The organism is Sorangium sp. So ce1335 (assembly GCF_051521615.1).
Lineage (GTDB): Bacteria > Myxococcota_A > Polyangia > Polyangiales > Polyangiaceae > Sorangium.
This window is the reverse complement of the sequence record NZ_CP150363.1, coordinates 748,827-1,210,199: the sequence shown is the minus strand read 5'-3', so window position 1 is coordinate 1,210,199 and position 461,373 is coordinate 748,827. Positions and strand designations below refer to the sequence as shown.

At 72.6% G+C, this 461,373-nt stretch carries 336 protein-coding genes, 2 tRNA genes and 2 pseudogenes (2 of these 340 running past the window's edge); 147 read left to right on the top strand and 193 right to left on the bottom strand.

Annotated features, from left to right (window positions below):
* Positions 1 to 950 carry the 3' portion of an ATP-binding protein gene (locus WMF24_RS04400; RefSeq protein WP_437735086.1) on the top strand. 766 nt of this gene lie to the left of the window's left edge, so only the last 950 of its 1,716 coding nucleotides appear in the window; its start codon lies off the left edge, out of view; its stop codon occupies positions 948 to 950.
* Between the two features lie 146 nt (positions 951 to 1,096).
* Here the strand turns inward: WMF24_RS04400 and WMF24_RS04395 are convergent, their stop codons facing one another.
* The 5 genes from WMF24_RS04395 to WMF24_RS04375 form a co-directional block, all read right to left on the bottom strand.
* Positions 1,097 to 2,803: a S53 family peptidase gene (locus WMF24_RS04395; RefSeq protein WP_437735085.1), complete on the bottom strand. Its 1,707-nt coding sequence runs from the start codon at positions 2,801 to 2,803 to the stop codon at positions 1,097 to 1,099.
* Between the two features lie 111 nt (positions 2,804 to 2,914).
* Complete coding sequence (locus tag WMF24_RS04390) at positions 2,915 to 4,357, bottom strand: SagB family peptide dehydrogenase (protein WP_437735084.1); 1,443 nt, start codon at positions 4,355 to 4,357, stop codon at positions 2,915 to 2,917.
* A 14-nt stretch (positions 4,358 to 4,371) separates the two neighbouring features.
* Entirely contained in the window at positions 4,372 to 6,612 is a 2,241-nt protein-coding gene (locus tag WMF24_RS04385) for a TOMM precursor leader peptide-binding protein (RefSeq protein ID WP_437735083.1), read from the bottom strand.
* Between the two features lie 30 nt (positions 6,613 to 6,642).
* Entirely contained in the window at positions 6,643 to 6,927 is a 285-nt protein-coding gene (locus tag WMF24_RS04380) for a hypothetical protein (RefSeq protein ID WP_437735082.1), read from the bottom strand.
* 38 nt (positions 6,928 to 6,965) lie between these two features.
* Entirely contained in the window at positions 6,966 to 11,039 is a 4,074-nt protein-coding gene (locus WMF24_RS04375) for a TOMM system kinase/cyclase fusion protein (RefSeq protein WP_437735081.1), read from the bottom strand.
* Between the two features lie 273 nt (positions 11,040 to 11,312).
* Here WMF24_RS04375 and WMF24_RS04370 point away from each other — a divergent pair, with 273 nt between their 5' ends.
* Complete coding sequence (locus WMF24_RS04370) at positions 11,313 to 13,169, top strand: CotH kinase family protein (RefSeq protein WP_437735080.1); 1,857 nt, start codon at positions 11,313 to 11,315, stop codon at positions 13,167 to 13,169.
* Positions 13,170 to 13,178: 9 nt separating this feature from the next.
* On the opposite strand, the gene WMF24_RS04365 is transcribed toward WMF24_RS04370, so the two are convergent.
* The 3 genes from WMF24_RS04365 to WMF24_RS04355 all read right to left on the bottom strand — a co-directional run bounded on the left by WMF24_RS04365 (position 13,179) and on the right by WMF24_RS04355 (position 16,558).
* Positions 13,179 to 14,891, bottom strand: a complete 1,713-nt coding sequence (locus WMF24_RS04365; protein WP_437735079.1) for an ABC transporter substrate-binding protein — start codon at positions 14,889 to 14,891, stop codon at positions 13,179 to 13,181.
* Between the two features lie 237 nt (positions 14,892 to 15,128).
* A complete protein-coding gene (locus tag WMF24_RS04360; RefSeq protein ID WP_437738761.1) occupies positions 15,129 to 15,560 on the bottom strand; it encodes a DoxX family protein in 432 nt (143 codons plus the stop codon).
* A 95-nt stretch (positions 15,561 to 15,655) separates the two neighbouring features.
* The gene (locus tag WMF24_RS04355; protein WP_437735078.1) at positions 15,656 to 16,558 is read right to left on the bottom strand and encodes a LysR family transcriptional regulator; all 903 of its coding nucleotides are present in this window, start codon (positions 16,556 to 16,558) and stop codon (positions 15,656 to 15,658) included.
* A gap of 240 nt (positions 16,559 to 16,798) precedes the next feature.
* Between WMF24_RS04355 and WMF24_RS04350 the strand changes: the two genes are divergently transcribed.
* The 5 genes from WMF24_RS04350 (at position 16,799) to WMF24_RS04330 (ending at position 21,816) form a co-directional block, all read left to right on the top strand.
* Positions 16,799 to 17,395 carry a glutathione S-transferase family protein gene (locus WMF24_RS04350; RefSeq protein WP_437735077.1) on the top strand — a complete coding sequence of 199 codons (597 nt, stop codon included), beginning with the start codon at positions 16,799 to 16,801 and terminating at the stop codon, positions 17,393 to 17,395.
* A gap of 116 nt (positions 17,396 to 17,511) precedes the next feature.
* Positions 17,512 to 18,432: a hypothetical protein gene (locus tag WMF24_RS04345; RefSeq protein ID WP_437735076.1), complete on the top strand. Its 921-nt coding sequence runs from the start codon at positions 17,512 to 17,514 to the stop codon at positions 18,430 to 18,432.
* Positions 18,433 to 18,594: 162 nt separating this feature from the next.
* A complete protein-coding gene (locus WMF24_RS04340; RefSeq protein ID WP_437735075.1) occupies positions 18,595 to 19,293 on the top strand; it encodes an RNA polymerase sigma factor in 699 nt (232 codons plus the stop codon).
* Positions 19,290 to 20,501 (top strand): FecR domain-containing protein, encoded by a 1,212-nt coding sequence (locus WMF24_RS04335; RefSeq protein ID WP_437735074.1) that lies wholly within the window; start codon positions 19,290 to 19,292, stop codon positions 20,499 to 20,501. The genes WMF24_RS04340 and WMF24_RS04335 overlap by 4 nt, the downstream gene beginning before the upstream one ends.
* A gap of 157 nt (positions 20,502 to 20,658) precedes the next feature.
* Positions 20,659 to 21,816 (top strand): hypothetical protein, encoded by a 1,158-nt coding sequence (locus WMF24_RS04330; RefSeq protein WP_437735073.1) that lies wholly within the window; start codon positions 20,659 to 20,661, stop codon positions 21,814 to 21,816.
* An 84-nt stretch (positions 21,817 to 21,900) separates the two neighbouring features.
* Here the strand turns inward: WMF24_RS04330 and WMF24_RS04325 are convergent, their stop codons facing one another.
* From WMF24_RS04325 to WMF24_RS04310, 4 genes are all read right to left on the bottom strand, one after another.
* On the bottom strand, positions 21,901 to 22,782 hold the full coding sequence (locus WMF24_RS04325) for a transglutaminase-like domain-containing protein (protein ID WP_437735072.1): 882 nt from the start codon (positions 22,780 to 22,782) through the stop codon (positions 21,901 to 21,903).
* Positions 22,783 to 22,981: 199 nt separating this feature from the next.
* Positions 22,982 to 23,971: an SDR family NAD(P)-dependent oxidoreductase gene (locus WMF24_RS04320; RefSeq protein WP_437735071.1), complete on the bottom strand. Its 990-nt coding sequence runs from the start codon at positions 23,969 to 23,971 to the stop codon at positions 22,982 to 22,984.
* Between the two features lie 44 nt (positions 23,972 to 24,015).
* Positions 24,016 to 24,153, bottom strand: a complete 138-nt coding sequence (locus tag WMF24_RS04315; RefSeq protein ID WP_437735070.1) for a hypothetical protein — start codon at positions 24,151 to 24,153, stop codon at positions 24,016 to 24,018.
* Positions 24,153 to 25,514: an ABC transporter substrate-binding protein gene (locus tag WMF24_RS04310; protein WP_437735069.1), complete on the bottom strand. Its 1,362-nt coding sequence runs from the start codon at positions 25,512 to 25,514 to the stop codon at positions 24,153 to 24,155. The genes WMF24_RS04315 and WMF24_RS04310 overlap by 1 nt, the downstream gene beginning before the upstream one ends.
* Positions 25,515 to 26,194: 680 nt before the next feature.
* Between WMF24_RS04310 and WMF24_RS04305 the strand changes: the two genes are divergently transcribed.
* Positions 26,195 to 27,526 (top strand): trypsin-like serine protease, encoded by a 1,332-nt coding sequence (locus WMF24_RS04305; protein ID WP_437735068.1) that lies wholly within the window; start codon positions 26,195 to 26,197, stop codon positions 27,524 to 27,526.
* Between the two features lie 135 nt (positions 27,527 to 27,661).
* Here the strand turns inward: WMF24_RS04305 and WMF24_RS04300 are convergent, their stop codons facing one another.
* Positions 27,662 to 29,914 carry a prolyl oligopeptidase family serine peptidase gene (locus WMF24_RS04300; protein WP_437735067.1) on the bottom strand — a complete coding sequence of 751 codons (2,253 nt, stop codon included), beginning with the start codon at positions 29,912 to 29,914 and terminating at the stop codon, positions 27,662 to 27,664.
* A gap of 363 nt (positions 29,915 to 30,277) precedes the next feature.
* On the opposite strand from WMF24_RS04300, the gene WMF24_RS04295 reads away from it, so the two are divergent.
* Positions 30,278 to 30,553, top strand: coding sequence for a hypothetical protein (locus WMF24_RS04295; protein ID WP_437735066.1), 276 nt, complete (start codon positions 30,278 to 30,280; stop codon positions 30,551 to 30,553).
* 65 nt (positions 30,554 to 30,618) lie between these two features.
* Here WMF24_RS04295 and WMF24_RS04290 read toward each other — a convergent pair whose 3' ends face one another.
* Positions 30,619 to 31,125, bottom strand: a complete 507-nt coding sequence (locus WMF24_RS04290) for a DUF1993 domain-containing protein (RefSeq protein WP_437735065.1) — start codon at positions 31,123 to 31,125, stop codon at positions 30,619 to 30,621.
* Between the two features lie 668 nt (positions 31,126 to 31,793).
* Between WMF24_RS04290 and WMF24_RS04285 the strand changes: the two genes are divergently transcribed.
* A complete protein-coding gene (locus WMF24_RS04285) occupies positions 31,794 to 33,458 on the top strand; it encodes an endo-1,3-alpha-glucanase family glycosylhydrolase (protein ID WP_437735064.1) in 1,665 nt (554 codons plus the stop codon).
* 53 nt (positions 33,459 to 33,511) lie between these two features.
* On the opposite strand, the gene WMF24_RS04280 is transcribed toward WMF24_RS04285, so the two are convergent.
* A complete protein-coding gene (locus WMF24_RS04280) occupies positions 33,512 to 34,525 on the bottom strand; it encodes a hypothetical protein (RefSeq protein ID WP_437735063.1) in 1,014 nt (337 codons plus the stop codon).
* A 279-nt stretch (positions 34,526 to 34,804) separates the two neighbouring features.
* Entirely contained in the window at positions 34,805 to 36,700 is a 1,896-nt protein-coding gene (locus WMF24_RS04275; RefSeq protein WP_437735062.1) for a response regulator, read from the bottom strand.
* A gap of 241 nt (positions 36,701 to 36,941) precedes the next feature.
* Here WMF24_RS04275 and WMF24_RS04270 point away from each other — a divergent pair, with 241 nt between their 5' ends.
* The 6 genes from WMF24_RS04270 to WMF24_RS04245 all read left to right on the top strand — a co-directional run bounded on the left by WMF24_RS04270 (position 36,942) and on the right by WMF24_RS04245 (position 43,829).
* A complete protein-coding gene (locus WMF24_RS04270; RefSeq protein WP_437735061.1) occupies positions 36,942 to 37,997 on the top strand; it encodes a hypothetical protein in 1,056 nt (351 codons plus the stop codon).
* A gap of 37 nt (positions 37,998 to 38,034) precedes the next feature.
* The gene (locus tag WMF24_RS04265) at positions 38,035 to 38,667 is read left to right on the top strand and encodes an RNA polymerase sigma factor (protein WP_437735060.1); all 633 of its coding nucleotides are present in this window, start codon (positions 38,035 to 38,037) and stop codon (positions 38,665 to 38,667) included.
* Positions 38,664 to 39,548, top strand: a complete 885-nt coding sequence (locus WMF24_RS04260) for a hypothetical protein (protein WP_437735059.1) — start codon at positions 38,664 to 38,666, stop codon at positions 39,546 to 39,548. Before WMF24_RS04265 ends, WMF24_RS04260 begins: the two co-directional genes overlap by 4 nt.
* Before the next feature lie 110 nt (positions 39,549 to 39,658).
* Positions 39,659 to 40,690 carry a hypothetical protein gene (locus tag WMF24_RS04255; protein ID WP_437735058.1) on the top strand — a complete coding sequence of 344 codons (1,032 nt, stop codon included), beginning with the start codon at positions 39,659 to 39,661 and terminating at the stop codon, positions 40,688 to 40,690.
* A gap of 320 nt (positions 40,691 to 41,010) precedes the next feature.
* Entirely contained in the window at positions 41,011 to 42,561 is a 1,551-nt protein-coding gene (locus WMF24_RS04250) for an outer membrane protein assembly factor BamB family protein (RefSeq protein WP_437735057.1), read from the top strand.
* A 407-nt stretch (positions 42,562 to 42,968) separates the two neighbouring features.
* A complete protein-coding gene (locus WMF24_RS04245; RefSeq protein WP_437735056.1) occupies positions 42,969 to 43,829 on the top strand; it encodes a hypothetical protein in 861 nt (286 codons plus the stop codon).
* A 797-nt stretch (positions 43,830 to 44,626) separates the two neighbouring features.
* Here the strand turns inward: WMF24_RS04245 and WMF24_RS04240 are convergent.
* Complete coding sequence (locus WMF24_RS04240; protein ID WP_437735055.1) at positions 44,627 to 45,118, bottom strand: N-acetyltransferase family protein; 492 nt, start codon at positions 45,116 to 45,118, stop codon at positions 44,627 to 44,629.
* Positions 45,119 to 45,566: 448 nt separating this feature from the next.
* Between WMF24_RS04240 and WMF24_RS04235 the strand changes: the two genes are divergently transcribed.
* Positions 45,567 to 46,226, top strand: coding sequence for an Asp/Glu/hydantoin racemase (locus WMF24_RS04235; protein ID WP_437735054.1), 660 nt, complete (start codon positions 45,567 to 45,569; stop codon positions 46,224 to 46,226).
* A 61-nt stretch (positions 46,227 to 46,287) separates the two neighbouring features.
* On the opposite strand, the gene WMF24_RS04230 is transcribed toward WMF24_RS04235, so the two are convergent.
* From WMF24_RS04230 to WMF24_RS04210, 5 genes are all read right to left on the bottom strand, one after another.
* The gene (locus WMF24_RS04230; RefSeq protein ID WP_437738760.1) at positions 46,288 to 46,695 is read right to left on the bottom strand and encodes a bifunctional diaminohydroxyphosphoribosylaminopyrimidine deaminase/5-amino-6-(5-phosphoribosylamino)uracil reductase RibD; all 408 of its coding nucleotides are present in this window, start codon (positions 46,693 to 46,695) and stop codon (positions 46,288 to 46,290) included.
* 74 nt (positions 46,696 to 46,769) lie between these two features.
* Positions 46,770 to 47,807 (bottom strand): NADP(H)-dependent aldo-keto reductase, encoded by a 1,038-nt coding sequence (locus tag WMF24_RS04225; protein ID WP_437735053.1) that lies wholly within the window; start codon positions 47,805 to 47,807, stop codon positions 46,770 to 46,772.
* 238 nt (positions 47,808 to 48,045) lie between these two features.
* On the bottom strand, positions 48,046 to 48,540 hold the full coding sequence (locus WMF24_RS04220) for a hypothetical protein (RefSeq protein ID WP_437735052.1): 495 nt from the start codon (positions 48,538 to 48,540) through the stop codon (positions 48,046 to 48,048).
* A gap of 86 nt (positions 48,541 to 48,626) precedes the next feature.
* A complete protein-coding gene (cml, locus tag WMF24_RS04215; RefSeq protein ID WP_437735051.1) occupies positions 48,627 to 49,859 on the bottom strand; it encodes a CmlA/FloR family chloramphenicol efflux MFS transporter in 1,233 nt (410 codons plus the stop codon).
* A 521-nt stretch (positions 49,860 to 50,380) separates the two neighbouring features.
* Positions 50,381 to 52,057 (bottom strand): right-handed parallel beta-helix repeat-containing protein, encoded by a 1,677-nt coding sequence (locus WMF24_RS04210; protein ID WP_437735050.1) that lies wholly within the window; start codon positions 52,055 to 52,057, stop codon positions 50,381 to 50,383.
* 152 nt (positions 52,058 to 52,209) lie between these two features.
* Here WMF24_RS04210 and WMF24_RS04205 point away from each other — a divergent pair, with 152 nt between their 5' ends.
* A complete protein-coding gene (locus tag WMF24_RS04205) occupies positions 52,210 to 53,115 on the top strand; it encodes a hypothetical protein (protein WP_437735049.1) in 906 nt (301 codons plus the stop codon).
* 90 nt (positions 53,116 to 53,205) lie between these two features.
* Here WMF24_RS04205 and WMF24_RS04200 read toward each other — a convergent pair whose 3' ends face one another.
* Entirely contained in the window at positions 53,206 to 54,144 is a 939-nt protein-coding gene (locus tag WMF24_RS04200; RefSeq protein ID WP_437735048.1) for a helix-turn-helix domain-containing protein, read from the bottom strand.
* 167 nt (positions 54,145 to 54,311) lie between these two features.
* On the opposite strand from WMF24_RS04200, the gene WMF24_RS04195 reads away from it, so the two are divergent.
* From WMF24_RS04195 to WMF24_RS04180, 4 genes are all read left to right on the top strand, one after another.
* Complete coding sequence (locus tag WMF24_RS04195) at positions 54,312 to 54,905, top strand: nuclear transport factor 2 family protein (RefSeq protein ID WP_437735047.1); 594 nt, start codon at positions 54,312 to 54,314, stop codon at positions 54,903 to 54,905.
* Complete coding sequence (locus tag WMF24_RS04190; protein WP_437735046.1) at positions 54,902 to 55,810, top strand: NmrA family NAD(P)-binding protein; 909 nt, start codon at positions 54,902 to 54,904, stop codon at positions 55,808 to 55,810. Before WMF24_RS04195 ends, WMF24_RS04190 begins: the two co-directional genes overlap by 4 nt.
* 223 nt (positions 55,811 to 56,033) lie before the next feature.
* On the top strand, positions 56,034 to 56,444 hold the full coding sequence (locus WMF24_RS04185; RefSeq protein WP_437735045.1) for a PAS domain-containing protein: 411 nt from the start codon (positions 56,034 to 56,036) through the stop codon (positions 56,442 to 56,444).
* Positions 56,398 to 57,096, top strand: coding sequence for an STAS domain-containing protein (locus tag WMF24_RS04180; RefSeq protein ID WP_437735044.1), 699 nt, complete (start codon positions 56,398 to 56,400; stop codon positions 57,094 to 57,096). The genes WMF24_RS04185 and WMF24_RS04180 overlap by 47 nt, the downstream gene beginning before the upstream one ends.
* 143 nt (positions 57,097 to 57,239) lie before the next feature.
* On the opposite strand, the gene WMF24_RS04175 is transcribed toward WMF24_RS04180, so the two are convergent.
* Positions 57,240 to 58,124: an NmrA family NAD(P)-binding protein gene (locus WMF24_RS04175; RefSeq protein WP_437735043.1), complete on the bottom strand. Its 885-nt coding sequence runs from the start codon at positions 58,122 to 58,124 to the stop codon at positions 57,240 to 57,242.
* A 143-nt stretch (positions 58,125 to 58,267) separates the two neighbouring features.
* On the opposite strand from WMF24_RS04175, the gene WMF24_RS04170 reads away from it, so the two are divergent.
* A complete protein-coding gene (locus WMF24_RS04170) occupies positions 58,268 to 59,218 on the top strand; it encodes an AraC family transcriptional regulator (RefSeq protein ID WP_437735042.1) in 951 nt (316 codons plus the stop codon).
* Here WMF24_RS04170 and WMF24_RS04165 read toward each other — a convergent pair.
* From WMF24_RS04165 to WMF24_RS04150, 4 genes are all read right to left on the bottom strand, one after another.
* The gene (locus tag WMF24_RS04165; protein ID WP_437735041.1) at positions 59,188 to 60,009 is read right to left on the bottom strand and encodes a MetQ/NlpA family ABC transporter substrate-binding protein; all 822 of its coding nucleotides are present in this window, start codon (positions 60,007 to 60,009) and stop codon (positions 59,188 to 59,190) included. The two genes, WMF24_RS04170 and WMF24_RS04165, sit on opposite strands and share 31 nt — an antisense overlap.
* A gap of 60 nt (positions 60,010 to 60,069) precedes the next feature.
* Positions 60,070 to 60,750, bottom strand: coding sequence for a methionine ABC transporter permease (locus WMF24_RS04160; protein WP_437735040.1), 681 nt, complete (start codon positions 60,748 to 60,750; stop codon positions 60,070 to 60,072).
* Positions 60,743 to 61,741, bottom strand: coding sequence for a methionine ABC transporter ATP-binding protein (locus tag WMF24_RS04155; protein WP_437735039.1), 999 nt, complete (start codon positions 61,739 to 61,741; stop codon positions 60,743 to 60,745). Before WMF24_RS04155 ends, WMF24_RS04160 begins: the two co-directional genes overlap by 8 nt.
* A gap of 219 nt (positions 61,742 to 61,960) precedes the next feature.
* Complete coding sequence (locus tag WMF24_RS04150; RefSeq protein ID WP_437735038.1) at positions 61,961 to 64,282, bottom strand: ImmA/IrrE family metallo-endopeptidase; 2,322 nt, start codon at positions 64,280 to 64,282, stop codon at positions 61,961 to 61,963.
* Positions 64,283 to 64,736: 454 nt separating this feature from the next.
* Between WMF24_RS04150 and WMF24_RS04145 the strand changes: the two genes are divergently transcribed.
* The 3 genes from WMF24_RS04145 to WMF24_RS04135 all read left to right on the top strand — a co-directional run bounded on the left by WMF24_RS04145 (position 64,737) and on the right by WMF24_RS04135 (position 68,278).
* Positions 64,737 to 65,456 carry a CPBP family intramembrane glutamic endopeptidase gene (locus WMF24_RS04145; protein ID WP_437735037.1) on the top strand — a complete coding sequence of 240 codons (720 nt, stop codon included), beginning with the start codon at positions 64,737 to 64,739 and terminating at the stop codon, positions 65,454 to 65,456.
* A 331-nt stretch (positions 65,457 to 65,787) separates the two neighbouring features.
* Positions 65,788 to 66,798: a hypothetical protein gene (locus WMF24_RS04140; RefSeq protein WP_437735036.1), complete on the top strand. Its 1,011-nt coding sequence runs from the start codon at positions 65,788 to 65,790 to the stop codon at positions 66,796 to 66,798.
* A complete protein-coding gene (locus WMF24_RS04135) occupies positions 66,785 to 68,278 on the top strand; it encodes a hypothetical protein (protein WP_437735035.1) in 1,494 nt (497 codons plus the stop codon). The genes WMF24_RS04140 and WMF24_RS04135 overlap by 14 nt, the downstream gene beginning before the upstream one ends.
* Positions 68,279 to 68,313: 35 nt before the next feature.
* On the opposite strand, the gene WMF24_RS04130 is transcribed toward WMF24_RS04135, so the two are convergent.
* The 4 genes from WMF24_RS04130 to WMF24_RS04115 all read right to left on the bottom strand — a co-directional run bounded on the left by WMF24_RS04130 (position 68,314) and on the right by WMF24_RS04115 (position 74,448).
* A complete protein-coding gene (locus WMF24_RS04130; protein ID WP_437735034.1) occupies positions 68,314 to 69,810 on the bottom strand; it encodes a hypothetical protein in 1,497 nt (498 codons plus the stop codon).
* Positions 69,811 to 70,023: 213 nt separating this feature from the next.
* Positions 70,024 to 71,523 carry a hypothetical protein gene (locus WMF24_RS04125; RefSeq protein ID WP_437735033.1) on the bottom strand — a complete coding sequence of 500 codons (1,500 nt, stop codon included), beginning with the start codon at positions 71,521 to 71,523 and terminating at the stop codon, positions 70,024 to 70,026.
* A gap of 31 nt (positions 71,524 to 71,554) precedes the next feature.
* Entirely contained in the window at positions 71,555 to 72,616 is a 1,062-nt protein-coding gene (locus WMF24_RS04120) for a hypothetical protein (protein WP_437735032.1), read from the bottom strand.
* Positions 72,617 to 72,774: 158 nt separating this feature from the next.
* Positions 72,775 to 74,448, bottom strand: a complete 1,674-nt coding sequence (locus tag WMF24_RS04115) for a serine/threonine-protein kinase (RefSeq protein ID WP_437735031.1) — start codon at positions 74,446 to 74,448, stop codon at positions 72,775 to 72,777.
* Between the two features lie 393 nt (positions 74,449 to 74,841).
* Between WMF24_RS04115 and WMF24_RS04110 the strand changes: the two genes are divergently transcribed.
* Both WMF24_RS04110 and WMF24_RS04105 read left to right on the top strand, forming a co-directional pair.
* A complete protein-coding gene (locus tag WMF24_RS04110; protein WP_437735030.1) occupies positions 74,842 to 75,288 on the top strand; it encodes a hypothetical protein in 447 nt (148 codons plus the stop codon).
* A 240-nt stretch (positions 75,289 to 75,528) separates the two neighbouring features.
* Positions 75,529 to 77,676 carry a DEAD/DEAH box helicase gene (locus WMF24_RS04105; protein ID WP_437735029.1) on the top strand — a complete coding sequence of 716 codons (2,148 nt, stop codon included), beginning with the start codon at positions 75,529 to 75,531 and terminating at the stop codon, positions 77,674 to 77,676.
* Positions 77,677 to 77,777: 101 nt separating this feature from the next.
* Here WMF24_RS04105 and WMF24_RS04100 read toward each other — a convergent pair whose 3' ends face one another.
* The 8 genes from WMF24_RS04100 to WMF24_RS04065 all read right to left on the bottom strand — a co-directional run bounded on the left by WMF24_RS04100 (position 77,778) and on the right by WMF24_RS04065 (position 84,552).
* Entirely contained in the window at positions 77,778 to 78,611 is an 834-nt protein-coding gene (locus tag WMF24_RS04100; protein ID WP_437735028.1) for an acyl-CoA desaturase, read from the bottom strand.
* 61 nt (positions 78,612 to 78,672) lie between these two features.
* Positions 78,673 to 80,166 (bottom strand): B12-binding domain-containing radical SAM protein, encoded by a 1,494-nt coding sequence (locus WMF24_RS04095; RefSeq protein WP_437735027.1) that lies wholly within the window; start codon positions 80,164 to 80,166, stop codon positions 78,673 to 78,675.
* Positions 80,167 to 80,181: 15 nt separating this feature from the next.
* Entirely contained in the window at positions 80,182 to 80,913 is a 732-nt protein-coding gene (locus tag WMF24_RS04090; protein ID WP_437735026.1) for a CPBP family intramembrane glutamic endopeptidase, read from the bottom strand.
* A 772-nt stretch (positions 80,914 to 81,685) separates the two neighbouring features.
* Positions 81,686 to 82,237 carry a hypothetical protein gene (locus WMF24_RS04085; protein WP_437735025.1) on the bottom strand — a complete coding sequence of 184 codons (552 nt, stop codon included), beginning with the start codon at positions 82,235 to 82,237 and terminating at the stop codon, positions 81,686 to 81,688.
* A 184-nt stretch (positions 82,238 to 82,421) separates the two neighbouring features.
* Complete coding sequence (locus WMF24_RS04080) at positions 82,422 to 82,574, bottom strand: DUF433 domain-containing protein (protein WP_437735024.1); 153 nt, start codon at positions 82,572 to 82,574, stop codon at positions 82,422 to 82,424.
* Between the two features lie 92 nt (positions 82,575 to 82,666).
* Complete coding sequence (locus tag WMF24_RS04075; RefSeq protein ID WP_437738759.1) at positions 82,667 to 82,882, bottom strand: anti-sigma factor family protein; 216 nt, start codon at positions 82,880 to 82,882, stop codon at positions 82,667 to 82,669.
* A gap of 36 nt (positions 82,883 to 82,918) precedes the next feature.
* Positions 82,919 to 83,605 carry an RNA polymerase sigma factor gene (locus WMF24_RS04070; RefSeq protein WP_437735023.1) on the bottom strand — a complete coding sequence of 229 codons (687 nt, stop codon included), beginning with the start codon at positions 83,603 to 83,605 and terminating at the stop codon, positions 82,919 to 82,921.
* A 95-nt stretch (positions 83,606 to 83,700) separates the two neighbouring features.
* A complete protein-coding gene (locus tag WMF24_RS04065) occupies positions 83,701 to 84,552 on the bottom strand; it encodes an alpha/beta fold hydrolase (protein WP_437735022.1) in 852 nt (283 codons plus the stop codon).
* Between the two features lie 339 nt (positions 84,553 to 84,891).
* On the opposite strand from WMF24_RS04065, the gene bioA reads away from it, so the two are divergent.
* Entirely contained in the window at positions 84,892 to 86,175 is a 1,284-nt protein-coding gene (gene bioA / locus WMF24_RS04060; protein WP_437735021.1) for an adenosylmethionine--8-amino-7-oxononanoate transaminase, read from the top strand.
* A gap of 350 nt (positions 86,176 to 86,525) precedes the next feature.
* Entirely contained in the window at positions 86,526 to 89,330 is a 2,805-nt protein-coding gene (locus tag WMF24_RS04055) for a hypothetical protein (RefSeq protein WP_437735020.1), read from the top strand.
* Between the two features lie 337 nt (positions 89,331 to 89,667).
* On the opposite strand, the gene WMF24_RS04050 is transcribed toward WMF24_RS04055, so the two are convergent.
* The 3 genes from WMF24_RS04050 to WMF24_RS04040 all read right to left on the bottom strand — a co-directional run bounded on the left by WMF24_RS04050 (position 89,668) and on the right by WMF24_RS04040 (position 92,140).
* Positions 89,668 to 90,570, bottom strand: coding sequence for a hypothetical protein (locus tag WMF24_RS04050; RefSeq protein ID WP_437735019.1), 903 nt, complete (start codon positions 90,568 to 90,570; stop codon positions 89,668 to 89,670).
* Positions 90,571 to 90,792: 222 nt separating this feature from the next.
* Positions 90,793 to 91,197 carry a hypothetical protein gene (locus WMF24_RS04045; RefSeq protein WP_437735018.1) on the bottom strand — a complete coding sequence of 135 codons (405 nt, stop codon included), beginning with the start codon at positions 91,195 to 91,197 and terminating at the stop codon, positions 90,793 to 90,795.
* 13 nt (positions 91,198 to 91,210) lie between these two features.
* Complete coding sequence (locus WMF24_RS04040; protein ID WP_437735017.1) at positions 91,211 to 92,140, bottom strand: LysR substrate-binding domain-containing protein; 930 nt, start codon at positions 92,138 to 92,140, stop codon at positions 91,211 to 91,213.
* Between the two features lie 241 nt (positions 92,141 to 92,381).
* On the opposite strand from WMF24_RS04040, the gene WMF24_RS04035 reads away from it, so the two are divergent.
* Complete coding sequence (locus tag WMF24_RS04035) at positions 92,382 to 92,756, top strand: VOC family protein (RefSeq protein ID WP_437735016.1); 375 nt, start codon at positions 92,382 to 92,384, stop codon at positions 92,754 to 92,756.
* Between the two features lie 112 nt (positions 92,757 to 92,868).
* The gene (locus WMF24_RS04030) at positions 92,869 to 93,711 is read left to right on the top strand and encodes a GFA family protein (protein ID WP_437735015.1); all 843 of its coding nucleotides are present in this window, start codon (positions 92,869 to 92,871) and stop codon (positions 93,709 to 93,711) included.
* Positions 93,712 to 93,732: 21 nt separating this feature from the next.
* Here the strand turns inward: WMF24_RS04030 and WMF24_RS04025 are convergent, their stop codons facing one another.
* Positions 93,733 to 94,563 carry a class I SAM-dependent methyltransferase gene (locus WMF24_RS04025; RefSeq protein ID WP_437735014.1) on the bottom strand — a complete coding sequence of 277 codons (831 nt, stop codon included), beginning with the start codon at positions 94,561 to 94,563 and terminating at the stop codon, positions 93,733 to 93,735.
* Between the two features lie 253 nt (positions 94,564 to 94,816).
* Positions 94,817 to 95,143 carry a hypothetical protein gene (locus WMF24_RS04020; RefSeq protein ID WP_437735013.1) on the bottom strand — a complete coding sequence of 109 codons (327 nt, stop codon included), beginning with the start codon at positions 95,141 to 95,143 and terminating at the stop codon, positions 94,817 to 94,819.
* A 378-nt stretch (positions 95,144 to 95,521) separates the two neighbouring features.
* Between WMF24_RS04020 and WMF24_RS04015 the strand changes: the two genes are divergently transcribed.
* Complete coding sequence (locus tag WMF24_RS04015; protein ID WP_437735012.1) at positions 95,522 to 97,030, top strand: sigma 54-interacting transcriptional regulator; 1,509 nt, start codon at positions 95,522 to 95,524, stop codon at positions 97,028 to 97,030.
* A 121-nt stretch (positions 97,031 to 97,151) separates the two neighbouring features.
* A complete protein-coding gene (locus WMF24_RS04010; RefSeq protein WP_437735011.1) occupies positions 97,152 to 98,075 on the top strand; it encodes an alpha/beta fold hydrolase in 924 nt (307 codons plus the stop codon).
* 18 nt (positions 98,076 to 98,093) lie between these two features.
* On the opposite strand, the gene WMF24_RS04005 is transcribed toward WMF24_RS04010, so the two are convergent.
* Positions 98,094 to 98,621: a hypothetical protein gene (locus WMF24_RS04005; RefSeq protein ID WP_437735010.1), complete on the bottom strand. Its 528-nt coding sequence runs from the start codon at positions 98,619 to 98,621 to the stop codon at positions 98,094 to 98,096.
* 358 nt (positions 98,622 to 98,979) lie between these two features.
* Between WMF24_RS04005 and WMF24_RS04000 the strand changes: the two genes are divergently transcribed.
* Complete coding sequence (locus WMF24_RS04000) at positions 98,980 to 99,753, top strand: hypothetical protein (RefSeq protein ID WP_437735009.1); 774 nt, start codon at positions 98,980 to 98,982, stop codon at positions 99,751 to 99,753.
* A 153-nt stretch (positions 99,754 to 99,906) separates the two neighbouring features.
* Complete coding sequence (locus WMF24_RS03995) at positions 99,907 to 100,554, top strand: hypothetical protein (RefSeq protein ID WP_437735008.1); 648 nt, start codon at positions 99,907 to 99,909, stop codon at positions 100,552 to 100,554.
* Between the two features lie 83 nt (positions 100,555 to 100,637).
* Here WMF24_RS03995 and WMF24_RS03990 read toward each other — a convergent pair whose 3' ends face one another.
* A complete protein-coding gene (locus WMF24_RS03990) occupies positions 100,638 to 103,211 on the bottom strand; it encodes a bifunctional serine/threonine-protein kinase/formylglycine-generating enzyme family protein (protein WP_437735007.1) in 2,574 nt (857 codons plus the stop codon).
* Positions 103,212 to 103,716: 505 nt separating this feature from the next.
* Here WMF24_RS03990 and WMF24_RS03985 point away from each other — a divergent pair.
* Both WMF24_RS03985 and WMF24_RS03980 read left to right on the top strand, forming a co-directional pair.
* A complete protein-coding gene (locus tag WMF24_RS03985) occupies positions 103,717 to 104,850 on the top strand; it encodes an STAS domain-containing protein (RefSeq protein ID WP_437735006.1) in 1,134 nt (377 codons plus the stop codon).
* 428 nt (positions 104,851 to 105,278) lie between these two features.
* Entirely contained in the window at positions 105,279 to 105,887 is a 609-nt protein-coding gene (locus WMF24_RS03980) for a nuclear transport factor 2 family protein (RefSeq protein WP_437735005.1), read from the top strand.
* Positions 105,888 to 106,132: 245 nt separating this feature from the next.
* On the opposite strand, the gene WMF24_RS03975 is transcribed toward WMF24_RS03980, so the two are convergent.
* Together WMF24_RS03975 and WMF24_RS03970 are read right to left on the bottom strand one after the other, a co-directional pair.
* Positions 106,133 to 107,680, bottom strand: a complete 1,548-nt coding sequence (locus tag WMF24_RS03975; protein WP_437735004.1) for an ATP-binding protein — start codon at positions 107,678 to 107,680, stop codon at positions 106,133 to 106,135.
* Positions 107,681 to 107,962: 282 nt separating this feature from the next.
* Positions 107,963 to 109,519, bottom strand: a complete 1,557-nt coding sequence (locus WMF24_RS03970) for a hypothetical protein (RefSeq protein ID WP_437735003.1) — start codon at positions 109,517 to 109,519, stop codon at positions 107,963 to 107,965.
* 626 nt (positions 109,520 to 110,145) lie between these two features.
* On the opposite strand from WMF24_RS03970, the gene astD reads away from it, so the two are divergent.
* Positions 110,146 to 111,615 carry a succinylglutamate-semialdehyde dehydrogenase gene (gene astD / locus WMF24_RS03965; protein ID WP_437735002.1) on the top strand — a complete coding sequence of 490 codons (1,470 nt, stop codon included), beginning with the start codon at positions 110,146 to 110,148 and terminating at the stop codon, positions 111,613 to 111,615.
* Between the two features lie 434 nt (positions 111,616 to 112,049).
* Here astD and WMF24_RS03960 read toward each other — a convergent pair whose 3' ends face one another.
* From WMF24_RS03960 to WMF24_RS03945, 4 genes are all read right to left on the bottom strand, one after another.
* The gene (locus WMF24_RS03960) at positions 112,050 to 113,339 is read right to left on the bottom strand and encodes a cytochrome P450 (RefSeq protein WP_437735001.1); all 1,290 of its coding nucleotides are present in this window, start codon (positions 113,337 to 113,339) and stop codon (positions 112,050 to 112,052) included.
* A gap of 109 nt (positions 113,340 to 113,448) precedes the next feature.
* The gene (locus WMF24_RS03955; RefSeq protein ID WP_437735000.1) at positions 113,449 to 114,141 is read right to left on the bottom strand and encodes an ROK family protein; all 693 of its coding nucleotides are present in this window, start codon (positions 114,139 to 114,141) and stop codon (positions 113,449 to 113,451) included.
* Between the two features lie 249 nt (positions 114,142 to 114,390).
* Positions 114,391 to 115,497: a pectin acetylesterase-family hydrolase gene (locus WMF24_RS03950; RefSeq protein ID WP_437734999.1), complete on the bottom strand. Its 1,107-nt coding sequence runs from the start codon at positions 115,495 to 115,497 to the stop codon at positions 114,391 to 114,393.
* A gap of 74 nt (positions 115,498 to 115,571) precedes the next feature.
* Entirely contained in the window at positions 115,572 to 116,075 is a 504-nt protein-coding gene (locus WMF24_RS03945; protein WP_437734998.1) for a hypothetical protein, read from the bottom strand.
* A gap of 460 nt (positions 116,076 to 116,535) precedes the next feature.
* Here WMF24_RS03945 and WMF24_RS03940 point away from each other — a divergent pair, with 460 nt between their 5' ends.
* The 6 genes from WMF24_RS03940 to WMF24_RS03915 all read left to right on the top strand — a co-directional run bounded on the left by WMF24_RS03940 (position 116,536) and on the right by WMF24_RS03915 (position 124,499).
* Positions 116,536 to 117,486, top strand: a complete 951-nt coding sequence (locus WMF24_RS03940) for an aldo/keto reductase (RefSeq protein ID WP_437734997.1) — start codon at positions 116,536 to 116,538, stop codon at positions 117,484 to 117,486.
* Positions 117,483 to 118,322: a 3'(2'),5'-bisphosphate nucleotidase CysQ family protein gene (locus tag WMF24_RS03935; protein WP_437734996.1), complete on the top strand. Its 840-nt coding sequence runs from the start codon at positions 117,483 to 117,485 to the stop codon at positions 118,320 to 118,322. The genes WMF24_RS03940 and WMF24_RS03935 overlap by 4 nt, the downstream gene beginning before the upstream one ends.
* A 6-nt stretch (positions 118,323 to 118,328) precedes the next feature.
* Positions 118,329 to 119,477: an NAD(P)/FAD-dependent oxidoreductase gene (locus WMF24_RS03930; protein WP_437734995.1), complete on the top strand. Its 1,149-nt coding sequence runs from the start codon at positions 118,329 to 118,331 to the stop codon at positions 119,475 to 119,477.
* 52 nt (positions 119,478 to 119,529) lie between these two features.
* On the top strand, positions 119,530 to 120,372 hold the full coding sequence (locus WMF24_RS03925) for an SDR family oxidoreductase (RefSeq protein WP_437734994.1): 843 nt from the start codon (positions 119,530 to 119,532) through the stop codon (positions 120,370 to 120,372).
* A gap of 220 nt (positions 120,373 to 120,592) precedes the next feature.
* Positions 120,593 to 122,347 carry a hypothetical protein gene (locus WMF24_RS03920; protein ID WP_437734993.1) on the top strand — a complete coding sequence of 585 codons (1,755 nt, stop codon included), beginning with the start codon at positions 120,593 to 120,595 and terminating at the stop codon, positions 122,345 to 122,347.
* A gap of 211 nt (positions 122,348 to 122,558) precedes the next feature.
* Positions 122,559 to 124,499: a sigma 54-interacting transcriptional regulator gene (locus WMF24_RS03915; protein WP_437734992.1), complete on the top strand. Its 1,941-nt coding sequence runs from the start codon at positions 122,559 to 122,561 to the stop codon at positions 124,497 to 124,499.
* A gap of 440 nt (positions 124,500 to 124,939) precedes the next feature.
* On the opposite strand, the gene rsgA is transcribed toward WMF24_RS03915, so the two are convergent.
* Positions 124,940 to 126,052 (bottom strand): ribosome small subunit-dependent GTPase A, encoded by a 1,113-nt coding sequence (gene rsgA / locus WMF24_RS03910; RefSeq protein WP_437734991.1) that lies wholly within the window; start codon positions 126,050 to 126,052, stop codon positions 124,940 to 124,942.
* Between the two features lie 566 nt (positions 126,053 to 126,618).
* Between rsgA and uvrB the strand changes: the two genes are divergently transcribed.
* The 4 genes from uvrB (at position 126,619) to WMF24_RS03890 (ending at position 133,556) form a co-directional block, all read left to right on the top strand.
* The gene (uvrB, locus tag WMF24_RS03905; protein ID WP_437734990.1) at positions 126,619 to 128,826 is read left to right on the top strand and encodes an excinuclease ABC subunit UvrB; all 2,208 of its coding nucleotides are present in this window, start codon (positions 126,619 to 126,621) and stop codon (positions 128,824 to 128,826) included.
* 47 nt (positions 128,827 to 128,873) lie between these two features.
* Positions 128,874 to 130,058, top strand: coding sequence for a phosphoserine phosphatase SerB (gene serB / locus WMF24_RS03900; RefSeq protein ID WP_437734989.1), 1,185 nt, complete (start codon positions 128,874 to 128,876; stop codon positions 130,056 to 130,058).
* 432 nt (positions 130,059 to 130,490) lie between these two features.
* Positions 130,491 to 131,510, top strand: a complete 1,020-nt coding sequence (locus tag WMF24_RS03895) for a LacI family DNA-binding transcriptional regulator (protein WP_437734988.1) — start codon at positions 130,491 to 130,493, stop codon at positions 131,508 to 131,510.
* A gap of 114 nt (positions 131,511 to 131,624) precedes the next feature.
* Entirely contained in the window at positions 131,625 to 133,556 is a 1,932-nt protein-coding gene (locus WMF24_RS03890; protein ID WP_437734987.1) for a glycoside hydrolase 5 family protein, read from the top strand.
* 11 nt (positions 133,557 to 133,567) lie between these two features.
* Here the strand turns inward: WMF24_RS03890 and WMF24_RS03885 are convergent, their stop codons facing one another.
* From WMF24_RS03885 to WMF24_RS03875, 3 genes are all read right to left on the bottom strand, one after another.
* A complete protein-coding gene (locus WMF24_RS03885) occupies positions 133,568 to 134,476 on the bottom strand; it encodes an extensin-like domain-containing protein (RefSeq protein ID WP_437734986.1) in 909 nt (302 codons plus the stop codon).
* Positions 134,477 to 134,585: 109 nt separating this feature from the next.
* Complete coding sequence (locus WMF24_RS03880) at positions 134,586 to 136,751, bottom strand: ABC transporter permease subunit/CPBP intramembrane protease (protein ID WP_437734985.1); 2,166 nt, start codon at positions 136,749 to 136,751, stop codon at positions 134,586 to 134,588.
* Positions 136,748 to 137,542 carry an ABC transporter ATP-binding protein gene (locus WMF24_RS03875; RefSeq protein WP_437734984.1) on the bottom strand — a complete coding sequence of 265 codons (795 nt, stop codon included), beginning with the start codon at positions 137,540 to 137,542 and terminating at the stop codon, positions 136,748 to 136,750. Before WMF24_RS03875 ends, WMF24_RS03880 begins: the two co-directional genes overlap by 4 nt.
* 200 nt (positions 137,543 to 137,742) lie before the next feature.
* On the opposite strand from WMF24_RS03875, the gene WMF24_RS03870 reads away from it, so the two are divergent.
* The 3 genes from WMF24_RS03870 (at position 137,743) to WMF24_RS03860 (ending at position 140,830) form a co-directional block, all read left to right on the top strand.
* Complete coding sequence (locus tag WMF24_RS03870; RefSeq protein WP_437734983.1) at positions 137,743 to 137,967, top strand: hypothetical protein; 225 nt, start codon at positions 137,743 to 137,745, stop codon at positions 137,965 to 137,967.
* Positions 137,968 to 138,030: 63 nt separating this feature from the next.
* Positions 138,031 to 138,858 carry a bifunctional hydroxymethylpyrimidine kinase/phosphomethylpyrimidine kinase gene (gene thiD / locus WMF24_RS03865; RefSeq protein ID WP_437734982.1) on the top strand — a complete coding sequence of 276 codons (828 nt, stop codon included), beginning with the start codon at positions 138,031 to 138,033 and terminating at the stop codon, positions 138,856 to 138,858.
* 286 nt (positions 138,859 to 139,144) lie between these two features.
* On the top strand, positions 139,145 to 140,830 hold the full coding sequence (locus WMF24_RS03860) for a protein kinase domain-containing protein (RefSeq protein WP_437636449.1): 1,686 nt from the start codon (positions 139,145 to 139,147) through the stop codon (positions 140,828 to 140,830).
* A gap of 61 nt (positions 140,831 to 140,891) precedes the next feature.
* On the opposite strand, the gene WMF24_RS03855 is transcribed toward WMF24_RS03860, so the two are convergent.
* The 7 genes from WMF24_RS03855 to WMF24_RS03825 all read right to left on the bottom strand — a co-directional run bounded on the left by WMF24_RS03855 (position 140,892) and on the right by WMF24_RS03825 (position 147,130).
* Complete coding sequence (locus tag WMF24_RS03855; protein ID WP_437734981.1) at positions 140,892 to 141,401, bottom strand: hypothetical protein; 510 nt, start codon at positions 141,399 to 141,401, stop codon at positions 140,892 to 140,894.
* Between the two features lie 417 nt (positions 141,402 to 141,818).
* Positions 141,819 to 142,391, bottom strand: a complete 573-nt coding sequence (locus WMF24_RS03850; protein ID WP_437734980.1) for a hypothetical protein — start codon at positions 142,389 to 142,391, stop codon at positions 141,819 to 141,821.
* Positions 142,392 to 142,872: 481 nt separating this feature from the next.
* Positions 142,873 to 144,222: a tolB protein gene (locus tag WMF24_RS03845; protein WP_437734979.1), complete on the bottom strand. Its 1,350-nt coding sequence runs from the start codon at positions 144,220 to 144,222 to the stop codon at positions 142,873 to 142,875.
* A complete protein-coding gene (locus tag WMF24_RS03840) occupies positions 144,213 to 145,073 on the bottom strand; it encodes a TonB C-terminal domain-containing protein (RefSeq protein ID WP_437734978.1) in 861 nt (286 codons plus the stop codon). The genes WMF24_RS03845 and WMF24_RS03840 overlap by 10 nt, the downstream gene beginning before the upstream one ends.
* The gene (locus WMF24_RS03835) at positions 145,070 to 145,588 is read right to left on the bottom strand and encodes a biopolymer transporter ExbD (protein ID WP_437734977.1); all 519 of its coding nucleotides are present in this window, start codon (positions 145,586 to 145,588) and stop codon (positions 145,070 to 145,072) included. The genes WMF24_RS03840 and WMF24_RS03835 overlap by 4 nt, the downstream gene beginning before the upstream one ends.
* 15 nt (positions 145,589 to 145,603) lie before the next feature.
* Positions 145,604 to 146,353 carry a MotA/TolQ/ExbB proton channel family protein gene (locus tag WMF24_RS03830; protein WP_437734976.1) on the bottom strand — a complete coding sequence of 250 codons (750 nt, stop codon included), beginning with the start codon at positions 146,351 to 146,353 and terminating at the stop codon, positions 145,604 to 145,606.
* Positions 146,354 to 146,584: 231 nt separating this feature from the next.
* Positions 146,585 to 147,130 (bottom strand): OmpA family protein, encoded by a 546-nt coding sequence (locus WMF24_RS03825; protein ID WP_437734975.1) that lies wholly within the window; start codon positions 147,128 to 147,130, stop codon positions 146,585 to 146,587.
* 181 nt (positions 147,131 to 147,311) lie between these two features.
* Here WMF24_RS03825 and WMF24_RS03820 point away from each other — a divergent pair, with 181 nt between their 5' ends.
* Complete coding sequence (locus tag WMF24_RS03820; RefSeq protein ID WP_437734974.1) at positions 147,312 to 149,885, top strand: glycoside hydrolase family 15 protein; 2,574 nt, start codon at positions 147,312 to 147,314, stop codon at positions 149,883 to 149,885.
* Between the two features lie 56 nt (positions 149,886 to 149,941).
* On the opposite strand, the gene WMF24_RS03815 is transcribed toward WMF24_RS03820, so the two are convergent.
* Positions 149,942 to 151,066, bottom strand: coding sequence for a hypothetical protein (locus WMF24_RS03815; RefSeq protein WP_437734973.1), 1,125 nt, complete (start codon positions 151,064 to 151,066; stop codon positions 149,942 to 149,944).
* A gap of 385 nt (positions 151,067 to 151,451) precedes the next feature.
* On the opposite strand from WMF24_RS03815, the gene WMF24_RS03810 reads away from it, so the two are divergent.
* The gene (locus tag WMF24_RS03810) at positions 151,452 to 151,886 is read left to right on the top strand and encodes a DUF6918 family protein (protein ID WP_437734972.1); all 435 of its coding nucleotides are present in this window, start codon (positions 151,452 to 151,454) and stop codon (positions 151,884 to 151,886) included.
* 118 nt (positions 151,887 to 152,004) lie between these two features.
* On the opposite strand, the gene WMF24_RS03805 is transcribed toward WMF24_RS03810, so the two are convergent.
* The 3 genes from WMF24_RS03805 to WMF24_RS03795 all read right to left on the bottom strand — a co-directional run bounded on the left by WMF24_RS03805 (position 152,005) and on the right by WMF24_RS03795 (position 156,065).
* On the bottom strand, positions 152,005 to 153,321 hold the full coding sequence (locus WMF24_RS03805; RefSeq protein ID WP_437734971.1) for a hypothetical protein: 1,317 nt from the start codon (positions 153,319 to 153,321) through the stop codon (positions 152,005 to 152,007).
* A 10-nt stretch (positions 153,322 to 153,331) separates the two neighbouring features.
* Complete coding sequence (gene fusA, locus WMF24_RS03800) at positions 153,332 to 155,419, bottom strand: elongation factor G (RefSeq protein WP_437734970.1); 2,088 nt, start codon at positions 155,417 to 155,419, stop codon at positions 153,332 to 153,334.
* A 178-nt stretch (positions 155,420 to 155,597) separates the two neighbouring features.
* Positions 155,598 to 156,065 carry a Tudor-knot domain-containing protein gene (locus WMF24_RS03795; RefSeq protein WP_437734969.1) on the bottom strand — a complete coding sequence of 156 codons (468 nt, stop codon included), beginning with the start codon at positions 156,063 to 156,065 and terminating at the stop codon, positions 155,598 to 155,600.
* A 147-nt stretch (positions 156,066 to 156,212) separates the two neighbouring features.
* On the opposite strand from WMF24_RS03795, the gene WMF24_RS03790 reads away from it, so the two are divergent.
* Positions 156,213 to 156,713 carry a YchJ family protein gene (locus WMF24_RS03790; protein WP_437734968.1) on the top strand — a complete coding sequence of 167 codons (501 nt, stop codon included), beginning with the start codon at positions 156,213 to 156,215 and terminating at the stop codon, positions 156,711 to 156,713.
* Positions 156,714 to 156,750: 37 nt separating this feature from the next.
* Here the strand turns inward: WMF24_RS03790 and WMF24_RS03785 are convergent, their stop codons facing one another.
* From WMF24_RS03785 to WMF24_RS03710, 16 genes are all read right to left on the bottom strand, one after another.
* A complete protein-coding gene (locus tag WMF24_RS03785) occupies positions 156,751 to 157,995 on the bottom strand; it encodes a patatin-like phospholipase family protein (protein WP_437734967.1) in 1,245 nt (414 codons plus the stop codon).
* On the bottom strand, positions 157,992 to 158,834 hold the full coding sequence (locus tag WMF24_RS03780) for a CPBP family intramembrane glutamic endopeptidase (protein WP_437734966.1): 843 nt from the start codon (positions 158,832 to 158,834) through the stop codon (positions 157,992 to 157,994). Before WMF24_RS03780 ends, WMF24_RS03785 begins: the two co-directional genes overlap by 4 nt.
* Before the next feature lie 86 nt (positions 158,835 to 158,920).
* Entirely contained in the window at positions 158,921 to 160,603 is a 1,683-nt protein-coding gene (locus WMF24_RS03775; protein ID WP_437734965.1) for an L-aspartate oxidase, read from the bottom strand.
* A gap of 523 nt (positions 160,604 to 161,126) precedes the next feature.
* Positions 161,127 to 161,432: a hypothetical protein gene (locus WMF24_RS03770; RefSeq protein ID WP_437734964.1), complete on the bottom strand. Its 306-nt coding sequence runs from the start codon at positions 161,430 to 161,432 to the stop codon at positions 161,127 to 161,129.
* Between the two features lie 307 nt (positions 161,433 to 161,739).
* Positions 161,740 to 162,090: a hypothetical protein gene (locus tag WMF24_RS03765; protein ID WP_437734963.1), complete on the bottom strand. Its 351-nt coding sequence runs from the start codon at positions 162,088 to 162,090 to the stop codon at positions 161,740 to 161,742.
* A gap of 797 nt (positions 162,091 to 162,887) precedes the next feature.
* Positions 162,888 to 164,486, bottom strand: a complete 1,599-nt coding sequence (locus tag WMF24_RS03760; protein WP_437734962.1) for a hypothetical protein — start codon at positions 164,484 to 164,486, stop codon at positions 162,888 to 162,890.
* A gap of 25 nt (positions 164,487 to 164,511) precedes the next feature.
* A complete protein-coding gene (locus tag WMF24_RS03755) occupies positions 164,512 to 164,937 on the bottom strand; it encodes a PP2C family protein-serine/threonine phosphatase (protein ID WP_437734961.1) in 426 nt (141 codons plus the stop codon).
* Between the two features lie 1,196 nt (positions 164,938 to 166,133).
* Positions 166,134 to 167,333: a hypothetical protein gene (locus WMF24_RS03750; protein WP_437734960.1), complete on the bottom strand. Its 1,200-nt coding sequence runs from the start codon at positions 167,331 to 167,333 to the stop codon at positions 166,134 to 166,136.
* Between the two features lie 382 nt (positions 167,334 to 167,715).
* Entirely contained in the window at positions 167,716 to 168,744 is a 1,029-nt protein-coding gene (locus WMF24_RS03745) for a PEGA domain-containing protein (protein WP_437734959.1), read from the bottom strand.
* A gap of 489 nt (positions 168,745 to 169,233) precedes the next feature.
* Entirely contained in the window at positions 169,234 to 170,829 is a 1,596-nt protein-coding gene (locus tag WMF24_RS03740; protein WP_437734958.1) for a hypothetical protein, read from the bottom strand.
* 20 nt (positions 170,830 to 170,849) lie between these two features.
* Positions 170,850 to 171,788: a PEGA domain-containing protein gene (locus WMF24_RS03735; RefSeq protein WP_437734957.1), complete on the bottom strand. Its 939-nt coding sequence runs from the start codon at positions 171,786 to 171,788 to the stop codon at positions 170,850 to 170,852.
* 825 nt (positions 171,789 to 172,613) lie between these two features.
* Positions 172,614 to 174,188 (bottom strand): PGRS family protein, encoded by a 1,575-nt coding sequence (locus tag WMF24_RS03730; protein ID WP_437734956.1) that lies wholly within the window; start codon positions 174,186 to 174,188, stop codon positions 172,614 to 172,616.
* A gap of 20 nt (positions 174,189 to 174,208) precedes the next feature.
* Positions 174,209 to 175,318, bottom strand: coding sequence for a PEGA domain-containing protein (locus WMF24_RS03725; protein ID WP_437734955.1), 1,110 nt, complete (start codon positions 175,316 to 175,318; stop codon positions 174,209 to 174,211).
* A 14-nt stretch (positions 175,319 to 175,332) separates the two neighbouring features.
* On the bottom strand, positions 175,333 to 176,472 hold the full coding sequence (locus WMF24_RS03720) for a hypothetical protein (protein ID WP_437734954.1): 1,140 nt from the start codon (positions 176,470 to 176,472) through the stop codon (positions 175,333 to 175,335).
* 25 nt (positions 176,473 to 176,497) lie between these two features.
* A complete protein-coding gene (locus tag WMF24_RS03715) occupies positions 176,498 to 179,101 on the bottom strand; it encodes a protein kinase domain-containing protein (RefSeq protein WP_437738758.1) in 2,604 nt (867 codons plus the stop codon).
* Positions 179,101 to 180,282 carry a serine/threonine-protein kinase gene (locus tag WMF24_RS03710; protein WP_437734953.1) on the bottom strand — a complete coding sequence of 394 codons (1,182 nt, stop codon included), beginning with the start codon at positions 180,280 to 180,282 and terminating at the stop codon, positions 179,101 to 179,103. The genes WMF24_RS03715 and WMF24_RS03710 overlap by 1 nt, the downstream gene beginning before the upstream one ends.
* Positions 180,283 to 180,576: 294 nt before the next feature.
* Here WMF24_RS03710 and WMF24_RS03705 point away from each other — a divergent pair, with 294 nt between their 5' ends.
* Both WMF24_RS03705 and WMF24_RS03700 read left to right on the top strand, forming a co-directional pair.
* On the top strand, positions 180,577 to 180,894 hold the full coding sequence (locus WMF24_RS03705; RefSeq protein WP_437734952.1) for a hypothetical protein: 318 nt from the start codon (positions 180,577 to 180,579) through the stop codon (positions 180,892 to 180,894).
* A gap of 44 nt (positions 180,895 to 180,938) precedes the next feature.
* Positions 180,939 to 181,580: a sigma-70 family RNA polymerase sigma factor gene (locus tag WMF24_RS03700; protein ID WP_437734951.1), complete on the top strand. Its 642-nt coding sequence runs from the start codon at positions 180,939 to 180,941 to the stop codon at positions 181,578 to 181,580.
* Between the two features lie 7 nt (positions 181,581 to 181,587).
* Here WMF24_RS03700 and WMF24_RS03695 read toward each other — a convergent pair whose 3' ends face one another.
* Complete coding sequence (locus WMF24_RS03695) at positions 181,588 to 183,531, bottom strand: AAA family ATPase (RefSeq protein ID WP_437734950.1); 1,944 nt, start codon at positions 183,529 to 183,531, stop codon at positions 181,588 to 181,590.
* A 458-nt stretch (positions 183,532 to 183,989) separates the two neighbouring features.
* On the opposite strand from WMF24_RS03695, the gene WMF24_RS03690 reads away from it, so the two are divergent.
* The 4 genes from WMF24_RS03690 to WMF24_RS03675 all read left to right on the top strand — a co-directional run bounded on the left by WMF24_RS03690 (position 183,990) and on the right by WMF24_RS03675 (position 190,566).
* Positions 183,990 to 184,814 carry a hypothetical protein gene (locus WMF24_RS03690; RefSeq protein ID WP_437734949.1) on the top strand — a complete coding sequence of 275 codons (825 nt, stop codon included), beginning with the start codon at positions 183,990 to 183,992 and terminating at the stop codon, positions 184,812 to 184,814.
* Positions 184,815 to 185,552: 738 nt separating this feature from the next.
* Positions 185,553 to 186,380: an electron transfer flavoprotein subunit beta/FixA family protein gene (locus tag WMF24_RS03685; RefSeq protein WP_437734948.1), complete on the top strand. Its 828-nt coding sequence runs from the start codon at positions 185,553 to 185,555 to the stop codon at positions 186,378 to 186,380.
* A 53-nt stretch (positions 186,381 to 186,433) separates the two neighbouring features.
* Complete coding sequence (locus WMF24_RS03680) at positions 186,434 to 187,405, top strand: electron transfer flavoprotein subunit alpha/FixB family protein (protein WP_437734947.1); 972 nt, start codon at positions 186,434 to 186,436, stop codon at positions 187,403 to 187,405.
* Between the two features lie 413 nt (positions 187,406 to 187,818).
* Positions 187,819 to 190,566, top strand: coding sequence for an ATP-binding protein (locus WMF24_RS03675; protein ID WP_437734946.1), 2,748 nt, complete (start codon positions 187,819 to 187,821; stop codon positions 190,564 to 190,566).
* Between the two features lie 522 nt (positions 190,567 to 191,088).
* On the opposite strand, the gene WMF24_RS03670 is transcribed toward WMF24_RS03675, so the two are convergent.
* Positions 191,089 to 191,162 (bottom strand) — tRNA-Pro (locus WMF24_RS03670).
* A 445-nt stretch (positions 191,163 to 191,607) separates the two neighbouring features.
* Between WMF24_RS03670 and WMF24_RS03665 the strand changes: the two genes are divergently transcribed.
* The gene (locus tag WMF24_RS03665) at positions 191,608 to 192,216 is read left to right on the top strand and encodes a response regulator (protein ID WP_020732843.1); all 609 of its coding nucleotides are present in this window, start codon (positions 191,608 to 191,610) and stop codon (positions 192,214 to 192,216) included.
* A 35-nt stretch (positions 192,217 to 192,251) separates the two neighbouring features.
* On the opposite strand, the gene WMF24_RS03660 is transcribed toward WMF24_RS03665, so the two are convergent.
* Complete coding sequence (locus tag WMF24_RS03660; RefSeq protein WP_437734945.1) at positions 192,252 to 192,929, bottom strand: thioredoxin family protein; 678 nt, start codon at positions 192,927 to 192,929, stop codon at positions 192,252 to 192,254.
* 59 nt (positions 192,930 to 192,988) lie between these two features.
* Between WMF24_RS03660 and WMF24_RS03655 the strand changes: the two genes are divergently transcribed.
* Positions 192,989 to 194,302, top strand: coding sequence for a chorismate-binding protein (locus WMF24_RS03655; RefSeq protein WP_437734944.1), 1,314 nt, complete (start codon positions 192,989 to 192,991; stop codon positions 194,300 to 194,302).
* Between the two features lie 109 nt (positions 194,303 to 194,411).
* Here the strand turns inward: WMF24_RS03655 and WMF24_RS03650 are convergent, their stop codons facing one another.
* The 4 genes from WMF24_RS03650 to cysS form a co-directional block, all read right to left on the bottom strand.
* Positions 194,412 to 195,917: a serine/threonine-protein kinase gene (locus WMF24_RS03650; RefSeq protein ID WP_437734943.1), complete on the bottom strand. Its 1,506-nt coding sequence runs from the start codon at positions 195,915 to 195,917 to the stop codon at positions 194,412 to 194,414.
* A gap of 156 nt (positions 195,918 to 196,073) precedes the next feature.
* Positions 196,074 to 197,222 (bottom strand): AgmX/PglI C-terminal domain-containing protein, encoded by a 1,149-nt coding sequence (locus tag WMF24_RS03645; protein WP_437734942.1) that lies wholly within the window; start codon positions 197,220 to 197,222, stop codon positions 196,074 to 196,076.
* 179 nt (positions 197,223 to 197,401) lie between these two features.
* Positions 197,402 to 198,376 (bottom strand): DnaJ C-terminal domain-containing protein, encoded by a 975-nt coding sequence (locus tag WMF24_RS03640; protein ID WP_437734941.1) that lies wholly within the window; start codon positions 198,374 to 198,376, stop codon positions 197,402 to 197,404.
* Positions 198,377 to 198,526: 150 nt separating this feature from the next.
* On the bottom strand, positions 198,527 to 200,083 hold the full coding sequence (cysS, locus tag WMF24_RS03635) for a cysteine--tRNA ligase (protein WP_437734940.1): 1,557 nt from the start codon (positions 200,081 to 200,083) through the stop codon (positions 198,527 to 198,529).
* Between the two features lie 62 nt (positions 200,084 to 200,145).
* On the opposite strand from cysS, the gene WMF24_RS03630 reads away from it, so the two are divergent.
* From WMF24_RS03630 to WMF24_RS03610, 5 genes are all read left to right on the top strand, one after another.
* The gene (locus WMF24_RS03630; RefSeq protein ID WP_437734939.1) at positions 200,146 to 200,931 is read left to right on the top strand and encodes a rhomboid family intramembrane serine protease; all 786 of its coding nucleotides are present in this window, start codon (positions 200,146 to 200,148) and stop codon (positions 200,929 to 200,931) included.
* A gap of 159 nt (positions 200,932 to 201,090) precedes the next feature.
* Positions 201,091 to 201,639, top strand: coding sequence for a hypothetical protein (locus WMF24_RS03625; RefSeq protein WP_437734938.1), 549 nt, complete (start codon positions 201,091 to 201,093; stop codon positions 201,637 to 201,639).
* 55 nt (positions 201,640 to 201,694) lie between these two features.
* On the top strand, positions 201,695 to 202,546 hold the full coding sequence (locus WMF24_RS03620) for an MlaE family ABC transporter permease (protein WP_437734937.1): 852 nt from the start codon (positions 201,695 to 201,697) through the stop codon (positions 202,544 to 202,546).
* 25 nt (positions 202,547 to 202,571) lie between these two features.
* Positions 202,572 to 203,009, top strand: a complete 438-nt coding sequence (locus WMF24_RS03615; RefSeq protein ID WP_437734936.1) for a hypothetical protein — start codon at positions 202,572 to 202,574, stop codon at positions 203,007 to 203,009.
* A gap of 60 nt (positions 203,010 to 203,069) precedes the next feature.
* Positions 203,070 to 204,704 carry a phytoene desaturase family protein gene (locus WMF24_RS03610; protein ID WP_437734935.1) on the top strand — a complete coding sequence of 545 codons (1,635 nt, stop codon included), beginning with the start codon at positions 203,070 to 203,072 and terminating at the stop codon, positions 204,702 to 204,704.
* 72 nt (positions 204,705 to 204,776) lie between these two features.
* Here the strand turns inward: WMF24_RS03610 and WMF24_RS03605 are convergent, their stop codons facing one another.
* The 5 genes from WMF24_RS03605 to WMF24_RS03585 form a co-directional block, all read right to left on the bottom strand.
* On the bottom strand, positions 204,777 to 205,199 hold the full coding sequence (locus WMF24_RS03605; protein ID WP_437734934.1) for a YkgJ family cysteine cluster protein: 423 nt from the start codon (positions 205,197 to 205,199) through the stop codon (positions 204,777 to 204,779).
* 165 nt (positions 205,200 to 205,364) lie between these two features.
* A complete protein-coding gene (locus WMF24_RS03600) occupies positions 205,365 to 211,211 on the bottom strand; it encodes a hypothetical protein (protein WP_437734933.1) in 5,847 nt (1,948 codons plus the stop codon).
* Positions 211,208 to 215,980, bottom strand: a complete 4,773-nt coding sequence (locus tag WMF24_RS03595; protein WP_437734932.1) for a tetratricopeptide repeat protein — start codon at positions 215,978 to 215,980, stop codon at positions 211,208 to 211,210. Before WMF24_RS03595 ends, WMF24_RS03600 begins: the two co-directional genes overlap by 4 nt.
* Before the next feature lie 497 nt (positions 215,981 to 216,477).
* Positions 216,478 to 216,774 (bottom strand): polyhydroxyalkanoic acid system family protein, encoded by a 297-nt coding sequence (locus WMF24_RS03590; protein WP_437734931.1) that lies wholly within the window; start codon positions 216,772 to 216,774, stop codon positions 216,478 to 216,480.
* 56 nt (positions 216,775 to 216,830) lie between these two features.
* Positions 216,831 to 217,430: a peptidyl-prolyl cis-trans isomerase gene (locus WMF24_RS03585; RefSeq protein ID WP_437734930.1), complete on the bottom strand. Its 600-nt coding sequence runs from the start codon at positions 217,428 to 217,430 to the stop codon at positions 216,831 to 216,833.
* A 213-nt stretch (positions 217,431 to 217,643) separates the two neighbouring features.
* Between WMF24_RS03585 and WMF24_RS03580 the strand changes: the two genes are divergently transcribed.
* Together WMF24_RS03580 and WMF24_RS03575 are read left to right on the top strand one after the other, a co-directional pair.
* Positions 217,644 to 222,068, top strand: coding sequence for a tetratricopeptide repeat protein (locus tag WMF24_RS03580; protein WP_437734929.1), 4,425 nt, complete (start codon positions 217,644 to 217,646; stop codon positions 222,066 to 222,068).
* A 95-nt stretch (positions 222,069 to 222,163) separates the two neighbouring features.
* The gene (locus tag WMF24_RS03575) at positions 222,164 to 222,652 is read left to right on the top strand and encodes an N-acetyltransferase family protein (RefSeq protein WP_437734928.1); all 489 of its coding nucleotides are present in this window, start codon (positions 222,164 to 222,166) and stop codon (positions 222,650 to 222,652) included.
* A 97-nt stretch (positions 222,653 to 222,749) separates the two neighbouring features.
* Here WMF24_RS03575 and WMF24_RS03570 read toward each other — a convergent pair whose 3' ends face one another.
* Entirely contained in the window at positions 222,750 to 223,340 is a 591-nt protein-coding gene (locus WMF24_RS03570) for a GNAT family N-acetyltransferase (protein WP_437734927.1), read from the bottom strand.
* Between the two features lie 911 nt (positions 223,341 to 224,251).
* Between WMF24_RS03570 and WMF24_RS03565 the strand changes: the two genes are divergently transcribed.
* Together WMF24_RS03565 and WMF24_RS03560 are read left to right on the top strand one after the other, a co-directional pair.
* Positions 224,252 to 224,920, top strand: a complete 669-nt coding sequence (locus WMF24_RS03565) for a glutathione S-transferase family protein (protein WP_437734926.1) — start codon at positions 224,252 to 224,254, stop codon at positions 224,918 to 224,920.
* A gap of 25 nt (positions 224,921 to 224,945) precedes the next feature.
* Positions 224,946 to 225,566: a glutathione S-transferase family protein gene (locus tag WMF24_RS03560; RefSeq protein ID WP_437734925.1), complete on the top strand. Its 621-nt coding sequence runs from the start codon at positions 224,946 to 224,948 to the stop codon at positions 225,564 to 225,566.
* A gap of 88 nt (positions 225,567 to 225,654) precedes the next feature.
* Here WMF24_RS03560 and WMF24_RS03555 read toward each other — a convergent pair whose 3' ends face one another.
* Together WMF24_RS03555 and WMF24_RS03550 are read right to left on the bottom strand one after the other, a co-directional pair.
* The gene (locus tag WMF24_RS03555; RefSeq protein ID WP_437734924.1) at positions 225,655 to 226,830 is read right to left on the bottom strand and encodes an acyl-CoA dehydrogenase family protein; all 1,176 of its coding nucleotides are present in this window, start codon (positions 226,828 to 226,830) and stop codon (positions 225,655 to 225,657) included.
* Positions 226,831 to 226,935: 105 nt separating this feature from the next.
* Entirely contained in the window at positions 226,936 to 227,808 is an 873-nt protein-coding gene (locus WMF24_RS03550) for an isocitrate lyase/PEP mutase family protein (RefSeq protein WP_437734923.1), read from the bottom strand.
* 221 nt (positions 227,809 to 228,029) lie between these two features.
* Between WMF24_RS03550 and WMF24_RS03545 the strand changes: the two genes are divergently transcribed.
* Positions 228,030 to 228,875 carry an alpha/beta fold hydrolase gene (locus WMF24_RS03545; protein ID WP_437734922.1) on the top strand — a complete coding sequence of 282 codons (846 nt, stop codon included), beginning with the start codon at positions 228,030 to 228,032 and terminating at the stop codon, positions 228,873 to 228,875.
* A gap of 61 nt (positions 228,876 to 228,936) precedes the next feature.
* Here the strand turns inward: WMF24_RS03545 and WMF24_RS03540 are convergent, their stop codons facing one another.
* The 4 genes and pseudogenes from WMF24_RS03540 to WMF24_RS03525 all read right to left on the bottom strand — a co-directional run.
* Complete coding sequence (locus tag WMF24_RS03540; protein ID WP_437734921.1) at positions 228,937 to 230,289, bottom strand: erythromycin esterase family protein; 1,353 nt, start codon at positions 230,287 to 230,289, stop codon at positions 228,937 to 228,939.
* A gap of 323 nt (positions 230,290 to 230,612) precedes the next feature.
* Positions 230,613 to 230,852, bottom strand: coding sequence for a DUF378 domain-containing protein (locus WMF24_RS03535; RefSeq protein ID WP_437738757.1), 240 nt, complete (start codon positions 230,850 to 230,852; stop codon positions 230,613 to 230,615).
* A 136-nt stretch (positions 230,853 to 230,988) separates the two neighbouring features.
* Entirely contained in the window at positions 230,989 to 231,276 is a 288-nt protein-coding gene (locus WMF24_RS03530; RefSeq protein ID WP_437734920.1) for an SIR2 family NAD-dependent protein deacylase, read from the bottom strand.
* Positions 231,277 to 231,443: 167 nt separating this feature from the next.
* Positions 231,444 to 231,806: pseudogene (locus WMF24_RS03525) on the bottom strand (SIR2 family NAD-dependent protein deacylase); the annotation flags it as partial.
* Positions 231,807 to 232,229: 423 nt separating this feature from the next.
* On the opposite strand from WMF24_RS03525, the gene WMF24_RS03520 reads away from it, so the two are divergent.
* The 4 genes from WMF24_RS03520 to WMF24_RS03505 all read left to right on the top strand — a co-directional run bounded on the left by WMF24_RS03520 (position 232,230) and on the right by WMF24_RS03505 (position 239,950).
* Positions 232,230 to 234,065 (top strand): vWA domain-containing protein, encoded by a 1,836-nt coding sequence (locus WMF24_RS03520; RefSeq protein ID WP_437734919.1) that lies wholly within the window; start codon positions 232,230 to 232,232, stop codon positions 234,063 to 234,065.
* Between the two features lie 210 nt (positions 234,066 to 234,275).
* Positions 234,276 to 237,392: a TonB-dependent receptor gene (locus WMF24_RS03515; protein WP_437734918.1), complete on the top strand. Its 3,117-nt coding sequence runs from the start codon at positions 234,276 to 234,278 to the stop codon at positions 237,390 to 237,392.
* A gap of 60 nt (positions 237,393 to 237,452) precedes the next feature.
* Positions 237,453 to 238,193, top strand: coding sequence for a hypothetical protein (locus WMF24_RS03510; RefSeq protein ID WP_437734917.1), 741 nt, complete (start codon positions 237,453 to 237,455; stop codon positions 238,191 to 238,193).
* A gap of 452 nt (positions 238,194 to 238,645) precedes the next feature.
* Positions 238,646 to 239,950 (top strand): glycosyl hydrolase family 18 protein, encoded by a 1,305-nt coding sequence (locus WMF24_RS03505; protein ID WP_437734916.1) that lies wholly within the window; start codon positions 238,646 to 238,648, stop codon positions 239,948 to 239,950.
* A gap of 38 nt (positions 239,951 to 239,988) precedes the next feature.
* Here WMF24_RS03505 and WMF24_RS03500 read toward each other — a convergent pair whose 3' ends face one another.
* Positions 239,989 to 241,119 carry a substrate-binding domain-containing protein gene (locus WMF24_RS03500; RefSeq protein WP_437734915.1) on the bottom strand — a complete coding sequence of 377 codons (1,131 nt, stop codon included), beginning with the start codon at positions 241,117 to 241,119 and terminating at the stop codon, positions 239,989 to 239,991.
* Between WMF24_RS03500 and WMF24_RS03495 the strand changes: the two genes are divergently transcribed.
* Both WMF24_RS03495 and WMF24_RS03490 read left to right on the top strand, forming a co-directional pair.
* Complete coding sequence (locus tag WMF24_RS03495) at positions 241,118 to 241,270, top strand: hypothetical protein (protein WP_437734914.1); 153 nt, start codon at positions 241,118 to 241,120, stop codon at positions 241,268 to 241,270. The two genes, WMF24_RS03500 and WMF24_RS03495, sit on opposite strands and share 2 nt — an antisense overlap.
* 260 nt (positions 241,271 to 241,530) lie before the next feature.
* Positions 241,531 to 242,376, top strand: coding sequence for a ribokinase (locus WMF24_RS03490; protein WP_437734913.1), 846 nt, complete (start codon positions 241,531 to 241,533; stop codon positions 242,374 to 242,376).
* A gap of 97 nt (positions 242,377 to 242,473) precedes the next feature.
* Here the strand turns inward: WMF24_RS03490 and WMF24_RS03485 are convergent, their stop codons facing one another.
* Together WMF24_RS03485 and WMF24_RS03480 are read right to left on the bottom strand one after the other, a co-directional pair.
* Positions 242,474 to 242,995 carry a DUF2505 domain-containing protein gene (locus WMF24_RS03485; RefSeq protein WP_437734912.1) on the bottom strand — a complete coding sequence of 174 codons (522 nt, stop codon included), beginning with the start codon at positions 242,993 to 242,995 and terminating at the stop codon, positions 242,474 to 242,476.
* Between the two features lie 201 nt (positions 242,996 to 243,196).
* Entirely contained in the window at positions 243,197 to 246,085 is a 2,889-nt protein-coding gene (locus WMF24_RS03480; RefSeq protein ID WP_437734911.1) for a VWD domain-containing protein, read from the bottom strand.
* A 497-nt stretch (positions 246,086 to 246,582) separates the two neighbouring features.
* Between WMF24_RS03480 and WMF24_RS03475 the strand changes: the two genes are divergently transcribed.
* Both WMF24_RS03475 and WMF24_RS03470 read left to right on the top strand, forming a co-directional pair.
* Positions 246,583 to 247,635 (top strand): retropepsin-like aspartic protease, encoded by a 1,053-nt coding sequence (locus WMF24_RS03475; protein ID WP_437738756.1) that lies wholly within the window; start codon positions 246,583 to 246,585, stop codon positions 247,633 to 247,635.
* Between the two features lie 197 nt (positions 247,636 to 247,832).
* Entirely contained in the window at positions 247,833 to 249,290 is a 1,458-nt protein-coding gene (locus WMF24_RS03470) for a cyclic nucleotide-binding domain-containing protein (RefSeq protein WP_437734910.1), read from the top strand.
* A 43-nt stretch (positions 249,291 to 249,333) separates the two neighbouring features.
* Here WMF24_RS03470 and WMF24_RS03465 read toward each other — a convergent pair whose 3' ends face one another.
* The 5 genes from WMF24_RS03465 to WMF24_RS03445 all read right to left on the bottom strand — a co-directional run bounded on the left by WMF24_RS03465 (position 249,334) and on the right by WMF24_RS03445 (position 256,524).
* The gene (locus WMF24_RS03465) at positions 249,334 to 249,879 is read right to left on the bottom strand and encodes a hypothetical protein (protein ID WP_437734909.1); all 546 of its coding nucleotides are present in this window, start codon (positions 249,877 to 249,879) and stop codon (positions 249,334 to 249,336) included.
* A gap of 163 nt (positions 249,880 to 250,042) precedes the next feature.
* On the bottom strand, positions 250,043 to 252,175 hold the full coding sequence (locus WMF24_RS03460; RefSeq protein ID WP_437734908.1) for an ATP-binding protein: 2,133 nt from the start codon (positions 252,173 to 252,175) through the stop codon (positions 250,043 to 250,045).
* Positions 252,176 to 252,296: 121 nt separating this feature from the next.
* Positions 252,297 to 253,385, bottom strand: coding sequence for a MaoC family dehydratase (locus WMF24_RS03455; RefSeq protein ID WP_437734907.1), 1,089 nt, complete (start codon positions 253,383 to 253,385; stop codon positions 252,297 to 252,299).
* Positions 253,386 to 253,527: 142 nt separating this feature from the next.
* Positions 253,528 to 255,225, bottom strand: coding sequence for an acyl-CoA dehydrogenase family protein (locus tag WMF24_RS03450; RefSeq protein WP_437734906.1), 1,698 nt, complete (start codon positions 255,223 to 255,225; stop codon positions 253,528 to 253,530).
* Positions 255,226 to 255,615: 390 nt separating this feature from the next.
* A complete protein-coding gene (locus tag WMF24_RS03445) occupies positions 255,616 to 256,524 on the bottom strand; it encodes a polyprenyl synthetase family protein (RefSeq protein WP_437734905.1) in 909 nt (302 codons plus the stop codon).
* A gap of 99 nt (positions 256,525 to 256,623) precedes the next feature.
* Here WMF24_RS03445 and crtD point away from each other — a divergent pair, with 99 nt between their 5' ends.
* From crtD to WMF24_RS03430, 3 genes are read left to right on the top strand one after another with little or no spacing between them, the layout of a single operon-like run.
* A complete protein-coding gene (gene crtD / locus WMF24_RS03440; protein ID WP_437734904.1) occupies positions 256,624 to 258,213 on the top strand; it encodes a 1-hydroxycarotenoid 3,4-desaturase CrtD in 1,590 nt (529 codons plus the stop codon).
* Positions 258,210 to 259,112, top strand: coding sequence for a carotenoid 1,2-hydratase (locus WMF24_RS03435; RefSeq protein ID WP_437734903.1), 903 nt, complete (start codon positions 258,210 to 258,212; stop codon positions 259,110 to 259,112). The genes crtD and WMF24_RS03435 overlap by 4 nt, the downstream gene beginning before the upstream one ends.
* The gene (locus tag WMF24_RS03430; RefSeq protein ID WP_437734902.1) at positions 259,109 to 260,314 is read left to right on the top strand and encodes a glycosyltransferase; all 1,206 of its coding nucleotides are present in this window, start codon (positions 259,109 to 259,111) and stop codon (positions 260,312 to 260,314) included. The genes WMF24_RS03435 and WMF24_RS03430 overlap by 4 nt, the downstream gene beginning before the upstream one ends.
* Here WMF24_RS03430 and WMF24_RS03425 read toward each other — a convergent pair.
* Positions 260,271 to 261,146, bottom strand: coding sequence for a lysophospholipid acyltransferase family protein (locus WMF24_RS03425; RefSeq protein WP_437734901.1), 876 nt, complete (start codon positions 261,144 to 261,146; stop codon positions 260,271 to 260,273). The two genes, WMF24_RS03430 and WMF24_RS03425, sit on opposite strands and share 44 nt — an antisense overlap.
* Before the next feature lie 65 nt (positions 261,147 to 261,211).
* Between WMF24_RS03425 and WMF24_RS03420 the strand changes: the two genes are divergently transcribed.
* Complete coding sequence (locus WMF24_RS03420) at positions 261,212 to 261,766, top strand: sterol desaturase family protein (RefSeq protein WP_437734900.1); 555 nt, start codon at positions 261,212 to 261,214, stop codon at positions 261,764 to 261,766.
* A 232-nt stretch (positions 261,767 to 261,998) separates the two neighbouring features.
* On the opposite strand, the gene WMF24_RS03415 is transcribed toward WMF24_RS03420, so the two are convergent.
* From WMF24_RS03415 to WMF24_RS03405, 3 genes are read right to left on the bottom strand one after another with little or no spacing between them, the layout of a single operon-like run.
* Positions 261,999 to 263,519: a lycopene cyclase gene (locus WMF24_RS03415; RefSeq protein ID WP_437734899.1), complete on the bottom strand. Its 1,521-nt coding sequence runs from the start codon at positions 263,517 to 263,519 to the stop codon at positions 261,999 to 262,001.
* Positions 263,516 to 264,472 (bottom strand): phytoene/squalene synthase family protein, encoded by a 957-nt coding sequence (locus tag WMF24_RS03410; RefSeq protein ID WP_437734898.1) that lies wholly within the window; start codon positions 264,470 to 264,472, stop codon positions 263,516 to 263,518. Before WMF24_RS03410 ends, WMF24_RS03415 begins: the two co-directional genes overlap by 4 nt.
* Positions 264,453 to 266,045, bottom strand: coding sequence for a phytoene desaturase (locus WMF24_RS03405; protein WP_437734897.1), 1,593 nt, complete (start codon positions 266,043 to 266,045; stop codon positions 264,453 to 264,455). Before WMF24_RS03405 ends, WMF24_RS03410 begins: the two co-directional genes overlap by 20 nt.
* 148 nt (positions 266,046 to 266,193) lie before the next feature.
* Between WMF24_RS03405 and WMF24_RS03400 the strand changes: the two genes are divergently transcribed.
* Complete coding sequence (locus WMF24_RS03400; RefSeq protein ID WP_437734896.1) at positions 266,194 to 267,108, top strand: MerR family transcriptional regulator; 915 nt, start codon at positions 266,194 to 266,196, stop codon at positions 267,106 to 267,108.
* 9 nt (positions 267,109 to 267,117) lie between these two features.
* Here WMF24_RS03400 and WMF24_RS03395 read toward each other — a convergent pair whose 3' ends face one another.
* Positions 267,118 to 267,699, bottom strand: a complete 582-nt coding sequence (locus WMF24_RS03395; RefSeq protein WP_437734895.1) for a YtfJ family protein — start codon at positions 267,697 to 267,699, stop codon at positions 267,118 to 267,120.
* 353 nt (positions 267,700 to 268,052) lie between these two features.
* Between WMF24_RS03395 and WMF24_RS03390 the strand changes: the two genes are divergently transcribed.
* From WMF24_RS03390 to WMF24_RS03380, 3 genes are all read left to right on the top strand, one after another.
* Positions 268,053 to 268,517, top strand: coding sequence for an Hsp20/alpha crystallin family protein (locus WMF24_RS03390; protein WP_437734894.1), 465 nt, complete (start codon positions 268,053 to 268,055; stop codon positions 268,515 to 268,517).
* Positions 268,518 to 268,640: 123 nt separating this feature from the next.
* Positions 268,641 to 269,021, top strand: coding sequence for an Hsp20/alpha crystallin family protein (locus WMF24_RS03385; protein ID WP_437734893.1), 381 nt, complete (start codon positions 268,641 to 268,643; stop codon positions 269,019 to 269,021).
* 139 nt (positions 269,022 to 269,160) lie between these two features.
* Complete coding sequence (locus tag WMF24_RS03380) at positions 269,161 to 270,852, top strand: hypothetical protein (RefSeq protein WP_437734892.1); 1,692 nt, start codon at positions 269,161 to 269,163, stop codon at positions 270,850 to 270,852.
* Between the two features lie 212 nt (positions 270,853 to 271,064).
* Here the strand turns inward: WMF24_RS03380 and WMF24_RS03375 are convergent, their stop codons facing one another.
* The gene (locus WMF24_RS03375; RefSeq protein WP_437734891.1) at positions 271,065 to 271,796 is read right to left on the bottom strand and encodes a hypothetical protein; all 732 of its coding nucleotides are present in this window, start codon (positions 271,794 to 271,796) and stop codon (positions 271,065 to 271,067) included.
* 638 nt (positions 271,797 to 272,434) lie between these two features.
* Here WMF24_RS03375 and WMF24_RS03370 point away from each other — a divergent pair.
* The 3 genes from WMF24_RS03370 (at position 272,435) to WMF24_RS03360 (ending at position 277,274) form a co-directional block, all read left to right on the top strand.
* Positions 272,435 to 274,210: an adenylate/guanylate cyclase domain-containing protein gene (locus WMF24_RS03370; RefSeq protein ID WP_437734890.1), complete on the top strand. Its 1,776-nt coding sequence runs from the start codon at positions 272,435 to 272,437 to the stop codon at positions 274,208 to 274,210.
* 232 nt (positions 274,211 to 274,442) lie between these two features.
* Entirely contained in the window at positions 274,443 to 276,236 is a 1,794-nt protein-coding gene (locus WMF24_RS03365) for a glutamate--tRNA ligase (RefSeq protein ID WP_437734889.1), read from the top strand.
* Positions 276,237 to 276,326: 90 nt separating this feature from the next.
* Positions 276,327 to 277,274: a glutamate--tRNA ligase family protein gene (locus tag WMF24_RS03360; RefSeq protein ID WP_437734888.1), complete on the top strand. Its 948-nt coding sequence runs from the start codon at positions 276,327 to 276,329 to the stop codon at positions 277,272 to 277,274.
* A gap of 17 nt (positions 277,275 to 277,291) precedes the next feature.
* On the opposite strand, the gene WMF24_RS03355 is transcribed toward WMF24_RS03360, so the two are convergent.
* Positions 277,292 to 277,564, bottom strand: coding sequence for a hypothetical protein (locus WMF24_RS03355; RefSeq protein WP_437734887.1), 273 nt, complete (start codon positions 277,562 to 277,564; stop codon positions 277,292 to 277,294).
* A 156-nt stretch (positions 277,565 to 277,720) separates the two neighbouring features.
* On the opposite strand from WMF24_RS03355, the gene WMF24_RS03350 reads away from it, so the two are divergent.
* From WMF24_RS03350 to WMF24_RS03340, 3 genes are all read left to right on the top strand, one after another.
* Complete coding sequence (locus WMF24_RS03350) at positions 277,721 to 279,004, top strand: MFS transporter (RefSeq protein WP_437734886.1); 1,284 nt, start codon at positions 277,721 to 277,723, stop codon at positions 279,002 to 279,004.
* A gap of 416 nt (positions 279,005 to 279,420) precedes the next feature.
* Positions 279,421 to 279,999, top strand: coding sequence for a hypothetical protein (locus WMF24_RS03345; RefSeq protein ID WP_437734885.1), 579 nt, complete (start codon positions 279,421 to 279,423; stop codon positions 279,997 to 279,999).
* Positions 280,000 to 280,362: 363 nt separating this feature from the next.
* On the top strand, positions 280,363 to 281,040 hold the full coding sequence (locus WMF24_RS03340) for a glutathione S-transferase family protein (RefSeq protein WP_437734884.1): 678 nt from the start codon (positions 280,363 to 280,365) through the stop codon (positions 281,038 to 281,040).
* A 76-nt stretch (positions 281,041 to 281,116) separates the two neighbouring features.
* Here the strand turns inward: WMF24_RS03340 and WMF24_RS03335 are convergent, their stop codons facing one another.
* The 4 genes from WMF24_RS03335 to WMF24_RS03320 form a co-directional block, all read right to left on the bottom strand.
* The gene (locus WMF24_RS03335; protein ID WP_437734883.1) at positions 281,117 to 283,003 is read right to left on the bottom strand and encodes a protein kinase domain-containing protein; all 1,887 of its coding nucleotides are present in this window, start codon (positions 283,001 to 283,003) and stop codon (positions 281,117 to 281,119) included.
* 87 nt (positions 283,004 to 283,090) lie between these two features.
* Entirely contained in the window at positions 283,091 to 285,031 is a 1,941-nt protein-coding gene (locus tag WMF24_RS03330; RefSeq protein ID WP_437734882.1) for a globin family protein, read from the bottom strand.
* An 853-nt stretch (positions 285,032 to 285,884) separates the two neighbouring features.
* A tRNA-Met gene (locus WMF24_RS03325) sits at positions 285,885 to 285,961 on the bottom strand.
* A 196-nt stretch (positions 285,962 to 286,157) separates the two neighbouring features.
* The gene (locus WMF24_RS03320; protein ID WP_437734881.1) at positions 286,158 to 288,497 is read right to left on the bottom strand and encodes an ATP-binding domain-containing protein; all 2,340 of its coding nucleotides are present in this window, start codon (positions 288,495 to 288,497) and stop codon (positions 286,158 to 286,160) included.
* Positions 288,498 to 288,778: 281 nt separating this feature from the next.
* Here WMF24_RS03320 and WMF24_RS03315 point away from each other — a divergent pair, with 281 nt between their 5' ends.
* From WMF24_RS03315 to WMF24_RS03295, 5 genes are all read left to right on the top strand, one after another.
* Positions 288,779 to 289,291 (top strand): hypothetical protein, encoded by a 513-nt coding sequence (locus tag WMF24_RS03315; RefSeq protein WP_437734880.1) that lies wholly within the window; start codon positions 288,779 to 288,781, stop codon positions 289,289 to 289,291.
* A 329-nt stretch (positions 289,292 to 289,620) separates the two neighbouring features.
* Complete coding sequence (locus WMF24_RS03310; RefSeq protein ID WP_437734879.1) at positions 289,621 to 290,718, top strand: GHMP family kinase ATP-binding protein; 1,098 nt, start codon at positions 289,621 to 289,623, stop codon at positions 290,716 to 290,718.
* A 375-nt stretch (positions 290,719 to 291,093) separates the two neighbouring features.
* Entirely contained in the window at positions 291,094 to 291,654 is a 561-nt protein-coding gene (locus tag WMF24_RS03305; protein WP_437734878.1) for an RNA polymerase sigma factor, read from the top strand.
* Positions 291,641 to 292,357, top strand: coding sequence for an NrsF family protein (locus tag WMF24_RS03300; RefSeq protein ID WP_437734877.1), 717 nt, complete (start codon positions 291,641 to 291,643; stop codon positions 292,355 to 292,357). The genes WMF24_RS03305 and WMF24_RS03300 overlap by 14 nt, the downstream gene beginning before the upstream one ends.
* A gap of 183 nt (positions 292,358 to 292,540) precedes the next feature.
* Positions 292,541 to 292,972, top strand: coding sequence for a nuclear transport factor 2 family protein (locus tag WMF24_RS03295; protein ID WP_437734876.1), 432 nt, complete (start codon positions 292,541 to 292,543; stop codon positions 292,970 to 292,972).
* Between the two features lie 611 nt (positions 292,973 to 293,583).
* Here WMF24_RS03295 and WMF24_RS03290 read toward each other — a convergent pair.
* The 3 genes from WMF24_RS03290 to WMF24_RS03280 form a co-directional block, all read right to left on the bottom strand.
* Complete coding sequence (locus WMF24_RS03290) at positions 293,584 to 294,393, bottom strand: aminoglycoside phosphotransferase family protein (protein ID WP_437734875.1); 810 nt, start codon at positions 294,391 to 294,393, stop codon at positions 293,584 to 293,586.
* A 344-nt stretch (positions 294,394 to 294,737) separates the two neighbouring features.
* Positions 294,738 to 295,877, bottom strand: coding sequence for a D-alanine--D-alanine ligase family protein (locus WMF24_RS03285; protein ID WP_437734874.1), 1,140 nt, complete (start codon positions 295,875 to 295,877; stop codon positions 294,738 to 294,740).
* 216 nt (positions 295,878 to 296,093) lie between these two features.
* The gene (locus WMF24_RS03280) at positions 296,094 to 296,438 is read right to left on the bottom strand and encodes a hypothetical protein (RefSeq protein ID WP_437734873.1); all 345 of its coding nucleotides are present in this window, start codon (positions 296,436 to 296,438) and stop codon (positions 296,094 to 296,096) included.
* A gap of 362 nt (positions 296,439 to 296,800) precedes the next feature.
* On the opposite strand from WMF24_RS03280, the gene WMF24_RS03275 reads away from it, so the two are divergent.
* The 3 genes from WMF24_RS03275 (at position 296,801) to WMF24_RS03265 (ending at position 298,006) form a co-directional block, all read left to right on the top strand.
* Complete coding sequence (locus WMF24_RS03275; RefSeq protein WP_437734872.1) at positions 296,801 to 297,061, top strand: hypothetical protein; 261 nt, start codon at positions 296,801 to 296,803, stop codon at positions 297,059 to 297,061.
* A 231-nt stretch (positions 297,062 to 297,292) separates the two neighbouring features.
* On the top strand, positions 297,293 to 297,664 hold the full coding sequence (locus tag WMF24_RS03270) for a DUF1304 domain-containing protein (protein ID WP_437734871.1): 372 nt from the start codon (positions 297,293 to 297,295) through the stop codon (positions 297,662 to 297,664).
* 192 nt (positions 297,665 to 297,856) lie between these two features.
* Complete coding sequence (locus tag WMF24_RS03265) at positions 297,857 to 298,006, top strand: hypothetical protein (protein ID WP_437734870.1); 150 nt, start codon at positions 297,857 to 297,859, stop codon at positions 298,004 to 298,006.
* Positions 298,007 to 298,136: 130 nt separating this feature from the next.
* On the opposite strand, the gene WMF24_RS03260 is transcribed toward WMF24_RS03265, so the two are convergent.
* The 5 genes from WMF24_RS03260 to WMF24_RS03240 form a co-directional block, all read right to left on the bottom strand.
* On the bottom strand, positions 298,137 to 298,346 hold the full coding sequence (locus WMF24_RS03260) for a hypothetical protein (protein ID WP_437734869.1): 210 nt from the start codon (positions 298,344 to 298,346) through the stop codon (positions 298,137 to 298,139).
* A gap of 1,647 nt (positions 298,347 to 299,993) precedes the next feature.
* The gene (locus WMF24_RS03255) at positions 299,994 to 300,590 is read right to left on the bottom strand and encodes a hypothetical protein (RefSeq protein ID WP_437734868.1); all 597 of its coding nucleotides are present in this window, start codon (positions 300,588 to 300,590) and stop codon (positions 299,994 to 299,996) included.
* A 98-nt stretch (positions 300,591 to 300,688) separates the two neighbouring features.
* On the bottom strand, positions 300,689 to 300,979 hold the full coding sequence (locus WMF24_RS03250) for a hypothetical protein (RefSeq protein WP_437738755.1): 291 nt from the start codon (positions 300,977 to 300,979) through the stop codon (positions 300,689 to 300,691).
* 125 nt (positions 300,980 to 301,104) lie between these two features.
* On the bottom strand, positions 301,105 to 302,160 hold the full coding sequence (locus tag WMF24_RS03245) for a hypothetical protein (protein ID WP_437734867.1): 1,056 nt from the start codon (positions 302,158 to 302,160) through the stop codon (positions 301,105 to 301,107).
* Positions 302,157 to 302,855, bottom strand: a complete 699-nt coding sequence (locus WMF24_RS03240) for a hypothetical protein (protein ID WP_437734866.1) — start codon at positions 302,853 to 302,855, stop codon at positions 302,157 to 302,159. Before WMF24_RS03240 ends, WMF24_RS03245 begins: the two co-directional genes overlap by 4 nt.
* Before the next feature lie 535 nt (positions 302,856 to 303,390).
* Here WMF24_RS03240 and WMF24_RS03235 point away from each other — a divergent pair.
* The 3 genes from WMF24_RS03235 to WMF24_RS03225 all read left to right on the top strand — a co-directional run bounded on the left by WMF24_RS03235 (position 303,391) and on the right by WMF24_RS03225 (position 311,018).
* Positions 303,391 to 310,071 carry an RHS repeat-associated core domain-containing protein gene (locus tag WMF24_RS03235; protein ID WP_437734865.1) on the top strand — a complete coding sequence of 2,227 codons (6,681 nt, stop codon included), beginning with the start codon at positions 303,391 to 303,393 and terminating at the stop codon, positions 310,069 to 310,071.
* Positions 310,071 to 310,511: a DUF4265 domain-containing protein gene (locus WMF24_RS03230; protein WP_437734864.1), complete on the top strand. Its 441-nt coding sequence runs from the start codon at positions 310,071 to 310,073 to the stop codon at positions 310,509 to 310,511. Before WMF24_RS03235 ends, WMF24_RS03230 begins: the two co-directional genes overlap by 1 nt.
* A gap of 255 nt (positions 310,512 to 310,766) precedes the next feature.
* Positions 310,767 to 311,018, top strand: coding sequence for an RNA polymerase sigma factor (locus tag WMF24_RS03225; protein WP_437734863.1), 252 nt, complete (start codon positions 310,767 to 310,769; stop codon positions 311,016 to 311,018).
* A gap of 185 nt (positions 311,019 to 311,203) precedes the next feature.
* Here WMF24_RS03225 and WMF24_RS03220 read toward each other — a convergent pair whose 3' ends face one another.
* Complete coding sequence (locus tag WMF24_RS03220; RefSeq protein ID WP_437734862.1) at positions 311,204 to 311,764, bottom strand: RNA polymerase sigma factor; 561 nt, start codon at positions 311,762 to 311,764, stop codon at positions 311,204 to 311,206.
* A gap of 194 nt (positions 311,765 to 311,958) precedes the next feature.
* On the opposite strand from WMF24_RS03220, the gene WMF24_RS03215 reads away from it, so the two are divergent.
* The 4 genes from WMF24_RS03215 to WMF24_RS03200 all read left to right on the top strand — a co-directional run bounded on the left by WMF24_RS03215 (position 311,959) and on the right by WMF24_RS03200 (position 317,547).
* A complete protein-coding gene (locus WMF24_RS03215; protein WP_437734861.1) occupies positions 311,959 to 312,582 on the top strand; it encodes a methyltransferase family protein in 624 nt (207 codons plus the stop codon).
* Between the two features lie 112 nt (positions 312,583 to 312,694).
* The gene (locus WMF24_RS03210; protein WP_437734860.1) at positions 312,695 to 313,024 is read left to right on the top strand and encodes a hypothetical protein; all 330 of its coding nucleotides are present in this window, start codon (positions 312,695 to 312,697) and stop codon (positions 313,022 to 313,024) included.
* 1 nt (position 313,025) lies between these two features.
* Entirely contained in the window at positions 313,026 to 314,402 is a 1,377-nt protein-coding gene (locus tag WMF24_RS03205) for an efflux RND transporter periplasmic adaptor subunit (RefSeq protein ID WP_437734859.1), read from the top strand.
* A gap of 10 nt (positions 314,403 to 314,412) precedes the next feature.
* Positions 314,413 to 317,547, top strand: a complete 3,135-nt coding sequence (locus WMF24_RS03200; protein WP_437734858.1) for an efflux RND transporter permease subunit — start codon at positions 314,413 to 314,415, stop codon at positions 317,545 to 317,547.
* 155 nt (positions 317,548 to 317,702) lie between these two features.
* On the opposite strand, the gene WMF24_RS03195 is transcribed toward WMF24_RS03200, so the two are convergent.
* From WMF24_RS03195 to WMF24_RS03185, 3 genes are all read right to left on the bottom strand, one after another.
* Positions 317,703 to 318,728, bottom strand: coding sequence for an AraC family transcriptional regulator (locus WMF24_RS03195; RefSeq protein WP_437734857.1), 1,026 nt, complete (start codon positions 318,726 to 318,728; stop codon positions 317,703 to 317,705).
* A gap of 129 nt (positions 318,729 to 318,857) precedes the next feature.
* Positions 318,858 to 320,177 carry a hypothetical protein gene (locus WMF24_RS03190; protein WP_437734856.1) on the bottom strand — a complete coding sequence of 440 codons (1,320 nt, stop codon included), beginning with the start codon at positions 320,175 to 320,177 and terminating at the stop codon, positions 318,858 to 318,860.
* Positions 320,178 to 320,409: 232 nt separating this feature from the next.
* Positions 320,410 to 321,000 (bottom strand): Uma2 family endonuclease, encoded by a 591-nt coding sequence (locus WMF24_RS03185; RefSeq protein ID WP_437734855.1) that lies wholly within the window; start codon positions 320,998 to 321,000, stop codon positions 320,410 to 320,412.
* Between the two features lie 314 nt (positions 321,001 to 321,314).
* Here WMF24_RS03185 and WMF24_RS03180 point away from each other — a divergent pair, with 314 nt between their 5' ends.
* Positions 321,315 to 323,573 carry a DEAD/DEAH box helicase gene (locus tag WMF24_RS03180; RefSeq protein ID WP_437734854.1) on the top strand — a complete coding sequence of 753 codons (2,259 nt, stop codon included), beginning with the start codon at positions 321,315 to 321,317 and terminating at the stop codon, positions 323,571 to 323,573.
* Positions 323,570 to 324,664 (top strand): hypothetical protein, encoded by a 1,095-nt coding sequence (locus WMF24_RS03175; protein WP_437734853.1) that lies wholly within the window; start codon positions 323,570 to 323,572, stop codon positions 324,662 to 324,664. Before WMF24_RS03180 ends, WMF24_RS03175 begins: the two co-directional genes overlap by 4 nt.
* 509 nt (positions 324,665 to 325,173) lie before the next feature.
* Here the strand turns inward: WMF24_RS03175 and WMF24_RS03170 are convergent.
* The 18 genes and pseudogenes from WMF24_RS03170 to WMF24_RS03085 all read right to left on the bottom strand — a co-directional run bounded on the left by WMF24_RS03170 (position 325,174) and on the right by WMF24_RS03085 (position 355,139).
* On the bottom strand, positions 325,174 to 328,599 hold the full coding sequence (locus WMF24_RS03170) for a GAF domain-containing protein (RefSeq protein ID WP_437734852.1): 3,426 nt from the start codon (positions 328,597 to 328,599) through the stop codon (positions 325,174 to 325,176).
* Between the two features lie 81 nt (positions 328,600 to 328,680).
* Positions 328,681 to 329,523, bottom strand: coding sequence for a lysophospholipid acyltransferase family protein (locus WMF24_RS03165; RefSeq protein ID WP_437734851.1), 843 nt, complete (start codon positions 329,521 to 329,523; stop codon positions 328,681 to 328,683).
* 109 nt (positions 329,524 to 329,632) lie between these two features.
* Entirely contained in the window at positions 329,633 to 331,090 is a 1,458-nt protein-coding gene (gatB, locus tag WMF24_RS03160) for an Asp-tRNA(Asn)/Glu-tRNA(Gln) amidotransferase subunit GatB (RefSeq protein WP_437734850.1), read from the bottom strand.
* A gap of 86 nt (positions 331,091 to 331,176) precedes the next feature.
* The gene (locus WMF24_RS03155; protein WP_437734849.1) at positions 331,177 to 331,851 is read right to left on the bottom strand and encodes a NuoI/complex I 23 kDa subunit family protein; all 675 of its coding nucleotides are present in this window, start codon (positions 331,849 to 331,851) and stop codon (positions 331,177 to 331,179) included.
* A gap of 256 nt (positions 331,852 to 332,107) precedes the next feature.
* Positions 332,108 to 333,424: pseudogene (locus WMF24_RS03150) on the bottom strand (complex I subunit 1/NuoH family protein); the annotation flags it as partial.
* Between the two features lie 230 nt (positions 333,425 to 333,654).
* On the bottom strand, positions 333,655 to 335,352 hold the full coding sequence (locus tag WMF24_RS03145) for a 2Fe-2S iron-sulfur cluster-binding protein (protein WP_437734848.1): 1,698 nt from the start codon (positions 335,350 to 335,352) through the stop codon (positions 333,655 to 333,657).
* 79 nt (positions 335,353 to 335,431) lie between these two features.
* Positions 335,432 to 336,646, bottom strand: a complete 1,215-nt coding sequence (locus WMF24_RS03140) for an NADH-quinone oxidoreductase subunit D (protein ID WP_437734847.1) — start codon at positions 336,644 to 336,646, stop codon at positions 335,432 to 335,434.
* A gap of 3 nt (positions 336,647 to 336,649) precedes the next feature.
* Complete coding sequence (locus tag WMF24_RS03135) at positions 336,650 to 337,330, bottom strand: NADH-quinone oxidoreductase subunit C (RefSeq protein ID WP_437734846.1); 681 nt, start codon at positions 337,328 to 337,330, stop codon at positions 336,650 to 336,652.
* Entirely contained in the window at positions 337,327 to 337,872 is a 546-nt protein-coding gene (locus WMF24_RS03130) for an NADH-quinone oxidoreductase subunit B (RefSeq protein WP_437738754.1), read from the bottom strand. The genes WMF24_RS03135 and WMF24_RS03130 overlap by 4 nt, the downstream gene beginning before the upstream one ends.
* Before the next feature lie 26 nt (positions 337,873 to 337,898).
* Positions 337,899 to 338,255 carry an NADH-quinone oxidoreductase subunit A gene (locus WMF24_RS03125; protein ID WP_437734845.1) on the bottom strand — a complete coding sequence of 119 codons (357 nt, stop codon included), beginning with the start codon at positions 338,253 to 338,255 and terminating at the stop codon, positions 337,899 to 337,901.
* A gap of 255 nt (positions 338,256 to 338,510) precedes the next feature.
* Positions 338,511 to 339,503 carry a hypothetical protein gene (locus WMF24_RS03120; protein ID WP_437734844.1) on the bottom strand — a complete coding sequence of 331 codons (993 nt, stop codon included), beginning with the start codon at positions 339,501 to 339,503 and terminating at the stop codon, positions 338,511 to 338,513.
* Positions 339,504 to 340,086: 583 nt separating this feature from the next.
* A complete protein-coding gene (locus WMF24_RS03115) occupies positions 340,087 to 342,585 on the bottom strand; it encodes an MXAN_6577-like cysteine-rich protein (RefSeq protein WP_437734843.1) in 2,499 nt (832 codons plus the stop codon).
* Between the two features lie 201 nt (positions 342,586 to 342,786).
* Positions 342,787 to 345,630 carry an MXAN_6577-like cysteine-rich protein gene (locus WMF24_RS03110; protein ID WP_437734842.1) on the bottom strand — a complete coding sequence of 948 codons (2,844 nt, stop codon included), beginning with the start codon at positions 345,628 to 345,630 and terminating at the stop codon, positions 342,787 to 342,789.
* A 233-nt stretch (positions 345,631 to 345,863) separates the two neighbouring features.
* Positions 345,864 to 347,063 carry a lipase family alpha/beta hydrolase gene (locus WMF24_RS03105; protein WP_437734841.1) on the bottom strand — a complete coding sequence of 400 codons (1,200 nt, stop codon included), beginning with the start codon at positions 347,061 to 347,063 and terminating at the stop codon, positions 345,864 to 345,866.
* An 854-nt stretch (positions 347,064 to 347,917) separates the two neighbouring features.
* Positions 347,918 to 348,847 carry a TIGR02757 family protein gene (locus WMF24_RS03100; protein WP_437734840.1) on the bottom strand — a complete coding sequence of 310 codons (930 nt, stop codon included), beginning with the start codon at positions 348,845 to 348,847 and terminating at the stop codon, positions 347,918 to 347,920.
* On the bottom strand, positions 348,844 to 350,535 hold the full coding sequence (locus WMF24_RS03095; protein WP_437734839.1) for a sensor histidine kinase: 1,692 nt from the start codon (positions 350,533 to 350,535) through the stop codon (positions 348,844 to 348,846). Before WMF24_RS03095 ends, WMF24_RS03100 begins: the two co-directional genes overlap by 4 nt.
* 12 nt (positions 350,536 to 350,547) lie before the next feature.
* Positions 350,548 to 352,272 carry a GAF domain-containing protein gene (locus tag WMF24_RS03090; protein ID WP_437734838.1) on the bottom strand — a complete coding sequence of 575 codons (1,725 nt, stop codon included), beginning with the start codon at positions 352,270 to 352,272 and terminating at the stop codon, positions 350,548 to 350,550.
* Between the two features lie 476 nt (positions 352,273 to 352,748).
* Positions 352,749 to 355,139: a thioredoxin domain-containing protein gene (locus WMF24_RS03085; protein ID WP_437734837.1), complete on the bottom strand. Its 2,391-nt coding sequence runs from the start codon at positions 355,137 to 355,139 to the stop codon at positions 352,749 to 352,751.
* A gap of 639 nt (positions 355,140 to 355,778) precedes the next feature.
* Here WMF24_RS03085 and WMF24_RS03080 point away from each other — a divergent pair.
* From WMF24_RS03080 to WMF24_RS03055, 6 genes are all read left to right on the top strand, one after another.
* Entirely contained in the window at positions 355,779 to 358,199 is a 2,421-nt protein-coding gene (locus tag WMF24_RS03080; RefSeq protein ID WP_437734836.1) for a hypothetical protein, read from the top strand.
* A 1-nt stretch (position 358,200) separates the two neighbouring features.
* Positions 358,201 to 360,732 carry a hypothetical protein gene (locus tag WMF24_RS03075; protein ID WP_437734835.1) on the top strand — a complete coding sequence of 844 codons (2,532 nt, stop codon included), beginning with the start codon at positions 358,201 to 358,203 and terminating at the stop codon, positions 360,730 to 360,732.
* A 132-nt stretch (positions 360,733 to 360,864) separates the two neighbouring features.
* Positions 360,865 to 361,212, top strand: coding sequence for an HU family DNA-binding protein (locus WMF24_RS03070; protein ID WP_437734834.1), 348 nt, complete (start codon positions 360,865 to 360,867; stop codon positions 361,210 to 361,212).
* A 331-nt stretch (positions 361,213 to 361,543) separates the two neighbouring features.
* Positions 361,544 to 362,773 carry a tyrosine--tRNA ligase gene (gene tyrS / locus WMF24_RS03065; protein WP_437734833.1) on the top strand — a complete coding sequence of 410 codons (1,230 nt, stop codon included), beginning with the start codon at positions 361,544 to 361,546 and terminating at the stop codon, positions 362,771 to 362,773.
* Complete coding sequence (locus WMF24_RS03060; RefSeq protein WP_437734832.1) at positions 362,766 to 363,815, top strand: hypothetical protein; 1,050 nt, start codon at positions 362,766 to 362,768, stop codon at positions 363,813 to 363,815. Before tyrS ends, WMF24_RS03060 begins: the two co-directional genes overlap by 8 nt.
* Before the next feature lie 37 nt (positions 363,816 to 363,852).
* Positions 363,853 to 365,838 (top strand): alpha/beta hydrolase, encoded by a 1,986-nt coding sequence (locus tag WMF24_RS03055; protein WP_437734831.1) that lies wholly within the window; start codon positions 363,853 to 363,855, stop codon positions 365,836 to 365,838.
* A gap of 113 nt (positions 365,839 to 365,951) precedes the next feature.
* On the opposite strand, the gene WMF24_RS03050 is transcribed toward WMF24_RS03055, so the two are convergent.
* A complete protein-coding gene (locus WMF24_RS03050; RefSeq protein WP_437734830.1) occupies positions 365,952 to 366,848 on the bottom strand; it encodes a sigma-70 family RNA polymerase sigma factor in 897 nt (298 codons plus the stop codon).
* A gap of 519 nt (positions 366,849 to 367,367) precedes the next feature.
* On the opposite strand from WMF24_RS03050, the gene WMF24_RS03045 reads away from it, so the two are divergent.
* The 9 genes from WMF24_RS03045 to WMF24_RS03005 all read left to right on the top strand — a co-directional run bounded on the left by WMF24_RS03045 (position 367,368) and on the right by WMF24_RS03005 (position 384,795).
* Positions 367,368 to 371,219, top strand: a complete 3,852-nt coding sequence (locus tag WMF24_RS03045) for a serine/threonine-protein kinase (RefSeq protein WP_437734829.1) — start codon at positions 367,368 to 367,370, stop codon at positions 371,217 to 371,219.
* A 74-nt stretch (positions 371,220 to 371,293) separates the two neighbouring features.
* Positions 371,294 to 373,492: an NAD(P)-binding protein gene (locus tag WMF24_RS03040; RefSeq protein ID WP_437734828.1), complete on the top strand. Its 2,199-nt coding sequence runs from the start codon at positions 371,294 to 371,296 to the stop codon at positions 373,490 to 373,492.
* Positions 373,493 to 373,523: 31 nt separating this feature from the next.
* A complete protein-coding gene (locus WMF24_RS03035; protein WP_437734827.1) occupies positions 373,524 to 374,504 on the top strand; it encodes a hypothetical protein in 981 nt (326 codons plus the stop codon).
* Positions 374,505 to 374,622: 118 nt separating this feature from the next.
* Positions 374,623 to 378,375: a hypothetical protein gene (locus tag WMF24_RS03030; protein ID WP_437734826.1), complete on the top strand. Its 3,753-nt coding sequence runs from the start codon at positions 374,623 to 374,625 to the stop codon at positions 378,373 to 378,375.
* A 56-nt stretch (positions 378,376 to 378,431) separates the two neighbouring features.
* Complete coding sequence (locus tag WMF24_RS03025; protein ID WP_437734825.1) at positions 378,432 to 381,359, top strand: CHAT domain-containing protein; 2,928 nt, start codon at positions 378,432 to 378,434, stop codon at positions 381,357 to 381,359.
* Between the two features lie 30 nt (positions 381,360 to 381,389).
* Positions 381,390 to 381,809 (top strand): hypothetical protein, encoded by a 420-nt coding sequence (locus WMF24_RS03020; RefSeq protein WP_437734824.1) that lies wholly within the window; start codon positions 381,390 to 381,392, stop codon positions 381,807 to 381,809.
* 56 nt (positions 381,810 to 381,865) lie between these two features.
* Positions 381,866 to 382,654 carry a caspase family protein gene (locus tag WMF24_RS03015; protein ID WP_437734823.1) on the top strand — a complete coding sequence of 263 codons (789 nt, stop codon included), beginning with the start codon at positions 381,866 to 381,868 and terminating at the stop codon, positions 382,652 to 382,654.
* Between the two features lie 80 nt (positions 382,655 to 382,734).
* On the top strand, positions 382,735 to 384,105 hold the full coding sequence (locus tag WMF24_RS03010) for a metallophosphoesterase (protein ID WP_437734822.1): 1,371 nt from the start codon (positions 382,735 to 382,737) through the stop codon (positions 384,103 to 384,105).
* Between the two features lie 84 nt (positions 384,106 to 384,189).
* Positions 384,190 to 384,795 (top strand): Uma2 family endonuclease, encoded by a 606-nt coding sequence (locus WMF24_RS03005; RefSeq protein ID WP_437734821.1) that lies wholly within the window; start codon positions 384,190 to 384,192, stop codon positions 384,793 to 384,795.
* Positions 384,796 to 384,832: 37 nt separating this feature from the next.
* On the opposite strand, the gene WMF24_RS03000 is transcribed toward WMF24_RS03005, so the two are convergent.
* The 11 genes from WMF24_RS03000 to WMF24_RS02950 form a co-directional block, all read right to left on the bottom strand.
* Entirely contained in the window at positions 384,833 to 385,435 is a 603-nt protein-coding gene (locus WMF24_RS03000) for a DUF2914 domain-containing protein (RefSeq protein ID WP_437734820.1), read from the bottom strand.
* 371 nt (positions 385,436 to 385,806) lie between these two features.
* Positions 385,807 to 386,223 (bottom strand): VOC family protein, encoded by a 417-nt coding sequence (locus WMF24_RS02995; RefSeq protein ID WP_437734819.1) that lies wholly within the window; start codon positions 386,221 to 386,223, stop codon positions 385,807 to 385,809.
* A 181-nt stretch (positions 386,224 to 386,404) separates the two neighbouring features.
* Positions 386,405 to 387,721 (bottom strand): multicopper oxidase family protein, encoded by a 1,317-nt coding sequence (locus WMF24_RS02990; RefSeq protein WP_437734818.1) that lies wholly within the window; start codon positions 387,719 to 387,721, stop codon positions 386,405 to 386,407.
* A 1-nt stretch (position 387,722) separates the two neighbouring features.
* The gene (locus WMF24_RS02985; protein WP_437734817.1) at positions 387,723 to 389,210 is read right to left on the bottom strand and encodes a TolC family protein; all 1,488 of its coding nucleotides are present in this window, start codon (positions 389,208 to 389,210) and stop codon (positions 387,723 to 387,725) included.
* The gene (locus WMF24_RS02980) at positions 389,200 to 389,658 is read right to left on the bottom strand and encodes a hypothetical protein (RefSeq protein WP_437734816.1); all 459 of its coding nucleotides are present in this window, start codon (positions 389,656 to 389,658) and stop codon (positions 389,200 to 389,202) included. Before WMF24_RS02980 ends, WMF24_RS02985 begins: the two co-directional genes overlap by 11 nt.
* 29 nt (positions 389,659 to 389,687) lie before the next feature.
* Complete coding sequence (locus WMF24_RS02975) at positions 389,688 to 390,074, bottom strand: cupredoxin domain-containing protein (RefSeq protein WP_437734815.1); 387 nt, start codon at positions 390,072 to 390,074, stop codon at positions 389,688 to 389,690.
* A gap of 142 nt (positions 390,075 to 390,216) precedes the next feature.
* Positions 390,217 to 390,849, bottom strand: coding sequence for an RNA polymerase sigma factor (locus tag WMF24_RS02970; RefSeq protein WP_437734814.1), 633 nt, complete (start codon positions 390,847 to 390,849; stop codon positions 390,217 to 390,219).
* Positions 390,850 to 390,998: 149 nt separating this feature from the next.
* The gene (locus tag WMF24_RS02965) at positions 390,999 to 392,570 is read right to left on the bottom strand and encodes a L,D-transpeptidase (protein WP_437734813.1); all 1,572 of its coding nucleotides are present in this window, start codon (positions 392,568 to 392,570) and stop codon (positions 390,999 to 391,001) included.
* Between the two features lie 192 nt (positions 392,571 to 392,762).
* Positions 392,763 to 393,701: a hypothetical protein gene (locus tag WMF24_RS02960; RefSeq protein WP_437734812.1), complete on the bottom strand. Its 939-nt coding sequence runs from the start codon at positions 393,699 to 393,701 to the stop codon at positions 392,763 to 392,765.
* A 76-nt stretch (positions 393,702 to 393,777) separates the two neighbouring features.
* Positions 393,778 to 395,397: a S53 family peptidase gene (locus tag WMF24_RS02955; protein WP_437734811.1), complete on the bottom strand. Its 1,620-nt coding sequence runs from the start codon at positions 395,395 to 395,397 to the stop codon at positions 393,778 to 393,780.
* 44 nt (positions 395,398 to 395,441) lie between these two features.
* Positions 395,442 to 396,059, bottom strand: a complete 618-nt coding sequence (locus tag WMF24_RS02950; RefSeq protein ID WP_437734810.1) for a hypothetical protein — start codon at positions 396,057 to 396,059, stop codon at positions 395,442 to 395,444.
* Between the two features lie 345 nt (positions 396,060 to 396,404).
* Here WMF24_RS02950 and WMF24_RS02945 point away from each other — a divergent pair, with 345 nt between their 5' ends.
* The 3 genes from WMF24_RS02945 to WMF24_RS02935 all read left to right on the top strand — a co-directional run bounded on the left by WMF24_RS02945 (position 396,405) and on the right by WMF24_RS02935 (position 399,776).
* Positions 396,405 to 397,328: a homocysteine S-methyltransferase family protein gene (locus WMF24_RS02945; protein ID WP_437734809.1), complete on the top strand. Its 924-nt coding sequence runs from the start codon at positions 396,405 to 396,407 to the stop codon at positions 397,326 to 397,328.
* Positions 397,329 to 397,479: 151 nt separating this feature from the next.
* Positions 397,480 to 398,172, top strand: a complete 693-nt coding sequence (locus WMF24_RS02940; protein WP_437738753.1) for a glutathione S-transferase N-terminal domain-containing protein — start codon at positions 397,480 to 397,482, stop codon at positions 398,170 to 398,172.
* A gap of 764 nt (positions 398,173 to 398,936) precedes the next feature.
* Positions 398,937 to 399,776, top strand: a complete 840-nt coding sequence (locus tag WMF24_RS02935) for a hypothetical protein (RefSeq protein ID WP_437734808.1) — start codon at positions 398,937 to 398,939, stop codon at positions 399,774 to 399,776.
* Positions 399,777 to 399,862: 86 nt separating this feature from the next.
* Here the strand turns inward: WMF24_RS02935 and purU are convergent, their stop codons facing one another.
* The 3 genes from purU to WMF24_RS02920 all read right to left on the bottom strand — a co-directional run bounded on the left by purU (position 399,863) and on the right by WMF24_RS02920 (position 402,130).
* Positions 399,863 to 400,759, bottom strand: a complete 897-nt coding sequence (purU, locus tag WMF24_RS02930) for a formyltetrahydrofolate deformylase (RefSeq protein WP_437734807.1) — start codon at positions 400,757 to 400,759, stop codon at positions 399,863 to 399,865.
* Between the two features lie 212 nt (positions 400,760 to 400,971).
* Positions 400,972 to 401,709, bottom strand: a complete 738-nt coding sequence (locus WMF24_RS02925; RefSeq protein WP_437734806.1) for a histidine phosphatase family protein — start codon at positions 401,707 to 401,709, stop codon at positions 400,972 to 400,974.
* A 124-nt stretch (positions 401,710 to 401,833) separates the two neighbouring features.
* The gene (locus WMF24_RS02920) at positions 401,834 to 402,130 is read right to left on the bottom strand and encodes a hypothetical protein (protein ID WP_437734805.1); all 297 of its coding nucleotides are present in this window, start codon (positions 402,128 to 402,130) and stop codon (positions 401,834 to 401,836) included.
* Positions 402,131 to 402,348: 218 nt separating this feature from the next.
* Between WMF24_RS02920 and WMF24_RS02915 the strand changes: the two genes are divergently transcribed.
* On the top strand, positions 402,349 to 402,957 hold the full coding sequence (locus WMF24_RS02915; protein WP_437734804.1) for a hypothetical protein: 609 nt from the start codon (positions 402,349 to 402,351) through the stop codon (positions 402,955 to 402,957).
* A gap of 36 nt (positions 402,958 to 402,993) precedes the next feature.
* On the opposite strand, the gene mgtE is transcribed toward WMF24_RS02915, so the two are convergent.
* Positions 402,994 to 404,328: a magnesium transporter gene (gene mgtE / locus WMF24_RS02910; RefSeq protein ID WP_437734803.1), complete on the bottom strand. Its 1,335-nt coding sequence runs from the start codon at positions 404,326 to 404,328 to the stop codon at positions 402,994 to 402,996.
* A gap of 245 nt (positions 404,329 to 404,573) precedes the next feature.
* Between mgtE and WMF24_RS02905 the strand changes: the two genes are divergently transcribed.
* The gene (locus WMF24_RS02905; RefSeq protein ID WP_437734802.1) at positions 404,574 to 405,608 is read left to right on the top strand and encodes a LacI family DNA-binding transcriptional regulator; all 1,035 of its coding nucleotides are present in this window, start codon (positions 404,574 to 404,576) and stop codon (positions 405,606 to 405,608) included.
* 60 nt (positions 405,609 to 405,668) lie between these two features.
* Here the strand turns inward: WMF24_RS02905 and WMF24_RS02900 are convergent, their stop codons facing one another.
* The gene (locus tag WMF24_RS02900) at positions 405,669 to 406,286 is read right to left on the bottom strand and encodes a Maf family protein (RefSeq protein ID WP_437734801.1); all 618 of its coding nucleotides are present in this window, start codon (positions 406,284 to 406,286) and stop codon (positions 405,669 to 405,671) included.
* Between the two features lie 450 nt (positions 406,287 to 406,736).
* Between WMF24_RS02900 and WMF24_RS02895 the strand changes: the two genes are divergently transcribed.
* Positions 406,737 to 408,365, top strand: a complete 1,629-nt coding sequence (locus WMF24_RS02895) for a right-handed parallel beta-helix repeat-containing protein (RefSeq protein ID WP_437734800.1) — start codon at positions 406,737 to 406,739, stop codon at positions 408,363 to 408,365.
* Between the two features lie 79 nt (positions 408,366 to 408,444).
* Here the strand turns inward: WMF24_RS02895 and WMF24_RS02890 are convergent, their stop codons facing one another.
* On the bottom strand, positions 408,445 to 410,634 hold the full coding sequence (locus WMF24_RS02890; protein WP_437734799.1) for a bifunctional alpha,alpha-trehalose-phosphate synthase (UDP-forming)/trehalose-phosphatase: 2,190 nt from the start codon (positions 410,632 to 410,634) through the stop codon (positions 408,445 to 408,447).
* Between the two features lie 130 nt (positions 410,635 to 410,764).
* On the bottom strand, positions 410,765 to 412,468 hold the full coding sequence (locus tag WMF24_RS02885) for a serine/threonine protein kinase (RefSeq protein ID WP_437734798.1): 1,704 nt from the start codon (positions 412,466 to 412,468) through the stop codon (positions 410,765 to 410,767).
* A 476-nt stretch (positions 412,469 to 412,944) separates the two neighbouring features.
* Between WMF24_RS02885 and WMF24_RS02880 the strand changes: the two genes are divergently transcribed.
* The gene (locus WMF24_RS02880; protein WP_437734797.1) at positions 412,945 to 413,916 is read left to right on the top strand and encodes a tetratricopeptide repeat protein; all 972 of its coding nucleotides are present in this window, start codon (positions 412,945 to 412,947) and stop codon (positions 413,914 to 413,916) included.
* Between the two features lie 61 nt (positions 413,917 to 413,977).
* Here the strand turns inward: WMF24_RS02880 and WMF24_RS02875 are convergent, their stop codons facing one another.
* Positions 413,978 to 415,384 carry a hypothetical protein gene (locus WMF24_RS02875; protein WP_437734796.1) on the bottom strand — a complete coding sequence of 469 codons (1,407 nt, stop codon included), beginning with the start codon at positions 415,382 to 415,384 and terminating at the stop codon, positions 413,978 to 413,980.
* A gap of 386 nt (positions 415,385 to 415,770) precedes the next feature.
* Between WMF24_RS02875 and WMF24_RS02870 the strand changes: the two genes are divergently transcribed.
* Positions 415,771 to 416,748: a hypothetical protein gene (locus WMF24_RS02870; protein WP_437734795.1), complete on the top strand. Its 978-nt coding sequence runs from the start codon at positions 415,771 to 415,773 to the stop codon at positions 416,746 to 416,748.
* 79 nt (positions 416,749 to 416,827) lie between these two features.
* On the opposite strand, the gene WMF24_RS02865 is transcribed toward WMF24_RS02870, so the two are convergent.
* Together WMF24_RS02865 and WMF24_RS02860 are read right to left on the bottom strand one after the other, a co-directional pair.
* Positions 416,828 to 417,628, bottom strand: coding sequence for a hypothetical protein (locus WMF24_RS02865; protein ID WP_437734794.1), 801 nt, complete (start codon positions 417,626 to 417,628; stop codon positions 416,828 to 416,830).
* A gap of 32 nt (positions 417,629 to 417,660) precedes the next feature.
* Positions 417,661 to 420,456, bottom strand: coding sequence for a hypothetical protein (locus WMF24_RS02860; protein WP_437734793.1), 2,796 nt, complete (start codon positions 420,454 to 420,456; stop codon positions 417,661 to 417,663).
* Positions 420,457 to 420,659: 203 nt separating this feature from the next.
* Here WMF24_RS02860 and WMF24_RS02855 point away from each other — a divergent pair, with 203 nt between their 5' ends.
* A complete protein-coding gene (locus WMF24_RS02855; RefSeq protein WP_437734792.1) occupies positions 420,660 to 422,054 on the top strand; it encodes a WD40/YVTN/BNR-like repeat-containing protein in 1,395 nt (464 codons plus the stop codon).
* Positions 422,055 to 422,523: 469 nt separating this feature from the next.
* On the opposite strand, the gene WMF24_RS02850 is transcribed toward WMF24_RS02855, so the two are convergent.
* From WMF24_RS02850 to WMF24_RS02830, 5 genes are all read right to left on the bottom strand, one after another.
* Positions 422,524 to 423,423 (bottom strand): hypothetical protein, encoded by a 900-nt coding sequence (locus tag WMF24_RS02850; protein WP_437734791.1) that lies wholly within the window; start codon positions 423,421 to 423,423, stop codon positions 422,524 to 422,526.
* A 16-nt stretch (positions 423,424 to 423,439) separates the two neighbouring features.
* The gene (locus WMF24_RS02845) at positions 423,440 to 424,297 is read right to left on the bottom strand and encodes a hypothetical protein (RefSeq protein WP_437734790.1); all 858 of its coding nucleotides are present in this window, start codon (positions 424,295 to 424,297) and stop codon (positions 423,440 to 423,442) included.
* Between the two features lie 236 nt (positions 424,298 to 424,533).
* On the bottom strand, positions 424,534 to 426,114 hold the full coding sequence (locus WMF24_RS02840; protein WP_437734789.1) for a vWA domain-containing protein: 1,581 nt from the start codon (positions 426,112 to 426,114) through the stop codon (positions 424,534 to 424,536).
* A gap of 11 nt (positions 426,115 to 426,125) precedes the next feature.
* A complete protein-coding gene (locus WMF24_RS02835; RefSeq protein ID WP_437734788.1) occupies positions 426,126 to 427,715 on the bottom strand; it encodes a hypothetical protein in 1,590 nt (529 codons plus the stop codon).
* Between the two features lie 299 nt (positions 427,716 to 428,014).
* Positions 428,015 to 429,172 (bottom strand): zinc-dependent alcohol dehydrogenase, encoded by a 1,158-nt coding sequence (locus WMF24_RS02830; RefSeq protein WP_437734787.1) that lies wholly within the window; start codon positions 429,170 to 429,172, stop codon positions 428,015 to 428,017.
* A 410-nt stretch (positions 429,173 to 429,582) separates the two neighbouring features.
* On the opposite strand from WMF24_RS02830, the gene WMF24_RS02825 reads away from it, so the two are divergent.
* A complete protein-coding gene (locus tag WMF24_RS02825; RefSeq protein WP_437734786.1) occupies positions 429,583 to 430,470 on the top strand; it encodes a DUF58 domain-containing protein in 888 nt (295 codons plus the stop codon).
* 1 nt (position 430,471) lies between these two features.
* Entirely contained in the window at positions 430,472 to 432,565 is a 2,094-nt protein-coding gene (locus WMF24_RS02820; RefSeq protein WP_437734785.1) for a VWA domain-containing protein, read from the top strand.
* A gap of 265 nt (positions 432,566 to 432,830) precedes the next feature.
* Here WMF24_RS02820 and WMF24_RS02815 read toward each other — a convergent pair whose 3' ends face one another.
* The 5 genes from WMF24_RS02815 to WMF24_RS02795 form a co-directional block, all read right to left on the bottom strand.
* Complete coding sequence (locus tag WMF24_RS02815) at positions 432,831 to 433,313, bottom strand: hypothetical protein (protein ID WP_437734784.1); 483 nt, start codon at positions 433,311 to 433,313, stop codon at positions 432,831 to 432,833.
* A gap of 180 nt (positions 433,314 to 433,493) precedes the next feature.
* Positions 433,494 to 434,093, bottom strand: coding sequence for a Uma2 family endonuclease (locus tag WMF24_RS02810; protein ID WP_437738752.1), 600 nt, complete (start codon positions 434,091 to 434,093; stop codon positions 433,494 to 433,496).
* A gap of 128 nt (positions 434,094 to 434,221) precedes the next feature.
* Positions 434,222 to 434,770, bottom strand: coding sequence for a hypothetical protein (locus tag WMF24_RS02805; protein WP_437734783.1), 549 nt, complete (start codon positions 434,768 to 434,770; stop codon positions 434,222 to 434,224).
* Position 434,771: 1 nt separating this feature from the next.
* The gene (locus tag WMF24_RS02800; protein WP_437734782.1) at positions 434,772 to 436,166 is read right to left on the bottom strand and encodes an AAA family ATPase; all 1,395 of its coding nucleotides are present in this window, start codon (positions 436,164 to 436,166) and stop codon (positions 434,772 to 434,774) included.
* A gap of 135 nt (positions 436,167 to 436,301) precedes the next feature.
* The gene (locus WMF24_RS02795; protein WP_437734781.1) at positions 436,302 to 437,450 is read right to left on the bottom strand and encodes a serine/threonine-protein kinase; all 1,149 of its coding nucleotides are present in this window, start codon (positions 437,448 to 437,450) and stop codon (positions 436,302 to 436,304) included.
* Between the two features lie 302 nt (positions 437,451 to 437,752).
* On the opposite strand from WMF24_RS02795, the gene WMF24_RS02790 reads away from it, so the two are divergent.
* Positions 437,753 to 441,001 (top strand): VWA domain-containing protein, encoded by a 3,249-nt coding sequence (locus WMF24_RS02790; RefSeq protein ID WP_437734780.1) that lies wholly within the window; start codon positions 437,753 to 437,755, stop codon positions 440,999 to 441,001.
* Positions 441,002 to 441,400: 399 nt separating this feature from the next.
* On the opposite strand, the gene WMF24_RS02785 is transcribed toward WMF24_RS02790, so the two are convergent.
* Together WMF24_RS02785 and WMF24_RS02780 are read right to left on the bottom strand one after the other, a co-directional pair.
* A complete protein-coding gene (locus WMF24_RS02785; RefSeq protein ID WP_437734779.1) occupies positions 441,401 to 442,597 on the bottom strand; it encodes a vWA domain-containing protein in 1,197 nt (398 codons plus the stop codon).
* 383 nt (positions 442,598 to 442,980) lie between these two features.
* Complete coding sequence (locus WMF24_RS02780) at positions 442,981 to 444,375, bottom strand: styrene monooxygenase/indole monooxygenase family protein (RefSeq protein WP_437734778.1); 1,395 nt, start codon at positions 444,373 to 444,375, stop codon at positions 442,981 to 442,983.
* A 642-nt stretch (positions 444,376 to 445,017) separates the two neighbouring features.
* Here WMF24_RS02780 and WMF24_RS02775 point away from each other — a divergent pair.
* From WMF24_RS02775 to pyrE, 4 genes are all read left to right on the top strand, one after another.
* Positions 445,018 to 445,446: a bactofilin family protein gene (locus tag WMF24_RS02775; RefSeq protein ID WP_437734777.1), complete on the top strand. Its 429-nt coding sequence runs from the start codon at positions 445,018 to 445,020 to the stop codon at positions 445,444 to 445,446.
* A gap of 72 nt (positions 445,447 to 445,518) precedes the next feature.
* The gene (locus WMF24_RS02770) at positions 445,519 to 445,833 is read left to right on the top strand and encodes a bactofilin family protein (RefSeq protein ID WP_061611987.1); all 315 of its coding nucleotides are present in this window, start codon (positions 445,519 to 445,521) and stop codon (positions 445,831 to 445,833) included.
* 3 nt (positions 445,834 to 445,836) lie between these two features.
* On the top strand, positions 445,837 to 446,562 hold the full coding sequence (locus WMF24_RS02765) for a bactofilin family protein (RefSeq protein ID WP_437734776.1): 726 nt from the start codon (positions 445,837 to 445,839) through the stop codon (positions 446,560 to 446,562).
* Positions 446,559 to 447,137 (top strand): orotate phosphoribosyltransferase, encoded by a 579-nt coding sequence (gene pyrE, locus WMF24_RS02760; protein ID WP_437734775.1) that lies wholly within the window; start codon positions 446,559 to 446,561, stop codon positions 447,135 to 447,137. The genes WMF24_RS02765 and pyrE overlap by 4 nt, the downstream gene beginning before the upstream one ends.
* Before the next feature lie 119 nt (positions 447,138 to 447,256).
* Here the strand turns inward: pyrE and glyQ are convergent, their stop codons facing one another.
* From glyQ to WMF24_RS02745, 3 genes are all read right to left on the bottom strand, one after another.
* Complete coding sequence (glyQ, locus tag WMF24_RS02755; RefSeq protein WP_437734774.1) at positions 447,257 to 448,204, bottom strand: glycine--tRNA ligase subunit alpha; 948 nt, start codon at positions 448,202 to 448,204, stop codon at positions 447,257 to 447,259.
* Between the two features lie 188 nt (positions 448,205 to 448,392).
* A complete protein-coding gene (locus WMF24_RS02750; RefSeq protein ID WP_437734773.1) occupies positions 448,393 to 449,241 on the bottom strand; it encodes a hypothetical protein in 849 nt (282 codons plus the stop codon).
* Positions 449,242 to 449,425: 184 nt separating this feature from the next.
* Positions 449,426 to 453,406, bottom strand: coding sequence for a serine/threonine-protein kinase (locus tag WMF24_RS02745; RefSeq protein ID WP_437734772.1), 3,981 nt, complete (start codon positions 453,404 to 453,406; stop codon positions 449,426 to 449,428).
* Positions 453,407 to 453,479: 73 nt separating this feature from the next.
* Here WMF24_RS02745 and WMF24_RS02740 point away from each other — a divergent pair, with 73 nt between their 5' ends.
* From WMF24_RS02740 to WMF24_RS02730, 3 genes are all read left to right on the top strand, one after another.
* Complete coding sequence (locus tag WMF24_RS02740) at positions 453,480 to 454,979, top strand: serine/threonine-protein kinase (RefSeq protein ID WP_437734771.1); 1,500 nt, start codon at positions 453,480 to 453,482, stop codon at positions 454,977 to 454,979.
* 96 nt (positions 454,980 to 455,075) lie between these two features.
* Complete coding sequence (locus tag WMF24_RS02735) at positions 455,076 to 455,636, top strand: MarR family winged helix-turn-helix transcriptional regulator (protein ID WP_437734770.1); 561 nt, start codon at positions 455,076 to 455,078, stop codon at positions 455,634 to 455,636.
* 61 nt (positions 455,637 to 455,697) lie between these two features.
* Positions 455,698 to 457,476, top strand: a complete 1,779-nt coding sequence (locus tag WMF24_RS02730) for a chloride channel protein (protein ID WP_437734769.1) — start codon at positions 455,698 to 455,700, stop codon at positions 457,474 to 457,476.
* Here WMF24_RS02730 and WMF24_RS02725 read toward each other — a convergent pair.
* Positions 457,473 to 458,687: a pyridoxal-phosphate-dependent aminotransferase family protein gene (locus tag WMF24_RS02725; RefSeq protein ID WP_437734768.1), complete on the bottom strand. Its 1,215-nt coding sequence runs from the start codon at positions 458,685 to 458,687 to the stop codon at positions 457,473 to 457,475. The genes WMF24_RS02730 and WMF24_RS02725 overlap by 4 nt on opposite strands.
* A 698-nt stretch (positions 458,688 to 459,385) precedes the next feature.
* Positions 459,386 to 459,643: a GlsB/YeaQ/YmgE family stress response membrane protein gene (locus tag WMF24_RS02720; protein WP_437636129.1), complete on the bottom strand. Its 258-nt coding sequence runs from the start codon at positions 459,641 to 459,643 to the stop codon at positions 459,386 to 459,388.
* Between the two features lie 388 nt (positions 459,644 to 460,031).
* On the opposite strand from WMF24_RS02720, the gene WMF24_RS02715 reads away from it, so the two are divergent.
* Entirely contained in the window at positions 460,032 to 460,355 is a 324-nt protein-coding gene (locus WMF24_RS02715) for a CsbD family protein (RefSeq protein WP_437734767.1), read from the top strand.
* 156 nt (positions 460,356 to 460,511) lie between these two features.
* Here the strand turns inward: WMF24_RS02715 and WMF24_RS02710 are convergent, their stop codons facing one another.
* Positions 460,512 to 461,234, bottom strand: coding sequence for a GNAT family N-acetyltransferase (locus tag WMF24_RS02710; RefSeq protein ID WP_437734766.1), 723 nt, complete (start codon positions 461,232 to 461,234; stop codon positions 460,512 to 460,514).
* A gap of 132 nt (positions 461,235 to 461,366) precedes the next feature.
* Positions 461,367 to 461,373: the final stretch of a sigma 54-interacting transcriptional regulator gene (locus WMF24_RS02705; RefSeq protein ID WP_437734765.1), read on the bottom strand. Its footprint extends 1,361 nt past the window's final position; 7 of the gene's 1,368 nt are visible here — the last part of the coding sequence; its start codon lies beyond the right edge, outside the window — the gene reads right to left on this strand; its stop codon occupies positions 461,367 to 461,369.

Here is a 461,373-nt window from a genome sequence, read left to right as displayed (position 1 = left end):
TGCTTTACGTGGACAACCTCCACGCGGCGCACATCTTCACCGAGCCGGATCTGGAGTTCCTCGTCGCGTTCGCGAGCCAGGCGGCCGTCGCCGTTCAGAACGCCTCGCTGTACCGGCGGCTCGAGCGCGAGACGGTGGAGCGCATGCAGCTCGTGCTGGACGCGAAGCTCGCGTCGCTCAGCGGCGTCGTGGCGGGGATCGCGCACGAGATCCGCAATCCGTTGAATTTCATGAACAATTTCGCGGAGATCGCCGCCGGGGTGGCCCAGGAGCTGAGCGAGGAGCTACGCGCGCAAGGGGTCCGGCTCGACGCTGGAGCGCTCGCGCAGCTCGAGGAGAACCTGGCCCACCTGCGCGACAGCATGGCCCGGATCACCGAGCATGGCCGGCGCGCGGACGCGATCATCAAGGGGATGCTCCAGCACGCCCGGCGCCCGTCGGGCGAGCGCGCGCCGGCCGACCTGAACGCGGTCGTCGGCGAGAGCGTGCGGCTCGCGCGCGCGGGGGCTCAGGGCGGTGATCTCGATGTGCGCGTCGTCGAGGCGTACGATCCAGCGATCGGCCCGCTGGAGATGGCGAGGCTCGACATGGGGCGGGTGTTCGTCAACGTCGTCGCCAACGCGCTCTATGCGATGCGACAGAAGAAGCTCAAGCGCGGCGACGGCTACGCGCCGGAGCTCGTCGTCCGCACGGCGGACCGGGGCGATCACGTCGAGGTGCGCATCCGCGACAACGGGACGGGGATCCCGGAGAAGGTCGCGGCGCGGATGTTCGAGCCGTTCTTCACGACGAAGCCGCCCGGGGACGGGACGGGGCTCGGGCTGTCCTTGAGCCGGGAGATCGTGGTGCAGGGGCACCAGGGGACGATGCGGGTGGAGAGCGTGGAGGGGGAGTATGCGGAGTTTGTGATCACGCTGCCGAAGCCGGTCTGCACGCCTGCCCGAAGATGACCTGGAGCGACAAACGGGTTGAGACTGCGTGAAAAGCGCAGAATTTCGAACCGCCGAGGTGCAGAAGACGCCGAGAACAGAGAACTATAGTCGCGTCCTTGGTATCTTGGCGCGTCATCTCTCGGTCGATCAGCGTGACCGATGCCCTAGTGCTCGCCGGTGGGCCCGTAGATCTCCTTCATCGCGGCGAGCAGAGCAGCTCCGCGGGGCGAGCCGAGGCCGGTGCACGCATTCCATGGCCTACCTTCGGCAGCGGAGTACCCGCCGTTGTTGCCTTTGGTGATGGTACGGAAGACTTCCCGCTTGGATTCGAGCTGGAGCCGGTAGAGGTGACCGTTGACGAACCCGATCCGCTCTCGTTTGACACCCTGGCAGATCAGGGCCATTAGCGACGCAATGAAGGGGCAGGAGGCGCTGGTACCCCCGCCGTAGCGCCACCGGCCATGAATGAACACCTTGTACCCCACCAACAGATCCGCGTTCGCGGCCACGTCTGGGCAACCTCGTCCCCTGAACGATGTAAAGTCGCCAAATTCCAAATTTTGGCTAACGAACATCGTCTTCTCGGGCACTCCGGCTTGCGCCTGCCATGGAGGCATCTCGAAGACCACGCTCACCCCTCCAGTCGAGGAACCCAGGTTAGACAGCGTGGGGAGGCTCTCCAAGCCGAAGTACGCGAGCTCGCTCAATCGGTTCCAGACTACCTCATCCACCACCTCCCCACCGGCTATCCCGAGCGTCGTTCCCCCACAGCACAGTGCCCAAGGGCTCGATCCCGGAAAGTAGAGCAATGAAGGCGCAGAGAACATCATCTGTCCAACGGGGTAGAAGGATCCCGAGTCCCCCGAGGCGACACACACAGTGATTCCCAGAATCGCTGCGCTGGCCAGCACCTCGTCCACGGCGTTCATCTCGGGTTTGGTCCATATCGTGATCCCTTCGCTAGAGAGCAGCTCAGGAAAACCGGCGCTCAGGGAGAGGACCGCGGGCTTGTTAACTCGATCGAAGACGGACATACATAAGAGATCATAAACGGTGTAGCTCGTCATCCAGCCCGACGAATTCGCGTCAGAGAAGTACACGACGTGGCGAGCCGCCGGTGCGCACGAGGCGAGAATCTGCACATCCATCGTCACTTCGAAATTCAGCCACGCGTCGCCACCCGTAGCGGGCACGTTTGGACCCACCGTGACGATCTCCGGCATCGACATACCTTGGGCAGAGAAGAAGCGCTCCATGTCGTCCGTGGTGAACCCGCCCCCGAGCTCAAGGATTCCCACGGTCACTCCTTCCCCAGTCAGCTCCAGAGGAAACTGGTAATACTCAGCAAAGCGCCTCGGAAAGTAGCTATTCCACGGTCCATCCTGCGAGCCGGCGATGACTGGCAGTGCCGCCTTGACCGCGCCTAGCGGCGGTTGACTAAACGCACGGGTGAGGCCAGCTCTTCGCGCTGGCAGCGCGAGCCTCGCACCGCCTATCCCAAAGATGCAGATGATGATGCCGGCGACGTGCGCAGGAAGGGACATATCGTCATCGTACGCAACGAAGTACGAGCCCGGCCCCCGACATTCGAAGAATGCCGCGCCGAAGGCTTCAGCCATCTGGATGGCTGTCCCCTCGATGGTCATCGTACGGCGGACGGGGTTCGTGTCCTTGACGCTCATGCCAAAGAACCGAACAAAGTGCTCTACGGCATCGATATCTTCAGGAGTCGCCGAGTATGTCTCAACGAATCGCTCGTAGGTCCAGGGGTTGCGATCCTGAGCCACCTGCATCGCTGATTCCTGAAGAGAGGGTGCTTCCGAAGGAGTCCTCAGTACCAAGACGGCGCTCACCAGCCGATGAGCCTCCATCGGCCCGAGGAGCTCAAAGCTCGGCGGAGCGGGCCGTGCACTGCCGGCGATAGGCACACGCCTGGCCTCGGGCCCTCTGGTGATAGGGAGACGATCTGTCACAGGCTTCTCCTATTCTTCAGCAACACGGCTACCAAGAATCATCTCGCCCACGGTAGTCTCTGCATAGTAATCGGTGCCCGCCGCTCTGGCAAACAGATCCGAATCGCCGCTTCCTACAGCGCAGCACGACAATCCCATCGCCTCGGCCACCAGGTAGATGGTTTGATAGAGCACTCCCACGTCCTTGAGCACGACGCTATATGCGATGCCTTCGTAGCTCCAGGAGACTCGCTGGAAGCGGCTCGCTATACAGAGCAGGATCTGGGGGCGCGCTTGCGACAGGGTTGCACGCGCGGCGCCATCGAGCAGGGCTAGCACATCCGGCGTCAGGTCACGGAGACGGCAGAGGCCGTGCGCCTCCGGATCGTAATGATAGAGGCCGGCCGGGAGCCCGCGGCACTGCTGCACGGCAAGGTAAATGTCGAGCTCGTAACACGCCCCCCCGGACGGGTAAGGGCGGCTGGTGGTCTCGTATGGATGATCCCCGGCCCGGCGCGATCGCACCCGCGCCGCCCGGTACAGCAGCTCACCGAGCGCCTCGATAGAGATGGGCTCGCGCCCTTGAGCGCGCGCGCTTCGTCGTGCCTCCAGGACCGCGGTGAACGGCGGATCGGCGGCGAGCACTTCCCTGAGATCGGGGCGCTGGAGCGCGATCTGCGCGACCGCTCCGGCCGGCGGCGGACGCACAGCCGGGAGCGGTGGTAAGGAGTTGCGGAAGGGATATGTCTTGCCTCTGACCTCGGCATGGCGGCCTGCGCGGCTCCGGGCGTGGAACAGGAGGTCGTGAAATGACCACGGCGCGAGCTGGGGCGCCTGCTCCTCCTCCGTGCGGCCCTGCTCGTCGGCGGGCAGCGCGAGCCTGGCGCCGAGCAGGAGGCGGAGGAGGGCGCGGACCACCAAAACCGCCATGCCCGAGGCCAGCGCCAAGGCCAGCAGCGTCGAAGGCCTGCAGAGCGCGTGGCAGAACGCCGCAGCGCGCGGATCCTGGAGCTTGAGCAGGGCGTGGCTGCGCGGCGATTCTAGCAGCATCCTGTCCCCGGCCCGATGCAGGTAGGCGAAACGCGAGAGGACATAGGGGCAATCGCCCTGGATCTCGCTTCGAGCCGGCGCGAACCACGAAGAGATCGGGTGAAGCGCGGCAACGGGTGCAGCGCCGTCGCGCACCGCGAAGGCGAGCAGGTTCAGCCTCTCCAGCTGGCGGAGGAGAAACATGAGAATGGCCGTATCCATCGAGCCGCCCTCGGCGACCGCATCAACGATCTGCTGCTCGGTGCTCCCTTCTCCACACAATCGCCCGAGCGCCGCGACCACGATGGGGGGAGCGCCCGCAAGGAGGATCGGGGGCGCGGGCGGAATGAGGAGGAGCGGCCCGTCCTTGCCGTCCGGCTGCAACGACACGCCGTCACGGAAGCAAAGGAATACTGCCTCGCGGTCAGTGTCTGGGAAATGCATGCGCTTCCGTAGGCTCAGATGAACATCGGGAACGGGTTCAGGGCGGCCTCGGACAGCGGAGCCTCGCGTAAGCCCAGCGCGACGGGCACATCGTACAGGCGCCCCGCGCCGAAGCGCGCCCAGAAGTGGCGGAGCCCGGGGACGATCACCTTGACCACCGCGAGCCCTGTATCCGGGCGGGTCTGGTCGAGGACCAGCACGTCGAGATCCTTCCGTCGGAGCAGGTCGACGCACCGCTCGACATCATCACGCAGGTCGCCCAGCGCCTCGACCGAGAAATCGGCACGCCGCCGCGGCGCGGCGCCTGGGGCGGGCATCAGGTAAGGCTCGCGCGCGACGGTGGCGCCCTCCAGCCAGTCGACGAGGAGACTCCGCTCCGAGGAAACGCTCGCCTCCAGCGCGGCCGGAATGACCTGGTTGTGCTCGGTGATCGCTCGGAGCAGCGCGATATGAGGATCGAGATGGGCGCCAAAGCCAATGACGGGCGCCTCGCGCGGGCCCGCCAGACTTCTTGATACAGCCACGAATGTAGGGATGCCCAGATCGTTCGTAAGATCCAGCGCCCACAGCTCGCGCCCCAAGGAGCGCCAGTGCTCGACCGTCTCGGTGAGGTATGGATCCCCGAAGCTCGCGATATCCACTGCAGGCAGCCGGAGGCGATTGTACCACCACATCGCTACTGCGTCCCGCTCGAAGAGCTCGAGGAGGCCCTGGAGGATGGCCTCGGTCCGGCTGTTGCCCGCGGCGCACCCGTTGGAGTCCGCACGCGTGAAGACGGGCGCCTCACCGAAGGGGTAGCCATAGTAGCAATATGCGGTCGGCACATAGCGCCTCCGCCCGTGTGTCAATGACCATACGGGACTCCAATCGATCGTCGACGCAGGGTCAAAAGGGACCGGAACCCAGCAGAAGAACTCACCATGCCTGTTCCAGATCTCGCGCTCCGCGTACTGGCGATCGCTGTAGCCCATACAATCGTTGGGGTGGATGCCGTCGCCCCCTAGCTGGCACAGACTCGCTCTGACACGCGCCTCGTCGCCCTGGTAAGCTGCCGAGTAGCGCTCGATCGACTCGCAGAGCGCGCTTGCCTTTGCCTGGGCGTCCGAGCGCCCCTTGCCCCCTGAGTAGCTGCGCATGCTGAGCCGGAGCAGGGAGAGGCTCTGTATCAGGTGCACGAAATTGTGCTCCGTGATGTATGTATTGACGATGCGTGGGTCCGTACCCGCCGGCTCTATGCGGGTGAGGCGGCGAACGATGCCGGTCACTGGACTGACGTGGTGGGCGAGGCGCGCGAAGGTCTCCTCGGGGGTCGCCTGCCGATGCCCTCCGTCAGCGGTGAACATCCGGGGAGTTGGCTCGAGGACGACGGGCTCACGCTGACGGCGGGCGACGAGCCCGGGGTCACCGCAATCGGAACACTGCGGCCGCCGGCAGACTACGTGAGATCGGGTCTCGGCGGCAGCTGCATTGATGGTGACGATACGCCCCTCGAGGCTCGGCAGGCCTCCCTGCACGACCCAGCGTGCGATCGCGGTCGCGGCGAGGCCCGCGTGGACGCGCCGGGTCGAGGGGAGCGCGGCTGTCGCGGAGGCGTGCGCGGTGCGCTGCCCGGTGCGGATCTCGAGGTAACGCTCGACCAGGCAATGCCCCTCCAGGCGCTGGGCCATGCAGCGCCAGCAGGCAGTCTTCCCTGGAACAATCAGCGGCCCGACCAAGGCATCGACCCCGGTCGACCGCAGGAGCAGCCAGGGTCGCCCGTCGGCGAGTCGGGCCTTGTTCAGCGCCGCTAGCTTGGGGTGGAGGTAATCGTCTGTGGAGATGACGAGCAGATCGCCATCCGGCCCCGTGCCGAGCCCGGCCTCGTGCAGGGCCTCGAGGAGCGCCACGTCCTCGCCCTCGGTCAGTGAGCTGACGGTGATCCGAGCCCCCTGAAGGCGCTGTTCGGCTTGCGCAGCGTCTACGCCGAAGGCCTCCCAGAACGCCACCTGGTGGCGGGGCAGATCGGGCGCGCCGTCAGAGATGAGACCCTTCTCCTTCAGGACCGCGAGGGCGTAGGCCACCTCGGCAGGCGGAACGCGGCCTTCGAGCTGCCGGCAGAGTTCATCCTCCGTCAGGCGGCCATCGAGCAGCGGAGCGAGCGCCAGGTAAGCGCGCCCCCGCAACACGTAGGTGCTCCCCTCGTCGAGGAGAAAGACCCCCTCGTCGTCAACGATCTGAACGACAAAGCACCGCCTAAATGCAGGCCTTGAATACATGTCTACGCAACACTCGTCGCTTCGTGAACGTCACGAATGGGACGCACCGCAACCGCAGACGGTACATGCGTCACTCAACCGCAGGCGCGCAGCCTCCTCCAGATCCATCGATTTCATCACTTCGATGTTGAGGTTCTCGGGGATCGGCGGGACCTGAAATACCCGCTCAACGTTCACCTTGAATTGTTCCATCATGTACTGCTTGATTGTACGAACGGGATCCGTCTCGAGCTGGTCCTTGAATTCCGCCTCGGCCCACGCCTTTGCGATGATAAAGCCCCACTGCACGCTGTTCGGATATCGTTGATTCGTCATAATGTCCTCATGTTCCTTGCCAATATACCCGGTATCAGTTACCGATGCAGCATCGCGCGCCCGTCCAGCAGAGATCGCGCCGCAAGTACGTCCTCGCACCCGAGCCCTTCGGTGATGCGGTCCAGCACGGGCTCAAGCGTGGCGCGGGACTCCGCCCGGCGCCCTTGCTTGAGGAAGAGCTCGGCCAGCGCCCGGCTGGCTCTAAGCTCGAAGAGCAGAGCCCCTTGCGCCCCGGCGAGCTCCGCGGCTTGACGCAGACAGGACTCGGCGTGTGCGGGATCGCTCGATGCGAGGAGCTCGCCCTTCAAGCGGAGCAGATCGGCCGCGTACCACTGGGGGCGCAGCCGGTCCGCGGCAATGGCCTCGTCGAGGCGCCGCAGCGCCTCCTCGTGCCGGCCCCGCTCCACGAGGAGCTCCACGACGAACGAGGCCATCAGGGCGACGCCCGACATCCCGCGGGCTGCGACGAGGGTCGCAAGGATGGCCTCAGCCGCCTCCAGCTCCTTCTCGGCCCACGCGCGGAGCATCTCAGACGCCGGCACGAAGAACGCGAAGCCGTATGCCGCCGTGATCTGACGCATCTCGTCGCTCAAGGAGAGGATCGTGCCGCGCTCCCGGCGGAGCTGGTGAACCCAGCATCGGCCATAGAGATTGGAGGCGATAGCATGGCGATTGTTGAGCTCTCGACTCCACGCATCACCGTCCAGGCTCCGTGCCAAGGCCTGGTCCAGCAGCCCTTGCACGGCCAATACGGTGCCGAGGTACTGGAGGGCGACCACCCCGCAGTCCACGCCGTAAACCAGGATCTGGTCCCGGGGCGAATGCCGCTCATACAAGTCAACGGCGGCAGACAGCTCGGCGCGAGCCTCGTTGAGGCGCCCAAGCGAAAAATAGCAGATCCCGAGCAGACACCGCGCCGCCTGCTCCCGGCTGGTATCCCTCGTCGTCGTCGCGAGGTCCAGGAGTCGCATGCTGAGCGTGACGGCGTCGTCGATGTCATCGCGGCTGAAGCTCACGAGAGCCAGCGCCCAGAGGTTGGGAAAAGCGTGCTCGCTCTCGCCGAGGAGGTCGATCAGCTGCCGGGAGCGCTGAAGTACGCGCTCGAGCTCGCTAGACGCGAAGCCCTGGGAACCCATAAGCGCCGGAACGATGATGCCGTCCAGGGCGAGCTCGGCCTCGATGCGCGCGCGCTCGTCGAGGATGAACTCCAGCCACCCGCTCGCTTCACGCGCGTGCGCGAGGGCCTCGGCGTGCGCCGAGCGCTTCAGGGCCGCCATGGCGGCCTCCTGCGCGTATCTGACCGCCTCGCGCATCTGCTCCGCCGCCGCGTGATGACGCGCGAGCAACTCCGGCCGTTCAACCGCGGTCTCCCGAGTCTTCTCCTCCAGCGCCTTCGCGATCCGCGCGTGCACCTGCTGCCGCGACCGCTTGAGCATCGACTCGTACGCCGCGTCCCGCACCAGGGCGTGCTTGAACAGGTAGGCATCGCTCTTCAGCCGACGCCGCCGGTGCACCAGCTCCGCCGCGACGAGCCGGTCGAGATCCTCCCGCGCCTCGGCATCGCCGCGGGGGCTCGCCGCGGAGAGCAGGTCGAGCGTGAACTCCCGCCCAATTGCCGCCGCGACCTGGGCCGTCTCCTTGGCCCTGCCCATCCCATCGAGACGCGCCACGAGCAGGTCGCGCAGCGTGGAAGGGATCGCCACCTCCGCGAGCGGCTTCGCCAGCGCGTAGAGCTCGTCGTTCTTGATCAGCACGCCGGTCTCGATCATCGCGAGGACCAGCTCCTCCACGAAGAGCGGCACGCCGTCGGTGCGATCCGCGATCGTGTCGACCACTTCCGCCGGCAGCGCGCGGCCTTCGGTGACCTTCGTCGTCATCTGCTCGACCTCGGAGCGGTCGAGGCGCCCGAGCTGAATCTGCAGCACGGCCGCGGGCGACCACGACGGCGCGAAATCCGGCCGCGCTGTGAAGAGCGCCAGCACGCGCGACGAGCCCACCTCGCCGATCAGCTGGCCGAGGAGCTCGAGCGTGCTCGGGTCGGCCCAGTGCAGATCCTCGATCAACAGCGCGACCGGCTCCTTCTCGGCCATCTCGAAGAGCAGCAGGAGCACCGCGTTGCGCGTCAACTCGCGCTGCTTCTGGGGCGAGACGTCGAGCGGCGCCCACCTCTGCGGAAGCGTGAGCGACAGGAGCGGCGCGAAGAGCGGCATCGCCTCGGCGAGGTCGAAGCCATGGAGCGAGAGCAGCGCCTCGAGCTTCTCCGCCCGGTCGTCGGGCTTCGCCTCGCGGCGCGGGTCGACCATGCGCTCGAGCAGATCGACGATGGGATAGAACGCGCTGTTCGCGCTGTCCGGCGTGCAGCGGCTCGCCAGCCAGGTGTGCGGCTCCTCGTGGAGCTTCTCTTCGAGCTCGCGGGCGAGCCGCGATTTGCCGATGCCCGGCTCACCGGTGACGAGCACGGCCTGACCTGCGCCGTCGCGGACGCGGCCCCAGCGCTCGAGCAACGACTCCAGCTCCCGCGCGCGGCCGACGAGGGGCACGTCCCGAAGCCCCCCGGACACGTTCCCCTCTCGCAAACGGAAGATCTCGACCGGCGCGTCGAACCCGTCGAGCGGGCGGGTGCCGTCCTCCTCCAGAGCGAAGTGCTTGCGGAGCAGCCGCTGGGTCTCGCCGCTCACGAGGATCCTGCCAGGCTCCGCCGCCGCGCTGAGCTGGGTGGCGAGCTTCGGCGTCGTCCCCACGACATACCCCAGGCCCGCGATGGTCGGGTCGCGCAGCTCGCGCGCGATCACGAGCCCCGTGTGGATCCCGATGCGGAGATCGATGCGGACCTCACGCTCCGCCTCGAGCGCCTCCCTCCGCCGCAGCAGATCCCCCGCCATCTCGCGCGCCGCCTCGGCGGCGCGCCGCGCGGCGTCCTCGCGCGCCGTGGGGTAGCCGAAGTAGAACAGCACCTTGTCGCCCAGCACGCCGGCGACGTGGCCGTTGAAGCGCCGAGCGATCATCGTGCACGCCTCCTGCTGGAGGCCGAGGAGCTGATCGAGCTCCTCCGTGTCCACCGGTCCGTGCCCGGTGCTCGACGCCGTCAAGGTGCAGCACACGGCCGTGATCTGACGCCGCTCGCCCTCGACCAACCGCCTGGAGAGCCCTCCGCTGCTCCCCTGTCCGGCGAGCTCCACGGTCTGCGTCCGCACGTCCGACGCGGCCGGCTGAAGGCGCGCGGGCGCGCTCCTCGACCGCAGCCCGCTCACGTCGCACTCCTCGAGCTCGCGCAGGAGCCCCTCGGTCGTGACATTGCGCGCCGCCGCGTCCTTCGCCGTCGTTCGCCGGAGGATATCCCCGAGCGGGTGGTCGAGGATGGTCGAAGGAATGGCGACGGGCTCGGCGGAGAGCTGGTTGAAGATCACGTCAGCCGCCGTGTCGCCCGCGATCACGCGCTTGCCGGTCAGGCACTCGAGGAAGACCAGGCCCCACGCGTACAGATCGGACCGCGGCGTCGGAGGCTGGCCGCGGAGCTGCTCGGGCGCGGCGTACGCGGGCGTGCCCACAGACTCGTTGGTCAGCGTGATCCGCGCCTTCTCGTCGCGGCTCGCCTCCTCCGTGAGCGCCCCGATGCCAAAATCGAGCACGAGCACGTTGCGCCGGGCGCCGGTGGGGATGATCATGAGGTTCGCCGGCTTCAGGTCCCGGTGGATCACCCCTTGCGCGTGCGCGCAGCCGAGCGCGTCGAGGATCTGCAGCATGAAATGCCGCGCCTCGCGCGGATCCAGCGGGCCCTCCTCGGCGAGGATCTGCGCGAGATCCTTGCCGGGCACGAACTCGAAGACCGAATAGACGACGGCCTCGTCCGCCTGCCCTGAGTCGATGAGGCGGACGATGTTCGGGTGGTGGAGCTGCCCGCAGAGCTGCATCTCGCGCTGAAAGCGCGCGATGCGCTTCTCGCGCGCCTGCGCGGCGCCGCTCGACCCGAGCTGCAGCACCTTGATGGCCACGAACTGGCCGGTCGCGAGCTGCCGCGCCTTGTAGACGGTGCCGAAGCCGCCCTCGCCCAGCTCGGCGAGAATCTCGTATCGGTCCCCGAGCACCGCGCCGATCTTCTGTCGAGAGTCCAAGTCCGGCCCTGCCTCCGCGCGTGCGCGTCAAACAACACGCGTAACCACATCTTCTACCTGTAAGGAGTTTGACCTACAAGGGCTTTGGTCAGCAGCAAAATCATGCGTCCCCACTGGATTCGCGAGCTGCCCGATTCCTCCCTCGTCAGCCTCCCGTCTGCGGCGTGGCCGCTTCCACTGCCTCCTCGTGCAAGGAGCGAACGTTCAATGTAAAAAAGACGGAACGTGAGAAGATCCTCGCCACACCCCTGGACCTGGACCGGTCCCCTCGCCTTGTCCTTTGCACTGCTCGCCGCCTGCGGCGATTCCGCCGAGGATCCTCGCCCGAACGGCAGCAGCGTGGGCGGCTCCGGCGGCGCGTCCGGCACCGGCGGCGCCGGCGCCGGCGCCGGCGCCGCCTCCTCCGGCGGCCTCGGCGGCTCGGGCTCCGGAACCGGCTCCGGCGGCTCCGGCGGCTCCGGCGGCTCCGGCGGCTCCGGCGGCTCCGGCGGCGAGGAGCCGTCGCCCGCCGATCCCGCAGAGCCGCTCTTCGCCGGCACGAGCGTCCCGCGGTTCGACATTACCCTGTCGCGGGGGTCGATCGCTCGGCTCGACGCCACGCCCGACGAGTACGTCCCCGGGCAGCTCAAGGTGACGCTGGACGGCGAGCTGATCGAGCTCTCCGACGTCGGCGTGCGGCTCAAGGGCGTGCACGGCTCGTTCCGGACCCTGGACCAGAAGGCCGCCTTCCTGCTCAAATTCGACGAGTTCACCGACGACCAGACGCTGCTCGGGGTGGAGAAGCTCGCGCTCAACAACATGGTCCAGGACCGGAGCATGCTCCACGAGCGCCTGGCCTACACGCTGTTCCGCGCGATGGACGTGCCCGCGCCGCGCTCCGCGCACGCGACCGTCTGGGTGAACGGCTCCCTCTACGGCCTCTATGCCACCGTCGAGGCGGCCGATAACCCCCGCTTTCTGGATCGCTGGTTCGGCGACCACGAGGGCAACCTGTACGAGGGCGCGTACGGGAGCGATCTCGAGAGCTGGCTCATCGATACCTTCGATCAGGACAACGGCGATGATGTCGCGCTCACCGACCTGTTCGAGCTCGCGGAGGCGCTCGACGGCATGACGGACCCGGACACGTTCCTCGCCGAGGCCTCGCAGCTCATCGACATGGATCGCTACCTCGCGTTCGCGGCCACCGAGACGTTCATCGGCCACTGGGACGGGTATGTCTGGCTGCGCAACAACTACTTCATCGCGCGGCGCCCGGACGGCCGCTGGACGTTCCTGCCGTGGGGCCTCGACCAGACCTTCGAGGACGATCTCTACCCCTTCGGCGGCGTGGGACGGCTCGAGCAGATGTGCACCACCTCGCTGCCGTGCCGGCAGGCGCTGGCCGCGGCGTTCGAGCGCGTCCTCGAGCGCGCGTCGGAGCTCGATCTGGCGAGCGACGCCGAGGCGACGCGCGCCCTGATCTGGGCCGACGTGCTCGACGATCCGCGCCGGGAGGTGAGCCCCGATGCCGTCGGCGAAGAGATCGACGCGACGATCGCTTTCCTGAACGACCGCCCCGCCAGCGTGCGGAGGTCGCTCGCCTGCGTGGACCCGTCGGGGCTCGACGAGGACGGCGACCTCTCGTCCGGCTGCGGCGACGACTGCGACGACGGCGACGCCTCGGTGTACCCGGGCGCCCCCGAGCTGTGCGACCTCGTCGACAACGACTGCGACGGGCGCGTGGACGACGATCCCTCGTGCCCGCGCTGCGCCCCGCTGGCGCTGCCGGACGGCGGCTCCCTGGCGCTCTGCTTCGCGCCCGCGACGTGGGAGGACGCGGAGCTCGACTGCATCGCGCAGGGCGGGCACCTCGTGTCCATCCATGATGAGGAGGCGCAGGATCTCGTGTTCTCCAGCGCCGCCGCCGTCCAGCCGGGCAGCTGGTGGATCGGGCTCACCGACGCGGCGTCCGAGGGGGACTTCGCGTGGACCGACGGCACGCCGTACGACTACGAGCGATGGACCGGCGGCGAGCCGAACAACGCCGGCGACGGAGAGCACTGCGCGCAGCTGGCGGAGTGGGCCAACGGAGGCTGGAACGACATGCCCTGCGACGCCGAGCTGCCCTACGTTTGCAGGCTGCCCTGACGAGGAGGGTCACTTCGGCCTGAGCTCGGTCAGGACGAGCAGGTACTCCGGCGGGTTGTTCGGCGACAGCTTGGCGTACGGGTTCTCCTTGGTGGGGAACCCGGTGAAGCGCTTCGTGTTGTACTCGCCCCAGGACGGGTTCTTGAAGAGCGGTATCACCGGCGCGTTCTGCGCGTAGAGCACCTGCACCTCGTCGAGGATGCGCTTCTGCTCGGCGAACTCCGTCGCCGACTCGAACTGCTGGAGCAGCTTGTCGACCTCCTTGTCGCCGTAGCGGTGCCAGTTGCGCGCGCTCGCCTCGCCGACGGGCTTCACGAGCTCCGCGGACATGAGCTCGCGGTAGTAGTTGTAGGGCGTGGGCTCGACGACCGTCCACCCCATCGACAGGTCGAACGTGCCCTTCTGGAGCGCCTCGAAGAACGCGCTGAAGTCGTACGCCCTGATCGAGGCGTCGACGCCGATCTGCTTCAGGTTCTGCGCGATGATCTGCACCGCGCGGACCCAGTCGGACCAGCCGGTGACGACGTTGATCTCGAAGCGCATCGGCTTGCCGTCCTTCACGCGGACGCCGTCGGGGCCCACCTTGTAGCCGGCCTCGTCGAGGAGCTGCTTCGCCTTCTCGACGTCGAGCTTCACCCAGTCGCCCGCCGCCACCGCCTTCGGGTTGCGCCAGCGCTCGTAGGAGTCGTCGAGCCCGGTCGCGTCGGCCGGCTGGGTGTAGTTGTGGGACGCGATCTTGACGATGCGCTCCCGGTCGATGCCCATGCTGATCGCCTTGCGCACGCGCACGTCGTCGAACGGCTTCCTCGTGCTGTTCGGATAGAGCGTGGCCATGCCGCCGACGAGCGGGAACCAGTAATGGTGGTTCGCGGGATCCTTGGCGACGTAGGCCTTCTCGATCTCGGGGATGAACGCGCCCGCCCAGTCGACCTCGCCGTTGATGATCGCCAGGCCGACCTGGTCGTTGCCCGGGTACGCCGGGAAGCGGAGCCCGTCGACCGCCGGCTTCCCCTTCTGCCAGTAGTTCGGGTTCTTGCCGAGCTCGTACACCTGGTTCTGGAAGACCTTCACCTCGGTGAACGGCCCCGTCGCAACGGGGTTCTCGTTCGAGTACGTGACCGGATCGGGGACGTCCTTCCACCTGTGCTCCGGGACGATCGGCTGGTGGCCGATGTAGCTGAGCCCCGGGACGTAGGGCCGCCCCAGCGCGAACTCGACGGTCGAGTCGTCCGTCGCCTTCACGGACTCGATGAACTTCCACACCCCCGAGAGGTCGAGCGCGGGGTGCTTCTTCAGGAGCCCGAACGTGAACGCCACGTCCTTCGCCGAGAACGGCTGACCGTCCGACCACTTGACGCCGGAGCGGGTCGTGAAGGTGAGCTTGTTGTTCCCGTCGCTCCACGCGTATTTCGTGGCGAGCCACGGCGTGTACTCGCCCTTCATCGTGTTGAAGATGAGCATCGGCTCGTAGATGCCGGCGAGCGTGGGAAAGCGGACGTTCCCCTCGGCGAGGAGCGGGTTGAAGTTGCGCACCCAGGAGGCCTGCTGCTCCCTGGAGATGGTGACGAGCGCGGCGCCCTTCTCCGCGGTCGCCGCCGCGGCCGCCGAGGCGCTGGCGCCGGGCGCGGGCGGCGCCTCCTTCGAACAGCCCGCCGCGACGCCGGCCGAGAGGGCCAGCGCCGCCATCACGAACACGCGGCGCGTCATGGATCGACTCTTCATCAGCATGCTCCACGCGGGCGACTCGGCCCCGCGACAGTCCGGTTCAGCCACAGCACGCGGCGCCGCCGCCAGATACGGCAGAACTTTGCGACGTCGGGACCGCCCGGTCGCGTCGGACGCGACCCAACAGGGCGGACACTTTACCGGTTCACCTCGGAGCGTGTCAACCGACGGGGAGTCGGTGTGCCGGGGGCCGCCGGCGGGCGAGCGCAGGGCGGCCCCCCGGGCGACACGGGGCTATCCGCGCTGCCGCCGCCCGAGGGCGAACGCGCCGTCGCCGAGGAGGGCCTGCGCGCCGAGCGCGATCATCAGGAAGGCGACGTATTCCCAGCCGCCGCCCTGGCCGGAGAACATCCAGCCGTTGGGCAGGTGTACGAGCAGCGCGCCGGCCATCACGGGCAAGAGCGCCAGCGCGACGAGGCGCGTCCGGAAGCCGGCCAGCAGCGCGAGGCCGCCGAGCAGCTCGGCGAGGAACACCGGGTACGCCGTCCAGCCCGGGAATCCGCTCGCGGCGAAGAACGCGGCGGTGCCCGGCATCGTGAACACGAGCGGCTTGGCGAGCGCGTGCGCGAGGAACACGGCGCCAAGCCCGAGGCGCAATGTCAGCGCGGCCAGATCGGCCGAGCGGGGGACAGAGAGGACAGAGAGGGTGGTGTCGAGACGGGTCATGATCGTTTGCTCCATGGCCCGATGAATAAGCCGCAGCGCCGCGCCGCGGTAGAGCGCGCTCGGGAACGAATTGTTCTCGCAGAAGAACGATATCGCTACGCCCACGACCTCCCGCGGAAGGCGGCGGCCAGGAAGTCGATGAGCCGCCGCACCCGCGCGGGCGGGCGCCGGCCGGCCGCGTGCACCGCGTAGATGCCCATGGGCCGCGGCGCGAACGCCGCGAGCAGCGGGACGAGGCGCCCGGCCCGGAGATCCTCGTCGACCATGAAGCGCGGCAGCACCGCGAGGCCGATCCCGGCGACGGCCGCCTCGCGCAGCGCCGTCCCGTTGTTCGCCGTGAGCGGGCCCGACACCGGGACGGAGATGCGCCCCGCGGCGCCGTAGAAGCGCCACTCGTCCTCGACGCGCAGGTGGAGGTACCGGAGGCAGTCGTGGCGCAGCAGATCCCCCGGGTGCTCGGGCCGCCCCCGCCGTTCGAGGTAGGCCGGCGCGCCGACCACGTCGAGCGCCGTCGCGGCGATCTGGCGGGCGACGAGGCTCGAGTCCCTGAGCTTCGTGATCCGGATGGCCAGGTCGACGCGCTCCTCCACGAGATCGACGAGCCGGTCGTTCAGCGCGAGCTCGACGTGGGCGCCCGGGGTCGCCTCGAGGAACCGCGCGAGCGGCTGCGCCAGGTACATCTGCGCGAAGCTGACCGGCGCGTTGAGCCGGATGCGGCCCCGGTCGGCGTCGGACGCGCCCCGCACCGCCGCCGTGGCCTCCTCGAGCACGCGCGCGCAGCGGGCGTAGAGGTTCATGCCCGCGTCCGTGACGGTGAGCTTGCGCGTCGTGCGCACGAGCAGCCGCTCGCCGAGGCGCTCCTCCAGGCGCGCGACCCGGGTGCTCACCATCGATTTGGACACCCCGAGCTCGGCCGCGGCGGCGGTGAAGGAGCGGCGCTCCACCACGCGGGCGAAGCAGAGCATGCCGGGCAGATCGTCGAAGAGGGGGTCGATCACGCGGTCACTGTGCGCGCGGGCGCCGATTGTTCGCAAGCGAGAACAAGGTGCGCGGGCGGGAGGGCGCACGCCCCGGTGAGCCGGCAGCGCCCGGCGCCGGCGCGCCTGCGCCCGCGGGCAGGGCCGAGGCGGCGACGCCCGCTCCGCGCGTGCCAGGGCGCGTGTCCACGCGCGAGCAGCGTGAGCCCCTGTCGCTCGACGGCCTTCCCGCGCGCGCGCGTCCTGGGCTACAAGCCCGCCATGCTCACGCTCTTTCACGCTCCGCAGTCGCGCTCCTCGCGTATCGTGTGGCTCCTCGAGGAGCTCGGCGCGGACTACGAGATCGTCTATACGAACATCGCGCGAATGGACGGCTCGGGCGCCGCGGATCCCGCGAACCCGCACCCCGACAGGAAGGTCCCCGCGCTCGTGCACGACGGCGCGCTCGTCACCGAGTCGATCGCGATCATGCTGTACCTCACCGACCTCTACCCCGAGGCGGGCCTGGCGCCGCGGGCCGGCGACCCGCTGCGCGGCGCGTACCTGACCTGGCTCGCGTGGTACGCCGGCACCGTCGAGCCGGTCGTCACGTTCGAGTTCGCGAAGGTCGCCGACAACCCCGCGCTCATGTACACCTTCCGCGGGCTCGCCGGGGTCCACGCGCGCATCGCCGGCGCGCTGGAGAAGAGCGAGTACATCCTCGGAGACAGGTTCACCGCGGCCGATCTCCTCTTCGTGAGCCTGGGACAGTGGTACCGCCCCGGGCTGCCGTCGGGCCAGCGCGTCGACGACTACCTCGCCAGGTGCGCCGCGCGCCCCGCCGCCGCGCGCGCCATGGGCAAGGACAGGCCCGGCTGAGCGGGCGCCGCGCGCGGCTCCACGGCGCCGCGCGCGGCTCCACGGCGCCGCGCGCGTCAACTCGGCCTTGCGTTGGCCCCTCGCCGTCGGTAGCGTCGGCCCCGGGTAGAGTCTCCGTGGCGGCCCCGATCGTCGTCGAGCTCGCGTCGGGTCCCGCCGTGCATGGCGAGCTCGCGGCGCTCCTCGTGGAGGCGTGCTCTCGCGCCGCCGGCGGCGGCGGGTGCGCGCTCGGCGACCCGAAGCGCACCGGGACGGCGGTGAGGGCGCTCGCCGTCGTCTGGCTGGACGGGCCGGACCACCGCCGTCTGCGGGTCGACGTCGCCACGCTCGGCTCCCCCGAAGGCACGCTGGCGTCGCGCGAGATCGAGTTCCGCGACGAGGACCCCCTGCCCGACCGCTACCGGACCGCGGGGCTGCTCGTCGCCGCCCTGGCGACGGAGCGCGCCGGCGCCCCGGCGTCCCCCGCGCCGACAGGCGCCGAGGAGGCCACGGACGCCGAGCAGCACGCGGCGGGCCCGTTGCGCCCGCTTGGCTGGTTCATCGGCGCCGGCGGGCTCGCCGGCAGCGGGCTCGGAGACGGGCCCGCGCGGGCCGGCGGCTGGGTCATGGCCACGGCGCTCGACCGGCGCTCGGGGTTCTTCGGGACGCTGTCGGCGTCCTATGCCGCGGCCCTGCGCGACCCGGCCCCGGGGCTTTCGGTCCAGTGGCTCACGGTCGGCGGCGGAGGCGGGCTCGCCGCGCCGGTTCGGCCGCTCGACGCGCTCGTGCGGGCGAGGATCGAGGCCACCGTCGACTGGGTGATGGCCTCCGCGCAGGACCCGAAGAAGCCGCCGGAGGCGGGGCACGGGTGGGCCCTCGGGACGCGCACGGCCGTCGACCTCCAGTGGCCCGCCGACGCCGGCCTTTCCCTCCTCGGCAGCGCCGAGGCGTTCGTGCGCATCCACGGGACCGCCCTCGAGGTGCACCCGAAGCCGAAGACCACGCTGCCGATCGGCGGCTTCACGGGGATGCTGGGGCTCCAGCTCCGCCTGCAGTAGGACGGCGAGGCGCCGTCGCGCTGCGGCATGATGGCGAGGCGCCATCGCGCTGCGGCATGATGGCGAGGCGCCATCGCGCTGCGGCATGATGGCGAGGCGCCGTCGCGCGAGGAAAGATCCGCGGCTCAGCCTGGTTCCGGGCGGAGCGGCTACTGCACCAGCATGGGAACCGCCGAGCCACGACCAGCAAGCCGCCGGCTCAGGCTCGTCTCCAGCCCGGGCGCCGGGCCCCCCGCGCACGGCGCCGGGGCCCCCGTCCACGGCGCCGGCGACGAGGAGCTCCTGCTCGCCTTCCAGCGGGGCGAGCGAGGGATCGGCCTGCGCCTGTACGAGCGCCTGCTCCCCGTGGTCGATCGGACCCTGTACCGGATCCTGGGCTGCCGGGAGCAGGACCACGCCGATCTCGTGCAGGCCGCGTTCGAGCAGATCGTGAGCACGCTCTCGAAGCGGCGCTTCGCGGGCGAGTGCAGCCTGGCCGGCTGGGCGTCCGTCATCGCCTGCCATGTCGGGCTGAGCGCGCTGCGCGCCCGCCGGCGCGAGCGCAGGGTCATCGATCGCACGCCGGATCCCGACGCAGGGCCCGAGCCGCCCGCGCAAGGCGCCGACCCCGAGCGGGAGGTGAGCGTGCAGCGCGACCTCGAGGCCCTGCGCCGGCACCTCGCGGCCATGGACGGCGACCGCGCGACCGCGCTGCTGCTCCACGTCATGGGCTATTCCATCAACGAAATCGCAGACTTGACCGGCGTCTCCGCGGCCGCGGCCCAGTCCAGGCTCTCGCGGGGGCGGCGAGAGCTCCAGGCGCGCTGCGAATCCGGCGCGGCGACGCGACACGACCCCGCTCGATCCGAGGTGCCACGATGAAGCAGGACGACGTTGACGCCATCCCGGAAGAGCGCCCCGCGACGCCCAGCGCGGACAGCGTGGAGGCCTCGCTGCGGGCGCTCGTCGAGCAGCCGGTGCCGCCGCTGCCCTGGGCGCAGGCGCGGCAGCTCCAGCAGCGGATCGCCGGCCGCATCGACCGGCTCGCCGCCGAGGAGGCGGCGCGGCGCGCCCGCGCTGCCCGGCGGAGGCGCGCCGCCGTCGCGGCGGCGTCGCTCGCGGCCGCCCTGACGGCGGCGGCCGCCGGGATCGCTGTCGTGCTCCGGGCGCGCCCGCTCCCCGAGGCCGCGGCGCAGGTGACGGCGCTCCAGGGCGCCGTGGAGATCGCGGCCGGGGACGCGACGCGCGCGCCGCCGTCCCGCGCCTTCGTGCCGCTCGCGAGCGGCGAGGAGCTGCGGACGGGCGACGGCGCCATGGCGAAGGCGTCGCTCGCGACGGGCGCGACCGTCGAGGTCGGGCCCTCGACGCGCGTGCGGTTCACGCCGGCCGGGGCCGGGGGCGGCCGCATCGACGACATCGTCGCCCTCGATCAGGGCCGGATCTCGGTCGACGTGCCGCCGCTGCCGGCGGGCGTGACCTTGTCGGTGCGCACCGAGGACGCCGTCGTCACCGTGCACGGGACGCGCTTCTCGGTCGAGCGGCGGCCCGGCGCGGCGGGGGAGCCGGCCGAGACGCGCGTGTCGGTCGAGGAAGGGCGCGTGACCGTGCGCCGCGGCGAGGTCGAGCGCCTCCTTGGTCCGGGCGAGGCGTGGGCGTCGCGCGGCGAGGAGCCGGTCCGCCGGCTCGACCCGCCCGCCGAGGAGCGGCGCGGCGACGCGCCGGCGCCGCCGCGGGAGGCCGAGCAGGACAGCGCCGCGCGAGAGGGCGGCGAGGGCGACCGGCGCGCCCCGCGCGGAGCGCCGGCGCGCGCGTCGCTGGCGGCCGAGAACGAGCTGCTCCAGGGCGCGATGGAGGCCCGGAGGCAGGGGCAGCCCGCGCGGGCGATCGAGCGGCTCGACCGGCTCCTCGGCCGCTACCCGGACTCGCCGCTCGCCGAGATCGCCCGCGTGGAGCGGCTGCGGGCGGTCGAGATGCTCGGCGACAAGGACCGGACCGCGGCGGAGGCGCGCCGGTACCTCAAGGATTACCCGCAGGGCTTCGGGCGCGAGGAGGCGACGTCCGCGTCCCGCGCCGGCGGCGCGCGCCCCTGAGCGCCCGCGGAAGAAGGCCCTCTCCACATTTTGACGATCGGCTGCCTGCTCCCGGCGCCTCCGGCTACTTCCACTTCATCGAGGAGATCATCGCGCCCGCGATCGGCATCGCCGGGCGCGCTCCAGACCGTGCTCGCCTTCGAGCAGGGAGGATCCAATGCGTTCGTTCGCGTTCACAGGATACGTGGGTGGTGGGCTGTTGTTCCTCGCGGTCGTCGGCTCGGCCTGCACCAAGCCGGGCACGGGAGACGCCAGCGGCGGTATCGTCGCCGGGGAGGTCTGCGGCCCCGAGGACGAGGGCGGGAGCGCGGCCGCCCCGACCTTCCCGGGATCGGGCCTGTCGGGCGCCGGCGACCCGATCACCGCGGCCCTCGATCCGCTGTCGTGCGGCGGCGCGAGCGGCCGGTTCATGCCGGTCGAGGAGACCGCCGAGATCGAGTGCTATTACACGGAGAGCGATCAGACCAACCCGATGGCGTTCGTCGAGCGCGTCGTCGAGATCGCCGAGGGCGAGGAGCTCGTGCACGTGCGGCTGACGCTGAACCCAGCGTTCGTCGACAACACGTACGGCGAGACCGCCGTCGGCTGGGGCGGCGGCGAGCAGCCCGTCGACGCGCCGAAGCCCGGCGACGGGCCGAAGCCCGGCGACGGGCCGAAGCCGAAGGGGCACAAGGGGCACACGTTCAAGGATCTCGTGGGCAGCGACAAGGCCCAGTTCCAGATGACGGACGGGACAGGGGAGCTCGTCCTCGACTTCTTCGTCGACTACCTCTCGACCGATGAGACGAAGCCCTCCGGCTACGGGTCGCTCGGCGTGGTCGGCGGAGAGGGCAAGATGCTCCTCGGCGACGCGAGCGCCATCATCGCGGCGACCACGTCGCTCGACCGCGATCTGAACGCGTGTGGCTACGGCGCGTACACGGTCGACTCTCCGGCCACGGACGAAAATTACACGCCCAATACCGAGACGCCGGACTGGGATTATCGCGTCGTGTACGACGTGTGGGTGAGCGCCTCGGCGTTCGGCGCGGCGGGCTTCGGCGACGCGACCATCAGCTACGTGCACGCGTCGCCGAGCAAGTACCCGTCGGACACGCTCACCGTGACGCCGGGGCCCTGTCCCCCGCCGCCGTGCGAGGACGACGACCCGCCCGCGGGCGACGGGGGCGGCGATCCGGGCGAGGACCCGGGCGAGGAGCCGGGCGGCGGGACCTGCCAGCCCTCCGGTGGGGAGTGCGCGGCAGACTCGGACTGCTGCTGGGCCAGCGACGTGTGCTTGAACGGCGCGTGCCAGCCGTTCGATATCCCGCAGTGAGCCTGGCTTCCCGGGGCGGGGCGACAGCGCCTCGGGGCAGAGCGACCGCGCTCCGGGGCCGAGCGCGGAGCGGGCGGCGGCCGTTCAGATCGTGTCTTCACGGTTCAGCACGGCGTTGAGGACGGTCGCCGGCACCCGCAGGCGCTCGTCGCCGTCGTACGTCGCGCGAAGGTCGGCGAAGCAAGCGTCGGGCGAGCGCGTGATCGCGGCGAGCCCGTCGAACAGCGCGAGCCGGTCGTCCCCGTGCGCCTCCTCGGGGCGGCTCATCGCGCCCCAGCAATCCCAGGGCAGCATCTCCATGTTGTTGAGCGCGGCGAGGTCGCGCACGAGGTTCCCGTCGATGAACCAGAGGCCGCCCTCGTCGAGGAAGCCGAACTTCATCGGATCGACCTCGCCGGCGCGGCCCTTCGCCCACGCGTCGCCCGCGACGACGAAGCGGTCGCGCGGAACGTCGAGCGCGTCGAAGTCGGGCTTCAGCGCCGCGCGCTGGACGTCGTCGATCTGCGCGTCGACGAGGACCCAGCGCGCCTCGGCGGCACTCCAGTGCTCGCAGACCCAGTGATCCACGAAGGTGCCGGTGTTGAAATACCCGGCGAAGCCGCAGCGCGCCCGCGCAGGGATCCCCCTGGCGCGCAGCAGGGCGGTGAGGAGCACCGTGAAATGACGGCAATTGCCGACGAGGCGCGCGTCGGGCGGCCGGGCGACCGAGAAGGGCCGGGCGTCGAGGGCGAGGACGCGATCCAGCATCCGGTCCACAGGTCGGAGGTGGGACTCGCCGCGGCGCTCGTCCGAGAGCTCCACGCCGTAGGCCTGCGCCCAGTGCTGGTGGAGCAGCAAGCCCTGCACGACACGGACGAGCGAGGGGACGTCGCTGGGCAGCTCGGCGAACCTGGCCGCGTGCGCGCCGCCGGACGTCATCGCCGCGGGGCGTGTGTAGAATTCAAGGGTATCCTGGGATGCCTTCATGGTCCGTCCTCCACGAACTGTGTTGTTATGGAGCGTGCTGCCGTGTGCGCGGAGGAGCCTGGCATGAAGGTCGGAAATTGAGAAGGAGGGCTCGTTCTCATGCGCTGAAGGCATGTCGCGGGGCCCACAAGGTCGCCAGGCGGACATCGGCGTTGGCGCGCCGATCGGCGTCGGCGCGCCGGCCGGAAGGGAGGGCCGCTCAGGCGCCGCGCGCGCCTGCGGCGGTGAACGCGTCGACGCCGGTCAGCTCGGCCGACAGCGCCCACAGGCGGGCCGCTTCGTCGGGGTCGATCGCGTGCCGGGCGACGCCGGGCCTCCCGTCTGCGGCCAGGTCCGCGACGTCGCAGTCCTGGCAGTAGACCCCGCCCAGACCGGCGAGCCGCGGCGACGTCGCCGCCCAGACCTGCGTCGCGGCGCCCTGCTCCGGCGTCTTGAGGGCCGGCTCGACCGCGTTGCCGTGCTCGTCGATCCAGCCGATCGCGACGAGCTCCTCCCGGGTGAGGTGGCGCTGGAGCGGGGTCATGATCATGCCGGGGTGGACCGCGAACGCCCGTACGCCGGCATCCCGGCCGAGCCGGTCGAGGTGCACGGCGAACAGCACGTTCGCCGTCTTCGCCTGCCCGTAGGCCTGCCACTTGTCGTAGCCGCGGGTGAAGTGCACGTCGTCCCACCGGATCCCGGTGATGCCGTGGGCGCCCGACGAGACGGACACGACGCGCGCGGCGCCGTCCCGCGCCACGGCGGGCCACAGCCGGTTGACGAGCGCGAAGTGGCCGAGGTGGTTCGTGGCGAACTGCGCCTCCCAGCCGGGGCCGATCCGCGTTTCCGGACAGAGCGCGATACCGGCATTGGCGATGAGGAGGTCGACGCGCCGGCCCGACGCAAGGAAGCGCTCGGCGAAGCCGCGCACGCTGTCGAGATCGCCCAGGTCGAGCTGGTCCACCTCGACCCGATCCGCCAGCGGATCCCCGGAGACGGCGACCGCTTCCCGAGCTGTGGACGGCCGCCGCGCCGGCACGATGACGCGGGCGCCGGCACGGGCGAGCGCGCGCGTCGTCTGAAGGCCGATGCCCGAATAGCCGCCGGTGACGATGGCGAGCTTTCCGGTGAGATCGATGCCTCTCAGCACCTCCTCGGCGGTGCTGCGTTCCCCGTACCCCGAACCGATCTTGCGTTGCGATGTGGTCATGCGCCGGAACGTAGCCGTTCGAGCGCGCTCGAAGTCAACCCCCGTCAGGTCTTCACCGCGCCCGCGGTGAGCCCCTGGACGGGCGAGGCCGCGGGCGGCCTCGCGACGGCGCGCGCCGGGGCCGCGGCGCCGTCGGGGCGAGGCGCCTCTCCCCCGGCGCCGCCAGCGCCGCCGTCGCGCATTACTTGCCGCTCGCCATCTGCTGTTTTGCCTTCGTCAGCTTGGCGCGGATCGCGGCGTCGTCCACCGCCTTGCCGGAGGCAGCCTCGGCGAGGAGGTCCCTCATCGCCGTGCCGACGAGCGTCTCGAACTGCGCCGTCTCCTCGATCATCGGCATCGACTCCGCCGTCTCTGCCAGCACCTTCTGGAACACCTGGATGTTCTCGGTGTTGAAGCGCTCGTCGGCGTAGGCGGCCGTCACGACAGGGAGCGAGTTGAAGGCGGCGCTCAGGATCCGCTGCTCCTCGGGGCTCGTCATGAACTCGACGAACCTGAGCGCGGCGTCCCGGTTCTTGCTGTCCTCGAAGACGGCGATGTTGATGCCGGCCACGTGGCTGTTCACCCGCTTGCCGTTCGCGGGCAGCGGGTCGGGCAGCGGGACCGGCGCCACGCCGTAGGCGTCGCGGGCGAGGCCGTTCTGCTCGATCGCCGCGGCGGCGTAGCTCTGGATCATGAGCATCCCCGCCTTGCCGGCGGCGAAATCCTTGAGGATCTGCGTGTCGTTCACGTACTCGGCGTTGCTCGGGTTCACGACCTTGTGGACGCCGAGCAGATCGATGTACTGCTTGACGCCGGAGACCATCTGCGGGTCGTCGAACCGGGGCTGCTTGCCGTCGAAGATGCTCGCGCCGTGCTGCCGGCCGAACATGAACGCGAAGTGGGCGTTCTCGCTGTAGCTCGCGCCCATGATCGCGAGGCCGTAACGGCCGCTCTGCGGGTCGGTGAGCTTCTTGGCGACGGCGATGAGCTCCGCCCACGTGGACGGCGGCTTCTCGACGCCCGCGTCGGCGAACAGCCTCTTGTTGTAGAACAGCCCGTAAGCGAGCCCGTAGAGCGGCACCGACGCGGGGGGCTGGCCCGGCGCCCCGGTGGCGGACATGCTCGCGGGGATGAACCGGTCCTTGCCGCCGATCCTGGCGAGCGTCGCGTCGTCGAACGGCAGGAGCGCGCCGGTCGCCTGGAGCGACGCAGACCACGAGTTGCCGATGTTGAGCACGTCGGGGCCCTTGCCGCTCGTCGTCGCGCCGAGGATGCGGTTGAGCAGGTCGGACCAGGGGATGACCTCGAATTTGACCTTGATCCCGGTCTGCTTCTCGAACTTGTCGAGCTCGGGCTGCAGGACTTTCTCGTCGTCCTCGACGCTGGGTGCCTGGTTGCTCGCCCAGTACGTCAGCGTCACCGAGGCTGGCTCCGGCGCGGCGGGCGCGGACGAAGCCGAGGGCGAGGGCGACGACGGCGCGTCGTTCCCGCTCTTGCCGCACGCGACAGTCCCGATGGCGAACAGGGCAAATGCAGCTACGGCCTCGATCGTGCGTGACCTCACGGCGACTCCCTTCCCCGGCTCCGGCTGAAGATTCACACCCCCGTCGCGTCGATCGCGCGACCGCGGGCAGGCTACCCCCTGCGCAGCCGGGCTTGCAACGGGGAGCACCGCGAACCGAGCGCTCGGTTATGCCTGATTGCCCCTGATTGCCCCTCGCGCCCTCGCGCTGCGGGTCCACGACAGAGCGCACGGCTGCGCGTTGACGCGACTGCGTCGATCACATGGCTGTACAAGGACCGCGGCCGACCAGACACTTAATCGGTTCAGTTTCAAGGAACCGCTGCACGGCGTCCGTCGGCGCGCAACAGGACGGCGTCGCAAGTGTGTCATGCATCACATTCATAACGTCCATGCTGCATACGAATTGGCTGGACGTAACCGAGCGGCCTAAACAGTGCGCGTCGGACCGAGCACGACGTGATCCCGCGCGGGCAGTCCCGTTGGACAGCCACGCTTCCTTGCACGCAGTCGACGCGGACCCACGAGGGGCACGCGATCCGCCGGCCCCCGCGCCTCGAGGCCGCGCTCAGCGCGGAACGGCTCGTCGCGCGCGGGCGCCACAGGCGGGCGCGCAGCGCCTCCCGGGCGCGCGCCAGGCGGCGGAGAGGCGGCGGCGCGGGGCCATCACGCGCGCATCGGGGCGACAGGAGAAGCAACAAGTGCGCGCATCCGTCTATGCTTTGCTGTCCCTGTTTACGGTCGCCTGCAGCGTGCAGGGCTATGGCGACACCGCCGAGGAGATCAGCGCCGCGGAAGACGAGCTGATCGGCGGGCAGCCGGCGCTCGAAACGGAGTACCCCTCCACCGTCCTCGGCCCGGGGTGCACCGCGGCGAAGGTCGGCCCCCGTCACTTCCTGACCGCCGCCCATTGCGTGAACGACGTGCTCACCGGCGCGGTGAGCGCGGGCTACGGGCCGGGCGCCACCTACTCGGTCAGCGCCGACAACACGCCCCCGATCTCGCCCTACGTCAACCTGACGATCGAGCAGACGTACATCCACCCGGCCTGGACCGCGGACTGCGCCGCCGCGCGGGCGGCGGGAGCGCCCGATTGCGGGGTCAACGTCCTGAACCCGGGGCACACGCCCGACGTCGCGGTGGTCGTCGTCAACGAGCTCTCGCCGACGATCCCGGCCGCCGTGGTGGACGGGGCGCCGGTCGCGGTGGGCGATCCCGTCGTGGCGACCGGCTACGGCTGCGAGAACGCGAACGGCACCGGAGGCGGCCTCTTCAAGCTCCAGAACCTCACCGCGGCGGCTTCCTCGATCCTGAATCACCCCGGCTCCTACGTCTCTGGCACCGCCATCAACGACGTCGCGGCGTCGTACGTGCTCACGCCGGGCTACTCCGCCAGCACCTCCTACGCGAGCCTGTGCTTCGGCGACTCGGGCGGCCCGCTCTACCGCCAGAGCTCGACCGATCTCATCGTCGTGGGCGTCAACGCCTACTACACGTTCCCGTCCGCGCCCGGCTCGAACCCGTCGCAGACCAACTGGCACACGCGGCTCGACACCTCGGCGCGCTACTCGGTGACGTCGTGGCTCCAGGCCCTCGGCGTGAGCGTGATCAACGGCGGCACCGCGCCGACCTGCACGGACGGCGTGCAGAACGGCACCGAGACCGACGTCGACTGCGGCGGCGCGTGCACCGCCGACTGCGCGAACGGCGATACGTGCAGCGTCAACGCGGACTGCACGAGCCAGAACTGCGTGGCCGGCGTCTGCCAGGCCGTCTCGACGCCGTGCGGCGGCCTGTGCACCGGCCCCACCGCGTTCGCCGGTCCGAGCTACAACTCGGGCAACCTCGGCACGGGCGCGCGCTGCTTCGAGACCACGGCGAACCTGACCGGCGCGAACTGCGGCAACTTCGCGAGCGGCCGCACGTTCGAGGTCAACGGCACGGCCGTGACCTGCAACGGCGGCAACATCTCGCTGCCCGCGAAGCGCAACGGCGGCTACTGCTTCGAGGCGTCCGCCGGCAACCAGGCGTGGGCGTACTTCAGCACCTGGTAGTCCGAGACCTGGCAACGACCTGATACGTCGAGGCGCGTCCACGAGACGCGCCTCGATCCGGCCGCGGCCGCACGCCGGACGGGGGTGCGGCCGCTCTCCGCGCGCCTGACCGGAGAGCGGCCCGCGGCCGCCGCGTCAGCGGGGCGCCCCCTCCCCCTCCGCCGGCGGGGACGCGATCCCGAGCTGCTCGAAGAGGAACGAGAACACGTCGGTCTGCTCCTCGATCTGCTCGGACAGCGGCGTGCCGAGCCCGTGCCCCGTCGAGCCGCTCGCCCGGAGCAGGATGGGCGCCGGGCTCGACGTGGCCGCCTGCATGCGCGCCGCCATCTTCCGCGAATGGAACGGATCCACCCGCACGTCGTTCGCGCCCGTCAGGAACAGGGTCGCCGGGTACGCGGTCCCGTCCTTGACACGGTGGTACGGCGAGTAGGCATGGAGCGCCTTGAACTGCTCGGGATCCTTCACCGTGCCGAACTCGGTCACGTTGAAGGCGCCGTTCGGGGTGAGCTCCACCCGGAGCATGTCGTAGATGCCGACGTGCGAGACGACCGCCTTGTACATCTCCGGGTGCTGCGTGAGCTGCGCTCCCATGAGCAGGCCGCCGTTCGAGCGGCCGGTGATGGCGAGCCGCTCCGGGCTCGTGAAGCGCCGCTCGACGAGGTGCTTCGCGCACGCCGCGAAGTCGTCGAAGACGTTCTGCTTGTTGAGCAGGTTGCCGCCGCGGTGCCACGCCTCGCCGAACTCGCCGCCGCCCCGCACGTTGGCGACCGCGATCACCCCTCCCTTGTCGAACCACACCCGCCAGATCGGGTCGAACCCCGGGGCGATGCTGACCCCGTAACCCCCGTATCCCGTGAGCAGCGCCGGCGCGGTTCCGTCGAGCGGAGTGTCCTTGCGGCGCACGATGTTGACAGGCACCTTGGTCCCGTCCTTCGAGGCGCACATCTCGCGTGAGACCTCCACGTCGGCAAAAGAGACAGGGGACGTCATCGCGAGCGCCGTCTTCGTCACCTTGCCGTCCCTGGCCGAGTACGCGTACCAGGCGGCCGGCTCGGTGTAGCTGACGCCGCGGAACAGCACGTCGTCGCCTGCCGCGCGCACGAGCTGGCGCACCGAGGAGATCGGCGGGACCGGCACCGCCCCGAGCGCCTTGCCCTTCAGGTCGAAGGCGCGGACCTGGGAGGGGCCGCCGAGCAGATCCCGGACGTAGAGCCGCGTCCGCGTGGGCAAGAAGTCCTGGATCACCGCCTCGCCCTCGGGCACGACGAGCTCCGCCTTCGCGAGGTCGAGCTTGCCCGGGGAGAGGCGCACCACCTTGCCGCGCGGCGCGTCCTTGCGCGAGAGGAGATAGAGCCGGTCGTCGACGCCGAACCTGGCCCGGATGATCTTGTCCGGCAGATCGGCGAAGCGGGTCCACTTGCCCGAGGCGTCGAGGAGGTAATGCCAGTACTCGCCTCCGTCGCCGTTCTGCACGCTGGCGTGCACGAGCTTGCCGCTCTCGCTCGTCGTGAGCTCCACCTCGGCGATGCGGGGGAACTCCTTGCCGAACGAGTACTTGTCCTCCTTCTCCGGCGTGCCGAGCTTGTGGAAGAAGATCTGCTGGAAGAAGCCCATGTCCTCCTGCGGGCGCTCGCCGGGGCGCGGGTGCCGCGTGAAGTAGAACCCCTTGCCGTCGCCGCTCCACGCGAGGCTGCCGCCCGCGGTGCCGCTGCTCGCGTAAGGGACGGTGTCGCCCGTCTCCTTGCCCGTCGCGACGTCGTAGACGCGCACGGTGCCGTTCTCGCTGCCTCCCTCGGACATCGAGACAGCGATCTTCTTGCCGTCGCGCGAGGGGACGAACCAGTCGATGGTCGTGTGCCCTTTCGGGTCGATGACCTCCGGGTCGACGAGGATCCGCTCGGTCGCGGGCTCGCCCGCGGACCTCAGGGCGACGAGGGAAGGCTGCTGCTTCGGCGGCTGCGCCTTGAGCGCGAAGAGCTGACCGCCGGCCTCTTCGAGCGCGAAGTAGTTCGCGGAGGTCGCCGACATGATCTCCTGGATGCGCGCCCGGACGGCGCCGCGCATGGGCAGCGCGTCGAGGTAGCCGCGCGAGAGCCGGTTCTGCTCGGCGATCCAGCGCTGGACCTCGGGGGAGCTTCCGTCCTCGAGCCACTGGTACTCGTCGACGACGCGGGTGCCGTGGTACTCGTTCGTGACGGGCCGCTTCGCGGTCGCCGGATACGGCAGGCGCGCTCCGGCTGCAGAGGCGGCGGGCGCGGCAGGCGGAGCGGGGGCCGCGGTGGTCGGGGCCGCGGCGGGCTGCTCCGGCGGCCTGGGCGAAGGCGCGCTGCACGCGGCCAGGAGCTGCAGCGCCAGGGTGACGGCTGTTGTCGTGTTCAGGCGGCTCATGCCTGCGAAGCTAGCCGCCGCCGCGGCCGCTGCGGAGGAGAATCGGCCCGGCAGCGGCGTTGCGGTCCTGCAACCGTGAAAGGCGCGCCTCGCAGGACCGAAAGGCATCGGGGCGATGCCCACGGCGTATTGCGGGGATTCCCGGGGGTGTGGTCCTGGTACGGAGGGTGCTTATCAGCCGGCCAGCTCCGCCGGCGGCCTCCGCTTACCCCCCGAGGCGCCCGGCGGCGCTGCTATTTTGTCTCTTGATCTCGGACGACGGGTGAGCAGCCCGGCGCTGACGTCCGTGCGTCGGAGGATGAGGCCGCCAGGACACGAGGTGAGCGCGCGAGGCGCGGTGCCCTTCGTGCTAGCGTGCGCCGCATGACGACCCACGAGAACGAAGAAGCGCTTGCGACCGGGGACATCGAGGTCCGCGAGGTGGATGAGAGCGTCCTGAAGGATCTCGAGTCGAAGTACGCCGACGTGGCGTGTCCGATCCACGGCGGGCCGCCGAGCTTCGAGCTGGCGCCCGACGGGTCCGTTGTCGAGCGGTTCTGCTGTGCGGCGCTGCTCTCCATCGTGCGGGAGCTCCAGGTCGCGGCGGGCGAGCGGCCGGCTCCTCCGGCGGAGGACGACGGTGGAGCGGGCGACAGATAGGGGCGCGCGTGAGGGGGTTCCTCCGGGGGCCTACCGTGGGGCAGGAAGCGGGTGACCGCTGCTCGTCAGGGCTGGCCCAGGAAATCCATCTTGCCGACATCGAGGCCGTTGTGGCGCAGGATGGCGTAGGCGGTCGTCACGTGAAAATAGAAGTTGGGCAGGACGAAGTTGAGGAGGTAAGGCAGGCCCTTGAACTGCAATGCCTGGCCGCGCGTGGGGATCGTGACGTCGCGATCCTCGGAGCCGTCGATCTGCTCGCGCCGCAGGCCGTTCAGGAACGCGACCGTCTTCGCGATGCGGGCCTGTAGCTCGTCGAAGCTCGCCTCGTTGTCCTCGTACTTCGGCACGTCGACCCCGGCGAGCCGCGCCCCACAGCCCTTGGCCGTGTCCGTTGCGATCTGCACCTGGCGCGTGAGCGACAGCATGTCCGGGGCGAGCCGCGCGTCGAGCAGGACGCGAGGCTCGATCTTCTTCGCCTCGGCATACGCAACGGCCTTGGTAAGGATCGACGCGAGGTTGCCGAGCATCCTCACGAGCACGGGGACCGACGCCTGATACATCGAGATCGCCATCTTCATCTCCTTGCTACCACGGTAGGGGCAGCGCGATCACCGCACGACACATGCAGCGCACAGGTGCACCGCCGGCGGGGACGCGGGCGCGAACATAGGGGCGCCACTCCGCTCGCGCAAGCACGCTGCCGCGCCGGCCGCGCCGGTCGCCTCCCCCCCGCGCGCCGGCGCGGGACGCGCCCGCGGCGCCCACGGGCCCCGCAGGCGCGCAGAACACGCCGGCACGCGCGGCGACCGAGGCACGCCTGTGAAGTAGTGTAAACCGCCTCGAAAGGGCATGCGCCCGCCCGGCGTTTGTGGTTGCCAGTCGAGCGATCATGACATATCATGCAAGCGTAGCTTCGTGAGCGTTGAAGTCCTTGGAACATCCCGGGGTCATCCGGCGACGGCGGCCCTGTGGCCACGGAGGGCAGCGCGTGCGCGCCCGGATGCGCGCCGCGATGCGCGCGGCGGCGGTGCCCCTCGCGCTGTGCCCTGGATAGGTTGGCGGTCCACGCGGGCGTGAGGAGGGCGACTCCCGCGCCGAGAGCCCTCTCGATAGCGCGCCGCGCAGCGCACGAGAGCGTCAGACCTCCGCGGCTCCGACATGACCCCGCGAGCGCACGAGCGAGGGTGGATCAGGCCTCGTCATCGCGTCGATCGAAGGCGATCGAAGAAAGAAGGGTCCTTTGCCGAGCTTGTTCTTTTCCCGGCTGAAGTACGGTTTCGCCCTCCTCGCTGGCGCGGCGGCGCTGTCCGCCTGCGCGATGCCCGGCGCCGAGCCGGGCGACGGGCCGGAGCAGACGGAGCTCCAGGGACATGACGTGTCGACGCCCTCCGCCGAGGACGGCGCCCTGACTGCGGACGCCGCCGGAGCGGCCGCGGCCAAGGCGTCTTTCGAGATGAGCAACGCGCTCCTCGCCTTCGACATGCCGCCGAGGGCCGAGCTCGCGTCCAGCGAGTACAAGGTCTTCGCCCACTGGCACAACTTCCCCGTCCGGCAGTTCACCACGACCGGGGGCAAGGCCGTGGACAACTACACGGGCTGGCTCCAGCCCACGGGGACGTACGCTCCGATCGGCGGGTGGCTGCGCGATCGACCCGTCCCGATCCTGCCCGTCCCGCCGACGGAGACGGACTGGCGCAAGCGCGACATGCGGCTCGACATCGAGACCGCCGCGGCCGTCGGCATCGATGGCTTCCTGATCAACTTCTGGTTCGGGCCCACGGACAGCCGCTGGAGGTGGCTCACCAACATGATGGACGCGGCCGACGAGTTCAACGCCGCGAACCCGGCCGCGCCCTTCCACGTCATCCCCAACATCGACAGCCACATCCTCGCGAACAAGGAGCCCGAGGAGAACAATCCCCGGGAAAGGGCCGACCACGTCGCCACGCTGAAGAACCACCCCTCGTGGATGAAGCGTAACGGCAAGTACCTCGTCGGCAGCTTCAGGCCCGAGAGGCTCTCCCCGTCCTGGTACGCGGAGTTCTTCGATCAGCTCAGGACGAGGCACGGCATCGACGCGGTGATGTGGGGCACCCTGCTCGAGCCCACCGAGGCGAACCGCAGCGCGATGAAGCCGTTCATGGCGGGAGCGACCTTCTCGCGCTGGGACATCCTCCCCCACAGCAGCAACTTCACCTCGAGCCTCGATACCCTGAAGGCCTGGGGCGACGCGAACGGGGTCCCCTACTCCCCGCCCGTCGGCCACACGGACCACAGGCCGAGCGGGCACAAGGTGGTCGAGACCGCGGGCTTCCAGACGCAGTACAAGAGCTGGAAGGCCGCCATCGACACCGGCGTGAAGATGGTCCAGATCCTCACCTGGAACGACCACTACGAGGGACACGCGCTCAGGCCCAACTCGGCGATGCAGTACGCGACGTACGATCTGACGGCCTATTACACGACGTGGTTCAAGACGCGCCGGCAGCCGGCGATCGTGCGCGACGTGCTGTACTACGCGCACCGCATGCACCCGAGCGGCGCGCAGCCGGATCCCGCGAAGCAGCCCGAGCTGTTCACATCGAAGAACAATGTTCCCTTCCTCGATCGGGTCTTCGCGCTCGGCATGCTGAGGTCGAGCGGGCGCATCCAGATCACGTCGGGCGGCATGAGCCACGGGAAGGACGTCGCCGCGGGGCTCCAGTTCTTCGACGCGCCCTTGAGCGTGAACGACCGCCCCGGGTTCCAGCTGGTCAGGAACGGCCAGGCCGTCCTCGATCTGACGAGCGCCTTCCCCACGCGCGACGCGATCGTCTGGCAGGACCTGATGTACCGCGCCGGGAGCTCGTCCCGCCCGGTGGTCGACGGCGTCCAGGACGACCTGCCGCACGATCGGCTCCCCTGACGAGGCCCGAGAGGAAGGGGCGCGCCGCGGGGAGCGGCGCGCCGGGATCGCGGTCAGTTGCAGGGGCCGATCTCGGTCCACTCGGCGGGGCACCAGGAGGCCGGGTTGCTCGGCGGGCAGCTCGGGTGCGACCACCCGATGTGCCATTTCGCGGCGTACAGCTTGCCGCCGCTGGTGACCTGGGTCGCGGGCGGGTAGGCCTGCGCCGACGCCCACGCGGGCACGCCGCTGCAGCTGTTGGACGACGTGCAGGCCTCCCAGGTCGCCGGCGACGCGGTCAGGTTCTCGTTCTGGTAGACGTAGGGCGCGGCGTCGTGGAACGACCAGGTGCTCGCGCCCGTCATGGTCTGCCAGGCGCCCGAGGTCGTCTTCACCTCCTGGCGGATCATCTTGATGGGCGCGTCGCAGGAGACCAGCGGCTCGGTGTACTGCGGGCCCACGTCGCGGAAATGCTCGATGTCGTGCGCGTACATCTCGACGGTCGAGCGGGCGTCCTGCGCGAGGAACTGCCACCCGGCGCCGTCCTTCATGTCGACATAGAGGCAGATCTGGGCGCCGTTCACGTCGGCGACGCGCGACGGCGTGCACCACTCGTACTTGAAGGCGACCCGCTGCCCGGGCTGAAGCGAGCTGAGCGCGCCTTCGCAGAGGCTGCCTCCATCCCAGGTGCCCAGGGCGCAGCTCGGATGGTTCCCCTCGATGCCGTTGTCGTCGGCGAAGTAGTAGACATGCCAGCCGCTCGGGTTGTGGTAGATGCCCGACTCGAGGTTGAAGTACCACTGCCCCACGGCGGTCCACGCCTGGCTCGCGTTCAGGAGCACGGGGACCTCCCACTCGATGATCCAGCCGCGGGTCTGCTCGACGTCGCCCGTGTAGCGGCTCGTGAGATCGTACGTTCCGAGCAGGCTGGCCTCCCCGAGGCTCTCCGCCTCGTCCTGCGCCCCGGCGGTGCAGGCGGCGGCGCCGACCGCTCCGAGGAGCAGGAGCGCGGCGCCGGCGCACGACCGCGCGGCGCGCGACGCGCGACGGGGGTGGGGCTGCATCGACACGACGTTCTTCATGACCATGAGACACTCCTGGCAAAGCACGTCCGTTCACGCGGCGCGGAGAGGACCGGCGCGCGTGGCGGGACCTGCGATTGACGTGCACCGGCGAGCGCGCCCCGGCGCGCCTCCGCGAGGAGGCCCCGGCGCGCGACGCTCCGATGAGCGCTCGTGCGCTCGGCGTGGCGCGCCGCAGACCGACGTCTGCGACATCGCACGCCGCTGGTCGTCTGAATGCCGGCCGCCTGGGCCGCCTTCACGGAATCGTGCGCGGTCGGGCGATTTTTGGAGCGATGGGGCCCGCTACGCCGACTCCGCTGCTCTCGCCGCCAGCAACCCCTCGACCCGCCTCACCAGCTCCGCCGGATCGATCGGCTTCGCCAGCGCGCGCCCCCCGTGCGCCGCCAGGAACCGCCGGCTCACCTCGCTGGTCCCGCCCCCCGTCATGAACAGCACCCGCTCGGCGAGCGCCGGCAGCTCCGCCTCGAGCCACGCGTGCAGCTCGATGCCCGTGCCCTCCTGCATCACGATGTCGCAGAGCACCACGTCGAAGCCGGCGTCCAGCCGGAGCGTCCGCTGCGCCTGCGCCCCCGAGCCCACGCACACGACCTCGTGCGACGTGCCCAGGATCCCCCGCAGCGCGCGCAGGATCAGCGGCTCGTCGTCCACGATGAGGATCCGGCCGCGCCGCGCCGCCCCCTCGTCGCGCGCCGGCGCGGGGAGCGCCGCCGGCTCGTCGCTCGCCCACACCGGCAGCCGGATGCGGACGCACGTGCCCACGCCGACCTTGCTGCTGATCCCGATGCTCCCGCCGCACGACTCGACGATGCTCCGGCAGATCGCGAGCCCGAGCCCCGTCCCCTCCCCGGCGCGCTTCGTCGTGAAGAACGGCTCGAACAGCCGGTGAAGGTGCTCCTCCGCCACCCCGCAGCCCGAGTCCACCACCTCCGCGATGACCTCCCGGTCCTGCTCGCGGGTGCGGACCTCGACGAGGTTGTCCGCGGCGCGCCCCTCTCGCATGGAGTGCGCCGCGTTGACGAGCAGGTTCACGAACACCTGCGTCAGGCGCCCCTCCGCCCCGCCCACGCGGGAGACCGGGGCGAGCTCGCGCACGACCCGCGCGCGGTGCTTCATCTGCGTGTGGACGATGTTGAGCGCGCTCTCGATCACCGCATTGACGTCGGTCGGTCCGATCGCCTCGTTCACCTCCGCCCGCGCGAACCCCCCGAGGTCCCGCACGATGTGCATCACCCGCGCCGCGCCGTGGCGCGCGTCGGCGAGCGGCCGGGCGAGCTGCTCGGTGGGAGCCCCCGCCTCCGAGAGGCGCGCTATCTCGCGCGCGAGCAGCTCCAGGTTCGCCACGACGTACGCGAGCGGGTTGTTGATCTCGTGCGCCACGCCCGCCGCGAGCTGGCCGACCGCGGCGAGCCGCTCGCTGCGCTCGAGGCGCAGCCGCAGCTCCTCGGCCCGGCGCCGCCCGGTCACGTCGCGCAAGAGCGCCATCCGGGCCGGCCGCCCCTGCCAGTCCACGTCGACCCAGCGGACGTCGAGGACGACCGGGGGTCCGCTCAGCTCGAGCGTCGCCTCGCCGGCCCCGAGCGCCACGGGGCAGCTCCGCCCGCGGACGAGGCGCCCGTCGCCGAGGAGCACTTCCGCGGCCGGGTTCGCGAAGAGCACCGTCCCGGCGGCGTCCAGCACGACGACCCCGTCGGCGCTGCGGGCGATGAGCTGGTGCAGGTTGGCCTCGTTCTCCCGCGCCGCCGCCATCGTCCGCGCGAGCTGCGTCACGAGCTGCTGGCGGCTGACCGCGTGGCGGATCGCGCGCCACAGCGCGTCCGCGTCGAGGCTGCGCTTCACGAGGTAGTCCTGCACCGAGGCGCCGAGCGCGCGCGCCGCGAGGCCCGTGTCGTCGTGGCCCGTGAGCACCACGATCGGGACATGCGGATCCACGTCCCGCACGCGCGCGACCACCTCGAGGCCCTCGCCGTCCGGCAGACCGAGGTCGAGCAGGACGACGTCCCACCCCTCCTTCACGCGGGCGAGCCCCGCCGCGAGCGTCGCCGCGTGCGCGAGCTCGACGCGCTGCCACGGCACCGCCTCGAGGTGGCGCTCCACCATCGAGGCAGCGATGGCGCTGTCCTCGATCAGCAGAAGGCGAAAGCACCGCCCCGGCGGAGCCCCGCTGGGTTCTGCAACCATGGATCCCCCCTCGGTCCAGGAAACCCAGAGGCATTCCCCGAAGTCAAGCCTCCTCGGCGCCCCGTGGCAGGCACGACCGGCGGCGCCAACGCGACGACCCGAGGAGCGCAGAGACGCAAACATGCACGGATTTGCTCTTCTTTTTGCGCCCTGGCGCCCTCTCGTCGAACTCGCTCTCTGCGCGCGAGGCCGATGTTCGATGCGGTGGCGCTCCGGACGCCGAAGCGCGACAGTGGCCCCCATGGTGAGGCCACGCTCCGCCGCGGCGCGGCTCTTCCTGGTCTCGGCGGCGCTCGCCGTCGGCGCGGTCGCGCGCGCTCAGCCGACGGCTGCGCCCCTGCGCATCGAGTACCGCGCGGAGGCTGGATGCCCGACCGAGGCGGAGTTTCGTGCCCGCGTGGGCGCGCGGCTCCGGCGGCCCCTCGGGGAGGCGGACGCGGCGAGCGCGTACCTCGTGACGATCGAGGGGCGCGATGGCCGCTTCACCGGGCGCCTCGGCGTCCGTGCGGCAGATGGGGCGGCGTCCGACCGCGAGGTCGCTGGCGACACCTGCGACGATGTCGTCGCCGCGCTCGCGGTGGTGACCGCGCTCGCCATCAGCGCCCAGGCCGCGGAGGCGCCCGCCCCGGTCGCCGCCCCCGCGGCTGCCGCCTCCTCGGCTTCTGCCCCCGCGAGCGCCGCGGCGGCGCCGCGCCCGCCCGCAGCTGGCGTGCGGGCGCGGCCGCCGGCGCCCCCGCCCCCGCCAGCCCCCGCGCCGCCCCCCGCGCCCGCGGAGGATGCCGCGACGCGCCTGACGCTCGGCGCGCAGCTGCTCTTCGGCCAGATGATCGGCCCGCGGGCCTTCGGCGCGCGCCTCTTCGCGGAGCCCCCCGTCGCCGCGACGGGCGACGGCATCGGCCCGCTGCGCTTCCACGCGAACCTCGAGGCGTCCTCCGACGTCCCCGCGGCGGACGGCTCGGCGTCGTTCCGGCTCGCGGCCGTGGCCGCCGACGCGTGTCCGCTCGGCGCGACGTTCGGCGCCCTGCGCCTGGCCCCCTGCATGCGCGTCGAGGGCGGCCTCCTCTCCGCGAGCCGCCGAGGCGGCGCCCCGGCGCGCAGCGCGACGCGCGGGTGGCTCGCGATCGCCCTGCCGGTGCGCGCGCGGCTGCCGCTCTGGGGTCCGCTCGTGCTCGACGCCGAGGCCGGGGTGCGCATGCCCCTGCTGCGCGACGGCCTCCTCGTCGAGGGCGCCGGGGCCGTGGACCCGGCGCCGGTCGAGGGCGTCTCCGCGCTCGGGCTCGGGCTGACGATTCCGTGATCCCGGCGCCCGCCCCCGAACATTGCGCCGGTAGACCATGATCAGCGCGACCCGAGCCGGCCCCCCTGCACGCGCGGAAGCGGCGCGCGACGCGGCCGTGACGGCGGACGCCGAGCGCACCGGGCGCGGCGCGCCGCCGCCCTCCGCGGAGCGCTACCGCGCGCTGGTCGACGCGTATTTCGACTTCATCTGGCGCTCGCTGCGCGGGCTCGGGGTGCCCGCCGGGGCGGCCGACGACGCCGCGCAGCACGTCTTCCTCATCGCGTACCAGAAGCTCGACGAGATCGCGCCCGACCGCGAGCGCTCGTTCCTCTTCGGGACGGCGCTGGGGGTCGCGGCGAACGCGCGCCGCGCCGGGGCGCGCCGGCGCGAGCTCAGCGACGACGGCGCGATGGCGGCCGCGGCCGACGAGGCGCCGAACCCGGAGCAGCTCATGGAGATGAAGCAGGCGCGCGCGCTGCTCGACGCGGTGCTCGACGCGATGGAGGAGGACCTCCGCGTCGTCTTCGTCCTCTTCGAGCTCGAGGGCGTCCCGACGGAGGAGATCGCCGCGATGCTCGGGCTCGCGAAGGGAACCGTCGCGTCCCGCCTGCGGCGCGCGCGCGAGGAGTTTCACGCGATCGTGAGGCGCGCCCAGGCGCGGGCGCGGCACGGGGGAGGCAGGCGATGACCGATCCGAAGCCGCTCCGGGAGCTCGGAGAGGAGGAGACGACCGATCTCGAGAAGGCGCTCCTCCGCTCGTGGAAGCACGAGTCGCCGTCGGCGTCGGCGCGGGCGCGCGCGCTCGCCATCGCCGGGCTGGCCGCGGGGACGAGCGCCGCGCCCGATGTGGAGGCCGCGCCCGATGCGAAGGCCGCGCCTGACGCGAGCGCCGCGGCAGCGCCGAAGGCGGCCGCGGGCAAGCTGCTGACGCTCGCGAAGTGGGGGCTCGGGACGCTGATCGGCGCCGGCATCCTCGGCGCGGGCGTCGCGCTCCTCCGTCCCTCGGCGCCACCCTCCGTGGCGGCGCCCCCGAGCGAGCCGCCGGCCGCGAGCGCGCTGCCGGCTGCGAGCGCGCCGACCGCCGCCAGCGCGCCGACCGCCGCCAGCGCGCCGACCGTCGCGCCCGCGTCGACGCCCTCCGGGCCGGTGACGCGCGCGCCGATCCCGCCCCAGGCGAGCGTCCTTCCGATCCAGGCGCCGGCCGCTGCCGCGGGCCCTCCGCGCCCGAGGAGCGCCACGCCGCGCGCGCGATCCGCGCCCACCGACTCGGCCGACGCGCTCCGCGAGCAGGTCGCCATGATCGATCGCGCGCGCGACGCCCTCGGCGCCGGCGACGCGGCGGGGTGCCTCGCGGCGCTCGACGCCCACGACGAGCGGTTCCCTCGAAGCGCGATGGGAGAAGAGGCCACGGTGCTCCGCATCGAGGCGCTGATCCGCCTCGGCGATCGGGCCCGCGCGGCCGACCTGGGCCAGCGCTTCCTCGCATCGCGCCCGACGAGCCCTCACGCAGCGGGCGTGCGCGCCCTTCTCGGTGAGACGGGCGCGACGGGCGCAGCGACGGGTCCGTGATCACCGGCGTGAACGTGCTTTGAGGGCGCTCGACAGGGGCCCTGGCGAGATCGGTTCGTCGAACGTGTCGAGTCGAATCGACACGAGATACTTCAACGGAGAGGCTTCGTATGGTCTGTTCGTCATCGTTCATGCGTCACGCGCGGCGGGCGCTCCTGGTGGGAGCGGCGGTGGCGCACCTGTCGATACCGGGGAGCGCCGCGGCGCAGGACGCCAGCGCTCCGGCGCAGGACGCCAGCGCTCCGACGCGGCAGGCCGCTGCGCCGGCGCAGGAGGCGATGGCTCCGACGCGGGAGGTGATGGCTCCGCCACAGGAGGCCATCGCTCCGACGTGGGACGAGACCGACAGTCGGGAAGACGTCGCCCAGCGGCGCGAGCGCGCCGCGCTCCTGGCGCCGCGCTTCCAGGACGCGGTCAGGCTCCACTCCTCGGGGAAGGTGCTGCCCATCATCTTCGGCGGCCTCGGCGCGGTGCCCCTCGCGGCGGTGATCGTGGCCGAAGATGGCGGTACGCCGCTGCGCATCGCCTGGGCCTCCGGATCCGCGACGCTCCTCGCCGGAGGCATCGCCGCGTTCGCCGCGCCGGAGACCTACCGTCGCCACATCGTCGGGACGGCTGGGCTGCTCTCGCAAGGGAGCCTCTGGCTCGGGTTCGCGCTCCTCGACAGCCGCACGCTCCCGCGGGTGACGCCGATCGCGCTCTCGGCGGGACACTACGTGTCCGGCGCGCTCTCCGGCCTGAGCCTCGTGCTGTCCGACTACACGCCGGTCTCCCGGCTCCGCGCCGACCACGCGCTCGTGGCGACGCCCGCGTCGCGCGCGCGGCTCTCCGGCGCGCAGGTCGCCGCCATCGAGCGGGACCTGCTGGGCACCGCGCCCGCGATCCCGACCTGGGCCATCTACCTCCCGATCACGATCGGCGGGGTCGCCGCCGCCGCGCCCGCGCTCGACGGCGACCTGCCGGCGGAACAGCGCCTCACGAGCGCGACGCTCGGTCTTGCCAGTGCCGTGTGGTCGCTCGCCATGCTGGATGTCGACCATCCGGTGCAGGCCTACCAGCGGGACCTGCGCAGGGCCGGCCTGAGCCTCGCCCCTTCCGGCCCCGAGGGCACCGCGGGGCTCACGGTATCTGGCAAGTTCTGACGGGCACCCTTCACCGCCCGAGCCGCACGCGCGGCTGGCGTGGGTCAAAGCGCCGACGACGGCCTCGGCATGGTGGTAGTAGCCGGGCGCCGAGCGGCTCACCCTGTGGTGCGGCGTGCGGCCCGACGCCGCGCCGAGGGTCGCCGCGCTGCGGGTCGCCTGAGCGGCGCCGTCTTCCGGAGCGCGCCGCGCATCGTATCCCATTGACGCGCAGCCCGATTCCCCGTGACGTATCCTCGGGGCCTCGTGTTGCAGAGGCGATGGGACGGATGTGTCGGACCGCTGTTCGCCGCTCACCTCGATGCCCCAGGAGGATCATCATGAAGCGCATCTTCTGGGTGCGGCCCGCGCTCGTGGCCGCCGCATGTCTCGCCGTGTTCCATGTCGTCCAGGGCCGCGCGGCCCCGGGCGCGGGGTCCGCGCGCTGGACCGTCTACGGAAAGGATCTCGCCAACACACACAACGCGGCCGCCGAGAACGACATCGGGCCGGCGAACGTCGGGTCGCTCGCCCTGAAGTGGGCCTTCACCACGACCGGCAACGTCCCCGCGACGCCGGTCGTCGACGGCCACGCTATCTACTTTCCGGACGGGGGCGGCAACCTGTACAAGCTCGACGCCGAGACCGGAAGCCCGATCTGGACGCGCTCGATCGCCGACCTCACCGGCACGGCCGGCGCCATCTCGCGCACGAGCCCCGCGCTCCACGGCCACATGCTGTTCCTCGGCACCCAGGCCGGCGCGCACATGATCGCCGTCGACAGCCGCACCGGTGCGCTCCTGTGGAAGACGCAGCTCGACCCGCACCCCGCGGCGATCATCACGCAGTCTCCCGTCGTGCACGGCGGCCGCGTGTACGTGGGCGTCTCCTCGCGCGAGGAGCTCTTCGCGGCGGACAACGCGTATCCGTGCTGCTCGTTCCGCGGCAGCGTGGTCGCGCTCGACGCCGTGACCGGGGAGGTGCTCTGGCAGCGCTACACCGTCCCCGCCGACTACACCGGCGGCGCCGTCTGGGGTGGCGCGCCCGCGATCGACCTCGGTCGTCGCACGCTGTACGTGGCCACCGGCAACAACTACACGGTGCCGCCGGCCGTCTCCGCGTGCGTGGAGGCAGCCGGTGACGACGCGCTCGCCATCGAGGCCTGCCTCCCGGAGGACAACTACATCGATGCCGTCCTCGCGCTCGACCTCGACACCGGCGCGCTGAAGTGGGCGCGGCGGCTCCAGGGATTCGACGCCTGGACGGGAGCGTGCTACTTCGGCGGCGACTGGTGTCCTGATCCGGCGGGCCCCGATTACGACTTCGGCACGGGCGCCACGCTGTTCACGGCGGGCGCGGGGGCGGAGCGCCGCGATCTGGTCGGCGCCGGCCAGAAGAGCGGTATCTTCTGGGCGCTCGACAGGGATGACGGGAGCGTGGTGTGGAGCACGCTGGTCGGCCCAGGCGGGGAGCTGGGCGGCATCATGTGGGGAGTCGCCGTGGACGAGTCGCGGATCTACGTGCCGATCGGCAACAACGGCCAGGTCGAGTACACGCTGGAGCCCTCCGGGCAGGTCGTCTCCTGGGGATCGTGGAGCGCGCTCGACCCCGCCACGGGCGACATCCTGTGGCAGACGCCCGATCCCACGCCGGGCGCGCAGGACAGGGGCCCGCTGACGGTCGCGAACGGCGTGCTCTACGCCGGCTCGATGAGCGGCAACGTACACGCGCTGAACGCCGCGACGGGCTCGATCCTCTGGAGCCATCCGGCCGACGGCTCCGTCACCGCCGGGCCGGCCGTGGTGAACGGCATGGTGTACTGGGGGAGCGGCTACGAGAGCTTCGGCATCGGCACGCCGGGCAACACGCTGTTCGCGTTCGGCCTGCCGTAGCTGTCGACGGGAGGGCCTCGCGGCGGCTCGCCTGGGGAGCACCGGACCGGACATCGACCCCGCGGGTGCGCGCGAGTACGCACCGGCGTCGAGACGCGCTCCGGGGAAACGACCCTCGCCGTCGCGCCGGAGCTCGGAGCACCGGTCAGCCTGCCCGGAAGGTGTCTCGGCCAACACGCATCCCGCGGAAGCGCGTGGCGTAATGCCGCGATGGGGCACCTGTGCAGGTCGCCGTGAGTGGCACCGGCGAGCGATGAGGGGCCTGCGCCGGGCTCCGGCGCATTCACCCAAGCTCCCGCCGCGTGTGTTTTGCAGCCAGCGATGAGCTCGTGCGCCTGGATCGAGCTTTGCAATCCTCTTCAGCCATGAGGAACATGCTTCGACATGCGGTGTTCGGACTGGGGGTCATGGGTCTCGCGCTGACGCTCGGCTGCGTCGGCGAAGCTGGACCAGCCGAGGCGCTCGACGAGAGCGCCCATGAATTCTCGGTGGCGCCGGGTGAGGGGGTCCACGAAGAGGTCACCCGCACCGCGCTGGCGTTCTTGAAGCCTGCCGTGCTCAAGACCCTGGTGACCGGCAACGTGGCCGCGGACGTCAAGTTCGCGCTCGTCAATGCGGCCCACTTCGACGACTGCAACTTCAGCGGAGCCGCCGCCTTCGTCGCCGCGAAGCAAGCGGAGGCCGTGAGGGCGCTGGGCCCGGGCATCGCGCTGCTGGACGGAGATCTCCTGGCGATGGCGGCATTTTCCCATTCGCTCCACACGGTGCAGGACTTCTACGCCCACACGAACTGGGTCGAGCTCGGCGGGGACGTCCTCGTCGACGAGTCGCTGGGCGCGTTCCCCGCGCTCACGCCGTATGCCGCGATCCCGTCGACGGGCTTCGTCGTCGTGGAGGGCGAGAAGCCGCGGCACACGGCGGTGACTCGCGACGCCCGCGCTCCGTACCCGAAGAGCGCGATCGTGACGGTCCGGCATCGACGGACGGCGGCCCAGGGGCTCGTCTCGGGCACGGTCGACTACGAGCCGGGCAACCACTGTCCGCGCCCGGTCGCGATGACGCACGAGGAGCTCAACAAGGACAACAGCGCCGTGGCGGGTCGCGCGGCGCAGCACGAGGCCGCGAAGTCGCTCGCGATCCGGCAGACGCGCCATGAATGGTGCCGGCTCAACCAGCTCGCGCACGACGCGTGGGGCGACGCCGGCACCGAGCGCCTCGCCGCGTGGGTGGAAGACCCGAGCGCGGCGCCGGATTGCGCCGTCGAGTGATGTGCGTCGCTCCGAGGGCGCTCCGCTTCCGGACGGCGGCATCCATCTCGTCCAGGGCTGCGGCGCCGGCGGGCCTGGGGAGCGCCGTGCGAAGCAGGTCCTCGGGTTCAACGGCCCGCAAGGACCGGGATCGGTGCTCCCAGGACGGTTCGACCGCCCCCCGCGATCGAGATCGATGCCCTCGGGGCGGTTCGACCGCCCCTCCGCGACCGAGATCGATGCCCCCAGGGCGGTTCGACCGCCCCCCGCGATCGAGATCGATGCCCTCGGGGCGGTTCGACCGCCCCTCCGCGACCGAGATCGATGCTCTCGGGGCGGTTCGACCGCCTCCCGCGATCGAGATCGATGCCCTCGAGGCGGTTCGACCGCCCTTCCCTGCTGCCCTTCCTGGGAGCGCGCGCGGCTCGTCCGGTACCCGGCCCGCCGCCGCTGACGTCCCACGCCCACGTCACACCACCGGCTCGTCGGGACGCGCTGGATCACGCCATGGGGGCATCAGGAACCTCTTTTACCCACGAGGATCCTGCCGACCGCTTGCGCATCGAGCACACCGGGAAGATCGTGCAGCGACCCCACGACGCGCTCGCAGAAGCGCTCGATCTCCCGTGCCGCGCGGCGCACGGCGCTCTGGAGCGCCTCGGATAGGCTCCCGGCTCGAGCTCGACGACGGGCAGCAGGCGGAGGTTGTCCGAAAGGATACGCACGCGGCGCTCCATGCCAGGCTGGTCTTTACCTGAGGGGGCCATTCTTCACGCGCGTCTACCGCCTCGGTACGTTGCCACCGGGCGCGGGTAGGATCAGAGCTTGCGGCACATCCACACGCTGGGGATCTGGACGTCGAACCCGGCCTTCTCGTACGCGCGTCGTGCCGGGGCGTGGCTCGGGTCGCCACCGGTGCCGACGGTGGCGACCTTCATCCCTGCCAGCCTCATGCGCGCCACCGCGAACTCGTACATCGCGGTGCCGATCCCCCTGCCGGCCTGCGCGGGGTCGACGGCGTTGAGACCGATCTCGCCGACGTGCGTTTCCTGGTTGAGCTGAAGCGCCACGAAGCCAGCGATCTCCTCGCCGGCTTGCGCCACGTACAGCTCCCAGCCCGAGTCGGCCGCCATCAGCGACGTCAGCAGCCCCTCCTGCGCCTCGTCGCTCCGCCGCTGCGCCAGGTCGTAGATCTCGTCGCCGAGGATCGAGCGGAACGACGCGAACACGGGCGCGAAGGCCGCGCGCCGGATGGCTTGGAGGCGGGCCGCGTCCTCGGGACGAGCATGGCGGAAGTGGAGCGCAGGCATATGAAAGTTCTCCGGTAGGGTGCCAGGCCCAGGCAGAAGCCAATCGATCCAGCTCGCTCCGGACGAGATTCGCCAGTCACGCCAGATATCGATCAGCTCCGCCTCCCCGCGCGACGTGATCCCGCTCCCACTCGTCCTCGAAAGCTAGAGCAACAAACGGGTTGAACCCGCCTGAAACGAGCAGAACTTCGAACCGCCAAGGCGCCAAGGACGCCAAGACATTGTCTTCTTCTTGGCGTCTTGGCGGTTCATTTCTCGCTCGCTCAACGTGTTCTTTGTTCCAGGCTATCTGATAGCGGCCCTACCTTGTCAAGGAGACCGGCGCCGGAGCGTACAAGCCCCACGTCCGACGACGGCGAGAACGGGCCCTCGGCGCCCTACCTCGACCCCACCGCGGCGTCCTGACCGACGACAACCTCTCGGATAAGCTCGTGCTGCGAGCCTGCCCATGACCAAGACGCTCACGTTCTTGCACACCTCGCCCGTGCACATCGCCACCTTCGATCGGCTGCTGGCCGAGATGGCCCCGACGATCCCCGCAAAGCATGTGGCGGACGAGGTCCTCCTGCGCGATGCCCGCGCCTCGGGCCTCACCCCCGAGGTGACCCGCCGCATCGACGAGGCGATCCTGCGCGCCGTGGCAGGCGGCTCCGCGGTGATCCTCTGCACCTGCTCGACGATCGGCGGGTGCGCCGAGCGCGCCGGCCGGTCGGCCGGGCACCCGGTCCTCCGCGTCGACCGCGCGATGGCGGAGCGCGCCGTCGCCACGGGCGGGCGCATCCTCGTCGCCGCGGCGCTGGCCAGCACCCTCGGCCCGACGCGCGAGCTCCTCCTCGAGGTGGCGGCTCGATCCGGGAGGGCCATCTCGATCACCGAGGCGCTCTTCGAGGACGCATGGCTGCACTTCGAGCGCGGCGACCACGCCGCCTATCTCAAGGCAATCGCGGCGAGGCTACGCGACGTCGCGCCGGCGGCCGACGCGATCGTCCTGGCGCAGGCATCCATGGCCGACGCCGCCGCCTTGTGCCCCGACCTGCCTGTCCCCATCTTCAGCAGCCCACGCCTCGGCCTCGAAGCGGCCATCCGGGCATACCGTTCCGTGGCGTAGCCATCCTGTCCTCGATCGCGAGCCCCGCTGTCGCGCGGGCGCGCGGCCCGCCGTCGTGGCGTCAGCGAATGAGATACCTGCCGAGGAACGCCGCCGCCTCGTCGGCGAGCGTCCCGACCTCGACGGGGATGCCGGCGGCGCGCAGCATCGCGACCCCGCGGCCGAGGTTCCTCGGATCGCTGTCGATCACGGCCACGAACACCGCGCCGATGCGCCGCTGGATCAGCGCGCGCGCGCACGACGGCGTGCGGCCGAAGAACGAGCAAGGCTCCAGCGTCACGAACGCCGCGCAATCGGAGAGGTCGCCGGGGAGCCTCGCGAGCGCCATCGCCTCGGCGTGGTGGCACCCGGGCGCCTGCGTGAACCCCTCCGCGACGACGCTCGCGCCGCGCACGACGACGCAGCCCACCGGCGGGTTGGGGCGGCAGCGCGGGAGCGCCCCGCGCGACACCTCCAGCGCCCTCGCCATGAAGCGCCGCTTCTCGGCCTCGGCGAACGAGAGCCTCGCCCCTCGCGGGAGCAGCGGCGCCGCGGCCGGCGCGCTCACGGCGCCGGGCTCGGGTACCTGGCGTGGATCTGCTCGATCTCGGCGAGCACGTCCTCGCCGAGCACCACGCCCGCGCTCTTGATGTCCTCGTCGAGCTGCTCGAGCGTCGTCGCCCCGAGGATCGTGCTCGCCACGAACCAGCGGCTCCGCACGAAGGCGAGCGCGAGCGACGCGGGGGTCAGGCCGTGCGCCCGCGCGAGCTTCACGTAGGCCTGCACCGCCTCGTCCACGTTGGGCTTGCGGTAGCGCTGGCCGAACGTCTCGAACAGGGTGAGCCGCGCGCCCGGCGGGGGTCCACCCAGGTACTTGCCCGTGAGCAGCCCGAATGCGAGCGGGCTGTAGGCGAGCAGCGGCACGCTCTCGCGGCGCGACGCCTCCGCCAGCGCCGAGTCGAACGTGCGGTTGAGCAGGCTGTAGGCGTTCTGGATCGACACCGGCTTCGGCAAACCCAGCTGCTCCGCGACGCGGCTGAACTGCGTCACCCCCCAGGCCGTCTCGTTGCTGAGCCCGAGATAACGGACCTTGCCGTCGCGGATCACCTCCGCGAGCGCCGCGAGCTGCTCCGGGATCGGCGTGCTCGACCGCTCGTTCGCCGGCTCGTAGGCGGTGGCGCCGAACTGAGGCACATACCGATCGGGCCAGTGAATCTGGTAGAGATCGATGGTATCGGTCCTGAGGCGCCGCAGGCTGTCCTCGACCGCGCGCCGGACGTTCGCGCGGTTGATCGCGAGCGAGCCGTTGCGGACCCACGGGATGGGCCGCCCTGGCCCCGCGATCTTCGTCGCGAGGACCACCTTGTCGCGCGGCCTCTGGCTCAGCCACTCGCCGATGTAGCTCTCCGTGCGCCCCTGCGTCTCGGCGCGGGTCGGCACGGGGTACATCTCCGCCGCGTCGACGAAGTTGATCCCCGCGTCGAACGCGCGATCGAGCTGCGCTCTGGCGTCCTCGAGCGTGTTCTGCTCGCCGAACGTCATCGTCCCAAGGCAGAGCTCCGAGACCCGGAGCTCGCTGTCACCCAGTTGTCGGTAGTTCATCGCTGTTCCGTCTGTGGGGCGACCAGTAGCACGGAGCGGCGGCCGCGTCCACCATAGCGGACGATTCGTCTCCTATGACGGACAGGCGATCCTGCGGCGCCCTCGGCCCGGCCGCCGGGGTTTCACGCGACGAGGCGCCCGTGGTCACGGCGAGCGCTGGCGTCGGGACGTGAGCGCCTCGACGAGGGAGCCGCGGAACGCTGCGGCGCGGTGGGGCGCGCGGGCGCGCGGGGCGTCGTCACGGCTCCGGCGGCGTCGCGAGCGGCTCCTCGTCGAGCGCCCGGAGCGCGCCCTCCAGCGCCGCGGGGTCACTCCCGTCGATCTCCCATTCCTTCCGGCTGTAGTACTTCGCCGCGCCCCGCGGCGCGCCGCTCAGATCGAGGCAGTAGTCGAATCCCTTCACGTCGCACGGCCTCGCGTCGAAGGCGACCTCGTGCTTCGACTTGTCCTGCGGGAAGAGGAGCTGCATCCCGTCGTTGCCGCGCAGCTCGTAGCGGAACAGGGCGTGCGAGCCCTCGTACCGGGACGTGCGCCGGAACATGCCGATCGGCTCGTCGGCGAGCATCACGATGAGCTCGATCTGGTCCGTGTCGTCCCTCGGAATCCGCTCGATCCAGAGGCGCCCGACAAGCGTCTTCGCGTCGGACCCGCGCGAGCTCAGGAGCCCGTAGCCGCCTGCGGCCGCCGCGAGGGCGACCGCCGCCGCGGTCATCATCTTGGCCATGCGGTTCATGGGCGGCATCCTACCCGGTTCGGGCCGCGGATGGGTCCGGCTGGAGCGGTGGGAGGAGGATGTCCTCCTCCCGCTGACGAAGCGCCTTACGTTTCGCGAGGACGCGCCGGCTCCGGCGAGGCGGCGGTCGCGGGGGGCTCATCCACCCGCCGGACGAGGCCCAGCACAACGGCGGCCATGAGCGTGCAATACGCCGAGAGCGGCCACGCCGTATCCCCGGGCAGCAGGACGACCAGCGTCGTCCCGACGATCCCCACGACGAGGCTCTCGATGCAGTAATAGAGCGCGGTCGCGGTCCCGGCGACGTGGCCGAAGCGCTGGAGCGCGCCGTTCGCGGTGACCGAGCTGGCGAAGACGATGCCAATCGCGATGATCCACATGGGCGGCACGAACGTCCAGAACGACGGGGACGCGACCACCTGTCCGACGGCCAGCAGCGCGGCGCCCAGGAGCAGCATCCCCATCCCGCGGACCAGGCTCCCGGCCCTCCCCCACCGCGCCACGAACCGCTTCGCGAACCGGGTCGTCGCGATCATGACGAGCGCGACCGTGGCAAAAAGGAGGCTGAAGGCGAGCTGCGAGAAGCCCGCCCGATCGATCAGGACGCGCGACGCCGTCGAGAAGAAGACGAAGAACGCGCCCATGGCCGCGCTGAAGCCGAGCGTGTAGGTCCAGAACGACGCGTCCGCCAGGATCTCGCCGAGCGCCGCTCGTGGCCTCGACGCGTTCACCGGCCGGGTCTCGCGCCACCTCGGCGCCGCGTTCAGCGCGGCCGCGGTGGCGGCGACGCCGAGCGCGACGAAGATCGCGCGCCAGCCGAGATGGTCCGCGAGCAGCGCGCCGAGCACGGGCCCGAGCGCGGGGACGAACGCCAGCATCGAGCCGAACAGGCTGTAGATCACCGCCCCCTCCGCGCGCTCCGCATAGACGTCGCGCACCGTCGCGAAGGTCGCGACGAGCGCCGCGGCCGCGCCCAGCGCCTGGAGAACGCGAAGGGCGACGAACGCCGCGGCCGATCCGGTGCCCGCGAGCAGAAACGACGCGGCGGCGAACAAGGCAGCGCCGCCGAGCAGGACTGGCCTCCGGCCCACCCTGTCCGAGATGGGCCCGAACACGAGCTGCCCCGCGCCCAGGACGACCATGTAGAGGCTCAACGTCAACTGAACGATGGCCGGCGACGTGCCCAGGATGCCTGGCATGCTCGGCACCACCGGCAGATAGACATCCATGGCCAGCGAGGCCAGCAGGTCGAACGGGGCCATCAGCAGCAGCGCCGCAGACAGCGAGAGATTCCAATGGATTGGCAGTTTTCGAGGCATGACGATACACCCGCGCAAATGGTGGACATTCGGCGGCGATCTGCCTCAAGGACGGCGCTCGTCGGACGATCGAGAGCAGATAGCCGCAGCAACGATTCAGGGGTTGCTGCGGCTCAATCGTCTGACTGGGCTGTATCCATCCTTACACCTCGGGCCTGCCTTCGACGCAGGCGGAGGGAGAGAATAGCGGCCTTCGAGCACCTCGTCGAGGGATCACGCAGCCTCGACGCCCGGCCGCCATCGGCGGCACGGCCCGCGCTTCGCTTCAAGGGGGCCCCGGGTTGCAGCGGCGCCTCCCTCGCCGCGGCATGGTGCGCACCGGCGCGCGTCGCTGCGCGCAAGGTGAAGCCATCGAGCGCAGCGCACAGCGGCTTGTCGTACGCGAGCGCGCTCGGAGGAGACCGCGAGATCCCGCGGAGCCATTGAGGGCCGGCGGGCGGCGCTCGTCCCGAGACGGCGGAGGCACAGAGCGCGGCCTCGGGCTCGTCGTCCTCCTCGACGGCATCCGCCCGCGCTTCGCTTCAATGCGGCGGCCAGCGGACGCCGAGGCCCTGGTGCGGCGAGTCGGCGCTCAGGCGGACGTCGTCCGCGGGGGGCGGCAGCGCGCGCCACACGTCGGGGTGCTGATCGGGCTGCTTGCCCTGGTTCTCCGCGAGCGCCTCGTAGAGCGCGCCCTGGTGGACGACGAACGCGCCCTTCGGGTACACGACGGCGCGCCGGTCCGGGCTGAGCGTGGCGCTGTCGGTCCACCACTCCAGAAGGCGGTAGTTCTCGTCGAGGGCGGGACCCATGAAGTCGCGGAACCGCGCCCGGGGCACCTCGGCGTTCGGGTTGTCCTCGGCGGTCACGCTGTCGAAGAGCCACCGGATGAACGGATAGGGCCCGTCCACCCGGTTGTCCGTGAGCACGTGCGGGTTGGGCGCGTTGCTGCCGACGCCGAACACCTGCACGGGCTCGTCCGTGTCGGGGTACACCTCGCCATAGTTGAAGTGAAAGCCCAGGAACGTGTTGCGCTCGAAGCGTATCGTGGCGCCGGTGTCCACCGCGTGCGTGTACACCCCGGTGAGCGACGTGTCGGCGAAGTAGTTGTCCGTGAACGCGATCGTGTCATCGGGTGAGCGTGGGTCCCCGTCCACGCGCGTCGGGAACAGCTCGACGAAGAGGTCGCCCGTCCCGATCACGATGTTGTGGTGGAAGCTCGAGCTGCCGTAGCGCTGGCCGTATTGCACGTTCCCGTCCTGGTAATGGTCGAACGCCGACCGCCACCGGACCGCCCCCGGACCGAGCACGTTGTGGTGGATCTCGCAGTCCGAGCCGAGCTGCCCGACCTGCAGCGCCTCGGTGCCAGTGCGCAGGAAGCGGTTGTCGTACACCTCGAGCCGCTCGAACGCGTGCTGCGGCTGCGCCTGGGTGCTGCCGAAGTAGATGCCCTCCGAGCCGACGTCGTGCACGTACAGGTCGTGGATCTTCACGTTGCGCATCGTGGCCTGCCCGTCGTCGTCGGTCTTGGCCATGACCCCGGCGAACTCGGCGCGCGCGACCTCGATCGTATCCAGCTCGAAGTCCGACGCGCCGCCGCCGATCGCCAGCCCGGACAGGCCCTCCTTGCTGAACGCGTCGTCGATGAAGATGCCGTAGGTGCCCTGGCTGTGGGCGAAGGCGCCCTCGGCGTGCCCCCGGAAGCCCGCGTCTCCGGTCTTCGAGACGGGGTCGTAGCGGCCGGTCAGGATCCAGCCCTTTCCGCCCTTGAGCACGAACAGGTGATTGGCGGCGTCGCCGCCGACCTTCACCTGGCCGCCGAGGTTCGTGATCACGAGCGGTCGATCCGCGCTGCGCTCGGGCAGCCCGCCGAGCAGGATGCTGCGGTATTCCCCGGCCGGGATGTACAGCCGGTCGAGCGCGCTCCAGTCGACGTCCGAGAACGAGGCGGTGAGGTCGGGATAGGCGATCGCGGGGAGCTCGCCCTCGCTGGGCGTCGGCGCAGGCAGCGTGAAGGTGGTCATGGCTTCGCCGAAGCGCCCGTAGGCCGGTACGCCGGGCGTGCCCCCGCCGGCCCCCGGGCCCGCGCCGCCGCTGCCGCCGGCTCCCGGGATTGCCCCTCCGGCGCCGCCGCTGTCCGCGGGCGTCGGCTCCGCGCCGCCGCAGGCGCACGTCATCGTGGCGACGAGAACGGCTCCGATCCCGAGGAATTGCCGCATGCGCCGGAGAATACGCCATCGCTGGGCCGGCGTGCCATGGAGCCGGGCGCGGCGGCCGCCTCCGCCATGGCGCCGCCACCCCGGATCTGGCGCTCATCTCGCGATCTCTCGTCGTTTCGTGTCGGCACGGGGCGTGCTCGAGGCCGAGCGTCATGCCGACGCTCGAGCACAACGCCCTCGTCGAGATGTTTCGCGAGCACCCGGAGCTCGCGCCCCGCGTGCTCGCGACGCTCCTTCACGTCGAGGTGCCGCCGCACGCCTCGGTCGCTGTTGTCGAGTCGTCGCTCGATCAGCTCATCCCGGTGGAGTTCCGCGCTGACCTGGTGCTCGAGCTTCGAGGCGCGAGCGGCGCGCTCGTGCTGGCGATCGTCGTCGAGGTCCAGCGCGTCGTGGACCCGGACAAGAAGCTCTCGTGGCCGACGTACGTAACGGGCGTGCGCGCCAGGAAGCGCTGTGGCACGATCGTCCTCGTTGTCGCGCCGGACGCCGGCGTGGCTGCCTGGGCCGCGGAGAACATCGATCTCGGCCTGGGCCGCGGCAACGTCGAGCCGCTGGTGCTCGGTCCGGCCGTCGTCCCCGAGATCACCGACCCGGCCGACGCGGAGAAGGAGACGGAGCTCGCCGTTCTCTCGGCGGTGGCACACGGCAACGGGCCGAACGGGCTCACCGTGGTCGAGGCGGCGCTCGTCGCCCTTGGCCGGCTCGACCAGGAGCACGCGATGGTCTATTTTCAGCTCATCTGGAACGGGTTGCGTGAGCCGATGAGGCAGGCTCTGGAGGCGCTGGTGATGGAACGGCAGATCGAAGGCGAGGCGACGTTTCCCCCGTTCGTGCAGAAGCTCATGGATCGCGGGAAGGTCGAGGGCCTGCGTGAGGGCAAGATCGAGGGCCTGCGTGAGGGCAAGAGGGACACGCTGCTTCGGCTGCTCTCGCGTGCGGGGCTCGCGCTCACCGAGGACGAGAGCGCGCGTATCGCGGCATGCACAGACATCGCGACCCTCGACCGCTGGATCGAGAACATCCTTGGAGCGAAGACCGCCGCCGAGGTGCTCACCTGACGGTCGATGGATGCGGCCCGACAGGGCCGCGAATCCAGCGGGCACCGCCCGCCGCTCATCGCCCGGGCGCTCCCCCGCGCTCTCTCCTCGTCACCCGGCGTGCCCGACCGCGGGCGCGCCGTCCTCTCGCCGCCTCGCCTGCCGGTACGCGACGGGGCTCACGCCGTGCGCGCGCGCGAAGGCGCGGGCGAACGCGGGCTCGCTGTCGTAGCCCACGCGGGCGGCGACGAGCTTCACGGGGAGCGTCGTCGCGCCGAGCAGCACCGCGGCGCGCTCGAGGCGCAGCCGGCGCAGGTGATGGCCGAGCGGCTCGCCGAGGAGCGCCGTCGCGCGCGCCGCGAACGCCGAGCGCGAGAGCCCGGCCTGGCGCGCGAGCTCCGCGAGCTCCCACGCCCGCTCGGGCGACGCGCGCACCCGCGCGAGCGCGGCCGCGATCGGCTCGTCCCGGAGGGCCTCGCGCCGCGGCAGCGCCGCCTCGGGGTCGCGCAGCGCGCTCGCGAACAGCGCGTGCGCCCACGCCTCGCCGACGGCCCGGCGCAGCGCCGGCGACAGATCGGGCGCCCCGGCGAGCAGCGCGAGCGTCTCCTTGAGCCAGCGCGCGAGCCCCGGCGTCTCGCCCGCGACGAGCACCGCCGGCGGCAGCAGCGCGAGCCACGGCGCGCCCGCCGCGTCGACGTGCAGGTCGACGATGACGAGCCGCGTCTCCGGCGCGGCCGCCGTCTCCAGCGCGCTCTCGCCGACGGCGCGCATCCCGACACACAGCGCATCCGGGTGCGCGAGCGGCGTCGACGGCCGATCCCGGATGGCGTGCTCGTCGGCGCGCGGCAGGAACACGAGCTCTCCCGCGCGCAGCGCGAGCCGCCGGCGCGCCACGTCGACCCAGCCGCCGCCGTCGATCGCCGCGTACACCCGGGCCGACGCGCGCTGCGCCGACCGCCGCTTGCCCCAGCGATCGCCGAGCGCGAAGCGCATCACCTCGACCTCCCGGACCACGACGCTGCGGGCCATCTCGTCGAGCGCGGCGGACATGCGCCATCGAATCTACTGCGCGCCGCGGGCGGCGCCAGCCCTGGACGCGCGGATCGCGGAGCCGGACGCGCGGCAATCGCGGCGTCCCTACCCTGTCCTCGTCACGACGAGCGCCCGCCTCGCCGCCGCGAGCGCCGGCCTCGCCGCCACGAAAGGAAGCAGCCTCCATGGACCAGCTCGGACCCCAATCCCCGCCGCACGCCTCGCCGCAGTCCCCGCCGCTCGACGCCGCCCAGGCGCTCGACGCCGCCCAGGCGCTCGACGCCGCCCAGGCGCTCGACGCCGCCCAGGCGATCGACGCGCACCTCTCGCTCGTCGGCCGCGACCTGGAGCGCTGGCTCGACCTCTTCGCCGACGACGCGGTCGTGGAGTTCCCGTACGCCTCCGCGCTCGGCGCGCCGACCCTCTTCGAGGGCAAAGCGGCCATCCGGGGCCATTTCGAGGGCATCCTCGAGCGCTTTCGCGACCTGTCGATCCGGGACGTGCGCCGGTACCGGACGACGGACCCCGACGTCGCGCTCGCCGAGCTGCACGGCTCCGCGGTCATCCTGCCCGAGGGCAGGCGCTACGAGCAGGACTACGTGCTGCTCATCGCCACGCGGAAAGGCAAGGTCGTGCGGTACCGCGAGTACTGGAATCCGGCCGCCGCGCTCGAGGCGTTCGGCCGCGACCTCTACGCGCCGGTCAGCGCGCCTGCCGCTGCGTCCCCCGACGCGCCGGTCAGCGCGCCCTCCAGCGCAGATCGGGCGGTGACGCCGTGACCGCGCGCGCAGACATCGGCGCTCCGCGCGTCCTGATCACCGGCGGCACCGGCACCACCGGGCGCGCGATCGCCGCGCGGCTCGAGGCCGCCGGCGCGCGCGTCCGCGTCGCGAGCCGGTCCGCGCCTGCCGCGCGCGAGGGCCTGGAGCACGCGCGCTTCGACTGGGCCGACCCGGCGACGCACGACGCCGCGCTCCGCGGCGCCGATCGCGTGTACCTCGTCGCGCCCGCGCTGGTCGAGGACCCCTCGGTGCTCATGCTCCCCCTCATCGATCGCGCGCTCGCCGCCGGGGTGCGCCGCTTCGTCCTGCTCAGCGCGTCGCCCGTGCCGGAGGGGGGCCCCGGGCTCGGCCTCGTCCACCGCGCGCTGCGCGAGCGCGCGCCGGAGTGGGCCGTGCTCCAGCCCTCGTGGTTCATGCAGAACTTCATCGACCCGCGCCATCCGCACTTCGCCGCGATCGCCGCGCGCGGCGAGATCACGACCGCGACGGGCGACGGCCGCGTCGGCTTCGTCGACGCCGGCGACATCGCCGAGGTCGCCGCGCGCGCGCTCCTCGACGAGGCGCCGCACAACACGGCGCACGTCATCACCGGTCCGGAGGCGCTCAGCTACGATGACGTCGCGGCCATCCTCTCGGAGGTCTCCGGCCGCGCGATACGCCACGTCCGCGCCGACGAGGACGCCGCCAGCGCGTACCTCGTCCGGGCGGGCTACCCCGCGCCCTTCGCCGCATTCCTCGTGCGGCTCGATCTCGCCATCCGCGGCGGGGCGGAAGACCGCGTGACCGACACCGTCCAGCGCGTGACCGGCCGCGCGCCGCGCGCCTTCCGCGACCTCGCGCGCGAAAGCGCCCACGTCCTTCGCGAGCCGCCGGCCGCGCGCGGCGACGGCGCGACCTCATGAATGTCCCGGTCGACCGGGCCGAGCCCTGCGCGCTGCGTGCCCCGGGCGTCCGGCGAAGCAGCCTTGCGGCCTCCGCCTGACAATCGCCCTCCCGGCGTGGCTCACACCTCTCGTCCGCATCGCCGATCTCTTGTAGTCTGGTCCGGTGCTGGCTGGACGGCGGCTCTCGTGGAGCGTCCGGCCTCACGGGATCAGGGCGGAGCGCCGCCGGGGGAGGTGAACCATGGGTATCACACGGAACCGCTTTGAGGACTGGCAGGAGTTCCTGGACAACGCTTCACTGGGCGTCCATCTGGTCGACGCGAACGGCAAGATCCTGTGGGCGAACAAGCTCGAGCTGGAGATGCTCGGCTACCGGCCCGAGGAGTACATCGACCGCCATGTCGCGGATTTCCACGTCGACAAGGACGTGGTCGACCAGATCCTCTGCACGCTCTCCGGCACCGGCAAGCTGCTCTCGTACCCGGCCCGCCTCCGCGCGAAGGACGGTGGTGTCAAGCACGTGCTGATCAACTCGAACGTCTACAAGCGGGACGGTCAGTTCGTTCACACGCGTTGCTTCACGAGCTGTATCTCGGAGCTCGTCTATGAGCAGCTCCGGGGCGAGCTGCTCCGGGGGCGCCGTGCCGGGTGAGCGCGTCCAGGCGATCCTGGGCACCATCGGGCGGCTCAAGCAGGGTGCTCTGGGCGCGGGGCTCGGTGGTCCGGGTGCCGGCGACGATCTCGGCGCGATCGAGGCGGCGCTGCGCGAGCTGGCCGACGCGCTGAGGGAGCGCGAGGAGCTCATGCGGGTCGCCCAGGACGTCGCCACAGCGAACCTGCGGCGGCTCGACGAGCTCGCGCAGGAGCTCTCGCGCACGCGGGCGATCAACCAGGAGCAGCAGGAGACGATCCGCACGCTGTCGACGCCGATCATCCAGGTGTGGGAGGGCGTGCTGCTGACGCCCGTGCTCGGCGCGGTCGACCTCCGGCGGGCCGAGCAGATGATGCAGGCGCTCCTCGGCGCTGTGGCGCGCACCCAGTGCAGGGCGGTGATCCTCGATCTGACCGGCGTCGAGTCGATCGACGCGGCGCTCGGGGGTCTCCTGCTGTCGCTGGTCCGCGCGGTGGAGCTCCTCGGGGCGCGGGGCATCATCGTGGGCATTCGCCCCGAGGTGGCGCGCGGCCTCCTCGCGGACGGGGTGGACATCTCGCGGGTATCCACCCTGTCGCGGCTCCGCGACGCCCTCCTGCTCTGCATGGGCCAGGCGCCGGGGCGCCCCGCGCTGCGCAGCGCCCTCAGGTAGGCACCAGGTCGTCCTGGTGCGGTGAAGCAGAAGCGAAGAGAAGAAAAAGAACCACAGAGAGGTACAGAGGGCGCAGAGGAAGTGAATGGTTATCTGCCCTCTTCCCTCCGCGCCTCCGGGGTTCCCTGTTTCTTGTCTTCTCTTCAGCGCGGCGCGCCGGGAATGCGCGCTGCGCCCCCCTCGTCGAGCCAGGTCGCGAACGTCTTCAGCCCCGGGTGGATCGCGCGGAGCGAAGCGACGTCGACGTCGACGCGCAGCTTGATCGCGGCCTCGACGACGCGCTCGAACAGCGGGTTCGCGCGCAGGGCCTCGGCCGGAATGCGCGCGTACGTGAGGGGCCGCCCCGTCGCGCGCTCGATCGCGGCCGCAATCTCGATGCCGGTGAGCACGTCGCCAGCGAGCTCGAGCGTCCGCCCCGCGAAGGTCTCGGGCTCCGCGAACACCGCGGCCGCGATCGCGCCGATATCGTCGCCCGCGATCGAGGGAATCGGGTGCGCCGGCGGGTAGAAGAACGTGAACGTCCCTGGCGTCGCGTGGAAGTGCGGCTGGGTGAGCAGCTCGAAGAACGCCCCGGGACGCAGGATGGTGAAGGGCACGTCGAGCGAACGGACGTACGTCTCGATCTGCCATTTGCTCTCGAAGTGGCCGACGCCCGTGCCCGGCACGAGGCCGGCCATCGAGGTGTACACGAGGTGCCGGGCCCCCGCCGCGCGCGCGGCGTCGGCGACGTTCTTGCCGAAGCGCAGCTCGTCGTCCGAGGTGATGCCGTACTGGGGCTGCCCCTCGCTCGGCTGCACGCTGAAGACGGCGTCCACCCCCCGGGCCGCGGCCTCGATCGAGGCGCGGTCGCCCAGGTCGCCGCCCACGACCTCGGCCCCGAGCCGCCGCAGCGCCGCGGCGGGCTCGCCCTGGGGGTCTCTGACAAACGCCCGGACGCGAACGCCGCGCGACAGCAGCGCCCGCGCGGTGCCGCCGCCCTGCTGTCCGGTGGCGCCCGTGACGAGAACGAATCTCTCCTTCGTGGCCATGAACGGGTCTCCCTTCGCGCGTGGATCCGGCCCGCGGCGCCGCAGCGCCGGCCGCCCACGCACGTCACAATAAGGGCTCGTGAATGGACGATAAGCGTTGTAGCGTCCATAAGGATGGTTCGATCGTCCATCAGGGGAGACGCATGGATGTCCTGACCGAGGCGCTCCGCAGCATGCAGTTGCGGAGCCAGATCTACGGCCGGCTCGAGCTGAAGGCGCCCTGGGGCATGCGGCTCGACGGGCGCGACGTGACGACGTTTTACGCGGTCTCGCGGGGCGGCTGCGTGCTCGACGCGGGCGGGCGCCGGCTGACGCTGGCGCCCGGCGACGTGGTCTTCCTGCGCGCCCGGCTCGCGCACGCGCTGCGCGATCGCCCCGGCTCGCGCGCCGCCTCGCCCGAGGAGGTGTACGCCCAGCGCGGGGGCCGCTGCGGGGGCATCGTGCATTACGGCGGCGAGGGGGCGCCGACGACGATCGTCGCGGGCGGCCTTCACTTCACCGACGCGCGCCTCAACCCCCTCGTCGCGAGCCTGCCCGAGCTCATCCACGTGCAGGGCGACGGCGGCGTGGCGACGCGGTGGCTCGATTCGACGTTGCAGTTCGTCGCCGCCGAGATGGACGCGGAGCTCCCCGGCTACGAGCTGGTCGTGGGCCGCCTGGCCGACGTGCTCTTCGTGCAGGCGCTGCGCACCCATGTCGCGGGCGTCACGTGCCAGCGAGCGAGCTGGCTGCGGGCCCTCTGGGATCCTGCCCTCGGCGTCGCCCTGCAGCGGATGCACGAGCGGCCCGCCGCCCCCTGGACGGTCGAGGCGCTCGCGCGCGCCGCGGGCATGTCGCGGTCGGCCTTCGCCGCCCGCTTCAAGGGGGAGCTCGGCGTCGCGCCGCTCGAGTACCTCACGCGCTGGCGCATGCGCCGCGCCGCCGAGATGCTCGCCGACGACGCCGCGAGCACGGCGGCGGTGGCGAGCGCGGTCGGCTACGACACCGACGGCGCGTTCGTGAAGGCCTTCAAGCGCCACATGGGCGAGACCCCGGGCGCCTTCCGGCGCAAGGCGCTCGCCCGTCAGAACGCCGGCACCACCGCGCCGCCGTAGCTCGACTCGATGAAGCGCCGCACCTCCTCGGAGTGAAGCGCCTTGATCAACGCCTGCACCTCGGGCTGCGTCTCGTCGCCCTTCCGCACCGCCAGGACGTTCGCGTACGGGTTGCCCTTGGCGGACTCCCGCGCGAGCACCTTCGCGTCCAGCTTCAGGTTCTTCTGCGCCTCGAGGAAGTAATTGCCGTTGATGACGGCGGCGTCCACGTCCGCCAGGGTGCGCGGCTGCTGCTCGGCGTCGATCTCCCGCAGCGCGAGCTTGCGCGGGCTGTCGACGACGTCCTCCACGGTCGCGGCGTCCCCCACCCCCTCGCGCAGGCGCAGGAGCCCGTGCTGGGCCAGGAGCTGGAGGGCCCGGCTCCCGTTGGTCGGGTCGGCCGGGATGGTCACCTGCGCGGCCTCGGGCAGCTCCTCGAGGCGCGCGTGCCTGGTGGAATAGAGGGCCAGCGGCTCGAGGTGCACCGCCGCCGCGCTGGTCAGCGACAGACGGCGATCGGCGCTGAAGCGCTCCAGGTAGGGCACGTGCTGGAAGTAGTTGGCGCCGAGCTGGCCGTCCGAGAGAGCGATGTTCGGCTGGACGTAGTCGGTGAACTCGACCACCTCGATCTTCACCCCTTCCCGCTCGGCCAGCGGCGCGGCCGCCCGCAGGATCTCGGCGTGCGGCACGGGGGTGGCGCCGACCTTCAGGGTGCGGCGCTCGCCGGCGGCTCCGTCCGGCTTCCCGCAGCCGGAGAGCAGCGCCACCACGGAGAGCAGGAGAGCGGAGACAACGATCGCGGTTCGCTTCATGGTCGGTCCTCTGGAGGGTTCACGTGGCGAGGCGGCGCGGACAGGGCCCCTGGAACAGGGTCAATCGCGACCGCCGGCGCTCCGGGTGCTGGTGCGGTCGAAGCGGGCGGCGAGCCGATCCCCGAGCCGCTGGACGGCCTGCACCAGGACGAGGAGCACGACGAGACAGCCCAGCATCACGTCCGTGCGAAAGCGCATGTAACCGTATTTCACGGCCAGGTCGCCGAGGCCGCCGCCGCCCACGGCGCCCGCCATGGCGCTGTATCCGAGCAGGCTGATCACCGTGAGCGCCGTGCCGCGCACGAGCGACGGCAGCGCCTCGGGCAGCAGCACCCGGACGACCACCTGCCGGTGCGTCGAGCCCATCGCCACCGCCGCCTCCACGAGCCCTGGATCCACCTCCCGCAGGCTCTGCTCCACGACGCGCCCCATGAAGGGGATCGCCGCCACGACCAGCGGGACGATGGCGGCCGTGGTGCCGATGGTGGTCCCCACGAGCAGCCGCGTGAGCGGCACGATGGCCACCATGAGGATGATGAACGGCACCGAGCGCCCCACGTTCACGAGCGTGCCGAGCGCGCGGTTCAAGAGCGGCCGCTCCCAGAGCCCGCCCCGGTCGGTGATCACGAGCAGCACCCCCAGCGGGAGCCCCGCGACGAGGACGAGGACCGCGGAGACCGACGCCATGTAGAGCGTCTCCACGGTGGCCACCCACAGCGACTCCACGAGCGCGCTAGGCATGCGCCACGAGCTCCGGCGAACAACGCTGCTCGCGCAGGTGGCCGAGCGCCAGCTCCAGCGCCTCGGGCGGGCCGGCGAGCTCGACGAGCAGCCGGCCCACCGGGACGCCCCCGACGCGCTCCAGCGTGCCCTCGATCAGGGTCGCGTCCACGCCGAAGCGGCGCGCCAGCACGGCGAGCACCGGCTGCGCAGCGGCGTCCCCGGCGAGCGACAGGGAGACGAGGCGGCCTCCGGGGCGGACGGGCCAGCCGCCCGCGGCGAGCGGCGCATAGCACAGCGCGTTCAGCCGGGTGCCGGGGCGCGCGAGCAGGTCGACGATCTTGCCCTGCTCGACCACCCGGCCCCGCTCCAGCACGGCCGCTGCGTGGCAGATCTCCTTGAGCACCTCCATCTGGTGGGTGATGAGCAGGATGGTGAGCCCGAGCTGCCGGTTGATGTCCCGCAGCAGGCCGAGCACCGCGCGCGTCGTCTCCGGGTCGAGGGCCGAGGTCGCCTCGTCCGACAGCAGCACGCGCGGCCGCGGCGCGAGCGCCCGGGCGATCCCCACCCGCTGCTTCTGGCCGCCGGAGAGCTGGGCCGGGTAGGCGTGCGCCTTGTCCGAGAGATCGACCAGCGAGAGGAGCTCCTCCACCCGCTCGCGGATGCGGCCCGGCGGCCAGCCCGCGATCGCCAGCGGATAGGCGATGTTCTCCGCCACGGTCTGCGAGGAGAAGAGGTTGAAGTGCTGGAAGATCATCCCGATGCCCTGGCGGGCCTGCCGGAGCTCCCGCGGGCGGAGCGCCAGCATGTCGCGGCCGTCGACGCGCACCTCGCCCGCGGTGGGCCGCTCGAGCAGGTTGACGCAGCGGATGAGGGTGGATTTGCCAGCGCCGCTATGCCCCAGCACCCCGAACACCTCGCCGGGAGCCACGCGCAAGGAGACGCCGTCAAGCGCCGTCACCTCGCGCCTCCCCTGCCGGTACACCTTGCTGACGCCACGCAGCTCGATCACGGCCGACGACCACCCTCACACCGGCCCCTGCGCCAGGCTCCGGGATCGGGCTGGCAGCGGAGAGCGACACCCGCGCTGCGCGCGCGGATGCCGCGGGTCAGCGTATAGCGGTCAGGTGACGCTGGAGCAACGCGACGCCCAAGATTGCTGCCCACGCAGCAGCGCGCTCCCCTGCGGCCTGTCCGCCATGCGCCAGCGGCAGACCCTGGCGACGAGGCCCTAGAGACCGCAGTCCGCCCAGCCCTCCGCGTCCACCCCGCAGGGGGCGTGCGGCGGGCAAACGAACTGCCGGATCCCATCGTCCGGGGAGCACAGGATCATCACGGATTGCCCGTCGATCTCGTCGCACATCCCCAGCTCGGGGATGCCCGTGCAGTCGGCCGCCGTGGCGTTCGGCGCGAACCAGCACCGCGGGCGCGACCCCGGCCCCTCGGTGCACGAGTCGGGCGCGGCCGCCGCCTCCGCCTCCGGGCTGAACGTCAGCACCTGCTCGTACGGCGGGATGAGACCGGGGATGGCCGTGCCGCGGAACTTCGTCTGGCAGAGCGCCCCCTGGAACGCGGTGTCGACCCGGCACTGCAAGGGCGGGTTGTTCTCCTTCGTCACCATCACCTCGTCGGCGTCCGGCGTGCTCAGATCGGGGACAGGACGGGAATCCTCGGTCCCTCGCCCCCAGCGGCCGAAGCGCTCGGCGACAGCGGCGAGCCGGTAGCACAGGTTCTGTGCGTCGACGTCGCCCCACGCCGCGTCGCAGCGCGCCTTCGCGTGCTCGGTCGCCGTCTCACGGAACCTGGCGTTCACCTCGCGCTCGGCCGACCAGAGCCGCGGCAGACACTCCTTCGTCGCGAAGTAATCTGCCTGGCCCTCCGTGCTGCTCACCGTTCCGTATTGCCCTGTCGCGAGACCTTCGACCTGCATTTGCTGCACGTGCGATTGCTTGAACGGAAAGCCCCCGAGCGCATGGCCGATCTCGTGGCACGCGGCGAACGCGGCGATGTCGGGCGGCGACACGCCCTGCCTGCGGAGATCGAAGCCCAGGTGGATGTGCCAGGTGCGATCGGCCGCGATGTCCATCTTTGTGCCGGCCGCGGTCCCGACGTTCACCGAGAAGCGGGCCTTGTGGTCCCGCATGTGATCCCGGTAAACGTCCACCGCGTGGCTCGCGATGTCGAACATCTGCTCCGTCGTGACATCGCCCGCGTCGGGGCCTGACGCGACCCTGGCGGGCACACGGACCTTCTTGAGGATCACCGTCGGGTGCTCCGCCGACTGCCACGCTGCGCCGCCGACGTCGCCCGAGCCGGTCAGGACGCACATCGCAACCAGGCCCTCCTTCGCGGGCACCGGGAGCGCCGCGAGCCGGTCGTCCTCGATCGCGATCGGCGCGGAGTAGCCCTCCGCAGCGCGGCAATCGACGCTCTCCACCGGGCCCACCTTGAAGCGGTAGTGGGTATCGGACACCGGGGCGAGCCGGACGCCCCAGCCGCTCGGCCCGGGCGGCTCGCCCACCGTCGGCGTGGCGATGCGCGACGGCGTCGCGCCGAGCGACGCGTGGCCCCCTGGATCCAGCGGGCAGCCGGCGGCCGCCACGTCGAACCGCCCCCCGGCGTCGAAGCACCGCGCGATCCCCGTGGCATCCACGGCGTAGGTGGCGCCCTCTACGCCGCGCTCGGGCTCGCCGCCGCCGACCTCGCAGGGGTAGCCCAGGTAGCAGGTGTCCACCGGCTCGGCGGCCCCGAACCGGGTCGTGAAGACCCCGAAGACCCTCCTGCGCTCGTCGATCGCCGGGCCGCCCACGGCGCCGGAGCCCATCCCGCCGCACGCGCTCACGTGCATGTCGTACCAGTGCCACTGGTGCTCGACCACGTTGGGCCTCCTGGCCCCCTCCGTGCAGCGGGCGCGGCGCACGAACGTCTCCGGGGACTCGCCACCGCCGTCGTCCACCGGCACCCCCGCGAGCTCGATGGGCGCTCCGGCGGCCGGGGGCGCGTCGGCCAGCGGGAGCGGCTCGATGCCGAGCGCCTGGAGCTCACCGATCGTGCGGTCGAGCTCGACGAGCGCCAGGTCGGCTCCCTTCATCGTGACGTACGCGAGCCGGACGCCCCTCGCCTCGACGCGCTCGCCGTCGGGGCTGTCGTTCAGCTCCTTGAAGAGGAACGTCAGGCTGTCGACGAGGGTCCGGTCGACGCCCACGTCGAAGTACATCGACCTGTCGAACGGATACGTGACGCACCGACCTGCCGTGAGCGCGTACGCCGGCGCGTCGGCCCTGTCGCTTGTCTTGATCAGCGAACCGGAGCAATTGCGGTTCAGCGAGGCGACGGCCCGGAGATAGGCGTTCTGCAGGCCCAGACCGGGCGCCAGCTCCGCCTTCAAGGGCGGCTCCTCCTCCGCCGGGGGCGGCTCCTCTTCCGCCGGGGGAGGCAGATCCGGACCGCCCGGGACCGGCGAGACAGAGAGCTCCGAGCAGGCAGCGATGGCCAGCGCGGCCACGCTCACGAGCGATGGCGCCGCCATGCCGCGCTGTCGATGCTCCCTCACGCCATGTCTCACGCACATACACGAACCCGCCGACGGAATGGGATGATCGTCGCTCCCAGGACACCGGGGAAGCGCGCCTCGACCCGGAGCTCGCAGGGGACCGCTCGCCGCCCGGATCCGGACAGCCCACGAGCCTGGATGCCACCACGGGGCACGCCCCTTCGGAGTATTTGGTGCGGCATCTCCGACATGATCGCCTGGCTGCTCACAAGGCGTACCATCGCGCACCTCAGCGCGCCCAGGCGAGACATTTCCTACCCCCATGGAATCGTCACACGCCTCAGGTGGTTCCAGGGGATGCGGGGCTCCCAGCGGTGCCCCACGACGGTAGCCCGCTCGCCCCCGACCGGCGCTCGCATCGCCGCGCGCGCCGGCGCGGCGCCGGGCTCGCAGGGGTCGCTCGCGACGGCGCGGGCCTGTTGCCCTACGATGACCTCGACCCCGAGGCGCTCCGATGTCCACCACCGCCCGTCCCGGAACGAGCCGCCCGAGGGCGGCGCTGCAGGTGCTCCTCGTCGCCGCCGTGGTGCTCGTGTTCATCGCGCTCGGCGAGACGGCCGGCTCCGGCGCGCGCGCCCTCTCGCCGCGGGACATCGCCAAGGGTGTCGGCCTCGGCGGTGGCATCCTGCTCGTCAGCGTCGCCGTCCTGCTCGCCGTGTTCCGGGAGCCCTGGAGCACGCTCGGCTTCCGGCGCGAGGCGCCCGCGACCGTCCTCTCCTGGGGCCTGCTCGGGCTCATCGCGAGCTACCTTGTCGCCGGAACGGGCACTGTCGTCTATGCGCTGGCGGCGGGCCTCGCCCCGGAACGGCTCGCCGCCGAGAAGACCGCCGCGCTCGGCGGCTTCTCCGAGCTTCCGCCGTCCCTCATCCTTCCGCTGGCGCTCTTCACCGGCGTCTACGAGGAGCTCGTGTTCCGCGGCTTCTTCCTCTCGCGCCTGCGCGCCGCCCTGTCCCCCGACCCCCGGCACCACGCCGCCGCGGCCGGCGCCGTCGTGCTGTCGTCGGCCCTGTTCGCGGCCGGGCACTTCTATCAATCGATGCTCGGCGTCGTGCAGACCTTCGCCATCGGCCTGGTGCTCGGGGCGCTCGCCGTGCGGCGCGACAACGTCTGGCCGTGCGTCGTGGCGCACGCGGGCATCAACCTGATCGGGTTGACCGCGCTGCGCTTCGCTTGAGACGTTCCCTGCCTCGTTGACGGCGTCCCGACACAGACCGGGTGCGACCAGCACGCAGCCCCGCGAGCAATGACCCAGGCGGAGGCAGGCTCCGGCCCGCCGCGCTCGTCACCCGCGGACGGCGCGCTCGGCTCAGGCACCGTGTGCTCCGGACGCGGCGCCGCGGGTCAGCCTGCGGCGCCCAACTCTGCTGGTCGTCCAGGCGCGCCGTGATAGCACTTAGGCCAACGGTTCCCCTGCCGGCTCGCGGATCGGCCGCCGGGGACGGCGACTCGTTTTGCTGTGCCGATCACCGTGCCGATTACCCTGCCGATGGGGCGAGGTGTGTGAAATGGGTGCAGATTTCGCGATCCTCCTGGGTCTCGGGACGCTCGGTTGCGGTGCCGGCATGGCCTGGCTCGCGGCCCGGACGGCCTCGCTGCAAGGACAGCTGCGCGAGGCCGCCCGGAACGCGGAGGCCCTCCGTCAAGCCAGCGCGCAGCTCGAACAGCTGCGTTCGGAGCGCGCCAGGGACCGAGAGACGCTCGACCGCGCCCGGGGCGAGGAGCGACAGAAGGTCGAGTGGCTCGACGCGCAGCAACGAGAGATCGAGTGGTTGCGGAGGGAGCTGGACGCCCGGCCCAGGGTCACGCAGAAGCGGTACAAGATCCTGACGCTCGGCATCAAAGGCACCGGGAAGACCTCGCTCACGTTGAAGTGGGCCAACCCCCTCGTCGACCTCGGCAAGCTGCAGGGGACGAAGATCGAGCGTTACGAGCGGACCGTGAGCCACGTGTCCACCAGGGAAGAGCTGACCGAGCACATCTTCGAGATCGGCGACTGGGGCGGAGAGCACCTCGTCGAGGCCCAGCACGAGCTCGTCGTGGACGAGGTCCATGGCCTGCTCCTGGTCGTCGATCTCGCGGCCAGGGACGGACGACAGGTGGATCCGGCGCGCATCGAGGATCAGATCCGGGAGTTCGAGCCGCAATCGCTGCGCTACTTCTTCGGCTCCAAGACGCTGACCGCGTGCAAGGCGGTCGTCCTGTTCATCAACAAGTCGGACGTCCTCTCCGGGACGCCGGCCGAGGTCGAGCTGGAGGCGCACAGGCACTACCAGCCGCTGATCAGCGCGATCGATCGGCTCAAGAACCACGTCGACACGCGCGTCCTCGTGGGCTCGGCGAGCTACGGCCACAGCACGCACCACCTGTTCTCGCACTTCGTCGAGCGCATCCTGCCGAAGCACGCCTACGACGGTCAGCTCCTCCAGCGAATCAAGCAGGATGTTACCGCACCAGCGGCCGTCTACCAGACAGCGCGGCTCGCGGCGCCCCAGGTCGGATCTCATGCCCAGAAATGAGACCAGCGCCGCTGGTTACGAGCCTCCGCGCTACCGCGCCGAGGACGACGCGCCGTGGTACCATGTGCTCCACGGGAACGTCCCGGAGCACCAGATCGATGTCATGTACGGCCCGGAGGTCCCCCAGGGCCTGCTCACGCCGACGCATTTCAGCCATCTCGCGCGGCTGATGAAGTACATCGAGCCGCAGACGAACGGCACGCACGCGTTCGCCATCGGCAATCTGTCGCGCGACGACACCCAGCACGAGGCAGGTCACGGCGCGCTCGCGCTGATCTTCGCGTTCCGGATCGACGGCGCGACGGATCACGCGGGCAGGGGGCACCCGCCGTTCGCCCACGGGATCGCCGCGATCGATCGCGAGGTGCGCCCTGCGTCGCTGCTCGAAGCCGCGGCCAGCTTCCACCGCCACACGATGAGCGGAGGCGAGTCCGACCCTCCTGCGGCCGCCTTCTACCGGGCGTACGTGCGCGCGGTCCTCGAGCGTCCGGACGGCGTGTCCCGGGTGCTGGCGCGCTATGTCGAGGCGTTCGACGATCTGCCGCGGTTGCCGCGGAGCGACCTCTCCCTGGCGTGGGTCGCCGATCCGGGCGCGCAGCCGAGGCGGGTGGTCATCGTCCACGGGGAAGACGAGCCGTTCAGGGGGGTCGCGGGCGTCGCTTCGCGGCTCGCGGCGGTGCTGTACCGCTCGAACATCAAGTGGACGGCGATCTCCACCGGTCGAGAGGCCGATATCCCGGGCGGGCTCTCGGTGCGGCTCGTGGCGGAGCGCGACGCCCCGGCGGCGGATAGCCAGGGCAGGCTGCTGCGCATCGAGGAGGTGCCCGAGGACGAGGCGGAGATCGCGCGGACGGTGTTCGGCGCGAGGCCGTATGGCGCCGATCCGGAGCGGCTGAAGCCCGTGGGCTGGCGGGAGCGCTACGCGGCGCAGAGCGCGAAGGCTGCCGGTGCGCCCGAGGGCGCGGCGCGCACGGCGCCGGAGGCCCAGGCGGCGCGGCGCGAGGAGACCGCGGCCGATACGGCGCGTGTCGACGTGCGAGCCGGGGCGACCGACGGCGAGCCGGCGCAGAAGCCGTCCGTCGCGGAGAGGCCGGCCTCGCGCGGCTGGATCAAGGGGGTGGTCCTCGGCGCGAGCGCGACCCTGGCCGCGGTGGCGTCGGTGCTCGGCGTCCCGTCGGAGCCCGCGCGCGAGCAAGACGCGCGCGAGCAAGACGCGCGCGAGGAAGAGAGGAGAGCGGATGTCGCGGCGCCGCCGGCAGCGGTGACGGAGACCGAGCCGGAGGCGCCGGCGCCTCCGCCGGCGCGGGTGGCCACGAGCTCACCGGAAGCGCCGCCGGCGGCCGCGCGAGACGCCCGGACCGCGCAGGGGCGGGAGCCGCAGCGAGCTCCGGCGAGGTGGACTCAGCGCAGGACGCCGCCGCCGGCAGCCGCGGAGACCGCGGAGCCGACGGTGTTCGACAGCGCGCCCGTGTTCCGATAGGCCTCCGGCGTTGTTCGATTCGCCGGGGAGCGTTCTTACTGCGCGCAGCTCTTGTCCGTGTCGAAGCGCCAGCACGCGGCGGCGCCACCGTGCCCACCGGCTCTGTCCAGAGAGCCCTGGCCATCCAGACCGCCGGTGCCCGCCCGCACGTGTGGGAGCAGGTTCAACGATGGGATGGCAGGAGGCGGGGCGTCGGCGTACGCGATGCCGATCGCGTACCCGCCACGCCCGCCGCCCCCTGGACCGCCGGGACCGCCACGACCGCCGTTCCCTCCAGCGCCCGCACAGTCCTCATCGGGCTTGTCAGAGCAAAGACCACCTGCTGCACCTCGCCCCCCTGATCCGCCCGGCTGCCCCGCCGCCCCGTTTCCCCCGTTGCCACCGTTCCCGATCTCGACGCTCACCTCGACGAGGACCAGCTCCGCTCCGAGGCTCACGATGCCGATGCTGGACCCTCCGGCTTTCCCGGCTGCGCCGCCGGCGCCGCCGCATCCGCCCGCGCCTCCACCCCCGCCGCTCGCGCCAGCTCCAGGTCTGATGGTTCCATCGTTATCCAGGCAGATCGTCACGTCGGAGCCGCCTCCACCCCCTCCTCCCTGCCCCGGTGTCCCCGTCCCGCCGGGCGCACCGTCGCCCCCCACGACGCCGTCGAGGGTCAGCCTCGCCTCCTTGCCGCCGGCACCGGAGCTCCCGGAGCCGCCCGGGACACCGGAGAGACCGTTCTGGCCGAGTCCTCGGTGAACCAGGCCTCCCTTGCCAGTCTGCATCGCATCCCACGCCGGCTTGCCGTCTGCTCCTCGTCCCCCGACGAGGAGAGGCGACATCGCCCCAGGGCCGCCCGCGCCACCGCTGGTCTCCACGACACCGCACAACATCCGCCCGGGGTTGCCCGCCTTCGGGGCGTTCACGCACGCATCTGCCACATCCCCCGCCGGCGCGTCCTCCCCGGCCTCCGCCTTGCCCGTCAACGGCTCGCCGTCCGCGCCGGGCATCGCGTCGCCGGCCACGGCCTTGACCTGCTTCAGCTCCGCCGCGATGGCCGCCACGGCAACAGCGATCGACGACCCGCCTGGCTCCGTCGCCTTCGCCGCCTTGATCTCGAACCCCCGCACCTTCGCCCCACGCGCCGCTTCCGTCAACGTCAGCGCGACCTTCCCCGGCGGCCCCTCGATCGCGCTCTTCGTACCGAGGCTCGGCTTCCACCCCCCATCGCACGTGTAGTCCCCGCGCACCTCGATCCCCGCGCGCAGCGTCACCGCCTCGGTGAACGCCTTGCCGGCGCACGCGCACACCGTCCGGCCCGCCGCGTTGTCGATCGCGTCCTGAAGGCTCGCGTACGGCGCCTCTCTCGTCCCGGAGCCCGGGGACACGGCGCTCGCGCTCGCGAACACGCTGCACCGGTCGATGTCCGCATCTCGACCCACGTCTTGCCAGTCCCTTTCTACCGGCTGGCACGCGGTCGCCTGGAACGCCACGGCGAGCGCGGCGGCGCACCGGAATCGCGGAGCCTCTTCGAACAGACCATGTCGCATGATATCACCCCTCCCTGTCACCGGCGTGTTCTCGGGAAAGGCCTGTCCCAGGCACGCACGGCGGACACGGCCCACCGCGCTGGGCAGCACGTCCGTCGCCGCACAGCGACGTTGCTCCGCATCGGAGCAACCGGCCTTCGCTCACGCTCCGGTGACACGTTCGCTACACCAACCATGGCGCGTGCCATGGTGGGTGTGGCGGTGGGGCTCAGCTCACGGCGCGCATCGCTCGTTCGTATCGAAGCGCCAGCACGCGGCGGCGCTACCGGGATCGCCGGCATTGTTCATGGAGCCCCGGCCACCCAGGCCGCCGGAGCCCGCCGTTCCGTGGGAGAATGAATGGAGCGACGGGATGGGATCGGGGGCTGTTGCGTAGGCGATGCCGATCGCGTACCCGCCGCGCCCGCCGCCTCCCGAGCCGCCAAGACCGCCACGACCGCCGTTCCCTCCAGCTCCCGCGTACTCCACACCTGGATTGTTGGTGTAAACACCACCTGCTGCGCCTCGCCCCCCTGGTCCGCCCGGCTGCCCCGCCGCCCCGTTACCCCCGTCGCCCCCGTTCCCAACCTCGACGCTCACATCGTCCAGGACCAGCGCTGTCCCGAGGCTCGCGATGGCGATGCTGGACCCTCCAGCTTTCCCACCTCCGCCGCCGGCGCCGCCGCATCCGCCCGCGCCTCCACCCCCGCCGCTCGCGCCAGTTCTGATTTCCCTGGTTCCATCCGGATCCAGGCAGAGCGTTCTGTCGGATCCGCCTCCACCCCCGCCTCCCTGCCCAGGTGCCCCGTTCCCGCCGGGAGCGCCGTCGCCGCCCAGGACTCCAGCGAGGGTCAGCCTCGCGTCCGCGCCCCCGCCGCCAGGGTCGCCGGCGATGCCGTAGATACCGGAACCGCCGCTTTGACCGAGGCCTCGGTCAACCAGGCCTCCCTTGCCAGTCTGAATCGCTTCCGGCATCGGCTTGCCGTCCGCACCTGGGGCTCCGCTGCCCAGGGCCACCGTCGCCCCAGGGCCGCCCTCGCCACCGCTGGTATCCACTCCATCGCACGTCATCTTGCCGGGGTTGCCCCCCTTCGGGGCATCCACGCACGCATCTGCCGCATCCCCCGCCGGCGCGTCCGTCCCGGCCCTCGCCCTGCCCGTCGGCGTCTCGCCGTTCGCGCCGGGCATCGCGTCGCCTGCCACGGCCTTGACCTGCCTCAGCTCCGCCGCGATGGCCGCCACGGCAACAGCGATCGACGACCCGCCCGGCTCCGTCGCCTTCGCCGCCTTGATCTCGAACCCCTGCACCTTCGCCCCACGCGCCGCTTCCGTCAGCGTCAGCGCGACCTGCCCTGGCGGCCCCTCGATCGCGCTCTTCGTACCGGGGCTCGGCTTCCACCCCCCATCGCACGTGTAGTCCCCGTGCACCGCGATCCCCGCGCGCAGCGTCACCGCCTCGGTGAACGCCTTGCCGGCGCACGCGCACACCATCCGGCCCGCCGCGTTGTCGATCGCGTCTTGAAGGCTCGCGTACGGCGCCTCTCTCGTCCCGGAGCCCGGGGACACGGCGCTCGCGCTCGCGAACACGCCGCACGGGTCCGGCGGATCCGGGGGCGGGATGTCATCACAGTGCAAGCACGGCGGCACCTCCTCGCACGCGGTCGCGTGCAGCGCCGCGGCGAGCACGGCGGCGCACCGGAATCGACGGACCTCCTCGAACAGACCATATCGCATGCTGCCGCTCCTCCATGTCACGCCTCGGATGTCACCATCGCGCGCTCAGCGAGACGCCTGCCCCGGGCGCCAGCGCCACGGGAACGGCCGTCACCGCTGGTCCTCCGCCGGCCCGCAACGCTCCGTACAGCGCATGGCCCACGGTCGCCGCGCCGAGCACGCCGGCCGCGACAAAGACGCCGGTCGACGCGTTGTACAGGCGCGCGGCCTCGGTCCGGTGCTCGTGCACCTCGGGACACCGGGCGTGATGGCGCGCCGGAGGTCCGCTCGAATAACACGAGTCCGCGCCGGGCACCGCGGCGTCGCTGCCCGCGTGCGCGCTCCGATCCGCGAGGACCCTCAAGGCGACCGCCGTCCCCACCGCGATCCCCGCGGCAGCGCCGCCCGCCGCGATGAGCGCCACGCTCGGCCCGGAGGCGCCGCGATCCGGAGCCGCGGGCGGGCGCCGCTGCGGCGCCCGGGGCTGAATCGCCGCCGGCGCGGCGCGGTCCACGAACCGGAGCTCCACCTCCTGCGACGCCCCCGGCGCGAGCGCCGCCGAGGTCTGCGCCGGCGCCTCGCCCTCGATCCGCGCCTCGAGCCTCCTCTCCCCCGGCTCGACATACACTTCCCGCCCGAGCGGCGATGTCCCCACGGGGACGCCGTCGACGAGCACCGTGGCCCCCGCCCGGCTCACGACGAGGGAGAGCGTGGCGATGTGCGCCCTGGCCTCGTCGAGCATCTGCCGCGCCAGCGCGCGATCGGAGTCGCTCACGCCCTCTGCCTCGCGCAGGAAGAACGAGATGTGCTCCGCGGCGTCGCGGTGTTTCCCTATCCGGAGCTCCGCCCGGGCGAGGTTCGCCGCGATCTGGAAATGCTGCTTGAGCCGCCACGCCTCGAGGTAGGCCGCATAAGCCTCCGGCCAGCGGCCCTCCCTGGCCGCCGCGACCCCGTCGCTGTAGCGGCGCACGGCCCGCGCGCTGTCGTCGCCCGGTGCCCCTGGCTCACCACCGCCCTGCGCCAGCGCGGCCGCCCCCACGGTCGCCGCGCAGAGGAACACGCCCAGCGCCGCTCCGGCCGCGCGCCGGCAAGAAGTCCTCACGACACCCGCCATGGTGTACCTCCCCTGCGTCGATGACATGAGCTCACGAGGGAGCCCGGGCGGCGAAGGAGCACCGCCGCCGCGTTCCTCTCGCCGCCCCGCCATCCCCTGCGGTGCGGAAGGCCCGGGATGTCCGCCGGCGCGCCTCCTCGGGAGCTTCCCGCTTCCCATCACAACGGCTCATGGGCGTTGCGCGCTCGCTCTTCCTTGTCGCGGCAGAGGGCCCGTAAAAATCCCTTCTTCCCCGCGCAGCGATCGGCCTTCGGCGGTCTTGCCGGAGGCCGGCGGGGCAAAGGCGTATCCTGGGCGCTCGCTCCAGCGGGCCGTGCGTCCACACGCGGCTTGGATGATGGCCGTGCCGCGGCGGGTTCAGGATCCAGGCCCGCTCCATCCGCCGCCCGCTGCGCTGCGGCGCCCTCGGCGCGCGCCGGAGGCGGAGGCGTCGCGTCGCTCGGCGCCGACATCGAGGGTGCCAACGCCACCTCGCGCGGCTCACGAGGGCGCTGCGGCGGCAGCGCCGGCGCCCCGGAGCTCTCGTGCGCCGACGCCGCCGGCGCCCCGGAGCTCTCGTGCGCCGACGCCGCCGGCGCGCCCGGCGCCGCCGCGCGGTGCGCACGTCTCTCTGGCAGGACCAGCACCGCCGCGACGAGCGCGCCGAGGGCGGCGGCCACGGCCAGGGCCGCGGTCGCGGCCCTGGGTTTCCGTTTCGGACCACCGTCTCGCCTCGGCGGCGCAGGCGGTCCGGGCGGGATGACCCCGACAACGACGTTCACCTGGGACGAGCTCGTGACAAGCGGCGTCGTCGAGCTCCCGGGATCCCGCCGATCGCTCGCTGCGGCCGGCCCGGCGCGCACGGTGCTCGCGATGGCGTCGGCGTCGAAGGTCCGCGAGGAGGGCTGCGCGGAGCGCTCCCCCCGCACGATGGCCTGCGGCGGCGCCGGCGCCTCGCGCGCGGTCTCTCGCCCGGACGGGAGCGCTCCTCGCCCCGTCGCGATCCGATCGAGCAGGTCTGCCACCTCCGCCGCGGTCCCGAACCGCTCCTCGCGGTCGCGCCGCATGCAGCGCGCGACGATGTCGACGAGCCGCCGGTCCACGCGCCACAGGACCCGCGCCAGCGTGGGGATCTCACCGGCCAGGATGGCAGTGAAGACCTCCCTGGCGTCCCCCCGGAACGGCCGCTCCCCGGTGAGCATCTCGAACAGGACCACGCCGAGCGCCCAGATGTCGGTGCGATGATCGATGTCCTCGTCCGCCCTGACCTGCTCCGGGCTCATGTACAGCGGCGACCCGACAACCCCGCCCGGCATGGTGTGGAGTCCGTCGTTGATCGACAGGTTCTTTGCGACGCCGAAGTCGAGCACCTTGACGACCCACCCGTCCACGTCGGTCTCGCGGTGCAAGAAGATGTTCGAGGGCTTCAGATCCCGATGGACGATGTGGAGCTCGTGGGCCGCCGCGAGGCCCCTCGCGACGTCTCGGCCGATGCCGGCGCCGATCTCCGGCTCGACCCGGCGCCTGCGTAGCAGCAGCTCGGCCAGCGTCTCGCCCGAGAGGAGCTGCATCACGAGGAACGGCTCGCCGGCGTCCGTCTCGACCATGTCGTAGACGTCGACGATGTTCCGGTGCTGGAGCGCCCCGCAGCTCCGCGCCTCCCGCGCGAGCCGGGCCCGGAGCTCGGGCTCCGCGCGGATCACCCGCTTGAGCGCCACCTCGCGCCCCGTGGTGATGTTGATCGCGGACCAGACGGAGCCCATGGCGCCCTCGCCGATCTTCGCGACGAGCTTGTACTTGCCATGGACCGTCCCCCCCGCACCGGCGGGTGGGTGCTCCTTCAGCGTTGACATGAGCCCCTCTCGCGACGGAGCCAGCGCGCCATGAACGGATGGCGTCGCGTGCGCTGGACGTGGGGGATCCTCGGCGCCGTTGCTGCGCTTCCAGGTGGCCTCCAGTCGATCGCGGTCCGGTTTCACGCTCGCCGCGGAGCAGACACGGCGCATGCCACGGGCAGGCGTGCAGCGGCACCGCACCACGGCGGATGTTCAGGGCGTCCATCGCGCGATCCGCGCGCGGCGGCGCCGAGCGCTGCTCCGCGCGCGGCGGCGCCGAGCGCTGCTCCGCGTCGCTCGTCGGCGCGGCGCGACCGTGTCGCCGGGACCGCCCTCCTGTCGGCGAGGCGGCGGCTCCGCGGGTCGATCGGCGCGTGCCCCGGACCCGGGGAGGCTCTACAAGGAGACCTCATGTCGATCCGACAGCGCGATTACCTCCTCCGCATGATCGAGCAGCTCGCCGAGGCCGTCGGTCGGATCGCCGGGCTCCGGCGCGCCGGACAGCTCGACGAGGCGGAGCTCCTCGTCCGCACCACCGCGGACGGGCTCTTCGGCCCGATGCGGGACATGCTCGACCGGCTCGACGCCGCGGGCGCGGCCACCCTGCTCGGCGACCACGAGAAGGTCGGTGCGTACGCGGCGCTCTGCGCCGAGCAGGCGGAGATCCTCGAGCTCCGGGGCCGGGCCGCGCAGGCGCTCGCGGAGCGCAGGCGCGCGCTCGAGCTCTATCTGGAGGCGGTGAGCCGCGCGCCCGGGGGCAACCCCCGCGCGCAGGAGGGCGCGCTGGCGCTCCTCGGCCAGGTGGACGCCGCGCGCCTGCCGGAGCGCTACCGCGCCCTCGCCGCGAAGCTCGGCTGACGCGACGGGGGTTCGCGGGCTCCGCCGCCGCGCGCGGGCTCCGCCGCCGCGCGCGGGCTCCGCCGCCGCGCGAGCTCCGCCGCCGCGCGCGGGCTCCGCCGCCGCGCGGGCTCCGCCGCCGCGCGGGCTCCGCCGCCGCGCGCGAGCTCGGCTGCGTCATCACCGCGCCGCGCGCCGCGCGCCGCGCCGCCTGCCGGATTGCCATGACGCCGGCGTGAACCCATGAGACGGGGAGCCCCCGTGGAACCGACCACCCCGTCCGTCAGCTTTGCCGCGCTCGGCATCGGGCCCGCCCTCCTCGGCGTGCTCACCGAGCTCGGCTACGAAGAGCCCACCCCGATCCAGCGCGAGGCGATCCCGCACCTCTTGACCGGGCGCGACCTGCTCGGCCAGGCCGCGACGGGCACCGGGAAGACGGCCGCGTTCGCGCTGCCGCTGCTCCAGCGGCTCGAGATCGGCGGCGAGCCGCCCAGCCGCCCCGTGGCCCTCGTGCTCGTGCCGACGCGCGAGCTCGCCATGCAGGTGGCCGAGGCGATGCACCGCTACGGCCGCCGCCTCGGCGTCCAGGTGCTGTCGGTCTACGGCGGCCAGCCGTTCGGCCAGCAGCTCCGCGCGCTGCGCCGCGGGGTGCACGTCGTCGTGGCGACGCCCGGCCGCGCGCTCGACCACATCGGCCGCGGGACGCTCCTGCTCGACGGCATCCGCACGGTCGTGCTCGACGAGGCCGACGAGATGCTCGACATGGGCTTCGCCGAGGCGCTGGAGGCGATCCTCTCGGCCACGCCGGCCGAGCGGCAGACCGTCCTCTTCTCCGCGACGTTGCCCCCGCGGATCGCCGCGATCGCCGGCCGGCACCTCCGCGAGCCCGTGCGGGTCAAGATCGCGGCCGAGAAGGCGGCGCCCGGCGAGCTCCCCCGCGTCCGCCAGACGGCCTACATCGTGCCGCGGGCGCACAAGCCGGCCGCCCTGACGCGGGTGCTCGACGTGGAGGACCCGTCGTCGGCGATCATCTTCTGCCGCACGCGCAACGAGGTGGACGAGCTGACCGAGGCGCTGCGCGCGCGCGGCCACGAGGCGCAGGCGCTGCACGGCGGCTTCTCGCAGGAGCACCGCGACCGCGTGATGGCGCGCTTCCGCGCCGGCGCGGCCGAGCTGCTCGTCGCCACCGACGTCGCCGCGCGGGGGCTCGACATCGAGCACGTCTCGCACGTCATCAACTACGACGTCCCCTGCGAGGCCGAGGTCTACGTCCACCGCATCGGCCGCACGGGCCGTGCCGGCCGCGAGGGCGCGGCGATCACGCTGGTGGAGCCGCGCGAGCACTACCTGATCCGCAACGTCGAGCGGCTCACCGGCCAGCGCATCGAGGCCGCCACCCTACCGACCGTGGCCGACCTGCGCGCGCGGCGCCTGGAGCTGACGCGCGCCTCGCTGCGGGAGGCGCTCCTCGAGGGCGGGGCCGAGCAGTTCCGGGTCGTCGTCGAGGCGCTCGCCGACGAGTTCGACGTGATGGACATCGCCGCCGCGGCGGTGAAGCTCGCGCACCGCGCGACCGAGGGGGACCGGCCGGAGGACGAGGCGGAGATCCCGTCGTTCCGGCCGCCCCCGCCTGCGCCCGAGCGCGCGCGCGACGCGCGGCGCGGCCCTCCTGGCGCGCGCGGGCGCGCGGGCGAGGGTCCCGCCCGGCCGCGGCGCGACGGCGGCGAGGCCGACGGCAACGTCGCGCGGCTCTACATCGGCGCGGGGCGGGCCGCGGGCATCCGCCCGGCGGACCTCGTCGGCGCGATCGCGAACGAGGCGTCGCTGAGCTCCCGCGACATCGGCGCGATCCAGATCGCCGACGGCTTCTCCGTGGTGGAGGTCCCTGCCGACGCGGCGGACACGGTCATCGAGGCGCTGCGCGCCACGCGCCTGAAGGGCCGCAAGGTCCAGGTCCGCCGCGACCAGCACGACGCCCCCGGCGGTGCGTGGGGCGGCGAGGCCGGGGCGCGCGGCGGCGAGGTCGGGGCGCGCGGCGGCGAGGCGGGGGCACGCCGCGGCGCGGCCGGGGCGCGAGGCGGCGAGTCCGAGGCCCACGAGGACGCGGCCGACGAGGACAGGCCCCGGCGCAGCGCGGCCGGCGCGCGGGCGCGGGCCAGCGCGGCCGACGAGGCCGGGCCGCGGGGCGGCGCCGCCGACGAGGCAAGGCCGCGGGGCAGCGCGGCCGGGGCCCGAGCGCGGGCCAGCGCGGCCGACGAGGTCAGGCCGCGGGGCAGCGCCGCCGAGGCGCGTGGCGGCGCGCCCGACGCCCGCACCGGCGCCGCGAAGCCCCGCGCGCGCGGGGGCGCGACCGAGGCCCGGGACGTCGCGGCGGGCATGGCTCCCCCGCGGCGTCGCCCCCGGGCCTGAGCTCCACGGCAGCCGCGCCCGCCACGGCTGCCGCACCCGCGCTGGCAGCGCCGCGCCGGCGCTCGGCCGGCGGATCGACGGAAGGCTCGAGCGCAGGTCATTCAGCCGCCCGCCGCCCTGCCGCGCGCGCCCTCCCGCCCCTCCGGCCCCGGCTGGATGTCCCACGCGAGCCCCAGCGCCGCGAGCGCCCTGATGAACGCAAACGCGAGGTCGTGCTGCCCCGGCGCCATCCCGTAGCGGGCGGCGCGCGGGAAGGCGTGGTGGTTGTTGTGCCAGCCCTCGCCGAAGGTCAGCGCCGCCACCCACCCCACGTTGCGGCTCCCGTCGCGGGTCTCGAACGCGCGGCGCCCGAAGCGCGGCGCGTGGCAGACCGAGTTCACCAGGTAGGTCGTGTGCATCCAGCCAACGAGCGGCAGGAAGAACACGACCGGCACCGCGCCCCAGCCGAGCGCGAGCCCCGCCAGCAGCACCGCCGCCCCCTGCGGCGCGAACCGCCACCGGAGCAGCCACCGGTAGTAGGGATCGCCGGCCAGATCGCGGCAGTACCGCTCCGGATCGCGCGGGTCGGTCGAGCCGTCGTCGACGATCCACCCGAGGTGCGCGTACCAGAGCCCTCGCCGCGGCGAGTGGACGTCGCCCTCGCGGTCGGTGTGCGCGTGGTGCCGCCGGTGCGTCGCCACCCACGCGATCGGGCTCCCCTGGCCGCTGATCATCGCCACCGACACGAGCGCGTACTCGACCCACCTCGGGCAGCGGAACGCGCGGTGCGAGAGCAGCCGGTGCAGGCCGACGATGGTGGACAGGTGGAGCGCCGCGTACAGCGCGGCCGCGAGGGCGACGAAGCTCGCCCGGATCGGCAGCAGCAGCCCGAGCACGGCGAGCGCGTGCACGAGCGCGAAGTAGGCGATCGCCGCGCCGCTCGCGCGCCCCCTCATGACAGCCCTCCTTCCCCCACCCGACCCCCGCGGCCCCTGACCCGACCGCCGCTGTGCCACGTCACGCGACCGCCGCCGGGCCGCTCGCCCGCCGCGCCCGGATCCGCGCGAGCCCCCGCGGATCCGCCCGGCAGGACGACGCGTCGATCCGCTGCGGCTCGAGGCCGAGCTCCCGCATCCTCGCCGCGTCCCAGGCCTCGATCGGGTCGCGCCCGGCGATGTAGCTGCGCGAGCGGTTGGCGAGCGGCGCGCGCAGGCTCAGCACCTCGGGCGCCGACATCGCGACGCACGCCTTGTAGCGGGGCAGATCGCTCGTCAAGAGCCGGCTCCACAGGTGGCGGCCCACGCTGGACAGGCTCCCGATCGTGCGGCTCAGGCGCTGGAAGTGCTCGACGACCTCGGACGGGTCCATCCGGGCCGGCCTGTGACACAGGGTGTAGCCGTCGAGATCCCGGCTCGTCACCCCGGGCAAGAGCCGCCCCTCGGCCGCCACCTGCGCGAAGAACGGCGTCTCCGGGTACGGGCAGACGATCCCCAGGAACGTGGGGCAGTGATCCCCGAGGTCGTGGAGGTACTCGGGCACCCGCTCCAGGTACTCGCTCGTGTCCCCGTCCGAGCCGACGAGCAGCCCGAAGGAGAGGACGATCCCGCTCGCAGAGGCCCGCTTCAGGACCTCGCGGACCTCGCTCAGCTTGTTCTGGCCCTTGTTCATGGCGCTGATCGACTCGGGGTTCAGCGACTCCAGCCCGGTGTAGACGTAGCGGCACCCCGCCCGCCCCATGAGGCGCACGAGCTCCGGGTCGCGCAGCACGTTGAAGGTGAGCGCGCAGCCCCAGATCTTCTTGAGCGGCATCAGCGCCTCGCAGAGCTCCCGCAGGTAGCGCGGAGATCCCCCCAGGTTGTTGTCGAGGAAGCCGAACGCGTCGGTGGTCACCCCGGGGATGCGCTGGTTGAAGGTCATCCGGTCGCGGATGTCCCGGATCACGTGGTCGATCGGGCGATACCGGTACTGCTCGTGCCCTGTCAGCACGCAGAAGTTGCACGAGAACGGGCAGCCGCGCGACGCCTCGATGCCCGGCAGGCGAACGAGGTTGTTGCGGTAATCGATCAGATCATAGCGGTAGGTGGGAATCTGGTCCGGCGGCACCGACGGGAGCGCGTAGACGGGCTGGAGCGCGCGCCGCTGGAAATCGGCGAGGAGGGCCGGGACGTTCGACTCCGGGTCGCCCGCGACCACCGCGTCGAAGTGCTGGAGCGCGTCCGCGCGGAAGTGGCTCGCGTGCCGGCCGCCGGCCACCGTGGTGATGCCCCGCCGCCGGAACAGGGCGGAGAGCACCTTGGTGTGCTCGTAATAGGCGTGCAGGTACGAGAAGAACACGAGGTCCCAGTCGCGGTCGAGGGGGATATCCGTCTCCTTCTCGTTGTAGAGCTCGATCTCCGCGTCCGGCGGGCACAGGGCCGCGATGAGCTCGGGCACGGAGGACTGCATGATCGAGCGCTCCTTGCGGTGCAGGCGGCTCGGGTGCGTGTAGGTCGAGATGATCGCGATGCGCATCGAGGGGCTCCCGGTTCAGTTGAGGCCGACGGCGACGCTCGCGAGGCCCAGGGCGGCGTGCGCGAGGGTCACCCCGGCGAGGGTGCGGTGCCGCGCGTAGAGCGCGCCGAAGAGGATGCCGATGGCGAAGGTGAGGAAGGCGAAGCCGAGCGAGACGTGAAGGTGGTAGACGCCGAAGAACGCCGAGGTGAGCGCGAGGTGGACCGCGCGGCCCGACCCGGGGAGAAAGCGCTCCAGGGAGGTCTGGATCACGCCGCGCGCGACGAACTCCTGGAGCAGGCAGTGGGGCGCGTAGAGGGCGAAGAAGACCGCCCGCCAGGTCGCGTCGTAGCCGGCGATCGATCCCCAGGTGATCAGGGGCTCGCCGCGCGTCCAGGCGCCGATCCGCAGCGCGAAGCAGGCGGCCGCGAGGACGAGCGCGACGGCCAGCGACTCCGCCAGGCTGCGGCGCAGGCCCGCGGTGGTCACGCCCATCCGCGCGAGCGGCAGCGACAGGCGGCGCACGTACCACGCGACGGGGACGAGGAGCACGAGCAGAAGCCCCCAGGAATACGCCATGTGCAGCGCCGGGGGCAGCCCCGGGACGACCGTCCGCTGGACCACGCGCGACATGACGAGCAGCGCCGCGGAGAGGACGATGAAGGAGAAGATCTCACCGCGGCGCCCGCGCGCGGCGTCCCCGCCGGCGGGATGGAGGATGCCCTCGCGCGCCTCGGGCGCGGCGATCGCCGGAGCGTTCATGGTCATACCGACGCTCTGAGCAGTCGACATGCCACGCGGCGCCCCGCGGCCGGAGCGCGGCGCGCGCGGGCGATCTGCGGCGCGCGCGCGGGCGATCCGCGGCGCGGGTACCCTTCCACGGGCGGGCGCCATGCGCGGAGGCGGCGCCGATTGAGCGAACACGGCGCAACCAGGACGGATGTCCGAGCGCCGTGCGTGAGGCGCTGGGGGCGCCCTGGCGCTCGGTTGGCGCTCCGGTCAGGCCGGGATCCCTTGTGGGATCTCCCCACACCCACGCTCGGCCTGCCGAGGGAGCCGCCAGGGACAGGCGAACGCCCGCCTGGGACAGGCGGCGACCTCGCCAGGGACAGGCGAACGCCCGCCAGGGACAGGCGGCGACCTCGCCAGGGACAGGCGGCGACCTCGCCAGGGACAGGCGAACGCCCGCCAGGGACAGGTGAACGCCCGCCAGGGACAGGCGGCGACCTCGCCAGGGACAGGCGAACGCCCGCCAGGGACAGGCGAACGCCCGCCAGGGACAGGTGAACGCCCGCCAGGGACAGGCGAACGCCCGCCAGGGACAAGCGGGCCCGTGTCAGGGACAGGCGAACGCCCCGTCGCCTGTCCCTGGCAACGGGACCCCTGTCCCTGGCAACGGGACCCCTGTCCCCGACACGGGCCCGCTTGTCCCTGTCAGCGGGGTCCCTGTCCGTTGCTCAACGTCGCGGCCGCCTGCGGTTCTGCCGCTCGTCCTGGCGGCAGCAGGGCTCGTGGGTGGGGCCCCCGGGCTCCGCGCTGCTCAGATGCCCGAGGACGACGCGAGGCAGGCGTCGAGCTCGGGGGTGTCCCGCCAGCCGCACTGGCCGGACGCGTCGCGCTCGCAGACGCCGTGCTTGCCGTAGCACGCGTATTCCTCGCGCCACTCGCACGTCGTGAACACGTCCTCGTCCGCGCAGACCTGCCCGCTGCAGCCGGTGACCACGCAGGACCCGAGGTCGCCGCCGGGCGGCGCCTCCCCGCCGCCGAGACACGCGGTGAGCTCCGGCGTCTGCCGCCAGCCGCACTGGCCGGACGCGTCGCGCTCACAGATGCCGTGGTCGCCGTAGCACGCGTACTCCTCGCGCCACTCGCACGTCGTGTACACGACCTGGTCCGCGCAGACCTGCCCGCTGCAGCCGGTCGGCCTACAGCGGCCGGGCTTGATCCTCCCGTCCGCAGAGACGAGCTCGGCGGACGCGCTGTCCACGGCGCCGATCTCGGGGCCTGCCTCGCCGCACGCCCCGACGAGCAGCGGGGCGCACAGGAGGAGCACAGAGACGGCAGACCGATGAAGCGTGGTGAAAGAATTCATCAAGGACCTCCTTAACAAAACAAAAACAAAGTACGGAGTGCCCGGAAGGGGCAAGCTCCTGTCCTTGGATCAAGCGGCGCCCCCACGCAACCCGCAGCGTCGCTCGTGCGCCCCAGCGTCTCTATCCTCTCATCCTTCAGGAACGACGCTCATGTCGGCGAGAAATTCATGTCCACCAGAACTTTCATGACGCCTTCAGCGGGAGCTCGACCTCCTCGGCGCGCCATGCCGCATAGGAGAGCGCCGCCATCACGTCGTCCCTCTCGAGGTAGGGATAGAGCGCGAGCACCTCCTCGACCGGGTGCCCCGCAGCCAGCAAGCCCACGATGGTACCCACCGTCACCCTCATCCCTCGGATACAGGGCCGACCCCCATCACGGCGGGGTCATGTGTGATCCTTGCCAGCAGCTCCGTCGCCATGCTGGAAGGCTAGCTGTCGGCGGTGGTCTTCCGCCGCTGGAACCGGGCGAACAGCGCGGCGCGGACCTCGTCGTGCAGCGGCTCGCCCGGGAGGCCCCGGAGCGCGTCGATCGTCAGATCCATCTGCCGCAGGTACGTGCGACAGCGGTCGCACCACGAGAGGTGCTGCGCGCAGCCCTCCGCCTGCTCCGAGGACAGCGCCCCCTCTTTCCTGTCGGTGATCATCTCCGTCAACTGACAGCACGTGACGAGCATGCGCGCTCACCCCCTCGCCAGGTATCGCTCCAGCGCCGCCCGGAGCTTCGATCGGCCACGGTGCAGGAGGACCCGCTGGTTCGCCTCGCTGATACCCAGGACCTCGCAGACCTCGTCGGAGGGACACCCCTCCACGTCGCGCAAGAGGACCACCGCGCGCTGTCCAGGCACCAGCGCCTCGAGCTCCCGCTGGAGCACGGCGCCGATCTCCTTGCGCAGCAAGAGACCTTCCGGGCTCTGCTCCGTCCACGGGACGGGCGGGTCCACCCAGTCGCCGATGCCGTCGAACCGGGCCGGATCGACCGCCGGCTCGCTGCCCTGATCCCCGTCCTCCAGCCACGAGACAGGGACCGTGCGCTTCTCGCGCGTGCCCCATGTCCTGGCGCGGTTCGTCAGGATCCTGAACACCCACGTCTTCAGCGAGGAGCGCCCCTCGAAGCGCACGAGCCCGTCGAAGACCGCCGCCCAGGTCTCCTGGACGACCTCCTGCGCGCCCGCCTGGCCGGCGAGCGTCCGGGCCAGCCGGAGCATGGGGGTGTGGAGCCCGGTCACGAGCTGCTCGAAGGCCTGCTCGTCTCCCGCGAGCAGCCGGCGGACGAGCGCAGCGTCGTCCGCGGCCGCCGCGAGGAGCGGGCCTGGGTCGGCCGGGGCGGCCGCGGTGCCGTCGGCGCCGGCCGAACCGTCGTTGGACACGGGGAGCACGGTACCACGCCGCCCGGCCCCGCATCAATCGACGCCGGGGCGGCGCGTCCCATGGAGCCCGTCGAAGACGACGGGCGCCGGCCGGATCACAGCGATCGCAGCGCCTCTGCGAGCTCGTTCGGCCTGGTCAGGAAGGGAGCGTGGCCCGCGTCGAGCGAGACGACCTTCTCGCAAGGCAAGGCCGTGTACTGCTGCCGCTGCTCGGCAGGGCTGATGGCGAGATCCTGGAGCGCCTCGATGTAGACGCGGGGGACCCTCCCCCACCGCTCCTCCGTGACGTGAATGGGCTCGTCGAACGGCCTCGCGGGCTCCTCGCGCAAATGGCCCTCGAGCCGCTCGATGTCCTCCGGAGAGCAATCCTGGCAGAAGGCGCTCTCGGCCCACCCCTCCTTGAACGTCAGCGACGTGCCGTCGCTCGACGGGACAGCATACGCCTTGATCGCCGCCCCCTGGTCGTCGGCCCACTCCTGGCTCAGCGACTGACCGTCCTTCATCAGGAACGCTGTCAGATAGACGAGCGTCTTCACCTTGTCGGGCCGCTGCTCGGCCGCCTGGCTCACGACGATGCCGCCCATGCTGTGGCCGACGAGGACGACCGGGCGCGAGGCGCCGTCGATGGCCTCCACGACGGCATCGGTGTAGGCCTGCAGGCTCGCGTCGGCGAGGGGCGTCGCGTCGTCGCCGTGCGCGGGGAGATCGAGGGCGATCACCTCGTTGCCGCCGGCCTCGAGGAGCGGCACCACCTTGTCCCAGGCCCAGCCGCCGACGAACGCGCCGTGGACGAGGACATACGTGTTCCTGTCCGACCCCTGGGGGCCGTCGCCCCCCGCGCCGCCGTCCGCATCGCCGCCCCCGCAGCCGGGCAGCGCGGACGACAGGAGCGCCGCGGCCGAGATCATGGTGCCAAACCGCAAGACATTGCGAAGCAGACCGTTCATGGATGTCTCCTCATCGTCGCAAGGCTCTCCTCGAGCGCGACGTCATCGGTGTTCCGACGTGCGACGGACACGCGCGCCCCTGCGCCCGGGCTCGTCCCCGGCGCCGCGGCGGCTCGTCCCGCTACATGCACAGTCTCGGAGGGGGCCCGAACGTTACGGCCCGATCGCGAAATCGTACGGAGCCTGGTGGCGCCCGGCGTTCTGGGCTAGACGCGTCGCGATGCCCTGGCGATCGGTCGAGCTCCGACGACCCCTCCTCCCCGCGCGCCGCCCCCCCGCGGGGCGAGCCGCTCGGACAGGCCCGCGCCCCGCCGGCCCGAAAGGCCAGAGGAGAGCTCCGTGACCCGTCGAGATGATCTCGTCGCGCGCGACCGCCGCTGCGTCATCCACCCCTACGCCGCGCCCATCTCGAGCGCGCCGCTGTTCGCCGTCGAGCGCGCGGAGGGCGTCCGCCTCACGCTGACGGACGGGCGCGAGCTCGTCGACGGCATGGCCTCGTGGTGGGCCGCCATCCACGGCTACGGGCACCCGGCGCTGACGGCGGCCGTCCGCGACCAGCTCGGGCGGATGAGCCACGTCATGTTCGGGGGGCTCACCCACGAGCCCGCCGTCGCGCTGTGCGAGACGCTCGTCGCGATGACGCCCGAGCCGCTGACGCGCGTCTTCCTCGCCGACTCCGGATCCGTGTCGGTCGAGGTGGCCATCAAGCTCGCCCTGCAGTTCTTCATCGCGCAGGGGCAGCCCGAGAAGCGCCGCCTCGTCAGCGTGCTGGGCGGCTACCACGGCGACACGTTCGGCGCGATGGCGGTCACCGATCCCGTGGGCGGCATGCACCACCTCTTCCGCGGCGCGCTCGCGCAGCACCTGTTCGCGGCGGCGCCCGGCCCCGCGTTCGACGCGCCGTGGTCGCCGGACGCCCTTGGCAGCATGGCCGCGCTGCTCGAGCAGCACGCGCGCGAGGTCGCGGCCGTCATCCTCGAGCCGATCGCGCAGAACGCCGGCGGGATGCGCTTCTACCACCCGCAGTACCTGCGCGAGCTGCGCGCGCTCTGCGACCGCCACGGCGTGCTGCTCATCCTCGACGAGATCGCGACGAACTTCGGCCGCACCGGGGAGCTGTTCGGCTGCAACCACGCGGCCATCGCGCCGGACATCATGTGCCTCGGCAAGGCCCTCACCGGCGGCACCATGACCTTGGCCGCCACGCTCTGCACGGAGCGGGTGGCCGAGACCATCGCCGGGAGCGAGCCGCGCGCGTTCATGCACGGCCCGACGTACATGGGGAATCCGCTCGCCTGCAGCGCGGCGCTGGCCAGCGTCCGCCTGCTGCTCGATTCGCCGTGGCGCGCGCGCGTCTCGGCCATCGAGGCGCAGCTCCGCCGCGAGCTCGCCCCCTGCCGCGCGCTCGACGCGGTCGCCGACGTGCGCGTGCTCGGCGCCATCGGCGTCGTCGAGCTCAAGCGGCCCGTCGACATGGCGCGCGTGCAGCCGGCGTTCGTGGAGCGCGGCGTCTGGCTGCGGCCGTTCGGGAAGCTCGTCTACACGATGCCGCCGTACGTCATCGCGCCGGAAGACCTGTCGCGCATCACCGGGGCCATCGTGAGCGTCGTCTCCGAGCTCTGATCCGCACGCGCAGATCCCGCCATAGCCAGCACAGAAGAGGATCGCCGCTGACGACCTCGCCGGTTCCGTGCGTCAGGGATCCCGCGCCTCGACGGCCCGCCGAGATCGATGCGTTGCCATTGACGTGACGCATTGCCATTGACGTGATCGATGCGTTCAGGTCGCCGTGCGCGAGCGATCGCCGAGCTTGTGGTGTGACACAGAACGTCCCCGAGCGCTTTGCGCTGCACAGCCCTCATGGTCATGATGGATCGGATTCGAATCGAACGGTCGGATCAGGAGGCCTGGGCGGCGCGACCGCTCATGCCGCGATCCAGGCGAGTTCGGTCGAACCGACAGAGAGGACCTCCATGAGCGCTTGGAAAGAGCCGGTCAGGATCTGCATCCCAACGAACGTCAACGCCACGACATCCCAGGTGCAGAACGGCGTGACGCTCGCGTTGAACGATCGTGTCTTGCTGATGGCGCAATTCGCTGCGTCGCAGAACGGTATCTGGTACGTGCAGTCCGTCGCTCCGCCGAACGTCACGCTCGCGCGGGCGCCGGACGCCGCCGTTCTCGGCGATTTCATCCCGGGGATGAGCGTCTGCGTGGGCCCCGAAGGGACGCTGTACGCCAACACCGAATGGGTGCTCACGTCGACCGGCACGGACCACATCTTCAAACAGCGTATGTTCGGCCCCGCCAAGGCGCCGACGGTGCACGCGAGCGAGCAGCCGGGCGCGAACGCGGGCGAGCAGATAAGGAACGCGATCCTCGCGCTCCCGTGCACGGGCGGCGTCGTCGACGCGCGGGGGATCACCGGGAACGTGGAGGTCACCGCGCCCATCGTCGTGGATCGACCGGTCACGCTGCTGATCGGCGCGGCCACCTACACGGCCAAGGCGAGCGCCTCCTCGCCGCCAACGTTCGCCGATCCGATGTTCGACATCCAGCCGAACACGACACATTGCGGCTCCTCGAGGCCGAACTTCACGGTCGTCGGCCTGGACCCGTACGCCTCGACGTTCACGACGACGATCGAGAACGGCGCCCTGTTCCAGCTGACGGGCAACTTCACCGGCACCATCGGTCGCGGCCGAGCTGTCTTCGTCGTCGAGCAAATGACGCTCGACGGCGGCAACTCGGGGACCGCGGTCGTCAGCGGCAGCACGATGGTCAGGACGCCTTCGTTCCCGACGATCGACTTCCAGGATGGGCTGATTCGCATCGAGCACAACGCGATCCAGAACTTCGGCGGCACCGCCATCGACCTCGGCGACTCCGTCTACGTCTACCGGATCCACGGCAATCAGTTCAAGTTGAACGCGTCCTCCGTCCACATCGGGCTCTACGGGGACGGGTCCATCAAGGAGAACTGGTTCTTCCAGGCGCCGTACAGCTCAAGTAGCGGCCCGACGCTCACGCTGCTCGGCCCCTCGGTGCGCGTCGTCAACAACTACTTCTTCCGAGCGGGGATCGGCGACACCGTGGCGGAGCCGGACATCCTCCTCGTACCCAGCAGCGACAAAGGGACGGGCCGCCAGGCCGGCGGGTACAGCTGGATCCTGGACAACAGATTCGCGAGCGAGAGAGAGAATTTCAACAAGGATCGTGTCCGCATCAAGATCCGTGGAAGGTCGGGAGGAGCCGAGGACCTGACGACCGTCGGCGGACCGCTCATGGTTCGCGGCAATCTGTTCCTGGGCGGCGCGAGGGTGATCGCGTCGGTGTCGGCGTCGACGAACGTCGTGACCGTCACCCTCAAGACGGCGGGCGTCAGCGACAAGCCCACCCAGGGCCTCGTCGCCGGCGACTGGGTGACGATCACCGGCGTGAACCAGCCGCAGTTCAACGGCGTCTTCAAGGTCACCGAGGTCACTGATGCCACGTTCAAGTACGCGCTCACGACGCCGGACGCATCGGCGAGCGGCGGCGTCGTCACCTCGGCGGAGACGTTCGCGATCGAGCTCGATAACCCCGGGTTCCTGCACGACATCAGCCAGAACACCTTCGTGAACTACGCGAACCTCATCAAGGACACCCAGAGCCGGGTCGACGCCATCTACGGCGGGTCGACCTTCTCGGACAATCACGTCGTCCCGCCGCTCGGCGGCGGATACAGGGAGTTCGTCAACGAGGGCCGAGAGTTCACGGTCACCCGGCCGAGGCCCGGGTCCGCGCTCGATGTCGTCAACGGCGATGCGCGCCAGGTGGAGACCAGATACCTCATCAACCGGGTACACAAGTCGGAGCAGCTCGGTGCGTGGCTCAAGAACGGGGGCATCGTCGTCACCCCGGGGGAGGCCGATCCGTTCGGCACCACCCGCGCGTTCAAGCTCACGCTGGGAGGAACGACGAACAGCCAGTACATCCGCAGCCCCGTCGATATCGTGAATCCCTCCGGCGCGCTGCCGACCGGCACGCGGCTGTTCATCACCTTCTGGGCGAGGATCCCGGCCGGATCGACGCCGGACCCCTCGTCGCCGGACATCTCCACGATGGTGGTGGCGCTCCGCGACATCACGGACAACACGACGGCGGGCAATCTGTTCACCGTCAACCTCGGCCACCAGTGGAAGAAGTACAAGCTCGTGAGCAATGGCATCATCTCCGGGCACACCTACAGCCTGCTTTTTTACCCCGGTTTTTATGATCGGCTCCGGGGCGAGGTGGCCGTGTGCTTTCCGCAGGTCTCCGAGATCGACGCGGACTACCTTCCGAGCGAGGACACGGCAGGATCGGTGTACGACAAGACCGCCGGGAGCCGGTTCGAGCAGGCGGCCGTCTTCACGGCGATCAAGACGAGCCGCCGCGCCGGCACGAGCGCCCCGGGCGTGAGCCTGGGAGAGCCGTCGGAGCTCGGCACGGACGGGAGCGTTGCCCTGGTGGACGGCTCCACCCAGGTCGCCGGGACGATCGAGCTGACCACAGGCACTGCCGATACGTCGAGCTCGGGTTCGGTCATCGTCACCTTCGTGGGGAGCGACTACGCGACGGGCAACGCGCCGGTCGTCATCGCGACGCTCGCCGACGGGGACGCGGCCTGGGCGGCGACGGCGCAGGCGCGCATCAGCGCATCGAGCAGCGGATCCTTCAAGGTAGCCTGGGCGACGAACGGAGCGGCGCTCGCGACCGAAACGACCTACAGGATCAACTACCACGTGCTCGCCTGAAACACCGAGGCGCCGCGGCGCGCCTTGCCGCGCGCCGCGGGCGCTCGCCTGTAGAAGCCGACGCCCCCGGAAGGACACGCCCCCGCCGCGCCGTGAGAGCGCCGGTGCGCCTCGCCGGCTCAGCCCTTCGGTGCTCGAGCTCGCGGGCGCGAAGTGACGGGCTGGATCCCTTGTTGAGAGGAGAGATGAAGATTCATCTCCCCTCTCTCTCCTCTGTGCCCTCTGTGCCTCTGTGGTTCCAATTCCTCTCCTTCTCGCCGCCCCGGCGCGAACGCGTGAGCGCGAGCTACGACGGCCGTAGCGCGCTCGCCCTTCGTGGAGCCCGACGCTCCATCGCTCACGGGCGCTGGAAGACGACCTTCCCCTGAGCGAAATCCGCGGTGGCGCGGAAGTAGCGCAGCGCGCTGCCCCCGAGCGCACCTTCCACCTTGGCGTCCATCATCGAGGACATGAACGCATGGAAGCTCTCGTCCTTGCGGAAGGTGAACCACACCGGGCCCACCTCGTGGCCCGCAATGGACACCTTGGGGACCTCGATGATCGCAAAGCCCGTACGCCGCTCGGCCTTGTCGACGACGCGCCATTCTGGATGGCGGGAGCGCCAGCGCTCGAATACGTTGCGCGCAATGAAGCTCGTTCCCCGGGTCGCGGGACCGCCGTCGCCCAGGGTAGCGAGCGCCTCGGGCGTGAGGGTCAGGGTGGCGCCGGTGTCGAACAGCAGGTCGATCGGCTCCCCGTCGACCAGCACGGTGACGCGACCGAAGTGCATCGTGGGCAGGCCATCCTGGGCGCGGGGTAGATGGAGCGGGAGCGCGTCAGAGGGCGTGTGGGCGGGGAGATCCCCCGCGGCGCGCCAGAGCAGCTCTCGCGCCGCATAGTCGAACGTCCACGTGCGCCCGCCGAACCAGCCCTGGCCGAGGAATCCGTCCGCCTCGTCGAAAGCCTCGTCGAGGACCAGGTAATGCGTCTTCAGCTCGGGAGGCTGGTGAATGGCGAGCGGCCGTGGAATGCTCGCCTCGGCGCGCCATGCGGGAATGGGCGTGAGGGAGAGCTCCTCCCCATCCGCTTCGATCGAGCGGAGCGTGAACCCGAGTCGCTCCACCACCGGCGCATGGAGGAATTGCGTGCCGCCGCCCGTGTCCGTGTAGAGGCGCAAGGGTCGCCCGTCGACCATGACAGGGCGGACGAAGATGCGGTCCGCGACGAACTCCGCGGGCAAGGCGACGGGACGGCCCGGCACGGGTTCCATGGGGCTGGGCGTCGCGGCCGCGACGGGCGTGGGCGCGGGTCCGGGCGAGGGAGGCGTTGCGGGGGTGCACGCCGAGGCAAGGAGGAGCGACGGAAGGAGGGCGCGCACGCCGACTGCATAGCACGTGCGTCGTTGATGCGCGCGGCGCCCGTACCGGAGGGCGGCGTCGTGTCGCCAGCCTCGCACGTCGACACGCCCGACGATCCCGCCGCGTCACTGCGGCGCCTGGAACGTCACCTTGCCCTCTGCGTCGAGCATCTGGATGCGTGCCTGCCCGTCGCGGTCCACGCCCAGACGGATGCGCTCGCGGCCCTGCGGGTCGGAGAGGACGATCCGCGCGTCCTCGTTGTGGTTCTCGATGGCGATGCGGCGCTGCACGACCTTGCCGGCGGCGATCACGTCCAGGTCCTGCGGCGTACGCGAGTTGATGAGGAAGCCGGCCAGCGCGTCGGCGCCGTCGGGGCTGATGCGCGTCACCAGCCCCATCGCGTCGTAGTTGGGATAGTCGAGCGCCAGCGCGCCCAGCACGGCGTAGATCTTGAGCCAGCGCACGTCGCGGCGGAGCCGCTGCAACTGCGAGGCGGGAACGGAGGTGTCTTCGGCGTCTTGCGGGTCCATGCGGGCTCCAGAGCTAGCTCCCCGAGGCGCGGATCTTCGGCGAGCCACGAGGGACGTGGCCGCCGCGGCCGAGCGCGTCGCCGAGCGCGTCGAGGAAGACACGCACGCGCGGGACCGAGGCGCGGCGCGCCGGCGTGAGCGCGTGAAGCGGCGGCCCCTCGATCGCGTGCGGCGCCAGCACCTCCACGATGCGCCCCGCTTCGAGCAGCGGCGCGGCCATGAAATCGAGGACCTGCGCCACCCCGATCGCCTGCACCACCGCGTCCAGGAGCAGATCGCTTTGATCGAGCAGGATGCGCGAGGGCGTCGCGATCTCGACGTCGCGGTCGCCGGCGCGGAAGCGCCACTCGACGACCTTGCCGCGCAGCACGAACTTGATGCACTCGTGCCGCGCGAGGTCAGCCGGCGAGGTCGGGGCCCCCCGGCTCGCGAGGTAGGCCGGGGCGGCGACGGTGATCCAGCGCGGCGTCCGCAGGGCGCGCGCGATGAGGGATGAGCTGTCGAGCGGCCCCATGCGCAGCGCGACGTCGATCTCCTCCTCCGCGAGCGGCAGGAGGCGGTTCGTGACGATGAGCCGGATCGACAGGCGCGGGTAACGCGCCGAGAGCCGCGCGACGACCGGCAGGACGCTTCGACCGAGCACCGGCGGCAACGTCACGCGCAGGGTGCCGTGCGGCTCCCGCTGCGCCCCGGCGACCTGCTCGCGCCCCGCCTTTAGCTGCGCGATGGCCGCGCGACAGCGCTCGAGAAACACCGTCCCCTCGGGCGTGAGCGCGACACGGCGCGACGAGCGCTCGAGGAGCACGACCCCGAGCTCGGCCTCCAGCCTGGCCACCGACTTGCTCACCGCGGCGGCCGTGACGCCGAGGCGCGCGGCCGCCGCGCGGAACCCCCCCGCCTCCGCCACGCAGACGAACGGCAGCACGCCGGAGAAGAGGTCCACGGCGGCGAGGATAGGTCGTTAACCTGTGGTTGACAATGCTTTGCCCGCGCCCCGGGTGGTCATCCACGCGCGCGCAGATATCGTGTCCATCGAGGAACGGAGGACGCGCCATCCCATGCCCTTCGACAGAAGATCATCTCTCGCCAGGACGGCGTCATGGGCCCTGTCGATCCTGTGGCTGACGCTGGTGTCCGGCTGCGCCACCTCATCAAGCACGTCACCGCGAGGAGGACCGAGACCCATGAGCACGGTCAGCGTACGTTACATGGTCGATGACGTCGACGCCGCCATCGCCTTCTATACGACTCACCTCGGCTTCGCGCTCGAGACCGACGCCCGCCCCGCGTTCGCCGCCGTCACCCGCGGCGACCTGCGGCTCCTGCTCAGCGGCGAGGGCAGCTCCGGCGCGCGGCCGATGCCCGACGGGCGCCAGCCTGTCCCCGGCGGCTGGAACCGCTTTCAACTGCCCGTGGCCGATCTCGCCGCCGCGGTGGCCCGGCTCCGCGCGGCCGGCCTGCGGTTCCGCAACGACATCGTGAGCGGGGTCGGCGGCTCCCAGATCCTGCTCGAGGACCCGTCCGGCAACCCCATCGAGCTCTGGCAACCCGCCCGTTGAGGGCTCCTCCGCCGGGCACGTCGCCTCGAAGCCTCCGCCGCCGTGCTAACGTGCGCGCCCGGGTCATCGCTCCGGCGCACACGGATCACGCACGAGAACGGGAGGTACGATCATGAACAAGGGCGCGTGTCTATGCGGAACGGTCCGCTACGAGATCGACGGTCCGTTCCAGATCATGCTGCACTGTCACTGCTCGATGTGCCGCAAGTTCCACGGCACGGCGTTCGCCACGGCCGCTGTCGCGCCGCTCTCGGGGTTTCGCTGGGTCGCCGGCGAAGACGCCATCCGGGCGTCGTCCGCGAGCGAGCATCGCTCCTTCTGCACGACGTGCGGCTCGGCCACGCCGCTGCTCGCGCCAGAGCGGCAGCTCGCCCTTGTCCATGCCGGCAACCTCGATGGCGATCTCGGCATCGAGCCCCAGCTCCACCAGTTCGTCGGCTCCAGGGCGCCCTGGTACACGATCACGGACTCCCTGCCGCAGTTCGAGGAATGGCCGCCCCAGATCCAGGCGCCGGTCGTCGCGCGCCCCGCTGCCCCGCCCAGAGAGGGCGTCACCCAGGGGAGCTGCCTGTGCGGCGACGTGGCCTTCGAGCTCCACGGCACGCCGATCCGCATGATGAACTGCCACTGCTCGCGCTGCCGTCGCGGGCGCAGCGCCGCGCACGCGACGAACGTCTTCGTCGCCCTGGACAGGTTCCGCTGGGTCCGCGGCGACGCGCAGGTCGCGAGCTACAAGGTGCCCGAGGCGCGGTTCTTCACCGTGGCGTTCTGCACGCGCTGCGGCGGCGCGGCGCCGCGGCTGTCACCCGAGCGCAGCTTCGCCGTGGTGCCCGCGGGCACGCTCGACACCGATCCCGGCATCCGCCCCGCAGCCCACATCTTCGTCGGCTCCAGGGCGAGCTGGTTCCGGATCACGGGCGACCTGCCGCAGTTCGCCGAGGCCCCGCCGCAGTGACAGCGCCGGCGCCTCGCCGGCTCAGCCCTTGACGGCCTGCAAGGTGTAGCTCGCGGCGAGGCGCTCCGGCTTCTCGCGGAGCCGCCATTCGCCGCGCGCGTCCTCCACCATGGCGTCTCCGAGCGGATTCCAGGGGACCGAGTCGTGCTCGGTGAAGTCGGTCAACCGCATGTTCGCCGCGAGGAGCGCGGAGATGATCTCGCCGAGGCCGTGGTTGAAGGAGATGGAGTCGGGCGAGGCGAGCTCTCCCTCGTGCGGCACGTACGTCTGCTTCTCGTGGAACAGCGTGCCGCCCTCGACGTTGAAGTAGGGATACTCCACGACGAGGAGGCCGTCCGGGCGCGGCTCGGAGAGCGACCACAGCATCGGGTGCCCTTCGCGCACGAACAGGCGACCGCCCGGCTTCAGCAGCGCCGCGACCGTGGCGGCCCAGCGCTGGATGTCGTCCAGCCAGCACAGCGCGCCGACGCCCGTGTACACGACGTCGAAGCGCCCGGCGCCCAGCGCCGCCACAGCGTCGTAGACGGAGCTGCACACGTAGTCGATCTCGGCGCGACAGTCCGCGGCCAGCCGCCTCGCCACGACGAGCGCCGGCTCGGAGAAATCAAGGCCGGTCATGCGCGCCCCGAGCCGGGCGAGCGACAGCGTGTCGGTGCCGATGTGGCACTGGAGATGGACGACGTCGAGGCCGCGCACGTCGCCGAGCCGCGCGCGATCGAACGCGACGACCGCCGAGAGGTGCCGCGGGTCCTCGCGAAACCTGGGGAGCTCGTAGCCTTGCGCGTGAATCGGCACGCGGCTGTTCCAGTTCGCGAGGTTGATCGCCACGTAGTCGCGCGCGGGAGAGCTCATGGGGCGAGGCTACCACGGTTCGTTCGCGCGATGCGGCCCCGGCACGTTCGCGCCGGGGCGGCGAGAGGGAGAGGAGAGTTTGAACCACAGAGGGCACAGAGGGCACAGAGGAGAGAAAGAGACGGAGAGGAGAATTTGAACCACAGAGGAGAGAAAGAGAGAGGGAGAGATGAGACGCATCATCTCTCTCCCCTCTGTGCCCTCTGTGCCTCTGTGGTTCCCTCTCTCTCTCTTCAACCAGGGCTCCAGCCCGTCACTTCGCGCCCGCGAGCTTGAGCACCGCGGCCTGCTCGGCGTCGGTCGGGTCGCGCTGGCAGTCCTTGCCGACGTCCTGCAACGCGTCGAGCTGGCGGACGAGATCCCCGGGGTCCACGCTCAGGCAGCCCTCCTCGAACTCCGAGCACTCGGCGACGGAGAGCGCCGTCCCGGCGACGTAGCGGCAATCGGGATCCCCGGGCGGGTACCTCAGGAAGGTGGAGGCCTGCGTGAGCAGGCACGTCGCGTCCGACGGCGCGTTCGCCTTCTTGCAGCGCGCGGCGGCGATGCGGGCCACCCGCTCGAGCTCGGCCGGGGCGAACATGCGGGCCCGAGGGGGAGCGGGCTGCGCGCTCGCGTCGCCGGCCGTCCGGGGGCCCGCGGCGGGGCGCGCCGGTTCGGAGCACGCGCAGGCGAGGGACGCGCACGCGCAGGCGAGGAAGAGCAAGGAGCCCCCGGGCCTCATGCAGCGACACGTACCACGCCCGCTCCATCGACCGCAATCCAGCGCGCCCGGCCGCGCGAGCCAGCCCCGGCGCGCGGCGTTCGGGTATCCTGGCGCCCGGAGGCGCTCCCCAGGGCGCCCTCGACGGCGGTGACGGCGCTGACCTGGCGACCCGCATCGAGCCAGCGCCTGCCCCGCCGGCGGCGCGCCGAGGTAGAACGAGCCGCAGTGAGCAAGGAGAGAGACGTGGCTGGCGCGATGTCCACCCGAAACGATGCGCAGAACGGCGCGAAGCACGACGGGCAGAGCGCCCTGGAGCTCGCTGTGTACGCCGGGGGCCGCGTGAGCCGGCACCCGCTGCCGGCCGAGGGGCGGGTGTCGCTCGGCCGGTCCAAGGAGAACGACGTGCCGATCGACGACAGCTCCGTCTCGCGCCGGCACGCGATCATCCACCTCGGCCCGCGGATCGCCATCGAGGACCTCGGCAGCGCGAACGGCACCCGCCTGCGCCGCGAGCGCAGCGCCGGGCCGACGACGAAGCTGCTCGAGCTGCACCTCGAGCAGGGCAAGACCCTGGAGCTGTCCGTCGGCGACGCCGTGAACCTCGGCTCGGCGCTCATCGTGATCCTGCCGCGCGAGGGCGCGGCGAGCGCGGCGCCGGGCCAGGGGCCGGGCGAGCCCATCGTGATCGACCCGGCCATGCAGCGGCTCTACGCGCTCGCCGAGCGCGTGGCGGCCTCGCCGATCACCGTGCTCCTGCTCGGCGAGACGGGCGCCGGCAAGGAGGTGCTCGCCGAGCACATCCACCGGCGGTCGCCGCGCGCGCAGGGGCCGTTCCTGCGGCTCAACTGCGCGGCGCTGTCCGAGTCGCTCCTCGAGAGCGAGCTGTTCGGCCACGAGAAGGGCGCCTTCACGAGCGCCGGCCAGGCGAAGCTCGGCCTGCTCGAGACCGCCGAGAAGGGCACCGTGCTGCTCGACGAGGTGGGCGAGCTGCCGCCCTCCATCCAGGTGAAGCTCCTGCGCGTGCTCGAGGACCGCAAGGTGATGCGCGTCGGGGGCCTGAGCCCGCGGCCCATCGACGTGCGCTTCCTCTCGGCGACGAACCGCGACCTCGCCGCCGAGGTGAAGCGCGGCGCCTTCCGGGAGGACCTGTTCTTCCGGCTGAACGGCATCGCGCTGACCATCCCGCCGCTCCGCGCGCGCGTCGCCGAGATCGCGCCGCTCGCGCGCGCGATCGCCGACAGGACCGCGGCCGCGCTCGGGCGCCGGGGGCCGGCGTTCGCCCCCGAGACGCTCGCCGCGCTGGAGGCGCACGGCTGGCCGGGCAACATCCGCGAGCTGCGCAACGTCATCGAGCGCGCGGTCGTGCTCTCCGGCGGCGACACGCTGCTGCCGGAGCACCTCTTGCTCGACGCGGCCCCGGCGGCGCCCGCGGCGGCTCCCCTGACGCCGACGCTCGACACGAGCGTCGCGCCCGCCGGCGCTGCCGCGGCGCCCGCCGCCGGGTCCGCGACGCCCGCGGGGACGGCGGCGCCCGCGCGGGCGGCCGACGAGGACGCCGGAGCCGCGCGGCCGGGCCAGAGCGCGGGCGACTTGCGGCGCGAGCTCGACGCGATCGAGCGGCGCCGGATCGTCGACGCGCTGGAGCAGTGCGCCGGCAACCAGACGCAGGCCGCGGCGCTCCTCGGCATGCCCCGCCGCACCTTCGTGGCCCGGCTGGACGCCTACGGCATCCCGCGGCCCCGCAAGCGAAAGAGCAGCGAGTGACCCCGAGCGCCCGCGGCGCGACCTCGCTCCCCCATTACCTGGCAGGTAATCGACCGCCGCTCTCGCCGTGGTTCAACTCCACCTCGCGACGCACAGCGCGCAACGAGGAAGGAGAACCACCATGGCTGATCAGACCATCGATACGCCCTCCGCACCGGCGAGGGCCGAAGCCGGCCCGTCATCGAGCCCGGGGCAGCCGCCCGCGGGCGGGGCGCGCCGGGGGCCGCAGCACGCCGCCGGCCCGTTCGCCGAGGCGCAGGACGGCGCGCTCCTCTTCTACCGCGACTGGGGCGCGGGGAAGCCCGTGCTGTTCCTCTCGGGTTGGGCGCTGAGCAGCGACATGTGGGGTTACCAGATGCTCGACCTCGTCGACGAGGGCCTGCGCTGCGTCGCCTACGACCGGCGCGGCCACGGCCGCTCGAGCGATCCGGGGCGGGGCCACGATTACGATACGCTCGCCGACGACCTCGCCGCGGTCCTGGAGCGGCTCGATCTGCGCGAGGTCACGCTGGTCGGGCACTCGATGAGCGGCGGCGAGATCGCCCGCTACCTCTCGCGCCACGGCGACCGCAGGATCGCACGCGCCGTGTTCCTGGCGCCGACGACGCCGATGATCCTCCGGGCGGCGGACAACCCGGACGGGCTCGATCGGCACCTCGTCGAGCACGTGCGCGGGGCGATCCGCGCCGATTACCCGGGTTGGCTGGACGCCAATGCGCCGCCGTTCTTCGTGGACGACACGTCCCCCGCGATGCGGGAATGGGTGAAGCACCTGATGTTCGAGTGCTCGATGAAGGCGGTGATCGACTGCCACCGCGCGATGGCCGAGGCCGACTTCCGCGACGAGCTGCGCCGGATCCGGGTGCCGACGCTGGTCATCCACGGCGACCGCGACGCGTCGGCGCCGCTCGCGCTCACCGGCCAGAAGACGGCGGCGCTCATCCCGGGCAGCCGGCTCGTCGTGTACGAGGGCGCGCCGCACGGGCTGTTCGTCACCCACCGCGAGCGGCTCAGCCGCGATCTGCTCGCCTTCGCTCGAGGCTGAGCCACCGCGCTCGCGGGTTCAGTCCACGCCGACGAGCTTCAGCAGCTCTTCCCGCTCGAAATCGGTCGGCTCGCGGTTGCAATCCTTGCCGGCGGTCTGCAGGGCGGCGATCTGGTGGTCGAGATCCTTTGGATCCACGCTCTGGCACCCCTCGTTGAAATCGGAGCACTCGGCCACGGAGATCGCCGTCCCGGACACGTAGCGGCAATCCGGATCCTCGGGCCGGTACCTGAGGAACGGGGCCGCCTCGCTGAGGAGGCACGCCGCATCCGAGGGCGCGTTCGCCTTCTTGCAGCGCGCGGACGCGACGCGGGCCACCCGCTGGAGCTCCTCCTTCGGATAGCTGCGGGCCCGGGGACGAGCAGGGGCCGCCGCCGCGGCGCCGCCGGCCGGAGCCGGCGCGCCCGCCGCCATCTCGGCCCCGCCCATCGAGGACGTGCGCTCCCCCAGGCCGTCCGGCGTCGAGGGAGAGAGCGGTGAAGAGGACGCGCACCCACAGGCGAGGAGCGCGGCGACTGTGATGAGAAGACTTCCCCCAACCTTCATGTGAGTCACATATCACACCTCGTCCCGTGCCTGCAATGCAGGTCCGCGCGCCGCGCACCGGTCGAGCCCCCCTCGCCCACCATTGCGTGAAGAATTGCAGTGGGGGCACCCCGATGGCGCCCAGCCGCGATTCCAGCGCGGCTGCTCCTCGCGCAGGCGCCGGTTGCGCAGGCCCTGCGCAAGTCGCGCGGGGGACACGCGAACCGCGGCGCCGCGGCGCGAGGGCTCCCCGGGTCCGGCCTGGATCCTCGTGTGCCCCGAGGTGGCACGATCGCTGCTCGAAGCCAGGACGCCGCCGCGCGCAAGGGCCGCCATCCTGGCAGGCGAGCGCGCAGGCGAACCTCGAAAGGAAACCTCCATGGTGCGTGCATTGTTCGTTTCGCTGACCGCCTCGTTGCTCGCTGGCTGCGTGGTGGAGCCCGCAGGGGACGTGGCCGAGCAGGACCTCATGCCGGCAAGCGTGTCGACGTCGACGCAAGGAGACCATGACGACATCAGCGATGCTCCGGGCGACGGCGAGCCGGAGAGCAACACGATAGCTTCTCTGGCAGGCGGCACGGATCTGCCGTTCAAGCACCAGATCCCCGTCGACTCGAAGCTCAAGTTCGTGGACACCAGGACCAATGACGTGCTCCTCAAGGTGGCCGTCTCGGGCACGCAGCCGCCGCCCGACTACACGGCCAGGACCGAGTACTGGTCGAGGCTCAGGCCCGTGAAGGCGAGCGTGTTGAGCATGGAGTCGGTCGGGTTCGCGGGCGAGCCGGGCACGCCGGCGTACGACAAGGATTTTGACGACTGGCTGTCCGGGGGCAACGTCATCGCGACGGCCCAGGAGGTGTCGCCGCTCCAGTGGATCGAGGGCGAATACGTCCCGCAGGCTCCGCACAACGCGCTCTATTGGGCGGTCGATCCGGACGCCCCGAGCACGGGCCGGATCGGCCTCCTCCTCGAGCGGGACGGTCAGGACGAGCTGCTCAGCATGACCTGGTACAGGACGAACCGGCGCATGGACGGCCAGATCTTCGAGACGCTCCCGAGCAAGCTGAAGTTCACGCAGGTGCAAGGCATCGATCCGGACACCATCAAGGAGGCCACATGGTACTACATTCATTGCGCCATGAGGCCGGAGTGAGCGGCCCGCGCGCCTGAACGCCGTCCGGGGGCGCTGCCCTGCGCGCCCCCGGGCGGCCCCGGCCCGCTCGCTTGCTCGGAGAGCACGCCCGACCCGAGCGAACCGGGTACCATCCCGGAGACACAACGAACGAGACAAGGAGATCATCGCGACATGAGCAATGAATCGTACAAGGGCGAGCTGGAGACCAACCCGGGAAGCGCTCTGCCGACGGAATCGGAGCTGCCGGGCCAGACACAGATCCCCGTCGACTCGAAGCTCCGGTTCGTGGACACGAGGACCAACAATGAGCTCCTCAAGGTGGCCATCTCGGGCGCGAATCCACCGCCCAACTACGCGCGCAACACCGAGTACTGGTCGAGGCTCGGGCCCGTGAACGTGAGCGTGATGAGCATGGAGTCGGTCGCGTTCCCGAACAAGCCGGGCACGCCGGAGTACGCGAAGGATTTCGACCTCTGGCTCTCCGCGGGCAACCTCATCGCGACGGGCCAGGAGACGTCACCGCAGGAGTGGATCCAGGGCGAATACAAGCCGCAGGCTCCGTACAGCACGCTCTACTGGGCGATCGATCCGGACGCCCCGAGCACGGACCGGATCGGCCTGCTCCTGGAGCGCGATGGCCAGCACCAGCTGCTCAGCATGACCTGGTACAAGACGCGGCAGCCCAAGGATGGCCTCATCTTCCAGAAGCTCCCGAGCAAGCTGAAGTTCACGGAGGTGCCCGGCACGAACCCGAGCGCCATCGACGAGAAGGCCACCTGGTACTACTACCATTGCGTCACCGTCACGCAGGGGCTGTGAGCGGCCCGCGCGCCTGAACGTCCGCCGGGGCGCTGGCCCGCGCGCCCCGGACCGGCCCCCTGCGCGGGGCGGCGGGCGGCCGCTCACCCGGGCAGCGAGCGCGCCAGCCGGAACCCCATCCCCCCGAAGCGATCCCCGGGCTTGCTCGCGAAGCGCCCCGCCGCGCGGCAGAAGTTCGGCGACGTCGACCACGCGCCGCCCCGCGCCACGCGGAAGTCGGGGTCGCCGTCGTCGGCCGGGTCGAGCAGCACGACGCCGCCCTCGGTTCGCGGCCCCTCGCGCTTCCACGCGTTGATGCACCAGTCTCGCACGTTGCCCGCCGCGCCGCGCAGCCCATGGGGGCTCTCGTCCAGCGGGAAGTCGTCGACCGGGCGGCGGCCGGCGACGTCCTCGTGGCTGCCCAGCATGCACGCCCAGGTCGGCTCGAGGAAATCACCCCACGGCATGCAGCGGCCGTCGACGCCCCGCGCCGCCTTCTCCCACTCGAGCTCGTTCAGCAGGCGCCACGGCGCGCCCGTCTCGGCGGCGTACCACGCGGCGTAGCGCATCGCCGCGTGCCAGTGGACGAAGGCGACAGGCATCCTCGGGTGCTCCTGGACGTCGGTCGGGATGCAGCCGAGGCGGAAGGTCCCGTCGTCGCACCGCTCGAAGCGGAGCGAGTCCGGGCCCGAGCCCGGCGCGGCGCGGCCGAGCGAGAGGCGCGGACAGCACGCGATCGCCTCGGCCTCCCGCCCGCTCGCGACGAGCGCGTTGAGGAAGGCGAGGTACTCGGCGTTCGTGACCGGGTGCCTGCGGACGATGAAGCCGTCGCACCAGAGCCGCCGCCGCGGGAGGCTGTCCCCGGCGTCGGGGTCGCCGCCGCAGACGAACCAGCCGGCGGGCACGTAGACGTCGTCATCGCCCAGGTCGCCGAGCCGGAGGAGGCGGACCGGGCGGGGCGCCGTCTCGCCCGGCCGGAAGACGTCCCAGCGCCGGCCGCGCTCGATGAGCACGGGGTACGACGCCTCGTGGTGCCCCGGCGCGCGCAGCCTGAGGAGGTAGCTGCCGCGCGGGAGCGAGACGTCGATGGGCGCAGGGCCGAGCTCGCGCACGGGCTCCGGCACCAGCCGGCGGTCGCGCTCGACGTAGCGGTGGAGGGAGACCTCCGCCCCCGCGGGGTCGGTCGTCAGGGCGAGCGCGCCGTCGCCGGCGAGCAGCACCGCGTGGCGGCCGCGGTCGTGCTGCCGGAGGAGCGCCTCGGCGCGCGCGGCGGCCCGCGGGTCGCGCGCCTCCTCGGCCTCGACGAGCTCCTCGGCGTAGTGGTCGGCCAGCGCCTCGTGCGCCTCGCGGAGATCCGGCGCCTCGTTGAGCGCCGAGCGGAGGATCTGCATCCACTCGAGCTGCCGGAGCGACGCCGCCTGGTCGAGGCGCTCCGCCTCGTCCTCGAGCCGCCAGCCGCGCGCCTTCTGCTCGGCGGGGTCGAACGAGCTCAGGCCGTCGAGGATGGCCCGCGCCTCGTCGCGCAGCGCGCGCGCCCGCGCACGGGTCGCCGCGAGCTCCGGCCGGATCGCGCGCGCCTTCTCGACGATCGCGAGCGCGCGCTCGCGCCGCCGCGCGCCGTCGAGCCAGCTGCGGACGTCGGCGGCGAGCGCGCCCGCGTCGGGGTACCGCGCCTCCGCGGCGAGCGCCATCGCGCGGGCGCAGATGGCCGCGAGCTCCGCGGGGACCTCGTGCGGGGCGATCGCCTCGACAGGCCGGAGCCCGCCGGAGAGGAGCGCGCTCCAGACGGCCGCGAGGTGGCCGTCGTAGGGGTGGCGCCCGGCGAGGATCTCGTAGAGCACGACGCCGAGCGCGTAGACGTCGGTGGCCGCGCCGAGGCGGTCGCCCTCGCCGCGCGCCTGCTCGGGGGCCATGTAGAGAAGCGTGCCGAGCACCTCGCCGGGCTGCGTGAGCGGGGCCGCCTCGATGGCGTCCGCCCCCTCGGCGACGGCGGGCTCCCCGGGCGGCGCGGCGGGCCGCCCGAGCCCCCAGTCCATCACGAGCACCTCGCCGAACTCGCCGATCATGATGTTGGCCGGCTTGAGATCGCGGTGGATCACGCCGCGGCTGTGCGCGTAGGCCACGGCCTCGCAGACGCGGAGGAACGTGTCGACGGCCCGCCGCAGGGCGACGGGCGAGAGGCTCCCGCCGCCGGCCGCGTACATCTCGGCGACGACGTCGCCGAGCGTGCGCCCGCGCACCTCCTTCATCGTGAACCACAGCCGCCCGTCGGCGAGCGCGCCGCAGTCGTGGACGGGCACGATCCCGGGGTGCTGGAGCGCCGCGGTGAGGCGCGCCTCGGCGAGGAAGCGCGCGCGATCGGGCGTGGCGTCGCGCGTCTCGGTCGACTGGACCTTCATCGCGAGGACGCGCCCCATGATGCGGTCGCGCACGCGCCGCACCTCGCCCATGCCCCCGCGCCCGATGCAGCCGAGATCCTCGTAGCGCTCCTCGGCGGAGAGGCGCTCGGGCGCCGTGACCGAGATCGGCGCCGGCTCGCGCGACGACGGGCTCGGCGGGGTCACGCGCAGCCTGAAGGTGACGTCCGACGCGGCGTCCGCGGGCTGCGCGTCCCCCGTACCGGCCGGCGCGCACGCGGTCAGCGTCCGGTCCAACTCCTCGCGCTGGCTGCGGTTCATGCGCCGTCGACTCCGCGGATCGCGCCCGGGAGGCTCCCCGGGACGAGATCCGCGCCGACTCTATCGTCCGGTCGCGCGAGCCTCAACCCGACGGGGGTGCTGGATCGCGGGCGGAGACACGCGCCGCCCACAGCGCCCCACGCGGGGCCCACGCAAGGACGGAGCGCGCGCCGTGCGCCCCCGGCGTGCTGGCACGTTTCTGTCCAGCCCGATCGACGGCATCAGGTCAGGGGACTCAGGAGGCGAATACGACGGGTTCGGTGACTGGACAGCATGACTCCCCTCTCGATGCCTGGCCAGCGTTCGCGGACCCGCCCTGTGGACGAGCGCAGCGCGGCGCGCTGCCGGAGACCCGAGGCGCGACGGCTCCGCGTGGCGTCACGTGGCCACCTACAGGCGCGCACTTGGAAGCGAAGGATGCTGCTCTGCGCCACCGCGCGCCGTGGACAGGGCGCTCTACGTCTCGACACTCGTTGCTTGACCGATGTAGTCTGCCAAGTCGCCCATGGCCCATCCAGACAGCACGACCAGCGCGCTCGACGACTTCTTCTCGCATTGCACGGAGCTGGTCTTCATTGCCGGAGAGGGCGGCGCGCTCCTCCGGACGAGCCGCGCGCTCACCGAGGCGATGAGCCCCGAGCTGCTCGATTCCGGCGCTCAAGCGGGGCTGGGCCCCCTGGTTCACCCCGAGGACAGGCGCTCGTTCGACGAGGCGTGGGGGCGACTGCGCGCCGCGGCGGAGCCGATGGACGTCGTCGTACGGATGAAGGCGGCGGACGGGTCGTTCAGGTGCTTCCAGTGCCTCGCGCGACGGGTGCCCGAGAACAACGAGGTGCATGGGGCGCTCCGCGACGCAGAGGAGCGGATCAAGAACGAGATCCAGCTCAAGCTCCTCCGGGCGATCAACGACCATCTCCCCGTTTGCCTGTGGGCGATCGACCGACAAGGGGTCTTCGTCCTCCACGACGGGAAGGGGCTCGCGTCCGCCGGGCTCAAGCCAGGGCAGTTCGTCGGGCTCAACATGTTCGAGATCTACCCGCCGGAGGGCACCGCGGAGCTGCGCAAGGCGCTCGACGGCAAGATGTCGTATTTCGTGAACGAGATCGAGGGCGTCCACTGGGAGGCCTGGTATCTCCCCATCCTGAACGAGCGCGGCGAGGTCACCCACGTCGCGGGGGTCACGCTCGACGTCACGCCCGCGAAGCGCACCGAGCAGGAGCTCCGCGCGAAGCTCGATCTCATCGAGCGGCAGCGGCAGGTCATCCGCTCGCTGTCGACGCCGATCATCCAGGTGTGGGACCGCGTGCTCACGCTGCCGCTCGTGGGCATGTTCGACAGCGCGCGGGCCGCCGACGTGATGGAGGGCGTCCTCCGCGAGGTCGTCCGGACGCAGGCGCGCTATGCCATCCTCGATCTCACCGGGATCGAGGCGATGGACACGGAGACGGCGGATCACCTCCTGAAGCTCGCCGCCGCGATCAAGCTCCTCGGCGCCGAGGGGATCATCACGGGGATCCACCCCGCGATCGCCCAGACCATCGTGGGGCTCGGCGTGGATCTCACGTCGATCGAGACGCGCTCGAGCCTGCGGCAGGGGCTCGAGTACTGCATTCGAAGGATGGGCCGCGAGCTCCGATAGCGCGGCTCGCCCGGCGGGCCGCCGGGCGTGAGCTCTCCCCCACCGCGCGTCGCTCGACACCACCCGACGTCGCTCAGCATCGCTCAGCGTCGCTCAACGTCGCTCAACGTCACAGCGCAAGCGCCGCGCCCAGCGCCGCGCTGCCGTGGCCCAGAGCACGCCGCGCAGTGGCGGTCCGACAGCGTGCGCCGACGTGGCCAGGGACCACCGCACCGGCGACGGGCCCGCACGTGTACCCGGGCCCGTGGAGCTCGAACGTCATGAGCGCGACATGAGGTCTGTCGCCGGGGCCACAAAGCTTTACGAAATTGCGCGCTGAACGGCAACTTCGCTTGACCGGATTTGTTAACACCTTTATAAAATCATCTTTGATTCTCGATTCTTGATTCTTGGCGACGTGGGGGCATCCAACGAACGGGGTGAGTTCCATGAGCACGAACAGCGGTGGTTTCAGCAGTTTTCTGCGTCGTGTCTTGCCGATCGTCTCCACGCTCGCCCTGGCGGGCGCTGTCACCGTGACGCTCACGAGGCCCGCGGAAGGTACCGTGTCGAACGGCGTGCCCGAGCTCAAGGCGCTGCAGGAGATCGAGCAGCTCGAGTATTGCTACGCGGCCGGGACCGACGCGATCGGCCGCGGCGACCTGGCGACGGGCAAGCAGATCTTCTCGAAATGCTTCACGCCGAACGCCCCGGTCCTCATCTGGGAAGCCGGCGCCGCTCCGGGCGATCCGCCGGTCGTCTCCGTGCCCAGCGCCGAGGCCTGGGCCGACTTCATGGCCGTCCTGTTCGCGGAGTCCGGCTATGTCGACACGCAGCACCTGATCAGCAATGTGCGTATCGACATCCTCCCCGGCGGCAACCGGGCGAAGATCACCTCGTATCTGATCGCGACGCACGTCTACGACCCGCTGAGCAGCGTCCAGGTCGCGCACGGCACGTACGAGAACGAGGCGGTCTGGACGCCCTCCGGCTGGAAGCTCAGCAAGCGCACGTTCCGCACCAAGGCGTTCATGCGCATCGACTCGCCGGAGCCCTGAGCGGGCGGCGCCGGCCGCCCGGCGGGGCTCCTCGGGCGCGCCGCGCGGCGCCTCGCCCGGTCCGGCCTCACGCCCCCCGAGCTCGGCAGGTGCGACGTGATCGACGGGCAATCCGTTCTTGTGTGGTGTGACCCGGACAGCGGCGTCCAGACGTTCGTTTGCCCGCCGACGGCGCCCTGCAGCGTGGATGAGGACGGCTGGGTGGACTGCGGTCTCTAGAGCCGGCCCGTCCTCACGCCGCTCGATCAACCCGGCTGCTGGTGCGGCCGCGCGTCGAGCGGCAGCTCCAGGGTGAAGGTGGTCCCGCGCTCCGCGCTGCTCTCCAGCCTCACCCTCCCCCCGTGCGCCTCGGCGCACCCGTGCACGAACGTCAGGCCCAGCCCCCACCCTCGCTGCCCGCTCGCCACGGCCGTCCTCGTCCGGACGAACGGCGCGAACAGGCGCGCCTGGTCCTCGGCCGAGATCGGCGGCCCCTCGTTGTGCACCGCCACGGCGGCGCGCCCCGAGGTCTTCTCGACGGTGAGGACGACCGGCGCGCCGGCCGCCCCGTACCTGAGCGCGTTGCTCGCCAGGTTCCAGATCGCGCGGCGCAGCTCCCCCGCGCTCCATGTCCCCTCGACGGACGCCTCTCCCCGGAGGATGACGCGCCCATCATGGAAGGACGCGAGGTCGTCGATCACCTCGCGGGCGATCGCGACGAGGTCGCACGCGCCGAGCATCAGCGGGAGCCTGTGGCCGGCGCGGAGCCGCTGCACGTCGACGAGCGTGCGGATCATCTCGTCCGTGCGGCCCAGGCTGCGGACGATCCGCTCGGCGAGCAGCTGCGGATCGTGCCCCCGGTTCATGCCGATGATCTCGGCGGCGTACATCGCTCCGGTCATCGTGCTCCGCAGGTCGTGGGCGACGAACGACAGGCACTGCTCCCGGACCTGCTCGAGCTCCCGGACCTGCGTCACGTCCCGGTACAGGCTCATCGCCAGCGCCACCCGGCCCTGCGCGTCGCGCACGGCGCCGCCGCTCAGGACGATGTGCCGCACGGCGCCGTCGCGGAGGTACAGGAGCACCTCGTCCTCCTTGGCGAACGGCTCACCCCGCATCACCCGGGACAGCACGTCCCGCTCGAAGTCGAGGGGGGCTCCGTCGGGACGCCTGAAATCGCAGCGGCGGTGGTCTTCCAGCGTGGGGCTCTCGCTCGTGAGACCGAGCATCGCACGGCCGGCGGGGTTCACGAGGACGACCTTGCCGGTGGCGCCGAACACCGTGACGCCCTGGGACATCGCGTCGAGGAGCGCCCTGAGCTCGGCCGCGCTCTGGCTCGCCCGCTCCGCGAGCTCCTGCTCCCGGATCCCCGCGACGAGGAGCCTCTCGTTGGCCTCCTGGAGGTCCCGGGCGGCCTGGGCCTCGCGGGCGCGCGCCGTGACCTGCTCCGTTGTGTCGAGGATCTGCACGACGAGCCCCCGCTGCCGGGTGCGCTCGCCGAGGAGCGGCGCCACGATGGCGGTCCCGTGGAAGGGCTTCTCCCCGGAACACGCGAGCGCGACACCCGTCGCCACATCGGTGACGCCGTCCCGGAACACGCGATCGAGCAGCGCCCCCAGCGCCTCCGCGCCCTCGAACAGGCTGGTGAAGCGCACCGCGGGAGGCACCCCCGGCGGCATGAAAGGCAACCCGCAGAACGCGGGGTTCGCATAACGGATGATGTGCTGCTCCGTCACCGTCAGGAGGGTCGGAAGCGGCGATCGCTCGACCGCAGGCCGGTACCGGTGGATGAGGTCCCTGTCTGCGTCAGGCATCGGCACCTCTTCACCCCTGCGTCGCATGTACCCCATCCAGGCACTCCCTTATCTGCTGTCCGAGCGGGCGAACAATCGGTCGCTATAGCACGCTCCGGCGAGCGTCGATATGTAGACGACCGGGCGGCCCGCCGACGCGGCGTGGAATGCCAGATGGAAGACCAGCGTGGTGTTGCCCGCGCCGGGAGGGCCGAGCACGAGGAGCAGGTCTCTCTGGAAGAGCCCGCCTCGGAGCACGTGATGAGGCCGGCAAGGGGAGAGCCTGGAGCTCGAGGCTTGTCGCTAGCTGCGCAGCGCGGCCGTCGCCTGGGGTCGCAGCGCCGGGCGAGGCGGCTTGGCCATCTCGGCCTTCCTGGGCACGGTCGGCCTGGGCTCGGCCCTCCAGGGCTGGAATCGCGCGTCCTTCCACATCAGGAGGCCGCCAGCCAGGGGTGCCTCGGGGGAGGCGCCGTCCTCGGAGCGCAGCCAGACGAGCGGGCGCGCCTCGAAGACGGGCTTCGTGCACGCGATGTCCTCGAACGCCGCGGACCATGAGCCTGTGTTCCCGAAGAACACCCCGTCTTCCCAGCTCCCCTCCGGGTTGTGGGTGTGCCCGAAGATCACCGCCTTCGCGCCGTGCGCCCTCGCCACGAGCCGCGCCGCCCGGTTGACGCCCTGCCACACGGCATCGAGCGTCGGCTTCGGCACCGCGCACTCGTACGCGACGAGGAGCGTCGGGGCGAGCAGCGCGGCCGGCGCGAGCCCCTCGGGGAGCCACCACAGGCACGCGAGCGCGGCGAAGATCCCCACCAGCGCGATCCCGAGGCGGTCGAGCCAGAGCTCGCGCGCCACCCGGCCGAGGCAGTCCTCGGCGGGCCGCGCGAACAGCCGCGCGTGCTTCACCACGGCGGGCAGCGGCGCGCCCGTCTCGCGGGCCGCCGCGTGCAGGCCGGCGCGCCGGAGCGCGCGGCGGCACGGGTCGCGCCGGCGCACGAGCTCGATCATCGTGCGGAGCGCGCCCACGGCGAACGCGAGCACGAGGGAGCGGCCCGAGAACAGATAGTAACGCGCCCAGTGCGCGAGGTAGCCGAAGCCGGAGAGCATGAACGACGAGTCGACGTGCGGGTTGAAGTACCCCATGCGCGACACGAGCAGCCGGCTCACGAGCGAGCCCATGGTCGGCTGGATCTCGCCCGGTCTCCGGCCGAACGGCGCCATCGGGTAGCGGTAAGAGCAGTACGAGTCGTACTGGTTGCCGTGCTCGACGATGACCCCGTCCTTCGTGCGGTGGAACCAGGCGCGGAAGACCACCCGCGCCTCGGTCGCCGCGCGGCGCTCGCCGGCCGGATCGGCGGCGGGCCCGTCGACCTGGCGCGCCGGGGTGGCGTCGCCCCGGGCGGAGAGCGCGTGGAGGGCCGCGTCGACGATGCGCCGCTTCACTGCGTCGCGCACCTCGGGCAGCGTGAGCTGGATGTCGTGGTTGCCCGCCACGAAGACGACCGTGTGCCCGTCCGCGACGACGCGGCCGACCGCGTCGACGAAGATCGGGTGATCGCGCAGGATGGCCTCGATTGCCGGGACGGCGTGCTCGGCGGTGCGCGGCAGGTCGTGGACGACGCTCTCGTTGTCGATCACCCGCGGCGCATCGAGGTCGAAGATATCGCCGTTCAGGACCAGCGTGAGCTCGTCGCGCCCCGTGCTGTGCCCTCCGGAGCCGCCCGTCCCCTTCCGAACTTCCTCACGGAGCGCGTCGAGCATCGCCGCGATCTCCCCGTCGGGGGAGTACGGCGCCTGCCGATAGCGCATCCAGAGGCCGGCGGTCGGCTCGAGCTCACAGAGATGGATGTCCGAGATAGCCACCGTGTGATGCATCGGCGGGGAAACTGACATGTCCACGTTTCCACGCCAGTCACGGGACCGTCAAGACTTGGTGTCACCCGCTGTGGTGGCCGCCCTGCAGCGGTGCGCCCGGAGCGTGTCTCAAGCCGCAAACACGCATTGCACACCTGTTCGCCACGGTGCATTCCTGTGAATGTCGCGCGTTCGCCACGAGGGTTGTCGGCGCGCCGGGGCAAAGGGGCATTGAGCTCTTCCTCCAAGGATTCTCGCCGGGCGAGCATCCGAGTGCGACGCCCCCCATCGGTTGGGGGTCCATCGAATCCGCACCCGCTCTGTTGGGGTCGCTCCCTGGGCGTCGCGAACGTCCAGCACGTCCGGCGACCGGCGCTGGCGGACTCAGCGGCTCCGGCCGTCACGTCGGTCACCCCGGTCCGTGGTCACGCCGGTCCGTCGGTCACGTCCATCACCGCGTCCCCCCGGTTTCCCTTCGCGGGCGGTCGCGCAGCGTGCAGTTCTGCTGGTGGCGGGTCTGCGCTCGCTGCGTCGGGCTCTGGTAGGATGCACACTGAGGGAGCAAGGTCGGTGCAGGCCGGCGTGGCTGGACGGACTGCTGAGCCCGTGTGGTGTTCCGCGAGGGAGAAGGGATCATGTCGACGCATTTCATCGGCGGCTGCTGGGTGGCCGGCGCGGGGGAGCCAGTCGCGAGCCGGAACCCGGTGACGCAGGAGATCGTCTTCGAGGGGCGAGCCGCGGCGGAGGAGCAGGTGGGCGCGGCCGTAGAGGCGGCGCGCGGCGCGTTCAGGGCGTGGCGCGACCGCGGCTTCGAGGAGCGGATGGCGCTGGTGAAGCGGTTCGCGGGCTTGCTCGGCGAGCACAAGGCGCGGCTGGCCGACGTGATCGGGCGCGAGACGGGCAAGCCGCGCTGGGAGGCGCTCACCGAGGTCCAGACGATGATCGGCAAGGTCGACGTGTCGCTCATGGCCTACCGGGAGCGGACGGGCGAGCGGCAGGCCGAGGCGGGCGATGCGACGGCCGTTGTGCGGCACCGGCCGCACGGGGTTGTCGCTGTGTTCGGGCCTTACAACTTCCCGGGCCACCTGCCGAACGGCCACATCGTCCCGGCGCTGATCGCTGGCAACTGCGTGATCTTCAAGCCCTCGGAGCTCACGCCGAGGGTCGCGGAGGAGACCGTGCGGCTCTGGCAGGACGCGGGCGTCCCGGCGGGCGTGCTCAACCTGGTTCAGGGGGCGAAGGGCACCGGCATCGCCCTGGCCGGTCACCCTGGCATCGACGGCCTCTTCTTCACGGGGAGCTCTGCGACCGGCAACGCCCTCCACCGGCAGCTCGCGGGTCATCCGGACAAGATCCTCGCCCTCGAGATGGGCGGCAACAACCCGCTAATCGTTCAGGACGTCTCGAACACCGAGGCGGCGATTCACCATATCCTTCAGTCGTCCTTCATCTCGGCGGGCCAGCGGTGCACGTGCGCCCGGCGTCTGCTGTTGCCTGCGACGCCCGAGGGAGACGCGCTGTTGAAGCGCCTTGCCGACGCAGCGAGCCGGCTCAAGGTGGGGCGGTACGACGACGTGGAGCAGCCGTTCATGGGCGCGGTGATCTCGCTCTCCGCTGCGGATCAGCTCCTCCGGGCGCAGGCGCGTCTGCTCTCGCTCGGCGGCGAGGTCATCCTCGAGATGCGCCGTCTCGAGGAGGGGACGGCGCTGCTCTCGCCGGGCATCATCGATGTGTCCAGGATCGACGATCTCCCGGACGAGGAGTATTTCGGCCCGCTCCTCCAGGTGCAGCGATACGGCAGCTTCGACGAGGCGATCTCGCTGGCGAACCGCACGCGTTACGGCCTGGCAGCCGGCTTGTTCTCGGATCGCAAGGATCTTTACGAGCAGCTCTGGCGTGAGGCCCGTGCAGGCATTGTCAACTGGAACAAGCCGCTCACGGGCGCGTCGAGCGCGGCGCCGTTTGGTGGCATTGGCAGCAGCGGGAACCACCGTCCGAGCGCGTATTACGCTGCGGACTATTGCGCCTATCCGGTCGCCGGCCTCGAGGCCCCCGCCGTTGCGCTCCCCGGCCAGCTCGCCCCCGGGATGAGGCTCAATTCCTGAGCAGCTCTGCCGGCCATCGAGCTCTGGAGAGGCCGGCCGGCCATCGAGCTCTGGAGAGGCCTGCCGGCCATCGAGCTCTGGAGAGGCCTGCCGGCCATCGAGCTCTGGAGAGGCCTGCCGGCCATCGAGCTCTGGAGAGGCCTGCCGGCCATCGAGCTCTGGAGAGGCCTGCCGGCGGCGGGAGGGGAGGGTGCGCGGGGGGGCCGAGGGGGAAGGGCCCCGCGGATCCGAGCGCCGGCCCGCATCGAAGCGAGTCGCTCCTGGTCTCCCATCTACCGTTCATCTGGCAATGGCCACCACAAGGCGCGAGTCCGCGGGAAGGGCCCCCCTCGGCCCCCCCGCGCACCCTCCCCTCCCGCTGCCGGCGCGATCGAGAACCCCGCCCGCCGCCGGCGCACTCTGGCCCCCCGCCCCCCGCCCCTCGCCCCGCCGAGTTACGGCGACGCCTTCTCCTGCCCCAGCTCCACCGGAATCCCCGCGAGCCCCCGCACCCCCGGGTTCATCCGCCAGGTCAGCGGCCCGGAAGCGAGCTCCGCGTTCGGGAACCGCCGCAGGAACGTGGAGATCGCCGCCTGCGCCTCCACCCGGGCCAGCGCCGCGCCCGCGCAGTAATGGACGCCCAGCCCGAAGGAGATGTGGCGGATGTCCGTCCGGTGGAAGTCGAGCCGATCCGGCTCCGGGAACTGCGCCGGATCGCGGTTCGCCGCCCCCAGCACCAGGAAGGCGCGATCCCCCTTCGGGATCTTCACCCCGTCGAGCTCGATGTCCTCCAGCGCCATGCGGCTCATCCACTGCACCGGCGAGTCGTACCGGAGCAGCTCCTCCACCGCCGGCCCGATGAGCATCGGCGACTCGCGCAGCTCGTCGCGCGCGGACCGGTCGCGCAGCAGCGCGAGCAGCCCATTGCCGATGAGGTTCTTCGTCGTCTCGTGGCCGCCGAAGAGCAGCATGCAGCACGTCGATAGCAGCTCCTGCTCGCCGAGGATCATCCCCTGCTCCTCCGCCACGATGAGCTGGCTCAGCAGGTCGCTCCCGGGGCTCTGCCGCCGCGACGCGATCACCCCGCGGAAGTAGTCCTCCAGCTCGATCACCGCGCTCAGCGCGCCGCCCGCGATCTCGAGCGTCGGCCGCCCCGCGCCGAGGAACCCGCCGAGCGCGTTGGACCAGCCCTTCAGCTTGTGGCGGTCCTCCGCGGGCACCCCGAGCACCTCGCCGATCACGAGCAGCGGCAGGAGATCGCCGAGGTCGCGCAGCACGTCCATCCGCCCCGCCGGCGCGACAGCGTCGAGCAGCTCGTTCACGAGCGCCTCCACCCGCGGCCGCAGCCCCTCGACGAGCCGCGGCACGAACGCCTTGTTGATGAGCGAGCGGATGCGCGTGTGCTCCGGCGGATCGAGCAGCAAGGCCCACGACGCCAGGTTGCGGCGCAGGGGCTCGAGCCGCTGCCGCACCTCCTCGGGCAGCTTCGTCACGAAGGCGCTGGAGCGCTTCGCCGAGAGGCGCGGATCGCGGAAGCCCGCCGCCACGTGGTCGTAACGGGTGACGAGCCAGCCGTTGTAGCCTGCGCTGAAGTACACCGGCGCTTCCTGGCGAAGCCTGGCGTACACGGGGTACGGGTTCGCGAGGGTCTCCGGCGATTGGAGGCGGAACGGGTCGAGATCGGCGTCCGCCGCCGGAGTGGCCGCGGGCGCTGCGTCGGGCTTCGGTGCGTCGGGCGAGTTCATCGCGCCAGCGTACGCCGGCCGCGCCCGCTTGGGAACCGGCGCGGCGCCCCCGCGTCCGGCGCTCGCCGCCGCCGCGAGCCCCCGCCCCGCGGCGCGCGCGAGGTGGCGGCTACGCCCAGAGCTTGATGCCGCCGAGCAGGCCGGCGACGTTGTCCACGACGACGACGTTCTCGGGAAGGCGCGAGACGTCGAGCAGGCGCGCATTGCCGCCGCCGAGGTAGAGCTTGCGATAATTGAAGATCGGCTCGATCTGCGCGATCATCTGGCGAACGCGCTTGTTCCAGCGCTTCGGGCCGATGCGCTTGCACTCGGCGTCGAACACGCGGTCCTCGTACTTGAGGTCCCTCTTCCCGTAGGGGTGGTGGCCGAGCTCGAGGTTCGGCACGTAGCGGCCGTCGATGTACAGGGCGGCGCCGAGCCCGGTGCCGAACGTGAGCACCATCTCGAGCCCCTTGCCCTCGATGACGGCGAGCCCCTGGATGCCCGCGTCGTTGGCGACGCGGGCGGGCCTCCCGAGGCGGCGCTCGACGGCCTCGGCGAGCGGGTAGCCCTTCCACTTCTCGTTGTCGAGGTGCGGCGCCGTCTTGGTCACGTTGTCCATCACGACACCGGGGAAGCCGATCGAGACCCGATCGAACTCCCCCTGCGCGCGGGCGATGTCCGCGATCACGTCGAGGATGGGGTCCGGCGAGGCCGGCTGCGGCGTCGGCACGCGCACGGGATCCGTCATCGGAGTCCCCTGCTCGTTGAGGATGGTGGCCTTGATCCCCGTTCCGCCGATATCGATGCAAAGCGTGCGCATGAATCCCTCTGTCTCCTCCCGGAGCACTGCCCCCGGGGCTGCCGCGGGCGCGCCTCGGCGCCCGCGATCGCGGCGGCCATCATCTAGAGCTGCGGCGGAGTGTCAACTGGAGCCGCAACGCGCCCCAGGGCGCGGCGCCCAGCGCGCGCATTTCCGGCCGCCGCGAAGGCAGCCGCGCCCCCGGAGCTCGCCCCGGGGCGCCAGCGCCCCTCGCTCGCGCCCCTGCCCGCCGCGCTCCCGGCGCGCCGCTCAGCAGCCGTCGCAGGCGACGCTCGGCGGCAGCTCGCCGTTCACGAGATCGTCGAGCCACCGCACGAGCCGCGTCCCGCCCGACTCGACGGTGTAAAAGTCAGGCCGCCAGAGGATGCAGTGCGCGGTGCCGGGCGCGAGGAACGAGCTGAAATTCGCCGTCGACGCCTCGATGTCGGCGATCGACGCCTTCATGGCGTCCGACCAGGCCTGGGCGTCGCCGCCGCCCATCGCCCTGAAAAAGAAGATCTGGTCGTCGTCGAAGACGGTGTTGTACTGCGACAGGCGCATGTCGGGGTAGTGGGCGCCGATCATCTCGTAGAGCGCGGACAGCCTTGAGAGCCTCGACGGGTCGAAGCCGGGCATCCATGTAGGATAAACGCCCTCGGGCTTCCAGGACGGGAGGCTGTCCGAGAAGAAGCTCTCGGTGATGATCCCTGCGCCGCTGTCGCCGAACTGGACAACGGAAGCGCCGTCGTAGTGCTCCCGCACGTGCGCGGACCACATGATCGAGCCATACGCGCCCGCGCTGCAGCCCGCCACGAAGACCTTCTCGGGGTCGGGGACGTTCTCGTACACCCAGGCGAGCGCCGCGCGGACGTTGACGGCGCCCTTGTGCCGGATGGTGACGGCCTGGCTCCCCTCTCCGTACGTGGCCACATTGTCGCCCCAGTGGATGTCCCCGGTGCAGTAGGGGATATAGACATGGTGCCAGTCCCTGAAGGGGTTGTCCGGGTTCTCATGATCGTAGATCCCGGTCGCGCCCTGCTGGTTCACGACCATCGGGTCTTCGGTCACCGTCTCCTGGAAGAGCGACCCAGCGACGGAGCACGTGGTGGCGCTCCAGCAAGCGCCGCCGCCGCGGAACTCGATGACGAGGCGGTTCACGGTGCCCGGGCGGACGAAGTACTTGAACGGATCGCCGCGCGAGCACGTCGTCTCCCCGCCGGGCTCGATGGTGTTCCACCCGGGCGCAAGGCTCAGGATTCCAGCCTTCGGCCCGCCGTTCGGACTTTCGTCCTTGGCAGACGGCCCGCCGCAGCCGAGGAGGGCGAACAGGCACAGCGGTAATTGAACATGAAGGAGCGAGAGAGCCTTGATTCGCATGACTGTTGAGAATAGCACTCCGCGACTCGACGGCTTCTCCGCCGGAGGCGGCCGTCCCGGAATCGCGCCCTCCGCTAGGGCGGCGGGGCGGGCTCTGCCCAGAGCTGGGCCGCGGCCGCGCTGACGGCGCGCCGGATCGACCCCTCGTCGAGGCGGGCCCTGTCGCGCGGCGCGAGCACGGCGCAGAGGGCGAGCGCGGCGATGTACAGCGCGCCGATGAGCCCGATCCAGCGCAGACCGGACGCCCCCAGCCGCGAGATGATCTCGATGGGCACGATCTGCGCGCGGATCTGGACCGGCCCGATCACGAGCACGGCGCGGTCTCCCTCCTGGAGCTCGATGTCGGCGGGGCCCGTCAGCAGGCGTCCGAGCCCGTCGGCGCCGTGGACGCGCGCCCGTGTCCGGCGCGGCACGTGCAGCACGTAGCGGGCGCCGATCACCTCCGCGATGACCGGGGCCGCCCTGTCGAGCTCCGCCGACGGCACGCGCGCGATGGACGAGGGCGTGTCGCCGATGTACGCGCGCCCCTCGGCGAGCATGTGCCGGACGCCGATCACGTCCTTGCCTCGGACGGCCACGAGCTCCAGCGCGCGCCGCGCGGAGGCGCTCGCCGCGGGCGGCCGCGATCTCCGCTCGCTCGCAGGTTCGGCCCTGGATGCCTCATTAGGCCCTTTCGCCATACTCTACAGCCCCCCTCGTCGGCCGCAGGCAGGGTTCGACTCGGCACGTCCCCCGGAGACCTGCCCTCCGCGGCGCCGCCCTGCGCGCTCGCGCATCACTCCCCTTCCCCAGCTTCCCTCTCCCTCAGCCTCCCTGGCATGGAGCGTTCCGCGGCCAAGCGCGCAAAGACGTGGCGCCCCGGCGGTCTCGTCCAGCGCGCAGGCAGCGCGGCGTCCCCGAGGCGCCCGGCGCCCGGGGGCCGCTGCGCCTCGTGCCCGCCAGGCCGCGCCTCGCGCGCCTGTCGGGCCGCACATCGCGCCTCACGTCGCGCGCCGCAATTTCGTGGCGCCCCTCCCGCGCTGGTGTAGATCGCCGCCCGTGAGGAAGCGCCCCCTCGGCAAGACATCCCTCGAGGTCTCGGAGCTCGCCCTAGGCACCTGGGGTCTGTCCGGCGACGGTTACGGCCCGGTCTCCGACGTCGAGGTCGATCGCGTCATCGACCGCGCGCTCGCGGTCGGCATCGATCTCTTCGACACGGCCGACGTCTACGGCCGCGGCGAGATGGAGCGCCGCCTCGGCAAGCGGCTGAAGGGCGCCGGCCCGACGTTCGTCGTCACGAAGATCGGCACCGATCTCGACGAGGTCCCCCCGAAGAAGCGCTTCGATCCGGCGTACCTCCGCACCGCGTTCGAGCGGTCGCAGGAGCGGCTCGACCGCGAGGTCGTCGACGTCGTCCTCCTCCACAACCCCACCGTGGCCGCGATGCGCTCGAAGGAGGCCCTCGCCTTCCTGAGGGACCTCAAGCAGGCGGGGAAGATCCGCGCCTTCGGCGTGAGCGCCGGCTCCGCGGACGTCGCCCGCTCCGCGCTCCGCGACGAGGTCGATCTCATCGAGATCGCCTACAACGCCTTCCTCCCCGGCGACCTCCACGAGGTCTCCAGCGACGTCTCCGAGAGCGGCGCCGGCGTCCTCGCGCGGAGCGTGCTCGCGCACGGGCTGCTCGCTGGCCAGTGGAGCCCCGATCGCGAGTTCTACCCCGACGATCACCGCGCCCACCGGTGGAACCGCGACGAGCTCAAGACCCGCGTCCGCCAGCTCGACGCCCTCCGGCCGCTCGTCAGCGGCGCCGTCGTCTCGCTCCGCTCGGTCGCGCTGCGCTTCGTGCTGGCGAACCACATCGTCTCGTCCGCCGTGCTCGGCCCCCGCTCGGTCGCGCAGCTCGACCAGCTCGTGCGCGAGGCCGGGATGCCCCCCTACCTCCATTTCACGACGCTCGCGGAGCTCTCCGGGCGCCTCAAGGAGGCCGGCGTCGAGGTGTCAGCGCGATGAACCAGAACGACAGGGAGCTCGACGAGATCGTCCGCATCGCGCGCGCCGCGGCGGCGGTCGTGATGGACGTGTACGCGACGCCGTTCGCCGTCGAGATGAAGGGCCCGGGCGATCCGGTGACCCGGGCCGACCGCGAGGCCAACGCGCTCATCTGCGGCGCGCTCGAGGCCGCGTTCCCCGGCGAGGCGATCCTCGCCGAGGAGAGCGTCCCGTCCGCCGAGGAGCTCGCCGCGCGCTTCCGGCAGGAGCGGGTGTTCTTCGTCGACCCGCTCGACGGCACGCGCGAGTTCGCGGACAGGAACGGCGAGTTCGCCGTGATGATCGGGCTCGCGGTCCGCGGCCGCGCGTCGCTCGGCGTCGTGGTGATGCCCACGACAGGCGAGGCGCTCGCGGGCCGCGCCGCCGAGGGCGACGGGGGCTCCGCCTTCCTCGAGGCGAAGGACGGCAGCCGCCGCCCGCTCCGGGTCTCGTCCGTCAGCGCGCCGGCCGACGCGGCGCTCATCGTCTCGCGATCGCACCGGCCGAAGGAGCTCGAGCCGCTCATCGCGCGGCTCGGCATCACCAAGGTCGTCCCGTGCGGCTCGGTCGGCGTGAAGATCGCGCGGATCGCGACCGCCGAGGTCGACCTCTACATCCACGGCGGCGGCGGCGCCAAGCTCTGGGACAGCTGCGCCCCCGAGGCGGTGCTCCGCGGGGCCGGCGGGCGCTTCACCGACCTCTCGGGCGCGCCCATCGACTACGCGGGCCCCGGGCTCAAGCTCGGCCGCGGCATCATCGCCTCGAACGGCGCCCTCCAGGACGCCGTCGTCGCCGCGGCGAGGTCCGAGCTCGGCTGAGGCGCGATGCGGTCCGAGGCGGAGATCGTCATCGTCGGCGCGGGGATCATGGGCCTCGCGATCGCCTACAACCTCGCGCGGCACCACGGCATCACGGACGTCGTCGTCGTCGACCGCGGCTACCTCTGCGGCGGCGCCAGCGGCCGCAACGGCGGCGGGGTGCGGGCGCAGTTCTCGAGCGAGGGCAACATCCGGCTCATGCAGGAGAGCATCCGCATCTGCCGTGATTTCGCCCGCGAGATGAAGATCAACATCTGGTTCCGGCAGGGCGGCTACCTCTTCCTCGTGCGCAGCGAGGCCGGCCGCCGCACGCTCGAGAAGAGCGTCGCCGTCCAGAACGCGTGCGGCCTCGGCACGCGGATGCTCACCGCCAACGAGGCGCGCGCCATCGTGCCGGAGCTCTCGACCGAGGGCGTGGTCGCGGCGAGCTACAACCCCGACGACGGGGTCGTGTTCCCCTGGCCGTTCGTCTGGGGCTACGCCGAGCGCGCGCAGAAGCTCGGCGTCGACATCGCGACCTTCACGAACGTCCTCGGCTTCCGCACGAGCGGCGCGCGGATCGACGCCGTGGTGACCGATCGCGGCGAGATCCGGACGCACAAGGTCGTCAACGCCGCGGGCGCGTGGAGCCCCGAGGTCGCGCGCCTCCTCGGCGTGGAGCTGCCGAACCACCCGCACCGCCACGAGATCTGCTCGACCGAGCCGCTGAAGCCCTGGCTCGGCCCGCTCGTCGCGGACCTGTCGAACGGCCTCTATTTCTCGCAGTCGATGCGCGGCGAGATCGTGGGCGGCATCTCCAACGAGGATGTCCCCGAGGGCCTCGACATGGGCTCGAGCCACAAGTTCCTCGCGCTGTACGCGCGGGCGCTCGTCACCGCGTGCCCCGTCCTCGGCAGCGTGAAGGTGCTCCGGCAGTGGGCCGGCTGTTACGATCTCACCCCGGATCAGAACCCGATCGTCGGCGCCGTCGACGAGGTGGAGCACTTCTACCAGGCGTCCGGGTTCATGGGTCACGGCTTCATGATCGCGCCGGTGATGGGCAAGCTCATCGCGCAGCACATCGCCGAGGGCACCCCCCTCCCCCTGTTCGACCGCTGGAACCTGCGCCGCTTCAAGGAGGGCCGCCTCCTCAGCGAGGCGATGATCATCGGCTGAGCGACGCGCCCGCCCCCGCGCGCCCGCATCCCCTATACTCGCCCGCATCCCCATGGGTCACCTCGTCCTCGTCACCGGCTCCTCGAGCGGCATCGGCCTCGCGACCGCCGTCGCGTGCGCGGCCGCGGGCCACCGGGTCGTCGCCACGATGCGCCGCCCCGAGAAGGCCGCCGCGCTCCTCGCCGCGGCCAGCGCGCGCGGCGCCTCGCTCGAGGTCGAGCAGCTCGACGTGGCCTCCGAGGGCGCGGCCGATCGGGTCCGGGAAATCCTCCAGAAGCACGGCCCCGCCTACGCCCTCGTGAACAACGCCGGCATCGCCGTCGGCGGCGCCTTCGAGGAGCAGGCCGACGAGGACGTCCGCGCGCAGTTCGCGACGAACGTCTTCGGCCTCATGGCCGTGACGCGCGCGGTCCTCCCGTCGATGCGGGCCGCCGGGCGCGGCCGCATCATCAACGTCTCGAGCGTCTCCGGGCTCGTCGGCCTCCCCGGCGTCAGCGTCTACGCCGCGACGAAGCACGCCGTCGAGGGCTTCAGCGAGGCGCTTCGCTGGGAGGTCGCCCCGTTCGGCGTCCACGTCTGCCTCGTCGAGCCCGGTACCTTCAAGACCGAGATCTTCTTCGAGAACCAGCGCCGCGGCGCCCACGTCGCGCCCGACGGCCCCTACGCCGCGATGACGAAGGCGGTGGAGCAGCTCATCCTCGAGGACGCCGCGAGGGCCCCGCCGCCCACCCCGGTCGCGGCCGCGATCCTCCGCCTCATCGAGGCCCCCTCCCCGCCGTTCCGGACCCTCATCGGCCGGGACGCACGCGCGCTCGTCGCGCTGCGCCGTGTCATCCCCGACCGGCTCTTCGCCACGGGGATCCGCCGGCTCGTCCAGGTGCCCCGCTCGCGTTGACACGTTCTCTGGCGACGAATAGCTTCGGCCTCGGCCGCTGCCATCACGGAGCGGCGTGACGCCGTGGCCGAGGGGGGCCGCGCCCCCTGCCGCGCGCTGTTGTTGCCCGCTGTCGTCCCCTCAGGCTAACGAAGGCTCGCCGCTGACCGCCTCCCCTCCCGCGCGCCGCGCGGCGGCGAGGTCAGGCCGGCAGCATCACCGAGGTCCCGGAGGAAACACAATGTCCCGCTCAGCACGCAGCATCCTGCCGCTCGTCCGCTCGCTCCTCCTGGGGGCCGCCACCGCGTCGTCGATGGCGCTCTCCGCAGGCATCGTCGCCGGGTGCGCCGACGAGAACGACCCCGAGACGCACGTCAAGCGGCTCGACGACCCGGCGACGCTCACCCCCTCGGTCAACCGGCTCGTCCAGTTCTTCGAGGACGCGATGACGCGCGATAACAAGGACCGGACCGGGCCCACGGTCAAGCCGCTCCTCGACAAGATCATCGAGCCGATGACGCAGAAGTGCGTGAACGGCGACCTCGACGAGCGCACGCGCTCCAAGCTCATCAAGTTCATCTCCGACACGCGGGACCCGCGCGGCGAGGCGTGCCTCATCAAGGCCCTCAAGGACTACAAGGCCGAGTCGACCGAGGAGGACGTCCGCTGGGCCGTGCGCGGCCTCGGGGCCATGAAGTCGAAGGCCGCCGCCGGCCCGCTCATGGAGGTCTTCGTCAAGCTCCAGCACGGCAAGCCGAAGGGCTCGACGATCTCGCGCGACGTGCACGACGCGATGGTCGAGATCAACGACCCGTCCTGGGAGGGGCAGCTCATCACCATGGTCGAGCGCCCGATCAACGATCCCAAGGACGTCGCCACGATGCGGAACGAGCTGTTCTGGCAGATCACCGCGGCGGAGCTCCTCGGCTGGCAGAAGAGCGAGAAGGCGGTCGTGCCGCTGCTCAAGATGGTGCTCTCGCCGGTCAAGGCGGACGCCGCGACGACCGCCATCCTCGCCCTCACGAAGATCGGCAAGCCCGCCATCCAGCCGGCGATCGCGCTGCTCCAGGGCGAGCAGAAGGAGCTCATCGAGTACTCGAAGGTCGAGAACCTGAAGGGCGCCGGCGACAAGCCGAGCCCCGAGGCGAAGAAGGCCGCCGAGACCGCCCACGTCGCGGCCGCCGCGCTCGTCCTCGCGACGATCGGCCGCGAGGAGTCGGTGAAGCCGCTGCTCGCCGCGCTCGAGAAGGCCGAGGACGTGCCGCGCGCCATCATCGCCCGCGAGCTCACCAAGGTGCCCAAGACGCCGGAGACGATGGCGGCCTTCCAGGCGGCCTACGAGAAGACGCCCGCGTCGCTCGCGATCCCGCCGGCGGGCATCAACGCGCGCGTGATGCTCGCGGACGCGTCGAGCAACTTCTTCGACGCGAGCATGGTCCCGTGGCTCGTGAAGACGGCCGTCGAGGCGCGCGGCGAGGAGGACGACGTGGCGCAGATCCGCGACATGTCGCTCCAGGCGGCGCTCAAGCTGATGAAGCCCGAGCAGATCGCCGACGTCGACCGGCTCGCGAACACCCGCACGAGCGGCGGCGGCACGGTCGGCAAGTCGATGGAGAAGGAGATCAAGCTCGCCAAGGACGTCCTCAAGGACTGCGGCGCCAAGGTCGAGTGTTACATCGGCAAGCTCGGCGATCCGGCCTCGCAGGCGAAGGAGACGCAGTTCCAGGGCATCAAGGCCGCCTACATGGTCGGCGTCCTCGGCTCCCCGGACGTCCGGCAGCAGATCATCGACGCCATGCCGAAGGTCTCGAACGCGGCCGTGCGCTTCGTGTCGGTGTCGGTCATCGACGCCCTCTCGCCGAAGGGCGACACCGAGGTCGCGACGAAGCTCCAGAAGATCGTGGACGAGGGCGAGGCCTCGAGGGACGCCGAGAAGATCTCCGGCAACGCGCCCTTCAAGACGGTCATCTACCGCCTGAACGCCCGCGCCCAGTAACCGCCGCGGCGCCGCGCGCCCGTCCTGGCGGCCGGCCCCCGGGACGGGGCGCTTCGTCCAGCAACCCGCGATTTTTGCAGCACCACACGATCCGTGCTGCCCGGACCCGCTGTTTCGCCGGGGGGGTGGGCTCCCCGGTTTTTCCTGGCATCCCCACCGTCTTGACGGTTTACTCCGGGCCCTCTTCACGGGTCCCCTGGCTGAACGAACCATGATCGTGCTCGAGGTAACCCAGGGTCTGGCTGCCGGGCGCACCTTCGAGCTCCAGGGCGAGCTGATCACGCTCGGGCGCTCGCCGGACAACCGGGTCGTGCTGGACGACCGCCACGTCTCCGGGGCACACGCGCGCATCGTGAGCAGCGCCGAGGGGGTGATCCTCGAGGACCTGCGCTCGACGAACGGGACGAGCGTGACGCGGCGGGGCGAGCGCATCGAGCTCGGCCCGGGGCGCAGCGCGGTCGCGCTCCAGACGGGGGACGTCATCGAGCTCGGCTCGGGCGACGCTGTCACGCGGATGGTCGTGACGATCCCCGAGGAGGCCGACGACGCGCGGGTCGTCTCGATCCGGCGCCTCGACGAGATCGAGCCCGCCCAGGCGAAGATCGAGCGCGACCCGAGCGCCCTGTCGGCGATGTACGCGGCGCAGAAGCGCATCGGCGCCGCGAACGACCTCGACCAGGTGCTCGCGGAGATCGCCGACGCGGTGCTCGCGCTGGTGCCGAGCTCGACGCACGTCACGGTGGTGCTCCGCGACGACGACCAGGAGCCGGGCGCCGCGCCCGCGGCGTTCGTCCCGGTGCTGACGCGCGTCCGCTCCGAGTCCGGCCGCGGGGCGCCGCCGACGGGGCCGGTGCCGATCACGCGCAGCGTCTACCGCAAGGTGATCAAGGAGCGGGCGGCGGTGCTCGCGGCCGACGCGCCCATCGAGGTGGGGCAGACCGAGTCGCTGATGGGCGCCTCGATCCGCAGCACGCTCGCCGTGCCGCTCTGGAAGGGCGAGGAGATCATCGGCGTGCTCCAGGCCGACAACCGGAGCGCGCCCGGGATGCTGAACGCGAACGACCTGGAGACGCTGCTCGTGCTGGCGGCCAACGCGTCGCTCGCGGTGGCGAACGCGCGGCTCATCAAGCGGCTCGTGCTCGCGGAGGAGCGGCTCCAGAAGGAGAACAGCTTCCTGAAGGGGCGCGAGGAGAAGCGCCGGGGCGGGGGCGCTGTCGACATCATCGGCAAGAGCGAGGCGATGCGCCGGGTGATCGCGCAGCTCGACAAGGTGGTCGACACGCGCGTCACGGTGCTGATCGAGGGCGAGACGGGCACGGGCAAGGAGCTCATCGCCGCCGCCGTTCACTACCGCTCGCGCCGCCGCGACAAGCTCTTCGTCGCGCAGAACTGCGCGGCGCTGGCCGAGAGCCTGCTGGAGAGCGAGCTGTTCGGCCACAAGAAGGGGTCGTTCACGGGCGCGACCGAGGAGAAGAAGGGCCTGTTCGAGATCGCGGACGGGGGGACGCTCTTCCTCGACGAGATCACCGAGACGCCGCTGTCGCTCCAGTCAAAGCTCCTGCGGGCGCTCCAGGAGGGCGAGATCCGCCCCGTGGGCGCGACGAGCCCGAAGCACGTCAACGTGCGGATCGTGGCGGCGACGAACCGGAACCTCGAGGACGAGGTGGCCCGGGGGCGGTTCCGCGAGGACCTCTACTACCGGCTCAAGGTGTTCCCGATCCGCCTGCCGCCGCTGCGCGAGCGGCGCGACGACATCCCGCTGCTCGCGGGGCACTTCCTGGAGCGGTACGCGGACGAGATCGGCAAGCCGTGCGGTGGGTTCAGCCAGCAGGCGATGGAGCTCATGGTGGCGTACGACTGGCCGGGCAACGTCCGGGAGCTCCAGAACGAGGTGCAGCGGATCGTCATCCAGCTCGATCCGGGGTCGTTCGCGACGCCGGAGCTGCTGTCGCCGAGGATCCGGCAGGTCGAGGGGCTCGTGGCGCGGGCGGGGACGCCGAAGGGGTCGCTCAAGGAGATGATGGACGCCGTCGAGAAGTTCTTCCTCCTAGAGGCGCTGCGGGGGCACAACAACAACAAGACGAACGCGGCGAAGGCGCTCGGGATCACGCGCGAGGGGCTCCACAAGAAGCTCCGGCAATACGGGATCTGATCCGGGGGCGACGGAGCCGGCGAGAGGGGGGCTCCCGCCGCGACGCTCGTTCAGGGGGCGACGGAGCCGGCGAGAGGGGGGCTCCCGCCGCGACGCTCGTCCAGGGGGCGACGGAGCCAGCGAGAGGGGGTGCTGCGCGCGGGGCCGGCGGGGGGCCCTTCCCACGAACTCGCGCCTCGTGGTGGCTATTGCCCGCTGAACGGGTGAAGGAGAACCAGGAGCGACTCGCTTCGATGCGGGCCGGCGCTCGGATTCGTGGGGCCCTTCCCCCGCCGGCCCCGCGCGCAGCACCCCCTCTCGCTGGCTCTCCATGGGAACAGGGGAGATACCGCGGTGAAGGGGGGTCGGGGCGCCCCGGCGACGCTTGAGGAGCCGGAGCGCCCCGATGCGCGCCCCCGTGGCCGCTGGTCCGGACGGGGGGCGCTACCGCTTCGGGGGCGCTACCGCTTCGGGTTGCCGCGCATCTGCTTCGAGATCTGCTTCCAGCGCCGCTTCTCCTCGCTCCGGGCGCGCGCGTCCTGCTGCATGGCGACGTGACGCCGCTCCGCCCCGAGCTTGCGGTAGGCGCCCAGGCGAGCGGGGTCGAGCTCGCCGGCCTCGACGGCGCCGATCACCGCGCACCCGGGCTCGCCGTCGTGCGCGCAGTCGCGGAAGCGGCACGCCCCGGCGAGGGCCTCGACGTCGTCGAAGCCCGCCGGGGCCGCGCCGTCCGCGGACCAGAGGCCGAGCTCCCGCACGCCCGGCGTGTCGATGAGGAGGCCGCCGCCGGGGAGCGGGAAGAGCTCCCGGTGGGCCGTCGTGTGGCGGCCACGCTCGTCCGACGCGCGGATCGCCCCCTCGCGCTGGATCTCGGCGCCGAGCAGGCGATTGCTCAGCGCGGACTTCCCCACGCCGGACGAGCCGACGAGCGCGACCGTCTCCCCTTCCCCGATCTCGGCGCGGAGCGCGTCGAGGCCCGCGCCGGACAGGGCGCTGACGAGCGCGATCGGCGCCGCGGGGGCGACCTCCCGCGCCGCGTCGATGAACCGACCCGGGTCGGGGCAGACATCCGCCCTGTTGAGCACGAGCACGGGGCGCGCGCCGCTGTCGAGGATCGCCTCGATGTACCGCTCCAGGCGGCGCAGGTTGAAGTCGGCGTTCAACGACGTGACGATGAACACCTTGTCGACGTTGGCCGCGATGACCTGAGCCTCCACCGCCGGCCCCGCGGCCTTGCGGCGCAGGCAGGTGCTCCGCGCGAACGTGTGCACGATGTACGCAGGCCCGGCGCCGTCGTCGGGCCTGAGCCCCACCCAGTCGCCCACGGTGGGGAGCGCCGCGCGGTCCGCGGCCTCGTGCGCGAGGCGGCCGCTGACGACCGCGACGCGCGCGCCCTCCGCGGTCTGGACGTGGTGCCGCGCGGCAGAGGCGAGGAGGACGCGCGCGGGCTGCACGGCCTCCTCCAGACTGGCGAGCTGCCTCGCGAAGAAGGGAGTCCATCCGAGCCCGATCAGGCCCGGCTGCGGTTCGTGGTGCGACGACGGATCAACGTGAGAGTCGGAGTTGATGGACATGACGGGACGAGCGCTCCATGGCGTTCGGCCGCGCGCTGGCATGCGGCGCGCGGCAGTCGACGGACAGGGGCGCGGCGGCGCGCGAGCGCGCCCGCGCCGGCCAATCACGCGCGGGGCCGCCGCGGCGCAGGAGCTCGTCGACCGATCAGGACGTCACGCCAGGAGGGCGCGCCCGGCCAGGGCGGATGCCCTGCGGGGTGCGCCACGGCGCGCGGCGAGCGCGCCCCGGTGGGGGCACGCGCGCGCCGGCGACGGCGTGGAGACGAGCTTCAGCGAACCGCGGCGGACACGACGGCGGCGGCGGGGTGATGTGTGTGCTGGGAGTTGCCACTCATGACCTGACCTCCGTTCGGCGTGCGTCACAACGACGCGGCGTCGCCTAGAATCCGCCACTCCCGCGCCGCCGTCAAGCGCCGCCGCGCCTGTCCGACACGGGGCCCGCGCCGGCCCCGGGAAAGGCGGCCCCGGCGGGGTGGCCCCCGGCGCCCGCGCTCCGGCCTCGCCGGCCGGGACGGGGCGGCGGGAGGTTGCGAGGAGGCCCTGGGCGCACTAGGGTCCTCCGCTCCATGCCCACACACTTCGAGCTCGTCTCCGAATTCAAGCCGTGCGGTGACCAGCCTCGCGCGCTCCAGGAGATCTGCTCCGCTTTCGAGCAGGGCGAGACCTTCCAGGTCCTCCTCGGCGTCACGGGCAGCGGCAAGACGTTCACCGCCGCCAAGGTGATCGAGAAGCTGCAGAAGCCGACCCTCATCATGGCGCCGAACAAGACGCTGGCGGCCCAGCTCTACGGCGAGATGCGGGAGCTCTTCCCCAACAACGCCGTCCACTACTTCGTCAGCTACTACGATTACTACCAGCCCGAGGCGTACGTCCCGACGAGCGACACGTACATCGAGAAGGACGCGATCATCAACGACGCGATCGACCGCATGCGCCACGCGGCGACGCACGCGCTGCTCTCGCGCCCGGACGTGATCATCGTCGCCTCGGTGAGCTGTATCTACGGCATCGGCTCGGCCGAGAGCTACCACGGCCTCTTGATCAAGCTCGAGCGCGGCACCGAGATCCGCCGCGACGAGCTCCTGCGGCGGCTCGTCGACATCCAGTACACGCGCAACGACGTCGACTTCCACCGCGGCACGTTCCGCGTCCGCGGCGACGTCGTCGAGATCTTCCCCGCCTACGAGGAGTCTCTGGCGATCCGGGTCGAGTTCTTCGGCGACGAGATCGAGGCGATCAAGGAGGTCGACCCGGTCCGCGGCAAGGTGGTGGGCCAGCTCGACCGCTACGCCGTCTTCCCCGGCTCCCACTACGTCACCGAGCAGCAGCAGCTCCGGCTCGCGATCCAGGCGATCCGCGAGGAGCTGCGCGAGCGCATCGACTTCTACGACAAGGCCGTCCGCTTCCTCGAGAAGCAGCGCATCGAGCAGCGCACGATGTACGACCTCGAGATGCTGGAGCAGATGGGGTTCTGCAACGGCATCGAGAACTACTCGCGCCACCTCTCGGGCCGGAAGCCCGGCGAGCCCCCGCCGACGCTGATCGACTATTTCCCCAAAGATTTCCTGATGATCATCGACGAGTCGCACCAGACGATCCCCCAGGTCGGGGCGATGTTCCGGGGCGACAGGGCGCGGAAGGAGACGCTCGTCGAGTACGGCTTCCGGCTCCCCAGCGCGCTCGACAACCGGCCGCTGAAGTTCGAGGAGTTCGAGCAGCACTACGCGCAGGTGCTGTTCGTGAGCGCGACGCCCGGCGACTACGAGGTGCAGAAGACGGCCGGCGCGGTCGTCGAGCAGATCATCCGGCCGACGGGGCTCATCGATCCGCAGATCCACATCCGGCCGGTGGCCGGGCAGGTCGACGACCTGCTCGCGCGCATCCGGGAGCGGGTGGCCCGGGGAGATCGCGTGCTCGTCACGACGCTGACGAAGCGGATGGCCGAGGATCTGACCGAGTACTACACGGAGCTCGGCATCCGCGTCCGCTACCTCCACTCGGACGTCGACACGCTCCAGCGCGTGGAGATCCTCCGCGACCTCCGGCGCGGCGAGTTCGACGTGCTCGTCGGCATCAACCTGCTGCGCGAGGGGCTCGATCTGCCCGAGGTGTCGCTCGTCGCGATCCTCGACGCCGACAAGGAGGGCTTTCTCCGGAGCCCGCGCTCGCTGATCCAGACGATCGGCCGCGCCGCCCGCAACGTGAACGGCGAGGTCGTGATGTACGCCGATCGCATCACCGACGCGATGAAGCGCGCGATGGACGAGACGAACCGGCGGCGCGCGATCCAGGAGGCGTACAACAAGGAGCACGGCATCACGCCGGCGACGGTGAAGAAGGCGATCCTCGACCTGTCGCCGACGTCGGGCACGCGCGACTACTACGCCGTGCCGAAGGGGCCGGCGAAGCCGGCGGCGGAGGCGGCGCGCGCGGCGATGGACCTCGTCGACCAGATCGACGCGATCCGGCAGGAGATGTTCGCGGCGGCGGAGAACCTCGAGTTCGAGAAGGCGGCGCGGCTGCGCGACCAGCTGCGGCAGCTCAAGGCGCAGCAGGGCGAAGGCGAGGCGGGCGCGGCGGGCGAGATCGCCGAGGAGAAGCCGGCGCGCTCCGGGCGGGCGGCGAGCCGGCGCGGGGCGACGGGCGCGGCGGCGGCCAAGGGCGGCGGCGGCGGGCGAGCGGCGGCGGGCGCCAAGGGCGGCGGCGGACGGGCGGCGGCGGGGGGCAAGAGCGGCGGCGGGCGGGCGGCGGCGGGGCGCGGGCGGTACCGGTAGCGGCGGGCGTCGACCCGGGGGCACGGGCCTGTTAAGGGGCCTGCGCGATGGCCGTACCCTCCGATCCTATCCTCGTCACCGTCACGGGCAGGGACCACCCTGGCATCACCGCCCGGATCACCGGCATCCTGAGCGACATCGACGCCACGCTGCTCGACATCGAGCAGGTGGTGGTGCACGGCAACCTGAACCTCGCGCTGCTCGTGCTCTTCCCGGAGACGCGCAGCGGGCTGAAGGAGCTCTTGTTCGCCGCGAAGGAGCTCGGCGTGACGCTCGACTTCAAGCCGCTCGACGGGGGAGCGCCGGCGCGCGCGCTCGGGAGCCGGTACGTGGTGACGGCGATCGGGCGGGAGCTCGGGGCGAAGCAGCTCCACGACGTCGCCGCGACCCTCGCGGCGCACGACGCGAACATCGAGAAGATAGCGCGGCTGTCGGTCGAGCGGCTCTCCTCGGTCGAGATCCAGGTGCTGCTCCGGCGCGAGGACGAGGCCGACGCGCTCAAGCGCGCCCTCCTGGCGCTCGCGATGCAGAACAGCTTCGATCTCGCCCTGCAACGCGAAGGGCTCTTCCGCCGGAGCAAGCGGCTCGTCGTCATGGACATGGACTCGACCCTCATCCGCATCGAGGTGATCGACGAGCTCGCGCGGGCCAAGGGCGTCGTGGAGCAGGTCGCGAAGATCACCGAGCGGGCCATGCAGGGGGAGATGGATTACGACGAATCGCTCCGTCAGCGGCTCGCGCTGCTCCGCGGCCTCGACGTCGGCGTGCTCCGGAAGCTCGCCGCGGAGCTCCCCATCACCGAGGGCGCCGAGACGCTCATCCGCGTGCTGAAGCGGCTCGGCTACCGGACCGCGGTGATCTCGGGCGGGTTCTCGATCGCGGCAGAGGCCCTGAAGGCGCGGCTCGGGATCGACTACGCCTACTCCAACGCTCTCGAGGTCGAAGGCGGCAAGCTGACCGGGCGGGTCACAGGATCCATCGTCAACGCGCAGCGCAAGGCGGAGCTGCTCGAGACGATCGCCCAGGCAGAGGGCGTGCTCCTCGACCAGACCATCGCCGTGGGCGACGGCGCCAACGACCTCCTGATGCTCCAGCGGGCGGGGCTCGGGGTCGCGTTCCGCGCGAAACCCAAGCTCCGCGAAGCGGCAGACACCTCCCTCTCCGCAAGCGGCCTCGACGCCATCCTCTTCCTGCTCGGCATCACCGAGCGCGAGCTCCTCGAAGTGACGTGAGCAGCGCGAGACCGCGAATCTCGACCAGAACTTAACCGTTTCAGCTTGCGGGCGCCTCCCGGTTCGTCCCCGACGCGATCGTGATCGCCCTGGGCACCGACGACGTCGCCCCGGAGACAGCGAGCGGCCGGAGATGGATCGGGCGCACGGGACGATGGCGGAGGCGCCGTTGCCGGCGATCCAGTCGGCCATGGGCTGGAGATCCCGGCGCGCCGGCCGGGATCTCGCGCGGCCGGCGCGGCCTCGCCGGCCGCGCCGGCGCCGGGACGGTATGTGGGAGCGGCTGCGCCGGGCGCGCCGGGCCCCTGCCGCGCCCGGAGCCTGCGCGAGCGGAGGCTCCCCTCGCGGCCGTCGTGCTATCCAACCGAGGCCGGGCGATGGAGCCGGTTCACCCGGCGGGCTCGTTCCGCCGCCGGGCAGCGGAGGTGAGGCGTGAAGCGGCCGACGATCACGGACATCGCGTGGCGAGCGGGGGTATCCAAGGGAGCGGTGTCCTATGCGCTCAACGGCAGGCCCGGCGTGTCGGAGCCGACGCGCGAGCGGATCCTCGCCATCGCGGCCGAGATGGGCTGGCAGCCGAGCAACGCGGCGCGGGCGCTCTCCGACGGGCGCGCCGGCGCGGTCGGCCTGGTCGTCGATCGGCCCGCGCACACGCTCGGTATCGAGCCGTTCTTCATGCAGCTCATCTCCGGCATCGAGGCGGAGCTCGCCGAGAAGGCGGAGGCGCTGCTGCTCAAGGTGACGGAGGACCGCGAGGCCGAGCTGGAGACCTACCGCCGCTGGTGGGCCGAGCGGCGGGTCGACGGCGTGATCCTCGTCGACCTGCGCGAGGGCGATCCGCGCGTGAAGCTGATCGAGGAGCTGAAGCTCCCGGCCGTGGTGGTCGGCGGGCCGGCGGGCAAGGGCGACCTCGCGGGCGTGTGGAGCGACGACGCGAGCGCCATGAAGGCGGTCGTCGACTACCTCGCCGCGCTCGGCCACCGGTCGATCGCCCGGGTCGCCGGCCCCGCGGAGTTCCTGCACACGGCGATCCGCACGAGGGCGTTCAACGCCGCTGCCCGCCACAGGCGCCTCGACAGGGCGGTGACGGTCCACGCCGACTACACCGGCGAGGCGGGGGGCCAGGCCACGCGCCGGCTGCTCGCCGAGGCCGCGCCGCCGACGGCCATCGTGTACGACAACGACGTGATGGCCGTGGCCGCGCTCGCGGTCGCGCACGAGATGCGCGTCCCCGTGCCCGAGCGGCTCTCGATCGTGGCCTGGGACGACTCGGCGCTGTGCCAGCTCGTCCACCCCGCCCTGACCGCGGTGCGCCGCAACATCGCCGAGCACGGCTCCCGCGCCGCCGCGCTGCTCCTCCGCCTCGTCGCCGGCGAGGCGATCGAGGACGCCGAGTGCAGCGCGCCGACCCTCGCGACGCGCGGCAGCACCGCGCCGCCCGCGCGCCCCTGACCGGCGCTCCCCCGCGGGGCGGCGCGGCCCCTCGAAGGCATGGACACTGAACCGATTAAGTGCTCTGCTCCGCCCCGCGCCGCAGGAGCCGCGAACATCAGCACGAGAGGGAGCATGCACCGCAATTTCGCCAAAGTCGCTGTCCGCAATCAGGCGGTCGCCTGGCTCGGGGCCAATTTCTGGTCGAGGCGCGGCGGACCGCTGATGTGGCAGAGCTACGATCCGGCCCTCGTACGCGAGGAGCTCCGGGTGCTCGCCGACCACGGGCTCACCATGACCCGGTCGTTCTTCTACTGGCCGCACTTCATGCCCGAGCCGGACCGGGTGGACGAGGACTGCGCCGCGCGCTACGGCGACTTCCTCGAGGCGCACGTCGAGGCGGGGCTGACGACGATCCCGACGCTCCTCGTCGGCCACATGTCCGGCGAGAACTGGGACCCCGCCTGGCGGCGCGGGCGCGACCTCTACGGGGACGTGTGGATGGTCGCCCGGCAGGCGTGGTTCGCCGAGCAGATGGCGCGGCGCTTCGCGGGCCACCCGGCGGTGGCGGGGTGGCTCATCTCGAACGAGATGCCCATCTACGGTGAGCGCGAGCGGTCCGTGCGCGAGACGGTCACGAGCTGGGCGAGTCTGCTCGTGCAGGGGCTGCGGGCGGGCGGGGCGAGCCAGCCGATCTCGATCGGCGACGGCGCGTGGGGCCTCGAGGTCACGGGCAACGACAACGGGTTCTCCGTCCGCGACCTCGGCGCGCTCGTCGATTTCCTCGGACCGCACGTGTACCGGATGGAAAACGACATGGTCCGCCAGCACTACGGCGCCGCGTTCATCTGCGAGCTCACGGGCTTCCTTGGCAAGCCGGTCGTGCTGGAGGAGTTCGGGGTGTCCTCGGACTTCGTGTCCGACGAGAACGCCGCGCACTATTACCGGCAGGTCCTCCACAACACGCTGCTGGCCGGCGCCACCGGCTGGATCGGCTGGAACAACACCGACTTCGACCTCATCCACCAGGACCCTTACCGGCATCACCCCTTCGAGCTCCATTTCGGGCTGACGACCACCGAGGGCCGCCCCAAGCCGCAGCTCGTGGAGATGGCCCGCTTCGCCAGGCTGCTCGCCGACATCGATGTCCTCGGCTGCGAGCGCGAGCCGGCCGACGCGGCGCTGATCGTCCCGTCGTACCTGGAGGGCGCGTTTCCCTTCACGGAGGCCGAGGACCGCAGCTACCTGTTCACCATGCTGCGACAGGCCTACATCGCGGCGAAGGAGGCGGATGTGCCGCTCGGGCTCACCCGGGAGCGGGACGGGATCGCGGAGGACTGCCGGCTGTATCTCCTGCCGTCGACAAAGCAGCTCACCGCGCCGACCTGGCATCTCCTGGAGCGGCTCGCCTCCCAGGGCGCCGTCGTCTACGCGTCGTATTGCCACGGGACGCACGGCTCGCAGCGCGGGCCGTGGTACGCGCACCTCAACGCGATGTTCGGCGTCGAGCACCAGCTCCGCTACGGGATGGTCGACCCGGTCGAGGAGGCGCAGGCGAAGCTCACGTTCCAGCGCCCGTTCGGCACGATCGCGGAGGGCACAACGCTCACCTTCCCGGTGGCCGGCACCGAGCACAGCCGCGCTTACCTGCCGGTGCGGCCCAGGGGCGCGGAGGTCGTCGCGGTCGACCAGCGCGGCCGGCCGGCGCTGCTGCGCCGCCAGGTCGGCAGCGGCAGCATCGTGCTCTGCACCTACCCGGTCGAGCACTTCGCCGCGGCGACCCCGCGGGTCAACCCGGAGCCGACCTACCGGCTCTACGACGCGCTCGCCGCGCTCGCGGGCGTGCGGCGGCCGGTGACCGTCGACGACCCGCGCGTCGCGGTCGACACCCTGCGCCACCGCGACGGCCGCCGCTTCGTGTTCCTCGTGAGCCAGGCGGATGAGCCGATCTCGGTCAAGCCGGTCGCGGCCTCGGGGCACCTCGTCGAGCGGGGCGGAAAGACCCCGGTCCACGCCGTGGAGATCGCGCCGTACGACGTGAAGACCTTCGAGCTGCGCGACAGGTAGCCGACGGACGGCTAGTACCAGCGCGGCGTCCCGCAATCGACGTGCAGGTGGTCCCGGTGGCTCGCGTCGAAGTCCGGCCCAAGGACGCGCGACGCGGCCCCGTCGGCGCGCAGCCGCCGGGTCACGCCCCGAAGGAAATGCCCCTCCCGGGTGCTCGGCTCGTCGCCGTGGAGCACGTAATCGCGCAGCACGCTGATCGCGCGGCCCCGCTTCGGGGTGAAGCGCGCGATATCGAAGGCATTGCCGAACGAGTGCTCGCTCAGGCCCTCGCTCCACCGGCGCATCCTGCCGACAACTTCCCGGCAGGCGTAGCTCCCCAGCGTGCTGATGCGGGCGATCGGCGAGCCCAGGTGCGCTTCCGCCTCTTCCTGGATGACGCGCTCGATATCGACGAGCCGGAGGGCGAGCGAGCAGTCGATCTGGAGCGGGGGCGAGTACGCGATGCCAGTCGGACCGCGCGTCAGCAGCACGCCGTGCGGGATGCCGCACCCCTTCTTGTTGGGCTTCTGGGTGTCTTGCATGGGCCGGAACTTCGCGCCGGTGCTCTTCAGCGCGTCGCGGCAGTCCGCGCCCGCGGCCGCGGCGATGTGGTTCCACTGGCGCTGCGCGCGCGGCGGCCGCTCGCGGAGGCCTGTCGCGTCGGCGAGGTGCTCGACCCAGGCGCCGGCCCACCCGGGCGACGCGGCCGGCGGCGTCGCGGGCTCTCCCCCGGCGGCCGGCGACGCCGCGAGGGCGGGCGCCGGCGCCGGGGCGGACGGCGCCCCGCCGGCGAGGGCGGGCGCCGCGACCGGCAGGGTCGGCGCGGGCGGCGCGATCAGCGCGGCCCCGCCGAGCTCGGAGAGCGTGGGGCTTCCATGAGAGCAGGAGAGCGCCGAGATCATCGCCGCCGCGGCGAGACCCGGAAGCAGGCGTGCGTGCACACCGATTCCGTACCTCAGGGGGTGAATCGCGCAAGACAAGCGATCTCCCCGCCCGCGGGTGCCCGCTCACAGCGCACCACCGTTCGCCCGTGTCAGGCCGCTGTCCGCGTCAGACCGCCGTCGCGCCGCCGCCTGCGCTGCCTCCGTCGCGCGCCGCTGCGACCGACTCGTCCGGCGCCCGCGTCCCCCGCAGCAGGAGCAGGCCGGCGAGGCTCACGACGGCCGCACCCGCCGTGAGGCTCCACGGCATCTCTCCCTCCATGACGCCCTGCGTCCACGACGGCTTGAAATAGAGCAACGACACGGCGAGCCCGTTGTTCACGGCGTGGAGGAGCATGCCAGCGAATACCGAGCCGGTGCGGTGGCGCGCGTAGCCGAGGGCGAGCCCGAGCGAGAACGTCGGCAGGAGCCGGTACACCGAGCCGTGGGCGAGCCCGAAGAGCAGCGCCGCCACGCCGATCGCCGCCGCGGGCCCGGCGCGGCGCAGCCCCGCGTAGACGAGGCCGCGGAACAGCAGCTCCTCGCAGACGGCCGGCGTCACGGCGACGAGCAGCAGCACGACGGGGTACGGCTGCCCCCCGAGCAGCACGAGGTCGCCGAGCTCGCGGGCGAAGCGCTCCGGCGGGGGGAACCACCGGAGGAGCGTGCCGCCGATCGCGATCCACGCCGACGCCCCGAGGAGCAGCGCCCCGGCGAGGCCCCGGACCGACGGCGGCCGGAGGCCGAGCGTCGCCCGCGGCGCGAGGCCGAAGCCGGTGACGAGCGCGATCGTCGGCAGGAGGAAGAAGCCGACCTGCGAGACCGCGAGCTGGACCGCCACGCTGGCGCGCTCGATGAGCAGGCTTCCGTAGAAGAAGAGCACCTGGACGCCCGCGAACGCCGCGAGCGAGAAGCCGACCGTCGGCGTCCCGCCCGCGCGGCGCGCGAGGCCGAGCACGGCGCGCGCCGGCTCATGGCCCCCGAGCAGGACGCTCTCTCGCGCGAAGACGCGCGCTGCGAAGAGGAGCGCGAGGCAGGCGTAGAGCGCCGACGAGATGAGCGCCGCGAAGAGCAGATCGACCGGCGCCTCCCCGAGGAACAGCGCCTTGATCAGCACCGCGATGTTGAGGACCGGCGCGTAGGCCGTCCACGGGTTGAGCTCGACGACCGGCAGGGCCGTGACGCCGGCGAGCAGCGAGAGCGGCAGGTACGCCGGCATCAGCGCGTTCTGGCCGTCCTTGAAGTCCTTCGCGAACACGGCGAGCGCCAGGAACAGCGCCGAGAACAGCAGCGTGACGGGCACGAGCAGCACGAACGTCAGCGCGAAGATCCACGGATCGACGACCATCACGTCCGGCAGCATCCGGCTCACCGTCAGCGACAGGCTCACCACGTTGCCGAGCGCCGTGAGCAGGGAGATGACCCACACGGCGAGGAACTTGCCCGAGATGATCTCGATCGATCGCACCGGCGCGCACAGCAGCGTCTGCATCGTGCCGCGCTCCTTCTCGCCGGCCGTGAGATCGATCGCCGGCAGGAAGCTGCCGAGGAGCGACATCAGGATCAGCATCATCGGCATCATCGAGCCGAGGATCTGGCCGACCTTGCGGCTGTCCGCCGCGACGTCGCGCGGCGCGATGTCGTAGGCGATCGAGAACCCCTCGGGCAGACCGCGCGCCGCCTCGCGATCCGCCACGATCGCCCTGCGCGCGCGCCGCAGCGCGCCCTCGAGGCGCGCCTCCGCCATGGCCGAGTCGGCGCGGACCGAGTCGAAGTAGATCGCGACGGCGCCCTTCCCGCCGCGCGAGAGCTCGTCCCGCAGCGTGGGCCACGGGACGAGCACCGCGTCGACCTTGCGCTCGCTCACCGCGGCGCGCGCCGCGGCGAGCACCGGGTTCTCCGGCTCGACCCACCGCGGCCGCTCCCCCTCCCCCTCGTCCTCGCTCCGCTCCGGTTCCGGCTCCGCCGCGGCCTCCGGGCCCGGCGGCGGCGCGAGCGCCCCCGACAGGAGCCCCTCGCGCACGTCGGCGGGCGCGCCGTCCCACGGCGCGAGCTCGATCTTGCCCGCCGATTCCAGCCGCCTGCGCAGATCCTCGGCGAGCTCTCCCCACACCGCGATCCTCGACGAGCGCGCCTCGCGCGCCGCCGCCTCGGAGCCGATGAGCTTGCTCATCCCGAGCGCGAACAGCGGATAGAGCACGACCGGGATGACGAGGAGGCGCACGAGCGTGCGCCTGTCCCGGAGCGACTCGACGAGCTCCTTGCGCAGGATGGTCCATACGATCGCGAGCCTCACGGCGCCTCGCCTCCCCCGCGCGGCGCGCCGGCGCGCCCCGCCGTCTCGCCGGCCTCGCGCGGGCGGCTCCGCGCCGCGTGGTGGAGGAACGCGTCCGTGAGGTTCGTTGTGGCCGTGCGCGCGAGCAGCTCTGGCAGCGTCCCGGTGTCCGCGATGCGCCCCTCGTGCAGGAGGGCGATGCGGTCGCAGAGGTACTCGGCCTCGCCCATGATGTGCGTCGAGAAGAGGACGGCCCTTCCCGCGGCGCGCTCGCGCCGGATCGACTCGACGATGAAGCGGCCGCTGAGGACGTCGAGCGCGGTCGTCGGCTCGTCGAGGATGAGCACCTCGGGCTCGTGGAGGAACGCGCGCGCGATGTTCGCGCGCTGCTTCTGCCCCGCGGACAGCGTGCTGCACGGCCGCGAGGCGAACGCGTCCATCTCGAGGTCGGCCACGAGCGCGTCGATGCGGCGCGACAGCGCGGCCTCGTCCATGCCGTACAGCCTGCCGAAGTAGCGGAGCACCTCGCGCGGGGTGAGCCGCTGGTAGAGCTGCGTGTCGCCCGAGAGGAAGCCGATGCGCTGCTTCGCCTCGAGCGGCCTCTCCGCGAGGTCGACGCCGCCGATGAGGACGCGCCCCGCGGTCGGCGACAGGATGCCGGCGAGCATCCGCAGCGTCGTCGTCTTGCCCGCGCCGTTCGGCCCGAGCAACCCGACGACCTCCCCGGGGTGCACGGCGAGGTCGATCCCGTCCACGGCCGTGAAATCGCCGTACCGCTTCACCAGGCGCTCGGCGAGGAGTGCGGGGCGCATGGCGGCCTTTCCTATCCGGTCCGCGGCGGCGCGCAAAGCGAAGGTCCCGCCGCCGTCCGCCGCATCTACGAGAGGAGCGCCTCCGGCGCGCCGGCCCCTGCTCACGCCGCCCGCTCGGCCTCACGGCGCGCGCACCTCGACGTGCGCCGTGAACTCCCTACACTACCCGTCGAGCACTCATGGAGCCGAGCGCCTCTTCCATGCCCTACCGCAATCGCACCACGACGGAGCGGGTCCAGTGTCCCTGCGGACACGACCGCGATCACTACATGGTGAGCGCCGAGGCGGAGTATCGCTTCCTCGGCTACATCCAGCTCGCCTTCGGGATCTCGGCCCGGCCCACCAGGGTGAAGTACCGGTGCCGGCGCTGCGACACCGTGTTCGCGTCGACCACCGATCCCGCGGTCCTCGACAAGCACTACTGACGACGGGCGGCGCATGATCGTCATCGACACGCCGCCGGCGACCGCCGGCGGCCCAGGGGCTCCATGAAGGGTCGCGTGCTCATCGTCGCCGGCTCCGACTCGGGCGGCGGCGCCGGCATCCAGGCGGATCTCAAGGCGGTCACCGCGCTCGACGCGTACGGCGCGACGGCGATCACCGCGCTCACCGCCCAGAACACCCGCGGCGTCGCCGCCGTGTTCCCGGTGCCGCCCGGCTTCATCGGCCGCCAGATGGAGCTCGTGCTCGACGACATCGGCGCGGACGCGATCAAGACCGGCATGCTCCACTCGGCCGAGGTCATCGACGAGGTCGCGCGCGTCTACGAGCGCCTCGGCCGCGGCGCGCCGCTCGTCGTCGACCCCGTGATGGTCGCCAAGGGGGGAGCGCGGCTGCTGGAGCCCGAGGCGGAGGGCGCCCTGCGCGGCCGGCTGCTGCCGCTCGCCGCGCTGCTCACGCCGAACATCCCCGAGGCCGAGGTGCTGACCGGCACGGTCATCGACAGCGTGGAGGCGATGCGCCGCGCCGCCGCGCTGCTCCTCTCCATGGGCCCGCGCGCCGTGCTGCTCAAGGGAGGCCACCTCCCGGGGGCGATCGTCGTCGACGTCCTCCAGATCGCGCCGGAGCCTGGCGCCTCCGGGGCCGCCGGGGGCGAGCGCCTGTTCGAGGACGCGCGCATCGAGACGCGCGCGACCCACGGTACGGGTTGCACGCTCGCCTCGGCCATCGCGGCCGGCCTCGCCCAGGGCCTCGCCCTCGTCCCGGCGATCGCGCGCGCGCGCCGCTACCTCCGCGAGGCGATCCTCGCCGCCCCCGGGCTCGGCCACGGCCACGGCCCGCTGAACCACGCCCACACGGTGCGGCCGTTCTCCTGAACACGCCGCCGCGGGCCCCGCGCCCCTGTGGAGTACCGCGCCCTGCGGCCCCGCGGCGCCCGCCGGGCTGCGCGGCCCCGCGGCGCCCGCGCCGCCCGGGCCTCCCCACGCCGCCCGCGCGGCGCCGCCGAGGCGCGCCGGACGCGCCAGTCGCAGCGCCCGTGCAACGACTCGTTGCACCCGGCGCTCGAATGGACGACCCTGCGCGCAGTCCGTATCGGCGTGCCGACGCGTCAGCTCCGGCGCCGGCGCGGAGCTCTTCCTCACCCTTCGTGCGCCCGTGGCCGTGACCAAAGATCCCCTCCCTCCCATCGACGTCGGAACGGTCATCAACGACCGGTACGAGGTCCTGAAGAGCATCGGTAAAGGCGGCATGGGCGAGGTGTTCTTGGCCTTCGATCGCCTCACCCAGCAGCAGGTGGCGCTCAAGGTGGTGCCCGAGGCCTCCGCCATGCCGGGCGACGACGAGGCCCTGCGGCAGGAGGTGATCCTCGCGCAGAAGGCTCGCCACCCGAACGTCTGCCGCGTGCACGACCTCGCGCCGAGCCCGTGGGGGCCCATCCTCGTGATGGAGTACATCCCCGGCCAGACGCTCCACAACCACATCCGCAAGCGCAAGGCGGCCGGCGGGTTCAGCGCCGACGAGTTCCGGAAGATCTCGACCGACGTCTGCGCGGGGCTCGCCGCCATCCACCAGCAGGGGCTCGTCCACGGCGATCTGAAGCCCGGCAACGTGATGGTCGCCGACGACCGCGCGGTCATCCTGGACTTCGGCTTCGCGAAGGAGCGCGCGCGCGCGGCCGTGCGCAAGCCGGGGGCGCCGCCGGACGGCGGCACGCCGCACTACATGTCACCGGAGCGCCTGCGCAACGGCGGCGCGAGCCCCGAGGACGACGTCTACGCCGCGGCGCTGACGCTCTGGGAGATGTGGACCTGCCGCGTCCCCGAGCCCGGCTACAAGCCGCGGCTCAAGACGATGAAGCAGCAGATCACCTTCGACGTGCCTGCCGCGCTGACCAACGACGAGATCAGGCAGATCTTCCGCGCGCTGAACCCGGATCCGCAGATGCGCCCCCAGGCGCGGCACATGCGGTTCTTCAACCCGACGCAGACGACGACCGCGCCGATCCAGCTCCCGCGCGAGCGCATCGACCCCGGCCCCGCGCCCGGGCGGGCCATCAAGACGCAGTTCACGCCCGGCGCGCAGTCGCTGCTCGTCACGTACGCCACGAACGCGCCCGACAGCGTCGCGACGCTGTTCCCGCTGCAGAAGCCGGTGCTCTCGATCGGCCGCCGCAGCGATCAGGATCTCGTCCTGGCCGAGGCGACCGTTTCCGGGTCGCACGCGCTGCTCCGGTGGCAGACGGGCTCCTGGCTCGTCGAGGACCTGAACAGCACGAACGGCACGTACGCGGACTTCCCCTTCGAGCGCAAGGCGCAGGTGTCGCTGCTCCACGGGGCCGAGGTGCAGCTCGGCGAGTGCCGCCTCATGGTGGTCACGTTCGGACCGGACTCCCCGCACCACGACAAGGCGAAGCGCTATCTCGCGCGGCGTGACGGCCTCACGGGGCTGCTCGTGCGCGAGCACCTGATGAAGGCCATCGACGAGGACGGCTTCTTCGCCGAGTGGGCCGAGGTGCCGATGCAGATCGCGCGCTTCGAGCTCCGCGGCCAGAACGGCCTCGTGAGCCTGCGCCCGACGATCCTCGAGATGCTCGCGCTGCGCAAGGCAGCGCTCCAGGTCGTCGACCTGACGCAGACGCTGCTGCTGAGCCTGACGCCGGCCGCGGCCGGGCGCACCGGCCCGCTCACGTTCGTCGTCTCGATCGTGGGGCCCAACCTGGACGAGGCGCAGCACGTGGTCGAGCAGGTCGTCGCGCAGGTGCAGGGCACGCTCCCCGAGACGCTCGAGCTGACCGCGACGCTCGTGAAGTGCGAGCCCGGCCGCCCCGCCCGCACGCTGATCGACTGAGGGGGCGCGGCGCCGCGGTGCCCGCGCTCCGGGCCGCTCCCACCGCGGGAGCGGCGGCGCGCTACCGGGACGATCCGCTGCAGGCGTCGCTCGGGGCGGCGTCGCGATCGAGCACCACCTGGCCGACCGACCTCCGCACGTCGATCTCCCCGTGCCAGATGAGCTCCGCGCTGCCCTGCGCGTCGACAACGTCGCGCAGCAACCGCACGTACACCTTGCCCGGGGCGACCTCCGGGATCGCCACCGTGAAGTCGAACGTACAGACCGCGTCGCACCGCGGGTTCGCCGCGTCGGGCTCGTCCCGCTCGGTGATCTCGTAGATGTTGTCGAGCCGCTCGACGCGCATCGCGCGCTGGCCGCAACAGTTGAGGAGCAGCCGGCTGTCCGCGATCGTCAGGGCGCCGCTCGACCGGTCGTAGCGCCAGCGCAGCACCTCGTTGCTGCAGTAGCTCTCGTCCCCCTCGACGGCGAGCCTGCGCTCCGGATCGACGAACCCGCCGGCCTCGCTCACGACCCCCACCTGCGTGGGCTCGGCCTCCAGGCACGCGCCGAGAAGAAGAAGCGACCCCACCGTTGCAAGCGCGCTACAGACCCCCACGTACCTCATGGCCCAGACTTCCTTGCTGTCCCGCCCGACTATCAAAATACGCCCAAAACAGAAAACCAGGGCTCTTTAATAAGAGCGTCCAGAGCGCCCTCCGCGGGCGGTGCCTCGGACACAGCCTCAGGCCAGCAAACGCATGGGCCGCGCGCGTACCGCACCCCGGAGCAGCCGCACGCACATTCACGTGAGTTGTACTCGTTGCGATTCTGACTGTCCAGGCACTCGTGGTAGAGTGCGCTCGGCTATCCGACCGTGAACGTCATGGTCGACTGCCCTGCTCTCTCATCCCACCCGGGCGGCGGCACCCGCTCAGCCGCCGCGAGCGCCGCCGGAGGAGCAGGCCGTGCTCGATTCAGGTCGCGACGAGGGACGCGGGAGACGTTGTCACCGCGCGGCGACGGTCGTGGGGCGGCGGCGCGGGGAGCCCTGCTCGTGGCAGCCCGCATCCGCCGGGGAGTCGTCGAGGACCACCGCGCCCGCGGCCACATCCAGGTCGAGGGAGCCACTCCAGATCACGGCCGGGCCACCCTGCTGATCGACGACGTCGCGCAGCAGCTTCACGTACACCTCGCCCCGCGGGACGTCCTGTACGCCGACGGACAGGTCGAACGCGCACTGCTCATGGCAGCGCCCCCCGGCGCCGTCCGGCTCGTCCCGCTCGGTGATCTCGTAGAGGCTGTCGATCCTCTCGACGTGGATCGAGCGCTTGCCGCAGCAGTCGAGCATGAGGCGGGCATCCGCGAACCGGAGCGTCGCCGCGGCCTCGTCGTACTGCCAGCGCAGCACCTCCGCGCCGCAATAGCCCCCGTCCTCCGCCGAGGCGAGCCGGAGCTCCGGGTCCTGGAACCCCCCCTGCTCGCTGATCCTGGCTTCCTGGACCGCCGCTGCCGAGCTGCAGCCACCGACGCAGCAAGCTCCCACGATCGCAAGGGCGGTCCAGATGCGGCTCGACACCATGCTCTTCTCCATTCTTCTCTCGCTCGCTGACCGGGGCGGCTTGGTGCAACTTTCCAGCCAACTCGCCCGTGAGCAGTCCGGAGGCTAACCGCGACCAACACAGCGGGCCAAAGAAGCGGGAAACGGGGTCGCGGCATCGCGCCGCCTCGCGCGCCGGAGCGCCCCTCACGAGCGCGCAGGAACTGCCCACCCTGAAGACGTGTCCGGGCAGAAGAAGTTGCTGCGGGAAGCCGGGGAAGACGACCGCTGGAACTCCGGCGGTGCGCGCGCTCACCGACGCAGCGCGCGCCGGATGTCCACGCCTCGGCTCCCGCCGCCGCGGCGCGCACCGTGTGTCTGGAGAACAGGAGCGCTCGATGGACCGAGCGTGCTGGACGCCGTGCTGCGGCGTGCAGCGACGGCCCTCCGTGCGCCTCGGCTGCGCAGCTGCGGCGGGCTCCACGGGGCGGGATGGCGGCCCCGGACAGCGCCGCCGGTCGGGTCAGTTCTTCGCCTCGACGGCCTTGCCGGGCGGCAGCGGGTCCCAACGCAGCGAGTCGCCGAGCAGGTTGGAGATCCGCTTCGGGCGCTGCCCGTCGACGCGCATGATGTAGAGACCTGGCCCCTCCCCGGATGTGCGGGTGGAGAAAAACGCCACAAGCCGCCCGTCGGGGCTGCAGGCCGGGTATCCGTTCCTGCCCTGGTTCTGGGTCAGCCGGCCGAGGCCGCCGCCCGTCTCGCCCGAAACGACGAGGTCGGTGTTCTTTCCGACGCCCACCGCGTAGATCGCCTTCACCCCGTCGGGATGGTTGCAGAACGTGGGCGACGACGCGAAGAGCCCCTCCGGCGAGATCGCCTTGCCGCCAACGTAGATGCGCTGGCCGTACCTGCCCTCGCCGGAGAAGGCGAGCTTGCCGGTCGGCGTGAACGCGGGGTGGAGCGCCATCCCCACGTCCGAGGCCGGCTTGACGCTCTGGAAGTCGGGACCGGAAAACAGCTTGATCGTCGACCCCACCCCGATGCTCAGCGCCACCTGGGACCGGTCCTTCGAGAACGCGATGCCGTAGACAGAGCCCTTCACGGGCAGCGGGATCGGCCCGCCCCCGGGCGTGAAGATCTTGTACTCGTCGCCCTTCACGCTCCCCGCCCAGTGGAGCTGCTCGTTCTTCCCGAAGGCCGGGGCGATGGCGGTCTGATCGGGCGGCGAGACGGCCCTGGCGTCGTGGCCGTCGGCGTCGATGGTGAAGACGCGGCGCAGCGAGCCGGAGCCCGAGGCGAACGTCATGTGGCTGGCGAAGCCGCCGTTCTGGCCGGTGAGGGCGCCGATGAGCTGGTCGGCCACCCGGTGCGACTCGAAGCGCACGTCGCGCAGGGGCACGATGAACTTCTTGTCGAACACAGGGGCCTGCCCGCGGTTCACGAGGAACGCCTGGCCGACGAGCTCGGCCTTGTCGGGGCCGATCTTCTTGCCGCGCACGCTCACGACCGCCTCGACCCCCTTCGCGGACCACGCCTTCACGTCCACCGGGCTGTCGGAGAGGTAGAGGCCGTCCGGCGCGGCGCTGTCGGGCAGCACCTCGAACTCGCCGCACAGCTCGAGGTCGCGCCGGACCACGCTGTGGAGGGTGACGTCCTCGGGATCGGAGACGAGCGACGGCAGGACGCCGATCTTCGGGAGCGGGCGCGACGCGCCGGCGACGACCGTGATGTGCCCGAGCAGCTCGTCGGGGTTGGGGGGCGCCGTGGAGGCCGGCGCCTGCGCGGCGGCCGGCGCCTGCGCGGGAACAGAGGGGGCAGCGAGCGCGGCGGCGGCGAGCGCCAGGGCGCCGAGGGCGTATCGAGCTAGTCGCATGTGTTCTCCCTACAGACGAACGTGACGCTCACCTGCTTCTGCCCGAGATCGGGATAGTTCTCCGGCGGCGGCGGCAGAGCCTGCCCCTTCGCCCCCTCGAGCGTCGCCTGCGCGGCCGCGTCGAACACGGGATTCCCGCTCGGCGTCAGCGTGTAGCTCACCATCTGCCCGTCCGACAGGACGATGACCGCGCGCGGCCGGTGCTTCGTGAGCTCCTCCGGCGGCAGGCCCGAGCCGCTCACGCGGAACCTGCTCGAGAACCAGCCCGCGATGCGGGCCAGGTACAGGTCCACCGCGCGCGCCTTCAGGGGATCGGTCTCCGTGCCCTCCTTCACGCCGTCCGCATGCCCCTCCTGGTCGACGTTGGGGGCCTCGCCCGCGTCCGTCTTCGGATCGAGCTCGATGTCGACCTGCTTGGCGACCTCGGCGTCGGGCGGCGGCGGCGCGGTGCCCGCGTCGGCGACCTTGACCTCCGGGGGCGGGATGTCCTTCTCGGTCTTGCCCGCGTCCGGCGACACGAACGCCTTCTGCTCGACCCGCGGCTTGGGCGTCTGGCGCACCCACCGGTCCGGCAGCTTCATCCGGTCGCGCTTGCCGCCCAGCTTGAGCAGCGGCGTGTCCATGTCGAGCACCGGGATGACCTTCACCGGGACGCTCGGCCCCTTGTCGATCTCGGGCGCCGCCGCGGTCGCCGAGAGGTCGGCCAGGCTGATCGCGACGGCGGCGCCCGCCTGCACGGCGACCGCGACAGCGACAGCGATCGCGATGTCCCGCGGGCGGAAGTCGCTCCTCGGCCGGCGCTGCCCCGACGGCGACCTCGGTCCGGGCGCGCGCGCCGCGGCCGTGCTCACGGCGTCGCTCCGCCCGGCCGCGCCGCCGCCCCCGGCCGCGCCGCGCCCTTGGCGGGCGCCGGCGCCGCCCCGCCGGGCTGCGCCGGCGCGCCCTCCGGCTCGAGCTCCGGCTGGACGAGGAGGTTCAGCCCCTCGACCCCGGCGGCCCGGGCGGCGGCGACGACCCGCGCCACGGCGCCGTAACGGGCGTCCTTGTCGGCGCGGATGTAGAGCTCCTTCTCCTTCTGCACGCGCGCGTTCGAGGCGAGCACCCCCTCGATGTCCGCTGTCGCGTCGTCCTCGCCGAAGAGGATCTTCTCCTCCTTCGTGACGGTCACGACCAGCTTCGTGTCCTTCGTCGGCGCCTCCTCGGCGGAGACGTTGGGCAGCTCGACCCGGAGCCCGGCCGTGAGCAGCGGGGCGGTCACCATGAACACGACGAGGAGCACGAGCATCACGTCCACGAGCGGCGTGACGTTGATGTCGCTGAAGCCGCCGCCCCGCCGCCTGCGCCCTCCTCCGACGGACATGCCCATGATCGCCCCCGCCCCTCAGCCCTTCGTGATCACCGGCGTGGGCCGGTCGCTCGTCGACCGCTGGAGCGCCAGCGGGATCGACTCCTGCATTCCCCGCGCGACGGCGGACAGCGACGCGATCTCGACCCAGCCCTCGCTCGCGGCCTCGAGCGCGGCGAGCAGGTCGTCGATGCGCTTGTTGATCGCGTTGTAGGCGATGACCGCGGGGATCGCGGCGAACAGGCCGATCGCGGTCGCGATGAGCGCCTCGCCGATGGCCGGGGCGACGACGGGCAGCGACGCGCTCTTCTGCTGACCGATGCGGAGGAACGCGTCCATGATCCCGTAGACGGTGCCGAAGAGGCCGATGAACGGCGACGCCGCCGCGATCGACGAGAGCGTCGGCATGAGCGAGCTCGCCCGCTGCGTCTCGGTCACGATCGCGCGCTTCGCGATGGATTCGAGCAGCTTGCCGCTCCCGACGCGGCGGCTGAGCTCCAGCACGACGCGGGCGCCCGGCGCGTCGGCGTGCCGCTGCGCGAGCGCGAAGAGCTGGTCGGGCGAGTGGGCATGGGCCGACTCCTGCTCGAACCGCGCCTGCTGCGAGGCGAGCCGCGCGAGCTGGAGGAACTTGAGGACGGCGATCACCCACACGAGGATGGCCGCGAAGATCAGCAGCCAGACGACCACGAAGACGGGACCGGAAGCGTGGAGGATCAGGGAGACGGGATCGAGCTTGATCGGGATCGCCGTCGCCGCCTCGGGGGCGCTTTGCTGGAAGGCCATATCGATCTCTTCGGTCAGGGAATCGGCTCGTCAGGGGATCCGCGCGCGCGGCCCTCGTTCGGTGCGTTTTGCGGCGCGGCCCCCGCTGCTGCCCGGGAGCGCGGCCGTGGCCCTCTCTTCACGTCATCGCGTCATCACGCCATCGCGTCATCGACGCTCCCCGCGCGGGCCGCGCGCGGTGGTAGCGCCGCGCTGGCCGCGCGGTGGCAGCGCCGCGCGGCCGCGCCTGGCTCACTCCGCCAGCAGGATGTCGACCTTCCGGTCGCGCGCCCAGCCCTCTTCGTCGGTGCCGGTCGCCTCGAACTCGCCCTTCGACGAGGTCGCGATGCGGCCCTGCTCGACGCCCTTCTTGCCGAGGTACTCCGCGACGCTGCCGGCGCGCTTCTGGCCGAGGCCCAGGTTGTACTCCGTCTCACCCCGCGGATCGGCGTGGCCGATGAGCTTCATGCCCTTGCCCTTGAGCGGACCCGAGACGAAGCAGCGAGCGAGCGCGTCGAGCGCGGTCGCCGCCTCGCCCTCGATCGACGTCGAGTCGAACGCGAAGCGAGCGGTCGGCAGATCGCCGCATGCCTTCAGGATCTTGTCGTCGATACGGATGGACCCGCTCGTCGGCTTCGCCGTGTCCTGCTTCGGCGCAGGCGCCGCGGGCGGCGGCGGCGGGGGAGGCGCGACGTCGCCGCCGACGTTCGGCGGCGGCTGCGGATCGGAGCCGCAGCCGGCTGCCAGGGCCACGAGCGGCGCCGAGACCACGAGGATCAACGCAGGCAGTTTTGTCATGGGCATGCCGTTACCACGCCGGGGGGCGCGTTGCAGCATTTTGAGCGGCCCGCGGCGAGCCGGCGCGCCGTGACGTTGAGCATTCCTGTAAAGTGCCGCGATGAATCGCCCGGACTTCGCGCGGGAATATTTGGACCACCAACGATCTGACAGCCCTCGCGCCCCCCGATCCTGGCGCGCTGTGGCCCTCTCGCTCGGCGCGGCCGCGACCGTCGCGCTCGCCGCGCCCGGCGCGGCGAGCGCGGAGGTGCCGGTGAAGCGCACGTTCTTCAAGCTGCCCTCGTCGAACGGGTTCGGCGCTGTGCTCCTCGACCTCGGACAGGCGCGGCTCACCCACTTCCGCGAGCACCTGTTCGGCACCGAGGAGCCGCTCCTCGACGAGCGCGGCGAGGAGGTGTGGGTCGGCAACCAGCCGCAGGTCGTGCACACGCGCGATCTGCTCTACGACGCGTACTTCGGGCTGCGGTCCGAGGGGAAGCAGCGGTGGCTCACCGAGGTCCCCGTCGACCTCGACGCGAGCGGCTACGCCGGCTGGACCGAGGGCCAGCGCGGCGGCACCGGCGTCGTCACGATGGTGCAGCGGGTCGGCAACCTGGAGTGCACGCAGTTCTTCTTCGCACCGCAGGGCCTCGAGCAGGCCGGCTTCGTGATGGCGATGCGGGTCCAGAACCGGGGCGACGTGGCCGCCGAGGACGTGGCGGCCTTCTCGCTGCACAACCTCCACCTCGGCTTCGGGCGCCCGGGCGTCATGGCCGATATCGGCGAGTCGGGCGAGACCGTCGCCTACGACGGGGCCGAGGGCCGGCGCGACTTCCTGGAGCGCGCCTTCGCCGGCGTCGTCGTCGCGCGCGCGCTCGAGCCGGCCGCGCGCCACGCCGCGTCGAGCGCGAGCAGCCCGCCGGAAGTCGACGTCTACCGGATCGTCGAGGCGGGCGCCGTCGCCGACCTGCCGGACCTCGACGGGGCCGCGCCCACCGCGGACGGCTCGGTGAGCGCGTTCCAGTGGGACCTCGGCAGCATCGGCCCCGGCGAGGCGCGGTGGGTCGGCGTCGTGTTCGCGCACCACGGCGACCCCTCGGGCGCGGCGGACCCGCTCGTGCAGGGCGCCCTCGACGCGTACCTCGGCGCGCGGGGCGCGGCGGAGGTGGTCGAGGGCGAGATCGCCGCGTACCGCGCGCTCCAGGGCGAGATCCAGGTGCCGCCCACGACGACGCCCGAGGAGGAGGTGCTGCTCCGGCACTCGGCCGTGATGCTCCGGATGGCGCAGTCCCGCGAGAGCCACACGTTCCTGCGCGAGCACCTGACGCGGGACTTCGAGCCGCGCGCCACGCGCTTCGGCGAGACGCTCGGCGGCCAGCCCGCCGCGCTGCCGGCGACGATCGCGCACCGCGGGCGCGGCGCCGTCCTGGCGAGCCTCCCGCCCGGCGAGTGGACGGTCGCCTGGATCCGCGACGGCGCCTACGCCACCGTGGCGATGGCGGCCCTCGGCATGAAGGGCGAGGCGCGCGACGCGCTCGGCTACTACCTCGGCGCGGAGGCGGGGCGGTTCCAGGACTGGAACGAGCTCGCGGCGTACGACATGCCGCCGTACCAGATCAGCCTCGTTCGCTACCACGGCTTCGGGGTCGAGGAGACCGACTTCAACGCCTTCGGCCCGAACCTCGAGTTCGACGGGTTCGGCCTGTTCCTCTGGGCGCTGCGCCAGTACGAGGAGCTCACGGGGGACACGGCGTTCGTGGACGAGCACTGGGCCGCCGCGTCGACGAAGGTCGCGGACGCCCTCGTCGCGCTCGTCGATCCGGAGACGGGCCTCATCCGGAAGGACTCGTCCATCTGGGAGACGCACTGGAACGGGCGCGAGCGCGCGTTCGCGTACACGAGCATCACCGCGGCGCGCGGCCTGTGCGACGCGGCGGCCATCGCGGAGCGGCGCGGCGAGGCCGAGCTCGCCGCCGGGTACCGCGACGCCGCGAACAGGCTGCGCGCCGCGATCGCCGCGCGGCTCACGGACGCCTCGGGCGCGCTCGGCGCGAGCCTGGAGGAGGTCGCGTCCGGCGCGGGGTACTGGGACGCGGCGGTGCTCGACGGGATCGCGATGGGCCTGTTCGACCCGCGGGGGCGCATCGCCGCCGCCACGCTCGCGGGGCTCGACGAGCACCTGCGCGCCCCCGCGGGCGCGGGGTGGTCCCGGAACGACGATCGCACGGATCACGCCGGCGCGAACGACCTGAGCCCCTGGGGCAGCGAGTACGACAGCGCCGAGTGGGTGGTGACCGACCTGCGCGGCGCCGTCGCCGCGCGGCTCATGGGGGACGACGCGCGCGCGGACCGGCTGATCGGGTGGGTGCGCGAGCAGTCGGCCGCGAACTACCTCGCCATCGCGGAGACCTACGACGAGACGAGCGGCGCCTACAAGTTCAACGCGCCGATGATCGGGTTCGGCGCGGGCGTCTACGCGCTCGCGCTGGCGGCGCGCGATGGGCTCGTCGTCGGGCCGGCCTGCGGCGCGTACTTCGACGAGGGCGACACGAGCGGCGGCGGCGGCGGCGCGGGGGGCGGCGCGGGCGGTGGACCGAGCGGCAGCGGGGGCGCCGGCGGAGCGGGCGGTGGACCGAGCGGCAGCGGCGTGCTGGACGACGCCGGCTGCGGTTGCCGCCTCGCGCCCTCCGGCGGCGCGGCGCCGTGGCCGCTGCTCGCGGCGGCCGCGGCCGCGGCCGGCCTCGCGCGACGGAGGCGGGCCAGGGCGCGGCGCTGAGCTCGTGACGGCGAGGCGCTGAGGTTGGACGAGCGCGCGCGGCTGTCGAGCGCGCGCTACTCCTCGCTCGCCTCCTGCCGCGGCCGCGGCGGCGGCGCTTCAGCGGGGGGCGCGGGCTCCGCGACCGCGGCGGCCATCGCCTCGGCGAGCGAGACCGGCGGCGCGGGCCGCGGCGCCGCCTCGGACGCGGGCGGCGTCTGCGCCTGGCGCGCGGGCGTGCCCCTCGCCGAGGTCGCGCGCGCGCCGACAGCGGCGGCCGCGCCGGCGCCGGACGCCGCACCGCCTCCAGCCGCGGAGGCCGCGCGAGCGCCCACAGCGGGCCCCGCGCCGCCGCCAGCCGCAGACGCCGCGCCGGCGCTCGCCTTCACGGCAGCGCGCGGCTGCGGCGGCGCGCCGGGCGCGCCGGGCGCGACGGCGCCGGCTCCTCCCTCGCCGATCGCAGGCGGCTTCTCGAGTGCGCGCGGCGCTCTCCTTGGATGGGCGGGCGCCTCGACCGACGCGCTCACCGCGCGCGCGATCTCCCCTGCCCTCGAGACGCCGCGCTGCGCGCCGTGCGGCCGCGCGGCTCCCGGCGCGCGGGACCTCTGGCCGGCGACCACCGCCAGCACGACCGCGATGGCAACGGCGCAGGCCAGCGACGCCGCCACGACCGCGCGCACGCGGCCGCGGTCCCACGCGCGCGCGCGTGGCGCGACGGGCACGAGCGTGTCGTGGAGCCGCAGCACGTCGCGCACGCTCGGCGGCGCATCGACGAGCACCGCGCTCTCGACCTGCGCCCCCGGGCCCGCCGCCTGCGCCCCAGGGCCCACCGCCTGTGCCCCCGGGCCCACCGCCTGTGCCCCCGGGCTCATCCCCGGCGCCCCCGGGCTCGTCTCCGGCGCGACCGCCGCCGCCCTCGCGGCGGGACGGGCCGCGACGAGCGACTTCAGCGCGATGGACCGGAGATCCATGATCGTGGGGTCGTCGTCGTCCCGCGGCGCCGACGGCGCGATCGACCGCCGGAGCGGAGGAGGTGGCCGGCTCGCTCGCTCCTCGACCCGCGCCGCGGGCGCCGCAGCCGCTCCCCTCCCCTGCGCGCGGAACATCGCGCCGCCGCAGACCCAGCACTCGAGCGCGGACCCGCCGCGCGCGTCGCTCGAAACCGTGGTGACGATCCCGCAGACTTCGCAGTAGACGTCCATGAGCCCCCCGCGGGCCCCGCCCCATGACAGCGGCAGGCCCCCACCGCACCGAAACTGTGACTTAGATTACATCCCGAGTATGGCGTGCCTGAGGCGGCCGTGCATGCGGTCTCAGCGCTCGCCCTCCGGAGGATCGCGCGCAGGCCTGCGCCGCACGGCCATCCAGGACGGCCGAGGAGGCGCAAGAACCGTCCGGGACCGAAGGGTTCCCGTGCGGGCGCTTGCGATGCCTGCCCCTGAGAGGCTGTGGTAAGAGCCGCGGTTCGATGTGGTCGGGAGCGGGCCGCCGGTCCGCCCGACGTGGTCGGGGCTCCCCGCCGGGGGTCACGCTGACAAGGGTTGGGGGGCCGCGTCCGGCCCCCGAAGCGCCCGGAGGATATCGAGAATGGGTCTCAGCGAAACGCTGCTCGATGCGAACAAGAAATCCCAGGTCATCGCCGACTGCTGCACGCTCGTCGACGAGGAGGTGGCCTCGAAGGGCGGGCTCTCCGGCCTGGCGGTCAAGGCTGGCTACGCGGCCGTGAAGGGCATCAAGCCCGGCTTCATCGCCCAGGTGGTCGAGAAGCTCCTGCCCGAGTTCGCGAAGAAGCTCGACCCGATCTGGGCCGAGGCCACGAGCAGCGGCAACGCGAGCTCGTACCTGACGGCGAACCGCTCGCGGGTCGCCGACGCGCTCCTCAGCGTCACCGACGAGAAGGCGAAGACGTCGACGAGCGGCGTGGTTCGCGGCACCTACGAGAAGCTCCGCGGCTCGGCGAAGAAGAACGTCGAAGACGCCATCCCCCGCCTCGCCCAGCTCATCCAGAAGCACGCTTCCTGAGCGCCTGAGCGGCCCGGCGCAGCAGGCCCGCGTTCACGCCGGCCTGCTGCGCGCGAGGGGGATGTGACGTGGGAGAGGGGGATGTCGCGCGCGAGCGGGGCCGCCCGCGCGCCGCGGATCAGCCAGGCTCGCCGAAGCTCCGCGCGAAGAGGTCGCGGATCGCCTCGCGGCCGGCGTCGTTGAGGTCCTGCGTGCCGATGCCGGCGAAGTTCTCGCTGGTGATGCTCGGCTGCCGCGCGATCTCCCAGGCCGAGCCGCTCCAGCGGAACCAGCCGCGCTTCTCCTGATCGTAAACGAACAGCGGCTTCTTCCAGAGGCGCGCCAGCTCGGCGCCCCAGCCGGTGCCGCCGCGCACGGTGCCGTCGTCCTGGAGCGTCCCCACGACGAAGACCTGGCTGGCCGCGTTGATCTGGTGCCAGATCGTCTGGAGGACGTTGCGCACGAGCGGGATCTCGCTCAGCACGCGGCCGAGGCGCCGCGACACGTAGACGAGGCTGAAGTCGCCCTTGCGCAGCTCGTCGTCGCCGAGCACGACGACGCCCCGCTGGCGCTCGAGGAGCCGGTGGCCCTCGAAGCTGTAGTTCAGCTCCTGCACGCCGTACCGCTCGGCGCAGGCGCCGAACTCGGCCTCCGCGCCCTTGGCGCCGCCCGAGTGCAGGCGGAACTGCCGCGGGTCCTTCGGCCGCTCCGAGGGGGGACGCACGTCCTCGTCGATGACGCGCATCGAGTGAGGATCGAGGCGCAGGTGGAGCTCGGCGAGGTCCTTGTTGCCGTGGTCCTTGAGCAGCCGCAGGCGAACCACGTCGCGCTCCGGCTGCAGGTAGACGACCACGCCGACGTGGCGCTCGACCTTCTCGAGGGCGGCCGGCAGCTTGCCCGGGGCGCCCGGCTCGTCGATCTGGGCCGCGACCCAGACCTCGGCCGAGCGCTCCTTCGCGAGCCGCGCGAGCGCCTCCATCGCCGCCTCCGACGCGACCGCCACGTCGAAGCCGTCGACGATGATCACGTCGGGCTCGAAGTGGGCGACGCCGCGCGCGAAGCCGACCGTCTCGAGCATCTTCTCGACCCACAGCCGCGCCGCCTCCTCGGGCGCGTCGGGCGAGGCCTTCACGTGTCCGAGGTGCGAGTAGATCTGCCGGTGCCGCTCGACCTCGATCCGGACGGCCTCCGGCTCGTCCAGCCGCATCGACTGCGCGAGGTCGTGGAAGATCTCGTCGTAGTACGCGCGGACGTGGTCGACCGCGTTCTCGTGCGAGATGTGCAGCACCCGGCGATCCCGGAGCAGATCGTCGAGCGCGATCTGCACGAGCAGCGCCGTCTTGCCCACGCCGGGGCGGGAGACGATGAGCCCGACGTTGCCCCGACCGAGCCCGCCGTGCATCGACCCCTCGAAGACCCGCATGGGGCTCCGCTCGTTCACCTCTTTGCGGTACATGCCGACCTCTTTACTTGGCCTTCTTCGCCTGCTCTTCCCTGTACTTCTTGATGAGCTCCTCCGCGAGGGCCGCCGGGAGGGGAGCATAGCGCGAGAACTCCATCGTGAACTCGGCTTTGCCCTGGGTTGCAGAACGAAGGACGGTCGAGAAGCCGAACATGTCGGAAAGCGGGACCTCCGCCTCGACCCTGCAGAACGCGTCCGCCTCGGTCGAACCGATGATGATGCCACGCCGCTGCATGAGGATGCCGACGATGCCGCCCTGGAACTCGCTCGGCCCCTCGACCGCGACCTTCATCAGCGGCTCGAGGATCTGCGGGCCGGCCTTCGGGTACGTCTCGCGCCAGGCGCCGCGCGCGGCCTCCTGGAAGGCGATGTCCGAGGAGTCGACCGAGTGGGACGCGCCGTCGTTCAGCGTGACCGACACGCCCGTGACGGGCGCGCCGATGAGCTGCCCCTTGGCGAGCATCGACACGAAGCCCTTCTCGACCGCGGGGATGAACTCGCGCGGGATCGCGCCGCCGACGACCTGGTCGTCGAACCGGAACGGCGCCTCTTCCCACGGCTCGATGAAGCCGCCGACCTTGCCGTACTGGCCCGAGCCGCCGGTCTGCTTCTTGTGCGTGTAGTTGAAGTCCACGCGGCGCGTGATCGTCTCGCGGTAGGCGACGCGCGGCGGGCTCGTGACGACCTCGGCCGAGTACTCGCGCTTCATGCGCTCGATGTAGACGTCCAGGTGGAGCTCGCCCATGCCCTGGATGATCGTCTCGCCGCTCTCCGGATCCGCGCCGACGCGGAAGGTCGGGTCCTCCTTGGTGAAGCGGCGCAGCGCCTTCGACATGTTCGCCTGGGCCTTGTTGTCCTTCGGCGTCACCGTCAGCGAGATGACCGGGTCGGGCACGTGCATCGACGTCATCGCGACGCTCACGCTGCCGTCCGTGAACGTGTCCCCGGAGTTGCAGTCGATGCCGAAGATCGCGACGATGTCGCCCGCGCTCGCGCCCTCGATGTCCTCCATCTCGTCCGCGTGCATGCGGACGAGCCGGCCGACCTTGTGGCGCTTGCCCGTGCGGATGTTCGTGACCTCTTTGCCGCGGCTCAGGCTGCCCTGGTAGAGGCGGATGTACGTGAGCTGGCCGAAGCGGCCGTCCTCGAGCTTGAACGCGAGCATCACGAGCGGCCCTTCCGGGTCGCTCGACAGCGTGACCTCGGCCTCGTTCTTCTCGACGTCCACGGCCTTGTTGGTGATGTCGGCCGGGGTCGGCAGGTAGCGGGTCACCGCGTCGAGCAGGACCTGCACGGCCTTGTTCTTGTAGGCCGACCCCATCATCACCGGGACGATCTGGAGCTTGACGGTCGCCTCGCGGATCGTCTTGTGGAGCAGCTCCTCGGTGACGTTCTCCTCGAGGATCGCCTCGGTGAGCTCGTCCGAGTACATCGAGAGCGCGTCGAGCATCTCCTCGCGCGCCACCTTCACCTCGTCCGCCATGTCGGCCGGGATGTCGCCGACGAGGATCTTCTCGCCGTTCGCGCCCTCGAACCGGTAGGACTTCATCGCGACGAGGTCGACGACCCCCTCGAACTTGTCCTCGAGCCCGATCGGGAGCTGCAGGAGCACCGGGTTCAGGTTGAGCTTCTCGCGGAGCTGCGTGCGGACCCGCAGCGGGTTCGCGCCGGCGCGGTCGCACTTGTTCACGAACGCGATGCGCGGGACGCCGTAGCGGCGCATCTGGCGGTCGACCGTGAGCGACTGGCTCTGCACGCCGGCGACGGCGCAGAGGACCAGGATCGCCCCGTCGAGCACGCGCATCGCGCGCTCGACCTCGATCGTGAAGTCCACGTGCCCGGGCGTGTCGATCACGTTGATCTGGTGCCCGTTCCAGAAGCAGTGCGTCGCCGCGGACTGGATGGTGATCCCGCGCTCGCGCTCGAGGTCCATCGAGTCCATCTTGGCGCCGACGCCGTCCTTGCCCTTGACGTCGTGGATGGCGTGGATCCGCTTGGTGTAGAAGAGGATGCGCTCGGTCAGCGTCGTCTTGCCCGAATCGATGTGGGCGCTGATCCCGATATTGCGCAGCTTGGACAGATCGCTGATCACAGAAGGCTCCCCGCCGCGCACCCGTGAGGGCGTGCCCGTGGAGGGCGTGCGGCACGCATTCAGAACATCAGCCGGGCGGACGCACTCTTGCGATCACCCGGTCAGAAATTCGGCGCGGCTCTTAATTCGGCGGCCCGGCCAGCGCCAGGGGGAAAATGATTCTTGGCGACAAATTCAACTACTTGGCCTGGATCCTGGAAAGCCCGACCGTCTCGTCCCACTCCGGACCGTAGCCTTCGTAGTGGATGCGGTAACGCTCCTGCCCCACGATCCCGGTGACCACCGCCGGGTACATCTGCCCGTGCCACTCGACGCGCACGCGGTCGCCGATCTTGTAGACGTTGGTCTGCGACGCCTGGAGCCCCTTGCTCCGGACCTTCGGCGGCGGCGGCGGGTGGACCACGTTGCCCTCGACGAAGCCGCGGATCCGTTCGCGGGGTACAACTTCATCCCAGATGTCGTCGTATCCCTGGTAGTGGACCTTGAACTTTGTCGGGCTGATGACCTCGATGATCTGGGCCGGGTAGACGTTCCCCTCCCACATCACGAGGACGGGATCGCCGATGGCGTATTGGCGCTTGCAGCCCCCCAGCACCAGGGCCAGGGCCAGGAGGAGGGCCGCAGCGCGGGCGCGTGCTGCGGGCATACGTCCCGACCGCCTTACCGCCCCCTCCGGCGCCCTGCAAGAGGGTTCGCGCCGGGGCGCGCGCCCGGGGGACGAGACGGCGCAGCGCCGCGGGGCCGGCCCGCCGGGGCGCTGCACCGCGGCACGAACCCGTGTAGAGAACCGCCCATGACCCGAGATGCTCGTCCTGGCCAGGGCACCCTCTCCCGCCCCTGCCCGTGCGGCACCGGGCGCTCGTACCGCGCGTGCTGCGCCCCGTGCCACCTGGGCGATCGCGAGGCGCCCGACGCCGTGGCGCTGATGCGCTCGCGGTACGCCGCGTTCGCCGTCGGAGACGCCGCGTACCTCTGGCACACGCTGCACATGGGCCACGTCGACCGCGGGCGCGACAGGGACGAGGTGATCCGCGAGCTCAAGGTGACGATGCACCACCACAGGTACCGGGGCCTGAAGATCCTCGACAGCCTGCAGGGCGGCGAGTCCGCGTCGGTGCTGTTCCTCGCCCAGATCTTCCAGGCGGGCGCGGATCGCTCGTTCATCGAGCTCTCCGACTTCCTCCACGACGGCGAGGGCTGGCGCTACCTCCACGGCGTCGCCGTCCCCCGGGTCCGCCTCCGCGTCCCGACCGAGTCGCTGACGATCGCCGAGTTCTCGTCGCTCACCGCCTGAGCGACCTCGGCTCTCGTTGCTGACCGCCTGAGCGGCGTCAGCCGGCGCCCGGGTTCGACGTCCGGGCCTCGTGCCAGCCCATCGCCTCGACGACGGCGCGGTTCTTCTCCACCCACACCGCGATGCGCTCGCGCGTCGTGCGGTACGCGTACTCCAGGATGGCGCGCCGCGCGCGCAGGTTGGCCGGGTTGTGGAGGAACAGGAGCGCGTCGTTCGGCGCCGGCTCGAGCACGAGGACCTGCATCTTGCCCTCGGCGAGCGTCCGGCCCACCGCCTGGTGCAGCCGCGCGTGCGCGCCGATCCGCATCGCCTGGTTGAAGACCCAGAGCATCCCCTTGTCGCGCACGCTCTCGCGCACGCCGTGCCCGGTCGGGACGGGGCGGTGCGCCGTGGACACCGGCACGAGCGGGCTCACCACGATGGTGAGCTCCGCGCCGGCGGCCTGCGCGAGGTCGAGGTGCGCCACGTGCCCGAGCCCGCCGTCGATGTAGTGGCGGTTGTCGATGCGCACCGGCGAGAAGAACAGCGGGAGCGCGAGCGACGCCGCGCAGGCGAGCGACACCGGGACGTCGTCGAGCCCCTCGGCGCCGAAGACGACGCGCTCGCCCGAGTCGAGGTCGTGCGTCGGGATGCGCAGCGTCCGCGGCATCGCGCGGAACGAGTTCGGGATGCCGCGCCGCAGGAAGAACTCGGCGAGGAACCGCTCGTAGCGCTCGAGCCGGAACAGGCCCGCGGGGAGCGAGTCGTTGAAGCGATCGAGCTGCTCGAAGAGGTACTGCTGCGCGGGCGCGTTCGGCGTCGCGTCCCCCCGCGTGGTGAGCCGGACGATCGCGTGGCGGAGCGCGACGACGCTGGTGCTGAGCGCGCGCCGCCACTCGCCGACGTCGATCTGGAGCAGGTGGCTGCGCTCCAGCGGGAAGAAGTTGTCGCTCGGGTCGAGCAGGGCGCGGTAGAGCCGCTCGGTCGGGATGCCGCCGGCGAGGGCCGAGGCCACCGCGGCGCCGCTGCCGTGGCCGATGTAGAGCGAGAAGCTCTGGTTGTCGATCCCCTCGACCCCGTCCTCGAGCGCCGCGAGCGCGCCGATCTGGTAGAGCGCGCCCGTCAGGCCGCCCCCCGGCAGGCACAGGCTGACGCGGGCCCGCCGCGCCGCGTTGCGCGCGGCGGGGCGCCCCTCGCCGCTCGCCTCCACGGTGGTCTGCGGGGCGCGGCCGTCGCCGTCCCCCGCCGCGATCGGCGCGGTTCGGCTCGCGCCGCCGCCCTGGCTCTCGACTGCGGGCATCATGAGAGGTCCTTTTCCCTCGCGCGCGCCGCCGCCTCGGCGCGGTTGCCGAGGGCGCAGGCGAGCGCGATCAAGACGAGCGCGCTGGCGGAGCTCGCCGCCACGAGCCACCCCGGCGTCGCCGCGGTCTCCGGCAGCGCCGCGCCCGCGGCGGCGGGCACCTCGTTGACGGCGCCGGCGTCCGCCGCCGTGGAGAGGAGCGCGAAGCACTGGATGGCGTTGTAGGTCGCGTGCAGCAGGATGGGCGGCACGAGCGAGCCGCTCGCGAACCGCAGGGTACCGAGGGCCACGCCGAAGATCCCGATCGGCAGGAACTTCTGCCACTCGATGTGCGCCACGGCGAAGAGCGCGGCCGTGACCGCGATGACGAGCGGGCCGCCGTGCTTCCAGCGCATCGGGCGGGCGAGCGCGCCGCGGAAGAAGACCTCCTCCAGCGCCGGGCCGAGCCCGATGAAGATGAGGCCGAGGGCGGCGCGCTCGACCGCGCTCGCCTCGACGAAGACCCGGACGAGCTCCGCGTCGCTGATCCCCGACGGCCAGCGCCGCTCGATCAGGTTGTAGAGGGCGGCGATGGGCCCCTCGAGGGCGAAGCCGAGCGCGACCGCGAGCGGGTAGAACGCCGCGTGCGTCCGGCGCAGCCCGAGGAACTCGCGGATCGAGGCGCGCGGCGCGTGGAGCTGGAGGACGCCGAAGAGCCCGAGCAGGTACGCCGCGGCCTGGCACGCGAAGCTGCTGACGACGTCGAGCTCCGGCTCCGGCCGGAACGAGGCGACGAGGCCGAGCAGCCACAGGAACAGCAAGGTGACGCCCGCGACCCAGCCGACGGCCGCGCGGACCGACATCGGTCGCTCCGCGTCGCCTCGCTGGAAGATCGGGCCGGGCCCTCTGTCGCCGGGCGGAGGCTCGGGGGAGCCGCGCAATGGATCGGTCATCGTCCTCGCAGATGAGGCAGGACGCCCCGCTTCACCACGGTGTCCGTGCCGAGGCGATCGTCCGTCTCCGGGTAGTCGATGGTCGAGTGGAGCCCGCGGCTCTCGTGCCGGGCGGAGGCGCAGCCGACGATGAGCTCGGCGACGGTGGCGATGTTGCGCAGCTCGAGCAGGTCGCGGGTGACCAGGTGCTTCCAGTAGTACTCGCGGATCTCCTCCTGGAGAAGGGAGATGCGCCGGGCGGCGCGCCGCAGGCGCGCGTCGGACCGGACGATGCCGACGTAGTTCCACATGGTGCGGCGCAGCTCGTCCCAGTTGTGGGCCACGACGACCTCCTCGTCGCTCGCGACCGCGTTGCCGGCCTGCCACTCGGGCACCTGGGGGAACGGGCTCTGCCGCAGCTCGGCGATCTGGGCCGAGAGGCGCGCGGCCGCGCGCTGGCCGAAGACGAGCCCCTCGAGCAGCGAGTTCGAGGCGAGGCGGTTGGCGCCGTGGAGCCCGGTGCACGTGCACTCGCCGATCGCCCAGAGCCCGGGGATGGTCGTCCTGCCGTAGAGGTCGGTGGTGATGCCGCCGCACATGTAGTGGGCGGCCGGCACGACGGGGATCGGCTGCGTCGTGATGTCGATGCCGTAGCGGAGGCACTGCGCGTGGATGGTCGGGAAGTGCTCGCGGACGAAGCTCGCCGGCCGGTGGGTGATGTCGAGCAGCACGTAGTCCGAGCCGGTGCGCTTCATCTCGAAGTCGATGGCGCGCGCCACGATGTCGCGCGGCGCGAGGTCCTTGCGCGGGTCGTGGCTCGCCATGAAGGCCGTGCCGTCCGGCAGCCGGAGGATGGCGCCCTCGCCGCGCAGCGCCTCGCTGACGAGGAAGCTCTTCGCTTCCGGGTGGAACAGGCAAGTCGGGTGGAACTGGTAGAACTCCATGTTCGCGATCTCGGCGCCGGCCCTGTACGCCATGGCGACGCCGTCGCCTGTCGCGACGTCGGGGTTCGTCGTGTAGAGGTAGACCTTGCCGGCGCCGCCCGTCGCGAGCACGGTCGCCCGGGCGAGGTAGGTCTCGACGACGTGCGGCCTGGAGGCCGGGCGGTGGCGGGTCGCGGGCCGCTCCGAGTCGGGCGGCTGCGGCGTGCCGTGGTGGAGGGCGGCGTCGGTCTCGTCGAGCACGTAGGCGCCGGCGCAGATGTCCGGCCCGCCGAAGCGGGAGAGCAGGATGAGGTCGATCGCCGTGTGGTGCTCGGCGAAGCGGATGTTCGGGTTCTGCCGGGCCTGCTCGAGGAGCGCGCGCTCGATCTCGAGGCCGGTGGCGTCGGCGGCATGAACGATGCGCCGCGCGGAGTGGCCGCCCTCGCGCCCGAGCCGCACCTGGCCGTTCTCGTGGTCGAACTGGGCGCCGCGCGCGATGAGCTCGCGCACCCGCTCGGGGCCTTCCCGCGCGCAGATCTCGACCACCACCTGGTGGCAGAGGCCCGCTCCCGCCTCGAGCGTGTCGGCGATGTGCGCCTCGGGGGTGTCGTCCGGCGCGAAGACCGCGGCGATGCCGCCCTGCGCGTACTTCGTGTTGGACTCATCGCGCGACCGCTTGGTGACGACGATCACCTCACCGTGCTCGGCCGCCTCCAGGGCGAATGTGAGACCCGCTACACCGCTGCCGATGACGAGGAAATCGGTCGTAATCGCCACGGCCCGGAGGGTAGCAGGAGCGGGGCGCATGAAGGTAGGCCGTGGTGGGCCTCCTGTGCGAGATGGCGTGTGGGGCGCGGCGGCACAGGCGCCGGGCGTTCGGGCGGGAGCCGCGCCGGGGCAGCCGCGCCTGGAGGCGGGAGCCGCGCCGGGGGAGCCGCGCCTGGAGGCGGGAGCCGCGCCGGGGGAGCCGCGCCTGGAGGCGGGAGCCGCGCCGGGGGAGCCGCGCCTGGAGGCGGGAGCCGCGCCTGGAGGCGGGAGCCGCGCCCGGCGCGGAGCGCCGGCGACCCGACGCGAGGGCGCTGGGGCCGCGGGGCGCCGGGTTCCCTCGTGGCGCGGCGCACACCGGCGCTTCACGACACGGCGCACACCGGCGCTCCCGGCCATCCTCTCACGGCGCGGCGCACACCGGCGCTCGCAGCCAGCCTGCGCGGGCGCGTTGCGAGCAAGCGCGCGCACGGGCTGGTCGCGAGCACAGGCCGGTCAGCGCCCGTGTGGAGGGGGCCCGGCGTGGGCGCTTCGCTCAGGGATCGTCGCGCTCGAGGCGAGGTGCTCGAACGAGCTTCAGGTGCGCCGGCCTGCTGCGGCGGGAACCCTTGCGCCGCTGTTCATCCGCCGAGGAGGTGTCCTTCACCAGGTCGAGGCCGAGCAGGAGCCTGGGGCGTATCCCGGAGGGCGGCGCGAGCTCTTCCACCGCCTCGCCGCGAGCGGCCCGCCGGGCCATGCACTGTTCGCAGCACCGCTCCGGGTCCCAGTCGATGTCCTCGAGGCCAAACTCCCGTACCCAGGCCCGCTCCCACTTCCCCATCTGGCTGAGACAGGGGCGCACGCGAGAGGGAGGGATCTCATCTCCGCGGGATTTCCGGCGCATCGGCGGGGGTGCTCCTTGGCAACGGATATCGCTGATTCTGCCAATCAAGGAGGAGCCCGCCAAGCGCTTTCTCGGGCCCTTCCAGCGAAGGTCGCGCACGCCCAACAGCCTTGAAGATTACGACGACAAGATCCAGATTATCGACAAATCATCATACCCTCGCAGCCCGCAGCGGCACGGGCCCCGGCGGGGCTCCCCGGGCTCGCGCAGCGATCTTTACGCCGACTCAGATCGAATTTCCGAAAAATGTTCGGACCAGGCCTCCTCATCCACGGTCACGCGCCGGCGCCGCACGCGCGTGCGGCGATCGCGCTGCCCCAGCGCGCGCCAGGATGCACATCATCTGCTCAGACCTGCCGTGCTCATGAGCGCAGTCCACGAGCAGGCTCGCCGCGAGACGCAGCTCGTGGGGCGCCGCAAGGATGCCGGCAATGCGATGCTCGGGTACCGAGCCCCAGAGACCGCCAGAGCACACAAGGAGGATGTCGCCCGGCTCGGTGCGCTCGAGCTGGGTCTTCACCTCCGCTGTTGCCTCGCAGCCGAGCGCGCGTGTCGCCGTATTCGCCCGTTGAGCCAACATGGCCAACGTATCCTGCGAGATGCCTTCGACCGGCACACCCTCATCGCGTGCCGCGAGGTCACGCGTTCGTTCCTCCAGTTCCCGTCACGGTCGATGGCCGTGCGGGAGACGATCTCACCGGCGACCAGGAACAGCCCGAGGCAAGGCAACGCACCGAGGCTCTCCTCGTTGCTCGTACGACGCCCCGACAAAGGCCTTCCGCTCCTGCCTCGATGGCGAGCGTTGGGCACACCATCATCCACCTCGCACGCTCGTCCCTGGGACGAGCCGAGCCAGGGCGCACCGCGTCGGCGGTGCGCCAGATCCTCAACGAATCGGTAGACCAGCGCACGGCGCAGCCACCGTGGGTGGTCAGCGCGCCTGGGCCGTCAACGTCGGCTCACGTGAACCGGCTCCCCTCCCACGCCCCGCGCTGGGTCCTCGGAGCCTTGGACGCTCTCGAGCCAACGTTGCGGCGCAGCCGCGCCGGCAGCGGCCAAGCTTCGCGGGCTCCTCGCGGAGCAAGAGCGATCTGCTGCTGGGCTGCCTTCAGCGACCGTCGGATGACATCCGCGCTCGCGGCCCGACGCAGAAGGGTTCAGCAGATCTCCGGTCCGTCCGCCCGCGCCTTGGGCATACCACACGGAGGTGGCCAAGTTGCAAGCGCCGAGCAGCCCACCGTGCCGCGTCTCCGCGACAAAAGAATCCCTATCACCCCGACGCGGGGTGCGTCCAATCATTTCTTGTTGTCTCCTTCAGCTCAGCGGTTCGCGGAGCACCGCGCCAACACGTCGCTCCTCGGCCTTGCGCTCAGTTCTCAACGATTCTCAATCATTCTCACCGCGCTGCTCACTTCACTGGCTGCAGCTCGCATTGCCCGTGAAGTCCCAATATTCTCCGCTCACACCCACGTCGCCGGCGTTTCCTCTCGGCGCCGGACCTCCGCCCTCGCCCGCTGTGCCCCCCATGAAGTTCGCCAGCGTCACCGCAGCACCCGGCACCGCCCCATATGCTATGCCCACCGCGTGCCCGCCTCGGCCGCCCGCGCCGGGGCCGCCCATGCCTCCTTGACCGCCATCTCCGCCTCGGCAGCCGATGGATCCACCAAGGGGCGAAGCGGTACCTCCGGGCGCGCCGCTGCCTCCAGGGGCTCCACCCCTCCCGCCGGCTCCGTTGCCCCCATTGCCCGCCTTCCCCACCGCGACGGTCACGTCGGTCAGCACCAGCTTCGTCCCCAGGCTCACGATCCCGAGGCTCGATCCCCCGGCCTTCCCGCCCCCGCCTCCCTTGCCGCCGCAACCACCGGCGCCGCCTCCGCCGCCGCTCGCACCCACGCCGTCCACCGTAGTCCCGCCTGCGCCTGGGCAGAACACCCCCGCCTTCGCTCCCCCTCCGCCTCCACCCCCTTGACCTCGCTTACCGGGTGTGCCGCTCTGGCCGTCGCCGCCAACGATGCCGGCCAGCGTCAGTGTCGTGTCGCTGCTGGCGATTCCCGGGTCGCCAGAATCGCCGCTCTTGCCGTTTGCCCCGGCATTACATTCGTCAGCGGGATCCGTTTGCCCCGAGCCTCCGATCCCTCTGTTGCTTGGGTTCTGCTCCGGCAGCGGCACCCCATCCGCTCCCTTCTCCCCGTTGCCTTCCTTGGTCCCCGTGATCCCGCCAGGGCCGCCAGCGCCCCCGCGTGTCTCGCCGTCCTCGCACTCCGTCACACCGGGGTCGCCGCCGAACACCACACTCGGGTTGGTGCACGCATTCGACACATTCATCGGCGCGCTCGCTCCCACCTGCGGCGCCTCCCCCGGCGTCTCGCCGTTCGCGCCATCCATGGCATCGCCCGCGGTCACATCCACTTGCGCGAGCTCCGCCTCGACGTCCGCCACCGCCACGCCGATCGACGACCCACCCGGCTCCGTCGCGCTCGCCGCGCGGATCGCGAAGCTCCTCACCTTCGCCCCGCTCGCGCCTTCCGTCATCGTGAGCGCCACCGCGCCCGCCGGTCCCTCGATCGCGCTGCGGGCCTCAGCGCTCCACGCCCACTCCGCGTCGCAATCGAAGCCGCCGATCACCTCGACCCCAGCCTCGATCGTCACACTCTCGCCGAACGCACCACTCGCGCACGCGAGCACCCGCTTGCCGTTTGCCTTCGCAACCGCCTCCCCGAGCGACGCATACGGCTTCGCCTTCGTCCCGTCTCCCCCTGCTTCCGCCGTCGCGCTCGCGAACACCGCACACTCGTCCCTCACCGCGCTCGCGTCCTCGGTCGGGTCTCCCTCGCACGCTGGATTCGGCGGTCCGCCGCCCGCGGCTTGGAGCCAGTCGTGTTCCGGGCCCTTCAGCATGTAGTCAGGGTCGCTGGTCAGGCCGATCGACAGCGCGTCGCACCCGACGGCCGCCAGCACCGCGCAGAGGGTGCCAGCCGTGATGCCACCAAGTCTTCTCCCGTGCTTGCGCACCGCTCCTCCTCGTGAATTTCAACTTTCAGGTGTCGCCGACACGCGCCACGACGCACGTCACGTCGCTGATCTCCCCATGCTCATGAGCGCAGTCCATCAGCAGACTCGCCGCGAGGCGCAACTCGTGGTGTGCCGCAAGGATACCGCTGATTCGGTGCTCCGACACAGCGCTCCAAAGCCCCTCCGAACACACGAGAAAAATGTCGCCTGGCTCGGTGCGCTCGACCTGCGTCTTCACCTCCACCGCCGCCTCGCAGCCGAGAGCGCGAGTCGCCGCATTCGCATGTTGGGCCAATACGACCAACGCATCCGGCAAGACTCTTCCATCCGTCAGGCCACCGTCGAGCGTTGCCTGATCGCGCCTTCGCTCCTCCAGCTCCCCGCCACGCAACCGGTAGACGCGCATATCGCCAGCGTACGCAATATATGCTGCCCCCGGCGCGAGCAGCACACCGGCGAACCTCAAAGGCACACCGCACCGTCCCGGATCCGCGCAATCGTTCCCGAGACCACAGCGGTTTGTTCGACGCGGGCTCATCATGAGCCGCACTTCGTCGCGACACCGCGGCGAAGTCATCTCATCAACACCACCATCATCCCCACGGTCCCTTTCGATGCACTCGTGTACCATCTCAATCGCCGTGCGGGAGACAGCCTCTTCACCGAATCCACCGACGACCAAGAACAGCCCCAGACAAGGCAACGCGCCAGAGCTCTCCTCCATGCTCGTACGACGCCTCGACACAGGGGCATCCGCCCCCGCCTCGACGGCGAGCGCTCGGCACACCATCATCCACCTCGCACGCTCGTCGCGAGGACGAGCCGAGTCACGGCGCACCACGCCCGCGGTACACCAAATCCTGATTTGTCGCCCAGCGCACGGCGGCGTCGCCGCCGTGCACCCTCACCGCGCCCGGGCCGTCAACGTCGGCTCACGCAAACCAGCACCCTCGAGATCGAGCCCTCTGCTCAAGGCTCCTTGCGTTCGACACGCGGTGAGCGCACGAGCTTCAGCAGCGTCAGCTTGCCTCCGCGCTCGCTCCGTCGCTTCGGACCACCAGCCCTCGGTGGGATCTTCGCCCAGCCATGGCTCCGCATCCACCTCGGTCGGCTCCCCGACGGCGGCGCAACCTCCTCCACCACCTCTGCCCGAGCCGCTCGCTTCGCGACGCAGTGCTCGCAACACTGCTCCGGATCCCACGGGATGTCATCGAGGCCGAGCTTCCGTACCCATTTCCGCTCCCAGTCGCTCAGTCCACTCAGGCTCGGGCGCCGGCGAGAAGGAGGGACGTCGTCTCGGCGGGACTTCCGGCGCGTCGGCATCGCTGCTCCTTCCGATCGGGTAGCGCTGATTCTGCCCATCCCGGAAGAGGCCGCCAGGCGTATCTGTCAGAAATCGATGCCTTTCGATGGTTTACGACCAGACTTGTCAATTTTCCACAAGCTCGTACGTGATGCTCACTTTCCGCGGCTCTCGCTGGCACCGAAGCTGCTGCGGACACCGCTCGACACCTCCAGCCCTCCGGCACAGCCGTCGGGACGCACCTCTCCCCAGCGATCGCGTCTCGCGCGACCGCCTCCACCAGTTCCTCCCGCGGCGGCGCGGGCGGCGCACTCGACGACGACGCCCGCTACCTGACCGCTCGCTCACGGAAACTCCTGCTCCGCTGCGCTTACGCCCTCGGCGCCTGTATTTTCCGCGACGTTGCTGCTTCCGCCGGGTCCCCCGACTCCCGCCGTGCCGGGGGTCAACGTCGTCTGCCCCTCCTGTTTCACCGCATCGCCCCGGTACGCGATCGCAAGCGACGGCCCGCCGAGACCTCCTCCTCCGGGGCCGCCGTTGCCTCCCTGGCCTCCCTTCCCTCCATCGCACGCGTTCTTCGACCCGCCGACCCCCATGCCGCCGACGCCGCCAAGACCGCCGGCTCCGCCCGGCTGCAGGTCACCGCCAGCGCCTCCCTTCCCTCCGTTGCCCGCCTTCAGCACGCAGTCCTTCAGCGTCACCTTCCCGTCCACGCTCGCCAACGCGATGCTCGCTCCGCCGGCTCCGCCCCCTTGCCCCGGCAGCCCGCCGCAGCCGCCGGGTCCGCCGCTGCCTCCGCTCGCTCCGGCTCCTGGCATGCCGCCTCCGCAGATCGCCGCGCCACCTTTCGCCCCTCCGCCCCCGCCTCCGCCTTGCCCGGGTTTGCCCGCTCGCCCGGCCTCGCCACTCGCGCCCACGTACCCCGACGAGCTCAGCGTGCCGCGACCGCTCGCGGCGAAACCAGGTTCGCCGGCCGGGCCATTATCGCCGCCCTGCCCGGTGCCACCGGCGGCGCAGCTCCAGTCGCCTGCCGCGGGCTCCCCGGAGCCGGCTGCTCCGAGCGAGCCGGGCTCTCCGATCTCTCCACTGCCGCCGTTGTTCACCCTGCCAGCGCCGCCCTCTCCGCCGATCGACAGCGCGCCTCCGCACGCGTTCTCGACCTGCGTTCCTCCTGGCAGCGCCGCATCCGGCGCTCCCGATGTATCGAGATCGCTACAAGCATCCGTTCCCGCGTTCCCCGGTGACGCCTGCACCGGCACCTCGCTCGGCGCATCCTCTCCCTCCGCGCCGTCCGCCCCGTTCCCGGCGATCAGCTCGCACCGCACCAGCTCCGCCTCCGCGCCGTCCACCAGCACCGCGATCGACGACGCTCCCGGCGCCTGCGCATCCGCCGCGTGCACGGCCACGTCCTCGATCCTCACCGGGCCTTCGCCCCGCATCACCTTCAGCGCGATCCCCCCTTCGCCGGGCGCCACCACCGTCTTCGCCGTTTCGCCGATCCATCGCCATCCGTTTGCGCAGTCGAGGCCGCCGAACAGCCCCATGCCCGCGGGTACTCCGCCGCCTCGGCGAACTCCTCCGCGCACGCGTACACCGCGCCTCCCTTGTCCGCTGCCCGCTCGATCGCCGCGCTCAGCGTCTTCACGGGCTCTGCCTTCGTCCCGTCACCCGTGTCGTCACCGCTCGCTGACACGAAGACGCCACACGCGTCCCCTACTGCCTCCGGGTTCTCGCTCGGCACGCAGCTCGCTGGTGTCCCGCCGCCACTTCCAGCTTGAAGGAAGTAGTCGCACGTCAGCATCCGCTGGCAGTTCCCTGTCACATCGAGCCACAGCGCATCACAACCGGTGGCCATGATGGCGATCGCCGCAGTCGCCCATACCCGCTGCTTTGTTTGGGTTCTCATCTTCTTCTCTCTGCAGCTCGTTACCAGACGCCCAGCAGGGCGACCCCTGCGGTGTGAGCACCTACTTGGGGCAGCACACGCACTGGCGCTGCCACCCGCGCCGCCGGCCGCGGCCACAGGACATAAGTCACCGCGGCGACGGCAAGCACGCCTGACGCTGCAAACGCTACTCGTGCCGCATTGCCGAAGGTTTCCTCGCGCGATCCGGCATCATTCAGCTCCGAGCAACGATCCACGAACGCGCTCGGCGGTCGCTTGCACTGCCCACCTGCGTCGATGATCGCACTGCCCTGCGCGTCGACATCATCGCTTGCAGCGTTCGACGCCACCGTCATCCCGATCCCCACCCCGAGCCCCACCGCGCTCGCCGCCCCCAGCGCGATCACCGGCACCCAGCTCCTCTTCTCCGGCGGCGGCGGCGGCTCCACCGGCACCGCCGGCTGCCCCGCCACGGGCCCGACGACCCCCGCCCCCGTCGCGCTCCCGCCCCCCTCCGTCTTCACACCCGACGCCTGCGCCTCGCTCCTCACCGGCGAGATCGCCAGCCTCACCTCCGCCGTCCCGCCCTTCGCCACGCTCACCGTCTGGCTCACCGGCTCGTAGTCCAGGTGCCGCGCCTCCGCCCGGTGCTCGCCGGGGTCCACGAACACCTCCCCTTCCAGCGGCGCCCGGCCGACGCTCTTGCCGTCCACCAGCACTTCCGCTCCCGCCACCGTGACCGACACCTTGAGCGCGCCCACCTGCGCCCGCGACTCCGCCAGCCACTTCTCGGCGTTCGGCTTCAGCTTCGCCACCCCCTTCAGCAGCGGCCAGTGCCTCAGCGCGAACGAAAGGTACTGCGCTGCTTCCCGGTGTTTCTGCAGCTTGTATTCCGTGTTCCCGAGGTTGTACGCCACGTCGAACGTCGGGTTCAGCTCCCAGGCCGACTCAAGCTCCGCCTCCACATACGGATCGGACACCGTGGCAGGCGGCGAGGTGCTGCGCTCCTCGCCCCACGCAACGCGCACAGGAGCGCAGCACAGGGCGACAGCGACAAGCAGGCTGCCCACCCCCGGCCCGTGCTCGGCCCTGCGGGCCTGCGCGCGGTCCGCCCCTCCCACGCCCCGCGCTACGCGCGGGACGGGAGGGGTCTCAGGATCACCCGCAGCTCTCGAGCCTGCGCTGCGGCGCATCCGCCTGGCCGCAGCCACAGTTCGCGGGCTCCTCACCGCGCAAAAGCGATCTGCTGCTGGGCTGCCTTCAGCGACCGTCGGATAACATCCGTACTCGCGGCCCGACGCAGAAGGATGCAGCAGATCTCCGGTCCGTCCGCCCGCGCCTTGGGCATTCCACTCTGAGGTGGCGAGGTTGTCAGCGCCGGGCAGCCCACCGTGCCGCGTCTCCGCGACAAAAGAATCCCTATCACCCCGGCGCGGGGTGCGTCCAATCATTTCTTGTTGTCTCCTTCAGCTCAGCAGCTCACCAGCCGTGGCCCTCATTGCTCGGCCAAGCGCATTCCGCTGAGCTCCTCGGAATTACCAAACACCCCATCACTCTTCTCAGTCTCCGCAGCTCTCGTTGGTCGCAAAACTCCAGCAGACAACGCTCGCCCCTTTGACTCCGTTGTTTTGCTCCAAGCCACCGGGCCCGGCGCTACCACCGTCGCCGGCCGTGCCCATGGTGAACTCCATGAGCTCCACTGCGGCAGTCGGCGCCGCGGCGTAGGCGATGCCCACCGCGTGGCCGCCTCGACCACCGCCGCCAGGGCCACCCATCCCGCCTTGACCGCCTCGGCCACCATCACAGCCGATCGATCCACCGAGGGGCGAAGCAGCCCCCCCCGCGCCGCCGCTGCCTCCAGCGGCACCGCCTCTCCCGCCGGCTCCATCTCCGCCCTTCCCCGCCTTACCCACCGCGACCGTCACCTCCTTCAGCACCAGTTTCGTCCCCAGGCTCACGATCCCGAGGCTCGACCCGCCGGCCTTCCCGCCACCGCCTCCCTTACCGCCGCAGCCGCCGGCTCCGCCCCCACCACCGCTCGCGCCAAGCCCCGGGACGGTGTTCGGGCCTCTCGGGCAGAACTGCCCCGCTTTCGCACCGCCACCTCCCCCTCCCCCTTGACCTCGCTTCCCGATTGTGCCGTCGCCTCCGTCGCCGCCCTCGATGCCGGCCAGCGTCAGCCGCGTGTCGCTTCCGGCAGCGCCAGCCATGCCACGGGCTCCACTCTTGCCGATTGTGCCGGGTTTGCAGTCGCCGTCTGGATCCGTCTGTCCCGTGCCGCCAAGTCCGGACGCATCGGGATTCGGCTCCGGTACCGGCGCGCCATCCGCCCCGATCTGCCCGTTGCCGTCGTCCGCGCCTGGGACCCCGCCCACCCCTCCGGCACCGCCGCGCGTCTCGCCGTCCTCGCACATCGTCACGCCGGGGTCGCCGCCGTACACCTGCGCCTCCCCAACACACGCTGCCGAGGCCGTTGTCGTGGACCCGCTTGCGCCGGCCAGCGGCACCTCGGTCGGCGCCTCGCCAGTCGCGCCATCCATGGCATCGCCCGCCGTCACGTCCACCTGCGCAAGCTCCACCTCGACGTCCGCCACCGCCACGCCGATCGACGACCCACCCGGCTCCGTCGCGCTCGCCGCGCGGATCGCGAAGCTCCTCACCTTCGCCCCGCTTGCGCCTTCCGTCATCGTGAGCGCCACCGCGCCGGCGGGTCCCTCGATCGCGCTGCGGGCCTCAGCGCTCCACGCCCACTCCGCCTTGCAGTCGAAGCCGCCGATCACCTCGACCCCAGCCTCGATCGTCACGCTCTCCGCGAACGGCTCGATCGCACACGCGAGCACTCGCTTGCCGTTCGCCTTCGCAACCGCCTCCCCGAGCGACGCATACGGCTTCGCCTTCGTCCCGTCTCCCCCCGCTTCCGCCGTCGCGCTCGCGAATACCGCGCACTCGTCCGTCACCGTGCTCGCGTCCTGCGTCGGATCAGCCTCGCACGAGGGGTTTGGCGGTCCTCCGCCACTGCCTGTCGGCAGGAAGTGCCCGCATGTGAGCAGGAACTCGCAGTCGCTATCCAGCCCGATCGACAGATAGTCGCAGCCGCTCATGAGCAACGATGCCGCACTCCAGCTCATCCACCACGTCACCCGCCTGGTCTTCATTGTGCTCACCATCGCCCCGCTCACCAAGCTCCCACGACGACGACACCGCCCCCGCCTACGTTCGTCTGAGGCAACACACGCACGCCGTGCGTCGCCGGCCCGGAACGTCGAGGCCAGAGCGCATACGTCACCGCAGCGGCCGCCAGCACGCCCGACGCCGCGTAGCCGACCACGGACACCGTGCCGAATCGCGCCGCCCGCCCCGCCTCGTTCTCCACGTCGCGGCACGTGTCGATCAATTCGCTCGGCGGCTCGATGCACCGCCCGTTCGCCTGCCGGATCTGCTCTCGATATCCCTCCGCGTCGCTCCGCGCATTTCTCGACATTACCGTCATCCCGATCCCCACCCCGAGCCCCACCGCGCTCGCCGCCCCCAGCGCGATCACCGGCACCCAGCTCCTCTTCTCCGGCGGCGGCGGCGGCTCCACCGGCACCGCCGGCTGCCCCGCCACGGGCCCGACGACCCCCGCCCCCGTCGCGCTCCCGCCCCCCTCCGTCTTCACACCCGACGCCTGCGCCTCGCTCCTCACCGGCGAGATCGCCAGCTTCACCTCCGCCGTCCCGCCCTTCGCCACGCTCACCGTCTGGCTCACCGGCTCGTAGTCCAGGTGCCGCGCCTCCGCCCGGTGCTCGCCGGGGTCCACGAACACCTCCCCTTCCAGCGGCGCCCGGCCGACGCTCTTGCCGTCCACCAGCACTTCCGCTCCCGCCACGGTGACCGACACCTTGAGCGCGCCCACCTGCGCCCGCGACTCCGCCAGCCACTTCTCGGCGTTCGGCTTCAGCTTCGCCACCCCCTTCAGCAGCGGCCAGTGCCTCAGCGCGAACGAAAGGTACTGCGCTGCTTCTCGGTGTTTCTGCAGCTTGTATTCCGTGTTCCCGAGGTTGTACGCCACGTCGAACGTCGGGTTCAGCTCCCAGGCCGACTCAAGCTCCGCCTCCACATACGGATCGGACATCGTGGCAGGTGGCGAGCTTCTGCGCTCCTCGCCCCACGCCACGCGCACAGGCGAGCAGCACAGGACGACAGCGAGAACCAAGCTGCCCACCCCCGGCCCGTGCTCGGCCCTGCGGGCCTGCGCGCGGGCCGCCCCTCCCAAGTCCCGCGCTACGCGCGGGACGGGAGGGGTCCCCGAAGCACCGGCCGCTCTCGAGCCTGCGCTGCCGCGCATCCGAGCGGCCGCTGCCACAGTTCGCGGGCTCCTCGCCGCGCAAAAGCGATCTGCTGCTGGGCTGCCTTCAACGACCGTCGGATAACATCCGTACTCGCGGCCCGACGCAGAAGGATGCAGCAGATCTCCGGTCAATCCGCCCGCGCCTTGGGCATTCCACTCTGAGGTGGCGAGGTTGTCAGCGCCGAGCAGCCCACCGTGCCGCGTTTCCGCGACAAAACAGTCCCTACCACCCCGGCGCGGGGTGCGTCCAACCATTTCTTGTCTCCTCCTTCAGCTCAGCGGCTCACCAGCCGTGGCCCTCGTCATTCGACGCGAATGCATTACGTTCAGCTTCACGTGATTACCAACCGACAACACATCGTTTCTTACGGCCCGCAGCCCGCCTTCGGGGTGAAGTCTCAGCGGTTTCCGCTCGCGTCCGGTGCACCGGCGTTCCAGCAGGCTCTGCTCGCTACCGCGCACGGCTCCCTTGCGATGCACCTCTCCCCTGCGATCGCGCCTCGCGCGATCGCCGACACCTCTTCCCGCCTCTTCCCGCCTCTTCCCGCCCCACTCCGCGACCGTGCGAGCGGCGCTCTCGACAACGCCGCCCGCTACCTCACCGCTCGGTCACGGAAACTCTTGCTCCGCTGCACTTACGCCGTCAGCGCCTGCATTCTCCGCAACGTTGCTGCTTCCGCCGGGTCCCCCCGCGCCCGCCGTGCCGGGGGTCAACGTCGTCTGTCCTTGCTGCTTCACTGGCGCGCCTCGGTACGCGATCGCCAGCGACGGCCCGCCGAGACCTCCTCCTCCTGGACCGCCGTTGCCTCCCTGCCCTCCCTGACCGCCAGCGCACGCAGCCTTGGAGCCGCCCATCCCGGTGCCTCCCACCCCGCCGAGACCTCCGAGCCCGCCCGGCTGCAGGTCACCGCCCGCGCCCCCCTTGCCTCCGTTGCCCGCCTTCAGCACGCAGTCCCTCAGCGTCACCTTCCCCTCCACGCTCGCCAGCGCGATGCTCGCTCCGCCGGCTCCGCCGCCTTGGCCAGGCAGCCCGCCGCAGCCACCAGGTCCGCCGCTGCCTCCGCTCGCTCCGGCTCCTGACATCCCGCCTGCGCAGATCGCCGCACCGCCCTTCGCGCCCCCGCCTCCGCCTCCGCCTTGCCCTGGATGGCCCGCTCCCCCGGCTCCGCCGCTTTTGCCCACATAGCCGGATGAGCTCAGCGCGCCGAGGCCGCTCGCGGCGACGCCGGTATCGCCGGGCGCACCGTTGTCGCCTGCACCAGCGCCGCCATTCGTGCCGCCAACGTTGCAGTTCCAGCCATCGCTACTCTCTCCGAGTCCACCAGCACCATTTCCCGGGCTCACCGGCGTTCCGATGTCGCCGCCGGTGCCATTGGTCACGTTTCCATCACCACCACCACCGCCAATCGACAGCTCCCCGCCGCACTCGTTGACCACCTGGGCGCCGCCGGACAGCGTCACGTCTGGCCCCGGCGTGCCATCAACATCGCTGCACGCATTCGTTCCGGCGTTCCCCGGCGACGCCTGCGGCGGCGCCTCGCTCGGCGCGTCCTCTCCCTCCGCGCCATCCGCTCCGTTCCCGGCGACCAGCTCGCACCGCACGAGCTCGGCCTCCGCACGATCCACCAGCACCGCGATCGACGACGCCCCCGGCGCCTGCGCATCCGCCGCGTGCACCGACACGTCCTCGATCCTCACCGCCCCCTCGCCCCTCATCACCTTCAGCGCGATCGCCTCTTCGCCCGGCGCCACGACCGTCTTCGCCGTCTCGCCGATCCAGCCCCATCCGTTTGCGCAGTCGAGACCGCCGAAGAACTTCACGCCCGCGGGCACCTGCGCCGCCTCCGTAAACTCCTCCGCGCACGCGTACACCGCGCTCCCTTGCTCCGCCGCCCGCGCGATCGCCAGGCTCAGCGTCTTCAGGGGCTCCGCCTTCGTCCCGGCGCCCTCGTCGCTGCCGCTCACCGACACGAACACGCCACACGCATCCACTACCGCCTCCGGGCTCTCGCTCGGCACGCAGCTCGACGGCGTCCCGCCGCCACTTCCAGCTTGAATAAAGTAGTCGCATGTCAGCATCCGCTTGCAGTCCCCCGTCACATCGAGCCACAGCGCATCACAGCCCGTGGCCATGATGGCGGTAGCAACGGCCGCCCACACCCGCTGCTTCGTTTGGATTCTCATCTTCTTCTCTTTCGAGCTCGTTACCAAACGCCGAGCAGGGTGACCCCTGCGCTATGAGCACCCACATCGGGCAACACGCGCACCGGCGCCACTACCCGCGCCTCCGCCCGAGGCCACAAGGCATAAGTCACAGCGGCGACGGCTAGCACACCCGATGCTGCAAACGCTATTCGTGCCGCGTTGCCGAACGTTTCCTCCCGCGAGCCGGCATCATACAGTTTCGAGCAACGATCGACGAACGCGCTCGGCGGCTCCCTGCACTGCCCGCCTGCGTCGATGATCGCGCGCCCCTGCATGTCGACATCACTGCTCGCATTGTTCGACGCCACCGTCATCCCGATCCCCACGCCGAGCCCCACCGCGCTCGCCGCTCCCAGCGCGATCACCGGCACCCAGCTCCTCTCCTGCGGCGGCTGCACCGGCTCCACGGGCGCCCCGGTCCCCAGCCCTGCCGCAGGCGCCCCGGCCCCCGCCCCCGGCGCGCTCGCGCCTTCCCCCGCCCGCGCGACCGGCGCCTCGCTCGGCGCCAGCGCCATCGCCAGCGTCACCTCCACCGCACCGCCCTTCGCCACCTGCACCGTCTCGCTCGCCGGCGCGTACCCCGAAAGCCTCGCCTCCACTCGGTGCTCCCCCGCCTCGACGAACACCTCTCCTTCCAGCGGCGACCTGCCCACCGCCTTACCGTCGACCAGCACCTCCGCTCCCGCCGCGCCGACCGTCACCGCCACCGCACCCACCTGCGCCCGCGACTCCGCCAGCCACTTCTCGGCGTTCGGCTTCAGCTTCGCCACCCCCTTCAGCAGCGGCCAGTGCCTCAGCGCGAACGAAAGGTACTGCGCTGCTTCCCGGTGTTTCTGCAGCTTGTATTCCGTGTTCCCGAGGTTGTACGCCACGTCGAACGTCGGGTTCAGCTCCCAGGCCACGAGCAGCGCCTCCTCGGCCTCTTGGTACTTGCCAGCCAAGTAGAGCGACTTTGCTTTATCGACGAGCGCTTCGGCGCGCTTCGCCGCATCGGCGGCGCTGGCGGGCGTCGTCCCCGGCGCGGCTGGCTGCGCGGCAGCAATGTCAGGGTCGGCGATCAAGGTCGCAACGGTCAGCAATACAGCAAGCGATCGGCTGGTCATCTTCATGGCTCCACGCGGTCTCACTCCATCCATCCTTCGTCTTGTGGCCGCTCCGTGGGTGCTGGCGCGGCCGGAGTCTGCGGTCGATGCGGCGCGGGATGCACCGGCCGCGCGGGCGCCGGCGGCGCTGGCGGCTCGCTCGCCGTCGCGGTGTCGTCGAGGCTCGGCTCCACCGCCTCCGACGGTCCCGGCGCCACCGGCGCCAGCAGCTCCGAGGCCTCGGGCGGCGCCTGCGTGCTCGGCGCCGGCGCCCCGCTCGACGGCGGCGCCGGCGCCGGCTCTTTCGGCGGCTCCTCTTGCCCCAGGAGCCTCGCCAGCACGAACGGGCTGCTCACCGCGACCACCGCGAGCAACACCATCAGCCAGGTCGGCATCCACTGCCGGCGCTTTCCCGTCGACTCCGTGGCGGCCGGCGCCTTCGGCACCGCCACCGGCGGCGGCGTCACCGGCAGCAACGACGACGGCAGCAGCGCCTTGTCGATCGGCGGCAGCCCCCGGTCCGCCCACTGGCTCTGCGCCATCGCTCCCGGCGACTGCACCGGCGCGCCCTGCTGGTGCGCCGGCGCGCGTGGCGGCGCAGCCTCGCCCCCGAACACCGGCACCCGCTGCGTCACCAGCGCGCCGTGGTGTTGCACCGGCGCGCCCTGCTGCACCGGCGCGCCCTGCGCCGCCGTACGCTGCGGCGCCGTCCCGCCTTGCTGCAGCACCGGCACTCGCTGCGTCACCAGCGCGCCGTGGTGCTGCACCGGCGCGCCCTGCTGCACCGGCGCGCCCTGCGCCGCCGTGCGCTGCGGCGCCGTCCCGCCTTGCTGCAGCACCGGCACGTGCTGCGTCCTCGTCGCCCCGTGCTGCTGCACCGCCGGCCCATGCGGCGCTCCCTGCTGCGGCCCCGTCACCGGATACGGAGGTGGCACCGCTCGCACCGGCAGCGGCGGATGTCCCGGTCGCTCCTTGGCCAGCGCAGGCACCACCGGGAACTGGAACAGCGGCTGCCCCGTCGCCTTCTGCTGCTCCATCTCCGACAGCGCGCGGTCCAGCTCCGGGTTGTTCTGCGCCTGCCGCAGCTTCTGCTCCGCCACCTCCGGATCCGCCTCGCGCCGGATGCTCTCCAGGTCGGGCAGGTACTGCCGGATGTCGTCGCTGTCCTTGTTGCTGCCCATCTCGAACGACCTCTCTCCTCAGCGACTAGAACGGCCTGCACCCCGCCGTGGTGCATGGCCGGCCTGACTGCGCCCCCTGGTGCTTCGCGGGCGCCGACGGCTTCGCGGGCGCCGACGGCTTCGCGGGCGCCGACGGCTTCGCGGGCGCCGCCTTCTTCCGCTCCTCGATCACCCTCAGAAACGACGGCTTCTGCCGCTTCGGCATCGGGTAGATGTCCTCGTCGTCGTCGTAGGTCTCCGCCGCGGCCTTCACCCCCGCAGCTCTCCCCGCCTCTGCCTTCGCCGGCGACAGCTCCTTCGCCGCCTCCGCTTGCGCCTTCGGAGACGGCGCTTCGGCCTCCGCTGCCGCCCCCTTCGCGGCCGCGTCGGCTGCTGCCGTCTCCGCTGCGCTCGCCTCCGCCTCCGGCACGGGCGCCGCCACAATGGCTTCGGCCGGCGGCGCCGCCACCGGCACCGCCTCCGCCGGCGGCGCCGCGCTCGCCGTCGCGCTCTCCACCGGCGCCGCCGTCGCCGCCGGCTCTCCCGTCACCGCCGCCGGCCCGGCGTCGCGCGCCGAGCGCAGCCCCAGCACCACACCAACGCCCCCCAGCGTCAGCGCCAGCGCCACCAGCGGCGCAAGCACGTACGCTCTCGGCGCCCGCCGCGGCTGCGTCAGCAGCGCCGCTGGCGCCGGCGTGGTCGGCGTCTCTTTCCGCAGCGCCTTCACCGCTCCCGCGCTCGGCGCCGTCACCGCGCTCGGCACCGTCACCGCGCTCGGCACCGTCACCGCGCTCGGCGCCGTCACCGCGCTCGGCGCCGCTGGCCGCCCGGCGGCCGGCAGCGCGACCGGCAGCGGTCCCGATACCGCTCGTTGCGTTTCCATCAGCGCCAGCGGCGGCGTCGCCACCGGCGGCTGCCCCGTGACCGGATACGGCGGCGACGTCACCGGCTGCTGCACCATCACCGGATGCGGCGACGACACCGCCACCGGCTGCTGCACCATCACCGGATGCGGCGACGACACCGCCACCGGCTGCGGCGACGACACCGCCACCGGCTGCGGCCCCGTCGCCGGATACGGCGGCGGCGCGACGTACTGCGGCGTCACGTACGGCGGCTCGACCTCCGGCCGCGACGGCGCCGCCGCGCGGTGCGCGTCTCTCCACGACGGCTGCGGCGGCACGACGTGCTGCGGCTCCATCGCCGCCCTCGGCGGCGCCACCGCGTAGCTCTCCGCCCTCACCGACGCCGGCCTTTGCGGCGGCACCCCATACCCCGGCGGCGCCACCCCAACCCCCTGCGCTCGGGCCTGCGGCAGCGGCGGCGGCCCCATGCGCTGCGCCATCTGCTCCGCCCACTTCCCGGACAGCTTCGCCGTCGACTCCAGCGGCTTCAGCGCCGGCAGCGGCTCCGTGTGCCCCACCCCCCGCCCCCGCGGCACGCGCGACACCGGCGCGAACGGCAGCACGCTCGCCGGCGCCACGAACTGCTCCAGCGGCGCAGTCTCCCCGTGCACCACGCGCCGCGCCCGCTCCTCTCCCTCCGCCCCGCCTCGCTCCATCCCGCCCCCCTCGCTCTTCCCGCGCGCCCCCGCCTCCTCCGTCTCCTCCTCGCCCCCCCGGCCCGCTGCGCTCCTCTCCTCCTCCACCGGCGCGCTGTCCTCCAGCGCCACCTCCGCGAACGCAGCCTCCCGCGCCGCCTTCATCCGCTCCTGCGCAAGCCGCTGCGCCAGCACGTGCCCCGCCGGCACCGTGTCTCTCAAGAGCGCCCGCAGATCCCGCGCCACCTCGTCGAACTTCGCGTACCGCTCTTCCCGGTCGATCGCGATGCACCGCGCCACCACGGGCCACACGAACTCCGGGCAATCCGGCACGATCTCGTGCACCGGCTCAGGCGCCGCCACCAGGTGCCCTGTCAGCGTCTCCTCCGCCGTCGCCGACTCGCTGTCGTCCAGGAACAGGTGCTTCCCCGTCAGCACCTCGTAGAAGATCGCACCGAACGCGTAGATGTCCGTGCGCCCATCCGGCCTCGCGTGCTCCGCCCGCTGCGCCTTCTTCGACGACGTGTACAGCAGCTTCACCTGCTCCGGAGAGATGTACCGCACCGTCCCCACGTCCGGCAGGTCGTCCGTGCTCATCCCCCCATCCGCGAACTTCGCTATCCCGAAGTCCAAGAGCCACACGTGCCCCTTCGCGTCCGCCTTCGTCCCCACCATGATGTTCTCGGGCTTCAGGTCACGGTGCCATATCCCCTTCGAGTGCACGAACGTCATCGCGTCCGCCACCTGCAGCATCACGTGCATCGCGCTCAGGAAGTCCAGCCGATAGGCCTTGTTCAGCAGCTTCCTCAGCGTCCTCCCATCGAGGTAGTCCATCACGATGTACGCCACGTCCTCAGGCGACACACCGGCCTTCCTCATCCTCACGATGTTCGGGTGCTTCAGCTTCGGATAGAACTTGCACTCCTGCCGGAACCGCCTCGCGAAGTCCTCTCTCCTCACATGCCGCGGCGACATGCACTTGATCGCCACCACGTCTTCCGAGTAGTCCTCCACCGCCTTGTACACTTCCCCCATCCCACCCGCGTCGATCACCTCCGTCACACGGTAGTCGAGGAACACGTCACCGGCCTTCAGCGCCTCCCGCGCCATCACCACACCCCCATCCCGCGCAGCACCAGCGCCGCGATCGCCGAGAACACGACCGTGCTCGCGAGCGTCAGCCCCGCGAACAGCCGCGCGTCCACCGGCACCGCCCCCGCCTCCGTCCTCTCGCCCCCGCCGGCTCCCGCCCCGCTGCTCCCGTCCGGCCTTGCCTCGAACCACGCCCTGCTCAGCGGCCCCCAGCTCGTCTCCGCCTCCGGCCCCCGCGCCGTTCCCCCCTCCACCAGCTCCGCCCCGATCCGCCCAAGCTCCTCCCCGAACGCCTCCGCGCTCTGGAACCGCTCCTCCGGCCGTTTCGCCAGCGCCTTCAACACCGCCCGGTCCAGCGCGGCCGGGATCCGCTGCGCCGCGTACCGCGACGGCGGGGCCGGCGTCTCCATGACGTGCGCCCGCAGCACCCCCAGCGCGTCCTCGACATGGGCGAACGGACCGTGCCCCACGACCAGCGTATACATCAGCAGCCCCACCGCATACACATCCGCCCGCGCGTCCACAGGCTGGCACCGCGCCTGCTCCGGCGAGGCCGTCCGCGGCGTCCCCACGAGCAGTCCGGCCTCGGTCGGATACGCCGGCCCGTCCACCGCAGGCGTCGCCCCCGGCGCCGCGTCGGCCAGGGCGCCGTCGAGCACCTTTGCGACGCCGAAATCGAGCACCTTCGCGACCCGCGCGCCCCCCGGTGCCGCCGCCCCCGGCGCGCACAGGAACACGTTGTCGAGCTTCACATCGCGGTGCACAACCCCCACCCGGTGCGCCGCCGCGAGCCCCGCCAGCACCTGCCGCCCCACGTCGATCGCCTCGGCCACCGGCAGCGGACCGCGCCGCTGAAGCTCCTCCCCCAGCGTCCACCCCTCGAGCCGCTCCATCACGAAGTAGGGGCGCCCCGCCGGCGTCTGGCCCAGATCGAGCACCGCCACCACGTGCGGCGACGACACCGCCGCCAGCGCCTGCGCCTCGACCCGCAGCCGATCGGCGAACCGCGGGTCGCGCTCGAACGCGCGCCGGACCAGCTTCACGACGACCCGCTTCCGCAGCGCGCGGTGCTCCGCCTCGACGACCTCCCCCATCCCCCCGCGCCCGAGCGCCCGGAGCGCCCGGTAGGGCGTCCCTTCCAGCGCGTCCCCGGCCACGCCGGAGAACCCGGAGCTGCTGTCTGACGTGCGACGTGCCACCGGTGGGGTCTCCTGAAGTGGAAATCACGAGCACGGGGCCGGTTCGGACAGAGAAAATGCACCGGCGCTGTCGATTGTTGAAAAGCAGCGTCGATTCACGTAGTTGCCTGGCCACGCAGGCCCGCACCCCCGCCCCGCCCTGCGCCCGCCCCCGCCGCGCCCGCCCGGGCGGCGTAGAAAAACGACGGGGGCGTCGCTTTCCCTGTCCGAACCGGTCCGCCGATGGTGATTTGAGAAGAAGAGGAAGCACGAAGGGGCGCCGCGCCGCACGCGGGCCCCGCCACGCGAGGCCCCATGACGCACGAAGCTCCCGAGCACGACCTGGACAGGACGGCCGACGTCGATCCGCTCGTCGACGCCTGTGTCGCCGACGCGCTGAGCCCCTACCTCGGGGCGCTCTCGCCCGAGGAGATCGAGGACTATCGCAGGCTCCTCGCGGTCTTCATCGCCACACACCCGGCGGCGGCGCCGCTCCACGACCGCCTGCGGGCGAGGCCCGTCGTCCTGTCCGAAAGCGGCGAGGTGGCCCGTGATGGGGCGGGCGCGGAAGGGGCGCTCGACCCTCTGGCGGCGCCGGCTCCGGGCAATGGGACCTTCGGTGGGCGGCGGTGACAGGCAGCCGGCGTCCACCCCCACCTCCTCCCGATCATGAGCGCGTGCTGGAGGCGCTCCCGATGGCGCGCCACGTCGCGCGGACGACGGCGCGTGTCTACGGCGTGCGCACGCGCCAGGGCGTGGAGGACTGCGAGCAGACGGCCTATCAGGCGCTCCTCGAGGCGAGCCCCGGATACGACGCGTCGCGCGGCGTCCCGTTCGGCGTGTATGCGTGGAAGCGGGTTGCGGGCGCCGTCATCCGGCTGCTCACGCGCGAGGCGTCGTTCCGGCGCGCCGGCCTCGACGCCGCGCTCGACGCCGCCGAGTCGATGCGCGACGCGAGCGACCCGTTCGTAGACGACGACGCCGACGCGCTGAACCAGCTCAAGGACCAGTGTCGCGCGCTCGTCTTCGCGCGCTTCGTCGCCGACACCGGCGAGCGGCTCAGGGCCCAGCCCGACGACGCAGTGGCGCGCTCTCAGGCCCTCGAGGCGCTCAGGAAGGCGCTCCGCGGCCTCGACGAGCGCGAGGCGCGCCTCATCGAGCTGCGGTACTGGCAGGACCTCTCCTGGGCCAAGGTCGCCGCGGCGCTCGGCGTCCACGAGAAATACGCCCTGCGCATGGACGAGCAGCTACGGAGGCGGCTCCGGTGCGATCTGCGCGGCAGCGAGGCCGACGCGCCGCCGCCGAGCGAGGGGGCCTGAGCGGCGCTCAGGCCGAGCGCCCCCCGCTGGGGGCAACCATGTGCTCGAGTAACTCGCCGATTTCCGCTGGAATCAACACCTCGGGATCGCCCAGCTTATCCACCGAGGCGGCATCGATCAGGCTGGTGATGCTCCCCCGGAGCTGGTTCTTGAGCGAGTTTGTCGTCAGCCGCTCACGCACCTCCCGGAGCACGACTCGCGCGCGATCCCGGCCTTTCTGCCAGATCTCTGGCTCCGCCCGAGCCTGCGCCTTTGCGGCGTCGATGGCGTCCGCGAGCTTCATCTGATCGATCCGGATCTTGGCGAGCTGCAGGTTCTTCTCCGCGTCGTCGAGCAGCTTTTGATCCTGGTTCGCCGCCTTGATGGCCTCGCTCACGTACCGCTCGAGCTCGTCCCTAGCGACCGCCCCCGGCATCAGCACAGCGGCTATCCATGCCGCCAGGCGCGCAGGCTCGATGAACATCGACTCGATGCTATAGCGCGGCCAGACCAGCTCGTAGGCCTCGAAGTGGCCACGGGTGAGCTCGTTGATCTGCCGGAACCCCCCTTGTCGCTCCGTATCCCGATCCAGCACGCAGATCGCGCGCACTGGCTCCCTGGCGTCGAGAGTAGGAAACAGCGAGGGCGTGAGCACAGCCTTCAGCACCCCTTGGGCCTTCACATTGCCCACGCCCCCCAGCGACACGAGCGTCCAGCGCTTGAAGGCGGCGAGGTCCGCAGGCCGGTTCCGGAAGTAGATGGCCGCGCAGCCGGTGAGGATCTCGGCGTCGCTTGGACCCTCGTGGAACAGGATCCGGCGTGAGGCGAGGAAGTTCAGGCTGGTGAATGGCGTGAGATCGCACCACGCAGAGAGCTCCCGCACGAGCGCCGCCTCCGAGGCCAGCTCGACGGCGCGGGACGATGCCCTGTCCACCGCGAGTAGCAGCGCATCCCGCCGCTGACCGAGCCGGTTGATCATCTCGATCGAATGAGTGGCGATGACGAGCTGCGCCCCGAACTCGACCGCGAGCGCGGCGAGCGCCTCGCCGATGTCTCCCTGCAGCTTCGGGTGCAGATGAGCTTCGGGCTCGTCGAGGAGATACACGACCGGCCGGCTCCCGAGCTCGCCCTGACGCCTGTCGGAGCGGAAGTGGTACATGATCGCATAGAGCGCGATCATGTTGACCAGCCCCGCCCCTGCGGACCCGAGCTCCAGCTCCCCGTTCGTGTCCTGGAAGTACACCGCGAGGTGCCGGACGTCGTCCGCATCCTGTGCCGTCGTCCTGCGGACCAGCGTCGCACCGATGCTGTAGCGGAGGAAATCGCTCAGCCGGTTGAACGCATCGCTGTTCAGCCGGGCAATGAAGTTGCGCACGATCCGGCTCTGGTCTCCGCCGCCGAGCAGGCGACTGACGACCGCGCTCGTTCGGAATTCCTCCCCGTTGGTCACGCCATAGAACGCCGGCACGAAGACCGCCTTGGGCGCGCTGCGCCGCAGTACCTCGGAGAGGCGCACGCTTCTGAACTTGGATTTCTTCGGTAGCTCCGCCGCCTCCTCGGCGGCTCGGTCGCTCCGCACGCGCACGCGCAGCCTGAGCTGGTCATTGCGCGCGTACGACAGCGTCACGCCGAGCGCCTGGATCACGTCGCTCTCCTCAAAACCGAGTCCGATCGTCATGGCGATCCCCTCCCCGACCTCCTTGTCGGTGAACAGCTCGGTCCAGTCGTCCACCGGGTGCAGCCGCGCGTGATCCCAGACCAGGCCCTCGAAGACGGTGATCCACAGATCACTGTCCAGGTGCGGCGCGCCCTCCTCGAGGCCGATGGCGAGCCCCTCCAGCGCCATTCGGATGGCGTGGAGCACCGAGGTCTTGCCTGAGCTGTTGCGCCCCACGATCGCCGTGATCTGTCGGGCGTCTACCGTGAGACTGCGGAAGCCGCGGAAGCGGTCGAGGGTCACCTTGGTCAGCATCGGACGCTGCGAGACTACCCAAAGCGCTCCCCGCGCGCACGCCGGATGTGAGGCGCACACGGCGCCGCCCGTCCCTGCCGCGAGCGGCCGGACGCCCCCGGCGAGGCGCGGTCCTTCCCAGCCCCCCGGCTCGCCCGTTCCCGCGCCGGCGCGAGCCCTCCACGCGCGCCTGCTTGCCGCAGCGTCTCGTGGATGCCCCGCCACGACCCCTGCTCGGTGACTCGTGCGCGCGCGTTCAGGCGTGTCATGGAAGGCAGTGCTGCCTCGGCGTCGCTGTGCAGCGCCGCCCCTGCTTCGACGACCGTCGCCGGCGCAAGCGCAACGGCGCCGCAGGATCGCTGGCGTAGAAACTGTGCTCTCCACACGAAGAGGCCTTTACGGCGACTCGCCTCCTCTGAGAGCCTGCCCGGTGGTGCATTTCCCGGCGAGCGTCGCCGGAGGAAAACCAAGGAGGCACCATGGCGCTCAAAGACCTCTCTCCTCGTCAGATGGTTCAGATCACGGCCGCGTGGCTCGATCCGGAGCGCGAGCGGCCGCGCCTCGTCTCGCTGAAGCGGTGCGCCCCGCTCCTCGACGATATCGAGGCCGCGCACGACGGTATCTTGAAGTCGCACCGGAGACAGAAAAAGGCGAACGACGAGCTCTCCGAGATCCAGCGACAGCAGGTCGCGGTCGACCAAGTGCACGACCGCAAGGCCCGCGGCGCCCACGCGGTGCTCACCGGGTTCGCCGACCTCGCCGACGATCCCGAGGACGCGGCCATCTACCTCGAGATCCGCGATCAGCTCTTCGCGGATGGGCTCAAGTTCATCTCGGCGAGCTACAGCGATGAGGCGGGCGAGGTGAAGCTCGCGCGCGACCGGCTGACGCCGGAGTCGAAGGCTGCGCTCAAGGCGCTGCCGACACCGGGGGGCAACCTGCTCAAGGCGGTGCAGGCGTGGTTCGCCGCGGGCGACGAGCTCGGAAAGCTCGACGCGCAGCGCGTCCAGCTGGAGGCGCAGGACAGGCCGGACCAGGCCAATCCGCGCGGCGGGCAGCTCCGGGCGCGCAACCGCTGGATCAAGGTGGTGCGCAGCGTGCTTCAGATGCTGGAGCTCGAGGCGGCCGACGCGGAGACGACGCGCCGGCTGCTCGCGCCGCTGCAGCGAGAGGCGGCCAAGGCCGAGCGCCGGCGCTCGACCGGCAAGGCGGACGCCGATGGGGAGGAGAGCGCGACCCCGGACCCCGCCGGCGCCGGCGAGCCGGCGCTCGACGACGGAGCGCCGGTGGCCGGCGTGGATTGACGACGCTCCCCGTCACGGTCCCCCGCGAGCGAGCCCTCGTGGCGGACTCGATCCGTCGCTGCCCCCCTGCGCGACACCCCCGCTGACGGACTCGATCCGTCACGCACCCCCTGCGCGACACCCCCGCTGATGGACTCGATCCGTCACGCCCCCCTGCGCGACACCCCCGCTGACGGACTCGATCCGTCACGCCCCCCCGCCGCCAGCCCCCTCTCGACGGTTCGCATCCGTCGCGACCCCCGCCCCCAGCCCCCTCTCGACGGTTCGCATCCATCGCGACCCCCGCCCTCAGCCCCCTCTCGACGGTTCGCATCCGTCACGCACCCCGCCGCCAGCCCCCTCTCGACGGTTCGCATCCGTCGCGACCCCCGTCGCCAGCCCCCTCTCGACGGTTCGCATCCGTCGCGCCCCCCGCCGCCACCCCCCTCTCGACGGTTCGCATCCGTCACGCACCCCGTCGCGCCGCCGCAATCCCTCTCACACCGGATCACCCACATCCCTCCCCCGCCGCGAGCCCCCTCACAGCGCCTCGCACCTATCCCAAGAGAACCGCCGTGCCCGCTTGACGCACCACGTCGGGGCTGCCATGACCGGTTCCCTCCGCCTCGGGCGCGCTATTCCAGTCGGGCTCGCCGGGCCCCATGCTTGGGCCCGCCGGCCCGTCTGTCGCGTAGCGCTCACCCGCCTGGGCGGACTACGCTCTGCGTTACCCACACAGCAACAGGAGCCAGCCGAGCCGTGAAGATCCTCGTTCCGCTCAAGCGCGTCGCCGATCCGGATAACGCGAACAAGGTGAAGATCCCTGCGTCGGGGGACAAAATCGAGACGACCGGGCTCGAGTGGAAGCCGAACCCGTTCGACGAGTACGCCCTGGAGGCCGCGCTGCGCCTGACCGAGGACGGCAAGGCGCCGAAGGCCCGCGCGGGCGAGGTCGTCGTCGTCACCTTCGGGCCGAAGGAGACCGAGCAGACCCTCCGCGCCGCCCTCGCGACGGGCGCCGACCGCGCCATCCGCGTCGACGCCACCGACGACAAGCTCGACGGCGATCTCGTGGCCCGCGCCCTGAAGACGCTCGTCGACCGCGAGAAGCCCGACGTCGTGCTCATGGGCAAGCAGGCCGTCGACGGCGACTCGAACCAGGTCGGCCAGATCCTCGCCGAGCTCCTCGAGTGGCCGCTCGCCACGTTCGCCGCGACCATCAAGGAAGAGAAGGGCGCGCTGCTCGTCGGCCGCGAGGTCGACGGCGGCGTCGCGACGCTGCGCGTGCGCCTGCCGGCCGTCGTCACGGTCGACCTCCGCATCGTCGCGCCGACGAGCGTCTACTCGATGAAGACGGCGCCCACGTTCAAGTACAACGACGGCGTGCGCTTCGCGGCGCTCCCCGCGATCATGGCCGCCAAGAAGAAGCCCCTCGCCGAGGTGAAGCTCGCCGACCTCGCCGCCGACCAGGCGCTCAAGGTCCAGTACCACGCGTTCCAGCCGCCCCCGGCGCGCAAGGCGGGCATCAAGGTGAAGGACGTCGGTGAGCTCGTCACCCGCCTCAAGAACGAGGCGAAGGTCCTCTGACGGGACCGCTGGGGCAGGTCGTAGATACCGGTAGAGGAGGCCCAGGAGGGATCATGGCTGACGTTCTCGTGGTGGCCGAGGCCGCCGATGGAAAGCTGAAGAAGACGACCCACTCCGCCGTGACGTTCGCCAGGCAGGCGGCGGCGGCGCTCGGCGGGACGTACGCGATCCTCGTGATCGGCGACGCGCTCGGCGATGCGGCCGCGGAGGCGGCGACGCTCGGCGCGTCCAAGGTGCTCGTCGCCGAGTCGAGCGCGCTCAAGGACCACGTCGCCGAGCGCTACGTGCCCACCGTCGCCGCGGCGGCCAAGGGCTACGCCGTCGTCGTGGGCACCGCGAGCGCCTACGGCAAGGACCTGCTCCCGCGCGTCGCGGCGCGGCTGTCGGCAGGGTTCGCGAGCGACATCTCGGAGCTGATCGCCGAGGGCTCGACGCTCAAGTACAAGCGCCCGATGTACGCCGGCAACGCGTACGGGATCTGCACCGTCACGACGCCCACCCAGGTCGTGAGCGTCCGGCAGAGCGCGTTCGCCGCCGCGGAGCCCGCCGGCGGGAAGTCGCCGATCGAGCAGGTCGCCGTCGTGCCGCCGAGCGCCGCCGCCGAGCGCGTGGAGTTCGTCTCGCTCGACCAGGTGAAGAGCGAGCGCCCGGAGCTCACCGAGGCGAAGGTCGTCGTCTCGGGCGGCCGCGCCCTGAAGGAGCGCTTCAACGAGGTCCTCGATCCGCTCGCCGACGCGCTGGGCGCCGCCGTCGGCGCGAGCCGCGCCGCGTGCGACGCCGGCTACGCCGCCAGCGATCTCCAGGTCGGCCAGACGGGCAAGGTCGTCGCGCCGTCGCTCTACATCGCCGTCGGCATCTCGGGCGCGATCCAGCACCTCGCCGGCATGAAGGGGTCGAAGGTCATCGTCGCCATCAACAAGGACGCCGACGCGCCGATCTTCCAGGTCGCCGACTACGGCCTCGTCGCGGACCTCTTCACGACCGTGCCCGAGCTCGTGAAGCAGATCCAGGCAGCCCGGGGCTGATCGCCGCGCGCCCGGCCCCGCCGCGGCGCGCCCCCCTTCAGAAGCGCGCCCGGCCCCGCCGCGGCGCCCCCCTCCAGCAGCGCGCCCGGCCCCGCCGCGGCGCCCCCCCTCCAGCAGCGCGCCCGGCCCCGCCGCGGCGCCCCCCCTCCAGCAGCGCGCCCGGCCCCGCCGCGGCGCCCCCCCTCCAGCAGCGCGCCCGGCCCCGCCGCGGCGCCCCCCCTCCAGCAGCGCGCCCGGCCCCGCCGCGGCGCGCTCGCGCCGCTCCGGCCGCCGTCACGCCAGCGCGGGGGGTACCCCGGCCCACTGGAAGAGTCCGTCCAACGAGAAGTCCACGTCGCTCGGCGTAATTTCCGTGTCAGATCGCTCGCATAGCATCTTGTTCGCGTCCGGCGGCCGTGGGATCCCTTAGCCCCATGCCCGAACGTTCGGACATCCCGATCGTCACGGCGCTCGCGCAGGCCCGGGCATTGCTGTACGAGGCGGCCAGCGCCGCCGAGCAGCGACGGCTCATCGGCCCGGCGGTCGTCGAGATCGATCGCGCCATCGCGAGCCTCGATCCCACAGCGAGCGCCTCCTTCGAGCTCACGCCGCTCGCGGCGTCGGTGCCCCCGATCGACACCGAGGTCGAGGCGCTGCGCCGCGAGGTCGAGCGGCTGCGCGCCGTCACGCGGCACGAGCGCGGGCTGCTCGACGCGCTCCTCAGCGAGAGCCCGCACGGCATCATCGTCTCCGACGCCCAGGGCAAGCTGATCCTCCAGAACCGCGCCTCCGAGCGGATCTGGGCCGGCAGCTCCACCGCCGAGAACGTCGAGGGCTGGGGGCGCTACCGCGCGTTCCACCCCGACGGCCGGCCGTTCGCCGCCGAGGACTGGTCGATGGCGCGCTGCCTCACGAGCGGGGTGACCGTGCCCGCGGAGGAGATCCACTTCCAGCGCTTCGACGGCACCCACGGCATGCTGCTCGGGAGCTGCGCGCCGCTCTACTCGCCCGACGGCGAGATGCTCGGCGCCGTCTCCATCTTCGCCGACATCACCCAGTTCAAGCAGCTCGAGGCGGACCTCAGGGTCAGCAGGACGAAGTTCTCGACGACGCTGAAGAGCATCGGCGACGCGGTGATCTCGACCGACGGCTCGGGGCGCATCGACTTCATGAACGCGGTCGCCGAGAAGCTGACCGGCTGGTCGCTCGAGGAGGCTCGGGACCGCCGCCTCTCCGAGGTGTTCCGGGTCATCTCCGAGCAGACGCGCGACGACCTCGACAACCCGGTCACCGAGGTGCTGCGCCACGGCGGCATCATCGGGCTCGACGACACGACGCTGCTCCTGCGCCGCGACGGCTCGGAGCTCGCGATCGACTCGAGCGGCGCGCCGATCCGCAGCGACGAGGGCGAGCTCGTCGGGCTCGTGCTCGTCTTCCGCGACGTGACCGAGAAGCGGCTCGCCGACAAGCGGCGGTACTTCATCGGCGAGGCGAGCCGGCAGCTCGCGCTGTCGGGCCTCGAGTACGACACGACCCTGGCGAACGTCGCGCGCCTCGCGGTGCCGCACATCGCGGACGCCACCGTGGTGGACATCGTCGAGCCCGACGGCTCGCTGACGCGGCTCGCGGCGGTGCACGCGAGCAACGCGAAGCAGGCGCTGGCGAAGGACCTGTCGGGCCGCTACCCGAGCGACCCCGAGGTGCCGGGCGCGGTGCACGCGGTGCTCCGGCGCGGCGAGTCGCTCCTCGTCTCGGACGTCGAGGGCATGGCGTGGCAGCGCGCCTCGTCGCGGGAGCCCGACGGCGAGAGCTGGTCGGGCGGGCACGACCCGGCCTACCTGGCGCTGCTCCGCGAGCTCGGCGTCCGCTCGGCGATGATCGTGCCGCTGCGCGCCCGCGGCCGGACGCGCGGCGCGATCACGCTCCTCTCGACCGAGCCGGGGCGGCGCTACGGCGTCGACGATCTCGCGCTCGCCGAGGAGCTCTGCAACTTCGCCGCGCTCGCGCTCGACAACGCCCAGCTCTACCGCGAGTCGCAGCAGGTGAACCGCGCGAAGGACGAGTTCCTCGCCACGCTGTCCCACGAGCTCAGGACCCCGCTCACGGCGATCCTCGGCTGGGCGCGCATGCTCCGGCAGGGCTCGCTGAAGCCGGACACGCACGTCCGGGCGCTGGAGGCGATCGAGCGCAACGGCACGCTCCAGGCGCAGCTCGTCGAGGATCTGCTCGACGCGTCGCGCATCATCACGGGCAAGCTGCGGCTCGACGTGATGCTGATCGACCTGCCGCCGATCATCAACGCGGCGATCGACGCGGTCCGCCACGGCGCGGACGCGAAGGGGATCGAGCTCGCGGTGCAGCTCGACGCGACCGCGGGGCCCATCTCGGGCGACCAGACGCGGCTGCAGCAGGTGGTGTGGAACCTCCTGTCGAACGCGATCAAGTTCACGCCGCGCGGCGGCAAGGTGGCGATCCAGCTCGGCAAGGTCGACGGCGTGGCCCGCATCCAGGTGAGCGACAACGGGCAGGGGATCGTCCCGGAGTTCCTGCCGTACGTGTTCGACCGCTTCCGTCAGGCCGACAGCACGAGCACGCGGCCGCACAGCGGGCTCGGGCTTGGCCTCGCGATCGCCCGCCACCTCATCGAGCTCCACGGGGGCACGGTGAGGGCGGAGAGCGCGGGGGAGGGCAAGGGCGCGACGTTCACGGTGGACATCCCGCTCGCGCCGCGCGGGGCCATCGCGGCGCTGCGGAAGGTCGACGGGATGAGCAGCCTGGCGGCCGACGCGGAGCCGACGCTGCAGGGTGTGCGCGTGCTCATGGTCGACGACGAGCCGGACGCGCGGGAGCTCGTGACCACGGTGCTGGAGCGCAAGGGGGCGACCATCACGGCGGTCGCGACGGTCGACGAGGCGCTGTCGGCGATCGCGCGCGAGAAGCCGGACGTGATCCTGAGCGATCTCGGGATGCCCGGGGAGGACGGCTACAGCCTGATCCGGCGGCTGCGGGCGCAGAGCCCGGAGCACGGGGGGCGGATCCCGGCGGCGGCGCTGACGGCGTACGCGAGCGCGCAGGACCGGACGCGCGCGCTGCTGGCGGGGTTCCAGTCGCACGTGCCCAAGCCGATCGAGGCGTCGGAGCTCGCGGCGGTGATCGCCAACCTGGCGGGGCGCACGGGATAGCGCGCGGGCCGGAGGAGGCCCGCGCGGGAGGCCCTCCTGGCGAGCTGCCCGGCCCGCGGAGGCCCCATGCGGCGCGCGGCGCGGGGCGGGAGGGCCTGGCGAGCTGCCCGGCCCGCGGAGGCCCTCTGCGTCGCGCGGCGCGGGACGACCCCACCCCATCCTCACCGCTCAGCAGCGGCCCTCCCCCGGGGCCTACCGCCTTCCCGTGGAGCAGCTACCGAGCGGGCTGCGGCCTGCGTCGAGGCGCCAGGCGGGCCGGAGGTCACGCCGACCCAGCTACCGAGCAGGCTGCGGCCTTCGGCGAGGCGCCAGGCGGGCCGGAGGTCACGCCGACCCAGCGAACACGCCAGCAACGCAGGCTGCGGCCTTCGGCGAGGGCCACGGTGGCAGCGAAGCGGCCGCGTCTGGCAACGCTGGTCGACAGCGCGCAATGCCGCGGTCGCTGAGGGTGAGCGGCGTGGTCACCGGGTACGGCGAGGGCCGTCCTGCGATGATTCCACCGGAGAGAGTGTCGAGAAGTAGTCGGGGCGAGAGGATTTGAACCTCCGACTCCTCGGTCCCGAACCGAGTGCGCTACCAGGCTGCGCTACGCCCCGTACGCTGCCGCGTGAGCAACGCCCGCTGAACAGCGGGCGCGCAACATCGCCAAGAGTGAGGCTCTTGTCAAGACGAAATCTCGATGGGGGATCCGGGACGCCTCGCGCTCGCGCTGCACCTACACGCCCTCCAGGGCACCGCACGGCGACAAACCACGGAAATTTAACGACATCTGCCCCCGGACCACCCCGGCGCCCCGGACGTTTCACGAAGCCAAGAATCAGTGGAGCGCAAGAAAAAAGTCCCGCGACGACCTTGCCCAGGCTGTGTTAAAGTGTCACTGGAATCCCGATGTTGCCGAGATGTTGCAGAGAGCGAGGCCCCTGTGGCGCCGGTGAGGACCTCGCCCCCTGCTCGGGCAACGTTGAGCAGGGACCGCCTGTGCGGGCCCTTCCAGAACGGATCAGGACGAACCGGCTCGGCCGGTCGTGAGAGGAGGAACAGGTGGCAATTGAGCTTCCCGCTGTACGCATCCTGATCGTCGACGACGACCGGGCGATCTGTGACTACATGCAGACGCTGCTCGAGCGCGACGGCTATCAAGTCAAGACGCTGGGCGACCCCACGACGGTCGAGGAGGAGGTCCGCGCGGGCGGCTACCACCTCATCATCCTCGACCTGATGATGCCGAAGCTCGACGGCATCGAGGTCCTCAAGCGCATCCGCAAGGTCGACAACGACATCGCCGTCGTCATCTTCACCGGCTTCCCCAACCTCGAGAGCGCCGTCGCGTCCATGAAGCTCGACGCGGTCGACTACATCAAGAAGCCGTTCAACGTCGACGAGTTCCGCGAGGTGCTCGCGCGCGTGATGCGCAAGAAGGGCCTCGCGCGCACGCCCGAGGAGCAGCTCCACCGCGTCATCGGGGACACGATCCGGAACCTCCGCAAGGACAAGGACCTCACCCTCAAGCAGATGGCGCGCCGCACCGGGCTCAGCGTGTCGCTGCTCTCGCAGATCGAGCGCGCCGAGTCGTCGGCGTCCATCTCGTCGCTCTACAAGATCGCCGTCGCGCTCGAGTCGCGCATCCAGGACCTCTTCGGCCACTACTGACCCGATCGGCCGGTCGATCGAGCGAGCGCGCGGGCTCAGCGGCGCGCGCCGCGCTCGATCGCCGCGTCGAGCGCGTCGAGCGCGAGGCCGGCGATCGCGTCGACCTGCGCGCCCGCCGTGTCGTAGACGATCACGTACGGCAGCTTCGAGACCTGCTTCAGGTAACGCCGGGCGAGCGGGGTGTCCCAGTCGACGATGTCGAGCCTGCGGTACGCGACGTCCCGCCGGGCCTCGAGGACCTTCGCCATGTGCGCGTCCAGCCGGCGGCAGGGCATGCACCAGCCCGCCGCGAAATCGATGACCGTGACCTTGCCGGGCACGACGTGCGCGCGGAGATCGGGGATGTCCGCGCCGCCCTGCGCGATCGACAGGGCGTCGGCGCCCTCGGGGAACGTCGCCCAGCCGGCGTAGTGCCCCTTGCCGGCGCCGATCACCGCCTCGAACCCCTCGTCGGCGGCGAGCTGCTTCACCGTCCCGGTGACGTCGAACGACGGCGACGCGGTGACGGAGATCTCGGCGCGGCGCCTGTCGAACGACGCGGCGTAGACGCCGGGGCGCTGGCGGAGATCCGAGACGAGCTCGGCGCCGCACGCCTCGCAGTCGATGTTCCGCAGGGAGACGACGGTGGTGCGCGCCTCCGGAGAGGGCGGAGCGCCGCCGCAGGCGCCCAGACACAGGAGCGATGAGAGGGCGAGCGCGCTTCGCACCGTCATGTCCCGCGTACCTTGGCCCCCTTCGCCGGAGGGCGCAACGTCGTGTAGGCTGGGCCGCCATGAGCCCCCTCGTGATCCGTACCCTCCCGGCCGATCACGTCACGCCGGTCCGCGCGTACGCAGCGCTCCGCGCCCAGTCGCCGGGCCGCTCGTCGTTCATGTTCGAGTCCGCCGTCTCCGGCGAGCGCTGGGGCCGCTACGCGATCCTCGGCTACCGCGCGCGCTCGGAGAGCATCCTGCCGAGCGGGTTCGACCCGTTCGCGACGCTGATCGAGGGGCTCGGGGGGCCGGCGACGGCGGACGGATCGAGCGGGCTGGCGGCCCGCGTCTGCCAGTCCCTCGTCGGCTTCGTCTCCCACGGCGCCGTTCACCAGCTCATGGACGTCGAGCCGTGGCCCGAGGAGATGTACCTCGGGCGCGTCATGAAGGACGCGACCGTCGTCGTGTTCGACAGCGTGGCGCAGACGATGACCATCGCCGGGCGATCGCAGGGCGCCGTGAACCGCTGCGCCTGGGAGCTGTCGCACGGGCCGGAGCAGCAGAGCCTGCCCGCGCTCGATCCGGAGGCGCTGCCGGAGCACCTCGAGACGCCGGTGACCGACGAGATCTACGCCGCGAAGGTGGCGGCGGCGCGCGAGCGCATCGCCGCCGGCGAGGCGGAGGAAGTGGTGCTCGCCCGCCGGTTCAGGGCGCCGCTGCGGGGCGCAGACCCGTTCGACGTGTACCGCGCGCTGCGGCTGCTCGCGCCGTCGACGCACCTCTACTTCCTCGACTTCGCCGAGTCGCCGTTCGCGCCGGGGCTCGCGATCGCGGGCGCGTCGGGGGAGACGCTCGTCCGCGTCGAGCAGGATCCGTCGGCGGGGCCGCGCAGCGGCGGCGCGTCGCCGATCGAGGCGCTCCGCGCCGCCCTGCCCGGCGGCAGCGCCGTGGGCGCGCCGGCGGCGCGCGCGAGCGCGATCAGCCGCGCGCTCGAGGCGGGCCCGCGGCGCGTCTACGGCGGCGCGGTCGGGTACTTCGGGCCGGAGGGCGCGGAGATCGCGCACACGCTCGGCGCCGTGTGGATCGACGCGGGGTACTTCGAGCTGATGACCGGCGCGCGCGTCGGGAACGGAAGCGAGCCGCGCGCCGAGGCAGAGCGGACGCACCGCGAGGCGCGCGGGCCGCTGTCGGCCATCCGCGCGGCGCAGGAGGCGCGCAAGGCGCGCGACCTCGCCGAGGAGAAGAAGGCGGCCGCCGAGCGGGCCGCGCAAGAGAAGGCGGCCGCCGAGCGGGCCGCGGAAGAGAAGGCGGACGCCGAGCGGGCCGCGGAAGAGAAGGCGGACGCCGAGCGGGCCGCGCAAGAGAAGGCGGACGCCGAGCGGGCCGCGCAATAGAAGGCGGACGCCGAGCGGGCCGCGCAAGAGAAGACGGACGCCGACGGCGACGCGTAAGAGAGGACGGACGCCGAGGGCAGCGCGGCCCGGGACGCGTAGCGCGGCCCGCTCAGTCGCGCACGAGGCCGTGGCGCACGCGCCCTGTCGTGGCGGCGGGCTCCGCGGGCGGGGCCGGCCGCGCAGGGCGAGGTTGCACGGAGCCCGGCGCAGCGCTCGGCGGCGCGGGCACCGTCGCGCGCGCGCTGCGCTGGGGAGACGCGAGGGGCGCGCGGCGGACCGGCGCCGAGGGCGCAGCGCCGGGCGGGGGCGGCGGCGCGCCGACCCGACCGCCGGCGACGAGGGCGGCCGAGAGCACGGCCGCACGCGCGCCGGTCGAGGCCATCGCCGGCGGCGCGGGGCGATCGAGCCGCGAGGTCGTCACGAGCGTCGCCACGCCGAGCACCGCGAGCAGGCCAGCCGGGATGACCCACCGGCCGCGCGCGGACGGCGCGTCGCTCCCGCGCGGGAAGGCGGAGCTCTCCGCGCTGAGCAGCGTGTCGGGCGGCGTCCTGCGGTCCGCGCAGAGGAGCGCGTCGGGCGGCGTCCTGCCGTCAACGCCCGGCGCGGCGAGCGCGGGCTCGCTCGGCGCAGGAGGGCGGGCGGACGCGGCCTTCGCCCGCGCGAACGCCGCGGCCAGGGAGCGCGCCGTGGCAGCCCGCGCGACACGCGCCGGGGGGGGCGGCGGACGAATCAGGCCGGACGACGGCGGCGGCGCGAGATCCGCGACGCGAGCGAACGACTCCACGAGCTCCTCCACCGACCGGAAACGCCGGGCGCGGTCGCGCGCGAACGCCTTCTCGAAGAAGCCGTCGACGGCGAGCGGCAGCCGCGGCACGAGCTGCGTCGCCACAGGGGCCGGGGCGAGGAGGATCTTGGAGGCGACGACGCTGGCGATGTCGCCGGGGAACGGGACGTGGCCGGTCACGGCGTGGAAGAGGACCGCCGCCAGCGACCACAGATCGGTCTGCGCATCGAGGGTCCGTTCGGATCGGATCTGCTCCGGGCTGAGGTAGTGGAGAGAGCTCGCGCTGGCCTCGACCGCGGCCTCGCAGACGAGCCGCGGCGTGACCGTCTTCGGGAGCGCGAGGTCGAGCACCTTCGCGATCTCCTCGCCGCCCTCCTGCGCGAGAAAGACGCTCTCGGGCCGGAGGCTCTGGTGGAGGAGGCCCGCGGCGTGGGCGCGCTGCAGCGCCTCGCCGGCGTGCACGGCGACGCGCGCGGCCTCCTGGAGCGGGAGCCGGCCGCGCCGGTGGAGGCACGCCGCGAGATCCTCACCGGAGAGCAGGTCCATGGCCAGGTAGACCGCGCCGTCCTGGACGCCGTGGTCGTGCACGCGCACGACGTGCCGCGATTCGATCGCGGCGGCAGCGCGGAGCCAGCGCTCGATCCGCAGGAGATCCCCCGCGACGCCAACCTGGTCGGGGCAGAAGAGCTTGAGCGCGACGCGCGCGCCGAGCTGCCAGTCGCGCGCGACCCAGACCGAGCCCCGGTCGCGCGTGACCCGCGCGCCAGGACGCTCGAGCTGCCGCTCCAGCAAGTACTTCCCCCCAACGATGGTGCCCGGCGAGATGTCCATGTAACCAAAGCCTCCTCCCCCATTGAAAAGTTGCACATAGACCCGAACGCGCAATTTGTCGCTGCACGGTTCGCTTGCGCGGCCGCCTCGGTCGTGCACGCGCTGTGAGCGTTCGCACGCGGGGAGCGCGCCGGACGACCGCGCCTTGTGAGGTGGCTAGCGTCCGGGGCTCTGCGGTTCAGGCGAGAACCGGAGCGGCACGACGAGCCGCAGATCGCCGCCCTCGGGCGCCGGGAACGTGAGCGCGCGCGCGCGCCGGAGCACGCAGCGGGTGAGCCGTTCGTCCGGGAAGCGCGACTCGGCCTCGAAGGCCTCGTCGACGGCGCCCGTGTCCGTCACGTGCAAGCGGATCGCGAGGCGGCCCCAGAGCGCGGGCGCGCCCGCGAGGGCGGCCTCGTAGCAGCTCCGCCACGCGGGCAACGCCTCGGCCACGGCGGCCGCGATCGCCTCGGGCTGGAGCTCGCCGGGGCCCGGAGCGAGGATGGACGGCGGGGGCTCGACCGGGTCGTCGCCCGGATAGACCTGCAGCGTGGCCACGACCGTGGAGCCCGCCTTGGCCCTGGGCAGCGGGAGCGACTTCGCGCGCGCGGCGAGGCACGAGATGACGTCCGGCGCGGAGAGCGTGGACGCCGTCGCGCGCGCGCCCGTCACCTTGCCGCTGCGGCTCACGGTGAGCCGCACGGTGGTCTTGCCGTGCAGCGACGGGTCCCGGTACGCGCGCAGCCGGTAACACGAGTAGACGTGGATCCAGAGGTGTCGCCGGGCGATGCGCTCGACCTCGCGCGCCTTGAGCGGCCCCTTGACCTGGGCGATGTCCACGATGATCCGAGGCAGCGGGTGCCCCTCGGGCGGAGGCGGGGGGGCCGGCGGATCTCCCCTGCCCCCGGCGTTCCAGCGATCGCGCTCCGCGGCCTCGGCCTGGCCGCGAGGCACGGGGTGGCGGCCGAGCTTGTAAGGCGGCTCGACCTCGATCGAAGGCCCCGACGAGCGATCGGCCGCGGCGGCCGCGGCAGGCGAGGGCGCGTCAGGCGCGGACGGCGAGGACGCGGCGGGCGCGGACGGCGAGACGGCGTCGGGGGCGCGCGGCGCGGACGGCGCGCGTGCACCGAGGGGAGCGACGGCCGGCGCCGGCGCGGACGGCGCGGCCGACCCGGCCGACCCGACAGGCGCAGGGTGGACCGCGGACGGCGCGGGGAGGCCCGACGCAGGCGGGGTCGGGCGCGGCGGCGGCGCGGCGGTGCACGCGGTGAGCGCGACGGCCGCCGCGAGGAGGGGCCGGGGATCGATCGCGAGGAGCGGCTTCATGGAGGCTCGATCCGGGCGGCGCGCCCGCCGAGGAGGACGCGCGGCCGCGGGCGGTGCTGTCATCTGCCCGGGGGGCCTTCCCACGAAGGCGCGAAGGCAGGAAGAGCATTCGACGGCCTCCCCGCCTCCGCGCGAAGGGCAGCAGCCCCCGGCCGCGCGAGGGGGAGCCCGGCCTGCGCTCAGAACCTGAGATCGCCGCGCGGCGCCTCGACCTTGCCGTCGAGCAGGTCGATCGCCTTCGCGACCTCGGGGTCGTCGGTCGTCGGGACGTGCACGAGGAACTTCACGTAGAGATCCCCCGGCTCCTTCCCCTTCCGGGCGATGCCCTTGCCGCGAAGCCGGATGACCTGGCCGGTCTGGGTGCGCGGCGGGACCTTGAGCGTCACCTCGCCGTCGGGCGTGGGGACGCGGATCTTCTCGCCCCGGTACGCCTCGACGATCGTGACGGGCACGTCGAGGTGGAGGTCGTCGCCCTCGCGCTTGAAGAACGGGTGCGGCGTGACGTGGATGTTGAGGAGCAGGTCGCCCGGCTCGCCGCCGCCCACGCCGGGACCGCCCTGGCCGCGGATGCGCAGGCGGCTCCCCTCGGCGGCGCCGGGCGGGACGCGCACCGTCACCGGCTCGGGATCGTCGGCGCGCTGGAGCTGGAGCGTCGTGCCCCGCACCGCGGAGACGAAATCGATGGTGAGGTCCTGCTCGACGTCGCTGCCGCGGCTGCGCATCGGGTGGGCGCGGCGGCCCGCGCCGCCGCCGCCGCCGCGGGCGCGGCCGAAGAGATCGCCGAGGATGTCGCTGAAGTCGCCGCCGCCGCCGCCGGGGGCGTTGCCGAAGATCTCCTGGACGTCGAAGCCGCCGGGGCCGCCGCGGCCGCCGCCCGCGGCGCGGGCGTTCGCGTAGCGGCGGTAGGCGCGGGCGCGCTCGGGATCGAAGTTCTGCGAGAGGCTCTCCTCGCCGAACTCGTCGTAGAGCGCGCGCTTCGTCCTGTCGCTCAGCACCTCGTGCGCCTGGTTGATCTCCTTGAACCTCTGCTCGTTGGCCTTCCCCGGGCTCTTGTCCGGGTGGTACTTCATCGCGAGCTTGCGGAACGCCTTCTTGATGGTGTCCTCGTCCGCATCGCGCGAGACGCCGAGCACGGAGTAGAGATCACGAGCCATGGTCGTCCGTCATCGTTCTGGGCTGCAGGAGCTGCACAGGACGCGGGCCGCTTGCGGCCTGCATCGGGCGGAAACCTAAATCTACCCGCCGTTTTCGTCCACTGGTGCAAAGAACAGCGGCGGTCGGGGCGCGCGCCGAGGCAGGGAGCCTCAAACGCTCACCCGGAAGGTCGTACCGGTAGGGGAGTCGGCAACCTCGATGCCGTCGCTCTCGAGCTCCCGCCGGAGGGCGTCGCTGCGCGCGAAGTCCCTGGCGGCGCGCGCCTCGGCGCGCTCGGCGAGCTTCGCCTCGATCGCCTGCCGGGTCTTGCCGAGGAGCCCGAGGCGCCGCTCCTGCGTGCGAGCGTGGTAGACCGCCGGCGGCGTCTGCAAGAGGCCGAGGAGGTCGAGCGACGACCGCAGCGCCGCGTGGAGGCGGCGCGCGAGCGGCGGCGCGGCCCGGGCGACGTCCTGGTCCTTGCGCCGGCGCTGCGCGGTGTCGGCGAGCTCGTTGGCGGCCTTGGCGACCTCGGCGATGACCGAGAGCGCGACCGGGGTGTTGAGGTCGTCGTCCAGCGCGGCGGCGGCGCGGGCCGGGGCGCCGTCCGCGAGCGCGAGGAGCGCCGCGAAGCCCTTGGGGAGCCGCTCGGGGAGCTCCGGCGCGGCGCCCTCGCCGGACGGACCGAGGAGCGCGGAGAGCCGATCGAGCGTGGCGTAGAGGTAGTCGACGCGGCGCTCGGCCTCGACAACGCCGGGGAAGACGACGCGGCCGTCGTCGCGCTTCTCGGTGTCGAACTCGATGGGGCCCCGGTAGTGGACCGTGAGCAGGAAGTAACGGAGCGCCTCCGGGTCGTTGCGCGCGTAGACGTCGCGGAGCTTGACGAAGTTGCCGAGCGACTTCGCCATCTTCTCCTTGTCGACGTTGACGAAGCCGTTGTGGATCCAGATCGAGGCGAGCGGCGCCTCCTCCGGGTGGGCGGCCTCGCTCTGGGCGATCTCGTTCTCGTGGTGGGGAAAGACGAGGTCCATGCCGCCGCAGTGGACGTCGAAGCCGGGGCCGAGGTAGCGGCACGACATGGCCGAGCACTCGATGTGCCACCCGGGCCGCCCCTTGCCCCACGGGCTGTCCCAGCCCCACCCGCCGGGGGCGACGCCCTTCCAGAGCGCGAAATCGAGCGGATCGCGCTTGTCCTCGCACGGGCCGACGCGGGCGCCGACCCGCAGATCATCGAGGTTGCGCTTCGAGAGCTTGCCGTAGGAGGAGAAGCTGCGGACGGCGTAGTACACGTCGCGGACGTCGCCGGGCCGCTCGACGACGTAGGCCGCGCCCCGCTCGATCAGCCGCTCGATGAGGGCGACGACCTCCGGGATGTGCTCCGAGACCTTCGGCTCGACGTCGGGGTCGAGACAGCCGAGGGCGGCGACGTCGTCTCGGTAGAGGCGGGCCATCCGGGCCGACAGCTCCATCGGAGGCTCGCCGGACTCGGCCGCTCGCTGGAGGATCTTGTCGTCGACGTCCGTGACATTGCGGACGTAGACGACGCGGAGCCCCCGAGCCCTCAGGTGGCGGACGAGGATATCCGGGGCGAGCGCGGCGCGGCCATGGCCCACGTGCGCGACGTCGTAGGTGGTCGGGCCGCAGCAGTACATGCGGACCTCGCCGGGCCGCCGCGGGACGAGCGGGGCGAGCTTCTGGGTCAGCGTGTCGTGAAGGCGCAGCTCGGACATCGCGCCGGGTCTATCAGGGCAGACGGATGCTGTCACGGGCCCGCGTGCTTAAGTAAAGCGCAATGCTGCCCGTCCGTGACCAACTGCCCACCCGCAGGGTGCCGGTCGTCAACTACCTGCTGATCGCGCTCAACATCCTCGGCTTCTTCTGGATGCGCTCGCTGATCTCGGCCGGGATCTCGCCGGAGCGGCTGCTCTCGGTGTGGGGCCTCGTCCCGCTGGACCTGCTCCGGGAGCCGACCGACACGTGGTGGACGGTCTTCAGCAGCATGTTCATGCACGATCCGACGGGATGGGCGCACCTCGGGGGGAACATGCTGTTCCTCTGGATCTTCGGCGACAACGTCGAGGACGCGCTGGGCAGCCTCCGCTACGCGGCGTTCTACGTGCTGGCAGGCATCGCCGCGGCGGGCGCGCAGATCTGGATCGACCCCGGCTCGACGATCCCGATGGTGGGCGCGTCGGGCGCGATCTCGGGCGTGCTGGCCGCGTACGCGTCGCTGTACCCGCGGTCGCCGATCACGGTGCTGAACCCGATCTTCCTCTTGTGGTTCATCTTCGGGCTGTTCCTCGAGCTCCCGGCGTGGCTGGTCATCCTCGAGTACTTCGTCGTGAACCTGCTGAACGGGCTCGGCTCGATCGGCATGCGCAGCGGCGGCGTGGCGTTCTTCGCGCACCTCGGGGGGTTCGTCGCCGGGCTCTTCCTCGTGCGCCTGTTCATGGTGGGGCGCACCCCGCGCGAGCACGAGCGCTGGCAGCACTGGCGCGCGGCGCCCCGGCGCGCGTCGCCCGGCCCCCGCCGCGCCGCGCCGTGGGACGCGCCGAGACGGCGGGATCCCTGGGGCTGATGACGGAGGGTTGTAAGGCGCGCGAGGACGCGCGGCGCGGCGCGCGCCCGACGGGCGTTCGCGCACGCACACGGGCGTGGTCGGAGGACGGCGGCGGAACGGCCAGGGCGCTCGTGGTTCGCCCACGATGCAAAAGCGTGATAGCGTCGGCCCGCAGCGATGCGACGACCCCTTCGAAGGCGCCCCACCGCCGCCGGCTCTGCGACCGCGGCCGCCCGAGCCAGCCTCCTCGCGCTCGCGCTCGCCGGCTGCGGGGGCCCGTCGTTCGACGGGACGATCTACCGCGGGCCGGACGTGGCGTTCCGCGTGCCGCCGGCGCCGGCGAGCTGGCGGCAGATCTCGGTGTCGGACGCGTCGGTGGCGTACCGCGACGACGCGAACGGGGCGACGGTCGCGCTGAACGGGCGCTGCAAGAGCGAGGAGGACGTCCCGCTCATCTCGCTGACGAACCACCTCTTCCTGCACTTCACCGAGCGCGAGGTGCTGAAGCAGGAGGTCGTGCCGTTCGACGGCCGCGAGGCGATGCACACCGTCCTCTCGGCGAAGCTCGACGGGGTGCCGAAGGTGTTCGACGTCTGGGTGCTCAAGAAGAACGGCTGCGTGTACGACATGCTCCTCATCGCCGATCCCGCCCGCTACGCCGCCAGCGAGCCGGCGTTCACGCGGATGGTCCGCGGCTTCTCGACCCTGCCGGCCAATGGCGACTGAGCCCCGACGAGCCACGGAGGCGCCGCCCTCCTCGACCGGCCCGGCTCCCGCCAGCGTGAGCCCGAGCAGCATGCCGCCGCCGAACAGCCTGGCCCCGAACAGCCTGGCCCCGCCGCCGCTCCCTCCCCTGCTCGCGAAGATCAACGACACGGTCGTCGGGTTCATCGAGCACCTCGGGCAGTTCGGGCGGATGACCTGGGGGGCGATCAAGTCGATATTCGACAGGCCGCTCGAGATCCGCTCGACCATCTACCAGATGGAGTCGCTCGGGGTGCGGTCGGCCGCCATCGCGTCCGTGACGGCGCTGTTCGTCGGGATGGTCATGGCGGTGCAGTTCGCCATCGGCCTCCAGAAGTTCGGCGGCATGGAGTACACGGGCCGCATCATCGGTCTTTCCTTCTCGCGCGAGCTCGCGCCGACGCTGACGGCGGTCATCGTCGGCGGCCGCATCGGCGCCGGCATCGCGGCCGAGGTCGGGTCGATGGCGGTCACCGAGCAGATCGACGCGATCCGGGCGCTCGGCGCCAACCCGCTGAAGAAGCTCGTCCTGCCCCGGCTCCTCGCGAGCATCGTCGTGATGCCCGTGCTCGGCGCGTTCGCGCTCGTGATGGGCTTCGGCGGGGCGATGCTGATCTCCGCGACCGAGTTCGGCATCCCCGCCGGCTTCTTCCTGCGGACGGCGCTCGGCTCCGTCACGTTCATGGATTACTTCAGCGGGATGTACAAGACGCCCTTCTTCGGGGCGATCATCGCGCTCGTCGGGTGCCACTTCGGGCTGATCACGCGGGGCGGGACGGAGGGCGTCGGCCACTCGACGACCCGCACGGTGGTGGTGACGTCGATCGCCATCCTGATCGCCGACTTCTTCCTGACGAAGATGTCCATCATGTTCTTCCCGAGCCGCTGATCGCGGCCGGTCCGGAGGGCGCCCCATGCCGCCGCCGACATCGCAGCGCCGACTGGCCCGCTGGCTCGCGCCCGCGCTCGTCGCCGGGGCGGCCGCGTGCCAGGGCGACGCGGGGGGCCAGGGCGCGGGGGCGCAGGGCGGCGACGCGGGCGCCGCCCTCGCGGCGGAGGGCACGCCCGCGCCGCGCCGCCCGACGCGGCACTACCACCTGCGGCGGACGGACGATGGGTGCGAGCTGTTCTGGATCGACGGCGACCTCGTCTCGGCCTCGCAGGAGGTCGTGTGTCCGTCCGATCTCCAGGTGGGCGAGCGCCTCCGCCTGACAGGCAAGACGTGCATGCGCGAGTCGGCGCAGACGCCCGCGCGCGCCGTGCCTGTCGTGTGCCCGCTGCCGCTCACGAACCTGGAGAAGGCGGACAGGGCGCCGCCGGACGCGGGGGCGCCAACAGACGGCGGAAAGTGAGCCGGGCGGCGCGCAGCCGAGCTCCGCGCTGGAGCATCCGAGTCCCAGGGGGGACGCAGGATGCAGGCGGATACCGTCGTGATCGGATCGGGCCCCGGCGGGCTCACCGCCGCGCTCGCGCTCGCGCGTGCGGGGCAGAAGGTGATCGTCGTTGAGCAACACTATCTTCCCGGGGGGTGGACCCACAGCTTCTCGCTGAACGGATACCGGTTCAGCCCGGGCGTGCACTACATCGGCGAGCTGGGGCCCGGAGGCGCCGTGAGGCGGCTCTACGAGGGGCTCGGCCTCTCGGGAGATCTCGAGTTCTGCGAGCTCAACCCGGACGGCCTCGATCACCTGATCATCGGCGACGAGCGGTTCGACGTGCCCAAGGGGTTCGAGCGGCTCCTCGCCCGGCTCACGGCGCGGTTCCCCCACGAGGCCGCGGGGCTGGAGAGGTACTTTCGCGTCATCCGCGGGCTGAGCGGAGATCTCGCGCGGCTCGACACGATGCTCGAGTTTCCGAGGGCGCTGCTCCTGCCGTTCAAGGCGCCGAACCTCGTGCGCTGGGGGCTCCGCACGCAGGAGGACCTGCTGGACGCGACGATCCGCGATCCGCTGCTGCGCGCGATCCTGGCCGCGCAGGGGGGCGATCACGGCCTCGCGCCGTCGCGCGTGGCGCTGCCGATCCACGCGAGCATCGTTTGCCACTACTTCAACGGTGGGTATTACCCGCGCGGCGGCGCCAAGCGCATCCCGCTCGCGATGATCAGGGCGCTGCGGCGGCTCGGGGGTCAGGTCCGGATGCGCGCGCGGGTGAGGCGCATCCTCGTCGAGCGCGGGCGCGCGGCGGGCGTCGAGCTCGCGGGGGGCGAGATCCTGCGGGCGGCGAGCGTGGTCTCGAACGCGGACCCGGCGATCACCTACGGCGAGCTGCTCCCGCCGGAGCTGACCGCCCGCGAGCGCCGCAAGATCCGGCGGATGGAGTATTCGACGAGCCTGCTCAGCGTGTTCTGCGCCGTGGACATGGATCTCCGGTCCATGGGCTATGATTCAGGCAACTACTGGTGGTACCGCGGAAAGGACGTGGGCCGGATCTACGAGCGGATGGAGTACCAGCTCCCGCGCGGCGAGGTGGACGGCCTGTTCCTGACCATCACGACGCTGAAGGACCCGGGCCACCCGACGCAGGGAGATCATCACACGATCGAGATGTTCACGTTCGTTCCCCACGACCCCTTCGCGCGCTGGAAGGAGACCCGCACGGGCGAGCGCGGGACAGAGTACGAAAACTTGAAGGAGTCGCTCGGTGATCAGGTGATCGCGGCGGCGGAGAACGTCATCCCCGGCATCTCCCGCGCGGTCGTGTTTCGCTCGGTGGCGACGCCGCTGACGAACGACTTCTACTGTGCCTCGTACCGGGGCGCCGCCTACGGCACCGCCAAGACGCCGTGGCAGCTCGGGCCGCTGTCGTTCTCCATCGGGACGAGGATCCCGGGCCTGTACCAGTGCGGCGCGAGCACGCTGGCCCACGGGGTGGCCGGCGCGTCGATCTCGGGCCTGATGGCGGCGCAGCGGATCGCTGGTGTCGCGCGCGTGGACGACCTGCTCGGCCCGGCCGACGGGTCGCTGCGGGTCTACCCGGCCGACCGGCCGGAGGAGTGGCTGCCCATGAAGAGAAGAGCCGACGCGGACGAGCTCAACGAGATGGCGTGAGCGTCCCAGGGCACGACCTCGGCGACACCGACCTCGGAGCCGCGGTGGGCCCGTGGGGAGGGCAGCTCGGAGCTACCCCGCCGGCGTCCTGGGCCTCGGCCGGAACGTGATCTGAACGAGCGGCATCACGTTGGCGTCGTCCTGCGTCTCCCGCTCGAACTGGAGCACGTCGTAGTACCCGCACCGCGGCCTCCCGGGGTAATCGCGGCAGACCTCGGGGCGCGCCTCGTAGATCGTGCAGCCGCGCGTCGTCAGGTCGAGGAAACGGCAGACGCGGCCGAGCACCGGATCCGACTGCCGCCGGAGGATGCGCTCGTCGTTGTAGCGCTTCGTGAAGCGCTGCTCGGCGGCCTCGACCGTGAGGCCGAAGTGGCGGGCGAGCCGCCGCAGATCGCGGGGCGTCACCTCGACCCGCTCGTAGATGGAGCAGCAGTAGGCCGGGCACTTCGAGCAGTCGTAGGAGACGCGGCGCTTGGCCTTGAGGGTCGTTGTCATGGCTCGTGAGGAATGGGCAGCCGACGCTGGATCGGAGAGGCAGAGCGCTCGCTGGCAGGCGGCGGAGCATACGCGGCCGGGCGAGCCCCCGCGACGGCGAAGTGATCGCGACGACGCGCGCTCAACATAGCGCGACGGCGCGCGGCGAGGAGCGCCCGCGCCGCGTCACTCGGTGAAGCCGAGCTGCTCCCGCGCCTCGGCCAGGCCGTCGCTCACGGCGAAGACGATGAGGTCGCGCGCCTCCGCGTTGCGTCCGATCCAGGTGATGCGGTCCTTGCCTGCGGCAGGCGGCGCGTTCGCGTGCCCGCCCGCCCAGGCGATGCCCGTGAGCGCAATGTTGAGATCGCCCACCGCGAGGAACGCGGTCCGGTTGCCCCAGCCGTTCACCGCGGTGTTCAGCGTCGACGCGCGGTTGCCGATCGAGCCGATGACGTCCGCGGCGAGGATGCCCAGCTTCGGATCCGCGCCGCCCGACATCGCCCGATCGATGCGGCCCTGGTACTCGCGGAGGCGCCCGGCGTCCGCGCCCTGCGGCGACCACGACGGGGAGAAGGCCTTCAGGTACGCCGCGAGCAACGGCCAGAGATCGATCGGCGCCGTCCGCGAGAAGGCCGAGGCGTTGGTCTGGAGGATCTTGACCGCGCGGTGGATGAGGAACAGCCGGATGTCCTCGCGCGGCGAGGCGACGAGCGGCTGGCCGAGGACGATCCTCGGCGGGCTCGTGGAGGCCGGCACGCAGACGGCGCCGAGCGCGGACGTCATGTAGACCTGAAGGCCGGGCAGGCCGTACGCGGCCCCGACGCCGCGGGCCAGGTCGGTGATGTCGGCGTGCTGCGGCGGCAGCGGCGTCGCGCGGATCGAGTCGAGATCGAACGGCACCGCGGTGTCGAGCAGCGGGCCCGTCTTCAGCAGGAGCTCGCGGAACGCCGGGGTCATGAGCTCCGGCGCGAGGTGGGCGTCGAGGCGGGCCGCGCCGGCGGCGTTGCCCGCGCCGCCCAGCGCGGCGTCGCGGCCGTCGAGCGCGGCGACCGTCGCGCGCGCGATCCGCGACGCGCCGGCGCGGCCGCGCAGCTCGGCGACCGTGGCGACCGTCGAGAACAGGTAGGGCTCGAACCGGCCGGTGTTGAGCGCGCGGCGCGCGTCGGCGAGGGCGCGGTCGAGCAGGACGTTCGCCGCGGCGGTCTGCTCGGTGCGCTGGTAGAAGCGGGCCAGCGCGCCGAGCGCGAAGTCGTCCTTCGGCCACGTCTTGCGCGCGGTGAGCAGCGTGGCCTCGGCCTTCTTCAGCTCGCCCATCGACTCGTGGATCTCGGCGAGCTCCGCGGTGCGGCGGCACTTCTGCTCGGGCGCCTCCGCGGCGCTGATGAGCAGGTTCTGCTGCTCGAGCGCGCGGGCGCCGTCGCCGGCGCGCTTGTAGAGCGCGACGAGGCGCTCGCGCGCGCTCACGTCGGCCGGCGAGCGCTTCAAGATCTCCTGGTAGGCGAGCTCGGCGCGCTCCGCGTTCGGGAGGTGCTCGTCGTAGAGCTCGCCGAGGCGGAAGTAGATCTCGGCCTGCTTCGCGGGGTCGGGCACGAGGCGCGCGAGGCGGATCCACGCCTGCTCGGCGCCGGTCCAGTCCTCCTCGCCGGCGCAGACGTCGGCGAACGCGGATAGGGCCTCCACGTGGTCGGGGTTCGCGTCGAGCGCGGCGGCGAGCGCCCGCTTGGCGGCCGCCGCGTCGCCGACGTCGGCGAGCGCCCGTCCGCGGAGGACCTCCATCTCGACGCGCTCGGCCGGATCGGTCACCGCGTCGAGGCGGCGCTCGAGGAGCGCGGCCAGCTCGGCGCGCGCGCCCTCGGCGACGTAGATCGCCTTGAGCCGCGAGAAGACGTCGGCGTACGACGGGTCGACCGTGGCGACCGCCTCGAGGACGTCGCGGGCGCGCGCGGCGTTCTGGACCTTGTCCTGCCAGAGCACCGCCGCGGCGTAGAGCGAGTGCGCGCGCCCCTCGGAGCCGACGCTGGCGCCCGCCGCGGACTCGAGCGCCGCGGCGGCGGCCGCCGCGTCGCCGCCGCGCTCGAGCGCGTCGGCGAGGTCGAGGTGGGCGACGAGGTAGTGCGGGACGAGCGTGATCGCGTGCCGGAAGAAGGCGACGGCGTCCTCGATCGAGCCGGCGAGGAGGGCGTCCTTGGCGGCGCGCACCGAGAGGGCGGCGGCCTCGGACGGGCGGTCGGTGCGCTCGATGAGCTGGCGATCCGCCTCGATCGCGAGGGCGTGGTCCGCCTTCGCGCGGGCCTGGGCGGCCATCTGGCGGAGCGCCCAGATGCCCCGCGGCTCGTTGCGGTACGCGATCTGCACCGGCTCGAACGTCTCCTCCCACGGGAGCACGCGCATGCGCAGCCGCGCCGAGAGGAGCGCGTGCGCGATGGCCTCCGGGCCGTCGAGGACGCGCGCGATCTCCAGGGCGATCGGCTCGAGCTCCTCGTCGCGCCCCTCGCTGATGAGGTAGGAGGCGACCTTGCGGAGCGTCGGCAGGTGGTGCGGCGTCTCCTCCAGGATCGAGCGGCGCCAGAGCAGCGCGCTGCCGGCGTCGCTGCGCCCGAGCTCGTCGAGCTCCGCGAGGCGCTCGTAGATCTCGAGGCGCTCGACGACGTCCGCCGCCTCGCGGGCGCGCGGGATGAGGGCGTCGACGAGCTCGCCGGCGCCGTGGCCGGCGACGGCGGCGCGGTGGAGGGCGATCGGCGCGAGCGCCGCGTCGCCCGCGGCGATCGCCTGGCGGGCGCTCGCCGCGGCCTGACCGAGATCGCCGGTGCGCTCGTACTCGAGGGCGGCCTCGAGGGCGAGGCGGGCGGCCTCGTCGCCGATCGCGGCGCGGTCGTCGCCGGCGTCGCCGCCCGCGTGGAGCGCGCGCATCAGCTCGGTGGCGCGCTCGGCGCGCCAGGCGGCGCGGTCGGCCGGGGGCTCGGGCGCGAGCCGCTCGAAGAGCTCGCGCAGGCCGATGTCCTGCGGGCGCGAGCGGTGCGCGGACTCGAGGAGCGACGCGGCCGACGCGGGATCGGCCTCGGCGACGAGGAGCGCCTCGCGGACGAGGTCATGGGCCCGCTCCAGCGGGTCGGCCGCGCCCTCGCGGCGCGTCCTCAGCCACTCGAGGAGGCCGTCGCGGTCGACGCGGGCGCGCGCGCTGCGCTCGCCGAGGTGGAGCGCGACGGGGAGCTTCGGGTCGATCTGCGCGGCGCGCGAGAGGAGGCGCTCACCCTCCTCGTTGTCGCCGCCGTCGAGCAGGCGGATCGCGGCCTCGGTGACGAGCACCGCGGCCCGCGGGCCCTCCTCGAGCGTGAGCGCGTGCTCCGCGAGGATGCGCGCGGCGCCGACGCCGCTCTCCTGCGCGGCGCGGGCGCGCGCGGCGCCCTCGTGCTGCGGATCCGCGGCGCGGGCGCGATCGAGGTCGCTCATCGCCGCGCGCTGGTCGCCCGCGATCTCCGCGAGGACGGCGGCGGCGAGCGCGCTGTCGCGATCGGACGCGACCTCGCGGAGCGCGGCCACGCTCCTGGCGACGCGGGCGCCGCGATCGCCGTCGAGGTCGAGCTCGAGCGCGAGCGCCCGGAAGAGCGGGCTCTCGGGCGCGTTGTCGCCGTAGGTGAGCACCGCGCGGGAGAAGGCGTCGCTCGCGTCGATGCCCTCGGCCGCGATCGCCTCGCGCGAGAGGGCGCGGCCGAGGACCGCGGCGGCGCGGGCGCCCGGGCCGCCGATGGCGCGCACGCCCCGCGGCGCGGGGGCGCCGTCCTCCGCGGGCGCGGCGTCGGTCGCAGCGGACGGGTCGCTCAGGGCGGCGCTGGCGGCGGCGCAGAGCGGCGCAAAATCGGGATCGTCGGCGAGGGCGTCGAGCCACGGCTCGATCTCGCCCGCGGAGCCGTCGGCGAGCGCCGAGAGGACGACGTGGTCGGCCGGCGAGAAGGCGCCGCCGGCGCCGCCGTCCTCGAGGGTGGCGGCGCGGGCGGCGGAGGCGTCGCCGAGCTCGATCGCCTGCGCGGCGAGGGCGCGGCGCGCCTGGCCGCCGTGGGAGCTGGAGGTGACGCTGCGGAGCGCGGCGAGCGCCGCCGGGCGGGTCTCCTTGCGCGCGGCGCCCAGCGCGGCGGTGAGCCAGGCGGCCGCCGGCGCGAGCGAGGTGCCGCGCAGCGGCTCGAGGCACGCGAGGGCGTCGGCGAGGTCGCCGGCGCGGAGCTGGGCGCGGGCGCGGAGCAGCGCCTCGTACGGGGTGGCTGGCGCGGTGCGGGGGCGGCGCGGGGCGCCCCGGTGCGCGGCGACCTGGGCGCACGCGGCGGCGAGCGGCGCGAGCTCGGGGGCGTCGGGCAGGCGGAACTTGGCGATCGCGGCGGAGGCCGCGGCGTCGGCGTCCGGCGCCGCGAGCGCCTCGCAGAAGCGCTGCACGTGCGCGCGCGGGTCGACCGGGTGGATCCGGGCGGCGAGCTCCATGCGCTTGTGCGCGCCGTCGGGGTCGGCGAGCGGGACGCGGGAGAGCTCGGCGCCGAGCACCAGGTTGTGGCAGCGCGCGGCCGGCGTGGCGAGGATGCGGGTCTCGGCCTCGATGGCGTCGAGCGCGGCGGGCAGATCGCCCTCGCGCATCAGGAGCCCGCGGAGCTGCCGGTGCGCGAAGACGAGGCCGGGGGCGAGGTCGCGCGCCTCGGCGGCGACGGCGCGGGCGGTCGGGTCCTCGCCGGCCATGACGTAGAGCTCGGCGACCGGGAGGAGCGCGCGCGCCCGGGCCGTCGGGTCCTCGATGAGCTCCGCCTCGGCGCGGAGCCAGGCGGCGCGCGCCGCCCAGACGTCGCGCTGCTGCGACTGGACGAGGATCGCGCTCGCGTCCTGCTCGCCGGGGAACACGGACGGCGGCGGCGGGATCGACGGCAGCGGCGGCAGGCTCGCGGGCGCAGACGCGGGCGCGGACGCGAACGCGCGCGGCGGCTCGAACGGCGTGCCGACCGACGGCCTCCGGTCCGCGACGCGCGTCTTCGCGAGATCCTCGTCGGCGTCGGCGTCGACCGGCCCGTGGAGCAGGCTCGACTCGTCCACGAGCTCGCCGGGATCGCTCTCGACCGCGGCCTTGTCCCAGAGGTCGGCGGGGGCCCTCGGCTCGCCGGCGTACGGGCGGGTCGTGGGCCCGGGCTCGTCGAGGGCGTGGGTCTCCTCGTCGTCGAAGCCCGCCGTGGGCTCGTCCTCGAGGCCGCTCGCGAGCTCGTCCTCGAAGCCCCTCGTCTGCGCGGGGCGCCTGCTGCTGACGACGCTGGGCGGCGCGAACTCGAACGGGGACTCGCCGCCGTCGGGGATCGGCGTCGCGCGGTCGCCCGGCTCGGCGGTGTCCTCGTCCTGCACCTCCTCCGATCGCCTGGACGTGGGGGGCAGCGGGGGCGGCGCGACGGCGGGCGACGGCGGCCGCGGGGCCGTGAACCGCGCGGACGCGGCCGGCGGCGGGATCTTCGGCGTCCGATCGCTGGGCGTGAGGTCGCCGCCGAGCGACGCCCTCACGTCGCCCGGCCTGCCGGATCGGGGCGGCGCGGCGGGGCGGGGCAGCGACGCGGGGCGCGGCGGCGCGGACGACGTCGGCCGCGGCGGCGTGGGCGTCGACACGGGCGGCCGCGGCGGCGCTGGCGGCGGCGCGGCGGGGCGGCGCGCCCCGGGGAGCGCGGGCGCCGAGGTCACGACGCCGTCGTCGGGGTCGTCGGCGCGCGGGTCCTCGAAGAGCATGTCGAGGAGCGCGTCGCTCTCGCCGGCGCTCTGCGCGGGGCGCGCGGGCACCGGCACGGGCTCGCGGGAGAAGAGCTGCTTCAGGCCGCCCTCGCCGACGCGCTCCTCCTCCGCGCGGATCGATTTGATGAGCTCGTCGGGGATCTTGGCGAGGAGCGTGGCCTCCTCGACGTCGCCCTCGGAGACCGCCGCGCCGTACATCGCCGGCGGCGGGACGGTGATCTTCTCCTGCGACGGGGTGCCCTCGTCGCCGCCGTTGCCAGAAGAGCTCTTGGATTGCGGATTCTTGCTCACCGGACCCCCATCCCGAGCTTCTTCCGGAGCTCGAGGTAGCTCTGCGACAGGACGAACGCGACGAGCTGGCGCGCCCGCTCGCTCTCGGCGACGACGCCGCCGAGCTGCTCGCGCGGGGTGTTGAGGATGTCCGAGAGGACCAGCGAGACGTCGCCGGCGGCGATGACGGCCATGCGATCGATGCTCCTGCGGGCGGCCTGCGCCCAGCGGTGCGGGTCCTGCTGGCTGGAGACGATGCGCTGGCACACCTCGGCGATGGCCTTCCGGGTCGCGCGCGACATCTCCCTGTGGATGGACCGCGAGACCTCGCCGAAGACGGCGTAGGGCGGGTGCGGGACCGCGATGCCCGCCTCGATGCAGGCCGCGGCGACGAGCGAGGCGACGGTGTTGTCGTCCCGGGTCCTGAGCGACGTGATGCCCCGGCGCAGCGCGAACGCCTCGCGCGCGATCGCCGAGCGCGAGGCGGCGTCGAGCGGCGTCGTGATCTCGGAGCCGAGCACGAGCGCCGGGATCTGGCCGTAGACGCCGGTGGCGCCGCGCGGGTTCGGGCCGCCCACGTAGAGCTCGAAGTCGGTCTCGAAGCTGAGCGCGCCCATCCACTCGGCGACCGCGACGCGCAGCGGGTGGCCCCCGCGCGCGTCGATGCGGTCCTTCTTGCCCACGCCGAGCGACACGAGCGACGGGCCGAGCGCCATGCAGATCGTCTCGGCCATCTTCGCGAACAGCTCGCCGACGGGGCCTGTGTCGAGCGGATCGGCGATCTCGGCCATGGCCCGCGCGTCGAGGGCGATCTGCGGGCGCGCCGGGACGCGGGTGTCGATCTTCCGGAGCTCCGCGCTGATCCCCTCGTCGCACCGGCCGAGCGCGACGAGCGCGCCCAGCGTGGCCTGCCGGAGCGGAGCGTCCTGCCCGGCGCCGGCGATCTTCGCGAGGAGCGCGACGCGATCGGCGTCGATCGGGTCGGACGCGAGCGCCTGGATCAGCGTCGCCTTGGCGCGGCCGAGCACGCGGGTGCGGAACGCGGGGTCGTAGTCCGTCGTGAGGACGAGATCGATCGCCTCGCCGTCGTCCGGCGCCTCCTCGAGGAGCTTCGCCACGGCCTTCTCGGCGCGGCGCGGCGCGCGGAGCTGGTCGCGGTAGATCGCCATCGCGAGCCGCGCCGCCTCGACGCGGCCGGCGGGGGTGTCGCGCTCGACCATGAGCTCCTCGAGCAGGCGCGTCGCCTCCTCCCAGGAGCCGACCCGGGCGGCGACCCGGACGAGGCGCTCGCGGACGGGGAGCGTCGACAGGCCGGCCCGGTGCAGGCCGACGAGCACGTCGAGCGCCCTGTCGTGCTCGCCCAGCTTCTCGTACGCGTCGACCGCCGTGATGCCGGACATGAGGCGCTGCTCCCCCGGCGCCTTCGCGACGCGCGAGAGCTCGGCGTAGAAGGCCGCCGCCTGGCCGAGATCGCCCTGCGCCTTCGAGATGTCGGCCGAGAGCGCGAGCGCGCCGATGTGGTCCGGCTCGAGCAGCGTCACGTTCTCGAGCGCGGCGAGCGCCTCGTCGAGCTTGCCCTTCTTGCGGAGCACGCGCGCGCGCTCCCAGAACAGCTTGCAGATCTCGAGGTCGCTGTCCGCCACGCCGAGCCGCCGCTCGATGATGTCGAGCAGCCGGTTGTCCTCGTTGCGCGCGCGCACCCGGCGGAACAGCCGGTCGAAGGCGACGCCGCGCCGCGGATCGCGCGCGAAGGCGCGGTCGAACGCGATCTCCGCGTCGTCGTGGGCCTCGGTGTGCTCGAGGAGCAAGAGCCCCGCGCTCTCCCAGAACTCCGCGCCGCGCGCGTCGTCCTTGCAGAGCGCGCCGAGCTGCGCCGCGGCGAGCGCCGTCGACACGGGGTCGCGGAGCGCCTCGGACGTGGCGCGGACGCCCTCCCAGGCGGCGATGTCGTCGGGCCGCCGCTCGACGACGGTGCGGAACGCGGCGCGCGCCCGCTCGTGGTCGCCGGCGGCGAAGTCCGACCAGCCCGCGAGGCCGAGCGCGGTGAGCTGCGCCTCCTCGCCGAGCGCGTCGCCGAGGCCGTGCAGCGCCGCCGCGCGGCGCCGCGGGTCGCAGCCAGGGAGCGCGAGCTCGAGGTTGGCGAGCTGCGCGGGCGCGTATTCGCCCGAGAGGAACGGCCGCGGCAGGTTCGGCTGGTCGAGCGCGCCGACGATCGCCGCCGAGGCCTCCATGGCCGCGCGGGCCTCGCCTTCCATGTGCCGCGCGAGGGCGCTCCGGGCGGCGACCTCCGCCTCGCGATCCTCGGCGCCGAGCGCGGCGCCGAGCCACTCGAGGTCGGCGTGCGGGCTCGGGTCGACCGCCGCCCACGCGGCGGCGCGGGCCGCGGCGCGCGCGCGATCCTGGTCGAGGGTGCGCGTCAGGCGGAAGCGCTCGGCGTGCGCGATGGACGCGGCGCCGGCGCCTCGCTCCTCGATGTAGTCGAGCGCGCGCTCGACGGCGCTGCGCTGCTCGAGCGCCGGCTGCCAGAGGAGCCGCCCGAGCGCGGCGGCCAGGGCGAGATCGTCGCTGGCCTGCGACTCCAGCGCCTCGAGCGTCGCGAGCGCCTCGTCCGGATCGCCGCCCTCGGCCGCGCCGACCTCGAGGCCGAAGCGCGACAGCGCGAGCGCCGCCGGGTCCTCGCCCGCCTCGCCCGCCACCTCGAGGGCGCGGCGACGGCTGTGGAGGTCGTTCGCCTCGTGGCCGCGGAGCGCCCAGGTGAGCACCGTCGCGCCCGCGCGCGGCGCCTTGCCGCGCGCGGCCTCGAGCTCGTCGACGGCGCGCCCGCGCTCGCCGGCGCGCCAGAGCAGGATCGCGGCCTCGATGTGCATCGCCGCGGAGAGATCCGCGTCGTCGATCGCCGCGGCGCAGGTCGAGAGCGTCGCCGCCGCGGACGCGGGGCTGCCAGCGCGCCGGTCCAGCTCGGCCAGGAACACGGCGACGACCTGGTCGTCCGCGGAACGCTCGAAGAGCGCGCGGAGCCGGGTGCGCGCGCGGTCGAGCTCACCGCTGCGCGCGCTGCGCAGGGCCGCGACGAGCCAGAGCCCGCGCGCGGTCTCCTCGCCCTCGACCTCGGCGAGCGCCTCGATCACCGTGGGCGAGCGCCGCGGGGCGGCGCCGGGGTCGTCGCCGGGCTCGCGCCGGCCGCGGACGAGGTCGACCGCGAAGGCGCCGAGCGCCCTGCCGAGCCACGCGTTGGGCGCGGCGCCGCCGTCCTCGGCGCCCGCGGCGGCGAGCTGGGCGAAGGCGCCCTCGGCGCCGTCCGCGTCGCCCCGGAGCAGGCGGCTCCGGCCGATCTCGAACCACAGGCTCGCCTTCTCGGCCGGGTCGACCCCGGTCGAGAGCAGCCGCTTCGTCGACTCCTCGTACCAGGCCGCGTCGCCGCGCAGCGCCGCGAACGACCGCCCGAACCGCGCGAGCACGCCCGGGTGGACGCCGGCCATGCCGGCCTGCGAGAGCGCCGACTTGGCCGCGGGGACGTCATCGGTCCGCACCGCCCAGACGTAGGCCGCGAGCAGCAGCGCGCGCCCGCGCGCCTCTTCGCTCGTGTACGACGCCGCGGTCGCCTCGAGCGACGCGGCGAACGCGGACGGATCCTGACCGTCGCCGAGCAGGTCGATCTCCAGCGCGCGCGCCGGGATGCACTGCGGGTCGGCGGCGAGCGCGCTGCGGAGCGCCGCGAGCGCGGCCTCGCGATCGCTCGCCAGCGCCGCCGCCTCGGCGATGCGCAGCCACAGCGCCGCGGCGCCGGGCCCGCTCGCGCCGCGCGCGATCTCCTGCTTGGCGAGGCTGGCGGCGGCCTCGGCCTCGCCGGCGGCCTCGAGCGCGGCGATGCGCGCCCGCGCGAGCAGCGCCGACTGGGGCAGCCGCTCGGCGGCGCGCTCCAGGAGCGACGCGAAGCCGCCCGTCCCGGCCCGCTGCGTCAGCTCGGCGGCGCGGAGCCACGCGTCGGCGGCGAACTCCGGCTTGCGCATGTACCGCGGGACGCCGTTGGCCTCGCCGCTCGCGTCGTCGTCGATCGCGTCGGCGATGAGCTCGGCCTGCCCCTCGAGGGCGCGCGCGAGGGCACCGAGGTCCTCCTCGCGGCGCGCGATGGCCTCGAGCGCGAGCTGCGACCTGAAGCGCGCCTTGCCCTCGAGCGCCGCGGCGGCGTCGAGCAGCTCGTAGGCGCGCTCCACGTTCTCGGTCGCCGCGGCGAGGTCGGCGAGCTCGATGAAGAGCAGCCCCTTCCACGTCGGGTCGGTCGCGAGCTCGGCGCGGGCCTCGATCGCGCGCATCCGGCCGGCGAGGTCGCCCTCCTTGGCCGCGATGAGCTCGAGCTCGAGCCACGGCGTGGCGTCCTCGGGGTTGCTGAGCGCCGCCTCCTCGAGCGCCTCCTTGGCCGCCGCGAGGTTCTGCTCGTGGTCCTGGAGGTACGCGGCGCGCTCCCAGAACGCGCGCGCCCGCTCCTCGGGCGTGGCCGCGGCGCGGGTGAGCGCGTCGAGCAGCTTGCCCAGGTTCTTGATCGACTTGCGCCGCGTGAGGATGCGGACGAGCGCCTCGAGCGGCTCGCGGAACTGGGGGTCCGCGTTGAACGCGGCGAGGTAGTCGCGCGCCGCCGTGGGCTCCTCGCCGAGCGCCTCCTCGAGCGCGCCGAGCTCGTGGAGCAGCAGCGCCTGGAGCTGCCGTTCCGGTTGGTCGCCTTGCTCCGCGCGGAGCCGCGCGATGAGGGCCGTCATGCTCTCCACCTGCCCCTCGGGTGTCTGAACCGTCATCTCGCCTGCGACGCCTCCGAAGGGGGTCTCATCTGTGCGCAACGCATGACGATGGCGGAGAGTAGCGAAACGAAGCGCGCGGAGTAAAGCGCGCTGGGCACGGGGTGGGCTCGGCCAGCGGCCCGCGGCGCTCGCGCTCCTCCGGCGGTCGAGGCGAGCTCCGAGCGCGCCTCGCGGCGAGCGCGGCCAAGGCCCGCCGAGCAGCGCCGCCGCGCGGCGCGCGCCCTCGGGGCCTCCGGAAGACGAGGACCCGCGTGCGCTGCCGCGCATGGGGCGCGCGAGGCGATCGCGGGTCGCGGCCGCGCGCCGGAGAGCGGCCGCTCGCCGGTGAGAGGGCGAGGGGCGACGGTCGAGGACGAGAGGAAAGGAGCGCGGGACGACGACGCGCGGCGGGCAGCGAGCGGCCAGGCGGCCCGCCGTCCGAGACGCCGGCGGCTCGCGGGCGCCGGCCGCGCGCGGCGCCCGGCGCGTCGGGCGAGCCGAGGCCGGCTGCCTCGCTAGGCTTTGCCGAGGGCCGCCTCGAGCTTCTCGCTGACCTTCGACTCGATCGTGCCCTTCATCGCCTTCAGCAGGAACGGGAGATCGATCTCGACCTGTACGGCCGACGCCTCGACGCGCACGAGGCCCTTCGTCCCCTTGGCGGCGCCGCCCGGGGCCTCGAAGCGGATGAGATCGCCGTCCCACCGCCACTGGACGCCGAGCTTGTCCTCCATGCCCCGCGCGAGCGTCTCGGCGCGCGTCCGGGCCTCTTCCTTGGTGAGCGAGTGCTGCCGGCGGATGTCGATCGTCGCCATACGGTATCTCCCCTCGTTCGCGCCCGCGGCGACGCGCCGCGCGCGGTACGCCTTACTTACTCGATTCGCCGCGCGATCCAAAAACCGCGCGGCGTGTCGACCGGGCCGCTCACGCCGCCCTTGGGGAGGCTGAAGAGCTCGTACTCGGGCGCGGGCTCGAGCACGCCGCGCGGGATGTAGCCGAGGTCGTCGGTCGATCCCTTGTCGCCCTTGTCGACGGCGGCCTTGAAGTCGGTCCTGGCGACCTCGGCGAGCTCCCTGGCGAGCGCCAGCGCGGCCTCCTTGGATCGCGCGTTCGCCGGCGCGCCCTGCGCGCCGCGGTACTGGACGAGCACCACGCCGAAGCGCACCTTCTTCGGGGCCTCCGCGGGCAGCCCGGGCGGCGCCTCGCCCGAGAGGAGCGTGATGCCCGCGTCGGATCGCAGCGCCAGCTCCGGGGCGCTCTCCGGGACGGCCTCGCCGCCGGCGTCGGCCCCTGCGTCCGCGTCGTCCGCGTCGGTCGTCGCCGTCGCGTCGGGCGCGCCGGCGTCCAGGGCGACGCCGGCGTCCACGGGCGCGCTGGCCGCCCCGCGGCCCTTCGGGCCGCTCTGCGCGATGACGAACGCCACGGCGCCCGCGAAGAAGAGCGTGTAGATGACCGCCGTCGACCGCTGCATGGGCGGCAGCGCGTTAGCACAGGTGGAGGACGCTTGGCGAGGCCGCGTCGACGGAGCGGCCGATTTGAGGAGGGCCCGTAGAAGAGGCGATCCAAGGACCGCAAGCCCTGCTAGTAAGGAGAGCGGATGTCGGGGCATCCCGGCCTGTCGCAGGCCGAACGAGCGTGAAGGGCCTGCGGAGGCACTCGCAGCGCCCGCATCGGGTCGGGGAGCATGATCAAGGTCGAGTGCGACGGATGTAAATCGCCGTACCAGGTCGACGAGAAGCGCGTGCCCCCAGCGGGGCTCAGGATGCGCTGTCCGAAGTGCGGCACGAGCCTGCTGGTGACGAAGGGGGGCGCCGCGCCAGCGCCGCCCCCCGCGCCCGGCCCGGGCCCTGCGCCTGCGCCACGGGCTGGAGCGGGGGGCCTTCAGCTCGCGGAGCGGAGCGCACCGGCGACGCACGACGACGCCGATCTGCCCGTGGCCGCCCCGGAGGACATCGCGTTCCCCGCGGTCGCGCCCCCCCGGCGCCCCGGGCCCGCGCCGGTGCCGGTCCCGCCGCGCCGCGGGGCGCAGACGGCGCCCGCCGCGCCGGGGGCGATCGCGGCCGCGGCGCCCGCGCCGCGCCCCGAGCCGCCGGGCCCGGAGGTCTTCGGCGAGATCGGCCTGCCCGACGTGCCGGATCGCCCGGCGCCTTCCGATCGCCGCAACGCCAAGACGGTGCCCCAGCGGCGCGGCTTCGGCGAGATCGACCTCATGGTCGAGCTCCCGAGCCCGGCGGACGTCGAGGCGCAAGGGCTCGACGCCGACGACCTGCCGGTCGTCTACGGCAACGTGCCCGCCCCGCCGGCGCCGCTCCCGGGGCGATCGCGCGCGGAGTCGCGCACCGCCCCGGCGACGCCCTCGGCGTTCGCCGAGTCCGATCTGCCGGCGCGGGCAGAGCCGCTCCCTCCGAGCAGCCGGCGGACCCTCGGGTTCGGCCCGCGCGACTCGGCGTTCAACGCGCGCGACTCGGTGCCCGGCGCCTTCGACTCCGGCCCCGGCGCGCGCGACGCGTCGCCCAGCGCGCGCGCAGGGGCCGCCACGCAGCCGCTCGGCCGCGGGCGCACCCGCGGGATGGGAGAGGCCGCGCCCCCGCGCGTGGCCCCGGAGTACGACTTCGGGGACCTCGACGACGACGTGCCGCCGGCCGCGCCGGCGCGCTCGAGCAGCGGGTCCCGCTCCAGCAGCGGCTCCATGTCGTTCGGCTTCGGCGAGCTCGAGCTGCCGCTCGAGGGCGACAGCGATCCCGATCTGCCCTCGCCGTCGGGCGATCTGCCGATCGTCGCGGGCGATCTGCCCAGCTCGGTCCCGGGCGTCATCGGCATGCCCGCCCCGTTCCCGGACGCGGGCCTGCCCGCGCCGGCCTCCGCGCCGCTGCCCTCGCCGGTCCGCGCCGGGCTCCCGGCCCCGACCGCAGCAGGCCTCCCCGCGCCGGCCGCCGCGGGCTTCCCCGCGCCGGCCTCCGCAGGGTACCCCGCGCCGGCGCCCGCGGGCTTCCCCGCCACGGCCTCCGCAGGGTACCCCGCGCCGGCGCCCGCGGGCTTCCCCGCGCCGGCCACGGCGGGCTTCCCCGCCCATGCGCCCGTGGGCGTGCCCGCGAAGGCCACCGGCCCCGCCCTCCCGACGAAGGCCACCGGCCCCGGCTTGCCCGCCGGACCGGGCACCATCGTCGGCGCCGAGCTCTTCGACGAGGCGCCGCCGGACTACGACGACTCGCGCGTCGGCGCCGCGTTCCAGGCGCCCGGGCCGCGCCCGCTCCCGCCGACGGCGCCCGAGCCCCCGAGCGGCCGCGGGGTGCCCCAGGCCGACTTCGGGGTGCCCCAGGCCGACTTCGGGGTGCCCCAGGCCGACTTCGGGGTGCCCCAGGCCGACTTCGGGGTGCCCCAGGCCGACTTCGGGGTGCCCCAGGCCGACTTCGGCGACGAGATCGCGCTCGGCGAGAGCGTCAGGCACCTCGCCGCCGGCGCAGCGCCCGCCGCGTACGATCCGTCAGACCGCTCCGCGAACTTCACGCAGACGCCGGCCGACGCCGACGATCGCGGCATCGAGCTCGGCGGGCCACACCCGAGCGTCGGCGACGAGGTCGATCTCACGGGCGCCGGCACCGAGATCGGCGACCTGAGCGCCGGGGCGGAGGCGCAGGCCGAGAAGCCCGCGCCCGCCACGGAGGCCCCGCCGCCGAAGACGAAGGTCAAGCGCTACGTCGTCGCGGCCCTCGCCGTCGCCGCCGTGACCGGCGGCGCGCTCGCGCTCGTGCCGGACGTCGGCGCCTTCGGCGTGAACCTGATCAGCGACCGGCTCAACGCCTCCGCGCACGACGCGGCGCTCGCCGACCTCCGGAAGCGGACCCAGGCCGCCCTCGCCCAGGACACCGCCTCGGCCGCGAACGGCGCGCTGAACGACGCGAAGGCCGCGCGAGAGAGCGCGCCGCGCCACCGGGCGACCATGGCCTACGCCGGGTACATCGCCTTCGCGCGCAGCATCCGCTTCGGGCACCGGACCGTCGACGACGCCTTCGGCAAGGAGATGATCGCGCTCGCGAGCTCCGATCCGGGGGACCTGCTCGCGCTGGCGGCCGCGGCGCAGGACGCGGCCGCCGGTCAGCTGCAGCGCGCGCGAGAGGCCGCGCAGGCGCTCGGCGCCCAGCGCAAGGACGACATCGACGTCGCCGTCCTCGCCGCCGAGATCGAGCTGCTCGCGAAGGACGGCCCCAAGGCCGTCGCGGCGTGGCAGCGCGCGAACGACCTCCAGAAGAGCGCGCGCACGCTCTTCGGCATGGCCCGGGCGCAGCGCCTCGCCGGCGACACCGCGGCCGCCGAGGCGAGCGCCAGGGCCGCGCTCGAGGCGTCGCCGAACCACGTCGGGGCCCGCACGCTGATCGCGTCGCTCGTCTGGCAGACGCCGACCCGCGAGCAGGAGGCGCTCGACCTGCTCGGCAAGGTCACCGGCGACGGTCCGGTCCGGGCCGCCGCGAGCGACCCCGAGATCGTCGAGGCGTACACGCTGCTCGGCACCGTCCACCTCACGAAGTCGCGCATGAGCGCGGCCGAGCAGGCGTTCGCCGCCGCGGTGAAGATCGATCCGCAGGCGGTGCGCGCGCTGATCGGCAACGGCGAGGTGCTGTACCGGTCGGGCCGCTACTCCGAGGCGCAGGCGCGCTTCGAGGCCGCGGTGCGCGCCGACGCCAAGAACCTCGCCGCGCACATCGGCAAGGCGAAGACGTGGCTGGTCCAGGAGCGCATGAAGGAGGCGAAGGACCTCCTGAAGGGGCTGCAGAAGACCCACGCGGCGGATCCGCAGGTCGCCTACTGGCTCGGGCGCACCGAGCTCGCGCTCGGCAACAAGAAGGAGGCGGAGCAGGCGTACCTCGACGCCGTGAGGTCGAGCGAGAACCGCCCGGAGGTCGTCGACGCCTACGTGGCGCTGTCGTCGCTCCTGTCGAGCCTCGGGCGCAACGAGGAGGCGGCGGCGAAGCTGTCGGAGGCGACGGCGAAGTTCCCGGACCTGCCCGCGCTCCACAAGGCGAAGGCCGAGGTCGCGCTCCGGACCGGGAGGTACGAGGACGCGCGGCAGGAGCTCGAGCTCGCGCTCGCCAAGGAGGAAGATCTCGACAGCCAGTTCAAGCTGGGCGAGGCGAACCGCCGGCTGCGCAGGTTCGACGAGGCGGCGGCGCTCTTCGACAAGGTCGCGGCGGCCGACAAGGATTACCCGGGCCTCGCGCTGCAGCGGGGGCTCCTGTTCGAGGAGACGGGCCAGAGCGAGCGCGCGCTGGAGATGTACGCGGACGCGCTCCGCAAGGCGCCGAACGACGTCGACCTGAAGCTGCGCGTCGGCTCGACGCAGGTCATGGCGGGCCACGCGAGCCAGGCCGAGCCCATGCTGCGCGACGTGCTCAAGGATCGCCCGACCTCCGCCGAGGCGCACCACTTCCTCGGCCGCGCGCTCCTCGTGCGCGGCACGAACGTGGCCGAGGCGCTGCGCTTGCTGGAGCGCGCCGCGGAGCTCGACCCGAACCGCGCGGAGTACCACCTCTACGTCGGCTGGGGCGCCAACGAGACGGGCCAGACCGCGCGCGCGGAGGTGGCGCTGAAGCGGGCGCTGGAGCTCGACGCGGAGCTCGGCGACGCGTACTGGCAGCGCGGCGTCCTCCTGCAGAAGCAGGGGGCGAGCCGCGACGCGCTGGCGGATCTGCAGATCGCGCTCCAGAAGCGGCCGTCGCGCTACGAGGCCTACGCCACGATGGCGCTCTGCTACCAGGACCAGGGCAACTGGGCGGCCGCGGAGGAGGCCTGGCGCAAGGCGATCGCGGGCAACGACAAGGTCCCCGAGTGGCACTACCGGCTCGGCAAGATCTACGCGTCGCGCGGCAACCGGGCCGGCGCGGCGGCCGAGCTGGAGCAGGCGGTCGCGCTCGGCGAGGCGCCGGATCGCTCGGCGCCGCCGTGGCTGTTCGACGCGCACTTCCTCCTGGCCGAGGCGCTCCGCGGGACGAACGACCGCGAGAAGGCGATCCGCCACTACCAGCGCTTCCTGGAGACGGCGCCGACCGACAACGCCTACCGGCGCGACGCGGAGCAGGCGCTGCAGAGCCTGGGGGCGGGCAAGGGGCGGTGAGCGGCGAGGCCGGGGGCTGAGCGCGGGGGCTGAGCGCCAGCGCCACGGCCGAACGCCAGGGCGAGCGAGCCGCGTTCGCTCGGCTATCCTGGCGCATGATCCCCTCCATCCAGGCCCGCCCGGCGGAGCGCGCCGACATGCCCGAGGTGGCGCGCTTCGCGGCGCAGCTCGTCCGCCTCCACCACGCCATGGATCCGCACCGCTTCCTGTGCCTGGAGCCGCTCGAGCCCGGTTACGAGCGGTGGCTCACCAGCGAGCTAGACAACCCCGGCGCCGCGATCGTCGTCGCCGAGCGGGGAGGCGCCGACCCGGCGCTGGTCGGCTACGCCTACGGGCGCCGGGAGCCGCGCGACTGGATGAGCCTGCGCGACGCGTGCGGCGTGCTCCACGACATCTACGTGGCCGAGCCCGCGCGCCGGCTCGGCGCGGGCGCCCTCCTGGTGGAGGTCGTGATCGCCCGCCTCCGCGACCTGGGGGCGCCGCGCGTCGTGCTCACCACCGCGACGCAGAACGCCGCCGCGCAGCGCCTGTTCGAGCGGTTCGGCTTCCGCCGCACGATGATCGAGATGACGCTCGAGCTCTGATCGCCGCCGGCGCGCCCCGAGCGCCTCCCGCGCATCCATCGTCACGGCCTCCGGAGGCAACAGCGCTTCCCGCCACGCTGGCCCGGAGCGATTCGCCTCACGGACTCCCGCCCTCCCGGCCTCGCTCCGCCAGCTCGCGGGCCGTCTGCGCCCACACCATGGTGTCGCGCGGCTCGCCGGCGGGCGTCAGGGCGTTCGCCTCGAGCGTCGCCACGTGTCGATACCCGAGCCGCCGGGGCACGGCGGCGCTCGCGGTGTTCCGTGGGTCGCACCGGATCTCGACGCGGATCAATCCGAGATCCTCGAGCGCGACCCGGGTCAAGCGCGCCACGGCCTCGGTCACGTAACCGCGGCGCGTCGCCGTCTCCCGGAGCCAGTATCCGATCTCGATCGCGTCCGGGCCGATCCGCGGGTGTAGCCCCGTCCCCCCGAGCACCTCGCGCTCGTCGCGCGTGAAGATGCCATAATGGAAGTCGCGCCCTGCCGCGAAATCGTCCCGGAATTTCTCGAGGAGCGCGGCGGTGGCCTCCATGGAAGACGGCTCGTGGACGGCCCACGGCATCCAGGGCCGGAGGTGCGCAAGGCTGGAGTCGATCGCGTCCCTGATCAAAGGAGCGTCCTCGGGCCGCCACGCGCGCAGCGTCAGCCGGGCGGTCTGGATACGGGCCGGCGGGCGCTCACCTGCCATGGCCCAGCTCCATGCCCGCTGCCGTCCCACACCTGACCACGGTCGATTGCCCCCGTCGCGCGCCGCCGGCCGGGCGATGGATATGTCCCGCGCCGCAGAGCGCTCCTGAATGGATGTGAGCCGTCGTCATGCCCGGAGCTTACACGCGGGCGTCCCCTGCACATCCTTGCACGTCTGCCCCAAGGGTGTCCTCGCCAGCTCCAATTCCGTCGTAGACGGCGTGTACTCTCCCGGATCTCGACATCAACGCGCCTCGCGGAGCACTTGACATGTCCGCTATAGCGGACTAACGTCTGCCCCGAAAGAGTAAGGCGGGAAACAGCAGTGCCCCCCTCCTGGTGCATCGAGAGGAGATCCGCGTCCACGTCCACGCCTGGATGCCCCGCCTGGGCAGAGGCGCCACGCGACGGTGGTGCCGCCTGCACCTCTTTCTGTCACATCCGCGCTCAACAGGACACGAGGTGGAAGGATGAAGATCTGAGCATGATCCCATCCCGGGAGGCTCGACGTCTCCCGGACGTTCGCGTCGTTCGACGCGCCTTTCAGCAGCGCCCTGCTCCAGCGCTCGGCGATCCAGCGGAGCGCCGGCTCGATCAGGCCCGCTCGCGAAGACCTTCACGATGCGCCCGGCACGCGGTCCAGGCGGCCTGACGCGGCACACCGGACCCCGGCACGGCCACCGCCGCACCCCGGATTGGCTGCTCCCGCAGCAACACGTCACCAGCAATCCCTGCTCCTGTCGCAGCAAATCCATGTCTGCGATGGCGGATCCCTTTCCGTTCCCGCGACAGCGCTCTGGCACGCTCTCTGCTCCGCCGGGCGGCGCGTGAGATGACGCGAACGCAATCGGCGGTCGCCGCCAAAGGAACCAAGAGAGCATCTCGCGCGGCGGGCGCCCCGAGGAGAACAGGATGACGAAGCTGCGACTCTACAGCGCGAAGGCGTGCCCCTTCGCCCACCGCACCCGGCTCGTGTTGCACGAGAAGGCGATCGACCACGAGCTGACGGAGGTCGACCTGCAGAACAAGCCGCGGGCGTTCACCGACGCCTCGCTCTACGGCAAGGTCCCGGCGATCGAGCACGACGGCCACCGCGTCTGGGAGTCGGCGATCATCAACGAATACCTCGACGAGGTCTTCCCCGATCCCCCGCTCCTGCCCAGGGAGCCTGCCCGGCGCGCGCTGGCGCGGATCTGGATCGATCACGCGAACACGCGCTTCGCGCCAGCGTTCGCCCAGCTCCTCAGGGCCGAGACGCCGGAAAAAGAGGCGGAGGGGCGCAAGGCGCTCGGCGAGGTGCTCGCGTTCATCGAGCGCGAGGCGCTCGCGAAGTCGGGGAACGGGCCTTACTGGCTCGGCGCCGAGGTCAGCCTCGTCGATCTCGCCTTCTATCCGTGGTTCGAGCGGCTGCCGGCGGTGGACCGCCTCCGCGGGTTCTCCATCCCGGCGGAGCTCACGCGGCTCCGGGCGTGGCTCGACGCCGTGCAGGCCCGCGACGCGGTGCGCGCCAACCTGAACCCTGTCGATTTCTACGTGGAGCGCTACGCGAAGTTCGTGAAGCCGGCGGCGACGGCCGCCTGAGCGGCGCCGAGGGACGAGGGACATCATGCTGAGACTCTGGGGTCACAAGAACTCTTCCAACGTGCAGAAGGTCCTCTGGGCGCTCGACGAGCTCAAGCTCGATTTCGAGCGCGTCGACGCCGGCGGGCCGTTCGGCCGCGTCAAGGACGCGGACTATCTCACCCTCAACCCGAACGGGCTCGTCCCGGCGCTGGAGGACGGGCCGCTGGTGCTCTGGGAGTCGCACGCAATCGTGCGCTACCTGTTCGCGCGCTACGGCTCGCCGCCCCTCCAGCCGAGCGATCTCGGGGAGAGGGCGCGCGCCGACGCCTGGACGGACTGGCAGTTCGGGACCCTGTGGCCCCCGGTGCGCGCGCTGCTCGTCCAGCTCCTGCGCACGCCAGCGGAGCGCCGCGATCAGGGCGCGATCGAGGGCGCGCGCAGGGCGGCGCTCGCCGCGCTGGGGATCCTCGACAGGGAGCTGGCGCGGCACCCGTGGGCCGCAGGGGAGTACTTCACGCTCGCCGACATCCCCCTCGGGGTCGCGGCGCAGCGGTGGTACAACCTCCCGCTCGATCGGCCCGCGCTCCAGCACGTCGACGCGTGGTACGGCCGCATCAAGCGCCGACCGGGATTCGAGCGCTGGGTGGATCTCCCATTGACCTGAGGCGCGCGCCTCTCACGCGACGTTCGACCGCGTGACGCCCGCGACGCCGCCTTCCTGACGCGCCGCCTCTGCCGCGGCGCAGGGCCCCTCAGAACATCGGCAGATCCGTGTCCAGCCCGAGGAGCACGCGGCCCTGGACCTCGCGCGTCTGCGGGGCGACGAGAGCGTGCTGCGTGACGGCGTGAACGTCGCGGAAGCAGCGTTGAAGAGGGCTCTTCTCGTAAAGCGCGGTGGCGCCGCCCGCCGTGAAGGCCAGATCGACGACGCGGGCGGCGCCGAGCGCGGCGTTCGTCGCAGCGAGCCGGACGCGCGCTCGCTGCTGTAGCGAGATCGACTCGCCGGCGACCGCGGCGTCCCAGACGGCGCCGACCGCCTCGACGAGGTACGCCCTGGCCGCGCCCAGCGTGGCCTCGGCCTCGGCCACGACGAGCGCCGTCGACGGCCGCGCCGCGAGCGACGCCGTCATCCCCGCCGGCCTCTTCGTCGCCGCGAGCGCCGCGAGCTCGTCGAGGGCTGCGCGCGCCATCCCGAGCGCGGTCGACGCGACCGCGCTCGCGAGGAAGCCGAAGATCGGGAACGCGAAGAGAGGCCCCGGATACGTCGGCGCCGCCATCGGGAGACGGATGCACCGGCTGCTCGGCACGAAGACGTCCGCGACCTCGAAATCGTGGCTCCCGGTGCCGGCGAGCCCGGACACGCTCCAGGTGTCCAGGATCTTGCACTCCGAGGCGCGGAACATCGGCACGATGGCTGTGGGCACGCCCGCCGGCGACATGCGCGGCGCCGCCCCGTCGAAGATCACCGCGGTGCCGCCCAGCCAGTCGCAGTGCTCACAGGCGCTCGCCATCGCCCACCGCCCGGTGATCCGATAACCCCCCTCGACCTCGACGGCCCGCCCGCTCGGCGCAAAGACCCCGCCGCAGACGACATCCGGGCGCGCGTACATCTCTCGCCCACCCTCCGCCGGGATGTACGCCTCGAACGCGCCGGTCGTGCCGCAGATCATCGCGCACCATCCCGCCGCGCCATCGGCGCGCGAGAGCTCCTCGATCACCTGGAGGCTCGTCAGCGGGTCGGCCTCGAGCCCACCCACCGCGCGCGGACGACACATGCGAAAGATCCCCGATTCCCTGAACGCGTTGGCGACGGGATCGGGGAGGCGGCGCTCGCGCTCCCCCTGGTGCGCGTGCTCCTTGACGAGCGGAACGAGGCTGCGCGCCGCGGCGAGGAGCGACGCGGACTCGGCGGAGGACATCGTGGCCATGGTGAGCTCCAGGTCGCGGCCTGTGCGCGAACACGGAACACCCTACAGGCCAATCTCCTGAACGAGAAGGACTTCCGCCCTATCGGTAGAGCGCGCTGTCCCGACTCACCCCTTCTCGGGCGGCGGCTGCGCGTACCGCGCCTCTTCGGCGTAGTACCCGGGGAAGCCGACGATCTCCTGGAGCGCCTCGAAGCGCATCCGCGGGTCCGGGTGCTGGCCGGCGCGCAGGGCCGCGAGCGCCTCGCGCATGGCGGCGGCGGCGACCGAGAGCAGGGTGAGCGGATAGGCCGCGATCTTGTAGCCGATCGCCTCGAGCTCGGACGGCGGCAACACCGGCGTCCTGCCGTGATCCACCATGTTCGCCATCGTCGGTGCGCGCACCTCCCGGCAGAACGCGCGCATCTCCTCCACGCTCTCGGGCGCCTCGAGGAACACGATGTCTGCCCCGAGGTCGGCGAACGCCCTGGCCCGCGCCAGCGCCTCGTCGAAGCCGTGCGTCTGCCGCGCGTCGGTGCGGGCCATGACGAGCACGCCGGCGCCCTCCTCGCGCGCGTCCACCGCGGCCCGGACGCGGGTGAACGCCTCGTCGCGGGGCACCACCTGCTTGCCGCGCGTGTGGCCGCAGCGCTTCGGCGCCACCTGGTCCTCGATCATGACGCAGGCGAGCCCCGCCTGCGCATAGCCGCGCACCGTGCGCTTCACGTTCATCGCGTTGCCGTAGCCCGTGTCGCCGTCGCCGATCACCGGGATCGACACGGCGCCGCAGATGGCGCGCGCCTGGTCGACCATCTCCCCGTACGAGATGAGCCCCGTGTCCGGGGCGCCGAGGCGCGCCGCGGAGACCGCGAAGCCGCTCATGAACGTCAGCGAGAAGCCGGCCTGCTCGACGAGGCGCGCCGACAGCGCGTCGAAGCAGCACGGCATGACGAGGAGGCCGGGCGTCGCGAGGAGCGCCCTGAGCTGCTGAGCGGAGGACACGGCCGCGACGATACCCCGACACGCCGCCCTCGGCGCAAGCGAAAGCCAGCAGGAGCACCGCGGAGGACGCGCGGCGCGGCGAGCTCCGCAGCCGCCTCCAGCGCGCCTCCCGGGGCGCGCCGGGGAGGGCTCGGCAGGGCGGCGCTCCCTGGGTTTGTGTTGCCGGGTCCGGCGGTCGGAAGGCAGGATGCGGCCGGGATGGATCCGCACAGGAGAGTGGCATGAGCACGGTCTCGTTGAGGGAAATCGCGATCGACGGCCTGCCCGCCAGCGTCCACGTGGGCGGGCAGGGCGAGCCGCTGCTGCTCGTGCACGGCGGCTGGGGCGGCGCGTCGATGCACTGGTCGGCCGTCTGGGAGCGGTTCGCGGAGCGCTTCCAGGTGATCGCGCCCGATCTGCCGGGCGTGGGCCGCACGGACACGCCGGGGCTCGGCTCGCTCGGCGCCTACGCGCGCTGGCTCGATCGGCTCCTCGACGCGCTCGGCGCCCCGAGCGCGTGGTGCGTGGGCAACTCCTTCGGCGCGGCGGTCGTGTCGTGCTTCGCGACGCAGCACGCGGCCCGCTGCCGAGGGGTCGTGTTCGTCAACGGCGCGCCCCTCCCCGCGCTGCCGCAGATCGTCGGCTGGCTGCTGTCGCGGCCCGTGCCCCGGCAGATGCTGCGCGCGCTCGTGCGGAAGCAGGCCTTCAACCCGTCGATCCTCCGCCGCGCCTTCGCCGATCCCGGCCGCGCCCCCGCCGCGCTGCGGGACGACCTGGAGCGCGGCAGCTCGCCGCAGATGGACGCGGTGCTCGACGCCCTGCTCCACGGGGGCCCCAGGGCGCCGCTCGGCCTGAATCCGCTCATTGTCTGGGGCGAGGCGGACCGGCTCGCGGGCAGCACCGCGCGCGACGCGAGGAAGCTCCACGACGCGCTGCCGGGCTCGCAGCTCACGTTCATCCCGGCGACAGGGCACATGCCGCAGCTCGAGAACCCCGAGGCGTTCGTCGACGCGGTGTCGCGCTTCATCGAGGCGCGCTCGGCCGCCGCCCGCCCCCGCGGCCTCGGCGGCCGGGCCGACGCGGCCTGAGCGCCGGCGGAGCGCGCGCCGGCGCATCGACCCTTCGTCTCGCTGCCGGCCTCGCCGGCGCTCACATACCCGTCGGGTACGTCTCGGCCTCTCGCTCGCGCGACTCGGCGGTCCATTCCAGCGGCCGCACCGCGCTCGTCTCGTCGATGTGGACGACAGCGTCGAACTGCTCGCTGAGCCGCGCGTGGAAGTAGTGGCTCGCCCGCTCGGTCTCCGGCAGGTACAGGACGCCGATCGCGCGCTCCAGGGCGCGCTCGCGCAGCGCCTCCACGAGCTCGCGGCGCGCGCCCGCCTCCGGCCGCAAGTCGAGCCAGAAGCGCGGCAGCTCCGTGTCGTGGAAGAGCCGCTCGTAGCTGTTCGGCAGCGACGGCCGGACGCGCTTGATCTCCGCCGGATCGCCCCACTCGGACGCCGCCATCACCGTCCCCGTGTGCGTCGAGAAGCCGACGAGGAACGTGTCGTCGCCGAAGCGCTCGCGCATGAGCTGGCCGACGTTCCACTCGCCGCTCTCGCCCATCTGCGTCGCGCGCGCGTCGCCCAGGTGCGAGTTGTGGGCCCAGAGGACGGCCTTCGTCGGCGCGTGGAAGCGGTCGAGGTGCGCGACGAGCGCGTCGACCGTGTCGACCATGTACCGGTCGCGGAGGTTCCACGACGACACCGCGCCGCGGAACATCGTGCGGTAGTACTCCTCGGCGCTCTGCACGAGCCGCGCGTTCTGCTCGACCTGGAAGTACTCGTCCTCCGCGACGCGCCCGTCGAGCTTCGCGTACTCGGCCTGCTTCTTCATCAGCTCCATGAGCTGCTCGACGACCTCGCGCTCGCACGACCCGCTCAGCTCGAAGCCGGCCGCATACCCGTACGCCTGCGGATCGTCGCTGAACCGGTCGAAGCACCCGTAGCGGCGCCGCGCCCGCCGGGCGGCCTCCGGATCGACGCGGTCGAGGTAGGCGAGTACCGCCTCCATCGAGGCGTGCAGGCTGTACAGGTCCATGCCGTAGAAGCCCGCCTTCGCGCGCCCGCGCCGGAGGCCGGTGTTGTGCTCCCGGAGCCACCGGACGAGCCCGAGGACGTCCTGGTTGCGCCACATCCACTGCGGGAACCGCTTGAAGCCGCCGAGCGCCTCCTCGGCGCTGGCGTCGTCGTCCGTCCCGCGGACATGGCGGTTCACGCGGTACGCATCGGGCCAGTCGGCCTCGACGATGACGGCGGTGAAGCCCCGCTCGGCGATGAGCCGCCGCGTGATCTGGGCGCGGGCCTCGTAGAACTCGTGCGTGCCGTGCGTCGCCTCGCCGAGCAGGACGAACCGGCGATCGCCTATCGCGTCGAGCAGCGCGTCGTGGTCTCGCGCGCCGCCCCGCAGCGGGCGGGCGGCGTCGCGGACGAGGGCCAACGCGGGTTCTCGAGAGCTGGGCATCGTGTCACTCCTTGGTCCGTCGCGGCTGCGGCCTCATCCACGGCATTCCCACCGGGACTGGACCCGTCGCGTCCGCAGGGTCGACGCCTCTGGCGAACGCCATCACTGGCCGCTGGGCTCGCTGTTCCATGGTTCCGTATCGGGTCTCTGGGCAGGCACCGCGATCGTGATCACGCGTTGCAATACCCGCGCCGGCACAGACCACGACCTCGGGAGCTGCCCTGTCTCAGGGGCTCCGGATCCGCCTTCGGGTGCTCCGGATCGCGCCCCGGCGCGCCTGCTGAGCGCGCCGGGCGCCGCGTCGAGCGGCGTCGGTCACGGCATCACGGCATCGCCGAGACCCGCGTGCGCTTGTTGAGCTGGGCCGTTGCGTAGAGCAGATAGAGCCCGGCGAGCCCGACGAGCACATAGACGATGCGGCTTATCGCGCTGTACCGGCCGAAGATGGCGGCGACCACGTCGAACTCGAACAGCCCAACGAGCCCCCAGTTGATGGCGCCGATCACGACGAGCGCGATCGCGGCCCACGTTAGCCCTGAAATCCCACGGTTGACCTGTTCCATACCCCCCGCGGAAGCATGCGCCGCGCCGCGCGATGCGTGCACCGCGCGCCCGCTGCGGCGCGCCGCCACAGCGCTGACGCCGCCGGCCCGCCGTGGAAGAGGCCGCTCGACGCCGCGGGCCCTTCTTTTGCGGCCCTCACGGCCCGGGTTCCGGCGCGACGTCGAGGAGCGAGGGCAAGGTCTCCCCCGCGCCGCCGGTGAACACGAGGTCGCAGAGGCTGGTGACCGCGCTGGGCTCGACGTTGACCTCGGCGATGAGGGCCCCGTGGCGCTTGGCCAGGGGGACGAAGCCGGCGGCCGGGTAGACGACGGCCGAGGTGCCGACCACGAGCAGGAGATCGCAGCCCTCGACGCCGGCGGCCGCCGCCGCGAGATCGCTCTCCTGGAGCGCCTCGCCGAACCAGACGACGTGCGGGCGCTGCACGCCGCCGCAGCGGCAGTGAGGCAGCTCCGCGGCCGTGAAGCGGCGGGCGCGGTGTCGGGATCCGGGGAGCCGCTGCCCGCGAACGCGGGCGTGATGGGCACGTCGCGGTTCTCTGTCACGCGCCCGCACGCGAGGCAGCGCACATGCCACAGCGAGCCGTGGAGCCGCACCGCATCCAGGGAGCCGGCCTGCTCGTGAAGGCCGTCGACGTTCTGGGTGATCAGGGTGAAGGTGCGGCCGGCGTCCCGCCACCGCGCCTCCAGCCGCGCCAGCGCGCGGTGGCCCGGGTTCGGCGCGCAGCCGAGGGCGCGCTCGCGGCGGTGGTTGTAGAACTCCCACACGAGGCCCGGATCGCGCCGCCACGCCTCGGGCGAGGCGAGGCTCGTCGCCTCGTGACGCCGCCACAGCCCGCCGGCGCCGCGGAAGGTGGGGATGCCCGACTCCGCCGAGACGCCGGCCCCGGTGAGGACGGCGATCTTCCTCGAGCGACGTAGGCTGGACTGGAAGCGCTCGCGGCTCGTTTCGCTCATCGCGGACCTCCTGAAGGAGAGAGGGAGCAGACGGCGGGAGAAGGACGGCTGTCCCTGCTCCGTCATCCCCACGTCCTGCGCAACGTAGCGCACCGCGCAGGGCGGCGCCCGGGGCGCCGGCGCGCCCCGAATTTCGGGTGTAAGCCCGCCGCGGCGACGGCGTTTCCCTGGCAGTCGGACGCGCCGGGCCCGCCACCGCGAGCCCCGGCCGCGAGCGCCCCATCGCGCGCCCGCCGGAGGACCGGCGACACGCGGCCTTCGATCCGCGAGGGCGGCGAGGGGGCCTGTCTCGTCCTGAAGATCCCTGGAGGGCCGCGCGTGCGGCCCTCTCGAACGACCTGGTTCTGGCCCGGCGATCAGGGCCTCACGAGAACGCACTGCGGGGATCCGCGCTCGCGATCCCCATCCTAAGGAGGACACCTCATGCGCACCCTGCCGTTCGACGTCGTCGCCCCCTCTCTCGTCGCTGCAGTGCTCCTCGGCTGCAGCGCATCGGCGCCTGCCCCGAGCGCCCCGGCAGCGTCGGACGCGCGCACGGGCGCCGCGGCGGCGCGGCCCATGCAGCCGGAGTACGACGCGGACGAGGGCGCAGGCCGCGCGCTCGCGGCCCACGAGAAGGCCGAGGAGGCCGCCCCCGGGGCCTCGCCGCCCGAGGCGGCTGCCCCTGCCCCGCCCCCGCCCGCCGCGCCCTCGCCCGTCATCGTCGTCGAGTCGGGCACGACCGCGCGGACGAGCAAGCCAGCGCCCGCCCGCGCCTCCGCGGCGGGCGCCGCGCCCAAGAAGGCACCCGCCCCGGCGCTGGCCGCGGCGGCGCGCCCCGCGCCCCCGCCCGCGCCGATCGCCGTCCCCGCGCCCGAGCCCCAGGGCAGCGAGGCGTACCGGGACTACGGCGTCAACCCGGTCGAGGACCCCGCGAAGGACCGTCTCTCGACCTTCGCGATCGACGTCGACACGGCCTCTTACGCCATCGCGCGCCGCAAGATCCTCGATGGCTCGCTGCCGCCGTATCAGGCCGTGCGCGCCGAGGAGTTCCTCAACTACTTCGACTACGGCTATGCGTCCCCCGCGACCGGCCCGTTCGCCGTGCACCTCGCGGCAGCGCCCTCGCCGTTCACGGTGGGCCACCACCTCGTCCGCGTGGCCGTCCAGGGCAAGCGCGTGCCGGTCAAGGAGCGGACGCCGGTCCACCTCGTGTACCTCGTCGACACGAGCGGATCCATGCACTCGCCGGACAAGATCGAGCTCGCGAAGAAGAGCCTGCGCATGCTCACCGAGTCGCTGAAGCCCGGGGACACCGTCGCGCTCTGCACCTACGCGGGCAGCGTGCGCGAGGTGCTCGCGCCGACAGGCATCGAGAGCAAGGGGAAGATCCTCGCCGCCATCGCGGACCTCAGCGCGGGCGGCTCGACGGCCATGGCGAGCGGGATCGACCTCGCTTACAACCTGGCGGAGCGGACGCTCGTGAGAGGCCACGTCAACCGCGTCGTCGTGCTCTCCGACGGCGACGCGAACGTCGGCCCGACCTCTCACGAGGAGATCCTGAAGACGATCAAGCGCGCGAGGGACAAGGGCATCACGCTGTCCACCGTCGGCTTCGGCCAGGGCAACTACAAGGACGAGATGATGGAGCAGCTCGCCAACCAGGGCGACGGCAACTACGCCTACATCGACAGCGAGGCGCAGGCGCGGCGCGTCTTCTCCGAGCAGGTCGGCGGGATGCTCCAGGTCATCGCCCGGGACGTGAAGATCCAGGTCGAGTTCGATCCGGAGCTCATCAAGAGCTATCGACTCATCGGCTACGAGAACCGCAATGTCGCTGACCGCGATTTCCGGAACGACAAGGTCGACGCCGGCGAGATCGGCGCCGGGCACAGCGTGACGGCCATCTACGACGTCGAGCTCAAGCCCTCCGCGCTGAAGGGCAGCGCGTCGCCGCTCGTCGTGCGCCTCCGCCACAAGGCCCCGCTCGGCTCGGACACGGCCGAGGAGACGGTGTTCCGGATGGCCCCGGGCGCCATCGCGCCCACCTTCGACGCGGCGCCGGCCGACCTCCGCTTCGCGGCCGCCGTGGCCGGCTTCTCCGAGATCCTCCGCCACAGCCCGCACGCGCGCTCGTGGCGGCTCTCCGACGTCGAGAAGATCGCGCGGGGCGCCGCGTCCAGCAGGGGCGATCAGCAGGAGTTCATCGGCATCGTCCGCCGCGCCGGCGCGCTCGCCGGCGGCAGGCCGGACGCCGTTGTCGCGAAGGCCGCCGACTGACCCGCGGGGCCAGGCCCCGGTGCGCGCCGCGCGGGCCGCGCACCGCGCCGCACACGCTGGCGCCGCGCCGCGCGGCCCGCCCCCGGGGCGACGGGCCACGGCGCCAGCGCGGCGAGCCGCGGCAAGCTGATCCGTGATCCGCGGGAACCGTGTATAAGGTCCCTCACGGCAGGTCGTCACGGAATTCCTTCGAGGAGCCCCGTCAATCCCATGCACATGAAGCGCGGCCGCTGGGCCGCTTCGCTGCTCGCGCTCTCCAGCGCGCTCGTGTCCACCTCGACGCTCGCGGCCGGCTCCGCCGTCCTCACGGGGACGGTCATCGACGCGGCGACGAACAGGCCGGCTCCGGACGTCGTTGTCACGGTCACGTCCCCCGCCCTCCAGGGGGAGCAGATCGTGGTGACCGACGCCGCCGGTCAATACCGCATCCCGAACCTCCCGCCAGGGACCTACACGCTGCGGCTCGACAAGGAGTCCTACAGGCCGTATTCGCGCGGCGGCGTCGAGCTGCGGCTCGACAGCACGATCCGGGTGAACAGCCAGCTCCTCCCCGAGGCGCTCCAGGCCCAGGAGATCGTCGTCGTCGGCGCCCCGCCGACGGTCGATGTCGGATCGAGCGCGACCGGCGTCAACGTGAGCTCCGAGTTCGTGAGCCGCGTCCCGCTCAACCCCCCGAGCGCCAAGGGGGGGGCCACCCGATCGTTCGAGTCGCTCGCCGAGGTCGCGCCGGGCGCGTTCGCCGACCGCTACGGCGTGTCGATCAGCGGGACGACCTCGCCGGAGAACCAGTTCGTCGTCGACGGCCTCTCGGTGAACAACCCGGGGTTCGGCATCCTCGGGACGCCGCTCTCGGTCGAGTTCATCGACGAGGTCAACGTGATCACCGGCGGCTACATGCCGGAGTACGGCCGCTCGACCGGCGGCTACTACAATGTCGCCACGAAGTCAGGCTCCAACGAGTTCCACGGCTCGGTCTTCTTCAGCATCACGCCCGGCCTCCTCGAGGGGCGGCGCGCCCCGGTGGTCGCGCAGGAGAGCGCGATCACCACCGATGTCTCGCTCTCCTCGCTGCGCGACTTCGGCGTCGAGATCGGCGGCCCGATCCTGAAGGACAGGCTGTGGTTCTACGCCGGCCTCTCGCCCTCGTTCGCGACCTACCGGCTGGAGCGCAACCTGAACATCGTCGAGCCGGGCGACCAAGCCGGCGCCGTCGTGCGGAGCCGCCTGCCGGGGTCGACGGACGTCTACCATGCCACGCAGCAGAGCCTCCAGTACCTGGGCAAGCTGACGCTGCTCATCGATCCGGACAACACCCTCTCGCTCTCGGTCTACGGCACGCCGACGGTGTCGGGCGGCGACGGGGCCTTCGGGCTCAACCCGCGGGACGGCAGGATCGAGATCGACAATCCCTACAACGGCGGGATCATCAACGGCAACTACGAGGCGATCGCGCACCGGTACGTGACCACCGCGACCGACGCCTCGCTCAAGTGGTCCTCCGCGTTCCAGAACAAGACCCACCTGCTCGACGTGACGCTCGGCGTCCACCACGAGCTGAACGCCATCCGCGCCTCGGACGGGGAGAAGATCGGGAGCGGAAAGGGGCTGTCCGAGGTCGTCCAGGTGCTCTGGCAGCGGTCCCCGCCGCGCTCCATCGGCGAGTTCGAGCCGGGCGACGCCACGCGGCGCTGCGCGCAGGACGACGCCGCGGCGGCCGAGCCGTGCCCGGTGCCCGGCTATTACTACACGGGCGGCCCCGGCGTGCTCAGCGAGTCCGTCTTCGACCGCTACCAGGGCAAGGCCATGCTGACGAGCCTGTTCTCGGCCCTCGGCCATCACGTCGTCAAGACGGGCGTGGACGTCGAGGTGATGAGCTACCGAAGCGAGCGCGGCCAGTCGGGCGGCACCATCCTGACCGAGTTCCCCGACGGATCGGTGGTCTACGATTTCCGCCGCCAGGGCTTCCTGAACGGCCCCGACGACCCGGTGCATCTCACGAAGTACGAGGCGGTGTCGACGTCGCTGACGCTCGGCGGCTTCGTGCAGGACAGCTGGAGCATCGCCGACCGCGTCACCCTGAACGCCGGCGTCCGCTACGACGCGCAGCTCCTCTACGGCTACGACGGAGAGCTCGGCCTGAGCCTGCCGAACCAGTGGTCGCCGCGCGCCGGCGTCATCTACGACATCACGCAGTCCGGCAGGTCGAAGCTCTATGCGAACTATGGCCGGTATTACGAGAGCGTCCCGCTCAACATCGCCGACCGCCTGCTCCCCGGCGAGCGCATGCTGTACTCGTTCCGCGGCGCGTCGACGTGCAATCCGATGAACGCCGAGGAGATCCAGGGCGCATGCGAGGACGAGGGCGGGCGCCTCCAGGCCGACGGCCCCCACGCGCCGAACCAGAAGTGGGCCGTCATCAACAGCGACAAGACGCCGATCGATCCCGACCTCGAGCCGCAGTCGTCCGACGAGATCGTCATCGGCGGCGAGTACGAGATCGCGCCCAAGGTGCGGATCGGCGCCGAGTACACGAAGCGCTGGCAGAACCGGATCATCGAGGACCTCAGCCGCGACGAGGCGAGGTCCTATTTCATCGCCAACCCCGGGTACGGCGCGGCCAGGGACTTCCCGAAGGCGACGCGCGATTACGACGCGTTCACCGTGTTCGCGGAGAAGGTGTTCGCGGGCGGCTGGCTCGCGCAGGCGAGCTACCGGATCTCGTACCTGCGCGGCAACTGGTCCGGGCTGTTCAAGCCGGAGACGACGCAGATCGATCCGAACATGAACACGGACTTCGATCTTCAATCGCTGCTCCCGAACCGCGAGGGCCCCTTGCCGGCCGATCACAGGCACCAGCTCAAGCTCTACGGCGCGAAGGATCTCGTCTTCAAGAACGGGCTCGTCGTGAACCTCGGCGGTGCCTACCGCGCCCGCTCCGGCGCGCCGACGTCGTACCTCGGGGCCCACCTCGTCTACGGCCCCGACGAGGTCTTCATCCTGCCGCGCGGGAGCGGCGAGCGCCTGCCGTGGGTCCACGACATCGACGCCCACGTCGGCGTCGGCGTGCAGCTCGCGAAGGACAGCGCGCTGCTCGTGGCGGTCGACGCGTTCAACCTCTTCAACTTCCAGGGCGTGACGGCGGTCGACGAGCGGTACACGGCGGCGCAGGTGCTGCCCATCTCCGGCGGCACGGAGGCGGGCCTCGCCGGCCTCCAGAACGCCGACGGGACCGCGTTCGACCCGGTGAACAAGAACCCGAACTTCGGCAATCCGGCGGCGTACCAGGCGCCGCGCACGCTCCGGATCAGCGCCAAGGTGACCTTCTAGGGCTGCCGCGCCCGCGGCAGATACGCCATGAATCGAACCCACGGAAAGCAAGCCGGTCTGATGGTCGTCCTCGCAGCGCTCGTCGCCTCCTGCGAGCAGCCGAGGATGCACTGCACCACCGGCCACGGCGGCTTCGCCGCGACCTACACCCTGAAGCCCGGCTCGAAGCAGGGCGAAGGCGACTGCGACACGCTGCGCGGCGAGATCATCGGCCTCGAGAAGTACAACCCTTCACGGCCGGACGACCCGACGGAGCAGGATCTGTCGAGGGCGCTGCTCGCCATCCGCGCGACCGAGCTCGGCCAGCTCGCCATCGACGCCGAGGGCGCTGGCGTGCCGGTCGACGGCGGCGCGGTCCTCTCGATGGGCGAGTTCGCCTCGGTGGAGCCGGACGAGAGCGACGTGTGCACCGTGGCGTCGCTCAGCGCCGCGGCGCTGGATGTCCCCGCGTTCGGCGATCGCCCGGCGACGAGCCTCCGCTACGCGTGGAGCAACGTCCGTGTCCTCGTCACGCCCACGTTCCCAGGAACGCTGATGACCGCAGATCTGACTTACACGAAGGACGGCTGCACCGCGTCCTACAGCGTCGTGGGGCTGTGGCCCGCGGTGTCGTGCGCCCTCCCGGCCGCGGAAGGAGCGGAGAGGGTCGAGACGGATCCGAGCCTGTGCGATCCGCAGGCCGACATCGCGGCCGGCAGGCCTCAGGGGTCCGGGATCAACCCCGACCTGGAGCAGCACGTCACCTGCGATCCCGACTTCGCGCTCTGCGTGCTCAAGGAGCCGCCCGAAGCGCTGCGGTGAGGCGGGTCGGCGGCGGGCGCGTCGGGCGCCGCCACGCTTCATGTTTCCAGCGCCAGCGCCGCGCCGACCGGTCCCGGGCCGCGCCCCGCAACCAGGGACGGTTCCGGTGGGCGTTTCCCGCGGGTTCCGGCGCAGCAGCAAAGCTCGCGCCTCGGCGTCTCCCAACCCCAGATGTATTTAGCGCAGCAGTAAAGTTCGCACTCCGCTGAATCCACGGCGACGCTCTGCAACCATGGACGTCCTCGGCGCGGCAGAGCGCTCGCGTCTCGGCGCATCCGCAACTCGTCTGTAACAGCGCGATCACCTGGCGGACAGGCGAGCCGCTCGACAGGGCCCCGGCCAAATAATCCGAAGGGCAGCTCTGCATGGGGGCATCAAGTCTCATGAGCTGCCCGGATCCGGGCGTCGATCTGTCACTTATGCTTTGAGCCAAGAACCTAAGAGGATCTTCCATGCTGCGCAATTCTGTCACCACTGCTTCCAGGCTGTCGTTTCTCCTTGTCGCCATCGCCGCGGCCGCATCTGGGTGCCTCGGCTCCGGCGCGTCGCAGGATGAGGTCGATGTGGGACACAACGAAGCTGCGGCGTGCGCAGGCTCTCCTGAATGGCGGGAAGGCCAGTGGTACGACGAGGGCGCCATCGTGAACTACCAGGGCTCGGCCTACATCGCCGAGCACGGCAACCCCGGCTACATCCCGACCGTCAGCACGTATTTCTGGGAGCCGTACGCCGGCTGCGTCGAGACGCCCGACCCCGGCGGGTCGTGCAGCTATCCAGCGTGGCAGGAGGGCGCGTGGTACGACGAGGGCGCCGTCGTGATCTACGAGGGATCGGCCTACGTCGCCGAGCACGGCAACCCCGGCTACATCCCGACCGTCAGCACGTACTTCTGGGACCCGCACCCCGGCTGCACGGACACCTCCGCCCCCGAGCCCGGCCCGATCGGCGCGCTCCCGGCGAAGGTCGTCGCCGGCTACTACCCCAACTGGACGCCGTCGCCGGTCCGCATCCGGGACATCGACAGCGATTACAACCTCATCTATCTCTTCCACGCGAAGCCCGTCGGAGGCCCGCCTGGCACGACGGGCGCCGTCACCTGGACGCCGCCCGGCGACGGCAGGGGAGCGGCGACGAACCTCAAGGCAGACATCCAGTACGCGAGGACGGTGCAGGGTCGCAAGATCATCCTCACCGTCGGCGGCGCGGGCCAGGGCATGAGCTTTCCGGACCGCCAGAAATCGCAGACGTTCGTCGACAGCATCGTCGGCATCTACAACGACCTTGGCGGGTTCGACGGCCTCGACTGGAACACCTTCGAGGCCGATCAGGACCCGGACACCGAGGAGATGATCTGGATCAGCCTGGAGCTGAAGCGGCGCTTCCCGGGCTTCATCATCACCGCGCCTCCGGCGCCCTGGAACAACCGCGACAAGACGTTCTGCAAGGCGATGGTGGACGCCGGCGCCATGGACTACGCCGCCCCGCAATACTACGACGGCCCCGACCTCGACCAGCAATCGTACGTCGTGAAGAGCGTGGGCGAGTGGGTCCGGCTGCTCGGTCCGACGCACGTCGTCGTCGGGTTCGGGATCGCGGACGCCCAGTATTACATGTCGATCGACGAGGCGATCCCCACGTGGAGCGAGGTCGAGCGCAACCACCCGACGATCCGCGGGGCGTTCGACTGGGAGATCCACACCGACGAGAGCCAGGGCTGGCCGTTCGCCAACCGCATCGGGCCCCTGGTCACGGATTGAAGCGGCGGCGCGCGCGGCCCCCGGGGGGCCGCGTCGCCCTACTGGATCGAGCCGATCGAGGAGAGGAAGTCGTTGTAGGCGTCGATCTTGTCCGACGGGACCACGTCGATGCCGATGTTGATCCGGCTGCCGGTGTCGTCCAGCAACGGGCCAAGGATCTCCCTCGTCGCGTCGGTGCCGATGCTCTTGGCGCCGTAGAGGATGTACGGCACGAGGTACCCCTCGTAGTACTGCCGCTGGGTATGCGTGGCGATGATTCGCCCCTGGCGCATGAGGTCGACCGTCCTCGGATCGAAGTCGAACGCGACGATCGGCAGACCCGGCATGCCCGCGGCGTCCGCGGCCAGCACGCACCGGTACGAGATGTTGAACAGGCCGAGCATGCCGACCATGGGCGGGTCGGCCGCCACCATCTGGCTTCTCATCCACTCGACGTCGTAGGCCTCGTTGTCGCCGAAGAACACGGCCTGACTCACCAGGGGCGTGTAACCGGCCTCCGCGAGCACGTTGAGGGCGCCCTGCGTCCGCTCGTATCCATCGGTCCATTCCGGCGCGACGTTGCCGTGGATCAGCACCGTACCTGGCGGCGGGGGCAGGTGCGGGAGCAGGGTTTTCGCCGCCGTGGCGCCGACGGGCCCGTTGAGGATCCCGACGTAGAGCGAGCGCTTCGAGTTCGCCGCGTCGGAGTCGAGCGTCACCACGTGGACCCCCTGCGCGGCGGCCTCGTCGATGGCGGCCGTGTTGCTGATGTCGAACGGCGAGACGCCGATCCCTTCGGCGCCGTCCTCGACCGCCTGCAGGATCTGCTGATTCTGGAGATCCTGCGATGTCGGGCCCTCCGCCTGGGCGCTCGGCCCGATCACGTTGCCCGTGACCCCGAGCTCACCCATGGCGCGGTTCGCGGCCGAGGCGACCGGCGCGAAGAAGCCGCTCAGCTCTTTCAGCAGGATCACCATCTGCATCGACTGGAGCGGATTCTCGTTCATCTTGGCGACGAGGTTGTCGACCGTCGCCTCCAGCTCCACGGGGGTGAACTCGTTCTGCGGGGTCTGCGCTCGCTGGATCGGCGTGATGTGCTCGTCCACCCCCGGGGGCCCGCTCGATCCGCACCCCGCCGTCGTCGCCGCGAGCCCGAAGGCCGCCATCCAGCACCGCCCCATCCTCGTCATGGGATCCCTCCTCGTCCGTGGTCAGCTCAATTACGCGCCGTCCGCGATGATGGAACTGCGTGGCAGTTCGGCGGAAGCAATGCGCAGCGGCAGGTCCATGCTCGATCTTTCACGCTACGCGCCCGAAGATCGAGCTGTCAAGGAGCATTGAGGTCAGGCGACCGGAACTGGAATGGAGAACCCATGTAATGTTCACGCTGTATTCTGCAATGCGGAGCGCCGTAACCGGTCTCCGTTGTGCAGTCGCCAGTCCATCCATACGCCGCGCGCCGCGCGCTACCGTCGTCCCCGGGCGCCGGGCGCTTGTCGGTGGACAGCGGCCTTCCGGCAGAGAGGTGGGTATCACTGCGCGAACAGATGATGTGTGCGCCCGCGCGACCGCCGCGGCGCCGCCCGTGGTATGCGCCAGGCATGGAGTTGCTCGCGATCTGTGGCTCGATCACAGCCGATCTCATCGGCTACGGCCCGCGGCTGCCGCGCCCCGGCGAATCGGTGCTGGGCCGCCGCTTCCTCGTCGCGCCGGGCGGCAAGGGCGCCAACCAGGCGGTCGCCGCGGCGCGCGCCGGCGCGCGCGTGCGGCTCGCGGGCGCGCGCGGGGACGACGCCCACGGCGAGCTCTGCGCCGCCGCGCTCGCCGCCGACGGGGTGGATCTTTCCGCCGTGGCGGTCCACCGCGGCGCGACGACGGGCGTGGCGCTCATCTGCGTCGACGCGGCCGGGGAGAACCAGATCCTCGCGATCCCCGGCGCCAACGCGCTCGTCGCGCCGCCCGCGCCGTGCGGGGCCTCGGTCTGGCTCTGTCAGGGCGAGATCCCGACCGAGGCGATCGACGGCGTGCTGGAGGCCGCGCGGGCCGACGGCGCGCTGTCGATCTGCAATCCATCGCCCGTCAACGCCATCGATCCTTCGCTCGTCGCGCGGTTCGATCTCGCGATCGTCAACGAGCTGGAGCACGAGGCGCTGCGCGGCCACCTTCCGGAGCGCGTCGTGCTCACGCGGGGCGCGCGCGGCGCGGTGCTGCTGCCCTCGGGCGAGGAGCTCCCCGCCCTGCCCGCGCGCGCGGTCGACACGACGGGCGCGGGCGACGCCCTCGCGGGCGTGCTCGCCGGCGGGCTCGCCTCCGGGATGGCGATCGAGGAAGCGCTCCGGCTCGCCATCGCGGCGGCGGGCATCTCGGTCGAGCGCGAGGGGTGTCAGCCCTCGTATCCGACGCGCGCCGAGGTGGAGCGCCGCCTCCGCTCAGCCGCGTCGCCGTGATGGCGTGTCCTCCACGTCCGGCTCCAGGAGCTCGACGAGGCCCGGGACCTCTTCGCCCGTGTCGCGCCGATCGCGGACGACGCGCGCGGCTGACGCCTCAGCTCGCCGCCGCCGGCGTCGGGTGCTCCGCGATCCAGCGATTGAGGAACGCCGCGCTGTCGTCCCACCCCGCGCGCATCTCCTTCTCCATGACGCCCTCGAGCATCCTGCCGAGGCCGAAGATCCTCGCCTCGATCGTCGCGCAGGCCACGCGCGTCACCTGGCCTGGGCCCGACGGCTCGACCCGCAGCGTCCCCGCGTTGCGCAGCCGGTCGCCCAGCAGGCTCGGCGCCATCGTGAAGCTCCATCGCCGCGTCGCCTTGTCGAAGACGCTGTCTTCGATGTAACGGAAGTTCGGGCCGAGCATCGACTGGATGGCGGAGGGCAACGCGTGGACACGGGGCTGGCCGGACGCCTTGCGCACCCGGGTGCGCTCGTCCTCCCGCTCCTCCAACACCTCGAACGAGGGGAACCTGAGCACGTCGCGGTACATCCGCTCGTTGACCTCGGGGCTGAAGAAGAGCTCCCAGAAGGTGTCCTCGTCGCAGTGAATCAGGTGCCTCGCCTCGATCTGAATCATGCGCTCGCCTTCTCCTCCCGCGCGAACCTTGCAGCGGGTCGCGCCGGCTGACAACCGTCGTGGCGGGGCGCGGAGGTCGAATCCGCTCCGTCGCAGCTGGAGAGCGGACACCGGGCTGAGCCGTGTTTGGCCCGCGCGCGAGGGCGCCGCGGCGCGCGCCCGCACGGCCGCCGAGCCCGACGCGGGCGCCGCGGGCGCGGGCTACTGAGCGACGACGTCCAGGTTGTCGATTCCCCAGCTCTCGTCGCCGATCCACTGGAGCCCGCTGCCGGAGAAGCGGATCTCGATGTCCGAGGCGCTGTGAGGGAGCTCGTACGAGAGCCGGTACACCGAGTCGCCGAAGTGGTCGTATCCGAGCGAGTTCGACTCGGCCGCGCCCGTGCGCGCCGGGTGGGCGCCCTCGCCGAGCAGATCGGGGTACGACTGGGGCACCTGGTTCGCGTTGGTGAACGTCATCTGGAGCGTCCGCGGGCTCCCGGACGCGCCGAGCGAGAAGACGTCACCCGCGTCGCCGTCCCACGAGCGGATCACGTAGAGATCGAACGAGACCTTCACGCGCGCGTGGGGCGCGAGCCCGGTGAGCCGGAGCGACACCGTCTCGTTGTTGAACTCGCCGAGGAACCGCCGGCCCCCGATCGGGGTCACGCCGGTCCTCGTCGACGACCACTCGGGGCCGATGGGCCCTTCGAAATCGCTCCGGTAGAGCTCTCGCAACCCCTCCGTCGGCGGCGCGGCGCTCGCCGCGGAGTCGGCGAACGCCGGATCGCCCGAGTGGCCGACGTCGAGCACGCACGCGTCGAGGAGGAAAGGATCGGTGACCCCCGCCGCCGCGCACGCCGCGGCGGCCGCCTCGCGCGCCGCCGGGGAGAGATCCGAGACCGACGCCGATCGCGCGGGGAAGCCGGGGAGGGTGAACGTGTCGACGCTCTCTCCTGGCGCGTAGTCGAAGAGCGACTCGGCGGCGGAGATCCGGTAGCTGTCGCCGAAGACGTCGTAGAGCTCGTCCCGCGAGAGCGGCGGCGCGAGGGCGACGCCCGCGCGCGAGGTGAAGTCGTCGTCCGGCGCGCCGTTCCCGTTGCCGAGCAGCCCGCGGAGCAGCCCGGCGCGGCCCGGCGCCGGGTAGACGAGCACGTCCACGTGCGCGGCGCGCGCGGTAACCTCCACGTGATCGCCCGCCGCCGAGGTGACGACGTGACGGCCGTGCCCGTCGTGGTAGACGGCGTGCCCACCGGGCAGATCGAGCTTTCCCGCGACCTCGACCGGCGCGCCGTCGACCCGGAGGGCCGGTGAGGCGCCCGCGTAGAACCCGAGCCGCGACGCGCCGACCCGCACCGCCACCGCGGTGTTCACGGCGATCGCGTCGCTCGCGCCGAGCGGCTGCTCGCGCACCTGCACGGCGAAGTCGCGCCCGCCGTCCACGAGCACGTACTCGCCCGCGCCCTGGAAGTCGTAGAAGACGCCGTCGAACGTGCGGAGGTGCGGATCGCCGTGCGAGCCGCCGGGCGGCGTCCCCGGCGGGGACGGCGGCGCGGCGCCGCGGCAGTCGAGGCGCACCGGGAGGCTCCTCTCGCGGGCACCGTAGCGGTCCTTGAACGAGATCGTGAGCGCGCCCGTGGACGACGACGGCTCGGCGCCGCACGCGGCGCGCACCGCGAGCGCGACCGACTCGCTCGGCGCGAGCGTCCCCCCCGCCCGCGACTCGAGCTGGAGCCAGGGCACGCTCGACGCGATCGCATAGCCGATCTCGCTGCCGCGGTTGATCAGCTTGATCGTGCGCAGCGCCTGCTCGCCGACCTGCCCGCCGAGCTCCGCGCCCTCCAGCGCCGGATCCCCCGGCGGGGGCCTCGTCACCGCGAGGCAGCTCGCGCCGTACTCCTGGTAGAGCGCGGTGTCCCTGAAGTCGTCGAACGCCTGCTTCAGGTTGCACGACGGCGGCTCGGGCGCCCCGGGGGGGAGCTCGTCTCCGTCTCTCGGCGGCGCGACGCACTCCCAGTCGGTCAGGTTGAGCCCGGCATACGAGGGGTTCTGGTAAGCGAACCAGACGAGCGACTGGATACGACAACCGTGCTCCTCGTTGTACGCCGCGACGTCCTGGTAGGCCTTCTGGATGAACCCGCGCCGGTACGGCTGCTCCGCGTAGTGCTCGCCCTCGTGCTCGTACAGGCTCCCGGCGTGGTTGAACTCGGTGATGTAGATGGGCAGCGCCGCCCCGCCGGCGCCGTCCACGATGTCGAGCTGCAGCTTGTAGTTCTGGAAGCCGTCGCGCGGGTCGTCGCTGCGCGGGTCGGGGTTGCCGCCGCGGCCCCCGTAGGTGTGGAGCGCGAGGCCGTCGGCGTGGTCCTTCGTCTCGCGGACGAGGCAGTGAAGGTACTTCTTGTAGTCCATGTCGTGGGCCTCGGCGCCCGGGCAGCTCGCCGTCGTGTCGGCGTTGAGCGGCCCGACCGCGCCGACGAGCAGCCTGGCCGACACGCCCTCTTCCTTCATGCGCCGGCGGACGTCGCGGAAGCAGCTCGCGTACTGGGCGACGGTGAACCCTTCCCGGTCCGGATCCTCGCTGTTCTCGAAGGCCGCGTTCATCTCGTTGCCGAGGATGAACGTCGTCGCGCAGGGGCCCTTGCAGACCTCGTTGTCGGCGATGCGCGCCATCGTATCGACGACCTCCTCGACCCAGGCGGGGTCGCAGCTGTCGCCGCTCGCCGGCGGGAGGGTCTGACCGTAGCTGTAATCGAACCGCACGATCGGGCTGAATCCGTCGTCGATCATGCGCTTGTACCGCTGGTAGTCGACCTCGCCGCCGCTCGGCTTCGTGTAGTGGACGAAGACGGTCCAGCTGCTGCGCGCCGGGCCCCCGGGCGGCGTGATGAGGTTCGCGGCCGCCCGCTCGTCCGCCCTGTCCTCGATGCTGTGGACGCCGAAGAGGTAGCTGGCCTCGACCCGCGCGGGGGTCTCATGCTCTGGCGGCAGCCGCGGTATCCGCATCGCGAGATCTGCCGCCGAGGTCTCGTCCGGCGCCGGCGCGTCGGCGCCGCACCGCGGGAGAGCGAGGAGCGTGACGAGGAGGATCGAGCCGTTCACGAGTCGAGATCTCAAGGGGACTCCTTTTGCATGAGGACCCGCGCCCTCACGCAACCGGCGTGCCTCCGCGCCGCGCCGCGACTCCGCCGGTCGCCCTGCCTCCGGCCGCGGCGAACGCGGGCCTTCAGGGCCGCGCCGTCCGCGCCGCGGCAAGGCAACGATTGCCGACCCGGCAAGAGCTGCCTTCCGGGCCGGGACGTTCGCGCAACCGTTGCTCTGCGCCTCGGCGCCGCCGCGCGCGGGCCCGGGGCGGACGCGCTCGGCGCCGGCGATCCGGCGGCCGGCGACCCCGCCGCCGCGGTCGCCCACGCCGCGCTCGCGACCCGGGCTCATCGGCAGGGCCGCTTGACCGACGTCGCCCGCCGGGCCAAGGATGGCCCGGTGAAGCTTCTTCACGGGATCTCCTCTCCTCGGGGAAGCGGACGCGAAGACGGACGCAGGCGCGGAGCCGGCGCGGCGGGCCGCTCTCGCCCCCACGCGCCGGCGCCCCCGGAGCCCGCCGGCCGCCGGTGATGCCCGTGCCGCGCCCCCGCAGGCATGCCCCCGGCGCCGTCGCGCTCTCGGCCGCCCTCGCGGCCGGCGCCCTCGCGGCCGCCGGCTGCGCCGAGCCCGCCGCGGTCCGCCCCGCGCCGGCCTCGCCGCGCGCGGCGCCGGCCATTTCCGGAGCCGCGCCCGCGCCCGCGCCCATCGGCCTTGCGGACGCCGGCCCCGCGAAGCCCGCCGGGCGCCGCGCCAGCCTCCAGTTCCAGATCGACGACCGCCCGTTCCCCTCCCCGCTCATCGACGCCGTCGTCTCCGGCCAGCCGGCCGTGCTGATGGTCGACACGGGCGCCTCGCACCACGTCCTCGCCCGCTGGCTCGCCGACGAGCTCTCCCTGCCCCTCTCGACCGCCGGCGACGTCGCCGTCGACCACGCCGGCCGGCCGCTGCCTGTCTCGCGCATCGACGACGCGAGCCTCGCGCTGTCCGGGTGGGGCCGCGTCGACGCCCCCGCATTGCTCGTCGTCCCGGTGCCCGACGTCCTCCGGCGCATCGGCATCGGCGGCGTCCTCGCGCCGCAGGAGCTGGCCGCGCCGGGGCGCGCCGTCGTCCTCGACCTGCGCGACGGCCACATGACCGAGGCGCCGCGCGACGAGGCCGCCCGCGCGCTCCGGGCGCGGTTCGGCGACGCCGCCGTCGCGGAGCTCGCCCGCTGCGGCGGGCCCAATCAGGGCAGCGAGCTCACCGCGAAGGCGAGCGTCGAGGGGATCGCGGTCACGCTGAAGATCGACTCGGGCGCGTCGCAGAGCTCGCTCTTCGCCGTCTCCCCGGCCGGGAAGACGCTGTCGCGCAGGGCGACGGGCGACCGGAGCGCCTACGCCGCCTCGGGCAAGCACACGGTCCCCGTCCTCCCGGGCGCTCGCCTCCGGCTGGCGGGCTTCGACGCCGCCGCCGACATCGATTTCCTCCCCGGCGAGCGGCGGGCTGCCTGCCCGTCCGACGGATTTGCCGGCATGGATGTGCTCCGCACCTGTGTGCTGGTGCTCTCCGAGGACGGCGGCCTCGCCGGCTGCGCCCCGCGGTGACGCCGGAGGCGCGCCGCCGCGCCGTCCGGCGCGGCGCGCGCCGCCGGGGCCTCGCCGCCGGGCAGAGCGCCAAGCGCCAGCGGGGGCGCGATGCGTCGTGGTAGAAGGGGCGCGCGTGGACGTCCCCGTCGCCGCGTCGGGGGGGAGGAACCCGGCTCCCCGCGACGTCGAGGCGCCCGTGCTGGTCGGGAGGCATCATGACGACAGGTTTCGAGTTCTTGACCCAGGATGACGAGCGATTGCTGCTGGAGAAGTCGACCTGCGTCACCTACCGGCCAGGCGAGCAGATCCTCGAGGAGGGCTCGCGCAGGCAGGGCATCTTCATCGTGCGCAGCGGCCTCGTCGGGGTCGAGGTCGCCCACCTCGGGCGCGGCGTCGCGCTTCGCCAGCTCGGCCCCGGCGCCATCTTCGGCGAGATGTCGTTCCTCGAGAGCGCCGCCGCGAGCGCCTCCGTCGTCGCCCGCGAGGAGTGCACGCTCGACGTCATCGAGGGCCCCTATGTCCACTCCCTCCTTGCCTCGGTCCCCGGCCTCGCCGCGCGCTTCTACCAGTCGCTCGCGATCATGCTCGCCCAGCGCCTCCGCGAGAACACCGCGATGCTCCCCCCGCTCCTCGTCGAGGACGTGCCGCAGGTCAACCGCTTTCACGCGGCGAGGACGGGCCAGGCCGGCACCAACAACATCCCTCCCAAGCTCATCGACACGGTCGAACAGTTCAAGTTCGAGATGATGATCGCCGACAGGATGGTGAAGGAAGGCAAGCAACCCGAGGCGGAGATCCAGGAGAAGGTGAGCGCGGCGTGCCAGACCATCGTGTCCGCGCTCCGCGAGCACATCGAGCGCGAGCGCCACCTCGAGAAGGGCATCGGCGCCTACGTGTTCCGCGAGACCTTCTCGCTCTTCATGCTGAGCCGCACCGTCGACCGCTGCTACACGAAGCCGCGCGGCTACGCGGGCGATTTCTACACCATCGAGATGATGTACAACGACGAGCCCGCGGGCGACGGCCGGCTCGGCCGCTTCATCGACCACTGGGGGCTCGAGCTCGAGGCCTGCCGCGCCGTCAAGAACCGCCGGGGCGTCCTGAGCCGCGCCATCCGCGAGGCGTGCCGCGTCCACGCGTCCGGCCCGGTCCTCATCACGAGCCTCGCGAGCGGCCCCGCCCGGGAGCTCTTCGACCTGTTCGCGGACGGCAGCGAGCCGCCCGACATCAAGGCGACGTGCATCGATATCGACAACCAGGCGCTCGCCTACGCCGCCGGCATCGCGGACCAGCTCGGCGTGATGGATCGCTTCAGCTTCGCCCAGGACAACGTCGTGCGGCTCGCCCACGGCCGCGGCAGGACGGTGCTCAAGCCCCAGCACATGATCTACAGCATCGGGCTCACCGACTACCTGCGCGACGATCTCGTCGTGAGCCTCCTCAACTGCATGTACGACAAGCTCCTCCCCGGCGGCATCGCCGTCATCGGCAACTTCGGCGTGAACAACCCGAGCAAGGCCTTCATGGACCACGTGCTCGAGTGGGAGCTCATCCACCGCAGCGCCGACGATCTGAAGGCCCTGTTCGCCCGCTCGAAGTTCGGGAGCACCCCTGTCGAGGTGCGCGCCGAGGAGGCCCAGGTCAACCTGTTCGCCTTCTGCAACAGGTCGTGACGCGCCCGCGCGCCGCCTCGCTCCAGCGGAGGTTCAACGGGGCTCAGCGGAGCCAGCGCACCTCGTACTCGCACGTGGGGTGTCCCTCGAAGCGGCACCTCGTGTGCAGGCTCTGGCCGCCGCGCGCGCCCGCGAGCCGCAGCGCGTTCTCCTGCCACGCCGGCACCGCGTCCCTGCAGGTCTGGCGCCCCGGGTCGGCCTGCGGATCGACGCCGAGATAGAGTATCAGGCGGAAGAACCGCTCGCCCTCCGCGAAGGGGGCGAGCCGACCCCCGTTGAAGTACATGCCCCACATCACGCCGGCTTGCCGCATGACGAGCGCGGGCGTGCCGAGCTTGAGGAGCACCTTGTGCGCGAGCGTCAGGTCCTGCTCGGCCACGTAGCCCGCGAGATCGCGGATGACGCCCGTCTTGTTGGGCCACCGCGAGATCTCGTCCGCGATCACGTTCCAGATCGACACGGGGTACCAGCTGTGCGCCACGAGGTCGGGCGAGGAGAAGACGGCGCGGACGCTGGCGGGCAGCTTCGCGTCGAGGACCGAGATCGCCTGGCTCCCCCACCGCGTCAGCAGGTAGGTCCTCGCGTGCATGAGCGCTGAGCCCCGGATCTTCATCGCGAAAGCCGCTCGTCCAGGATAGAGGGTCCCCCGCGGCGGGGGCCAGCCTCGAGCGCCGCGGCCCGCCGCGCGCGCCGGCCGCACACCCCGGCGCCGCCGCTGCCACGCGCGCGCCCTCGACACCACACGCGCGCGCTCACTGCAGGCGCTCGGCGGCCGCCGCCGGCGGCGGCGCGTCGCCGGAGCCCTGCGCCCGCCGCGCCTGCGCGGACGCGTCGAGGACGGCGCGCACCGCCTGCGCGAGCTGCGTCGGCGTGTACGGCTTGGAGAGGAAGTGGACGGCGCCGTCGCGCAGCCCGCCCGGCAAGGCGGCGTCCTCGATGTACCCCGACGTGTAGAGCACGGGCAGCGCGGCGCGCGCGCGGGCGAGCGCCGACACGACCTCGGGGCCGCGCGCGTCCGGGAGGACCATGTCGCTCACGAGCAGGTGGATGGCGCCGGGGTAGGCGGCGGCCAGCGCGACAGCCTCCTTGCCGTTGCGCGCCGCGAGGACCGAGTAGCCGAACGAGCGCAGCGCGGAGACGCAGAGCTCGCGCACCTGCGCCTCGTCCTCCATGACGAGCACCGTCTCCTCGCCCCCGACGACGGCGGAGATCGACCGCGCGGGCTGCTCGCAGGGCGCGCCGCGCACGCGCGGGAACCAGATCGTGAAGCGCGTCCCCTGGCCCGAGGCGCTGGAGAACCAGATGTGGCCGCCGTGCTGCTTGACGATGCCGTGGCACGTCGCGAGCCCCAGCCCCGATCCTTTGCCCGGCTCCTTCGTCGTGAAGAACGGCTCGAACACGTACTGCTGGATCGCGTCCGCCATGCCCTGCCCGGTGTCCGTGACCGTGAGCTCCACGTAGTCGCCCGGCTCGATCTCGGGCCTCCGCGCCGCGTCGTCCGGGCCGACGTGCGTGTTCGCGGTCTCGATTCTCAGGCGGCCGCCGCCGGGCATCGCGTCGCGCGCGTTCACGGCGAGGTTCATGAGGAGCTGCTCGAACTGCCCGCGATCGATGCGGATCGGCCACACCTCGCAGCCCGGCAGCACGTCGAGCTCGACGTCCTCGCCGACGAGCGGGCGCAGGAGCGACTCCACCCCGAGGACGAGCGCGTTCGGGTCGACGACGGTCGGCTGGATGAGCTGCTTGCGCGCGAAGGCGAGGAGCTGCCGCGTGAGCGACGCGGCGCGCTCCGCGGCGGTGCCGATCTGCGCGAGGTGCTCGAGGACGGGCGGCGCCAGCTGCGCCTTGCGCGCCGCGAGCTCCTTGTGCCCGAAGATCGCGGTGAGCATGTTGTTGAAGTCGTGCGCGACGCCGCCGGCGAGGCGGCCGATCGCCTCGAGCTTCTGGCTGTGCAGGAGCTGCTCCTCGAGGCGCCGGCGCTCGGTGATGTCGAGGCTCGTGCCGACAAGCCCCGTGATCGCCCCGGACTCGTCGGTGAGGAGCTGCGCCGCCATCTGCACGTGGCGCTGCTCGCCGGTCGACGGGCGCACGATGCGGCACTCGACGGGGCAGGCGATGCCGAGCGGCGACGCGCTCTCCGCGCCGCCGAAGACGCGGTGGCGATCCTCGGGGTGGATGAGGCTCGCGAGCAGCTCGAACGTCGGGCGCGTCGACGGGGCGACGCCCAGGATCTGGTAGAGCTGCTCGGACCAGCGGACGTCGCGCGACGCGAGGTCGTACGACCAGCTCCCCACGTGGGCGATGCGCTGCGCCTCGTTCAGCATGCGCTCGCTGCGGCGGAGCTCCTTCTCGGCGCGGCGGCGCTCGGTGAGGTCGACGACGACGCCGAAGAAGCGCGACGGCGGGCCCGCCCCGTCGACGATGGGCAGGCTGCTCAGGAGGCAATCCCGCACCGCGCCGTCCCGGCGGAGCACGCGGAACGAGGCGGCGCCCGAGCCCTCTCTCGCCTCGATCGCCCGCTGCAGGAGGGCCGCCATCCGCTCGCGATCGTCAGGGTGGACGGCCGCGAGGAAGGCCTCCGTCGACGGCGCGTCCCTCGCGGGATCGCAGCCGAGGATCCGGAAGAGCTGCCGCGACCAGGTGACGACGTTCTGGTCGCGCTCCCAGAGCCAGTTGCCCATCTGCGCCGCCTGCTCGGCCTCGTCGAGCTGCGCCTCCCATTCGGCGGGACCGATGCCCGGCGCCTCGCCCGCGCCGGACGCCGGTGCGTGCGGGACGCGCGCCGAGGCGGGCTGGCCCGACGCGCGGACGCGCGACAGCTCGCGCTCCAGCTCCGCGACGCGCGCGCGGAGCGCGTCCAGCTCACGGCTCGCCGCCGCGCTCATGGCCGTCCTGCTCCTCGACGTCGCGCGGCGGTGCTCATGGGGCCGCATTGTATGCCGCGGCGGGCCGCGCGGGGGGTCCCTCTTCTGCGGCGACGGACGCAGGCGCGCGGGACGGAGATGCCTAGCCCCGGCGGCGCACGAGCAGCGTCCGCGTGATCTCCACGACCTTTTCCTTGACCCTGCCGTCGGTCTTGCCGAGCTCCGGGGTGAACAGGTCGGCGCCCTGATCGAGCAGCGCGCGCGGCGGGGTGTTCTTCACGCCGACGACGCGGAGGGTGACGCTCCCGGCGCCCGCACCGGCGTCTTCCCGCGCGACGACCTTCGACGCGGCGTAGAGCGTGTCGCCCGCGAGCACGCCGCTCGGGTGGGCGCCGTCGTCGAGGCCGAGGTCCCAGACGGCGCACCCGGCCGTGTCCCTGCTCGAGAGCGCGAGCACCCAGGACAGCACGAGCCCCCCGTGGACGACGCGCGTCCTGGCGAAGGAGCTCGACCGGCAGTACTGCTCGTCGAGGTGGAGCGGGTGGGAGTTGCGCAGGAGGGTCGCGAGCTGCATGTGCTCGCTGTTGCCGACCGTCCTGCCGACCTCGTGCGTTATCACGTCGCCCACCTCGAGGTCGTCCCAGAAGCAGGCGAAGCCGCCCTGGCGCGGCGCCGGCGGCAGCGGCCCGTCGAGCGCCTCCGGCAGGCGCGCCGGCGGCGCGGCGGGCTGCACGACGGCGTGCGGCGCGTCGGCGGAGCGCTCCGCGACGCTGCCGCACGGCACGAGCGCCTTGCGCTCGAACGAGCAGACGAGCAGCCCGTCCTGGTTCACCACCTGCGTCCGGACGTGCACGACGCCCTTGTCGCCGGTGGAGACCGGCTTCTTGCCGATGACCATCGAGCTCGCGCGCAGCGTGTCGCCCGGGTAGCAGGCGTCCGGGAAGCGCACGTCGATGTACGCGAGGTGCGCGATCGCCTGCTCGCTCACGTCGTGAACGCTGAAGGAGATGCCCAGGTTGAGCAGCAGCAGCGGGCTCACCGGCCTGTCCCGGAGCCCCAGCGCTCGGGCCGCGACGCGGCTCGCGTACGTCGGGATCGCGTCCTGGAACGACGCCGCGAAGAGCGCGAGCATGCCCTCGTCCACGGTGACGTCCCAGGGGTGCGCGTACACCGCGCCGACCGTGAAATCGTCGAGCTTGCGGCCGTAGCGGGGGGAGCGGACGCGGGCCATCGGTCCGCGCGATCATGTCACAGGCGCGTTCCGCTGACGACAGCGCCTGACGGCAGCGCCGCCCGCGCCCGCGCTCGCCCGCCCACCCGCGCGCCCCCGCGCCAGCGCGGGATCCCGTCGGCGCGCCGTCGCTCGCCTTCGCTCAGGGGAGCGCCCCCTCGAGGAGGGCGCGCGCGATGCCCTGCGCCAGCACCTCGCGCGTGCCCAGGTGGAAGGAGAGGCTGCGCGCGTCGAGCAGGAGCCTCGCCGGGACCGACGCCTCGGCGTAGCCGTTCGCCCCGTGGATCTGCACGCAGGCGTCGGCCGCGTCCCAGGCCGCGCGGCTCGCGAAGAGCATCGCCATCGCCGAGGTGACCTCGCACGGCTTCCCCGCGTCGGCCGCCTGCGCCGCGACGCGCGCGAGCTGGCGCGCGGCCGCGACGCGGGCGACGAGCCCGCCGAGCCGGTGCCCCACGCGCGGGAAGGAGATGAGCTGCGACCCGAACTGCACGCGCGTCTTCGCCCGCTCGAGCGCGAGCTCCAGGGCCGCCTGGGCCACGCCGACGCTGCACGCCGCCGCGTAGATGCGCCCGACGACGAGCGCCCGGTGGATCTGGCTGATCCCCTCGCCCTCGCGCTCGCCGAGCAGCGCCTCGCGGCCGACGTGGAGCCCCTCGATGCGGAGCTCGTAGTGCCCCATGCCCCGCTGTCCGAGCGCCCGCACCTCGGCCCCGGCGATCCCCGCGTCCGGGAAGTCGGCGCCCGGCGCGCCGCGCCGCTTGGCGATCGCGAACAGGCTCGGCCCGAGCGGCTGCTGCCCCTGTCCGCCCGGCGTCGCGGTCCTCGCCAGGGTGAGCACGAGGTCGGCGCGCGACGCGCCCGTCACCCACGCCTTCTTGCCGGTGATGACGTAGCTCCCGTCGCTCTGGCGCTCCGCGCGCGTGGCGACGCGCGCCAGGTCCGAGCCGTAGGCGGGCTCCGAGAACGCGAGGGCGCAGCGCGCCTCGCCGGCCGCGATGCGCGGCAGCCACGTCCGTCGCTGCGGCTCGGTGCCGGACCGGGCGAGGAGGTCCGCCGCGATGGCGGCGGTCGTCGTGAGCACGCCGAAGCCGAGCGAGCCGCGCGCGAGCTCCTCGATGGCGGCGACCATGGCGGCCACGCCGAGCCCGTCGCCCCCGTTCTCCGGCGCGATGGCCAGCCGGAACACCCCGAACTCCCCCATGCGCCGGACGATCGACTCCGGGATGAGCCCGTTGCGCCGGTGGATCTCCGGCGCGAGCGGCTCGACGAGCCGCTCGACGAAGTCGCGCATGTTGTGCCGTATCCACCCCACGCGCTCGTCCTCGGCGCCGCCGCCGCCGAGGGTCCCCTGCTCCGCCGCCGTGCGCGCGAGCGACGCGACGGCCGCGCCCGAGCCCGCGTCGCGCGCCCACGCCGCCACCGCGGGGTGCCCTATCGCCTTCGTGACCTCGTCCTCGCGGAGCTCGAGCTCCCCGAGCGGCGCGATCTCTCCGCCGCCCAGGTCGACCCCCCCGCGCAGCGCGAGCACCAGCGCCGCCGTGTGCGCCTCGGCGACCGCCCTCGCCTCCCCGCCGCCCACCTCCCAGGCCCACCCCGCGAGCGCGCGGCACGCCTCGATCTCCGCGTAGAGGTGGGCGAGCGCGTGGGCGGCGATCTGGTGCCGATCGAGCAGCATCCGCGACACGTGCAGCGGCACCGCGCTGCTCCTTGCGAGGCCTGCGCTCCTCGGCGCGCTCCGGAGCCCCGTGGTCGCCGGCCCTCCGACGTCCACGACGCGGTCGCGCAGGCGTCCTCGCGCCATGCGCGCGAGCTGCTCGACGGAGCCGATCGCCTCGCGCATCCCTCCTGGGCTATCGGCCTCGAGCTTTCGAGAAACGATGGTGGCGTGCTGCTCCCGTATCGCCCTCATCCCAAGTCCCCCCGGACAAGCCATTCTGGCGGATGCAGGGCATAGCACCTCTGCGCGCCAAGGCATCGCGCCTCGAGGCGCGTAGACTCGCCGAGGATGTCACCCTGAAGCGTGTTCGTCGAGCCAGGGCGCAGCCCCGGTGGCCTCGATTGACGCGCTTTGAAGGCCCTCCCCGAGCCCTCTCGCTCCTTCCGTCCCGCAACACGTCATCGGAGCTGTTCCCTCAGGAACGTCTCAGTCTCGGACGCCGCCCAGATCAGCCCCAACATACCCCGCCAACTCCACCGCAGGCCGGGCTAGCCGACTCCACCGCAGGCCGGGCTACATGCTGACCGCCGCCACCCCCGCCCCTCGTCCCCTGCAGGCCCGGAGCAGCCTCTCCCCCAGCTCCACCGCCCACGCCCGCACGTCGTCCGCCCGCGGGCATGGCGGCACCGCGTCGATCGCGTCCTGGATGAGCCGCTGCAGCAGCCGGGTCGTCCCCGAGACCCCGAGCTCCAGCGCCGTGTTGGGCCGCCCGAGCGCCCCGTCGCGCCCCGCCGGCTTGCCCATGTCTTCCGGCCGGCCGATCAGGTCCAGCACGTCGTCCGCCACCTGGTACGCCTCGCCGATGCGCTGCCCGAGATCGCCCCAGGCGGCCGCGTCCTGCCCCGCGGAGAGCGCGCCGAGCGCCGCCGCCGCCTCGAACAGCGCGCCCGTCTTCGCGCGCCTGTAGGTCGACAGCGGCACCTTCGCCTCCGACTCCCACGCCTGCCCGGCGATGATCCCCTGCGGCATCCCGACGCCGGCCGCGAGCACCTCGAAGAACCGGACGCCCCTCCGCGCGTCGGTGACGCCGCTCGCCACGGCGTGGAACGCGCCGCGCGCGAGCGCCTCGAACGCGAGCACGATGAGCTGGTCGCCGGCGAGCACCGCGACCGGCTCGCCGAACGCCCGGTGCACCGACGGCTGGCCGCGCCGGATCGGCGCGTCGTCGAAGCAGGGAAGGTCGTCGTGGACGAGCGAGGCGCAGTGGATGAGCTCCACCGCCGCCGCCGCCGCGTCGGCGACCTCCGGCGCGGGATCGCCGTACGCCGAGGCGACCGCCAGGCAGAGCCTCGGCCGGACGCGGGCGCCGCCGGGGAAGACGGCGTGGTGCGTCGCCGCCAGGAGCCCGGGCGGCGACGCGGGTGACGCGAGCGATTCGATCGCGACGAGGAGGACGCGCTCGATCCGGCGGTCGAAATCCATGGAGAGCAGTGTTGAGGACGTCCGGGGGGTTGTCAATGGTTTGTACCCAAGTTACACAAAGCATGGACACGGCGAGCGCGGCGAGTACACTCCGGACCCATGGCGGACACGAGAGATCGCGTCGTGGTGATCGGCGGGGGCATCGGCGGGCTGACCGCGGCCGCGCTCCTTGCGTCGAGCGGGCTCGATGTCGTGTTACTCGAGCGCGCGGCGCGCGTCGGCGGAAAGATGCGCGAGGTGGTCCTCGGGGGCCGCCCGATCGACGTGGGCCCCACGGTGCTCACGATGCGGTGGGTGTTCGACGAGGTCTTCGCGTCGGTCGGGCTCCGCTTCGAGGACCACGTGCGGCTGCGCCCGGCCGAGACGCTCGCGCGCCACGCGTGGCCGGACGGCGCGACGCTCGACCTCTTCGCCGACGTCGAGCGCACCGCCGACGCGATCGGCGCGCTCTCCGGCCCGCGGGAGGCGGACGGGTACCGCCGGTTCTGCCGGTACGCGCGCGACATCTTCGACGTCGTCGAGGCGCCGTTCCTGCGCGCGGAGCGGCCCACCCTCAGGACGATCCTGAGCACCGCGGGCACCCTGGGAGTCGGCGGGCTCATGAAGATCGACGGGCACCGCACCCTCCACCGCGCGCTCGGCGACTTCTTCGCGGACGAGCGCCTGCGGCAGCTCTTCGGGCGCTACGCCACCTACTGCGGCTCGTCCCCGTACCTCGCGCCGGCGACGCTGAGCGTGATCGCGCACGTCGAGCGCGAGGGCGTGTGGTTCCCCGAGGGCGGCATGTACAGGGTGGCCGAGGCGCTCGCCGCGGCCGCGACCCGCGCCGGCGCCACCCTGCGCTGCGGCGCGCACGTCGCCGCCATCGAGGACGGCGGCGGCCGCGCGAAGGCCGTCGTGCTCGAGGGGGGCGAGCGCATCGAGGCCGGCGCGATCGTGATGAACGCCGACCCGGCGGCGCTGCGGAGCGGCCTGTTCGGCCAGCGCGCCGCCCGCAAGGCCCCGTCCGGCGCCCCGCGGTCGCTCTCGGCGGTCACGTGGGCGCTCGTCGCCGAGGCGAGCGGCTTCCCGCTGCTCCGGCACAACGTCTTCTTCTCCGCCGACTACGAGGCCGAGTTCCGCGACCTCTTCGAGCGCGGCGCCCTGCCGCGCGACGCCACGGTGTACGTCTGCGCCGAGGACCGCTGGAACGCGCCGTCGCCCGAGCCCGGCGGCGCCGCGCCAGGCGAGGCTTCGCCCGGCGGCGCCGGGGGGGCGCGCGCCGGAGAGCGCCTGTTCTTGATCGTCAACGCCCCCGCCAACGGTGATACCCATCCCCCCTCAGCCACGGAGATCCATGCATGCGAGCAGCGCGTCTTCCATCAACTGCAGCGGTTCGGCCTCTCGCTGACGAGGTCCGGGCCCTCTCCGGTGGTGACAACGCCGGCGGACTTCGAGCGCCTGTTCCCGGCGACCGGGGGGGCGCTGTACGGGCCGGCGTCTCACGGGTGGAACTCCCCCTTCGCGCGGCCGGCCTCGCGCTCGAAGCTCCGGGGCCTGTACTTCGCGGGCGGGAGCGTGCACCCGGGGGCGGGCGTGCCGATGGCGGCGCTGAGCGGCCGGCTCGCGGCGCAGAGCGTGATGGAGGACCTCGCTTCGACCTCGAGATCCCGCGCGGCGGCTATGCCTGGTGGTACCTGGATGCGGTGAGCGACGACCGCCGGTGCGCGATCACGATCATCGCGCTGCTCGGCAGCGTCTTCTCGCCGTACTACGCCCGCGCGCGCGCGCGCGGCGCCGACGGCGACGGCGACGACGCGGACCCGCTCATGCACTGCTCGATGAACGTCGCGCTGTACGGTCCGCGCGCCGACCGCTGGGCGCTCACCGAGCGGCCGCGGGGCGCCGTCTTCCGGTCACAGCGCTCGCTCGCCATCGGCCCGAGCCTGATGGAGTGGTCCGGGGGCGAGCTCCGCGTCGCGTTCGACGAGACCACCGCGCCCTTCCCCACGCGGCTCGCCGGGTCGGTGCGCCTGCGGGCGGAGGCGGCGGGGCCGGGGGCGGGCGGCGCGCCGGCCGCGGTCGCGCTCGACCGGGAGGGGCGGCACCGGTGGGCGCCGCTCGCGCCGATCGCGCGCGCCGAGGTCGAGCTCACGCACCCGTCGCTGCGCTTCACCGGCAGCGCCTACCTCGACACGAACGCCGGCGACGAGCCGCTCGACCGCGCGTTCCAGAGCTGGACCTGGTCGCGCGCGCTCGGCGCGGACGGGGTCGCGCTCACCTACGACGTCCAGCGCCGCGACGGCACGCGGCTGCTCGTCGGGCGCGCGTTCGACGCGGGCGGCGGCGCGCGCGAGCTGCCGCCGCTCTTCCCGCGGCCGCTCGGCGGCACGCGCTGGGGCATGGAGCGGAGCATCGCGGCCGACCTGGGCTCGTCGCCGCGGCTCCTGCGCACCTACGAGGACACGCCGTTCTACGCGCGCTCGCTGGCGGCGGCGACGTTCGGCGGCAAGGCGGCGACGGTCGTGCACGAGGCGCTCTCGCTCGACCGCTTCGTCAGCCCCTGGGTCCAGTTCCTCCTGCCCTTCCGCATGCGGAGGGAGCCGTGAGCGCGCTGCTCCACGCGGCCGCCTGCCTGCCCCTCGCCTGGGCGCTCGCGGTGGCGAGCGTCTCCGCCGAGGCGGCGCGGCGCGCCGCGCGACGGCGCCCTGCCGGTCCGGGCGAGGCGCCCGCTGCCGAGGCGGGCGCCGCGCGCGTGCTCGTCGTGCGCCCCTGCGCCGGCCCGGAGCCGCACCTCGAACGGACCCTCCGTTCGCTCGCCGGCGCCCGGCTGTCCGCGGCCGCGCGCTGCGTCTTCGCGGTGGCGGACGCGGGCGACGGCGCGCTCCCCGCCGCGTCCGCCGCGGCCGAGGCGCTCCGCGCCGCCGGGATCCCCGCGGAGGTCGCGCTCACCGCGGCCGCCGGCCCGAACCGGAAGGCGGCCCAGCTCGCCGCGGTCGTCGCCCGGGAGGCCGCGCCGTTCGACGCCGTCCTCGTCGCGGACAGCGACGTCGACCTCGACGGCGTCGACCTCGACGCCCTCGTCGGTCCGCTCCGCGACGGCGCGCGCCCCGCGCCGCTCGACGCGGTGTGGGCGCCGCCCGTCGAGGTCGCCCCGGCGGCCTCGCTCGGCGATCGCGCCTCGGCCGCGGTGCTCGGCGCCTCGCTCCACGCCTTCCCGCTGCTCGCTGGGCTCGACCCGCGCGGGCTCGTCGGCAAGCTCTTCGCCGTCCGCGCCGACGCGCTCGCCGCCGCGGGCGGGTTCGCGGCGCTCACGGCGCACCTCGGCGAGGACATGGAGCTCTCGCGCCGCCTCCTCGCGCGGCCCGGCGCGCGCGGCGCGATCGCCGCGGCGCCCCTCGTCGCCCCCTCGCTCGCCTCGGGCCGGGCGCTCCGCGACGTCGTCGCCCGCTACGCGCGCTGGATCACCGTCATCCGCGCGCAGCGCCCCGCGCTCCTCGCGAGCTACCCTGCGCTCTTCTTCGCGACGCCGCTCATCGCCGCCCTCGCCCTGCTCGCCGCCCCCGTCGCGCCGGTCGCGGCGGCGGCCGCGGTCGTGATCGCCGTCGCGAGCCGCGTCGCGGTCGCCGCGTGCGCCTCGCGATGGGCCGGCCGGCGCGCGTCGCTCTTCGCCGCGGCCGCCGACGCGTGCCTCGCCGACCTCGTCCTCGGCGCGGCGTTCCTCCGGGCGCTGTCGACCCGCACCGTCGTCTGGCGGAGCGGCCGGTTCACGATCGACCGCCGCGGCCTCCTCCGGGAAGCCGGGGCGTGATCGGCGCGCGGGGTCGCGTCCAGTGAGCGAGCAGCCGCTCCGCCGCCTGCCCGACGACCGAGGGCTCCGCCCGGTGGAGGTACTGGAAGCCGTCCACGTCGAGGGCCAGGTCCTTCGCGCCGGCCACCTTGCGGATCGCCCGGTGGATGCGGTCGAGCTCCGCGGCGACGGCCGCCTCCTGGGCCGCGCACGCCGCCTCGGTGTCGCGCGCCCCGCGCCCCGCCTCCGCCTCGCCGCGCCCCGCCTCCGCCTCGCCGCGTTCCGCCTCGCCCGGCCGGAGCGGCGCGGCCACGGGCTCGCCGATCGACAGGTAGAGCCGCGGCCGCTCTTCCCCGGCGAGCTCGTACCGCAGCGCCACGGGCAGCACCCGGGCCCGCCGCGCGACGCGCGCGATCTGGGCCGCGCCGGCGCGGAAGCCGAGCGGCCGCTCGTCCGACGGCCGCTCCCGCCCCTGGGCGAAGATCCACACGGCGCGGCCGGGGCGGTCGAGCAGCCGCGCGGCGTACCGGATCGCGGCCGTGCCGTCCGAGGGCAGGTCGAGGTCGACGCCGAACGCCCCGACGAGCGCGAAGAACGGCAGCCGGCGGAGGTTGTCCGCGTCCATCATGGCGTGGCCGTCGACGTCGAGCAGGTGCTGCGACGCGTGCAGGATGACCAGCGGATCCCACCACGACACGTGGTTCGCGACGAGCAGGAGCGGCGCCTCGGCCGCGAGGGCGCGCGCCGCGTCGACCCCCCGCGCGAGGACCGCGCCGAACGTGCCGTGGATCCGCGCGCGCGCGTGCGCCGCGAACCAGGCGTTGAACCACCGATGCTTGCGCGCTGGAATCACCGCGGGCTCCCGTCGCGGGAGCCTACACCGCCCCGGCCCGCGCTTTTGCTCGAGGAGACCGCGCGATGACGCTTTCTCTCGTCCTCTGGATCGTCACGTCCCTGGCCGCCTTCGCGGCCATGGAGGGGTGGGCCGCGTTCCTCCACGGCAAGGTCTGGCACCGCGCCCTCTGGAGCATCCACCGTTCCCACCACACGAAGCGGCGCGGCGTCTTCGAGCGGAACGACGCGCTCTCGTTCCTCCACGCCCCGATCGCCACCGGGCTCATCCTGTACGGCTGCGTGGGCGCGCCGGGCCCGCTACGGGAGGCGGCCTTCGGCTTCGGCCTTGGCATGACCGCCTTCGGCGTCGCCTACGTCCTCGTCCACGACGGCCTCGTCCACCGGCGGCTCCCTGTCTCGGGCCTCGCGCGCATCCCCTACCTCGCGCGCGTCCGGGACGCGCACCGCGTCCACCACAGCACCGGCGGCCCGCCGTACGGACTGTTCCTCGGGCCCCTCGTCGTCGCGCGGCGGGCATCGGCGGGCGCGCATGCCACGGGCGGCGCGCAGGCCGCGCACACCGGAGACGCCATCGACGCCACGGGCGCCGAGCGTGATGTCCGGATTGGCAACGCCTGAGAAGAAGAAGAATTCAACGTAAAGGCGCAAAGACGCAAAGGCGCAAAGAGAAAAAGAAAAATATCTTTCCTTTCTCTTCCCGAGAGGGAAAGGAAAGCCTCATTTCTCTTCTTGAGAGAGAAAGGAAAACCTCATCCCTTTCTCTTCTTCTTTGCGCCTTTGCGTTGCATTCTCCCTTGAGCCACCTGCGCCGCCCCCGGAGACCGTCGCGGCCCCCCACCTGCCCCCCAGGTCAGCGCGCCCGGTAGAGCTCCCGCACGAGCCCCGTGCCCCAGCGGCCGATCGCCCGGAGCGGCAGCGCGCTCACGACCTCGCGGTACACCTCGGGCCGCCGCGCCGCCGTCTCCCGCAGGAACCGCACGAAATCGGCCGGCTGCATCTCGTCGCGCAGCAGCGCCGCGTACGCGTCGTTGCCCATCGCGTGGAGCACGGCGAACGCCGTGTTGAGCAGCGCGTTCATCTCCGCTGCCCGCGCGCCGCCCGCGGGCCTCGCCATGAGCGCCGCGAGCGCCCCCGTGCCCGAGTGGACCGGCGCGTCGCGCGCCGCGCTCGGCGCGCCCGGATCCTCCACCGCGCGCGCGAGGTCCGCGGCCGTCGCCGCGAGCTCGCGCACGTTCGCGCCGAAGCCGCAGAACGTCAGCGGCGAGTGCCGCGCCGCCGCGTCGCCCACGAGCCGCACCCGCCGCCCCGGCGCGCGCGGCGGGGCCGACAGCCGCGACCAGCCCGGGATGAACCCGAACGTCGGCCGGACGAGCCGCGCGTCGCCGTCCTTGTACCGCGGGAGCAGCCGGAAGAACCGCGCGTAGAGCGACAGGAGCGCGCCCGGCCCGACGTCCCCCGCGCGCGCGTAGTAGAAGAGGTAGACCGTCGTCTCGCCCCGCCGCCCCGGGAACGCCTCCCAGAGGTGCTGCCGCCCCTCCTCGACGTCCTCCGTCGTCGCCAGGATCTCGCCCACGTCCGGCCGGATCTGCCGCTCGCCGTCGCCCTCCGCGAGCCCCGCGAGCACGCCGCCGACCGTCGGGCAGACGAGATCCGCCGTCGCGTACGGGCTCGCCGCGCCCCGCGCGTCGACGAGCAGCCGCGCCGACAGCGCGCGCGGCGCGGCGCCCGGCCGCGCCTCGGCCACGGCGAGCGCGACCGCGTCCGGCCCCTCCGCGTGCCCGACGAGCGCGTGCCCGTCGAGCAGCGCGACCCCGAGCGCCTCGGCCCGGGCCCGCGCCGCGTCGAGCAGCCCCCCCGCGTCGATCGCGTGGTCGAGCACGCCGCGCACCGGGTACGTCCCGCCGCCGTGCCACCGGCACAGCCCCTCGGCGTAGCGGGCGACGACGAGCCGCTCGACCTCGTCCCGCGCGAAGAGCCCCGACGCCGAGAGCGCGTCCACCTCGGCCGTCCCGGCGTTCCACTCGCGGTGCGCCGCGCCGATCCGCGCCCTGTCGAGCACCGCGACCCGCAGCCCGGCCGACGCGAGCAGCGGCGCGAGCAGGAGCGACAGCCCGCCGCCCGCGATGACGACGTCGTAGTCGACGGCGGCGCCCCTGTCGGGCGCCCGCACCACCTCGCCCCCGCGCGGCTCGATAGGCCAGGGCGGCGCGACGCGCGCCGCGTCGAGGTGCCCGAGCCGCGCGGCCCGCGCCGCGTCGAGGTGCTCGAGCCGCGCGAGCAGCGCCTCGCCGCCCGCCTCGCGCACGCGCTCCCGCGCCGCGTCGAGCTCCCGCGCCGACGCGGCCTGCGGGCTGACGGCCCCGGCCCTCATCGCGCCGCCTCCAGGAGGAAGCGGACCTCGTCGAGCGGCGGCGCCGCCCCGTGCGCGCGCTCCTCGTCCGGCGCCGCGGCCCGGCCGACGAGCGCCCGCAGCACGAGCCACGCCTTGCGGCCGGGCGACACGACCGCGCGCGCCGACACCGAGTCGAAGCCGCGGCGCGCGATCTCGCGCCCGATGTCAGCGTAGATGAGCCGCGCCGCCTGGATCGCGGCCCGGCAGTCGCGCGGCAGCATCGGGATGCCGGCGCCCGCGCGGCGGTAGAGCACCTCCGCCTCGTCGAGCAGCCGCGCCACGATCCGCCCGAGCCGCTCGTCGAACGCGGGCCGCGCGAGCCACAGGTCCGGGTCGATCCCGGCCTCGCGCATCCACGCGAGCGGCAGGTAGACCCGCCCGCGCCGCGCGTCCTCCCCGACGTCGCGCGCGATGTTCGTGAGCTGCATGGCGACGCCGAGGTCGCACGCCCGCGCGAGCGCGTCGGGCCCCCGCGCCCCCATGAGCGCCGACATCGTCGCGCCCACGGCGCCCGCGACGCGCGCCGCGTAGGCGTTCAGCTCGGAGAGCGTCTCGTACCGGCGCCCCTCCGCGTCCCACGCGAACCCCTCGAGCAGCGCCTCGATGAACGCGCGCGGCAGCGCGTGCTCCGCCATCACGCGCCCGAGCGCCCGGTCGACGGGGCTGTCGTCCGGCGCGCCCATGGCCGCGCGCGCGAGCCGCTCGCGCAGCGCCGCCACGGCCGCCGCGGCGGCGGCCGGCGGCGCGTGCTCGCCGAGCTCGTCGACGGCGTCGTCCGCGACCCGGCAGAACGCGTAGAACGCCGACGCCGGCTCCCGCACGCGCGCCGGCAAGAGGAGCGCGGCCGCGGCGAAGCTCTTCGACCCCTTGCGCAGGAGCGCCTTGCACGCGGCGAAGTCGGCCGCCGACGGCTCAGAGGAACTTCGATGCATCCGGGACCACCTGATCCAGCACGCGCGCCGACGAGAGCACCCCGGGCAGACCGGCCCCCGGGTGCGTCCCGGCCCCGACGAGGTAGAGGTGCTCGACGTCCTCGCTCGCGTTGTGCGGCCGGAAGAAGGCGCTCTGCGTGAGCACCGGCTCCGGCCCGAACGCCGCCCCGCGGAACGACAGCAGCCGGTCCTGGAAGTCCTGCGGCGTGAGCAGCCGCGAGCTCGCGAGCGCGCCCTCGAGCCCCGGCAGGAGCGTCGCCTCGAGCAGCGCCGCGATCGAGCGCCTGTAGCGCTCCTGGGTCGCGGGCCAGTCCGTGCCGCTCAGCAGGTTCGGCACCGGCGACAGCACGTAGAACGTGTCGCAGCCGGCCGGCGCCAGGGCCGGATCGGTCGCCGTCGGGCGGTGCAGGTACAGGCTGAAGTCGTCCGCGAGCACGTGCCTCTGGAAGATGTCCTCGAGCAGCGCCTTGTAGCGCGGGCCGAGGAGGATCGTGTGGTGCGCGACGTCCGGGTACTGCCGGCGCGTGCCGAAGTACCACACGAACAGGCTCATCGAGTAGCGCTGCCGCTCGATGCGCCTGTCGGTCCAGCGCTTGCGCGCCTCCGGCGGCACGAGGTGCCGGTACGTCCACGCCGAGTCCGCGTTCGACACGACGACGTCCGCCCCGATCCGCTCCCCCGACGCGAGCTCCACGCCGCGGGCGCGGCCGCCCTCCACGGCGATGCGCCGCACCTCGGCGCCGCACCGGACCTCTCCGCCGAGCCCCTCGATGAGCGACACGAGCCCTCGCACGAGGGCGCCCGTGCCGCCGATCGGGAAGTGCACGCCCCAGTTGCGCTCGAGAAACGCGATCAGGCTGTAGATCGACGTGGTCGAGAACGGGTTCCCGCCGACGAGCAGCGGGTGGAAGCTCAGCACCTGGCGCAGCCGGTCGTCCTTCACGTGCTTCGCCACGAGCCCGTACACGGTGCGGTAGCTCTCGAGCCGCACCATGTCCGGCACGATGCGCGCCATGTCCATCCACGACCCGAACGGCACGTGCGCGAGCTCCTCGAACCCCACGCGGAAGATCGCCTCGCTCGTCTTGACGAAGCGCTCGTACCCCTCGACGTCGCCTGGTGACAGGCGCGCCACCTCGGCGCGCATCGCGGCGGCGTCGCCCGTGTAGTCGAACGTCGCGCCGTCGTGGAAGCGGATCCGGTAGAACGGCGTCACCGGCCGCAGGTCGATCTCGTCGGCCATGCGGCGGCCGCAGAGCTGCCAGAGCTCCTCGAAGAGGAACGGCGCCGTGATCACGGTCGGCCCCGCGTCGAAGGTGAAGCCGTCCTGGCGGTGCACGTACGCGCGCCCGCCCGGCTCGTCGAGCTTCTCGACGACCGTGACCTCGTAGCCCCGCACGCCGAGCCGCACGGCCGCCGCGAGGCCCCCGAAGCCGCTGCCGATCACGACGGCGCGCGGCCTGCCCCGGCGGCCGCCGGCCACCCGCCGCGCGGGCTGGGCGGCGACGCCGCCGTCGCCCGCCGGGGAACCGGGCAGATCCGGGTGCGCCGAGGAAGCGCTGGTGTTTTGCATGGCGCCGAGTATAATGTTTGTCGCAGCCTTTGACAAAGGCGAAAAACGTCGTCCCAGGCAGGTCGCCTGGGCCTCGCTGCCCGTCGGCTCGGCGCTTCGAGCCGGCGGGGTCGGCCGCGGCTCGGGGGCCTCTATCCAGGTTGTCCACGTGAGCCGCTACAGAATTCATGCCGTCTCGAAGATGTGTGGCGTGTCCTCGGCGACGCTGCGCGCGTGGGAGCGCCGTTACGGCGTGCCGTCCCCGGCGCGCACGGCGTCCGCGTATCGCCTCTACAGCGAGGAGGACGTCGCGCTGATCAAGAAGATGCGCGACTACGTGAACGGCGGGATGGCGGCCGCCGAGGCGGCGCGCATGGTGATCGAGACGGCGGCGCCCCAGCCGCCGGTGCACGCGAACGGCGGCGACGCGTTCGCGGGGGCGAGCGAGCGCATCGTCGACGCCGCGCTCCGGTTCGATCCGGACGGCCTCGAGGCCGAGGTGAACCGCGCGCTCTCGCTGGGCCCTGCGGTGACGATCTTCGAGCGGGCGCTCGGCCCGGCGCTCGAGCGCATCGGCGATCTCTGGCACGAGGGGAGGATCACGGTCGCGCAGGAGCACCTCGCGTCGCAGGTGCTCGGCGCCACGCTGCTGCACCTCTTGCGGCTCGCGCAGCCGGGCGAGAGCGGCCGGCGCGTGCTGCTCGCTGCGTTCGCGGACGAGGACCACGTGCTCGGGCTGTTCGGCATCGGCCTGCGCTTCTGCTCGTGGGGTTTCCGCTCGGTCGTGCTCGGCCCGCGGACCCCGCCGGCGGCGATCGCGCGCGCTGTCGAGTCGCTCTCGCCGGACGTCGTCGCGCTGACGGTGGCGATCCCGCCGCCCCCGCCGACCGCGCGCGAGCTCGTCGACGCGTACGCGGACGCGTGCCGGGAGGCGGCGTGGATCGTGGGCGGCGCGGGCGCGGAGGCGCTCCGTCCGTTCATCGAGGCGCGCGGCGGCCTCGTGGCGTCGCCCGACGTCTCGGAGGTGCGCGCGCAGGTCGAGTCCGCGCTGCTCTCGCGCCGGCGCCGCAAGGACGCGAGCTGAGCCAGCCGGTCAGCCCTCGACTTCCTTGCGGAGCAGGTCGAGCACCCTGCGCTGCGCCTCGGGCTTGAGCTTTCCCTCGGCGGCGAAGAGCACCTGGCCGTTCTTGCCCACGAGGACGATGTTGCTGATGCCGCGGCGGAGCCTGTAGGCCTCGCGGAAGGTGCCGTCCCAGTCGCAGTAGATCGTCGCGCCGACCTTCCGCGACTCCTCGCGGATGGCGTCCTTCACGAACCCCTTCACCGGCCAGAAGTCGTACGAGCTCACGTCGGCGACCGCCGCGAGGGCGATCGTCTTGCGGTAGCGGTCGCCCTTCGCGAGCTTGGCGAGCGCGTCCTTGAACGCCTGGTTCTGGGTCGCCGAGTCCTTGTCCTCGTACACGATGAGGATCGGCTTGCCCCGCAGCGTCTTGAGCTGGAGCACGCGGCCGTCGGCGTCCTCGACGCGCGCGTTCGGCGCCCGGTCGCCCTCGGACGGCAGCGCCAGCGCCGCCCCCGAGATCAGCGCCAATGAGAGCGCCGCGGCCGAGGCGGCGGAGAGGAGGCGGGCGGGCCACGGGCGGCGGGAGACGGGCGGGCGGTTCTGCATGTCCATGGTTCGTAGCATCTTTTGGCAAATCATCCCAGGGCTGTCCAAGGTGATCGTACTACCGAACGGGCTCGACGGGAGCTGGGGGTCTTCTCGGGACGGGGGTTTTCTGGATGAGGTCGCCGGGGCTGCCTTGGCGGACTTTCCGGGTTCATTCCGGCCCGTGTGCTGCGGTGGAGGGTGGTTGGCCCGGCTCTTGACACCCCGGGCGCCGTGCGAAGATTGGGCGGTGCGAAGAGACCGGCTCCCGGAGCCAAGGTCCCGTAACGCTACAACAAATGGGCCGTCGCGAGCAGGGTGACGGCGCCGTGGGCGAGGCCCCGGCGCGCGCCGCGCGCGGGGGTCACGGAGGAGTCGCCATGCTGAACCGTTACACGGATTTCGATCGCACGTTTGCCATGATGGATGAGCTTCGCCGGCGCATGGACCGGGTGTTCGAGGAGTACGACGCGCCGCGCGCGTCGCTGCGCGGCGAGTTCGACCAGTCGCCCCGGTACACGCCTGGTCCGCGCATTCACCTGTACGACACGGGCAGCGCCCTTGTCGTCAAGGCCGATCTCCCTGGCCTGACGGAGAAGGATGTCCAGATCTCGCTCAACCAGGACGTCCTGACCGTGAGCGGCGAGCGCAGGTCGGACGCGCCGGAGGGTTACCTCGTTCACCGCAAGGAGCGGGGCGCTGTGCGCTTCAGCCGGAGCTTCACGCTGCCGAGCAAGGTCGACCCCGAGAAGACGACGGCGGTCCTCAAGAACGGCGTGCTGACGCTGACGCTGAACAAGGCCGCCGAGGCGCAGCCGCGTCAGATCGCGGTGACCTCCCGCTGATGTCGAGCGGTACGAGGGAGTCGAAGGGACGAGAAGAGACGAGAAGAGACGAGAAGAGACGAGAGAAGAGCGACGATACCGCGATGAGCGGATCAGGAATGTACCGAGGAAGGAGCGATGAACATGAGCACCGATCGCAACCTGACGAACCGTGCGGAGAGCAACCCTGAGAAGATCCAGCAGCGCCCTGCGGTGCCCCCGGCGGTCGACATCTACGAGAACGCCGAGGAGCTCCTTGTCGTGGCGGATCTCCCGGGCGTCACGCAGGATCGCCTGGCCATCCGGCTGGAGAAGGGCGAGCTGAGCTTCGAGGGCCGGCGCACCGACGCGGCCGAGCGCGAGCAGAGCGCGGACAACCTGCCTGACTTTCGTCGGAGCTTCGTTGTCCCGCAGGGCATCGACTCGGACAAGATCTCCGCGGAGCTCCAGGCGGGCGTCCTGCGGATCCACCTGCCGAAGAGCGCCTCGCTCAAGCCCCGTCAGATCCCGATCAGCGCGGGCTGACGTGGCGGGCGGACGACCTGGGCGCCGCGCCGCCTGTCACCGACGCCCCTCGGGCAAGGTTCGGTGCAGCGCGCGGCGCCCGACGCGCGATCGACGAGCCCTCTGGGCCGGAGGGGCCGGGTTCGGCTACCGTTCCCGCGTGCCTCTCCTGCGTCATCCTCTCCCAGCCATCCCCTCCATCGCCCTGACCGCGCTGCTCGCCTCCGGCTGCAGCACGCTGCTGGGGCTCGACGACTTCACCGATGCCGCGGGCCCCGGCTCCGGGGGCGGCGACACGGCGCCTTGCGAGCGGGGTGACACGCGGGCGTGTTACGAGGGCCCCGGCGACACCGAAGGCGTGGGCCTCTGCGCGGCGGGCACGCAGACCTGCGGCGCGGAGGGGACGTGGGGCGCCTGCGAGGAGCAGGTGCTCCCAGGCGAGGAGGACTGCGACCGGCGGGGGGACGAGGACTGCGACGGCGTCGGGTGCAGCGATGTCCTGTGGGCGAGGATGTCGAGCGCTGGGGCCGATCGGCTTGCAACGTCGGTGGCGATCAGCCCGAAGGGCGATCGCATCGTGATGGTGGGCTTCTACCGAGGCGAGATCAACTTCGGCCCGAATGCCACGACGGTCTTGCCGGAGCATCTTCCCGCTGGCGCCTTCCTCGCCGTGTTCGACGGCGAGGGCAACCACGTGTACAGCCGGTCCGTGCCGCTCCCGGGGGAGAGCCATGCCGTGGTGGCGCTCGACGCCGAGAGCAATGTGCTGTTCGCCACCAAGTACGGCGGGACCGTGAACCTCGGCGGCGATGATCTCCTGGCCAACGGTCGCAACGACCTGCTGGTCGCCAAGCTCGACGCGGACGGCCGGCACATGTGGAGCAAGCAGTTCGGCGACCTGGAGGGCGAGATCACACCATACGATCTGGCCGTGGCGCCGGACGGAGATGCCGTGATCACGGGAGCCTTCAGTCAGACCGTGACCTTCGGCGGCTCGACGCTCGTGACCGCAGAGAGGCCGGACACGGACGGCTTTCTGGTGCGCTTGAGCGGCGAGGACGGCGGACACGTTTACAGCGTCCAGATCGGGGATGACGAGACCTATCCCCCGGGCGACCAGTATGGCAAAGGCGTTGGGGTGGATTCGATGGGACGTACCGTCGTCGCCGGCACGTTCGTGACCTCGGTCGACTTCGGCGCTGACCACACCCATCATTCCGACAGCGTCGAAGCGTCTGGCTGGGTGGCGCAGTACGATCCGGAGGGAACGCTGCTCTGGAATACGTCCTTCAAGAATCGAGACGGCAGCACGTTCGACATCGGCGGCGTCGACGTCGACCCTGCGGGCAACGCTGGTATTGTCGGGCTCTTCTCCGGTAGGGTCACGTTCAACGGAACGAGCTCGGTGGACGTGCCGCGCGAGACGACCGGCGCAGATGACAGCGATATGTTCGTTGTCCGCCTCTCCGCGACGGGCGCCCACTCGTGGTCGAAACAGCTCGGCGACGCGGACAAGCAGAACTGGGTCTTACCGATTCAGGGCGTCACGTTCGACAACGAAGGCGAGCTCGTCTTCGCAGGCGGTTTCCGCGGAACGGTGGAGTTCGGCGATGGAGAGCTGAGTGCCAACGACGCCGACTGGTTCGTCGCCAAGTTCGACGCGACGGGAACGCACCGGTGGAGTCATCGCTATGGCAGCGGCGCGGCCGCTCAGGCGGCGACCGCCGCGGCGGTTCATCCGGAGACGCATGAAATCGTCGTGGCGGGCGTGAGCGACGGGGCGCTCGACCTGGTGGACCCGCCGCTGATGATGGATGGTTTCAGTGTGATACTCGCGCGGATGTCCCCCTGAGTACCGCTCCCAGGGGGCGCGCTGTTGCGAGCGGTGCGAGGTCCGGCCCAGCAGCGGGCGCTCACGCGGGGAGCGCACGCCTCAAGGCGCTGTGGTGCCGAGCATCGGCCTGTGAGGGCGGTGCGGTGTCTCCTTCTCGACCGCGATGTGCAAATGCTCCACGCTGTGGCTAGTCGGGTAGGCCGACGTCGATCACCCCATGCCTTACCCGACTAATGGCCTTTAACAGTGAGTGTCCAGGCGGCATCGCTTCCACACGCAGCGCCGTCTACATATCGTACCTCAATCAGGAACCAGAGAGGGTCGTCCAAAATCAATCGATCGTTCCAGGTTGTCGTGAACGACTCAGGCGATCCATGCCCTCTCACGCCGGACGCGAAGCAGTCCGGCGCATCGACTCCGATCTCCCCTTGGTAGACGATCAGATCAAAGTTCATTCCGGGTGGGGAAGTGAGCGTGGCAGTGAAGGACTCCGAGGTCGGAGTGTTTACCTCATCGACGACGTGGACCTTGAACCACTTCGACGTGGTCCCCGTCTCCGTCACCGTCACTGATGCAGCACCGTCATCGCCCGGGATCTCACCGAGATCCTCTGCTCCAGCACAGGTGTTCGGCGCTGCATAATCGCACTCGGCCACCGCTCCCCCGCCGCCGCCCTCGCCGCCAAGACCTTCGCTGCTTCCGCCCTCGCCGCCTTCACCGCCCTCGCCCCCGGCGCCGCCGGACCCGGACGAGCTCGCGCTCGAGCTGGACGCAGAGCTCGATCTGGAGCTGGAGCTCGCCGGCGCGTCCACCCCTCCGGCGCCGCCCTCGCCCCGGCTGCCGCTTCCGCCGCCGCCGGCCTGCTCCTCGTAGCCGGGCTGCAGATCGTCGGTACCGACCGCGCACGCCGCGAGTGTGAGGAGGAGCGCGGGAACGAGGAGGTGCCGTCCAGGCGTGTGCATTGACAGGAGTCTATCCGGTCTCGCGAGATCGGTCCAAGGAAGCCACGCGGACGGCGTGAGATGTCGTGGCGGTCCGCATCACGAACACGTAATGCCCAGGCCAGCCGCGTTTTGCCCATTACCATAGACCTGGATTTCCCAATGAGGCGACCGGACACAGCACCGTCCAGAGCGATCCATGGCAACGTCATCGACACACGCCTGGAACTCGGTGCCTCCCCGCTCCGGCTCGACATGCCGTCTCGCCTGAAGGCCCACCGACCCAGCGAGCGCCGTCCTCTCCGCGGCCCCTCTCCTGCACCGCGTCGCCGCTCCCTGCCCGTCTCGCCCGGCGCCGCGCCGCCGCCATCCCAGGTCGCTCCGGCGCTTCCGCGCCCCGCCATCCCAGGTCGCTCCGGCGCCTCCGCGCCATCCCAGGTCGCTCCGGCGCTTCCGCGCCGTCCCGCCGCGGCCGAGCTCGCCCCGGCGCTTCCGCGCCGCCTCGCGTTCCGATAGGCTCGCCGTCGCTGACGCTCAAGCCCGCCCTCGACGCCCTGCTCTCGCTGCGCGCGAAGACGCTGCTGGCGATCGCCGCCACGCTGCTCGGGCTCAGCTTTGCCCTGTACGGCGTTTCATCGCAGGCGCTCCTCGCCAACTCGATGGCCGCCGAGGCCCGGGACACGCGCCGCACCGCGCGGGTGGCGCTCAACCTCTTCCACCAGGCCACCCGCGATTTCAACGCGCGCTGGACCGACTGGAGCCAGTGGGACGACGCGCACGCGTTCGTGCAGGACGGCAATCAAGACTTCGTCCGCTCGAACCTCGTCACCGAGCTCTTCGACATCGCCCGGATCGACCTCGCCGTCTTCGCCGATGCGGACGGAACGCCCGTGTACAGCACAGGGTACGATCACGCCCAGAAGCGCTGGGCGCCGCTCCCCAGGGGCATCGCGGAGCGGCTCCGCGTCGGCGATCTCCTGTTCGGGCGGGACGCGCAGCCCACTGCCGTCCGAGGCGGCATCGTCCTCCTGCCGGACGGGCCGATGCTTCTCTGTTCCCAGCCGAGCGTCGGCAGCGCCGGCCGCGGGCCGGTCGCCGGCACTGTCATGTTCGGTCGCTTCCTGACCGACGCCGAGATCCAGCGCCTCGCCGTGCCCGCCGGCCTCTCGCTCGCCGTGCGCCGCCTCGACGACCCCGACCTTCCCGCCGACTTCCGCGAGGCGCGCGCCCCCCTCTGGGATGTCGCCCCCCTGTCCAACCGCGCCCCCCTCTTGGACGTCGCCCCCCTGTCCGACCGCGCCCCCCTGTTGGATGTCGCCCCCCTGTCCGACCTCGCCGCCCTCTCGGACGGCGCCACCCCGTCCGACCGCGCCCCCACGGTCGTCCGCCCCCTCAGCGACGACCGCATCGCCGGGTACACCGTCCTGCACGACATCGACGGCCAGCCCGCGCTGCTCGTGCGCGTCGACAACGACCGCGCGATCCTCCGGATGGGAAACGACACGCTCCACTACCTCGTCCTCGTGACGGTGCTCGTCGGCCTCGTCTTCGGCGGCGTCACCCTCCTGCTCCTGGAGAAGCTGGTCCTCTACCGGCTCGCCCGCCTCAGCAGGGAGGTCACCGCGATCGGCGGCGACGGCGACCTCTCCGCGCGCGTCGCGATGCCCGGGAACGACGAGCTCTCCCGCCTCACCGGGTCGATCAACGGCATGCTCTCGGCGCTCGAGGCGAACGCCCGCCGGCAGAGCCAGCAGAAGGCGGCGCTCGAGCAGGCGAAGGCGGCGGCCGAGCAGGCCCACGAGCGCTCGGACCGGCTCCTCCTCAACATCCTGCCGAGGTCGATCGCCGACCAGCTCAAGGAGCACGAGCGGCTCATCGCCGAGCACTTCGAGGAGGTGACAATCCTCTTCGCCGACATCGCGGGCTTCACCCCGCGCGCCGCGCGGCTCAACCCGACGGAGCTCGTCGGCCTGCTCAACCGGATGTTCTCCTCGTTCGATCAGCTCGCGGAGCAGCACGGCCTGGAGAAGATAAAGACCATCGGAGACGCCTACATGGTCGTCGGCGGGCTGCCGGTCCAGCGCCCCGACCACGCGCGCGCGATCGCGCGGATGGCCCTCGCGATGGCGGACACCGTGCGCCGGTTCGTCGACGAGGACGGCGAGCCTTTCCGGCTCAGGATCGGCATCAACACCGGGCCTGTCATCGCCGGCGTCATCGGCAAGAAGAAGTTCAGCTACGATCTCTGGGGCGACGCGGTGAACGTGGCGAGCCGCATGGAGTCGAGCGGAGAGCCCGGGCGCATCCAGGTGAGCGAGGCGAGCTATACCCTGCTCCGGGGCGACTTCGTCCTCGAGGAGCGAGGCCTCGTGGCGATCAAGGGCAAAGGCGCGATGAAGACGTATTGGCTCGTCGGCGAGAAGACACCGCCATAGTACGTTACCGCGCGTCACAGCGCGCTACCGCACGTTACAGCGCCTCGCGGCGCGCCCCAGCGCGCGGCGGCCCGGCGCGGCGACAGCGCTGTCTCGCCGCGCTGACGCTGCCCTCGCGCGGCGTCAGCGCGGCGAGGCGCGCGGCCGGCGCCAAGGCCGCGATTGACAAGGCCTGGCGGGCGTGCAATGGCTGCGCCCCCGCCCGATGTCAGACCAGGAGCGACGCGCCCTCATGGACAAGCAGGCCCCGACCGAGACGACGCTTCTTCCCGTCACCGTCCGCGAACCGGGCCCCGGAGAGGACCGCGACGAGCTCGTGCGCCTCCTGTTCGGCGACGCCGCCGCGTCGGCCAGGCGACCCGAGGAGTACGAGGCGCGCTATCCGCGGCGCGCGCTGCCCAAGGGCGCGATGGTCACCCGGTTCGCGCCGAGCCCCACCGGGTTCATGCACATCGGCGGCGTCTTCGTCTCGCTCATCAACAAGCGGCTCTCCGTCCAGAGCGAGGGCGTCTTCTTCCTCCGCCTCGAGGACACCGACGTCAAGCGCGCCATCCCGGGCGCCATCGACACCATCGTCGACTCGCTCGCTCGCTACGACCTCTCCCCGCACGAGGGCGTCCTCCGCGCCCCCGCGAAGGACGGCGGTCCCCGGGGCGAGTTCGTGCAGCAGGGCGACTACGGCCCTTATATCCAGACCGAGCGGGTCGAGATCTACAGGGATTACGCCATCGACCTCATCCGCCGCGGCTTCGCCTACCCGTGCTTCTGCACGGTGGAGGAGCTGGACGCCATCCGCCAGGAGCAGATGGCGCTCACGGTGAAGCCCGGGTATCACGGCCGCTGGGCGAAGTGGCGCGACGCGCCGCTCGCCCGGGTCAAGGAGGCGCTCGCGAGCGGCACCCCGTTCGTGCTCCGGCTGCGCGCCCCGGACGACGTCTCCGGCCGCGTCGAGTGGAAGGACGGCGTGAAGGGCGTCATCTCGATGCCCGTCAACGATCTCGACACCATCCTCCTCAAGTCGGACGGCATCCCGACTTACCACTTCGCCCACGCCGTCGACGATCACCTGATGCGGACGACGCACGTCATCCGCGGCGACGAGTGGATCTCGTCGATGCCGCTGCACCTCCAGCTCTTCCGCGTGCTCGGCTTCAGGCCGGTCGAGTACGCCCACGTCCCGCCGATCCAGAAGCTCGACCGCGTGGAGGAGGCAGACCCGGAGACGGGCGAGACGAAGGTCTCGGACGCCCGGCGCAAGCTGAGCAAGCGCAAGGACCCCGAGGCGAACATCGAGTATTACCGGGAGATCGGCGTCCCCGAGACGGCCACGATCGAGTACCTGCTCAACATCGCCAACTCCGCGTTCGAGGACTGGCGCAAGGCGAACCCGGACAAGCCGTATACCGCCTTCCCGCTCAAGCTGAACAAGCTCGCCCCCGGCGGCGCCCTGAGCGACCTCGTCAAGCTGAAGAGCGTCAGCCAGTCGGTCGTGAGCCGGATGAGCGCGGAGGACGTCTACGCCCAGGGCATCGACTGGGCGAGGGCGCACGACACGGAGCTCGCCGCGCTGATGGAGCGAGATCCGGAGTACACGAAGCGCGCGCTCGGCATCGAGCGGGGCGGCAAGAAGTCGAACAAGCGCATCGTGACGTGGCCCGACCTGCGCCCCCAGCTCTTCTTCTTCTACGACGAGCTCTACGACAGGGTCGAGGCGTTCGACTTCCCCGAGAACGTCCCGGAGGAGGACCGAAAGCCGCTGCTCCGGCAGATGCTCGACGTCTTCGATCCGGCCGACTCGAAGGAGGCGTGGTTCGAGAAGATCCGGCAGATCGCCGTCGCCTCGGGCTACGCCGGCGAGGTGAAGCAGTACAAGGCATCTCCCGAGTCGTGGAAGGGCCATGTCGGCGACGTCTCGATGGTGCTCCGTGTCGCGGTCTGCGGGACGCGCAACAGCCCCGATCTGGCCGAGGTCATGGCGGTGCTCGGTGAGCCGCGCGTGCGCGCGCGCATCGCGCGCTTCCTCTGAGCGGGGGCGCGGCGTGACGGGCCCGGAGGCCGCGCGTCCCTGGCGGGGGCCGCCGCGGCTCCACGGCCCGCGGCGGCGGCAGGAGGCGCGATGAGCGAGGTGTGCCGGTTCGCGCCCTCGACGACGGGGCCCGCCCACCTCGGCACACTCGCGGCGGCGCTGCTCTGCTGGCTCGACGCGCGGTCGCGGGGCGCGCGGCTCGTCCTGCGGCTGGAGGACCTCGACCCCGACCGCTGCCGGCCCGCGTTCGCGCGCGCGATCGAGGACGACCTCGCGTGGCTGGGGCTCGATTTCGACGAGCGCGTCGAGCAGCACACCCGCAGGGCGCACCACGAGGCGGCCATGGACCGGCTGGAGGCGCTCGGCGCGCTGTACCCCTGCCCCGCGACGCGCGAGGAGGTGCGCGCGATCGGCCGGCGCGCGCCCGACGGCGGCTGGGCGTACGACAACCGCGCCCGCGGCCGCGCGCTGCCGCCCGGCGGGTGGCGCGCGAGCGCCGAGCCGATCCGGGCGCGGCTGCCCGACGGCGTGTTCCGGCCCGTGGACGAGGGCGGGCTCGACCTCTCGCAGGATCCCGCGGCCGCGATGGGCGACCCCGTCGTGCGCCGGCGCGACGGGGCGTTCTCGTACCAGCTCGCGGTGGTCGTCGACGACGGCGCGGCCGGCGTCACGCGCGTCGTCCGCGGGCGCGACATCGCGCCGAGCACCGCGACGCAGGCGGCGCTCCAGGCGCTGCTCGGGCTGCCCGCGCCGGTCTACCGGCACCACCTGCTCCTCCTGGAAGAGCGCGGCGGCAAGCTGGCGAAGACCCACGGGGCGGCGCGCGGCGCCGCGCTCGCCCGGAGCGCGGACGCGCTCTGCGGCGCGCTCGCGTGCTGCGTCGGCCTTCGCGACCGGCCGGAGCCGTGCACGCCGGCGGAGCTGCTCCCGGAGTTCGCGTGGGAGCGGGTCGCGACGGCGGACCGGGTCGTGCGGTGGAGCGGTGGGGCGAGCGGTGGGGCGAGCGACGGGGCGCTCGCCGTCACGCCGGTCCCCTGAGCCTCCCCGGGCCCGGCTCAGGCCGGCAGCGGCGAGGAGGAGCGCGCGAACAGCGGGAACAGCGTCACGATCGCGCTCGGCCGCGGCAGATCGTCGTCGTCGTCATCATCGTCGCGCCGACCGTCGCGCCCTCGGCGCGAGCGGGCTCCGAACAGCGTCCAGGCGCGCCACGCCTGCTCGGCGAGGTCGCGCGCACGTCCCGGAGTGGTGTCGCTTCCAAGGGGCATCATGTCGGGCCGCCGCTTACCATGAGAGCAGGTCGGCGCGCCAGCATTCTGCGTCGACGCCACGCCACCATCGCTGTCCCGACACACGGGCCGCCGCGAAACGCTCTTCTCATGAGGCGAAACAGCGACACCAGTCCCACTGATTTCGGCCGCACCGGGTGAAATCGTGTCCTGGCAGCTCGCGCTGGAATGCGCCATGAACGCTGCCCGGACCCGTTCATGGCCACCGTCCCCGACGCTCTGGAGCCGACGTCGCCCCTCGCGGCCTTCAAGTCCCGCGACTTTCGCGTCTACGCGGTGGCCCGTCTGCTCGCCACGATGGCGTACCAGATGCAGTCGGTCGCGGTGGGGTTTCAGGTCTACGACCTCACGCGCGACCCGCTCGCGCTCGGCTACGTCGGCCTCGCCCAGTTCCTCCCGATCGCGGGGCTGTCCCTCGTCGCCGGGCACACGGCCGATCGCTTCGATCGCCGCGTCATCCTCTCCCTCTGCTACTTCACCTCGTCGCTCGCGGCGCTCGCGCTCTTCCTCCTCGCGCGCTCGCCGAGCCCCGATCTGCGGGCCATCTATGCCGTCCTCGTGCTGCTCGGCACCGTGCGCGCCTTCCAGGGCCCGGCGGGCTCGTCGTTCCTGCCGGCGCTCGTGCCGGCGGCGCACTTCCAGAACGCGGTGACGTGGCAGTCGACGCTCTGGCAGGTCGGTGCGATCGGCGGCCCGAGCCTCGGCGGGCTGCTCTACGGCGTCTGGCGCGCGCCAGCGCCCGTCTACCTGGCCTCGAGCCTCGCGCTCGCCGCGGCGTGCGCCGGCCTCCTGGCCGTCCGGGCGCGCACCGGCCGCATGGAGAAGCGCCCGCCGTCGCTCGCCACCGCGCTCGCGGGGCTGCGCTACGTCTACCGGAAGAAGATCCTCCTCGCGTCCATCTCGCTCGACTTCGTGGCCGTCTTCCTCGGCGGCGCGGTCGCCCTGCTGCCCATCTACGCGACCGACGTGCTCCACGTCGGCCCGCAGGGGTTCGGCCTGCTGCGCGCCGCGCCCGCCGCGGGGGCGGGGCTCATGGCGGTGCTCCTCGCCTTCCGACCGATCCGGCGCCAGGCCGGGCGCAAGATGCTCCTCTGCGTCGGGCTGTTCGGGCTCGCCACGGTGGTCTTCGGCCTCTCGCGGAGCTTCCCCCTCTCGCTCCTCGCGCTCACCGTGATCGGCGCCACCGACATGGTGAGCGTCGTCGTGCGGATGACGCTGGAGCAGCTCGCGACGCCCCCCGAGATGCGCGGCCGCGTCAGCGCCGTCAACATGGTGTTCGTCGGCGCCTCGAACGAGCTCGGAGAGCTCGAGTCAGGCACCCTCGCGAGGCTCATCGGGACGGTCCCCACGGTGGTGATCGGCGGCCTTGGGACGATGGCCGTCGTGCTGCTCTGGGGGTGGCTGTTCCCCGAGCTGCGCGCCGTGGACCGGCTCGAGGACACGCGCGCGTCCACCGAGGACGACGCGCCCGAGACGGCGTGAGCCGCGCCGCGCCCGGGGCAGCCCGCCCGCCCCGGAGAGCGCGGCACAGGGCGGATCGGACGCCGATGAGGGCGAGTCGTCCCCGGCAGATCCGAAGCGATGACTCGCTGCGTGATCCCTCGCGACGACCGCGCGAGACGAATCGAGCGCCAATCGAATAAATCGAGCGAATCAAACGAATCGAGCGAACCGAGTGCGAAAATTATTACGCGCCGCGTACTATCGTCCGCACGATTGGCATTCGACGAGGACGTTATAATGCACACAGGGCGGCGCGCAATCCCACCCTGCACGACGAGAATCCAGTCAAGCTGTTTGAATCGCTTGACGCAGGGAGAGAGCGGGACCTTACATATGCCATGGATGCAGTCATCGCGTGGGCTGTCGGCATCATGATGACATGGGCCCCGCCCGGAATGAGCCGAATCAAGGACGCGATCGAGACGCCCGAGGCCGGGCGCGCGCGCTATCACGAGATCGCGAGCGCCGCGGCGAAGGTGGCGTATGATCCCGAATTGAAGCCGCTCTTCGGCGGCCCTCGCGGGCGCGCCGAGACGATGGCGCTGCTTCTGTCGATCGCCTATTTCGAGAGCGGCTACCGGCGCGACGTCGATCTCGGCCTCGGCAATCTCTCGCGCGGCGAGGGGGTCGACTCGTGCCTGCTCCAGGTGCGCGTCGGCGCCGGCAAGACCCGGGAGGGGTGGTCGCACGAGGATCTCGTCGGGGACCGGGAGAAATGCTTCCGCGCCGGGCTCGCGCTGATCAGGAAGTCGTTCGGGGCGTGCCGCAAGCAGGACGCGCGCGATCGGCTCAGCGCATACACGCGCGGCCGGTGTATCGACAACGACAAACACTCGAGAGCACGTATCGGACGCGCGATGCGCGTCCCGCGCGCACCGATGACGGACGAGGAGGTCCTCTCCTCGATGACAAGGCGCGCCCCCGCCCCCGCCGCTCCCCAGGGGGCGCCGTCGACCGCAGGAAACGACAGCTAGAGAATTTCGAACCGCCAAGACGCCAAGGGCGCCAAGAGCTCGTCTTCTTCTTGGCGTCCTTGGCGCCTTGGCGGTTCATTGCTGGCTCGCTCGTCGTGTTCGGTCTTCTAGCGTGCTGCTCGGCCGGTCGATCGCCTCGATCCGGATCAGAAATCATCAGGACGCCAGGGACGCCGAGAGAGCCGAGAGGCTCTCCCCCTGGCGTCTCGCGTCTCAGGGGTTCAATCCTCTCTCGTCCGAGCGTCGCGCCGTGTGCTCTGCGGCGACGTCGGACCGGACACCGCGCGATCGATCGCCGAGGCGTCGTCCGTCTGGACAGGAGGACGAGTTCTTGTAGAGTCCCGCGACCATCGGAGGACATGGATGAAGCTCACCTATTTTGCAGTGCGCGGGCGCGTGGAGGTTGCCAGGCTCATGCTCGAGCTCTGTGGCGCGCCCTACGAGGACGAGGCCGTGCCACTCGAGAGCTGGGTTCAGCCGGACACAAAGGAACGCTTCCTGAAGTGTACGCCGTTCGGGCAGCTCCCCGTGCTGCAGGAAGGGAAGCTCACCCTCTGCCAGTCGCAGGCGATCAACCGCCACCTGGCGCGCAAGCTGAACCTCAACGGCGACACGCTCGAGGAGACCGCGCGCATCGACGAGGTCACCGAGACCGCCTACGAGGTGATCATGGACGTCGCCACGCTCTTCTGGAATCCGCGCTTCCACGAGGTGCGCGCCGACCACCGCGCCGCCACCGTCAAGAAGCTGGACCGCCTGGAGGACTACTTCCTCCGCACGCGCGCCGACGCCGAGCACTGGATCACCCCGGGCCGCTACACCCTCGCCGACGTCGCGATGGCGTTCGCCCTCGAGACCATCATGCCCGTCCACACCGGCCTCGTGAAGGAGTTCCCGGAGCTCCATCGCGCCACGACCGCGTTCTTCGAGGCCGACCGCGTCCGCGAGTACGTGCGCGGCCCCCGGCGACATCGCACGTGGACGGTCCCCATGGCCACGTTCGGCGGGCGGCCGGAAGAGACGCACCAGTGGGCCGACTGACGGCCGGCGGGCCCGCCGAGCCACGAGGCCCGGGGCTCGCCGCCCGGACAGGCCAGCTCGCGCGCGGGCGCGCGGCTCAGCCGCGGATCAGGGCCATGGCCGCCTCGGCGGTGAGGTAGCTCTTGCTCTTCATCCCGAGGCGGATGGACGAGAGGCTCACCTCGCTCTCGGCCTGGAGCGCGGCGATCGTCAGGGCGTTGTGACAGAAGATGTTGACGAGCTTCGGGCTGCCGCCGCTCCTCGCGTGCAGGAGCTGCTGTGACGCGACGTCGAGGTTGAGCCCGCGCCCGCTCCCGCCGACCGAGCGCATCCTGAAGTCGATGTACTCGACCATCTCCTGCTGCGTCATCCCGGGCAAGAGGAGCGATTGCGCGCCCGAGTAGAGCTCGCGCGGCACGCCGTTCGACGCGAGGGTCGCCGGGAGATCGGGGGCGCCCACGAGGATCATCGACAGCCTGCCCGGGGGAGAGCAACGCAGGATGTCGTGGAGCTCCATCAGGAGATCGTGATCGTCCGGATCGACGCCGTCGACGACGAGGACCGCGATCGCGTCCGACCCCGAGCGCTGGAGCGCGTGCCCGAGGAACGCGTCGACGAGCGACTGCTGGCTCATGGTGGGCGTGACGGTCGACGCCCCGATCTGCCGGCACATCGCCACGAGCGGCCGCGTCCCGAAGAGGAGCTGCGGCTCGATGGTGAAGACCTGAATGCGAGGGATCTTGTTCTTGATCATCTCGCACACGAACGTCCGACCGCTCCCCGAGTCGCCCACGAGGATCGCCGGGCGCTGCCCGGCCACGATCTGCGACGCCAGCGTCCGGAGCACCCAGGCGTACGGGCCCGCGTCCCAGAAGAAGCTCGGCTGCCGGATGTCGCTGAACGGGTATCCGGTCAGCCCGAAGTGGTTGCGGTAGCTGTACTGGCCGGTGAAGTGCCCGAGCGCGCTCGTGCTGTTCACGAGGATGGTGCCCGTCGGCGTGGCGATCGAGCTCCTGGCCGGCAGCGGGATCTGGCTCGCCCGCGTGTCGGAGAGCTCCACCCCGGAGACGAGGCTCGGCCGGTGCTGCTCCGGCAGCTCCCGCGGCCGGACGCTGCTGCGCCGGAGCATGAGCATGTCCTCGAGGAACGCCACGATGTGGGCGGCGGACGGCCGCTCCTGGGGCCGCTTCGACATGCAGCGGCGGAGCAGCTCGGCGAGGAGCGGATCGATGTCCGGCAGCGACTGCTTCGGGTCCGGGACGGGCGTGTGGCAGTGCGCCTGGAAGCAGCCGGCGAGGTCCCTCGCCGAGAACGGCGTCCTGCCCACGAGCAGGTGATAGAAGGTGCAGCCGAGGCTGTAGATGTCCGACGGGGGCGCGATCTCCTGCCCGGTCCACTGCTCCGGGCTCATGTAGAACGGCGTGCCCTCCAGCGTGCGGGCGGCGCCGCCGCTGCTCCCGAGCGGGCCGCTGCCCGGGTGGGACGCCAGGCCGAAGTCGGCGATCTTGAGCGTCCCCGAGGCGTTGAGCAGGAGGTTCGCTGGCTTGATGTCGCGGTGGGTGATGCCGAACGACGCCGCGAGCTCGAGCGCCGCCGCGGCCTCGCGCATCTTCTCGATCCCGAACTGCTCCGGCAGGCGGCCGCCGTGCTGCTTCGCCGCCTGCGCCATGGTCAGGCCGTGGACGTACTCCATGGCGATGTAGCGGACGTCGTCGTCCTCGCCGACCTGGAAGATCTGCACCACGTTCGGGTGGAGCAGGCGCGCCGCCGCGCGCGCCTCGCGCAGGAAGCGGTCGCGCCGCTCGGGGTCGGTGTCCGCGCTCCCCTTCGCGATCAGCTTCACCGCCACGTCGCGCTGGAGGACGCTGTCCCTGGCGAGGTACACAGCGCCCATCGCGCCGATCCCGAGCAGCTGCACGAGCTGGAATGGTCCCAGCCACTGCCCCGCCAGGTGGGTCAGCGTCGTCGCAGGATCCGCGATCATCGGACTTTCATTCCCATGGTGCCATCCAACCCTTGCGCTCGCCGGGCCACTCGTCCACCCGAGATCACACCGCGCGCGTCCAGCCTTTCACCGCCCGTCGCCCCGCGCCCTGCCGCGCCCGAGGACGTGCCCCATCGTGAACGCGGAGAGGACGAGGACCGTGACGATGATCGGCACGGCGTACGTGGCGAGGGAGGCGATCCCGTGCGCGCCCCTGTCCGCCGCGGCGCCTGCCGCGGCCGCGGCCCGCTCCGGCCCGCCCACGGTGAGGAGGATGGCCGTGGCCATCGAGGCAGCGATCGAGAGAAGGCCTATCGCGAGCCCCGCGACGAGGCCGCTCGGCCCGGTCGGCTCCGGCGCGACGGGCGCCGCGACGGCCGGCGCGGCGGGCGCCGCGGCCGGCACCGTCACGAGCGGGCCGTCCAGCTTGACGTGGACGTTGAGGACCATGTCCTGCCCCGCCCACGGGATCACGACCCCCTGCGGGCTCGGCGCCTGCGCGGGGACGCCGGCCGCGGGCCGGGGCTTGTCGATCGCCGCGCCGCTGCCCGCCAGGGCCTCATGGGCCGGGTTCGTCTGGTAGTGGAGCGTGTCGGCGTCGTCGTCGAGCGGGCTCCTCTGCCGCTTCTTCTGCGGCATCACCTCGGTGACGCTCTGGGGCGCGGGCGCCCGCGGCTCGGACATCGGCGGCCGCTGCGGGCGCTCGCGCGCGGGGGGCGCCGCGTTCGCGCCGCCGGGGGCCGCGCGGCCGACGTGCTCGGCGGCCGCCTTCTTCATGACGTCGGCGATCACGCCGTAGACCTCGGTCCACGCGGTCTCGATGTCGCGCGTGAAGCCGTCGCCGAGCCCCTCGCGCAGCGTCCAGAGCAGCGCCTCGCCCACCAGGTCGTAGTGGCGCTCCTCCACCATGTAGCCGTGGTGGCGCACGCCGAGCGACTGGAGCACGGGAACGAGCTTGGTCAGGTTGCTCAGCCCGTCGACGGCGACGGAGAGCGTCTGCATGAGCTTCTTCTTCTGCTCGCCGATATCGTTCTTGAAGAGCCCCCGCACCGACGGATCCAGCGTGAAGAGGCGGTCGTAGAAGAGCGCCGCCGCGGCGTCCGAGATCGGCATCACCTTCGCCCACGAGCGCTGCACGAGCTCGATGGTGCGCGGGCTGATCGGCGCGCCCGCGTTCCCGGGCGGCGGCTCGCTCTGCTGCCACGGCGGGACGACCCCGACGAGCGTCCGCGCGGCCACCTGGTGGGCGGAGGACGGCGGCGGCACCGACTTGGGCCGCTCGCCCGCGCGGGCGGCGGCGCCCTGCGCCGGCTGCGGGGAAGCCGGCCGGGCCGCGCCGGCCGCCGGCTGCATGGCGGCCGGGGGGAGCGCCTGCGTCGTGCCCACGGCCGCGTGCGCCGCCGCGGCCTTCTTCATGACGTCGGCGACCACCCCGTAGACCTCTGTCCACGCGGTCTCGACCTCGCGCGTGAATCCGTCGCCGAGCCCCTCGCGCAGCGTCCAGAGCAGCGCCTCGCCCACGACATCGTAATGGTGCTCGGCCACCATATAGCCCTGGTGGCGCACGCCGAGCGACTGGAGCACCGGCACGAGCTTGGGCAGGTTGTTCAGCCCGTCGACGGCGACGGAGAGCGTCTGCATGAGCTTCTTTTTTTGCTCGGCGATATCGTTCTTGAAGAGCGGCCGCACCGACGGGTCGAGCGTGAACAGCCGCTCATAGAACAGCGCCGCCGCGGCGTCCGAGATCGGCATCACCTTCGCCCAGGACGCCTGGACGAGCTCGATCGTGCGCGGGCTCAGGAGGTCGGACGGCTGCGGGGCGCGCGCGGCCGCCGCCTTGCTCAGGAAATCGGGCGCGCCGTACGCCCCCGGCCCCCGCTGGGTGGCGGGCCCCGCCGTGGCCGGCACCGCGCGCGCGGGCGCGGGCGCGGGCGCGCTGACGCCGCGTTGCGGCCTTGCGGCGTCCCCCGGGGTCGCGGAGCTGCGCGTGGGGTTGGGAGGCGCAAAGGGATCGTTCGGTTTGGCCATCGTGAGTTGTCCGCTGGAGGTTGCCGGGATTGCTTCGGTGGGATGCGCGCCGTGACGCGCGTGTTCAGAGCAAAGGAGCCGCAGCTATCGCTATCCTACATCAGGGAGCCGGCGCCTGACTACGGCGCGGCGAGACGGCCGCGCCGCAGTCAGGCGCCGGCTGGAGGCGCGCAAACCGCGGCGACGCGACCCCACCGGGCGCGCGGCGGCGCGGCGAGCGCGCGCGGAGGTCGGTGAGCACGTCGTGGCTCCCGGCGGGGCCCGTGCCGGCGCGGAGCTCCCCGGGCGACGGCTGCCCCGGCAGGTTCACTTATACAACCCGTCAACGGCGCCTCGCGGCATCGCTCCGGGCAGGATGGCGGCAGGCGAGAGCGGGGCTTACCCATCACCGCCGCTGAACGAGGGACGTTCGCGGGAGGTGATCTCGTGTTCTGGCGCCGAGCCCGGGCGCGGCGGATACGAGCAGCCCGACGAGCAGCCCGGATAGAGGAGATCGCCACGGCGCCGACGTCGCCAGACAACCAACGTCATGGGTCTCCTGGCGTCCTGACATGGTGCAGTTTCCTCCCTGCCCAGCCCTCGCCGGCGTCGCGGGCGCCTCCTCGCGCCTGGCCGCTCGGCCGGAGCGTGCGCCGGCATCCACCGGGATGCGATCGCGGAACACCGCACCAGGGAGGGAGGCGCGCTCGCGACGACCACGCCCGCCGGGAGAGGATCGGTCTCGAGCCTCGCTCGGTTCACCTCCCCGGCGCCGCGCTCCCCGTCGCGACGGGAGACCCAGAAAACGAAAAACGCGAGGTGGCCGGGTTCGGCCAATCCTCGCGTCCTCTTGCTGCTTTTGCTGCTTGGGTCGTGGTTGCGCGGGCGGGATTTGAACCCACGACCTTCGGGTTATGAGCCCGACGAGCTACCAGGCTGCTCCACCGCGCGAGAGGGAATCTACTCACGGCCCCCCGTTGGTCAAGGATTCTCTCACGGCCCCATGTCGATTGTGTCCATCTCGTCTTCCGAGGGCTTTCCGAGGGCCTGCCGAGGCGTTCCGGGGGCCTCCCCGGCCTTCCTTCCGAGCGCCTGCCGAGGGCGGCGGGTCACGGCTCGGCCCGGCCGCCGCCCTCCCCTGCTTCCCTCAGCCCAGCCAGTCCGGCACGAGCGGCGACGGCGCCGCGGTCGAGATGACCCAGAGCTGGTGCGCGGCGCGCGTCGCGCCGATGTGGAGCAGGTGCCGCGACTCGTCGTCGGCCGGGTAGGTCGACGCGTTCACGTCGACGAGCACCACGTAGTCGTACTCCAGGCCCTTCACCTGCCGGATCTCCGTCACCTCGACGCCGGGGCGGAACGCGAACTCGTAGGCCCGGATGCGCCGGAGGTTCGGGATCTCCGCCATCTTCAGGGCGTCGTAGTACACGTCCGCCTGCTCGGGGTGCCGCGCCAGGATCGCCAGCGTGGCGCGGGGCTCGCGGGCGAACAGCGGGCGGATGGCGTCGGCGAGGAACGCGACGGCGGCGCCCGCGCTCGGGAAGTGGTGGTGCTCGACCGGCGCCCCGCTGCGCGGCGCGAGCGGCGGCGTCGGATCGGCCAGCGGGCCGAGCACCGCCCGGGCGAACGCGAGCACCTCGCGCGTCGAGCGGTACGCGATGCGCAGCGGCTCGACGTCGACGCGCGACAGGCCGAGGTCGTCGAGCGTCGCGCGCCAGTCGCGGAAGCCGGAGTCCATGAAGAGCCGCTGCGCCGTGTCGCCCGCCAGCGTCACGCTGCGCGGCTCGGCCACGACGCCGAGCAGCACCGCGAGGTCGATCGGCGCGAGATCCTGCGCCTCGTCCACGAAGAGGTGCTCGTACGTGAGGACGTTCTTCCCCTTGCGGAGCTCGCCCCGGAGGAGCTGGTACGCCCTGAGGAGCAGCGCGTCGTCCTCGGGGTCGAGCACCGCGCGATCGTCGCTCGAGACCTCGCGCGCGTCCGCGCCGCGCTCGTCGTCGCCGTCGTCCGCCGGCTCGTCGGCCATCGCCGCCTTGCGCTCGGCGCGATCGCCGGGGTCGAGATCGAGCACCGCGGGGCAGCGGTCCGCGCACCAGCGCCACGCGCGCTTCACCTGCTCGGGGCCGAACTCGGGGTCGCCCGCGGCCTCGAAGGCGGCGGTCACCCGGTCGAGATCGGTGAGCAGGTCCGCCCAGAAGGCGAGCGTGCCGCGCGAGTCGCGCCGCGCCCGCGCGTCGTCCTTGAGCTCGGACGCGCGCTGCTCCAGCAGGTGGAGCATCGCCGGGTGCGTCTTGTACCGGGTCACCACCGAGGGCGTGTTCTCCTCGACAGGCGCCTCGAGCCACGGGAAGGCGCGCTTCCTGGCCGCGCGCGCCCACTCCGAGAACGTCTCCACCGCGATGCCGGAGAGGCCCAGCGCCGGGAGCGCCTCGCTGATGTACGCGCGGAGCGCGGGGCTGCCGACGATGACGAGCATCTTGTCGGCCGTGAAGCGGCGGCCGCCGTTGTAGGCGAGGAAGGCGAGCCGGTGGACGCCGATCGTCGTCTTGCCGCTGCCGGCGCCGCCCTGGATGACCACGATGCCGGAGTCCGGCTTCGAGATGAGCTCGAACTGCCGCGGGTCGAGCAGCGCGGCGATCTCGGGCAGGTGCCTGTCCTCGCGCGCGTGGAACGTCGCCCCGGTCCCGAGCCCGCCGCGCGCGCCGGCCGCGCCGAGGGCGATGTCGCGCATGTCCTCCGGGCGCACAGCGCTGCCCTGGCCGCCCGAGAGCTCGGTCGCCCGCGTCGCGATCTCGCGGAAGCCCCCCGAGGGCCCGCGCACGAGCGTCCCCTGCGGCGCCGAGATGCGGTAGAGCTCGCCGTTGTCGATCGTGACGGTGCGCCGCACGAGCACGGTGCCCTCGACCTCGCGCTCGCCGAAGGTCTCCTCGTACTCCGCGCCCTCCTCGTAGCGGTAGTAGATCTGGCTGACGGGGGCGTGGCGCCAGTCGACGATCCGCACGCCCGCGCTCGCGTCGACGAGCGTCGTGCGGCCGATGAGCACGTCGCGCTCCGGACGGCCCTTCTCCCGCAGGCGCAGGTGGCCGAAATAGGGCGACTTCGGATCGACGGGCTCGACGACGTTCTCGTTCCGCCGCGCCGCGATCCCCTGGAGGCGCTCCATCTGCTGCACGAGCGCCGGCACGTCCTCGAGCCGCGCCGCCGCGATCTGATCGCGCAGCGAGAGGAGCTGCTCCTCGTAGTTCTCGACCGGGGGCGGCCGCGACGGCTTGTTCGCCGAGGCCGCGAGGTGCGCGGACACGCGGGCGAGCAGGGCCTCCTCCTCGCGCACGATCGCCTCGCCTCGCTCGCTCAGCCGGGCGCCGGGCGCGCCGTCCGCGGGTGGGCTTGGCTGTCCGACCGCGGCCGCTGTCGCGACGGTGGCCGAGGTCGGCTCGGTGGACTGCTCTTCGGTTGTGTGCGTGGGGCTCGTGGGACGATTCGCGGTCACGGGAATGCCGATGCGATGCTGAGGTGACAGGCCATCGGGGAGCGCCGGCGCGCCCGACATCCGTCGCGGCCCGCCGGCGCAGGAGGGTCGGACCTATTGACCGATCCCGCACAGCTCCGCAACCGCCGCGTGGGGCCCCCCACCTCGCCGGCGCCGCGGCGGGGCGAGCCGCCACGCGGGCGCCCTCGATGCGTAACGCGCCCCGCGATCGCCGGTCGATCCGCCGCGGGCGGTGGCGTTCTGGATTGAGGTCGCGTGGGGGAACGCCGTAAAAGGCGGCGATGCAAAATTGCGCGACCCGGTCCGACCGGCTCCTCGAGCTGATCCTCTACTCGCTGCGCGATCGCGGGGCGCTCTGCGCGCTGGTGCTCGCGACCTACCGCGTCGAGCTCACCGGCCTGCTCGACCGTGTCTCTTCCGGATCGCTCGATGACGAGGACGACGACGACCGCGGGGGCGCCGGGTACGGCCGGCGCGACGGCGCGGGCGGCCCGCCGGCGCGCGCCGGCGCGCGCCGCGCGCTCCGCGCGGAGCCGCGGATCAGCGAGGAGGACGCGTTCCTCATCTACGATCTCGCCGGGTGCATCGCCGAGGCGGCGGCGGCCGCCCGGCTCCCGGTCGTCCGCCGCGACGCGCTCGCCCTGCGCGAGAAGGCGGCCGAGGTCCACTCGGGGGGCGAGCGCGCAGAGCGGGACATGCTCGCGGCCGGGCTCAGGGTGATCGACCGGATCCTCGACGCCGCGCGCGCGCAGCCGGCGCCGCGGAGCGAGCCGGCGAGCAAGGACCTGAACTGAGCGCGATCCGCGGCCCGCGCGGCGCCTCCTCGAGGCGAGAGCCGCGCGCCGCGCGCGGCCCCGAGATCTCCGTCCGCAACTCAACTCCAGGGAAGGACGCGCGGCGCGCATGCGCCTCCGGAGGGCGGCGCCGGGGAGCCGCGGAGCGGCTGTGTCCGGGGCCGGGCGTGCGTGCACGCCGGGCGCTCCATGGCTGGCTCGCTCCCTGCACGACGTGGAGCCGCGGGCGCTCCGCCCTGGTTCCCTGGCCCCTGGCCTCCCGGCGGGTCGCGCCCGCGCTGATGTGTTGCGCGTCGAGGCGTTGAGGCGTTGAAGCGTTTGAAGACGACATGAGCACCCCCTGCGCCGGCTCCCTCCTCGCGCCGCGAGCGCTCCGAACCCCGCTCTGGCGCGCCGCCGCGAGCGCCCCGATGCGCGTCTCCTTCGCCGGAGGCGGCAGCGACCTGCCCGGCGTCGCCCGGCAGGACGGCGGGCGCGTCGTCGGCGCGGCGATCGATCTGCGCGTCCGCGTCGTCGTGGAGCCGTTCGACAGAGGCTGGGTCCGGATGGAGCTCGCCTCGCGCGGCCAGGGGCAGCCGGGCGGCGGCGTCGGGGGCGCCGAGGCCCTTGCGCCGCGCGTGCTCACGCGGCGCCGCGGGGATCCGCCGCGCGACGATCTCGCGTTCCGGCTGATCGAGGCGACGCTCGCCGCGACGGGCGTGGACGACGGGGTCGCGCTCCGGGTCGAGGCCGAGCTGTCGCCCGGCGCCGGGCTCGGCGGCAGCGCCTCGGCGGCGGTGGCGGCGCTCTTCGCGCTGCGCGCCTCGGTGGGCGAGGTCGCCTCGCCGGAGGAGCTCTCGCGCGAGGCGGTCGCGATCGAGCGCGAGCGCCTTGGCAACGCGTGCGGCGCGCAGGATCAGGTGTTCGCCGCGTTCGGCGGGCTGCTCGACCTCGCCTTCGACGCCCGGGGCTGCTCGGGGGTGCGGCCGCTCGCGCTCGGCAGCCCGGAGCTCGTGCCGGCGCTCTCGGCGGGGCTCTTGCTGGTGGACACGGCGGTGCGGCGCGTGTCCGGCGAGGTGCTGGATCGGGTGGACGCCGGCGCGGCGTGCGAGGCGAAGGGCGAGCTCGTGGCGGCGGCAGGCGACGTGGCGCGCGGCTTCGAGCTCGGCTCGCTCGCGCTCGTGCTCTCGGGCATGCGGCGCGGGGCGGCCGCCAAGGTGCGGCTCTCGGAGGCGGCGAGCGCCATGGCGATCGCCATGACGCAGCGGCTCGAGGGGCTGGGGGTCGAGGTGCTCCGGATGTGCGGCGCGGGCGGGGGCGGGCACCTGCTGCTCTGGGCGCCCGCGGAGCGGCACGCGCGCATCCTGGAGGCGATCGGGCCGTGCCTTGTCCGGCGGCCCGCGCTGGGGGCGGCGGGGGTGCGGCTCGATCCCGATACGACGGCGTGAGTCGCCGGGCCGCCCGGCCGTCGGACGGGGGTATTCGCCGCGCGGGGTGGGGCCATGTCGGCTCGGTGCCCCCGGCGATCAGGGTGTCGCGAACGCGAAATTTCCACCACCATTGTTGATTTTCTCGACGTCTTCTTCGAGGATACGTGTCACCCGTCACCGTCTGCGGCGTATTCCAGGCACGTGCCGACTGGGAGGACGACGACGGATCACGCGGCCGAGCGCCTCGCACGCCCACCCGGGGGGGCGCGCATCGCCCCATCGCGTCTTCAGGTGCTGAGCGCCGCCGCTGGACATCGTTGCTGCGGGCGTGCAGCAGCCGTCAGCTCGGTTGATGCCATGAGCCGTGCGGAACGAGAAGACCTCGACGACATCATGCGACGTTACGCGCTGGGCGAGGGGGACGTCTTCGATCGGCTCTATGCGCTGCTGGCCCCCCGGCTCTACCGTTTCTGCCTGCGTCTCACGGGGTGTGCTTCCGAGGCCGACGATCTCTTCCAGGAGAGCTTCCTCAGGATCCACCGTGCGCGCGCGTCCTACATGGCCGGGTCCAGCGTGTTTCCCTGGGCCTTCGCGATCGCGCGCTCGCTCCACCTCGATCGGCTCAGGTATCGACGCCGGCATCCCGAGGAGGTGGCGCCGACGGGCGACCCCGTGGTGCACGGCCCGTCGTCCGACTACACCTCCTGTCCCGAAGCCGAGGTCGGGGCCCATGAGCTCCTGACGATCGTGACCCGCGAGCTGAACAAGATGTCCGAGCTCAGCCGCGTCGCGTACCTCTTGCTGAAGGAGGAAGGCCTCAACGTCGCGGAGGCGGCTGCCGTGCTCGGCACGTCGACGGACGCCGTGAAGCAACGCGCGCATCGCGCCTACGATCAGATCCGGGCCGCGCTCTGCGCCGCCGGGTGGACGGAGCATTGCCATGAATCGACATGAAATTCCGCCGCGGTTCGCCTCCACGTCCGCGCCCCCGGCCGCGCTTTACTCGAACATTCGCGCTGCCATCCAGAAGACGCCGTCGTCGACCGTCCCCGTGCGCGCTCGGCTCCTCGGCGCCATGGCCGCGATCCCCGGCGTGATGACGGCCGTGCTCGTCGGGACGGACCGCATCATGGACCAGAGTCCGCTGCGCGCCGACCTCGGGGCGGGGTCGCCGGGTCGCCTCGTTGTCGTGCTGACCTCACTCCTCGTGTTCACGCTGCTCACGACGCTCGTCGCCCTGCGGAGAGGCCGGCTCGGCCTGGGCTCTGGAGAGAGGCAGTTGACCGTGGCAGCCGTGCTCGTCGTGCCGGTGTACGCCTTCTCCACCCTCGCGCTGCCGTTGCGCTCCGACAACCCCGCGGTGCTCTCGGCGGCGGCGTCTCTCCATCCGTTGGGCCTCCCGTGCTTCGTCGTGGCCGCGCTCGTGGGGCTGCTCGTGCTCGTGACCTTTGCCCTGGCGCTCCGCTGGTCGGTCCCTGTCGCGCGTGGGCCGCGGGGGGCTGCGCTCGGGGCTTCCGCCGGCGCGTGGGCCGGGCTGAGCGTCTTCATCCATTGCCCGGCCTTCGAGCCCACCCATCTGTTCATCGGACACATCGTCCCGATCGTGGCGTTCACCGCGCTCGGGGTCATCGCCGTTCCCCACGTCCTGCGCCCCTGAGGTCGCGTCGCGACCACGGGACGCCCGGCCCGGGCTCAATCGTCAAAAAAAGAGAGAGGGCGGCATCACCTGCTCCGCCCCGCGGCGTATCTACACGCTGACACGGCGATGCATGCCCGGAGAGCGTCGCGGCGCTCTCCCCATGCCGCGCTTGGCGCTGGACAACGACGAGAGGAGCCTGTCATGAAGGAGTTGCACACTTCCGGGATCCACTGGCGCAAGCACGATGAACCGGCGGCGGCCCCGGCCATCAGCGAGATCTACGCCCACCTCAGCCGCGGCGACATCGCGGCGATGGTGCAGTGCCTCGACCCGCAGATCGAGTGGACCATGGCGGCCGGTTTTCCTGGCGGTGGCACCTACCGCACCCCGGGCGGGGTGCTCAAGCTGTTCGACCGGCTCGCCGACCTCTGGGACAACCTGCTCGTCGTTCCTGCCGAGTTCTTCTGGGCGGGGAACGTCGCCGTCGTCCTCGGCTACTATGACGGGGTGAGCCGGCGGACCGGGAAGAGGGCCGTGGCCCGGTTCGCGCACGTGTGGCGCTTGCTGGATGGCCGCGCTGTGTGGTTCGAGTGCATCGCGGATACGCGCAAGATGCAGGAAGCCATCTCCTGACAGGGGCCGCTCCGACGCCGCTTCCGGCGGGGTTCGCCGTCAGGGCCGCCGACGGCCAGCGCCCCTCGGTCGGCGCCCGTCCCGTGGCGCCCTCGGGTCCAGCGAGTTGGCGCCGTGGGGGCCGGCGATAGGGAGAGCAGCGGGCGCAGCGCTCGAGCGCCGCGCCTGCTGCTGGACTCCGCCGCTCGCGGGGCGCGCCGCCCCGTCAAGACGGCGGCGCCCCTGTCACCGCGGGATATGGAACCACTGGGCGGGGCGGATGTTGGCGCAGATCTGCAGCTCCGCCTCGACGCCCTCGGTGGTGGAGCCACCGGGAACGGTCACGCACTGCCCCGGGAAGGGGTTGCGCGTGTGCGTGTCGATTCGACGGAGCCGATGCCCGTCGCGTTTTCTGCATTGTATTCACGCGATACAGGCCGAGTCGTGAAGAAGCGCAAACGATACGAAGGAGTATTTACATCGTGGCGCGCGAGCGCGTGCGCGGGTGTTCGACCTCGCGCCGCGAGGGTGCCTGCGACGCCATGCAGGAGCCGGCGCCGGAGCGCTGGGCAGCGACATCGATGCGCAGCTCCGCGCGGCGCTCACCGCGCGGCGGCGAGGCCTCGCGGCGTCTACCGGTCCAGCGCCGCGGCCGAGAGCTCCGCCACGCGCAGGTCGATGTCGGGCGAGTCGCCGTCCCCCAGGAACCAGGCGGCTGAAAGGCCGGTCCACGCGAGGATCCAGCGCAGCAGGCGCACCCGATCGAGGCCGGCCGCCTCGACGACGATCTCCAGCCGTCGGGAGAACCGGCCGGGCTCCGTCGCGACCGGGCGGGAGGGGTCGGCCAGATCCGGGTTGGTGAAGAGGTTGGCGAAGTCGAAGCTTCGCTCGCCCACGAGGTGCTTCGGGTCGATCGCCAGGAAGCCGCGGTCTCCGAAGTCCAGCACGTTGTCGTGGTGCAGATCGCCGTGCAGCACGACGACCTCGCGGGGGTCCGCGAGCAGGGCGCGGGCGGCTTCCAGGCAGCGCACGAGGATGCCGCCGTGGGCCGCGGCGGCGGGCTCGAGCGCCCGGAACCAGCGCGTGAGCGGGACCAGCGTCGGAAGGGGTCGGGCCATCGGCGCGTGCAGCCGGGCCGCCACGGCGCACAGGATCCGGCACGCCTCGTCGTCGTCGCCGTTGCGAGACATCGCGGCCAGGGACCTCGGCCCCTCCGCGCGCTCCAGCAGGATGGCATCGCCCTCGCGGGCCAGCACGCGGGCGGCACCGTCGCCGTCCCACCACTCCATCACGACGCCCCCGAGCCGCTCTTCCTCGTGAAGGGCCAGCTTGAGCATGGCGGGCTGGCCCGCGTGCCGGACCGGCAGCAAGCGCGCGTTCCGGGTGACGATGGGCTCGCCGTCGGGGATGAGGTTCCATCGGCGCAGGGACGTGTCGAACATCCGCTTCCGTGTGCGCACGAGCGGGCCGCCGCCTCAACGACGAAACGCCGCCAGGCGCTCGTCCTCGGGCGGGCCTCCCGGCGCCGTGCTCTTACAGGCGCTCGACCATGAGAGAAACCGTAGGGGGCGCAGGGGGCGCAAGGGACCAGAGGCAAGATCGTTTCTTGTCTTGCCCTTGCGCCCCTCGCGCCGTTGGAATGCGGCAACGAGACAGACCGCAAGGGGCGCAGGGGGCGCGAGGGACAGAGGCAAGATCGTTTCTTGTCTTGCCCTTGCGCCCCTCGCGCCTTGCGGTTTCTCTCCCCTTCTATTGATTTCCTCGGGGCGGCCTCATCGTCGGTGCGCTATGCGCTCGTCCTGAGGCGTGCTTTCCTGGCGCCCCGCTCGAGCGCGAGCGCGATGAGCCGCCCGACCAGCTCGCGCGGCGGGATGCCGCTCGCCTCCCAGAGCTTCGGGTACATCGAGATCGCCGTGAAGCCGGGGATCGTGTTGATCTCGTTCACGTAGAGCGAGCGGTCGGGGGCGAGGAAGAGGTCGACGCGGGCCATCCCGGACGCCTCGAGCGCGCGGAAGGTGCGGAGCGCGAGGAGCTGGACGGCGTTCGCCTCGGCCGGGGAGAGATCGGCCGGGATGCGGATCGTGGCGCCCTCGGCGTCGATGTACTTCGCGGCGTAGGAGTAGAAGCCGTCGGCGTGGCCGACGACGATCTCGCCGGGCACCGAGGCGATGGGGTCGTCGTCGCCGAGCACGGAGCACTCGATCTCGCGGACGCCCTCGATGCCCTGCTCGCAGACGATCTTCAGGTCGAACTCGAACGCGTGCTCGACCGCCGCCTCGAGCTCGGCGCGCGCCGTCACGCGCCGGACCCCGACGGACGAGCCGAGGTTCGCTGGCTTGACGAAGATCGGCCCGAAGCCGCCCCCGGCGGGGGACAGGCTGGCGATCTGCTCGAGGCACGCGGCGCGGTCGCGGTCCCACGCGGCCCGGCGGAGCGTCACGTGGGGCACGATGGGGATCTCCGCCTCGCGGAGCAGGCGCTTCATGACGTCCTTGTCCATCCCGACGGCGGAGCCGAGCACGCCGGAGCCGACGTACGGGACGCCGGCGAGCTCGAGGAGGCCCTGGACGCACCCGTCCTCGCCGGTGGGGCCGTGAAGGACGGGGAAGACGACGTCGATCGGGGAGCGCGCGCCGCCGGGCGCGGTCAGCGTGGCCTCGCCGGCGGGGCCGGGGTGGGCGTCGAGCGCGATCTCCGGCATCGCCTCGTTCAGCCGGGCGAGGCGGGGGTCGCGGGCGGCGCCGAGGAGCAGCGCCTCCTCCTGGAGCAGCCAGCGGCCGGACTTGTCGATGCCGACGAGCACCGGCTCGAAGCGGTCGCGATCGAGCGCCTCGACGACGAAGCGCGCGGAGAGGAGGGAGATCTCGTGCTCGGCCGAGCGCCCGCCGAACAGCACGGCGACGCGCACCTTCGCGGGGTTCCGCATGGGGCGGCAGCCTAGTCGCGATCGCGCGCGGGGGCGAAGAAGCGGCGAGCGGGCGCGGGGCGAAGGAGCCGCGAGCGGGCGCGGGGCGAAGGAGCCGCGAGCGGGCGCGGGGCGAAGGAGCCGCGAGCGGGCGCGGGGCGAAGGAGCCGCGAGCGGGCGCGGGGCGAAGGAGCCGCGAGCGGCTGCTCGGACGCAGGGCGGAGAAGCGGCGAGCGGCTACTCGGACAGGACGCGGAACGACGCGCGGACGGTCGCCATGGCCACGCGCGCGATGTGCCCGTCGGCGAGCTCGACGTCGACGGCGGTGATCCGGCCCTGCCGCTCGATGATCCGGGCGACGCTCACCGTGGAGCCCCGGGCGACCTCGGCCCGCGCGACCTTGACGTCCGCGACCGCCTCCAGCCGAACGCCGACGGCGATGTCGGTCGACGACTTCGCCGGCGCCTCGCCGGACGCCGGGGCCGCGTCGGACGCCGGCGCCTTGTCGGACGCCTCCGCCGCTCCGCCGGGGACGACCACGGCGAGCGCCGCGACGACCGCAACGATGAGGCTGCCAGCCATGCTCCTTCGACCGCGGATGAGCATCGGGGGAGATTCTACGCGGAATGAGGCCGGTGTCACCCGCGTTGTCGCGCGATCCGGCGCTCCGTCCAGGAGGCGCGTCGCGACGACATCGAGCGCGGCTGTCCGTGCAGGGGCGCGTCGCTCCCCTCCCCCGGCGCGAGGCACCGACAAGAGCGCGGCACCGACAAGAGCGGGGGCACCGACAAGAGCGGGGCACCGACAGGGGCGGGGCACCGACAGGGGCGGGGAGCTCCGGGTGCCGCGGCCGCGCGGGCGTGCTCCGCGATCGGTCATCGAGGTCAGCAAAAGACGCCCAATGCGCGGTGCCCTCTCGTGTCCGATGGAGGCGAGGAGGCTTGATGAAATCGCGATCTCTATCTTCGGCCAAGGCCGCGCTGCTGGTCCTCTGCGTCTCGATCCCCGAGGCCGCCGCGCAGGACAGGACATCAACAAGGCAAGAGAACTACAGCTATACCTTCGTGGACGACCTCCTCGACGCCTCGAATCGCGACGCGGCGGGCGCCGCGCTCCAGGTCCGTCAACCCGGGCGTCGCGACAGGCTGCTCCGGCCGAGGCTCCACTTCATCCCGGAGATGCTCAAGTCGGTCGAATCGATGTGATGGGCTGTCTCGCCCCCTCGGCGCCCGTTCGAGCCGCAGCCCCTCGCGGCGCCGGGTGACCTTCACAACGGGACGACCTACTGCACGGAGTGGCACTGCTGGAGCGTGGCGCTGCGAGCCCGAGCACGACCGTGGCGTGGCTGGCTCCCCCGACAGGCTCTGGCGTGCGGTGCCGCTCACAGCGCACGGCGTTGACAACGTCACCGCATCTTGTCAATGTGGCGTATCTTCATGCAGATCGCGTCTACGCTGCTCGTTATCCTGGTTGCCATCGAGCACGTCTACTTCCTCATTCTCGAGATGTTCCTCTGGACCACGCCGCGCGGCCTGCGCACCTTCGGAATGACGCAGGAGCTCGCCGATGCCACGGCGACGCTGGCGAAGAACCAGGGGCTCTATAACGGCTTCCTCGCCGCCGGGCTCTTCTGGTCGCTCCTCTCGCACGACGCGGGCGACGCGCTCGAGCGAAAGACGTTCTTCCTCGGCTGCGTCATCGTCGCTGGCATCTACGGGGGCATCACCGTGGGGCGCCGGCTCTTCTTCGTGCAGGGCGTTCCCGCGCTGCTCGCGCTCGCGCTCGTGTGGCTCTCCCGGGGCGCCTGACGCGCCGGGGCAGCACGGCCTGCTGGCCTCGTCACGGCGGTCGACGCCGCGCGGCCTCCTGCTGAACCAACGCCCCCGGTCTGCGGTCTCTCCGCTCCATTCGATACGTGTGCGCCGGTCTGCCTGGCCGCGGGGTTCATCGCGGGCTTCGGCGCCACCTGGCTCGCGGGCAAACAGCAGGTGGAACATCCGGTGGGGCACGCGCTCCTCGTCGGCGCAATCGCGAGCCAGACCGCGGCCATGGGCTGCGCCGGGTTCGGCGCGGGGAGCTTGCTCGCTGTGCTCGGCGCGCTGGCGGCCGGCGGCGTCGTGGCCGTGCCGCTCCGGTGGCGGTCCGCCTGATCCGGCGCCTCGGAGCGGGCTTGCGCTGCGCGGCGTGGGTTCGGGCGCGCCCCTCATCTCTCGCCGGGGATCACCAACCCGCGCCCCTGACCGGCCGACGTTGACCGGACCCGCTGCCAGCGGTTGGCCCTTACAGCCGAGCGAGCCGGCCATCTTCGAGCAGCACCCAGGGGGACGAGGGCGAGTACGCCTCGGTCCCAGCGATGGCCAGGCTTGGCGCGTCCGTGAGCCGGTCGAGTCCCTTGTCCCGGAGCCGCATGCCACGCTCGGTGAGGCGGTAGACCTCCGAGAGCATCGGGTAGCCAGCGTCAGGCGGCTTCGGGCCAGGCGCACGCTCCACGAACGCGCTCGAGCCATGGTGTGCCCAGTGCGCTAGCCGGCGTGGCAGGAACAGGTCTCCCGTGCAGGAGAGCCTCCGCCACAAATCCATTCCAGATCGCATGTCGCGGCTGACCACCGCGAGAGGAGTCTGCCACTCTGCCGACAGGCTGGCCATGAGCAGCTCGTCGAATCGGCTGAGACGCAGGGCTCCGTCCGCAATCCTTCTCGGAAAGAAGGAAGCGAGGAGTTCCCATAAGGGAGCGAGCTCTGGAAACCCCTCGACACCACGCGCGCAACTCCGCGCGAGCGGCCTCGGGTCCGCAGCGGTGTACTGGCTCCAGAGGCGGACGGCACGCCCGTAGCGTTCGCGCGGCCAGGGGCGCGCTTCGCTGAGCCGCGCCGGGAGGGTGCCCAGCTGGGAGGCGGAGCACCACATCGGTACAGAAGAATCGCGCGCATCCAGCCCGCGAAATGGCGGGTCCAGCTCGACGACAACGACGTCCTTACGCGGAATACCACACTCGCGCAGCCTACCGCAGACTCTCCAGAGGCCCACGCGCTCGCGCAGATTCGTGGACGAAACCCACACGACAACGACGAGGCCTATCTTGCTATCAGCACCGATGGGGTCGACGAAAGAGCCCCACCATGCCTGACGCGCAAGTGCATGCTCTGGCGTGCCCATACGGGACGGCCCAACAAGAAGGCAGTCGGAGTCAACGACCACGCTGGTGGCGCCCAGCGACGCAACGCGATCCGCCACACGAGACTCAAACGTTATGTGTGTCGCACTAGCGATATCCACAGCGAAGACACTCACTGGATTCATATGGCTCGTCACGAAGGCAATAGTCAAGACAGTCGCGGCAGAACGTGTGGCCGCTTGTCGTTATGCGCGTGCAAGGCCACCCTTTGGCCTGACAACTATCGAAGTATTCGCTGCACCTGGTGACCGGAACGCATCCTGCCATCGCAAGCGATGCGCTACCCACTTCTTCGGCTCCGCCTTCACCTTCGTTGCCATCTCTGAGGTAGTCTCCCGCCCCTACGGATTCTGTCGGGTATCCCGGGCCCACTCCGACAGACTCCGTTGTGTCACACACGTAAGTAGGCAATTCACATGCCGACGCGAGCACCATCGCGAGCCCGCCACATAGCACGAGCGCGCTCGCCTTCAGCTTCAAGCTGCCCCCCATGTCGTCCTCCCTTCCGGATGAGCGCCGATCTGCCGGCAGAGAGGCGGCGTCAACAGGCGACCTGGACTACGTTATGTCCGTGCCGTCCTTGCACAGGGGAGCCGGAGCGCGACCGGCCGCGTGCGTGCTCGAGCCGTTCGGCAGCGAGCCCGGCGGCGTCTCATCTACCCACGAGCTCGCTACATCCCAAGCGGATCGATCGGCGACTCTGGCCGCGCCTACGGTCCCCCTGGCGTTCGTCACGCGAGCGAGGTACACCGGCGCGCCCGCCGTGGCCAATCCGTCGTCCCGGCGCACGCGGGGGTGAACCGACGGTGGCCGAATGGTGGTGCGTCTTCGTGGTGCCGTCCCTGGGCACGCGGGGGTGAACCGACATCTGTCGGGTCGATGTGAGGGTGCCCCTCCTCCTCGGGGCGCGAATGGACCGAGGAGGAGCGAGCGCGCGGCGGGATCCCCCGCCCTTTCCGAGATTACGCTTCGTCGGCGGCGGGTTGCGGGCTCGGGGTCGCCGCCGGCTTGCGGCCCTTCCTCGTCGCGGCCCCCGCGGCGGTGTTCTTGCGCATGAAGTCGATGACCGGCGCCAGGACGTCCATGACCTTCCGGTCCGTCTGCGCGTGCGCCTTGGCGATCCGGTAGGCCGCATACAGCGTCTCGCGGAACTTGGCGGCGGTGTAGAGCGCCGAGTCGCCGAGCTCTCCACCGATCGGCGCGAAGCTCTCCGCGACCTTGCTGAAGAGCAGGTGCTTCTCGATCCGCTCCCGGAGCAGCGCGGTCTCGAAGCGGTTCGGATCCATACCTTCGTCCTGATCCGCGAGCGACTCGAACAGGACCGGCTTCATCTCCACCACATCGAGCACCTTGGTCAACATCGCGTGCTCGCCGTCACGCAGCCTGGGCGCGGTCTGCCGCTGCTCCTTCGTCAGCGTCACGAGCCCAGGGAAGAGGCCGTCGAGCTTCTCGACGAACTCCGTAGCCAAGGCCTTCGCCTTCTCGGCGCGCGAGCGAAACTCGTCGATCGGCATGTCTTCCCACGTGGTCCAGTTCGAATCCTTCTTCTTCGAGGGCATTAATTTCTCCTCCCGTGATGCGGTTGCGAGCGGGTACGTTAAGATCCCATGTAGGTGCTCGCAAGCATGCCTGTCCGCAAGAGCACGAACACCGCGCTTCAGGGAAGCAGTGTGAACTCCGCGAGGCGCAGCTCGCTCGCAGGAGGAACGGTTCGAGGTACGCCACTAGAAAAATGAACCACCGCCCCGCGGTTGCCCCGGACCGCCTCGCGGTTGCCCCGAACCGCCTCGCGGTTGCCCCGAACCGCCTCGCGGTTGCCCCGAACCGCCTCGCGGCTGCCCCGAACCGCCTCGCGGCTGCCCCGAACCGCCTCGCGGCTGCCCCGAACCGCCTCGCGGCTGCCCCGAACCGCCTCGCGGCTGCCCCGAACCGCCTCACGGCTGCCAATTTCGCCTCAGACCCCGGGGGGACCCCCCTTGAAACCCCAGGCGCCTCGACAACGAGCACGATCTTGCCGACTGTGAGGCAGCGTTGACGTCGCCGGCCAGGAAGCCTTGGCCGAGCGCCGCGACGTTACGCGGCCGGCCGGCAGCAGAAGGGCACCCAACCATCCGGCTTGAGCTCGGCCTCCTGCTCGCCGCTGAGGTCAAGATGGCATTCGCCGACGCTCTCGACGGTGTACGTCGCGCTGACGCTCCGCGGAGAAGCGCCGGGCGGCATGTCGTAGCACCTACCGTCATCCCAGGCATCGGTGCTGGAAATCGGCTGCGTACAGTGCTCGTCGGCATAGAAGGTGAGCGTCTGCGTCCGCTCACCGCCCGGGGAGCTAAAACTGCACCCGGGGCACCCGTCCACGCCGACGTGGGCCCGGATGAGCTCCGGGTGGCTGCGGGGACACGCCTGAAGCGACTCATCCCCGCGGTACTCGAGACATTCACGGAAGCCTGCCGGCATCCTCGGGATACATTGGGTGCCAAGGCCATCGCAGTACTGGTCGATCGGCCAGGTGCGGCGACACATCCGGAACATCTTCCCCCAGAGGGCGTCCAGATCCTCCAGGGAGAGCGACAGCCGGCAGTCCGGGATTATCTCCCTGAGGCCCAAGGCGAGATCGACGTCTTCCGGTGCGGGCACCACGTCCGACCTCTGGGACACGCAGCTCCCGTCCCAGCCTGCCGGCACGACGAACTCGCCGACGGCGAGGGCATCGAGGTAACTGCTATCGGTGCAGCGGCCGCTGTTGAAGAGAACGACACTCTCGTACGGTCGTTCCTGCACCGGCTCGACGATACAGCGGGGACAGCGGTCGATGGTCTTCGGTTCCAGATAGAGGTCTGTCACATGGAAGTAGTTGGACGCCGCACAGTCCGGCGCCTCGCTAGGGCGCCCTACCCACACGGCGACGACCTCACTGTTGTTGAAGCCCTCGACGGCGTAGGTGCCGTTCCACACGGGCTCTGCGCAGATCCAGGGACAGGTGCCGGCGTACGGATCAGGGCAGTCCGGGCCGGGGCGGCACGGGCCGGCCTTGCACGACGCCCCGAGCAGTCCCGCTCCGGCGCAGATCGCGAGGATCGCCGCCCCCATCGATGCCGTCCGCATTCTCGTCGTCCTGATCGCGCGCGTCACGTTCCCTCCGGCAAGCAACAGGCTGTCACCTTCTTGCGCAAGCTCAGCTCGCCCACGAGCTCCCGGCCGCTCGGCGCGCAGCTCCCCGGCGCGTCGACCCACCATTCGGCGCGCACGCTCCCGAGCGTCAAGCCCGGGCCGGCGTCGTGGCAGACGGCGTTCTGGGCGACGGCGGCGGCGTCGATGAGATCGCCGCACGCCGCGTCCTCGAACGTCGACACGAGCGCCTCGCACGTGCTCGGCGCGGTCTCGGTGCACGAGCACGGCGAGCACGCGCGGCTGTCCTCGACCTCGCCCCAGAACGTGAGCTTCTCCGAGAAATGGAGGCCCAAGGTCTCCTCGCCGGGGGGACATTCGACGTCCTCGTCCTCCTCCGAGAGGAGACACCGGCGCCAGCCCGGGAGCATCTCCGCCGCACCAACGACACAGAGGTGCGCACGGTTCGGGCACGTGGTCCCTCGGTTCGCGTCGCAGGCGACCACGACCCGCCCTCCCGCGGGGACATCGCCGTCGCGCGGCACCGGGGACGCCACGACCTCACAGGGGCGCGCGGCGGCGGGCGCAATCCGGAACGAGCCGAACGCCTCGGCCCCGACCGCGCCGGGCGCGACGCACGAGCCGTCCCAGCCGGCCGGCGCGTCGTACGGGGTCAACGTCGCGCCGGGGCCGTCGTCGCACATCCAGCCGGAGCTCACCGTGAGGCCGGCCGGGAAGACGCACGCGGGCGCGGTGCACGCGCACGGATCGCACCCCGGATGCGACCACCGGATTGCCCGGATTCGCCTCGACCGACTCGGAGAGCGTCCTCGCGCCGGATCTCGCCTCATTGAGCCCGTCGACGAGCAGGAGGGCGCGGCGCTCCTCGAGCGCGCGGCGAAGGAGCGCGACCCCGCCGATCGGCGAGAGCCTCGCGATGGCGCGTTCGTTCAAGCAAGGGTCGTCGAGGAGCGACACGAGGACGACGAACGGCACGAGCGGCCGCGTGCCCTGACGGTGGTACGCCGCGGCCCGCGCGGCGAGCCCGCTCGCCCAGCCTCCGCGTCCCGCAGGGCGCTCACGACCCGCTCGCCGATCGTCACGAGCACGGACGGGGCCTCGGGCACGGCCCCGTCCAGCAGCCAATGCCCTGACGAATGCCTTGAGCTCATCATCGGCAAGGAGCATCGACTCCAGATCAGAGGTTGACTGGGGCTGCCGTGCCATGGCCCCCTCAGCGTGAGGGAGGCTGCGATGGTGATCGTTCGTCGATGTGTGCTCCGGGCGCTCATCCCGCTCTCGATGTTTTTCGCCTGCGTCTTCGCACAGGGGGGATGTCAGTGCCACTCCGGCGGCCCGCCCCTGGAGCCGCCTCAGGGCGTCGTCGCCTGCCGGACCGAGCGCGCGCACCGCCCTGCCACGCCCCGCCCCGCGCCGGAGGTCGAGACCGTCGCCGCCGGCACGATCGCGGGGACGTTCTCCATCTCGAGCACCGGGGAGGCCGTGTACACGATGGAACTGGCCACCGTGCCCTCCCGCGCGGGCATGGGACCTCGGCTCCAGCTCGTCTATCGCAGCGATGCGGGCGACGGCGTGCTCGGCGCCGGCTTCTCCATCGCAGGGCTCTCCGCGATCACGCGATGTCCGAAGAACCTCGCGCAGGACGGGGAGATCCGCGCCGTGAGGTACGACGGCGAGGACACGCTCTGCCTCGATGGCCAGCGCCTCGTTCCGGTGGGACAGGCGGCGGGAACCATCGAATACCGGACGTTCCCGGATACCTTCGTCAAGGTGGTCGGGCACTACCCTCCGGAAGGGGCTACGCCCGCCGAGGCGCTCTTCTTCGAGGCGCACCTGCCCGACGGCCGCGTCGTCGAGTACGGGCGCACCGAGGGCAGCAAGCCGCTCGCCCGGGGCGGCATCCCGCGCGCGTGGCTCGCGAACAAGGCCCGCGACGGCCGCGGCAACGCCATGACATACGCGTACTGCGTCGCCGAGGCGGAGGACGGTCACGCCGCCGAATACGCGGTGGACGAGATCCGCTACACGAGCTTCGAGGGCAAGCCGTTGCTCGCTCCTTCGCGGGCGGTGCGCTTCGTGTATGGGACGAAGGATCCGGCTGCGATCCGCACCGGCTATTCGGGCGGCATGGCGCTCCAGCGCGCGCTTCGCCTGGACGAGATCCAGATGCTCGGCCCGGGCGATACCCTGGTCCGGCGCTACGGGTTCGGCTACGAGCTCAGCCCGGCGACGCGCCGCAGGCTCCTGGCGCAGGTCGAGGAGTGCGCGGGCGACGGGGTTTGCAAGCCCGCCACGCGGTTTCAGTACAGCCGTGCCACGCCCGGGTTCAAGCGGATCACGACGGACATCGACGAGCCGGTCTCCGAGAGGGCGAGCCCGATGGTGTTCGACGTCGACGGCGATGGGCGCGACGACCTCGTGATTCCGGACATGGTCGCGGGGCTCAGCACACCGGGCAATCCGATCACCGCGTGGGCGGTGGCGCGCAATCTCGGGCCCAGCGCCTCGCCGTCCTTCCTCGCGCCGGCGGAGCTCGCCTTCCTTGAAGACTGGCCCACGGTCGCCGATCCGAGTGGGCCCTCCGATCCGGCCCTTCTTCAGCCCGAGCTCGGGACGGTCCTGGACTACGACGACGACGGGCGGGCGGACGTCCTACTCCATGACGTCTACGGTTCCGAGGTCACATGGCACGTGCTCCTGTCCCGCCCGGACTGGACCTTCGCGCTCCATGACACCGGCATTCGCAGGCCCTTCCCGCTCCGAGCCACGCCCGCGCCGCCCGGGTTGAGCAGCCCCGGCGCGTCGATGCACCTCGCCGATCTGGACGGCGACGGCGTGCCAGATCTGATCCAGTGCGAGGACCACGCCCGCGACGCACTGGCACCGCTGCCGCTCTTTGCGGTGTGGACCGTCCACCTCTGGCGACCTGCGCGCGGCGCGACGCCCGCGGGATTCGACCCCACGGGCGAATCGATCGAGCCGCTCTCCGGCTATCCCTGCGATACGGAATTCCACACGCTCGATCTCGACGCCGACAGCAAGATCGATCTCGTCGTGCCGTACTTGAGGCGGTTCGGGGACGGGTCGGTCCTCGTCGGAGCCAGCTACGACGCGATCACGCGCCGGGGCGATGGACGCTGGGAGGTGTTCGACACCGCGCTTCCGGTCGTGGGCCCCGGGGGCCGCGTCGTTTTTCTGGACGTGAACGGCGACGGCTTGCCCGATGCCGTCGAATCCGGCTTCGGCCATCGCCAGCTCACAACATACATCAATACGGGGCCGACCTTCGTGGCCTCGCCGTTCCGTACCGTCGATGCGTTCAGCTTCGGCGATCTGCTGGACTTCCCGGATCAGGACGCATTCTTCCGGCTCGCCGTGCCGCTCGACTTCAACGGCGATGGGCGGCAGGATCTCCTGATGCCGGTCCCTCCAGGCATGCTGCTGGGCGGCTCCGATGCGCTGCCGTCGTGGGCCGTCCTGCTGGCGACGGGCGACCGTGCGGGGCCGCCGTTCACGCTCGTCGACCCGCAGGTGCCGTTCGAGGCCAGCCTGGGCGACGCGGTCACCCTCGCCGATCCGCGCGGGCCGCGCACCGGCGACGTCGACGGGGATGGGGCGCAAGACGTGATCCTCTCGCTCGGCGGCGTGTTCAACGTCTTCCAGAACCTCTCGGCCGACCAGGATCTCCTGGTCGCGGTCTCCGACGGAATGAACGCGCACGACCCGACCGAGCCGGGCTTCGTGCCCAACGTGAGCATCTCGTACGGGCATCTGACCGACGACGCTTCGGTGGCAACGGGCGACGGAGCCGGGGATCCGGCGCGGGAGAGCCCGCTGTACCTCGCGCGTTCCGGCGCGGCGGACGACTGCGGCTATCCGCGTCGCTGCGTCGTGGGCCCTCGGCGGGTGGTCAGCGCGTATGCGCTCAACAACGGCGCGGATCGACCGCGGCGCTTCGAGGTCGGCTACCGCGACGGGCGCTACCACCGCCTGGGCCGCGGATTTCTCGGGTTCGGGGAGCGGATCGTCTCCGACCTGGATACGGGCGCCGTGGCGATCGACGTCTACGACCACGTCACCTTCGACGATGAGCTGCATGTGTTTCCCTTCGCCGGGAGCGTCCAGCGGACGTTGCGCGGGGCTCCTGGGCTGGCGAGCCAGCCCAGGCCGGAGCAGATCGAGCTCTCGTTCGTCGACGTGACGCGGACGCTCGTATCGACGAACGGCGGCGCGACGTACTTCACGTTGCCCACCGAGCGCCGGGTGAGGCGAGCGCAAGGGGTCTATCCGCCCCCGGGCGGCGCGGCGCCGTCCGTCGAGGCGTACGTGCGGGAGCTCGAGCGCGGCGGCGACGGCGCGACGCTGCTGCGCGATTCGGTATCGAAGGTGACGGACTTCGACACGTTCGGCAACGTGCGCGCCGAGGAGGTCTCGACCGATGGCGTCAACCTGACGCTCGAGGTCACGCGGACGTTCAAGAACGACACCGAGCGCTGGGTCCTCGGCCAGCTCGAGACGCAGAAGGAGTGCAGCGCGGCGGCGGGGATGTCGCAGTGCCGGAGCCTCACGCGAACGACCACGATCTACGGCGAGGTGGAGACCGAGTCCACCGAGAGCGACGACGGCCTGCGGGACACGAAGCTGAAGCTCACCTATGCGCGCGACGACTTCGGGAACATCACCGGCGTCACGGCGGAGGACGCCTTCGGGCACAAGCGCACATCCAGCACGGACTTCGACGACGAGGGCCTCTTCCCCGAGAAGTACGTGAACGCGGCCGGGCACACCACGCTCGTGGAGTTCGACGACGCGCTCGGCGTGCTCCTCGAGCGGGTCGATCCGAATCAGCTCGTGACGACGTGGGCGCACGACGGCTTCGGGCGGCTTGGCCGCGAGATACGCCCGGACGGCACGACGACGACGGTGACGCTCTCCCGCACCAAGGACGGCGGCCCTGAGCACGATGCGTGGCGGGTGAGGCAGCGGCGCACGACGACCGGCGGGGCCGACGACACGGTCGAATTCGACAGCCTTGGCCGCTCGATCCGATCGCTTTGGTACGGGCCCGAGCCGTCGCAAGGGTCGGGTGAGACGCAGCGTTTGATGCAGGAAATCGTGTACGACGCGCTGGGCGAGCACATCGCGCGGCGCTCGGTGCCGGTCCGCGAGGACGCGCCCGAGAGCGCGATCCTGTACGATCGCTACGAGTACGACGCCGTGGGCCGCGAAGTGCGGCATACGACGCCGTGGAACGCGGTCACGACGACGGCGTACGATGGCCTGCTCGTGCGCGTCACCGACCCGCTCGATCACGTGACGGTGACCGAGCAGGATCCGCTGGGGCGAACCGAGTCCATCACCGACGCAGCCGACGGGATCACCCGTTACAGTTACGGCCCGTTCGGCATGCTCCACACGGTCACCGATCCAAGCGGTGCGGTGACGCGCACAACGCGCGACGCGTTCGGCCGCGTCCGGCGGCTCGACGACCCCGATCGGGGCACGACGGTCTCGATCCATGACGGCTTCGGCGAGCTGATCTCGTCGACCGATGCGCTCGAGCGAGAAACCACGTGGACGTACGACGCGCTCAGTCGACCCCGCTCGCGCGTGGACCAAGACGGCGCCGAGCGGCGGACGACCCTGTGGACCTGGGACACCGCGGCGCACGGGGTCGGCAAGCTCCACACGCTCGCGAGCCCCGATGGGGAGAAGACGTACGGGTACACCGGCCGCGGCCAGCTCGACACGATCTCGCTCCGCATCGACGGCGAGCGCTCTCCCCTGGAGGCCAGGCTCGGCTACGACGAACTCGGTCGCGTCGAGACGGTCACGTATCCGGCGCCGGCGGGCGCGGCGCCCTTCGTCGTGGTCCACGATCGCGACGCGCACGGCCATGTGCTCGCCGTGCGCGACAGCGGAACGAAGCTCGCCTACTGGCGCCTTTCGGACGTGGACGACGCGGGGCGCTTCCGGGAGGAGGTGTTCGGCAACGGCGCCGTCACGGAGCGGAGCTACTTCGCCGACAAGCAGCGCCTGAGGCACATGGCGACGCAGAGCGGCGCGGGGGAGGTGCAGGACCTGGACTACGGGTTCGACGATCTCCTCAATCTCACGCGCCGCACCGACGCGCTCCAGCCCGAGAACACGACGGAGCGCTTCCGCTTCGATCCGCTCCAGCGGTTGACCTGCGCGTACTTCAGCGACGTCGAGCGCGCGTCGGCGCCCTGCGCGCTCCGCTACGACTACCACCCGAACGGCAATCTCACCTTCAAGTCGGACGTCGGAACGCTCTCCTACGATGACCCGCGGCATCCGCACGCGGTCACCGGCGCGGGTACGGGCAGCTTCGCCTATGACGCCGTTGGCAATCAGATCGCGCGGCCCGGCGGCACGACCGTGCACTATACGCCGTTCGACCTGCCGGAGCGCATCACGCAGGGCGCGGCGACCATCACGTTCGGATACGACGGCGACCAGCAGCGGATCCGCAAGACCACGCCGGAGAAGGAGACGCTCTACTTCGGCGACCTGGTCGAGCGCGTCACCGATCGGGCGTCGGGCACCGTGCAGCATCGGTACCACGTCCACTCGCCGGAGCGGGTCGTGGCGATCGTGACCCGGGGAGGCACGGACGACGGCACCCGGTACGTGCATGTCGATCACCTCGGCTCGATCGATGCGCTCACCGACGAGGACGGCGACGTGATCGAGCGGCGGAGCTACGACCCGTTCGGACAGCGCAGAAACCCCGTGTGGGGAGAGCGCCCGCCTGCGTCTTTCCCGAGCGAGACGACGCAGGGGTTCACCGGGCACGAGAGCGACGACGAGCTCGGGCTCGTGAACATGAAGGGCAGGATCTACGACCCAAGGCTCGGGCGATTCTTGACCACGGACCCGATCATCTCCCTCCCGTTCTTCGGACAGAGCTGGAACCCGTACAGCTACGTGCTGAACAACCCGCTCGCCTACGTCGACCCGGGCGGCTTTCAAGAAGCGCCCCCGGAGGACGAGGCTCGCTCACCGCCGCCGGCCGGCGCGGAGCTCAGGTTGGAAGTACTCGACCTGGCGCCGATCGGACTCGATCTGCGCGTCGTCCCGTCGCCGAAGCACGAGGCGCGGCCCGACACCGATACCAACACCGTGGCTGCCGAGACGGGCGGTGCCATGCCGCCGATCGACGTCAGCACGACCGGGAGCGCCTCCGGGCATGTGCCGCAGCCGGTGACCACGGCGCCGATCGACTGGTCGCAGAACCCCTACGTGCAGGTGGAGGGAGGGTTCATCGCCGGGCTGCTGCTCGGCGTGGTTCCTTTCGCCGGCGTCGGGCATGGGCTGCTGGACGCCGCGGGCGTGCTGGCCCGTGGAACGCCGGAAGCCAGGATGGGGCTGGCCATCGGGCAGATCGTGGGAGGGCTGGCCCTCACGATCGGGGGCTTGACGGGGGAGGTCTTCGGGGGCATCACGAGCGCCACCGGCGTCGGCGCGGCGGTCGGCGTGCCTGCGATCGTCGTGTCGACCGGGCTCGTCGTCGGTGGGGTCGGGAACATCGCGGCGGGGATTCAGGGGCTGTCGCAGGCACTGATGTCGCAAGGATCGGGCAGCAGAGGCCCGCAGGTCGCCGCATCTGCCGCAGGGAGCGCGCCCGGCGGCGAGCGCGCTGGCAAGGCATTCACACGGGCCGGCAAGGCCGAAGTCAAGGCAGAAAACGCCGCGGCCCATGGCGGACAAACGACCTGCATGGACTGTGGTCGGCCGACGATTCCGGCGCAGCAGAGCCGCAAGGGTGTCACGCCGCCGACCAATGAAACACATGTCGATCACATCATCCCCAGATCCAAGGGCGGAATCGGCTCCCCCGACAACGGCCAAGTGCTCTGTCGTGACTGCAACCTCCGAAAGGGTTCCGACTGATGGGCCAGACAGTGAAGGTGTATTTCCGATTGGTTCAGGACGAGGACGGCTATCCGCCCGTCGCCGTGGAATCCCTTTGGGCACAGCCGACCACAAAAGCAAGCGAGTTTGTCCTCGACAACGTCCCCTTCTTCGCTCGGGAGGCCACGATCGGCGATACTGTCTTGGCGCGTGAAGAAGACGGCCTTCTTTGGTTCGAGCAGGTTGTGCATCGATCGCGGAACTCGCTAGTAAGGGTCGTATTCTTCGATCGTGATTGCGTAGAGCGGGTTAACAACCAGCTCGTCGCTTTGGGGTGCTCAACCGAGTACATCAAGGCCCACAATCTGCTGGCGGCGAGCATCCCAGAGAACGTCAATCTGCGAGGCGTTCAGGACTATCTCCAAGCTGAAGCGAGCGAGGGAACCATTGATTACGAAGAGCCTATCCTGCGACAGTGATGTTCTCGAACACGGCCACGTGGACCTGGGACACCGCGGCGCACGGGATCGGCAAGCTCCACGCGCTCGCGAGCCGCGACGGAGAGAAGACGTACGGGTACATCGGCCGCGGCCAGCTCGACTGTCGAGGAGGGCCGATACCGCCCGGACACGTCCCTCGGCCCGCGTCGAGCGCTCCTCGGCTGGCTCCACGGCATCATCTGGCGCAAGGTCGGGCACCACCGCAACCGAGCCTGCGTTCGCCGGGAGATCCCGGTGGCGGATCCGTGGAGCGTTCAGCCGGACCCGCCGCGGGACGACGAGCTCCTCGTCGAGGCGCGCGAGCGCCTCCTCGCCGTGCGCCTCGCCCTGTCGAGGTTGCCGCAGCGCGACCGGCAGGTGCTCGCTCTCCGCGCCACCGGCCACCGCATTCGCGACATCGCGCGCACACTCGGCATGCCAAGCTCGACGACGGTGCGGCAGATCGAGCGAGCCCGAAGGAAGCTCTGGATCTTGCTTCGTCGGTGAGGCTCAACGACTGGCTAGAACAACGATCTCGTTGAGCGAGCGAGAAATGAACCGCCAAGACGTCAAGGACGCCAAGACATTGTCTTCTTCTTGGCGTCTTTGGCGTCTTGGCGGTTCCAAGCTCTGCTCGTTTCAGGCGGGTTCAACCCGTTTGTTGCTCTAGCCTCAAACGCGCCACGAGCTCGTCACGACGGCGGGCAACAGCCTCGCTCATCGCAGCCGCACTCCGAGCAGGACAGCACCGATGTCGTCCCGCAGTGCTCCTCCAGGCGGTCCTTCAACGCTTTTCGGGCGCGGTGCAGCCGCACCATCGCGTTGCCCGGCGTCACACCGAGCTCGGCGGCGACATCCGTGACCGCCGTGCCGTCGACGACGACGCGCTTCAGGATGAGCGCGTACTCGGGCTTCAGTCGCTCGGCCTGGGCGAGCACGCACATGCAGTCGATGCCGTCCCCCTCGACGGACGGGAGCTCGATATCATCGACCGGGAGCACCACGTCGCGCTTCCTGCGCAGCTCGTCGAGGAGGACATTGCGCACAACCCGCCCCACCCACGCCGCGGCGCGGTCGGGGTCGCGCACCTGGTCGCTCCGGGCAAGCGCCCGTTCGAACGCGCGCTGGAGCACCTCCTCGGCATCGACGCCTGCCCTGGCCCGGCGTCGCACGCTCTCCAGCAGCTCGCCGCGCTGGGCGGCCAGGGCTTCGCGCACGGCAAGGGCCGCTCGGGTCGGCTTGTCGGTGGCCATGGGCACCTCCCATTTTGCGCCCGCCGGGTCCTCCTCTCAACCCCCCCGGAGAATCTGGCGGCTCGGCGAGGCGCGCGAGGCCTCCGCGAGCCGCCTCGGCTCAGCGCGCAGCATCCGCGTAAGGTTTGGAGGGGCGGCGCGTCGATCCCTGCGAGGCCGTGCGAGGCCCTGGAACAGCAAGATTGGAGCTCACGATGACTCGCCCCTGGTTCGCCCTTGCTCTCTACGTCGTCTACATGGCGCTCGCGTTTGGATGGCGGTCGCTCCGGCAGCGCCGCGCGACCGGCTCGACGGGCTTCCGCGGCATCTCGGGGCCGCCAGGCTCGCTGCCCTGGATCGGGGGCGTGCTCTTCGGGCTCGCGGTGCTCCTCGGCCTGGCCGCCCCGGTCGCGGAGCTCGCCGGCTGGATCGGGCCGCTCGCCGAGCCTGGCCCCCTCCTCGTCGGGCTCGGGGCCGTCGCGACCCTCGCAGGGATCCTCGGCACCTTGTGGTCCCAGGGGGCGATGGGGGAGTCCTGGCGCATCGGCGTCAGCGAGGCGGAGCGCACGAAGCTCGTCACCCGAGGGCCGTTCGCCGTGGCGCGGAATCCCATCTTCAGCTTCATGATGCTGACCGCGCTCGGGATAACGCTCGTCCTGCCGAACGCCGCCGCGCTCGCCTCGTTCATGGCGCTGGTCACCGCGATCGAGCTGCAGGTCCGGGTCGTCGAGGAGCCGTACCTGCTGCGCAGCCACGGCGACGCCTACGCAGCCTACTGCGCGAAGGTGGGACGCTTCCTGCCGGGCCTCGGTCTCGGAGCCCCGCCGCGCTCGCCGTGAGCTGGCCAGAAGGCACACTCCGCCGTCCGCGATCGACCAGGGACGAGCGAGAGATCGCTTGCCCGGAGCTCGTCCGTCACGTGACGTTGCGAACAACAAGGAGAACACGCCCATGAAGCTTCGTTCCATCTCGCTCGTGCTCTGCGTCCTCGCCCTCGGTGCTGCGTCGTGCTCGAAGGAAGCGCCGAGCGAAGGCAAGGTCGCGCCCGAGCAGACGCAGGCCAAGGCGGCGCACGCCCCCGCCGACGTGAAGCCCGGCTCCCACGAGGACTGGTGCGGAGAGCACGCGGTGCCCGAGTCGCAGTGCACCCGCTGCAACCCGGATCTGGTCCCGGCCTTCAAGGCCACGGGCGACTGGTGCGCGGAGCACGGGCTGCCCGAGTCGCAGTGCCTCAAGTGCAACCCCGACCTGAAGATCGTCAGGCCGCCGAAGGGGAGCTGACATGCCCGGCCGCATTCACATCGTGGCGCTCCTGCTCCTCGCCGCGCTCCTCGCCGCTCTCCCGGGGTGCAAGGCCGGAGCGACCGACGACGCCGCAGGGGAGAAGGCCGGGGCGAAGCCCAGGGCCGCAGCCGCCGTCGAGGGCGCCATGTGCAAGGAGCACGGCGTGCTGGAGGCGCTCTGCACGAAGTGCAATCCGAAGCTCGCCCCGATCTTCCAGGCGAAGGGAGACTGGTGCAAAGAACACGAGCTCCCGGAGTCCATCTGCCCGATCTGCCACCCCGAGCGCGGCGGCAAGCCGGCCGCCGACGTGGCGAGCGACGGCGCGCCGGCCGACGGGACGAAGGTCAAGTTCAAGACCAAGGACACGGCCCGGCTCGCCGGCATCCTCACCGAGAAGGCCGTCGAGCGGCAGGGCGGCGGCGGCATCCCCGTGACCGCCCGGATCGTCTACGACGCGCTCAAGGTGGCGGAGATCAACGCCCGCGCCCCGGGGGTCGTCCGGCAGCTCCACGTGGACGTGGGCGCCGAGGTCAAGAAGGGCGCGCCGCTCGCGGTCATCGACAGCGCCGAGGTGGGGGCCGATCGATCGCGGCTGGCCAGCGCGCTGTCGCGCCTCAAGGTCGCCGAGGAGAACCTGAAGCGCGAGGAGCAGCTCGAGCGGGAAGGGCTCGCCTCGCGCAAGAGCGTGCTCGCCGCGCAGCAGGAGCTCGACGCCGCCCGCGCCGAGCGCGCCTCGTTCGCGGCCTCCCTGGCCGTCGTGGGCGCGAGCGCGGGCGGGAGCGGGGGCTACACGCTCGCCGCCCCGCTCGCCGGCGTCGTGACGCAGCGCAAGGCGACCGTGGGCAGGCTCGTCGGCGTCGAGGAGACCCTGTTCGAGGTGGTCGACGTCTCGAGCATGTGGGCCGAGCTCGACGTCCCGGAGACCGACCTGCCGGCCGTCTCGCTGAAGCAGCCGGTGGTCATCGAGGTCGACGGCATCGAGGGGCGCGAGCTCAAGGGGGAGATCACGTACGTGGCGCCGGCCATCGACCCGGCCACGCGCACCGCCAAGGCGCGCGTGCCGCTCGCCAACCCGGACGGCGCGCTGCGGGCCAACATGTTCGGCCGGGCGCGCATCCTCGCCCCGTCGCGCGCCGCGGTCATGGTGCCCCGCGCCGCCGTCCAGCGCGCGAGGACGGTGAAGCTCGTGTTCGTGCGGCTCGCGGAGGACCAGTTCGAGGCGCGGCGGGTCGAGATCGGGGCGACCGAGGGCGACCTCGTCGAGGTGAAGAAGGGCGTGCGCCCCGGCGAGGAGGTCGCGACAGAAGGGAGCTTCCTGCTCAAGACCGAGACCCTCAAGGAGAGCATCGGCGCCGGCTGCTGCGGCGAAGAGTGAGGCGCGGGCCATGCTGAACGCCGTCATCACCTGGTCGCTCCGCCACCGGCTGCTCGTGATCCTGGCCTCGATCGGCCTCTCCCTGGCGGGCCTCCTCGCCTTCCGCCGCCTGCCGATCGACGCCTTCCCGGACACGACGCCGGTGCAGGTGCAGATCAACACCGTCGCCCCTGCCCTCTCGCCCGTCGAGATCGAGCGCCAGATCACCGCGCCCGTCGAGCAGGCGATCTCGGGGCTGCCGCGGCTCGAGGAGGTCCGTTCGCTCTCCCGCTTCGGCCTCTCCCAGGTCACCGCCCGCTTCGAGGACGACACGGACATCTACCTGGCCCGCCAGGTCGTCATGGAACGGCTCCAGACCGTGGCGCTGCCGCCGGGCATCGACCGCCCGGAGCTCGGCCCGGTGGCCACCGGGCTCGGCGAGGTGTTCCACTACGTGGTCACGGGCAAGGGCAAGTCGCTGAGCGAGCTGCGCACGGTCCACGACTGGGTCATCGCGCCGCAGCTCCGCTCGGTGCGCGGCGTGGCCGAGGTCAACGCCTGGGGCGGCGACGAGCGCCAGGTCCAGGTCCTCGTCGACCCCGCGGAGCTCGCGGCGCGGGGGCTCTCGCTCAACGACCTGGCGAGCGCGCTGGAGCGCAACAACACCAACGTGGGCGGAGGCACCCTGGACCAGGCCGGCGAGTCCAGCCTGATCCAGGGCATCGGCATCGCGACCCGGGTGAGCGACATCGAGGACATCGTCGTCGCCGCCAAGGGCGGGGCCCCCATCCGGGTGCGCGACGTCGCGCGGGTGGTCGAGGGGCGCGAGATCCGGCGGGGCGCCGTCACCGCGGACGGCCAGGGCGAGGTCGTGCTCGGCCTCGGCTTCATGCTGATGGGCGAGAACAGCCACGACGTCACGACCCGGCTCAAGGCGCGCCTGGAAGAGGTCAAGAAGAGCCTGCCGGCCGGGGTCGACGTCGCGGTCGTCTACGATCGCACCGAGCTCATCGACAGGGTGCTCGGCACCGTGGAGAAGAACCTGCTCGAGGGCGCGCTCCTCGTCGTCGCGGTGCTCTTCGCCTTCCTCGGCAACCTCCGCGCGGGGCTCATCGTGGCCTCGGCCATCCCCCTGTCGATGCTCTTCGCCTTCGATCTGATGCTCCGCGCCGGCGTGGCGGGGAGCCTCATGAGCCTCGGCGCCATCGACTTCGGCCTCGTCGTCGACAGCTCGGTGATCATGGTCGAGAACTCGGTCCGGCGGCTCTCGGAGGACTCGAGCGACCGGAGCACGACGGACGTGGTGCGGGATGCATCCATCGAGGTGCGCAGGCCGACGATGTTCGGCGAGCTGATCATCATGATCGTCTACCTGCCGATCCTCGCCCTCGAGGGGGCCGAGGGGAAGCTGTTCCGGCCGATGGCGCTCACCGTGATCTTCGCGCTCATCGGCTCGATGATCCTGTCGCTCACGCTGATGCCGGTGCTCGCGAGCCTGCTCCTGCCGCGCCGCCTGAAGGAGCGCGAGAACGTGCTCGTCCGCCTCCTCAAGCGGGGCTACCGGCCCGTGCTGCAGCTCGCGCTGCGGTGGCGCTGGGCGGTGCTCGCGGGCGCCGTGCTGCTCCTCGGCAACGCGGTCTTCCTGGCGACGCGGCTCGGCGCCGAGTTCGTGCCGCGGCTCCGCGAGGGCACCCTCGTGGCCAACACCGTGCGGCTCTCGGGGGTCTCGGCGGGCGAGTCGATCCGCTACGGCACCCAGCTCGAGCGGGTCCTGCTCGAGCGGTTCCCGGACGAGATCGAGCGCGTCTGGACCCGCACGGGCACGGCCGAGGTGGCCACGGACCCGATGGGGCTCGAGCTGTCCGACATGTTCATCACGCTCAAGCCGCGCGAGGCGTGGAAGCGCGCCGAGACCCAGGACGAGCTCGTCGAGGCGATGGAGTCGGAGCTCTCGGGGATGCCGGGCATGCGCGTCATCTACACGCAGCCGATCGAGATGCGGGTCAACGAGATGGTCGCCGGGATCCGGGCCGATCTGGGGGTGAAGCTGTTCGGCGACGACTTCGACACGCTGAAGCAGAAGGCGCGCGAGATCGAGGCCGTGCTCAAGAAGATCCCCGGCGCCGCGGACGTGGTGACCGAGCAGGTCACGGGCCAGCCGGTGCTCGAGATCGAGGTCGACCGCGACGCGATCGCCCGGCACGGCATCGCCGCCGCCGATGTCCTGGATGTCGTCGAGGCCCTCGGCGCGCGGGAGGTGGGGCAGCTCCAGGAGGGCGAGCGCCGCTTCCCTGTGACGCTGCGCATCGACGATCGCTACCGGGAGGACCCCGCCTCCATCGGCCGCATCCTGGTCACCGCGTCCGGCGGGGAGCGCATCCCGCTCGCGAGGCTCGCCAAGATCCGCACGGCCGAGGGGCCGACGGCGATCCACCGCGAGTGGGCGAAGCGCCGGATCGTCGTGCAGGCGAACGTCCGGGGCCGCGACGTGGGCACCTACGTCGAGGAGGCGAGGGCGAGGCTCGATCGAGAGGTCGAGCTCCCGCCCGGCTACTACGTCCGCTTCGGCGGGCAGTTCGAGCACCTCGAGCGGGCGCAGGCGCGGCTGCTCGTGGTGGTGCCCGTCGCGCTCGGGCTGATCCTGCTCCTGCTCTACTTCACGTACGGGCGTTTGCTCGATGCGGCCCGCGTCTTCACGGGCGTTCCGTTCGCTGCGATCGGCGGCGTCGTCGCGCTCTGGCTCCGCGACCTGCCCTTCAGCATCTCCGCGGGCGTCGGGTTCGTGGCCCTTTCAGGCGTCGCGGTGCTCGGGGACATGGTGCTCGTCTCCACCATCCGGCAGCTCACCGCGGCCGGGATGCCGGTGCGGGCCGCCATCGAGCTCGCGGCCGAGCGGCGCCTGCGTCCTGTCCTCATGACGGCGCTCGTCGCCTCGCTGGGCTTCGTGCCGATGGCGCTGAACACGGGCGTCGGCGCCGAGGTGCAGCGCCCGCTCGCGACGGTCGTGATCGGCGGCGTGATCTCGTCCACGCTCCTGACGCTGCTCGTCCTGCCGGTGCTCTACAGCGTCGTCGGCGGCCGGCTCCGCGCGGGCGCCGCCGGCGAGACCGACGCCCCCGATCCCCCGCCGCGCTCCGGCCCGGTCCTGTCGCCCGCCGCGGAGTAGGCGGTGAGCGCGCGCCCCCGCCTCCGCGCGACCGCCGCCGCCGCGGGGCGTCCTGGTCCTCGTCCAGGCGCTCGCGGTGGGCTCTGCTGGGCCGTGGCGCATCGCCGCGACGCCGGCGCTCGTCTCGAGGTCCCGGAGGCGTGTGCCCTCGCGCTCTACCTGGCGCGGAGGCAGCTCCGGAGCTCCCGCGGAGCGCGGCCGAACCATCGCCGGCACGCGTGGCTGAACGCGGTCGTGTCCGCGAAGCCGAGCTGCAGCGCGACCTCGGTCACGCTGGCCGTCTCTCCCCGGAGCAAGTCGCTGGCGCGCTCGCGGCGCACCTCCTCGACGAGGCTCCGGAAGCTCGTCCCCTCGACGTCCAGGCGTCGGCGCAGGGTCCGCTCCGTCGTACCGAGGGCGCGAGCCACGAGCGAGAGCGACGGGATACCGCCGTCGACGCTCGACAGCGCGTGGACGATCTGGTGCCGGACGGCGTCCACGATCGAGCGCGGGGCGAGCGGCTCCGACAGCGCTTCCGCGGACCTGCACAGGTACTCCCAGAGCATCCGGTTCGCAGAGGGAGGCGCCGCGTCGAGGATCTCGCGGCGGAAGGAGAACCCGTCGTGCGGGGCGTCGAAGCGCACGGGGCAACCGAAGAACGCGCTGTGCCCGGCCCGGCGAGGCGGCGCCGGGTGGCGGAAGGTCACCTCGACGGGCGTGAGATCGGCGCCGGCGATCCGCCGCAGGCTGCCGAGGCCCTGCGCGACGGCCGTCTCGTTGGACAGCCGGTGTCCCAGGGTGAGAGGCCCCGTGCGGTACCACCGGACGTGGACGCGTCTTTCGGCCTCCGTCACCTCCCAGCGACCCGAGTCGGTGAGCAACGCGCCGTAGCGAGCGACCGTGTCCAGCGCGTCGCGCACGGACGGCGCCGTCATCATCGCGAAGCCGAGCACGTGCAGATCCTCGATGGCCGCCCCTTGCGCTACCCGGATAGGCAACGACGGATCATCGAGCGTTTGACCCAGATACGTCCACAGGTCGAGCAGATGATCGAACACGACGCGTCTCGCGGGATCCTCGGCGAGCGCCAGCGGCACGCGGGTCGCGCGGCGCATGGCGTCCGGCCGCACGCCGGCCCGCAGCGCGTGGTCCACGACGCGCTGAACCACGCCCGCCACGACGGTCGGTCGGGGTCGCACCATGCGCCCGGCGCCAGCATTCCGCATGCCAGCGCCCGGCGCTCGTCGTGGACGGCGATCCGTGCAGCGGACGGCTCTCCGGGCGCGTCGGGCATGACGCTGCGATCAGGGGAGGATGACCGTCGTGCGGGCTCAGGGGCTCGTGAAGCCGAGGATCCCGTGCCCGACCAGCGCGTGGACGGTGTTCGGGGGCTCTGGCGCGGTGTTCGTGGCGCTCGCCACGCCCTCGCGCATGAACGCGGTGCGGATGCGTGTGATCGAGGTCGCCTGATGTGCCTCTTGAAGCAGCTGCATCGCCTCGGCCGGGACCGTGATCGAGCCGTCCCCTCCCAGCGCGATGCACTGGATCTCGACCTGCTTGTCGGCGGGAGGCGGCATCGCGAACGGCGACGCCCCCTGGATGTCGCCGTCGGTGCTGGTGATGCGCACGATCGTGCCCTGCGCGGCTCCGCAGCTCTCGCCCTGGCCGCCGCAGCCCAGGGTCATCGGCGCGCCATCGAGCGGCACCGCGCCGAGGAGGGTCAGCGACGCCTCGTCGAGCGCGAAGGCCTCCCCCGCCGCGACGGGTCCCAGATCGGGGACCGTGAAGGCCATCGAGCCGCCGGGCTCGATGCCCACGACGATCTCATCGCCGCTCGCGATCGGATCGCTGGGGTTGCCGGGGACGGGTCCCACGCCGGCGAGCACGGTATAGCTGGCCACGAACGCTTCATCGGTCGCGTTCGGATTGACCACGATCGCCACATCGCTCGACTCCACGGCGACGATGGGGAAGGCCCCGTTGTTTCCGCCCACCGCCGCGCCGTCCACGCGCAGGGTGCGCCCCACGTCGGCCGCGGAGAACATCGCGCCGCCGACAGCGTACGCTGCGGTCCCCGTCTCACCGGCGGTCACGCTGGTCTGGCCCGATCCATCGTGGGTCGGGCAGACGTAGCTACCGTTCTGGAACCGGCACGCGATCGGTCCGCCCGCGAGCCCTGAGATCGTGATGACGCCCTGATCGGTGAGCGGCGGCGGCGGACTGTCTTGCGCGTCGTGGACCCATCCCTTGCATCCGGTGGGCTGGCCGGGCGACTCCTCGTAGCTGGGGGGCTTCGCCGCGGTGAACAGGACCTGCACCGAGAGGCCGTGACCTGCCTGCGGCGCACCGGCGATCGAGATATCCTGGATGGAGACGAGGCCGCCGTGTGTCGGGGCGAGGCCGCTGCCTGCGCCCCCGTCGCCCTCCGAGACGCCGCTGCTGCTCGAGGCGCTGCTGCTGCTCGAGGCGCCGCCATCGCCACCCGAGGTGCCGCTGCCGCCCGAGCCCGCGCTCGTCGGCGCGCCGCCGCTCCCTTCGAGGCCGTCGTCTTCCGGGTTTTCGCAGCATCCCGCGACGGTGAGGGCCGTGGTGATGAGCAAAGCAGCACGCCGGCAGATCGGGCTCCGCGAGGGTCGCATTCGATAGATCATGAGGTACCTCCAAGCGTCGTGATGAAGCGCGTCGACCGCCACCGGCTGAACGCGTGAAAGGAGGTATAAGGGTGTCGCCGCGGATCGGCTTGGTCGCGCCGGCCACGAACCTGGTCGAAGCGGCCTCACCGCGGCTACCGGTCTGCGCCGTCCGCGATGGCGCCTTGTTGCGCCGGGAGGTCCCCGTCGTCGCCCCGTGGAGCGTGCGGCCGAAGCCGCCGTGATCGCCGTGCTACGTCGCCCAGAGCACGGAGAGGTCGAGCTCGATGGCCTCGAACGGCACGAGGCGGACGCGCGCGGCGTCGCGATGGATCGGGCCGCGCTCCCACCCCGGACCAGGGACAAGCGAGAAGGTCTCGAGCGTACGCTTGACGGGATCGACGAGCCAGGCGTGCCGCACGCCTTCGCGTGCGTACACGGGCATCTTCTCCTCGCGATCGACCTGCTCCGTCGACGGGCTCAGGACCTCGCAGATCCAGTCCGGGGCGAGCGGGAAGTAGGCAGTCTCCGGCAGCTCGGGCATCCTCTCGCGCCGCCAGCCGGCGATGTCCGGCACGACCGCATCCACCTCACCTGGCGCGGTCGGGTCAGGGAAGTGCAGCTCGGGCTCGTCGAGGATCCACCAGCCGCCGGGGCCACCCCGGCCACGCTGGAAAGGGCCGCCGATCTCGATACCCAGGACCGAGCTCGCGTTCGCGTGTCGCGGCGCGGGCCGGGGCATGACGTGCAGCACGCCTCCAATGAGCTCCGCCACCTTGTTCGGCGGGACGGCCTCCAGGTCGGCGTAGGTGGCGCGGCGGGTCTTCGCGGCAGGCTGGCCCATGGTCCAAGCCTGCCCGGGCGCACGTGGCGAGGCAAGACCACCGCGCTCGTTCGCGACGCGATGCAGCAACCCCGGCGCTGAAGGGAGATGCTCCGTCCGTCCATCAACGAAGGTCAGCCGGATCAGCACCGAGGCCGTCGGTCACGAGCTCACCCCCTGCCATCAAGGCCAGCCTCCGTGCAGCGCGCCACGGAGAGATGCGCATTCCGATCAAGAAGCATTCATTTCCAAACATTATTCATCATGTTCTCTGCCGCCCGCCCGCTCATGGCACCTCGACATCGCCGCGCCTGCGGGATACAGGCGGCGAAGCCATGCAGGTCTCCACGGCGCCCATCACGTCCATCACCGCGAGCGACGTGAGACGGCTGCTCGCCTCGGGCGCCGGCGGCGAGCTGCTCTCTGGCGCTGATCTCTTCACCCTGGCATTCGCGCTCTCGGGTCGGTCGCACAGGGAGCCGCTGACGCTCGATGAGGCGTATGACCTGCTGCTGGCAAACGGTCTTCCGCTGGCGCTCGCGGGAGGCGGGCTCATCGATCGGATGCGCGAATCGACGAGCGCGGATCCGGCGTTCCTGGCCTACAATGCGAGGACGTTCTGCATCGACCGCAATGTCGGTCTCTCGCGCCGGCTGGGTCAGCTCGTCTTCCGGCACGACGTCCAGCAGCTCCTCCGGGCGTACCGTGCGGAGCCGCCGCCGGCGCTGGAACGCCCTGCCACTCGCCCTCCCGCGCGGGCTCGCCGGACCGACGCGCCCGCCGAGCCGCCTCGACGCCCCCCGACCGCCACGCCCCCGGAGCGCCTGCCCGAGCCCGCTCCTCTGCCGGCCCCGCCTCCGAGGAAGCCAGCGCCGCTCCTGGTGTCCGGCCTCGACCGGTCCGAGCTGCTCCGCCAGCTCGAGGGCCCGCCGGCCTCGCTCGCGGCGGTGAGCCACGCGCTGCGCGCCCACCTGCTCGCCTCGGCCGAGCAGTTCGAGGAGCTGCTCGCGCTCGCCGCGCTCACCGGCGTCGAGCCGCACCGCTACCAGATCGAGACCGCGCGCCGCGTCCTGCGCGTGTTCCGCGGGCGCGCGCTGCTCGCGGACGAGGTCGGGCTCGGCAAGACCGTCGAGGCGCTGATGATCCTGCGCGAGTACCAGCTCCGCGGGATGGTCCGGCGGGCGCTCATCCTCGTCCCCCCGGCGCTCGTCGGCCAGTGGACGGGCGAGCTCGCGGAGAAGGCCGGGCTCGCGGCGCGCACGACGGACGACGCCGCGCGCACGGCGGACCCCGCGGCCTTCTGGCGCGACGAGGGCGTGGTCGTCGCGTCGCTCGCCCTCGCGAGGAGCGCGAAGCACGCGCCGCTCGTCCAGGCCGCCCCGTGGGACCTCGTGATCGTCGACGAGGCCCACCACGTCAAGAGCCGCACGACCGCCGGGTTCAAGCTGATCGACGGCCTGCACAGCCGGTTCCTCCTGATGCTCACGGCGACGCCGATCGAGACCGATCTCGAGGAGCTCTACAACCTCGTGACGCTGCTCAAGCCCGGGCAATTCGCGACCCCGGCCGCCTTCCGCGCGCAGTTCGTCGACCCGAAGGACCCGCTGTCGCCGAAGAACCGCGAGCGGCTGCGCGCCCTGCTCGCCGAGGTGATGGTGCGCAACACCCGCGCCGACAGCGGCCTCGCGCTGCCGCCCCGCTACGTGACCACGGCGATCGTCGATCCGCTCCCGGAGGAGCGCGAGCTCTACGAGCGCGTCCTCGCGCTCGTGCGCGCGCACGCGGCCGACGCCGGGGCCCGGAGGATGGCCTCGACGCTCCTGCTCGGCGCCGGATCGAGCCCCGCCGCGGTGCGCGGGAGCCTGGACCGCATGAGCGCGAGCGACGGGCGCGTCCCCGCGCTGCGCGCCGCGCTCGCCGCCCTCGCGGAGCTCGCCGCCTCGGTCCGCGCGTCCCGGAAGGGCGGCGCGCTCGTCGATCTCGCGCGCGCTCACGACGAGCAGATCCTCGTCTTCACCCGGTTCCGCGACACGCTCTCGTACATCGAGGCCGTGCTCCGCGACGCCGGCGTCGAGCCCGCGGCGTTCCACGGCGGCCTCTCCGCCGCGGACAAGCGCGCGGCGCTCTCGGCCTTCCGTGACGGCCGCGCGCGCGTGCTCGTCTCCACCGACGCCGGCGGCGAGGGCCACAACCTCCATCACTGCCATGTCCTCGTGAACTTCGATCTTCCCTACAATCCCATGCTGATCGAGCAGCGGATCGGGCGGCTGCACCGGATGGGCCAGCGAGAGGAGGTGCGCGTCTACAACCTCTGCGCGCGCGGCACGGCCGAGGAGCGCGTCCTCGATCTGCTGGATCGCCGCCTGCACCTGTTCGAGCTGGTCGTGGGGGAGATGGACATGGTGCTCGGCAACATGGCCGACGAGCGCGACCTGGAGGAGCGGATCGTCTCCCTTTACGCGACGTCGCGCTCGGAGGAGGAGATAGCGAGCGGCTTCGACGCCATCGCCGAGGAGCTCGCCGCGGCGCGCGGGCGTTACGAGCAGGTGAAGCGCCTCGACGCGAAGCTGTTTGGGAAGGACTACGGGGCATGAGCGCGGCGCGGGGCGCTGTCTCACCTGCGCTTGGCGCGCTGCCGTCACCGCTCGAATTCGTTGTCGAGGCGCTCGCCGAGGCCGGAGCGCTCGCCGAGCGGGAGGAGGCGCGGGCGGTGGCGCTCCTGCCGCCGCGGCTCGCGGCGGAGCTCGAGGTCCCGGAGGAGTGTGCCCTCGCGCTCTACCCCGATCGGGACGGGGACGTCGCGTGCGGCCTCGGCTCGACGCTTCTCGAGCGGCTCATCGCGAGGGCGCGCGTGCGGCCCGTCTCCACCTCGGTGCGGCTCGCGGCGGATCCGCCGCGGGCCGCTCAGGTGAGGGCCGCCGCGGATCGCTTCGTGCTGCGCAACGGGCTCTGCGAGCCCGGTCCGATCTCGGTGGGCACGGCGGTGTACGTCGCGGCCAGCGTCGCGTACGGGGTCGAGGCCGACGATCGGCGCGAGGGGCTGGTCCGGGTCGTTGTGAACGCGGACGACGGCGGCGAGCCGGACGCCGCGGTGGCCGCGCACCTGGATCTCGCCTGGCCGAGCGCGCTCGTGCAACCGAGCGCCGCGCCGCTCTCGGTGGACGGCCGCGTGGCGGACGGGATCGCGCTCCGTGCGGAGCGGGCGGTGCGGGCGGCGGTGCAGCCGCTGCTCGGCGAGGTCGAGCGCCGGCACGCGCGGGATCACGACCGGATCGTGTCGTATTTCGCGGATCTGATCGCGGAGGCGCGGGCGCCTCGGCGGCGCGCGGATCCGAAGGCCGTCGAGGCCAAGGTCGCGCACCTCGTCGCCGAGCGGAACGCGAAGCTCGAGGCCTTGCCCGGGCGGTTCGCGGCGAGGGTGACGTGCTCGGTCGCCGCGCTGGTGATCGCCGAGGTCCCGGCGGCGCTCGTGAGCCTGCGTCTCCGGCGCCGCAAGGAGGCGCGGGACCTCGTCGTGCGGCTCCCGGCGGGCGCGTCGAGCCTGGACCGGCTCAACTGCGAGGCGTGCGGCGCGGCGACGGCGAGGCCGGCGGCCTGCGACGATCGGATGCACCTGCTCTGCGAGGTGTGCGCGCCGAACGCGCAGGGCAGGATCGCATGCCCGGCGTGCGCGAAGCGGCGCTGAGGGCGGACCATGCCCCGAACCGCTCCACGGTCGCCCCGAACCGCTTCGCCGCTGCCCCGAACCGCTCCACGGTCGCCCCGAACCGCTTCGCCGCTGCCCTGAACCGCTCCACGACTGCCCCGAACCGCTTCGCCGCTGCCCTGAACCGCTCCACGACTGCCCCGAACCGCGCCACGGTTGCCCTTTTCGCCTCGGACCCCGGGTGGCCCCCGGGTCTGGCGCCCTTTTCGCCTCGGACCCCGGGTGGCCCCCGGGTCTGGCGCCCTTTTCGCCTCGGACCCCGGGTGGCCCCCGGGTCTGGCGCCCTTTTCGCCTCGTATCAGGGGGCTCTGCGTTTCAGGCGCGCCTTGTGTGGCGCGCGACGAAGCGTCCCAGGAGGCATGGCCCGAAGGGAGACATGCCGGGTGGTGTTCCCATGCGCAAGCTCTCCCGCCGCCCGTCTTGGCGGATGGCCGAGCGCCCCCCGCGCGCTGCCGCGCACACCCCCACCCCGGCGCGTGCCCTCTGGATCAGTCCTCTCGGGACCAGGGCAAGAGCCCCGTCGCCAGGCTCTTCACCGCCGCCGCCAGCTCGATCGGCTCGATCGGCTTGGGCACGTGCATCTGGTACCCCGCCGCGAGCGCCCGCACCCGGTCCTCGGTCCGCGCGTACGGCGTCAGCGCCAGCGCCGGCGTCCTCCCCACCTTGCGCGGCAGGAGGTCCCGCACCTTCCGGATGAGCGAATACCCGTCCTCGCCAGGCATCCCGATGTCGACCACGAGCAGCGCCGGCTCCGACGTCTCCAGCAGCTTGAGCGCCTCGGCGCTCGACGTCGCCGTGCTGACCTCGGCCCCGCACCGCCGCAGCACCGACGACAGCATCGCCAGCGTGTCGGGATCGTCGTCCGCGATGAGCACGCGCACCCCCGTGAGCCGCGGGAACGGGTTGCGCGGATCCGGCGCGATGCCCGCGCTCGTCAGCGCCGTCGCCGTCGCCCCCGTCGACAGCGGCAGCTGCACGACGCACGTCGTCCCGCGCCCGGGCCCCGCGCTCGTGATGCGCACCGAGCCGCCGTGCAGCCCGACGACGTGCCGCACGATCGACAGCCCCAGCCCGAGCCCCCCGTGCCGGCGCCCGCCGCTGTTGTCCAGGTGCCGGAAGCGCTCGAAGACGTGCGGGAGCTGATCCGCCGAGATCCCTTCGCCGTCGTCGATCACCCTGACCTCGGCGAAGCGCTCGTCCTGCGAGAGCTGCACCTGGACCAGGCCGCCCGGCCGCGCGAACTTCACCGCGTTCGAGAGCAGGTGCCACACGACCTGCTGGAGCCGCGCCGGGTCGCCCTCCACGAACACGCCCTCCGGGTCGAGCCGCGTCTCGATCGCCACGCCCTTGCCCGCCGCCGACGGCAAGATCGCCTCGACCGCCGTCTGCACCGGCAACGTCAGCTCCACCGCGAGCCGCTCGATCTTCAGCGTGCCCGTCACCACCTGCGAGGCGTCGAGCAGCTCGTCGATCAGCGTCACCTGGTGCTCGGCGTTGCGCTCGATCGCCGAGAGCGCCCGCGTCTCGGCCACCCGGTCGAGCGAGCCCGCCTGCATCATCCTCGCCCAGCCGAGGATGGAGTTGAGCGGCGTGCGCAGCTCGTGCGACACCGTCCCGAGGAACTCGTCCTTCAGCCGGTTGGCGTCCTGCACCTCGCGGTACAGGCGCGCGTTGTCGAGCGCGAGCGCGGCCCGGTGCGCGACCTCCTCCGCGAACGCGACGTCCGCCCGCTCGAAGAACCGGCCCGACTCGGACGAGACGAGCGAGATCGCCCCGAGGATGCGCCCGCGCGCCCGGAGCGCCACGACGAGGTACGAGAGCGGCGCGAGCGCCCGGTTCGCCGCGGCCTCCTCCGTCGTCATCGCCTCGTTCAGCAGCACGTCCCCGCGCACGTCCGCGTAGAGCTCCGACCGGCCGGTGCGCAGCACGCGCGCCACAGGGCCCGGCTCGCCGTCGACGCGGCTCGGGTGGAAGTACCTGAGCAGCGGCTCCTTCAGCGGGCTCACGTGCGCGACCGCGACGTGGCGCAGGCCGAGGCCGTCGTCGATGTCGACGAGGCAGAAATCGCCCAGCATCGGGAGCACGAGCCGCGCGAGCGACTGGAGCGTGGCCGTGAAGTCGAGCGACGCGGCGAGCGCCGTGCTGACCTCCGCGAGGAACGCGAAGCGACGCGCCGCCTCCTCGGCCTCGGCCCGCGCCGCCTGCACGCGGATGAGCCGCGCGCGCTCCTCCTCGGCCCGCTTGCGATCGGTGATGTCGCGGTGGATGCCGACGAGGAACAGCGGCCGGCCCTCCTGGTCGTGCACCGCGTACGCCGTGACCTCGACGGGCACCTCGGAGCCGTCCCGCCGCACGCACGGGACCTCGCCGACGAACGTGCGCGAGTCCTCGATCTGCTGGAGGATCCGCCCCGTGGTCTCCTCCCGGACGTCCTCGCGGTGCAGGAGCGCCATGCTCTTGCCGACGATCTCCTCGGAGAGGTAGCCGAAGATCGACTCGGCCTCGCCCATCCAGTAGCGGATGTTGCCCTCGACGTCCGTCACGAGGATCGCCTCGGGCATCTGCTTGAGCACCTCGTGCGAGAGGTGCGTCGCCTCCTCGGTCTGCAGCGCGGAGAGGCGCGCCCGCTCGAGCGCCTGCGCGCTCTGCTGGACGAGCGCGAGCATGAACGCCCGGTCGTCCTCGGTGAACGACTGCGGCGTCGCGAAGCCGAAGCCCACCGCGCCGAGCACGCGCCCCTCGAGGAAGAGCGGGATCGCGGCGTACGCGCGCTCGCCCGTCGTGGCGCAGCAGGCGGCGAAGCCGGGGTCGAACTCGCCGAACCGCTCGTCCGAGCCGAGGAAGAGCGGCAGCCGCTCGCGGACGGCGCGCGCGAGCGGCAGCTCCGCGTCGAGATCGTACGTCTTGAAGCGCGCGACCTGCGCCTCGAGGTAGCCCGTCGAGCGCACCGTCTCGAGCTCGCCGCCGAGCCCGGCGCGCAGCGCCACCATGCCCGTCATCGCGCCGGCCGCCGCGACGACGTGGCTCGCGAGCACGCGGAGCACCGCGGGCGGCGTGATCGCGTCGGACAGCGCGGCCGTCACCGCGAAGAGCCACGCGGCCCGGTCCGCGCTCCGCTCCGCCGACTGCCGCGCCTCCTCCGCCTTGCGGTAGAGGTACGCGTTGTCGAGCGCCAGCGCGACGCGGTGCGCGAGCTCGGCCGCGAGCACGAGGTCGTCGGCGGAGTAGACGCGGTTCGACTCGGAGACGCCGAACGAGAGCACGCCGAGCTTGCGGCCGCGCGCGATGAGCGGCACCGCCATCGCGGAGCGCGTGCCGAGCTGCTCCAGCGCGGCGGCGCGCTCGGCGGCCTCCTCGCTCTGGCCGCCGTCGAGCTCGTGGAGCAGCTCGGACTCGCCGCTGTGGAGCACCTTGGCGATGCCGAGGCGCTCCTCGGCGTCGGGCGCGATCGCGCGCAGGAGCCCCTCGCGCTCGGGGTTCACGTGCCTCGCCGCGACCCGGCAGAACCGCTGCTTCGGCGCGCCGGGCTGGCCCGGACGGTCGGAGCCCGCGGCCTCGGCCGCGGCGCGCTGGCGCCGCGCGGCGTAGATGCCCTGCGGGGGTGCCAGGTCGCCAGCGTTCGCCCCGGGCGCGAACGGCGCCACGTCGCCGTCGGACGGCGGCGGCGCGGAGCCGACGAGGCCCATCGCGTCGGCGGCGCCGCGCTCGATGAGGTCGACCGTGCACCAGTCGGCGAGGAACGGCACCGAGAGCCGCGCGAGCCGCTCGAGGATCGTGTGCGGATCTAGCGATCCGGTGAGCTGCTCGCTCGCGTCCGCCAGGAACATCAGCTCATTATGGATCGCTCCACCGCGGGGCTGCTTCAAGACCTGCCACGCCGTGGCGGCCTCGCTCGGGTTGCCTTCACGCTCCATGATGGTCGACGGCCGCCGCATGGTAGCTAGGCGCGATCGCAGAAGCCAGCGGCGCCGGCGCGCGAGCGGAGCGCGGCCGAGCTAGCCGTCGGAGACGAGCCGCGCGCGGGCGCGGCGGACCAGCGCCTGGACGGCATGATGCGACTGGTCACGGATCGCGTCGACGTCCCGGCCTGCCGTGGCGATGGGCGCGCCGACCTCGAGCGCGACCGGGATACGTCGCGCACGGCTCACCCGGGCCATGTGCGCCGCAAACGACTCGTCCGCATAGGAGGAATCGGCGCCGCCGTAAGCGAGGCCGACAGGGACGATCTCCGCGCCGACGCGGCACGCCGCGGTGAACGCGCCCGCGCGGAACGGCCGCACCTCGTCGCCCGAGAACGTGGTCCCCTCGGGGTAAACCATCACACCACGGCCGCGCTTGAGCGCCGTGCACATCGCGTGGACGACGGCGGAACCGCTGCGCTTGCTCGATCGGTCGACGAAGAGCGTGCCGACGCGGCGCGCCGCCATGCCGATGACCGGCCAGCCGGCGAGGTCGGAACGGCTCACGACCGTCGCCTCGAAAAATGCGAGCGTCACCATGATGTCGAGCGCGGATCGGTGGTTCATCACGAACACGCGCCCGATCCCGCTGGCATCGCGGCCAGGGCAGTACGACGCGCCGGGTCGATCGTGACCACCCGCACCGGGGTCCGGCGCGGCCCACGCGTTGTCGAGGCCGCCCACGCGTGCGTCGAGGCCGTACAGCTTGAGGAGCGCGCGCCCGTAGCGGCGCATCCATGTGTGCAGGACCACCTCGCGATCGGCCGCGCTGGAGAGCGCCGTGTCGACCTCGAGGAGGCCGTACATGCCGAACGTGAGGCCGACGAAGCCGGCGGTGCGGAGGGGGAAGCGGAGGACGTCGAGGGGTGCGCTGGCCATGCTCCGGGTGTCCTGGCAGGGTTGCTGACCCGCGGTCGCAGCCGCGGGGAGGGCCGGAACCGCCCTGAGCGGCTACCCTATTTCACGCCCGGGCGCGGAGAAAGGCCCGTCACGCGCCCGCGACGGGCGCGCCCTCGAGCAGCCGCTTGAGCACCTCGTTCACGACCGCCGGGTTCGCGCTGCCCCCCGTCTGCTTCATGATCTGCCCGACGAAGTAGCCGAGCAGGGCGGTCTTGCCGGCGCGGTACGCCGCCGCCTGCTTCGCGTTCGCGGCGATGACCGACGCGGCGATCGCCTCGATCGCGGACGCGTCGCTCATCACGGCCATCCCCTTGTCGCGGACGATGTCGCCGGGCGCCCTGTCGGTGCCGGCCATCTCCGTGTACACCTCCTTGGCCTGCTTGCCGCTGATCGCGCCCTCGTCCACGAGGCGGAGCAGCGAGGCCACCTGCGCCGGGGAGACCGGGAACGTCGCCGACAGGCCCGCCGTGCGGGTGTCGCGCAGCACCTCGCTCTGGACGAAGTTCGCGACCTTGACGGCGTCGCCGTGGAGGCGCGCCGCCTCCTCGAAGAACGCCGCGATCTGCGGGTGGCCCGTCATGACCGACGCCGCGTACGGCGTGAGCCCGAGCGACTCGGTGAGGCGGCGGCGCTTCTCGACCGGCGGCTCCGGGAGCGCGGCGCGCACCTCGGCGAGGAACGCCTCGTCCACGACGAGCGGCGGCAGGTCCGGCTCGGGGAAGTAGCGGTAGCCGGACTCGTTCTCCTTGTCGCGGAGGAGGTACGTCTCCTTCTTCTCGGCGTTGTAGCCGCGGGTCTGCTGGCGCACCCGGCCGCCCTGCTCGATGAGCGCGATCTGACGGCGGATCTCGAGGTCGATCGCCTCGGCGACGAAGCGGAACGAGTTGATGTTCTTGAGCTCCGTGCGCGTGCCGAGCTTCGTCTCCCCCACCCTGCGCACCGAGACGTTGGCGTCGCAGCGGAAGCTGCCCTGCTCGAGGTTGCCGTCGTTCACGCCGATGAACATCAGGATCTCGCGCAGCCGCTTCAGGTACTCGGCCGCCTCGGCGCCCGAGCTCAGGTCGGGCTCGCCGACGATCTCGATGAGCGGGGTGCCGGCGCGGTTGAGATCGACGATCGACAGGCCGCCGATGCCGTGGAGGTTCTTGCCCGCGTCCTCCTCCATGTGGACGCGCGTGATCCCCGCCCGCTTCTTGCCCGCCTCGGTCTCGATCTCGAGGACGCCCCGGAGCGCGAGCGGCCTGTCGTACTGGCTGAGCTGGAAGCCCTTCGGCAGATCGGGATAGAAGTAGTTCTTCCGCGCGAAGATGCTGCTCTCCTGGATGGCGCAGCCGAGCGCGAGCCCGGCGCTCACCGCCATCCGGACCGCCTCGCGGTTCAGCACCGGGAGCGCGCCCGGGAGCCCGAGGCACACAGGGCAGGTGTGCGTGTTCGGCGGGTCGCCGAAGCTCGTCGCACAGCCGCAGAACGCCTTGGTGCGGGTGAGGAGCTGCGCGTGGACCTCGAGCCCGATGACCGCCTCGAAGGAGCCGTACGTCGTCGCCATGGCAGGCTCTTCTAGCAGAACCTCGCCCGGACGAGGGGCCCCGGCGCCGCCGTCGTGGCGGGCCAGGGGCCGCCGGGCGAGCCGGCTCAGTGATCGGCGTGCTCGCGGGTCAGGCCGGGGTGCGTGGGGTCGCCCGGCTCGTGGCGCTTGTTCGCGGTCAGGCGGGAGCCCGAGCGATCCGCGAGGGTCATGAGGAGGTCGCGCCGGTAGATGAACTGCTCGCGGGAGTCGTAGGGCACCGCGTGGAGGCCCGTGTCCATCCGGATGGCGTCCACGGGGCACGCCTCGACGCAGTAGCCGCAGAACACGCAGCGGAGCTCGTCGATGACGAAGCTGCTCGGGTACCGCTCGTAGCCGCGCCGCCGGTCGCCCTCGGGGTACTCGGCCGGATCGATCGCGATGCACTGCGCCGGGCACGCCGTCGAGCAGCACAGGCACGCGACGCACCGGGGCGAGCCGTCCTCGCGCAGCGTGAGCCGGTGGAGGCCCCGGAAGCGCTCCGGGTAGGGGCGCTTCTCCTCCGGGTAGCTGATCGTGGTGACGCCGGGCCCGAGCGAGTCGAGCACCGGGTCCGGCTTCTGGCCGAGCACCATCTCCTTCGTGTTCTTGAAGAAGTGCTTCATCGTGATGCCCAGCCCCTTGACCATCTCGGGGATGTAGGCCTGCACGTCGGCGCTCCGGGTGGGGCGCGGGATGGGCTTGCCGGCGATCGGCCGGCCGGCCGGCTTCGTCCAGGGGTTGCTGGGGGTCGCTCTCGCCATGGGGTCTCTCCTCTTCGCAGGATTCGCCGGTTTCGCCGGATCACGCCTGCTGCGGCGCGGCCTTGGTGCCCCCCGCCGCGGCGGCGAAGCGGGCCGAGGTGGAATGGAGGAAGCGGTGCCGCTCGACCGGCTCGAGGAGCCCGGCGATCAGCGCCACGACGGCGGCGAACCCGCCGAGGGCCACGAGCCCCTGGCTGATGTCGGCCGCGACCTGGAGGCCGCCGCGGAGCCCGGCGGGCGCCGCGTCGACCCCGAGCACCAGCACGCCCGTCACCATCATGTTGACGAGCGTGAGCGGCAGGAGCTTCGTCCAGCCGAGCCGCATCACCTGGTCGTAGCGGAAGCGCGGCAGCGTCCAGCGGAAGAAGACCTGCACCCACGTCATGAGGATCGTCTTGCCGAAGAAGGCGATGACGTACGTCAGGCTCACGGCGAAGTGGGTCATCTTGTACTGGAACAGCGTCATGTCGCCGATGACGACGTTGATGCCGTCGCGGTCGAGGAACGGCAGGTGGTAGCCGCCGAAGAAGAGCGTGACGAGGAGCGCGCTCGACGTGATGAGCTCCACGTACTCGCCCGTCATGAACATGCCGAACTTCATCCCGGAGTACTCGACGAAGTAGCCGGCGACGATCTCGCTCTCGCCCTCGGGCTGGTCGAACGGGATGCGCTTCGTCTCGGCCGCGAGCGCCGCGAGGAACAGGAAGAACGCGAACGGCTGGACGAAGATCCCCCACGCGTGCTCGGCCTGCCACTGCACCATGTCGCCGAGGCGGACGCTGCTGTAGATCATGAAGAGCCCGACGACGCTGAGGCCCATCGCGACCTCGTAGCTGACCATCTGGCTCGCGGCGCGCAGGCCGCCGAGCAGCGAGAACTTGTTGTCGCTGGCCCAGCCCGCGAGCGCGGCGCCGATGATGCCCGTGCCCGCCATCGCGAAGATGTAGAGGATGCCGACGTTGAGGTCGGCGACCTGCAGGTTCACGACGTGGCCGCTGCACGTCAGCGCCTGGTCCACCGTGGGCTTGAGGAGCGCGAGGTCGCCGAAGCCGAAGACCCCGTCGCCGTTGTCCCCGAAGCAGAGCTTGTCGCCGAAGGGGATGACCGCGAACGTCACGAGCGCCGGGAACATCGCGAGCAGCGGCGCGAGCGAGTGGAGGAGCCGGTCGGCGTTCTTCGGGATGAAGTCCTCCTTCCAGATCATCTTGATCGCGTCCGCGGCCGCGTGGAGCGTGCCGAGGAGGCGCAGCGGCACCTTGCCCTCGGGCACGCGCAGGGCCGTGTAGCCGCCCGCGACCAGGAGCAGCGCGCCGAGCGCGATGCACACGACCCGCGCCGCCGTCGGCGCCGCCGCGACAGGCACCGCCTGCGTGACGAAGAAGGCCAGCACGTGGGCGACGACGCCCGCGTAGAAGACGTTGCGGGGGTCGATCTTGGCGAGCGCCTCCTCGAAGGCGTTGGCCGGGCCGCTGCGGCGCGCCAGCGCGCAGAACACGAGCAGGTGGAGCCACGCCGCGAGCACGGCGAACTGCGCGCCGATCACCAGCGTCTCGACGGCCCCCGCCGCCGACATCGGGCGCGTGGCCGTGAACACGGCGAGCGCGCCGAGCGCCGCCGGCGGGAGGAACACGATGCCGCGCACGAGCAGCGACGGCAGGTAGACGACCGCGCGGTTCGGGCCGACGCGGTCCTGCACCATCGCGCCCTGGCGCCGGTCGGCCCAGGTCGCGATCGCCGCCATGTTCAGCAGGAACATGACGACGATGAGGATCTTCACGATCGCGAGAACGAGCTCGACGAGTGTCATGCCGTGGCCTCCGTCTTCTTCGGCTCAACCCGCGCCCCGTCGGCGATCGCGGTCGCCGCCGCGGCGCTCGCGGGCGGCGCGGCGCCGATCGCCGGCTCGGGCGCGGCTGCCCCGCCGGCGACCGCGCCGGGCGGCATCGCGCGGCGGAGCTCGGCGAGGGTCTTCCAACCGGTCGCGTACCCGAGCGTGCGCCCGAGCCGGCCGATGAGCTCCCAGCCAGGGCGCGAATCGCCGTGCGGGAGCAGCGCCCGCTCGCTCCGCTGCGCAAGGCCCTTCCTGTTCACGTACGTCCCCTCGGCCTCGGCCCACGAGCACGCGGGCAGCGCGACGCGCGCGGCCTTCGCCAGCGGCCCCTCGTGGGCGGCGACCGTCACCACCCCCTTGAGCCGCGACAGCGCCCGCTGCGCCTCGCCCGCGTCGACCTCGAGGTCCGACCCGAGCGCGAGCACGTACGCGTACTGCCCCGACGCGATGCCCTGGAGCAGCTCGGCGACCGGGCGCGGCGGGGTCGCCGCCGCGATCTGGACGGCGCCGCGGGTGTTCGGGTTCTTGTCCTCGCTGATCAGGATGTCGTCGCCCTGGCCGAGCGGCTTGCCCGACACGAAGAAGTCGGTCGCGCCGAGGTAGGTGGTCGCGAGGTGGTAGAGCGCGAAGTTGTCCTCGTTCGAGTGCTGGGCCGACAGGACGATCGCCACCTTCGACGGGTCGTCGGCGTGGCCGCTGAGCTGCTCCTTGGCCGCGGCGAGCGCGTCCTCGAGGCTCGCATCGTCGTTGCCGACGAGCGCCGTGAGCAGCCGCCCCTCGACCGCGCGGCTGTACGAGAGCATCCCCTCGTCGCACATCCAGTACGTGTTGACCGCCATGTTCTCGCGCGGGCGGTGCCGGTACGGCGTGTTGTTGCGCGGATCGTAGTCGAGGTACGCGTTGCAGCCCGTCGCGCACCCCTGGCAGACGGTGCGGGCGCTGCGGAGGAACCAGACGCGCGCCTTGAACCGGAAGTCGCGCGAGGTGAGCGCGCCGACCGGGCAGACGTGCTCGGTCATCAGCGTGTAGTTGTGGTCGAGCTCGCGCCCCGGCGAGACCGTGATCTCCCCGAGGTTGCCGCGCTCGCGGACGGAGAGCACCGGGTCGCGGGCGAGCTCGTTGCAGACGCGGATGCAGCGCGTGCAGACGATGCAGCGCTCGGCGTCGTAGACGATGGTCGGCCCGAAGGTGACCGCCTTCGGCTTGTGCACCGGCTCCTGCCGCATGCGCTTGCCCTTGCGCTGGTGCTCGAGCCAGTAGTCCTGGAGCCGGCACTCGCCGGCCTGGTCGCAGATCGGGCAGTCGACCGGGTGGTTCAGGAGCAGGAGCTCCTGCACCGCCGAGCGCGCCTCGGACACGTGGTCGCTGCTCTCGGACAGCACCTCCATGCCGTTCGCGCACGCCATCTGGCAGGCCGGCTGGAGCTTCGGCTTCGCCGCCGGCACGTAGTCCTGCTTCGCCTCGTCCCAGCGGAGGATGTCGAGGCTCATCGCCGGCCGCCCCGGCGGCGGCAGCACCTCGACGAGGCACATCCGGCAGTTGGCGGCGACGCTGAGGCCGGGGTGCCAGCAGTAGTGGGGGATGTCGATCCCGGCGCGGTGCGCCGCCCGGATGATCGTGTCACCGCTCTCGAAGGGGATGTCCCTTCCGTCGATCTTGATCGTAGGCATCGTGATCTCGATTCCAGGCGGGGCCGCGCAGGGCCCCCGCTTCCTTGACTCGATGACGGGAGCGTTCAGCTCGCCGTCGCTAGTGGTCGCACTCCCCGCCGATCATGTTGAGGGAGCCGAACGTCGGCACGACGTCGGGGATCATCAGCCCGGTGATGAGCTGGGAGAGCCCCTGCGTCGTGGCGAAGCACGGCGGGCGGATGCGGACGCGGTAGGGCGTGCCGCTGCCGTCGGACACGAGGTAGAAGCCGAGCTCGCCGTTGCCGGCCTCGGTGTACGAGTAGCACTCGCCGGCGGGCACCTTGATGCCCTCCATGACGATCTTGAAGTGCTGGATGGTCGCCTCGATGGTCGTGTAGACCTCCTCCTTCGGCGGCAGCACGATGCGCGGATCGTCGATGTTGATCGGCCCCTCGTCGGGCATCTGCTCGAGCGCCTGCTCGATGATGCGCGCCGACTGGCGGATCTCCTCCTGGCGGCACATGAACCGGTCGTAGTTGTCGCCGCGCGTGCCGACCGGGACGTCGAAGTCGAAGCGGTCGTAGACCATGTACGGGTTCGCGCGGCGCACGTCGTACGGCACGCCGGTGGCCCGCAGGACGACGCCGGTCCAGCCGAGCGCGAGCGCGTCCTCCCGCGAGATCGCGCCGACGCCGTCGAGGCGGTCGAGGAAGATGCGGTTCTTGAGGATGAGCTTCTCGGCGTCGTGGATGAGCGCGAGCACGCGCGCTGTGCCCGCCCGCACCATCGTCTTGAAGTCGGGCGTGGGCGGCTTCGCCATGCCGCCGACGCGGCCGAAGCTGTGCGTCAGGCGGGCGCCCGTCTCCTCCTCGAAGATCTCCCAGTAGATCTCGCGCGCGCGGCACAGGTAGAGGAACGGCGTGAACGCGCCGAGCTCCATGCTCATGGCGCCGCTGCAGATCATGTGATCGCAGATGCGCGCCATCTCGCCGAGGATCACGCGGTAGTACTGGCAGCGCTCGGGCACCGTGACGCCGAGCATCTTCTCGACCGCCAGCGAGAAGCCGACGTTGTTGAGCATCGGCGAGACGTAGTTGAGCCGGTCGACGTACGGGAAGACCTGCGTCCACGTGCCGCGCTCGCACATCTTCTCGAAGCCGCGGTGCAGGTAGCCGATCTGCACGTCGGCCTTGTTGATCGTCTCGCCCGAGAGCTCGAGCACGATCCTCACGGTGCCGTGCATCGCCGGGTGCGACGGCCCCATGTTGAGGAGCATCGGCTCGCTCGGCAGATCGAGGTGGGCCTCGTCGAGATCGCGATCCAGGGGTTCCATCGTTCAGCTTCGCTCCTGCAGCGCACCGGCGCCGATGCCCTGCGGTTTGCCCTTGTCCGAGGCCTCGTCGCCGCCGGTCGACTCGATCGACGCCCCCGCGCCGGCGTTCATCCGCGCGAAGTCGTGCGTCTGGCGGCCGAAGCTCATGCCCTCGTCGGGGCCGAACGGCGGCAGCTTGCCGGTGTTCGGCACGTCCCGGAACGGGATGAGCGGCTGGATGCGGTTGGCCGGGTAGTCCTTGCGCAGCGGGTGCCCCTGGAACTCCGGGTACATCAGGATGCGCCGGAGGTCGGGGTGCCCGCGGAAGACGACGCCGAGCAGGTCGTAGCACTCGCGCTCGAACCAGTTCGCGCCCTTCCACACCGGGACGAGCGAGTCGATCTCGGCGTCGTTGCCCTCCTCGTCGCCCACGCGCGCCTTGATGCGGATGCGGTGGTTCTTCTCGAACGAGCGCAGGTGGCAGACGACCTCGAAGCGGGGCACGTCGCCGCGCCAGAGGTAGTCGACCGCCGTGAGGTCGACGAACATGTCCATGCGCGTCCGCGGGTCGTTGCGGAGGAACAGGGCGACGTCGCGCCACGCGGCCGGGTCGACGACCGCCGTGTCGTCGCCGAACTGCGAGTGCGTCTCCAGGATTGCGCCCGGGAACTGCGCAGTGAGGATCTCCAGGACCTTCTTGCTCATGTCTGGCTCCGCTCCTTGCGCTGGAGGGTGACGAGGCGCTCGGCGGTCTGCGCCGGGTCCTCGCGCGGCTTGACGATCGCCGGCGTGCGGTCGCCGCGCGCGATCTTGTCCTGGAGGAGCATGAGGCCGTCGAGCACCGCCTCGGGGCGCGGCGGGCACCCGGGCACGTAGATGTCGCAGGGGATGATCTTGTCGATGCCGGCGACGGTCGTGTAGTTGTCGTAGAAGCCGCCGCACGAGGCGCACGTGCCGAAGGCGAGCACCCACTTCGGGTCCGCCATCTGCTCGTAGATGCGCCTGAGCGCGGGCGCCTGGCGCTGGCTGATGGTCCCCACCACCCAGAGCAGGTCGGCCTGGCGCGGCGAGAAGCGCGGCACCTCGGCGCCGAACCGCGCCATGTCGAAGCGCGGGCTGGCCATCTGCATGTATTCCATGCCGCAGCAGGCCGTCACGAACGGGTACTGGAACAGGGAGTACTTCTTCGCCCAGTTCAGCAGCGCGTCGAAGCGCGTGGTCGCGAACCCGAGCTCGGAGCCCTCCATCACCCGCGTCGAGGAGCCTCCGCCGTTCATTTCTCCCATTCCAGAGCTCCCTTCTTCCACACGTACACGAGCACGACGACGAGCATCGCGATGAACGAGCTCATCGTCGCGAGGCCCGTCCACCCGAGGCTCCGGAACTGGACCGTCCACGGGTAGATGAGCACCGCCTCGATGTCGAACACGACAAAGAGGATCGCCGTCAGGTAGAACTTCACGCTCGGCTTGACGAACCGCCCGCCCGTCGAGTCGCTGCCGCACTCGTACGGCATCATCTTCTCGGGCGTCGGGTTCCTCGGGCCGAGCAGCGACGTCAGCGTGAACATGGCGAGCGCGATGATCGCGGCCACGAGAAACAGCAGGAACAAGGGGATGTAGGTGGCCATCGAGAGAGCACTCCTACGGGTCGAACCCCCGGAGGGTCGACCGTCTCGCCGCAGCGCGCGGCTTCTCGGGCGAGACCTCAGGGCCCGCGGCCCCGAACCATGCAGTCCAAAAAGGTGAGAGCGACGCGGCGATGCTGCCTTGAAACAGCAAAAATCCGAGCGATCCCGGCTTAATCCGCGCCGGATCTAGTCGGCCGTCGCGGGGGTGTCAATGGAGGCGGTCGGTCAACTGGGGGCAACCGGCGGGCCGCGAGCCTAGGAGCGGCTCGCCACGAGGACCAGCCCTCGCCACGCGGTGAGCGCCGTCCCCAGGCTCGCCTCGATCTCCCGGATCTCCTCCACCATCTCGGCGTCCGGCACGCCGGCGCTCCGCGCCTCGCGGACGCAGGCGAGGGCGGCGACGTACTTCTTGCGCTGCACGAAGGCCCGCGCGAGGAGCGGCCAGATCTGCTTGGGCGGGGCGCCGAGGTTCGCTGCGCGCCGGAGGGGGCCGATGGCCTCGCCGGCCCGGCCGTCGTCGAGCATGGCCTCGCCGAGCCGGCGGAAGATGTCGCCGGCCGCGGCCCCGTCGTGCGCGTACTGGACCGCGAGGCGCATGACCTCCTCGCCCTGGTGCTCCTCGCCGAGCTTGACGCAGGCGGTGCCGAGCAGGCCGAGCCCCTTGGCGATGAGGCTGCGGGCGTCCGGGGTGAGCATCTGCCCCTCGGGCGTGCGCAGGAAGATCGCGAGCGGCGCGGGCCAGGTGCCGAGGAGCTGGATCACCTTGGGGTAGTCGCCGCGCTGCGAGGCGACCTCGGCCTCGGCGACCTTCGTGAGGTCGATGGCGGAGCGCGCGCCGGCGGAGGCGCGCTCGAGCTCGTCGCGCACGTGCGAGCGGATGCGGGCGCGGAACTCGTTGAGCTCGTGCGTCTCCTCGATGCCGTCGCGCAGGAGGAGCAGGCGCGAGGTCTTCCCCTCGACGGAGAGCTTGCGGAGGCTGTAGCCGTAGAGCGGGGCCAGCAGCAGGTAGCGGACGCCGATGTGGAGCTGGAGGCCCTCGAGGTCGGTGTCCCGCTCGGGGGCCGCCGGCGTCGTGTCCTCGGTGAGGAGCGCGCCGACGAGCCGGTGGCGGAAGTCCGCGAGCGTGAGGCGCTGGACGTCGCCGTCGATCTCCTCCTCGCCCGGCGGCGCGATAACGAAGTCGACAAGCGTGTTGTCCGGGTTGCGGCGGTCGACGGTGAGCGCCGTGATGCGGGCGCCCGTAATCATCGAGAAGGCAAAGAACGCCTCGCCCACGATCTCGCAGAGCGCCTGGAAGCTGCCGATGCCGTCGCCTATGCGCTCGAACCAGCCGTCGGTCCGAACGGCATCGAGGGAGAACACGCGTTCCTTTGGCATGGTTCGACCCGGATCCCAGGGGTGCGTCCCGGAGGACGGACGCGTAGCCCAGGGGGTGCGAGACTCGCACGGTCGCGCGCCGCCCTCAAGAAAACTCCTAGGCGGCGCGCGCATCGGACCGCGTCGCCGCGTCGCCGCGCCGCCGCGCCGCCGCGCCGCCGCGCCGCCGCGCCGCGCGCGACGGTCGAGGCGCCCGGACCGCCGACCGCCGCCGTCCTCCATCCATCGCTCCACGCTCGTCCACCTGCCCCCACGCGCCCGCCCGCCGCTCGAGCGGCCGACCCGACGCGGCGCCGCGCAGGGCGCGCGCCCGCGGCCGAGCCGCCCGCCCGCCCGCCGTCGCTGCCGCTCGCCACCACGGCGCCGAGGACCGCGCAGCGGAACGGCACTTCTACACATGCACCACACCGCCCCCCCTCCCCCTGCACGATGCGCCGCGCAGCGGCCCTCCCGCTCAGGGGCGGGCGATGCGGAGCGTGAGATTGCCGGCGGAGGACGGCTTGCTGTCGGCCACGATCGTGATCACCTGCCCCGCGGTGAGGGTCACGCTCACCCGCGAGGTGACCCCGCCCGTGTTGTCGTTGCACGCGAGCTCGGGGTCCGTGCAGCTCGCGCCGTCGTGCACGTGGAGGATCGTGTCGAAGGTCGAGGACGCCGTGTCGATGACGTACGTGCCGTCCGCCGGCGCGGTGAAGCGATAGACCCTGTCGTTGCCGCTCGAGGCCGCGCAGCCCGGCGCGGCCGAGTTCGGCTGGAGCAGCGTGGGGCCTGTCTGCGTCTGCGGGACCGTCGAGCCGAGGTCGATGGGGTTGTCGCAGGTGGCGTCGCCGACGAACCGGGTGACGTTGAGGTGGAACGCGCCCGAGGCGGCGGCGCCGGAGCCGTCGACGACGACGACGACCGTCTGCCCGGCGACGAGCGGCACCGCGAGCCGCGACTGGAGGCCCGCCGTGTTGTCGTTGCAGCCGAGCGACGCGCCGCCGCAGGCGCCGTCGACGACGTGGACCACCGTGTCGAAGCTCGAGCCGAACGTGTCGAAGACGTAGACGTCGTCGGAAGGCGCCGTGAAGCTGTAGGTCTGCTCCGCGCCGCCGGCCGCGCCGCACGGCGCTGCCACGAAGTCGCCGAGGCCGGCCGTCGTCCCCGTCACCACCTGCGGGACGACCGGCTCGAGGGAGCGCGCCGGGCAGGGGGGCGCGGCGAGGCCGCTCACGTTGAGCTTGTAGGCGCCCGAGGAGCGGTACGCGCCGTCCACGACCACGTACACCGTCTGCCCCTCCGCGAGCAGCGTGACGACCTCCGACTGCGACGAGATCGCGTTGTCGTTGCAGCCCAGCGAGGGGCCGTCGCAGCGCCCGTCATGGACGTGGAGGACCGTATCGAACGCCGAGCCGCGCGTATCGAAGGTGTAGCGGCCGAAGACAGGCGCCGTGAAGCTGTAGCTGACCTCGGGGGCGTTGTCCGACCCGCAGGGGGCCACGAGGTGGTTGTCGAGGCCCGACGTGCTGCCCGTGACCGTCTGCGGGTAGGTGGAGCCGAGATCCAGCATGGGGCACGCGGGCGGGGCCCACTCCGAGACGTGCAGCGTGTAGGGCCCGGCATCGCCCTCGAAGCCGTCGACGGTGGCAACGACCGTCTGACCGGCGCGGAGCTCCGCCGCGACGCGCGACTGCGTGCCCTTGAACGAGTCGTCACTGCAGGCGATCACGTCGCCGTCGCACCTGTCGCCGCGCAACTCTCGCAGCTCCAGGACGGTGTTGTACCCGGAGCCGAACGTGTCGAAGACGTACTTCCCGTCCGCCGGCGCCGTGAAGGCGTAGCTCACGTCGGGGCCGCCCGCCTTGCCGCAGCTCGGCGTGATCGCGTCGCCGAGCAGCTCGGTGTTGCCCGTGAGGGTCTCCGGGAGCGCCTCGATCCTGTCGTCCGACGGGCAGATGGGCGGCCCGACCTTCGACATGTTGAGCGTGAAGTCGCCCTCCGCGCCGTCGAAGCCGGTCACGACGATGAGGACCGGCTCGCCCGCCCCGATGACCGCGCGGACCCTGGACTGGGGGCCTTCGGTCACGTCGTCATCGTTGCAGGCGAGCTGAGCGCAGGTGGTCGCCCCGATCAGGCCAACGGCCGTATCGAAGGTGGAGCCGAAGGTGTCCAGCGTGTAGGTCCCCGCCTCGGCGGGCGTGAAGAGATAGACCCGCTCCGACGCGCCGACGGCCACGCACGAAAGGCTGTAGTTCGACTCGCCCCCGACCGTGGTCCCCGTCACGACCTGAGGGAACGCGTCGCCGAGCTCCTCGTGGGCGCCGACGACGCAGGAGCACGCGCCCGCCAGGCAGAACGCGCCGCGCTCGCACGCGTTCCCGCAGCGGCCGCAATGCTGCGCGCTCGTCTGCGCATCGACGCACGAGCCGTCGCAGGCCTCCAGATCCGCCGAGCAGGAGCAGGCGCCCTCGACGCAGACCTGGGTAGCCCCGCAGGACGCCCCGCAGCGACCGCAGTTCGCCCTGTCGCGCTGCGGGTCCACGCAGGCGCCGCCGCACGCCCTGAAGCCGTCGGCGCAGACGCAGTACCCGTCATCGCACACCTCCCCCGCCTCGCACTGGACGTCGCAGTCGCCGCAGTTCCGCGGGTCGGTATCGAGGTTCACGCAGAGCCCGCCGCAGGCGGTCTCCTCTTCGCTGCACGCCTCGTCCCCGCCGCCGCCCCCCTCGCCCCCGCCGTCGCAGCGGCCTTCGGCGCATTGCTGCCCCTCCGCGCAGGCATTGCCGCACGCGCCGCAATGCTCGTCGCTCGTCTCCGTATCGACGCACGCGCCATCGCACGGCGACTGCCCGTCCGCGCACGCGCTCGGCTCGCTGTCGCCCTCTGCGCAGGACGTCGCGAGGACACCCCCAGTGACGAGGAGCAGCGCAACGGACGAGAGGGTAGGCCTGGAGCGCAATCCGGATTTCTTCATGGCCGTCCTTGGGGGTACCTGGCTGTTGGGGGCGGAGCGGATGACGCGTGGCGCGCCAGGATACGCGCACGTCCAAGGGGGTCGCAACCGGCGGGGGATCTGGACACGTGCCCTGTTTGCCCCGGCGGCGCGCGCCGAGCCGCGCGCGAGGGCGCCGCGAGCGGCTTCAGCAGAACGGGGGGCAGCATCGTCGACTGGACTTCAGGGCGAACCCGTAGCGGCGATGTTCAGGGTGAAGTTGCCCGCCGAGCTGCCGTAACCGTCGACAACGATGGTGATGACCTGACCGGCGGTGAGCCTCACCGTCGTTTGCGACCCCCTCGATCCACCGGAGTCGTCGTTGCAGGCGCGCGTGGGGCCGCTGCAGCCGCGGGTGTGGACGTGAAGGACGGTATCGTAGGACGAGCCGATCGTGTCGATGACGTACAGGCCGTTCGCCGGCGCGGTGTAGGTGAACACCATCTCCGGGGCGGTCGACGCGGCAGAGCAGCTCGGCACGACCGAGTTGAGTAGCCCCGCCGTGCTGCCGGTCCTCGTGAGCGGCAGCTCCGAGCCGAGATCGATCGGCGTCGAGCACGTCCCCGCGACCCAGTCGACGTGTAGCACGTAGTCGCCGCGGCTCGTGTTGCGGCCGTCGACGACGACGAAGACGGTCTGGCCGGCGGCAAGCTCGACGGTGACGCGCGACTGCGGGCCGCCCGCATCGTCGTTGCACCGGAGAGACCTCCCCGCGCAGCTCCTGTCGAGGACCTGGAGGATCGTGTCGAAGCCCGATCCGAACGTGTCGAAGACGTAGATCCCGTTGTCCGGCGCCGTGAACCTGTAGATCACGTCAGGCGCATTGGAGAAGCCGCACGACGGGGCGACCGACTCGGGCTGCTCGGCGGTGCTCCCCGTGACGACCTGCGGGACGGTCGAGCCGAGATCGATCGGCGCCGAGCACGTCCCGCCGCCGTCGTACTGCTGCACGTTGAGCGTGAACTCGCCCGCCCCGCTGACGGAGCTGCCGTCGACGACGAGAAGGATCGTCTTGCCCTCCTCGAGGTCCATCGTCAGCCGCGACTGCACGCCTCCGGCCGCGTCGTTGTTGCACTTGAGCACGGCCCCGGAGCAGTCGACGTCGCGCGCATAGAGGACCGTGTTGAAGCTCGACAGGAACGTATCGAACAGGTACGTGCCGGTGGCGGGCGCGGTGAAGGCGTAAGTCGCCTCGCCGCCGCCGACGCCGCCGCAGGCCGAGCTCATGATGTCGGCCGCGCCCGCGGTCGTCCCGGTCACCGTCTGAGGCACCGTCGACCCGAGATCGATCTCGGGGCACGGGGGAATCAAGGTCTGCTTCACGTTGAGCGTGTAAGGGCCGGCGCTCGACGAGGCCAGGCCGTCCACGACCACGACCACGGTCTGCCCCTCCTGGAGCCGCACCTTCAGCTCCGATTGCCGGCCGGACGTGTCGTCGTTGCACCCCAGGTTCGGCCCGCTGCACGTGGCGTCGTGGACATGGAGGACCGTGTCGAAGGAGGAGCCGAAGGTGTCGAAGGTGTAGAGCGCTTCCACGGGCGCGGTGAACACATACGTGGCCTCGGGGCCGCCTCCGCCCGCGCACGGAGACGAGAGGGCGCTCACGCGATCCGCGATCGCGGTGGTGCCCGTCACCGTTTGCGGGAAGGTCGAGCCGAGCGTGTGCTCCGGGCACGGCGGCGGCACGTACTCGGCGACGTTGAGCGTGAATGGCCCGGAGTCGCCGCCGTGGCCGTCGATGATGGCGACGACCGTCTGGCCCGCGGAGAGGTTCGTGACGACGCGCGACTGCGCGGTGTCCGCGGTGTTGTCGTTGCAGGCGATCACCGCGCCGGTGCACGAGCCGTTGCGCAGCTCGAGGACGGTGTCGAACGAGGAGCCGGCCGTGTCGAAGACGTACCTGCCGGCGCGCGGCGCGGTGAACGTGTAGCTCGAGTCGGGGGTGTCAGCCGAGCCGCAGCGCGGCGCGACGGCGTCGCCGAGCCACGTCGTGTCGCCGGAGACGGTCTGCGGGAGCGTCGGCTCGATGTTGCTCGCCGGGCACATCGGCGTCGCCGCCCTGTCGACGCGCAGGACGAAGTCGCCTTGCGCGCCGTTGTATCCCGACACGACAACGAGGATCGACTCGCCTTCGGCGAGCGGGACCGAGGCGCTCGCCTCGGGCCCGCCGTGATCGTCGTTGCACGCGCGCTCGTCGCAGAGGTCGAACCCGAGCAGGCCGATGGCGGTGTCATAGCTCGAACCGGCGGTATCGAACCTGTAGATGCCGGCCTCTTCCGCCGTGAACCTGTAGGCGACCTCGGTCGAGCCGACGGCCACGCAGTCCAGGCCGAAATGCGTCTCTGCGCCGAGCGTCGACCCCGTGACGACGTGCGGGACCGCGCCGCCGATGTCCTCGTGGTCGCCGACAAGGCAGAGGCACGTGCCCTCCTGGCAGACGAGCCCCGGACCGCACGCGGCGTCGCATCGGCCGCAATGCTCCTGGCTGCGCGTCAGATCGACGCACTTGCCGGCGCACGCCTCGAGGCCCGCCTTGCAGAGGCACGCCCCGTCCGTGCACGTCTCGTCGCGGGCGCACCTCGTTTCGCAGCCCCCGCAGTGCTGCGGATCGCTCGTCACGTCGACGCAGGCGCCGTCGCACGCGGCGAGGCCGGGGGCGCAGAGCATACCGCCGGAGCCGCCGGCGGCGTCTTCCTCCTCGCCCGCGCCGCCCGGGCTGCCCGCGCCGCCGCCGCCCGCGCCGCTGCCCCCGCCTCCGTCGCCGTCACGTTCACCCGTGCACTCGCCCGCCTCGCAGCGCTGACCGCTCGCGCAGGCGCTGCCGCACTCGCCGCAGTGGTCGGGATCGGCCTGCGTGTCGACGCACGCACCCGCGCACGGCGACTGGCCGTCATCGCACGTGACGTCGGAGTCGTCCCCCTGCGCGCAGGACGCGGAGACGAGGAGGGCCGCTGCCGCAAGCCAGCGCGTTGTCAACGACAGGGGCCACGACAGGTCGAATGGGGCGCGCAATCCGGGTTGACTCATGGACATCCTCTGGCGGATACGCCGGCCACCGTGTGGCTCAAAAGACCCGTCCGCGAGGGTACGCCTGTCGGCTTTCGCCCCGCAATCACGGACAGCCGCGCCGCGGCGCGACCGTCCGATCTCGCCGGCGCTTCCATGAATGCGATGAGTCTGGATGAGCTGGAGCGCGGCCTGCCCCGGCGCCGCGGGGCGGCCCGGACGAAGGAGCGGTGAGGCGCCGCGCGACGACCGGCTCAGGCGGCCGGGTGATCCGGCAGCGGATCGGCCTCCTCGGAGGTGGGGTGACGCGCCTGGATGGCCTCCAGCGCCGGAGCGCCCGTCTCGGGCCCCGGCGCGACCTCGGGTTGCAGCTCCGGGCCGAGGAATCGCGCGATCGGCACGAAGAGCTCGGCGCCCGTATAGGCGCCCACCGCCAGGTCGCCGTGGCCGTAATCCTCCCGCGCGCCGAAGTCGCGCCCGAGCACGAGAAAGCGCTTCGGGGTGTCCGGGTGATCGCGCCCCCACGCGTCGAACGCCGCGCGCACCGACGAGACGGGGGCGATCCGGTCCGCGCTGCCCGCGATGAACAGCGCCGGCGCCGAGACGGACGCGAGCCCGTCCAGGACCCGTTCTCCGTCCACGCGGATCTCCCCGTCACCCGCCATCCACGCGGCGAAGTCGGCGTTCAGCGCAGCGGGGATGTCCTCGATGCAGTTGACGAGCGCGAGCCGCGTGACGCCGGGAGGCACGTTGCGCGGGTTGGCCACGGCGTGATGGAGCGGCGTGGGCAGCCACTCCGAGGCGAACGCGACGCTGCGTGCCATGAGGCGCAGCGGCACGCCGGGGAGCAGCCGCCCCGGCAGGAACCGCATGAGGCGCGCCGGCGCGGTGAAGCGGCCCGGGGAGCCGACGATGACGACGCGGCGGACCTGATGTTCCGGCACGCTCCGCCCGAGCGCGGCATAGAGGAGCATGCCGCCCATGGAGAAGCCGACATAATCGAGCGCCCGGGCGCCGGTGCGCTTCAGGATCGCCTCGAACGCGCACGGGAGGTCGTACCGGACCATGGCCGAGAAGCGGACGCTGCGGCGCTCCAGGCGGGTGAGCAGGCGGCCGCTCCGCAACGTCAGCAGCCACACGTCGCGCCCGAGCGCGGCGAGGTGGCGCGCCAGCGAGTAATCGGGGTGAATGTCCTGATTTCTGTGGTTCGCGGCGATCCCGTGGACCAGGACGATCGGCGGCAGATCGGGCTGGGCGGCCGCTCCGGGCGGGCACGGGACGCGGCGGAGCTCGATCGGCGCGCCGTCCTCGGTCCGCAGCACCTCTTCCACGCTGTACTCGAGCGGGAGGGTCAGCCGTTTGACCCAGTAATAGAGGTGCGCCCACAGCCCGATCGCGGACAGCACCACGAGCGCCAGCGCGACAAGGAGATAAGCCCCGACTGTCCAGACCATACGCCCAATCTACCCGCCTGCGTCGTTCCCGCATGCGAGCAGTCTCGACATCATGGCGCAGGGACGGACCGAGGGCCAGTTACCGTCGAGGTCGCTTACCCACACGCTCGCCTGGAGGATCATCCATGATGCGAAGAATGCGATCAGCGCGTTTCGTGATCATTTCCACGAGCGCGCGAGAAAGGCACACTGCGGTCAGGAAGCACTCCGCCCTCACGAAGCGGACTGCGCGCCTCGGGAACTGCCGTTGACGGACACGCATGTCGACACCGCTCTCTTTTCGCCGGCATCGCGTCCGGCGGTGACGTGGCGGTGTGGCCGGGCGCACGGCGGAGCGGCGCGGGGGGCCTTCAGCAGGGGCGTGCACAAAGGTTCCATCCTGCGGGGCGCGCGGCGTGGCACACGCGTCGCATCGAGGCCGGGCGAGAGAAGCGGTGAGGATCCCGCGTGAACCCCGGTCGGCCCGGGGCACGCACACACACAAAGAGCGTCGCGGCGGAGCTCGGGGGGGCTCCGCCGCGGCGCTCGTCTTGTGCCGTACCGGGTTGTGCCGTACCGGGCGGACGCTCGCGAGCGCCGACCCGAACGCCCACCGGAGACAAAATGAAAAAAGCGCCTCGCGGACCTGGGGGGGGAAGGTCTCCGCGACGGCGCTCGACGTCCAGTAGAGCAGGCTCTGTGCCGAGCTGCCCGAAACGAAGTTTCAGGCAGTTATCGTCATGCCTCCACGCCCCTGTTGCATCCTTGCAAATCAAAATTGAAATCGGATGCAGATCCGAAGGCTGCCACCTCCGGTCAGACGGGCTCCACATCTGATCTGTCCTGGGCGCACAAGACAGGTGTGCGTTACGAGCTCAGCGGTCCCAGTACCGGCAGACCGCCTTCACGCCGCACCCTTCGCAGCGGACCGGATCGCGCCGCGACGGGCACTGCTGGAGCATGCCGAGGTGGCAGAGGGCGAAGTCGTACTTGACCGGGTCCGCCGGGTCGAAGCTGCGCAGGGAGGCGGTGATCTCCTCGGCCGTCTTCCAGGTGGCGCCACGGCGGTCGGTGAGGCCGATGTTGTAGCCGAGCTTCTCGATGTGGGTGTCGACCGGGATCAGGAGGGCGGACGGGGGTACCGGCCACAGGCCGAGATCCACGCCGTCGGCGGGGCGGATCATCCAGCGCAGCAGGAGCATGAGCCGCTTGGCGGCGCTTCCCCTCTCGGGGTCCGGGAGGATGTGCGCTGCCCCGCGGTCGCCCGGGCGGCGGTCGAGGCCGCCGGCGCGCCGGATCGCGCGCACCCAGGCGCCCAGGGCCTGGCGCAGGTCGCCGGTGCGCGAGAGCTCGGCCGCGAACGCGGCGCCGAGCGAGCCCGAGGCGCGCTGCACCCGCCGCGCGCCGACGAGGAGCGCGGCGACGTCGCGGTCGCGGTAGACCCGGTGCCGGAAGCCGCGCAGCCGCGCCGAGACGGCCCGGGGATCGTCGGCGGTGAGGGCGACGTCCGGCCCGAGGCGATCGAGCGCCTCGGCGATCTTGGCGCGCAGCGCCTTCACGTTGCCGAAGGCAAGCGATGCGGCGATGACCGCCACGAGCTCCTGGTCGGCCGGGTCCGTGTAGCGATGGACGAAGGAGACCGGATCCTGCGCGCGCCGCTCCGCGACGGCGCACCGCGCGCGCACCTCGTCGAGGGCCGCCAGGAGCGCGGCGCTCCGCGCGGCGCCGCGCCGCGCCGCCGTCTCGCCGGTCGCAGCGCCGCGCCGCGCCGCCGCCTCGCCGCTGCCGCGCCGGGGCGCCGTCATGTCGCCCCCGCGCCCGGCGCCGCGTCGGCCGCGCTCGGCGCGGGCTGCGCCGCCCGCTCCGGCGCCTCCCGGCCGTGCTCCAGCGCCGGAAGCGCCACGACGAAGGCGCTGCCGCGCCCGTCCTCGGTGAGCGGGCTCTCGACCCGCACCGAGCCGCCGTGACTCTCGGCGATGTGCTTCACCAGCGCGAGCCCGATGCCGCTGCCGCGCACCTGCCGCTCGCTCGCCCGCCGCCCGCGCGCGAAGCGCTCGAAGATGTGCTTCTGCTCGTCCGGGTCGATGCCCGGCCCCCTGTCGCTCACCCGGATGGCCACGCGCTTCGCCGGGCGCGTCAGCGCCGCGAGGCGCCCTCCGCCCCCGCCCTCGGCCTCGACGGCGACCTCGACGCGCCCGCCGTCCTTCGCGTACTTGAGCGCGTTGTCGAGCAGGTTCACGATCGCGAGCTCGAGCGCGCGCGCGTCGATGAGCGCCTCGGGCAGCCCCTCGGCGATCGTGAGCTCGACGCTCATCTCCTCGCGCTCGGCGCGGTAGCGGTACATGTCGACGGCCCGCGCCGCCACCTCGGCGACGCTCCCGCGCGCGAACTCGTAGGCGGCCTTGCCGCGCTCGACGCGGGCGAAATCGAGCACGTTCTCGATGAGCGCGGTGAGCCGCTCGCTCTCACTCACGATGATCTGCAGGTACTGGCGGCGCTTCTCGTCGTTCGGGACGCGGTCGCCGAGGAGGAGCTCGCCGAACATGCGGACGAGCGACAGCGGCGTCTTGAGCTCGTGGGACACGTTGGCGACGAAGTCGCTCTTCAGCGCGGCGAGCCGCCGCTCGTTCACGGAGGCGAGCACGACGATCGCGAGCCCCGCCAGGGCGACGAGGGCGGAGAAGCCGACCATCAGGAGCTCGATCAGCCGCTGCCGCTCCACCTTCTCGCCGAGCTCCTCGGCGGTGGTGAGCGCCATCTGGAGGCGCCAGTTGTAGAGCGTCGTCGGGAACGGCCGCCCGACGGTGAACTCGCCGCCGATGATGGGCGGGCCGAACACGATGCGGCCCTCCTCGTCGATGACGTTCATGCGGCTCTTCTCCCGGTCGAGGTCGCGGAAGAGGCGGGGCATCACCTCGTGGACGAGGCGCGGGACCTCGTGCCAGGCGACGACGAGGAACCGGCGGCCCATGTGCTCGCGCTGCCAGTAGCTGACGAGCAGGCTCTGCTGATCGATGACGTGGTGGAGGTGGCGGAGCTCGCTCGCGTCGCCCGAGAAGTTCATCTGCGGCAAGAGGCGCGAGAGCAGGAGCTTGCGGAAGGCGTCGTCCTCCCGCCCGGAGGCGCCGCGCGAGGCGAACGCGAGCACGTCGTGGGCCTCGTGGTCCATGTCGAGGACGAGGATGGCGCGCACGGTCGGCGTCTCGCGGGCCGCGGTGGGGAGCCACCTCCGCGCGATGACCGAGAGGTTCGCGACGTCGACGTGCGCGGCGACGACGTTGTCCTGCGCGATGATCAGCTTGTCGAGGCGGTCGACGCGCTCGTCGGCGAGGGTGAGCGTCGCGTCGAAGACGGTCTGCTGGCGGGCCTTCTCGATCTGCAGCGTCGTGCGAAGGGCGATCCCGCCGAGCACGAGCACGGCCACGACGATGGCAGGGACGAGGGCGAAGTACGGGACGCGATGGCGCTGCCCGGCCGAGGGGAGGAGGTCCATCGCTGCGCGCCGCTAGCGGGCGGCCCTCTTCGTGCCCGCGGTGACGAGGCCGGGCTCGACGACGACGCCGCGCGCCCCGACGAACTCGGCGAACTGCTGGCCGATGTAGGTGAGCGCGTTGCCGTCGCTCTCGGAGAACGGCTTGCCGTCGAGCGGGTTCGCGATCTCGAGGAGGCCGAGGTAGCGGCCGCCGAGCTCCACCGGCGCGCAGACGACGCTGCGGAGCTCGACGCCGGTGGCCTTCCACCGGTCGTCCATGGCGCGCTCGTCGCTCGCGGCGTCGGGCACGACGACGGCGCGCCTCGACCGCATGGCGGCCAGCGCGAGCGGCGCCCGCTCGGACAGCCGGGTGAGGAGCGCTGTCTTGCCGCCGCGCTGCCGTACGACGACGAACTCGCCCCGGTCGATGTCGAACAGCGACACGAGCCCGACGGCGCACGGGATCTTCTCGAGCGTGAGCGACAGGACGAAGTCGGCGCCGGCGAGCGTGTCCTGGACGAAGTGCAGCTCGCTGCACGCCTCGAAGAGCTCGGCGAGCAGGTCGTCGCCGGAGAGGCGCCCGTCCCTTGGCGGGTAGGACGAGCGCCTCCGCGGCGGCCGGCTCGGCGTGGGCGGGGTGGCCGCGGCCGGCGGCGGAGCGGCCTCGGGGCGGGCCGCTGCGCCTTGCTCCTCGAACGGCACGGTTGCCGGCAGCGGCGTCGCCGTGGCGGCGGGCGGCGCCCCGGCCGGCAGCGGCGTCGCCGTGGCGGCGGGCGGCGCCCCGGCCGGCAGCGGCGTCGCCGTGGCGGCGGGCGGCGCCCCGGCCGGCGGCGGCGGCGTGGTGCCGCTGGTGCGCGGGCGAAAATGGATCTCGGGCTCCTCCGAGCGCCAGTCCTTCCAGGCAAGGGTCGCGAGCGGGCCACGCAGAGGCCGGCCGTGGAAGACGTGATCGAACACGGCGATGTGGATGAACTTGCCCGGACGCGCGTCGTCGATGAGCTTCTGCGCCACCCCGAGCCTGTCGAGCAGCAGCGCGTGGACGAGATCGCGCGGGGTGCCCGTCGCGACCGCATAGACGAGCTCTCGGTACGTGAGCGGCGAGCGCTCGGACGGGTCCTCGGCCCGCTGCGACACGAGCTCGAACGCAGGCAACGCGCGCGGCGCGGGCGCTGGCCCGACCGCTCCCGCCGGCTCGGCACCCGCGCCATCCACCGGCTGCGCCGCGCCGTCTGCCAGCTGCGCCGCGCCGTCTGCCGGCTGCGCCGCGCCGTCTGCCGGCTGCGCCGCGCCGTCTGCCGGCTGCGCCGCGCCGTCTGCCGGCTGCGCCGCGCCGTCTGCCGGCTGCGCCGCGCCGTCTGCCGGCTGCGCCACGCCGCCCGCCGGCGCCGTCACGACGAGCGCGGTCCCCATCGAGATGAACGGGACCGTGGGCGCCGGCGCGCGCCTCGCCGCCGGACGCGCCTCCGGGTCGGCCGCCCCGGGGGACGCCGCCGCGGGAGCCATCGGCGCGCCGGGCGCGTCCGTCAGCGCCGCGTCGTCCGGCGCGCGCTGTACGACGTACCGAACGCGCGTCGCCGGATCGATCGCCCGGTAGCCGGTCTCCAGCAGATCCACAGAGAAATTGTTGAGCGGCCCGTGATCTCCGCGGAGCGCCCGGGCCTTCTGCAGCGCGGGCTGCCACTGCGCGGCCTCGACGCACACCTTCCTGCTCGGCTGAGCGTTCTGGCCTGACGACGAGATCTCGACGAACCAACGCATCGTTTGCGGTTCCCATCCGCGCTGGCGCTGACCAGGTCGCGCGCTCTGGCGCAGGATCTTTCTACTCGACGCGCGCGAGATGGGTCAACGCGCAGGCCGCCCGGAGAGAGCGCGGACAGCTTTACGAACCTCGCGGACCGTTGCAACCGTCGCGAGCGGCTGCGCCCCCTCGTCTCCGCGTGCTCATGCCCGTACCTTTGCGCGTGAGGCCCGAAATATTCTCACCCAAAGGAGAATCGGGCCTGTCCTGAGATCTTGGCGCCGCCGCGGCGAGGCGCCGCAGGAGAACCTGCTCGCTCACTGAACAGCCGCCGGGTGCCCCCGACCGCCACGGCGACACGAGCAGATAGGTGAGCGCGTGATACAGGCCCACCACCCGGCGGCGCGCGCGGCGGCCCAGGGGGAAGATCCGCGGGACGCGACTCTGCATCTCCGCTCGTACGCTGATCCACCCCCTGGGGGTGCGCCCCTGAGCGCTACTGCGTCCGCAAGATGACGTGGAAGCCGAACGGCGTCTCGACGACCCCGCTCAGCGCGCCGACAGCGACGCTCTCCACCGCCTGCTCGAACTCGCGCACCATCGCCCCCTTCGGGAACCTGCCGAGATCGCCGCCGCGCGCCGCGGCCCCCGGCTCGTCGCTGTACTGGGCCACGAGGTCCTCGAACCTCGCCCCCTGCTGCGCTCTCCTGAGCGCCTGCTCGGCCAGCGCGCGCGCCTCGTCCCGGCTGCGCGTCACGTGCGGCGGGGCGCGTCGTGAGCTCGCATACATCACGAGCAGGTGCTTGGCCCCCAGGAGGCCGGGCGTCGTGGGCGGCTGCGGCGCTGCGGCCGGCTGCGCCGCGGCCGGCTGCGCTGCGGCCGGCTGCGCGCCGTGCAGCGACTCCTTCGTGGGGGGCTCGCGCGGGCCGAGCGCCCGGTCCACGAGCCGCTTGAAGCGCGAGGCCGACTGGGCGCCGCTGAGGAAGTAGTCGTTGATCGCGAAGGACGGCGTGCCGGTGATGTGGAGGCTCGCGGCGAGCTTGCTGTCCGCCTCGACGGCCGCGCGGTGCGCGCCCGAGTCGAGCGCTGCCCCGAGCTTCGCCACGTCGAGGCCGATCGCGGCAGCGTGGCGCTCGAGCGCCTCGCGGCCGAGCCCGCTCTCGGACTGGTCCTCCCACAGGCGCTGCGCCATGGCCCAGAAGCCGGCTTCGCCCTTCTGCCGGAACGCCTCGACGGACGCCTCGGCGGCGAGAAGCGCGTGCTTGTGGAACGGGAGCGGCAGGTGCCGGAACACGACGCGGACCTTGCCCGGATACGCGGCGATGATCTCGTCGAGCGTGGGCTGGACGCGCTTGCAGAACGGGCACTGGAAGTCGGCGAACATCTGGATCGTCACCTTCGCGCCGGGCTTCGCCCCCTTGCCGGGGTTGTCCCTCGTCGGCGCGGGGGCGAGGACCCGCTCGGGCGGCGTGCCGGCCTTCGCGTCCTTCTGCAGCGCGTCGTAGACCTTCGCGGGCGGCGTGCCCGAGGCGACGAGCTTCGCGGCGTGCGCGAGCTGCTCGCCGATGAGGGCCTCGAACTTCTCCGCCGGCTGGGCCCCCACGAGCCGCCTGCCGTTGATGAAGAAGTGCGGCGTACCTTTCGCCTGGAGGTCGTCGGCGAGGTTCTGGTCGCGCTCGATGCGCGCCGCGTGGCGCCGGGCGGCGATCGCCTTCTGCGCGCGCGCCACGTCGAGGCCGAGGGTCCTCGCGTGGGCCTCGAGGTCCGCGTCCTCGAGGCTGCCCTGCCGCAGGAGCTCGTACGCCTTCCAGAACGCCGCGTCGCCCTTCTGCGCCCTGGCCTCGAGCGCGAGCTCTGCGGCGGGCTCGGCACGGCGGTGGAAGGGCAGCGGGTTGTGCTTGAAGACGAGGCGGAGCTGCTGGCCGTACTTCTTCTCGAGGCCGTCGAGGGTCGGGGCGACCTTGCGGCAGAACGGACACTCGAGGTCCGAGAACATGACGAGCGTGACCGGAGCGCCCGCGTTGCCCCGGGTCGGCGACCCGTCGACAGGCACCTTCCACACGGTCCTGTCGTCCTCGGCCGGGGCCGACGAGGGCGGCGCCGGCGCGCGCGCCCTGTTCTGCGCGGACAGGGAGGCGTAGAGGCGCTCGCGCGGGACACCGGACCGCCGCAGCTCCTCGGCCGCCCGGAGCTGCTCGTCGATGAGGTCCCGGAGCTTGTCGACGGGCTGCGCGCCGCTGATGAACACGCCGTTGATGAACGACGCGGGGGTCCCCCTGACCCCGATGGCCTTGCCCGCCGCGAGGTCCTGCTCGACCTTCGGCTCGTGCTGCTGCCGCTCGACGGACGCACGGAACGCAGCCCGATCGACGCCCGCCTCGGCGGCCCACGCATCGATCGACTCCGGCGTGAGCGCGCGCTGGTTGGCGAAGGAGAGCTCGTGGAACCTCCAGAACGCTTCGGTCCCGCCGAGCCGGAACACCGTCTCGGCGGCGAGGTGCGCCGGGCGGGCGTTCTTGTGGAACGGCAGCGGGTTGTGCTTCCAGACGACGCGCAGCCGCTCGGGCCCGTAGGCCTGCTTGAGCTGCTCCAGCGTCGCCATGTACCGGCTCGTGAAGGGGCACTCGTAGTCCCCCCACACCACCACGGTCACCGGCGCGAGCGGGTCGCCCCACCACGGATCGGCGCGGGTGACGGGCACGGCGGTGCCGGGGTCCGGCTCGGGCTCGGCCGCCGCGACGGCGGCGGGCGTGGCCGGAGGCGGAAGCTCGACCGTCTTCGCGGGCTCGACCGGCGGCGGCGTCGCCGCGCCCGGCGCGCACGCGGCGAGCAAGATCCAGAGGAACAGCAGGGAAGATGAACCGAACAGCGGCGCTCGCGCTGGCATGGGTCCCCTCGTGTGGCGTGGTCCGTCGAGGGATCCTACACGGACGGCAACGGCTCAGGCTGCCTAGTTCCCACGCACCAGGGATCCGACGAGAGATTTCAACGCAAACGCGCAAAGGCGCAAAAAACTAGCAATTTCATGCATTTTTGCGTCTTTGCGTTGAAATCTCTCTCCGCTCGCGAGACACAACCCTGGCAGGAGCTCTGACCCGAGAGGTACTCGCCCTGCGCCGCGACCGCCGTCCCGGCGAGCGCATCGCTCCGCCTCGTGCCGACGGCTGCGTCAGCACAAAAAACAGAGCGCCCATTCGACGGCGGGGGGGAGCCGTCACGGGCGCTCTGGTCCAGGTACTTAGCAGGACGCGGGCCAGGGCATTCTCCTCGTCGTTTCAGGGGGATCTCCCTAGGACGAGTGCCTACGTCGTTCAGACTTGCAACGGGCGCTTGCAGACCCGCCAGGCGAGCTGGAAGCGGGCGCCCCCGTCCTTGCTTCGGGCCACGCCACGGCGACGGGATTGCCGCCCGCGGACACGGGTGGCGGGCTCTTCCCTGGCTGACCCCGGCGCCTCGGCGCGCAGCTCCCCCCGCGGCGCGGGGCTCCGCCGGCTCGGGGCGCGCGAAAGTCGTGTAAAAGAGCCGCGTGTCACCGTCCAGCGCCGATCCCGTGTCCTCCGCGCCGCCCGGAGGCGCTCCGCCATCGTCCAGGCCGAGCAGCGGCTCGCCCGGCGAGACGGAGGCCGCCGCCTCCCAGGACGCCAGCCGTCCGGCGATGCCCCCCGGGCGGCTCGATCGCCTCGTGGCCGCCTGGCCGCGTGTCGATCCGATCCTGTTCGCCGTCTATGCGGGGACCTGCGTGCTCTATGCCGCGGTCGCGTTCTACGGGGCGATGCACCGGCAGACGGGCGGCGTGTGGTCGGCGCCGCTCGACGACGTCTTCATCCACTTCGACTACGCCCGCGCCACGGCGCGCGGCTACCCGTTCGAATGGTCCGAGGGCAACGGGTTCTCGAGCGGGAACACGAGCCTGAGCTACCCGTTCGTCCTCGCGCTCGGGTACCTCATCGGGTTCCGCGGCCTGCTCTTGATGCAGTGGGCCGCGATCGTCGCCTGCGCCTCCACGCTCGGCTTCCTGCTCGTGGGCGCGCGGCTCCTCGAGCCGATCGGGCGCTGGGCCAAGTACCTGCTGCCGCCCGTGGCGCTCTGCATCGGCGCGCTCGACTGGTCGCTCTTCAGCGGGATGGAAAACGCCTTCCACCTCGGCGTCTGGGCCCTCGCCACCCTCGCCACGCTCTCGGTCGTCCGCGCGGCCTCTGCGCCGCGCGCGCCGGGCGGCGCAGGCGACGGCGCCGCGGCGCCGCCCAGGCGCCTCGCCCGCCTGGGCTGGCTCGCGGGCCTCGCCGGCGCGCTCCTCTACGCCACCCGGCCGGAGTCGGTCGTCTGCGTCGCGGCGCTCGGCGTGTACGCCGCCGTCGCCGTGCGGCGCGCGCACGGCGCGCGCGCCGCGATCGCGACCCTGCTCCGGACGTCGGTCCCCGGCGCGATCGCGTGCGTCGCCCAGGCGATCGCCAACCGCGTGTTCACCGGCGAGTGGTCGGCGAGCGGCGCGATCGCCAAGCTCGCGCTGAACAACCCGTACATGACGTCCGAGGAGAAGTGGAACACCTACGAGTTCCTCGTCACCTACGTCATCGCGCGCAACACGAACCACCACTTCTCGGACGCCCTCCCCTGGGGCTGGGTCGTCCCCGCCCTCGCGCTCGTCCCCCTCGCCTCGCGCAGGATGCGCGGGATCGCCGTCGTGCTCTGGGCCCAGGTCGTCGGCTGGCTCGCGCTCGTCGCGCTGAACGGCCAGGTGCGCTGGCAGAACGAGCGCTACACGATGCCCGCGGTCGCCTGGCTGCTCGTGCTCGCGGCGATGGGGCTCGCGCTGCTCGTCGCGCGAGCCGCATGGGCCGCGCGGGACAGCGCGGGCGACCGCCCGGCGCGGCCCGAGGGCGCCCCGGACGGGCGCACTGCGCGGCTCGCCGCCGCGCCGGCGAGCGCCCTGGGGGCCCGCGGCCGCGTCGCCGCCGGCAGCCTCGCCGTCCACGGCCTCTGGATCGCGCGCGTCGCGCTCGCCCTCGCCCTCGCCGCGGTCTTCTGGGTCCACCAGCTCCCCAGGATGCGCGACCAGATCTGGTTCTTCGGCCGCGCCAGCCGCAACATCCGCGACCAGCACCTCGTCGCGGGCAAGGTGCTCGCCCAGCTCGACGTGCGCCGCGTCCTCGTCGGCGACGCCGGCGCGCTCCTTTACGCGTCGGACAGGCCCGGCCTCGACCTCATCGGGCTCGGCGGCTACCACGACCTGCCCTTCGCGCGCGCGGGCGTCCACGGCCTTGGCGCCTCGCTGGAGCTCGTCGAGCGCATCCCGCCCGACGACCGCCCCGACGCGATGGCCATCTACCCGGGCTGGTGGGGCGAGCTGCCGGCCATCTTCGGCAGGCAGATCGTCTCGGTCCCCGTCGTCGGGAACGTGATCTGCGGCGGCGCCGAGAAGGTCATCTACCGGGCCGACTGGAGCCCGTTCGCGCACGGCGAGCCGCCCGCGTCGATGCGCGCGGACGAGCAGGTCGTCGACGAGCTCGACGTCGCCGACCTCGTGAGCGAGCGGGAGCACGGCTACGCCTTCCCGAGGCCGCAGGCCGGCTTCGTCACCTTCAGCGTCCTCCCGGACCCGCGCGGGTCCGGGCGCGACCGGTTCGACGCGGGGCGCGTCATCCCGGGCGGCAGGAGCGAGACCGCCCGCCTGCGCGCGCCGCAGCGCGGCCCCGGCCGGCTCGTGGTCCGCACCGCGGCGACGCGCCCCGCCGCGATCCGCGCGACGGCGGACGGCCGGGAGCTCGGCCAGATCGCCGTCCGCGCGGGCGACGGCTGGACCGAGGCCTCGATCGACCTGCCCGAGGGCCTGCCCGAGACGTTCACGCTCACGCTCACGCCGGTCGAGGGGGAGTGGGTCGACCACCACGTCTGGGTCCTCGAGCGCGCCGCGCGCCCCGAGGCGCGCCCGCTCGCCGGGCCGTGACGTGCGCGCCGGCCTGCCCCGCGACCCGGCGCAGTGGGTCGCGCTCGCGCTCTCCCTGGCCGCGCTGCTCGCCGGCGCCTGGCGCCTCCGCCGCGGCCGCTCGCCCGCGGCGTCGCGCCCCGGCCCCGCGCCCCGCGCCCGCGCGGCCCCGGGCCTCGCGATCGCGGCGGCCCTCGCGGCCCTCGCGGCGCTGATCTCGGCCGCGTACGTCGCGGTCTACCTGCGGGGCGGCCCGCGCATCATCGACGCAACGAGCTACTGGCTCGAGGCGCGCGCGATGGCGGCGGGGTACCTCGCGTGGCCGGTGGACGAGCCCGCGGCCTCGGTGCTCGGCCGGTTCCTCGTCCGCAGCGACGCGGCGGCCCACGGCGGCGCGGCGCTCAGCGGCGCCGCCGCGAGCAACGCCGACCACGTCGCGGTCATCTTCCCCCCGGGCTACCCCGCCGTCCTCGCGCTCGGCTTCCTCGCGGGGGCGCCGCTCGCCGTGGGCCCCCTGCTCGCCGCCGCGCTCGTGCTCGCGACCCACGATCTCGCCGCGCGGTTCGCGCCGGAGCCCCCGGCCGCCGCCGGGGGCGCCGCGCGGCTCCCCTTCGTGCCGGTCGTCGCCGCGCTCTTCTCGGCGCTCTGCGCCGCGCTCCGCTACCACACCGCCGACACGATGTCGCACGGGCTCGCGGCCCTCTGCTTCACGGTCGCCCTGGCGTCGGCGCGGCGCGCGCTCGACGAGGTCCGCGACGGCGCGACGGGCGCGCCGCGAGGGCGGCTCGATCCGGCCGTCCGCGCCGCCGCCGTGGCCGGGCTCGCGGCAGGCTGGCTCGCGGCGACGCGCCCGCCGAGCGCGCTCGCCCTCGCCGCGGCGCTGCTCCTCGTGCTGCTGCCGGCGCGCGCGCGCGCGGCGGCCGGCGCTCGCGAGCGCGACCCCGCGCCGCTCCCTTCGCCGCGCCTCGGGAGGCTCGCCGCGGCGATGGCGATCGGCGCGCTCCCCGGCCTCGCGCTGCTCGCGGCGCACCAGCGCGCCGCGACGGGCGCCTTCGCCTCGTCGCAGGCCGCCTACTACGCCGTCTCCGACGGCCCGCCCGGCTGCTTCCGCTACGGCTTCGGCGCCGGCGTCGGGTGCCTCGGCGAGCACGGCGACTTCGTTCGCCATAACCTCGCGGAAGGATACGGTTTTCTCGCCGCCGCGGGCACGACGCTGCGCCGCCTGAAGCTGCACCTCGTCGACGCGCTCAACGCCGAGCCGCTCGCGCTGCTCGTGATCGCCGGCGCCGCGATCGCGCTCCGGAGCCCGCGCGCGCGCCCCCTCGCGATCGCGCCGCTCCTCCAGGTCGCCGCCTACGCTCCCTTCTACTTCGACGGCAACTACCCCGGCGGCGGCGCGCGCTTCTTCGCCGACGTCCTGCCGCTCGAGCACGTCCTCGCCGCCATGGCCGTCGTCGCGATCGCGGAGCGCGCACGGGCCGCGGGCGAGGGCCACGGCCTCGCGGGCCGGCCCCGCGCGCTCGCCGCGGCGCTCGTCGCGGCGGCGCTCCCGCTCGCCGGCTTCGCCTTCCGCGCGGGGTTCGACCACGCCGCGCTGCGCGATCGCGAGGGCGGCCTGCCCATGTTCGATCCCGCCGTCGTCGCGCGCGCGGGGGTCGCGCGCGGCCTCGTGTTCGTCGATACGGATCACGGCTTCAACCTCGGCTTCGACCCCGCCCCGGGCGACATCGCGGTGCTGCGCCACCGCGGCGACGCGCTCGACCGGATGGCGTGGGAGGCCCGCGGCCGCCCGCCCGCCTACCGCTACCGCTTCGCGATCCCGGACGGCGGCGGCCTCGCCTCCGCCTCGATCGCGCCGCTCGTCCTCGACGGCATCGGCAGCTCGCGCGACGCCACGTCCCGCGGCGAGGCCGTGCCCGGCGAGGCCGTGCCCGGCGAGGCCGTGCCCGGCGAGGCCGTGATCGAGGGCGAGTCGCTGTGGCCGCCGCGCGCCCAGCGCGGCGCCTGGGCATGGCCCGAGCACGCCGGCGGCACGTGCGCCTCGGCGGGGCGCCTCCTCGCGGTGCACCCGTCGGCCGGCGACGCCTCCATGGCGACCGGCGACGCCGTCGTGCGCGTCGGCCTGCCCGCCCCGTGGCTCCGCGGCGCCCGGATCAGCCCGCGCGTGGCGGTGTCGGGCGACGGCGCGGGCGAGGTGCGCCTCCTCGTGGACGGCGCCCTGATCCATGTGTGGCAGGTCGAGCCCGCCGCGCCGGGCTCCGGCGCGCCGCTCGCCTGCGCCGAGCTCCCGCCGCACCCCGTCCCCGAGCGCGCCGTCGAAATCGAGCTTTCCCTCGCGCGCCGGAGCGCCGCCCCCGGCGCCGCGAGCGCCCCCGGAAACCCGCGCCGCAGCGCCGGGATCGATAAAACCGAGGGAGAAACAGGCCAATCACGCCAATCACGCCAGGCAAGCCGAGCAAACAAGGCAGGTCGGACAGGCGAACAAGGCGCGACCAGCGGCCTCTTCGCTCTTGACGCGGTCCGGGTCGCCGGCGGGAATTCGGTTGACCGCTAGTCCCGTAACATGCGAGGTTTTCTTAGGATTCTGTTGTCATGCGGCCCCTGGACCGGCGCATCCCCGGGGCCCTGCGGTGAAGGCGGCAAGCCGAGCGCCGGCGGTGGTCCGCTCGGGTGGGGGAGGTGGACCATGACGAAAAGCGAGCTCATCGACGCGATCGCGGGACGGGGGGAGCTCACCAAAGCTCGAGCCGAGCTCGTGGTGAACTGCGTCTTCGACGCGATGACCCAGGCGCTCCAGCGCAACGAGGGCATCGAGATCCGCGGGTTCGGCAGCTTCACGGTCAGGCCGTACAAGCCGTACAGCGGCAGGAACCCGCGCACGGGCCAGCCGGTGCCCGTGCCGGCCAAGCGGCTCCCCTTCTTCAAGGTCGGCAAGGAGCTCAAGGAGCTCGTCAACGCGAGCCGCGCCTACGCCATCTCGGGCGACGACGACGACGAGGACGACGACGACGAGGACAGCACCGACGACGAATGAGGTGACGCGCCCCCCTGCCCTGCCGGCCCGCGCCCGAGCGGGCCGAGAGGGCACGCCCGCGCCCCCCTGACGTCGCGCGCGTCCCCGACGTCGCGCGCGTTCCCGACGTCACGCGCGTCCCCGACGTCACGCGCGTCCCCGACGTCACGCGCGTCCCCGACGTCACCCGCGTTCCCGACGTCGCGCGCGTTCCCGACATCACGCGCGTGCCCCGACGTCGCGCGCGTCCCCGACGTCGCGCGCGTTCCCGACGTCACGCGCGTCCCCGACGTCACGCGCGTCCCTCGCCCCCCTGGCGGGCGGTTGCGCTGCGCGGTAGAAGCGGGCCCCCATGGTCCCCGCCGAACGTCAGCTCGAGATTCTCTGCAAGGGTGCCGTCGACCTCCACGTCCGCGCCGAGCTCGAAGAGCGGCTCCGCGAAGGAAAGCCGCTGCGCGTGAAGGCCGGCTTCGACCCGACCCGCCCCGACCTCCACCTCGGCCACACGGTCGTGATGCAGAAGATGCGGGAGTTCCAGGAGTTCGGGCACACGGTCGTCTTCGTCGTCGGCGACTTCACGGCCATGGTCGGCGATCCGACCGGCAAGAACGAGCAGCGCCCGCGGCTCTCGCGCGAGGAGGTCGTCGCCGCGGCGGAGACCTACCAGGCGCAGGCGTTCAAGGTCCTCGACAGGAGCAGGACCGAGGTCCGCTACAACTCCGAGTGGCTCAACAGGCTCGATCCGGCGCGGATGATCGAGCTCTGCGCGAAGTACACGGTCGCCCGCATGCTCGAGCGCGACGACTTCAAGAAGCGGTACGAGGAGGCGCGGCCCATCCACGTGCACGAGTTCATGTACCCGCTGCTCCAGGCCTACGACTCTGTCGAGCTCGAGGCCGACATCGAGCTCGGCGGCACCGACCAGCTCTTCAACCTGCTCGTGGGGCGCGACCTGATGCCCCGCTACGGCAAGCGCGCCCAGATGGTGATGACGATGCCGCTCCTCGAGGGCACGAACGCGCGTATGGAGGACGGCAAGGTGGTCGGCGCCAAGATGTCGAAGAGCGCCGACAACTACGTCGGCATCACCGAGCCGCCGTTCGACATGCTCCAGAAGCTGATGCTCGTCGATGACGGCGTGATCTGGCGCTACATGGAGCTGCTCTCGTCGCGCCCGCCCGAGGAGGTCGCCCGCCTCCGGGAGGCCGTCGCCCGCGGCGAGCAGAGCGTCATCGCGGTGAAGGAGCTCTTCGCGCAGGAGATCGTCACCCGCTTCCACTCGGCCGAGGACGCGCGCGCGGCACTCGAGCGGCGCCGCAGCGTCGCGGCCGGCGGCCTGCCGGAGGTGATCGAGGAGATCCCGGTGGCGAGCGAGCGCGACACGATCCCGATCGGCAACGCGCTCTCGCTGGCGGGGCTCGCCGAGTCGACGTCCGCGGCGCGGCGCCTCGTGAAGGGCGGCGCGGTGCACCTCGACGGCGAGGTGGTCAAGGACGAGCAGCTGAAGCTCGAGCGTGGGAAGCGATACCTTGTCCGCGTCGGCTCGAAGAACCGCCGCTTCGCCTACCTCGTCGTTGGCTGACGCGCCCGGGCGGGGGCTGCGCCGGCGCGGCGTGATCGGCGGCGTCCTCGGGTGCGTCTTCGGCCTGGCGCTGCCCGCGTGCGGCGGCGCGCCGAGCCCGCCCGCCCGGCCGGCGCCGCCGCTGCCGCCGCTCGCCACGGCGGACCTCGCGCGCCTCCTGCCGCAGGCGGGGCTCAGGTGGCTGATCCTCGCCCGGCCCCGCGAGATCGCGGCGGTGCCGTGGCTCATCCCGTCGATAGCGATCGTCGCGCCCGAGGAGAACCTGGCCCGGCACGCCCGCGCGACGGGCATCGACCTGCGGCAGGTGCGCGAGGCGGCGATCGCGTCGTACGTGTCGGACGAGAGCCCGACGGGCGAGGCCCGGCTCTACCTGGCGCGCCACAGCGGCGATCCGCGGACCATCGAGCGCCTCTTCCGGGGGCGGCTCACGGGCAAGGAGCGGCGCGCGCTCGATCGACCGGACGTCGTGCGGGTGACGGGCGACATCGGCCGGGCGCCGCACGCGCTGGTGCTGCTCGGGCCGGACGTCGTGGGTGTGCAGGACGGCGGCAGCCCGCTGCGCGGGCCGGCGCGCGTGGCGTCGCTGTACGCGCTCGGGCGCCTCAAGCGCTCGCCGACGGCGCTCGCGGAGGGCCCGCTCGCGGCGCTGGCGGCCCGCTTCGGCCCGGCGCCCGTGCGCGCGTTCGCGCCGGGGCCGTTCGACGGGGAGCTCGCCCGCGGCGCGCGCGGGCTGCTCGCGGCGGCGACGGCCGTCGGCGCGGCCGCGAGGCCGAGCGCGCGCGAGGGGATCGCGCTCGCGATCGCCGTGGCGGGCGATTTCTCGACGAGCGGGGAGGCCGCGTCGGAGGAGCTGCTCGCCGCGTGGAACGAGCTCGCGCACGGGTCGTTCGGCCACCTGCTCGGGCTCGACGCGCCGGTCGAGCCGCCGCTCGCCACGCACGCGCCCGACGCCGTGGCCGTCGCCGTCGAGCTGAGCCCGCGGGCGCTCGCGCGGGGGCTCGCGGCGGCGACGGGCGAGCGGATCGAGGAGATGCTGCGGTAGGCGCGGGGGCGCCTCGCCGGTAAACCTCATCAGAGACATGCCCACCACGATCAGCGGCTTCTTCCTGCAGTGCGCCTCGCTCGGCGCGCTCGAGCTCGTCCTGCCCGCCGCCGAGGCGCCGTTCGGCGTCGAGCATCACCGCCGCGAGGACGCCGGCAGGCCGTGGCGCCACGTGGCGACGTTCGCGCGGGAGCTCGGCCAGGTCGGCGCGGCGACGCTGATCCAGAGCAATTTCGGCGATCTGGGCAATCTCGAGGCGGTGGCGCGCGCGGGCGATCGGCTGGCCGCGTTCTGGTGCGCGCCCGCGGGCGAGCCGTCGTGGAGCGAGCCGCGGCTGTTCGCGGAGGGCGCGGCCGGCGACCCCGCGCTGATCCAGGGCGGCTTCGGGGGGCGGGGCAACTTCGAGCTCGTGGTCCCGCACACGAGCGGCGGGATCGCGCACTACCACCGCGACAACGACACCGCGGAGCTCGTCTGGCGCGGGCCGACGATCTTCGGCGCGGACGTGGGTCGGCTCGAGGCGGTCGCGATGATCCAGCGCGGGGGCGACCTCGAGGTCGTCGCGCGCGCCGGCGATCGCCTGCTGATGTTCTGGCGCGCCGGCGGGCCCGGGGCCGCGTGGCAGGGCCCGGAGGACGTCGTCGCCGGGGTCCGGGGGACGCCGGCGCTCTTCCGCAGCACGTCCGGCGGCGAGGGCGCGCTCGAGCTGCTCTCGCCGCTCGCGGGCGTGGGGCTCGCGCGGTGGTACCGCAGCGAGGGCGCCCGCGGGGCGCGCTTCCGCGGGCCGACGGTGTTCGCGACGGAGCTCGGCCGGTGCGAGGCGGTGTCCGCGATCGAGAGCCGGCCGCTCGGGCGGGTCGAGCTCGCCGTGCGCGCAGGAGGGCAGGTCGCCCACCTCGTGCGCGACGGCGAGAGATGGTCGCGTCCCGTGATGCTCCGCAGCGGGTCCGCTCCCGCGGCGGCCGCTCCCGCGCCCGCGACGCCGCCTCCGCCTGCCGCGGCGGCCGCTCCTGCGCCGGCCACGCCGCCTCCCGCGGCGCCGTCCCCGCCTGCGCCGCCCGCCGCCCGTGCGGCGCCACGGCTGCGCGTCGGGCCGCACCGGGCGGGGTTCCGCCGCATCGGCTCGCTCTCGCTGTCGGCGGACGCGTGCTACCCGGACACCTGGCCGTTCCAGGGCGCGGTTTACCGCTCTCCCGCGCGCTGCGCCGCGCTGCTCTACTACCCTGCGTCGGCGGACGGCGAGGAGGCGCCGCTCTCGCCGGGAGGCCCGTTCCCCGCCATCGCGATCGCACACGAGCGGCGCCTCGCCGCAGGCGCGGCCGGGACGCCCGCGGGCCTCGACCAGGACCACCGCCAGCTCGCCGGCGTCATGGCGCACCTCGCGCGCTGGGGCTTCGTCGTCATCGCGCCGGACCTCTCCTGGCTCACGCCCGACGACGCCCCCCAGCGCCGCGCCGCGGCGCTCCGGGACGCGCTCTCGCACCTCCGGGCCGGCTCGCGCGGCCCGCTCCTCGCCGACTACGATCGGGTGGGGCTCCTCGGCCACGGGCTCGGCGCGCAGGCGGCGCTCGCGCTCGCGCTCGACGCCGCATGCCCGTTCGACGTCCGCGCCCTCGCGCTGCTCGCGCCGTCGGGCGAGCCCGAGCGCGCTCCGCCCATCGACGCGCTCGCGCCCCGCCCGGTGCTCCTCGTCCGCGGCACCGCCGACCCCATCGCCGCCGGCGTTCCGGCGGCGCTCTACCACCGCGCGCGCGCGCCGAAGCACCTCGTGACCGTGCCCGGCGCAAACCACTTCGGCTACACGACCTCGCTCGGGGCCGAGCCGCACGACGGCCCCGCGGAGCTCCCGCGGCGCGAGCAGCAGGCGATCGCGATGGGGTACCTGGCCGCGTTCTTCAACGGCTACCTCCGGGACGCGCGCGGGTGCCTCGACGCGCTCTCGGGCAAGGCGTCGCTCGAGGGGCTCGAGGCGAGGGAGATCCCGGTGACCGCGGAGCTGCCCGGCGCGTGCCCCCGGGCCTGAGCCTGCGCGGGCTCGAACCAGCGGCCCTGGGCTCTGGAGCGGAGAGGGCGCGGCCCGATCTGCCGGATGCTGCCCTGATGTACCGTCGCCGAGGGCTCGACGCCCGGACGCGGTCAGCCCCGCTCCTCGCCGAGCCAGCGGGCGAGGCTGAGATCGAGCTGGCTCGCGACCAGGTCGGCGAGCGAGCCGATGTCCGAGCGGCTCACGCCCAGGCGCTCGTGCAGGTGACGCTGCACCTCGCACGCGATGGTCTCGCGCGACCTGGCGATCCACCGCGACACGGTGGACTGATTGACCTTGTAGAGGACACCGATCTTCTCGTGGCTCATGCCGCTCACGAGATGGAGGCGCAGAATCACCCGCTCGCGCTGCGTGAGCGCGGCGAGCGCGGCGTGGAACGCCTCCCGGAACTCGCTGCGATACCGGATCTTGAGGTAGTCGAGCTCTGGATCGGCGCCCGCCGGCAACGCCTCGCTGAGCTCATGCTCCCCTGCCTGATCCCGCGCGCCCGCGCCGCGCACGAGGCTCAGGCCGGTGCGCTGCGCGGCCACGCCGACCCAGCTCGATAGCGGGCCACGCCCGGAGTAACCCGCGATCTTCGGGGGCTCGCCGTTCCTGCCCACAAACAGCTTCTCGCGCAGGATCTGCCGGACCTCGTCGCCGAAGCTCGGCGAGCTGTCGACGAGGCGGAGAAACGCCGCGATCGTCGACGCGTAGCTCGCCTCGAACCGCTCAATCGCCCCCTTGATCCCGTGGGCGCACGCGCAGGCAAGGTAGAGATCCGCGGCGTGGATCTCGGCGAGCGCGCGGGCAAGATCGGCGTCGGGCGGGGTGCGCTCGGCGAGGTGGCGGATGAACAGACCGGCGCCGACGTCGAGCCCCGGCCACGCCGCGCGGCCCGACTCCCACAGCCGGACGAGGAGCGCGTCGAAGGCGCCGGGGAGCTCGTGCTCGACCACGCTGCCCCGGTGGTGCTTCAAGAAGACCGCCAGGAGATTCTCGGCTTCCATGGCGCTTTCCGGCACGTTACCGGGGTCCGTCGGTCGAGTGCCTTTCGAGCATTCCATCTACCGAATCCGGCGCGCCACGACAATCCTCCGCAGCGTGGCGCCCGGCGATTTCAGCGCGGGCACCTCGTCGCTCGCCGCGCGCGGGCGAGCCCCGGAGACGCCGCCCGGTCCGGTCAAGCGCCCCGGGGGTGCCACCCGGGCCCGGCGCTCCTTCAAGAGAAGAGGCGGAGTCGATCGGGGGCGACTCCAGGGGACCGCCACGCAGCGGGTCAGCGCCGACGATGGGCGCTTTCATTTTTTGTGCATGACCCCGGATCTCGCGGCGTCTCCTTCTCGATTGGGGCCGGCATCGACCCGCCGCGCCGGCGACACCGGCGGGCGGCGTGACGGATGACGAGCGCGAGGAAGGTCACGTAGAGTGGGCTAGGGGGATTGGGCCCTGCAGGGCCGATATCGACCGGCGCTCGCAGGCCGGGAGCGCGCGCGCGCCCGCGTGGCGAGCGAGAGGGCACAGAGCGGATGCAGCAATGTCCTGATGAGGAGATGTTCGTCGAGTTCTTCGCGGGGCGGCTCTCCGCGGCCGCGATCGCGACGATCGAGCAGCACGTCGACCGGTGCCGGTCGTGCGTCGATCTGATCACCGTCGCCGCCTCCGCGCTGACGGGCAAGGAGCAAGACGTCACCCGCCCGGCCCGCCCCGCGCGAGCGCGCGGCGAGCCGGCAACGACGCTGCGGACCATTGGCGGATACCGCATCCTCGAGCCCGTCGGGTACGGAGGGATGGGCATCGTCTACCGCGCGGTCCACGTCGCCTCGGGCGAGGCGGTGGCGCTGAAGACGGTGCGAGTGCACGAGCAGGGCGCGCTCGCCTCGATCCGCCGCGAGATCCATGCGCTCAGCCGCCTTCACCACCCCGGCGTGGTGCGCATCCTCGAGCACGGGATCGAGGGGGGGCGGCCGTGGTACGCGATGGAGCTCATCGAGGGCCGCCCGCTCGAAGGGCACCTCCGGGCGCTGCACCCGCAGCAGGGGGACGGAGGCCAGACGCCGGCGGCGGCGCCGCGCCTCGCGGGGATCCTCGGCGCTCTCCGCCGGCTCTGCGGAGCGCTCGGCTTCTTGCACGGGCGCGGCGTCATCCACCGGGACGTCACGCCGCGGAACATCGTCGTCCGGCCGGACGGGGCGCCGGTGCTCATCGACTTCGGGCTGGCCATGAGGAACGCCGGCGCCGGGCGCGATCTGCTCGACTCCCTCGCCGCCGTGGAAGGCACGATCGCCTACATGGCGCCGGAGCAGATCCGGGGGGAGCAGCTCGATCCGCGCGCGGACCTCTACGCGATGGGCTGCATCCTCTACGAGGCCGTCACCGGACAGCCGCCCTTCGATGCGGCGTCGGCGGTCATGACCGCGCTCCAGCACGTCAGCGCGGCGCCGCCGCCGCCATCCCAGCTCGCGCCGGGCATCGACCCCGCGCTCGAGGCGCTGATCCTGCGCCTGCTCGAGAAGCGACCCCGCGACAGGATCGCCTACGCGGAGGACGTCGCGCTGGCGCTCGCGCCGTTCTGCGAGCCGGCGCGCGCGCCCTCGCGGCCGGACAGCCGGCCGCAAATCTACCTGTACCGGCCCGAGTTCTCCGGGCGCGACGAGCTGCTCCGGCGCAGCGAGGCCCTGCTCCGCCGGGCGGGCGGCGGCCGCGGAGCGCGGATGTTCATCGCGGGAGAGAGCGGGATCGGCAAGACGCGCCTCGTGAGCGAGATCGCAGGGCGCGCCCGGGCGCGCGGCTTCCGCGTCATCGCCGGAGAGTGCGTGGCCCTGAGCGCCCACCCGACGCACGAGACCGAGCGGTCAGCCGCGCTCCACCCCCTCCGGCCGATCCTGCGGCACCTCGTCGAGGTCTGCACCGAGTCGCTCGCGCGCGCCGAGCGCCTCGTGGGCGCCCGCGGGAAGGTGCTCGCCGCGTACGAGCCGAGCCTGTCCGCCCTCCCCGGCCAGCACGCCTACCCGGACCCGCCGCCGCTGTCCGCGAAGGCCGCGCGCGATCGGCTCCTCGCCGCGCTCCACGAGACGATCGCCGCGCTCGCGGACGACACGCCGCTGCTCCTGCTCGTCGACGACCTTCAGTGGGCCGACCAGCTGTCCCTCGACGTCCTCGAGACGTTCCCGCCCGGCTTCTTCGATGAGCACCGCGTCGTGCTGATCGGCGCGTACCGCAGCGACGATCCCGGCGCGCACGTCGAGCGCGCGCTCGGCGCGCCCGACGTGCAGCGGGTGGCCCTGGAGCGGTGCGACGGCGCGACGATCCGGCGGATGGCCGGCGACATGCTCGCGCTGGACGCGATCCCGGCGGCGTTGCTCGACCGCCTCGCCGACGCGACCGAGGGCAACCCCTTCTTCGCGGCCCAGTACATGCGCCTGGCGGTGGAAGAGGGCTGCATCGTGCGGGACGCCGGCGGCGTGTGGCGGCTCGGCGCGACGGGAGACGAGGAGCGGCGGCTGCCCGGCTCGCTCCAGGCCCTGATCCGACGCCGCCTCGACACGCTCTCCGCTCAGGCCCGGCAGCTCATCGAGATAGCGTCCGTCCTGGGCCGGGAGAGCCGCGTCGATCTGCTCCTCGAGACCGCGAGGCTGATCGAGGCCGACGCGCTCGACGCGCTGAGCGAGCTTATCTGGAGGGGCCTGCTCGAGGAGGTCGAGGGGGATCACGTCCGCTTCGTTCACGACAAGCTGCGCGAGGTGGCGTACGACGGGCTCGCGCCCGAGCGCGCCATCGAGCTGCACCGCCGCGCCGCGCTCGCGATCGAGCGCCGGGCCGGCCTCGCCCCGGTGGAGAGCGCGCTGTACCCGATGCTCGCGCACCACTGGGCGTCCGCCCGGGTGTACGACAAGGCGATCCACTACCTCGAGAAGGCCGGCGACCTGGCGCTGGAGAGGGCGGCGCACGCGGACGCCGCCGGCTTCTTCAGCCGCGCCGTCGCGCTCGAGCCGCACCTGCGCGGCGCCGGCGCCGCGCCCGTCGATCCGGAGCGCGCGGCGCGCTGGCAGCGCCGCCTCGGCGAGGCCTACTACGCGCTCGGCGATCTTCCCAGGTGCGAGGGGTGCTCGTCGCAGGCGCTCAGGGGCTTCGGCCACCCGCTGCCGCGGTCGCGCGCCGGCTGGGCCGCGCAGCTCTTCGCGCAACTCGGGCTGCAGGTGCGGCACGCCCTGCGGCCGGGCGGCGACGTGGAGCGCTCGCCGCACCACCGCGCGCGCCTGCAGGAGGCGGCGCTCGCCGCGGCGAGGATCGCGCATCACTACTACTTCACCAACGACGCGCTGGCGCTCGCGACGGTCTCCCTCATGTCCGTCAACCTCTCCGAGCGCGCCGCGGTGGACCTGCCGCTGGCGCGCCCCTACGCCCAGCTCGGCTACTTCGCCGGCGTCTCGCGGCTCCGCTCCCTCGCCGACACCTACTTCGAGCGCGCGCGGCTCAACGCGGAGGCGGCCAACAACCCCGGCGAGCTCGCCGTCGCGCTCTACCACGAGGCGGCCTACCACGTCGGCCTGGGCGCGTGGAGCCGCGCGCACGCGGCCGGCGGGCGCGCGCTCAAGCTCCTCGGGGAGATCAAGGGGATCCAGGAGACCGAGATCACCCATACGGTCCTCGCGCACGCCGAGTACTGCGCGGGCGACTACGTTGCCTCGATCGCCCGCTGCGAGCTGCTCTTCAGCTCGGCGCGCGCGCGCGCCAACGTGCAGCACGAGGCCTGGGGCCTGTACGCGAGCGCGCGCAGCCTGATCCGGCTCGGGAAGCTCGACGACGCGCTCGATCGGATCACCCGGGCGCAGGCGCTCCTCCGGAGGCAGCCGGAGCTGCCGTCGGAGATCCTCTGCCTCGGCCTCGCGGCGCTGGCCCGCCTCAGGCAGGGAGATCTCGCCGCCGCGGAGCGCGGCGCGGACGCCGCGATGTCGCTGGTCGATCGCGTATCCCCGGTGTTCTCGCTCGGAGACGGCTACGCCGCCGCGGCGGACGTGTACCTCGCGCTCGGGGAGCGGCGCCGGAGCCGGGGCGACGCGCTGGACGCCCCGCTGCGCGCGCGGATCGACAGGACCTGCACGGTGCTGCGGCGCTTCGCGCTGCTGTTCCCTATCGGGCAGCCGAGCGCCCTGCTCGCCGACGGCCGCGCCCACCTGATCGCAGGCCGCGCGCGCCGCGCCGAGCGCTGCTTCCAGCGCGCGCGGGACCGCGCCGCCGCGCTCTGCATGCCGTACGAGGAAGCCCTGGCAGAGCTCCTCCTCGCCCGCCACGCCCGGGTGAGCGCGCCAGTCCGGGAGGAGCGCCTCCGCGCCGCAGCGTGCCTGTTCGATCGGCTGCAGTGCGAGCCGCCTCGCTGACGGATCGGTGAACAGACGACGAGCCCCGGGGAGCCGCCGGCCTGCGTGCCGGCTGCTCCAGAAGGAGTTGGAACATGCCTGAATCGGTCACCGCGAAGAAAGAGAAGATCGCCATCCTGGGAGGCGGCATGGCCGCGCTCACGGCAGCCTTCGAGCTGAGCCGCACGCCGGAGCTCCGCGCCCGCTACGACATCACCGTCTATCAGACGGGCTGGCGGCTCGGGGGCAAGGGCGCGAGCGGCAGGAACGCCGCGCACGCGCACCGCATCGAGGAGCACGGCCTGCACATCCTGATGGGCTTTTACCACAACACGTTTCGCGTGCTCCGCGGCTGCTACGAGGAGCTCGGCCGCGAGCCCGGCTCGCCGCTCGCGACGATCGAGGACGCCATCAAGCCGCACAGCTTCGTCGCGATCGCCGAGCAGGTGGACGGGCGCTGGGAGCCGTGGCCGCTGCCGTTCCCGCCGATGCCCGGGAAGCCGGGCATGGGCGACGTGGGGACCCTTGCGCCGCTCGATTACATGAAGCGGCTGCTCGCGTGGGCGCAGGGGCTGTTCGCGCGATCCGGAGCGGCGCAGCAGATCGCGCCCAGCCTGCGCGATGACATCACCGACGTGGACCGGATCCTCGATGAGGAGGTCGCGCCAGGCGCGCCGCTGACGCGCGGCCTCGGCGGCGGCGGCGCGCCCGGCGACCGCGGGCTCGTCGATCGCGCGCTGCGGCTCGAGGCGCTCGTGGACGACCTGTACGCAGACCGCTCGCGGCATATCGTGCCGGTCTCGGCCTATCTCTACCTGGCCCAGCAGCTCGGAGAGCTCGATCTCTGGAACCCCGGGAAGCGCCTCGCCTGGCTGGTCGAGCGATTCCGCGCCTGGCTGGGCAAGCTCATGAGCCCTCACCTCGAGGGCTCGACGCCGCTGCGCCGGCTCTGGATCATCCTCGATCTCGCCCTCACCACCGTCATCGGCGTCCTCAAGGACGATGTCGCCGGCGCGCCCGACGGGTGGGCCTCGCTCGACGACCTCGATCTGCGCGACTGGCTCGCGCGCCACGGCGCGTCGGAGATCGCGCGCCAGTCGGCGCCTGTCCGCTCCATTTACAACCTCGTCTTCAGCGCGCCCGGCCAGATCGCCGCCGGCACGCTGATCCACGGCGTGATGCGGATGACGTTCGGCTACAGGGAAGCGATCTTCCAGAAGATGCAGGCCGGGATGGGCGACGTCATCTTCGCGCCGCTCTACCTCGTGCTGTCGCGGCGCGGGGTGAAGTTCGAGTTCTTCCATCGCGTCGACGAGCTCATCCTGTCGCCCGAGAAGAAGCGGATCGCGGCCATCAAGGTGGGGCGGCAGGTGTTCCCCAAGGGGCCCGCGTACGATCCGCTCTACGACGTCGACGGGCTGCCCTGCTGGCCGTCGGCGCCGCTCTACGACCGGATCGAGGGCGGCGAGGCGCTGCGCCAGAGCGGGCAGAACCTCGAGTCGTGGTGGAACACGTGGCCTGACGCCGAGGCGCGCCGGCTCGAGCTGGGCAGGGACTTCGATCGCGTCGTGCTCGGCATCGCGATCGGCGCGTTCCCCGAGATCTGCAGGCAGCTCATCGAGGCGCACGCGCCGTTCGCGGCCATGGTCGCGAACGTCAAGACGACCGAGACCCAGGCCGCGCAGCTCTGGATGAAGAGCGATCTCGCCGGGCTCGGGTGGACCCTCGAGTCGCCCGTGCTCGACGGCTTCGCGGAGCCCTTCGACACGTGGGCGGACATGAGCCACCTGCTCCCGCGCGAGCGGTGGAGCGCAGCGGGCGGCCCTCGCCACATCGCCTACCTGTGCAGCCGGCTGCCCGACGACACCTCGCCGAGGCCCTCCGGTCCGGGCGACATCGTCGCCCACCGGACGTCGCAGGTCCGGGAGAACACGATCACGTGGCTCCGCGATCATGCCGGCGCGCTCTGGCCGGGCGCCGCCAACGCGCAGAGGGGCGGCGAGTTCGACTGGTCGCTGCTCGTCGACCCCGAGGAGCGCGAGGGAGAGGCGCGCCTCGACGCGCAGTACTGGCAGGCGACATTCTGCCCCTCCGAGCGGTACGTGCTCGGCGTTCCGGGCAGCACGAAGCACCGGCTGCGTGCCCACGAGTCGGGCTTCGAGAACCTGGTGCTCGCGGGGGACTGGGTGCGCACCGGCATGAACGCCGGCTGCGTGGAGGCCGCGGTGATGGCTGGGCTCCAGGCGTCGCGGGCGATCTGCGGACAGCCCGCGGTGATCCCGGGGGACGAGTGACGCCGGCCGCCGCGAGGCGGGAGGAGAGACCATGATGCCTGTCGACAAGCCTCGTTACATCGAGCGTGGTGGGGAGATCGTCGTCCGGCAGCCGCTCGGGCTGCAGGACGTCACGATGTATTCGTTCGTGCTCGCCGCGGACCGCGACCGGCTGGCCGCGCTCGTGGACCGGGATCTCAACGCCCCGGCGGCCGGCGCCGCGCGGTACGTCCCCGCCGGCCCGTTCGTCGCGCTCGTCTGCGCGGACATCGCCCGCGGCCAGGCCCTGAACGAGCCGGATCGCAGCAAGGGGTGGATGGCCGAGAGGGACGTCGCGTTCTGGATACCGCTGTTCGCCGGCAAGCAGGTAGGCCCGGTGTTCGTCCCGCAGCGGCTGGTCTTCTATCTCCCGTACGTGTTCGTCGACAACATCGCGGCCACGGTCACGGGGCGGGAGATCTACGGGTTTCCCAAGACGAGCGCGGGGATCCGCTTCCCCGCCGGGCCGTGCGCGGAGGGGCGGTTCGAGGTCGACACGCTGATCATCCGCGCGTACGGGCCCGCGGCGTCCGGCGAGGTCGCGCGCCTCATCGACGTCGAGCCCGCGGAGCCGCCGCCGTCCGGAGCGGGCGGCTGGACCGACCTCGAGGCCGGGCTCGGCGCGCTCGGCGACCGGCTGAAGGGCCTCTTCCAGAGCGCCGCGGTCGAGGCGGCCGCCGGCGCTGCGCTGGAGGCGGTGCTGGCCGCGACGCGGCCGGGGACGCGGCTTGTCTTTCTGAAACAGTTCCGCGACGCGGCGGATCCGGCGCGCGCCTGCTACCAGGCGATCATCGAGGCGCCGGCCGTGGTGACGTCGCTGCACCGGGGCGGCTGGATGCCGAGGCACCGGATCCGCGTCGCGGAGGCGGACAGCCACCCCATCGTTCGCGATCTCGGCCTCGCCGGGGCCGAGATCGAGAGCCTGCTCGCCACGTGGCTTGGCTTCGATTTCACCATGGATCGCGGCGCGGTCGTGTGGAGCGCGCAGGGATAGGAACAGCGGAGTCTCGTCGAGGGCGAAGCGACCGACGAAGGAGGGAGAAGGCGATGAATTCGTTCATGGATCCCGGTAGAGACGCGACGGCGAGCCAGCCCTGGCGGGGGGGTGCGCCATGACGAGCCGGACCACGCAGGGCCTGCGCGCCGGGCTGCTGCTCGCGCTGATCGTGATCGCGGCGGCGTGCGCGCGCGACGGGAGCGTGGCTGTCTCGGCGCCGAGCGCGCCGAGCGCGCCGAGCGCGCCGGTCGCGCTGGCCGCCCCGCGCGCGCCGACATACCCGCTGCCGCCGTGCGAGGGAGACGCGTTCCGCATCGACCTCCTCGACGCGCTCGACGCCATTCCGGACGACACGCTCGACGCGCAGCGCGAGCAGCTCCGCGACTGGATCTGGACGGTCACGCTCGGCCGGCTCGCGCAGCAGACGTCGGTGGACGACGTGTTCTCGGGCGTCGCCGATCAGCCCGTGATGCGCGACGACGCGCTCGCCGGCGTGCTCCGCCTCCCGGTCGGGCCGACGCGGGCGACGACGACGAAGAAGGGCGCGGTCGTCGTCCTCGTCGAGGCCGCGGAAGCGCAGGAGATGGCGGCCGGGGTGCTGGAGGCGATCGACGACGAGGCGCTCTCGCTCGGGCGCACGCCGGAGCAGGTGCTCGTCTACGGCTACGAGCTGAAGCCGGCGGTGGCCGAGGCCAGCGTCTGCCGGATCGGCCAGATGGACCGGGAGAAGCTCGAGAGCGCGGCGCAGTCCTACCGGCGCGCGACCGTGACCACGGCCGAGGAGCTCGGCCAGTTCCTCTCGGGCGGCGTCGATCTGCTGAGCGCGCAGTGCTCCGCCTCCGGCCTGACGCTGACCGGGCGGCAGCGGCCTCGCAACGCGCGGGCCGAGCTCACGGTGGAGCACGTCGCCGCGCTCGCCCAGAAGCTCGGGGTCCGCTACATCCCGCCGTCGCGCTTCGGCGTGACGCTCGAGACGGTGTCGGCCGAGATGAGGGCGGCCATCGAGGACGAGGCGCGTCGGCTCGACGCCGGGCTGACGGCCGGCGGCCTCGCGCGCGAGATGCTGAAACGATGGATCGACGAGCGCCCGGAGGAGGAGCACCAGTATCTCCGCACCGTCGTCGCGTGGAAGGAACAGAACCCGGCCGCGCCGACGACCGAGATCATCCTCTCGTTCTTCCTCCAGGAAAGGTACGACGGAAACCCCGGCTTCTCTCTCGACCCGGTGGTGACCGTCGCAGCCGCGACGCAGCGCCTGGATGAGCTCATCGGCGCCCTCCCGGACCCCGGCAAGACCGACCGCCTCGTTCGCGCCATGGGGAGCAAGTGGGCGATAGCGAGGATGCGGAAGCTCGTGCTCGAGAGGCCAACGCTCGAGGCTGTCCGCGAGAGGCTGATCGACCTCCGCACTCGGATCCAGCTCGCCAGCGACCAGGAGGTCCTCGACATCCTGTCCGCCGGACCGCAGGTGCCGAGCCTCGATGCGGGGATCGCGTATTATCTCACGTGGAGCGTCTTCTCATCGAGCGGTCAGCAGTGCGCGCGGTACGACGGCCCCCTCGCGGGCACGGCGACCGGCATGACGTTCTTCTACACCGACATGCTGGCCAAGCTCTGGGGGCAGGGGCATAAGGGCATCTCGCCAGAGGGAGAAATCGAAGGGTTCGAGAGCGTCGCCCACCACGCGGGCTCCACGGCCTGGTGCGCAGAGGAGCAGCACCCTTCGACGAGGCTCTGGTTCGGCGTGCGGGACGAGGCCTACACGCGCGAGCCCACCGGCGGCGTCCGCTTCGCGCCGACGGCCACCAGGATCTTCGCCAAGAGCTCCACGCCGGGCTCCGGCGAGGGCGAGGTCGAGCCCGAGCCGGGGCACCGCCGCTTCATCCGCTGGTGGGATGCTCACTACGGGCGGATCGCGGCGTGGGAACCGCAATACGAGCTCCTCAATCAGCTCATGAAGTGGTCCGTGGTGACGCAGATCGCCCGCATCGCCGAGGCCCCTGCGTGCCTCCGCTTCCTCGACAAGGTCCCTGTCGACACCGACCAGCGCTTCGATCGCTGGATCGCCGCGCAACGGGATCTCAAGTGGCGCGGGCCGGTGCGCCTCGTCAGCGCCCCGCACAAGGCCACGGAGTGCGTGCCGCTGATCTCGTCCGAGCTGTACTCGTCCTGTGGCCACGAGACGCAGATCGTGGGCGGCGTGGGCGCGGCGACCCTGAAGCAGGTCCAGGCGAAGCCGCTGCGGGCCGCGGAGGTGCCCGTCGGGCTGCGCCGCCTCGGCGTCGACGCCAAGCCCGAGGCGGCCGGTGCGAACAGGCTGCGCTTCGACAAGCTCACCCGCAACGGCGGTGAGCTGCGCGACGTGGAGATCCAGGGCGCCGGCGATCGACTCACCTTCACGGCGCGCATCGGCGCCGCGGAGCCGCACGGCAGCCCGCTTTCCTCGGCAGCTCCGGCCACGCCGGTCCGCGAGACCGCGAAGATCGTCGAGCGCAGCAGCGGTGAGCTCGCCGTGCGCCAGCGCAGCAACGACGTCCTGAAGGTGCAGCTCAAGGCGTCGGATCTCCATCGGGCCAACCCCCGCGTGCGTGTGGAGGTGACCCCGGGCAACGCGGAGCTGACGAAGAGCCTGGGCCAGAAGGTCGCGGATCGCATGGCGCGCGACGGCGTCACGCTCCCCGAGGCCGCAGCCAGGATCACCCGGGGGCGTATGGCTCACGTCCTCGACGACGGCCGCATCGCCGTGGAGCTGCGCGGAGAGGGCGGGAAGAAGGCCTATGCCATCCTCGAGTCGGGCGGCTCCCCCCGCGGGCCGCCGCCTCCGGGGGACGATCTCGGCCAGCTCGTCGGGCGGCCGGGCGGCGCGCCGCACCACGCCAGGACGTATCACAGCCGCAACGACCAGGTGCGGATCTACTACCTCGACGAGGAGATCGGCTCGGCCTACGTCAGCAAGCACGCCAGCGAGCGGCTCATCTCGCGCGACCCGACCTCCGAGGCCGTGAGGTCGAAGCTCGCCACCAACGACCTCGCCGGCGCGACGCAGGCCTTCGAGCAGCACCCGACCGCGCCGGCCGCGAAGCTGCTCCTCGAGTACACGGTCGAGCGCGGCGACCTCAGGAATGCCGTGCGCGTGCTCAAGCGTGCCCCGCTCGACTCCGCCGACGACGTCGCCGGGCTCCAGCGCGTGCTCGACAAGGGGCGCATCGAGATCGCGCGCAAGGGGGGCGATCCTTCCGAGCTCGCTCTGATGTCCGTGCAGCTCACCATCGATGTACGACGGACGCTCGTGCCGGCCACGAGCGAGGCGGCGACGCTCCGCGCCGGGGCCAAGGCGCTGCCCGTCTACGCCCCGGCGAAGTACTCGCCGGAGGCCGGGCTTCCCCCCGCCCTGCACCCGCGCGGCAAGCCGCTGCCGGCGGACGAGCGGTACGTGAGCCAGATCGTGGAGATCTCTCATGATCGCGCCGTGCCGGCGACGCTGGCAGACGCGGGCGGGCTCGAGCTGAAGCTCCACGTACCGCCGCGAGCGACGGCCGGGGACGGCGCCGCGCGCAGCTCCGTGCAAACGGCGAACGCCGTGGGGTCGCCGTACCGCCTGCTCGGGCTGGCGAGGCAGCGGATCGTGGTCGTCCGGCAGTGCAGCGACGTCGACGAGTCCATGCCCCCTTGCCACGAGCCCGACCCCAACGCCGAGGCGCTGGTCGAGGGCCTGAGCGCCAGGATGTGCGACAGGAACGAGGATGGCACGCCGTCGACGCCGGAGGCGGTCGCGTGCCGTAACCGCTTGCGCAGGTGCATTCAGAGCGATGGCGGCGTCCGCTCGGTCGATGAGATACGCGCGTGCCTCATGGCTCGCCCCCATTGACGGCCTGACGATGCGGCCGCCCCAGGACAGGTGACCTGCCGAGGAGCGTGGAGCGCATGAACGACGGTCTCACGACAGCCTTCGAACGCTTCGCCGCGAGGCCTCACGCGCCCGGCGCGCTGCCGGGCCTCGAGGCGTCGCTCGATGCGCTCTACACGCTCGCCGCCAACGAGGGGGCAGCCGCCCTGCGCGCGCTGGAGGCGCTGCTCGCCGATTACGCCGGCCGCCACCCGGCGATCGACGCCTGGCTCGCGCTGACGCGGGTCTGCCTGGCAGAGACCGGGGAGGAGGCGCTCGCCCTCTCCTCCGTGGACGGCGCCCTCCTCGGGGCGCCGCCGTTCACGAGGCTGCTCATCGGCGCCGAGGCGGCGCGGCTCGTGTCCCGCTCCGACGGCGCCGCGCCCGCGTGGCGGCGCCTCTCGGCCCTCGGGGTGGAGGCCGCCTTGACGGCGGTCTCCACCCTCACGGCCCTCCAGCGCAACAGCGCCTCGCTCGCCCAGGCGGCCTGTACGGTCCTCGATCTCGCGGCGCAGAACGGGGCCTTTGGCGCCCACGAACGGCTCGCGAAGGCGGCTGCATCCCTGTGGCCGGCGGAGCACCCGTCCGCCCTCCGGATCGCGCTCAGCCTCGCGGGCGCCGCGATCCTGCGCGGTCATTACCAGGAGGCGCTGCAGCGGCTCCACGCCGTGGAGGACAGGGCGCGCGGCGATCTGCGCGCGCACCTCCTCTGCACCGAGCTCCACGCCCTCATCGCGCTCGGCAGGGGCAGCGGAGAGCGCGCCGTCGCGACGCTCACCGCGCTGCTCCAGGCGCGGCGCGCGGCGCCGGTGCCGGGGTACGAGCTCCCCGCAGACGAGCGGAGCGCGCTCTGGGCGCGCGCGGCGCGGCTCGCCTCTGCCACGCGCGAGCTCCAGGATGTTGCGGACGAGCTCGCTGCCGAAACGTCCGATCGCGAGGTGCCGCCCACCGCGCTGGAGGCGGAGGATCCCGCGGTGAGCCTCTCCGATCTGCTCCGGCGCGAGCAGGAGGCGAAGGGCTACAAGAAAGATCGGCGCGCGCGCGCGTTGCTCCAGGTCCTCGACGAGGCCGAGGACCTCATGGTGCGCCCCGGAGCCGCGTCGTTCCCGGAGGTCTGGAGCCGCCTGCGGCTGCTCTGGTGCCGCCTGGTGGCCGACCTCGAGATGCAGCAGGCCTTCGACGGCTGCGAGCGGGTGCTCGACGACGTCCTCGATGACGCCCGCCGGCACGGGCTCGCGCCGATCGAGATGCTCGCCCACGATCAGCGCGCGATCCTCCGGTCGCGGAAGGTCCCGGCGGACTGGACGGGCGCGCTGCGCGACAGCAGCGCCGCGGTCAACCTCGCGATCCAGCAGATCGCCGGGAACGCCGGCGCGGCGGGCTCGGACGTCGGGGCCGAGCGCGCGCTGCTCGAGAGCCTGCTCCCCGTCCTCGACCGCGTCATCGATCTCCACGCCGAGGGCGCGGCGCGCGTCGGCGCGCGCCACGCCGAGCTGCTGGAGCGGCCGCTCGGCGCGCTCGACGCGCGCTGGCTCGACGAGGACTCGGCCCGGGGCACGTGGCTCCGGTTCGGCCTGATCCTCCACGCCTACGCGGAGCAGACGCAGCGGCTCGCGCTGGAGGCGACGCGGCGCGCGTACGCGGACGGCCGCGCCGCGCCGCGGCGGTTCGCGGTCGCCTCGGCGGAGGAGCCCGCCATCGTCGCCGACGTCCTCCGGGCGGCCCTCCGCCCGGGCGACGGAGTGCTCCAGTACCTCGTCGTGAGCCGCTACGTCCTCGTGTTCGCCTACGGGCGCGAGCTCTTCGACTGGTACATCAGCGTGATCGAGGAGGGTGACAGCGCCGAGAAGGCGGTGGAGGAGCTCGTTCACCGGCTACGCCCCTGGATCCAGGGCGGCGCCGCGCCGGAGCACGCGAGCGACGTGGGCAAGCTCCAGGCCCTGCTCCTCCCGGCCAAGATCGCCGCGGCGCTCGATGCGGCGCGCGTCCAGCACCTGCGCATCGTCCCTCACGCCGCGCTGTACCGAGTCCCGTTCGGACGGCTCGCCCTCGGCGCCGCCTCGCTGGCCGAGCGATGCTCGTTGAGCCTCCACCCGACGGGGCAGCTTGCCGCCGCGAGCGCCGCCCCGGCCAGCGCCGCGCGGCCGCAGCGGCGCTCCCTGCTCGGCCACGTGGTCGGCCCCGAGGACGAGGCGGCGGCGAGCGCGGGAGGCCCCGGCGACGCCCTGGCGCCGGCCGCGCCGGTGCCGGTGCGCTGCGCCGAGCGCGAGGAGCAGGCATTGCGCCGCGGCGCCGGGGCCGTCGCGCCGCCCATGCGGGTGAGCCGGATCGACGGCGTCAGGTCGAGCCTCGACGAGGTCCTCGCCGGGATGAGCGCGTGTCGGCTGCTCCACGTGACGTGCCATGGCAGGGAAGGCGGCGCGCACGACCAGCAGCCCAGCATGAGGCTCGGGAACGACGAGCGCGCCGGGCTCGAGCCGAGCGCGCTCGCCCAGGCCAGGCTCGACGGCTGCGCGCTCGTGTTCCTCCAGTCCTGCTCGACGGGGTGGATGGAGCACCGGCGCACGAACCCGGTACAGGGCTTCCCTCAGGCGTTCTGCGAGGCCGGCGCCCGCGCGGTGATCGCGCCGCTCATCAAGGTCCCGCAGGCGCTCGCGCCGATCTTCACGGGCGTGTTCTACCGCGCGCTGCGCTTCCTGCCGGCCGAGAAGGCGCTCCAGCGCGCGCTCTCCGTGCTGCGCGCGCACGGGAGCGCCCTGGTCGCCTCGGACCCCGAGGCCCAGGAGGCCTGGGATGAGCACGGCGCGACGATGGACAGCTTCGAGTACCGTTACACGGGCGAGACGGGGATCACGCTGGGAGGCCTCGCCTCGCGCTGCGTCGGCCGCCTGTCGTTCGCCTGGTTCGAGTGGCGGCTGCGCTGGGCGGGCAGATCGGCCCGCGGCGCGCCTCACGCGCGATCGTGAGCTCCGGAATCTGGACGAAGGAGTCGTGAGATGACCGATGGGGTGTTCGAGCTGAGATTCGAGGGAGAGGGCGCGAGCGACACGGCGTGGGAGTTCACCGAGGACCTCAGGCGGCGCACCGGCATGCGCCCGGAGGTCCGTCACGGCGCAGCCGGCGATGGCCAGCCGACGCGCGGCCCGGATCCGGGCCTGCTCGTCGATATTCTCGCGCTGGTGCTCAGCATCCCCGGCGCCATCATGAGCGCCGATCAGCTGGTCAGGTGGATCAAGAAGCGGCGGGGCGACGCCGACGCCGCCCCGGAGGCCTCGCCGACGCTGAGGATCTCCCTGCACGGCGCCGGCGCCGATGCGCCGCTGAGCAAGGAGGACATGAGGGCGCTGCTCGCTCTCCTGGAGCGCGCCGCGCGCGGCGGCGACGCGGAGCAGGGCGGCGAGAGAGAACAGGGGTGAGCGACCGGAGCGCGCCGCCCCGCGGCGCGGGAGGGCGCCAGGCGAAGGAGGATATCGTGCTTCATGCCGTCGTCGTCGGTATCGATCACTACGTTGACCCGTTCGTCCCGAGGCTCCGGTACGCCGCGAAGGACGCGCAGGCGCTCGCGGGGCTGCTCGCGGAGCGCATCGACCGGAGCGAGCGGAAGATCCGTCTGCTGCTCGACGCGGAGGCCACGCAGCGGAACATCATGGCCGCGATAGGCGACGATCTGCACCGCGACCTCGAGCAGGGCGACACCGTCGTGCTCTACTTCGCCTGCCACGGCAGCCCGGAGCGGAGGGCCGCGCGGGATCGGCGGTCGCGTTACCTGATCCCTCACGACGCCGAGTACGGCCGCATCCACACGACCGGGATCGACCTGGAGCGGGACGTGGCCCTGTGGCTCGACCGGCTCAGCGACGCCGGGCTCGTCGTGCTCTTCCTCGACGCCTGCTTCAGCGGCGCCGCCGGGGGCCGGACGTTCATGGGGCCGGCCCTGGCGTCGACGCCGTCGCTGCCGAAGTACCTCAACGACCCAAGGCCCATCTCGATCAAAGCGCTCAACCTCGGCCGGGGCCGGGTCGTGCTCTGCGCCGCGGACGACAACCAGCTCGCCCGCGAGGAGCCGGCCCTGGGCCACGGCGTCTTCACCCACGAGCTGCTGCAGGCGCTCAAGCGCCCCCGCGGCGAGAGGACCACGGTCGCGCTCACGGAGCTCTACGATGAGGTGGAACGAGGCGTGCGGCAGGCCACGTCCGGCGCACAGGAGCCCGTGATCAGCATCCTCAGCGGGAGGCGCGCGAGCCTGCCCTGCCTCGGCTGATCCGCTGAAGCGGTCCGACGCCGCCGCCGGCGAGCGCCCGCGGCCGGACGCGCGCGCGGCGCGATGCTACTTTCCGGCACGTGTTCCAGCTCGGCGGCCTGGTCGTCACCCTCGTCAACGGGCTCCTCGGCCTGATCCTCTGGCGGCGGCTCCGCGCGGCGTTCCCGCGGCACGGAGCGCTCGTCAACGCGGCGTGCGCCGCGGCGCTGCTGCTGCTCGGTCACCCGGCGCTGCTCTTTGCCGTGGCGAGCTTCTCGGGGCTGCGGGCGAGCCAGCGCTACCTGCCCGACGCGCTGTCGATGATCGCCCTGGGCGCCCAGGTCGGCCTGCTCCTGTACGGGCTGCTCCTCGGCGTCGCCGCCGTCGCGCGCGCCGTCGTCCGGGCGCTGCGCCGGGCGCGCCCCGCCACGGACCGCCGGGCTGCCGCGGGGGCGCAGGCCGCTCCAGGTGCCCCGGCGGCGGACGTTGCGGGCTCCGCGGACACCGCGGCCGCATCGACGGCCCGGGCCGCCGGGGACGCGCAGGCCGGCGGCGCTCCAGACATCGGCGCGGCCCGGCCGGAGGCCGTCGACGAGGTCCGCCGCCGGCTCGTCGTCGGCGCGACCTGGGCGCTGCCCGCCGCGGCGGTCGCCGTGTCGATGGGCGGCGTGCTCGCCTCGCGACAGCGCCCGGTCGTCGTGAAGATCGCGCTGCCCGTGCGGCGCGAGCTGACGAGCCTGCACGGCGTCACCATCGCGCAGCTCAGCGACGTGCATGTCGGCAGCTTCATGGACGCCGAGCGGCTCGACGAGCTCCGCGACGCCATCAACGCGGTCCGCGCGGACATCCACGTGATCACGGGCGACCTGCTCGATCATCACGTCTCCCAGCTCGAGCTCTCGACGCGGCTGCTCCGGGGACTGCGCCCCGCCCGAGGGCAGCTCTTCTTCTGCATGGGCAACCACGAGTACATCGCCGCGCGGTCGGCCAGCATCCCGGCGATCATGAAGGGCCTTGAGGAAGCGGGCGCCCAGGTGCTCGTCGACGAGGCGCGCGAGGTCCGCCTCGGCGGCGATCGCCTGTGGATGGGCGCCATCGACTACCCGAGCCGCGCGCGCCCGGGCGAGCCGGCCCGGCGCCCGACGGTCGACGGGCTGGCCCGGGCGCTCGGCCAGATGCAGGACGACGGCGCGCCGCGCATCCTGCTCAGCCACCATCCGGGCACGTTCCGCGCGGCGCGCGAGCTGCCGTTCGACCTGATGCTGTCCGGCCACACGCACGGCGGGCAGATCTCGCTGGGCCGGATCGGCGACTACGCCCTCACCCCGATGTTGCCCGCCGGGCTCTACCACAACGGCCTTTACGAGCACCGCGGCCGGCGACTCCACGTCAACGCGGGCGCCGGCGGCTGGCTGCCCGTGCGCATCAACTGCCCGCCGGAGATCACGCTCGTCGAGCTCGTCCCCGCCTGACGCGCCGGAGCGCGGGCGGTCGCCGTCCGCTCCGCACGCGGGCTCGTGTGGACGCGCTCGGCGTCCTGGGTGAAGCTGAGGACCATGGCACAAGCCGCGGCGCGCACCGGCCTTTCGCCCGAGGAATACCTGGCCTTCGAGCGTTCCGCGCCGCTCCGCCACGAGTACGCGGACGGCGAGATCTTCGCCATGGCGGGCGGCACGCTGGAGCACAGCGCGGTCGCGGCGAACGTCATCGGCGAGCTGCGGAGCGCGCTCCAGGATCGAGGGTGCCGCGTGCTCACCTCCGACATGCGCATCAAGATCGCCTCGACGCGCCGCTACGTATACCCCGACGGCGCCGTCGTTTGCTCGCGCCCCGAGTTCGAGGACGCGCAGCGCGACACGCTCCTGAACCCGCGCCTCGTCGTCGAGGTGCTGTCGGACTCGAGCGAGGCCTACGATCGCGGGGAGAAGTTCGAGCAGTACCGGTCGCTGACGTCGCTCCAGGAGTACGTGCTCGCGTCGCAGAAGGCGCCGCGCATCGAGGTCTTCACGCGACAGCCGGACGGGGCCTGGCTGCTCCGGATCCACGGGCCGGGCGAGCGCGCGGCGCCCTCGTCCCTCGACTGCGCGATCGACGTCGACCGAGTGTATCAGGACGTCTTCGATCAGGGCGCGACAGGCGGTGAGCCTCCGGCCGCGCCCTGACGCGCCGGCGAGCGTCCTCCGCGCCCGGCCGCCGCGGCTACAGCGTCACCTCGAACGGCGCGCGCGCGAGCTCCTCGCCCGTCTCCGACCGCACGACCGCCGTCCACTCCCCCACCCGGCGCGCCCCGCGCGTGAACGCCCAGGTGCGCCACCGCGGCGACGGGCCGACCCCGAGCGTCACGTTGCCGACAGGCGCCCCTCCATCCGGGGGGACGAACGACACAGTCACCTCCCCTTCCACGTCGCTCCGGTTCTCGAGCTCCACGAACGCATAGACCCGCTCCGTCTCCGGCGCGCGGAACGTCGTGCCCGGCTCCACCGGCTCACGGTCCTTCACGCCCGCCGCGACGACGAGCCGCTTCACCTTGAGCTCCGCGGCCCCCCTCGCCTTCTCCCTCTCCCTGCGCTCCTCGCCCGCTGCGACGCCCGGCGCCGGCGCCGGCGCCGGCGCCATCAGCGTCGCGGCCGGCGGGCTCGCGGGCGCTGCGGCCGCGGCGACCGGCTCGGGGCACTGCGTCGCCGCGGGGTTCGCGGCGGCGGACGGCGCCGGAGGCCGCGCGTCGTGCCGCTCTCCGCAGCCAGCGAGCGAAACCGTGCCGAGCGCCAGAAACATCATCCATCGAGCCATCCTCGTCGCCATGAAGTACTCCTCCGTGCTCCGGGGCGTCCCCGTCTCGGCGATCGGTATGGCAAGGCGTGGACCGCTTCTTGACCGTTGAAATCATTGAGGATTGTGCCCGGACCTGTGGCCGCCTGGCCGCGCCCTGTGTGTCCGGCGCGACGGCCGGCCCGCGCCGGCGCGACACGCATCGCCGGCCCGCGCCGGCGCGATACGAATCATCGGCGGCGCGGGTGCGCCTCGGGAGGCAGCGGGCGCCGTTCATGGGGCTTGCTGGCTCGCCCCTTGCGCCGTGCGGGGAAAGAAAGGGAACCACAGACGCACACAGGGCACGGAGGAGAGAATCAAGGACACGTCGTCCTCTGCGCCGCCGTGCCCCGATGGCCCGTCGCTCACGGGCCAGGGGCTGGCTTGGACGATGCGGCGCTCGGCTTGTACGTGGCAATCCACCACAGGTTGCCGAAAGAGTCCTTCACCCCGGCGGCGCGCTCGTCATAAGGCTTGTCCTCGGGCGCGGAGACCGACACCGCACCAAGCTCGAGGGCCCGCGCGTAGGCGTCGTCGACGTCGTCCACGTAGACGTAAACCGACGCCACGGTCGCGTCCGCGGGGCGCGGCTCGCCCGTCTCCAGCACAACGACCGAATCGGCGATCTGGAGCTCGACGTGAAAGGACGCGGGACCCATCTGCTGCCGCTCGAGCTCCACGGCGCCGAACGACCGCTTGACGAAGTCCGTGAGATCGAGGTGGCCGAACACATAGGGCCTGACGGCGCCTATGCCGTGACGGATGTGGCCGCGATGAGTCATCCTGCGCTCCCTCGGCGTCGCGCCCGACCAGCCCTCAACCGTCGTGAGAATGCCGCTGATCAGGATCGGTCAAGACACAGTATCCTGACGAATTGCGCCTCGGTCAACCCGATCTCCCGTCCGTGTCAATAGGACACATTCAGGAAACGCCCGACAACAGGGATCGATCCCGTCGGGAAACTCATCGATTCGTATCGGGAGTCTTCCCTCCAGAGGCCGGGTCGATCCCGTCGGCGCGCATGCGCTCCGCGCTCGCCGGCCCGGCCACGGTGCCGGCGGGGTGCGCGTACCAGCCGTTCGGGTCCGCCTTGTCCGGCTCGTCGCGAACCTTGAGGATCGTGAACATTCCGCCCATGTCGATGTACGAGAACGGCCCGGCGCCGCCGCGCATCGGCAGGCTGTTCGCTGGTATCGGCATCGGCATCTCGCCCATGCCGCCCATCCCCGTCGTCCCCATCGTCATGTAGCCGGGCATCACGCGGCTCATCCGCCGATCGAGCTTGCGGGTGTCGGCGCCGACCATGTTTGGCAGGCCGTGGCCCATCTGCATCATCGTGTGATGCGTCATGTGGCAATGCATCGCCCAGTCGCCCGGCTCCTCGGGGACGAGCTCGATGACCCGCGTGCTGCCGACGGGCACGAGCACCGTCGTCTCCGGGTACTGCGCGGACTCGGGGACATACCCGCCGTCGGTCGCCGTGACGTGGAACCAGAGACCGTGGATGTGGATCGGGTGGTGATCCATCGGGCCGAGGTTCCCGAGGCGGATGCGCACGCGCTCTCCGCGGCCGACGAGGAGCGGCGCGGTCGCCGGGAACGCCTTGCCGTTGAACGTGAGGACGTTGAAATCGCTCATCGCGTTCGGATCGGGCCGGCGCGCCCCCGCGTTGATCTTCCACTCGTGCGTCATGAGCACGAAATCCCTGTCGACGCGCGGGCCGCGCGGGCGCCTCGGGTGCACGACGAACATGCCCACCGCGCCCAGCGCGATCTGGGTCATCTCGTCGAAATGCGAGTGATACATGTACGTCCCCGGATGGCGGACGACGAACTCGTAAACATACGTCTCGCCGGGCGGGATCGGGCGCTGGTTGAGCCCGGCGACTCCATCCATGCCGTTCGGCAGCACGAGGCCGTGCCAGTGCACCGTCGACGGCTCGGGCAGGGAGTTCGTCACGTAGATGCGCAGGCGATCGCCCTCGACCGCCTCGATGGTCGGGCCCGGGGTGCTCCCGTTGTAGCCCCACACCTCGCACTTCAGGCCGGGCGCGAACTCGTGCTCGAGCGGGCCCGCGACGAGGTGGCCGACCTTCACGCCGTCCACCACCCGGAGCGGGAGCGTGCTGCCGTTCGGCGTCACGACGGCGGGCTGGGCCCCGGGCGCCGCGGTCCGGCGAGGCACAGCGCCCGGGCGCTCCTGCGCGTGCGCGACGCCGCGCGAGATCAGGGCGGCGCCGGCCGCCAGGCCGCCCACGTGAATGAACGAACGTCGATCCATGTCAGTGCCCTCCTTCGCCGGCGCCCGAGGCCCTCGGCATCGCAGCGGGAGCCTCCGCCCCCCCAGACTCGACGAGGCGCCCCGCGAGGAGCGCGTCGAACGCGGCCTTCGCCGTCCAGTACTCGCGCAGCGCCTCGACCGCCGCGAGCTCGGCGTCGAGCTGCGCGCGCTGCGCGTCGAGGAGCTGGAAGATCCCGACCTGCATCGCGTTGTACTGGAGCAGCGCCTGCTCGAGCACCCGCTTGCGCGCGGGGACGACGACCCGCTCCTGGTGCCGCGCGCGCGCGTGCGCGGACACGAGCCGGCTCCGCGCCTCGCGCAGCGCCGAGCGGATGTCGTTCGCGCGCCCGTGGTAGCGCTCCAGCAGGCTGTCGAACTCCGCCGCCTGCGCCGCCTGGGCGCCGCTCCGCCGGTCGAAGAGCGGGATGGCCACGCGGAGCCCCGCGCCGATGACCCACGGGTGGTCGTCGCCCGCCTCGCCGCTCTCGGGGAGCTCCCGCTCGCCGCGCACGCCGACGGACATGTCCGGGACCCAGCCCTCGGCGCGCAGGGCGCCGGCGCGGCCGGCCGCCGCGTCGAGCCGGCCGCGCAGCTCCGCGAGATCGAGGCTCGCCCGCACGGCCTGCGTCTCCGCGCGCGGCGGCGTCGCGACCGCCTCGGGCGCCGGCGGGATCGCGCCGGCGAGCTTCCAGGTGGTCGCCGCGCCGGAGAGGCCGAGCAGGCGGTGCAGCCGCTCGCGCCGCGAAAGGAGCTCCAGCTCGAGCTGCGCGGCCGTGACGCGCGCCTCCTCGTAGCCCGCCTCCTGCGTGGCCACGTCGAGCTCCGGGATGTTGCCCGCCTCGAACAGCGCGCGGGCGGCGTCGCGGCTCGCCGCGAGCGCGTCGAGGGTGCGGTTCGCGATGCCGAGGCGCTGCTCCGCGGCCTGCGCGGCGTAGAACGCGGCGCGCACCTGGTAGCCGAGCTCGACGACCGCGCCGGCGGCGCGGAAGCGCGCGGCCAGGTGATCCGACCGGGCGGCCCGCGCGCGGAGCGGCGCGAGCAGCGCCGCGGTCAGGTCGATCTCGACCGCGAGCTCGACGTGCGTGTGGTCGAGCCCCCGCTGCCGCGGCGTCACCTCGACCTCGAACTCCGGGTTCGGCAGCGCGCCCGCCTGGTCGAGGTTGCCGCGCGCGACGCCGACCTCCTTGAGCGCGGCGCGCAGCTCGCGGTTGTTGAGCAGCGCGACGCGCACGGCGGCGTCCGCGGTGAGCGGCCGCCCCTCGAGCGCCCGCGCGTCGGCGGCCGGCTCGGGGTCGACCTCGTCCGACGCGGCGCTCGGCGGGAGCGCCGCGCCGGAGAGCTCGCGGATGCGGGTCATGTCGGCGGTCGACGACGGGGCGGCGCAGCCGGGCGCCGAGAGGAGCGCGAGGCCCGCCGCGAGCGGCAGGAGGCGCCCGGCGAGCGCGCGCGGGCGCTGGCCGCGCGCGGGACGGGTACGATCAGTGCGCATGGGACGACTCCGGGGTCGAGGACGGCGCGCTCGCCGGCGGCGCGTTGCTGGACGGCGGCGCGTTGCTGGACGGCGGTGCGTTGCTGGACGGCGGCGCGTTGCTGGACGGCGGCGCGTTGCTGGACGGCGGCGCGTTGCTGGACGGCGGCGCGCTGGCGGGCGGCGCGCTGCCGTGCTGATGGTGGTGATGATGATGCTGGTGAGGATCGGCGCCGGCGCCCGGCGCCCCCGCCGGCTCGAGGCCGACCCAGCCGGTGACCGGCTCGCCCGGCAGGGGTGGGTCCTCCGAGAGGGCGACGCCGATCCGCGGCGACGGAGCCTCCGCGGCCTGCGGCGACGCGGCGGACGACGCGGGGAAGCTCGCCGGACGGTTGCGCGGGGCGCAGCCGGCGAGCGCAACGACGAGGATCAGCAGGGCGTTCAGCCCGGCGCGGTGAGGTGCATTCATGAAAGCCGCTCCAGCATGGGCGAGTGCGATCACGCGCGGGGCTCGACGACGATCGCGCCGCGCAACATGTTCATTCCGCATGTGAACTCGATCTCTCCGCGGCTCAGCGCGGGGAGCTCGATCACCACCGGCACGCCGGTCGGCAGCTCGCGCCGGATGCCGAGAGAGGCGAAGACGATCTCGCGCGTGCAGGGCGAGTGATCCCGCCGGACCAGCTTCAGGCGGACCCGCTCGCCCTCGGTGACGACGATGCGGCTCGGCTTGTAGCCGCCGTCCACCACGACCTCGATCTCCCGGACCGCCTGCGGCGCAGGGGCGGGAGCCTCCTCGGCCGCGGCGCTCGAGACGAGCAGCGAGGAGGCGAGGAGCGAGGCAGCGAGGAGACCGGAGACGACGAGGAGACGCTTCAGGAGCATCGGACACCTTCCCTTCGGGGTTCTGCACGGCCGACGCGCGAGGCCCTGCGGCATTACACGCCCCAGAGGGGCGCGGGGCGGTCCGCCGGGCGAGGCCGTGGATCGGCCCGCCGGCGGCGCTGCCCCTGGGCTGCTGGGTCGGTCAGCGGCCGCCGCGCGCGCAGCCGCCGGCTGGCTCGGGCGTCCCGTCCCGCGGACGAGAGCCGCAGGAGCAGTCGAGGCACCCCTCGGCGGCGCAGGCCCCGCACGTCGCGGCCACGCGCTTGCGGAGCGCCTCGCGCGCGCGGAAGAGCCGCACCGCGGCGTTGTTCGGGGTGATCGACGCCTCCTCGGCGAACGCCTGGACCGAGAGCCCGTCGAGCTCCACGCGCTGCAGCGCGGCGGCGTACTCGGGCTTCAGCGCGACGGCGAGCCCCCGGACGCACTGGCACACGGCGCGGCGCACCTCGACGTCGGGCTCGACCGCCTCGTCGAGCTCGGCCGCCAGGGCGGCCATCGCGCGCTCGGACGCCCCGCGGCGCCGGTGGTGGTCGATCACGGCGTTCCGGAGCGTGCGGTAGAACCAGGCCGTGACGGACTCGTCGCTGCGCAGCTCGCCGATGCGGTCGATGCCGCGCGCGAAGGCCTCCTGGAGGATGTCCTCGGCGACCGCCTCGCTGCCCACCCGGCGCACAAGGAAGCGGCGAAAGTCGCGGTACCCCTCGACGAGGGCCGCGACGGCTTCGCCCGACGTCGCGCGCTCGACGCCGCTGCCGGAACGCTCCGGATCGCTCATGGCCCGAAGCTAACCTCGCTCCCCGTCCGGCGCTACACGCGCCGGGTCGCGACGTCGGCCCTCCCACGGGATCTACCGGCGCTCCCGCGCTCCTCGCGCCGCCGGCGCGGCGCGGCGCCGCGGGCGAGCCTCGCGAGCGGGCGCGGCGGTCAGGCGTGGATGAACACCAGCGTCCCGCCCTTGTCGTTGAACGCGGCGTGCCATCCCTCGGGGACGGGGGGATCGGTCCACGCGAACAGCCACGCGGCGTCCGCTGGCGCGAGGTTCACGCAGCCGCTGCTCCGCACCTTGCCGAACGCGTCGTGCCAGTAGACGCCGTGGAGCGCGTAGCTGTTGTGGAAGTACTGGACGTAGGGCACGTCGCGCAGGTCGACCGACGTCTCGCTGAGATCGTCGCCGTCCATCGTCGCCGTGACGTGCTTCTCTCGGATGAAGAACGTGCCCTGCACGGTGGCGCTCGTCGTCGCGGGGTCGCCGAGCTCGCCGCGGCCCGTCGAGACGAGGGTCGCGAACACGGGGCGCGTGCCCTCGTAGGCGACGAGCATCTGGAGCTCGATCGAGATGTCGATCCACTTCCTGCCGCGCGCCGCGTGCCCCCAGAAATCGCGGCCCAGCCGCGCGACGCGCAGCGCGGACGCGGGGATCCACGCGCCCGCGTCGGTCTCGACGTAGGCGCCGCCGGCGGCCGTCTTGCCGGTGAGCACCCAGCCGGAGCGGCGCGGGGCCCAGCCGTCGGGCCTGAGCTCGCCCGAGGCATCGGGCTTCAGCGTGCGCACGCCGTGGTGCATGACGAAGGCGGGGGTCCCCTCGGTCTTCACCTCCACGCCGCGCATCGCGGTGGGGGTGACGGCCGAGGTGCGATCGATCGGGATGAGGTCGAGCTCGGTCGTCAGGCCGAAGCGCCGCCCGTTCCACGCGAACGTGGAGATGAGGCCGAACGCCGAGTCGGCCCGCGCGCGCCCGCGGTGCGCGGGGAAGCGGACCTTCTCGGCGGCGCCGAACGGCTTCGGCAGGTCGCGGCGGCTCGCGAAGAAGGGAGTGAGCGGGTCCGGCTCGCCGAGGAGCGCCTCGTCGCGGCGGGACCAGGCCGGCGTGCCCTGGCTTCGCGAGCGCCCCTCGACGCGCCGCTGCTCCGCCTCGCTCGGCAGGTGGACGTAGAGGTGCGGCGGCGGCTTGCGCGAGACGACGTAGCGGTACGGGTACGGCTCGCCGCGGCGCGGGCCGGCCGGCGTGGCGGCGACGACGTCGTGGCCGAGATCGAGCGAGGCGCCCCGGCCGACGCACACGAAGCCGCGCGGGTGCACGGCGTACCAGCCGCCGGGGCACCCGTCGTCGCCCGAGGGCGCCGCGGCGCGCTCGACGATCGCGCCGGCCCGCAAGTAGCCAAGCCTCGCCGCGCGGCGCTCGGGCGCGGCGTACACGAACGTGCGCATCGCGATGCTCGCGAGCTTGTCGCCGCGCCCGGGCCGCAGCGCCTCCCGCGCCGCCGCGGGCTCGGCGTCGACGGCCGCGCCGCCGTCCAGCGGCTCGGCCGCGAGCGCGGCGACGATCGCCGGATCCGGGGCCACAGGCTGCGCTCTGGCCGAGCGCCCCGGCGGCTCCTCGCCCGGGCCGCAGGCCGAGACGAGCAGCGCCGCCGCGGCGAGCGCAGCGGCCCGAAGGAGGCGACCCGGGCCACCGCGATGGCGCGCGCGCGCTTCCGGGAAAAGACAAGCCGTCATCGACAACGGCCCCCGTCTAGCTCAGAGCCCGCCCGCCGGCCATACCCCCATCGCGCCGCCGAGCGGCGCTCACCCGCACAGGAGACGGGCCCAGATCGGCGTTTTCGGCGCGCAGGCGCACTCCAGTGCGCTGAGCACCGAAAACGTCGAGATGGGCCCGTATCCGCAGCGGGTGAGCGCCGCTCACGGGGGTCACCAGCGGGGGTCGCCCTCGATCGCCCAGCCGAGCGCCCGCTTCGTCTCCTCGGCGACCGGCCCGTCGTAGCGGTGGCCGGCCTCCTTGCTGCGCACGACGCGCGTGAGCACCCCCGCCTTCTCGAGGCGCGCGGCGGCCGCGGCCGCGGCCGCGCCGCAGCCGGCCTGCGCGCACACGAAGAGGACGCGCTGCCCGCCGCCCTCCGCGAACGCCTTCGCCGTCGCGGGGGTCCACCTGTCGTGCCCGCCCTCGACGAGCACGAGGCGCGGGAACAGCGCCGCCCGGCGCGCGGCGATCGCGGAGCCCATGATCGCGCCCAGCGAGAAGCCCGTGTAGAGCACCGGCCCGGGGTCCACGTGCTCGGGGAAGCGCGCCCGCAGCGCCGCGAGGCCCGCGTCGATCTCCTGCTCCAGCCGGGCGTTGCTCTCGTACGTGAAGCGCACGTCGCTCGCCGACGGCGAGTCGGACCGCGCGACGCCGCGCGGGCACAGGATGAAGGCGTCGCCGCCCGCGATGCCGCGCCACACCTCGCACTGCCACTCGGGCCGATCGTAGTTGCCGTGCGACGCGATGAGCACGGGGCGCCGCGCCGTGGCGCCGATCGGCACCGACACGACAGCGCTCGGGAACCCCTCGACCGCGAGCTCGACGAGCGGCGCGTCCGCGCGCAGCGGCGCGATCTGCGCCGCGCGGTCCGCAGGCGCCGCGGCGTCCGCCGGAGGGGCCGCGGCATCCGCAGGCGCCGCAGGCGTCGCGCCGCCGTCGGCGGCCTGCCCCGCGGCGCTCGAGGCCTGCGCAGGCGACGCGCCGGCCTGCGCGGGCGCCGTGCCGGCGGCGCGGCCCGGGCGATCGCAGCCGAGCGCCACCGCCGCGAGGAGCGAGAGCCACGCGATGGATCTGGAGAGGATCGCGCCGGGGATCGTCATCGCGCGCATGATGACAGGATGACGTATCCGCGCCGCGGGGACGACGGTCAGCCCGCGTCGCCGCGCCCGGCGCTCTCCGGCGCTGCTACGGGAGCGCCTCCGCGAGCCTGTCCGCGAGCGGCGCGCCCCAGCCGGTCGGGTAATCCCAGCCCGGCCCCGCGCTGAACCCCTGGGTGTACTCGTCGCCGGTCGTCTTCCCCTCGGTGATGTCGCGGAACGCGGCCTGCACCTCCTTCCGCTCGTAGAGGGTCTTGTTCAACCACCCCACGACCGGCTTGCCCTGGGCGAGCCTGTAGCTGTTCACCGACGCCATGAGCCCGGCGAACACCGGCGCCGCGAACGAGGTGCCGCCGCGCCGCTCCCACTCGCCCAGGTAGTAGAGCCAGTAGGTCGAGTCCGGCGACGCGTTCAGCGCCACATCGGAGACGGCGCGGGTGCCCTGCGCGTCCGTGACCACGCCTTTCTGCCAGGAGGGCGTCTCGAAGGAGCGCGACCGGCCCGACCCGGAGCGGCTCCACGCCACCTCGCGCGCGACCTCGCCGTCCGCGCCGAGCTCGAGCACCGTCCCGCCGACGCTCGTCACGTACGGGCTCGACGACGGCACGTCGGGCCTGCCCGAGTCGCCGCCCGCCACGACGATCGTCATCCCGAGCGCCGCGCCCATCCGCGACGCCTCGTGGTACTGCTGCCGGATCGGCTCCGCCTCTGTCTCCTCGCGGTGCGCGAACGACGTCGAGAGCACCGACACCTCGCCGGCCGCGATCGCCTCGTTCCACGCGTAGACGATGGAGATGGTGCGCGCGTCCGGCCCCTCGTACGCGATGAGCTCGGCCTCGGGCGCCGTCACGCCCGCCCACTGCGTGTCCAGCGTGGTCTCGACGTAGCGGGTCGAGATCGGATCCGCCGTGACGACGACCTCCGGGTTGTCGCGCGACACGTCGAAGGTCCGCCAGAACGACTGGAGATCCCGGGTCTTGAACGTCGCCCCGACGACGACGCCGAGCTTGACGCCCTGCCCGAGGTGCCCGCCCTCGTGGAGCTTGTCGAGCCCGTAAGCGCGCGCGATCTGCGGGGGCGTGAGCCCCTGCTCGATCTGCTCCGGAGGCGTCGTCTCGATCGAGCCGCCCTCCGCCGCGAGCGGCTTCGTGTCCGCCGGGACGTCGACCGCGATCACGCCCGACGTCAGATCGATGATGTGCTGCGGCGGCCTGAGCGGCTCGAGCGCGCCGAAGGTGCGGAGCGGCCTGCCGCCGGCCGAGGGGTTCTCGCGCTCGAAGTCGCGGAGCTCGGTGTCGAAGGCGGCGTTGAACTGCTCGACCGTGCCCGCGAACTCGATCAGGAGCCGGTTCCGGGACCGGCGCCTGATCTCCATCTTGTGCTCGGTGAGCCACGCCTCGACGGCGGCGATGTCGCTCTCGGACGGGGCGTGCCGCTCCATCCAGGTCTCCACCGACATGTACTTCCGGAAGGTGTCCGGCTTGTCCGGATCGTACATGTCGTCGATCGCGGCCTCGAGCCCGGGGACATCCCGGGTCGGGAACCCGATCAGCGCGCGGAAGCGCTCCCCCTCCGGCGCCGGACCGAAGTCCATGTAGACGCCCGGCATGGGCCCCGGGAGGCCGCTCGGGAGCACCGGTCCATCGTCTCCGCACGCCGCGCTCGCCAGGGCGAGCGACGCAACGCACCATACCGAGAGCGAACGCATCAACGAGGCCTTCCCAGGGTGGTGGGGAGTTCGTCAGACCGGGCTCAGCACCACACGTGCTCGATGAGGTAGCAGGTGTAGCTACCCGGCAGCCAGGTCTCGGGCCAACCGCCGGTGTTGTTGTCGACGCAGACCTCGCAGAACGCGTGGACGCACTCGGGGTCGGTGGTCTGCGGGCCGGCGCTCGGGGCCTTCACGGGCACCTCCGAGTAGAAGAACCCGTCGGTCCGGAGCTGGTCGAGCTCGCTGTCCGAGAGCTTGCCGAAGGCGGTCTCATCCGAGGAGATGCTGAACCGCTGGTCCGAGGCGTCGGTCAGCTTGGGCGCCGGGAGGTCGCCGTAGTCGGCGTTCTCCACCGCCCTCATCTGCTCCTCGAGCAGGACCTCCTTGCCGTTGGCCGTGGAGAGCTTGATGCGGCTGTAGTCGATCGGCGCCGCCGAGTAGTCGAGGGCGTACACCGTGCTCCGGCTCATGTCGAGGCTGAGGAGCTGCCCTGTCGGGAGGGAGGACACCTCGGCCTGGGTGATGCGCTCGTGCTCCACCACCGGTTCCTGGTCGACCGGCTCCGACGCGACGCATCCGGTGAAACCGGCCGCCGCGATGACGCCGAGCGCAACACTGAGAGCGAGCGACTTGGAAGAACGGATGGACTGTCGAATCATGATGGCATTCCTTTCTATCGGCTCACTGACGGAGGTCATCTGGCCCCGCGCTGGCCAGAGGGAGCTCCACCCCTTTTGTCCTTCGAGCTTCGCCGCTTGTCGGACCCCACGACTCCCGCGAGTTGAGTGGAATGAGGGGAGATGATTTCATTTCAACGGTGCCGCAGCCCCCCCATACCTGGCAAGTAAATTCCCGGCGCGGAAGAGAATTCCATCGTTCTTTCTGCGGCGCAGTGGTCTGGACGGTGCGCTGTGCGGGTGTCGCTCACCTGCGACGATACAGCGGCGCCAGGGTCCCAATCGGGGGTTGCCTTGAGCGCCGGCCGCGGACATACCAGAGCCTACATGGGGGACGTGTCCAGAGAGCCGTCCGGGCCAGTCGCCGCGGCCGCGGAGGCCGGCGTCGTGGTCCTCGACGGCCCGCTCGGGACCGAGCTCGCCGCGCGGGGGATCGAGACGCCGTCGCCGCTCTGGAGCGCCGCGGCGCTGCTCGACGCGCGCGGCTGCGAGGTCGTCCGCGCGATCCACAGGGACTACGCGCGCGCGGGCGCGACGGTGCACACGGCGAACACGTTCCGCGCCCGGCGGCGGCAGGCGGGCGCCGCGTGGGCCGAGCTCGCGGCGCGCGCTGTCTCGCTCGCGCGCGAGGCCGTGCGCGAGGTGGACCCGCGGCACCGCGTCGCCGGGAGCATCGCGCCGCTCGAGGACTGCTACAGGCCCGATCTCAGCCCGGCCGACGCGCGGGAGGAGCACCGCGAGCTCGCGCGGGCGCTCGCGTCGGCGGGCGTCGACGTCCTCCTCTGCGAGACGTTCCCGCACGTGGGCGAGGCGCTCGTCGCGCTCGAGGAGGCGGTCGCCACGGGCGTCGAGGCGTGGGTGTCGTTCACGGCGGGCCCGGAGGCGGATCTCCTCTCGCCGGAGGAGCTGGAGGTCGCCGCGCGCGAGGCCGCCGCGCGCGGCGCGCGGGCGGTGCTCGTCAACTGCACCCCTGCGGCGCGCACGCTCGCGTACGTCGAGCGGCTCGCGGGGTGCGGCCTCCCGTTCGGCGCCTACGCGAACGCGGGCGCGCCGGGCGAGGGCCTCGGCTGGCGCGCGACGCCGGACAGCGCGGCGGCCGCGCGCTACGCGGACCTCGCGCGCGGCTGGCTCGACGCGGGCGCCACGATCGTGGGCGGGTGCTGCGGGACGGGGCCCGAGCACGTCGCGGCGCTGCGCGCGCTCGCGGGCGGCGCGACGCCGGCGCGCCGCCCGACGCGGTCGCCGGGCTGAGGCGTCGATCGCCGGTTGCTCCCCACGGGGCGACGTGCCACCGATGCTCCCGGAGCAGGGCGACGCGCGCGGCGCCGCCGCCCTGCCGGACGATCCCGAGCCCGGAAGACAGCACGCCGTCGCGAGCGGCGGACCATCACAGGAGCGCACGATGATCGATCTCTATTACTGGCCCACCCCGAACGGCTGGAAGATCAGCATGATGCTCGAGGAGACGGGCCTCCCGTACAAGCTCATCCCGGTGAACATCGGGCGGGGCGACCAGTTCAAGCCGGAGTTCCTCGCGATCAGCCCCAACAACCGGATGCCCGCGATCGTCGACCACGATCCGCCGGGCGGCGGGGCGCCGATCTCGGTGTTCGAGTCGGGGGCGATCCTGCTTTACCTCGCGGAGAAGACCGGCCAGCTCATGCCCTCGGACCTGCGCGGCCGCTACGAGGTGACCCAGTGGCTCATGTGGCAGATGGGCGGCCTCGGCCCGATGAGCGGCCAGGCGGGCCACTTCGGGCAGTACGCGCCCGAGAAGATCCCCTATGCGATCGAGCGCTACACGAAGGAGGTGCGCCGGCTCTACGGCGTGATGGACAAGCGGCTCGCGGACCGCCCCTACCTGGCTGGCGAGTACTCGATCGCCGACGTCGCGAGCTTCCCCTGGGCGATACTGCACGACCGGTACGGGATCGCGCTCGACGAGCTGCCGAACCTCAAGCGGTGGATCGAGGCGCTGCGCGCGCGGCCGGCGGTCGAGCGCGGGCTCGCGGCCGGGAGCGAGCTGCGGAATCAGAGCCAGGCGCTCGACGACGAGGCGAAGAAGTGGCTCTTCGGGAAGAAGCCCGAGGCGTGAGCCGTCCGTCCCCCGAGGCGTGAGCCGTCCGTCCCCCGAGGCGTGAGCCGTCCGTCCCCGAGGCGTGAGCCGTCCGTCCGTGGAGCGCGCGCGGCGCGCCGCCCCGGCGCCTCACCCCCTTGCGCCGCGGGCACATCACGCCGGCGCACCGTCGCGCCGCGGACGCAGGATGATGCGTTGACGTTGTTGCCCCGCGGACGGGCCGAGATCGCCCCTGGGCGAGCCGTCCGTTCCGGCGCACCGCTGGTGCACACGCGCCGCGGCACGGAGCGTCCTGAGCAGGGCGGGACCATCAGGTCGATGCGCCCTGCGGGCAGGGCTTCGCCCGGCGTCTCGGGTCCATCGGGTGTGCCCACGCCGGACCCGAGGCGCCGTGTTCCGTCTGCCGCGCAGTGAGCCCCATCGCCCCTGTCTGTTCTGGTCGTGCGACGCGCCTGGCGCGCGCGCGGAGCGCCGCCCGTCATGCGCAGCGAAGCGCGCCTTCACGCGGCGAATCGGCGGCTCCGGCGAGGCGCGGTGCCACGGCCCTGGCGGGCGCGGCCGCAGGCCGGGACGAGCGCAGTTCGGAGCGTCGCTTTCCCCGGATCGGGAGAACTCCGGCGGCGGTGCAGATCGAGCAAGTACGCCGAACGGTCCCCCTTGCCCACGTCAAGCACCCTGTAAGCGGAAACGTATGCACATGCCTACCAGGCACACCATCTGCTCTGCGGTGAGCCGAGATGTCCGGGCCTCGTGGGCCCTCGCGGACATCAGGGGGACCAATCATGTCGATGCATAGCAAGATGCTGGTGCCTGCGTTTCTCTTTGCTGCCCTGGCCGCCGGTTGCGCGCTCGGCGCGGACGAGGCGGATCTCGAGCAAGCCGAGCTCGACGATGTCGAGGCGGCCGAGCTCGCTCTCGAGGAGGCGAGGGGCGGATACACGACGATGGGCACGGCCCAGCTCGGCCCCGAAAAGTCCCAGCTCGGCACCAGCCAGGTTGGCCCGAGCAAGGGCGCCTTCGGCCCCAGCAAGGGTGAGCTCGGCCCCAGCAAGATGGGATTTGGCCCGAGCAAGGGTGAGCTCGTCAGCAGCCAGGTTGGCCCGAGCAAGGGCGCCTTCGGCCCCAGCAAGGGTGAGCTCGTCAGCAGCCAGGTCGGCCCGAGCAAGGGCGCCTTCGGCCCCAGCAAGGGTGAGCTCGGCCCCAGCAAGATGGGATTTGGCCCGAGCAAGGGTGAGCTCGTCAGCAGCCAGGTCGGCCCGAGCAAGGGCGCTTTCGGCCCCAGCAAGGGCGAGTTCCCGTCGAAGTCCGGGGTGAGCGGTTACGCGGGTCAGCACTCGGGTCAACAGGCCGGCTATGGCCAGACGTCCGTCGGCCAGAGCGCCGCCATCGGCCAGCTCGGCGTCGGGCAGCAGCAGAGCGCCGCCATCGGGCAGCTCGGCGTCGGGCAGCAGCAGAGCGCCGCCATCGGCCAGCTCGGCGTCGGGCAGCAGCAGAGCGCCGCCATCGGCCAGCTCGGCGTCGGACAGCAGCAGAGCGCCGCCATCGGGCAGCTCGGAATCGGGCAGACGGGGGCCTTCGCGCACGGCCAGACCTCCGCGATCGGCCAGCAGCAGAATCCGTGATATCCCAGCAGCGCGCTCTCCTCGGCATCCCGGGGAGAGCGCGCCCCGCTCTGGCGCGGCCTCGACCGACGCCGCCGGCCGACGCTCTAAAACACGATAGTCCGGCGGCCTTCGACGATGACCCGCCGCTCGAGGTGCGCCCGCACGGCGCGCGAGAGGACGAGGCGCTCCACGTCGCGCCCCACCCGCGTCATCTCCTCGGGGCCCATCTGGTGGCTCACGCGCGCGACGTCCTGCTCGATGATCGGCCCCTGATCCAGATCCCGCGTGGCATAGTGCGCTGTCGCGCCGATGAGCTTCACGCCGCGCGCGTGCGCCTGGTGGTAGGGCTTCGCGCCCTGGAACGCGGGGAGGAACCCGTGGTGGATGTTGATGACCGGCGGGCCCTCATCGAGCATCTGCTCGGAGAGGATCTGCATGTAACGCGCGAGGACGACGAGATCGACATGGTGCTTCTTCAGGAGGTGCAGCACCTGGCGCTCCTGCTCGGGCTTCGTCTCCGGGGTGATCGGGAGGCAGAAGAACGGGATCCGGAAGCTCTCGGCCACCGCCTCGAGCGTGGGGTGATTGGAGATGACGAGCGGTATCTCGCAGCGGAGCTCGCCCGCGCGCTGCCGGAGCACGAGGTCGTAAAGACACGCCGGATCCCTGGTGACCAGGATCGCCATCTTGGGGATATGATCGCTGTAATCCACGGACCACCGCGCCGAGAGCGACGTGGCGAGCTCGCGGAACGCGGCCTCGATCGCGCTGCGGGTGGCCGACCCGCCCAGGGCGGTGACCGCGACCGGCGAGGAGAGACCCGCCAGATCGACGACGATGCGCATGAAGAAGCGGGGTCCCTCGTCCGTGAACGCGTCCGTGTGGTTGCTCGCGTCGATGATGTTCAGGCCGATGTCGTAGAAGAACCCCGCGAGCCGCGCGACGAGACCGGGCTGATCGGGAGCGGCGATGAGGAACGTTGCGTGAACGGGACCCGTCATGGAGGTCATGTAGCTCGCCCGGCGCCGGCCGCGCAAGCCGTGGGAGCCGCGCGAGGCGCCGGCCCGCCGCCGGCCGTCGCGGGCGCGCGCCGGTGCGCCTCAGACGCAGGCCCGGCGCGCAGGCTCACCGCGGCGCGCAGGCGCACGAGAGCGCGCGCGGGCCGCCGCGCCGCGGCGGGGAGCTGCAGGTCACCTCGCCGAGGCGGACAGGGCTAGTGCCCGTCGCCGCTCTCCGAGGAGGGCGGCCCGGACGCGTCATCGACGATCCTCGGAGCCAGCGTGGAGAGCTCCGCCCACGGGATGCGCACTGTCCGCTCGACGTCGCGCAGGTGAGCGCTGTCGTTGTAATAAACGAGGTGCCATGCCTCGGCTCGGCCCCAGCGCCGCCGGCGCTGCCAGTGGGTGAGCGACGTGTGGCGGGTGGCGAAGTGCGCGACCGGGAACGAGAGCGTGTTCATCTTGAAGAAATGGAGGAACGCGACGTCGATGAAGCCGCCGTGCGTGACGACGGCGATCGTCCGCCCCTCGTGCTCCCGGGTGATGCGGTCGAGCGCGACGGAGACCCGGAGCATGAACTGAGCCCAGCTCTCTCCGCCGGGGCTCGCCGGGCGGTACGGCTCGCGCTCGAAATCGATGGCGTAGCGCACCATCGCCTCTCCGACCGGCATGCCGTCGGCCTCGCCGGGGCGGAGCTCCTGCACGTCGTCGTCGAGCGTGAGCGGCAGGCCCAGGGCGGGGGCGACGATCTCGGCGGTCTGCTGCGCCCGGCGATAGGTGCTGGCGATCAGGACATCGGCGGAGATCTCGCGCGTCGCGGCCAGCCGGTCGCGCAGCCGCTCCGCCTGGAGGACGCCGAGCTGCGTCAGCCCGGTGTCCCCCCGCATCCCGCCCACGATATGGTTCACGTTGACGAGCGCTTCTCCGTGCCGGATGAGGTAGAGGTTCGTCACGATGAGAGCCTCCGAGGCGCGCAGCCTGGCGAAGGGGAGGGCCGCGCGGGCGGGCCGCGCACGCTAGGAAGAGCAAGGCCCCCCTCGGATGTCAAGCGTTTGTGCCGCCGCCGCGCGGCCGCGCTCAGGGACAGCTGTGGATCAACGCGAGGAGCGCCGCGCTCTCCGAGCAGACCTGCTCGCCGCGCAGGGCGCTGCAGTAGTCGTCCTTCGAGCCGAAGGTCTTCGTCCCTGTGCTGCCCTCGACGCAGGAGATCGCATAGACGTACCGCGGAGCGCTCTCGCCGGGGCTCCCCGGGTCGGCGGCGCTGCCCTCCTGGGGGCCGCTGCCGCCGGCGTCCCCCGGCGGGTCGACCGCGGGCACCGGGAATACAACGAACGGCCAGAGGCCGAAGAGACCAGCCACGAAATGCGGGATCATGAGCTCACCTCCACCATCGATGGAACACCCATCGATCGTCCGAGATGGCCATTGCATCTCACAGGCCAGCTCGGGCCCTGTCCGCCCCTTGCACAGCGCCGCGCGGCGGGCGCGCCGCGCCGCCCCCGCCGCGCGGGCGCTGCCCCGTCCGGGTCGGAGGGCGCTTGCCAGGGCGCGCGGACATGGCCTACAAGGCGGGCCCCCTGAAGGAGCCCCTCATGCACCGTCGCAGCCTCATCGCGGCCACGCTGGTGGCCTTTACCGCGGCCCTCGCCGGGTGCGCGCCGCGCTGGCGCGTCGTGACCCAGGCGAGCCCCGACACGTTCGTGGGCCAGCGGTATTTCGGCCTGATGCCCATCGATTTCGTGGACCTCCGCGTCGGCGACCTGCCCGAGGACATGTACCTCGCCCGCAAGGATTCGGACGAGCACCGGCAGTTCGTCAGCGACAAGGCGTCCGTCGACGAGGAGTTCGCGAAGACGCTGATCGAAACCGCGAAGGACCACGGCATCGACGTCGCGCAGGTGAGCGACCCCAGGTCGGCGCCGTACGTGCTCAGGCCCTACGTCAGCTACATGAACCCCGGCTTTTACGCGGTCGCCTCCTCGTCCCCCAGCCAGATCATCCTGACGCTCCGGATCACCACGTCGGACGGCAAGGTGCTCGATGAGGTCCAGCTCTCGAGCCGCACGGCGTCGCCGAACCCGAGCACGTCGCTGAGCCGGGCCGACGCCGACAAGCTGAAGCCCGGCGGCCGCTGGCGCGAGGACGCGCGCATCATCGGCGAGACCGTGTCGAGCTACCTCGCGTCGCGCGTCAGCCCGTAGGGCGCCGGCGCGCCCTCCTCGCCGCGGCGCGCCGCCTCACAGCAGCGCGCCCCGGAGCAGGAGCTCGGCCACGCTGAAGTAGATCACGAGGCCGGAGACGTCGACGAGGGTCGCGACGAACGGGGCCGAGGCGCTCGCCGGGTCGAAGCGGAGCGCCCGGAGCACGAACGGCAGGAGCGCGCCCGACAGCGTGCCCCACGTCACGACGCCGACAAGGCTGATCGCGACGGTCAGCGCGACGAGCCGGTAGTGCTGGCCATAGGACCCGAACAGCCCCTCCCAGGCCACGACGCGCGCGAAGCCGATCGCGCCGAGGATGCCGCCGAGCGCCAGGCCCGACGCGAGCTCCCGGCGGCAGACGCGCCAGAAATCGGCGAGCCGGATCTCGCCGAGCGCCATCGCGCGGATGACGAGCGTCGTCGCCTGAGATCCGGAGTTGCCCCCGCTCGAGATGATGAGCGGCACGAACAGCGCCAGCACGACGGCGCGGGCGATCTCGTCCTCGTAGTGCCCCATCGCGGTGGCGGTGAGCAGCTCGCCGACGAACAGCGCGGACAGCCAGCCGGCGCGCTTGCCGAGCATCCTGAGCAGCGGCGTCCGGAGGTACGGCGCGTCGAGCGCCTGCATGCCGCCGAGCTTCTGGATGTCCTCGGTCGCCTCCTCCTCCACGACGTCCACGATGTCGTCGGCGGTGACGATCCCCTTCATGCGCCCCTCGCCGTCGACGACGGGTATCGCCACGAGATCGTGCTCCGCGAAGCGCCGCGCCACGGCCTCCTGGTCGGCGTCCTCGTGGACCGACGCGACGTCGGTCTTCATGATGTCGCTGACGCGCCGGTGGCCCGGCGCGGTCATGAGCTGCCGCAGCGACACGACGCCGAGCAGCCGCTGCTCGGCGTCGAGCACGTAGCCGTAGTAGATGGTCTCCAGGTGATCCCGCGCCTGCCGCTTGAGGTAGGTGATCGCCTCGTCGACGGTCGCGTCCGGCCGCACGCGCGCGAACCAGGGGCTCATGAGCCCGCCGGCCTCGTCCTCCGCGTAGGCGAGGAGCGCGCTCACCTCCCGCCTCGTCGGCTCGTCGAGCAGCGAGAGGAGCTCTTCCTGATCCTCCGGCGACGCCTCGTGGACGATGTCCGCCACGTCGTCGGGCGCGAGCAGGCGGAGCCACAGCCTGCGCTCGCCCTTCGTGAGCGCGGCGAGGAGCGCGGCCTGGTCGGCGGACGAGAGACCCTGGAAGAAGTCCTCGGCGTCCTCGCGCCGCAGGCGCCGATAGGCCTGCACGCGCTCGTCGCCCTCCATCGTCGACCACGACGCGGATAGCTCGGCTGCCGTGAGGGCCTCGGTCCCCTTGGAGGGCGGGCGTTCCACCATCGCCTCACCTCATCGCGCGCCTGGCCCGCCGCGTCGGCGCCGCCCGGCAGAAGGTGCTCAGTCGGAAGGGCCCTGTGTCAGGCGCGATCCACGATCCGCAGCGCCTGCAACGCGCGCGCCACCGCGTTGCTCGAACTTTTCCCTGAGAGTCGAACTGTACCGACGTGCCCTGATACGGTTTGACAGGGATCGGCCGCGTGCCCTAGGATGCAAGCGCTTGCCTTCATCCTGGCTTGTTGATGTACATGAAAACTTCGTCTGAGGCGGTCATGACGAGCGCCGGCCCACGGCCGTCGGTTCGCATGGAGGAGGTGGCCCGGCACGCCGGGGTGTCTCCGGCGACGGTCAGCAGGGTCCTCAACGATCGTGGCAAGTGCAGCGCGGCGACGCGCGAGCGGGTGCTCGCCGCGATACGCGATCTCGGCTACGTCGCGAACCCGGCGGCGCGGAGCCTCGCGCAGGGCAAGACAGGCTCTCTCGGCCTGCTCCTGCCCGCGGTGGGCACCGACTTCATCTCGAGCTTCCTCCAGTTCGTCGCGGGCGCGGCCACCGACGAGGGGTACGATCTCCTGATCGCGCTGCGGTCCGAGGGCGCGCAGCGGCGGATGCTCGGGCGGCACAACACCGATGGAGTCCTCGTCTTCGGGAGCGCCATGGGGGAGCCGAGCCTGAGGAGGCTCGCGTCCGAGGGCTTCCCGTCCGTCCTGCTCTATCGCTCCGCGCCAGAGGGCCTGTCCTTGCCCAGCGTCCTCATCGACAACGAGGCCGGCGTGCGGGCGGCGGTCGATCACCTGATCGAGGCGCACGGCCGGCGGCGCATCGCGTTCCTGCGGGGCCGGGCCGGCAGCGAGGACGCGGCGCTGCGCGAGGCGGCTTACCGGGAGTCGCTCGCGCGCCACGGCATCCCGGTCGATCCCGGGCTCTGCCGCGGCGGGCTCATCGCCGAGGAGGCGCGCGCCTCGACGATCGCGCTCCTCCGCGAGCGGGCGGCGTTCGACGCCGTGGTCGGCTGGTGCGACGGCGCCGCGATCGGCGCGATGGACGCGCTGCGGAGCGAGGGCATGCGCGTGCCCGCCGACGTGTCGGTGGTGGGGTTCGACGACATCGGCCCGGCGCGGCACCTCGATCCGGCGCTCACGACGGTGCGCGCGCCGACGGAGCTCGTCGGGCGCCACGCCGTCCGGGAGCTCGTGCGGCTCATCCAGAGCGGCACCGCCGAGCCGCAGGTGCGGCTGCCGGTCGAGCTGATCGTGCGCCGCTCCTGCGGCTGCGCGCGCTGATCGCCGCGCGGCCCGGCGGCGAGGCGCGCACCGCGCCGAGGGGCCGCGCGCCCTCCGCGCTCACGCGCGGGCGGGCGCGCCGAGCGGATCGACCCCGAAGCGGCGCAGCAGGCGGCAGAGCGGGACGAGCGGCAGCCCCACGATGGCCGTCTCGTCGGCGTGGCGCACGTCGTCGAACAGCCACGGCCCGTGCTTCTCGAAGAGGTACCCGCCCGCGCTGCCGATCGGCCGGTCCAGCTCGACGTAGCGCCGGATCTGGGCGCGGTCGAGCGGGCGGACGCGGAGCTCCACGGTCACGATCTCGGTCAGCGTCCGCGGCTCGCCCGGCGCGCGGCGCACGCCCGCCGGCGCGTGCACGGCGACCGCGGTGTGGAGCGCGTGGACCCGCCCCGCGAGCCGCCCGAGCTGGTCCGCCGCCTCGTCGAGCGTGGCCGGCTTGCGCAGGAGCTCGCCGTCGACGTCGAGCGCCTGGTCCGCGCCGATGATCAGGGCGTCCTGGCGCGCCAGCGCGAGGCTCAGCGCCTTCCCCTCCGCGAACAGGCGCGCGCACGCGGCGGGCAGCAGCCCCTCGGGCGCGACCTCGTCGAACGCAGGCGCGACCGCCTCGTACGCGAGCCCGAGGCGATCGAGGAGCGCCCGCCGGAAGGGAGACGTGGAGGCGAGGACAACCCGGGACATCGGCGGATCCATGGCACGGAACGACGCGCGTGCCGAGGGGAACCGTCCGCGGCGCCTCGCGTCTCTCTCACTTTTCGCAAGGCGTCCGGAGAGAGATGAACCGCAAGGAACCCAAGGAGCTCCGGGAACGCGAGGAGCGAATTCCCGGGTTCTCTGGCGTCCCTGGCGGTTCTCTTGGCCAATTCATCATTCAATGTTCGTGCCGTTCATCGCTTGAATACGACTGGCCCTCTTCGTGCTTTCACGTCGATTCGCTTCGGTTTACCTCCATTTACATCCATTCCTTCGAGCGCGAACGCGGGCAGGGAGAGCCGGCAATGGGGAGAACGCCGGGGGACACCGAAGGAAAGGCAGAGACTTTCTGCCGTCGGGGGTGTCCCTAATTACGCATCATGCATTTCATTAAAAAGTAGCTTGCGCCCCTACTCCGCAGCACGCGAGATTGGGGCAATGCAGCAACTCAGCACAAGGCACCTCCTCACCCTCTCTCTCGTCGCGCCGGGCATCGGGCTCTCCGTGCTGCTCGCGGCCTCCCCCGCGAGCGCGGCGACGTACGAGGTGGGCCGAGGCAAGCCTTATCCGAGCCTCGCGGCGGTCGCCCCCCGCCTCGCTGCCGGCGACGTCGTGGAGGTCGAGGGTGATGCGACCTACCCTGGCGACGTGTTCTTCAAGAAATCGGGCACCGAGTCGCAGAAGATCACCATCCGTGGCGTCCGCGTGAACGGCCGCCGCCCCGTGCTCTCCGGGGGAGCGAACACGGTGATCTTCGGCGGCAATCACTATGTCTTCGAGGGCTTCGAGGTCACCGGGGGCTCGAGCCGCTGCGTGTTCAACAAGGCGCATGACGTCACGATCCGCGACGCGGCGGTGCACCATTGCCCTGGCCACGGCATCCTCGGGGCCGACTCGGAGTCGGGCTCGCTCACCCTGGAGTACGTGGAAGTCTACGCCGCCGGCTCGGGCGACACGAGACACCCCATCTACATCGCGACCGACGAGGAGACGCGCCCCGGCTCGGTGTTCCGCATGCGGCATTGCTACGTGCACGACGCGAACGGCGGCAACAACGTGAAGAGCCGCGCCGAGCGGAACGAGATCTATTACAACTGGATCGAGGGCGCGAAGTACCACGAGATCGAGCTGATCGGGCCGGACGGCCAGGACGAGGGGCTCGCGCGCGAGGACTCCGACGTCGTCGGCAACGTCTTCGTCAAGACCGGCAAGCACTTCGTCGCGCGCGTCGGCGGCGACGGGACGGGGCAGACGTTCGGCCGCTTCCGGTTCGTCAACAACACGTTCCTGCTCGCCCCCGGCTCGAACGCGGCGATCCGGATGTTCGACGGCATCGAGAGCGTCGAGATGAGCAACAACGTGTTCTACCGGCGCGGCGGCGGCGGCGTGGAGATCTACGTGGACCGCTCGGCGAGCTGGGCGACGGGCCAGGCCCTGATCGCGGGCGCGAACAACTGGGTGCCGAGCGGCTCGTCGTCGATCCCCGCGGCGTGGACACGCACGCTCCAGGGCGCTGACCCCGGGTTCGTGAACGTGGACGCGCTCGACCTCCGCCCGTCGGCGGGCAGCCCGCTCGTCGACGCCGGCGCCGGATGGACGCCGAGCCCGGCCGGGCGCCCGTTCCCGCGGCCGCTCGCCGCGCCGCGGTTCGCGCCCGCGCGCGCCGTGCGCGCCGCCAGCGGGGCGCTGTCGCGGCCGGCCTCGGGCGCCGTCGACATCGGCGCCTACGAGTACGGGATGGCTCCCGCGGCGTTCACGAGCGCGATGCGCGCGGACGGGATCGACATGGACCTCGACGACCTCGAGAACGACGCCGCGGCGAGCGACGGCGACGCCGAGGCCAGCGAGGGCGACGCGGACGTCGTCGGCTGCGACGCGGCCGCCGACGAGCACGCCGGCGCGCAGCGCGAGGCGCGCGCCGACGCCCCCTGCGCCGGCCACGCGGGCTCGTGCAGCGTCGGCGGGCCGCTCGCGGGCCGCGCGTCCGCCGGCGCGGGCGCCTTCCTCACCGCCGCGGCGGCGCTCCTCGGGGCCGCCCTCCGGCGCGGTCGCCGCGCCAGGGCGTGATCCGCGGCGCGGGCGCTCACACGACAGGCGCCCGCGCCCACGCGACGAGCGCGGGCGCTCACACCACGAGCGCCCGCGCTCACGCGACGAGCGCGCGCAGCAGGCGCCGCGCCGCGGCCGGGTCTGGCAGCTGAAACGCCGCGGAGCTCTCCCCGCCGCCCACGTGGATCGTGAGCGCCGTCGGGGGGAGCGCCGCGAACAGATCCTCGTCGGTCCTGTCGTCGCCGAGCGCGACGACCATCGCGTCGGGCGTCACCGTCGACAGCACCCGCGGCGCGATCACCCCCTTGTTCACCCCGCGCAGCCGCACCTCCAGCACCTTCCTGCCGGGGATCAGCTCGAGATCGTGCTCGCGCAGCAGCGCCTCGAGCCGCGCGGGCACCTCGCGCGCCGTCTGGCTGGCGAGCTCCGGATCGGCGCTGCGGTAGTGCCACGCGATCGACACGACCTTCTCCTCGATGAAGCTGCCCGCCGTGCGGTCGACGAACCCCTGGAGGACGTCGCGGACCTTCGGCTTCCAGTCGAGCGACGCCTCGCGCAGCGCCACCCAGGGCTCGCCGGGCGCGGCGCGCGAGAAGAACCCGTGCTCCGCGTGGAGGCCGATCGGCAGCTCGCCCAGCCACCGCTCGAGGTCCTCGCGCGGCCGGCCGCTCACCACGTGCACCTGCGTCCGCGGGCGCGCCGCCAGGTGGCGCAGATCGGCGATGAGCTCGTCGTCGGGCGGCGCGAGCTCGGGCATCGCGGCGAGCGGGACGAGCGTGCCGTCGTAGTCGAGCATCACGACCAGCGACGGCGCGCTGCGCGCGCTCGCGATCGTGCTCCGCTGCGGCGCGTCCGTGCGCCGCCGCGCCGCGCCCACCGCGGGCGCGACGCCGCTCGCGCGCTCGAGGTCGTTCAGGAAGCAGTGCGACCAGCGGTGCGCGTCGTGCGTCAGCACGCGGCGCCGGAGCGCCTGCATCCTGACGCGCTGCTCGGACGGCGGCATGACGAGCGCCCGCTTGATCGTCGAGGCCACCGAGTCGATGTCGTACGGGTTGACCTGGAGCGCCTCGATCAGCTCGGCGGCCGCGCCCGCGAACTCGCTCAGCACGAGCGCGCCGGTGTCGTCGACCCGCGACGCGACGTACTCCTTGCACACGAGGTTCATCCCGTCGCGCAGCGGCGTCACCATCATCACGTCGGCCGCAAGGTAGAGCGCGACGACCTCGGACATCGGCATCGACCGGTGCAGGAAGTGGATCGGCACGTCGTCGAGCGTCGCGTAGGTGCCGTTGATGCGCCCGACCAGCTCGTTCACGACCCGCCGGAAGTCGGCGTACGCGTCGACCTTCTCGCGCGTGGGCACCGCGAGCTGGATGAACCGCACCTTGCTCCGCAGCTCGGGCTCGCGCTCCAGGAAGCGCTCGATGGCGAGCATGCGCCGCGGGATCCCCTTCGTGTAGTCGAGCCGGTCGATGCCGAGCACGATCTTGCGCCCCTGGGCGCGCTCGCGCAGGCGCCGCGCCTCGGCGCGGACCTCCTCGTCCCGCGCGAGCCGCGCGAACTCGTCGACGTCGATGCTGACCGGGTAGGCGCCGAGCCGCACCTTCCGCCCCTCGTACGCGAGCGTCTCGAGATCGGGATCGAGCCCGAGCACGCGCGCGGCGGAGTAGACGAAGTGGTACCGATACGCCGTCGTGTGAAACCCGACGACGTCGGCGCCGAGCATGCCGCGCAGCACCTGCTCGCGCCACGGCAGCGTCCGGAAGACGTCGGCCGCGGGGAACGGGATGTGCAGAAAGAAGCCGATCCGCGCGTCCGGGATCCGCTGGCGCAGCATCGCCGGCACCAGCGTGAGCTGGTAGTCGTGGATCCAGATCCTGTCGCCCGGCCTGTACCGGGCGGCGATCGCGTCGGCGAAGCGCTCGTTCACCGCGCGGTAGCTCTCCCAGTCGCGCCGGGCGTCGAGGTACACCTTCTCGATCAGGTAGTGGAACAGCGGCCACAGCACGCCGTTCGAGAAGCCGTCGTAGTAGTGGCTCACCTCGGTCGGGGTGAGGTGGACCGGGACGGTGCCGAGCCGCTCGAGCTGCGCCTCGACCTCCTGCCGCTGCGCCGCGCTGAGGCGCGAGACGTCGCCTGGCCAGCCGAACCAGAGCCCGCCGTGGCGCTCGTGCGGACCCCGGATCGCGGTGACGAGGCCGCCCGCCGACGGCACGACGGACACGTCGCCCTGCTCGACGCGGACGGTCACGGGGAGGCGGTTCGAGAGGATGAGCAGGCGGGACATGCGCAGCCAGGAAGCTAGCGCAGGACGCCTTCACGGCGCCGTCACGCACGGCGAAATGAGGGACGCGCCGCGCCGCCCCGCGCGGAGAAATCGGGACGCGCCCGGCTGCGTGTCAGGCGCGTCCTGATCGCTACCGGTCGATCCGGATCGACGGGGCCGACGGCTGCTCGGCGGTCGGCTTCGACGTGGGCGGCGGCGGCGCCGGCGCGCGCGGCCGACCCCAGCTCCGCTTGCTGCCAGAGCTCTGCGACGGCTGCTCGTCCGTCTTCGGCGGCGTCGTCTCCTGCGCGAGCCTCGCGACGGTCTGCACGGACATCTCCGACGGACCCTGCACGATGGAGTAAGGCTGGAAGCCCTCCTTCTGCAGCGTCAGCCGGCGAGGCGCCGCGCGCACCTGCTCGTTCTCGATCGAGAGCTGGAGCGGCGTCTGCCCGAGCGACTTGCCGTCCTCGAGCACCTCCGCGCCCGGCGGGATCGACTCGATGATGAGCATGAACGACGGCGCGCCCTTCTGCTCGTTCGTCGCGGCGGCGGTCGGCGCAGCAGGCCCAGGCGCCGGCGTCGGCGGCGTCGTCGTCGCCTCGCTCTCCGCCGGGCTGCGGGTGAGGACGAAGACGACCGCGGCCACGACGACGGCGCCGATCGCGGCGAAGATCGCCGCCTTGCGCCCGCCGCCGGGGCGCGCGTCCTGCGCGCCCGCCGCGCCCTTGCCAGGATCCGACGCCGTCGCCGCCACGCCGCCCGGGCCCGTGCCGACGCCCGAGGTGCGGCCGCTCGCGTCGTCGTCCGTCGGCGCCGGAAGCGTGACCGCCTCCTTGAGCGCTTGCACCGTGGACGAACGCGACGAGATCTGCACGCCGGGCAGCGACTCGAACGACGTGATCTGCGTGCCGCCGAAGGCGGTCGTCACGCCCATGCCGCGCGCGCACTCGCCGAGGCCCTGGATGAGGGCGTCCATCGTCGCGGGCCGGCCGTCCGGGTCCTTCGCGAGGCAGCGCATCACGAGCGCCTCGAGCGGCTCGGGGATGTCGACGTCCGGGTTCCGATCCTTCATGCGCGGCACCGGCTGCTGCAGGTGCGCCATCAGGATCTGGATCGACTTCTCGGACTCGAACGGGACCTTCCCGCAGAGCATCTGGTAGAGGATCACGCCCAGCGAGTAGATGTCGGTCCTGAGATCGACCTTGCCGTGCGAGATCTGCTCGGGCGACATGAAGCGCGGCGAGCCGAGGAACGCGCCCTGCTGCGTGAGCTCCTCCGAGTCGTCGCCGAGCTGCTTCACGAGGCCGAAGTCGAGGATCTTGACAGCCTCCTCGGCGTCCTCGTTCGAGACGAGCATGACGTTCGACGGCTTGAGGTCGCGATGGACGACGCCGTGCTTGTGCGCCTCGCGCAGACCGCGCGCGATCTGCCGCGCGATGCGCATCGCCTCGGGCGGCGGCAGGCGCCCCTGCCGGCGCACGCGCCGGAAGAGCGTCTCGCCCTCGAGGAACTCCATCGCCATGAAGAACCGCTCCTGATCATCGGCCTCGATCTTGCCGTAGTCGAAGACGGTGACGATGTTCGGGTGCTGCAGGCGCGCGAGGATGCTCGCTTCGAGGAAGAAGCGCTTGTGGAAGTTCGGGTCGAGTTGCCGCGAGGCCTGGTTCGGGATCAAGACCTTGATCGCCACCGGGCGCCCGAGCGGGATCTGCTCGCCGCGATAGATCGTGCCCATGCCTCCGGTCGCGAGCTGGGACAGGATCTTGAACTTGCCGTTGAGCACCTTTCCGAGCAACGGATCGATCGGCTCGCTGCGCGCTACTTCATCGACGACGTTTTCGTTGGCACTCATATGAACTCCGTCGCCTTCCCCGTGCGGGCGCGGGCGAGCCCTCCCCTCGGTATCGATGCCTCGCGATGCGTGAGCCTTGACCTCATGATCGTGGGGGACGTCGAAGCGTGGGGCCGTTCGGGCAGTCTAAACGGAAGAAAAGTCCTTGGCGACCTTTCCTCGATCGACCCGTCCGCGAGGCCGGTTCCACCGTACGAGAGGCCCAGCGACACGCCGTGCGGGAGGCGCTGCACCATGCGTCGTGCGCCATAGCCCCGATCCACGGGAACCGCCAGTTGCTGGCGTCGAGCGTCCGCGTCCCACCTCCGTACCACGAGATCCTGCGAGCAGATTACACCGCTCTGCGTCCGCGCGATGCCCTTCTCCGACCGTCCGTGCGCGGTCCCGCCGCCGCGGTCGCCGGACGTCCCCGCCCCCGTGCCCGCCCACACGCCGCGCGCTCGCCCCGGCGGGCGGGGGCGAGGTAGTAGAGGGGGATGCGACCCGATCGCGCCCTGCGGCGCTGGTGGAGGGGGAGAGAGTACCGGAGCCTACTCGACGAGGCGGCTTCGGCGCTGGCCGCCTCCCGGCACGCCGAGGCGGAGGCGGCGTGCGCGCGGGCGATCGCCCTCGCCGAGGCGATCTACGGCCCCGAGGACGCCGAGCTGGCGGGGCCGCTCTACGCGCTGAGCTCGGCGCAGCTCGCGCAGGGGCGGCTGGACGAGGCGCGGGCGAGCTCGGCGCGGGCGATCGCCCTCGCCGAGGCGGCCGGGGCGAGCGCCGAGCCGCCCCTGCCGAGGCTGCTCGAGCAGCTCGCCGCCATCCTGGAGCGGCAGGGCAAGGCCGAGGAGGTCGAGGCGCTGTTCCGGCGGATGCTGGCGGGCTACGACCGGATGCGCGACCCGGATCCTCTCGAGCTGTCGGCGCTGCTGAACCGGCTCGGCCTGCTGCTCGGCCGGAAGGGGGCGCGCGCCGAGGCGGCGCCGCTCTTCCAGCGGGCGCTCTCGCTGCGCGAGGGGGCGCTCGGCGCCCGTCACCCGCTCGTCGCGGAGGCGCTCTACAACGCGGCCACCTTCCTGGAGGAGGACCGCCCGGCCGCCGAGCGGGAGGCGCTGCTCCGGCGGGCGCTCGACATCGTCGACACCGTCGATACCGTCGACCGGGCGCTCCTCGCGTCGATCCTCCACAACCTCGGGGCCGCGCGCGAGGCGCTCGGCGACCCGGCCGAGGCGGCGGCGCTGTACGAGCGCGCGCTCGCCGCGCGGGAGGCGCTCGGCGGGGCCTCCCACCCGTCGCTCCGACCGACCCTCGTCCGGCTCGCGCAGGTCCACCACGCCGCGGGGCGGGTGTCCGCGGCGCTGCCGCTGTACGAGCGGGCGCTCGCGATCGCCGAGGCGGATCTCGGGCCGGATCACCCGGTGGCGGCGGCGATCAAGGCCTGGATCGGCGAGGCGCGGAGCCGGAGCTGACGCGCCGCGTTCACGGGCGGCGGGTGGGCGGGCGGCGGGTGGGCGGCGGTCGGCGCCGGGGTCAGGGGTCGACGGGCCGGGGATCGCCGCCCACGCTCCAGCGCTCGACGAGCTCGGGGAGCACGGTCGACGCCATCTGGAGCAGGTGCGCCATGTGGTGCTCGGGCGTGTTGCCCCGGAACCCGCGGACGTGGAGCTCGCCCACGTGCGCCTCGGTGGTCGGGATCATCTGCTTCTCGAGCTTCTTCGAGACCGCGCCCTCGGCCGCGCGAAGCCGGAGGTGCGGCGGCGCGTCGAGGGCGATCGTGCGCTCGACGGGGTACCCCGCCGCCGCGCCGAGCAGGTAGCTGGCCGTCGCGCTGGAGCTGGCGTACGTGACCGGGTCGATCTCCGAGTGCGTGATCGTGAACAGGATCTGCCCCTCGGCGGCGCGCTGCGCGGCGCGCGCGAACGAGGCGAGCTGCAGCGTGTTCAACCCGCTCGGCTGCTCCGGCGCGAAGCCGCAGTGGATGCCGTCGGTGACGAGGATCGCGTCGAGGTTGTCGACGCCGCGGCGCAGCTCCAGGATCTTCGCGACGGCGCCGTAGCCCGCGCTCCACGAGGAGAGCGCGACGCGGCGGAGCCGCGGGGTCGGCAGCCCGCGCTGCGCGACCGCCCTGTCGATGTCCGCGAGCAGGCTCTCGTACATGCCCGGCTGCGCGTAGAGCTCCTCGTAAGCGCCGGAGCCGATGCCCAGGTTGATGACGGCGACGGCGGCGTTCAGCCCGGCGACCTCGGCGCTCTCGCGGACGAGCTGGGTGTTGCCGTGGAAGTGCAGGACGAGGTCGTAGCTCGACCCGGTGGGCTTGAACGACTCGGGCGTGAAGAGCACGCCGCCGCGGATCGACGCGTACCCGTCGTGCCGGATCGCGGGGGGCGGGGTCGACCCCTGCCAGCGCGCGAACACCTCGGGCGCGACGAGCACCCGCGCCGCGGCGCCGTCGCGCGCGGCGCGCGACGCGACGAGGAGCGCGCGGCTCACGGGCGTCATGGCGGGGAACGCCTCGGCGGAGGCGCCCGGCAGCATCCGCGCGGCGATCGCGCGCGCGGTGAGCGCGACGACGCCGATCACGGTCGCCGCGGCGAGGACGAACGCCGCGAGGGCGTGCCACCTGCGGGCGCGGCGCTCCTCCGCGGAGGGCGCGGACCAGCTCCCGTACGGCGCGACCCCGGCCATGTGGAGCGGCGAATCGCCCGGCGCCCCGTGGACACCGGGAGGAAACCCTGGCTCGTCCCAGGGAGGCGCCGCGCCGAGGGGCGGCGGATCGAGGAGAAGCCCTGGCTCGTCCTGAGCAGGCGTCGCGCCGAGGGGCGGCGGGTCGAGGGGAAGACCGCCCTCCAGGGGCCCCTGGATCACGGTCACCGGCGGTGGCGTGGGCGTCATCGAGAGGTCCGCAGGCAACCTGTCCGCGCGCACGTTTCCCTTCATCTGAACGCCTCCTCACAACGGGGACGTAGCGCTCGGCCCTCGTCGGCCAGGCGCTGCTTCGTGTTCCGTGAGCGCGTTGCACTGACGGCGCCGCGCTGCGTTTCTGCTCCTGCCGCGAGCCCGGAAGGCACCGTGGCGGCGGCAGCATCGACCAGCACGGTAACAAGCTCAAGCGGCAACCGTGCCGTCCACGCAGATTCGAGCGAGACCGGAATACTCTGTGTCCTGCTGGATCACGCGTGGGCGAGCGCGCCCGGGCGGCGAGCGGGGGAGCGGGCGGGATCTGCTCGCGGGCGTGCAGGTGGGGGGCGGGCGCTGGAGCGAGCACGGCGGCGATGAAACGCGCACTTGCACCCCTGACGCGCTCCCACCAAGGTGCTCCGCGCTTGCTCCCCCGTGAGGCCCGCTTCCTGCTCGCAGCGACGCTGCTCCACGCCGCCATCCCGGTGCTGGCGCGCATCGCGAGCAGCCCGGCGCCGGCGCTCGTTGCCCGCTCGAGCAGCGCGGGCCGCGACGAGGTGGAGATCGAGGTGCAGCCGGTCGCGCCGCTGCGGCCGACGCAGGAGGAGGCGCGCGCGGCGCCGACGCCCGCGGCCCCGGAGGCAGCGCGGCCGCGCGACGACGCGGAGCCGGAGCTCGCGCGGACGGCGCGCCGCGACCGGCGCGACCGGGAGGCGCCGGCGCCGCCCGAGACCGACGCGGCGCCGGCGGAGGGGCCCGCGGCGCCGCCGGCCACGGCGCCGTCGTCCGAGTACGGCGGTCCGCCGAGCGCGGAGGGGCCGCCGCGCGTCGCGGGGCTCGACGGCGTGCCCGTGTGGCAGCTCCGCGGCGTGCTGCCCGATCGCGCGCCGCCGGCCGCGGCGCCGACAGCGCCGCCCGCGCAGCGCGAGGTCTCGATGGATCGGGCCGGCGAGGTGCTGCGCGAGACGATGCGCGATCGGGACAAGACGCTGGGGCTGGATCTGCCCGCCGCCGGCACGATCGCGTCCGTGGTGGCGGACGCGGTGCGCGCGTCGGAGACGCCCGAGACGGCGCGCGCCGTGTTCGAGGTGCAGCTGAGCGGCGCCGGGCTGGTGCTCGGGGTGCGCGCGCTCTCGTCGACGGCCGGGGCCACGGCGCTCTGGGCGCTGGTGGCGCGCGAGGCGGCGGCGCGGCTCGCCGGGCGCGCGCTCGCGATGACCTCGGCGTTCGCCAGGGGCGCGAAGGTCTACGTCACGGTGAGCTCGTCGGTGCGGATGCCGAGCGGCGCCGAGTCGGGCGGCATCCACCAGCAGGGCGCGGGCTTCGGCTTCGACGTCGCCGATCTCGGCGCCCGGCCGCACCGCCTCGTGCAGTCGAGCTTCCGCGTCGAGGCGCTCGACTGAGGCGCGCGGGCGCGCCTCGGTCGAGGGGCTCGTTCGCCCGGTCATGGCGCAGCGACGCCGCGGCGGCGCGCCCCGGCGATCAGCGGCCCCGCCGCTCCGCCCAGCGCCGGTAACGCGCCGCGGCCGCCGCGAGGCCGAGGCCGAGCAGCGCGAGCAGGCTCAGCGCGGCGGGGATGCCGGCGAGCCACACGGTGAGCGGCGGCAGGGGGCGCGTCGGGCAGGAGCGCCGCGTGGCGAAGCGGCAGATGTGGCGAAGCGCGATCTCCTCGGCGGCGGCGCGGACCTCGGGCGCGTCCTGGGGCATGCCGCGCAGCGCCGCCGAGGCCATCATGTAGGCCGCGGAGGCCGCGCGATCGTGCGCCGGGTCCGCCGGGACGCGATCGCGCACGAGCTCGACGAGCCGGGCGGCGCGCGTCGCCGTCTCGTGCTCGGCCAGCGCTCCGGCGAGGTGGCGCGCGAGCGCCTCGTCGAGCTGGAGGGCGCACGCGACGGCGCGGTCCTCGCCGAGCGTGAGGTAGACGGTCTCGCCCGACGCTGTCTGGCGCGGCTCGGTGCCGGAGGCGGCGACCGGCTTGCGCAGCGCGACGCGCGCCCCGCGGACGCAGCTCGGGACCTTCGGCAGGGCGCGCAGGTGCACCGCGGCGTAGCGCTGGAAGGCGACGCCGGCGACCGCGCCGAGCGAGAGCGCGATCGCGACGAGCGCGAGGGCGACGCGCGCCCTCATGCCCGAGCGCGCGGCGCGGCCCTCGCGCGCCGGCGCCGCCGCCGGGTCCTCGCGCGCCGGCGCCGCCGCCGGGTCCTCGCGCGCCGGCGCCGCCGCCGGGTCCTCGCCGGCCTCCGCGTCGGGCGCCGATCCGCCGGAGCGCTCTCGGGACGACATGGCCGCGGGTATGGACAGCCGCCGCGACGCTGTCAATGCGCCGTCACGAGGGCCGCACCTGCGAGGCGCGCCACGTGCGCCCACGTGCGGGCCGCGTCCTCGTGGCCGGCCGCGGCCGCGAGGCGCGAAAGGAACTGCGCGCAGGCCTGCTCGCCGCGGCGATCCTCGGCCTCGCGGGCGCGCGCGAGGGCGCTCAGCGCCTCGAGCAGGGCGCCCTCGGTGCGGCCCGCGGCGGCCAGCGCGACGCCGTAGGCGAGCAGCGCGCGCGCCCGCTGCGCCGGCGCCGCCTCGGCCTCCGCGGCCATCCGGAGGCGCCGGAGCGCGTCGTCCTTCGCGCCGCGCCCGAGCGCGATGAGGCCGCTCATGCGCTCCACGAGGTCGACGTGCTCGCCGGTGCGCCGCAGCTCGCCGACGAGCCGCTCCAGCGCGCGGAGATCGCCCTGCACGAGCGCCTGCCGGGCCAGCTCGGCGAGGCGGCCGGCGATGTCGTTCATCGACAGCACGGGCGACTCCGAGGTCTTCGCGAGCGGATCCCCCGAGGCGTCGCCGGGCGGGAGCGCTCCTGCCATGGCGATCGCGTCGGTCGCGTCGACCTCCACGTCGGTCGCGTCGGCGAAGTCCACGGGCGTGTCGTCCAGGAGCCCCGGGCGGCGATCGTGAGGCCGCGGCGATCGTGAGGCCGCGGCGCCCCGCGACGAGCGCGCCCCGTTGACCCCGGCCGGCATCGTGGAGCCACGCCGGCGCGCGGCGCTGTCCGCGGCCCCGCGGCGCGCCTCGAGGTCGGCGAGCTCCTCGTCGGAGAGCGCGCGCGGCGGCTCCGGCGCCTCGCCGACCACCTCGATCGGCGTGCGGTAGGTGGGCGGCTGGCTCGAGGTGCTGTCCGGCGCCTCGTCCAGCCGGGGCTCCCTCGCTGTCTCCTGCTCGTCGGCGAACGCGAGCAGCTCGGCGGCCGCGGACTCGAGCAGCGCGTCGCCGGCGGCGCGCGCGGCGCGCCCGGCGAGGTCGGCCGCGGAGCGCCGGTCGCCCGCCCTCGCGGCGTGCCACGCGGCGTCCGCGAGACCGAGCACGCCGGCGTGATCCTCGACGACGCGCGCCGCGGCGAGGTGCCACGCGGCGCGCTCGCCCGGCGGGACGGCCGCGACCAGCGCGTCGCGCAGCGTGCGCGACGAGAGCTTCAGCCACCCGGGCTCCGGGCGGAAGGCCCAGCCGGCGCCGAGCAGCGCCGCGTCGGCCGAGGCGACCTTCGGGGCGCCGGTGCCGTCGCACAAGGCGTCGATGGCGGCGTCGGACGCGTCGCCGCCGAGCGTCGCGAGCGCGGTGAGGATCGTGCGGGGGCCGACCGAGAGCAGGCGCAGGCGGCCCTCGATCGGCCGCGACGCGGCCGGCGCCGCGAGCTCGGCCCCGGTCATCGTGCGCGCGGGCCGGCCCCGCCCGGCGCTGCGCCGGCGCGGCGCGACGCTCCGGCCGATCCAGCGCAGCGCGCCGCTCTCCAGGGCCTCGCAGAGCAGCTCGCGCAGGGCCAGCGGAAAGGCGGCCGGCGCCCGCGCGGCCCACCGGCGCGCGGCCGCCTCGTCGATGCAGCCGTCGAAGAGGCGGCGGACGAGGTCCTGGGCGCACGGGGCGGAGAGCGGCCCCAGCGTGACCGTCGCGGCCGGCGTGATCGCGGTGAGCGGCGCGGGCAGCGGATCCGCGCGCCCGATCCGGACGACGGCGCGCAGGCCGGCGCCCATCTCCAGGGCGATCGCGATCGCGTCGAGGCTCGCGGCGTCGATCTCGGCGGCGTCGTCGACGGCGAGCAGGCCGAAGCGGGTGTCGGCGGGCGCGAGCCACGCGGCGAGCACCTCGGCGGCCGTCCACGGCTCGACGCCCTCGCCGTCGAGGATGCGCGCGAGCGCGGGCTTCAGCCGGTCCGGGAGCGCCGGCGCGCGGGCGCGGGCCTTCTCGGCGCGGGGCGCCGAGCGCGCGAGCGCGCGACGCAGCGCGCCGAGCGGCTCGCGCGAGGCGCCGATGGGCGCGACGAAGAGGCTCTGCGACGGGGACAGGAGCCGGAGCAGCTCGAGGAGCAGCCGCGAGCCGCCGGCGCCGGCCTCGGCGCGGACGATCGCGAGGGCGCCGGGGGGCACGGCGAGCTCGGCGAGCTCGGCGTCGCGGCCGACGAGCGGCGGCGTGCACAGGCGCGCCACGCTCTCGACGACCTGCCTTCGCAGCGGCTGCTGCGCGTCGAGGCGCAGGCCGCGCACGCGGCGCGCGCCGTCGACGCCGCGGTGGAGGCCGAGGGTCATGAGCTCGCCCGAGAGCACGGCGGGGAGCGCGGGATCGAGGAGCACGTCGCCCGGGGGCGCGACGCGGGCGAGCGTGACGGCGACGAGCAGCGGCTGCCCCCAGGAGAGCGCGGTGAAGCGCCCCGCCTCGCCGACGTAGGTCATCTCGCCCTGCGCGATGCCGGCGGCGAAGCGCGCGTCGGGGTGGACGGCCGCGTCCTCGGCGGCGAGCGCGGCGAGCAGCACGGCCTCCTCGAAGTCCTCGGGGGTGAACTCGAACGAGAAGGTCTGCGCGCTCCAGGCGCACAGCGTCGCGCCGAGCGCCTCGGCGCGCTTCTTCAGCGCGAGCGCCCGCGCGAGGTAGGTCTCCTCGCCGCGCGCCGCGCTCGCCGCGCTCGCCGCGCTCGCCGCCGCCGACGCGTCGTGCGGCGCGCTCCTGTGGCGCGACGGCGGCCCCGCCGCGCGCGGCCGGGACGCCGCCGCGCGGCCCGGCACGACCGCGTCGGTGCTGCCCGGCTGCGAGAGGGCCGCGGTACCTCGAAAGGACACGACGATGCGCTCCGGCATTGCGGCGAGTCTAGCGGGGCGCCGAGGGCGCGTGGGCGCTTCTTGGCGACCCCGCGGCGCGGCGCGGCAGGCCCGAGCGCGCCGCGCGGCAGGCCCGAGCGCGCCGCGCGGCAGGCCCGAGCGCGCCGCACGGCAGGCCCGAGCGCGCCGCGCGGCAGGCCCGAGCGCGCCGCGCGCTCGCCCCGCGGTAGGATGCACCCTCGATGCCGTCTGCTTCCGTGTCTGCTCCCGCGCTGCTGCTCGCTGCGGCGCTCGCGGCGCTGCCCTCCCCCGCTGCCGCGAACGGCGTCTTTCCGTCCGCGGATCAGATCGTCTTCGACCCGGCGGATCCCGCGCGCGCCGTCGCCCGGATGACGTACGGCCTGCTCACGACGCAGGACGGGGGCGCGAGCTGGCGCTGGATCTGCGAGGGCGCGGTCGGCTACGACGACACGGGCGGCCAGGCGCCGCCGATCGCGGCGGCGGCGGGCGGCAGGGTGCTCGCCGCGCTCGGCGACGGGCTCGTCGTTGGCACCGAGGGCGGCTGCGCCTGGACGGCCGCTGTGGAGCTCGCCGGCCAGGCGATCGTCGATCTCTCGGTCCGACAGGGCGACCCGTCGCACGTCGTCGCGGTCGCCGGGGGCGACGGGCCCAGGCTCTGGGCGTCGCGCGACGGCGGCGCGAGCTGGGCGAGCGCGGGGGCGCCGCTCCCGGCCGGCTTTCAGGCGCGCACGATCGACGTCGCCCCGTCGGATCCGCGGCGCGTGTACGTGAGCGGGCTCTCGAGCGGCGGCGGCCCCGTCAAGGGGGTGGTCGCGCGCTCGGCCGACGGCGGGGAGACGTGGGAGATCGCGGCGGTCCCGGGGAGCACGACGGGGCGCGAGCCGTACATCGCGGGGGTCGATCCGCGCGACGCCGACGTGCTCTACGTGCGCATCGCGAGCGCGCCGGGGCGGCTGTTCGTCTCGACGGACGGCGGCGCGGCGTTCGCGCCGGTGTTCGAGACGCAGGGCTTCGTCCGCGCCTTCGCGATCTCGCCGGACGGCGCCGCGGTGGCGGTGGGCAGCGACATCGACGGCGTCTTCCGCGCGCCCTCGTCGACGCTCGACTTCGAGCGGGTCTCGACGATCGCGCCGCGCTGCTTCACCTGGACGGAGACGGGCCTTTACGCGTGCGCGAGCGAGTTCCTCGACGGCTTCACGATCGCCCGCTCGCTCGACGGCGGCGCCACGTTCGAGCCGCTGCTCCAGCAGGCGTGCCTCCTCGGCCCGCTCGAGTGCGCGGCGAGCACGCGCGTCGGGGCGCTCTGCCCGATCGACTGGCCGCGCATCGCGCTGATGACCGGCCACGAGGATTGCTCGCCGGACGCCGGCTCGCCCGACGCTGGCAGCGGCGCGGGTGGAGCGACGGCGGCCGGCGGCGGGGGCGCCGGCGCGGGCGGAGCGCCTGATGTGCCCGGCGGAGGCGCCGCGCCGAGCGCCGACGGCGGGTGCGGGTGCCGCGCCGGCGGCGCGGGCGCGGGCTGGGCCGGTGGGATGGTCGTGGCGGGCCTCGTGGCGGCCGCGGCGGCGCGATGGCGTCGGAGGGGCGCGGACGAGAGGGGTCTGATTCGACCCTGATGGCCGCCGCCAGGTCGCGGATCGACCGGCCCCGCCTCGCGAGGGGGGCGGGTCGATCCGCGATCGAAATCGCCCCCCTCGAAAGGCTGCTCCGCCAGGTCGCGACCTGCCCGCCCCGCCTCGCGAGGCGGGGCAGGTCGATCCGCGATCGAAATCGCCCCCCTCGAAAGGCCGCTCCGCCAGGTCGCGACCTGCCCGCCCCGCCTCGCGAGGGGGGCAGGTCGATCCGCGAGCGAAATCGTCCCCTCGAAAGGCCGCTCCGCCAGGTCGCGACCTGCCCGCCCCGCCTCGCGAGGGGGGGCCGGTCGATCCGCGAGCGAAATCGTCCCCTCGAAAGGCCGCTCCGCCAGGTCGCGACCTGCCCGCCCCGCCTCGCGAGGGGGGCAGGTCGATCCGCGAGCGAAATCGCCCCCTCGAAAGGCCGCTCCGCCAGGTCGCGACGCGCCGGTCCCCCCGAGGGGGCGCGCCGTCACGGCGCGATGACGACCCGCTGCCCCGCGGTCCCGACGTCGCCGTCCGGGTCCTCCAGGACGATCTCGACATCCAGCGCTCGGCCCCGCACGGACTCCACCGGGAGGCCCCGATCCACCTGAAAGCGTATCCCGTGGATCTCGCAACCGGCGTCGCCTGCCTTGCGCAGCGTGAGCAGCGAGGTGAACGGGAGCAGCTCGAACGCGAGCTCGGGGAAGTACCCCCCCACCGTCAGGCGCGTGCCCATCTGACGGAGGCCGGTCACACGCAGCGCGAGCCACACGTGATGGCCCCCTTGAGGGCCAGGCTCGATCGGCACCACGTCGCCGTGCTGAAGCGGCGCGAACGCGCCCTCCCCCTGCCCGATCACGACCGCCGGGCCGCCCGACGACGGCGTCTTGCACGCATCCCTGGCCGACGCGATCCACGTCGGGTCGTGCTCCGCGAGGCCCGACGGCGCGATGAAGGGGTCGACGCACGCCCCCGCCGCGCACGTCGCGCCGGCCGGGCAGGAGATCGCGGAGCACGCCGCGTCGAGCGAGACCGGCAGGAGCAGCGTTCGCCCGCCGACCGCGCGGGTCGCGGCCGTCCGCGCCACGAGCGGCGACGCCTCGCCGTCGCGGAACGCCGCGACGGACACCTCGACGAGCGCGCCGTCGTGCGCCGGCTGGGCCGCGAGCTCCGCCGGGAGCGACAGCTCGCCCCGGCGGTACGAGGAGCGCTCGGCGCGCGCGACGGCGCCATCCACCGTCGTGGTGCTCTCGATGATGTGGAGCTCGAAGCCGACCGCCATGTCCGTCGCGAGGCCGACCACCACGAGCGCGTCGGCGTCCTCGCCCGCGCACCCCGCGGAGCAGAGGGCGAGCAGCGCGAGCAGCGTCCGGGGGGCCGGCCTCACGATCACCTGGCGGCGGTCAACGCGACGCGCGGCGGCGCCGCCGCGCGATCCAGCCCGCCGCCGCGGCGAGCGCGGCGAACGGCGCGGCCAGCGAGGCCTTGTTCGTGGGCGGGCTGAAGGCGCAGACGCCGGCGGCGATGTCGCCGTCGATGCCGTCTGGACCGAGGGTGACCTCCCCCTTCACCTCCGCCTTCACCGAGATGCCCTGCTCGAGCAGCGCCTTCACGCAGGCCGGGATCTGCGATCCGGAGATGATGTACTTGCCGTCGCAGAAGAGCGCGCCGTCGCCGGTGCAGGAAGCATTGCAGTCCGCGCGAAAGTCGTACTCGCAGTCCTCGAACTCCTCGTTCTGGCAGGTGGTCTGGCAATCCATGTTCGCGTCGGCCGTGCAGGAGCCCCCGCAACACTCGATGCAGTGCTGGTAACAGCCGCCGTCCACCGTGACGCACTGGGCATCGCACTCGGCGTCGCAGTTCGCGTCCCACGTGGCGGCGCACTGCGAGGCGTCCGTCGTGCCGGCGCACTCGACGTCCCGCGTCGTCGTGCACTCGGCGAAGCAGTTGTGAGAGCAGATGACGTTGACACCTCGGTCGCAGTCCGTCTTGCACTGCGTTGTGCAGCTGTCCGTGCAGGTCGCCTCCGCCGAGAGGGTGCACTGCGTCTTGCAGACCGGCACGAGCTTCGTCGCGCACGCCGTCTTGTAGATCCCGAGCTCGCTGCAGCCCGCGGAGCACTCGGCCGAGACGCGCACTTCGCAGTTCGACAGCCCGTCGAACCGGATGTTGCCACACTCCTCGACACCCGCGCTCGCCGGGAGAGCGGCCGTCAGACAGGCGACGATGGCCGCCAACCCAAGAAAACTGGCTCTTCGCATGAACAAATCCCTTCCCCGCAACGGTAAACCAAACATTCTACACACGGCGCTTGCCAAGGGAAGCGCCATCCCTGCCGCGCACGTTCGTGGCGCACCCGCACGCGGGGGCGTCTTGCGCGTTGCGTCCTGCGTCGTACGCCTCGCGTCGTGCATCGTGCATCGTCAGATTCCCCCCGCGCGCGGCCTGCGCCGGCGGCAACGATGGATACGCTCGCGGGAGGGGCGATTTCCTTCGATCAGTCGGCTGGCCAGGGGTTCGGCGGATCGGCCGGCGTGTAGGGCTGCACGTTCGCCTCGGCCTCGATGAGGTTCTGGATGAACAGGTCGACGTACCGCAGGTCGTCCTTCACGTCCGGGTCCTCGTTCTCCTCGAGCCACGCCTCCACGTTCGGGCGCAGCGCCTCCAGCGTGCGGCGCGCGGTGCGCGGGTCGGCGTCCGCCGCGAGCTGCGCGGCGAGCTTGAACCCGGCGAAGAGGTTCAGCATCACGAACCCTTTCTCGACGGTGGCGTCGGAGAAATAGCCGGCCTTGGGCGGCGCGTCGGGCGTGCTCGGCGCCTCGATATCGACCCTCTGCGAGCGCACCTCGCCGGTCAGCGGGTGCTTCCAGGACAGCGCGAGGCTGCCGACGGCGTGCGGATCGCGGACCCCGCTCTGGTCCTCCCGCGGGACGAGCTCCAGAAGGATCGCGCCGCCGCCGCCGCGACGGCCGGCGCCGACGGGCTCCGCGGCGCTCGTCCGCCCGGCGAGGAACAGGCTCGGGATGTGCACGGTGCCGCCGCCCTCGCCGGCGCGCCAGCCGTTCGTGCCGTAGGCGCCGCGCACGACGTAGCCGTCGCCCAGCGTGACATCGAGATCGACGTCGAGCGCCAGGGGCACGAGGAACGTCTTCACCTCCTCCGTGAAGACCTCCTCGACCGCCCTCGGGTCCTCGAGGAAGTAGAAGTTGCCCGCGCCGACCTCGCTGATCCCGCGCATCGCGTCGACGTCGAACTCGCTGCCGACGCCGACGGCGGTGACGCCGATCCCCATCTCCGCGTAGCCCGCCGCGAGCGACTTGAGCCGCTCGGGCGAGGTGAGCCCGGCGGTGGCCACGCCGTCAGAGAGGAAGATCACGCGGTTTTGCCACGCCGGATCGAGGTGCCGCTCGGCGAGCGCGAAGGCGGTGAAGAGCCCGTCGTACAGGTTCGTCGACCCGTACGCGGTGAGGCCCTCGAACGCCTCCGTCAGCGCGTCCCGGTCCGAGGCCTCGACCGTCTCGAGGACGATCTCGGCCTCGCCCGAGTAGCTGACGAGCGAGATCCGATCGGTCGGCCCGAGCGCGTCGATCATCTCGACGAGCCCCGCCTTGAGGTAGGCGATCGGGCTGCCTGCCATCGAGCCGCTCGTGTCGACCGCGATGACGAGGTGCAGCGGCGGCCGCTCGATCGCGCCGAGGTCGACGGGCGAGTTCATCCCGATCTGGATGAGCGTGCAGGGCGACCCGCTGATCATGTTGCCCATGATCCCGAGCAGGCCGTGCATGCACACGTCCTCGCCGCAGGTCGCGGGCGGGTAGTCGAGCTTGTGCTCGGCGAAGAAGCCGACGTCGTCGAGCGTGCCCGGCCCGGGGATCTCGCCGTCCTCGAGGATCTGGCGGAACAGGCCGAAGTCCTGCGATCCGCCCTGGGAGACACCGACGCTGCCGGGCGGCCCGGGCACGCCGGGCGCAACGACCCCGGACGCGTCATCCGAGCCCGCGTCCATGCCGCAGCCGGACGCGCCGCCCATCGCCGCGGCGACGGCGAGCGCGAGAAGATCATGGATTCGAAGCTTCATGGCGTGACCTCCTACTGGGCCGCCGCGGCGGCGACGAAGACCGACTCGATCAGGCGGGATTGGTCGAGCGGGGCGGTGAAGCACTCCGCGTCGCGCACGGGCATGTCGTCCGCGCGCACGAGGTGGAGCGTCCCGACGCCCTCGGCGAGCTCCGCGCTCTCCCCGGCGCGCAGCGAGACGACCCCGGAGATGCCCCCCCCGAGGAGCGACACCTCGATCGGCGCGACGAGGCTGCCGCACGCGTCGAGGAACGCGTCGCAGCCCGCGATCGTCGCGAGGTCGACCGAGAAGTCACCGGCGTTCGCGCCCCGGTCGAGCATCCACGGGCGGGCGAGCACGTTGCCTTGCAGCGCGACGACGGCGTACGCCTCGCTCTCGATGGCGATCCCGCGCGCGCGCGCCCGCTCTCCCTGCCGGAGCTCCGGGTAGATCCCGCCGGCGATCTCGACGGAGCGCAGGGTGACCATGTCGCCGGCCTTCACCGGCAGCGCCTCGGCGGGCACGCAGACGTAGATGGTCCTGCCTGACTCGAGCGCGATCGCGTGACAGCCGTCGGGCGACGACGTCACGCTGGCGACGACCGCCGTCAGCTCGCCGGGCTCGGTCCAGTCCAGCCGGCTCCCGGCGAAGGGCCTGCACGCGTCGCCGGGCGGCGGAGGCTCGACGGGCGGCGCGTCGAACACCGCCGGGTGCTCGGCGAGCTCGAGCCGCGCCCCGGCGCGCTGGATCGCGATCATCCGCTCCGGCTGCGGGCCCTCCGTCGAGGTGGTGACGAGCTGCTCAGGGAACTGCGCCGCGGACCACGCGAGCAGCGTGAGCGGCAGCCCGTCGGCGTCGATGAGGTAGGCGTCGCACCCCGCGTTGCCCAGCGGGAGCGCGCGGCCCGGCTGGACGAGCCAGGCCTCGGCGTTCGCGAACAGATCCCGCGAGAGGGCGCTCGTCGGGTCGGCGAGCAGGACGCCGCAGTCGACCCGCACCGACTCGCGCAGCCGGCGCACGCGGATGAGCAGCTCGGTCTCTGTCGTGTTGCCGATCACGAGCGACGCGAGCTCCTGCGCCTGCGCCTGCGGCAGCATGCACGCGTCCGGCCCCTCGCACGGCCCCGGCGCGCGGCTCGTCGCCGCGCACGCGAGGCTGCCCGCCATCAGCGCCAGCCGCTCTGCGACCGGTTGCCGCGCCGCCTCCGGCCGCCGCGCCGCCTCCGGCCACCGCGCGGCCTCGCCGAGCACGCGGTACGAGACGAAGAGCGCCGGCAGCGCGATGAGGTCCGTCGGATCGACGGTGATGCGCCACGGCAGCGGCGTGAGCGCCATGAGCGCCTCGACCGCGCGGGCGGCCTCCGGAGCGAGCTTGATGGCCGAGAAGACGGCGCCGGTGGCGAGGTGGGCGCCGAGGAGGCCGCGGCGCGAGGAGACGCGGAGCAGCGCGGCGAGGACCGCGGGCGCGACGAGGAGCCCGGCGAAGTCGCTGAGCTTTCCGGTCAGCCACCCGGGGAGGAGGCCAGATCCCTTGAGGGCGTGATCGTTGAGGACGAGGAGCGCCAGGGCGCCGAGCCATAGAGGATGAAGGAGCGATCGATGCGAGCGCAGATCTCGAGACATCAGAGCTATCCCTCCGTGCGATGAGGGGCCTGCACGGGCGGCCAAGCAAGCGAGCGGCTTGCTGAAGGCCGGCGCCCAGCAAGCGACATACCCGGAAGGAACTGTCGTGATTTCGGTAGGTTACGAGGCGATACAGCGGCGCGCCCCCTGACGTCGGTGTCAGCCGGCCGGGTCCGCGTCGCCGGGCGCGGGCTCCGGGACCTGGGGGCGAGCGATCGGCGGGGGGCGAGCGATTGACGGAGGGCGGGTGCCGTGGCGGGGAGCGCGGCGCGCCGGGCGATCTGCTGGCGGGAGCAGCGTCAGGGCGTGAGGACGACCTTGACGCAGTCCTCCTGCTTCTTGTTGAAGATCTCGTAGCCGTGCGGGGCGCGCGAGAGCGGCAGGCGGTGGGTGATGATGTCGTCCGCGCGGAGGTGGCCCTCCTGGATGTGCTTGAGGATCTGATCGACGAAGTTGTGCGCCGGGGCCTGGCCGGCCCGGAGCTTCAGGCCCTTGTCGAAGAACTGGCCAAGGGGGAAGTTGTCGTAGGGCACGCCGTAGACGCCCACGACCGGCACGGCGCCGCCGCGGCGCACGGCGCTGAAGGCGAGCTTGAGCGCCGATATCGTCCCGACCTGGCCGTGGATGACGTTGGCGGCCTTCTCGAGGACGGTGCGGTGCGCCTCCATCCCGACGGCGTCGATGCACACGTCCGCGCCGCGCCCGTTCGTCATGGATCGGATCGCCTCGACGGCGTTGACCTCGTCGACGTTGATCGTCTCGGCCTGGGCGACCTCGCGGGCCTTCTTCAGGCGGTACGCCTCCCGGTCGACGCCGATGACGCGCCCCGCGCCGCGGAGCCAGGCGATCTTCATCGTGGCGAGGCCGACCGGCCCGCAGCCGAACACGGCGACCGTCTCGCCGCCCTTGAGCTCGGCCCACTCGACCGCCGTCCACCCGGTGGGGAGGATGTCGGTCGCGAAGAGGACCTGCTCGTCGGTGAGCCCATCGGGCACCCTCCGCGGCCCGAAGTCGGCGTAGGGGACGCGCACGAGCTCGGCCTGGCCGCCGTCGTAGCCGCCGTAGAGGTCCGTGTACCCGAAGAGGGCGGCGCCCTTGCTCTCGATCACGCCGCCCTCGGGGCCGTAGTGCTTGGGGTTCGAGTTCTCGCAGTGGACGGGGAGCTCCGCCTGACAGAAGAAGCAATGCCCGCACGCGATGGGGAACGGGACGATCACCCGGTCGCCCTTCTTCAGCTTCGTGACCTGCGGGCCGACCTCCTCGACGATCCCCATGAACTCGTGGCCGAGCACCATGGGCCGCACCTGGGGGAAGAAGCCGTTGTAGATATGGAGATCGGAGCCGCAGATCGCCGTCGCGGTGACGCGCACGATGGCGTCGGTGGGCTCTTCAATCCTGGGATCCGGAACGTTGTCGACGCGGACGTCGGAAGGTTTGTGGAAAACAAGGGCCTTCACGATACCTCCTCTTCAGGTGAAACCTCGGTATCGGGCGATCGACGGCTCTACCCGGTCGAGCCCACGCACGAACAGCTGAACCGCTGCGCGGCTCGCATAAAGCGAGCCACGAAGGAGGCGGCGCCCGTGCGCGGAAGAGCACGGAAAGCGGGCGGAAAACGCGCAGTTACAGCGAATCGGGATGTGGCGCGGTGCCCCACGGTGGCGGTTTGTCCCGAAATCGGAGGGCAGCGGCGAGCCGAGCCGGTCCGCTGCCCGTCTCTGCCCGTCGTCTCCGTCGTCTGCCGCCCGCCCTCTGCCCGTCTGCCGGTCGTCTCCGTCGTCTGCCGCCCCTGCCGCCTCGCCCGCAAGCGCCCCTCCCGCGCGACCCCGCTGGCACCGCCGGCCCCGACGCGGTCTACTCCTCCCGGATGCTGCCCTCCCCCCCTGAGCCGCTCCTCGGCGCGAGCTTCGTTCGCGAGCTCGAGGTCCTGCAGCGGCGGCTCGAGATCCGCGCCCGCTCCGGGGGCGCCGGCGAGCACCTCGCGCGGCGCCGCGGCGGGTCGGCCGAGTTCAAGGAGCACCGGGCCTACGCGCCCGGTGACGACCTGCGGCGCATCGACTGGGCGGCGTATGCGCGCACGGGCGAGCCGGTGCTCAAGCTGTTCCGCGCCGAGGAGGACGTCATCGCCCGGCTCGTCTGCGACGCGTCGGCGTCCCTCGATTTCGGCGAGCCGACGAAGCTCGACGCCGCCCGGCGGCTCGCGGCCGCCATCGGGTACATGACGCTCGCGCGCTCCGAGCGGGCGCAGCTCTTCGTCGCGGGCGACGGCATCGCCCGCGAGCACGCGCCCGTGCGCGGGCGCGGCGGGCTCGCCGCGCTGCTCCGCGCGCTCGACGGCGTGAGGGCGTCCGGCGGGACGCACCTCGCGCGGGCGATCGACGCCGTCGTGCGCAAGAGCGCCCGGCCGGGCCTCCTCTGCGTCCTCTCCGACTTCTTCGACCCGGGCCCCGTCACCGCCGCGCTCGGGCGCGCGGCGCAGGCCGGCCACGACGTCGCCGTCGTCCAGGTCGTCGCCGCCGAGGAGCTCGCGCCGAGCTTCGAGGGCGACCTGACGCTGGAGGACGCCGAGACCGGGGCGCTCGTCGACGTGACCATGGACGCCGCGGCCCTCGCCGCCTACGCCGCGCGCTTCGCCGGCCTGTGCGAGGCGCTGCGCGCCTGGGCGCGCCGGCACGGGGCGACGTACGTGCGCGCGCGGAGCGACGAGCCCCTCGAGGGCGCCGTCCGGCGCTTCGTCTCGAGGAGCGTCGACTGAGGTGGGCGCGCCGCTCGCGCAGGCCTCGGCGGGCTCACCGCTCTCGCTGCTCGCGCCCGGCGGGCTGTGGCTGCTCGCGCTGCTCGGGCCGCTGGTCCTCCTCTACATCCTCAAGATCAAGCGGAGCCGCCGCCGCGTCCCCTCGACGTGGCTGTGGGCCGCCGCGCAGCGCGACCTCATGGCGCGCGCGCCCTTCCGGCGGCTCATCGCCCAGCTCCCGCTCATTCTCCAGGCGCTCGCGCTCGCGCTGCTGGCGCTCGCCCTGGCGCGCCCCGCGTCGCGCGGGCGCGCGCTCACCGGCGATCACGTGGCGATCATCCTCGACGCGAGCGCCTCGATGTCCGCGGCCGCGCGATCGCCGTCCGGCGAGGCGACGACGCGCATCGAGCTCGGAAAGCAGCTCGCCAGGGACCTCCTCTCGGGCCTCACCCCGGGCAGCGACGCGCTGATCCTCGAGGCGGGGCGCGACGCGCGGCTCGTCGCGGCGCTCGACCGCGATCTCGTCCGGCTCAGGGCGGCGATCGACACCGTCGCCGCGCGCGACGTGGAGGGCGATCTCGGGGCCGCTGTCGCGCTGGCTGCCGACCGGCTCCGGCAGCTCGGCGGCGCCCGGCGGATCGTCGTGATCACGGACGGCAACCTGGCCCGCCCCGCCGCGCTGCGCGGGGTGTCGCTCCCGCTCGAGGTCATCACGGTGGGCGACCCGGTGGACAACGCGGCCATCGTCCGCGTCGACGTGCGCTCCGGGAGCGGGCCCGCGGGCGCGGGCGACGCCGACGACGCGCGGACGGAGGCGCGCGAGGAGGTGCAGGCCTTCCTCGTCGTCGCGAACCTCGGGGCGCAGCCGCGCGATCTCTACGTGACGATGCGGCAGGACAACGCCTCCGACGTGCTCAGCTCGCGGCGCGTGCTGGTGAAGCCGGGCGAGCGCCTGCCCGTCGTGCTCACGTTCCGCCCGTCGCCCGGCGACTACCGCAAGGGGCTGCTCTTCGAGCTGTCGCCGCGGGACGCGATGCCTGTCGACGACGTCGCGTACGGCCGCGTGCCGGCGGGCGACAGGCTCCCCGTGTTCCTCGCGTCGGGCGGCGGGGGCCAGGCCGGGCCGGGCCAGGGCGGCCCCGGCAAGCCCGGGCCCGGCGGCCAGGGCGGGCCGGCGGGGGCGACGGCCTCCAGCGGCTCGCCGTGGCTCGCGCGGGCGCTGGCGTCGGACCCGATGACCTCGGTGACCGCGGGCTCGCTCGCGGATCTCCGCGGGGCGCCCGCGCTCGATCCCGACACGTTCGTCGTGATCGACGGCGCCTGCCCGCCCGACGTGCCTGGCGGCGACCTGCTCATCGTGAACCCGCCGCCCGGGCGCTGCTTCGGCACGGTCGTCGGCGCGACGCTCGAGCGGCCGACGCTCACGTCATGGGACACGGCCGACCCGCGGCTGCGCTTCCTCACGCTCGACGGCGTGCACCTCAGCGCGGCCTCGTCGCTCGAGCCCGAGGCCGCGACGCGGGCGCTGATCCGCGCCCAGGAGGGCACGGTGGCGACCGACATCTCCACCGCCTCGCGGACCGGCACGCTGCTCGGCTTCGACGTCGGCGAGAGCGACTGGCCGCTCAAGGCGTCGTTCGTGCTCTTCGTGCGCAACCTGCTCGAGCAGGCGCGAGCCCACCGCGCCCACGGCGTCACGGGCCCCGCGCGCACGGGCGAGCCGCTGCGCGCGAGCGTCCCGGCGACGGCGCGGGATCTGGAGGCCATCGGCCCCGACGGCGAGCGGCTCGAGGTCGCGCAGCGCGCCGGCCTCGCGGTGATCGCCGAGACGCCGCGCGCCGGCTTCTACCGCCTGTCCTGGCAGGGCCCGCAGGCCGGGTCCGTCGTGGTGCCGGCCAACCTGACGAGCGTCGCCGAGAGCGACCTCACGCCGAAGCCGCTCGTCGCCGAGGGCGGCGGCGAGGTCGCCGTCTCGAGCGCGGGGAGCCAGCCGGACGCGCACACGGAGTGGACGTGGCTCCTGGCGCTCGCGGCGCTCGCCTTCGTGGTGTTCGACGTCTGGTACTTCACGCGCGTGCCCGGGCCGCTGCGGGGGCACGAGCCGCCCGCGGCCTAGAACAACGACGATGAGGCAGCGAGAAATGAACCGCCAGGACGCCAAGGACGCCAAGGACGCCAAGAAGAAGACAATGTCTTGGCGTCTTGGCGGTTCGAAGTCCTGCTCGTTTCAGGCGGGTTCAGCCCGTTTGTTGCTCTAGCACCTCGGGTCAGACACCCTGCCAGGGCTCAGCCTCGCGAGAGAGGAGAGGTTTCAACGCAGCGGCGCGAAGGCGCACGGCGGCCCGCTCCCCGGCCCGACGTCCCGCGGCAGCGCCGGGATCCTACCCGACCACCCTGGCTGATATGGTCTTCGTCTCGATATCGACCCACAGCCGAGATCTTCGAGCCTCGAGCTCCTTCGCGTAGAAGATCTTCGGGTAGAGCTGACCGTTGAGCATCACCCCTTGTTTGCAGGCGGCCGCGATCGCCGCCTTCGTCGCGGCGAACAACCTGGCCACGTTCGTCTTCCTGGCCAAAGGGCGGATCGTGACCTGCTCGAGATCCTCACCGCGCTGACGCCCACCGGCGAACTCGAGCAGATCGGCGGCCTCACGATCGATGAAGCTCCAGTCCTGCTCGCTCGCGGGCGCCTTCCGCAGCGCCAGATACACAAGCGCATAGCCGCCGCTCAGGTACTCGTCAGCCGCGAGGGGGGTTGCTCCGACGACGGAGAGCCCCGCGCCGTGATGAGCGGTCTCGAAGCGCTGGAGCACGAGACGCGCCTTGTGAGGACGAGCGACGTCGGCGATCATCTGAAAGAGCATCGCTGTCGGAACAAACGCCTCTATCCTGCTCATGCGGCCCCCGCGAGGATGAACGCGCGCGATCTCGCGCGCAAGGTCCCGGCGGCGAGCCCATCGCCCCATGGGTCGCTCTGGCCAGGCGGGAGGGCAAGACGTGTCCGCGCCGGCCCCTGCGGAGCCACGCCCGGACAGCGGCCTAGCCTAGGTCTCGTCGTCCTCCTCGTCATCGAGACCCTCCCACCACTCGGCCAGGTCGATCTCCACGTCCTCGAACGGCGCCGCGCGTACCTTCTCGTCGCGCCCGTAGAGTCCCAGCTCGGTCCACCGCCCGTTCTCGAGCTGACTGACCAGCAGCGTCCGCCGGGCGGGATCCACGTACCAGAGGTGAGAGACGCCAACCTCGGCGTAGAAGCGGCGCTTGACGAGGTTGGCGTAGCCCGCCGTGCGCGGCGAGAGGATCTCGCAGGCCCAGTCAGGAACGAGCCGGATGGGCTCCCCGGTCCGCGGCGGCCTCGGCATGCGCGCCCGGCGCCAGCCTGCGACGTCGGGCGAGATCTCGGGGGCGCGATCGAGCTGGATGCCCGGTTCGGGCAGGATCCACCATCCGCCGGGGCCGCCCCTGCCCCGTTGAAAGGGGTTCTTGAGGTCGGCCGTGATCAGGCCCTCGATGTTCGCGTGAGCGAAGCGCCGACGGGGGAAGGCGTACAGCGTGCCGTCGATGATCTCGCCTCCCCAGTTCGGCGGAAGCTCGTCGAGATCGGCGAGCGTGGCGGCCTGGACGAGCTTGTCGGCGAGGTTCATGCGCACCGTAGGGCGAGCATACCCCGCCGCGGCAGCGGTGGCTGGGCTCCCGGCAAGCGCGGTACGGCCGAGCGAGCGCCAGCCGTCTGGCCGGAACGCCCGCCTTGACGGCGCGCCCGGCGCAGCGCCTACGCGCTTCGGCCAGGCGATGGCTCTGCTGCGGGAAGGCTCTGGAGCCAGGTGACAGCCTCGTCGCAGCTCAGGGCGCGCCTCGGCTCGGCCTCGCGAAGCCACCGCCATTCCTCGCCCTCGTCCTGGGTGATGATCCGCGATGCCGCGTCGTCCTCCACGGCGAGCGCGATGAGCCAGTCCGTGGTCATCGGCATCTTTCCGGGGACGATCTTGAAATCCGCGCTCAGCTCGCCGCCGAGCGTGCGGTGCTTGGCCAGCTCCCACGCGGCGTCCGTGGGGTATCGCTCGCACAGGTCGTCAGCCCACCGAGCGGCGGTCGCTTGATCGAGGTGGATGTCGACCACCCTGATCCGGTGTTGCGTGAGGAAGTCGTCGAAGGCCGTCTCCAGAAAACGGTCACCGAGATGTGCCCGCTGCTGGCGGCGCCTCTCGAGATAGACCTGAGCGTGGACGACCACCTCGACCCCGCGGCTTCGAGCGAGGCGGCAGAGGTCTCGAATGGCGCGGGGGTTGCGTGCCGCATTGGTATCGATCCAGAGGCGCACTTCAAGCGTCCTTGGAGGACGTGCCGCCCAGGCCGAGCTGCTCGTCGAGCTCTGCCTCTGTCCATGCCTCCCAGCGGCCCTCCGGCCGGGAGCGCAAGAACCAGAGATATCCGCCGTTCTGCAGGCCTAGGTTGTTTCGCATCTCCGAGGGAAGCCGGGTATAACCGTCCGGCGTGACCCACTGCTCGTCGGCGCCGCTCTCTCGCGCGCGGGCCCGGAGCTCGCGATCCGAGCGCGAAGGCTGCCGTGTGACGAGAGTCTCCCCCTCGGTGGAGCGGCTGAACCGGAGCACCTCCGGGCCGTCGAAGACCTGGACGTGGCTCTCGAGGAAGATCTGATCGACGACCCCGCGTTGCACCTGCTCGCGCAGGATGTCGCGGACGAGCTCCTGGTTCTCGGGGTGCAAGCTCATCTCCGGCTCCTCGATGGCGACCAGCGCGGCGCGGGACGTGAGCACGGCGGCGACAAGGGCGACCACCTGCTGCTCGCCGGAGCTGAGCTCAGAGAGGCGGAGGATCTGCTTGCCCCGGACCTCGAAGCGCAGATCGGTAACCTCGCCGCCGGCCATGGGAGCCCGGAGCACGGAGATTTCTCGATCCGACAGCGTCTTGAACCGATGGATGAGATCCACGAAGATGCGCCAGCGCTCCGTCTCCTCCGGATCGAGTGACGTAGCCAGCGCGAGCAGGCGTTCGGCTGTGGCGGAAGACAGAGTGCTTGCCCCCTCTTCGTGCGGCCCTCCCTCGCCGATGCCGCGGAAGTCTCGGCGGCGAGCATCCAGCAGGAAGAACGGTTTGCTCCCAGGGCCGAGCGGAGCCTCGATGGCGTTCTTCAGCGCGGAAATCTCGTCATCTTGCGGCCCATTCTCCGTGGGCGCTTCCCACGGGGGAGCGCCCGGCTTCGACGGCAGTCGCGACACCGTCTTGCCCTTCGGCTCCCTCCAGCTCTTTGCTTGGGAGGATGTCGCCATCTCCAGTCCGAGGATGACGTCATTGCCCGACGGAGTCAGCGTGACGCGGAGTGCACCGAGCCGGGCATCATCGAAATGAACCTCGATCCGCTGTGGATCACGAACACCGGGAGGCCAGCTCCGGTGGTTCATTGATAGGCCGAAGTGGCTGTCTCTGAAATCCCACCGCAGCTTGAGCGCTGTGTCCAGTGGCTTGATCCCTCCGGTACTAACGGCCTTGCTCAACCAGTACGACGCCACCCGAAAGAACAGGTCGATCGCCGCCAGCGCGTTCGACTTGCCCGCCCCGTTGGCGCCGTGGAACACGGGCATCTCGTCCGCCGCGCCGCCGGAGGTGAAGGCGATCTCCGTGGGCCCCCGGAATGTCCGGAAGTTCTCGATCACGAGCCGCGCGATGCGCAGCGACGGTGTAGCGCGGGCGTTCACCGGCCAGAGCAGAGCAAGACGCAGGCCGCGAGGTCAAGCCATCCTCCGCGGTGCCGCGCTTCCGCCGGGCCGCAAGCGCACTCACTACCGCCCGCCTCCGCCGAGCCCGGACCGCTCCTCAGCGTCCGCCGGCCGTCAGTGGCAGGCCGGCTGCTCGCCCTGAGGCCGCCCCCGGTGCTGCCGGTGCCCCCCGCGCCGGCGCGACGACCACCGGCGGCTTGGCCGGCCCCGCTCTTCCAGCCATGAAAGGCGTGGCGTTACGCCACAGTTTGCCGGCACACAGGCTTCCTCGCGCGGGATCCACTCGCCCTGGAGCGACACCCCGCGCGCGTCCTCGCGGACGCCCCGCGCCCAGAGCCACGCGGCGAGCGCCTCGCCGAGCTCGCGCAGGCTCGACCAGCGCGCCGTCGGCTCCTTCTGGAGCCCGCGCGCCAGGATCGCCCAGAGATCCCCGTCGAGGTTGCACGTCTCCACGAGCGACGGCACCGCGTCCTGCAGGACCGCCCGCAGGCCGTCCAGCGCGTTCCTTGACGAGAACGGGGGGCGGCCCGACAGGAGCTCGTACAGCATCGCGCAGAACGACCAGACGTCGGCGCGGCGATCGATGGTGGGCACGGCGAGCGCCTGCTCCGGCGGCATGTAGTCCGGGGTCCCGAACACCTCGAAGCTCGCCGACGCCGGGCTCTCCTCGCGCTCGGAGACGATCTTCGCCACGCCGAAGTCGACGATCTTCGGCTGCAGCCGGCCGCCGGCGCGGCGGACGAGCATCACGTTGTCCGGCTTGAGATCGCGGTGGATGACCCCCTTCTCGTGCGCGGCATGCATCGCGGCCGCGACCGGCAGGAGCAGCGCGATCGCCCGCTCCGGCGACATCCACCCCTCGCGCGCCAGCACGCTGCGCAGCGACTCGCCCTCGATGAGCTCCATCACGAGGTACGGATCGCCCGCGGCCGTCTCGCCGAGGTCGAACACCCGCACGATCTCCGCGTGGTTCATCCGGCCCGCGGCCCGCGCCTCGCGCTGGAAGTAGTCCACGAGCTCCGCCGACCGGAGCTCCGGCCGCATCAGCTTGATCGCGACCGTCGACTCGACCGCCACGTTCGTCGCGACCCAGACCGTGCCCATCGCCCCCTCGCCGATCTTGCGGAGGAGGCGGTACTTGCCCGCGATGAGATCACCCTCCTGGTAGTGAACGCTGCAGGGCGACTCACCGAACCCCTCACCGAGGTCCCACGAGCTGTCGTCCGTGCTGCTCCAGGCGTCCGTGATCTCGATGCGCGACATGACTCTCCTGCCCCCTGCCACGCGGCCCCGCCGCGGTCGTGACGGGGCAGAAGCAGACAGCGTGCCATCCCTGGTAAAACTGGAAAGGATTCCAGGAGCGGCCGAAATGCCGCACGAAACACGCGCGACACCGACAGGGGCGCCGCACGGCTGCCCCGATGGGGCAGTCGGCCACACCCCACCCAGGCGGCGTCCCCCGGCGCGCGCAAAGGTGGTTTACTGCGGCACCCCCGCATGCGGATCGAACGGAGGCCAGCCTGATCCCGGCGGCCGCGCTGCGCGCCCTGCCCTTTGTCGCCACGGTGGTCGGCGCGCTCGCCTTCGCCGCGCTGCTCCGCCTCGCCCTCCGCCGCGGCGCGCGCCGCCGGCCGATCCTCCTCGCGTGGATGCTCGTCGGCGCGCTGCCGGCGCTCCACGTGGGCCTCGTCTGGTGCGGCCTCGCGCCGGACGTCTACCTCCGGCTCGCGCGCCCCTGGGCCGCGCCGCTCGCGCTGGGCGCGACGTCGTTCGTCGCGCTCCGGTACCTCGCGCTCGCGCTCGCCTCGCCGCGCGCCCGCGCGCAGGGGGCGTGGCGCGCGCGGCTCGGCGATCTCCTCGCCCCCTTCGCCGCGTTCGCCGCGGCCATGGCCGTGGCCGGGCCGGAGATCGGCCGGCCACTCGACAGGCTCACCGTCCTCGTCGTCATCGATCGCAGCCGCTCGATCGATCTCGTCCCGAACGCCGACAAGCGCGTCGCGCAGGAGCTCTCCGTCGCCGAGCTCGGCATGCGCGAGGACGACCGGATCGCCACGATCGCGTTCGCCGCCGGCGCGGCCACCGAGGATCCGCCGCGCCCGCGATCGCAGCTCCCCGCCCCGCAGCGGGTCGCGCTCGGCCGGGACGGGACGGACCTCGCCGCGGGCATCCGGCGCGCGCTCGCCGAGGTGCCGCCCGACTCCGCGGCGCGCGTCGTGCTCGTCACCGACGGCGTCGCGACCCGCGGCGACACGATGGCCGCGGCAGCGGCCGCCGTCGCCGCCGGCGTCCCGGTCGACGTGATCCCGCTGGAGCAGCGGGCGGTCCCCGACGTCCGCGTCGTCGCCCTGCGCGCGCCCGCGCGGGCCGACGAGGGCGAGGCGCTCGATCTGCGGCTCGTCACGTCGTCGCCGGCGCCGGCCGAGGTCGAGATCCGCCTGCGCCGCGACGGCGAGCTCATCGCGCGCACCGGCGCGTCGATCGCCGCGGGCGAGGACGTGCTGCGCATCCGCGAGGAGGCTCCCGGGCCGGGGCTTCACCGCTACGACGTCGAGATCACCGCGAAGGATCCGCGGCTCGACGAGGCCGCCGAGGACAACGCGGCGAGCGCCTTCCTGCGCGTGCGCGGCGCCGCCTCGGCGCTCGTGCTGGAGGGCGACGCGGGGCAGGGCGCGTTCATCGCGCGGGCGCTCGAGGGCGGCGCGTTCCGGGTGGTCGAGGGCGGCCTCGACAGCGTCCCCGCCGACCTCGGGGCGCTCGCCGGCCACGACGTCGTGGTGCTCAGCGACATCCGCGCGTCGAGCCTCTCGCCGGGGCAGATCGACGCGCTCGCGAGCTACGTCCGCGACCTCGGCGGGGGCCTCATCCTGATGGGCGGCGACAGGAGCATGGGGCCCGGCGGCTACGCGCGGACGCCGATCGAGGAGGTGTCGCCCGTCTCGTTCGACCTGAAGCAGGAGCGCCGGCGGGGGAGCCTGGCCCAGGTGATCGGCATCGACATCTCCGGCTCGATGGCGGAGACCGCCGGCGCGCACACGAAGCTCGAGCTCGCCAACGAGGCGGCCGCCCGGTCGGCGGCGCTGCTCGGCCCCGGCGACCGGCTCGGCGTCGCGCACGTCGACACGGCGGTGACGTGGAGCGTGCCGCTCGGGCCGGTCGCGGACAAGGCGGCGATCGACAGGGCGATCCGCGCGGTGGGCCCGGGCGGCGGCGGCATCTACGTCGACATCACGCTCGAGGCGGCCTACCGCGCGCTCGACAGGGACGCCTCGAGCCTGAAGCACGTGCTGGTCTTCGCCGACGGCTCGGACGCGGAGAACACGGGGCCTTGCCGCGCGATGGTCGAGGCGGCCGTGCGCCGCGGGATCACGACGAGCGTCGTGGCGCTGGGCCAGGGCAGCGACGTGCCGGAGCTCGAGACGCTGTCGCGCCTCGGCAACGGCCGCTTCTACCTCGTCGAGGACGCCGCGCGGCTGCCGGCGGTGTTCACGCAGGAGACGATCCTCGCGGCGCGGAGCGCGCTCGTGGAGGAGCCGTTCCAGGTCGCGCTGGGCGCGCCCTCGTCGATCACGGCCGGCGTGCCGTTCGGCGAGGCGCCGCCGCTCGATGGCTACGTGGTGACGATCCCGAAGAGCCGGGCGACGGTGCTGCTGTCGGGGCCGGAGGGCGATCCGGTGCTCGCCGTGTGGTCGGCGGGGCTCGGGCGGGCCGCGGCGTTCACGAGCGATCTGAAGGGCCGGTGGGGCGCGGCGTGGACGCGGTGGCCCGGCGCGGCGCGGATGATCGCGCAGGCGGCGCGGGACGTGACGCGCAAGGCCGAGGATCCGCGGGTGCGCCTCGAGGCGGACGCGTCGGGCGGCGAGCTGTCGGTGCGCGCGAGCGTCGTCGGCGACGATGGGCGGGCGCAGTCGTTCCGCCGGCTGGTCGTGCACGTCGCGGGGCCCGACGGCTTCTCGCGCGAGCTGCCGCTCGAGGCGACGGGCGCGGGGTCGTACACGGCGACGCTGCCGCTGTCGCGGCCGGGGACCTACGTCGCGGTGGCGCGGGACGAGCTCACGGGCGAGGCCGTCGGGACCACGGGGGCGGCGATGACGGCCGGCGAGGAGCTGCGCCCGACGGGCAGCGATCTGGCGCTGCTCGGGCGGATCGCGGAGTTCACCGGGGGCAAGCGGCGGGACACGCTCGCGGGCGTCTTCGAGGACCGGGCGTCGCGGCGCTTCGCGTACAGGGACGCGACGCCCGGGCTCGTGCTCTTCGCCGCGCTCGCGCTGCTGCTCGCCGTCGCGGCGCGGCGGCTCGCGCTGCCGGAGGCGGCCGTGGCGTGGGCCGCGCGGGCGGCGGAGCGGCTGCGGGCGCCGCGATGGGGCGCCGCGGCCGAGGCGGCCGGCGCGGGGGCGACGGTCGGGGCGCTGCTGTCCGCGAGGGAGCGGGGGCGCGGGCGGCGCGAGGGCGCGCCGCGCGAGGGGGCGCTGGAGGGGCCGGGGGCGCGAGGCGGCGAGCGCGGCGGGCGCGGCGAGCGGGGGCCGGCGTGGGCGGCGCCTCCCGGGACGGCGGCGCAGCCGGCGTGGACGCCGCCGCCCGAGAAGCCGGCGCAGCCGGCGTGGACCGCGGACCAGGCGGCCGCGGCGGCGGAGCAGGCGGCCGCGGCGGCGGAGCAGGCGGCCGCGCGACCGGATCAGCGCGGGACGGCCGGGGCGCCGGCGGCGGGGCGAAGTTCGCGAGGGACAGCGGCTCCCGCAGCACAGGAGCCGACGCGCGAGGGGCGGCCGCTCACCGCGGCGGAGAAGATCCTGGCCCGGCGCCGCGGGCGCCTGTGACATGGCCTATCGGCCGTCGCGACGCGGAGGATGAGCGCGCTCGGCGGTGCGCGCGGAGAGGCGGCATCCGCAGTGCGCCGTCGATCCGTGCCGTGTCGCCCGAGCCCATCCCTGGTTCATGAGAGAGCGAGAGAGAGGGACCACAGAGGCACAGAGGGCACAGAGGGGGAGAGAGAAGAGAAAATTCTCTTCCTCTCTCCCCTCTCTTCTTCTCTTCTTCTCTTCCTCTGTGCCCTCTGTGCCTCTGTGGTTCAAATTCTTCTCATCATGAAACCAGGGACGCGCCTGGCGCTCGTGACGGCGCCAGTGCCCGCGGCCCGGTGCTCGTCGGCGTGAGGCGAGCGCGTGGCCGGCGAGGGTCGTCGTGAACGGGCCTCGCCGGCCAGGGAGCGCCGCCGATCACAGCGGGATTTCGATCACGTCCTCGCAGGTGAACTCGACGCCCAGCGACGCCGCGGGATCGGCCTGCACCCTGGAGCACGCGCTGGGGCAGAGCTCGATCGACGTCGGACTCGCCGGGTTGTCGTAGCGCCATGCGCTCTCGGCCGCGCAGTCCTGATCGTACACGAGGGTCGTCGGGGTGTCGCTCGTGCCGCTCGTGTAGGTCACGTTGACCTTCTGCTTGTCGAACGTCCTGCCGTCGGGCGCCGGCGGGATCTCGATCGAGCACGAGATCGCGGTGCCGCGGATCTGATCGATGGCCGCCTTGAACGTGGCCGTCGTCTGCGCCGGGTCGCCTGTGTCGATGATGAACGCCTCGCCCGTGCCGCCCGCCTCGGCGATCTCGTGCAGGTTCTCGACGTTCTCCGGCGCGTCCGGCACCGGCGGGTTCGCGACGCCGACCACGTAGGTCGCGACGCCGTTCGCGCGCGCCGCCTCGACGTGCCGCACGACGGCCTCGATCGAGTCCGACCCCTCGCAGAGCTGCGGGTAGCCGTCGGTCACGAGCACGACCGCGTATTTCCCGGGGTTCTGCCGCCGCTCTTCCTCGATGAAGCTGTTCGTGCCCTCGACGACGAACGCCGTCGGCGTGCCCATGCGCCAGTCGCGCTCGCGCCTGGGCGTGACGTCGTCGATCGCCTGGCCGAACTCCTGCGAGGGCAGTGCCGTCATCGGGACATCCGGGTTCTCGTACGTGCCGGCCCTGCACATCCTCCGCTGATCGGGGCCGGGGAAGAACGTGAGCGACGCCATGAGCCCGGTGGACTCGGGATCCGAGAAGAACTGCTTCGTGGCGGCGACGACGGGATCCCACTTGAGCTCCTTGTCGTGCCACTCCTCGTTGTTCGCTCCCATGCTGCCCGACACATCGAACGCAAAGGCAAGGTACACCTGTTGAAGCCCGGCGTCGGCAGACTGGCTGGCGCACGCTTGCCCTGCGCCCGACGAGCCAACCCCGCTGCCGCCGCCCGAGCCGGGATTACCACCCGGGCCAGCGCCGGCGCCCACCCCGAAGTCGCCGGTGCCCGCCGAGCCGCTCGGCGAGCTGCCGCCGCCCGAGCTGCCGCCGCCGTCGCTGCTGTTCGAGGCCCCTCCGCACGCAGCGCCGGCCAGAGCCACCATCGACAAAGCAATGGTCATCGTAAGCGATCTCATGGTCCAACTCCTCTTAAGCACGTGCCAGCGCCTTCGCCCTCACCGGCGCCGGCGCGTCAGCATTCGAAGCGAGGAGGCCTCCGGAGACGGCACCCTGCCGGACCACATCGTGAAACTCCGGGACCATTGTGGAGTATAACCGAGATCGCTGCACCGTGCGTGACGTCTGTATGAAAAAGAGACCTCGTCGCGCCGCGACGATCACAGCGCAAGATATTCACGAGCGTGCAAACGTGCCTGTGCGCTCGTGTACCCGGGAGTCTCACCCCCTGGCGTCAGGGGGGCTCGGCGCGGTCCACGAGGCGTGGCCATGCGGCAAACCGCCGTGTTGCACATCCGGAGCGCGCTGAAGGCGAGAGGCAGGGCGCCAGTTGTACGCGGGTTTACGCGAGCGCTCCCCCGGCGTGCGCCGGCGCTCCCGGGTGCCCGGGCGGCAGCCCGAGGCGCTGCCGCAGCTGTGCGATGCCGACGCCGACGCCCCCCGCGGCGAGCGCGAGCGGCCAGGGCCTGCCGGTCTTCTGCCCGATGAACGCGCGCACGCGCCCCACGTCCTCGAGGATCGATGTCAGTCGTGCAGGGTCGTTGAAATTGTTCACGAACGCGTCCGCGAGCGCCTGCTGCCCGCTCGTGTTGTCCGCCCGCCCGTCGCTGCCGTATTGCGCGAAGAGGATGTGGAATATCCCGGGGGAGGCGCCGCCGAGGAGCAGGTTGTTGAACCTGTCGATGGGGCCGCCGTGCCGCGCGTAGAAGCGCTCGAAGGTGCGCGTCATCCATCCGGCGTCGAAGGGGCGATCGCCGTGCTCCACGACGCGCTCGATGAGGTTGCGCGCCATCTTGTTGCCGCTGTTGGCGCCCTGGCCGCCGATGGGATCGAGCGACATCGCCGTGTCGCCGAGCGGCGTCACGATCCTCCCCGAGGGCAGGCGGCCGACGGGCTTGCGCACGGTCGGCACGATCCGGCCGTTCTGCCATCCGTGCCTGTCCGAGAGCGTGGCTGTCCTGAACCATTCATGATCCCACGGGATGAGCTCCTTCACGAGCCCCTTCGCGATCGCGACGATCTCCTCCCCCGACGCCGCGCCCTGGAACCTGTCGAGCGGCCCGCCGGGGATGGCCTCGATGAGACAGTTCCAGCTCGGGCCCACGTCCTTGTGGTGGTAGGGAATCCAGAACGCCTCTCCGAGCCCCGCGAGCAGGTTGAACTTGACGGGGAGCAGCGGGACGCCGTCGAACCCGAGCTTCGGGCCCGTCACGCACATCATGACGACGTTGCGCTGCGCCTGCGTGTGGGCGCTGCGCGCCGCGTCGCGCTCGAACAGGTTGCACAGGTCGCCCCGCCCTGCAGCGACGACGGTGAGATCGTTCTCCGCCGCGATCTGGTCGAGCCGCGCGACGGTGACGGGCTCGATCTCGATCTTGCCGCCGCGCGCCTCGAGCTCGAGCATCCACCGGTGGCTCTGGAGCCGGAGATCGATCGCCATGAACGGCCGCTCCAGGCGCCCCGTCAGCGTCAGGAGTCGGTTGCCCGGGGCGGCGCACGCGGTCACGTGGGCGGCCTGGCCCCTGGGCGCGGCGTCTTCCCAGAAGGCGAGGCCGAGCTCGCGCTCGAACTCGAGCGCCATGTCGAACCGCGCGGCCGAGCCGGTGGGCTTCGACTCGTTCAGCCACTGCTCGGGCGTGCGATCCGAGTAGAGGGTGACGTCATAACCGGCCTTCACGAGGCCATGCGCCGCGAGCAGGCCAGCCTGTCCGGACCCCACGATAGCTATCTTCCGCATAGGATACCCCCGGGTTGCGTTCGTCCGCGATCGCCTCACGACGACCCGCGCTGAGCCGTCCAAGTCGGTCCGTCGTCCGTGCCGCCGGACGCGTCGCGAGCAGGAGGAGCCCAGTCCAACCTCGCACCGTATCACCAGAGCCAGTCCCCCAGGAAGCCTCCCGCAGCACCCCGCGAGTCCCCGCACGTCCCCCCGCAACGCCTCCGCAAGTCCCCTGCAGCGCCCCCCCCCCGCAAGTCCCCCGCTGCCGTCTGGGACCACCCCCCACCCCCACCAGGAGAGAGCCCGGGAGGGGTGGGGTGTCGCGCGGGGGGGCGAGGGGGAGGGCCCCACGAATCCGAGCGCCGGCCCGCGTCGCAGCGGGTCGCTCCTGGACTCGGCACTTCCGTAACAGCGGGCAACAGCCACCACGAGGCGCGAGTTCGTGGGAGGGCCCCCCTCGCCCCCCCGCGCGACACCCCACCCCTCCCGGGCTCTCCGCCGCAGCCGCAGCCGCAGCCCTCTGGTTGCGAGGCGCGACGCCTTGGAGTAGCGTCCGCGCCGCCGCGGAGCCCGGGCGTGTCGCTCGCCCAGCTCCAGCGGACGAGCCGGGCTTCTGGTGCGCGCCCCGGCTCGCGCGGCCCCCACCGCGCACGGGAGACGATGATGGCCCGAGGCTCGACAACCACGCGCAGCGAATCGGACGCTGCCGAATCGCTCATCGGCCGGGGCGCCCGCATCCGCGGGCGGGTCCACGGCGACGGCTCGCTCCGGGTCGAGGGGAGCGTCGAGGGGGACATCCGGCTGACCGGCGACCTCGAGATCGAGGACGGCGCTTCGGTCACCGGGGACGTCGAGGCGACCTCGGTCGTCGTCGCCGGGCAGCTCACGGGCGACGTTGCGTCGCGCGGCCCCGTCACCATCCGGGCGACCGCGCAGTACGCCGGGAACGTGGGCGGCAGCGAGGTGATCCTCGAGGAGGGCGCGGCGTTCGCCGGTCGTATCGAGGCGGAGTTCGACCTCCCGCCCGAGCTCTCGGAGCGGACCGGCGGGCGCGGTCAGGGCCCCCGGCGCGAGCCGGCGGGGCGGTAGCGCGCGCCGGGCGGGCAGCGCGCGTTGACGGATGAAGCATCGCGCCTCGAGGGCGCGACGAGGAGCACGAACGTGGCGGGTACGATCATCGGAAACGGGCTCACGATCGAGGGCGAGATCACCTCCGACGAGGAGGTGATCGTTGCCGGGACGGTGCGCGGCAGGCTCACCGTCGAGGGGCCGCTGACCATCGACGCAGGGGCGCTCGTCGAGGCGGACATCGGGGCGGCGTCGCTCCAGGTGGGCGGCAACGTGACCGGCAACGTCACGGCGGCCGATCGCGTGGACCTCCTCGCGGGCGGGCGCCTCGTCGGCGACGTGAAGGCGTCGCGGCTGACCATCGCGGACGGAGCCTCGTTCAAGGGCAACGTCGACATGGACGTGTAGCCGATGGCCGCCCAGTCCTCGATCGGGCCGACGACGGCCATCCGCGGCAACGTGCAGGGCGACGGGGATCTCGAGATCCTCGGGCGCGTCGAGGGGAGCGTCGTCATGACCGGCGACGTGACCATCGGTGAGGGCGCGCTCATCCAGAGCGACGTCCGCGGGCGGCGCGTCGTCGTCCGCGGCGCGGTCGCCGGGAACGTCTCCGGGGAAGAGGCCGTGATCCTCGAGCCCGGCGCGCGCGTCGTCGGCGACCTCGGCGCGCCGCAGATCGGCATCCACGCGGGCGCGCTCGTGCGCGGCAACGTCACCACCGGCGCGCCGCTCGCCGCGCAGCCCGCCGCGGCGCGCGCCGCGGCGGCGGAGGCCGCGCCCCGCGCCGCCGCCGCTCCCGCGGCCGCGCGGCCGGCCCGCGCGCCGGCGCCGGCAGCGCGGCCTGCGCCCCGCGTCGCGCCCGCGCCGGCAGCGCGCCCCGCGCCGGCAGCGCGCCCCGCGCCGGCAGCGCGCCCCGCGCCGGCAGCGCGCCCCGCGCCGGTCGAGGCGGCGCCCGCGCCCGAGCCGCGCCTCGCGGCGTCGCACGACGAGGACGAGGCCGATCTGGCGGCCTCGGCGGGCGGCGAGGGCGACGAGGCCGAGGGGGCCGAGGGCGCCGGCGGGCCGCCGCCGCCCGTGGTCCCTGCGCTCCGGAAGGGGGCCGCGAAGGCCTCGCTGCGCAAGCGGGGCGGGCGGTGAGCGCCGCCGGCACCTCGGAGCGGGAGCGGCTCGTCGCGCTGCTGCGCGAGCGGTCGTTCGAGCAGAAGCGCGTCGTGCTCGCGTCCGGGCGCGAGAGCGACTTCTTCATCGACTGCAAGCAGTCGGTGCTGACCGCCGAGGGCCACGCCCTCGTCGGCGCGCTGATGTTCGAGGCGCTCGACGCGCTCCCCCGGTGCGAGGCGGTCGCCGGCGTCGAGCTCGGGGGGTGCCCCCTCGCGAGCGCTGTGTCGCTGACGAGCTTCCTGCGCGGCCGCCCCCTCCCCGCGCTCTACGTGCGCAAGGAGGTCAAGGACCACGGCTCGCGCCGCCTCGTCGAGGGCGATCGCGGGCTCGTTCCCGGGATGCCCGTCGCGATCCTGGAGGACGTGATCACGACCGGCGGCTCGACGCTGAAGGCGGTCGAGAAGCTGCGCGCCGCGGGCGCCTCGGTCGTCGGCGTGGTCGCCCTCGTCGACCGGCTCGAGGGCGGCGCGGAGGCGATCCGCGCCGCGGGGCTGCCGGTCGTCGCGATCTGCACGCGGCGGGATTTCCTGCCGGACAGCCCGCCCGGCTGAGGCGACGCGCGCTGCCGCGGCCCGTCGGCGGCGCGCTGCGCTCCCCATCCCCCTCTTCGCAGCGCGCGCAGCAGCGCCCCTTCGCGAGCGCGCGCTGCTCCCCGTCCCCGCCCGCGGCGCTACTCCGCGGCCTTCGCCTGCGGCTCGCCGAGGAGCGGGAAGCCGAGCGCCTCGCGCTGCGCGAGGTACGTCTCGGCGACCGCCCGCGCGAGCGCGCGGACCCGGCCGATGAAGCGCTGCCGCTCGGTCACGCTGATCGCGCCGCGCGCGTCGAGGACGTTGAAGCGGTGCGCCGCCTTCACGACGAAGTCGTACGCCGGCAGCACGAGCGCCTTGCGCGGATCGATCGCCGCTCCCTTCGCCGTCGGGTCCGCGCCCCGGTACAGGAGCCGCTTCACCTCGGCCTCGCACACGTCGAACGCCGCGAAGTGCTCGGCGATGTCGGCCTCCTCGAAGTTGTAGGTCGACCACTCCCACTCCGCGCGCTGGTAGAGATCCCCGTACCGCACGACCTTCCCGCCGGTGTCGGAGTAGACGACGTCGTAGATGCTGTCCTTGTCCTGCAGGTACATCGCGATCCGCTCGAGGCCGTACGTGAGCTCGCCGGACACGGGGCGGCAGTCGATGCCGCCGATCTGCTGGAAGTAGGTGAACTGCGAGATCTCGAGCCCGTCGAGCCACACCTGCCAGCCGAGCCCCCACGCCCCGAGCGTCGGCGACTCCCAGTCGTCCTCGAGGAACCGGACGTCGTGCTCGAGCGGGTTCGTGCCGATGGCGCGCAGCGACTCCAGGTAGAGGTCCTGGATGTCGATCGGGCTCGGCTTCAGGATCACCTGAAACTGGTGGAACTGCTGGAGACGATTGGGATTTTCGCCGTAGCGACCGTCCGCGGGCCGCCGGGAAGGCTCGACGAAGGCGACGTTCCAGGGCTCGGGGCCGAGCGCGCGCAGGAACGTCGCCGGGTTGAAGGTGCCGGCGCCGACCTCCGAGTTGTACGGCTGCACGACGAGGCAGCCGCGCTCGGCCCAGAACTTCTGCAGTGCGAGGATGAGGTTTTGGAAGGTCATGGGAGAGCCGGTTCTTAACCTGGATCGCCCGCGCAGGCGACATGCAGCCCGGCGCCGCCCGAAAAGCCGCCGCCGCCCTCCGGCCTCCCTCGCCGTCGAGGACGACGCGGGCCCGGATCCCCTGCAGCGCCGACGGCCGCTCGCCTGCCCGCGCGCGGGTAGGTTAAGGATAGGCGATCGGGCGTGGCTCAGCGCCGCGAGCCGCACGACGGGTAGAGCCTGGCGAAGCCCGTCGCGTCGAGGTACGTCGAGATCGCCTCCTCGTACACGGTGCTGCCCGTCCTGCAGACCGGCTTGCCGAGGTCGTCGCGCCAGCAGTGGATGCCGTCGTCGCCCTGGCACGGGCCGAGGAGGGTGATGCCGCAGACGGGCGAGGAGTCGCAGACGCGCAGCCTCGCAAAGGCGCTCCAGTTCTCGCCGCACGCCGCCGCCGCGCCGCTGTCCGCGCAGGCGAAGACCTCCACCTTGGCGGCGTCGAAGAGGTTGCCGAACATCGTGGCGTCGGGGATCGGGTAGTCCACGGCGTCCTTCGCCGAGGCGTCCGTGAGCCCCAGGTGGCTCCCCACCATGCGGATCGGCACCTTCGCGCCGATCCCGTTGAGGGTCTGGAGCAGGCACGCCGTCACCCAGCGCTGCGACGACATGTCGCCCAGCTTCCCCGCCTTCCACGTCGGCGCCAGGCCGATCGCCCCCTCGAAGGAGACCGCTGGCACCGACGTGCTCACCTTCGTGCCAGGACCGAGCGCGCAGCCCACGACGTAGTGGAGGAGCTCGCGCCCCTGGACGCTGTTCAGGAGCGGCGTGGTCGTGAGCAGGCCGGTGTTGGCGTTGACGAGCGGAGAGGACGCGAGCCGCCGCAAGGCGACCTGCGTGGAGGAGCTCCAGAAGAACGACGGCTCGTCGCCGTTCGCCCAGATGAGCGCGTCCTCCGCGACCGCGAGCTCGCCTTCCGCTTCGCCCTGCGGCGCCGCGACGCAACCGGACGCGAAGAGGAGAGAACCGGCAACGACAGCAAGGGACGATCGGACGTTGAACATGCGCTTCCTTCCGCCGCGTGGCGCGGCATGCGAACGCCCTCGCCAAGTCCATGGATCGTGCCAGCGACGCGCGGCGGCGCCGCCGTCACGAGGAGCGCCGCTCTCCGCCCGAAGCGCGCCGTGTGTCGATGCGCGAAGGCGGCGGCGCCGGGCGGAGGCCACGCTCGACCGGAGGCGCCGGCCCTCAGCCCCTGGAGGCTCGCGCCTCCAGCTCCCGGAAGCGCCGCCACAGGTCGTCGAAGCGAGGCTGCCAGATCGGGCACGCGACGAGGAGCGGGCCGGCCTGCGCGAGCGCGCTGGATGCCTCGCCCCGCGCCCCGCGCCGGATCGCCATCGCCGCGCGCCAGTAGAGGAGCTCCAGGAGCTCGAACGGGGGCAACCCACCGCTGGCCTCGGCGAGCAGCGCGTCCCAGCGATGCCCCAGCGCGCCGGCGTCGGGCGCGCCGGGCGGCTGCGCGCCGAGCTGCGCCAGGACGAGCCCGAGCATCCGGAAGAGCGCCGACAGCGAGGGGGCCGCGGCGTCCGGCGGGCAGCGCCGGCCAATCCAGTCGACGAGGCGCGCCGCCTCTTCGTGGCCGCCGCGCGCGATCAGGATCCGGGCGAGCAGCAGCGAGCTCTCCGGCACCGGGACCTCCACGAACCGCTCCTCGAGGACGAGAGCGCGCCGCGCCAGCGGGAGGGCCTCCTCGTCCTGGTGGTTGGCGTAGAGCAGCTCGGCGACGTTGTGCGTCGCCATCCGCTCGAAGAGCGGGTTGCCGATCTCCCGCGCCAGGGCGATCGTCCGGCGCATGTCGTCGATCGCGAGGAGCAGCTCGTTCCTGATGGACCACAGCATGACGCGGTTGACGTACATCGCGCAGACGTGGAGCCAGTCCTCGACCTGCGCCGCCAGCGCGATGCCGGTCTGGAACGCCGCCTCCGCCTCCTCCTGCCGCCCGGCGAAGACGAGCGCCGCGGACTGCATGACGAGCGCCAGGACGCGCGCCTCGTAGTCGCGCGCGACCTCGGCGGCCGCGACGCCCTGGGCGAGGAGGTCGGCCGCCTCCGCCATGCGCCCCTGCCGCATGCAGGTCCGCCCGAGCCCGACGAGGAGCCGGGCGGTGAGGCCCGGCGATCCGGCGCGCTCGACCAGCGGTCGCGCCTCCTCCACCCGCCTGGCCGAGGTCTCGAAGTCGTTCGCCCAGTCGAGGGCGGTCGCCTCGACGAGGAGGACGTCGGCCAGGAACGCGGCGTCCCCGAGCTGCTCCGCGAGCGCCCGCGCGGCGGCGAGATCCTCCAGCGCCTCGCGCGGGCGGTGGACGCCGTAGCGGCTCTTGCCGCGCCCGAGCCGCGCGAGCGCGCGCACGCGCGGCGCGCCCTCCGCCGCGAACGAGAGGCACGCGGTGTAGTGCTGATCCGCCTCGACGTGGCGGTGCCGCGAGAGCGCGGCGTCGCCGAGCCGGAGGCAAGCGTCCGCCGCCTCGTCCAGCGCCCCGCAGCCGCCGGCGTGCCGCGCGAGCGGCTCGAGGAGCTCGGGGCGAGGCCCCTCCGCCTCGACCCTGGACCGGAAGCAGGCGAGCGCGTGCCTGTGGATCTGCGCGCGGTGCGCCGGGTCGAGCAGCTCGTAGACCGCGTTCTGGAACACCGCGCTCTGGAACGAGCAGCGCTCGCCCGCGCCGCGCTGGAGGATCCCCCGCTCCGCGAGCGCGCCGAGGCCGTAGCCGGCGTCGATGGGCGTGCCCGCGCCGCCCGCGCGCTCGATCGCGTCCTGGACCTGCTCGAGCTCCGCGCGGCCGAACGAGGCGCCCAGCACCGAGCAGAGCCTGACGCAGGCCGCGAGCTCCGGCGGCAGGGCGTCCATCTGCCGCTCCGCGAGCCACTGCCAGGCCGGCGACGGAGGCAACGCGTCGAGCTCCGCCGTCGCGACGTAGTGGCTGCCGGAGCCCGCGCGGCGCCGCACGATGCCGGCCCGCTTCAGCGAGCGCACCAGCTCCGAGAGGCAGGCGGGGTTCCCGCCCGCCCAGGCCGCGAGCCGGCGCAGCGTGGCGGCGGGCGGGTACTCCGCCGGCCGCAGGAGCTCGGCGGCGAGCGCCATCGCGGCCTCCTCGTCGAGGGGCGCGAGCGCCGCCCGGCCGTGGCGCTGCGTGCGCGAGCCCCACGCGCGGCGCACCTGCTCGAAGCGGGGGTGCGCGGCGACCACGACCCAGAGCGCGACGCCCGCGCCGTCGAGCGTCGCGTACTCGAGCGCGTCGACCAGCGCGTCGTCGGCGCGGTGCGCGTCGTCGAGGAGCACCGCCACCGGGCCGCGGCGCGCGAGCCGGCGCAGCCCCTCCCCGAGCGCCTGCACCACGCCGTGGTGGAGCGACGCGGGCGCGCCGCCGCCCGCGGGGAGCGACCAGCCCAGCGCCGCCGCCACCGCCGGCCACGTCGCCGAGCCGAGCGCGTCGCCCAGCCGCTCGCGGCAGAAGGCGGCGGGATCCGCCGGCGGATCGGCGGGCGCGTCGAGCACCTGGCGCAGGAGCTCCGCCGCGTCGCGCGCTGGCTCCCCGGGCAGCGGCTGCGCGGCGCGCAGCGAGATCACCCGCGCCTCGGGCGACGCGGCCGAAAGGCGGCGCGCCACGGCGGCGGCCTCCGCCACGAGGCGGCTCTTGCCGAGCCCCGGCTCGCCGAGGAGCGTGAACAGGCCCGGGCACGTCCCGTCGAACGCCGCCCCGGCGCTCGCGGAGAGCGCCGCGACGACGTCGGCGCGGCCGGCGAGCGGGGCCTCGAGCTCGGCCGAGGGGGCGGCGCGCGCCGAGGCGGGGTCCGGGTCGTCGCGTGCCGGCAGGGCGCGCTCGAGCTCCGCGGTGAGCGCGACGCCCGACCAGGGCTCCGGGGGCAGCCAGGTCTCCGGGCGCTCGACGGCGGCGCCGTACGCCGCGGCGGCGCTCCGCGCCTTGCGGCGGAGCGTGACGGAGGCCAGGTGGAGCGCCGCGCGCGCGCCGTGCCGCTCGCCGAGCTCGCGCGCGGCGGCGAGCGCGGCCTCGGCCGGGTGATCGGTGTTCCGGCCGGAGAACACGGCCACATAGCGGCTGCCGCGCTGCCGCGCGATGAACCCGTTGCGGCCGGTCACGGCGGCGATGACCGGCGCCGCCGGGGCGGAGGTGTCGGCGACGAGCAGGACGACCGGGTGCCCCCCCTCGGCGATGAGCCTGGCCGGCGCGGCGGCCGCCGGCGCGGCCCGCTGCGCGGCGACCGCCCGAGCCGCCTCGGCGCGCGCCGCCGCGAGCGCCCGCCGCAGCGCCGAGGCGCTCGCGGGGCGGCGGTCGCGGTCCTTGGCGAGGCACGCGAGCGTCAGCTCCTCCAGCGCCGCGGGCACCGGCGCGCGCTCGCCCGGGCGCCGCGGGCGCAGCGCGAGGTGGCCGTGCTCGACGGCGCTGCCGTCGCCCGCGAACGGCAGCTCCAGCGTGAGCAGCTCGAAGAGGACGACGCCGAACGCATAGAGGTCGGCGCGCTCGTCGATCGCCTCGCCCCGGATCTGCTCGGGGGCCATGTAGTCGGGGGTCCCGAGGACCGCGCCGGTGCGGGTGAGCTGCGCCTCTCCGAAAGGAGCGCCGGCGGCGCGCTTCGCGAGGCCGAAGTCGAGCAGCACGACGCGCGCTCCGGCGGCGGAGGGCGCGCCCGCAGAGCGCGCGATGAAGATGTTTTCCGGCTTCAGATCGCGGTGGATCACGCCCTCGGCGTGCGCGGCCTCGAGCGCGGCGAGCGCGGCGTCGGCCCGCGCGGCGGCCCAGTCCGGGCCGGGCGGCTCGGTCAGCGAGGCGAGCTCCGCGGCGAGCGTGCGGCCGGAGAGCCGCTCCATCACGAGGTAGGGGCGGCCGTCGTCGAGCCGACCGCGCCGGTGGAGCTGCGGGGCGTGCGGCGGGCCGATGCGCTGGAGCGCGTCCGCCTCGCGGCGGAAGCGCTCCTCGAGCACCGGCGTGGCGGAGAAGCCGACCTTGACGGCGACCTCGGCGCCGTCGCTGCCCGAGATCCCCGCCCAGACCGCGGCGAACCCGCCCTGTCCGATGCGCTCGCCCAGCGTGATCCCGTCGATGCGCGGCGGGACGGGCTCCGGGCGCTCGCTCGCCGGCGGGGGCGTCCACCCGTCGAGGGGGCACGGAGAGCCGACTTCGCGGCGCCGGTGACAGGATGGGCAGCGGTGCACTCGATGATGGCTCCGGCGGAGGGGCGCGCGCGAGCGCCGGCCTTCCCTGTGGTATCGTCGCGCCCGCTGGTCGATGGGACGCGCCGATGATCATACCCTCCGGAGCGCGCCGACCGAGGTCCCAGGGGCTGCCGGCGAGACGGTCGCCCTCCCCGCGGACGAGGGGCAGGCGGCCGCCGGGGGCGAGCACGCGGCCGAGGCGCCGGAGCGCGCCGGCGACTACCGGATCGTGAGCGCCCTCGCCCAGGGGGGCTTCGGCGTCGTCTACCGCGGGGAGCACGTGGAGCACGGCGCGCAAGCGGCGGTCAAGGTGCTGCACCCCGAGCTCGCCCTGCACCCCGACCTGCTCGCCCGCTTCGGACGCGAGGTCGAGGCGACGCGGCGGGTGCGGCACCCGGGCGTCGTCGAGATCCTCGACGTCGGCCGGCTCGCGGACGGGCGCCCCTACCTCGTCATGGAGCTGCTCGAGGGCATCGATCTCGCGCAGCTCCTGCGCGACCGCGGCCGGCTGCCGCCGGAGGAGGCGCTCGCCATCCTCGAGCCGCTGTGCAGCGCGCTCGAGGCGGCGCACGCGCAGGCGATCGTGCACCGCGACATCAAGCCGTCGAACGTCTTCCTGTGCGCCGGGGGCGACCGCCCGCGCGTGGCGCTGCTCGACTTCGGGGTGGCGAAGCTGCTCGACGCGGCCGGGCCTGCGCTCACGACGTCGCGGCACGTCGTGGGCTCGCCCGCGTGCATGTCCCCCGAGCAGCTCACGGGCCGACCGGTCGACGCGCGGTCGGACATCTACGCGCTCGGCGCGCTGACGTACACGATGATCGCGGGGGAGCCGCCGTTCTCGGGCGCGTCGCTCGTGGTGCTGCGCCAGCTCCACCTGTTCGCGAGCCCGCCCCGCCCGAGCGCGCGGGCGCGCGTGAGCCCGTCGCTCGACCGCGTGGTGCTCCAGGCGCTCAGCAAGGACCCTGCGGAGCGCCAGGCGTCGGTGGGCGAGTTCATCGCCGGCGTGCGCGCGGCGATCGCGGCGCCAGGATCGCGCGGCGATCGCGGCGCTGGAGGCGCGCGGCGCCCCGCGGTGGGCATCCACGTCGAGGTGCAGGCCGACCCCGGCGCCCTCGAGGCGCCCGACGCCGAGCTGCTCGACGATTTCGAGGCGGTCCTGCCGCTCGCGCTCGGCGCGCTCGCGGACGCTGGGTTCGCGGCGGTCGTCGAGGCGGGCACGGCCGCGCTGGCCACGGCCGACCGGCCGCTCGATCCGGCGGGAGACCAGGCGGCCCGGCGCGGCGCGGTGGACGCGGCGCTGTCGCTGATGCGCCGGCTCGACGCGCGCGCCGGGCGCGACCGGAGGGTCCACGTCCGCCTCTGCGTGCACGCCGGCGAGCTCATCGCGAGCAACGACGGCGCGCTGACGGGCGGAGACCTGCTGGAGCTCGCCGCCTGGGTGCCCGAGGGGACGGCGGAGGGCGTGTTCGCGTCGCCGGCCGCGCTCGACGGGCTCGGCGTCGCCGCGCAGCCCGCGCCGACGTCGCGGCGATCGAGCGCGCTGCTGCGCGTGCTCGACGCGGAACGGCGGTAGCGGGACCCCTCGCGGCCCGCCACGCGCAGATCCGCGCGGCACGCCCCAGGCCGCTTGCGTCTGCCTGGCGAGCGGCGTAGTTTCCGGCGCAATCGTATGGGCTCCCATGCATCCTCGCCGGCGCGGCGGAAGGCCGCCGCCCAGCGAGCGCCCGGCGGGCCGGACGCCCAGCGGGTCATGGACGCGATCCGCGGCATCGTGCAGCGCCTGCGCGTCTCGTCGCGGGCGTGCGAGCGGCAGCTCGGCGTGAGCAGCGCGCAGCTCTTCGTGCTGCAGCAGCTCGACCAGGCGGCGGCCGCGTCGATCGCCGAGCTCGCGCAGCGCACGCTCACGCACCAGAGCTCGGTGTCGGTCGTGGTGACGCGCCTCGCGGAGCGCGGGCTCGTCACCCGGCGCGCCTCGCCCGAGGACGCGCGCCGGACAGAGATCGCGCTCACCCCCGCCGGCCGCGCGCTGCTCCGCCGCGCGCCGCGCACGGCGCAGGCCGAGCTCATCGCCGCCGTGGACCGCCTGCCGGCGGACGAGCGCCGCGGGCTCGCGGAGAGCCTCACCACCCTCGCCCGGGCGCTCGGCGCCAGCGACGAGGCCCCACCCCTGTTGTTCGAAGGCGACGAGGCCCGCTCCGGCACCGGGGCGGGAGATCGCGAGGAGAGCTGACATGTCGAGCGCGACCCCCCCACATACCGCGGCCGCCGGGAGCATCCCGGTCGCCCCCTCGATGGGTCCGACCCTCGAGGACCTCCGCGTCCCCGCCCCGAGGGCCGCCGTCGACCGGCGGGTCGTCCTCGTGAGCGGCCTCGCGATCGCGATCGCCGTCGTCGCGTTCCTCGCGGCGGAGCTGCTCACCGCGCTCATCGCCGTCATCACGAACCTCGCGTTCTTCGGCCGGCTCTCCGCCGCCCCCGCGTCGCCCGCCGACCACAACCTGGGCGCGCTCGTGCTCGTCGTGCCGATCCTCGGCGCGCTCGTCGTCGGCGTGATGGCGCGCTACGGCTCGCAGGCGATCCGCGGCCACGGGATCCCGGAGGCGATGGAGCAGGTGCTCTTCAACCAGAGCCGCATCCCGCCGCGGATGACGCTGCTCAAGCCGCTCTCCGCCGCGATCGCGATCGGCACCGGCGGGCCGTTCGGCGCGGAGGGGCCGATCATCGCGACCGGCGGCGCGCTCGGCTCGGTGGTCGGCCAGGTGCTCCGGATCACCGCGGACGAGCGCAAGACGCTGCTCGCCGCGGGCGCCGCGGCGGGCATGTCGGCGACCTTCGGGAGCCCGGTGGCCGCCGTGCTGCTCGCGATCGAGCTCTTGCTGTTCGAGTACCGGCCGCGCTCGGTGATCCCCGTCGCCCTCGCCGCCGCCACGGCGGCCGCCGCGCGCTTCGGCGCGGGCGTGACCGCGCCGGCGTTCGAGATGCCGGCCGTGCCGCCCGCGACCGGCGCCGCGCTCGCCTTCTACATCGCGCTCGGCGCGGCGCTCGGCGTCGCGGCGATGGGCGTGACCCGCGCGGTCTACGCGATCGAGGAGGCGTTCGAGCGGCTGCCGCTGCACTGGATGTGGTGGCCGGCGATCGGCGCCGTCGCGATCGGCGTCGTGGGTTACGTCGCGCCGCGGACGCTGGGCGTGGGGTACAACAACATCGACGACATCCTGAGCGGCCGCCTGGCGCTCGCCGCGCTCGTCGCGCTCGCGCTGCTGAAGTTCGTCTCCTGGTCGATCGCGCTCGGCAGCGGCACATCGGGCGGGACGCTCGCGCCGCTCTTCACCATCGGCGGCGCGCTCGGCGCGGCCCTCGGCCTCGTCGCCGGCGCGCTCTTTCCCTGGTTCCACGTGGACGCACGCGTGGCCGCGCTCGTCGGGATGGCGGCGATCTTCGCGGGCTCCTCCCACGCGCTGCTCGCCTCGGTCGTCTTCGCCTTCGAGACGACCCGGCAGCCGATGGGGCTCCTGCCGCTGCTCGGCGGCTGCAGCGCGGCCTTCCTCGTGTCGAGCCTGCTCATGCGGCACTCCATCATGACGGAGAAGCTCGCCCGCCGCGGCGCGCGCGTGATGGCGGAGTACGCGGCCGATCACCTGGCGCAGCTCACCGTGCGCGAGGCCGCCTCCCGCCCCGCCGTGACGCTGGCCGCCGAGGACACGGTCGAGGTGGCCCGCGCGTTCCTGATGTCGCAGGGCGCGGGGTCGCGGCACCAGGGCTTCCCGGTCGTGGACGGCCGCGGGGAGCTGGTCGGCGTGGTCATGACGCGCAACGTGCTCGCCCAGCAGACCGGCGATCTCCCGATCCGCGCGCTCATCGGGCGGCCGCCCGCCGTGGTGTTCGAGGACAGCTCCCTCCGGGAGGCCGCCGATCACATGGTCACCGAGGGGGTGGGCAGGCTCCCGGTCGTGTCGAGGGAGGCCCCCCGCAAGGTGCTCGGGATGCTGACGCGCAGCGACCTGCTCGACGCGCACCGGAGCCGGATCGAGGCCGGGCAGCGCCGCGAGCAGGCGCTCGCAGGTCGCTAATCGACGAAGTACTCGCGGTCGCCGGCGAGCCCCTGCTCGAGCGCGGCCATGCCCTTGGAGACGTCGAGCTTCACGCCCTCGCGCTGGAAGCTCATCCCCATGGCGTAGAGCGTCTTGAACAGGTTGTGCGAGCGGCACTGCTCGCCCATCTGGCCGACGCGCACGATGTTGAGGCCGAAGGCGCCCGAGATCTCGACGCGGAAGGCCTTGGTCATGTACTCACGGATGCGGGCGCTGTCGACGCCGCTCGGCAGCTTGATGGCGAGCACGCTGTTGAGGCGCACGTCCTTCGCCGCGAACAGCTCGAGCCCCATCGCCTCGAGGCCCGCCTGCATGGCCAGCGAGCTCATCTCGTGGCGGCGGAACCGCCGCTCGAGCGTCTCCTCGCAGACGAGGCGCAGCGCCTCGTGGAGCGCGAGCACGCCGGGCACGGGCGCTGTGTAGTGGTACTGCTGGTAGCCCCAGAACCGCTGCGCGCGCGTGGCGTCGTAGCACCAGTGCGGGCGCGGCGAGGGGCGCTCCTCGACCACCTTCCACGCGTCCTGCGAGAACGCGCAGGCCGAGACGCCCGGGATCGACGACAGCGCCTTCTGCCCGCCGACGATGCCCACGTCGATGCCCCACTCGTCCATGTGCACCGGCATGGCCGTGAGCGTGACCACCGCGTCGACGATCGTGAGCGCGCCCTGCGACTTCGCGAGCTTGCAGATCTCCGGCAGCTCCACCATGCGGACGCCGCAGGACGTCTCGCCGTGCGCCATCGTGACGACGTCGTAGCGCTGCTTCTTCAGCGCCTCGCGCACGTCCGCGAGGGTGACGGGCCGCCCGGGCGGGCCCTCGAGGAAGGTGACGTCCGCGCCGACGCCGAGCGCCATCTCGCCGAGGCGGCCGCTGAACGTCCCCACCTTCACGCAGAGGACCTTGCGCCCGGGCCAGCACAGGTTCGCCACGGCCATCTCCATCGCCGCGGACGCCGGCCCGGCGATGCCGAGGATCTTGTCGCTGCGCGTCTGGAACGCGTAGGCCGCCATGTACTTCACGTTCTGGATGACGCGGTCCATGGTCGGGCCGAGGTGGTTGATGATGACCCCGTTCGCCTGCGCCACCGCCTGCGGGATGGGCACCGGGCCGGCGCCCATCAGGAGCAGCGGCTCGGACGGCAGGATCGTGGCGAGGGGCGTGATCGGCGGGGGCAGGATGGAGAACGACATGGCCAGAACCTTGGGCGAGGGCGCGGAGCCCGCTAGCAAGCCCAATGCATCCTGCCGCGTCAAGTTTTACCCGGCAAGCGGGCGCGGCTCTTGGCGGACGGGGTCGGCCGGCGGGCCCTGACGCCTTCCGTCACGTTCCGTCACGTCGTCGCTCCTGGATGTCCGGAGCCAGCGCGAGCTGCCGGCCAGGAGAGGCCCTGTTCGCCGCACGACCCTGGGGGGGTTCGAGCCATGCGGCGAGCACGACCTCCGCTGCCTTGCTTTGCAGGAGAGGCCCTGCTCGCCGCACGACCCTGGGGGGGTTCGAGCCATGCGACGAGCACGACCTCCGCTGCCTTGCTTTGCAGGAGAGGCCCTGTTCGCCGCACGACCCTGGGGGGGTTCGAGCCATGCGACGAGCGGGACCTCCCTTGCTCTGCTTGCTCTGGAGGAGGCCCTGTTCGTCGCACGACCCTGGGGGGGTCGAGCCATGCGACGGACAGGGCCCCCTCTGGTCTACCGTGACGAGCGGCAGCGAGCGGTGCGTCGGCCGAGCCCGGCTGGGGCTCATGGACAGCAAGGCTTGCTCCACGCCTCGTACGACAGACCCGAGGTGATCCCCGACATCACAGAGCGCAGCAGCGGAACAGGAGCTCCTGCATGTCGCGCCCTGTGACGGCATCGGGCGTAGCGCCTCAGCAGAGGGTCAGTCGACCCGTTCATACCACCGAGCGACGCCGCGTGATCGCCTGATAGGCCGCGGTGAGGAGGATGGCGCCGATCAGGGACATGAAGAACCCCGCCGGCTCGCCCTCGCGGTACATGAACAGCATGCGGCCGAGCAGCCCGCCGACGAACGAGCCGACGACGCCGATGATCATCGAGACGACCCACCCGCCCGGCTCACGGCCCGGGACAATAAGGCGCGCCAGAGCACCGACGACGAGGCCAAACAGGAGAAAGAGAACGAACGACATGATGAACCTCCCAGGAAGGAGCGAAGTGCTCCTCGTTGCTTGCAGACTGTTCAGCAAGCGCCGCGCCATGCCGCGAAGTCCGCGCTCTCCACAGGCGCCCGGGCGGACAGGACGCCGCGGACAGAGCCCGGGCGCGCCATTTCACAGCAGAATCCGGCTGCAGCACGCAATGCGGCCGGGAGAGCCGGGACGGCCTGCTCGTCCGGCGGGGACGCTTCCCCCGTCTCGGCGTGGCGTATTGCCTCAAACGAGCTGAAAGGGAGAGCGCGGGCGGGGTAGCCTGCCTCAATGTCCCCCTCCCCCTTCCGGATGGGGTCGGATCGCGCCGTCGTGGCGTGGCGGTTGCACGGGGTGGAGCGCAACGGCGCGCCGCAGAGAGGCGCGTCGGATGACCACTCAAGAGGAAGGTACGATGAGCAACGAAAGCGACCGTAACGAAGGAGCCGCGGAGGAGCTGGGCGGCAAGCTCAAGAAGGGGCTCGGCAAGCTGGTGGGCGACGAGCAGATGGAAGCGGAAGGCCGCGCCAAGGAGGTCAGGGGAAAGGTCCAGCAGGAGGACGCCAAGGCGGAGGAACGCGCGAAGGGCGCGCTCGAGGAGGCCGCCGGCGCCATCAAGAACCGGATCGGCAAGCTGGTCGACAACGAGCAGATGGCCGCCGAGGGGAAGGCCAAGGAGCTCCAGGGCGAGAACCGGCAGAGGGACAATCAGTAGGTAGAGCTCACGCCCGGAACGGGGCGCTGCCCCCGGACAGCACGCTGCCTGCTGCGCTGTTCGAGGGCAGCGTCCGCCCGGTCCATTGCCGAGCTCAGCAGCTCGACAGGGCGACCATGGTAGTTCAAATTACATTCGAGCCGATGTGCGCGCGCGCTACTCCGCCGGGTCGAGAGGCGGTCGGGGTGGCTCGGAGGTTCGCGCCTCGGCGGCCGGCCCGCGCCGGAGCTGCTCCAGCAGGAGCGGCATCGCGCCGAACCCGGCGTTGACGAGGCGCTCGTCGAGCCTGGCCAGGCCACAGCGGAACTCATACGCCCGGAGGTGCGCCTCGTTGTGAAAGTACCTGAGGTTCACGCCGGGTCCGACGGCCGCGTCGATCTCCATGGCCACGATCCGGAATCCCGCCTTCAGCTTGGCGATGATTACCGCATTGTTGCACGGCGCGTGCTCGCTCACCACGTAATCGAAGCCGAGCTCGCGCGTGTAGGCGAGGATTCGCCGGACGATCTCCGCATAGATGCCGCGCCGGCGGTAGGCGGGGTGGACGTTCGAGTGCCACATCCGGTACGTCTCGTCATCCTTCTGATGGCCGGAGAACATGGCCACGATCGCCTCGCCGTCGCGCGCCACCCAGAAGTCCGCGAGGCGATGGGCCCCCTCCGACGCCGCGAGCAACGCGCGGGCGCGCTGGCCCTCCCCGCCCGACAGCGCCCGGAGATCGAAGAAGACCTCGGCAGGGAAATGGCGGCGCAGCTCGGCGTCGTGCAGCGCCCAGTACGCCTCCGCGCCGGCGAGCCGCTCGACCGGGTAGAGGCCGGCGAGCGGCTCGCCAAAGTGCTTCTGACGAATCGGAATGACCCAGTCCCAGGCGTCGCTCATGCGGAGAGCCTACCATGGCGGGCCGCTTACCCCGAGTTTCCGCGGCCGAGGGGCGGATCGACTCCCCACTTCCCCGGCGCGCCGTCACGCTGTCGCGCCGTCACGCTGTCGCGTGGTCACGGTGTCGCGCCGTCACGCC

Bases quoted from the DNA above. Each gene is read 5' to 3' on its own strand.
- WMF24_RS04395 (WP_437735085.1), bottom strand. From the start codon at position 2,803: ATGGAGGCTCATCGGCTGGTGAGCGCCGTCTTGGTACTGAGGACTCCT.
- WMF24_RS04390 (WP_437735084.1), bottom strand. From the start codon at position 4,357: ATGCATTTCCCAGACACTGACCGCGAGGCAGTATTCCTTTGCTTCCGT.
- WMF24_RS04385 (WP_437735083.1), bottom strand. From the start codon at position 6,612: ATGTATTCAAGGCCTGCATTTAGGCGGTGCTTTGTCGTTCAGATCGTT.
- WMF24_RS04380 (WP_437735082.1), bottom strand. From the start codon at position 6,927: ATGACGAATCAACGATATCCGAACAGCGTGCAGTGGGGCTTTATCATC.
- WMF24_RS04365 (WP_437735079.1), bottom strand. From the start codon at position 14,891: ATGAAGAGTCGATCCATGACGCGCCGCGTGTTCGTGATGGCGGCGCTG.
- WMF24_RS04360 (WP_437738761.1), bottom strand. From the start codon at position 15,560: ATGACCCGTCTCGACACCACCCTCTCTGTCCTCTCTGTCCCCCGCTCG.
- WMF24_RS04350 (WP_437735077.1), top strand. From the start codon at position 16,799: ATGCTCACGCTCTTTCACGCTCCGCAGTCGCGCTCCTCGCGTATCGTG.
- WMF24_RS04340 (WP_437735075.1), top strand. From the start codon at position 18,595: ATGGGAACCGCCGAGCCACGACCAGCAAGCCGCCGGCTCAGGCTCGTC.
- WMF24_RS04335 (WP_437735074.1), top strand. From the start codon at position 19,290: ATGAAGCAGGACGACGTTGACGCCATCCCGGAAGAGCGCCCCGCGACG.
- WMF24_RS04330 (WP_437735073.1), top strand. From the start codon at position 20,659: ATGCGTTCGTTCGCGTTCACAGGATACGTGGGTGGTGGGCTGTTGTTC.
- WMF24_RS04325 (WP_437735072.1), bottom strand. From the start codon at position 22,782: ATGAAGGCATCCCAGGATACCCTTGAATTCTACACACGCCCCGCGGCG.
- WMF24_RS04320 (WP_437735071.1), bottom strand. From the start codon at position 23,971: ATGACCACATCGCAACGCAAGATCGGTTCGGGGTACGGGGAACGCAGC.
- WMF24_RS04315 (WP_437735070.1), bottom strand. From the start codon at position 24,153: ATGCGCGACGGCGGCGCTGGCGGCGCCGGGGGAGAGGCGCCTCGCCCC.
- WMF24_RS04300 (WP_437735067.1), bottom strand. From the start codon at position 29,914: ATGAGCCGCCTGAACACGACAACAGCCGTCACCCTGGCGCTGCAGCTC.
- WMF24_RS04295 (WP_437735066.1), top strand. From the start codon at position 30,278: ATGACGACCCACGAGAACGAAGAAGCGCTTGCGACCGGGGACATCGAG.
- WMF24_RS04290 (WP_437735065.1), bottom strand. From the start codon at position 31,125: ATGGCGATCTCGATGTATCAGGCGTCGGTCCCCGTGCTCGTGAGGATG.
- WMF24_RS04280 (WP_437735063.1), bottom strand. From the start codon at position 34,525: ATGGTCATGAAGAACGTCGTGTCGATGCAGCCCCACCCCCGTCGCGCG.
- WMF24_RS04275 (WP_437735062.1), bottom strand. From the start codon at position 36,700: ATGGTTGCAGAACCCAGCGGGGCTCCGCCGGGGCGGTGCTTTCGCCTT.
- WMF24_RS04270 (WP_437735061.1), top strand. From the start codon at position 36,942: ATGGTGAGGCCACGCTCCGCCGCGGCGCGGCTCTTCCTGGTCTCGGCG.
- WMF24_RS04265 (WP_437735060.1), top strand. From the start codon at position 38,035: ATGATCAGCGCGACCCGAGCCGGCCCCCCTGCACGCGCGGAAGCGGCG.
- WMF24_RS04260 (WP_437735059.1), top strand. From the start codon at position 38,664: ATGACCGATCCGAAGCCGCTCCGGGAGCTCGGAGAGGAGGAGACGACC.
- WMF24_RS04255 (WP_437735058.1), top strand. From the start codon at position 39,659: ATGGTCTGTTCGTCATCGTTCATGCGTCACGCGCGGCGGGCGCTCCTG.
- WMF24_RS04250 (WP_437735057.1), top strand. From the start codon at position 41,011: ATGAAGCGCATCTTCTGGGTGCGGCCCGCGCTCGTGGCCGCCGCATGT.
- WMF24_RS04245 (WP_437735056.1), top strand. From the start codon at position 42,969: ATGGGTCTCGCGCTGACGCTCGGCTGCGTCGGCGAAGCTGGACCAGCC.
- WMF24_RS04240 (WP_437735055.1), bottom strand. From the start codon at position 45,118: ATGCCTGCGCTCCACTTCCGCCATGCTCGTCCCGAGGACGCGGCCCGC.
- WMF24_RS04235 (WP_437735054.1), top strand. From the start codon at position 45,567: ATGACCAAGACGCTCACGTTCTTGCACACCTCGCCCGTGCACATCGCC.
- WMF24_RS04230 (WP_437738760.1), bottom strand. From the start codon at position 46,695: ATGGCGAGGGCGCTGGAGGTGTCGCGCGGGGCGCTCCCGCGCTGCCGC.
- WMF24_RS04225 (WP_437735053.1), bottom strand. From the start codon at position 47,807: ATGAACTACCGACAACTGGGTGACAGCGAGCTCCGGGTCTCGGAGCTC.
- WMF24_RS04220 (WP_437735052.1), bottom strand. From the start codon at position 48,540: ATGAACCGCATGGCCAAGATGATGACCGCGGCGGCGGTCGCCCTCGCG.
- cml (WP_437735051.1), bottom strand. From the start codon at position 49,859: ATGCCTCGAAAACTGCCAATCCATTGGAATCTCTCGCTGTCTGCGGCG.
- WMF24_RS04210 (WP_437735050.1), bottom strand. From the start codon at position 52,057: ATGCGGCAATTCCTCGGGATCGGAGCCGTTCTCGTCGCCACGATGACG.
- WMF24_RS04205 (WP_437735049.1), top strand. From the start codon at position 52,210: ATGCCGACGCTCGAGCACAACGCCCTCGTCGAGATGTTTCGCGAGCAC.
- WMF24_RS04200 (WP_437735048.1), bottom strand. From the start codon at position 54,144: ATGTCCGCCGCGCTCGACGAGATGGCCCGCAGCGTCGTGGTCCGGGAG.
- WMF24_RS04195 (WP_437735047.1), top strand. From the start codon at position 54,312: ATGGACCAGCTCGGACCCCAATCCCCGCCGCACGCCTCGCCGCAGTCC.
- WMF24_RS04185 (WP_437735045.1), top strand. From the start codon at position 56,034: ATGGGTATCACACGGAACCGCTTTGAGGACTGGCAGGAGTTCCTGGAC.
- WMF24_RS04180 (WP_437735044.1), top strand. From the start codon at position 56,398: ATGAGCAGCTCCGGGGCGAGCTGCTCCGGGGGCGCCGTGCCGGGTGAG.
- WMF24_RS04175 (WP_437735043.1), bottom strand. From the start codon at position 58,124: ATGGCCACGAAGGAGAGATTCGTTCTCGTCACGGGCGCCACCGGACAG.
- WMF24_RS04170 (WP_437735042.1), top strand. From the start codon at position 58,268: ATGGATGTCCTGACCGAGGCGCTCCGCAGCATGCAGTTGCGGAGCCAG.
- WMF24_RS04165 (WP_437735041.1), bottom strand. From the start codon at position 60,009: ATGAAGCGAACCGCGATCGTTGTCTCCGCTCTCCTGCTCTCCGTGGTG.
- WMF24_RS04160 (WP_437735040.1), bottom strand. From the start codon at position 60,750: ATGCCTAGCGCGCTCGTGGAGTCGCTGTGGGTGGCCACCGTGGAGACG.
- WMF24_RS04145 (WP_437735037.1), top strand. From the start codon at position 64,737: ATGTCCACCACCGCCCGTCCCGGAACGAGCCGCCCGAGGGCGGCGCTG.
- WMF24_RS04140 (WP_437735036.1), top strand. From the start codon at position 65,788: ATGGGTGCAGATTTCGCGATCCTCCTGGGTCTCGGGACGCTCGGTTGC.
- WMF24_RS04135 (WP_437735035.1), top strand. From the start codon at position 66,785: ATGCCCAGAAATGAGACCAGCGCCGCTGGTTACGAGCCTCCGCGCTAC.
- WMF24_RS04130 (WP_437735034.1), bottom strand. From the start codon at position 69,810: ATGCGACATGGTCTGTTCGAAGAGGCTCCGCGATTCCGGTGCGCCGCC.
- WMF24_RS04125 (WP_437735033.1), bottom strand. From the start codon at position 71,523: ATGCGATATGGTCTGTTCGAGGAGGTCCGTCGATTCCGGTGCGCCGCC.
- WMF24_RS04120 (WP_437735032.1), bottom strand. From the start codon at position 72,616: ATGGCGGGTGTCGTGAGGACTTCTTGCCGGCGCGCGGCCGGAGCGGCG.
- WMF24_RS04115 (WP_437735031.1), bottom strand. From the start codon at position 74,448: ATGTCAACGCTGAAGGAGCACCCACCCGCCGGTGCGGGGGGGACGGTC.
- WMF24_RS04110 (WP_437735030.1), top strand. From the start codon at position 74,842: ATGTCGATCCGACAGCGCGATTACCTCCTCCGCATGATCGAGCAGCTC.
- WMF24_RS04100 (WP_437735028.1), bottom strand. From the start codon at position 78,611: ATGAGGGGGCGCGCGAGCGGCGCGGCGATCGCCTACTTCGCGCTCGTG.
- WMF24_RS04095 (WP_437735027.1), bottom strand. From the start codon at position 80,166: ATGCGCATCGCGATCATCTCGACCTACACGCACCCGAGCCGCCTGCAC.
- WMF24_RS04090 (WP_437735026.1), bottom strand. From the start codon at position 80,913: ATGACCATGAACGCTCCGGCGATCGCCGCGCCCGAGGCGCGCGAGGGC.
- WMF24_RS04085 (WP_437735025.1), bottom strand. From the start codon at position 82,237: ATGAATTCTTTCACCACGCTTCATCGGTCTGCCGTCTCTGTGCTCCTC.
- WMF24_RS04075 (WP_437738759.1), bottom strand. From the start codon at position 82,882: ATGATCACCGACAGGAAAGAGGGGGCGCTGTCCTCGGAGCAGGCGGAG.
- WMF24_RS04065 (WP_437735022.1), bottom strand. From the start codon at position 84,552: ATGAACGGTCTGCTTCGCAATGTCTTGCGGTTTGGCACCATGATCTCG.
- WMF24_RS04055 (WP_437735020.1), top strand. From the start codon at position 86,526: ATGAGCGCTTGGAAAGAGCCGGTCAGGATCTGCATCCCAACGAACGTC.
- WMF24_RS04045 (WP_437735018.1), bottom strand. From the start codon at position 91,197: ATGGACCCGCAAGACGCCGAAGACACCTCCGTTCCCGCCTCGCAGTTG.
- WMF24_RS04035 (WP_437735016.1), top strand. From the start codon at position 92,382: ATGAGCACGGTCAGCGTACGTTACATGGTCGATGACGTCGACGCCGCC.
- WMF24_RS04030 (WP_437735015.1), top strand. From the start codon at position 92,869: ATGAACAAGGGCGCGTGTCTATGCGGAACGGTCCGCTACGAGATCGAC.
- WMF24_RS04025 (WP_437735014.1), bottom strand. From the start codon at position 94,563: ATGAGCTCTCCCGCGCGCGACTACGTGGCGATCAACCTCGCGAACTGG.
- WMF24_RS04020 (WP_437735013.1), bottom strand. From the start codon at position 95,143: ATGTTCGCCCCGGCCGAGCTCGAGCGGGTGGCCCGCATCGCCGCCGCG.
- WMF24_RS04015 (WP_437735012.1), top strand. From the start codon at position 95,522: ATGTCCACCCGAAACGATGCGCAGAACGGCGCGAAGCACGACGGGCAG.
- WMF24_RS04010 (WP_437735011.1), top strand. From the start codon at position 97,152: ATGGCTGATCAGACCATCGATACGCCCTCCGCACCGGCGAGGGCCGAA.
- WMF24_RS04005 (WP_437735010.1), bottom strand. From the start codon at position 98,621: ATGAAGGTTGGGGGAAGTCTTCTCATCACAGTCGCCGCGCTCCTCGCC.
- WMF24_RS04000 (WP_437735009.1), top strand. From the start codon at position 98,980: ATGGTGCGTGCATTGTTCGTTTCGCTGACCGCCTCGTTGCTCGCTGGC.
- WMF24_RS03995 (WP_437735008.1), top strand. From the start codon at position 99,907: ATGAGCAATGAATCGTACAAGGGCGAGCTGGAGACCAACCCGGGAAGC.
- WMF24_RS03990 (WP_437735007.1), bottom strand. From the start codon at position 103,211: ATGAACCGCAGCCAGCGCGAGGAGTTGGACCGGACGCTGACCGCGTGC.
- WMF24_RS03985 (WP_437735006.1), top strand. From the start codon at position 103,717: ATGGCCCATCCAGACAGCACGACCAGCGCGCTCGACGACTTCTTCTCG.
- WMF24_RS03980 (WP_437735005.1), top strand. From the start codon at position 105,279: ATGAGCACGAACAGCGGTGGTTTCAGCAGTTTTCTGCGTCGTGTCTTG.
- WMF24_RS03975 (WP_437735004.1), bottom strand. From the start codon at position 107,680: ATGCCTGACGCAGACAGGGACCTCATCCACCGGTACCGGCCTGCGGTC.
- astD (WP_437735002.1), top strand. From the start codon at position 110,146: ATGTCGACGCATTTCATCGGCGGCTGCTGGGTGGCCGGCGCGGGGGAG.
- WMF24_RS03960 (WP_437735001.1), bottom strand. From the start codon at position 113,339: ATGAACTCGCCCGACGCACCGAAGCCCGACGCAGCGCCCGCGGCCACT.
- WMF24_RS03955 (WP_437735000.1), bottom strand. From the start codon at position 114,141: ATGCGCACGCTTTGCATCGATATCGGCGGAACGGGGATCAAGGCCACC.
- WMF24_RS03950 (WP_437734999.1), bottom strand. From the start codon at position 115,497: ATGCGAATCAAGGCTCTCTCGCTCCTTCATGTTCAATTACCGCTGTGC.
- WMF24_RS03935 (WP_437734996.1), top strand. From the start codon at position 117,483: ATGAACCAGAACGACAGGGAGCTCGACGAGATCGTCCGCATCGCGCGC.
- WMF24_RS03930 (WP_437734995.1), top strand. From the start codon at position 118,329: ATGCGGTCCGAGGCGGAGATCGTCATCGTCGGCGCGGGGATCATGGGC.
- WMF24_RS03925 (WP_437734994.1), top strand. From the start codon at position 119,530: ATGGGTCACCTCGTCCTCGTCACCGGCTCCTCGAGCGGCATCGGCCTC.
- WMF24_RS03920 (WP_437734993.1), top strand. From the start codon at position 120,593: ATGTCCCGCTCAGCACGCAGCATCCTGCCGCTCGTCCGCTCGCTCCTC.
- WMF24_RS03915 (WP_437734992.1), top strand. From the start codon at position 122,559: ATGATCGTGCTCGAGGTAACCCAGGGTCTGGCTGCCGGGCGCACCTTC.
- rsgA (WP_437734991.1), bottom strand. From the start codon at position 126,052: ATGTCCATCAACTCCGACTCTCACGTTGATCCGTCGTCGCACCACGAA.
- uvrB (WP_437734990.1), top strand. From the start codon at position 126,619: ATGCCCACACACTTCGAGCTCGTCTCCGAATTCAAGCCGTGCGGTGAC.
- serB (WP_437734989.1), top strand. From the start codon at position 128,874: ATGGCCGTACCCTCCGATCCTATCCTCGTCACCGTCACGGGCAGGGAC.
- WMF24_RS03890 (WP_437734987.1), top strand. From the start codon at position 131,625: ATGCACCGCAATTTCGCCAAAGTCGCTGTCCGCAATCAGGCGGTCGCC.
- WMF24_RS03875 (WP_437734984.1), bottom strand. From the start codon at position 137,542: ATGCGCCCCGCACTCCTCGCCGAGCGCCTGGTGAAGCGGTACGGCGAT.
- WMF24_RS03870 (WP_437734983.1), top strand. From the start codon at position 137,743: ATGCCCTACCGCAATCGCACCACGACGGAGCGGGTCCAGTGTCCCTGC.
- thiD (WP_437734982.1), top strand. From the start codon at position 138,031: ATGAAGGGTCGCGTGCTCATCGTCGCCGGCTCCGACTCGGGCGGCGGC.
- WMF24_RS03850 (WP_437734980.1), bottom strand. From the start codon at position 142,391: ATGGTGTCGAGCCGCATCTGGACCGCCCTTGCGATCGTGGGAGCTTGC.
- WMF24_RS03845 (WP_437734979.1), bottom strand. From the start codon at position 144,222: ATGCGACTAGCTCGATACGCCCTCGGCGCCCTGGCGCTCGCCGCCGCC.
- WMF24_RS03835 (WP_437734977.1), bottom strand. From the start codon at position 145,588: ATGGGCATGTCCGTCGGAGGAGGGCGCAGGCGGCGGGGCGGCGGCTTC.
- WMF24_RS03830 (WP_437734976.1), bottom strand. From the start codon at position 146,353: ATGGCCTTCCAGCAAAGCGCCCCCGAGGCGGCGACGGCGATCCCGATC.
- WMF24_RS03825 (WP_437734975.1), bottom strand. From the start codon at position 147,130: ATGACAAAACTGCCTGCGTTGATCCTCGTGGTCTCGGCGCCGCTCGTG.
- WMF24_RS03815 (WP_437734973.1), bottom strand. From the start codon at position 151,066: ATGGACGTCTACTGCGAAGTCTGCGGGATCGTCACCACGGTTTCGAGC.
- WMF24_RS03810 (WP_437734972.1), top strand. From the start codon at position 151,452: ATGGGTCTCAGCGAAACGCTGCTCGATGCGAACAAGAAATCCCAGGTC.
- WMF24_RS03805 (WP_437734971.1), bottom strand. From the start codon at position 153,321: ATGTACCGCAAAGAGGTGAACGAGCGGAGCCCCATGCGGGTCTTCGAG.
- WMF24_RS03795 (WP_437734969.1), bottom strand. From the start codon at position 156,065: ATGCCCGCAGCACGCGCCCGCGCTGCGGCCCTCCTCCTGGCCCTGGCC.
- WMF24_RS03790 (WP_437734968.1), top strand. From the start codon at position 156,213: ATGACCCGAGATGCTCGTCCTGGCCAGGGCACCCTCTCCCGCCCCTGC.
- WMF24_RS03785 (WP_437734967.1), bottom strand. From the start codon at position 157,995: ATGATGCCCGCAGTCGAGAGCCAGGGCGGCGGCGCGAGCCGAACCGCG.
- WMF24_RS03780 (WP_437734966.1), bottom strand. From the start codon at position 158,834: ATGTCGGTCCGCGCGGCCGTCGGCTGGGTCGCGGGCGTCACCTTGCTG.
- WMF24_RS03750 (WP_437734960.1), bottom strand. From the start codon at position 167,333: ATGGGGCTGTTCGGCGGCCTCGACTGCGCAAACGGATGGCGATGGATC.
- WMF24_RS03740 (WP_437734958.1), bottom strand. From the start codon at position 170,829: ATGAAGACCAGGCGGGTGACGTGGTGGATGAGCTGGAGTGCGGCATCG.
- WMF24_RS03735 (WP_437734957.1), bottom strand. From the start codon at position 171,788: ATGTCCGATCCGTATGTGGAGGCGGAGCTTGAGTCGGCCTGGGAGCTG.
- WMF24_RS03730 (WP_437734956.1), bottom strand. From the start codon at position 174,188: ATGAGAATCCAAACGAAGCAGCGGGTGTGGGCGGCCGTTGCTACCGCC.
- WMF24_RS03725 (WP_437734955.1), bottom strand. From the start codon at position 175,318: ATGAAGATGACCAGCCGATCGCTTGCTGTATTGCTGACCGTTGCGACC.
- WMF24_RS03720 (WP_437734954.1), bottom strand. From the start codon at position 176,472: ATGGGCAGCAACAAGGACAGCGACGACATCCGGCAGTACCTGCCCGAC.
- WMF24_RS03715 (WP_437738758.1), bottom strand. From the start codon at position 179,101: ATGGCGCGGGAGGCGCTGAAGGCCGGTGACGTGTTCCTCGACTACCGT.
- WMF24_RS03705 (WP_437734952.1), top strand. From the start codon at position 180,577: ATGACGCACGAAGCTCCCGAGCACGACCTGGACAGGACGGCCGACGTC.
- WMF24_RS03695 (WP_437734950.1), bottom strand. From the start codon at position 183,531: ATGCTGACCAAGGTGACCCTCGACCGCTTCCGCGGCTTCCGCAGTCTC.
- WMF24_RS03690 (WP_437734949.1), top strand. From the start codon at position 183,990: ATGGCGCTCAAAGACCTCTCTCCTCGTCAGATGGTTCAGATCACGGCC.
- WMF24_RS03680 (WP_437734947.1), top strand. From the start codon at position 186,434: ATGGCTGACGTTCTCGTGGTGGCCGAGGCCGCCGATGGAAAGCTGAAG.
- WMF24_RS03675 (WP_437734946.1), top strand. From the start codon at position 187,819: ATGCCCGAACGTTCGGACATCCCGATCGTCACGGCGCTCGCGCAGGCC.
- WMF24_RS03660 (WP_437734945.1), bottom strand. From the start codon at position 192,929: ATGACGGTGCGAAGCGCGCTCGCCCTCTCATCGCTCCTGTGTCTGGGC.
- WMF24_RS03655 (WP_437734944.1), top strand. From the start codon at position 192,989: ATGAGCCCCCTCGTGATCCGTACCCTCCCGGCCGATCACGTCACGCCG.
- WMF24_RS03650 (WP_437734943.1), bottom strand. From the start codon at position 195,917: ATGGACATCTCGCCGGGCACCATCGTTGGGGGGAAGTACTTGCTGGAG.
- WMF24_RS03645 (WP_437734942.1), bottom strand. From the start codon at position 197,222: ATGAAGCCGCTCCTCGCGATCGATCCCCGGCCCCTCCTCGCGGCGGCC.
- WMF24_RS03640 (WP_437734941.1), bottom strand. From the start codon at position 198,376: ATGGCTCGTGATCTCTACTCCGTGCTCGGCGTCTCGCGCGATGCGGAC.
- cysS (WP_437734940.1), bottom strand. From the start codon at position 200,083: ATGTCCGAGCTGCGCCTTCACGACACGCTGACCCAGAAGCTCGCCCCG.
- WMF24_RS03630 (WP_437734939.1), top strand. From the start codon at position 200,146: ATGCTGCCCGTCCGTGACCAACTGCCCACCCGCAGGGTGCCGGTCGTC.
- WMF24_RS03625 (WP_437734938.1), top strand. From the start codon at position 201,091: ATGCGACGACCCCTTCGAAGGCGCCCCACCGCCGCCGGCTCTGCGACC.
- WMF24_RS03615 (WP_437734936.1), top strand. From the start codon at position 202,572: ATGCCGCCGCCGACATCGCAGCGCCGACTGGCCCGCTGGCTCGCGCCC.
- WMF24_RS03610 (WP_437734935.1), top strand. From the start codon at position 203,070: ATGCAGGCGGATACCGTCGTGATCGGATCGGGCCCCGGCGGGCTCACC.
- WMF24_RS03605 (WP_437734934.1), bottom strand. From the start codon at position 205,199: ATGACAACGACCCTCAAGGCCAAGCGCCGCGTCTCCTACGACTGCTCG.
- WMF24_RS03595 (WP_437734932.1), bottom strand. From the start codon at position 215,980: ATGACGGTTCAGACACCCGAGGGGCAGGTGGAGAGCATGACGGCCCTC.
- WMF24_RS03590 (WP_437734931.1), bottom strand. From the start codon at position 216,774: ATGGCGACGATCGACATCCGCCGGCAGCACTCGCTCACCAAGGAAGAG.
- WMF24_RS03585 (WP_437734930.1), bottom strand. From the start codon at position 217,430: ATGCAGCGGTCGACGGCGGTCATCTACACGCTCTTCTTCGCGGGCGCC.
- WMF24_RS03580 (WP_437734929.1), top strand. From the start codon at position 217,644: ATGATCAAGGTCGAGTGCGACGGATGTAAATCGCCGTACCAGGTCGAC.
- WMF24_RS03575 (WP_437734928.1), top strand. From the start codon at position 222,164: ATGATCCCCTCCATCCAGGCCCGCCCGGCGGAGCGCGCCGACATGCCC.
- WMF24_RS03570 (WP_437734927.1), bottom strand. From the start codon at position 223,340: ATGGCAGGTGAGCGCCCGCCGGCCCGTATCCAGACCGCCCGGCTGACG.
- WMF24_RS03565 (WP_437734926.1), top strand. From the start codon at position 224,252: ATGACGAAGCTGCGACTCTACAGCGCGAAGGCGTGCCCCTTCGCCCAC.
- WMF24_RS03560 (WP_437734925.1), top strand. From the start codon at position 224,946: ATGCTGAGACTCTGGGGTCACAAGAACTCTTCCAACGTGCAGAAGGTC.
- WMF24_RS03555 (WP_437734924.1), bottom strand. From the start codon at position 226,830: ATGGCCACGATGTCCTCCGCCGAGTCCGCGTCGCTCCTCGCCGCGGCG.
- WMF24_RS03545 (WP_437734922.1), top strand. From the start codon at position 228,030: ATGAGCACGGTCTCGTTGAGGGAAATCGCGATCGACGGCCTGCCCGCC.
- WMF24_RS03540 (WP_437734921.1), bottom strand. From the start codon at position 230,289: ATGCCCAGCTCTCGAGAACCCGCGTTGGCCCTCGTCCGCGACGCCGCC.
- WMF24_RS03535 (WP_437738757.1), bottom strand. From the start codon at position 230,852: ATGGAACAGGTCAACCGTGGGATTTCAGGGCTAACGTGGGCCGCGATC.
- WMF24_RS03520 (WP_437734919.1), top strand. From the start codon at position 232,230: ATGCGCACCCTGCCGTTCGACGTCGTCGCCCCCTCTCTCGTCGCTGCA.
- WMF24_RS03515 (WP_437734918.1), top strand. From the start codon at position 234,276: ATGCACATGAAGCGCGGCCGCTGGGCCGCTTCGCTGCTCGCGCTCTCC.
- WMF24_RS03510 (WP_437734917.1), top strand. From the start codon at position 237,453: ATGGTCGTCCTCGCAGCGCTCGTCGCCTCCTGCGAGCAGCCGAGGATG.
- WMF24_RS03505 (WP_437734916.1), top strand. From the start codon at position 238,646: ATGCTGCGCAATTCTGTCACCACTGCTTCCAGGCTGTCGTTTCTCCTT.
- WMF24_RS03495 (WP_437734914.1), top strand. From the start codon at position 241,118: ATGGGATCCCTCCTCGTCCGTGGTCAGCTCAATTACGCGCCGTCCGCG.
- WMF24_RS03500 (WP_437734915.1), bottom strand. From the start codon at position 241,119: ATGACGAGGATGGGGCGGTGCTGGATGGCGGCCTTCGGGCTCGCGGCG.
- WMF24_RS03490 (WP_437734913.1), top strand. From the start codon at position 241,531: ATGGAGTTGCTCGCGATCTGTGGCTCGATCACAGCCGATCTCATCGGC.
- WMF24_RS03485 (WP_437734912.1), bottom strand. From the start codon at position 242,995: ATGATTCAGATCGAGGCGAGGCACCTGATTCACTGCGACGAGGACACC.
- WMF24_RS03475 (WP_437738756.1), top strand. From the start codon at position 246,583: ATGCCCGTGCCGCGCCCCCGCAGGCATGCCCCCGGCGCCGTCGCGCTC.
- WMF24_RS03470 (WP_437734910.1), top strand. From the start codon at position 247,833: ATGACGACAGGTTTCGAGTTCTTGACCCAGGATGACGAGCGATTGCTG.
- WMF24_RS03465 (WP_437734909.1), bottom strand. From the start codon at position 249,879: ATGCACGCGAGGACCTACCTGCTGACGCGGTGGGGGAGCCAGGCGATC.
- WMF24_RS03460 (WP_437734908.1), bottom strand. From the start codon at position 252,175: ATGAGCGCGGCGGCGAGCCGTGAGCTGGACGCGCTCCGCGCGCGCGTC.
- WMF24_RS03455 (WP_437734907.1), bottom strand. From the start codon at position 253,385: ATGGCCCGCGTCCGCTCCCCCCGCTACGGCCGCAAGCTCGACGATTTC.
- WMF24_RS03450 (WP_437734906.1), bottom strand. From the start codon at position 255,225: ATGCGCGAGGCGATCGGCTCCGTCGAGCAGCTCGCGCGCATGGCGCGA.
- WMF24_RS03445 (WP_437734905.1), bottom strand. From the start codon at position 256,524: ATGGATTTCGACCGCCGGATCGAGCGCGTCCTCCTCGTCGCGATCGAA.
- crtD (WP_437734904.1), top strand. From the start codon at position 256,624: ATGGCGGACACGAGAGATCGCGTCGTGGTGATCGGCGGGGGCATCGGC.
- WMF24_RS03420 (WP_437734900.1), top strand. From the start codon at position 261,212: ATGACGCTTTCTCTCGTCCTCTGGATCGTCACGTCCCTGGCCGCCTTC.
- WMF24_RS03415 (WP_437734899.1), bottom strand. From the start codon at position 263,519: ATGAGGGCCGGGGCCGTCAGCCCGCAGGCCGCGTCGGCGCGGGAGCTC.
- WMF24_RS03410 (WP_437734898.1), bottom strand. From the start codon at position 264,472: ATGCATCGAAGTTCCTCTGAGCCGTCGGCGGCCGACTTCGCCGCGTGC.
- WMF24_RS03405 (WP_437734897.1), bottom strand. From the start codon at position 266,045: ATGCAAAACACCAGCGCTTCCTCGGCGCACCCGGATCTGCCCGGTTCC.
- WMF24_RS03395 (WP_437734895.1), bottom strand. From the start codon at position 267,699: ATGGACATGCAGAACCGCCCGCCCGTCTCCCGCCGCCCGTGGCCCGCC.
- WMF24_RS03390 (WP_437734894.1), top strand. From the start codon at position 268,053: ATGCTGAACCGTTACACGGATTTCGATCGCACGTTTGCCATGATGGAT.
- WMF24_RS03385 (WP_437734893.1), top strand. From the start codon at position 268,641: ATGAGCACCGATCGCAACCTGACGAACCGTGCGGAGAGCAACCCTGAG.
- WMF24_RS03375 (WP_437734891.1), bottom strand. From the start codon at position 271,796: ATGCACACGCCTGGACGGCACCTCCTCGTTCCCGCGCTCCTCCTCACA.
- WMF24_RS03370 (WP_437734890.1), top strand. From the start codon at position 272,435: ATGGCCGCCGAGGCCCGGGACACGCGCCGCACCGCGCGGGTGGCGCTC.
- WMF24_RS03365 (WP_437734889.1), top strand. From the start codon at position 274,443: ATGGACAAGCAGGCCCCGACCGAGACGACGCTTCTTCCCGTCACCGTC.
- WMF24_RS03360 (WP_437734888.1), top strand. From the start codon at position 276,327: ATGAGCGAGGTGTGCCGGTTCGCGCCCTCGACGACGGGGCCCGCCCAC.
- WMF24_RS03350 (WP_437734886.1), top strand. From the start codon at position 277,721: ATGGCCACCGTCCCCGACGCTCTGGAGCCGACGTCGCCCCTCGCGGCC.
- WMF24_RS03345 (WP_437734885.1), top strand. From the start codon at position 279,421: ATGAGCCGAATCAAGGACGCGATCGAGACGCCCGAGGCCGGGCGCGCG.
- WMF24_RS03340 (WP_437734884.1), top strand. From the start codon at position 280,363: ATGAAGCTCACCTATTTTGCAGTGCGCGGGCGCGTGGAGGTTGCCAGG.
- WMF24_RS03335 (WP_437734883.1), bottom strand. From the start codon at position 283,003: ATGATCGCGGATCCTGCGACGACGCTGACCCACCTGGCGGGGCAGTGG.
- WMF24_RS03330 (WP_437734882.1), bottom strand. From the start codon at position 285,031: ATGGCCAAACCGAACGATCCCTTTGCGCCTCCCAACCCCACGCGCAGC.
- WMF24_RS03315 (WP_437734880.1), top strand. From the start codon at position 288,779: ATGCAAAATTGCGCGACCCGGTCCGACCGGCTCCTCGAGCTGATCCTC.
- WMF24_RS03310 (WP_437734879.1), top strand. From the start codon at position 289,621: ATGAGCACCCCCTGCGCCGGCTCCCTCCTCGCGCCGCGAGCGCTCCGA.
- WMF24_RS03305 (WP_437734878.1), top strand. From the start codon at position 291,094: ATGCGACGTTACGCGCTGGGCGAGGGGGACGTCTTCGATCGGCTCTAT.
- WMF24_RS03300 (WP_437734877.1), top strand. From the start codon at position 291,641: ATGAATCGACATGAAATTCCGCCGCGGTTCGCCTCCACGTCCGCGCCC.
- WMF24_RS03295 (WP_437734876.1), top strand. From the start codon at position 292,541: ATGAAGGAGTTGCACACTTCCGGGATCCACTGGCGCAAGCACGATGAA.
- WMF24_RS03290 (WP_437734875.1), bottom strand. From the start codon at position 294,393: ATGTTCGACACGTCCCTGCGCCGATGGAACCTCATCCCCGACGGCGAG.
- WMF24_RS03285 (WP_437734874.1), bottom strand. From the start codon at position 295,877: ATGCGGAACCCCGCGAAGGTGCGCGTCGCCGTGCTGTTCGGCGGGCGC.
- WMF24_RS03280 (WP_437734873.1), bottom strand. From the start codon at position 296,438: ATGGCTGGCAGCCTCATCGTTGCGGTCGTCGCGGCGCTCGCCGTGGTC.
- WMF24_RS03275 (WP_437734872.1), top strand. From the start codon at position 296,801: ATGAAATCGCGATCTCTATCTTCGGCCAAGGCCGCGCTGCTGGTCCTC.
- WMF24_RS03270 (WP_437734871.1), top strand. From the start codon at position 297,293: ATGCAGATCGCGTCTACGCTGCTCGTTATCCTGGTTGCCATCGAGCAC.
- WMF24_RS03255 (WP_437734868.1), bottom strand. From the start codon at position 300,590: ATGCCCTCGAAGAAGAAGGATTCGAACTGGACCACGTGGGAAGACATG.
- WMF24_RS03235 (WP_437734865.1), top strand. From the start codon at position 303,391: ATGGTGATCGTTCGTCGATGTGTGCTCCGGGCGCTCATCCCGCTCTCG.
- WMF24_RS03230 (WP_437734864.1), top strand. From the start codon at position 310,071: ATGGGCCAGACAGTGAAGGTGTATTTCCGATTGGTTCAGGACGAGGAC.
- WMF24_RS03220 (WP_437734862.1), bottom strand. From the start codon at position 311,764: ATGGCCACCGACAAGCCGACCCGAGCGGCCCTTGCCGTGCGCGAAGCC.
- WMF24_RS03215 (WP_437734861.1), top strand. From the start codon at position 311,959: ATGACTCGCCCCTGGTTCGCCCTTGCTCTCTACGTCGTCTACATGGCG.
- WMF24_RS03210 (WP_437734860.1), top strand. From the start codon at position 312,695: ATGAAGCTTCGTTCCATCTCGCTCGTGCTCTGCGTCCTCGCCCTCGGT.
- WMF24_RS03205 (WP_437734859.1), top strand. From the start codon at position 313,026: ATGCCCGGCCGCATTCACATCGTGGCGCTCCTGCTCCTCGCCGCGCTC.
- WMF24_RS03200 (WP_437734858.1), top strand. From the start codon at position 314,413: ATGCTGAACGCCGTCATCACCTGGTCGCTCCGCCACCGGCTGCTCGTG.
- WMF24_RS03195 (WP_437734857.1), bottom strand. From the start codon at position 318,728: ATGGTGCGACCCCGACCGACCGTCGTGGCGGGCGTGGTTCAGCGCGTC.
- WMF24_RS03190 (WP_437734856.1), bottom strand. From the start codon at position 320,177: ATGATCTATCGAATGCGACCCTCGCGGAGCCCGATCTGCCGGCGTGCT.
- WMF24_RS03185 (WP_437734855.1), bottom strand. From the start codon at position 321,000: ATGGGCCAGCCTGCCGCGAAGACCCGCCGCGCCACCTACGCCGACCTG.
- WMF24_RS03180 (WP_437734854.1), top strand. From the start codon at position 321,315: ATGCAGGTCTCCACGGCGCCCATCACGTCCATCACCGCGAGCGACGTG.
- WMF24_RS03175 (WP_437734853.1), top strand. From the start codon at position 323,570: ATGAGCGCGGCGCGGGGCGCTGTCTCACCTGCGCTTGGCGCGCTGCCG.
- WMF24_RS03170 (WP_437734852.1), bottom strand. From the start codon at position 328,599: ATGGAGCGTGAAGGCAACCCGAGCGAGGCCGCCACGGCGTGGCAGGTC.
- WMF24_RS03165 (WP_437734851.1), bottom strand. From the start codon at position 329,523: ATGGCCAGCGCACCCCTCGACGTCCTCCGCTTCCCCCTCCGCACCGCC.
- gatB (WP_437734850.1), bottom strand. From the start codon at position 331,090: ATGGCGACGACGTACGGCTCCTTCGAGGCGGTCATCGGGCTCGAGGTC.
- WMF24_RS03155 (WP_437734849.1), bottom strand. From the start codon at position 331,851: ATGGCGAGAGCGACCCCCAGCAACCCCTGGACGAAGCCGGCCGGCCGG.
- WMF24_RS03145 (WP_437734848.1), bottom strand. From the start codon at position 335,352: ATGCCTACGATCAAGATCGACGGAAGGGACATCCCCTTCGAGAGCGGT.
- WMF24_RS03140 (WP_437734847.1), bottom strand. From the start codon at position 336,646: ATGGAACCCCTGGATCGCGATCTCGACGAGGCCCACCTCGATCTGCCG.
- WMF24_RS03135 (WP_437734846.1), bottom strand. From the start codon at position 337,330: ATGAGCAAGAAGGTCCTGGAGATCCTCACTGCGCAGTTCCCGGGCGCA.
- WMF24_RS03130 (WP_437738754.1), bottom strand. From the start codon at position 337,872: ATGGAGGGCTCCGAGCTCGGGTTCGCGACCACGCGCTTCGACGCGCTG.
- WMF24_RS03125 (WP_437734845.1), bottom strand. From the start codon at position 338,255: ATGGCCACCTACATCCCCTTGTTCCTGCTGTTTCTCGTGGCCGCGATC.
- WMF24_RS03120 (WP_437734844.1), bottom strand. From the start codon at position 339,503: ATGATTACGGGCGCCCGCATCACGGCGCTCACCGTCGACCGCCGCAAC.
- WMF24_RS03115 (WP_437734843.1), bottom strand. From the start codon at position 342,585: ATGAAGAAATCCGGATTGCGCTCCAGGCCTACCCTCTCGTCCGTTGCG.
- WMF24_RS03110 (WP_437734842.1), bottom strand. From the start codon at position 345,630: ATGAGTCAACCCGGATTGCGCGCCCCATTCGACCTGTCGTGGCCCCTG.
- WMF24_RS03105 (WP_437734841.1), bottom strand. From the start codon at position 347,063: ATGGTCTGGACAGTCGGGGCTTATCTCCTTGTCGCGCTGGCGCTCGTG.
- WMF24_RS03100 (WP_437734840.1), bottom strand. From the start codon at position 348,847: ATGACGGCGCCCCGGCGCGGCAGCGGCGAGGCGGCGGCGCGGCGCGGC.
- WMF24_RS03095 (WP_437734839.1), bottom strand. From the start codon at position 350,535: ATGGACCTCCTCCCCTCGGCCGGGCAGCGCCATCGCGTCCCGTACTTC.
- WMF24_RS03090 (WP_437734838.1), bottom strand. From the start codon at position 352,272: ATGCGTTGGTTCGTCGAGATCTCGTCGTCAGGCCAGAACGCTCAGCCG.
- WMF24_RS03085 (WP_437734837.1), bottom strand. From the start codon at position 355,139: ATGCCAGCGCGAGCGCCGCTGTTCGGTTCATCTTCCCTGCTGTTCCTC.
- WMF24_RS03070 (WP_437734834.1), top strand. From the start codon at position 360,865: ATGACGAAAAGCGAGCTCATCGACGCGATCGCGGGACGGGGGGAGCTC.
- tyrS (WP_437734833.1), top strand. From the start codon at position 361,544: ATGGTCCCCGCCGAACGTCAGCTCGAGATTCTCTGCAAGGGTGCCGTC.
- WMF24_RS03055 (WP_437734831.1), top strand. From the start codon at position 363,853: ATGCCCACCACGATCAGCGGCTTCTTCCTGCAGTGCGCCTCGCTCGGC.
- WMF24_RS03050 (WP_437734830.1), bottom strand. From the start codon at position 366,848: ATGGAAGCCGAGAATCTCCTGGCGGTCTTCTTGAAGCACCACCGGGGC.
- WMF24_RS03045 (WP_437734829.1), top strand. From the start codon at position 367,368: ATGCAGCAATGTCCTGATGAGGAGATGTTCGTCGAGTTCTTCGCGGGG.
- WMF24_RS03040 (WP_437734828.1), top strand. From the start codon at position 371,294: ATGCCTGAATCGGTCACCGCGAAGAAAGAGAAGATCGCCATCCTGGGA.
- WMF24_RS03035 (WP_437734827.1), top strand. From the start codon at position 373,524: ATGATGCCTGTCGACAAGCCTCGTTACATCGAGCGTGGTGGGGAGATC.
- WMF24_RS03030 (WP_437734826.1), top strand. From the start codon at position 374,623: ATGACGAGCCGGACCACGCAGGGCCTGCGCGCCGGGCTGCTGCTCGCG.
- WMF24_RS03025 (WP_437734825.1), top strand. From the start codon at position 378,432: ATGAACGACGGTCTCACGACAGCCTTCGAACGCTTCGCCGCGAGGCCT.
- WMF24_RS03020 (WP_437734824.1), top strand. From the start codon at position 381,390: ATGACCGATGGGGTGTTCGAGCTGAGATTCGAGGGAGAGGGCGCGAGC.
- WMF24_RS03005 (WP_437734821.1), top strand. From the start codon at position 384,190: ATGGCACAAGCCGCGGCGCGCACCGGCCTTTCGCCCGAGGAATACCTG.
- WMF24_RS03000 (WP_437734820.1), bottom strand. From the start codon at position 385,435: ATGGCGACGAGGATGGCTCGATGGATGATGTTTCTGGCGCTCGGCACG.
- WMF24_RS02995 (WP_437734819.1), bottom strand. From the start codon at position 386,223: ATGACTCATCGCGGCCACATCCGTCACGGCATAGGCGCCGTCAGGCCC.
- WMF24_RS02990 (WP_437734818.1), bottom strand. From the start codon at position 387,721: ATGGATCGACGTTCGTTCATTCACGTGGGCGGCCTGGCGGCCGGCGCC.
- WMF24_RS02985 (WP_437734817.1), bottom strand. From the start codon at position 389,210: ATGCGCACTGATCGTACCCGTCCCGCGCGCGGCCAGCGCCCGCGCGCG.
- WMF24_RS02980 (WP_437734816.1), bottom strand. From the start codon at position 389,658: ATGAATGCACCTCACCGCGCCGGGCTGAACGCCCTGCTGATCCTCGTC.
- WMF24_RS02975 (WP_437734815.1), bottom strand. From the start codon at position 390,074: ATGCTCCTGAAGCGTCTCCTCGTCGTCTCCGGTCTCCTCGCTGCCTCG.
- WMF24_RS02970 (WP_437734814.1), bottom strand. From the start codon at position 390,849: ATGAGCGATCCGGAGCGTTCCGGCAGCGGCGTCGAGCGCGCGACGTCG.
- WMF24_RS02965 (WP_437734813.1), bottom strand. From the start codon at position 392,570: ATGACGGCTTGTCTTTTCCCGGAAGCGCGCGCGCGCCATCGCGGTGGC.
- WMF24_RS02960 (WP_437734812.1), bottom strand. From the start codon at position 393,701: ATGCGCGCGATGACGATCCCCGGCGCGATCCTCTCCAGATCCATCGCG.
- WMF24_RS02955 (WP_437734811.1), bottom strand. From the start codon at position 395,397: ATGCGTTCGCTCTCGGTATGGTGCGTTGCGTCGCTCGCCCTGGCGAGC.
- WMF24_RS02950 (WP_437734810.1), bottom strand. From the start codon at position 396,059: ATGATTCGACAGTCCATCCGTTCTTCCAAGTCGCTCGCTCTCAGTGTT.
- WMF24_RS02945 (WP_437734809.1), top strand. From the start codon at position 396,405: ATGGGGGACGTGTCCAGAGAGCCGTCCGGGCCAGTCGCCGCGGCCGCG.
- WMF24_RS02940 (WP_437738753.1), top strand. From the start codon at position 397,480: ATGATCGATCTCTATTACTGGCCCACCCCGAACGGCTGGAAGATCAGC.
- WMF24_RS02935 (WP_437734808.1), top strand. From the start codon at position 398,937: ATGTCGATGCATAGCAAGATGCTGGTGCCTGCGTTTCTCTTTGCTGCC.
- purU (WP_437734807.1), bottom strand. From the start codon at position 400,759: ATGACGGGTCCCGTTCACGCAACGTTCCTCATCGCCGCTCCCGATCAG.
- WMF24_RS02920 (WP_437734805.1), bottom strand. From the start codon at position 402,130: ATGATCCCGCATTTCGTGGCTGGTCTCTTCGGCCTCTGGCCGTTCGTT.
- WMF24_RS02915 (WP_437734804.1), top strand. From the start codon at position 402,349: ATGCACCGTCGCAGCCTCATCGCGGCCACGCTGGTGGCCTTTACCGCG.
- mgtE (WP_437734803.1), bottom strand. From the start codon at position 404,328: ATGGTGGAACGCCCGCCCTCCAAGGGGACCGAGGCCCTCACGGCAGCC.
- WMF24_RS02905 (WP_437734802.1), top strand. From the start codon at position 404,574: ATGAAAACTTCGTCTGAGGCGGTCATGACGAGCGCCGGCCCACGGCCG.
- WMF24_RS02900 (WP_437734801.1), bottom strand. From the start codon at position 406,286: ATGTCCCGGGTTGTCCTCGCCTCCACGTCTCCCTTCCGGCGGGCGCTC.
- WMF24_RS02895 (WP_437734800.1), top strand. From the start codon at position 406,737: ATGCAGCAACTCAGCACAAGGCACCTCCTCACCCTCTCTCTCGTCGCG.
- WMF24_RS02890 (WP_437734799.1), bottom strand. From the start codon at position 410,634: ATGTCCCGCCTGCTCATCCTCTCGAACCGCCTCCCCGTGACCGTCCGC.
- WMF24_RS02885 (WP_437734798.1), bottom strand. From the start codon at position 412,468: ATGAGTGCCAACGAAAACGTCGTCGATGAAGTAGCGCGCAGCGAGCCG.
- WMF24_RS02880 (WP_437734797.1), top strand. From the start codon at position 412,945: ATGCGACCCGATCGCGCCCTGCGGCGCTGGTGGAGGGGGAGAGAGTAC.
- WMF24_RS02875 (WP_437734796.1), bottom strand. From the start codon at position 415,384: ATGAAGGGAAACGTGCGCGCGGACAGGTTGCCTGCGGACCTCTCGATG.
- WMF24_RS02865 (WP_437734794.1), bottom strand. From the start codon at position 417,628: ATGTCGTCCCGAGAGCGCTCCGGCGGATCGGCGCCCGACGCGGAGGCC.
- WMF24_RS02860 (WP_437734793.1), bottom strand. From the start codon at position 420,456: ATGCCGGAGCGCATCGTCGTGTCCTTTCGAGGTACCGCGGCCCTCTCG.
- WMF24_RS02855 (WP_437734792.1), top strand. From the start codon at position 420,660: ATGCCGTCTGCTTCCGTGTCTGCTCCCGCGCTGCTGCTCGCTGCGGCG.
- WMF24_RS02845 (WP_437734790.1), bottom strand. From the start codon at position 424,297: ATGCGAAGAGCCAGTTTTCTTGGGTTGGCGGCCATCGTCGCCTGTCTG.
- WMF24_RS02840 (WP_437734789.1), bottom strand. From the start codon at position 426,114: ATGAAGCTTCGAATCCATGATCTTCTCGCGCTCGCCGTCGCCGCGGCG.
- WMF24_RS02835 (WP_437734788.1), bottom strand. From the start codon at position 427,715: ATGTCTCGAGATCTGCGCTCGCATCGATCGCTCCTTCATCCTCTATGG.
- WMF24_RS02825 (WP_437734786.1), top strand. From the start codon at position 429,583: ATGCTGCCCTCCCCCCCTGAGCCGCTCCTCGGCGCGAGCTTCGTTCGC.
- WMF24_RS02815 (WP_437734784.1), bottom strand. From the start codon at position 433,313: ATGCTCTTTCAGATGATCGCCGACGTCGCTCGTCCTCACAAGGCGCGT.
- WMF24_RS02810 (WP_437738752.1), bottom strand. From the start codon at position 434,093: ATGAACCTCGCCGACAAGCTCGTCCAGGCCGCCACGCTCGCCGATCTC.
- WMF24_RS02795 (WP_437734781.1), bottom strand. From the start codon at position 437,450: ATGTCGCGCATCGAGATCACGGACGCCTGGAGCAGCACGGACGACAGC.
- WMF24_RS02785 (WP_437734779.1), bottom strand. From the start codon at position 442,597: ATGAGATCGCTTACGATGACCATTGCTTTGTCGATGGTGGCTCTGGCC.
- WMF24_RS02780 (WP_437734778.1), bottom strand. From the start codon at position 444,375: ATGCGGAAGATAGCTATCGTGGGGTCCGGACAGGCTGGCCTGCTCGCG.
- WMF24_RS02775 (WP_437734777.1), top strand. From the start codon at position 445,018: ATGATGGCCCGAGGCTCGACAACCACGCGCAGCGAATCGGACGCTGCC.
- WMF24_RS02765 (WP_437734776.1), top strand. From the start codon at position 445,837: ATGGCCGCCCAGTCCTCGATCGGGCCGACGACGGCCATCCGCGGCAAC.
- glyQ (WP_437734774.1), bottom strand. From the start codon at position 448,204: ATGACCTTCCAAAACCTCATCCTCGCACTGCAGAAGTTCTGGGCCGAG.
- WMF24_RS02750 (WP_437734773.1), bottom strand. From the start codon at position 449,241: ATGTTCAACGTCCGATCGTCCCTTGCTGTCGTTGCCGGTTCTCTCCTC.
- WMF24_RS02740 (WP_437734771.1), top strand. From the start codon at position 453,480: ATGGGACGCGCCGATGATCATACCCTCCGGAGCGCGCCGACCGAGGTC.
- WMF24_RS02735 (WP_437734770.1), top strand. From the start codon at position 455,076: ATGGGCTCCCATGCATCCTCGCCGGCGCGGCGGAAGGCCGCCGCCCAG.
- WMF24_RS02730 (WP_437734769.1), top strand. From the start codon at position 455,698: ATGGGTCCGACCCTCGAGGACCTCCGCGTCCCCGCCCCGAGGGCCGCC.
- WMF24_RS02725 (WP_437734768.1), bottom strand. From the start codon at position 458,687: ATGTCGTTCTCCATCCTGCCCCCGCCGATCACGCCCCTCGCCACGATC.
- WMF24_RS02720 (WP_437636129.1), bottom strand. From the start codon at position 459,643: ATGTCGTTCGTTCTCTTTCTCCTGTTTGGCCTCGTCGTCGGTGCTCTG.
- WMF24_RS02715 (WP_437734767.1), top strand. From the start codon at position 460,032: ATGACCACTCAAGAGGAAGGTACGATGAGCAACGAAAGCGACCGTAAC.
- WMF24_RS02710 (WP_437734766.1), bottom strand. From the start codon at position 461,234: ATGAGCGACGCCTGGGACTGGGTCATTCCGATTCGTCAGAAGCACTTT.